Origin of the sequence: Hydrogenophaga sp. ANAO-22, from assembly GCF_042466645.1 — a bacterium.
Lineage (GTDB): Bacteria > Pseudomonadota > Gammaproteobacteria > Burkholderiales > Burkholderiaceae_C > Hydrogenophaga.
This window is the reverse complement of record NZ_CP159956.1, coordinates 1,960,730-2,405,475: the sequence shown is the minus strand read 5'-3', so window position 1 is coordinate 2,405,475 and position 444,746 is coordinate 1,960,730. Positions and strand designations below refer to the sequence as shown.

The 444,746-nt window shown below is 68.3% G+C and carries 421 protein-coding genes, 7 tRNA genes, 3 rRNA genes, 10 pseudogenes and 1 riboswitch (2 of these 442 running past the window's edge); of the genes and pseudogenes, 253 read left to right on the top strand and 188 right to left on the bottom strand.

Annotation, left to right across the window (positions count from 1 at the left end):
* The 6 genes and pseudogenes from ABSY19_RS11480 to ABSY19_RS11455 all read left to right on the top strand — a co-directional run.
* Positions 1-612: the final stretch of a class I SAM-dependent RNA methyltransferase gene (locus tag ABSY19_RS11480; RefSeq protein ID WP_382162748.1), read on the top strand. The gene continues 747 nt to the left of window position 1, outside the view; 612 of the gene's 1,359 nt are visible here — the last part of the coding sequence; its start codon lies off the left edge, out of view; the stop codon is at positions 610-612.
* A gap of 66 nt (positions 613-678) precedes the next feature.
* On the top strand, positions 679-1,122 hold the full coding sequence (locus tag ABSY19_RS11475) for a putative toxin-antitoxin system toxin component, PIN family (RefSeq protein WP_382162745.1): 444 nt from the start codon (positions 679-681) through the stop codon (positions 1,120-1,122).
* The gene (locus ABSY19_RS11470) at positions 1,112-2,236 is read left to right on the top strand and encodes a toxin-antitoxin system YwqK family antitoxin (RefSeq protein ID WP_382162742.1); all 1,125 of its coding nucleotides are present in this window, start codon (positions 1,112-1,114) and stop codon (positions 2,234-2,236) included. The genes ABSY19_RS11475 and ABSY19_RS11470 overlap by 11 nt, the downstream gene beginning before the upstream one ends.
* A 20-nt stretch (positions 2,237-2,256) precedes the next feature.
* The gene (locus ABSY19_RS11465) at positions 2,257-2,646 is read left to right on the top strand and encodes a DUF488 domain-containing protein (RefSeq protein WP_382162739.1); all 390 of its coding nucleotides are present in this window, start codon (positions 2,257-2,259) and stop codon (positions 2,644-2,646) included.
* The gene (locus ABSY19_RS11460) at positions 2,643-3,107 is read left to right on the top strand and encodes a DUF1772 domain-containing protein (RefSeq protein ID WP_382162736.1); all 465 of its coding nucleotides are present in this window, start codon (positions 2,643-2,645) and stop codon (positions 3,105-3,107) included. The genes ABSY19_RS11465 and ABSY19_RS11460 overlap by 4 nt, the downstream gene beginning before the upstream one ends.
* 31 nt (positions 3,108-3,138) lie before the next feature.
* Positions 3,139-3,494 (top strand): annotated as a pseudogene (locus ABSY19_RS11455) (GFA family protein).
* Between the two features lie 6 nt (positions 3,495-3,500).
* Here ABSY19_RS11455 and ABSY19_RS11450 read toward each other — a convergent pair.
* On the bottom strand, positions 3,501-5,120 hold the full coding sequence (locus ABSY19_RS11450) for an FMN-binding glutamate synthase family protein (RefSeq protein ID WP_382162733.1): 1,620 nt from the start codon (positions 5,118-5,120) through the stop codon (positions 3,501-3,503).
* Between the two features lie 67 nt (positions 5,121-5,187).
* Here ABSY19_RS11450 and ABSY19_RS11445 point away from each other — a divergent pair, with 67 nt between their 5' ends.
* The 4 genes from ABSY19_RS11445 to ABSY19_RS11430 all read left to right on the top strand — a co-directional run bounded on the left by ABSY19_RS11445 (position 5,188) and on the right by ABSY19_RS11430 (position 9,462).
* Positions 5,188-5,997, top strand: a complete 810-nt coding sequence (locus ABSY19_RS11445; protein WP_382162730.1) for a UPF0149 family protein — start codon at positions 5,188-5,190, stop codon at positions 5,995-5,997.
* A gap of 56 nt (positions 5,998-6,053) precedes the next feature.
* A complete protein-coding gene (locus ABSY19_RS11440) occupies positions 6,054-6,626 on the top strand; it encodes a TetR/AcrR family transcriptional regulator (protein ID WP_382162727.1) in 573 nt (190 codons plus the stop codon).
* A gap of 98 nt (positions 6,627-6,724) precedes the next feature.
* Positions 6,725-7,186, top strand: a complete 462-nt coding sequence (locus ABSY19_RS11435) for a (2Fe-2S)-binding protein (RefSeq protein WP_382162724.1) — start codon at positions 6,725-6,727, stop codon at positions 7,184-7,186.
* Between the two features lie 11 nt (positions 7,187-7,197).
* A complete protein-coding gene (locus ABSY19_RS11430) occupies positions 7,198-9,462 on the top strand; it encodes a molybdopterin cofactor-binding domain-containing protein (protein WP_382162721.1) in 2,265 nt (754 codons plus the stop codon).
* A 10-nt stretch (positions 9,463-9,472) separates the two neighbouring features.
* Here the strand turns inward: ABSY19_RS11430 and ABSY19_RS11425 are convergent, their stop codons facing one another.
* Positions 9,473-10,144 (bottom strand): glutathione S-transferase family protein, encoded by a 672-nt coding sequence (locus tag ABSY19_RS11425; RefSeq protein WP_382162718.1) that lies wholly within the window; start codon positions 10,142-10,144, stop codon positions 9,473-9,475.
* A gap of 52 nt (positions 10,145-10,196) precedes the next feature.
* Entirely contained in the window at positions 10,197-11,087 is an 891-nt protein-coding gene (locus ABSY19_RS11420) for a LysR family transcriptional regulator (protein WP_382162715.1), read from the bottom strand.
* A gap of 102 nt (positions 11,088-11,189) precedes the next feature.
* Between ABSY19_RS11420 and ABSY19_RS11415 the strand changes: the two genes are divergently transcribed.
* Both ABSY19_RS11415 and ABSY19_RS11410 read left to right on the top strand, forming a co-directional pair.
* Complete coding sequence (locus tag ABSY19_RS11415; RefSeq protein WP_382162711.1) at positions 11,190-12,239, top strand: NAD-dependent epimerase/dehydratase family protein; 1,050 nt, start codon at positions 11,190-11,192, stop codon at positions 12,237-12,239.
* A complete protein-coding gene (locus ABSY19_RS11410; RefSeq protein ID WP_382162709.1) occupies positions 12,239-13,393 on the top strand; it encodes an Acg family FMN-binding oxidoreductase in 1,155 nt (384 codons plus the stop codon). Before ABSY19_RS11415 ends, ABSY19_RS11410 begins: the two co-directional genes overlap by 1 nt.
* On the opposite strand, the gene ABSY19_RS11405 is transcribed toward ABSY19_RS11410, so the two are convergent.
* From ABSY19_RS11405 to apaG, 6 genes are read right to left on the bottom strand one after another with little or no spacing between them, the layout of a single operon-like run.
* Entirely contained in the window at positions 13,383-14,534 is a 1,152-nt protein-coding gene (locus tag ABSY19_RS11405; RefSeq protein WP_382162706.1) for a DNA alkylation repair protein, read from the bottom strand. The genes ABSY19_RS11410 and ABSY19_RS11405 overlap by 11 nt on opposite strands.
* A gap of 5 nt (positions 14,535-14,539) precedes the next feature.
* Complete coding sequence (locus tag ABSY19_RS11400) at positions 14,540-15,028, bottom strand: CinA family protein (protein WP_382162703.1); 489 nt, start codon at positions 15,026-15,028, stop codon at positions 14,540-14,542.
* Positions 15,029-15,030: 2 nt separating this feature from the next.
* Positions 15,031-15,549 (bottom strand): phosphatidylglycerophosphatase A, encoded by a 519-nt coding sequence (locus ABSY19_RS11395; RefSeq protein WP_382162700.1) that lies wholly within the window; start codon positions 15,547-15,549, stop codon positions 15,031-15,033.
* Positions 15,550-15,571: 22 nt separating this feature from the next.
* On the bottom strand, positions 15,572-16,543 hold the full coding sequence (thiL, locus tag ABSY19_RS11390; protein ID WP_382162698.1) for a thiamine-phosphate kinase: 972 nt from the start codon (positions 16,541-16,543) through the stop codon (positions 15,572-15,574).
* Positions 16,536-18,578: a site-specific recombinase gene (locus ABSY19_RS11385; RefSeq protein WP_382162695.1), complete on the bottom strand. Its 2,043-nt coding sequence runs from the start codon at positions 18,576-18,578 to the stop codon at positions 16,536-16,538. Before ABSY19_RS11385 ends, thiL begins: the two co-directional genes overlap by 8 nt.
* Before the next feature lie 41 nt (positions 18,579-18,619).
* Positions 18,620-19,015 (bottom strand): Co2+/Mg2+ efflux protein ApaG, encoded by a 396-nt coding sequence (apaG, locus tag ABSY19_RS11380; RefSeq protein ID WP_382163774.1) that lies wholly within the window; start codon positions 19,013-19,015, stop codon positions 18,620-18,622.
* Positions 19,016-19,118: 103 nt separating this feature from the next.
* Here apaG and rpe point away from each other — a divergent pair, with 103 nt between their 5' ends.
* Together rpe and gph are read left to right on the top strand one after the other, a co-directional pair.
* On the top strand, positions 19,119-19,808 hold the full coding sequence (gene rpe, locus ABSY19_RS11375; RefSeq protein ID WP_382162692.1) for a ribulose-phosphate 3-epimerase: 690 nt from the start codon (positions 19,119-19,121) through the stop codon (positions 19,806-19,808).
* A gap of 122 nt (positions 19,809-19,930) precedes the next feature.
* A complete protein-coding gene (gene gph, locus ABSY19_RS11370; protein ID WP_382163772.1) occupies positions 19,931-20,566 on the top strand; it encodes a phosphoglycolate phosphatase in 636 nt (211 codons plus the stop codon).
* Between the two features lie 6 nt (positions 20,567-20,572).
* On the opposite strand, the gene ABSY19_RS11365 is transcribed toward gph, so the two are convergent.
* Both ABSY19_RS11365 and ABSY19_RS11360 read right to left on the bottom strand, forming a co-directional pair.
* A complete protein-coding gene (locus ABSY19_RS11365; protein ID WP_382162689.1) occupies positions 20,573-21,697 on the bottom strand; it encodes an ABC transporter substrate-binding protein in 1,125 nt (374 codons plus the stop codon).
* A gap of 91 nt (positions 21,698-21,788) precedes the next feature.
* A complete protein-coding gene (locus ABSY19_RS11360; protein WP_382162686.1) occupies positions 21,789-22,382 on the bottom strand; it encodes a chalcone isomerase family protein in 594 nt (197 codons plus the stop codon).
* 417 nt (positions 22,383-22,799) lie between these two features.
* Here ABSY19_RS11360 and trpE point away from each other — a divergent pair, with 417 nt between their 5' ends.
* From trpE to ABSY19_RS11200, 32 genes and pseudogenes are all read left to right on the top strand, one after another.
* Positions 22,800-24,314, top strand: a complete 1,515-nt coding sequence (gene trpE, locus ABSY19_RS11355) for an anthranilate synthase component I (protein WP_382162684.1) — start codon at positions 22,800-22,802, stop codon at positions 24,312-24,314.
* On the top strand, positions 24,311-24,901 hold the full coding sequence (locus ABSY19_RS11350) for an anthranilate synthase component II (protein WP_382162681.1): 591 nt from the start codon (positions 24,311-24,313) through the stop codon (positions 24,899-24,901). The genes trpE and ABSY19_RS11350 overlap by 4 nt, the downstream gene beginning before the upstream one ends.
* A pseudogene (locus ABSY19_RS11345) lies at positions 24,898-26,054 on the top strand (GntG family PLP-dependent aldolase). Before ABSY19_RS11350 ends, ABSY19_RS11345 begins: the two are co-directional and overlap by 4 nt.
* Before the next feature lie 13 nt (positions 26,055-26,067).
* Positions 26,068-26,706, top strand: a complete 639-nt coding sequence (locus ABSY19_RS11340) for a LysE family translocator (RefSeq protein WP_382162678.1) — start codon at positions 26,068-26,070, stop codon at positions 26,704-26,706.
* Between the two features lie 20 nt (positions 26,707-26,726).
* Positions 26,727-27,776: an anthranilate phosphoribosyltransferase gene (trpD, locus tag ABSY19_RS11335; RefSeq protein ID WP_382162676.1), complete on the top strand. Its 1,050-nt coding sequence runs from the start codon at positions 26,727-26,729 to the stop codon at positions 27,774-27,776.
* Between the two features lie 14 nt (positions 27,777-27,790).
* Positions 27,791-28,591 (top strand): indole-3-glycerol phosphate synthase TrpC, encoded by an 801-nt coding sequence (gene trpC, locus ABSY19_RS11330; protein WP_382162674.1) that lies wholly within the window; start codon positions 27,791-27,793, stop codon positions 28,589-28,591.
* A 7-nt stretch (positions 28,592-28,598) separates the two neighbouring features.
* Entirely contained in the window at positions 28,599-29,330 is a 732-nt protein-coding gene (locus tag ABSY19_RS11325; RefSeq protein ID WP_382162671.1) for a uracil-DNA glycosylase, read from the top strand.
* Positions 29,331-29,397: 67 nt separating this feature from the next.
* Positions 29,398-29,483: transfer RNA gene (locus ABSY19_RS11320), tRNA-Tyr, on the top strand.
* 75 nt (positions 29,484-29,558) lie between these two features.
* Positions 29,559-29,632, top strand: a tRNA-Gly gene (locus ABSY19_RS11315).
* Between the two features lie 75 nt (positions 29,633-29,707).
* Positions 29,708-29,782, top strand: a tRNA-Thr gene (locus ABSY19_RS11310).
* A 55-nt stretch (positions 29,783-29,837) separates the two neighbouring features.
* Positions 29,838-31,028: an elongation factor Tu gene (gene tuf, locus ABSY19_RS11305; protein WP_382162668.1), complete on the top strand. Its 1,191-nt coding sequence runs from the start codon at positions 29,838-29,840 to the stop codon at positions 31,026-31,028.
* A gap of 29 nt (positions 31,029-31,057) precedes the next feature.
* Positions 31,058-31,133, top strand: a tRNA-Trp gene (locus ABSY19_RS11300).
* A 158-nt stretch (positions 31,134-31,291) separates the two neighbouring features.
* On the top strand, positions 31,292-31,675 hold the full coding sequence (gene secE / locus ABSY19_RS11295; RefSeq protein ID WP_291121849.1) for a preprotein translocase subunit SecE: 384 nt from the start codon (positions 31,292-31,294) through the stop codon (positions 31,673-31,675).
* On the top strand, positions 31,672-32,238 hold the full coding sequence (gene nusG, locus ABSY19_RS11290) for a transcription termination/antitermination protein NusG (RefSeq protein WP_291121848.1): 567 nt from the start codon (positions 31,672-31,674) through the stop codon (positions 32,236-32,238). The genes secE and nusG overlap by 4 nt, the downstream gene beginning before the upstream one ends.
* A gap of 116 nt (positions 32,239-32,354) precedes the next feature.
* A complete protein-coding gene (gene rplK, locus ABSY19_RS11285; RefSeq protein ID WP_137922451.1) occupies positions 32,355-32,786 on the top strand; it encodes a 50S ribosomal protein L11 in 432 nt (143 codons plus the stop codon).
* On the top strand, positions 32,787-33,482 hold the full coding sequence (gene rplA, locus ABSY19_RS11280) for a 50S ribosomal protein L1 (RefSeq protein WP_291121847.1): 696 nt from the start codon (positions 32,787-32,789) through the stop codon (positions 33,480-33,482).
* 232 nt (positions 33,483-33,714) lie between these two features.
* A complete protein-coding gene (gene rplJ / locus ABSY19_RS11275) occupies positions 33,715-34,242 on the top strand; it encodes a 50S ribosomal protein L10 (protein WP_291121846.1) in 528 nt (175 codons plus the stop codon).
* 43 nt (positions 34,243-34,285) lie between these two features.
* Positions 34,286-34,666, top strand: a complete 381-nt coding sequence (gene rplL, locus ABSY19_RS11270; protein ID WP_291121845.1) for a 50S ribosomal protein L7/L12 — start codon at positions 34,286-34,288, stop codon at positions 34,664-34,666.
* Between the two features lie 308 nt (positions 34,667-34,974).
* The gene (rpoB, locus tag ABSY19_RS11265; RefSeq protein WP_291121844.1) at positions 34,975-39,099 is read left to right on the top strand and encodes a DNA-directed RNA polymerase subunit beta; all 4,125 of its coding nucleotides are present in this window, start codon (positions 34,975-34,977) and stop codon (positions 39,097-39,099) included.
* Between the two features lie 26 nt (positions 39,100-39,125).
* Positions 39,126-43,346, top strand: coding sequence for a DNA-directed RNA polymerase subunit beta' (gene rpoC / locus ABSY19_RS11260; protein ID WP_382162665.1), 4,221 nt, complete (start codon positions 39,126-39,128; stop codon positions 43,344-43,346).
* Between the two features lie 247 nt (positions 43,347-43,593).
* Positions 43,594-44,187: a LemA family protein gene (locus ABSY19_RS11255; protein ID WP_382162662.1), complete on the top strand. Its 594-nt coding sequence runs from the start codon at positions 43,594-43,596 to the stop codon at positions 44,185-44,187.
* A complete protein-coding gene (locus ABSY19_RS11250; RefSeq protein WP_382162659.1) occupies positions 44,187-45,209 on the top strand; it encodes a M48 family metalloprotease in 1,023 nt (340 codons plus the stop codon). Before ABSY19_RS11255 ends, ABSY19_RS11250 begins: the two co-directional genes overlap by 1 nt.
* 44 nt (positions 45,210-45,253) lie before the next feature.
* Complete coding sequence (gene rsmB / locus ABSY19_RS11245) at positions 45,254-46,615, top strand: 16S rRNA (cytosine(967)-C(5))-methyltransferase RsmB (RefSeq protein ID WP_382162656.1); 1,362 nt, start codon at positions 45,254-45,256, stop codon at positions 46,613-46,615.
* A 34-nt stretch (positions 46,616-46,649) separates the two neighbouring features.
* Positions 46,650-47,333 (top strand): DUF4390 domain-containing protein, encoded by a 684-nt coding sequence (locus tag ABSY19_RS11240; RefSeq protein WP_382162653.1) that lies wholly within the window; start codon positions 46,650-46,652, stop codon positions 47,331-47,333.
* Positions 47,334-47,338: 5 nt separating this feature from the next.
* Entirely contained in the window at positions 47,339-49,627 is a 2,289-nt protein-coding gene (locus ABSY19_RS11235; RefSeq protein WP_382162652.1) for an ATP-binding protein, read from the top strand.
* A gap of 30 nt (positions 49,628-49,657) precedes the next feature.
* Entirely contained in the window at positions 49,658-50,362 is a 705-nt protein-coding gene (locus ABSY19_RS11230; RefSeq protein WP_382162650.1) for a response regulator, read from the top strand.
* A gap of 58 nt (positions 50,363-50,420) precedes the next feature.
* Positions 50,421-50,496 (top strand) — tRNA-Phe (locus ABSY19_RS11225).
* A 105-nt stretch (positions 50,497-50,601) separates the two neighbouring features.
* Positions 50,602-50,901, top strand: a complete 300-nt coding sequence (locus ABSY19_RS11220) for a hypothetical protein (RefSeq protein ID WP_382162647.1) — start codon at positions 50,602-50,604, stop codon at positions 50,899-50,901.
* Positions 50,902-51,122: 221 nt separating this feature from the next.
* A pseudogene (locus ABSY19_RS11215) lies at positions 51,123-52,805 on the top strand (AAA family ATPase); the annotation flags it as partial.
* 155 nt (positions 52,806-52,960) lie between these two features.
* A pseudogene (locus ABSY19_RS11210) lies at positions 52,961-54,106 on the top strand (type VI secretion system tube protein Hcp); the annotation flags it as partial.
* A 165-nt stretch (positions 54,107-54,271) separates the two neighbouring features.
* Complete coding sequence (locus tag ABSY19_RS11205; RefSeq protein WP_382162644.1) at positions 54,272-54,673, top strand: hypothetical protein; 402 nt, start codon at positions 54,272-54,274, stop codon at positions 54,671-54,673.
* A gap of 401 nt (positions 54,674-55,074) precedes the next feature.
* Entirely contained in the window at positions 55,075-55,719 is a 645-nt protein-coding gene (locus ABSY19_RS11200; RefSeq protein WP_382162641.1) for an N-acetyltransferase, read from the top strand.
* 7 nt (positions 55,720-55,726) lie between these two features.
* Here the strand turns inward: ABSY19_RS11200 and ABSY19_RS11195 are convergent, their stop codons facing one another.
* Positions 55,727-56,644, bottom strand: a complete 918-nt coding sequence (locus tag ABSY19_RS11195) for a LysR family transcriptional regulator (RefSeq protein ID WP_382162638.1) — start codon at positions 56,642-56,644, stop codon at positions 55,727-55,729.
* A 107-nt stretch (positions 56,645-56,751) separates the two neighbouring features.
* Between ABSY19_RS11195 and ABSY19_RS11190 the strand changes: the two genes are divergently transcribed.
* From ABSY19_RS11190 to ABSY19_RS11175, 4 genes are all read left to right on the top strand, one after another.
* Positions 56,752-57,735 carry a TRAP transporter substrate-binding protein gene (locus ABSY19_RS11190; RefSeq protein WP_382163770.1) on the top strand — a complete coding sequence of 328 codons (984 nt, stop codon included), beginning with the start codon at positions 56,752-56,754 and terminating at the stop codon, positions 57,733-57,735.
* Between the two features lie 71 nt (positions 57,736-57,806).
* A complete protein-coding gene (locus ABSY19_RS11185; RefSeq protein ID WP_382162635.1) occupies positions 57,807-58,322 on the top strand; it encodes a TRAP transporter small permease in 516 nt (171 codons plus the stop codon).
* 23 nt (positions 58,323-58,345) lie between these two features.
* Complete coding sequence (locus ABSY19_RS11180; RefSeq protein WP_382162631.1) at positions 58,346-59,629, top strand: TRAP transporter large permease; 1,284 nt, start codon at positions 58,346-58,348, stop codon at positions 59,627-59,629.
* The gene (locus ABSY19_RS11175) at positions 59,629-59,880 is read left to right on the top strand and encodes a hypothetical protein (RefSeq protein WP_382162628.1); all 252 of its coding nucleotides are present in this window, start codon (positions 59,629-59,631) and stop codon (positions 59,878-59,880) included. Before ABSY19_RS11180 ends, ABSY19_RS11175 begins: the two co-directional genes overlap by 1 nt.
* 15 nt (positions 59,881-59,895) lie before the next feature.
* On the opposite strand, the gene ABSY19_RS11170 is transcribed toward ABSY19_RS11175, so the two are convergent.
* On the bottom strand, positions 59,896-60,378 hold the full coding sequence (locus ABSY19_RS11170; protein WP_382162625.1) for a hypothetical protein: 483 nt from the start codon (positions 60,376-60,378) through the stop codon (positions 59,896-59,898).
* Positions 60,375-62,453: an ATP-dependent helicase gene (locus ABSY19_RS11165; protein WP_382162622.1), complete on the bottom strand. Its 2,079-nt coding sequence runs from the start codon at positions 62,451-62,453 to the stop codon at positions 60,375-60,377. The genes ABSY19_RS11170 and ABSY19_RS11165 overlap by 4 nt, the downstream gene beginning before the upstream one ends.
* Before the next feature lie 102 nt (positions 62,454-62,555).
* On the opposite strand from ABSY19_RS11165, the gene ABSY19_RS11160 reads away from it, so the two are divergent.
* The 4 genes from ABSY19_RS11160 to ABSY19_RS11145 all read left to right on the top strand — a co-directional run bounded on the left by ABSY19_RS11160 (position 62,556) and on the right by ABSY19_RS11145 (position 67,664).
* Entirely contained in the window at positions 62,556-63,518 is a 963-nt protein-coding gene (locus ABSY19_RS11160) for an AEC family transporter (RefSeq protein WP_382162620.1), read from the top strand.
* A 133-nt stretch (positions 63,519-63,651) separates the two neighbouring features.
* Entirely contained in the window at positions 63,652-65,796 is a 2,145-nt protein-coding gene (gene katG / locus ABSY19_RS11155; protein ID WP_382162617.1) for a catalase/peroxidase HPI, read from the top strand.
* A gap of 197 nt (positions 65,797-65,993) precedes the next feature.
* Positions 65,994-66,719, top strand: a complete 726-nt coding sequence (locus ABSY19_RS11150) for a hypothetical protein (RefSeq protein WP_382162614.1) — start codon at positions 65,994-65,996, stop codon at positions 66,717-66,719.
* Positions 66,720-66,728: 9 nt separating this feature from the next.
* Positions 66,729-67,664 carry a hypothetical protein gene (locus tag ABSY19_RS11145; RefSeq protein WP_382162611.1) on the top strand — a complete coding sequence of 312 codons (936 nt, stop codon included), beginning with the start codon at positions 66,729-66,731 and terminating at the stop codon, positions 67,662-67,664.
* Positions 67,665-67,672: 8 nt separating this feature from the next.
* Here ABSY19_RS11145 and ABSY19_RS11140 read toward each other — a convergent pair whose 3' ends face one another.
* Positions 67,673-68,638 carry an MBL fold metallo-hydrolase gene (locus ABSY19_RS11140; protein ID WP_382162608.1) on the bottom strand — a complete coding sequence of 322 codons (966 nt, stop codon included), beginning with the start codon at positions 68,636-68,638 and terminating at the stop codon, positions 67,673-67,675.
* 140 nt (positions 68,639-68,778) lie between these two features.
* Between ABSY19_RS11140 and ABSY19_RS11135 the strand changes: the two genes are divergently transcribed.
* Together ABSY19_RS11135 and ABSY19_RS11130 are read left to right on the top strand one after the other, a co-directional pair.
* On the top strand, positions 68,779-69,282 hold the full coding sequence (locus ABSY19_RS11135) for a GAF domain-containing protein (RefSeq protein WP_382162605.1): 504 nt from the start codon (positions 68,779-68,781) through the stop codon (positions 69,280-69,282).
* Positions 69,279-69,680 carry a hypothetical protein gene (locus ABSY19_RS11130; RefSeq protein WP_382162602.1) on the top strand — a complete coding sequence of 134 codons (402 nt, stop codon included), beginning with the start codon at positions 69,279-69,281 and terminating at the stop codon, positions 69,678-69,680. The genes ABSY19_RS11135 and ABSY19_RS11130 overlap by 4 nt, the downstream gene beginning before the upstream one ends.
* A gap of 97 nt (positions 69,681-69,777) precedes the next feature.
* Here ABSY19_RS11130 and priA read toward each other — a convergent pair whose 3' ends face one another.
* The 4 genes and pseudogenes from priA to ABSY19_RS11110 form a co-directional block, all read right to left on the bottom strand.
* Positions 69,778-71,925: a primosomal protein N' gene (gene priA / locus ABSY19_RS11125; RefSeq protein WP_382162600.1), complete on the bottom strand. Its 2,148-nt coding sequence runs from the start codon at positions 71,923-71,925 to the stop codon at positions 69,778-69,780.
* A gap of 445 nt (positions 71,926-72,370) precedes the next feature.
* Positions 72,371-73,474 (bottom strand): uroporphyrinogen decarboxylase, encoded by a 1,104-nt coding sequence (gene hemE / locus ABSY19_RS11120; RefSeq protein WP_382162598.1) that lies wholly within the window; start codon positions 73,472-73,474, stop codon positions 72,371-72,373.
* Between the two features lie 73 nt (positions 73,475-73,547).
* Entirely contained in the window at positions 73,548-74,174 is a 627-nt protein-coding gene (locus ABSY19_RS11115) for a thioredoxin family protein (protein WP_382162595.1), read from the bottom strand.
* A 47-nt stretch (positions 74,175-74,221) separates the two neighbouring features.
* Positions 74,222-76,440: pseudogene (locus tag ABSY19_RS11110) on the bottom strand (protein-disulfide reductase DsbD family protein).
* A gap of 225 nt (positions 76,441-76,665) precedes the next feature.
* On the opposite strand from ABSY19_RS11110, the gene ABSY19_RS11105 reads away from it, so the two are divergent.
* Positions 76,666-77,886: a class I SAM-dependent methyltransferase gene (locus ABSY19_RS11105; protein ID WP_382162591.1), complete on the top strand. Its 1,221-nt coding sequence runs from the start codon at positions 76,666-76,668 to the stop codon at positions 77,884-77,886.
* 62 nt (positions 77,887-77,948) lie between these two features.
* On the opposite strand, the gene ABSY19_RS11100 is transcribed toward ABSY19_RS11105, so the two are convergent.
* A complete protein-coding gene (locus ABSY19_RS11100) occupies positions 77,949-78,728 on the bottom strand; it encodes an alanyl-tRNA editing protein (RefSeq protein ID WP_382162588.1) in 780 nt (259 codons plus the stop codon).
* 45 nt (positions 78,729-78,773) lie between these two features.
* Between ABSY19_RS11100 and ABSY19_RS11095 the strand changes: the two genes are divergently transcribed.
* Positions 78,774-79,616: a creatininase family protein gene (locus ABSY19_RS11095; RefSeq protein WP_382162585.1), complete on the top strand. Its 843-nt coding sequence runs from the start codon at positions 78,774-78,776 to the stop codon at positions 79,614-79,616.
* An 88-nt stretch (positions 79,617-79,704) separates the two neighbouring features.
* Here ABSY19_RS11095 and ABSY19_RS11090 read toward each other — a convergent pair whose 3' ends face one another.
* Positions 79,705-80,388 (bottom strand): histidine phosphatase family protein, encoded by a 684-nt coding sequence (locus ABSY19_RS11090; protein WP_382162582.1) that lies wholly within the window; start codon positions 80,386-80,388, stop codon positions 79,705-79,707.
* A 215-nt stretch (positions 80,389-80,603) separates the two neighbouring features.
* Between ABSY19_RS11090 and ABSY19_RS11085 the strand changes: the two genes are divergently transcribed.
* Positions 80,604-82,919 carry an ATP-binding protein gene (locus ABSY19_RS11085; protein ID WP_382162579.1) on the top strand — a complete coding sequence of 772 codons (2,316 nt, stop codon included), beginning with the start codon at positions 80,604-80,606 and terminating at the stop codon, positions 82,917-82,919.
* 123 nt (positions 82,920-83,042) lie between these two features.
* On the opposite strand, the gene ABSY19_RS11080 is transcribed toward ABSY19_RS11085, so the two are convergent.
* The 11 genes from ABSY19_RS11080 to ABSY19_RS11030 all read right to left on the bottom strand — a co-directional run bounded on the left by ABSY19_RS11080 (position 83,043) and on the right by ABSY19_RS11030 (position 93,369).
* Positions 83,043-84,554 carry a tripartite tricarboxylate transporter permease gene (locus ABSY19_RS11080; protein ID WP_382162577.1) on the bottom strand — a complete coding sequence of 504 codons (1,512 nt, stop codon included), beginning with the start codon at positions 84,552-84,554 and terminating at the stop codon, positions 83,043-83,045.
* A 34-nt stretch (positions 84,555-84,588) separates the two neighbouring features.
* Positions 84,589-85,074 carry a tripartite tricarboxylate transporter TctB family protein gene (locus ABSY19_RS11075; protein ID WP_382162574.1) on the bottom strand — a complete coding sequence of 162 codons (486 nt, stop codon included), beginning with the start codon at positions 85,072-85,074 and terminating at the stop codon, positions 84,589-84,591.
* A gap of 156 nt (positions 85,075-85,230) precedes the next feature.
* Positions 85,231-86,604 carry an ATP-binding protein gene (locus ABSY19_RS11070; protein WP_382162571.1) on the bottom strand — a complete coding sequence of 458 codons (1,374 nt, stop codon included), beginning with the start codon at positions 86,602-86,604 and terminating at the stop codon, positions 85,231-85,233.
* Entirely contained in the window at positions 86,601-87,302 is a 702-nt protein-coding gene (locus ABSY19_RS11065; protein WP_382163768.1) for a response regulator transcription factor, read from the bottom strand. Before ABSY19_RS11065 ends, ABSY19_RS11070 begins: the two co-directional genes overlap by 4 nt.
* A gap of 108 nt (positions 87,303-87,410) precedes the next feature.
* Positions 87,411-88,379 carry a threonine dehydratase gene (locus tag ABSY19_RS11060; RefSeq protein ID WP_382162568.1) on the bottom strand — a complete coding sequence of 323 codons (969 nt, stop codon included), beginning with the start codon at positions 88,377-88,379 and terminating at the stop codon, positions 87,411-87,413.
* On the bottom strand, positions 88,376-89,071 hold the full coding sequence (locus ABSY19_RS11055) for a VOC family protein (RefSeq protein WP_382162565.1): 696 nt from the start codon (positions 89,069-89,071) through the stop codon (positions 88,376-88,378). The genes ABSY19_RS11060 and ABSY19_RS11055 overlap by 4 nt, the downstream gene beginning before the upstream one ends.
* Before the next feature lie 15 nt (positions 89,072-89,086).
* Positions 89,087-89,941, bottom strand: coding sequence for a PhzF family phenazine biosynthesis protein (locus tag ABSY19_RS11050; protein WP_382162562.1), 855 nt, complete (start codon positions 89,939-89,941; stop codon positions 89,087-89,089).
* Positions 89,942-89,961: 20 nt separating this feature from the next.
* Complete coding sequence (locus tag ABSY19_RS11045) at positions 89,962-90,576, bottom strand: glutathione S-transferase family protein (RefSeq protein WP_382162559.1); 615 nt, start codon at positions 90,574-90,576, stop codon at positions 89,962-89,964.
* 4 nt (positions 90,577-90,580) lie between these two features.
* Positions 90,581-91,801, bottom strand: coding sequence for a PLP-dependent aminotransferase family protein (locus ABSY19_RS11040; protein ID WP_382162556.1), 1,221 nt, complete (start codon positions 91,799-91,801; stop codon positions 90,581-90,583).
* Between the two features lie 12 nt (positions 91,802-91,813).
* Positions 91,814-92,758 carry a DMT family transporter gene (locus tag ABSY19_RS11035; protein WP_382162552.1) on the bottom strand — a complete coding sequence of 315 codons (945 nt, stop codon included), beginning with the start codon at positions 92,756-92,758 and terminating at the stop codon, positions 91,814-91,816.
* On the bottom strand, positions 92,755-93,369 hold the full coding sequence (locus ABSY19_RS11030) for a LysE family translocator (RefSeq protein ID WP_382162549.1): 615 nt from the start codon (positions 93,367-93,369) through the stop codon (positions 92,755-92,757). Before ABSY19_RS11030 ends, ABSY19_RS11035 begins: the two co-directional genes overlap by 4 nt.
* Positions 93,370-93,512: 143 nt before the next feature.
* On the opposite strand from ABSY19_RS11030, the gene ABSY19_RS11025 reads away from it, so the two are divergent.
* Complete coding sequence (locus tag ABSY19_RS11025) at positions 93,513-94,931, top strand: PLP-dependent aminotransferase family protein (RefSeq protein ID WP_382162547.1); 1,419 nt, start codon at positions 93,513-93,515, stop codon at positions 94,929-94,931.
* 13 nt (positions 94,932-94,944) lie between these two features.
* Here the strand turns inward: ABSY19_RS11025 and ABSY19_RS11020 are convergent, their stop codons facing one another.
* The gene (locus tag ABSY19_RS11020) at positions 94,945-97,164 is read right to left on the bottom strand and encodes an ATP-binding protein (RefSeq protein ID WP_382162544.1); all 2,220 of its coding nucleotides are present in this window, start codon (positions 97,162-97,164) and stop codon (positions 94,945-94,947) included.
* Between the two features lie 48 nt (positions 97,165-97,212).
* A complete protein-coding gene (gene abc-f / locus ABSY19_RS11015; protein ID WP_382162541.1) occupies positions 97,213-99,111 on the bottom strand; it encodes a ribosomal protection-like ABC-F family protein in 1,899 nt (632 codons plus the stop codon).
* 558 nt (positions 99,112-99,669) lie between these two features.
* On the opposite strand from abc-f, the gene ABSY19_RS11010 reads away from it, so the two are divergent.
* From ABSY19_RS11010 to rrf, 5 genes are all read left to right on the top strand, one after another.
* Positions 99,670-101,198, top strand: a 16S ribosomal RNA gene (locus ABSY19_RS11010).
* A gap of 103 nt (positions 101,199-101,301) precedes the next feature.
* A tRNA-Ile gene (locus ABSY19_RS11005) sits at positions 101,302-101,378 on the top strand.
* A gap of 27 nt (positions 101,379-101,405) precedes the next feature.
* Positions 101,406-101,481, top strand: a tRNA-Ala gene (locus ABSY19_RS11000).
* A 372-nt stretch (positions 101,482-101,853) separates the two neighbouring features.
* Positions 101,854-104,732: ribosomal RNA gene (locus tag ABSY19_RS10995) — 23S ribosomal RNA — on the top strand.
* 168 nt (positions 104,733-104,900) lie between these two features.
* Positions 104,901-105,013, top strand: a 5S ribosomal RNA gene (gene rrf / locus ABSY19_RS10990).
* Together the 16S, 23S and 5S rRNA genes with 2 tRNA genes alongside form the textbook arrangement of a ribosomal RNA operon.
* A gap of 111 nt (positions 105,014-105,124) precedes the next feature.
* Here the strand turns inward: rrf and ABSY19_RS10985 are convergent.
* The 3 genes from ABSY19_RS10985 to ABSY19_RS10975 all read right to left on the bottom strand — a co-directional run bounded on the left by ABSY19_RS10985 (position 105,125) and on the right by ABSY19_RS10975 (position 108,660).
* Entirely contained in the window at positions 105,125-106,087 is a 963-nt protein-coding gene (locus ABSY19_RS10985) for an MBL fold metallo-hydrolase (RefSeq protein ID WP_382162538.1), read from the bottom strand.
* A gap of 14 nt (positions 106,088-106,101) precedes the next feature.
* Positions 106,102-107,802 (bottom strand): AMP-binding protein, encoded by a 1,701-nt coding sequence (locus tag ABSY19_RS10980; RefSeq protein ID WP_382162536.1) that lies wholly within the window; start codon positions 107,800-107,802, stop codon positions 106,102-106,104.
* Positions 107,803-107,913: 111 nt separating this feature from the next.
* The gene (locus ABSY19_RS10975; protein WP_382162533.1) at positions 107,914-108,660 is read right to left on the bottom strand and encodes a hypothetical protein; all 747 of its coding nucleotides are present in this window, start codon (positions 108,658-108,660) and stop codon (positions 107,914-107,916) included.
* A gap of 123 nt (positions 108,661-108,783) precedes the next feature.
* Between ABSY19_RS10975 and ABSY19_RS10970 the strand changes: the two genes are divergently transcribed.
* Positions 108,784-109,707: an esterase/lipase family protein gene (locus ABSY19_RS10970; protein WP_382162530.1), complete on the top strand. Its 924-nt coding sequence runs from the start codon at positions 108,784-108,786 to the stop codon at positions 109,705-109,707.
* Here ABSY19_RS10970 and phhA read toward each other — a convergent pair.
* The gene (gene phhA, locus ABSY19_RS10965) at positions 109,629-110,483 is read right to left on the bottom strand and encodes a phenylalanine 4-monooxygenase (RefSeq protein WP_382162527.1); all 855 of its coding nucleotides are present in this window, start codon (positions 110,481-110,483) and stop codon (positions 109,629-109,631) included. The two genes, ABSY19_RS10970 and phhA, sit on opposite strands and share 79 nt — an antisense overlap.
* An 11-nt stretch (positions 110,484-110,494) precedes the next feature.
* Complete coding sequence (gene hppD / locus ABSY19_RS10960) at positions 110,495-111,616, bottom strand: 4-hydroxyphenylpyruvate dioxygenase (protein ID WP_382162524.1); 1,122 nt, start codon at positions 111,614-111,616, stop codon at positions 110,495-110,497.
* Between the two features lie 116 nt (positions 111,617-111,732).
* Here hppD and ABSY19_RS10955 point away from each other — a divergent pair, with 116 nt between their 5' ends.
* The 11 genes and pseudogenes from ABSY19_RS10955 to ABSY19_RS10905 all read left to right on the top strand — a co-directional run bounded on the left by ABSY19_RS10955 (position 111,733) and on the right by ABSY19_RS10905 (position 122,228).
* A complete protein-coding gene (locus tag ABSY19_RS10955; RefSeq protein WP_291113027.1) occupies positions 111,733-112,206 on the top strand; it encodes an Lrp/AsnC family transcriptional regulator in 474 nt (157 codons plus the stop codon).
* A gap of 88 nt (positions 112,207-112,294) precedes the next feature.
* A complete protein-coding gene (locus ABSY19_RS10950; protein ID WP_382162521.1) occupies positions 112,295-113,029 on the top strand; it encodes a GNAT family N-acetyltransferase in 735 nt (244 codons plus the stop codon).
* A gap of 93 nt (positions 113,030-113,122) precedes the next feature.
* Entirely contained in the window at positions 113,123-113,989 is an 867-nt protein-coding gene (locus ABSY19_RS10945) for an HlyC/CorC family transporter (RefSeq protein WP_291113023.1), read from the top strand.
* A gap of 62 nt (positions 113,990-114,051) precedes the next feature.
* Positions 114,052-115,880: pseudogene (gene lnt, locus ABSY19_RS10940) on the top strand (apolipoprotein N-acyltransferase).
* A 104-nt stretch (positions 115,881-115,984) separates the two neighbouring features.
* On the top strand, positions 115,985-116,890 hold the full coding sequence (gene glyQ, locus ABSY19_RS10935) for a glycine--tRNA ligase subunit alpha (protein ID WP_382162519.1): 906 nt from the start codon (positions 115,985-115,987) through the stop codon (positions 116,888-116,890).
* Between the two features lie 21 nt (positions 116,891-116,911).
* Positions 116,912-119,032 (top strand): glycine--tRNA ligase subunit beta, encoded by a 2,121-nt coding sequence (gene glyS, locus ABSY19_RS10930; protein ID WP_382162516.1) that lies wholly within the window; start codon positions 116,912-116,914, stop codon positions 119,030-119,032.
* Positions 119,033-119,039: 7 nt separating this feature from the next.
* Entirely contained in the window at positions 119,040-119,624 is a 585-nt protein-coding gene (gene gmhB, locus ABSY19_RS10925; protein WP_382162513.1) for a D-glycero-beta-D-manno-heptose 1,7-bisphosphate 7-phosphatase, read from the top strand.
* Positions 119,625-119,649: 25 nt separating this feature from the next.
* Entirely contained in the window at positions 119,650-120,390 is a 741-nt protein-coding gene (locus ABSY19_RS10920; protein ID WP_382163766.1) for a lysophospholipid acyltransferase family protein, read from the top strand.
* A gap of 8 nt (positions 120,391-120,398) precedes the next feature.
* Positions 120,399-121,295: a M48 family metallopeptidase gene (locus ABSY19_RS10915; RefSeq protein WP_382162510.1), complete on the top strand. Its 897-nt coding sequence runs from the start codon at positions 120,399-120,401 to the stop codon at positions 121,293-121,295.
* Positions 121,296-121,383: 88 nt separating this feature from the next.
* Positions 121,384-121,791, top strand: a complete 408-nt coding sequence (locus tag ABSY19_RS10910; protein WP_291113012.1) for a MerR family DNA-binding transcriptional regulator — start codon at positions 121,384-121,386, stop codon at positions 121,789-121,791.
* Between the two features lie 71 nt (positions 121,792-121,862).
* Positions 121,863-122,228: a DUF1304 domain-containing protein gene (locus ABSY19_RS10905; protein WP_382162507.1), complete on the top strand. Its 366-nt coding sequence runs from the start codon at positions 121,863-121,865 to the stop codon at positions 122,226-122,228.
* 129 nt (positions 122,229-122,357) lie between these two features.
* Here the strand turns inward: ABSY19_RS10905 and ABSY19_RS10900 are convergent.
* Positions 122,358-122,627 (bottom strand): annotated as a pseudogene (locus tag ABSY19_RS10900) (glyoxalase); the annotation flags it as partial.
* Between the two features lie 99 nt (positions 122,628-122,726).
* Here ABSY19_RS10900 and ABSY19_RS10895 point away from each other — a divergent pair.
* Positions 122,727-123,326, top strand: a complete 600-nt coding sequence (locus tag ABSY19_RS10895; protein ID WP_382162504.1) for a TetR/AcrR family transcriptional regulator — start codon at positions 122,727-122,729, stop codon at positions 123,324-123,326.
* Here ABSY19_RS10895 and ABSY19_RS10890 read toward each other — a convergent pair.
* A complete protein-coding gene (locus ABSY19_RS10890) occupies positions 123,306-123,914 on the bottom strand; it encodes an IMPACT family protein (RefSeq protein ID WP_382162502.1) in 609 nt (202 codons plus the stop codon). The genes ABSY19_RS10895 and ABSY19_RS10890 overlap by 21 nt on opposite strands.
* 187 nt (positions 123,915-124,101) lie before the next feature.
* Between ABSY19_RS10890 and ABSY19_RS10885 the strand changes: the two genes are divergently transcribed.
* From ABSY19_RS10885 to ABSY19_RS10850, 8 genes are all read left to right on the top strand, one after another.
* Positions 124,102-124,485: a PaaI family thioesterase gene (locus ABSY19_RS10885; protein ID WP_382163765.1), complete on the top strand. Its 384-nt coding sequence runs from the start codon at positions 124,102-124,104 to the stop codon at positions 124,483-124,485.
* 32 nt (positions 124,486-124,517) lie between these two features.
* Positions 124,518-125,699 (top strand): isovaleryl-CoA dehydrogenase, encoded by a 1,182-nt coding sequence (locus ABSY19_RS10880; RefSeq protein WP_382162499.1) that lies wholly within the window; start codon positions 124,518-124,520, stop codon positions 125,697-125,699.
* Between the two features lie 34 nt (positions 125,700-125,733).
* Complete coding sequence (can, locus tag ABSY19_RS10875) at positions 125,734-126,393, top strand: carbonate dehydratase (protein ID WP_382162496.1); 660 nt, start codon at positions 125,734-125,736, stop codon at positions 126,391-126,393.
* A gap of 64 nt (positions 126,394-126,457) precedes the next feature.
* Positions 126,458-127,642, top strand: a complete 1,185-nt coding sequence (locus ABSY19_RS10870; RefSeq protein WP_382162493.1) for an acetyl-CoA C-acyltransferase — start codon at positions 126,458-126,460, stop codon at positions 127,640-127,642.
* A 16-nt stretch (positions 127,643-127,658) separates the two neighbouring features.
* Positions 127,659-128,327, top strand: a complete 669-nt coding sequence (locus ABSY19_RS10865) for an SDR family oxidoreductase (protein ID WP_382162491.1) — start codon at positions 127,659-127,661, stop codon at positions 128,325-128,327.
* A 26-nt stretch (positions 128,328-128,353) separates the two neighbouring features.
* Positions 128,354-129,487, top strand: a complete 1,134-nt coding sequence (locus tag ABSY19_RS10860) for an acyl-CoA dehydrogenase family protein (protein WP_382162488.1) — start codon at positions 128,354-128,356, stop codon at positions 129,485-129,487.
* Positions 129,488-129,813: 326 nt separating this feature from the next.
* On the top strand, positions 129,814-131,205 hold the full coding sequence (gene trkA / locus ABSY19_RS10855) for a Trk system potassium transporter TrkA (RefSeq protein WP_382162485.1): 1,392 nt from the start codon (positions 129,814-129,816) through the stop codon (positions 131,203-131,205).
* Positions 131,206-131,231: 26 nt separating this feature from the next.
* The gene (locus ABSY19_RS10850) at positions 131,232-132,692 is read left to right on the top strand and encodes a TrkH family potassium uptake protein (RefSeq protein WP_382162483.1); all 1,461 of its coding nucleotides are present in this window, start codon (positions 131,232-131,234) and stop codon (positions 132,690-132,692) included.
* 13 nt (positions 132,693-132,705) lie between these two features.
* Here the strand turns inward: ABSY19_RS10850 and ABSY19_RS10845 are convergent, their stop codons facing one another.
* Positions 132,706-133,410, bottom strand: coding sequence for a glutathione binding-like protein (locus ABSY19_RS10845; protein WP_382162480.1), 705 nt, complete (start codon positions 133,408-133,410; stop codon positions 132,706-132,708).
* 92 nt (positions 133,411-133,502) lie between these two features.
* Between ABSY19_RS10845 and ABSY19_RS10840 the strand changes: the two genes are divergently transcribed.
* Positions 133,503-133,889, top strand: a complete 387-nt coding sequence (locus tag ABSY19_RS10840; RefSeq protein ID WP_382162477.1) for a YchJ family protein — start codon at positions 133,503-133,505, stop codon at positions 133,887-133,889.
* Positions 133,890-133,901: 12 nt separating this feature from the next.
* Positions 133,902-134,564 carry an HAD family hydrolase gene (locus ABSY19_RS10835; protein ID WP_382162474.1) on the top strand — a complete coding sequence of 221 codons (663 nt, stop codon included), beginning with the start codon at positions 133,902-133,904 and terminating at the stop codon, positions 134,562-134,564.
* Here the strand turns inward: ABSY19_RS10835 and ABSY19_RS10830 are convergent.
* Complete coding sequence (locus ABSY19_RS10830; RefSeq protein ID WP_382162471.1) at positions 134,493-135,545, bottom strand: AraC family transcriptional regulator; 1,053 nt, start codon at positions 135,543-135,545, stop codon at positions 134,493-134,495. The genes ABSY19_RS10835 and ABSY19_RS10830 overlap by 72 nt on opposite strands.
* Before the next feature lie 109 nt (positions 135,546-135,654).
* Between ABSY19_RS10830 and ABSY19_RS10825 the strand changes: the two genes are divergently transcribed.
* From ABSY19_RS10825 to ABSY19_RS10775, 11 genes are read left to right on the top strand one after another with little or no spacing between them, the layout of a single operon-like run.
* A complete protein-coding gene (locus ABSY19_RS10825) occupies positions 135,655-137,277 on the top strand; it encodes a carboxyl transferase domain-containing protein (protein ID WP_382162468.1) in 1,623 nt (540 codons plus the stop codon).
* A 4-nt stretch (positions 137,278-137,281) separates the two neighbouring features.
* Positions 137,282-138,418, top strand: coding sequence for an acyl-CoA dehydrogenase family protein (locus ABSY19_RS10820; RefSeq protein ID WP_382162465.1), 1,137 nt, complete (start codon positions 137,282-137,284; stop codon positions 138,416-138,418).
* Positions 138,419-138,431: 13 nt separating this feature from the next.
* Positions 138,432-139,223: an enoyl-CoA hydratase/isomerase family protein gene (locus ABSY19_RS10815; RefSeq protein ID WP_382162463.1), complete on the top strand. Its 792-nt coding sequence runs from the start codon at positions 138,432-138,434 to the stop codon at positions 139,221-139,223.
* 16 nt (positions 139,224-139,239) lie between these two features.
* On the top strand, positions 139,240-139,860 hold the full coding sequence (locus ABSY19_RS10810) for a DUF4126 domain-containing protein (protein WP_382162460.1): 621 nt from the start codon (positions 139,240-139,242) through the stop codon (positions 139,858-139,860).
* Between the two features lie 8 nt (positions 139,861-139,868).
* On the top strand, positions 139,869-141,887 hold the full coding sequence (locus ABSY19_RS10805) for an acetyl/propionyl/methylcrotonyl-CoA carboxylase subunit alpha (protein ID WP_382162457.1): 2,019 nt from the start codon (positions 139,869-139,871) through the stop codon (positions 141,885-141,887).
* Between the two features lie 35 nt (positions 141,888-141,922).
* Positions 141,923-142,843, top strand: coding sequence for a 2-hydroxyacid dehydrogenase (locus tag ABSY19_RS10800; RefSeq protein WP_382162454.1), 921 nt, complete (start codon positions 141,923-141,925; stop codon positions 142,841-142,843).
* A gap of 18 nt (positions 142,844-142,861) precedes the next feature.
* Positions 142,862-143,770 carry a hydroxymethylglutaryl-CoA lyase gene (locus ABSY19_RS10795; protein ID WP_382162451.1) on the top strand — a complete coding sequence of 303 codons (909 nt, stop codon included), beginning with the start codon at positions 142,862-142,864 and terminating at the stop codon, positions 143,768-143,770.
* A gap of 11 nt (positions 143,771-143,781) precedes the next feature.
* Complete coding sequence (locus ABSY19_RS10790; RefSeq protein WP_382162447.1) at positions 143,782-144,423, top strand: LysE family transporter; 642 nt, start codon at positions 143,782-143,784, stop codon at positions 144,421-144,423.
* A 14-nt stretch (positions 144,424-144,437) separates the two neighbouring features.
* Positions 144,438-144,947 (top strand): YbaK/EbsC family protein, encoded by a 510-nt coding sequence (locus ABSY19_RS10785; protein ID WP_382163764.1) that lies wholly within the window; start codon positions 144,438-144,440, stop codon positions 144,945-144,947.
* 4 nt (positions 144,948-144,951) lie between these two features.
* The gene (locus tag ABSY19_RS10780) at positions 144,952-145,179 is read left to right on the top strand and encodes a DUF1289 domain-containing protein (protein ID WP_382162444.1); all 228 of its coding nucleotides are present in this window, start codon (positions 144,952-144,954) and stop codon (positions 145,177-145,179) included.
* A 22-nt stretch (positions 145,180-145,201) separates the two neighbouring features.
* On the top strand, positions 145,202-145,876 hold the full coding sequence (locus ABSY19_RS10775; RefSeq protein WP_382162441.1) for a 2-hydroxychromene-2-carboxylate isomerase: 675 nt from the start codon (positions 145,202-145,204) through the stop codon (positions 145,874-145,876).
* On the opposite strand, the gene ABSY19_RS10770 is transcribed toward ABSY19_RS10775, so the two are convergent.
* Positions 145,867-146,937 (bottom strand): substrate-binding domain-containing protein, encoded by a 1,071-nt coding sequence (locus ABSY19_RS10770; protein ID WP_382162438.1) that lies wholly within the window; start codon positions 146,935-146,937, stop codon positions 145,867-145,869. The two genes, ABSY19_RS10775 and ABSY19_RS10770, sit on opposite strands and share 10 nt — an antisense overlap.
* Positions 146,938-147,005: 68 nt before the next feature.
* Between ABSY19_RS10770 and ABSY19_RS10765 the strand changes: the two genes are divergently transcribed.
* From ABSY19_RS10765 to ABSY19_RS10750, 4 genes are all read left to right on the top strand, one after another.
* Entirely contained in the window at positions 147,006-148,772 is a 1,767-nt protein-coding gene (locus ABSY19_RS10765; RefSeq protein WP_382162434.1) for an NADH-ubiquinone oxidoreductase-F iron-sulfur binding region domain-containing protein, read from the top strand.
* Positions 148,769-151,615, top strand: a complete 2,847-nt coding sequence (locus tag ABSY19_RS10760; RefSeq protein ID WP_382162431.1) for a molybdopterin-dependent oxidoreductase — start codon at positions 148,769-148,771, stop codon at positions 151,613-151,615. The genes ABSY19_RS10765 and ABSY19_RS10760 overlap by 4 nt, the downstream gene beginning before the upstream one ends.
* Positions 151,616-151,707: 92 nt before the next feature.
* Positions 151,708-152,148, top strand: coding sequence for a universal stress protein (locus tag ABSY19_RS10755; RefSeq protein WP_291120538.1), 441 nt, complete (start codon positions 151,708-151,710; stop codon positions 152,146-152,148).
* Between the two features lie 142 nt (positions 152,149-152,290).
* On the top strand, positions 152,291-153,256 hold the full coding sequence (locus ABSY19_RS10750; RefSeq protein WP_382162429.1) for a Bug family tripartite tricarboxylate transporter substrate binding protein: 966 nt from the start codon (positions 152,291-152,293) through the stop codon (positions 153,254-153,256).
* Positions 153,257-153,327: 71 nt separating this feature from the next.
* Here the strand turns inward: ABSY19_RS10750 and ABSY19_RS10745 are convergent, their stop codons facing one another.
* Positions 153,328-154,461, bottom strand: a complete 1,134-nt coding sequence (locus ABSY19_RS10745) for an ABC transporter substrate-binding protein (RefSeq protein WP_382162426.1) — start codon at positions 154,459-154,461, stop codon at positions 153,328-153,330.
* A 131-nt stretch (positions 154,462-154,592) separates the two neighbouring features.
* On the opposite strand from ABSY19_RS10745, the gene uvrA reads away from it, so the two are divergent.
* Together uvrA and ABSY19_RS10735 are read left to right on the top strand one after the other, a co-directional pair.
* Complete coding sequence (gene uvrA, locus ABSY19_RS10740) at positions 154,593-160,472, top strand: excinuclease ABC subunit UvrA (protein WP_382162423.1); 5,880 nt, start codon at positions 154,593-154,595, stop codon at positions 160,470-160,472.
* Positions 160,472-160,798: a hypothetical protein gene (locus ABSY19_RS10735; RefSeq protein ID WP_382162420.1), complete on the top strand. Its 327-nt coding sequence runs from the start codon at positions 160,472-160,474 to the stop codon at positions 160,796-160,798. Before uvrA ends, ABSY19_RS10735 begins: the two co-directional genes overlap by 1 nt.
* A gap of 4 nt (positions 160,799-160,802) precedes the next feature.
* Here the strand turns inward: ABSY19_RS10735 and ABSY19_RS10730 are convergent, their stop codons facing one another.
* Genes ABSY19_RS10730 through ABSY19_RS10720 form a run of 3 tightly spaced genes read right to left on the bottom strand, consistent with a single transcriptional unit; the run spans position 160,803 to position 163,269 of the window.
* Positions 160,803-161,183, bottom strand: coding sequence for a hypothetical protein (locus tag ABSY19_RS10730; protein ID WP_382162417.1), 381 nt, complete (start codon positions 161,181-161,183; stop codon positions 160,803-160,805).
* 35 nt (positions 161,184-161,218) lie between these two features.
* Positions 161,219-162,472 carry an MFS transporter gene (locus ABSY19_RS10725; protein ID WP_382162413.1) on the bottom strand — a complete coding sequence of 418 codons (1,254 nt, stop codon included), beginning with the start codon at positions 162,470-162,472 and terminating at the stop codon, positions 161,219-161,221.
* Positions 162,469-163,269 carry an HAD-IIB family hydrolase gene (locus ABSY19_RS10720; protein ID WP_382162410.1) on the bottom strand — a complete coding sequence of 267 codons (801 nt, stop codon included), beginning with the start codon at positions 163,267-163,269 and terminating at the stop codon, positions 162,469-162,471. Before ABSY19_RS10720 ends, ABSY19_RS10725 begins: the two co-directional genes overlap by 4 nt.
* 102 nt (positions 163,270-163,371) lie before the next feature.
* Positions 163,372-163,460, top strand: a riboswitch (S-adenosyl-L-homocysteine riboswitch).
* A 67-nt stretch (positions 163,461-163,527) separates the two neighbouring features.
* Here ABSY19_RS10720 and ahcY point away from each other — a divergent pair.
* The 5 genes from ahcY (at position 163,528) to ABSY19_RS10695 (ending at position 167,751) form a co-directional block, all read left to right on the top strand.
* On the top strand, positions 163,528-164,958 hold the full coding sequence (gene ahcY / locus ABSY19_RS10715; RefSeq protein WP_382162407.1) for an adenosylhomocysteinase: 1,431 nt from the start codon (positions 163,528-163,530) through the stop codon (positions 164,956-164,958).
* Between the two features lie 8 nt (positions 164,959-164,966).
* Positions 164,967-165,719 (top strand): TlyA family RNA methyltransferase, encoded by a 753-nt coding sequence (locus tag ABSY19_RS10710; RefSeq protein WP_382162404.1) that lies wholly within the window; start codon positions 164,967-164,969, stop codon positions 165,717-165,719.
* Positions 165,720-165,734: 15 nt separating this feature from the next.
* A complete protein-coding gene (gene metF / locus ABSY19_RS10705) occupies positions 165,735-166,565 on the top strand; it encodes a methylenetetrahydrofolate reductase [NAD(P)H] (protein WP_382162402.1) in 831 nt (276 codons plus the stop codon).
* Complete coding sequence (locus tag ABSY19_RS10700; RefSeq protein WP_382162399.1) at positions 166,562-166,996, top strand: septal ring lytic transglycosylase RlpA family protein; 435 nt, start codon at positions 166,562-166,564, stop codon at positions 166,994-166,996. Before metF ends, ABSY19_RS10700 begins: the two co-directional genes overlap by 4 nt.
* 146 nt (positions 166,997-167,142) lie before the next feature.
* Complete coding sequence (locus tag ABSY19_RS10695) at positions 167,143-167,751, top strand: OmpW family protein (protein WP_382162396.1); 609 nt, start codon at positions 167,143-167,145, stop codon at positions 167,749-167,751.
* A gap of 13 nt (positions 167,752-167,764) precedes the next feature.
* Here the strand turns inward: ABSY19_RS10695 and ABSY19_RS10690 are convergent, their stop codons facing one another.
* The 5 genes from ABSY19_RS10690 to paaA are packed head-to-tail and all read right to left on the bottom strand — an operon-like array spanning position 167,765 to position 171,536.
* Entirely contained in the window at positions 167,765-168,871 is a 1,107-nt protein-coding gene (locus ABSY19_RS10690; RefSeq protein ID WP_382162393.1) for a 2Fe-2S iron-sulfur cluster-binding protein, read from the bottom strand.
* Positions 168,872-168,875: 4 nt separating this feature from the next.
* The gene (gene paaD, locus ABSY19_RS10685; protein WP_382162390.1) at positions 168,876-169,379 is read right to left on the bottom strand and encodes a 1,2-phenylacetyl-CoA epoxidase subunit PaaD; all 504 of its coding nucleotides are present in this window, start codon (positions 169,377-169,379) and stop codon (positions 168,876-168,878) included.
* Between the two features lie 8 nt (positions 169,380-169,387).
* Positions 169,388-170,230 (bottom strand): 1,2-phenylacetyl-CoA epoxidase subunit PaaC, encoded by an 843-nt coding sequence (gene paaC / locus ABSY19_RS10680; RefSeq protein ID WP_382162386.1) that lies wholly within the window; start codon positions 170,228-170,230, stop codon positions 169,388-169,390.
* Complete coding sequence (paaB, locus tag ABSY19_RS10675; protein WP_382162383.1) at positions 170,230-170,526, bottom strand: 1,2-phenylacetyl-CoA epoxidase subunit PaaB; 297 nt, start codon at positions 170,524-170,526, stop codon at positions 170,230-170,232. The genes paaC and paaB overlap by 1 nt, the downstream gene beginning before the upstream one ends.
* A complete protein-coding gene (paaA, locus tag ABSY19_RS10670) occupies positions 170,523-171,536 on the bottom strand; it encodes a 1,2-phenylacetyl-CoA epoxidase subunit PaaA (protein WP_382162380.1) in 1,014 nt (337 codons plus the stop codon). Before paaA ends, paaB begins: the two co-directional genes overlap by 4 nt.
* Positions 171,537-171,718: 182 nt before the next feature.
* Here paaA and ABSY19_RS10665 point away from each other — a divergent pair, with 182 nt between their 5' ends.
* Positions 171,719-172,363, top strand: a complete 645-nt coding sequence (locus ABSY19_RS10665; RefSeq protein ID WP_382162377.1) for a CAP domain-containing protein — start codon at positions 171,719-171,721, stop codon at positions 172,361-172,363.
* A gap of 8 nt (positions 172,364-172,371) precedes the next feature.
* Here the strand turns inward: ABSY19_RS10665 and ABSY19_RS10660 are convergent, their stop codons facing one another.
* Positions 172,372-173,289, bottom strand: a complete 918-nt coding sequence (locus ABSY19_RS10660; RefSeq protein WP_382162374.1) for a 23S rRNA (adenine(2030)-N(6))-methyltransferase RlmJ — start codon at positions 173,287-173,289, stop codon at positions 172,372-172,374.
* A gap of 206 nt (positions 173,290-173,495) precedes the next feature.
* Here ABSY19_RS10660 and rplM point away from each other — a divergent pair, with 206 nt between their 5' ends.
* The 5 genes from rplM (at position 173,496) to erpA (ending at position 176,022) form a co-directional block, all read left to right on the top strand.
* Positions 173,496-173,927, top strand: coding sequence for a 50S ribosomal protein L13 (rplM, locus tag ABSY19_RS10655; RefSeq protein WP_291121334.1), 432 nt, complete (start codon positions 173,496-173,498; stop codon positions 173,925-173,927).
* A 12-nt stretch (positions 173,928-173,939) separates the two neighbouring features.
* Positions 173,940-174,332, top strand: a complete 393-nt coding sequence (gene rpsI / locus ABSY19_RS10650; protein WP_291121336.1) for a 30S ribosomal protein S9 — start codon at positions 173,940-173,942, stop codon at positions 174,330-174,332.
* 101 nt (positions 174,333-174,433) lie between these two features.
* Entirely contained in the window at positions 174,434-175,141 is a 708-nt protein-coding gene (locus tag ABSY19_RS10645; protein WP_382162371.1) for a DUF6776 family protein, read from the top strand.
* 31 nt (positions 175,142-175,172) lie between these two features.
* A complete protein-coding gene (locus tag ABSY19_RS10640) occupies positions 175,173-175,571 on the top strand; it encodes a polymer-forming cytoskeletal protein (protein WP_291121339.1) in 399 nt (132 codons plus the stop codon).
* 85 nt (positions 175,572-175,656) lie between these two features.
* Positions 175,657-176,022: an iron-sulfur cluster insertion protein ErpA gene (gene erpA, locus ABSY19_RS10635; RefSeq protein ID WP_204732818.1), complete on the top strand. Its 366-nt coding sequence runs from the start codon at positions 175,657-175,659 to the stop codon at positions 176,020-176,022.
* Positions 176,023-176,099: 77 nt separating this feature from the next.
* On the opposite strand, the gene ABSY19_RS10630 is transcribed toward erpA, so the two are convergent.
* Complete coding sequence (locus tag ABSY19_RS10630; RefSeq protein ID WP_382162368.1) at positions 176,100-177,461, bottom strand: M23 family metallopeptidase; 1,362 nt, start codon at positions 177,459-177,461, stop codon at positions 176,100-176,102.
* A 203-nt stretch (positions 177,462-177,664) separates the two neighbouring features.
* On the opposite strand from ABSY19_RS10630, the gene tyrS reads away from it, so the two are divergent.
* Positions 177,665-178,915, top strand: coding sequence for a tyrosine--tRNA ligase (tyrS, locus tag ABSY19_RS10625; protein ID WP_382162365.1), 1,251 nt, complete (start codon positions 177,665-177,667; stop codon positions 178,913-178,915).
* A 313-nt stretch (positions 178,916-179,228) separates the two neighbouring features.
* Here tyrS and ABSY19_RS10620 read toward each other — a convergent pair whose 3' ends face one another.
* From ABSY19_RS10620 to ABSY19_RS10605, 4 genes are all read right to left on the bottom strand, one after another.
* A complete protein-coding gene (locus ABSY19_RS10620) occupies positions 179,229-179,924 on the bottom strand; it encodes an ankyrin repeat domain-containing protein (RefSeq protein ID WP_382162362.1) in 696 nt (231 codons plus the stop codon).
* Entirely contained in the window at positions 179,921-180,415 is a 495-nt protein-coding gene (locus ABSY19_RS10615) for a heme-binding protein (protein WP_382162358.1), read from the bottom strand. Before ABSY19_RS10615 ends, ABSY19_RS10620 begins: the two co-directional genes overlap by 4 nt.
* Positions 180,416-180,520: 105 nt before the next feature.
* Complete coding sequence (locus tag ABSY19_RS10610) at positions 180,521-181,192, bottom strand: response regulator transcription factor (protein ID WP_382162355.1); 672 nt, start codon at positions 181,190-181,192, stop codon at positions 180,521-180,523.
* Complete coding sequence (locus ABSY19_RS10605; RefSeq protein ID WP_382162352.1) at positions 181,189-182,640, bottom strand: sensor histidine kinase; 1,452 nt, start codon at positions 182,638-182,640, stop codon at positions 181,189-181,191. The genes ABSY19_RS10610 and ABSY19_RS10605 overlap by 4 nt, the downstream gene beginning before the upstream one ends.
* 74 nt (positions 182,641-182,714) lie before the next feature.
* Between ABSY19_RS10605 and ABSY19_RS10600 the strand changes: the two genes are divergently transcribed.
* From ABSY19_RS10600 to ABSY19_RS10580, 5 genes and pseudogenes are all read left to right on the top strand, one after another.
* Positions 182,715-183,644 carry a cation diffusion facilitator family transporter gene (locus ABSY19_RS10600; protein WP_382162350.1) on the top strand — a complete coding sequence of 310 codons (930 nt, stop codon included), beginning with the start codon at positions 182,715-182,717 and terminating at the stop codon, positions 183,642-183,644.
* Positions 183,641-184,084 carry a D-aminoacyl-tRNA deacylase gene (dtd, locus tag ABSY19_RS10595; protein ID WP_382162348.1) on the top strand — a complete coding sequence of 148 codons (444 nt, stop codon included), beginning with the start codon at positions 183,641-183,643 and terminating at the stop codon, positions 184,082-184,084. Before ABSY19_RS10600 ends, dtd begins: the two co-directional genes overlap by 4 nt.
* Before the next feature lie 83 nt (positions 184,085-184,167).
* Positions 184,168-184,405 (top strand): annotated as a pseudogene (locus tag ABSY19_RS10590) (leucine zipper domain-containing protein); the annotation flags it as partial.
* 54 nt (positions 184,406-184,459) lie between these two features.
* Positions 184,460-185,389 carry a fumarylacetoacetate hydrolase family protein gene (locus ABSY19_RS10585; RefSeq protein ID WP_382162345.1) on the top strand — a complete coding sequence of 310 codons (930 nt, stop codon included), beginning with the start codon at positions 184,460-184,462 and terminating at the stop codon, positions 185,387-185,389.
* A 35-nt stretch (positions 185,390-185,424) separates the two neighbouring features.
* Entirely contained in the window at positions 185,425-186,396 is a 972-nt protein-coding gene (locus ABSY19_RS10580) for a tripartite tricarboxylate transporter substrate binding protein (RefSeq protein WP_382162342.1), read from the top strand.
* 81 nt (positions 186,397-186,477) lie between these two features.
* On the opposite strand, the gene ABSY19_RS10575 is transcribed toward ABSY19_RS10580, so the two are convergent.
* From ABSY19_RS10575 to ABSY19_RS10560, 4 genes are all read right to left on the bottom strand, one after another.
* Complete coding sequence (locus ABSY19_RS10575) at positions 186,478-187,143, bottom strand: GntR family transcriptional regulator (protein WP_382162339.1); 666 nt, start codon at positions 187,141-187,143, stop codon at positions 186,478-186,480.
* Positions 187,144-187,339: 196 nt separating this feature from the next.
* Entirely contained in the window at positions 187,340-187,795 is a 456-nt protein-coding gene (gene ybeY / locus ABSY19_RS10570) for an rRNA maturation RNase YbeY (RefSeq protein ID WP_382162336.1), read from the bottom strand.
* Positions 187,795-188,181, bottom strand: a complete 387-nt coding sequence (locus ABSY19_RS10565; protein ID WP_382162333.1) for an MliC family protein — start codon at positions 188,179-188,181, stop codon at positions 187,795-187,797. Before ABSY19_RS10565 ends, ybeY begins: the two co-directional genes overlap by 1 nt.
* Before the next feature lie 13 nt (positions 188,182-188,194).
* Complete coding sequence (locus ABSY19_RS10560) at positions 188,195-189,175, bottom strand: PhoH family protein (RefSeq protein ID WP_382162330.1); 981 nt, start codon at positions 189,173-189,175, stop codon at positions 188,195-188,197.
* 111 nt (positions 189,176-189,286) lie between these two features.
* Here ABSY19_RS10560 and ruvA point away from each other — a divergent pair, with 111 nt between their 5' ends.
* From ruvA to ABSY19_RS10545, 3 genes are read left to right on the top strand one after another with little or no spacing between them, the layout of a single operon-like run.
* Positions 189,287-189,865: a Holliday junction branch migration protein RuvA gene (ruvA, locus tag ABSY19_RS10555; RefSeq protein ID WP_382162327.1), complete on the top strand. Its 579-nt coding sequence runs from the start codon at positions 189,287-189,289 to the stop codon at positions 189,863-189,865.
* Positions 189,866-189,868: 3 nt separating this feature from the next.
* Positions 189,869-190,921: a Holliday junction branch migration DNA helicase RuvB gene (ruvB, locus tag ABSY19_RS10550; protein WP_291120989.1), complete on the top strand. Its 1,053-nt coding sequence runs from the start codon at positions 189,869-189,871 to the stop codon at positions 190,919-190,921.
* Positions 190,922-190,925: 4 nt separating this feature from the next.
* Positions 190,926-192,563, top strand: coding sequence for a rhomboid family intramembrane serine protease (locus ABSY19_RS10545; RefSeq protein ID WP_382162324.1), 1,638 nt, complete (start codon positions 190,926-190,928; stop codon positions 192,561-192,563).
* Here ABSY19_RS10545 and ABSY19_RS10540 read toward each other — a convergent pair.
* Positions 192,511-194,295: a lysoplasmalogenase family protein gene (locus tag ABSY19_RS10540; protein WP_382162321.1), complete on the bottom strand. Its 1,785-nt coding sequence runs from the start codon at positions 194,293-194,295 to the stop codon at positions 192,511-192,513. The genes ABSY19_RS10545 and ABSY19_RS10540 overlap by 53 nt on opposite strands.
* Before the next feature lie 102 nt (positions 194,296-194,397).
* On the opposite strand from ABSY19_RS10540, the gene ABSY19_RS10535 reads away from it, so the two are divergent.
* A complete protein-coding gene (locus tag ABSY19_RS10535) occupies positions 194,398-195,480 on the top strand; it encodes an SPOR domain-containing protein (protein ID WP_382162319.1) in 1,083 nt (360 codons plus the stop codon).
* A gap of 19 nt (positions 195,481-195,499) precedes the next feature.
* Here ABSY19_RS10535 and ABSY19_RS10530 read toward each other — a convergent pair whose 3' ends face one another.
* Positions 195,500-196,684, bottom strand: coding sequence for a DSD1 family PLP-dependent enzyme (locus tag ABSY19_RS10530; RefSeq protein ID WP_382162316.1), 1,185 nt, complete (start codon positions 196,682-196,684; stop codon positions 195,500-195,502).
* On the bottom strand, positions 196,668-197,309 hold the full coding sequence (locus ABSY19_RS10525; RefSeq protein ID WP_291120998.1) for a histidine phosphatase family protein: 642 nt from the start codon (positions 197,307-197,309) through the stop codon (positions 196,668-196,670). Before ABSY19_RS10525 ends, ABSY19_RS10530 begins: the two co-directional genes overlap by 17 nt.
* Positions 197,310-197,414: 105 nt before the next feature.
* On the opposite strand from ABSY19_RS10525, the gene ABSY19_RS10520 reads away from it, so the two are divergent.
* Positions 197,415-199,784: a PAS domain-containing protein gene (locus ABSY19_RS10520; protein WP_382162313.1), complete on the top strand. Its 2,370-nt coding sequence runs from the start codon at positions 197,415-197,417 to the stop codon at positions 199,782-199,784.
* 22 nt (positions 199,785-199,806) lie between these two features.
* Here ABSY19_RS10520 and ABSY19_RS10515 read toward each other — a convergent pair whose 3' ends face one another.
* Genes ABSY19_RS10515 through ABSY19_RS10500 form a run of 4 tightly spaced genes read right to left on the bottom strand, consistent with a single transcriptional unit; the run spans position 199,807 to position 202,635 of the window.
* Entirely contained in the window at positions 199,807-200,511 is a 705-nt protein-coding gene (locus tag ABSY19_RS10515; protein WP_291121002.1) for a DUF4136 domain-containing protein, read from the bottom strand.
* A 42-nt stretch (positions 200,512-200,553) separates the two neighbouring features.
* Entirely contained in the window at positions 200,554-201,483 is a 930-nt protein-coding gene (ttcA, locus tag ABSY19_RS10510; RefSeq protein WP_382162310.1) for a tRNA 2-thiocytidine(32) synthetase TtcA, read from the bottom strand.
* Between the two features lie 10 nt (positions 201,484-201,493).
* Complete coding sequence (locus ABSY19_RS10505; protein WP_382162308.1) at positions 201,494-201,868, bottom strand: dihydroneopterin aldolase; 375 nt, start codon at positions 201,866-201,868, stop codon at positions 201,494-201,496.
* A gap of 17 nt (positions 201,869-201,885) precedes the next feature.
* Complete coding sequence (locus ABSY19_RS10500; RefSeq protein WP_382162306.1) at positions 201,886-202,635, bottom strand: SDR family oxidoreductase; 750 nt, start codon at positions 202,633-202,635, stop codon at positions 201,886-201,888.
* A gap of 66 nt (positions 202,636-202,701) precedes the next feature.
* Between ABSY19_RS10500 and ABSY19_RS10495 the strand changes: the two genes are divergently transcribed.
* Genes ABSY19_RS10495 through glk form a run of 4 tightly spaced genes read left to right on the top strand, consistent with a single transcriptional unit; the run spans position 202,702 to position 205,554 of the window.
* Positions 202,702-203,817 (top strand): class I SAM-dependent methyltransferase, encoded by a 1,116-nt coding sequence (locus ABSY19_RS10495; RefSeq protein WP_382162303.1) that lies wholly within the window; start codon positions 202,702-202,704, stop codon positions 203,815-203,817.
* Between the two features lie 2 nt (positions 203,818-203,819).
* Entirely contained in the window at positions 203,820-204,014 is a 195-nt protein-coding gene (locus ABSY19_RS10490; RefSeq protein ID WP_291121019.1) for a DUF2905 domain-containing protein, read from the top strand.
* Positions 204,015-204,074: 60 nt separating this feature from the next.
* A complete protein-coding gene (gene trxC, locus ABSY19_RS10485; protein ID WP_382162300.1) occupies positions 204,075-204,521 on the top strand; it encodes a thioredoxin TrxC in 447 nt (148 codons plus the stop codon).
* 58 nt (positions 204,522-204,579) lie between these two features.
* Positions 204,580-205,554, top strand: coding sequence for a glucokinase (gene glk, locus ABSY19_RS10480; protein WP_382162297.1), 975 nt, complete (start codon positions 204,580-204,582; stop codon positions 205,552-205,554).
* Here glk and ABSY19_RS10475 read toward each other — a convergent pair whose 3' ends face one another.
* From ABSY19_RS10475 to ABSY19_RS10450, 6 genes are all read right to left on the bottom strand, one after another.
* Positions 205,555-206,463, bottom strand: coding sequence for a mechanosensitive ion channel family protein (locus ABSY19_RS10475; RefSeq protein ID WP_382162294.1), 909 nt, complete (start codon positions 206,461-206,463; stop codon positions 205,555-205,557).
* 68 nt (positions 206,464-206,531) lie between these two features.
* Complete coding sequence (gene otsA / locus ABSY19_RS10470) at positions 206,532-207,914, bottom strand: alpha,alpha-trehalose-phosphate synthase (UDP-forming) (RefSeq protein ID WP_382162291.1); 1,383 nt, start codon at positions 207,912-207,914, stop codon at positions 206,532-206,534.
* A complete protein-coding gene (locus ABSY19_RS10465) occupies positions 207,914-209,728 on the bottom strand; it encodes a glycoside hydrolase family 15 protein (RefSeq protein WP_382162288.1) in 1,815 nt (604 codons plus the stop codon). Before ABSY19_RS10465 ends, otsA begins: the two co-directional genes overlap by 1 nt.
* A complete protein-coding gene (otsB, locus tag ABSY19_RS10460; RefSeq protein ID WP_382162284.1) occupies positions 209,725-210,468 on the bottom strand; it encodes a trehalose-phosphatase in 744 nt (247 codons plus the stop codon). The genes ABSY19_RS10465 and otsB overlap by 4 nt, the downstream gene beginning before the upstream one ends.
* A gap of 104 nt (positions 210,469-210,572) precedes the next feature.
* On the bottom strand, positions 210,573-211,868 hold the full coding sequence (locus ABSY19_RS10455) for a multifunctional CCA addition/repair protein (RefSeq protein WP_382162281.1): 1,296 nt from the start codon (positions 211,866-211,868) through the stop codon (positions 210,573-210,575).
* A gap of 45 nt (positions 211,869-211,913) precedes the next feature.
* Positions 211,914-212,909 (bottom strand): GlxA family transcriptional regulator, encoded by a 996-nt coding sequence (locus ABSY19_RS10450; protein ID WP_382162278.1) that lies wholly within the window; start codon positions 212,907-212,909, stop codon positions 211,914-211,916.
* A 199-nt stretch (positions 212,910-213,108) separates the two neighbouring features.
* Between ABSY19_RS10450 and ABSY19_RS10445 the strand changes: the two genes are divergently transcribed.
* Positions 213,109-214,218 (top strand): S-(hydroxymethyl)glutathione dehydrogenase/class III alcohol dehydrogenase, encoded by a 1,110-nt coding sequence (locus ABSY19_RS10445; protein ID WP_382162276.1) that lies wholly within the window; start codon positions 213,109-213,111, stop codon positions 214,216-214,218.
* Between the two features lie 37 nt (positions 214,219-214,255).
* Here the strand turns inward: ABSY19_RS10445 and ABSY19_RS10440 are convergent, their stop codons facing one another.
* The 5 genes from ABSY19_RS10440 to ABSY19_RS10420 form a co-directional block, all read right to left on the bottom strand.
* On the bottom strand, positions 214,256-214,762 hold the full coding sequence (locus ABSY19_RS10440; RefSeq protein WP_382162273.1) for a DinB family protein: 507 nt from the start codon (positions 214,760-214,762) through the stop codon (positions 214,256-214,258).
* Positions 214,763-214,769: 7 nt separating this feature from the next.
* Complete coding sequence (locus ABSY19_RS10435) at positions 214,770-215,459, bottom strand: glutathione S-transferase family protein (RefSeq protein ID WP_382162270.1); 690 nt, start codon at positions 215,457-215,459, stop codon at positions 214,770-214,772.
* A gap of 133 nt (positions 215,460-215,592) precedes the next feature.
* Entirely contained in the window at positions 215,593-215,931 is a 339-nt protein-coding gene (locus ABSY19_RS10430) for a metal-sensitive transcriptional regulator (RefSeq protein ID WP_382162267.1), read from the bottom strand.
* A gap of 93 nt (positions 215,932-216,024) precedes the next feature.
* The gene (locus tag ABSY19_RS10425) at positions 216,025-216,978 is read right to left on the bottom strand and encodes a complex I NDUFA9 subunit family protein (protein WP_382162264.1); all 954 of its coding nucleotides are present in this window, start codon (positions 216,976-216,978) and stop codon (positions 216,025-216,027) included.
* 5 nt (positions 216,979-216,983) lie between these two features.
* Positions 216,984-218,948: a transglycosylase SLT domain-containing protein gene (locus ABSY19_RS10420; RefSeq protein ID WP_382163762.1), complete on the bottom strand. Its 1,965-nt coding sequence runs from the start codon at positions 218,946-218,948 to the stop codon at positions 216,984-216,986.
* A gap of 87 nt (positions 218,949-219,035) precedes the next feature.
* On the opposite strand from ABSY19_RS10420, the gene ABSY19_RS10415 reads away from it, so the two are divergent.
* A complete protein-coding gene (locus ABSY19_RS10415; RefSeq protein ID WP_382162261.1) occupies positions 219,036-219,686 on the top strand; it encodes a 5-formyltetrahydrofolate cyclo-ligase in 651 nt (216 codons plus the stop codon).
* A 95-nt stretch (positions 219,687-219,781) separates the two neighbouring features.
* Positions 219,782-221,203, top strand: coding sequence for an F-box protein (locus ABSY19_RS10410; RefSeq protein WP_382162258.1), 1,422 nt, complete (start codon positions 219,782-219,784; stop codon positions 221,201-221,203).
* Between the two features lie 47 nt (positions 221,204-221,250).
* Here the strand turns inward: ABSY19_RS10410 and ABSY19_RS10405 are convergent, their stop codons facing one another.
* A complete protein-coding gene (locus ABSY19_RS10405) occupies positions 221,251-222,168 on the bottom strand; it encodes a DMT family transporter (RefSeq protein WP_382162256.1) in 918 nt (305 codons plus the stop codon).
* A 68-nt stretch (positions 222,169-222,236) separates the two neighbouring features.
* Complete coding sequence (locus ABSY19_RS10400) at positions 222,237-223,265, bottom strand: LysR substrate-binding domain-containing protein (protein ID WP_291118790.1); 1,029 nt, start codon at positions 223,263-223,265, stop codon at positions 222,237-222,239.
* 126 nt (positions 223,266-223,391) lie between these two features.
* Between ABSY19_RS10400 and ABSY19_RS10395 the strand changes: the two genes are divergently transcribed.
* Complete coding sequence (locus ABSY19_RS10395) at positions 223,392-223,889, top strand: DUF2917 domain-containing protein (RefSeq protein WP_382162253.1); 498 nt, start codon at positions 223,392-223,394, stop codon at positions 223,887-223,889.
* Between the two features lie 90 nt (positions 223,890-223,979).
* Here ABSY19_RS10395 and ABSY19_RS10390 read toward each other — a convergent pair whose 3' ends face one another.
* Complete coding sequence (locus ABSY19_RS10390) at positions 223,980-224,333, bottom strand: TfoX/Sxy family protein (RefSeq protein ID WP_382162250.1); 354 nt, start codon at positions 224,331-224,333, stop codon at positions 223,980-223,982.
* A 37-nt stretch (positions 224,334-224,370) separates the two neighbouring features.
* Between ABSY19_RS10390 and ABSY19_RS10385 the strand changes: the two genes are divergently transcribed.
* Together ABSY19_RS10385 and ABSY19_RS10380 are read left to right on the top strand one after the other, a co-directional pair.
* On the top strand, positions 224,371-224,988 hold the full coding sequence (locus ABSY19_RS10385) for a TetR/AcrR family transcriptional regulator (RefSeq protein ID WP_382162247.1): 618 nt from the start codon (positions 224,371-224,373) through the stop codon (positions 224,986-224,988).
* 61 nt (positions 224,989-225,049) lie between these two features.
* Entirely contained in the window at positions 225,050-226,030 is a 981-nt protein-coding gene (locus ABSY19_RS10380; protein ID WP_382162245.1) for an MBL fold metallo-hydrolase, read from the top strand.
* Positions 226,031-226,137: 107 nt separating this feature from the next.
* Here ABSY19_RS10380 and ABSY19_RS10375 read toward each other — a convergent pair whose 3' ends face one another.
* Complete coding sequence (locus ABSY19_RS10375; protein WP_382162243.1) at positions 226,138-227,001, bottom strand: LysR family transcriptional regulator; 864 nt, start codon at positions 226,999-227,001, stop codon at positions 226,138-226,140.
* A 73-nt stretch (positions 227,002-227,074) separates the two neighbouring features.
* On the opposite strand from ABSY19_RS10375, the gene ABSY19_RS10370 reads away from it, so the two are divergent.
* Genes ABSY19_RS10370 through ABSY19_RS10355 form a run of 4 tightly spaced genes read left to right on the top strand, consistent with a single transcriptional unit; the run spans position 227,075 to position 230,716 of the window.
* Positions 227,075-227,734, top strand: a complete 660-nt coding sequence (locus tag ABSY19_RS10370; RefSeq protein WP_382162241.1) for an ankyrin repeat domain-containing protein — start codon at positions 227,075-227,077, stop codon at positions 227,732-227,734.
* Between the two features lie 5 nt (positions 227,735-227,739).
* Complete coding sequence (locus ABSY19_RS10365; protein ID WP_382162238.1) at positions 227,740-228,213, top strand: nucleoside deaminase; 474 nt, start codon at positions 227,740-227,742, stop codon at positions 228,211-228,213.
* The gene (locus tag ABSY19_RS10360; RefSeq protein ID WP_382162235.1) at positions 228,170-229,402 is read left to right on the top strand and encodes a cyanate transporter; all 1,233 of its coding nucleotides are present in this window, start codon (positions 228,170-228,172) and stop codon (positions 229,400-229,402) included. Before ABSY19_RS10365 ends, ABSY19_RS10360 begins: the two co-directional genes overlap by 44 nt.
* 33 nt (positions 229,403-229,435) lie before the next feature.
* Positions 229,436-230,716, top strand: coding sequence for an SLC13 family permease (locus ABSY19_RS10355; RefSeq protein WP_382162232.1), 1,281 nt, complete (start codon positions 229,436-229,438; stop codon positions 230,714-230,716).
* Here the strand turns inward: ABSY19_RS10355 and ABSY19_RS10350 are convergent.
* The 6 genes from ABSY19_RS10350 to ABSY19_RS10325 form a co-directional block, all read right to left on the bottom strand.
* A complete protein-coding gene (locus ABSY19_RS10350) occupies positions 230,713-231,486 on the bottom strand; it encodes an amino acid ABC transporter ATP-binding protein (RefSeq protein WP_382162230.1) in 774 nt (257 codons plus the stop codon). The two genes, ABSY19_RS10355 and ABSY19_RS10350, sit on opposite strands and share 4 nt — an antisense overlap.
* Positions 231,470-232,123, bottom strand: a complete 654-nt coding sequence (locus ABSY19_RS10345; protein WP_382162227.1) for an amino acid ABC transporter permease — start codon at positions 232,121-232,123, stop codon at positions 231,470-231,472. The genes ABSY19_RS10350 and ABSY19_RS10345 overlap by 17 nt, the downstream gene beginning before the upstream one ends.
* A gap of 72 nt (positions 232,124-232,195) precedes the next feature.
* Positions 232,196-232,864, bottom strand: coding sequence for an amino acid ABC transporter permease (locus ABSY19_RS10340; RefSeq protein ID WP_382162225.1), 669 nt, complete (start codon positions 232,862-232,864; stop codon positions 232,196-232,198).
* Between the two features lie 33 nt (positions 232,865-232,897).
* The gene (locus ABSY19_RS10335) at positions 232,898-233,695 is read right to left on the bottom strand and encodes a transporter substrate-binding domain-containing protein (RefSeq protein WP_382162222.1); all 798 of its coding nucleotides are present in this window, start codon (positions 233,693-233,695) and stop codon (positions 232,898-232,900) included.
* Positions 233,696-233,705: 10 nt separating this feature from the next.
* On the bottom strand, positions 233,706-234,431 hold the full coding sequence (locus ABSY19_RS10330) for a GntR family transcriptional regulator (RefSeq protein ID WP_382162219.1): 726 nt from the start codon (positions 234,429-234,431) through the stop codon (positions 233,706-233,708).
* A gap of 178 nt (positions 234,432-234,609) precedes the next feature.
* Entirely contained in the window at positions 234,610-235,434 is an 825-nt protein-coding gene (locus tag ABSY19_RS10325) for a DUF6279 family lipoprotein (RefSeq protein ID WP_382162217.1), read from the bottom strand.
* Positions 235,435-235,528: 94 nt separating this feature from the next.
* Between ABSY19_RS10325 and glmU the strand changes: the two genes are divergently transcribed.
* Positions 235,529-236,950 carry a bifunctional UDP-N-acetylglucosamine diphosphorylase/glucosamine-1-phosphate N-acetyltransferase GlmU gene (gene glmU, locus ABSY19_RS10320; RefSeq protein WP_382162214.1) on the top strand — a complete coding sequence of 474 codons (1,422 nt, stop codon included), beginning with the start codon at positions 235,529-235,531 and terminating at the stop codon, positions 236,948-236,950.
* Between the two features lie 102 nt (positions 236,951-237,052).
* Here glmU and ABSY19_RS10315 read toward each other — a convergent pair whose 3' ends face one another.
* Both ABSY19_RS10315 and ABSY19_RS10310 read right to left on the bottom strand, forming a co-directional pair.
* Positions 237,053-237,811 carry a DUF2726 domain-containing protein gene (locus ABSY19_RS10315; RefSeq protein ID WP_382162211.1) on the bottom strand — a complete coding sequence of 253 codons (759 nt, stop codon included), beginning with the start codon at positions 237,809-237,811 and terminating at the stop codon, positions 237,053-237,055.
* Between the two features lie 149 nt (positions 237,812-237,960).
* Positions 237,961-238,467: an Lrp/AsnC family transcriptional regulator gene (locus ABSY19_RS10310; protein WP_291121612.1), complete on the bottom strand. Its 507-nt coding sequence runs from the start codon at positions 238,465-238,467 to the stop codon at positions 237,961-237,963.
* A 133-nt stretch (positions 238,468-238,600) separates the two neighbouring features.
* Between ABSY19_RS10310 and glmS the strand changes: the two genes are divergently transcribed.
* The 3 genes and pseudogenes from glmS to ABSY19_RS10295 all read left to right on the top strand — a co-directional run bounded on the left by glmS (position 238,601) and on the right by ABSY19_RS10295 (position 243,224).
* Complete coding sequence (glmS, locus tag ABSY19_RS10305) at positions 238,601-240,457, top strand: glutamine--fructose-6-phosphate transaminase (isomerizing) (RefSeq protein ID WP_382162208.1); 1,857 nt, start codon at positions 238,601-238,603, stop codon at positions 240,455-240,457.
* A 199-nt stretch (positions 240,458-240,656) separates the two neighbouring features.
* Positions 240,657-240,914, top strand: a pseudogene (locus tag ABSY19_RS10300) (IS21 family transposase); the annotation flags it as partial.
* 294 nt (positions 240,915-241,208) lie between these two features.
* On the top strand, positions 241,209-243,224 hold the full coding sequence (locus tag ABSY19_RS10295; protein ID WP_382162205.1) for a 4-oxalomesaconate tautomerase: 2,016 nt from the start codon (positions 241,209-241,211) through the stop codon (positions 243,222-243,224).
* A 175-nt stretch (positions 243,225-243,399) separates the two neighbouring features.
* Here the strand turns inward: ABSY19_RS10295 and ABSY19_RS10290 are convergent, their stop codons facing one another.
* Positions 243,400-244,485, bottom strand: coding sequence for a porin (locus ABSY19_RS10290; RefSeq protein WP_382162202.1), 1,086 nt, complete (start codon positions 244,483-244,485; stop codon positions 243,400-243,402).
* A gap of 29 nt (positions 244,486-244,514) precedes the next feature.
* Positions 244,515-245,486, bottom strand: coding sequence for a Bug family tripartite tricarboxylate transporter substrate binding protein (locus ABSY19_RS10285; protein WP_382162199.1), 972 nt, complete (start codon positions 245,484-245,486; stop codon positions 244,515-244,517).
* Positions 245,487-245,624: 138 nt separating this feature from the next.
* On the opposite strand from ABSY19_RS10285, the gene ABSY19_RS10280 reads away from it, so the two are divergent.
* Positions 245,625-246,563: a LysR family transcriptional regulator gene (locus tag ABSY19_RS10280; RefSeq protein WP_382162196.1), complete on the top strand. Its 939-nt coding sequence runs from the start codon at positions 245,625-245,627 to the stop codon at positions 246,561-246,563.
* Positions 246,564-246,567: 4 nt separating this feature from the next.
* Here ABSY19_RS10280 and pcaB read toward each other — a convergent pair whose 3' ends face one another.
* The 6 genes from pcaB to ABSY19_RS10250 all read right to left on the bottom strand — a co-directional run bounded on the left by pcaB (position 246,568) and on the right by ABSY19_RS10250 (position 253,845).
* Positions 246,568-247,914: a 3-carboxy-cis,cis-muconate cycloisomerase gene (gene pcaB, locus ABSY19_RS10275; protein WP_382162193.1), complete on the bottom strand. Its 1,347-nt coding sequence runs from the start codon at positions 247,912-247,914 to the stop codon at positions 246,568-246,570.
* Between the two features lie 47 nt (positions 247,915-247,961).
* Positions 247,962-248,792 carry an HpcH/HpaI aldolase/citrate lyase family protein gene (locus ABSY19_RS10270; RefSeq protein ID WP_382162190.1) on the bottom strand — a complete coding sequence of 277 codons (831 nt, stop codon included), beginning with the start codon at positions 248,790-248,792 and terminating at the stop codon, positions 247,962-247,964.
* A gap of 10 nt (positions 248,793-248,802) precedes the next feature.
* Positions 248,803-250,002: a CaiB/BaiF CoA transferase family protein gene (locus tag ABSY19_RS10265; RefSeq protein WP_382162187.1), complete on the bottom strand. Its 1,200-nt coding sequence runs from the start codon at positions 250,000-250,002 to the stop codon at positions 248,803-248,805.
* A gap of 12 nt (positions 250,003-250,014) precedes the next feature.
* Positions 250,015-250,872, bottom strand: a complete 858-nt coding sequence (locus tag ABSY19_RS10260; RefSeq protein WP_382162183.1) for a MaoC family dehydratase N-terminal domain-containing protein — start codon at positions 250,870-250,872, stop codon at positions 250,015-250,017.
* 422 nt (positions 250,873-251,294) lie between these two features.
* On the bottom strand, positions 251,295-252,995 hold the full coding sequence (locus ABSY19_RS10255) for a CocE/NonD family hydrolase (protein ID WP_382162181.1): 1,701 nt from the start codon (positions 252,993-252,995) through the stop codon (positions 251,295-251,297).
* 169 nt (positions 252,996-253,164) lie between these two features.
* Entirely contained in the window at positions 253,165-253,845 is a 681-nt protein-coding gene (locus ABSY19_RS10250; RefSeq protein WP_382162178.1) for a TetR/AcrR family transcriptional regulator, read from the bottom strand.
* A 211-nt stretch (positions 253,846-254,056) separates the two neighbouring features.
* Between ABSY19_RS10250 and ABSY19_RS10245 the strand changes: the two genes are divergently transcribed.
* Entirely contained in the window at positions 254,057-255,022 is a 966-nt protein-coding gene (locus tag ABSY19_RS10245; protein WP_382162175.1) for a Bug family tripartite tricarboxylate transporter substrate binding protein, read from the top strand.
* A gap of 161 nt (positions 255,023-255,183) precedes the next feature.
* Positions 255,184-255,969, top strand: coding sequence for a cyclase family protein (locus tag ABSY19_RS10240; RefSeq protein ID WP_382162172.1), 786 nt, complete (start codon positions 255,184-255,186; stop codon positions 255,967-255,969).
* A gap of 147 nt (positions 255,970-256,116) precedes the next feature.
* Here ABSY19_RS10240 and hutC read toward each other — a convergent pair whose 3' ends face one another.
* The 4 genes from hutC to ABSY19_RS10220 all read right to left on the bottom strand — a co-directional run bounded on the left by hutC (position 256,117) and on the right by ABSY19_RS10220 (position 259,914).
* Entirely contained in the window at positions 256,117-256,896 is a 780-nt protein-coding gene (gene hutC / locus ABSY19_RS10235; RefSeq protein WP_382162169.1) for a histidine utilization repressor, read from the bottom strand.
* An 84-nt stretch (positions 256,897-256,980) separates the two neighbouring features.
* On the bottom strand, positions 256,981-257,967 hold the full coding sequence (locus tag ABSY19_RS10230) for a Bug family tripartite tricarboxylate transporter substrate binding protein (protein WP_382162166.1): 987 nt from the start codon (positions 257,965-257,967) through the stop codon (positions 256,981-256,983).
* Positions 257,968-258,020: 53 nt separating this feature from the next.
* A complete protein-coding gene (locus ABSY19_RS10225) occupies positions 258,021-258,407 on the bottom strand; it encodes a RidA family protein (RefSeq protein WP_382162163.1) in 387 nt (128 codons plus the stop codon).
* Between the two features lie 409 nt (positions 258,408-258,816).
* Positions 258,817-259,914: an AraC family transcriptional regulator gene (locus tag ABSY19_RS10220; RefSeq protein ID WP_382162160.1), complete on the bottom strand. Its 1,098-nt coding sequence runs from the start codon at positions 259,912-259,914 to the stop codon at positions 258,817-258,819.
* 77 nt (positions 259,915-259,991) lie between these two features.
* Between ABSY19_RS10220 and ABSY19_RS10215 the strand changes: the two genes are divergently transcribed.
* Positions 259,992-261,248: an MFS transporter gene (locus ABSY19_RS10215; RefSeq protein WP_382162158.1), complete on the top strand. Its 1,257-nt coding sequence runs from the start codon at positions 259,992-259,994 to the stop codon at positions 261,246-261,248.
* 9 nt (positions 261,249-261,257) lie between these two features.
* Here ABSY19_RS10215 and ABSY19_RS10210 read toward each other — a convergent pair whose 3' ends face one another.
* Positions 261,258-262,217: a LysR family transcriptional regulator gene (locus tag ABSY19_RS10210; RefSeq protein ID WP_382162155.1), complete on the bottom strand. Its 960-nt coding sequence runs from the start codon at positions 262,215-262,217 to the stop codon at positions 261,258-261,260.
* Positions 262,218-262,318: 101 nt separating this feature from the next.
* Between ABSY19_RS10210 and wrbA the strand changes: the two genes are divergently transcribed.
* Genes wrbA through ABSY19_RS10195 form a run of 3 tightly spaced genes read left to right on the top strand, consistent with a single transcriptional unit; the run spans position 262,319 to position 264,614 of the window.
* A complete protein-coding gene (wrbA, locus tag ABSY19_RS10205; RefSeq protein WP_382162153.1) occupies positions 262,319-262,945 on the top strand; it encodes an NAD(P)H:quinone oxidoreductase in 627 nt (208 codons plus the stop codon).
* Positions 262,942-264,114: a CynX/NimT family MFS transporter gene (locus ABSY19_RS10200; protein ID WP_382162150.1), complete on the top strand. Its 1,173-nt coding sequence runs from the start codon at positions 262,942-262,944 to the stop codon at positions 264,112-264,114. Before wrbA ends, ABSY19_RS10200 begins: the two co-directional genes overlap by 4 nt.
* A gap of 38 nt (positions 264,115-264,152) precedes the next feature.
* Complete coding sequence (locus tag ABSY19_RS10195; RefSeq protein WP_382162147.1) at positions 264,153-264,614, top strand: carboxymuconolactone decarboxylase family protein; 462 nt, start codon at positions 264,153-264,155, stop codon at positions 264,612-264,614.
* Positions 264,615-264,626: 12 nt separating this feature from the next.
* On the opposite strand, the gene fdhD is transcribed toward ABSY19_RS10195, so the two are convergent.
* Together fdhD and ABSY19_RS10185 are read right to left on the bottom strand one after the other, a co-directional pair.
* Positions 264,627-265,442, bottom strand: a complete 816-nt coding sequence (gene fdhD, locus ABSY19_RS10190; protein ID WP_382163761.1) for a formate dehydrogenase accessory sulfurtransferase FdhD — start codon at positions 265,440-265,442, stop codon at positions 264,627-264,629.
* A gap of 245 nt (positions 265,443-265,687) precedes the next feature.
* Positions 265,688-267,991, bottom strand: a complete 2,304-nt coding sequence (locus ABSY19_RS10185; RefSeq protein ID WP_382162144.1) for an FdhF/YdeP family oxidoreductase — start codon at positions 267,989-267,991, stop codon at positions 265,688-265,690.
* Positions 267,992-268,123: 132 nt separating this feature from the next.
* On the opposite strand from ABSY19_RS10185, the gene ABSY19_RS10180 reads away from it, so the two are divergent.
* From ABSY19_RS10180 to ABSY19_RS10165, 4 genes are all read left to right on the top strand, one after another.
* Entirely contained in the window at positions 268,124-269,206 is a 1,083-nt protein-coding gene (locus ABSY19_RS10180; protein WP_382162142.1) for a substrate-binding domain-containing protein, read from the top strand.
* 86 nt (positions 269,207-269,292) lie between these two features.
* Positions 269,293-269,844, top strand: coding sequence for a cytochrome b (locus ABSY19_RS10175; RefSeq protein WP_382162138.1), 552 nt, complete (start codon positions 269,293-269,295; stop codon positions 269,842-269,844).
* Positions 269,841-270,404 (top strand): YceI family protein, encoded by a 564-nt coding sequence (locus ABSY19_RS10170; RefSeq protein WP_382162135.1) that lies wholly within the window; start codon positions 269,841-269,843, stop codon positions 270,402-270,404. The genes ABSY19_RS10175 and ABSY19_RS10170 overlap by 4 nt, the downstream gene beginning before the upstream one ends.
* A 16-nt stretch (positions 270,405-270,420) precedes the next feature.
* The gene (locus ABSY19_RS10165) at positions 270,421-270,978 is read left to right on the top strand and encodes a YceI family protein (RefSeq protein ID WP_382162132.1); all 558 of its coding nucleotides are present in this window, start codon (positions 270,421-270,423) and stop codon (positions 270,976-270,978) included.
* Between the two features lie 95 nt (positions 270,979-271,073).
* Here ABSY19_RS10165 and ABSY19_RS10160 read toward each other — a convergent pair whose 3' ends face one another.
* Both ABSY19_RS10160 and ABSY19_RS10155 read right to left on the bottom strand, forming a co-directional pair.
* Positions 271,074-272,087 carry a fumarylacetoacetate hydrolase family protein gene (locus ABSY19_RS10160; RefSeq protein ID WP_382162129.1) on the bottom strand — a complete coding sequence of 338 codons (1,014 nt, stop codon included), beginning with the start codon at positions 272,085-272,087 and terminating at the stop codon, positions 271,074-271,076.
* Positions 272,088-272,106: 19 nt separating this feature from the next.
* Positions 272,107-272,757 carry an NUDIX domain-containing protein gene (locus tag ABSY19_RS10155; RefSeq protein WP_382162126.1) on the bottom strand — a complete coding sequence of 217 codons (651 nt, stop codon included), beginning with the start codon at positions 272,755-272,757 and terminating at the stop codon, positions 272,107-272,109.
* A 161-nt stretch (positions 272,758-272,918) separates the two neighbouring features.
* Between ABSY19_RS10155 and ABSY19_RS10150 the strand changes: the two genes are divergently transcribed.
* From ABSY19_RS10150 to ABSY19_RS10135, 4 genes are all read left to right on the top strand, one after another.
* Positions 272,919-273,734: a cysteine hydrolase gene (locus ABSY19_RS10150; protein ID WP_382162123.1), complete on the top strand. Its 816-nt coding sequence runs from the start codon at positions 272,919-272,921 to the stop codon at positions 273,732-273,734.
* Between the two features lie 25 nt (positions 273,735-273,759).
* On the top strand, positions 273,760-274,989 hold the full coding sequence (gene pncB / locus ABSY19_RS10145; protein ID WP_382162121.1) for a nicotinate phosphoribosyltransferase: 1,230 nt from the start codon (positions 273,760-273,762) through the stop codon (positions 274,987-274,989).
* Between the two features lie 116 nt (positions 274,990-275,105).
* Positions 275,106-276,101 (top strand): Bug family tripartite tricarboxylate transporter substrate binding protein, encoded by a 996-nt coding sequence (locus ABSY19_RS10140; protein WP_382162118.1) that lies wholly within the window; start codon positions 275,106-275,108, stop codon positions 276,099-276,101.
* 4 nt (positions 276,102-276,105) lie between these two features.
* Positions 276,106-277,083: a D-2-hydroxyacid dehydrogenase family protein gene (locus tag ABSY19_RS10135; RefSeq protein WP_382162116.1), complete on the top strand. Its 978-nt coding sequence runs from the start codon at positions 276,106-276,108 to the stop codon at positions 277,081-277,083.
* On the opposite strand, the gene ABSY19_RS10130 is transcribed toward ABSY19_RS10135, so the two are convergent.
* Genes ABSY19_RS10130 through ABSY19_RS10115 form a run of 4 tightly spaced genes read right to left on the bottom strand, consistent with a single transcriptional unit; the run spans position 277,049 to position 281,743 of the window.
* Positions 277,049-277,885 (bottom strand): alpha/beta fold hydrolase, encoded by an 837-nt coding sequence (locus ABSY19_RS10130; RefSeq protein WP_382162113.1) that lies wholly within the window; start codon positions 277,883-277,885, stop codon positions 277,049-277,051. The genes ABSY19_RS10135 and ABSY19_RS10130 overlap by 35 nt on opposite strands.
* Positions 277,875-279,965, bottom strand: a complete 2,091-nt coding sequence (locus ABSY19_RS10125) for an acetate--CoA ligase family protein (protein WP_382163759.1) — start codon at positions 279,963-279,965, stop codon at positions 277,875-277,877. Before ABSY19_RS10125 ends, ABSY19_RS10130 begins: the two co-directional genes overlap by 11 nt.
* A 14-nt stretch (positions 279,966-279,979) precedes the next feature.
* Positions 279,980-280,774 (bottom strand): enoyl-CoA hydratase/isomerase family protein, encoded by a 795-nt coding sequence (locus ABSY19_RS10120; protein WP_382162110.1) that lies wholly within the window; start codon positions 280,772-280,774, stop codon positions 279,980-279,982.
* A 24-nt stretch (positions 280,775-280,798) separates the two neighbouring features.
* Positions 280,799-281,743: a tripartite tricarboxylate transporter substrate binding protein gene (locus tag ABSY19_RS10115; RefSeq protein ID WP_382163758.1), complete on the bottom strand. Its 945-nt coding sequence runs from the start codon at positions 281,741-281,743 to the stop codon at positions 280,799-280,801.
* A gap of 142 nt (positions 281,744-281,885) precedes the next feature.
* On the opposite strand from ABSY19_RS10115, the gene ABSY19_RS10110 reads away from it, so the two are divergent.
* A complete protein-coding gene (locus ABSY19_RS10110) occupies positions 281,886-282,686 on the top strand; it encodes an IclR family transcriptional regulator (protein ID WP_382162107.1) in 801 nt (266 codons plus the stop codon).
* On the opposite strand, the gene ABSY19_RS10105 is transcribed toward ABSY19_RS10110, so the two are convergent.
* The 4 genes from ABSY19_RS10105 to ABSY19_RS10090 form a co-directional block, all read right to left on the bottom strand.
* A complete protein-coding gene (locus ABSY19_RS10105; protein WP_382162103.1) occupies positions 282,574-283,845 on the bottom strand; it encodes a PepSY-associated TM helix domain-containing protein in 1,272 nt (423 codons plus the stop codon). The two genes, ABSY19_RS10110 and ABSY19_RS10105, sit on opposite strands and share 113 nt — an antisense overlap.
* Before the next feature lie 19 nt (positions 283,846-283,864).
* Positions 283,865-286,282 carry a TonB-dependent siderophore receptor gene (locus ABSY19_RS10100; RefSeq protein WP_382162101.1) on the bottom strand — a complete coding sequence of 806 codons (2,418 nt, stop codon included), beginning with the start codon at positions 286,280-286,282 and terminating at the stop codon, positions 283,865-283,867.
* Positions 286,283-286,485: 203 nt separating this feature from the next.
* Positions 286,486-287,505, bottom strand: coding sequence for a FecR domain-containing protein (locus ABSY19_RS10095; RefSeq protein ID WP_382162098.1), 1,020 nt, complete (start codon positions 287,503-287,505; stop codon positions 286,486-286,488).
* A complete protein-coding gene (locus ABSY19_RS10090) occupies positions 287,502-288,011 on the bottom strand; it encodes a sigma-70 family RNA polymerase sigma factor (protein ID WP_382162095.1) in 510 nt (169 codons plus the stop codon). Before ABSY19_RS10090 ends, ABSY19_RS10095 begins: the two co-directional genes overlap by 4 nt.
* Positions 288,012-288,226: 215 nt before the next feature.
* Here ABSY19_RS10090 and ABSY19_RS10085 point away from each other — a divergent pair, with 215 nt between their 5' ends.
* From ABSY19_RS10085 to ABSY19_RS10055, 7 genes are all read left to right on the top strand, one after another.
* A complete protein-coding gene (locus ABSY19_RS10085; protein WP_382162092.1) occupies positions 288,227-288,739 on the top strand; it encodes a sigma-70 family RNA polymerase sigma factor in 513 nt (170 codons plus the stop codon).
* A gap of 6 nt (positions 288,740-288,745) precedes the next feature.
* Positions 288,746-289,699 (top strand): FecR domain-containing protein, encoded by a 954-nt coding sequence (locus ABSY19_RS10080; protein ID WP_382162089.1) that lies wholly within the window; start codon positions 288,746-288,748, stop codon positions 289,697-289,699.
* A gap of 93 nt (positions 289,700-289,792) precedes the next feature.
* Positions 289,793-292,246 (top strand): TonB-dependent receptor domain-containing protein, encoded by a 2,454-nt coding sequence (locus ABSY19_RS10075; protein ID WP_382162086.1) that lies wholly within the window; start codon positions 289,793-289,795, stop codon positions 292,244-292,246.
* Positions 292,246-292,509 carry a DUF3649 domain-containing protein gene (locus ABSY19_RS10070; RefSeq protein WP_382162083.1) on the top strand — a complete coding sequence of 88 codons (264 nt, stop codon included), beginning with the start codon at positions 292,246-292,248 and terminating at the stop codon, positions 292,507-292,509. The genes ABSY19_RS10075 and ABSY19_RS10070 overlap by 1 nt, the downstream gene beginning before the upstream one ends.
* The gene (locus tag ABSY19_RS10065; protein ID WP_382162081.1) at positions 292,506-294,050 is read left to right on the top strand and encodes a PepSY-associated TM helix domain-containing protein; all 1,545 of its coding nucleotides are present in this window, start codon (positions 292,506-292,508) and stop codon (positions 294,048-294,050) included. Before ABSY19_RS10070 ends, ABSY19_RS10065 begins: the two co-directional genes overlap by 4 nt.
* The gene (locus ABSY19_RS10060) at positions 294,050-294,304 is read left to right on the top strand and encodes a DUF3325 domain-containing protein (RefSeq protein ID WP_382163756.1); all 255 of its coding nucleotides are present in this window, start codon (positions 294,050-294,052) and stop codon (positions 294,302-294,304) included. The genes ABSY19_RS10065 and ABSY19_RS10060 overlap by 1 nt, the downstream gene beginning before the upstream one ends.
* A 145-nt stretch (positions 294,305-294,449) precedes the next feature.
* Positions 294,450-294,908 (top strand): hypothetical protein, encoded by a 459-nt coding sequence (locus ABSY19_RS10055; RefSeq protein WP_382162078.1) that lies wholly within the window; start codon positions 294,450-294,452, stop codon positions 294,906-294,908.
* A gap of 15 nt (positions 294,909-294,923) precedes the next feature.
* Here ABSY19_RS10055 and ABSY19_RS10050 read toward each other — a convergent pair whose 3' ends face one another.
* Both ABSY19_RS10050 and ABSY19_RS10045 read right to left on the bottom strand, forming a co-directional pair.
* Positions 294,924-295,982 (bottom strand): zinc-binding alcohol dehydrogenase family protein, encoded by a 1,059-nt coding sequence (locus ABSY19_RS10050; RefSeq protein ID WP_382162075.1) that lies wholly within the window; start codon positions 295,980-295,982, stop codon positions 294,924-294,926.
* A 2-nt stretch (positions 295,983-295,984) separates the two neighbouring features.
* On the bottom strand, positions 295,985-296,959 hold the full coding sequence (locus ABSY19_RS10045; RefSeq protein WP_382162072.1) for a Bug family tripartite tricarboxylate transporter substrate binding protein: 975 nt from the start codon (positions 296,957-296,959) through the stop codon (positions 295,985-295,987).
* A 213-nt stretch (positions 296,960-297,172) separates the two neighbouring features.
* Between ABSY19_RS10045 and ABSY19_RS10040 the strand changes: the two genes are divergently transcribed.
* On the top strand, positions 297,173-298,252 hold the full coding sequence (locus ABSY19_RS10040) for a porin (protein ID WP_382162069.1): 1,080 nt from the start codon (positions 297,173-297,175) through the stop codon (positions 298,250-298,252).
* A 7-nt stretch (positions 298,253-298,259) separates the two neighbouring features.
* Positions 298,260-299,219, top strand: coding sequence for a fumarylacetoacetate hydrolase family protein (locus ABSY19_RS10035; RefSeq protein WP_382162066.1), 960 nt, complete (start codon positions 298,260-298,262; stop codon positions 299,217-299,219).
* 10 nt (positions 299,220-299,229) lie between these two features.
* Here the strand turns inward: ABSY19_RS10035 and ABSY19_RS10030 are convergent, their stop codons facing one another.
* A complete protein-coding gene (locus tag ABSY19_RS10030; RefSeq protein WP_382162063.1) occupies positions 299,230-300,174 on the bottom strand; it encodes a LysR family transcriptional regulator in 945 nt (314 codons plus the stop codon).
* Between the two features lie 141 nt (positions 300,175-300,315).
* On the opposite strand from ABSY19_RS10030, the gene ABSY19_RS10025 reads away from it, so the two are divergent.
* From ABSY19_RS10025 to ABSY19_RS10015, 3 genes are read left to right on the top strand one after another with little or no spacing between them, the layout of a single operon-like run.
* The gene (locus ABSY19_RS10025) at positions 300,316-301,350 is read left to right on the top strand and encodes a CDP-6-deoxy-delta-3,4-glucoseen reductase (RefSeq protein ID WP_382162060.1); all 1,035 of its coding nucleotides are present in this window, start codon (positions 300,316-300,318) and stop codon (positions 301,348-301,350) included.
* Between the two features lie 28 nt (positions 301,351-301,378).
* Complete coding sequence (locus ABSY19_RS10020) at positions 301,379-301,888, top strand: VOC family protein (RefSeq protein WP_382162057.1); 510 nt, start codon at positions 301,379-301,381, stop codon at positions 301,886-301,888.
* Positions 301,885-303,513 (top strand): CocE/NonD family hydrolase, encoded by a 1,629-nt coding sequence (locus ABSY19_RS10015; RefSeq protein ID WP_382162054.1) that lies wholly within the window; start codon positions 301,885-301,887, stop codon positions 303,511-303,513. Before ABSY19_RS10020 ends, ABSY19_RS10015 begins: the two co-directional genes overlap by 4 nt.
* 1 nt (position 303,514) lies before the next feature.
* Here the strand turns inward: ABSY19_RS10015 and ABSY19_RS10010 are convergent, their stop codons facing one another.
* Positions 303,515-305,137, bottom strand: coding sequence for an FAD-dependent monooxygenase (locus ABSY19_RS10010; protein WP_382162051.1), 1,623 nt, complete (start codon positions 305,135-305,137; stop codon positions 303,515-303,517).
* 25 nt (positions 305,138-305,162) lie between these two features.
* Positions 305,163-306,158, bottom strand: coding sequence for a tripartite tricarboxylate transporter substrate binding protein (locus ABSY19_RS10005; RefSeq protein ID WP_382162048.1), 996 nt, complete (start codon positions 306,156-306,158; stop codon positions 305,163-305,165).
* Positions 306,159-306,223: 65 nt separating this feature from the next.
* On the opposite strand from ABSY19_RS10005, the gene ABSY19_RS10000 reads away from it, so the two are divergent.
* Positions 306,224-307,150, top strand: a complete 927-nt coding sequence (locus tag ABSY19_RS10000) for a LysR family transcriptional regulator (RefSeq protein ID WP_382162045.1) — start codon at positions 306,224-306,226, stop codon at positions 307,148-307,150.
* Here ABSY19_RS10000 and ABSY19_RS09995 read toward each other — a convergent pair.
* Positions 307,147-308,088 (bottom strand): LysR family transcriptional regulator, encoded by a 942-nt coding sequence (locus ABSY19_RS09995; protein ID WP_382162042.1) that lies wholly within the window; start codon positions 308,086-308,088, stop codon positions 307,147-307,149. The two genes, ABSY19_RS10000 and ABSY19_RS09995, sit on opposite strands and share 4 nt — an antisense overlap.
* Positions 308,089-308,195: 107 nt before the next feature.
* On the opposite strand from ABSY19_RS09995, the gene ABSY19_RS09990 reads away from it, so the two are divergent.
* The 12 genes from ABSY19_RS09990 (at position 308,196) to ABSY19_RS09935 (ending at position 321,284) form a co-directional block, all read left to right on the top strand.
* Positions 308,196-309,158, top strand: coding sequence for a Bug family tripartite tricarboxylate transporter substrate binding protein (locus ABSY19_RS09990; RefSeq protein WP_382162039.1), 963 nt, complete (start codon positions 308,196-308,198; stop codon positions 309,156-309,158).
* Between the two features lie 2 nt (positions 309,159-309,160).
* Positions 309,161-310,606 (top strand): NAD-dependent succinate-semialdehyde dehydrogenase, encoded by a 1,446-nt coding sequence (locus tag ABSY19_RS09985; protein WP_382162036.1) that lies wholly within the window; start codon positions 309,161-309,163, stop codon positions 310,604-310,606.
* Positions 310,603-312,192 carry a benzoylformate decarboxylase gene (mdlC, locus tag ABSY19_RS09980; RefSeq protein ID WP_382162033.1) on the top strand — a complete coding sequence of 530 codons (1,590 nt, stop codon included), beginning with the start codon at positions 310,603-310,605 and terminating at the stop codon, positions 312,190-312,192. The genes ABSY19_RS09985 and mdlC overlap by 4 nt, the downstream gene beginning before the upstream one ends.
* A gap of 25 nt (positions 312,193-312,217) precedes the next feature.
* A complete protein-coding gene (locus ABSY19_RS09975) occupies positions 312,218-313,198 on the top strand; it encodes a Bug family tripartite tricarboxylate transporter substrate binding protein (protein ID WP_382162030.1) in 981 nt (326 codons plus the stop codon).
* Positions 313,195-313,953, top strand: a complete 759-nt coding sequence (locus ABSY19_RS09970) for an aspartate/glutamate racemase family protein (protein WP_382162026.1) — start codon at positions 313,195-313,197, stop codon at positions 313,951-313,953. The genes ABSY19_RS09975 and ABSY19_RS09970 overlap by 4 nt, the downstream gene beginning before the upstream one ends.
* Positions 313,940-314,977 (top strand): YncE family protein, encoded by a 1,038-nt coding sequence (locus ABSY19_RS09965; protein WP_382162024.1) that lies wholly within the window; start codon positions 313,940-313,942, stop codon positions 314,975-314,977. Before ABSY19_RS09970 ends, ABSY19_RS09965 begins: the two co-directional genes overlap by 14 nt.
* Positions 314,978-314,996: 19 nt before the next feature.
* Positions 314,997-316,121, top strand: a complete 1,125-nt coding sequence (locus tag ABSY19_RS09960; RefSeq protein ID WP_382162021.1) for a mandelate racemase/muconate lactonizing enzyme family protein — start codon at positions 314,997-314,999, stop codon at positions 316,119-316,121.
* 4 nt (positions 316,122-316,125) lie between these two features.
* Positions 316,126-317,265: an alpha-hydroxy acid oxidase gene (locus tag ABSY19_RS09955; RefSeq protein WP_382162018.1), complete on the top strand. Its 1,140-nt coding sequence runs from the start codon at positions 316,126-316,128 to the stop codon at positions 317,263-317,265.
* Positions 317,262-318,905, top strand: a complete 1,644-nt coding sequence (locus ABSY19_RS09950; RefSeq protein ID WP_382162016.1) for an FAD-dependent oxidoreductase — start codon at positions 317,262-317,264, stop codon at positions 318,903-318,905. The genes ABSY19_RS09955 and ABSY19_RS09950 overlap by 4 nt, the downstream gene beginning before the upstream one ends.
* A gap of 252 nt (positions 318,906-319,157) precedes the next feature.
* Positions 319,158-319,604 (top strand): NYN domain-containing protein, encoded by a 447-nt coding sequence (locus ABSY19_RS09945; RefSeq protein WP_382162013.1) that lies wholly within the window; start codon positions 319,158-319,160, stop codon positions 319,602-319,604.
* 203 nt (positions 319,605-319,807) lie between these two features.
* The gene (locus ABSY19_RS09940) at positions 319,808-320,176 is read left to right on the top strand and encodes a YciI family protein (RefSeq protein WP_382162010.1); all 369 of its coding nucleotides are present in this window, start codon (positions 319,808-319,810) and stop codon (positions 320,174-320,176) included.
* A gap of 40 nt (positions 320,177-320,216) precedes the next feature.
* On the top strand, positions 320,217-321,284 hold the full coding sequence (locus ABSY19_RS09935; protein WP_382162008.1) for a Kelch repeat-containing protein: 1,068 nt from the start codon (positions 320,217-320,219) through the stop codon (positions 321,282-321,284).
* On the opposite strand, the gene ABSY19_RS09930 is transcribed toward ABSY19_RS09935, so the two are convergent.
* Positions 321,271-321,927: a hypothetical protein gene (locus ABSY19_RS09930; RefSeq protein WP_382162005.1), complete on the bottom strand. Its 657-nt coding sequence runs from the start codon at positions 321,925-321,927 to the stop codon at positions 321,271-321,273. The two genes, ABSY19_RS09935 and ABSY19_RS09930, sit on opposite strands and share 14 nt — an antisense overlap.
* 179 nt (positions 321,928-322,106) lie before the next feature.
* Between ABSY19_RS09930 and ABSY19_RS09925 the strand changes: the two genes are divergently transcribed.
* Complete coding sequence (locus tag ABSY19_RS09925) at positions 322,107-322,586, top strand: MarR family winged helix-turn-helix transcriptional regulator (protein WP_382162002.1); 480 nt, start codon at positions 322,107-322,109, stop codon at positions 322,584-322,586.
* 67 nt (positions 322,587-322,653) lie between these two features.
* Positions 322,654-323,691 carry a Rieske 2Fe-2S domain-containing protein gene (locus tag ABSY19_RS09920; RefSeq protein ID WP_382162000.1) on the top strand — a complete coding sequence of 346 codons (1,038 nt, stop codon included), beginning with the start codon at positions 322,654-322,656 and terminating at the stop codon, positions 323,689-323,691.
* 21 nt (positions 323,692-323,712) lie between these two features.
* Here ABSY19_RS09920 and ABSY19_RS09915 read toward each other — a convergent pair whose 3' ends face one another.
* Together ABSY19_RS09915 and atpE are read right to left on the bottom strand one after the other, a co-directional pair.
* Positions 323,713-324,261 carry a hypothetical protein gene (locus ABSY19_RS09915; RefSeq protein WP_382161997.1) on the bottom strand — a complete coding sequence of 183 codons (549 nt, stop codon included), beginning with the start codon at positions 324,259-324,261 and terminating at the stop codon, positions 323,713-323,715.
* Complete coding sequence (gene atpE / locus ABSY19_RS09910; protein WP_291119650.1) at positions 324,261-324,500, bottom strand: F0F1 ATP synthase subunit C; 240 nt, start codon at positions 324,498-324,500, stop codon at positions 324,261-324,263. Before atpE ends, ABSY19_RS09915 begins: the two co-directional genes overlap by 1 nt.
* A gap of 259 nt (positions 324,501-324,759) precedes the next feature.
* Between atpE and ABSY19_RS09905 the strand changes: the two genes are divergently transcribed.
* A complete protein-coding gene (locus ABSY19_RS09905) occupies positions 324,760-326,178 on the top strand; it encodes an ATP-binding protein (protein ID WP_382161995.1) in 1,419 nt (472 codons plus the stop codon).
* An 18-nt stretch (positions 326,179-326,196) separates the two neighbouring features.
* Here the strand turns inward: ABSY19_RS09905 and ABSY19_RS09900 are convergent, their stop codons facing one another.
* From ABSY19_RS09900 to ABSY19_RS09890, 3 genes are read right to left on the bottom strand one after another with little or no spacing between them, the layout of a single operon-like run.
* Positions 326,197-326,640 (bottom strand): MarR family winged helix-turn-helix transcriptional regulator, encoded by a 444-nt coding sequence (locus tag ABSY19_RS09900; protein ID WP_382161992.1) that lies wholly within the window; start codon positions 326,638-326,640, stop codon positions 326,197-326,199.
* A gap of 6 nt (positions 326,641-326,646) precedes the next feature.
* The gene (locus tag ABSY19_RS09895; RefSeq protein WP_382161990.1) at positions 326,647-327,594 is read right to left on the bottom strand and encodes an alpha/beta hydrolase; all 948 of its coding nucleotides are present in this window, start codon (positions 327,592-327,594) and stop codon (positions 326,647-326,649) included.
* Positions 327,595-327,620: 26 nt separating this feature from the next.
* The gene (locus ABSY19_RS09890; RefSeq protein WP_382161988.1) at positions 327,621-328,379 is read right to left on the bottom strand and encodes an SDR family NAD(P)-dependent oxidoreductase; all 759 of its coding nucleotides are present in this window, start codon (positions 328,377-328,379) and stop codon (positions 327,621-327,623) included.
* 142 nt (positions 328,380-328,521) lie between these two features.
* Here ABSY19_RS09890 and ABSY19_RS09885 point away from each other — a divergent pair, with 142 nt between their 5' ends.
* From ABSY19_RS09885 to ABSY19_RS09870, 4 genes are all read left to right on the top strand, one after another.
* Complete coding sequence (locus ABSY19_RS09885) at positions 328,522-330,132, top strand: flavin-containing monooxygenase (RefSeq protein ID WP_382161986.1); 1,611 nt, start codon at positions 328,522-328,524, stop codon at positions 330,130-330,132.
* A gap of 54 nt (positions 330,133-330,186) precedes the next feature.
* Complete coding sequence (locus tag ABSY19_RS09880) at positions 330,187-331,230, top strand: TRAP transporter substrate-binding protein (RefSeq protein ID WP_382161982.1); 1,044 nt, start codon at positions 330,187-330,189, stop codon at positions 331,228-331,230.
* A 109-nt stretch (positions 331,231-331,339) separates the two neighbouring features.
* Positions 331,340-331,771 carry a hypothetical protein gene (locus ABSY19_RS09875; RefSeq protein ID WP_382161979.1) on the top strand — a complete coding sequence of 144 codons (432 nt, stop codon included), beginning with the start codon at positions 331,340-331,342 and terminating at the stop codon, positions 331,769-331,771.
* A 114-nt stretch (positions 331,772-331,885) separates the two neighbouring features.
* Positions 331,886-332,437 carry a hypothetical protein gene (locus tag ABSY19_RS09870; protein WP_382161976.1) on the top strand — a complete coding sequence of 184 codons (552 nt, stop codon included), beginning with the start codon at positions 331,886-331,888 and terminating at the stop codon, positions 332,435-332,437.
* An 8-nt stretch (positions 332,438-332,445) separates the two neighbouring features.
* Here the strand turns inward: ABSY19_RS09870 and cls are convergent, their stop codons facing one another.
* Together cls and ABSY19_RS09860 are read right to left on the bottom strand one after the other, a co-directional pair.
* Positions 332,446-333,873 carry a cardiolipin synthase gene (gene cls, locus ABSY19_RS09865; protein WP_382161974.1) on the bottom strand — a complete coding sequence of 476 codons (1,428 nt, stop codon included), beginning with the start codon at positions 333,871-333,873 and terminating at the stop codon, positions 332,446-332,448.
* 117 nt (positions 333,874-333,990) lie between these two features.
* Positions 333,991-334,347 (bottom strand): hypothetical protein, encoded by a 357-nt coding sequence (locus tag ABSY19_RS09860; protein WP_382161971.1) that lies wholly within the window; start codon positions 334,345-334,347, stop codon positions 333,991-333,993.
* Positions 334,348-334,378: 31 nt separating this feature from the next.
* On the opposite strand from ABSY19_RS09860, the gene ABSY19_RS09855 reads away from it, so the two are divergent.
* On the top strand, positions 334,379-335,011 hold the full coding sequence (locus ABSY19_RS09855; RefSeq protein ID WP_382161968.1) for a hypothetical protein: 633 nt from the start codon (positions 334,379-334,381) through the stop codon (positions 335,009-335,011).
* A 26-nt stretch (positions 335,012-335,037) separates the two neighbouring features.
* On the opposite strand, the gene garD is transcribed toward ABSY19_RS09855, so the two are convergent.
* Entirely contained in the window at positions 335,038-336,678 is a 1,641-nt protein-coding gene (garD, locus tag ABSY19_RS09850) for a galactarate dehydratase (protein WP_382161965.1), read from the bottom strand.
* Between the two features lie 87 nt (positions 336,679-336,765).
* On the opposite strand from garD, the gene ABSY19_RS09845 reads away from it, so the two are divergent.
* The 6 genes and pseudogenes from ABSY19_RS09845 to ABSY19_RS09820 all read left to right on the top strand — a co-directional run bounded on the left by ABSY19_RS09845 (position 336,766) and on the right by ABSY19_RS09820 (position 343,816).
* Positions 336,766-337,800 (top strand): LacI family DNA-binding transcriptional regulator, encoded by a 1,035-nt coding sequence (locus ABSY19_RS09845; protein WP_382161962.1) that lies wholly within the window; start codon positions 336,766-336,768, stop codon positions 337,798-337,800.
* 425 nt (positions 337,801-338,225) lie between these two features.
* Positions 338,226-339,175: pseudogene (locus ABSY19_RS09840) on the top strand (Bug family tripartite tricarboxylate transporter substrate binding protein).
* 120 nt (positions 339,176-339,295) lie between these two features.
* A complete protein-coding gene (gudD, locus tag ABSY19_RS09835) occupies positions 339,296-340,636 on the top strand; it encodes a glucarate dehydratase (RefSeq protein WP_382161959.1) in 1,341 nt (446 codons plus the stop codon).
* Between the two features lie 35 nt (positions 340,637-340,671).
* Complete coding sequence (locus ABSY19_RS09830) at positions 340,672-341,460, top strand: HpcH/HpaI aldolase/citrate lyase family protein (RefSeq protein ID WP_382161956.1); 789 nt, start codon at positions 340,672-340,674, stop codon at positions 341,458-341,460.
* Between the two features lie 34 nt (positions 341,461-341,494).
* The gene (gene glxR / locus ABSY19_RS09825; protein ID WP_382161953.1) at positions 341,495-342,379 is read left to right on the top strand and encodes a 2-hydroxy-3-oxopropionate reductase; all 885 of its coding nucleotides are present in this window, start codon (positions 341,495-341,497) and stop codon (positions 342,377-342,379) included.
* A gap of 105 nt (positions 342,380-342,484) precedes the next feature.
* Complete coding sequence (locus ABSY19_RS09820) at positions 342,485-343,816, top strand: hypothetical protein (protein ID WP_382161950.1); 1,332 nt, start codon at positions 342,485-342,487, stop codon at positions 343,814-343,816.
* A gap of 24 nt (positions 343,817-343,840) precedes the next feature.
* On the opposite strand, the gene ABSY19_RS09815 is transcribed toward ABSY19_RS09820, so the two are convergent.
* Together ABSY19_RS09815 and ABSY19_RS09810 are read right to left on the bottom strand one after the other, a co-directional pair.
* A complete protein-coding gene (locus ABSY19_RS09815; protein ID WP_382161947.1) occupies positions 343,841-344,806 on the bottom strand; it encodes an MBL fold metallo-hydrolase in 966 nt (321 codons plus the stop codon).
* A 1-nt stretch (position 344,807) separates the two neighbouring features.
* A complete protein-coding gene (locus ABSY19_RS09810) occupies positions 344,808-345,794 on the bottom strand; it encodes a Bug family tripartite tricarboxylate transporter substrate binding protein (RefSeq protein ID WP_382161944.1) in 987 nt (328 codons plus the stop codon).
* Positions 345,795-345,904: 110 nt separating this feature from the next.
* On the opposite strand from ABSY19_RS09810, the gene ABSY19_RS09805 reads away from it, so the two are divergent.
* The gene (locus ABSY19_RS09805; RefSeq protein WP_382161941.1) at positions 345,905-347,164 is read left to right on the top strand and encodes a LysR substrate-binding domain-containing protein; all 1,260 of its coding nucleotides are present in this window, start codon (positions 345,905-345,907) and stop codon (positions 347,162-347,164) included.
* Here the strand turns inward: ABSY19_RS09805 and ABSY19_RS09800 are convergent.
* Positions 347,161-347,442 carry an ACT domain-containing protein gene (locus tag ABSY19_RS09800; RefSeq protein WP_382161938.1) on the bottom strand — a complete coding sequence of 94 codons (282 nt, stop codon included), beginning with the start codon at positions 347,440-347,442 and terminating at the stop codon, positions 347,161-347,163. The genes ABSY19_RS09805 and ABSY19_RS09800 overlap by 4 nt on opposite strands.
* A 93-nt stretch (positions 347,443-347,535) precedes the next feature.
* Between ABSY19_RS09800 and argP the strand changes: the two genes are divergently transcribed.
* Entirely contained in the window at positions 347,536-348,441 is a 906-nt protein-coding gene (gene argP / locus ABSY19_RS09795) for an HTH-type transcriptional regulator ArgP (RefSeq protein ID WP_382161935.1), read from the top strand.
* A gap of 6 nt (positions 348,442-348,447) precedes the next feature.
* On the opposite strand, the gene ABSY19_RS09790 is transcribed toward argP, so the two are convergent.
* The 4 genes from ABSY19_RS09790 to ABSY19_RS09775 form a co-directional block, all read right to left on the bottom strand.
* Positions 348,448-349,701, bottom strand: coding sequence for a hypothetical protein (locus ABSY19_RS09790; RefSeq protein ID WP_382161932.1), 1,254 nt, complete (start codon positions 349,699-349,701; stop codon positions 348,448-348,450).
* A 329-nt stretch (positions 349,702-350,030) separates the two neighbouring features.
* Positions 350,031-351,107, bottom strand: a complete 1,077-nt coding sequence (locus ABSY19_RS09785; RefSeq protein ID WP_382161929.1) for a pyridoxal phosphate-dependent aminotransferase — start codon at positions 351,105-351,107, stop codon at positions 350,031-350,033.
* Positions 351,104-351,916 carry a trypsin-like peptidase domain-containing protein gene (locus ABSY19_RS09780; protein ID WP_382161927.1) on the bottom strand — a complete coding sequence of 271 codons (813 nt, stop codon included), beginning with the start codon at positions 351,914-351,916 and terminating at the stop codon, positions 351,104-351,106. Before ABSY19_RS09780 ends, ABSY19_RS09785 begins: the two co-directional genes overlap by 4 nt.
* A complete protein-coding gene (locus tag ABSY19_RS09775) occupies positions 351,913-352,959 on the bottom strand; it encodes an alpha/beta hydrolase family esterase (protein WP_382161924.1) in 1,047 nt (348 codons plus the stop codon). Before ABSY19_RS09775 ends, ABSY19_RS09780 begins: the two co-directional genes overlap by 4 nt.
* 243 nt (positions 352,960-353,202) lie before the next feature.
* Here ABSY19_RS09775 and ABSY19_RS09770 point away from each other — a divergent pair, with 243 nt between their 5' ends.
* The 5 genes from ABSY19_RS09770 to ABSY19_RS09750 all read left to right on the top strand — a co-directional run bounded on the left by ABSY19_RS09770 (position 353,203) and on the right by ABSY19_RS09750 (position 358,994).
* Positions 353,203-354,261, top strand: a complete 1,059-nt coding sequence (locus ABSY19_RS09770) for an ABC transporter substrate-binding protein (RefSeq protein ID WP_382161922.1) — start codon at positions 353,203-353,205, stop codon at positions 354,259-354,261.
* Positions 354,258-356,909: a PAS domain S-box protein gene (locus ABSY19_RS09765; RefSeq protein ID WP_382161919.1), complete on the top strand. Its 2,652-nt coding sequence runs from the start codon at positions 354,258-354,260 to the stop codon at positions 356,907-356,909. Before ABSY19_RS09770 ends, ABSY19_RS09765 begins: the two co-directional genes overlap by 4 nt.
* Positions 356,906-357,337 (top strand): response regulator, encoded by a 432-nt coding sequence (locus tag ABSY19_RS09760; protein WP_382161916.1) that lies wholly within the window; start codon positions 356,906-356,908, stop codon positions 357,335-357,337. The genes ABSY19_RS09765 and ABSY19_RS09760 overlap by 4 nt, the downstream gene beginning before the upstream one ends.
* Before the next feature lie 25 nt (positions 357,338-357,362).
* On the top strand, positions 357,363-357,809 hold the full coding sequence (locus tag ABSY19_RS09755; protein ID WP_291118152.1) for a universal stress protein: 447 nt from the start codon (positions 357,363-357,365) through the stop codon (positions 357,807-357,809).
* 99 nt (positions 357,810-357,908) lie between these two features.
* The gene (locus tag ABSY19_RS09750) at positions 357,909-358,994 is read left to right on the top strand and encodes a hypothetical protein (RefSeq protein ID WP_382161913.1); all 1,086 of its coding nucleotides are present in this window, start codon (positions 357,909-357,911) and stop codon (positions 358,992-358,994) included.
* A 6-nt stretch (positions 358,995-359,000) separates the two neighbouring features.
* On the opposite strand, the gene ABSY19_RS09745 is transcribed toward ABSY19_RS09750, so the two are convergent.
* On the bottom strand, positions 359,001-359,702 hold the full coding sequence (locus tag ABSY19_RS09745; protein WP_382161910.1) for an ArsR/SmtB family transcription factor: 702 nt from the start codon (positions 359,700-359,702) through the stop codon (positions 359,001-359,003).
* 332 nt (positions 359,703-360,034) lie between these two features.
* Complete coding sequence (locus ABSY19_RS09740) at positions 360,035-360,604, bottom strand: DUF2889 domain-containing protein (RefSeq protein ID WP_382161907.1); 570 nt, start codon at positions 360,602-360,604, stop codon at positions 360,035-360,037.
* Between the two features lie 104 nt (positions 360,605-360,708).
* On the opposite strand from ABSY19_RS09740, the gene ABSY19_RS09735 reads away from it, so the two are divergent.
* On the top strand, positions 360,709-361,221 hold the full coding sequence (locus ABSY19_RS09735; protein ID WP_382161904.1) for a cupin domain-containing protein: 513 nt from the start codon (positions 360,709-360,711) through the stop codon (positions 361,219-361,221).
* Positions 361,222-361,363: 142 nt separating this feature from the next.
* Positions 361,364-362,107 carry a hypothetical protein gene (locus tag ABSY19_RS09730; protein ID WP_382161901.1) on the top strand — a complete coding sequence of 248 codons (744 nt, stop codon included), beginning with the start codon at positions 361,364-361,366 and terminating at the stop codon, positions 362,105-362,107.
* Between the two features lie 4 nt (positions 362,108-362,111).
* Here ABSY19_RS09730 and ABSY19_RS09725 read toward each other — a convergent pair whose 3' ends face one another.
* From ABSY19_RS09725 to ABSY19_RS09700, 6 genes are all read right to left on the bottom strand, one after another.
* Positions 362,112-363,209: a chemotaxis response regulator protein-glutamate methylesterase gene (locus ABSY19_RS09725; RefSeq protein WP_382161898.1), complete on the bottom strand. Its 1,098-nt coding sequence runs from the start codon at positions 363,207-363,209 to the stop codon at positions 362,112-362,114.
* A gap of 13 nt (positions 363,210-363,222) precedes the next feature.
* Entirely contained in the window at positions 363,223-363,882 is a 660-nt protein-coding gene (gene cheD / locus ABSY19_RS09720; RefSeq protein ID WP_382161895.1) for a chemoreceptor glutamine deamidase CheD, read from the bottom strand.
* On the bottom strand, positions 363,869-364,759 hold the full coding sequence (locus ABSY19_RS09715) for a CheR family methyltransferase (RefSeq protein ID WP_382161892.1): 891 nt from the start codon (positions 364,757-364,759) through the stop codon (positions 363,869-363,871). The genes cheD and ABSY19_RS09715 overlap by 14 nt, the downstream gene beginning before the upstream one ends.
* Before the next feature lie 57 nt (positions 364,760-364,816).
* Entirely contained in the window at positions 364,817-366,949 is a 2,133-nt protein-coding gene (locus ABSY19_RS09710) for a chemotaxis protein CheA (RefSeq protein WP_382161889.1), read from the bottom strand.
* Between the two features lie 40 nt (positions 366,950-366,989).
* Complete coding sequence (locus ABSY19_RS09705; RefSeq protein ID WP_291113599.1) at positions 366,990-367,352, bottom strand: response regulator; 363 nt, start codon at positions 367,350-367,352, stop codon at positions 366,990-366,992.
* A 61-nt stretch (positions 367,353-367,413) separates the two neighbouring features.
* Positions 367,414-367,842 carry a hypothetical protein gene (locus ABSY19_RS09700; protein ID WP_382161886.1) on the bottom strand — a complete coding sequence of 143 codons (429 nt, stop codon included), beginning with the start codon at positions 367,840-367,842 and terminating at the stop codon, positions 367,414-367,416.
* 175 nt (positions 367,843-368,017) lie between these two features.
* Between ABSY19_RS09700 and ABSY19_RS09695 the strand changes: the two genes are divergently transcribed.
* The 8 genes from ABSY19_RS09695 (at position 368,018) to ABSY19_RS09660 (ending at position 375,798) form a co-directional block, all read left to right on the top strand.
* Positions 368,018-369,166, top strand: coding sequence for a response regulator (locus tag ABSY19_RS09695; protein WP_382161883.1), 1,149 nt, complete (start codon positions 368,018-368,020; stop codon positions 369,164-369,166).
* On the top strand, positions 369,144-369,773 hold the full coding sequence (locus ABSY19_RS09690; RefSeq protein WP_382161880.1) for a response regulator: 630 nt from the start codon (positions 369,144-369,146) through the stop codon (positions 369,771-369,773). Before ABSY19_RS09695 ends, ABSY19_RS09690 begins: the two co-directional genes overlap by 23 nt.
* A 10-nt stretch (positions 369,774-369,783) precedes the next feature.
* Entirely contained in the window at positions 369,784-370,170 is a 387-nt protein-coding gene (locus tag ABSY19_RS09685; RefSeq protein WP_382161877.1) for a DUF2845 domain-containing protein, read from the top strand.
* Positions 370,171-370,445: 275 nt separating this feature from the next.
* A complete protein-coding gene (locus ABSY19_RS09680) occupies positions 370,446-370,937 on the top strand; it encodes a contractile injection system protein, VgrG/Pvc8 family (RefSeq protein ID WP_382161874.1) in 492 nt (163 codons plus the stop codon).
* Positions 370,938-371,015: 78 nt separating this feature from the next.
* On the top strand, positions 371,016-372,365 hold the full coding sequence (locus tag ABSY19_RS09675) for a phospholipase effector Tle1 domain-containing protein (protein WP_382161872.1): 1,350 nt from the start codon (positions 371,016-371,018) through the stop codon (positions 372,363-372,365).
* Positions 372,352-373,656, top strand: coding sequence for a DUF2931 family protein (locus ABSY19_RS09670; protein WP_382161868.1), 1,305 nt, complete (start codon positions 372,352-372,354; stop codon positions 373,654-373,656). Before ABSY19_RS09675 ends, ABSY19_RS09670 begins: the two co-directional genes overlap by 14 nt.
* A 112-nt stretch (positions 373,657-373,768) precedes the next feature.
* Positions 373,769-375,343: an MFS transporter gene (locus tag ABSY19_RS09665; protein WP_382161866.1), complete on the top strand. Its 1,575-nt coding sequence runs from the start codon at positions 373,769-373,771 to the stop codon at positions 375,341-375,343.
* A 26-nt stretch (positions 375,344-375,369) separates the two neighbouring features.
* Positions 375,370-375,798: a hypothetical protein gene (locus ABSY19_RS09660; protein ID WP_382161863.1), complete on the top strand. Its 429-nt coding sequence runs from the start codon at positions 375,370-375,372 to the stop codon at positions 375,796-375,798.
* On the opposite strand, the gene ABSY19_RS09655 is transcribed toward ABSY19_RS09660, so the two are convergent.
* Positions 375,737-376,621, bottom strand: coding sequence for a dienelactone hydrolase family protein (locus tag ABSY19_RS09655; protein ID WP_382161860.1), 885 nt, complete (start codon positions 376,619-376,621; stop codon positions 375,737-375,739). The genes ABSY19_RS09660 and ABSY19_RS09655 overlap by 62 nt on opposite strands.
* A gap of 96 nt (positions 376,622-376,717) precedes the next feature.
* Between ABSY19_RS09655 and ABSY19_RS09650 the strand changes: the two genes are divergently transcribed.
* Both ABSY19_RS09650 and ABSY19_RS09645 read left to right on the top strand, forming a co-directional pair.
* Entirely contained in the window at positions 376,718-377,692 is a 975-nt protein-coding gene (locus ABSY19_RS09650; protein ID WP_382161858.1) for a GlxA family transcriptional regulator, read from the top strand.
* A gap of 36 nt (positions 377,693-377,728) precedes the next feature.
* Positions 377,729-378,235 (top strand): GNAT family N-acetyltransferase, encoded by a 507-nt coding sequence (locus ABSY19_RS09645; RefSeq protein ID WP_382161856.1) that lies wholly within the window; start codon positions 377,729-377,731, stop codon positions 378,233-378,235.
* A gap of 16 nt (positions 378,236-378,251) precedes the next feature.
* On the opposite strand, the gene ABSY19_RS09640 is transcribed toward ABSY19_RS09645, so the two are convergent.
* The 5 genes from ABSY19_RS09640 to ABSY19_RS09620 form a co-directional block, all read right to left on the bottom strand.
* Positions 378,252-378,617, bottom strand: coding sequence for a cupin domain-containing protein (locus ABSY19_RS09640; RefSeq protein WP_382161853.1), 366 nt, complete (start codon positions 378,615-378,617; stop codon positions 378,252-378,254).
* A gap of 26 nt (positions 378,618-378,643) precedes the next feature.
* Positions 378,644-379,561, bottom strand: coding sequence for a zinc-binding alcohol dehydrogenase family protein (locus tag ABSY19_RS09635; RefSeq protein ID WP_382163754.1), 918 nt, complete (start codon positions 379,559-379,561; stop codon positions 378,644-378,646).
* Positions 379,562-379,692: 131 nt separating this feature from the next.
* Complete coding sequence (locus ABSY19_RS09630) at positions 379,693-380,592, bottom strand: 3-keto-5-aminohexanoate cleavage protein (RefSeq protein ID WP_382161851.1); 900 nt, start codon at positions 380,590-380,592, stop codon at positions 379,693-379,695.
* 11 nt (positions 380,593-380,603) lie between these two features.
* Entirely contained in the window at positions 380,604-381,365 is a 762-nt protein-coding gene (locus ABSY19_RS09625) for an SDR family NAD(P)-dependent oxidoreductase (protein WP_382161849.1), read from the bottom strand.
* 17 nt (positions 381,366-381,382) lie between these two features.
* Positions 381,383-382,201 carry a dioxygenase gene (locus ABSY19_RS09620; RefSeq protein WP_382163752.1) on the bottom strand — a complete coding sequence of 273 codons (819 nt, stop codon included), beginning with the start codon at positions 382,199-382,201 and terminating at the stop codon, positions 381,383-381,385.
* Between the two features lie 202 nt (positions 382,202-382,403).
* Here ABSY19_RS09620 and ABSY19_RS09615 point away from each other — a divergent pair, with 202 nt between their 5' ends.
* From ABSY19_RS09615 to ABSY19_RS09590, 6 genes are all read left to right on the top strand, one after another.
* Positions 382,404-383,486: a LacI family DNA-binding transcriptional regulator gene (locus ABSY19_RS09615; protein ID WP_382161846.1), complete on the top strand. Its 1,083-nt coding sequence runs from the start codon at positions 382,404-382,406 to the stop codon at positions 383,484-383,486.
* A gap of 26 nt (positions 383,487-383,512) precedes the next feature.
* A complete protein-coding gene (locus tag ABSY19_RS09610; protein ID WP_382161843.1) occupies positions 383,513-384,934 on the top strand; it encodes an amidohydrolase family protein in 1,422 nt (473 codons plus the stop codon).
* A complete protein-coding gene (locus ABSY19_RS09605; RefSeq protein WP_382161840.1) occupies positions 384,931-385,920 on the top strand; it encodes a tripartite tricarboxylate transporter substrate binding protein in 990 nt (329 codons plus the stop codon). The genes ABSY19_RS09610 and ABSY19_RS09605 overlap by 4 nt, the downstream gene beginning before the upstream one ends.
* A gap of 62 nt (positions 385,921-385,982) precedes the next feature.
* The gene (locus ABSY19_RS09600) at positions 385,983-386,981 is read left to right on the top strand and encodes a Bug family tripartite tricarboxylate transporter substrate binding protein (protein WP_382161837.1); all 999 of its coding nucleotides are present in this window, start codon (positions 385,983-385,985) and stop codon (positions 386,979-386,981) included.
* A gap of 98 nt (positions 386,982-387,079) precedes the next feature.
* Positions 387,080-387,829: a sulfite exporter TauE/SafE family protein gene (locus ABSY19_RS09595; RefSeq protein WP_382161834.1), complete on the top strand. Its 750-nt coding sequence runs from the start codon at positions 387,080-387,082 to the stop codon at positions 387,827-387,829.
* A 19-nt stretch (positions 387,830-387,848) separates the two neighbouring features.
* On the top strand, positions 387,849-388,598 hold the full coding sequence (locus ABSY19_RS09590) for an AAA family ATPase (protein ID WP_382161832.1): 750 nt from the start codon (positions 387,849-387,851) through the stop codon (positions 388,596-388,598).
* Between the two features lie 212 nt (positions 388,599-388,810).
* On the opposite strand, the gene ABSY19_RS09585 is transcribed toward ABSY19_RS09590, so the two are convergent.
* The 3 genes from ABSY19_RS09585 to ABSY19_RS09575 form a co-directional block, all read right to left on the bottom strand.
* On the bottom strand, positions 388,811-389,284 hold the full coding sequence (locus ABSY19_RS09585; protein ID WP_382161830.1) for a hypothetical protein: 474 nt from the start codon (positions 389,282-389,284) through the stop codon (positions 388,811-388,813).
* Between the two features lie 243 nt (positions 389,285-389,527).
* Positions 389,528-389,779: a hypothetical protein gene (locus ABSY19_RS09580; protein WP_382161827.1), complete on the bottom strand. Its 252-nt coding sequence runs from the start codon at positions 389,777-389,779 to the stop codon at positions 389,528-389,530.
* A gap of 62 nt (positions 389,780-389,841) precedes the next feature.
* Positions 389,842-392,055 carry a hypothetical protein gene (locus tag ABSY19_RS09575; RefSeq protein ID WP_382161824.1) on the bottom strand — a complete coding sequence of 738 codons (2,214 nt, stop codon included), beginning with the start codon at positions 392,053-392,055 and terminating at the stop codon, positions 389,842-389,844.
* Positions 392,056-392,296: 241 nt separating this feature from the next.
* Here ABSY19_RS09575 and ABSY19_RS09570 point away from each other — a divergent pair, with 241 nt between their 5' ends.
* Entirely contained in the window at positions 392,297-392,926 is a 630-nt protein-coding gene (locus tag ABSY19_RS09570; RefSeq protein ID WP_382161822.1) for a GNAT family N-acetyltransferase, read from the top strand.
* Between the two features lie 152 nt (positions 392,927-393,078).
* On the top strand, positions 393,079-393,612 hold the full coding sequence (locus ABSY19_RS09565) for an RNA polymerase sigma factor (RefSeq protein WP_382161819.1): 534 nt from the start codon (positions 393,079-393,081) through the stop codon (positions 393,610-393,612).
* Positions 393,613-393,636: 24 nt separating this feature from the next.
* Here the strand turns inward: ABSY19_RS09565 and ABSY19_RS09560 are convergent, their stop codons facing one another.
* The 14 genes from ABSY19_RS09560 to fliF form a co-directional block, all read right to left on the bottom strand.
* Positions 393,637-395,199 (bottom strand): methyl-accepting chemotaxis protein, encoded by a 1,563-nt coding sequence (locus tag ABSY19_RS09560; RefSeq protein WP_382161816.1) that lies wholly within the window; start codon positions 395,197-395,199, stop codon positions 393,637-393,639.
* A gap of 135 nt (positions 395,200-395,334) precedes the next feature.
* Positions 395,335-396,102: a flagellar biosynthetic protein FliR gene (gene fliR, locus ABSY19_RS09555; RefSeq protein WP_291113517.1), complete on the bottom strand. Its 768-nt coding sequence runs from the start codon at positions 396,100-396,102 to the stop codon at positions 395,335-395,337.
* 19 nt (positions 396,103-396,121) lie between these two features.
* Positions 396,122-396,391 (bottom strand): flagellar biosynthesis protein FliQ, encoded by a 270-nt coding sequence (fliQ, locus tag ABSY19_RS09550; RefSeq protein ID WP_382161813.1) that lies wholly within the window; start codon positions 396,389-396,391, stop codon positions 396,122-396,124.
* Positions 396,392-396,497: 106 nt separating this feature from the next.
* Positions 396,498-397,274, bottom strand: a complete 777-nt coding sequence (gene fliP / locus ABSY19_RS09545; protein ID WP_382161810.1) for a flagellar type III secretion system pore protein FliP — start codon at positions 397,272-397,274, stop codon at positions 396,498-396,500.
* Positions 397,261-397,626: a FliO/MopB family protein gene (locus ABSY19_RS09540; RefSeq protein ID WP_382161807.1), complete on the bottom strand. Its 366-nt coding sequence runs from the start codon at positions 397,624-397,626 to the stop codon at positions 397,261-397,263. The genes fliP and ABSY19_RS09540 overlap by 14 nt, the downstream gene beginning before the upstream one ends.
* 130 nt (positions 397,627-397,756) lie before the next feature.
* Complete coding sequence (gene fliN / locus ABSY19_RS09535) at positions 397,757-398,176, bottom strand: flagellar motor switch protein FliN (protein ID WP_382161804.1); 420 nt, start codon at positions 398,174-398,176, stop codon at positions 397,757-397,759.
* Positions 398,166-399,170, bottom strand: coding sequence for a flagellar motor switch protein FliM (gene fliM / locus ABSY19_RS09530; RefSeq protein ID WP_382161801.1), 1,005 nt, complete (start codon positions 399,168-399,170; stop codon positions 398,166-398,168). The genes fliN and fliM overlap by 11 nt, the downstream gene beginning before the upstream one ends.
* A 15-nt stretch (positions 399,171-399,185) precedes the next feature.
* The gene (fliL, locus tag ABSY19_RS09525; protein WP_382161799.1) at positions 399,186-399,758 is read right to left on the bottom strand and encodes a flagellar basal body-associated protein FliL; all 573 of its coding nucleotides are present in this window, start codon (positions 399,756-399,758) and stop codon (positions 399,186-399,188) included.
* Positions 399,759-399,998: 240 nt separating this feature from the next.
* Entirely contained in the window at positions 399,999-401,297 is a 1,299-nt protein-coding gene (locus ABSY19_RS09520; RefSeq protein WP_382161796.1) for a flagellar hook-length control protein FliK, read from the bottom strand.
* A gap of 34 nt (positions 401,298-401,331) precedes the next feature.
* On the bottom strand, positions 401,332-401,796 hold the full coding sequence (gene fliJ, locus ABSY19_RS09515) for a flagellar export protein FliJ (RefSeq protein WP_382161793.1): 465 nt from the start codon (positions 401,794-401,796) through the stop codon (positions 401,332-401,334).
* Entirely contained in the window at positions 401,793-403,271 is a 1,479-nt protein-coding gene (gene fliI, locus ABSY19_RS09510) for a flagellar protein export ATPase FliI (RefSeq protein WP_382161790.1), read from the bottom strand. Before fliI ends, fliJ begins: the two co-directional genes overlap by 4 nt.
* 117 nt (positions 403,272-403,388) lie before the next feature.
* The gene (locus ABSY19_RS09505) at positions 403,389-404,093 is read right to left on the bottom strand and encodes a FliH/SctL family protein (RefSeq protein ID WP_382161786.1); all 705 of its coding nucleotides are present in this window, start codon (positions 404,091-404,093) and stop codon (positions 403,389-403,391) included.
* 119 nt (positions 404,094-404,212) lie between these two features.
* Positions 404,213-405,211, bottom strand: a complete 999-nt coding sequence (fliG, locus tag ABSY19_RS09500) for a flagellar motor switch protein FliG (protein WP_291113495.1) — start codon at positions 405,209-405,211, stop codon at positions 404,213-404,215.
* Positions 405,212-405,374: 163 nt separating this feature from the next.
* Positions 405,375-407,075, bottom strand: coding sequence for a flagellar basal-body MS-ring/collar protein FliF (fliF, locus tag ABSY19_RS09495; RefSeq protein WP_382161783.1), 1,701 nt, complete (start codon positions 407,073-407,075; stop codon positions 405,375-405,377).
* 183 nt (positions 407,076-407,258) lie between these two features.
* On the opposite strand from fliF, the gene fliE reads away from it, so the two are divergent.
* The gene (fliE, locus tag ABSY19_RS09490) at positions 407,259-407,573 is read left to right on the top strand and encodes a flagellar hook-basal body complex protein FliE (RefSeq protein ID WP_382161780.1); all 315 of its coding nucleotides are present in this window, start codon (positions 407,259-407,261) and stop codon (positions 407,571-407,573) included.
* A gap of 125 nt (positions 407,574-407,698) precedes the next feature.
* Here fliE and ABSY19_RS09485 read toward each other — a convergent pair whose 3' ends face one another.
* The 8 genes from ABSY19_RS09485 to ABSY19_RS09450 form a co-directional block, all read right to left on the bottom strand.
* A complete protein-coding gene (locus tag ABSY19_RS09485; RefSeq protein ID WP_382161778.1) occupies positions 407,699-408,001 on the bottom strand; it encodes a flagellar protein FliT in 303 nt (100 codons plus the stop codon).
* 1 nt (position 408,002) lies between these two features.
* Positions 408,003-408,413, bottom strand: a complete 411-nt coding sequence (gene fliS / locus ABSY19_RS09480; RefSeq protein ID WP_382161776.1) for a flagellar export chaperone FliS — start codon at positions 408,411-408,413, stop codon at positions 408,003-408,005.
* Positions 408,414-408,544: 131 nt separating this feature from the next.
* Entirely contained in the window at positions 408,545-409,747 is a 1,203-nt protein-coding gene (locus ABSY19_RS09475; protein WP_382161773.1) for a flagellin, read from the bottom strand.
* A gap of 109 nt (positions 409,748-409,856) precedes the next feature.
* A complete protein-coding gene (locus ABSY19_RS09470; RefSeq protein ID WP_382161770.1) occupies positions 409,857-411,029 on the bottom strand; it encodes a flagellin in 1,173 nt (390 codons plus the stop codon).
* Between the two features lie 228 nt (positions 411,030-411,257).
* Entirely contained in the window at positions 411,258-412,403 is a 1,146-nt protein-coding gene (locus ABSY19_RS09465) for a flagellin (protein ID WP_382161767.1), read from the bottom strand.
* A gap of 41 nt (positions 412,404-412,444) precedes the next feature.
* Positions 412,445-413,593 carry a flagellin gene (locus tag ABSY19_RS09460; protein WP_382161764.1) on the bottom strand — a complete coding sequence of 383 codons (1,149 nt, stop codon included), beginning with the start codon at positions 413,591-413,593 and terminating at the stop codon, positions 412,445-412,447.
* Positions 413,594-413,796: 203 nt separating this feature from the next.
* Complete coding sequence (gene fliD / locus ABSY19_RS09455; RefSeq protein WP_382161761.1) at positions 413,797-415,206, bottom strand: flagellar filament capping protein FliD; 1,410 nt, start codon at positions 415,204-415,206, stop codon at positions 413,797-413,799.
* Positions 415,207-415,368: 162 nt separating this feature from the next.
* Complete coding sequence (locus ABSY19_RS09450) at positions 415,369-416,556, bottom strand: flagellin (protein ID WP_382161758.1); 1,188 nt, start codon at positions 416,554-416,556, stop codon at positions 415,369-415,371.
* A gap of 545 nt (positions 416,557-417,101) precedes the next feature.
* Here ABSY19_RS09450 and flhD point away from each other — a divergent pair.
* From flhD to ABSY19_RS09395, 11 genes are all read left to right on the top strand, one after another.
* Positions 417,102-417,437 (top strand): flagellar transcriptional regulator FlhD, encoded by a 336-nt coding sequence (gene flhD / locus ABSY19_RS09445; protein ID WP_297403347.1) that lies wholly within the window; start codon positions 417,102-417,104, stop codon positions 417,435-417,437.
* 67 nt (positions 417,438-417,504) lie between these two features.
* Positions 417,505-418,041, top strand: a complete 537-nt coding sequence (gene flhC / locus ABSY19_RS09440) for a flagellar transcriptional regulator FlhC (RefSeq protein ID WP_204733346.1) — start codon at positions 417,505-417,507, stop codon at positions 418,039-418,041.
* Positions 418,042-418,200: 159 nt separating this feature from the next.
* Positions 418,201-419,058 carry a flagellar motor stator protein MotA gene (gene motA, locus ABSY19_RS09435; protein ID WP_382161755.1) on the top strand — a complete coding sequence of 286 codons (858 nt, stop codon included), beginning with the start codon at positions 418,201-418,203 and terminating at the stop codon, positions 419,056-419,058.
* 18 nt (positions 419,059-419,076) lie between these two features.
* Complete coding sequence (gene motB, locus ABSY19_RS09430) at positions 419,077-420,171, top strand: flagellar motor protein MotB (protein WP_382161752.1); 1,095 nt, start codon at positions 419,077-419,079, stop codon at positions 420,169-420,171.
* A 47-nt stretch (positions 420,172-420,218) separates the two neighbouring features.
* On the top strand, positions 420,219-420,605 hold the full coding sequence (gene cheY / locus ABSY19_RS09425; RefSeq protein ID WP_382161749.1) for a chemotaxis response regulator CheY: 387 nt from the start codon (positions 420,219-420,221) through the stop codon (positions 420,603-420,605).
* A gap of 12 nt (positions 420,606-420,617) precedes the next feature.
* Positions 420,618-421,244, top strand: a complete 627-nt coding sequence (locus ABSY19_RS09420) for a protein phosphatase CheZ (RefSeq protein ID WP_382161746.1) — start codon at positions 420,618-420,620, stop codon at positions 421,242-421,244.
* 311 nt (positions 421,245-421,555) lie between these two features.
* Positions 421,556-422,713 (top strand): flagellar biosynthesis protein FlhB, encoded by a 1,158-nt coding sequence (locus tag ABSY19_RS09415; RefSeq protein ID WP_382161743.1) that lies wholly within the window; start codon positions 421,556-421,558, stop codon positions 422,711-422,713.
* Positions 422,710-424,785, top strand: a complete 2,076-nt coding sequence (flhA, locus tag ABSY19_RS09410; RefSeq protein ID WP_382161740.1) for a flagellar biosynthesis protein FlhA — start codon at positions 422,710-422,712, stop codon at positions 424,783-424,785. The genes ABSY19_RS09415 and flhA overlap by 4 nt, the downstream gene beginning before the upstream one ends.
* Positions 424,782-426,311, top strand: a complete 1,530-nt coding sequence (gene flhF, locus ABSY19_RS09405) for a flagellar biosynthesis protein FlhF (RefSeq protein ID WP_382161737.1) — start codon at positions 424,782-424,784, stop codon at positions 426,309-426,311. Before flhA ends, flhF begins: the two co-directional genes overlap by 4 nt.
* On the top strand, positions 426,304-427,101 hold the full coding sequence (locus ABSY19_RS09400) for a hypothetical protein (RefSeq protein ID WP_382161734.1): 798 nt from the start codon (positions 426,304-426,306) through the stop codon (positions 427,099-427,101). Before flhF ends, ABSY19_RS09400 begins: the two co-directional genes overlap by 8 nt.
* Positions 427,102-427,103: 2 nt before the next feature.
* The gene (locus ABSY19_RS09395) at positions 427,104-427,820 is read left to right on the top strand and encodes an RNA polymerase sigma factor FliA (protein ID WP_291112634.1); all 717 of its coding nucleotides are present in this window, start codon (positions 427,104-427,106) and stop codon (positions 427,818-427,820) included.
* A gap of 137 nt (positions 427,821-427,957) precedes the next feature.
* Here the strand turns inward: ABSY19_RS09395 and ABSY19_RS09390 are convergent, their stop codons facing one another.
* Together ABSY19_RS09390 and ABSY19_RS09385 are read right to left on the bottom strand one after the other, a co-directional pair.
* Positions 427,958-428,530: a putative glycolipid-binding domain-containing protein gene (locus tag ABSY19_RS09390; protein ID WP_382161731.1), complete on the bottom strand. Its 573-nt coding sequence runs from the start codon at positions 428,528-428,530 to the stop codon at positions 427,958-427,960.
* 8 nt (positions 428,531-428,538) lie between these two features.
* Complete coding sequence (locus ABSY19_RS09385) at positions 428,539-429,039, bottom strand: DUF2059 domain-containing protein (RefSeq protein WP_382161728.1); 501 nt, start codon at positions 429,037-429,039, stop codon at positions 428,539-428,541.
* Positions 429,040-429,150: 111 nt separating this feature from the next.
* Here ABSY19_RS09385 and ABSY19_RS09380 point away from each other — a divergent pair, with 111 nt between their 5' ends.
* The gene (locus ABSY19_RS09380; protein WP_382161725.1) at positions 429,151-429,522 is read left to right on the top strand and encodes an ankyrin repeat domain-containing protein; all 372 of its coding nucleotides are present in this window, start codon (positions 429,151-429,153) and stop codon (positions 429,520-429,522) included.
* Between the two features lie 61 nt (positions 429,523-429,583).
* On the top strand, positions 429,584-430,222 hold the full coding sequence (locus ABSY19_RS09375; RefSeq protein ID WP_291112628.1) for a LysE family translocator: 639 nt from the start codon (positions 429,584-429,586) through the stop codon (positions 430,220-430,222).
* Between the two features lie 4 nt (positions 430,223-430,226).
* Here the strand turns inward: ABSY19_RS09375 and ABSY19_RS09370 are convergent, their stop codons facing one another.
* From ABSY19_RS09370 to flgA, 7 genes are all read right to left on the bottom strand, one after another.
* Positions 430,227-430,616, bottom strand: coding sequence for a VOC family protein (locus ABSY19_RS09370; RefSeq protein WP_382161722.1), 390 nt, complete (start codon positions 430,614-430,616; stop codon positions 430,227-430,229).
* A gap of 33 nt (positions 430,617-430,649) precedes the next feature.
* Positions 430,650-431,048 carry a hypothetical protein gene (locus ABSY19_RS09365; protein WP_382161720.1) on the bottom strand — a complete coding sequence of 133 codons (399 nt, stop codon included), beginning with the start codon at positions 431,046-431,048 and terminating at the stop codon, positions 430,650-430,652.
* 57 nt (positions 431,049-431,105) lie between these two features.
* Entirely contained in the window at positions 431,106-431,342 is a 237-nt protein-coding gene (locus ABSY19_RS09360; protein WP_291112623.1) for a hypothetical protein, read from the bottom strand.
* Positions 431,329-431,523, bottom strand: a complete 195-nt coding sequence (locus ABSY19_RS09355; protein ID WP_291112621.1) for a hypothetical protein — start codon at positions 431,521-431,523, stop codon at positions 431,329-431,331. The genes ABSY19_RS09360 and ABSY19_RS09355 overlap by 14 nt, the downstream gene beginning before the upstream one ends.
* A gap of 178 nt (positions 431,524-431,701) precedes the next feature.
* The gene (locus tag ABSY19_RS09350) at positions 431,702-432,082 is read right to left on the bottom strand and encodes a hypothetical protein (RefSeq protein ID WP_382161717.1); all 381 of its coding nucleotides are present in this window, start codon (positions 432,080-432,082) and stop codon (positions 431,702-431,704) included.
* Between the two features lie 26 nt (positions 432,083-432,108).
* Positions 432,109-432,426 carry a flagellar biosynthesis anti-sigma factor FlgM gene (flgM, locus tag ABSY19_RS09345; protein WP_382161714.1) on the bottom strand — a complete coding sequence of 106 codons (318 nt, stop codon included), beginning with the start codon at positions 432,424-432,426 and terminating at the stop codon, positions 432,109-432,111.
* Between the two features lie 131 nt (positions 432,427-432,557).
* Positions 432,558-433,289, bottom strand: a complete 732-nt coding sequence (flgA, locus tag ABSY19_RS09340) for a flagellar basal body P-ring formation chaperone FlgA (RefSeq protein WP_382161710.1) — start codon at positions 433,287-433,289, stop codon at positions 432,558-432,560.
* 195 nt (positions 433,290-433,484) lie between these two features.
* Here flgA and flgB point away from each other — a divergent pair, with 195 nt between their 5' ends.
* The 12 genes from flgB to ABSY19_RS09280 all read left to right on the top strand — a co-directional run.
* Positions 433,485-433,898 (top strand): flagellar basal body rod protein FlgB, encoded by a 414-nt coding sequence (gene flgB, locus ABSY19_RS09335; protein ID WP_382161707.1) that lies wholly within the window; start codon positions 433,485-433,487, stop codon positions 433,896-433,898.
* 17 nt (positions 433,899-433,915) lie between these two features.
* The gene (flgC, locus tag ABSY19_RS09330; RefSeq protein ID WP_382161704.1) at positions 433,916-434,320 is read left to right on the top strand and encodes a flagellar basal body rod protein FlgC; all 405 of its coding nucleotides are present in this window, start codon (positions 433,916-433,918) and stop codon (positions 434,318-434,320) included.
* A gap of 26 nt (positions 434,321-434,346) precedes the next feature.
* Positions 434,347-435,009 carry a flagellar hook assembly protein FlgD gene (locus ABSY19_RS09325; RefSeq protein ID WP_382161701.1) on the top strand — a complete coding sequence of 221 codons (663 nt, stop codon included), beginning with the start codon at positions 434,347-434,349 and terminating at the stop codon, positions 435,007-435,009.
* Between the two features lie 50 nt (positions 435,010-435,059).
* Positions 435,060-436,274 carry a flagellar hook protein FlgE gene (gene flgE / locus ABSY19_RS09320; RefSeq protein WP_382161698.1) on the top strand — a complete coding sequence of 405 codons (1,215 nt, stop codon included), beginning with the start codon at positions 435,060-435,062 and terminating at the stop codon, positions 436,272-436,274.
* Between the two features lie 37 nt (positions 436,275-436,311).
* The gene (flgF, locus tag ABSY19_RS09315) at positions 436,312-437,049 is read left to right on the top strand and encodes a flagellar basal-body rod protein FlgF (RefSeq protein ID WP_382161695.1); all 738 of its coding nucleotides are present in this window, start codon (positions 436,312-436,314) and stop codon (positions 437,047-437,049) included.
* 25 nt (positions 437,050-437,074) lie between these two features.
* Positions 437,075-437,857: a flagellar basal-body rod protein FlgG gene (gene flgG / locus ABSY19_RS09310; RefSeq protein ID WP_382161692.1), complete on the top strand. Its 783-nt coding sequence runs from the start codon at positions 437,075-437,077 to the stop codon at positions 437,855-437,857.
* Between the two features lie 9 nt (positions 437,858-437,866).
* Entirely contained in the window at positions 437,867-438,562 is a 696-nt protein-coding gene (locus ABSY19_RS09305) for a flagellar basal body L-ring protein FlgH (RefSeq protein WP_382161689.1), read from the top strand.
* Positions 438,563-438,614: 52 nt separating this feature from the next.
* Entirely contained in the window at positions 438,615-439,733 is a 1,119-nt protein-coding gene (locus tag ABSY19_RS09300; protein WP_382161686.1) for a flagellar basal body P-ring protein FlgI, read from the top strand.
* Positions 439,734-440,600, top strand: coding sequence for a flagellar assembly peptidoglycan hydrolase FlgJ (gene flgJ / locus ABSY19_RS09295; protein WP_382161683.1), 867 nt, complete (start codon positions 439,734-439,736; stop codon positions 440,598-440,600).
* A 13-nt stretch (positions 440,601-440,613) separates the two neighbouring features.
* Entirely contained in the window at positions 440,614-442,527 is a 1,914-nt protein-coding gene (gene flgK / locus ABSY19_RS09290) for a flagellar hook-associated protein FlgK (RefSeq protein ID WP_382161680.1), read from the top strand.
* Between the two features lie 157 nt (positions 442,528-442,684).
* Entirely contained in the window at positions 442,685-443,902 is a 1,218-nt protein-coding gene (gene flgL, locus ABSY19_RS09285; protein ID WP_382161677.1) for a flagellar hook-associated protein FlgL, read from the top strand.
* 19 nt (positions 443,903-443,921) lie between these two features.
* On the top strand, positions 443,922-444,746 hold the 5' portion of the coding sequence (locus tag ABSY19_RS09280; protein WP_382161675.1) for an HDOD domain-containing protein. Its footprint extends 375 nt past the window's final position; the window shows 825 of its 1,200 coding nt (coding positions 1-825); its start codon is at positions 443,922-443,924; its stop codon lies beyond the right edge, outside the window.

Genomic DNA, 444,746 nt, shown 5'->3' with positions numbered 1-444,746 from the left:
AAGGCCGATGCCGTGAAGCAGCAGCGCGAATGGCCGGCGGGCCATGCGCCCATCGTCTTCGGCAGCGACGTGTCGTTCCGCATGGTCGATTTCGCGCAGCGCAACGCCGAGCGCGCCGGTGTGGCCCATGCGGTGGAGCTGCGCGGCGGCGACGCGCTGCAGCGCACGCCGCCCACCGCGTGCCCCGGTGTGCTGCTGCTCAACCCGCCCTACGGCGAGCGCATCGCCGCCGCCGGCGTGGCCGGTGAGAACGCCAGCGCGCGCGCCCAGCGCATGGCCCCGCGCGCGCCGCGCACCTTCACCGTAGGCGCCCCGCCGCCACCCGCCGCCGGCCAGGGCCGCGAGAGCGCGCAGATGGCCGATGGCGGCGACGGCAGCGACTTCTTCAACCAGCTCGCCGCGCACTGGAAGACCCACTACGCGGGCTGGAGCGCCTGGCTGCTCACGCCCGACCTCAAGCTGCCCGGCAAGATGCGCTTCAAGGAGTCGCGCCGCGTGCCGCTGTGGAACGGCCCGATCGAGTGCCGGCTGTTCCGCTTCGACCTGACCCCTCGCAAAAGTGAGGCACCCCCGCCGCGCTCCGCGCGTCCCCCTCAAGGGGGCGATGCCTAGGACCGGCGGAGCCGGATCCTCGACATCTCTGGACTGAGACACTTCTTTCAACGTGAGAGGACTGCAGTGAGCGAGAACGTTGAAATGAACACGGTGGTGCTCGACACCAACATCGCGCTCGACCTGTTCGTCTTCAAGGACCCGGTCACCGCGCCCTTGCGCGAGGCGCTGGGTCGGTCGGCCGGCGCCTGGCTGGCCACCGCCGCCATGCGCGAAGAGCTGGTGCGCGTGCTGGCCTACCCGCAGATCGCGCGCCGCCTGGCGGCGCAGGCCCGGCCCGCGCAGGACGTGCTCGATGCGTTCGACCGTTGCACCCGGCTCGTGCCCGAAGCCCCCAAGGCGGCCTTCACCTGCAAGGACGCCGATGATCAGAAGTTCATCGACCTCGCCGCCGCGCACCGTGCCACGCTGGTCAGCAAGGACGACGCCGTGCTCTGCATGGCCCGGCGCATGGAGCGCATCGGCGTGACCATCTGCCGCGAATGGAGGCGTCCTGCCCATGCGGTTTGAACGCCAGCTCCTGGGACTGAGCATCGCGCTGATGGTCTGTGCCCCGTCCTGGGCCGTGCAACGCTGCGAACTCAACGGCGAGAGCGTGAACCCGAACAACGGCCACACCACGGCCGGCAAGAGCGGCGTGATGCGCTGCACCGACGAGGACGGCCAGGTGCGCCGCCGCGAGCAGACCCTGCGCGAAGGCCGCTTCGTCGGTCCCGTGGTGATGGTGCTGGCGGATGGCGAGCGGCGCGAGTACAGCGTCAACGAACGCGGCAACCGCCACGGTCTGGCGCGCACCTTCGATGCCAAGGGCACGTTGCGCAAGGAGGAGAACCTCGACAACGGCAGCAACGTGGGCGTGCAGAAGCACTTTGCCGAGACGGGCTACCTGCAGGAGCTGCACTTCTCCGACGAGCGCCGCACGGTGCTCACCATCGCCTACCTCGCCGACGGCTCGCTGAAGGAACTGCGTTGCGCGCCGACCAGTGTGCTGCCGCAGGACCGCGAGGTCTGCGGCCACGGCGGGCGCGCGAGCGAGGTCACGCTGTACCGCGAACCCGGCAAACCCTCGGGCACCGTGAGCCACCTCAAGGGCCAGATGCAGCGCCTGAGCGTGCTCGACCGCGAAGGCCGGCTGGTGCGCAACGAGGAGCTCAAGGACGGCCGGCGCATCAAGCGCGTGTTCTACACCTCGGGCCAGCCGCGCTCCGAAACCGACTTCATCGAACGCGACCCCAACGGCCCGGGCGGCCGCGAAGGCACGGCGCGCGAATGGGCCGAGAGCGGCCAGCTCACGCAGGAGACCACCTGGGCCCAGGGCCACGAGCAGCGCATCCAGCAGTGGTACCTGAACGGGAAACCGAAAATGCGCCAACAGATCCGGCGCGAAGGCCGCGAGCTCGAGCGCACCATCGAGAGTTTCTGGGACAACGGCAAGCCCGCGGCCGTCAACGCCGAGCGCAACGGCCGCCTCTGGGGCTGGCAGAAGTACTTCAACGAAGAAGGCGTGCTCGTGCGCGAGGACGAACACGGCGAACGCGGGCTGCTGCAGCGCCGCAAGCGGTACAACGAGCAGGGTGGGCTGGAGCGCGAAGAGCGCTTCCTGGAAGACGGCTCGCGCATCTGAAGTTTCACAAGGAGACGGCCATGGCCATTCGGGTGGTTCGACTGGGCAGCGACAGGGCGGCGGGCGAGGGCACCCGCATCGGCACGGTGCGGCGGCCGCCGCGCGGCGTGCCCAAGACCGAGTTCGCCTCGGGCAACTGGTACGACGTGTGGTACCCCAACCTCGCGCCCAGCGTGGAGACCATGAAGCTCGGCCAGTCCGCCGAGACAGCCGCGCAGTGGAGCGCCTTCACGCGGACATACCGCGCCGAGATGGCCGCGCCCGAGAACGCGCGCAACCTGGAGCTGCTCGCCGCGCTGTCGCACCGCTCGGATTTTTCCGTCGGCTGTTACTGCGAGGACGAATCGCACTGCCACCGTTCGGTGCTGCGCGAGCTGCTGCGGGAAAAGGGCGCGAAGGTCGAGCCATGAGCGGCACGGACCTGCTGGCCCTGCTCACCGCGCTCGGCGCGGCCACGGTGGGGGGCGTGTTCTACGGCTTCTCCACATTCGTGATGAAGGCCCTGGCGCAGTTGCCCGCCGCGCAGGGCGTGGCCGCCATGCAGCGCATCAACATCGTGGTGATCAACCCCTGGTTCATGGGGGCGTTCATGGGCACGCTGCTGCTGTCCATCGCCTGCGTGGTGGTGGCCGTGATGGCCGGGTCGGCCGCGCTGCTCGCCGGGGGCCTGCTCTACGCGCTCGGCACCTTCGGCGTGACCATGGCTTTCAACGTGCCACGCAACAACCGCCTCGCGCGCCTGGATCCGGCGTCGTCCGACGCGGCGGCCTACTGGCCGACCTACGTGCGCGAATGGACGCGCTGGAACCACGTGCGCACCGGGGCGGCGCTGGTGGCCGCGGCGTGTGCGGTCCTGGTTTGCTACAACTGACACCCCCCAACCATCACCGAGCGAGGTTCCCATGGCCAGCACACGCTATTCCGGCAGTTGCCATTGCGGCAAGGTCGCGTTCGACGTCGAGGGCGAGATCGGCAGCGCCCTGTCTTGCAACTGCTCGATCTGTTCCCGCAAAGGGTCCTTGCTCTGGTTCGTGCCCCGCGACCAGTTCACGCTGAAAACCCCCGAGGACGCGGCCAGCACCTACCTGTTCAACAAGCACCTCATCAAGCACCGCTTCTGCCCCACCTGCGGCATGCACCCCTACGCCGAGGGGTGGACCCCAAGGGCAACGCCATGGCGGCCGTGAACCTGCGCTGCATCGAGGGGCTGGACCTGAGCACGGTGCCGGTCCACGAGTACAACGGCCGGGACGCGTGACGGGCCTCAGGCCAGGCTGAACCGCTCCGCGCTGGCCCGCTCCCAGTAGGTCGTGAACACCGCGTGCTGCGCCGCCAGGTCGGTCAGCAGCGCGCCGGGTGGCGTGGAGGGCAGCAGGTTGGCCAGCAGGCGCACCTCGTTCTCGCTCACGCGGCGCACCAGGTGGTGCGAGGTGATTTGGCGCGGGTGCTGCAGCCCGGCGGCCTGCACCAGTTCCTGCAGCGCCATCAGCGTGCTCTGGTGGAAATGGAACACGCGCTGGGCCTTGTCGGGCACCACCAGCGCCTGCTGGCGCACCGGGTCCTGCGTGGTCACGCCGGTGGGGCAGTGGCCGGTGTGGCAGCTCTGCGCCTGGATGCAACCCAGCGCGAACATGAAGCCGCGCGCGCTGTTGCACCAGTCCGCGCCGATGGCCATGGCGCGCACGATGTCGAAGGCGCTCACCACCTTGCCGGCACAGCCCACCTTGATGTGTTCACGCAGGTTCACGCCCACCAGGGTGTTGTGCACCAGGCGCAGGCCTTCCTGCAGCGGTGCGCCCACGTGGTCGGTGAACTCCAGCGGCGCCGCGCCGGTGCCGCCCTCGGCGCCATCGACCACGATGAAGTCGGGCCGCACGCCGGTCTGCAGCATGGCCTTGACGATGGCGAACCATTCCCAGGGGTGGCCGATGCACAGCTTGAAGCCCACCGGCTTGCCGCCCGAGAGTTCACGCAACTGGGTGATGAAATGCATCATCTCGATCGGCGTGGTGAACGCGCTGTGCGACGAGGGCGAGACGCAGTCGATGCCCACCGGCACGCCGCGCGCGGCGGCGATCTCGGGCGTGACCTTGGGGCCGGGCAGCACGCCGCCGTGGCCCGGCTTGGCGCCCTGGCTGAGCTTGATCTCGATCATCTTCACCTGCGGGTCGATCGCGTTGGCCTGGAAGCGTTCGGGGCTGAAGCGGCCGGTTTCGTCGCGACAGCCGAAGTAGCCCGAGCCGATCTCCCAGATCAGGTCACCACCGTTGAGGCGGTGCCAGGCCGAGATCGAGCCCTCGCCGGTGTCGTGCGCGAAGCCGCCCTTTTTCGCACCGGCGTTGAGCGCCTGGATCGCGTTGGCCGAGAGCGCGCCGAAGCTCATCGCAGAGATGTTGAAGATGCTGGCGTCGTACGGCTGGGTGCAGGTGTCGCCGCCGATGAGCACGCGGAAGTCGTGCGTGGCCAGGGTGCTGGGCTGCAGCGAATGGTTGAGCCACTCGTGGCCGTCGGCGTTCATGTCCAGCTGCGAGCCGAAGGGGCGCTTGTCGGTCTCGCCCTTGGCGCGCGCGTAGGCCAGGCTGCGCTGGCTGCGCGAGAACGGCGTGGCGTCGGTGTCGTTCTCCAGGAAATACTGGCGAATCTCGGGCCGGATCTTCTCCAGCATGAAGCGCAGGTGCCCGATGACCGGGTAGTTGCGCAGCACCGAACTCTTGGTCTGCCGCAGGTCCCACAGGCCCACGGCAGACAGGGCCCCGAACACCAGGAAGCTGAACCCGCCCACCCCGAAGGCCACCAAGGTGAACAGGCTCAGCAGCGCGAACAGCACGCAGAGCGCGAAGGCCGTGTAGCGCACGGGGTAGAGGGCGTTGAGGCGGTCGAGCATGCGGGCTTTCGTGGGGGCACCGGGGAATACACTGCGGGGCATCATAAAACCCCGGCTTCTTTGCACCATGACAACGACGAACACCCCCTTCGACCCGGCCGGCGCGCTGGACCATGACGACTACGACGCGCTCGACGCCATCCTGGACGACTTGCGCACGCGCGGCGACGAGGTGCCGCAGTGGGAGTTCTGCGAAGGCGCGATGGCCGCGCTGCTGTGCACGCGCCGCCCCATCGAGCCCGCCGAGTGGCTGCCCGTGCTGCTGGGCACCGGCTCGCTACCCACCGCGCCGCAGGACGACGGCACGCATTTCAGCAACACCGCGCAGTACGAGCGCTTCATGGACCTGTGGTCGCGCCGCGAGGCCGAGGTGGCGGCATCGCTGGCCGCACCGGTGGACACGCTGGAAGACGAGCGCAGCTACCACCCCGAGCTGATGGATGTGCGCGGCGCCGTGGCCGCGCTGCCGGACGAAGAGCGCGCCGAGTTCCAGGACCAGGAACTGCCGGCCTACGCCCAGGTGTGGGCGCTGGGCTTCATGTTCGTGGTGGAGAACTTCGGCGAGGACTGGGAGCCGCCGCGCGACAAGGAGACCGCCGCCTGGATCGACGAGGCGCTCGAGAAGGTGGTCGAGCTGACCGAGGACGACACGGACACCCCCACGGTGAACATGCACGCCGAGGACGGCCCGCCCAGCGTGAGCGACGACCGGCTCAACGCCTTCGGCGCCGCCATCTGGGCGGTCTACGACCTGCACCAGATCGGCAAGAGCCTGGGCCCGCGCGTGGAGCCGGTGCGCAAGGAGGCCACGCCGGGCCGCAACGATCCTTGCCCCTGCGGCAGCGGCAAGAAATACAAAAAGTGCCACGGGGCCTGACAGCCGTCCGGGTGCGGTTGACGGATGAACATTCATTCGCTTAAGATCGCGCCCTCATGAAACCCAAGGACGACGACAAGCAGCAGGCCATCGCCAGCGCCACCCTGGCGCTGGTCGAGCGCGTTGGCCTGAGCGGGCTGACCATGGCCGGCATCGCGCGGGAGGCCGGCTTGGCCACCGGCACGTTGTACGTCTACCACCGCTCCAAGGAAGACCTGCTCAACGCGCTGTACGAGCAGGTCAAGGGTGCGCTGAGCGCGCTGATCGACACCGGCATCGATCCGTCCGTGCCGTTCCGCCGCCGCATCCAGCAGAACTGGACCCGGCTGCTGCGCCACCGGCTGGCGCACTACCCGGAAGCGGTGTTCATGGACCAGTACTACAACTCGCCCTGGTTCAGCGAGGCCTCGCGCCAGTTCTCGGCGCGTTTCGCCAGCGGCTGCCTGGGCTTCTTCGACGAGGCGAGGGCGCAGCAGATCGTGAAGGACGTGCCCACCATGCTGCTGGCCGCGAGCTTCTTCGGTTCGGTGCGCGACACCGCCAACCTGCTGCGCAGCGGCGACCTGCAAGACACCGAGGCCGCGCTGGCGCAGGCCTTCGGTCTTTGCTGGGATGGCATCAAAGCCTGAGAAAAGACTTTTCTTCGACACCGTTTTTCACTATAAAGCGAATGAACATTCATTCACTGGTGTACCGGCACTTCAACCCACGACAGGAGAACCCACGCATGCCCACCACGCTCAACATCAACGGCAAGGACGTTCGCGTCGACGTCGACGAATCCACCCCCATCCTCTGGGCCCTGCGCGACACCCTGGGCATGACCGGCACCAAGTTCGGTTGCGGCGCGGCGCTTTGCGGTGCCTGCACCGTGCACCTGAACGGCGCGGCCATCCGCTCCTGCGTCACCCCCATCGCCTCGGCCGTGGGGCAGAAGATCACCACCATCGAAGCCGTGGCGACCGACCGCGTCGGCCAGGCCGTGCAGCAGGCCTGGGTGAAGGCCGACGTGGCGCAGTGCGGCTACTGCCAGAGCGGCCAGATCATGAGCGCCACCGCGCTGCTCAAGGCCAACCCGAAACCCAGCGATGCCGAGATCGACGGCGCCATGGCCGGCAACATCTGCCGCTGCGGCACCTACGCGCGCGTGCGCATTGCCATCAAGGACGCGGCCCGCACGCTGGCCTGAAAGGACACCCCATGCACCTGCACACCCACACCGCCGACCAGATTCGCGCCCACCTGCCGCCCGCGCTGGCCCACCGCCTGGACGATGCGGGCGCGCCCGAAGGCATCGCGCGCCGCAGCTTCCTGAAGATCGCCACCGCCTCCGGTTTCGCGCTGGGCGCCTACCCCCTCATGGCCGGCGCCCAGCAAGGTGCGGCCCCGGCCGCCACCGGTCTGAAGCCCGACCAGCAGCCCGCCGCCTTCGTGAAGATCGCGCGCGATGGCACGGTCACCGTCACCATCAACCGCCTGGAGTTCGGCCAGGGCACGCACACCGGCCTGGCCATGGTGCTGGCCGAAGAGTTGGACGCCGACTGGAGCCGCGTGCAGGCCGTGCACGGCAATGCCGACCCGGCCTACAACGACCCGGCCTTCGGCATGCAGATCACCGGCGGCTCGACGGCGGTCAAGCACTCGTACACCCAGTACCGCGAGCTCGGCGCGCGCACGCGCGCCATGCTGCTGGCGGCCGCCGCGAAGCAGTGGAACGTGCCCGTGGCTTCGCTGGCCACCGAGCGCGGCGTGGTGATCGGCCCCGGTGGCAAGAAGCTCGGCTACGGCGCCCTGGCCGACGCCGCCATGCAGCAGCCGGTGCCGGTGCAGGTCACGCTCAAGGACCCGTCGCGCTTCAAGCTGATCGGCCAGCCCACGACGCGGCTGGACGCGAAGGCGAAATCCAGCGGACGACAGGGCTTCGGCATGGACGTGCGCCTGCCCGGCATGCTCACCGCCGTGCTCCAGCACCCACCGGTGTTTGGCAGCAAGGTGGCCTCGGTCGATGACGCGGCCGCGCGCGCGGTGAAGGGCGTGAAGGCCGTGCTGCGTGTGCCGCTGCACGATGGCGGCGAAGGCGTGGCCGTGGTGGCCGAGGGCTACTGGGCCGCGAAGCAGGGCCGCGATGCGCTGAAGGTGCAGTGGAACGACGCCGGCCGCGAGAAGGTGGACAGCGCGCAACAGCTCGTGAGCTACCGCGCACTCGCGGCGAAAACCGGCAGCATCAAACACGACGCCGACATGGCGCCGCTGGCCAACGCGCCGCACAAGATCAGCGCCGAGTTCGTGTTCCCCTACCTGGCGCACGCGCCCATGGAGCCGCTGAACTGCACGGTGCAGCTCACCGGCAGCGGCGCTGCCGCCAAGGCCACGGTGTGGACCGGCACGCAGATGCCGGGGCTGGACACGGCCGCGGCCGCGCGCACGCTGGGCGTCAAGCCCGAGCAGGTGACGATGAACGTGCAGATGGCCGGCGGCGGCTTCGGCCGGCGCGGCCTGCTCACCAGCGATTTCGTGGTCGAGGCCTGCACCATCGCGAAAGCCGCGCAGGCCGCCGGCCTGAGCGCGCCGGTGCGCACGGTGTGGAGCCGCGAGGACGACGTGCGCGGCGGCTACTACCGCCCCATGCACCTGCACCGCGCCGAGATCGGCTTCGACGCGCAGGGCAAGGTGCTGGCCTGGGACCACGTGATCGTGGGCCAGTCCATCATGGCCGGCACCTTCTTCGAACCCATGATGGTCAAGGGCGGCGTGGACGAGACCATGGTCGAAGGCATGGGCAAGCCCTACAGCGTGCCGATGCGCCTCTCGGCCCACCACCCCAAGCTCAACGTGCCGGTGCTGTGGTGGCGCAGCGTGGGCTCCACGCACACCGGCTACGTGATGGAGACGCTGATCGACGACATCGCGCGCGCCACGAAACAGGATCCGGTGGCCTACCGCCTGAAGCTGATGGACGACAAGGCCGTGCGCCACCGCGCCGCGCTGCAGCTCGCGGTGGACAAGAGCGGCTACGGCAAGAAGGCCCTGCCCGCCGGCCGCGCCTGGGGCGTGGCGGTGCACGAGTCCTTCGACTCGGTGGTGGCCTACGTGGTCGAGGCCTCGGTGGTCGACGGCACGGCCAAGCTGCACCAGGTCACGGCCGGTGTGCACTGCAACCTCGCGGTGAACCCGAAGAGCGTGGAGGCACAGATCCAGGGCGGGGCGCTGATGGGCCTGTCCATGTGCCTGTCGGGCGCGGCCATCACCCTGAAGGACGGCGTGGTGGAGCAAAGCAACTTCGGCGACTTCGCCGTGCCGCGCATCACCGACATGCCGGCCATCGCGGTGCACCTCGTGCCCAGCGCCGACGCGCCCACCGGCGTGGGCGAACCCGGTCTGCCGCCGCTGGCGCCGGCGTTCGCCAACGCCATCGCGAGCCTGACCGGCAAGCCGCTGCGCGAACTGCCGTTCAAGCTCGCATGACGCGGCCGGTCTAGAACGTGCCGAGGTCGAACGGCCCGCCCTGTGCCAGCGCGCGCTGGTAGGCGGGCCGCTCGTGGATGCGGCGCAGCCAGTCCGCGAGCTTGGGCCGGTTCTTCAGCAGGCCGCGCGCGGCGGCGGCTTCGATGCCGAAGCTCATCTGCACGTCGGCCGCGCTGAACGAGCGCCCGGCGAACCAGGGTCCGTGTTCCGCCAGCTCGGCTTCGAGGTAGTCGAAGTGCCGCTTGAGGTTGGGCGTGACGAGCAGCTTCTTGACCTGGGACGAGATGCCCAGCGCCACCGGGCGCACGATGAAGGGGCTCTTGCGCTCGATCTGGTCGAACACCAGTTGCAGCAGCAGCGGCGTGGCCAGCGAGCCTTCCGCGTAATGCAGCCAGTAGCGGTAGCGCAGGAAGGACGGTGTGCCGTGCGCGGGCGCGAATTGGCCTTCACCGTAGGTCTCGACCAGGTACTCCAGGATCGCGCCCGATTCGGCCAGCGTGGCCTTGCCGTCGGTCACCACGGGCGATTTGCCCAGCGGGTGCACCTTCTGCAGCGAGGCCGGCGCCAGCATGGTCTTGGGGTCGCGCTCGTAACGCTCGATCTGGTACGGCACGCCCAGCTCTTCGAGCAGCCAGAGCACGCGCTGCGAGCGCGAGTTGTTCAGGTGGTGGACCGTGAGCATGAAGGGCTGCCTTTCAAATGGGGGTGGTGCCGTGCCAGTGTAGGGGCTGCGTTCAGGCCAGGGCCGGCGGCAGGGCCTGCGCCAGGAAGTCCCACACCTGGCGGATGCGCGGGTTGCTGCGGATCTCGCGGTGCACCGCGAGCCACACCGGCAGCGGCGGGATCGGCAGCATCGGCAGCAGCGGCACGAGGTCGGGGTTGCGGCGCGCCACATAGCGAGCCAGAAAGCCCACACCCAGTCCCGCGTCCACCGCGGCCTGGTAGGCGTTGAGGTCGTCGGTGCGCACGGCGAAGTTCTCGCGCTGCATCGGGTAGCCCATGGCCGCGAAGCCGCGCAGGATGTCGGTCTGGCGGTCGTTGCCCACCAGGTCGTGCGCCAGCAGATCCTGCGGCGCACGCGGCGTGCCCCGGCGGCGCAGGTAGTCGCGGTGGGCGTAGGTGCCCAGGGCCACCTGGCCGACCTTTTTGCACAGCAAGGTGGCCTGGTCGGGCCGCACCATGCGCAGCGCGATGTCGGCCTCGCGCTGCAGCAGGTTGCTCACGGCATTGCTCGACACCAGCTCCACCTGGATGTCCGGGTGGGCCTGGCGCAACTGCAACAGCACCGGCGGCAGCAGCACGCAGGTCACGGGCTGGCTCGCGCTGATGCGCACCGAGCCGCGCGCATCCTGCTGCGCGCCCGAAGCCTGGCGCGCGAGCTGGTCGGCCGCGCTGGCCATCGCGCGCGCCGCCTCGGCCAGCCGGTGGGCGTGCGCCGTGGGCACCAGGCCACGGCCGGTGCGCTCGAACAACACCACGCCGAGCTGCGTTTCGAGCTCGCCGATGTGGCGACCCACCGTGGGCTGGGTCGTGGCCAGGGCCCGCGCGGCGGCCATCAGGCTGCCCCGGTCGAGCGCCGCGAGGAAGGACCGGATGAGGGTCCAGTTGAAATCACCGGTATTCATTTGTGCATGGCTGGTGTTCGCTTTCATCCCATTGTGAATGGGGAGATCTGTTTCCACAATCGATGCCATGGCGCCGGTGGTCGGTGTTTCGCGGAGTTCCTCATGAAAACCATGCCCTCTTCTTCCTCCCCTGCCGACACGGTGCTGGTGCTCGGCGGTCGCGGCCGCTTCGGCCTGGCCGCGGTGCAGGCCTTCGCGCGCGACGGCTGGCGCGTGCTGGCGCAGATGCGCCCCGGTGCACAGGCACCCACGGTGGCCGGTGTGCAATGGCTGGCGCAGGCGGTGGACACGCCGCAGGCCGTCGCCGACCTGGTGGCTCGGGTGCGGCAGGCGGGCGGCGCCACGGTGGTGGTGCACGCGCTCAACCCCAACCAGTACACCCGCCCGGCCTGGGAGCGGGAGAACGGGCCCCTGCTGCAAAGTGGCATGGCCGTGGCGCGCGCGCTGGCCGCCACGCTGATGCTGCCGGGCAACGTCTACAACTTCGGCCAGGGCATGCCGGCGGTGCTGCTCGAAGGCACACCGTACCGGCCGACCATGGCCATGGGCCGCGTGCGCACCGAGATGGAAGAGCGGCTGGAGGCGGCCACGCAACGCGGGGAACTGCGCGCGGTGATCGTGCGCGCCGGCAATTTCTATGGGCAGGGCCAGGGCACCTGGCTGGACCGCGCGATGCTCACCGGCATCCGCCGCGGCAAGCTGGTGTTTCCCGGTCCGCTGGACGTGGCCACGCCCTGGGCCTACCTGCCCGACCTGGCGCAGACCTTCGTCGCCCTGGCGCGTGTGCGCGAGACCTTGCCCGCGTTCGAGTCGTTGCACTTCAGCGGCCACACGCTCACGGGCCGCGATTGGGTGAATGCCCTGCAGCCACTGGCCCGCGAGCAAGGCTGGCTGCGCGAGAACGAGGCGCTGCGCGTGGGCGGCATGCCCTGGCCGCTGATCCGCGCGCTCGGCCTGGCCATGCCGACCCTGGGCGCGCTGGCCGCCTTGCGCTATCTCTGGAACCAGCCCCACCGGCTGGACAACCGCCGCCTGCGTGAGCGGATCGGCAGCGAGCCGCACACGCCCTGGCCGCAGGCCTTGGAACACACGCTGCAGGGCCTGGCGCTGCTGGGCGCCGAGGGCGTGACCCCGTTGCCCGCGCGGGCCTGATGTCCATGGACCGCCGGCGCTTCATCCGCCTTGCGGGCGGCGGCGCGGTCGCCGTCACCCTGGGCGCTTGCGGCAGCGCGCTGCCGCCCGAGGCCATTGCCGCCTGGCAGGGGCCGGGCGAGCAGACCGACGTGCGCCGCTGGCTGGTGGGGCACGCGCTGCTCGCGCCGCACTCGCACAACCTGCAGTCCTGGCTGGTGGACCTGGGCGTGCCCGGCGAGATCACCCTGTTCATCGACCGCAGCCGCCTGTTGCCCCAGACCGACCCGCATTCGCGACAGATGATGATGAGCCAGGGCTGCTTCATCGAACTGCTCGACCTGGCGGCGCGAGAGAAGGGCCTGCGCGCGCAGATCGAGCTGTTCCCGCAGGGCGCCTTCGGCCCCGAGACGGTCGATGCGCGGCCGACCGCGCGCATCCGCCTGGTGCCCGAGGCGTCGGTGGCGCCCGATCCACTGTTCGCGCAGATCTTCCACCGCCGCACGAACCGCGAGGCCTATGAGGCGCGCGAACCCGATGCCGCTGCCCTGGAGGCGATCAGCGCCTGTGTGCAGGCTTATCCGATGCGGGTCGGTTTCGTGGGTGCCGCGCAGTCGGAGGCGCTGGCGCGGCACCGCCGCATCGCCCGCGAAGCCTGGCGCATCGAGCTGGTCACGCCGCGCACGGTGATGGAGTCGCTCCAGGTGCTGCGCGTGGGCCCGCAGGAGATCGCGCGGCACCGCGACGGCATTTCGCTCAACGCGCCGATGGCGCGCGCGCTCGTGGCCCTGGGCCTGTTCGACCGCCGTCAGGTGCCCGCGGCCGACGGCGCGTCGACGACGACCCAGATCCAGGACTTCAACACCCGGATCGAGCACACGCCCGCCTTCTTCTGGCTGGTGACCGAGGGCAACGACCGCTGCACGCAGATCAACGCGGGCCGCGCCTATGTGCGGGCCCAACTCGCCGCCACCGCCGCGGGCCTGTCGATGCAGCCGCTGTCGCAGGCGCTGCAGGAGTACCCCGAGCAGATCGGGCCGTACAACGAGATCCATCAGTTGCTGGGTGCGTCGGCACCGCGCTTCACGGTGCAGATGTGGGCCCGGCTGGGCTATGCGCCGGTGATCGGGCCCTCGCCCCGGCGCGGGCTCGCGGCGCACATCCTCAAGGCTTGAGCTCGAACGCCGCCTGCGCGAGCGCCACGCCGTTGACCCGCAGGTCGATGAGGTGCGTGCCGGGGTAGAGCGTGCGCGTGGTCACGGGTTTGAGGCTGTGGCGTTTTTCCAGCGTGCGTTCTTCACCGGGCGCGAGCGTGAGCTTCCAGCCCTTGAACACCTTGGGCGAGGCGCTGCCGTTGGCGCGCACGTGGTGCACGGCGTAATCCACGACCAGCGACTGGGGCTGGCGCGCGCTGGAGCGCAGTTGCACGCGCAGGCCGATCTCGCCGCCGACCGCCGCGCGCTTCGCCGTCAGCGCGAGCGTGGCCTCGCCCTGCAGGCCGCTGCCCAGGCCCCAGGCCGCCAGCGTGGGCGCGTGGCCGGCCTTGATCAGGCCGCGGCTGGCGTGGCGCAGCAGCGCGCTGCGCGCATCGGGTGCGTCGATCAGGTGGTCGCGCACCCAGCCCGCGACCAGGTCGGGGTGGTCCTTGGCGATGTCGTTGAGGTGGTTGGCCACGCTGCGGCGCACGTAGCTGCTGGGGTCGTCCTGCAGCGCGCGCAGCAGGGGCAGGGTGGGGGCCGGGTCCAGCACCAGCGCCTGCAGCCGCAGGCCCCAGGGCAGGCGCGGGCGGCTGCCTTCGCTCACCAGCCGGCGCACATGCGCGCTCGGGTCGTCCACCCACTGGCCCAGGGTGTCGAAGGCCAAGGCGGGGTGGCGCTGGATCAGCGGCCGGATGGCGAACTCGGCGGTGAAGCGCTGCGTGACCGCGTGCAGGCAGGCCAGGCCGCGCCGGGCCGCCGCTTCGTCGGCCACGCCCCGGCGCGCCACGAATTCGCCGACCGCCCACAGGGCCCAGCCGCCGATGCCGTGCTCGTCGCGCGCCTCGCCGAGCTTGAGCGGTTCGCCCTGGGCGTCCATGGCCAGGGGGGGCGCGAGGCTGGCCTCCAGCAGTTCGCAGGCGGCGTGGAAGTCGTCGGGCAGTGTGGCCTCCAGCGCGTCGGCCAGCTGCATGGCCCGGGCCTTGAACTCCAGCTGCTCCAGGCCGGTGGCGGCCTGGGCCTCGAAGCGCCTGCGGTCGAATGTCGGCCAGGCGCGGCGCAGGTGGTGGCCGGCGTTGACGACGGTGGCCGGGCCGATGAGGTTCTTGAACGGTTCCATGGGCTTCAGGTGCGGGGCAGTCGTTGCAGGAGGCCGGCCAGCGCATGGCGCACCGTGGCCTGGCGCACGGCGGCGCGGTCGCCATCGAAGCGCTGGTGCTCGGTGAACACGCCCTCGGGCGTGGCCCAGCCGAACCACACCGTGCCCACCGGCTTCTCGGCGCTGCCGCCGGTGGGGCCGGCCACGCCGGTCACGGCCACGGCGAGCTGGGCCGGCGAATGCGCCAGCGCGCCCGAGGCCATGGCACGCGCCACCGGCTCGCTCACGGCGCCGTGCCGCTCGATCAGCAGGGCCGGCACGCCGAGCAGGCCGTGTTTGGCGGCGTTGGAGTAGGTGACGAAACCGCGCTCGAACCAGTCGCTGGAGCCCGAGAGATCGGTGCAGGCACCCGCGATCAGACCACCGGTGCAGCTTTCGGCCGTGGCCATCATCAGGCCGCGCGCCTTGAGGGCGGCGGCGAGTTGTTCGACCAGGGCGGGGGTGGTGTCGGGCATGTTCAGAGCCTCCACAAGGCGATGACGATGAGCGTGCAGAAAGCGGCGGCGAAGTCGTCGAGCAGGATGCCGAAGCCGCCGCGCGGGCCGAAGCCCTTGAAGGTCCGGTCGGCCCAGGCCATGGGGCCGATCTTGACCATGTCGAACAGCCGGAAGATCAGAAACGCCGCGAGCTGGGCCCAGAAGCCGCTGGGCGAGATCATCCAGAGCACCAGCCAGAAGGCGACCACTTCGTCCCACACGATGTGGCCGGAGTCGGCCACGCGCAGGTGCCGCGCGGTGACGGTGCAGGCCCACCAGCCCGCGAGCGTGGCCGCGGCGATCACGACCGCCCAGGTCAGCGGCGTGAGCAGCGGGTCCAGCAGCAGGAAGGCGACCCAGGCCCAGAGCGTGCCGGCCGTGCCCGGCGCCAGGCGGCTCAGGCCGGCGCCCGCGCCGAGCGCGAGGAAGTGGGCGGGGTGGGCAAGCAGGAAACGCCAGGTCGGGCGGGTGAGCGGCGCGTCGTTGGCGGTGTCGGGCATGCGGGGATTATCGGGCGGGCATTCAGGCGAAATGGTCGAAGCCTTGTGCGCCGAATGGCACCACCTGGCCCGCCGCGCCGAGCAGGCGCAGGCCCGGGGCGACCGCGATGCGCCCGATGCGCGTGACCGGCGTGGCGCTGTCGGCCGAGGCCTGGGCAATGGCTTCGCGCGCTTCGGGCGCGGCGGTGAACAGCAGCTCGTAGTCATCGCCGCCGGCCAGCAGGCATTCGAGCCGGTGCGCGTCGGGCAGGCCTTGCAGCGCTGGGGCCACGGGCAGGGCGGGCAGGTGGATCTCGGCGCCCACGCCGCTGGCCTGCAGGAGGTGGCCGAGGTCGCCGGCCAGGCCGTCGCTCAGGTCGATCGCGGCGTGCGCGCCCGCCACGGCCGACAGCGCCACACCCAGGGCGTTGCGCGGTGTGGGCCGCTCCAGCCGCGCGCGCGCTTCAGCGCCCCCGACCGCGCCGGCCCATTCGGTGCCGCGCAGCTGTTCCAGCGCCAGCCGGGCTTCGCCGGTGCGGCCACTCACATACAGGTCGTCGCCCGCGCGCGCGGCGTCGCGCCGCAGCGCCTGGCCGGGCCTCACCTCGCCGAAGACGGTGATGCACAGGTTGAGCGGGCCGCGCGTCGTGTCGCCGCCCACCAGCGGGCAGGCGTGTGCGTCGGCCAGTGCGAACATCCCTTGCGCGAAGCGCGCGAGCCAGTCGCTGTCGGCGTGGGGCAGGGCGAGCGCGAGCGTGAAGCCCAGCGGGCGCGCGCCCATGGCGGCGAGGTCGCTCAGGTTCACGGCCAGCGCCTTGTGGCCCAGCGCTTCGGGGTCCACGTCGGCGAAAAAATGCCGGCCCTCGACCAGCATGTCGCTGGAGATCGCGAGCTGGTGGCCGGGGCTGGGTTGCAGCAGGGCGCAGTCGTCGCCGATGCCCAGCACCACCGCGCTGTCCCCACCGGTCGCTGGCGCGCGCTGGAAATGGCGGCGGATCAGCTCGAACTCACCCATGCGCTTGGGGCGAACCGGCCGAAGGTGCCGGGGCAGGGGGTTCGTCGTCTTCGCCGCGGCGCGCGGCCCGGGGCGGAATCAGGAAGCTCAGCGGCGCGGCGCGGATGCGGCGCTTGATCGCGGCGCGGATCAGCTGGCGGTTGACCTCGCTGATGTTCTGCGCCTGCAGGGCCAGTCGGAACGCGAGGTAGAAGCTCACGCCCAGGTTGATCGGGCCGATGGCGAGCACGCCGGCCACGGCCCACCAGAACCCCGACTCCCTGAACACGCCCCAGCCCAGCGCCATGGCCGCCGCGGCGACCTGGCCGGCGGACAGGGTGACGTGGCGGACGTCCAGTCCGATGCCGAAGAAGGTCATGAAGGCGGGCACCAGGCCGAGCATGAAGCCCAGCGAGATGTTGGCCGCCAGGCCCGAGATGTTGCGGCGCATGAAGTCGGCCCAGCGCGCGGCGCGCGCGCGTCCCAGCACAGCGGTGAAGCGGGGGTTGTGCTGCATGGCCGAGTCCAGGTTGTGGAACACGTACCAGTTCTCGACCCAGCCGGCGATGATGCTGGAGGCAAACAGCAGCACGCCGGTGAAGGCCGCGAACAGCACCAGGGGCCCGAGCAGGCTGATGTCCTTGAGCACCTGGTGGGCCTTGTGCTCGTCGATCATGGCCCCGCCGGTGGTCAGCTGCATGACCAGGCTGAACAGCACCACCACCGGGATCACCAGCCCGATGTTGCCCACGATGGACGCGATCTGCGAGCGGAACAGGTTGGCCACCTCGTCGACGAAGCGGCGCACGGCGCCGGGCGCCTTGATGTCGCGCAGTTTGGCGACCATGGCGGGGGCGGTCACGGCGGGCTGCTTGGTGGCCAGCGTGAGGTGCAGCAGCATGATGACCACGAACGAGGTCGCGTAGTTCACGCCGTTGGCAAAGCCGCCCCAGAACGCGGTGAGGCCCAGGCCGTACATCAGGAACTTGACCCAGACCGTGACGCCGACGATGGCGCCGCCGCCCGCCGCCTTGCGCAGCATCTCGCGGTACTCGGCGGCGTTGCGGGTGATGTAGTGCTCGCCGCTCTCGGCGCTGCGCTCGGCGACCTTGGCGGCAGTGAGCTGCGAGCTGCTGGCGATGAGCGAGCGCACGCTGCGGTTGTCCAGACCGACCTGGGCCAGGTCGGCCAGCAGCGCGGCGGTGGCGCGCTCGGGTTGTTCGGACTGCAGGCAGTCCAGCAGCTCCTTGACGCGCACGATGCGCTCGCGCAGCTGGCGCAGGCGGAACACGATGCCGACCGACACGCCGTGTTCTTCCAGGTGCGAATACACGGTGTAGGCGGCGTGGCGGCAGGCATCGAGTTGCTGGCGCAGCACCTCGGCCGCGGCCATGGCCTCGGGGCTGCGCGCGCCGTGTTCGTTCACGGCGCGCCGCAGCGCCTCGAAATCGGCCGGCAGCTCGTGGAAGGGGCGCTGGGCCTGCGCCTCGGGCGACATGCGGATGCGGATCTCCGAGGCGAAGCCGGTGGCGCTGATCTGGCTCACGCAGTAGATCAGCGCGTCCATCAGCGCGGTCTGCCAGAAGCCGGCGGTGGCCTCGTCCAGCGGGGCATCGGGCGGTGCGATCAGCAGCGCGCGCAGGCGCTTGAGGGTGTCGCTGTCGAGCGCCTTGAGCCAGCGCACGTCGAAGCGCGCGGACAGCAGCAGGTCGAACAGCTCGGCCATGTCGGTGGTCTCGGGCGTGCCCGGCAGCACCTTCTTGCGCAGGCGGTTGCCGAATTCGCTGAGAAAGGCGGTGCGGGGGGCGAAGCCGTGGTCGGCCAGCAGCGGCGTGAGGTCCACGGTGGTGATGAACCGGTTCCACCAGCGGCGCCAGCGCGCCTGCAGGGCCGGGTCGGCCTGCACGGTGTCCAGGAACAGGCGCACGCGGCTGACGCTGGCCTGCACATCGGCCTCTTCGCCGCGCACCCAGCGCAGCGCCTCGATCAGCCACAGGTGGCGCAAGGCCAGCGAGGCGTCCGGGTCCAGGGTGTCGAGCGGGGTGGAAGTGGGCATGCGGTCGTCAGGGTGTGGGCCGCGTGTCGGGGCGCGGGGTGTCAGTGCAGCACCCGGGCCGGTGCATCGCCCGAACCCGGGGCGCGCAGCGCGAATTCGGTGACTTCGGCCTCGAAGCGCTCGCCGTCTTCGGCCACGCAGAAGAAACTGCCGCGCATGGCGCCCGTGGGCGTGGCCAGGCGCGTACCGCTGGTGTACTGGAAGGATTCGCCGGGCCGCAGCAGGGGCTGGTGGCCGACCACGCCCAGGCCCTTGACCTGTTCGGTGCGGCCGTTGGCGTCGTCGATGATCCAGTGGCGCGCGATCAGCTGCGCCGGCACCTCACCCGCGTTGGTGATGGTGATGGTGTATGCGAAGGCGTACACGTCTTCGTCGGGCGAGGACTGCTCGCTCAGAAACTGGGGTTCGACCTCGCAGGTGAACAGGTATTTCGGCATGGGCGGCATGTTACCGCGCGCCTGCGTCAACGCGGTGGCCCTGCGAGAATGGGGTCTTTGGCCCGATCCCGCGCCCACCCATTCCCCACCAGCCAGGTTGCCCATGTCCCAGCTTCCCGTCCAGCACCGCATCGCCCCCTCCATCCTGTCCGCCGATTTCGCCCGCCTGGGCGACGAGGTGAAGAACGTCATCGCCGCTGGCGCCGACTGGATCCACTTCGACGTGATGGACAACCACTACGTGCCCAACCTGACCTTCGGGCCCATGATCTGCCAAGCGCTCAAGCCGCACGCGAAGAAGCCCGACGGCACGCCCGTGCCGATCGACGTGCATCTGATGATCCAGCCGGTGGACGCGCTGGCCGGTGCCTTCATCGACGCCGGCGCCGATCTCGTGAGCTTCCATCCCGATGCGAGCACCCACGTGCACCGCAGCGTGCAGGCCATCAAGGCCAAAGGCGCCAAGGCCGGCCTGACCTTCAACCCCGGCGCGCCGCTGGACGTGCTGGACTGGCTGATCGACGACATCGACCTGATCCTGATCATGAGCGTGAACCCGGGCTTCGGCGGCCAGAGCTTCATCGACTCCGCGCTGCGCAAGATCGAGGACGCGCGCCGGCGCATCGAGGCCAGCGGCAAGGACATCCGCCTGGAGGTGGACGGCGGCATCAAGGCCGACAACATCCGCCGCGTGGCCGACGCAGGGGCCGACACCTTCGTGGCCGGCAGCGCGATCTTCGGCAAGCCGGACTACAAGGCCGTGATCGACCAGATGCGCACGGCGCTCCAATGAGAAGCATCGACGACGCCCGGCTGGGCGCCGGGCCGCTCCCAAGCCCGGCCAGCCCCCTCGGGGGGCAGCGACCCGCGCAGCGGTGGAGCGTGGGGGCCTTGATCGTCGACCTTGACGGCACCATGGTCGACACCCTGGGCGACTTCGACGTCGCCCTGAATGAAACCCTCAAGGACCTGGGCCGCCCGGTCGTCGCCCGCGCCGACATCGAGCGCATGGTGGGCAAAGGTTCGGCGCACCTGATCCGCTCGGCGCTGCTGCACGGCGGGCTTGGTGCCGACGAGGCCGCCCGCGTGCAGCCCGAGGCCTGGACGCGCTACCAGGCGCACTACCTGGCCATCAACGGTCAGCACAGCGCGGTCTACCCCGGTGTCGTCGAGGGCCTCGCGGCGTTGCGCGAGCGGGGCCTGCCGCTGGCCTGCCTGACCAACAAGCCGCTGAACTTCGCGCGCCCGCTGCTGCAAGCCAAGGGTCTGGCGGACTTTTTCGCCCACGTGTTCGGCGGCGACAGCTTCGAGCGCACCAAGCCCGACCCGCTGCCGCTGCTCAAGACCTGTGAAGCCCTGGGCACGGTGCCGGCGCAAACGCTGATGGTGGGCGATTCGCAGAACGATGCGCTGGCCGCGCGAGCGGCCGGCTGCCCGGTGGTGCTGGTGACCTATGGCTACAACCACGGCGAGCCGGTGCGCGGGGTCGACGCCGATGCCTTCGTGGACCGCCTCGACGGCCTGCCCGGCTTGCTGCAGGCCGGGGCCTGAAGACGATCAGTAAAGCAGCTTGCCGTCGCCGGACACCACGCCGATGTCCACCCAGTTGCTGCCCAGGTTGCCCTTGGCGAAGTTGACGCGGAAACCGCCGAGGTCGACCTCGCCCATGGCGCGCAGCGACTGCGCGATGCCCGAGGGATTGAGGCCGCGGCTGCGTTTGGCGGCTTCGGCGAACACCCGGGCGGTGATGTAGCCCTCCATGTGGAAGGTGGTGTAGTCCGTCAGCGTGGGGTGCACCTTGCGCATCGCGGCGCGGAAATCGCGCTGCAGCGGGAGCGTCGCGCCCATGGGGTTGGGGAAGGTCTGGGACAGGCCCACGCCGCGCGCGCCGTTGCCCGCGAATTTCATCAGCGCCGGTGCGGGCAGGTAGGACAGGCTGAAGATCTGCTGCGAGACCCCTGCCGCCCGCAGCGCGGCAATGGCCTCGCCCGAGAACTTGGGCGCGCCCACCACCAGGGCCGATTGCGGGTTGGCGGCGGCCAGGGTCTTGGCCGCCTGCGCGAGCGCCGCGGCGTCGGTGGCGGACTGCGCTTCCACGATCTCGATGCCGCCCAGCTCGGCCGCCGCGCTGCGCGCCGAGGCCAGGCCGGAAGAGCCGATCGGGATGTTCTGGTGCAGCACCCCCATGGAGCGGATGCTCAGCGTGCGCGCGTGCGTCACGATCTTGTGGATCTGCTGCTCGTCGCCCGCGCGGATGTGGAACAGCTTGGGGTGCCCCGGCGAGCGCAGCACGCTGGCGCCCGGCACCGCGTTGAGGATCACGATGTCGGTGGTGTCCAGCAGTTTGCTGTCGAGCAGGCCCTTGAGGGTGGCGGAGCCCAGCGGCGTCAGCAGCGCCACCGGCTTTTGCGCCATCACCGTGCCCAGCTGCTGGCGGAAGCCGTCGAAGGTGTAGGTGTCGTCCAGCTTGACGAGCGAGATGCGCCGGCCCTGGACGCCGCCGCGGCCGTTGATCTCGTCCAGCGCGGCGGTGATGCCTTCGTTGAGCTCCTTCGGGTCCGGCGCGGGCAGCACGGTGAAAGGGCCGATCTGCGCCACCACGATGTCGCCGCTGTCCTGGGGCAGGCCGGTGACGGGCAGGAGGGCGGCGGCCAGGGCGGCCATCAGGTTGCGACGGATCATGGTGAATGCGGCGTAGAGGGGATGACCCGCATTCTGGCGGGCCGGACCGCCCGTTCGGCGGCGCATGGGGGCCGCGCGTCGCGCGGACGGATCAGCGTGCCGGCTTGCCCAGCAGGGCGTCCTTGAGCAGGTGGTCGGCCGGTTTGGGGCCCAGCCAGATGCGCAGCAGGGCGTCGTAGAACTCGGGCTCCTTGAACGGCTCGCCCTCCACCTTGCCCTTGATGGTGAGCACGGCGCCGGTGCCGGGCACCCAGTCCACCAGGAAGTTGTCGCCGGCCTGCAGCTTCTTGTGGTCGCTGAACACCTGGCTCATGCGCAGCACGCCCGGGATGAGCTTGGAGAAGGCGCTGCGGTCCATGTTGTCTTCCATGCCGCGCGAGAACAGCTTGCCCAGCTCGGCCGAGTCGATGTCGCGCAGCATGGTGATGCTGATGCGCTTGGGGCCCTTGGTCGCGAGCACGGCCTCGGGGGTGCTCGCCTTCTCCCCGAGGTACAGGCCGGCGGTGTAGACCTTGAACACCGCCTTGTAGCGGATGCCGGCGCCATTGAGCACCAGCGGGCTGCCGGCCACGGTGGCGCGGTCTTCGAGCTTCACGCCGGCGAGGTCGACGGTGGCGGCCTGCGCCGCACCCATGCCGAGCAGGGCAAAGACCAGGGCGAGGGTGGGCATCAACGGTGTTTTCATGGGGTGTGTCCGGATGGGCGAGGGCGATGGCGCGTAAAAAAACGAACACCCGTTCGTTTCGCCAGGATTGTCCTTGTCGAGCCTGCGCCGGACATCAGGGTTTGGCCGTAGAACCAAAGCTTGGGCGCGTGATGTGGGACACGGTCATGGCGCTTTGCTACACTGCGCCTTCCATGTTCAACCCACGCACATCCTTTTCAGGTGGTCTGCCGAGCCGCAATGGCCGGGGAGCCTGGCCCTGGCGCAAGCCAGCGTAAACGTGCACCTTCCCCCGGGGTTTGCACAGTCCGCGCGCGTTCCACGCCGCCACTGTCACCCCACCCCGAACCCGGCGGATGTTTCCCCGGATGGCATGGACCCCAGCCCCACCCGATGCGTCGACGATGACCCGGCGTGTGGCCGATGGAAAGAACGAACATGATCACGGAACTCGAATTCAAGAGCCTGGCCCAGCAGGGCTACAACCGCATCCCGCTGATGGCCGAGGCCTTCGCCGACCTCGAAACCCCGCTCTCGCTCTACCTCAAACTCGCGCACGGGCGTGGCGACGGCAGACACAGTTTCCTGCTCGAATCGGTGGTGGGCGGTGAGCGCTTCGGGCGCTACAGCTTCATCGGCCTGCCCGCGCGCACCCTGCTGCGCGCCAGCGGCTTCGGCGCCGAGGCCAAGACCGAGGTGGTGCGCGACGGCGCTGTCATCGAGACCGCGCACGGCAACCCGCTGGACTTCATCGCCGCTTACCAGAAGCGCTTCAAGGTCGCTCTGCGCCCGGGTCTGCCGCGCTTCTGCGGTGGCCTGGCCGGCTACTTCGGCTACGACGCGGTGCGCCACATCGAGAAGAAGCTGGAGAACAGCTGCCCGCCCGACACCCTGGGCTGCCCCGACATCCTGCTGCTGCAGTGCGAAGAACTGGCGGTGATCGACAACCTCTCGGGCAAGCTCTACCTCATCGTGTACGCCGATCCGGCCCAGCCCGAGGCCTACGCCAACGCCAAGAAGCGGCTGCGCGAGCTGCGCGAGGCGCTGAAGTACTCGGTGAGCGCGCCGGTGGTCAAGCCCAGCCAGAGCTACCCGGCCGAGCGCGACTTTGCCAAGGCCGACTACCTCGCGGCGGTCGAGCGCGCCAAGGAGCTCATCGCCGCCGGTGACTTCATGCAGGTGCAGGTGGGCCAGCGCATCAAGAAGCGCTACACCGAGTCGCCGCTGAGCCTGTACCGCGCGCTGCGCTCGCTCAACCCGTCTCCCTATATGTATTACTACCACTTCGGGGATTTCCACGTGGTGGGGGCTTCGCCGGAAATCCTGGTGCGCCAGGAACACACGCCCGAGGGCCAGAAGATCACCATCCGCCCGTTGGCCGGCACGCGCCCGCGCGGCGCCACGCCGGAGCAGGACAAGGCCACCGAGACCGAGCTGGTCAACGACCCCAAGGAACGCGCCGAGCACGTGATGCTGATCGACCTGGCGCGCAACGACATCGGCCGCATCGCCAAGACCGGCAGCGTGAAGGTGACCGAGGCCTTCGCGGTGGAGCGCTACAGCCACGTGATGCACATCGTGAGCAACGTCGAGGGCATCCTGGTGGAGGGGCCGGACGGCCAGCCCGTGGGCAGCATGGACGTGCTCAAGGCCACCTTCCCGGCCGGCACGCTCACCGGCGCGCCCAAGGTGCATGCCATGGAACTGATCGACCAGCTCGAGCCGACCAAGCGCGGCATCTACGGCGGCGCCTGTGGCTACCTGAGTTACGCCGGCGACATGGACGTGGCCATCGCGATCCGCACCGGCATCATCAAGGACCAGACGCTCTACGTGCAGGCCGCGGCCGGCGTGGTGGCCGACTCGGTGCCCGAGATGGAGTGGAGGGAAACCGAACACAAGGCGCGCGCGCTGCTGCGCGCCGCCGAACTGGTCGAGGAGGGCCTGGAATGAAGCCGATCCGCTTGCTCATGGTCGACAACTACGACTCGTTCACCTACAACATCGTGCAGTACTTCGGCGAACTCGGTGCCGAGGTCAGCGTGTTCCGCAACGACGAGATCACGCTGGAGGAGATCGATGCGCGCCTGGCCGCCGGGCAACTGGATCGCCTGGTGATTTCGCCAGGGCCGTGTTCGCCCGCCGAGGCCGGCATTTCGGTCGCGGCGATCCAGCACTTCGCGGGCAAGCTGCCCATCCTCGGTGTGTGCCTGGGGCACCAGAGCATCGGCGCGGCCTTCGGCGGCAAGATCGTTCGCGCGCAGGAGCTGATGCACGGCAAGACCTCGCCGATCACCACCACGCGCCAGGGCGTGTTCGCGAACCTGCCCGAGCAGTTCACCGTGAACCGCTACCACTCGCTGGCCATCGAGCGCGCGAGCTGCCCCGATTGCCTCGAGGTCACGGCCTGGACGCCGGATGGCGAGATCATGGGCGTGAAGCACAAGACACTGGCCATCGAAGGCGTGCAGTTCCACCCCGAGAGCATTCTCACCGAGCACGGCCACGCCATGCTCAAGAACTTCCTGGAGCAGGCATGAACACCCCCGTCGACTTGCGCAGCGACACCGTCACCCAACCCACCGCCGCCATGCGCGAGGCCATGATGGCCGCGCCCCTGGGCGACGACGTGTTCGGCGACGATCCCTCGGTGCAGGCGTTGCAGGAGCGCATCGCCGCCATCACCGGCAAGCAGGCCGCGCTCTTCATGCCCAGCGGCACGCAGAGCAACCTGTGCGCGATGCTGGCGCACTGCGAGCGCGGCGACGAGTACCTGGTGGGCCAGAACGCCCACACCTACCGCTACGAAGGTGGTGGCGCGGCGGTGCTGGGCAGCATCCAGCCGCAGCCGCTGGCGCAGAACGCCAGCGGGCAGATGCAGCTGGCCGACATCGCCGCCGCCATCAAGCCCGACGACCCCCACTTCGCCCGCACGCGCCTGCTGTGCCTGGAGAACACCTGGAACGGCCACCCCATGCCGGCCGACTACCTCGACGGCGCCACGGCGTTGGCGCGCGAGCACGGGCTGGCGGTGCACCTGGACGGCGCGCGCGTGTTCAACGCGGCGGTGGCGGCCGGTGGTGACCCTCGCCTCGGCGCAGGACCGCCCCAAGCCGAGGCAGCCCCCTCGGGGGCAGCGACCCACACGCAGTGCGGGAGCGTGGGGGCGACCCTTACCAGGCGGTGCGCGGCATCGTCGACCGCTTCGACAGCGTGTCGGTCTGCTTCAGCAAGGGCTTGGGCGCACCCGTGGGTTCGGCCCTGTGCGGCTCGGAAGACCTGATCCGCCGCGCGCTGCGCTGGCGCAAGATGCTCGGCGGCGGGCTGCGCCAGTCGGGCCTGCTCGCGGCCGCGGCGCACCACGCGCTGGACCACCACGTGCGCCGCCTGGCCGACGACCATGCGCTCGCGCTGCGCCTGGCCCAGGGCCTGGCCGGCATCGAGGGCTTGAGCGTGCGCTCCGCGCAGACCAACATCGTGTTCGTCGATGTGGCCGGCGGGCGTGGGCCCGACCTGCTGGCCCACCTCGCGAAGGATGGCGTGCTCGCCACCGGCCTGATCGGGCTGCGTTTCGTGACACACCTCGACGTGGACACGGCCGGCATCGACCGCGCGATCGCCAGCACCCGGGCCTTCTTCGCGCAGGGCGGCACCGCGCCCGCCGCGCGCGCCGCCGGCACCGCCGTCTACTGAGCCGGAGCGCCCCATGCCCGATTGGCCGCAACTCCTGCTCTTCATCGTGGCCGGCTGGCTGCTCAACCTCACGCCCGGCCCGGACGTGCTCTACATCGTGAGCAACTCGCTGCGCGGCGGCGTGCGCGCCGGCATGGTGGCCGCGCTCGGCATCTTCGCGGGCTGCTTCGTGCACGTGGCGATCGCCACCGTGGGCCTGGGGGCCCTGCTGGCGGCCTCGGCCACGGCGTTCACGGTCGTCAAATTCGTCGGCGCGGCCTACCTGCTGTGGATGGGCGTGCGCCTGCTGCGCGCGTCCACCCCGGGCTGGGCGCCCGACGCCGCCCCCGCCGAGCCCGACCTGGGCCGCGTGTTCCGCCGCGGCTTCCTCACCAACGTGCTCAACCCCAAGGTGGCGCTGTTCTTCCTGGCCTTCCTGCCGCAGTTCATCGCGCCCGACGCCAGCCACAAGACCCTGGCCTTCCTGGCCCTGGGCGTGCTGTTCAGCTTCAATGCCCTGCCCGTGACCCTGGGCTACGCCTGGCTCGCGGCCTGGGCCGCGAACCGCGTGCAATTGGTGCGCCGCGCCATGCACTGGCTCGACCGCGCCGCCGGCGTGCTCTTCATCGGCTTCGGCCTGAAACTGGCCTTGACCGACCATCCCGCCCCGTAAAGAGACCCTTGGAGACCTTCATGTCACCCACCTCCGCACACAAGATCACCCCGCAGGAAGCGCTGCAGCGCACCATCGAACACCGCGAGATCTTCCACGACGAGATGCTGCACCTCATGCGCCTGATCATGAGCGGCGAGATGTCGCCGGTCATGATGGCCGCCTTCATCACCGGCCTGCGCGTGAAGAAGGAAACCATCGGTGAGATCACCGCCGCCGCGCAGGTGATGCGCGAGTTCTCCACCAAGGTGCACGTGGCCGACAAGACCCACCTGGTCGACATCGTGGGCACCGGCGGCGACGGCTCGCACACCTTCAACATCTCCACCTGTTCCATGTTCGTGGCCGCCGCGGCCGGCGCGCGCGTGAGCAAACACGGTGGGCGCAGCGTCTCGAGCAAGAGTGGCAGCGCCGACGTGCTGGAGAGCCTGGGCGTCAACATCAACCTGCCGCCCGAGGCCATCGCGCGCTGCATCGAACAGGTCGGCGTGGGCTTCATGTTCGCGCCCAACCACCACCCCGCCATGAAGAACGTGGCCCCGGTGCGGCGCGAGCTCGGCATCAAGACCATCTTCAACATCCTGGGGCCGCTGACCAACCCGGCCTCGGCCCCCAACATCCTCATGGGCGTGTTCCACCCCGATCTGGTGGGCATCCAGGTGCGCGCGCTGCAGCGCCTGGGCGCCGAACACGCCGTGGTGGTGTACGGGCGCGACGGCATGGACGAGGTCTCGCTCGGCGCCGCCACGCTGGTCGGCGAACTCAAGAATGGCGAGATCACCGAATACGAAATCCACCCCGAGGACTTCGGCATGACCATGGCCAGCAGCCGCGCGCTGCGGGTGGAAACGCCCGAGGCCTCGCGCCAGATGCTGATGGGGGTGCTCGAAGGCCGCGACGACCCGGCCTTCAAGGCCGCCAGCGAGATCGTGGCGCTCAACGCCGGCGTGGCGCTGTACGCGGCCAACGTGGTCGCCGACATGGGCGAGGGCATCGCGCTGGCGCGGCGCACGCTCGCCGCCGGCGCGGCGCTGGCCAAACTCGAACAACTCAAGGCCTTCGTGGCCTGATCTGGAACACCGTCATGAGCGACATCCTGCAGAAAATCGTGGCCGTCAAGCACGAGGAAATCGCCGCCGCCCAGCGCAAGAAGCCGCTGGACGCGGTGCGTTTCGATGCCGAGAGCCGCGTGCTCACGCGCGATTTCGAGGGCGCGCTGCGCGCCAAGATCGCCGCCGGCCAGGCGGCCGTGATCGCCGAGGTCAAGAAGGCCAGCCCGAGCAAGGGCGTGTTGCGCGAAGACTTCATTCCCGCCGACATCGCGCAAAGCTACGCCGAAGGCGATGGCCAGGTGAGCGCGGCCTGCCTGTCGGTGCTGACCGACCGCCAGTTCTTCCAGGGCAGCCCCGATTTCCTCAAGCAGGCCCGCGCCAGCTGCGACCTGCCCGTGCTGCGCAAGGACTTCATGGTCGACCCCTACCAGGTCTATGAGGCCCGCGCCATGGGCGCCGACGCCATCCTGCTGATCGCCGCCTGCCTGGACGACGCCCGCATGGCCGAGCTCGAGGCCGTGGCCCTGGGCCTGAACATGGCCGTGCTGGTCGAGGTGCACGACCGCGCCGAACTGGAGCGCGCGCTGCGGCTCAAGACCTGCCTGGTCGGCATCAACAACCGCAACCTGCGCACCTTCGAGGTGACGCTGCGGACCACGCTGGACATGCTGCCCGATGTGCCGGCCGACCGCCTGCTGATCACCGAATCGGGCATCCTGGGCCGCGCCGACGTGCAGACCATGCGCGCGGCGGGCGTCAACGCCTTCCTGGTGGGCGAGGCTTTCATGCGCGCGCCCGAGCCCGGGCTGGCGCTGGCCGAGCTGTTCAACTGAGGTGGCGATGCAAGCCGGTTTCGACTGGGGCGGGCCCGCGGTGGCCCCCCATCTGCTGTCGGCCCAGCCGGCCGACTGGCCGGTGCAGCCGGGTTGGGCCGGTCTGGTGGACCATTTCTGGGCCTCGTCCCCGGGGGGCGGGTTGCAGGACTTCCTGGCCGAGCGGCTGGCGCAGGGGGCGGTGGTCTACCCGCCCAGGCCGCTGCGGGCCCTTGAACTCAGTGCCCCCGAGGCGGTTCGCGTGGTCATCCTGGGCCAGGACCCGTACCACGGCCCCGGACAGGCTGAAGGGTTGGCCTTTTCCGTGGCGCCCGGCGTCAAGACTCCGCCCAGCCTGCGCAACATGTTCCAGGAGCTGCAGCGCGATCTGGGTACGCCTGTGCCAGCCGACGGCTCGCTGGTGCGCTGGGCCCGGCAGGGTGTCCTGCTGCTCAACACCGGCCTGACGGTGGAGGACGGCCAGCCCGCCAGCCATGCCGGCCGGGGCTGGGAAGCCTTGACCGACGCCGTCATCCAGCACTGCGGCCACACCGGCGACCCCAAGGTGTTTCTGCTCTGGGGCGCCCATGCCCAGAAAAAGACGCCTTTGATCGACGCCCGGCGCCATCTCGTGCTCAGCGCCAACCACCCGTCGCCGCTGTCGGCCCGGCGCGGCCCCGTACCGTTCGTCGGCTGCGGCCATTTCGGGCAGGCCAACGCCTGGCTGGCCGGGCAGGGCCGGGCGCCGATCGCCTGGTGACGGAATGGGCAGCGGGGAGCGGGCGCCAAGTGCCACAAATCCATGGCATAATCGCGGGCTGCGCTATGGAGGGGTGGCCGAGTGGTTAAAGGCAGCAGACTGTAAATCTGCCCGCTTACGCGTACGCTGGTTCGAATCCAGCCTCCTCCACCAGCGATCGATGTGACGTGTTAGCAAATGGGATGTTTCGCCCAGAGGGTCGGTGCCGTGTGGTGCCGGTTAGGTCAGGCGGGAGTAGTTCAATGGTAGAACCCCAGCCTTCCAAGCTGATGACGCGGGTTCGATTCCCGTCTCCCGCTCCATGTCCCGTCGGTGGTTGGATGTGTTTTTGACAGGCGTTTGAGTTTTCAGGGGTGTCCGGTCCGCCGGGTGCCTTTGCCCATGTGGCTCAGTGGTAGAGCACTCCCTTGGTAAGGGAGAGGTCGCGGGTCCGATTCCCGCCATGGGCACCAGTGATATTCCTGCATTGTTCTGGTGTTTCGGCAATTTTGATTTTGGAGCTGAAAAATGGCAAAAGAGAAATTTGAGCGGACCAAGCCGCACGTGAACGTGGGCACGATTGGTCACGTGGACCATGGCAAGACGACGCTGACGGCGGCGATCACGACGGTGCTGGCGGCCAAGTTCGGCGGCGCGGCCAAGGCCTATGACCAGATCGATGCGGCACCGGAAGAGAAGGCGCGCGGCATCACGATCAACACCGCACACGTGGAATACGAAACGGCCAACCGCCACTACGCCCACGTGGACTGCCCCGGCCACGCCGACTACGTCAAGAACATGATCACCGGTGCCGCCCAGATGGACGGCGCCATTCTGGTGTGCTCGGCCGCTGACGGTCCGATGCCCCAGACCCGCGAGCACATCCTGCTGGCGCGCCAGGTGGGCGTGCCTTACATCATCGTGTTCCTGAACAAGTGCGACATGGTCGACGACGCCGAGCTGCTCGAGCTGGTCGAGATGGAAGTGCGCGAGCTGCTGGACAAGTACGACTTCCCGGGCGACGCCACCCCCATCATCCACGGCTCGGCCAAGCTCGCCCTGGAAGGCGACAAGGGCAAGCTGGGCGAAGAAGCCATCATGAAGCTGGCTGACGCGCTGGACACCTACATCCCCACGCCCGAGCGCGCGGTGGACGGTGCCTTCCTGATGCCGGTGGAAGACGTGTTCTCCATCTCGGGCCGCGGCACCGTGGTGACGGGCCGTATCGAGCGCGGCATCATCAAGGTCGGCGAAGAAATCGAGATCGTGGGCATCTCCGCCACGCAGAAGACGACCTGCACGGGCGTGGAGATGTTCCGCAAGCTGCTGGACCAGGGCCAGGCGGGCGACAACGTGGGTATCCTGCTGCGCGGCACCAAGCGCGAAGACGTGCAGCGCGGCCAGGTGCTGTGCAAGCCCGGCTCGATCAAGCCGCACACGCACTTCACGGGTGAGGTGTACGTGCTGTCCAAGGACGAAGGTGGCCGTCACACGCCGTTCTTCAACAACTACCGTCCGCAGTTCTACTTCCGCACGACCGACGTGACCGGCTCGATCGAGCTGCCCGAAGGCAAGGAAATGGTGATGCCGGGTGACAACGTGTCGATCACGGTCAAGCTGATCGCCCCGATCGCCATGGAAGAAGGCCTGCGCTTTGCCATCCGCGAAGGCGGCCGCACCGTCGGCGCCGGCGTCGTCGCAAAAATCATCGCGTAAGAAAAGCCCTTTGTGGGGCAGAAGCCAGTAGGGGTATAGCTCAATTGGCAGAGCGTCGGTCTCCAAAACCGAAGGTTGTAGGTTCGATTCCTACTGCCCCTGCCACCCGACAGGATGTCGCCGGAACCTGAAGCCAGGAACCTGAATCCACCCTGTTGAGTGGTTAACAAGCCCACCGAAGTCGTGAAGACCTCTGGTGGGCTTGCGTGTCTCAAGCTTTCGGGTTTTGGACGCGCCTTTTGATACGAATTGTCTGGATCCTCATGGCCACTTCCGAAGTTCAAACCGTCCACACCGGCGCCGACAAGGCCAAGCTGGCGGCGGCGATCGCGCTGTTGCTGGGCTCGTTCGTGGCGTTCTACCTGCTGTCCTCGCGCGGTGCGCTGGCGCAATGGGGTGCGCTGATCGTGCTGCTGGGCGCGGCCGTGGTGGTGTTCGCGGTGTCCGAGTCGGGCAAGCAGCTGATCGCCTTCGGCCGTGACGCCTGGCGTGAGGTCAAGAAGGTGGTCTGGCCGGCGCGCAAGGAGGCCATCCAGATGACGGCCTATGTGTTCGCGTTCGTGTTCGTGATGGCCCTGTTCCTGTGGCTGACCGACAAGACCGTCGAATGGCTGTTTTACGACCTGATCCTGGGCTGGAGGAAATGATGACCGAGCAACACAGTCCCGTGGCCGCTGAAGGCATGCGCTGGTACGTGGTCCATGCCTACTCCGGCATGGAAAAGGCGGCCGAGCGCAACATCGTCGAGCGCATCAACCGCGCCGGCATGCAAGACAAGTTTGGCCGCATCCTGGTCCCCACCGAAGAAGTGGTGGAGATGAAGAACGGCCAGAAGCGCACCACCGAGCGCAAGTTCTTCCCCGGCTACGTGCTGGTGGAAATGGTGATGGACGACGACACCTGGCACCTGGTGAAGCACACCAACAAGGTGACCGGTTTCGTGGGTGGCGCGAAGAACCGCCCGGCGCCGATCTCCGAGGAAGACGTTCAGAAGATCGTCAACCAGATGCAGGAAGGCACCGACAAGCCGCGCCACAAGGTCGAGTTCGTGGTCGGCGAGTACGTGCGCGTCAAGGAAGGTCCGTTCACCGACTTCAACGGCACCGTCGAAGAAGTCAACTACGAGAAGAACAAGATGCGCGTGTCGGTGACCATCTTCGGTCGTGCCACGCCGGTGGAGCTGGAATTCAGCCAGGTCGAAAAGACCTGAATCTTTCGTGGCACAGGCGGGTCGGCCCGACGCCTGTGCCATTGTTTCTTTCCCGGGTCCCCAACCGCGAGGAGGTTGTCTTGATGGCAACCGTCTGCACTCGCAGGAGCTAAAAAATGGCGAAAAAAATCGTCGGCTTCATCAAGCTGCAAGTGCCAGCTGGTAAGGCCAACCCCTCTCCCCCGATCGGTCCGGCGCTGGGTCAGCGCGGCCTGAACATCATGGAGTTCTGCAAGGCGTTCAACGCCCAGACCCAGGGCGTCGAGCCCGGTCTGCCGCTGCCCGTGGTGATCACGGCCTTCGCGGACAAGAGCTTCACCTTCATCATCAAGACGCCGCCCGCGACGACCCTGATCAAGAAGGCCATCAAGCTGGACAAGGGCTCCTCGGTGCCCAACAAGAACAAGGTCGGCAAGATCACCCGGGCCCAGCTCGAAGAGATCGCCAAGACCAAGATGAAGGACATGACCGCTGCCGATGTGGACGCTGCTGTGCGCACCATCGCCGGTTCGGCTCGCTCGATGGGCGTGATTGTGGAGGGCGTGTAAATGGCCAAGCTGACCAAAAAACAGAAAGCCTTCGAAGGCAAGGTCGACAGCAACAAGCTGTACAGCCTGACCGACGCCCTGGCGATCATCAAGGAATGCGCGAACGCCAAGTTCGATGAGTCCATCGACGTGGCGATCCAGCTGGGCGTGGATGCCAAGAAGTCGGACCAGGTGGTGCGTGGCGCTGTCGTGATGCCCAACGGCACCGGCAAGACCAAGCGCGTGGCCGTGTTCGCCCAAGGCGCCAAGGCCGAAGAAGCCAAGGCCGCCGGTGCCGACATCGTCGGCATGGACGACCTCGCTGCCGACATCAAGGCCGGCAACATGAACTTCGACGTGGTCATCGCCTCGCCGGACGCCATGCGCATCGTCGGTACCCTGGGTCAGGTGCTGGGCCCGCGCGGCCTGATGCCCAACCCCAAGGTCGGCACCGTGACGCCCGATGTGGCACAAGCCGTGCGCAACGCCAAGGCGGGCCAGGTGCAGTTCCGCGTCGACAAGGCCGGCATCGTGCACGGCACGATCGGCCGCCGCTCGTTCGACGCCGACAAGCTCCAGGGCAACCTGGTGGCGCTGCTCGACGCGCTGACCAAGGCCAAGCCCGCCACCAGCAAGGGTGTCTACCTGCGCAAGGTGGCGGTGTCGTCGACGATGGGTGTGGGCGTCCGCGTGGACACCCAGTCCATCTCGGCGTAATCGCAAGAAATTCGGGCCCTTCGGGGCCTGGATGTGGTGGGCCCCGGGCTGGCGAAAGCCGATCCGGGGGCCATCCAAGACCGTTGGTGCTGGTGCAAGCCGGCTTAATTGTGACAAGCCAACGCAGATGGCGATCCCGCTGCAGATGGAATTCGTTCCGAAACAGTTGAATCGCTGCAATGAGGCGTGCCCCAGGTCTTGAAGGACCGAGGGCACATTTAAGGAGTAGACCTTGAGTCTGAATCGCAGTGAGAAAGAAGCGGTCATTTCCGAAGTGACCAGCCTCGCCGCAAAAGCTCAAACGCTCGTGATGGCGGAATACCGTGGCATCACGGTCGCGAACATGGACAAACTGCGCGTGACAGCCCGCAGCAATGGTGTGAGCCTGAGTGTGTTGAAGAACACCCTGGCCCGCCGTGCGGTGGCTGGCAGCCCGTTTGAAGTGGCCGCTGACCAGATGACCGGCCCGCTGATCTATGGCTTCTCTGAAGACGCTGTGGCCGCCGCGAAGGTGGTGGCCGATTTCGCGAAAACCAACGACAAGCTGGTGATCCGCGGCGGTGTGTACGGAGGCAAGGCCCTGGACGTCAACGGCGTGAAGACGCTTGCCAGCATTCCTTCGAAGGAAGTCCTGTTGGCGCAGCTGTGTGGCTTGCTGATGTCGCCCATTTCGCGCACGGCCGTGGTGCTGGGCGCGCTGGCGGCCAAAAAAGGCGAAGGCGCTGCCGCACCGGCAGCCGAAGAAGCGGCTGCTGCCTGAGTGGCGCGGCACTTTCATTCAAACCAATTGTTAGGAAATCAAAATGGCATTCGATAAAGACGCATTCTTGACCGCGCTGGACAGCATGACGGTCATGGAACTCAACGAACTGGTGAAAGCCATCGAAGAGAAGTTTGGTGTGAGCGCTGCCGCCATGGCCGCTCCTGCTGCCGGCGGCGCTGGCGGTGGTGCTGCCGCAGCCGCTGAAGAGAAGACCGAATTCAACGTCGTGCTGGTCGAAGCCGGCGCGAACAAGGTCTCCGTCATCAAGGCCGTGCGCGAAATCACCGGCCTGGGCCTCAAGGAAGCCAAGGACCTGGTCGACGGCGCACCGAAGAACGTCAAGGAAGCGATCGCCAAGGCCGACGCCGAAGCCGCTGTCAAGAAGCTGGTGGAAGCCGGCGCCAAGGCCGAGCTGAAGTAATTCGCCCGGTTTCAGGGGCTGGAGTGCTCGATAAGGGCCTCCAGCCTTTGGTGCTTTCAGAGCACACCCAAAAGCCCGCCTCACGAAACGGCTTTTGAGTGTTTTGTTGAAACACCGCTAAGCAGATTTTTCGAGTCTTCTTAGCAGTGTTTTCTGACCCCGACTGCAGAAAACGACTTGGTTCGGGCCTGTGTGCAATGCACAGGCCGTCCGCCAATGGTTGGTAGAGGCCAGCCACCAAGAAAGCCACCAGGAATCCGTCCCTGGTAGGCAAGACAGTCGCCGCAGACCTCAAGCCCGGAGATCTCATGGCCTCAGCATCGAAATACTCATACACCGAACGCAAGCGCATCCGCAAGAGCTTTGGTACCCGCGAAAACGTCCTCGCGATTCCTTACCTCCTGCAAATGCAGAAGGACGCGTACACCGCGTTCCTGCAAGCCGACAGCGCACCGAAGAAACGCACCAACGAAGGCCTGCAGGCCGCGTTCGAAGCGGCTTTCCCCATCGTCTCCCACAACGGTTTCGTGGAGATGAAGTTCGTCGAGTACAACCTGGCCAAGCCCGCGTTCGACGTGCGCGAATGCCAGACCCGCGGCCTGACCTTCGCGTCCGCCGTGCGCGCTCGCGTCCAGCTGATCATCTATGACCGCGAGTCCTCGACCGCGCAATCCAAGGTGATCAAGGAAGTGAAGGAACAAGAGGTCTACATGGGCGAAGTGCCCCTGATGACCGAGAAGGGCTCCTTCATCATCAACGGCACCGAGCGCGTGATCGTGTCTCAGTTGCACCGTTCGCCGGGTGTGTTCTTCGAACACGACAAGGGCAAGACGCACAGCTCGGGCAAGCTGCTGTTCTCCGCTCGCATCATTCCGTACCGCGGCTCCTGGCTCGACTTCGAATTCGACCCGAAGGACGTGCTGTTCTTCCGCGTCGACCGCCGCCGCAAGATGCCGGTCACCATCCTGCTCAAGGCCATCGGCCTGACGCCGGAAGCCATCCTGGCCAACTTCTTCGTCAACGACCACTTCCGCCTGATGGACAGCGGCGCGCAGATGGCCTTCGTGCCCGAGCGCCTGCGCGGTGAAGTGGCGCGTTTCGACATCACCGACAAGAGCGGCAAGGTCGTGGTCGCCAAGGACAAGCGCATCACCGTGCGCCACACCCGCGAACTCGAGCAGTCGGGCACCACGCACATCAGCGTGCCGGAAGACTTCATGATCGGCCGCGTCGTGGCGCGCAACATCGTGGACACCGACACCGGCGAGATCATCGCCAAGGCCAACGAAGAGCTGACCGAAGCGCTGCTGAAGAAGCTGCGCACCGCCGGCGTGCAGGACCTGCAGTGCCTGTACACCAACGAGCTCGACCAGGGCGCCTACATCTCGCAGACCCTGCGCATCGACGAAACCGCCGACGAGTTCGCCGCGCGCGTGGCCATCTACCGCATGATGCGCCCCGGCGAGCCGCCGACCGAAGACGCCGTGCAGGCCCTGTTCCACCGCCTGTTCTACAACCCGGACACGTACGACCTGTCGCGCGTGGGCCGTATGAAGTTCAACGCCCGCGTGGGCCGCGACGAATCCACCGGCCCCATGGTGCTGTCCAACGACGACATCCTGGCCGTGGTCAAGATCCTGGTGGACCTGCGCAACGGCCGTGGCGAAGTCGATGACATCGACCACTTGGGCAACCGCCGCGTGCGTTGCGTCGGCGAGCTGGCCGAAAACCAGTACCGGACCGGCCTGGCCCGCATCGAGAAGGCCGTGAAGGAACGCCTCGGCCAGGCCGAGCAAGAGCCGCTGATGCCGCACGACCTGATCAACTCCAAGCCGATTTCCGCGGCGCTCAAGGAGTTCTTCGGTGCATCGCAGCTGTCGCAGTTCATGGACCAGACCAACCCGCTCGCCGAGATCACGCACAAGCGCCGCGTCTCGGCCCTGGGCCCGGGCGGTCTGACCCGCGAACGCGCCGGCTTCGAAGTGCGCGACGTGCACGTGACCCACTACGGCCGCGTCTGCCCGATCGAAACGCCGGAAGGCCCGAACATCGGTCTGATCAACTCGCTGGCCCTGTACGCGCGCCTGAACGAATACGGCTTCATCGAAACGCCGTACCGCCGCGTGATCGATGGCAAGGTGACGAACCAGATCGACTACCTGTCGGCCATCGAAGAAGGCAAGTACGTCATCGCCCAGGCCAACGCTGCGCTCGACGCCGAAGGCCGCCTGACCGGTGACCTGATCTCCGCGCGTGAAAAGGGTGAATCGATCCTGACGCCGGCCGACACCATCCAGTACATGGACGTGTCGCCCGCGCAGATCGTCTCCGTGGCCGCCTCGCTGGTGCCGTTCCTCGAGCACGACGATGCGAACCGCGCGCTGATGGGCGCCAACATGTCGCGCCAGGCCGTGCCCGTGCTGCGTCCCGAGAAGCCCCTGGTGGGCACCGGCATCGAGCGCGTGGCCGCGATCGACTCCGGCACCGTCGTCACCGCCAAGCGCGGCGGCGTGGTCGACTACGTGGACGCGACCCGCATCGTGATCCGCGTGAACGACGCCGAAGCCGTGGCCGGTGAAGTGGGTGTGGACATCTACAACCTCATCAAGTACCAGCGTTCCAACCAGAACACCAACATCCACCAGCGTCCCATCGTCAAGAAGGGCGACAAGCTGGCCTCGGGTGACGTGATCGCCGACGGCGCGTCGACCGACCTGGGTGAGATCTCGATCGGGCAGAACATGCTGATCGCCTTCATGCCCTGGAACGGCTACAACTTCGAAGACTCGATCCTGATCTCCGAACGCGTGGTCGCCGACGACCGCTACACCTCGATCCACATCGAGGAACTGGTGGTCATGGCGCGCGACACCAAGCTGGGCGCGGAAGAAATCACCCGCGACATCCCCAACCTGGCCGAGCAGCAGCTCAACCGCCTGGACGACTCCGGCATCATCTACGTGGGCGCCGAAGTGCTGCCTGGCGACGTGCTGGTCGGCAAGGTCACGCCCAAGGGCGAGACCACGCTGACGCCGGAAGAGAAGCTGCTGCGCGCGATCTTCGGCGAGAAGGCTTCCGACGTGAAGGACACCTCGCTGCGCGTGGACCAGGGCTCGCAAGGCACCGTGATCGACGTGCAGGTGTTCACCCGCGAAGGCATCACGCGCGACAAGCGCGCCCAGCAGATCATCGACGACGAGCTCAAGCGCTTCCGCCTGGACCTCAACGACCAGCTGCGCATCGTGGAAGCCGACGCCTTCGACCGCATCGAGAAGCTGCTGACCGGCAAGATCGCCAACGGTGGCCCGAAGAAGCTGTCCAAGGGCACGACCATCGACAAGGCCTACCTGGACGACGTCGAGAAGTACCACTGGTTCGACATCCGCCCGGCCGACGAGACCGTGGCCGCCCAGCTCGAGTCCATCAAGAACTCGATGGAGCAGACGCGCCACAGCTTCGACCTCGCGTTCGAAGAGAAGCGCAAGAAGCTCACGCAGGGCGACGAGCTGCCGGCTGGCGTGCTCAAGATGGTCAAGGTCTACCTGGCCGTCAAGCGCCGCCTGCAGCCGGGTGACAAGATGGCCGGCCGCCACGGCAACAAGGGCGTGGTCTCCAAGATCGTGCCCGTGGAAGACATGCCGCACATGGCCGACGGCACCCCCGCCGACATCGTGCTCAACCCGCTGGGCGTGCCTTCGCGCATGAACGTGGGTCAGGTGCTCGAAGTCCACCTGGGCTGGGCCGCCAAGGGCCTGGGCCAGCGCATCGGCGACATGCTGCAAGCCGAGGCCAAGGTGGCCGAGCTGCGCAAGTTCCTCGAGACCGTCTACAACTCGGCTGGCAAGAAGGAAACCCTGGCCGCGCTGAGCGATGCCGAGGTGATCGAGATGGCCGAGAACCTGCAGACCGGCGTGCCGTTCGCCACCCCGGTGTTCGACGGTGCCTCGGAAGACGAGATCCGCGCGATGCTCAAGCTGGCCTACCCGGACGACATCGCTCAACTCAAGGGCCTGACCGAGACCCGCACCCAGGCGCAGCTGTACGACGGCCGCACGGGTGACGCCTTCGAGCGCAAGACCACCGTGGGCTACATGCACTTCCTGAAGCTGCACCACTTGGTCGACGACAAGATGCACGCCCGTTCCACCGGCCCGTACTCGCTCGTGACCCAGCAGCCGCTGGGCGGCAAGGCGCAGTTCGGCGGCCAGCGCTTCGGCGAAATGGAAGTGTGGGCGCTGGAAGCCTACGGCGCTTCGTACATCCTGCAGGAAATGCTCACCGTCAAGTCCGACGACGTGCAAGGCCGCACCAAGGTGTACGAATCCATCGTCAAGGGCGAGCACACGATCGACGCGGGCATGCCCGAGTCGTTCAACGTGCTGGTCAAGGAAATCCGCTCGCTCGGTATCGACATCGAGCTGGAACGTTCCTGATTCACCGAACTTAAGGAAAGCAACCCATGAAATCTTTGCTCGACCTGTTCAAGCAGTTCACGCCCGACGAGCACTTCGATGCGATCCGCATCGGCCTGGCCTCGCCGGAAAAAATCCGCTCGTGGTCCTTCGGTGAAGTCAAGAAGCCCGAGACCATCAACTACCGCACGTTCAAGCCCGAGCGCGACGGCCTGTTCTGCGCCAAGATCTTCGGTCCCATCAAGGACTACGAATGCCTGTGCGGCAAGTACAAGCGCCTCAAGCACCGCGGTGTCATCTGCGAGAAGTGCGGCGTTGAAGTCACGCAGACCAAGGTGCGTCGCGAGCGCATGGGTCACATCGACCTGGCCGCGCCCTGCGCCCACATCTGGTTCCTGAAGTCGCTGCCGTCGCGCCTGGGCCTGATCCTGGACATGACGCTGCGCGACATCGAACGCGTGCTGTACTTCGAAGCGTATGTGATCGTCGATCCAGGCATGACCCCGCTGAAGAAGTTCGCGATCATGAGCGAGGACGACTACGACGCCAAGCGCAAGGAATTCGGCGACGAATTCATCGCCAAGATGGGCGCCGAGGGCATCAAGGAACTGCTGCAGGCGATCGACCTCGACATCGAGATCGAGAAGCTGCGCAATGACCTGACCGGCTCCGAACTCAAGATCAAGAAGAACGCCAAGCGCCTGAAGGTGCTGGAAGCCTTCAAGAAGTCCGGCATCAAGCCCGAGTGGATGGTGCTCGACGTGCTGCCCGTGTTGCCGCCGGACCTGCGTCCGCTGGTGCCGCTGGACGGCGGTCGCTTCGCGACCTCCGACCTGAACGACCTGTACCGCCGCGTCATCAACCGCAACAGCCGCCTGCGCCGCCTGCTCGAACTCAAGGCGCCCGAGATCATCGCGCGCAACGAGAAGCGCATGCTGCAGGAAGCCGTGGACTCGCTGCTGGACAACGGCCGCCGTGGCAAGGCCATGACGGGCGCCAACAAGCGCGCGCTGAAGTCGCTGGCCGACATGATCAAGGGCAAGAGCGGCCGCTTCCGCCAGAACTTGCTGGGCAAGCGCGTCGACTACTCGGGCCGTTCGGTCATCGTGGTCGGCCCCACGCTCAAGCTGCACCAGTGCGGCCTGCCCAAGCTGATGGCGCTCGAGCTGTTCAAGCCTTTCATCTTCTCGCGCCTGGAAGCCATGGGCATCGCGACCACCATCAAGGCCGCGAAGAAGGAAGTGGAAGCCGGCACGCCGGTGGTGTGGGACATCCTGGAAGAGGTGATCAAGGAACACCCGGTGATGCTCAACCGCGCACCGACGCTGCACCGCCTGGGCATCCAGGCGTTCGAGCCGATCCTGATCGAAGGCAAGGCGATCCAGCTGCACCCGCTGGTCTGCGCGGCCTTCAACGCCGACTTCGACGGTGACCAGATGGCCGTTCACGTGCCGCTGTCCGTGGAAGCCCAGCTCGAAGCCCGCACGCTGATGCTGGCCTCGAACAACATCCTGTTCCCGGCCAACGGCGAACCCTCCATCGTGCCGTCGCAAGACGTGGTGCTGGGTCTGTACTACGCCACCCGCGAGCGCATCAACGCCAAGGGCGAAGGCATGTACTTCGCCGACCTGGCCGAGCTGCAGCGCGCGCTGGACAACGGTGTGGTCGAGATCACCTCAAAGATTGCCGTGCGCCTGACCCAGCACACGCTGGACAAGGCCAGCGGCGAGTTCGTGGCCTCCACCTCGCTGGTGGACACCACGGTTGGTCGTGCGCTGCTGTCCGAGATCCTGCCGCGTGGCCTGCCCTTCGAGGTGCTGAACAAGGCGCTGAAAAAGAAGGAAATCTCGCGCCTGATCAACACCTCGTTCCGCAAGTGCGGTCTGAAGGAAACCGTCGTGTTCGCCGACAAGCTGCTCCAGAACGGTTTCCGTCTGGCCACGCGCGCCGGCATCTCGATCGCCGTGGACGACATGCTGGTGCCCAAGGAAAAGCCGGCCATCATCGACCGCGCCGAAAACGAGGTGAAGGAAATCGCCCAGCAGTACGCCTCCGGTCTGGTGACCGCGGGCGAGCGCTACAACAAGGTGGTGGACATCTGGGGCAAGGCCGGTGACGAGATCTCCAAGGTCATGATGGCCCAGCTGGCCAAGCAGAAGACCACCGACCGCAGCGGCAAGGAAGTGGACCAGGAGTCGTTCAACTCCATCTACATGATGGCCGACTCGGGCGCCCGCGGTTCCGCGGCGCAGATCCGCCAGCTGGCCGGCATGCGCGGCCTGATGGCCAAGCCTGACGGCTCGATCATTGAGACCCCCATCACGGCGAACTTCCGTGAAGGCCTCAACGTGTTGCAGTACTTCATCTCCACCCACGGCGCCCGAAAGGGTCTGGCCGACACGGCGCTGAAGACGGCCAACTCCGGCTACCTCACCCGCCGTCTGGTGGATGTGACGCAGGATCTGGTGGTCAACCAGCAGGACTGCGGCACGTCCAATGGCACGCTGATGCGCGCCATCGTCGAAGGCGGTGAAGTGATCGAGTCGCTGCGCGACCGCATCCTGGGCCGCACCACGGCGGAGGAAGTGATCCACCCGGAAACGCGCCAGATGCTGGTGCCCGCCGGCGAGATGCTCGACGAAGACCTGCTCGACGTGCTCGAAGCCGCCGCGGTGGACGAAGTGAAGGTGCGCACCGCACTGACCTGCGAAACCCGCTTCGGCATCTGCGCCAAGTGCTACGGCCGCGACCTGGGCCGCGGTGGCCTGGTCAACATCGGCGAAGCGGTCGGCGTGATCGCCGCGCAGTCGATCGGTGAACCCGGCACGCAGCTGACCATGCGCACCTTCCACATCGGTGGTGCGGCGTCGCGCGCGGCGGTGGCCTCCAGCGTGGAAGCCAAGTCCAGCGGCGTGATCGGCTTCAACGCCACCATGCGCTACGTGACCAACACCAAGGGTGAGCTGGTCGTGATCGCGCGTTCGGGCGAGATCGTCATCCACGACGAACACGGCCGTGAGCGCGAGCGCCACAAGGTGCCTTACGGTGCGATCCTGTCGGTCAAGGCCGACCAGACCATCAAGGCCGGTGCGATCCTGGCCAACTGGGATCCGCTGACGCGCCCGATCATCACGGAATTCGCCGGTCAGGTGAAGTTCGAGAACGTCGAGGAAGGCCTCACCGTGGCCAAGCAGGTGGACGATGTCACCGGCCTGTCCACCCTGGTGGTGATCGATCCGAAGCGCCGGGGCGTGGCCAAGGTGGTTCGTCCGCAGGTCAAGCTGATCGACGGCTCGGGCAACGAGGTGAAGATCCCCGGCACCGACCACTCGGTGACCATTGGCTTCCAGATCGGCTCGCTGATCCAGGTGCGCGATGGCCAGGACGTGGGCCCCGGCGAAGTGCTGGCGCGCATCCCGGTCGAAGGCCAGAAGACGCGAGACATCACCGGCGGTCTGCCGCGGGTGGCCGAGCTGTTCGAAGCCCGCAGCCCGAAGGACAAGGGCATGCTGGCCGAGATGACCGGCACCGTGTCGTTCGGCAAGGAGACCAAGGGCAAGGTTCGCCTGCAGATCACCGACCCCGAAGGCAAGGTGTGGGACGACCTCATCCCCAAGGAAAAGAACATCCTGGTGCACGAAGGCCAGGTGGTCAACAAGGGCGAGAGCGTGGTGGACGGCCCGGCCGATCCGCAAGACATCCTGCGCCTGCTGGGCATGGAAGAGCTGGCCCGCTACATCGTCGACGAAGTGCAGGACGTCTACCGCCTGCAGGGCGTGAAGATCAACGACAAGCACATCGAGGTGATCGTTCGCCAGATGCTGCGCCGTGTCGTGGTCGAGGGCGTGGGCGATTCGAGCTACATCGCGGGTGAACAGGTGGAGCGTTCGGAGATCCTCAACACCAACGACGCCCTGCGCGCCGAAGGCAAGATCCCCGCGACCTACAGCAACATCCTGCTGGGCATCACGAAGGCCTCGCTGTCCACCGACTCGTTCATCTCGGCGGCTTCCTTCCAGGAAACCACCCGGGTGCTGACCGAAGCGGCCATCATGGGCAAGCGCGACGAGCTGCGTGGTCTGAAGGAAAACGTGATCGTGGGTCGTCTGATCCCGGCCGGGACCGGCATGGCCTACCACGAGGCGCGCAAGGTCAAGGAGAAGATGGACGACGAAGAACGCCGTGCCATCGCCGAAGCCGACGCGATCTCGCTGGCTGCCGACCAGGCCGATCAGGCCGACGCATCGAGCACCCACGACGCCGAGTAAGCAAGCCCACCCCTGCGGCGCTATGCGCCGCCCCCTCAAGGGGGCAACACCTGCGGCCCGGCAAAGCCGGTTCCGCGGTGTTTCTGGACAGGGGCACTTTCGCCATCGAGCCAACAAAAGCCCCCGGTCGTCCGATCGGGGGCTTTTTTCATGGTGCGCGTGCAGGCCTGGCCTGGGCCTCGCGGGGTATATTGGCCGCGCCTTCCGATGGGTGGGAGGCGCATGCCAACAACCAGGAGTTCCGAATATGTCCGTCTCGCTGTGGGTTTTCATCGCCTTGGGTCTGGTGGTGTTCTTCTGGGCGGTGGGGGCGTACAACCGGCTGGTGCGGCTCAAGAACGCGATCGCCAACGCCTTCGGCCAGATCGATGTGCAGCTCAAGCGCCGCTACGACCTGATTCCGAACCTGGTGGAGGTGGCGCGCCGCTACCTGGCCCACGAGGCCCAGACGCTGGAGGCGGTGATCGCCGCGCGCAACCAGGCGCGCACGGCCGAGCAGACGGCGGCCGGCAGCCCGCTCAACGCCGGGGCGCTCGGCGCCCTGGCCGGGGCCGAACAGGCCCTGGGCGGCGCGCTGGGCAAGCTGTTCGCGGTGGTCGAGGACTACCCCGATCTCAAGGCCGACCAGAACATGCGCGAGCTCAGCGAGGAGCTCACCAGCACCGAGAACCGCGTCGGTTTCGCGCGCCAGGCCTACAACGACCACGTGCTCGAGTTCAACGACGCCGCCGCCCAGTTCCCCACGCTGCTCATTGCGCGGCTGTTCGGCTTCCAGCCTTTGACCATGCTGGCGTCCACCACGAGCGAAGCCGAACGCGAGGCCTTGCGCATCCAGCTGTAATGCGTTTCTTCGAATTCCAGCGCGACGCCCGGGGTGAGACCCGGCGCCTGCTGTTCGCGTTCGGCCTCACCGTGCTGTTGCTGCTGGTGGCGGTGAACGCCGCGCTGGCCCTGGCCTGGGGCCTGAGCTGGGGATTCTGGATGCCCGGCGAACTGCGCTTCCCCCGCTATTTCTTCTCGGTCAACACCGGGGTCACGCTGCTCTTCGTGTTGGGTGGCTGGTGGGTGGAGACCTCCCGCCTGGCCGACGGCGGCGGGGCGCGCCTGGCCGAGCAGATGGGCGCGCGGCCCGCGCAGCCTTCGGGCGACCTCGACGAACAGCGCTTTTGCAACATCGTCGACGAAATGGCGATTTCATCGGGCCTGAAACGGCCGCAGGCCATGGTGCTGGCGCGCGACCAGGGCATCAACGCCTTCGCGGCCGGCTGGGACGAGAACGACGCGGTGGTGGCCGTGACCCAGGGCGCGCTCGACCACCTGACCCGAGACGAACTGCAGGGCCTGGTGGCGCACGAGTTCAGCCACATCGGTGAAGGCGACACGCGCCTGAACATGCGGCTGGTCGGCATGGTGTTCGGGCTGGAGATGCTGTTTCGCATGGGCCAGGACCTGGCCGAGCCCGACAGCCGGGACCGGCGCTGGATCACGGCCCTGATCGGCCTCGCCATCATGGCCGCAGGCTGGCTGGGCTGGCTCGCCGGCCACGCGTTGCAGGCCGCCGTCTCGCGCCAGCGCGAGTACCTGGCCGACGCGCGCGCCGTGCAATGGACGCGCAGCCGCGACGGCCTGGGCGGCGTGCTGCGCAAGGTGCTGAGCCAGCAGCGCGAAGGGGTGGTGCCGCGCCAGGTGGGCTCGATGGTGCAGCACATGCTGCTGGTGGCGAACGCGGGCGGCAAGACCGAGCACTGGCTCGACTCGCACCCGCCGCTGGCCCAACGCATCCGCCGCATCTATGGCCGTGACATGGGGCCGCTGCCGCTGCTGAGAGAGGACGAACCCGCCACCCCGTCCCGCGCTGTGTGACACTCGCGGTCTTCGCTTTGTCTGCGCTTGCCACGGAACCCGCCTTGACCGCTCCGGCCTCCCCGACCCCCTCCGCTCCCAGCCTCCAGGGCCCGACCCTGGCCACCCAGTTGCGCCACACCGCGGGCTGCGTGCTCGCGGTCGAGCAGGGGCGTTCGTTGAGCGAGGTGCTGCCCGAGCTGGTGCCCGCGCTGCGGCCGGGCGTGCAGGCGCTCACTTTCCACGCCTTGCGCCACCTCGGGACGGCGCGCGCCCTGGTGAACCAGTTGGTGGAGCGCAAGCCGGCGCCACCGGTGCAGGCCCTGATGTCCAGCGCGGTGGCCTTGCTGCTGGACGCGACCGACGAACATGCCCCGCGTTACCCGGCGCACACGGTGGTGAACCAGGCGGTGGAAGCCGCCCGCCAGGACCGCCGCACCGAGCGCCAGGCGGCGTTCGTCAACGCCTGCCTGCGCCGCTTCCTGCGCGAGCGCGAGGCGCTGCTGGCGCACGTGGCGGCCGACCCGGTCGCGCGCTGGAACCACCCGCTGTGGTGGATCGAGCGCCTGCAGCGCGACCACCCCGAGCACTGGCGCACCCTCCTGGAGGCCAACAACCAGCCCGGCCCCATGGCGTTGCGCGTGAACCGCCGCCGCGTGGAGCGCACCGCCTACCAGCAGGCGCTGGAAGCCATCGGCCTCACCGCCACCCCCACGGGCAGCGATGGCCTGGTGCTGGACGCTCCGCAGCCGGTCGAGCGCCTGCCTGGTTTTGCCCAGGGCCATTGTTCGGTGCAGGACGCCGCTGCCCAGATGGCGGCCGACCAGTTGCTCGAAGGCCGGGCCTGGACCGCGGCCGACCGCGTGCTCGACGCCTGCGCCGCCCCCGGCGGCAAGACCGCCCATTTGCTCGAACGCGCCGACCTGAACCTGCTGGCGCTCGACGTGGACCCGCGCCGCTGCGAGCGCATCGAAGACACCTTGCAGCGCCTGGGCCTGCAAGCCACGGTGCGCAGCGCCGATGCCGCACAACCCGCCGCCTGGTGGGACGGTCAGCCGTTCGACGCCATCCTGCTCGACGCGCCTTGCACCGCCTCGGGCATCGTGCGCCGCCATCCGGACGTGCGCTGGCTGCGCCGCGCCAGCGACGTGGATGCGCTGGTGGCCACGCAGCGTGGCCTGCTCGAAGCCCTCTGGCCGCTGCTCAAACCCGGTGGCCGGCTGGTCTACGCCACCTGCTCGGTGTTCCGCGCCGAAGGCGACGGGCAGGTCCAGTCGTTCCTTGTGCGCCACACCGACGCGCTTCATCGGCCTTCGCCGGGGCATTTGCTGCCCGGTTCGGCCGCCCCGTCGGGGGAGTTCAACGACAATCCTCCGGGTGGATACGACGGTTTCTTCTATGCCCGCATCGACAAGGTCCTGCCTTGACCGACCGCCCATCGCCACCCACCGGGCCCGCGCCATGAACCGATGGCGTGGGTTTGTCCTGGGGCTGGCGCTGTCGCTGCTGGCGTTCTGGCCCGCGCACGCCCAGGCCCCGCTGGTGGAGCAGCTCGGCCTGCAGCGCACCCCCGAAGCGCTGTTCCTCTCGGCCCGCATGGAGCTCCAGCCCGCGCCGGTGGTCGAAGACGCCCTGTACAAGGCCGTTCCCCTCTATTTCGTGTGGCATGCCGACGTTTACCGTGCCCGCTGGTACTGGACCGACAAGCGCGTGGCGAGTGCCACGCGCACGCTGCGCCTGGCCTACCAGCCGCTCACCCGGCGCTGGCGCGTGAGCCTGTCCAACGAGACCGCCGCCGCCTCCGGCGGGGCCGGCCTGCAGTACGCCCTGCACCAGAACTTCGACTCCCTCAACGAGGCGCTGGCCGGCGTGGGCCGCGTGGCCCGCTGGAAGCTGGCCGACGCGGCGCGGCTCGAACCCGATGCCGAGCATGAAGTCGAGTTCTCGTTCCGGCTGGATCTGACCCTGCTGCCCCGGCCGTTCCAGATCGGCATGGCCAACCAGCCCGAATGGACCGTGGAAGTCCGCCAGACCCTGCCGGTGCCCGGGCGGGCGGAGGCCGACAAAGCCCCGGACCACACGGCCGGCGGCGTGCACGCCGTCGAGCTCACCGGCGAACCCAGCGTGCGCGAGCCCACGCGCTAGCGGCCATGTCCAGCGTGCACGGCCCGCGCGGCCAGGACCCCATCGTGACCCCGGTCCACACCACCGCCCCCAAGACCAAGCCCGCCGCTGTGCGCTGGGCCATCGGCGCCGGGCTGGTGTTCATGACCGGCGTGGGCATGGTGCTGCTGTTCCTGCTCACCCTGGCCACCAACAACCGCGCGTTCTACGAGCAGAACTTCAACTGGCTGGTCGGCATCAACGTGGCGGTGGCGGCCTTCCTGTTGCTCGTCATCCTGTGGCTGGCCCTGCGCCTGGCCCTGCGCCTGAAGCGCGGCAAGTTCGGCAGCCGGCTGCTGATCAAGCTCGCCGCCATCATCGGCCTGGTCGGCATCCTGCCGGGTTTGCTGATCTACACCGTGTCCTACCAGTTCGTCTCGCGCTCCATCGAGAGCTGGTTCGACGTGCGCGTGGAATCCGCGCTGGTCGCCGGCCTCAATCTCGGGCGCACCACGCTCGACACCTTGACCGCCGACCTCAGCAGCAAGACCCGCGTGGCCGCCGAGGGCCTCTCGCGCGTGCCCAACCCGTCGGCCGTGCTGGCGCTGGAGCGCGTGCGCGAACAGCTCGGCGTGACCGACCTTGTGCTCTGGAGCGCCAACGGCCAGGCCCTGGGCAGCTCGGGCAGCTCGCGCTTCGACATCAACCCCGAGCGCCCCACGCCAGCCCAGCTGCGCAGCGCCCGCAACGCCCGCGTCGTGGCGCAGATCGAAGGGCTGGAGGAAGACGGCAGCGGCGAGATCGAGGCCCTGATCGCGGCCAGCCAACCGCGCATCAAGGTGCTGGCCCTGGTGAGCCCGCCCAACTTCGGTTTCAACGCCGAGCCGCGTTACCTGCAGGTGGTGGCACCGCTGCCCGGTGCGCTGGTGACGGACGCGCTGGCCGTGCAGGTCGCCAACCGCGAGTACCAGGAGCGCGCGCTCACCCGCGAAGGTCTGCGCCGCATGTACATCGGCACGCTCACGCTGGCGCTGTTCCTCGCCGTGTTCGGCGCCGTGCTGCTGGCCGTGCTGCTGGGCAACCAGCTGGTGCGCCCGCTGCTCGTGCTCGCCGAGGGCATGCGCGAAGTGGCGGCCGGCAACCTCGCGCCCAAGACCGCGCTGACCTCGCGCGACGAGCTCGCGAGCCTCACGCGCACCTTCGCGCACATGACACAAGACCTCTCGGACGCGCGCGCCGCGGTGCAGCAAAGCATGGAACAGGTGGACGCCGCGCGCGACAATCTGCAGACCATCCTGGACAACCTCACCGCCGGTGTCGTCGTGCTCGACGAGAAGGGCCGTGTGCGCAGCGTCAACCCCGGCGCGGCGCGCATCCTGCACACGCCGCTGGCCGTGCACATGGGCCAGCCATTGGCCGAGGTGCCGGGACTGGAGACCTTTGGCGGCGGCGTGCTGCAGCAGTTCGAGCGCTTCCTGTCCGACCAGGCGCAACACGAAGGCGGCTACTGGCAGCAGTCCTTCGAGCTCAGCGCGGACGGCACCACGCCCTTCGACGAAGGCATCACCCTCATCGCGCGCGGCGCCCTGCTGCCCAACAACGAACGCTTGCTGGTGTTCGACGACGTCTCGGAAATGGTGTCCGCCCAGCGCGCCAAGGCCTGGGGCGAGGTCGCGCGCCGCCTCGCGCACGAAATCAAGAACCCGCTCACGCCCATCCAGCTCTCGGCCGAGCGCCTGGCCATGAAACTCGACGGCAAAGTGCAGCCGCCCGAACAGGCCATTCTCAACAAGTCGGTGAAAACCATCGTCGACCAGGTCGATGCGATGAAGCGCCTGGTCAACGAATTCCGCGACTACGCGCGCCTGCCCGCCGCGCAACTCATGCCGGTCGACCTCAACGCCCTGGTGCGCGATATCGTCGTGCTGTACGACAACGCCGCCGTGCCGGTGCGCCTGGAACTTGCCGACGACCTGCCCAAGGCCATGGCCGACCCGCAGCAGGTGCGGCAGACCTTGCACAACCTGGTGCAGAACGCGCAGGACGCCATGGCCGGCGTGCCCGACGCCCAGGTGCTGCTGCGCACCCGGCGCTCCGACTCCGGCCAGTGGGTGCGCCTGTCGGTGCTCGACGAAGGCCCGGGTTTTGCCGAACACATTCTCAAACGGGCGTTCGAGCCCTACGTCACCACCAAAGTCAAGGGCACCGGCCTGGGCCTTGCGGTGGTCAAGAAAATCATGGACGAACACGGCGGCCGCGTGGATCTGAGCAACCGCATGACCGAAGGCAAGGTGATCGGCGCGCAAGTGTCGTTATCATTCGCAGTTGCAAATTGACAACACGTTCCGAGGGACACACACCGCGCCATGGCAACTATTCTGGTCGTAGACGATGAACTGGGGATTCGAGACCTGCTCTCGGAGATCCTCAACGACGAAGGCCATACGGTCGAACTCGCTGAAAACGCCGCACAGGCCCGCGCTGTGCGCGCCCAGTTGCGCCCCGACCTGGTGTTGCTCGACATCTGGATGCCCGACACGGACGGCGTGACCCTGCTCAAGGAGTGGGCCAGCGGTGGCCTGCTCTCCATGCCCGTGATCATGATGAGCGGCCACGCCACCATCGACACCGCCGTCGAGGCCACGCGCATCGGTGCCACCGCTTTCCTCGAAAAGCCCATCACCATGGCCAAGCTGCTCAAGGCGGTGGACCAGGGGCTCAACAAGGCTCCGGCCAAGCCCAGCGGCCCCGTCGTGTCCGCCCTGCGCATGGGCGGTGGCATGCTGTCATCGACCGACATCGCGGTGGAGGTCGCCGTCAGTGGCAGCGCTTTGCCCGAGCCGGCAATGATGGACCTGGGCCCGCAGTCGCTGCAGTCGTTCAACCTCGATGGCCCGCTGCGCGAGGCGCGGGACGATTTCGAGAAGGCCTATTTCGAATACCACCTCGCCAAAGAGTCCGGCTCCATGACCCGCGTGGCCGAAAAGACGGGCCTGGAGCGCACCCACCTGTACCGCAAGCTCAAGCAACTCGGCGTGGACTTGGCGCGCAGCAAACGCAACGCGCTCTGAGCGCCCGACGGCGGAAAAACCAGGCGCCGGAAGCTGCTACAATCTCGCTTCTTCCAAAGGCCCGGTAGCTCAGTTGGTAGAGCAGCGGATTGAAAATCCGCGTGTCGGTGGTTCGATTCCGCCCCAGGCCACCAGTATTTATGCGCCCCAGCGCCCGATAAGGGTTCTGGGGCGTTTTGCTTTTGGGTTCAGATCTGCGGCTTCTGCATTGTTGCCGTGTCAACCTCGCAGAGCGTGCCTTGGCATTGCTGTGGCAAGGCCGTGCCAGGGCGGAGCGCAATTGCCCCGATGGCGCGCACGATTTGATCGAACGGCCGATGGAAAGCGCGCTGTTCAACTTTCTTCAAATCCAATCCAATTTCAGCGCACGCCTCGCTCGCACCAACCTTGCCGAGCGATCGCCTGCTGGTTCTGTGCGCAACACACGCGCATTGAGTGCAGCATTGTTGCGCCATCCAGACATCCTGAAAAAAAACTCTCAACCTCCGTTCGACAGCTCTCAATTTCGATTTGAAACGAAATGCGGTTTTTGGTCATGAATTGACATTTCGCGGGATCGAGTTGCAGGCATTGATTGATGCAAAAAATGACTGCATCGTCAATCCTGTCAGATATGACAGTTGTTGAGTTGTGGCTCGCAATCGAGCATTCGCAGCTCTACGAAAACAACAGTCAGGAGGGCGATCGGCATGAATTTGCTGACTTGTACGGGCCATGTGCAATTCATGGTCGAAGGTGGCCGCGATTGCGGGAGGGTGTCTTGAGCATTCCTCGCCGCACACTGTTTGGCAAACTCAATGTCGACCTGTTTCGAGCCATCGAGTCCGCCACCGTCTTGGCCAAGCTGAGAGGCAATCCTTATGTAGAAGTGGTGCATTGGTTGCACCAACTCTGGCAGGCGCCCAATGGCGATTTTCATCGGCTGGCCACGCACTACAGTCTGGATATCGCGCAGGTCGAAAGAGATCTGACGGTGGCCTTGACCCATTTGCCCACCGGTGCCGCGGGTGTCAATGATTTTGGCCATATGGTCGAACTGGCCATTGAGCGCGCATGGGTGTTTGCCAGTCTGACGATGCGTGACCAGCGCATCCGTGGCGCTTGGCTGTTGGGGGGCATGCTTCAAACACCTGACTTGCGACGCGTGTTGTTGGGTGTCTCGGCGAGCTTCCAGAGAATTCCTGTGGCGCAAATGGCGGAGGACTTTCCGCTGGCGGTTCGCGGCTCGAGTGAAGACGCTGCGATGGCACATGAGTCCACCGATTGGCAACCGGCATTGCCAGGGGAGGCCAGTGGTGCGCTCGATCCAGAGCCCCACGGCCAGTCCGCACTGGTCAGGTACTGTGCCGACCTCACCGCGCTGGCGCGAGAAGGGGGTATCGACCCCGTGGTCGGGCGCGAGCAAGAGATCCGCACCATGGTGGACATCCTGTTGCGCCGCCGTCAGAACAACCCTTTGCTGACGGGCGAGGCGGGGGTCGGCAAGACGGCGGTGGTCGAAGGCTTGGCCCTGGCCGTCGTGGGCCGTCTGGTACCTCCCAGTCTGCATCGTGTGCGCATCCTGAGCCTGGATGTCGGGGCCTTGCTGGCCGGCGCGAGCATGCGGGGGGAGTTCGAATCGCGCCTGAAAGCTGTGCTCAGGGAGGCGGCTGATCCCCAAGTGCCGGTGATCCTGTTCGTGGACGAGGTCCATACCCTCATCGGGGCCGGTGGTCAGGCCGGAACGGGCGACGCGGCCAATCTTCTCAAGCCCGCGCTGGCGCGGGGCGCCTTTCGTGTGATTGGTGCCACCACGTGGTCCGAATACAAAAAACACATCGAAAAGGATCCCGCGCTGACGAGGCGATTCCAGATACTGCAAGTGCTGGAGCCGCAAGAGTCGGCCGCCGTGGCCATGGTGCGGGGCCTGGTGCCCGCATTCGCCAGGCACCATGGCGTAACGGTGCTCGATGAAGCGGTGCGTGCCGCGGTCTGCTTGTCCCATCGGTACATCCCGGCGCGCCAATTGCCGGACAAGGCCATCAGCTTGCTGGACACCGCGTGCGCACGGGTCGCCATGTCACTCCATGCCCCCTCGCGTGAACTGGAGACGATCCAGGCGCGTCGGGATGCCTTGCAAGGCGAGCACACCCTTCTCTTGCAGGAGGCCAGCATAGGGAAAGACCGCTGCGAGGCACTGGGTGAGGTTCAGCAGCGCATGGCGGACGTGGAGCACGAGCACAAAGTGCTGGCCGATGCAGGCGCGGCCGAGCGTCTGCTCACCAGTGCCATTCTTGAAAAACGCGAAGCCTGCCGCAGGATCGAAGACGAAAACTCAAGGCGTGTTCTGGCATGCGAACTCCAGGCCCTGGAGCGGGACTTGCACCAACTGCAGGGTGATAGGCCTGGTGTCCACACTCAGGTGGATGAAGGAGTCGTGGCATCCATCGTGGCGGATTGGACACCCACTTCTCCGACCCCGGTCTTTTCACGAGCCTGCTGGACCGTGAATTCAAACCTCGGGGAGATCAACAGCGCGAGGCCGTCGAAGCCGCCGTCCGAACGCTGGCCGAGCAAGCCCTGGGCAACACCGTCACCATGAGTGACGATGCCTACGCCACCGACCATGCCACCTTCATTGGCGCGCAGTCGTTGCAGAAGCCGCAGGAATACATGGACCCGGACGCCACGGCCAACGCCAATCTGTCGGCGCGTCTGCCCTATCTCTTTGCCAGCACCCGCTTCGCTCACTACCTCAAGTCCATCGTTCGCGACAAGGTCGGTGCGTTCAAGGAGCGCGAGGAAATGCAGACCTGGCTCAACGGCTGGATCATGAATTACGTCGACGCGGACCCTGCGAACTCCAGCCAGGAGACCAAGGCTCGCCGCCCTTTGGCCGCTGCCGAAGTGGTGGTGCAGGACGTGGAAGGCAACCCTGCCAGCCCCAACCTGATGAAGTTCTGTCTGACCGGCAAGCACATTCCGGAAGCCGTGCTGACTGTGCGCAAGGCCGGCGGCACGCCGCTGGAGTACTTGAAGCTCACGATGAGTGACGTCGTCATCACCAATGTGCAACCGGCGGGTTCGTCCCAGGACGAGATCATCAAGGAACGGGTGGGGGATGTGCGCGACGTCGTGGTGAGCGGGGGTACCGCGTTCCGTTTGACGGTGCGCGATGTGGAACGTGCCTTCGCCGTGCCTCACCCGCCTTACGCTCCGGAGCCCGAAGGGGTCAAGCGGCAGCTGGCGGATCTGCACGTCAAGGGCGACGGCGCCTTGCGTGCCTTGCTGGCTTGCGGCAATGCGGTGCTGGGCATCGACCATTGGAGCCAGGGCGCTCTGGGCGACGATGCGCCCAACCTAGGGCCGCTCATGCATCTGTTGGGCTGTCTGGCCGCCTTCGCCGTGGCGCCCGTGCGCGCCGAAAAGCTGCAGGTCGAGGATGTCGAATCGGATGGCTTGCGGCCGGGCTTCCAGGCCCAGCTCGTCGGCGCGCCGACGCCGCCGGGTGACCCTGTTGAGGCCCGGTGGTCGGCACCGCTTGCCTTGCCCGCCGCGGGGGCGACCCATGCGCACATCGTGCAGGAGCGCGAGCAGATTCGGGCCTTGCTGCGTCACATCCGGCATTGGGTCGAACGCCATGAACCGAGCAGCCCTGTCACCATCCTGCTGAAGCAGGCCGATCGCATGTGGGGCCGGCGTTTCGCGGAGGTGGCGCACATGATCCCGCCCGACCTGATGCAGGCCTGGGACCGGGACGACTGAGCCCAGGGTGCTACACTCAAGCCCTCTCTGATCTGAAAAAATTCAACAGAATCAATCAGATATCGCAAAAGCCCATCCCTCGCGCGATGGGCTTTTCCATTTCCGGGCTCGGCCTTTCCATGCGATCGGGTCCAAGCCATCCCCCATTCCCCTTCTGGAGATCCCATGCCTGTTGTGACCCCGGCGCTTGCGCGCGATGACGACCTGTTGAGCCGCTTCACCCAAGGCCTCGTGACCCGCACGCTGGCGCATGTGGCCGACGAGGCCCGGCTGGATGGCGAAAGCCTGAAGAACGCGGTGGACCGATACGAGATCGATTACGCCTGGCACGTGCTCGGCTCCGAGCGGCTGCGGGAGGCGGTGCTCTGCGCAGTGGAAGTGCGGCTCGGTCACCCGGCCGACGCAGGGCAGCAGGCGGCCGTGCGCGACCTGCTGCAGGCCGCCGCCGCCGCGCAGCCCAGCGATGCGCTCATGAGCTTCGACAACGATGTGCCGGCGCAACTGAGCCAGTTGCTGGTCGGTGTGCCCGATGTGTCTGTCGCGGCGGCCGCCGCGGAAACCGCCTGAACGCCATACCGCACCTCCCGCGTGCGGTATGGGTGCGCCACTAACATCCCCGCGTTGACAACCACCAGTCGTCCAGCGGAGCGTTTGTTTCTTCATGTCGGGTGTGCCTCTTCACACAAGCCCGCGCCATCTCGGTGATGGCGTGGGTCTGCGCGCGCCCGTTCTTCATCGCCGATGCCCTCGTCGGCCGCGCCGCCATGCCCGTGGGCTCCTGGCCGCACGTTCGTTTCGCGTTGACCTGAGCGTGACAGGTCAACGCCTCCGGCGCATCGAGGCCTGCGGCTAACCTGCGGTCCGAGTCCACCCCCCTCCACGCACCTGCCGCCCGGCCTTCTTCGCCAAGGCCGTTCCATGCCCGCGCTCGCGCGCGGCCGTGCCTGCACGTCTGGAGTTTTCCGTCCATGGTTCTCACCCTTTCGCCTCCGCCTTCCTGGTCGTTCGCGCCACCCGCGTGGTGGCGCCGGTGCACGGAGCTGCGCATCGACGTGGAGCGTCCCAGCCAGCCCATGGAGGACGCCTTCGGTTCGATCTACGACCGCATCCACCAGCCCGGTGATCGCCTGCATGGCATTCCCGCCATCCCGCTGAACGACCCGGACCTCGTGGTGCGCTACCGCGAGGCCGATGGCGAGTTCTATGTGTATGTGGAAGACGTCCGGCACCGCCGGCTGGCGGGCTACACGGTGTTCAACCGCCTCGTCGAAGTCAACCGCGCGGCCGACCGCGTGGTGCGCGCGCCCCATTCCAGCTACGGCGAGGCCTACCAGCGGCGCGGCCTGGCGAGCGCCATCTACCGCTGGGGTCTGGGCGCGGGCCTGTGCCTGGTGACCGGCGCGCGCCAGTCGCCGGGTGCGCACGCGCTGTGGCGTTCGCTGGCGCGCGACCATGAGCTGGGCTGCGTGCGCCTGCAGGACAAGACCCTGACCTACCTCGGGCCGGAGGTGGCGCCCGAGGTGATGGACGAGCTGCACACGCGCATGTTGTTGCTTGGCAGCGGCTGGACGCTGGCGCGCTTCGCCGCCGCCACGGGCATGCGATGGGTCTGAGCGGGTCTCAGCGCAGCGCGGGCGGGCGCCGCTTCTTCCACGAGCGCGACGCCTCGGCCGCGATGTCGATGAAGTTCTTCACCGCCGGGTTGCGGTCCTGCGTGCGGTAGAGCAGGCCCATGCGCACGATCGGGCTGGGCTCCTTCGGCACCACGTAGGCCACGCCCGGGCGCTGCAGCTGCGAGAGCGAGGACGGAATGAGCGAGATGCACAGGCCGGTGGACACGATGGAGATGATGGTCTGCATCTGGCGCGCGTACTGCACGATCTCGGGCGTGAAGCCGGCGCGCGCGCAGTAGTCCTGCACCGCGTCGTACAGGCCGGGCGCCATCGGGCGGCCGAACAGCACGAAGGGCTGGTGCTTGAAGAGCTTCATGCTGGGACTCTTCATGTGCGCCTCCTTCATGCTGTCGGGCAGGGCCAGCACCAGGCGCTCGTCGAACAGCGGCTGGAACGACAGGCCGGGCTCGTTGATCGGCCCGGGCGCGATGCCGATGTCGATCTTGTTGGTCTTGAGGTTGGGTACCTGCATGTCCAGCGTCTCTTCCGACAGGTGCAGCTCGATGCCGGGGTAGCGCTCGCGGCAGAGCTTGAGGGCCTGGGGCAGCATGGTGACGTTGGCGATGGACACGAAGCCCACCGCCAGCGAGCCGGTGTCGCCGCGCGCGCTGCGCTGGGCCAGGATGCGCGCGTGCTCCAGCCGAGCGAGCACGGCGCGCACCTCCACGTAGTAGGTCTGCGAGGCCGGCGTCATGACCACGCCCCGGTTGGTGCGCTCGAACAGCTGCACGCCGAGTTCTTCCTCCAGCGCCTTGATCTGCACCGAGAGGGGCGGCTGGCTGATGTGCAGGCGCTCGGCCGCGCGCATGAAGTTCAGCTCTTCGGCGACGGCGATGAAATAGCGGAGTTGCCGGATGTCAGGCATACGAAAATCATATAACAGAGGCCTGCAAACGGTATTGGCTCGAATGCCGGCATCTCAATACAGTGGCGACCGCCATACCCGGCATACAACGATCGGAGACAAACATGATGTCCATTTCCCGCCGCGCCGGCCTGCTGGCCGTGGGCGCCGCAGTCCTTGCCATCAGCACCGCTGCGCATGCCCAGACCCGCGAAGTCAAGATCGGCTACGCCCTGGCCCCGAACTCGCACTACGGTGCCGGCGCCAACGCCTGGGCCGCGTCGTTCGAGAAGGCCACGAACGGCCAGTTCAAGTTCCGTCAATTCCCCTCCAGCGCCCTGGGTGGCGAGCGCGAATTGCTCGAAGGCCTGCAGCTGGGCACCGTGGAAGCGGCCATCGTCTCCTCCGGCACGCTGAGCAACTTCGTGCCCGAAGTCGGTGTGACCGACATCCCCTTCCTGTTCCGCGACATCAACCACGCACGCAGCGTGCTCGACGGCCCGATCGGCCAGGACCTGCTGGGCAAGTTCAAGTCGCGCAACCTGGTCGCGCTGGCCTGGGGCGAGCAAGGTTTCCGCCACATCACCAACGGCAAGCACCCGATCACCAAGCCCGAAGACCTCAAGGGCCTGAAGATCCGCACGATGGAAAACCCGGTGCACATCACCGCCTTCCGCACGCTGGGCGCCGCGCCCACGCCCATGGCCTGGCCCGAAGTCACCGGCGCGCTGCAGCAGGGCACCATCGACGGCCAGGAGAACCCGATCTCGGTGATCGCCTCGGCCAAGCTCTCGGCGGTGCAGAAGCACCTGGCGCTCACGGGCCACGTGTATTCGCCGGCCATGCTGCTGGTCTCGCCCAAGTTCTGGGACTCGCTCAACGACAGTCAGAAGGCCGCCGTGACCGCGGGCGCCAAGGACGGCGCGAAGGCCATGCGCCAGTTCGTCGACGACATCGAGAAGAAGGGCGTGGACGAGCTGCGCGCCCAGGGCATGCAGATCACCGAGGTGCCCAACAAGGCGCCGTTCCAGCAGGCCCTCTCGCCCGCCTACCAGCAGTACGCCTCCAAGTACGGCAAAGAGCTGATCGACCGCATCGCCAACGCGAAGTGACCGTCTGACCCCCCACCGCCCGGCCCCGTGCCGGGTGGTTCGCTTTGGCACGAGCGCCGCAGGAAATCCCCATGATCGACCGATTCGAGAACGCCCTGGTGGCCGTCAACCGCTGGGTGCTGATCCTGCTGTTGGCGGCGATGTCCGTCATCGTGTTCGCCAACGTCGTGCTGCGCTACACCACCAACGACTCCATCGTCTGGGCCGAAGAGGTCGCGCGCCACCTCATGATCTGGGGCACCTTCCTCGGCGCCGGGCTGGTGCTGCGCTTCGGTGGGCACGTGGCCATCGACAACCTGCACCAGGCCGTGCCCACGCCGCTGGCGCGGGTGCTGCGCGCGCTCGTCGTGCTGCTGATCGCCGGTTTCTGCGTCTCGATGACGTATTTCTCCATTGTCTACACCAGCGTGATGCGGTTCCAGACCACGCCCGCCACCGGCATCTCGTTCGCCTGGATCTACGCGGCCTTGCCCGCGGGCTTCATCCTGATGCTGGTGCACCTGGCCTTTCTGGTGCGCCGCTACGTGATCGACGGCCGCTTCCACGAGTCGCCCGAGATGGACGCCGAGGCGGCCGCCTCGCTCTGAGCCCCTGACGCGGAACCCCCACCATGGTCATCACCCTGTTCGTCGCCGCCGTCGTGCTCATGCTGATCGGCGTGCCCGTGGCGTTCTCGCTCGCCATCGCCGCCGCCCTGGCCGTGGCCCTGGGCGGGCAGTACCCGCAGATCATCGTCTTCAAGGAAATGTTCACCGGCGTGGACAGCTTCCCGCTGATGGCGGTGCCTTTCTTCATCCTCGCGGCCGAGATCATGTCGGGCGGGGCGCTCACGCTGGTGCTGCTGCGCTTCGCCTCGCAGTTCGTCGGCCACCTGCGCGGCGGCCTGGGCTATGCCAACGTGCTGTCGCTCACCATCTTCTCGGGCATCTCGGGCTCGGCCCTGGCGGACGCCGCCGGTCCGGGCTCGATGATGGTGCGCATGATGGACAAGGCCGGCTACGACCGCGCCTACGCGGCCGCGCTGACCGCCAGCACCGCCATCGTGGGGCCCATCATCCCGCCCTCGATCATCATGATCATCTACGCGCTGCAGGACGAGCACGTCTCCGTCGGCGCGCTGTTCATCGCCGGTTTCATCCCCGGCCTGCTGATCGCCGCCGCCATGAGCTGGGTCAACTGGTGGGTCTGCCGCCGGCGCGACTTCCGCTCCGACGCCCCGCGCCCCACCGGCCGCCAGATGCTCATGAACACCATCAAGGCGGTGCCCGCGCTGTTCCTCGTGGTGATCATCCTGGTCGGCATCCGCTTCGGCGTCTTCACGCCCACCGAGGCCTCGGTGGTCGCGGTGTTCTACGCGCTGGTCTGCGGCAAGTGGGTCTACGGCACGCTCATGTGGTCGGCGCTGCCCGGCATCGCGGCGCGCTCGGCCATGCTCACCGCCTCGGTGCTGTTCGTGGTGGCCGCTTCGTCGGCCTTCGCCTGGGTGCTCACCATCGAAGGCGTGCCGCAGGACCTGGCGCAGGCCATCATCGGCTGGGACCTCTCGCCCGTCACCTTCCTGATCGCGGTGAACATCCTGCTGCTGCTGTTCGGCATCTTCATGGAGCCATTGCCCGGCGTCACCATCCTCGTGCCCATCCTGGCGCCGATCGCGGCCGCGCTGGGCATCGACCCGATCCACTTCGCGATGGTGGTCATCGTCAACCTCACGCTGGGCATGATCACGCCGCCCGTGGGCGGGCTGCTGTTCGTCACCTCGGTGGCAACCAAGGTGCCGCTCATGGCCCTCACGCGCGAGCTGCCGCCCTTCCTGTGGGCCCACCTCGTGGTGCTGTTGCTGCTCACCTTCGTGCCCGCGATCTCCACCTGGCTGCCGCACGCGCTGGGCTTCTGATGCGCCGCGCCGCCCGCCGCTCCAGCCCTGACGCGGCCGTCTCGCCCCAGGGCGAGATCACCGACGTGGTGCTCGATCGCGGGCTGTCGCTGCACTTCTTCGACGAGGGCGTGGCCGTGCTGTCCTCGCGCATCGAGTCCGGCGAGGGCTACGCGCAGTTCAACAAGCGCGACCTGCAGGTGCTGGTGGATTTTTTCCAGGCGCCGGAGAACCGGCACCTGCTGCAGCCGCCGGTCGACCCCCGGCCTTGACCTCGCAGGGGTGGCTCAGCGCCAGCCCGGCACCTTCTTCAGCACGAAGTTCATCGCCGGTTCGGCCGGTGTGCCGCGCCCCTGGGCCGAGCGGCGGATGCCGCGCAGTTCCTGACCGCAGCCCGAGGCGGTGACGTGGCCTTCCCACACCGCGTCCATGCTCACGCCGTCGGCCGACTCGTCGAGGTTGAACTCGCCGTCCATGACGTCCCCGGACACCACCGCCTGCCGGTCGTTGCCCGCGGTGCTGCGCTTCAGGCTGCCACGCACGCTGTCCGGGTACTCCGGGTGGCGCTCGAACAGCAGCGCACCGGTGGAGGCGGGCGCGGCCTCGCTGCCCCCCGCCTGCGGCCACAGCACCAGCTGCCACAGGCCGTAGAGCTGGCTGGGCGCCATGTCGCCGGGTTGGCTGCAGACGGTCGGGGGTGTGGCCGGCGCTTGCGCATGGCCGGCGCCGGCCAGCAGCGCCCACGCGGCGGCGAGGCAGAGGTGTTTCATGAGGCGGGGTCGGCCGCCTTCTGGGCGGCCTGGTCGGTGGCGCGTTGCGCGAACTCGGCGCGCAGCGCGCGCAGTTTCTCGCGCGGGTCTTCCTTCACGGTGGCCTGGTCCAGCGCCATCTCCTTGATGAAGCGGCTGGCCTGCCCGGGCACGCTCTCGCGCCCCTTCTTGCGGCGTTTGAGCCAGCTCACCGCCAGCGTGCGCTGCGCGCGCGTGATGCCCACGTACATCAGGCGGCGCTCTTCCTGCAGGCGCTGCGCCATGTCGGCCGCCTGCGCGTCGCTCTGGCCGGGCTCCTCGTCCATCTTGAACGGCAGCAGGCCCTCGTTCACGCCGACCAGCATCACGTGCGGCCACTCCAGGCCCTTGGAGGCGTGCAGCGTCGAGAGCGTCACGACGTTCTGGTCCTGCTCGCGCTCGCTCAGCGTGGAGAGCAGGGCGATCGTCTGCACCACCTCGAGCAGGCTCTTGCGCTCGCTCTCGATCTTCACGCCGTCCTCTTCCTCCAGCTTGCCGCCGCAGCGCCCGGCCACCCAGTCGCAGAAGTCCATCACGTTGGTCCAGCGCGCGGCCGCCACCTTCTCGTTGTCCTCGCTGTCGTAGAGGTGCTTCTCGTAGTCGATGTCCTTGAGCCACTCGGTGAGGAAGGCGCGCCCGGCCTCGTGGCCCACGGTGTGGCGCGCGCGGTACTCCAGGTCGTTCACCGCGCGGCCGAACTCGTGCAGCGTGGCCACCGCGCGCGGGGGCAGGGCGGTGCCCAGCGAGTTGGCGAACAGCGCCTCGAACAGGCTCAGCTTGTACTGCGTGGCGAAGGCCCCCAGCTGCTGCAGCGTGGTGTGGCCGATGCCGCGCTTGGGCGTGGTGGCCGAGCGCAGGAAGGCCGGGTCGTCGTTGTTGTTCACCAGCAGGCGCAGCCAGGCGCAGAGGTCGCGGATCTCGGCCTTGTCGAAGAAGCTCTGGCCGCCCGAGACCTTGTACGGCACCTGCGCGCGGCGCAGCGACTGCTCGAACGGGCGCGCCATGTGGTTGGCGCGGTAGAGGATGGCGAAGTCGCGCCACTCCTTGTGCTGCGAGCTCGCGCGCAGGCTCAGGATGCGCGCCACCGCGCGCTCGGCCTCGTGTTCCTCGTTGTCGGCATCGACCACGCGCACCGGCTCGCCCTCGCCCAGGTCGCTCCACAGCGTCTTGGGAAAGAGCTTGGGGTTGGGGCCGATGACGTTGTTCGCCGCGCGAAGGATCGCGCTGGTGGAGCGGTAGTTCTGCTCCAGCTTGATGACCTTGAGCTCGGGGAAGTCGTGCGGCAGCTTCTTCAGGTTGTCCAGCGTGGCGCCGCGCCAGCCGTAGATGGACTGGTCGTCGTCGCCCACGGCGGTGAAGCGCGCCCGTTCGCCCACCAGCAGCTTGAGCAGCTCGTACTGCGTGGCGTTGGTGTCCTGGTACTCGTCCACCAGCACATGGCCCATCTTCTTCTGCCAGCGCGCGCGCACGTCTTCGTGCTCGCGCAGCAGCTTGAGCGGCAGCGTGATGAGGTCGTCGAAGTCCACGCTCTGGTAGGCCACCAGGCGCTCTTCGTAGCGCGCCATGATGGTCGCCATCACGCGCTCGTTTTCGTCCTTGGCCTGAGCGAGGGCCTGTGCCGCGTTCATGCCCGCGCCCTTCCACGCGCTGATGCCCCACTGCCAGCCGCGCGCGGTGGCCGCGTCGGTGGTGCCGCCGCAGTCCTTGAGCAGGCTGGTGATGTCGTCGGTGTCGAGGATGGAGAACTGCTTCTTCAGGCCCAGCACCTCGCCGTCGTCGCGCAGCAGGCGCACGCCCAGCGCGTGGAAGGTGCAGATCAGCACCTTGCGGGCGTCGCGCCCTACCAGCTGGGCCGCGCGCTCGCGCATTTCGGCGGCGGCCTTGTTGGTGAAGGTGATGGCGGCGATGCGGTCGGCTGCCAGGCCGGCCTGGATGAGCCGGCCGATCTTGTGCGTGATCACGCGCGTCTTGCCCGAGCCCGCGCCCGCGAGCACCAGGCAGGGCCCCGCCAGGTGGTTCACGGCTTCGAGTTGCGCGAGGTTCAGGCCGTGGGACATGGAGGGAGGCGGGCGGGCGTCGGGAAAGGCGGGAAAAGAGCGTTGGATCATACCGGGCGGGGTGTCGCGGGCCGCCCACGGGCGCCTGAGACAATCGGCCCCGTGCTGCACATCCTGCTGGTCACCTTCCCCTTCTTCGCGCTCGTGCTCGCCGGCTACGTGGCCGCGCGCCGGCGCATGCTGCCGCTGGAGGCCATTCCCGGGCTCAACGGTTTCGTGCTGTTCTTCGCGCTGCCCTGCATGCTGTACCGCTTCGGCTCCACCACGCCGATCGCGCAGCTGCTCGACGGCTGGGTGGCCGGCCTGTACCTGCTGTGCGGTCTCATCGTGGTGGGCGCCACCATCGCGTTCACGCGCAACGCGCGCATCCGCTGGAACGACGCCTCCCTGGGCGCGCTGGTGGCGGCCTTTCCCAACTCGGGCTTCATGGGCGTGCCGCTGATCGTGGCCCTGCTCGGCGCGTCGGCGGCGGGCACCGTGATCCTCACCATGGTGGTGGACATGGTGATCACCAGCTCGCTGTGCATCGCGCTCTCGCGCCTGGACGAGGCGCAGGGCCAGGGCCGCTCGGCGGTGGCCGAGGCCACGCGCAAGGCGCTCAAGGGCGTGCTCACCAACCCCATGCCCTGGGCCATCGTGCTCGGCGGCCTGGCCTCGGCCTGGGCCTTCACCCTGCCCAAGCCGGTGGAGCAGACGGTGTGGCTGCTGGCCGATTCGGCCTCGCCCGTGGCGCTGTTCACCATTGGCGCGGTGCTGGCGCGCGCGCAGATGACGGCCAACCACCCCATGCCCCTGGCCGACTACCTGCCGGTGGCGCTGATGAAGCTCTTCGTGCACCCGCTGCTGGTGCTCGCCGTGGGCTGGCTGGCCATCCGCGCGGGTGCCCCACTGTCGTGGCCGACGCTGGTGGTGATGGTGCTAGTGGCCGCGCTGCCCAGCGCGAGCAACGTCTCGCTGCTGGCCGAGCGCTTCGGCGCCGACAACGGGCGCATCGCCCGCATCATCCTCGTGACCACGGCGGCCGCCTTCCTCACGTTCTCCGGGGCCGTGGCGCTGCTGACCTGAAGCTTTCGTGACGGGAGAATGAAGCTTCGATAGGCACTGCCTATGTCCTTCATCCAGGCTTTTGTTTTGACACCCCCGGGGTGGCTCTCTAAAGTGCGTTGGCTCATCCCCGCCAACCACAAAGGAGATCCCCATGTCAGAAGCCAAGTGTCCCTTCCACCACGGTTCCGGTGTCGGAACCAGCAACAAGGACTGGTGGCCGAACCAGTTGCGCATGGACGTGCTGAACCAGCACTCCGCCAAATCCAACCCGCTGGGCGAATCGTTCGACTACGCGGCCGAATTCAAGAAGCTGGACTACAAGGCTCTCAAAGCGGATCTGAACAAGCTGATGACCGACAGCCAGGACTGGTGGCCCGCCGACTTCGGCCACTACGGCCCGCAGTTCATCCGCATGGCCTGGCACTCGGCCGGCACCTACCGCACCACCGACGGCCGTGGCGGCGGTGGCCGTGGCCAGCAGCGCTTTGCGCCGCTCAACTCGTGGCCCGACAACGTCAACATCGACAAGTCGCGCCGCCTGCTGTGGCCGATCAAGCAGAAATACGGCCAGCAGATTTCCTGGGCCGACCTCATGATCCTCGCGGGCAACGTGGCGCTGGAATCCATGGGCTTTCGCACCTTCGGCTTCGCGGCGGGGCGTGAGGACGTGTGGGAACCCGATACCGACGTGAGCTGGGGCGCCGAGACCAAGTGGCTGGGCGATGACCAGCGCTTCGAGGGCGACCGCGTCCTGGTCAAGAGCCTGGGCGCGACGCACATGGGCCTGATCTATGTGAACCCCGAAGGCCCGAACGCCAGCGGCGACTACATGGCCGCGGCCAAGGACATCCGCGCCACCTTCTACCGCATGGCCATGGACGACGAGGAAATCGTCGCGCTGATCGCCGGTGGCCACACCTTCGGCAAGGCGCACGGCGCGGCGCCGGAATCGCACAAGGGCGCGGAACCCGAGGGTGGCTCGATCGAAGCGCAGGGCCTGGGCTGGACCAGCGACTTCGGCAGTGGACATGGCAAGGACACCGTCTCCAGCGGGCTGGAAGTGACCTGGACCACCACCCCCGCGCAATGGAGCAACAACTTCTTCGAGAACCTGTTCAAGTTCGAATGGGAAGAGGAGCGCAGCCCCGCGGGCGCCAGGCAGTGGGTTGCCAAGGACGCACCAGAGATCATCCCCGATGCGCACGTGCCCGGTCTGAAGCACAAGCCCAAGATGCTCACCACCGACCTGACCATGCGCTTCGATCCCGAGTTCGGCAAGATCTCCCAGCGCTTCCTCAACGACCCGCAAGCCTTCGCCGAGGCCTTCGCCCGAGCCTGGTTCAAGCTGACGCACCGCGACATGGGACCCAAGGCGCGTTACCTCGGCCCTGAAGTGCCGAAGGAAGACCTGATCTGGCAGGACCCGCTGCCCGCGGCCACGCACAAGCCCACGGCGGCGGACATCGCCGACCTCAAGGCCCGGATCGCGGCCTCGGGCCTGTCGGTGAGCGAGCTGGTCTCGGTGGCCTGGGCTTCGGCCTCCACCTTCCGTGGTGGCGACAAGCGCGGTGGCGCCAACGGCGCGCGCCTGGCGCTCGCGCCGCAGAAGGACTGGGCGGTCAACCAGGTGGCGGTGAAGGCGCTGCCCAAGCTGGTGGATATCCAGAAAGCCTCGGGCAAGGCCTCGCTGGCCGACGTGATCGTGCTGGCCGGTGGGGTCGGTGTCGAGCAGGCGGCCAAGGCCGCGGGAGTCGCCGTGGACGTGCCGTTCACGCCCGGGCGGGTCGATGCGCGGCAGGACCAGACCGACGTCGAATCCTTCGCCGTGCTGGAGCCCGAGGCCGATGGCTTCCGCAACCACAAGGCGGGCAAGAGCGCCGCGTCGACGGAAGCGCTGCTGGTCGACAAGGCGCAGCTGCTCACGCTGACGGCGCCCGAGATGACCGCGCTGGTGGGGGGCCTGCGCGTGCTCGGCGCCAACGCCGACGGCAGCCAGCACGGGGTGTTCACCGACCGCGTCGGCGCACTCACCAATGACTTCTTCGTCAACCTGCTGAACATGAACACCGTGTGGACGCCGGTGGATGCCGAGGCCGAGGTGTTCGAAGGCAAGGACCGCAAGAACGGCCAGCTGCGGTACACCGCCACCCGCAACGACCTGGTGTTCGGCTCCAACTCGGTGCTGCGCGCCTATGCCGAGGTGTACGCCAGCGCGGATGGCCAGTCGAAGTTCCTCAAGGACTTCGTGGCCGCCTGGACCAAGGTCATGAACCTGGACCGGTTCGACATCGCCTGATCGCTTCGGGCATCCGTCCAAGCCCCGGGATGCCGAATCCCGGGGCTTTTGTTTTGGGCATGGGCCGATGTCCCCAGTGGCGAGGCCCATGCCGTTGCTGCATCAACCAAACTTTCGATCATGGGGGCGCACTCATGCTGGACCCGTCGCGGTGCGATGGGGACGGGTCTTGTGTTTGTGTTGTGAGAATGTGGTTCATGGACGCGGTCGGGTTCAACGCGAGGAGAGGCGCCCAGGTCGGGGTCGACTCCATCAAAAAGGTGGAAAGCCCCAGGGGCATTGCGCTCAGCCCTGGCAACACCTGGGCATCGACGAAGGTCGGCTCTGGCCTCTTGCCGGGTTTCGAAGATGTTTCGGGCATTTCGATCTCCGCGTCGTCGCAGCGAGAGGACCCTCCCTCGGTGAGGGCGCGGGTGTTGGTGCACCAGGATGTCCAGGCCGTGAAGAGCCTGCCCACGTTTGCGCAAAGGCACCCACGTCTGGCCAGGGTGTTCCGTGTTTTCACGGCCGTGCTGGCGTTTCCGCTGCTGCTGGCGTTGAACACGGTCACGATTCCATTGGCGTATGCCGTGGCATGCGCCTCGAAGGAGTGGGGCGATGGGGGCCTGGCCCAGTCCTTGGGCAAAAGCCGGCTGGTGCGGGCGCTGTGGGGCGACGGTTTCGCCGACTGGCTGGCCACCGGCGACGGCAAGGTGCAGGGCGTGCTTGCGATGCTGTGCGTCTGCCTGCCGGTGTTGCTGGTGAAGTCCGCCGTGTTTTCCGTGCACGGCGCATCGGGCCTGTTCGACAACCTGTCGAACGGATTTTCCGAACCCGCATGGGCGTGCCAGGCGGGGTCGATCTACGACACCTGGACGAAGGACCAGGGCGTGCTCGCGCCCAGCTACCGCTTCCGGTCCGGCACCTGGGTGCGTGCGCGGTAGGCCGGGTCGATGGTGCGCTCCGAGCTCGAACGGGTGCTGGCGCAGATGGGCGAACACCTCGGCCTGCGGGACGTGCACCGCCTGCAGGACGGCGGTCTGCTGGAGGTGGGCGGGCACGAGCTGCTGTTGCATCACGACGCAGAAAATGCGCCACACCTGGTCCAGGCGCGCCTGAACCTGGGACCGGCCGACCCGCACCAGCGCGAATGGATCTGGCACCGGCTGCTGGTCAGCAACTTCGAATGGGCCTGCAACGGCAGCCTGGGCTGGAGCCTGTCACCCGAGGGTGATCTGGCCATGCTCACCGCGCACCACCCCTTGGACGCCCAGACCACGGGCGCCGAGCTGGCCGCCTGGCTGCGTGAGCTGCTGGTCTGCGCGCGGGCGCATTGGCAGGCCCTGCCGTCGCGGCAGGCCATGGCCGACCTCCAGGCCCTGGCTCCGCTGCGGCGCGCCCGTCGGCCCGTGTCCACACAGCCCGATGGCTGGGAGCCGCTGATCGACGCCTTCTGCGACCACGCGGGCATCGCCGAGCGCCATGCCTTGCGGCGTGGCGAGGACAGCCTGCGGGTGGACGGCATGGACATGCTGCTGCGGCACGACCCGTTGGTGCCCGGGCGTTTCCAGGTGAGCCTCGACCTGGGCATGGCGCCAATCGGCCCGCGTGAAAAGCTGTGGCAGGGCCTGCTGTGGAGCAACTTTCTGATGGGCGCGGGCGGCGATGTGCTGTTCAGCGTGCTCCCGCAGCGCGAGGCGGTGGTGATGACGCTGCAGCAGACCTTGCCGGTCGAACCGAGCGCGCAGGCGTTCTGCGATCTGCTGCATGCCCTGGCCGCGCACGGACAAGGCGTCTGGGATGCGTTGCGCGACACGGTTTCTCGCGGAGAGGCCGCGTTACCGATGGCCATGGCCCCCCAGGCGGGGCGGCGCTTCAAGGCGCCTTGACGGCCGACTTACCGCTTCAGCGCCTCCTGCTCCAGCAGCAGGTAGGTGTTGTACGCGTTCATGCGGTTGGCCGGGCCGAACATGGGCATGGCCTCGAAGGCGGACCAGTCGGTTTTCTCGTAGGCCTCCTCGAACGGCACGAAGTTCTCCACCGCCTCGCCCATGCTCTGGCGCAGGTGCCTGAGGTAGTCGCGCGTGGTGCCGATGTCCTTCTTCGGGTCGGTGGACGCGGCGCCGTGCCCCGGCACGACCGCTTTGGCGTCGAAGGCCAGCAGGCGCTCCAGCGACAGGATCCACTGGCGGCTGTTGGCCTGGCCCACGAAGGGCAGGCGGCCGTTGAAGAACAGGTCGCCCGCGAACAGCACCTTTTCCGAGGGCACGAACACCGTGAGGTCTTCGGGCGTGTGGGAGGGCCCGACCGGCGTGAGCTCGAACACCACGCCACCGACCTTCAGGGCGGTGGGGCCGTCGATCCAGATGTCGGCCGGCACGATGCGGGTCTGCTCGTTGATCCAGGGCGCGAGGTCGGTGCGCGAGGCCTCCAGGCGCAGGCGCGCGGTGTCGGACTGAATGTACTCGCGCGACGCGCTGTGCGCGATGATCTTCGCCCCCAGCTGCTTGAAGTGCTGCAGACCGTAAATGTGGTCGGCGTGGTAGTGGGTCAGGATCACGTGGGTGATCGGCTTGTCGGTCCGTTGGCGGATCGCCTGCGTGAGCCGCTCGGCCAGCCGGGGCGAGCCCAGCGCGTCCACCACCACCACGCCCTCGGGGGTGACCACGAAACCGGCGTTGCTGATGAAGTTCTGGTTCCTGGTCGAGCCCAGCTGGGTCAGGCCCTGCACGTAGTAGCTGTGGGGGCCGACCGCCTCCACGGTCATGGCCGGGCCGGTGTCGGCGGCGGGCTGGGCCTGGGCGGCGAAGGTGGCCAGGGCGATCAGGGGCGCAAGCCACCAGCGAAGGGAAAGTCGGGGCACGGGTCGTCTCCAGTAGTCTTGCCTGCTCTTATATCGCAATTTACTTATATTTGAGTGCGGTCGGCTTTGTGGGTCTCACGTTTTCGGGCCGACTGCCGATCTTCAAGGCGAGCCGGCGACATGACCGGCCAGGAGCCCGCATGATCAAGCCCCCTTTGCCGCACAACGAAGCGAAGCGCCTGAAGGCGCTGCGCGACCTGGTGATCCTGGACACGCCGCCCGAGGAGCGTTTCGACCGCATCTCGGCGTTCGCGGCGAAAGAGTTCAACGTGCCGATCGCGCTGGTGTCGTTGGTCGATCACGATCGCCAGTGGTTCAAGTCGTCCTTCGGCCTGGAGGACGTGCAGGAAACGCCGCGCGACATTTCCTTCTGCGGCCACGCGGTGGCGATGGCGAAGACGCTGATCGTGCCCGATGCGCTGGCCGATCCCCGCTTCGCCGACAACCCCATGGTGGTGGGCCAGCCCTATGTGCGCTTCTACGCCGGGGCGCTGCTGCGCCTGCCGTACGGGCAGGTGGTGGGCACGCTGTGCATCATGGACCGGCGTCCGCGCGATTTCGACAAGCTGGACGAGGCCATCCTCAACGGCCTGCGCGACCTGGTGGTGGAGGAGCTGTTCCGGCGCGAGGAGGCGGTGTCGTGAGCGCCGGCCGGCCGCAGGTGCTGCTGATCGAACCCGATGGCCTGGTGCGCGGCACCGTGGCCTCGGTGTGCCGCGAGTTGCAGCTGGTGCGGCTGCAGCAGGCCACCAGCATCGCCCAGGGCGAAAAATGGATGCAGAGCAACGTGGACCACGGCCTGCTGCTCTCGCTGGCCGAGCGCGACGCGGCGCTGGCGCTGCTCACGCGGCTGCGCGCGGGTGAACTGCGCTGCGAGGTCGACATTCCGGTGGCGGTGATGGTGGCCAGCGCCGACGCGGAGCTGGTGGTGCGCCTCAAGGAGCTGGACGTGCGCCGCCTGCTGCTGCAACCCTTCCGCCTGCGCGACGTGGTGCACACGCTGGAGCAGCTCTGGCCGATGCCGGAAATCCTCGTCGCCTGAAGAGGCACCCTCCAGAACACCGCGGGTCCGGCTTCGCCGGCCCGCAGGTGTCGCCCCCCCCGGGGGGTGACGCCGCAGGCGGCGCGGGGGGACCCCCCTAGATCGCGAGGGGGTCCACGTCCACCGCGAAGCGGACCAGGCCACGCGCCTGCGGCAGGCCGCGGCACTCCAGCAAGACCGGCTGCCACGCGCTCAGGAAGCGCTGCAACGCGGCGCGCGAGACGGCCTCCACCAGCAATTGCGCGCGCTCCACATTGGCCACGCGCTGGATGGTCAGCGGCACCGCCGGGTAGAGCGTGATCTCGTCGCGGTGCGGCAGGCCGTCGGCGGCCTGCGCGGCCGCATTCAGGTAGGCCTGGGCCGCCTGCTGGGTTTTCGCGTCGGCGCGCAGCAGCGCCTGGTGGCCGAAGGGCGGCATGCCCGCGCTTTCGCGCTCGCCCAGCTGCTGCGCGGCGAAGGCCGGGAAGTCGTGCCGGCGCAGCGCGGCGAACAGCGGGTGCTGCGGCGTCCAGGTCTGCACCCACAGCTCGCTCTCGCTGCCCTGGCTGCTCACGAAAGCCGCGTCGCGCCCTGCGCGCCCACCGGCCTGCATCAGCAGCGCGAACAGGCGCTCGGGCGCGCGGTAGTCGCTGGCGAACAGGCCCGAGTCGGCGTTGATGCCGGCCACCAGCGTGATGCGGCGGAAGTCGTGGCCTTTGGCGATCATCTGCGTGCCCACCAGCACGTCCACCTCGCCGCTGTGCATGGTGGCGAGCTGCTGTTCCAGGCTGCCCTTGAGGCGGGTCGAGTCGGCGTCCATGCGCGCCACGCGCGCGGGGCCGCCATCGGGGCGCTTCACGTCGGCCAGCAGGCTGGCGAGTTGCTCTTCCACCTGTTCCGTGCCTTTGCCGATGGGCGCGATATCGAGGTTGCCGCACTCGGGGCAGGCGCGCGGCACGCGCTCGGTGAAGCCGCAGTGGTGGCAGCGCAGCGTGCGGTCCAGCTTGTGGAACACGCGAAAGGCGCTGCAGTGCGGGCAGGCGCTCTTCCAGCCGCAGTCGTGGCAGGCCAGCACCGGGGCGTAGCCGCGCCGGTTGAGCAGCACCATGCACTGTTCGCCACGCGCGATGCGCTCGGCCATCGCGGCCACCAGGGGCGGGGCGAGCACCGCGCCCTTGGGCTGGTGGTTCATGTCGACCAGGCGCAGGCGCGGCAGGGCCCCGCCGCCGATGCGCGCCGGCATGGCCAGGCGCAGGTAGCGGCCCTGGTCGGCCGCGTGCCAGCTCTCCAGCGAGGGCGTGGCCGAGCCGAGCACGACGCGGCAGCGCGCCGCCGCATCGCCCGTCTCGGCCACCAGCGCCTCCGTTTCCACCTTGGCGCGGTAGACCGCGAGGTCGCGCGCCGAATAACGCGCGCCTTCCTGGCTCTTGTAGCTGGGGTCGTGCTCTTCGTCGACCACGATCAGGCGCAGCCCGGGCAGGCTGGCCAGCACCGCCATGCGCGTGCCCAGCACGATGCGCGCCTGGCCGGTGTGCGCCGCGAGCCAGCCGGCCAGGCGCTGCGCGGGCGTCATGCCGCTGTGCAGGCAGACCAGGGCACCCGCGCCGAACAGGGGCTCGAAGCGCTCGCGAAAGCGCGCTTCCAGCTGCGGCGTGAGGTTGATCTCCGGCACCATCACCAGCACCTGCGCGTCGGCCCGCGCCTGCAGCACGTGCTGCGTGGCCTGCAGGTAGACCTCGGTCTTGCCGCTGCCGGTGGCGCCGTACAGCAGCACCGGGGCCTGCGCGGCTTCCAGCGCCTGCAGGGCTTCGCGCTGTTCGTCGCTCAGGTCCAGGCCGATGTCGGTGGCCGTGCCGTCGGGCGGGGCTTGCGGGGCGCGGTCGGCCTGCTGCTTCTGGCTTTTCTTGAGGCGTCGGGCGAGCTGCACGGTGTTCAGGTCGCGCAGTTGCGGCGGCAGGGCCGCCAGCGACACCTCGCCCAGGCTGCGCTGGTAGTACTGCGCCGCGAAACGCAGCAGCTGGCGCCAGCGCGCGTTGAGCGGCGGCAGGCCCTCGAGCACGCCGGCCACGGTTTTGGTCTGGGCTTCGCTCAGGCCTTCGGGCGGCAGGTCGGGGGATTCCCAGACCACGCCCAGCACCTCCCGGGCACCCAGCGGCACCCGCACCAAGGTGCCCGGTGCGAGCGACAGCTCACTCCGGTAAGTCAGGCTGGCGCCCACCCCGCTGTGGGCCGGGGTGGCCACGACGACGCTGGGCCAGAAAGCCATGCTTAGCGCCCATTCCTCAGCTGGACTGTCGGAACGCGCGCTAAGTTGTTGATTTGACAGAGCATCGGAACATATCCAGACTTTTTGTGGATAACTTTGTTGATAGTTTGCCTGCGCGCCGTCGGAAGCCTTGCAAATCAAGGGTTTGCTTAAACTGCCCGCAAAAAAAGCAGAAAATAAAACCTATATGAATCAATGACTTACGAGGCACTTGTAGGATTTGTCTGGCGCCTGGCTGCGGCGGGCCTCATGGCGCACCGCAGCACGAGTTTTGTGCATAAGTAAGGCGTGTCAAGTGACTTTTTCGGCATTATTTGTGTTATGGCCGGTTCAGCCGGCGGCTTTTTGACGCCTTCATGACGCCAGAACGGGGCGTTGCATCCGCCGCCCCAAGGGCGCCGGGGCAGGCCAAAAGCCCCGGCCCAGCTGCAAAAACGGGAGCGCTTCAGGCCGCCTGGCGCAGCCGCCGGGAATGCGAATGCACCGCATCCACGAGCACCGACACGTGCTCCGGCGGTGTGTGCTGGCTGATGCCGTGGCCCAGGTTGAAGATGTGCGTGGGGCCGGTGCCGGTGCCCTGGTGCGGCCGGCCGAAGCTTTCGAGCACCGCGGCCACCTCGGCCTCGATGCGCTCGGGCGGCGCGAACAGCACGTTGGGGTCGATGTTGCCCTGCAGCGCCTTGCCGTGGGCGCCTTCGCCCACCTGGGCGCGCGCGCGGGCCAGGTTCACGGTCCAGTCCAGGCCCAGGGCGTGGCAGTCGAGGTCCTTCATGTCGTCCAGCCACAGGCCGCCGCCCTTGGTGAAGACGATGCGCGGAATCACCACGCCGCCGTGTTCGCGCTTGAGCTGCGCCAGCACGCGGCGCGTGTAGGCCAGGCTGAAGTCCTGGAACTTGCCGTCGGCCAGCACACCGCCCCAGCTGTCGAACACCATCACGGCCTGGGCGCCGGCGTCGATCTGCGCGTTGAGGTAGGTGGCCACGGCGTCGGCGTTGACCGCGAGGATGCGGTGCATCAGGTCGGGGCGCGCGTACATCAGCGACTTCACGGCGCGGTAGTCGTCGCTGCCGCCGCCTTCGACCATGTAGCAGGCCAGCGTCCAGGGGCTGCCCGAAAAACCGATCAGGGGCACGCGGCCGTCGAGCGCCTTGCGGATCGAGGTGACGGCGTCGAACACGTAGCGCAGCTTGTCCATGTCGGGCACGGCCAGCGCGGCCACGTCGGCCTCGGTGCGCACGGTCTTCTCGAACTTCGGGCCTTCGCCGAGGGCGAACGACAGGCCCAGGCCCATGGCGTCGGGCACGGTGAGGATGTCGCTGAACAGGATGGCCGCGTCCAGCGCGTAGCGCTCCAGCGGTTGCAGCGTCACTTCGGTCGCGTAGTCGGTGTTGGTCGCCAGCCCCATGAAACTGCCGGCCTGCGCGCGCGTGGCGCGGTACTCGGGCAGGTAGCGGCCGGCCTGGCGCATGAGCCAGACGGGCGTGTGGTCGGTGGATTGGCGAAGGCAGGCGCGCAGAAAGGTGTCGTTCTGCAGGGGGGCAAAGGGCATGTCGGTACCGGGGACTGGGGTGGGGGGTATCGGGGGATTATCGGCCCCCACCCAGGGCGCAGGCGCAGGTGGGCTACGCCGCGCCGTTCTTGTACTTGATGCCGCAGCCGTAGGCACGGCTGGTGGCCACGCTCACCGGTTTGCCCGAGCGCAGTTCGCCCAGGCCCTGGCGCACGTAGTTGGTGGCCTTCGGGATGTCGTCCACCCGCGCCGAGGGGATGCTGTCGATGCCGCCGGCGTACACCAGCAGGCCCTGCGCATTGACGATGTACATGTGCGGCGTGACGCGCGCGGCATAGGCCTCACCCACCTTGCCGTCCTCGTCCATCAGCGTGGCGGTGGGGCTGGCCTGTTTCTCGGTCATCCAGCGGCCGAGCTGCTGGGGCGACTGGTAGTCGGCGCTGTCGTCGCGCGTGGAGTTGATCGCGAGCCACACCACGCCCTGGGCGGTGGCGTCCTTCTGCAGCGCCTGCATGTTGCCCTGGTAGTGCTTGCGCACGAAGGGGCAGCCCGGGTTGTTCCATTCCAGCACCACGGTCCTGCCCTTGAAGTCCGAGAGCTTGACGGGCTTGCCGGTGGTGTCCTGAAGGCTGAAGTCGGGCGCGGGCTGCCCCACACCGGGGGCCGCGAACGCGGGCGTGACCAGCATCGTGCCCAGGGGCGAAAAGACGGCCAGGGCGAGCAGGGGACGGCGTTGCATGGTGGAACTCCTGAAAACACGGTTGAAGAACAACGGGGCTGGCCTGCCTACAGCCGGGCCAGCGCCGCGCGGACCTCCTCGACACTGAGCACTTCGGTCAGCACCTGCGGGGTCTGGCCGTTCTTGTAGATCGCGTACACCGGCACGCCATTGCGGCCCAGGCTGGCGAGCGCGGCCGTCACGGCCGGGTCGCGGCGCGTCCAGTCGGCGCGCAGCAGGGCCACGTTCTTGCCGGCCATGTCGCCAAGCACGCTGGCGTCGGCCAGGGTGGTGCGCTTGTTGTACTGGCAGGTCACGCACCAGGCGGCGGTGAAGTCCACGAACACCGGGCGGCCCTGCGCGACCAGCTCGGCCTGCGCCTGCGGGCTCCACGGTTGCCAGCTCACGCCCTTGACCGCCGTGGCCACGGCCTGGCCGGGGGTGGGGTCCTGCAGGCGCGTCACGTTCGGGCCGATGGTCCAGCCCAGCCAGGCCAGGCCGACGAGCGAGAGTCCGGCGATCACGGTGCGGCCGCGCCCGCGCAGGCCCAGGGCCCAGACCAGCAGCGCGAGCACCACCAGCAGCATGAGCAGCGCGGCCGCGCCGTCGATGCCGCTTTGCTGGCCCAGCACCCACAGCAGCCAGACCACGGTGGCGAACATGGGGAAGGCCATGAGGTGGCGGAAGGTGGCCATCCAGGCACCCGGGCGCGGCAGCGCGCGCGCCACCGCCGGCACCCAGCTGGCGAGCAGGTAGGGCAGGGCCATGCCCAGGCCGAGCGTGGCGAACACGGCCAGCGCCTGCGCGGCGGGCAGGGCGATGGCCAGGCCGAGTGAGGCGCCCATGAAGGGCGCGGTGCAGGGCGAGGCGATGGCGGTGGCCAGCACGCCGGTGAGGAAGGCGTCGGTGGTCGGGTTGCGCGCCTGCAGGCTGGCGATGCGGCTGGGCAGCACGCTGCCGAACTCGAACAGGCCGGCCAGGTTCAGGCCGATCAGGGTGAACAGCACGGCCAGCGCGGCCACCACGCCCGGGCTTTGCAGCTGGAAGCCCCAGCCGAGTTGTTCACCGGCCGCGCGCAGCCCGAGCAGCAGCGCCCCGAGCGCGACGAAGGAGAGCACCACGCCGGCGGTGTAGGCGAGGCCGTTGGCGCGGTGGGCGCGGCGGTTGTCGGCGTGCTGGGCGAAGGCCAGGACCTTGATGGCCAGCACCGGGAACACGCAGGGCATGAGGTTGAGGATCAGCCCGCCGAGCAGCGCGCCCAGCAGGGCCGCGCCCAGGGTGAGCGAGGTGGCGCCGCCCGCGGGGGGGCGGCGGTCGCGCGGGCCGCATTGGCGTCCAGTGCGGCCTGCAGCGCCTCGGGCACCGCGGCGGGCAGGGGCGCGGCGGCCGGCCAGGTGCCTTGCACCGGCACGTCCAGGCGCACGCCGGGGCTGCCCGGCCCCTGGCCCGCGGGCGAGGCCTGGGCCACCACCAGCGCGAGCCGGTCCGGGCTGTCGCTGCGGTGCGGCGAGAGCGGCACGCGCGCGGTCCAGCGCTCGCCGTCCCAGGCCTGTGTCCAGGGCTGGCCGGGTTCGATCAGGCCGGCGGCCTCGGGGAAAAATTCGAGCGCCTGGCCGCGCCAGGCGGCGGGCAGGCCGTTGAGTGCCACGTTCAGGAAGCCGGGCTCGGGGGCGGCGCGGCTGTCCTGCGCCGGCTGGTCCTTGGGCGCGGCCTGGAAGCTGGCGTCGAAGGCGGCGCCGTGCAGGCCGGTGGAGCCGCGCACCGGCAGGCGCAGGGCGAAGCTCCCTTCTTCCGGGATGCATTCCTTGCGGCAGACCAGCCAGGTCGCCTGGAGCTTGACGTCGATGTGGCTGCCGGTGAAACCGGGATCCACCGTCAGCGGCACCGGCAGCACCACGGTGCCGTCGTAGCCGTAGTTGGCGAGGTTGCCGATCGGGAACTTGCGCGGCGTGGGCCAGGCGATGGCCCCGGCCGTCACGCCCGGCGGCAGCGTCCACTGCAGGTCGGTGGGCAGGCCGGAGTCGCCCGAGTTCTTCCAGTAGGTGTGCCAGTCGGGCGCGTGGGTGATCTGCAGCCCGACCCAGACCGGCTGGCCCGGCCCGGCGCCTTCGGGGGCGTGGGCCAGCAGCTCGGCGCGCGCCTGGTCGCTCTGCACCACGGTCTGCGCGGGCGCCACGCCCGACAGCAGGCCCTGGGCGGGCACCGAGAGGGGGGCGAGCGCCAGCAGCAGGGCGCCGAACAGGTGGCGCGTGGCGTGGCGGACCGAGGAAAAGGCGTTGAGGGGCATCGGGCAACAGGCAGGGGGGATCGGGGCGGGGCGGTGGCGCCGCCCGTGGGTATGAGAGGCCGGGCGCGCCCAAGTTCCTGGGGCAGGCCGCTCAAATATAAGCGAGCACTGTTTGTCTGTGCGGCGCGACACGCTGGGGGCTTTTCACCCAGGCTTCACAGGGCTTTCATGTTTGGGTACAACCGGGGGCGGACGGGTGGTTGACCAGCATGGAGGGTTTTGTGCATGGGATCGATCGTTGAACGCGCCTTGCTGCCATGGGCGCAAAGAGTCAAGTCGCGGGTGAACCTGCCGGTTCGCCTGAGTTGGGGTGAGCAGGGCTCGTCTTCGCTGTCCCTGGGCGAGTTCGATGCGCCGCAGGTGGAGATCCGGGTGCGCGACGCCTCGGCGCTGCCGCTGCTCATCGACCCCGGCCTGGACACCCTGGGCCAAGCCTATGTGGAGGGCCTGATCGACGTGGAGGGTTCGATGGCGGACATCCTGGCCGTGGCGCACCGCCTGGCCGAGACCGCCGAACCCGATGGCGGCCTGCTCGGGCGCCTGCGCCGGCGCTTCGCCCACACGCGCGAGAGCGACAGCGAGGCCATCCAGTACCACTACGACGTGTCCAACGCGTTCTACGCCCAGTGGCTGGATGAGCGCATGGTCTATTCCTGCGGCTATTTCGAGAACGGCGACGAAACGCTGGACGAGGCGCAGGTCAAGAAGATCGACCACATCCTCACCAAGATCCAGCTGCAGCCCGGCCAGCGCCTGCTCGACATCGGCTGTGGCTGGGGCGCGCTGGTGTTGCGCGCGGCGCAGAAGTTCGGCGCGCACTGCGTGGGTGTGACGCTTTCGAAGAACCAGCACGAGCTGGCGCGCGAGCGCGTGAAGGCCGCCGGCCTGGAAGACCGCATCGACATCCGCCTGCAGGACTACCGCGACGTGAAGGACGGCCCGTTCGACCGCATCACCAGCGTGGGCATGTTCGAGCACGTGGGGCTGAACCACCTGGCGGGGTATTTCGGGCACATCCGCTCGCTGCTCAAGCCCGGCGGCTGGGCCATGAACCATGGCATCACCAGCACCGACCCGCAGGATGGCGAGACACGGCACGGCGGCGGCACCTTCATCGACCGCTACGTGTTCCCGCAGGGCGAGCTGCCGCACATCGGCACCGTGCTGCGCACCATGCAGGAAGGCGGGCTCGAAGCCTTCGACATCGAGAGCCTGCGCCGCCACTACATGCGCACCACGCATCTCTGGAGCGAGGCCTTCGAGGCGCGCACGGCGCAGATCAAGCCGCTGGTGGACGAGCGCAAATGGCGCATCTGGCGCGTGTACCTCGCGGGCTGCGCCTGGGCCTTCGAACACGACGAGGTGTCGATCTACCAGGTGATCTGCCGCGCGGCGGGCCAGCCCGCCCAAGGCCTGCCCTGGTCGCGGCGCTTCATCTACCGCTAGCAACGAGCCCGTCCAGAGGCACCGAGGAACCGGCTTTGCCGGGCCTCAGGTGTCGTCCCCCTTCAGGGGGGAGGCGCCGAAGGCGACGCGGGGGGTGTTTCCTGAAACCCCAGCACCACCCGCCTGGTGGTGGCCGATTTCTTCTCGATCTTGGTGACCACCACGCGGCCGATCTCGGCCGTGTTGGCCACGTGCGTGCCGCCGCAGGGCTGCAGGTCGATCAGCAGATCGCCCTCGCCGATGCAGATGGTGCGCACCGTGCCGCTGCCGCGCGGCGGGGCCACGCTCATGCTCTTGACCAGCGCGGGGTTGGCGTCGAGTTCGGCGTCGGTGATCGCGCCCACGGTCAGCGGGTGCGACTCGGCCACCAGCCGTGCCAGGCCTTGCGTGAGCACTTCCTTGTCGAGCGGGTCGGTCAGGTGCAGGTCCATGCGCGCGTAGTCGGGCGTGATCGAGCAGCCGTTCACCGGCACCGGCACGAGGTGGCAGAGCAGGTGGGTCGCGGTGTGAAAGCGCATCAGGCGGTGGCGGCGGTCCCAGTCGATGCGCGCGGTGACCGGCAGGCCGGTGGCGAGCCGGGTCAGCAGTGCCTCCTGGCCCGGCGCCGGCACGTGCACGATGTCGGCGGTGGCCCGGCCTTCGGCGTCCTTGCCCTTGCGGGTGTCGGCGATCGCGATGGCCGTGCCGTCGGCCAGCGTGAGCGTGCCGGCGTCGCCGGCCTGGCCGCCGCCGAGCGGGTAGAACACCGTGCGGTCGAGCACGATGCCGTGGTCGTCGATGCGCGCCACAACGGCGTCGCACTGCTGCAGGTAGGCGTCCTGGCGGAAAAGGTCGTGGGTCATCGCGCCATCTTACGGGCGCGCGCTTAACGCACTTAAGATGCGGGCATGTCCGCCCCATCCCGCTTCTGGTCCGACCTCACCACCGCCGATTTCGCCGCGCTGGACACCGCGCGCGCCATCGCGGTGCTGCCGGTGGCCGCCACCGAACAGCACGGGCCGCACCTGCCGCTGTCGGTCGACACCGACATCGTCAACGGCGTGCTGCGCGCGGCCTTGCCGCACATCGCCAGCGAGCTGCCGGTGCTGGTGCTGCCCACGCAGGCCGTGGGCTACAGCCCCGAGCACACCGGTTTCGCGGGCACGCTCACGCTCAGGATCGAGACCCTGATGCGGGTGTGGACCGAGCTGGCCGAGTGCGTGGCGGCCAGCGGCGTGAAGAAGCTCGTGCTGTTCAACGCGCACGGCGGCCAGGTGGGCGCGCTCGACCTCGTGGCGCGCGACCTGCGCGCGCGGCTGGGCATGCTGGTCTACAGCGTGAACTGGTTCCACCTGCCGCTGACCGACGCCAAGGGGCACGACCTGAACGCGCTGTTCAGCGCCGAGGAACACCGCTTCGGCATCCACGCGGGCGAGATCGAGACCTCGCTCATGCTCGCGCTGTCACCCGAGCGGGTGCACCTGCGCGAGGCCGAGCACTTCCGGTCGGCCTCGCAGGGCCGTGCCCAGCGTTTCCCCATCCTGGGCAATGGCAAGAGCGCCAAGCTGGCCTGGCAGATGCAGGACTACAACCCACAGGGTGCCGTGGGCAACGCCGCCGCCGCCAGCGCCGACAAGGGCCAGGCCGTGCTCGAAGCCGCCGGCCGCGCGCTGGCCCAGCTCTTGAGCGAGATCGACCGGCTGCCGCCGGACACGCTCACCGACCGCGTCGCCTTCCCGCCGGCCCGGTAGCGACCGATCCGGCGCCGGGCCGCCCCAAGCCGGATCAGCCCCCTTGGGGGCCGCGACCCGCGCAGCGGCGGAGCGTGGGGGCTTCGCCTCAGGCGTAGGTCATCCAGTCCTTGAACTCCGCCCTGTCCAGGTGGGGCAGTGTGTTGTAGCTCAGCAGCGTGTGGCGCTTGGGGTTGAACTGGAACTCCGTCACCGCGCTGTTGCGGATGCGCAGATTCAGTTCGATGGTGGCCTCGGGGCTCAGCCCCAGCACATGCCCCACGGCGGTGGAGATCGGCCCGCCGCTGGACACCAGCAGCACGTTCTGGCCGTGGTGGTTCGCGCGCACATGGTCGAGCGCGCCCGTCACGCCGCGCACGAACTCGGTGTAGCTGGGCATGCCTTGCGGGCTCACGGTGCCGGCCATCCACTGCGCGAGGCCGTCGCGCAACAGGCGGAAGTGGTGGCGGTAGAGCTCGGGGGCCTCGGTGGCGCTGCGCGGCTTCTGCAAGGGGTGCGGGTGGATGGCGCGGATCACCGCCTCGCTGTCGTACTCATTCAGACCAGCCCAGGCCAGGGGTTCGTGTGAGAGCCCCGCGCCTTCGGCGATGCCGGCCCAGGTCTGCTGGTGCCGGCGCAAGGTGCCGGTGATCACGGCGTCGAACACAAGCCCGCGCTCGGCCCAGTAGCGGCCCAGCTGCACGCTCTGGCGCTGGCCCATGTCGCTGAGCTGGTCGTAGTCGTCCGAGCCAAACGAGGCCTGGCCGTGGCGCACAAGGTAGAGGGTTCCCATGGCGGCATTCTGTGGCCGCGTGGCGGCCCGACTTTGTCCCGGCAGCGACTGGGCAGCCGCCCGGCAGTCGCGCAGGTGTCTGCCCCCGCAACCGTGACGGATGTCGGTCGCCCGAACTCGCGCGGCTTTGCGGTCTTTTTCCATTGCTAGGCGGCACAGGCCCTGTGCTTCAATCGTCGGCATGTGCGTCTTTTCCCGTTGCCATGCTGTTTGACATGCCCACCCTGCTCGCGATGCGGGTCGGCATCGATGGGCTCACGGCCCTCGCATTTTTTGGCTTGCTGCGCCGCTACCCGACCATCGGGGGACCGGGCTGGTGGTCGCTGTCGGCCACGGTGTCCATCCTGGGGTCGCTGGGCCTGTGGTTGCGTGGCAGCGTGCCCGATTTCCTCGCCTACGGCGCCGGCAACGCGGCCCTGTGCATCGCGCCCCTGCTGGCCTGGATGGGCCTTCGCAGCCACCTGCAGTTCCTGCAGCCGGTGGCGCGGGTGGCCGCGGCAGGCCTGGTGGCGGCCGCGCTGCAGACCGTGTTCATCTTCGTATGGGACCTGCCGCAGGCGCGCCAGGCCGTGTTCGCGCTGGCGGTGCTCATCGTCATGGGCATGGCGTACCGGGACATGGTGAGCGCCGACCCGCAGCGGCGCGTGCCCGAGATGCAGGCCCTCAAGCTGCTGACCGTGGTGGAGTTCGTCGCCATGCTGCTGTTCGCCCTGGCCGGGCCGGTGGCGGGCCTGCCGCTGTCGCAGGTGGGGCCGGTCACGGTGTTCTTCTTCCTGCTCGCGGGCCTGCTGCGCGTGGTGCTCTATGGGGCCCTGGTGACCTACCGGCTTCGGCTCGAAGGCGATCGCGCGCGCCAGGGCCTGCTGATCCGCGAGGCGGACTCGCGCGCGCTGATCGAGAACCTCAGTGCCGGGGTGATGGTGTTCCGGCCCAACCACACGCTCTCGAGCATCAACAGCGCGGCGCGCCGCTTCTTCGGCTGGAGCCCGGGTGGCGCCAACACGGCCTTGCCCGAACCGACCGGGCCGGGCTGGCAGATGCTGCGCGAGGACGGCCAGCCCATGCGCCGCCACGACATGCCGTTCGAGCGCGTGCTGGCCACCGGCCAGCCGGTCAAGAGCGTGGTGGTGGGCGTGCCGGTGGGCAACGGCGACGAGGTGCATTGGGCCCTGTTCAATGCCTACCCCGAGAACAACGCCCAGGGCGGTCTGCGCCACGTGGTGCTGACCTTCATCGACATCACCTCGCTCAAGACCGCGCAGGCCGAGCAGAAGACCCTGCAGGCGCAGCTCTCGCAGTCGCAGAAGATGGAAGCCCTGGGCACGCTGGCGGGCGGCGTGGCGCACGACTTCAACAACATTCTGGCCGCGATCCTGGGCAACGCCGACCTGGCGCGGCAGGACCTCACGCACGATGCGCCGGCGCGCGAAAGCCTGCACGAGATCAGCACGGCCGCGCGCCGCGGCCGCGAGCTGGTGCGGCAGATCCTGGCCTTCAGCCGCCAGCAGCCGGCCGAACGCACCCGTGTGGACGTGGGCGCCATCCTGGCCGAGACCTGCAACCTCATGCGGGCGGCCATGCCGCCGCACGCGCAACTGCTGCATGAGTGCCACCCCGACACGCCGCCCCTGCTGGCCGACGCCACCCAGCTCGGCCAGGTGCTGATCAACCTGGGCACCAACGCCGTGCACGCGCTCGAAGGCCGCCCGGGGCGGGTCGAGTGCCAGCTCGACGGCCTCAAGGGCCACGACCCCCGGCTGCCCACCGAGGTGGCCGAGGCCTGCGCCGAAGCCGGGGTGGATGCGGTGCGCCTGCGGGTGAGCGACAACGGCTGCGGCATGACCGAGGCGGTGCGCAGCCGCATCTTCGAGCCCTTCTTCACCACCAAGGTGGTGGGGCGCGGCACCGGCCTGGGCCTGCCGGTGGTGCTGGGCATCGTGCAGGTGCATGGGGGCGCCATCGATGTCGAGAGCCGGCCCGGCAAGGGCACCACCTTCACGCTCTACTTCCCCGCGGCGCCCGACGGTCCGCCCGGGCTGGCCCTTGATCCCGTGGTTGGACATGCGGGGGCCGATCCCGTCACAATGGCCCCTCGCCCATCCGAGGGCGCCGAGACCGCTCTTTTGGAGACCCCCCCCATGGCCGACGCCCCGCCAGCGGACCAGCCCCACATCCTGTACCTCGACGACGACGACACGCTGGTCTTCCTGGTGCGCCGCCTGCTGGAGCGCCGGGGCTACCGCGTGACGTCCTTCACCGACCAGCAGCTGGCGGTGAACGCGGTGCGCGAGCAGCCCGAGGCCTTCCAGCTGCTGCTGACCGACTACAACATGCCGGGCATGTCGGGGCTGGACGTGGCGCGCGCCGTGCTGGCGATCAACCCCAAGCTGCCGGTGGCCGTCGCCTCCGGCTACATCACCGACGAACTGCAGGCCGAGGCCAAGACGGCCGGCGTGCGCGAGGTGGTGTTCAAGACCGACGCGGTCGAGGCCTTCTGCGAGGTGGTGGCCCGCCTGGTCAAGCCAGACTGAAGCAGCGGCATCCAGAGGCATCAAGGGTCCGGCTTCGCCGGCCCGAAATGCCGTCCCCCCTCCCAGCGCCGAAGGCGCGCCAGAGAGGGGGGAAGCCGCCAAGGGCGGCGCAGGGGGAGCCCCTCAATCTTCCACGAACGCTTCCTCGCGCTTGGCCTTGACCGAGGGCAGCAACACCACGACCAGCAGCACCACGGCGATGGCCAGCAGGCTGGCCGACATCGGGCGCGTGACCAGCACGCTCCAGTCACCGCGCGAGATCAGCAGCGCGCGCCGCAGGTACTCTTCCATCATCGGCCCCAGGATCAGGCCCAGCAGCAGCGGCGCCGGCTCGCACTTGAGCTTGTGGAACAGGTAGCCGACCACGCCGAAGATGGCGACCATCCAGATCTCGAAGGTGTTGTTGTTCTCCGAGTACACACCCACGGCACAGAACAGCACGATCGCCGGGAACAGCCACTTGTAGGGGATGGTCAGCAGCTTGATCCACATGCCGATCAGGGGCAGGTTGAGCACGATCAGCATCAGGTTGCCGATCCACATCGAGGCGATCAGGCCCCAGAACAGTTCCGGGTTGCTGGTCATGACCTGCGGGCCCGGCTGGATGTTGTGGATGGTCATCGCACCCACCATCAGCGCCATCACGGCGTTGGGCGGAATGCCCAGCGTGAGCAGCGGGATGAAGGAGGTCTGTGCGCCGGCGTTGTTGGCCGACTCGGGACCGGCTACGCCGCGGATGTTGCCCTGGCCGAACGGCACTTCGCCCTTCTTGAGCTTGATCTTCTTCTCGATCGTGTACGAGGCGAAGGCCGACATCAGCGCGCCGCCGCCGGGCAGGATGCCCAGCACCGAGCCCAGGGCCGTGCCGCGCAGCACGGCGGGCGTCATGCGCTGGAAGTCTTCCTTGGTCGGCATCAGGCCCTTGACCTTGGCTGTGAAGACCTCGCGCTGGTCCGACGGTGTGGCCAGGTTGGCGATGATCTCGCCGTAGCCGAACACGCCCATCGCGATGGCGATGAAGCTGATGCCGTCGGTGAGTTCGGGGATGTCGAAGCTGTAGCGCGCCACGCCCGAGTTCACGTCGGTGCCCACCAGGCCGAAGGCCAGGCCGAGCAGGATCATGGCCACCGCCTTGAGCAGCGAGCCCGAGGCCAGCACCACGGCACCGATCAGGCCCAGCACCATCAGCGAGAAGTACTCGGCCGGGCCGAACTTCAGCGCCACTTCGGTCAGCGGCGGCGCGAAGGCCGCGAGGATCAGGGTGCCGGCGCAGCCCGCGAAGAACGAACCCAGGCCGGCGGCGGCCAGCGCGGGCCCGGCCCGTCCCTTGCGCGCCATCTGGTAGCCGTCGATCACGGTCACCACCGAGGACGCTTCGCCGGGCAGGTTGACCAGAATGGCCGTGGTGGAGCCGCCGTACTGCGCGCCGTAGTAGATGCCGGCCAGCATGATCAGCGCCGCTTCCGGCGGCAGGCCGTAGGTGGCGGGCAGCAGCATGGCGATGGTGGCGACCGGGCCGATGCCGGGCAGCACACCGATCAGCGTGCCCAGCAGGCAGCCGACGAAGGCGTAGATGAGGTTCTGCGCCGTGAAGGCGACGCCGAAACCGATCGAGAGGTTGGTGATCAGATCCATGGTTCTTGTCTGGTGGGGGGCGTGGTCACGCGCATCAGCCGATGAAGGCCGGCCAGATCGGGAAGTTCAGCTTGAGCGCGAGCTCGAAGGCGATGTAGCTGCCGATCGACAGGACGGTGGCGAGCACGAACACCTCCTTGGCCTTGAACTGGTCGCCGGCCAGGCTGGCGACGAAAGTGAGGGCGTAGATCGCGACGATCAGGCCCATGGCCGGCAGGCCCCAGCTGTGCACGCCCACCAGCAGCACGCCGAAGATCAGGTTGGCGCCGATGATGAAGATCAGGGGGCGCCAGGCGATGCGGCCGATCGGCTCGCCATCCTCGGTCTTCACCGTCAGGGCCTTGAGCGTGATCAGCACGCCCATGATGGTGATGAGCACGCCCACCACCAGCGGGAAATAGCCTGGGCCCATGCGGGCACCGGTGCCCACGTTGTAGGTGGTGGCACCCCAGGCGAAGGCCACACCGAACGCGCTGAACAGCACGCCCGAGGCAAAGTCTCTCTGACTCTTGATTCTCACGATGTCTCCTGAAATGGCGTTGATCGCCGGCTCCTGCACAGGGCTCGGCGAGGGCACAAGACGTGCGCCGCGCGATGGTAAGAAGACCGTGGGGGTGTGTGGGTGACCAAAACATTGCCATTTGGCAATGTGGGCCGCGGCCGTCGCGGTGCCGCGTCAGCGGTTGGGTCGCGGCAGTTCGATGACGGCGCGCAGGCCCGGTGCCGCGTTCTCGAAATGCAGGCGCCCGCCGTGCAGGGCCACCACCGCCTGCACGCTGGCCAGGCCCAGCCCATGCCCCGGCGCGTCGTCCGGGTGCAGGCGGTGAAAGCGCTTGCCCAGGCGCGCGAGTTCGGCATCGGGCACACCGGGGCCGTTGTCCTGCACGCTGAGCCGCACGCCATCGGGCAGCTCCTGCGTGCCCACCTGGATCACCGCACCCGGGCCGGCGTACTTGAGCGCGTTGTCGAGCAGGTTGGCCAGCGCGCCGGCCAGCAGGTCGCGGTCGCCGGGCAGTTGCACCTCGTCGGCCGGTTCGTGCCGCAGCACGGCGTCCTGGGCCTCGGCAACGGCCTCGTAGAGTTCCACCACGTCGGCGGCGACCACGTCGAGCGCCACCGGCGTGAAGCTGCGGCGCCGCGCGCCGGCCTCGGCCTCGGCGATCTGCAGCAGTTTCTCGAACACCAGCGTCAGCTCTTCGATCTCGCGGATGGCCGCGCCGATGGCCTCGCGGCGTTGCGCCGGGTCCGTGTCGGCCTGCTCCGCGTGGCGCAGGCGCACCAGGATGCGCGTGAGCGGCGTGCGCAGGTTGTGCGCGATGGTGTTGGAGACGTGGCGCACGCCGTCCATCAGCGACTCGATGCGGTCGAGCATGGTGTTGATCTCGCGGTTGAGCAGCGCGAACTCATCGTCCGCGCCCGACTCCGCGACGCGCTCGCGCAGCTCGCCGGCCGTGGCGATGCGCTTCGCGGTGAGGCGCACCGCGCTCACGCTGCGCTCGAGTTCCTGGCGGAACACGAAGGTGCCGCCGATCAGCAGCAGCACGGCCACGATGCCGGCGGCCGCGCTCGCGCTCGCCACCAGGGACTCGATCAGCTCCTGGTCCCGCAGGTCCTGCCCGACCACCAGCACGCCGCCGTCGGGCAGGGTGCGCGTGACCAGGTAGGCGTTCACGCTGCGCCCGTCGCGCTCCACGCGCCGCTGGGTCGGCCCGGTGTTCGCTGCGGCGTCGGGCGCGCGGTCGAGGTTGCCCGCGAGCCGGTGGCCCTCGCGGTCGGTCAGCAGGTAGATCTCGCTGTCGGAGTCGCGGCCGTCGGTCAGCGCCCGGGTGATGGCCGCGGCCGCGGCCGCGGTGCCGCCCTCGTTCATGTCCGCCATCAGCTGCTGCGCCGACAGGCCCACCTGCCGCGCCATGCGCTGGTGCAGCACGCCGACGGTCTGCAGGTAGACGATGGCCAGGGCGGCCAGCATGGTGACGGCGACCAGGAAGCCGTAGGAGAACGCCAGGCGAAAACCGACCGAGCGCCAGAGCCCCCCCAGCTTGGCGATCATCCGGCGCGGTCTGGGTCGTCGGCGGCGGCGATGCGGTAGCCGATGCCGCGCACGGTGTGGATCAGCGGCGGCGCACCGCCCGCATCGAGCTTGCCGCGCAGGCGGCTGACCTGCACATCGATCACGTTGGTCTGCGGATCGAACTGGTAGTCCCACACGGCTTCGAGCAGCATGGTGCGGGTCAGCACCTGGCCGGGATGGCTCATCAGGTAGGCGAGCAGGCGGAACTCGCGCGGCTGCAGCGCCACCGGCCGGCCGCCGCGCTCGACATGGCGGCTCGCGAGATCGAGTTTGAGATCGGCCACCTGCAGCGTGCGGATCGCCGGGCCCGGCCGCGAGCGCCGCACCAGGGCCTCGGCCCGCGCGGCGAGTTCGGAGAAGGCGAAGGGTTTGGTCAGGTAGTCGTCGCCCCCCGCCTTGAGCCCGCGCACGCGTTCGTCCAGGGCGCTGAGCGCGCTGAGCACCAGCACAGGTGTCTTCTTGCCCAGGCCGCGCAGGGTTGCGAGGATGGAGAGGCCGTCCACCTCGTTGGGCAGCATGCGGTCCAGGATGATCAGATCCCACTGCTCGCTGGTGGCCCGGCCGAGCGCTTCCATGCCGTCGCGGCAGATCACGACCACGTGGCCGAGCGCGCGGAAACCATTGGCGATGTAGCGCGCGTTGTCCGCGTCGTCTTCCACCACCAGGCAGCGCCACATCACGGTGGCTTCCATCAGGCCTGCGCCCTTTCACTCAGATCGAACATGCGTTGCACTCCGCTTTTTTTGCCGGGTGCCCATTCTGCTTGATCCGCCGCCGCGCGAGATTCAGCCCTCGGCCAGGACGCCGGCCAGCACCGCGCTGTCCACGTTGCCACCGCTCAGGGTGGTGCCCACCACCTGGCCCGGGAGCGCGGCGCGCTCCTGCCAGGCGGCGGCGAAGCTGGCGGCGCCCGCGCCTTCGGCCACGTTGTGGGTGTCGGCGAACAGCATGCGCATGGCCTGCGCGACTTCCGCGTCGCTGACCTGCACGATTCGCTCCAGGTGCGGCCGCAGCACCTCGAGCGCGGCGGCGTCGGCCACGCGGCAGGCCATGCCATCGGCCAGCGTGGTGGTCACGGGCGCTTCGACCACCCGGCCTTCGGCCAGTGAAGCCGCGTAGGTGGTGGCGTGGGCACTGACCACGCCGACGATGCGCACGGGGTGCCGCAGCGCCAGCTTGGCGGCGATCGCCGAGCACGCGCCCGATCCCTGGCCGATCGGTACGTAGACGATGTCGAGCGACGGCACGGCGCGAAAGAATTCCCACCAATAGGTGCTCACGCCCCGCAGCAGATCGGGGTGGAAGCTTGGCACCATGTGCGCGCCGCGTGCGGCGGCGAGCTCCATGGCGTGCTCGCGGCTGGCCTGGAAGTCGTCGCCGTGTTCGATCAGCGTGACGCCGAGCGCGCGCATGGCGGCGTTTTTCTCCACCGAGTTGCCGCGCGGCACGACGATGGTGCAGACCACACCATGCGCGCGCGCGGCCCAGCCGATGCTCTGGCCGTGGTTGCCGCGCGTGGCGCTGATGACCTCGCGCGGCAGCTCGCCGTGCGCCTTGAGCTGGTCGAAGTAGGTCAGCCCGCCGCGGATCTTGAACGCACCCGCCGGTGTGTGGTTCTCGTGCTTGACCCAGCAGTCGGCGCCCAGGCGCGCGCTGAGCGTCGCCCAGCGGTACTGAGGCGTGGGGCCGAACTCGCGGTAGACCACCTGCGCGGCGGCCTCGATGTCGTGCAGGGTGGGCAGCAGGTGGTTCATGGCGGGGACAGCAAGCTGAGCCGGCCGTGGGCCGGGGTGTCGAGCTCGGCCGCGAGGCCGGCCGGACCGTCGTTCACGGTGATGCCCGGCAGGCCTACGGCCTGCAAGGCCGCGCGCAGCCCGGCGGCGCCCGCGTGGCGCAGGTGCAGGCGGCGCAGCGCCACGCCACTGGCGGGCATGTGCCGTGTGGGATGGGCGCCGCTCCACTGGATCAGCGTGGGCAGCGCGCCGTTGAAGAGGCGTTGGCCGTCGTCGCGCACGCTGATGCGCCATTGCAGCAGGCCCTGCGGTGTCTGGCGCGAGGCGCTGACGACCGGGCCGCGCTGGATGCCGATGGCGCGCAGCGCCGCGAGGGACGCGTCGATGTCGGGCACGCGCGCCACCCAGTGCACGAGCTGGGGGCCTTGGCGCTGCAGGCGCTGCTGCAACGCGGGGTCATCGAGGTCGAACCAGCGGCGCTGGTGGGCCGCGCGGGTCGGCGTGGCGCGCGGGTCGATGGCGATGACTTCCAGGTAGGCATCGGGCGCTTCGCCGCCGTCGAGCCGAAGCAGGCGGTTGTGGGTGCCGAACAGCGGGTGTTCCCCGCCCGGGCCGGGCGTGACGCCCAGCGTGGCTTCGCACCAGGCCACGCCCTCGTCGAGCGTGCGCGCGGCCACCACCAGGTGGTCGATCTGCGCCCGGGGCTCAGCCATGGCCTCTCCCGGAGGTCACAGCGTCACCTCGCCGTCGATGCAGGTGACGGAGGCGCCGCCGACCCAGATGCTGCCCTCGGCATCGCGGTGGATGTGCACCCGGCCGGCGCGCGCCATGGCCGTGCCTTGCGCGGCGACGTAGTCCGGTGGCGCCATGCCCGCGCCGATCAGCCATTGCGCCACGGCGGCGTTGAGGCTGCCGGTCACCGGGTCTTCGCTCAGCGTCTGGTGGCCGTGGAAGAAGGCGCGCACCTCGAAGGCGGTGTCCGAGCCGGCGGGTTGCGGGCCGACGAGGCCGATCTCCAGCCCGGCGAGCACCTGCGCATCGGGCCGCACCGCGAGCACCTGCTCGGCCGAGCGCAGCATCACGCCGCGCCAGGGTGGGCCGTTCTCGCACCAGGCGTGCGCCACGATCTCATCGCGCGCCAGGCCCAGGCCGCGCGCGATCAGGGCCACGTCGGCCTCGTCGAGCGGGCCGCTGCGCCGCAGCGGCGGCGCGGCAAACGCGAGGCGCTCGCCATCGCGCCGGATGCGCACCAGGCCCACGCCGCATTCCTGCACCACGTGGGCTTGGGCCCGGGGCTGGCCGCCAGCCTGCAGCCAGGCGTGGCAGGTGCCCAGCGTGGGGTGGCCCGCGAAAGGCAGTTCCCGGCCGGGGCAGAAGATGCGCACGCGGTAGTCGGCACCGGCCGCGTGGCCTTCGTCGGTGGGCGGCAGCACGAAGGTGCACTCCGAGAGGTTGGTCCAGTCGGTGAACTGCTGCATGACCTCGGTGCTCAGGCCGGTGCCGTCGAGCACCACGGCCAGCGGGTTGCCGCGGTAGGGCGTTTCGGTGAACACGTCGACTTGCTTGAAGGGGCGTTGGGCCATGGGGAGGTTCTCCGGGTTCGTCAGGACAGGGGCAGGTCGAGCACGCCGCGGCTCGCGGGCCGGGCCAGCCAGCCGGCGTACCAGCGTTCGAGGTGCGGCCACGCGGGGCGCGGCTGCGGCAGGCCCCACCAGCGGTGCACTTCGCAGGCGATGGGGATGTCGGCCATGGTGAGCGCATCGCCGGCCATGAAGGCCTGGCGCGACAGGTGCTCGTCGAGCAGGGCGAACAGCGGCTCGGTGGCGGCGACCGATTGCGCGATTACCTGGGCGTTGCGCTGCGCGGCCGGTGTGCGGATCCACTGCTTGAAGCCCGGGCTGCCCGCGGGGTTGAGCGTGGTCTGCTGCCAGTCCATCCAGCGCTCGGCATCGAAGCGTCGCCGCAGATCGCTCGGGTAGAGCCGGTTCTCGCGCGCGCACAGGTAACGCACGATGGCGTTCGATTCCCAGAGCGTGAAGTCACCGTCCTGCAGCAGCGGCACCAGGCCGTTGGGGTTGCGCGCTCGGTAGTCGGGCGTGTCCACGACGCCGTGGGCCAGGCCGGCGTCGGTGCGCGGCAGGTCGAGGCCGAGCACCTGCGCGCACAGCACGACCTTGCGCACGTTGATCGAGCTCAGCCGGCCCCACAGCTGCAGCATGGGCTCAGGCCTTGGGTTGTTCGCGGATGGCCTGGGCCAGCGCGGTGATGCCGATGCGGATCTGCTCCACGCTGGCGGTGACGAAACTTAGGCGCAGGCTGCGTGGATCGGGCTCGTCGGCGTAGAACGCGGCGCCGGGCACGAAGGCCACGCCCTTGTCCACCGCGCGCGGCAGCAGGTCGATGGCGTTCATGCCTTCGGGCAGGCGCACCCAGAGGAACATGCCGCCGTCGGGCGAGTTCCACTGCACGCCCAGGCCCTGCATCTCCTGCGCCAGACTGGCCAGCATGGCCGCGCACTGGCTCTTGTAGAGCGCGCGGATGGTGGGCACATGGCGGTCCAGGAAACCATCCTTGAGCACCTCGGCCACCATGCGCTGGTTGAAGCCGGGGCTGTGCAGGTCGGCCGCCTGCTTGGCCTGCAGCAGCTTGGGGAAGACCGCCTTGGGCGCGACGATGAAACCCAGCCGCAGGCCGGGCGCGAGCACCTTGGAGAACGAACCCAGGTAGATGCAGCCGTCGGGGTTGCGCGCGCTCAGCGGCAGCGGCGGCGGCGCGTCGAACCAGAGGTCGCCATACGGGTTGTCTTCCACGATCGGCAGGCCGTGTGCGGCCGCGCTGGCCACCAGCGCGGCGCGGCGGGCCTCGCTCATGCTGCGGCCGGTGGGGTTCTGGAAGTTGGGCAGCACGTAGAGGAAACGCGCGCGGTTCGCGCCGCTGCCCACCCGGCGTTCGAGGTCACCCACGTCGACGCCCTCGGCGTCGCTGGCCACGGCTTCGATGATGGGCTCCATGGGGGTGAAGGCCTGCAGCGCGCCAAGGTAGGTGGGCGTTTCCACCAGCACGCGGCTGTCGGTGTCGATCAACACCTTGGCCACCAGGTCCAGGCCCTGCTGGCTGCCGGTGGTGATGAGCACCTGGGCCGGATCCACTTCCCAGGGCAGTTGCGCCGCCACGGCCTCGCACAGCGGGCCGTAGCCTTCGCTGGCCGAGTATTGCAAGGCAGCCAGGCCGTCTTCGCGCAGCACCTTGGCGCAGGCGTCGGCGAACGCACTCACCGGGAAGGTCTTGGGCGAGGGCAGGCCGCCGGCGAAACTGATGATGCCGGGCTTTTCCGTGACCTTGAGGATCTCGCGGATCACCGAGGGGTTCATGCGCGCGGCGCGGCGGGCCAGCGTCCAGGGCATGGCGGTGGTGGGCGTGGTGGGCAGGTCGTTGGGTTTCATGAAGGTCTCCGTTCAAACGTGTTCGGTGGGCGCGCTGGCGTGTACCGGCATTTTCTTTCCAATGAAGACGGTGGCGATCACCGCGATCGCAAAACCCAGCGTGACGGCGTCGAGCCGTTCGCCGAGCAAGGGCACGGCGAACAGCATGCCGAGAAAAGGCTGCACCAGCTGCACCTGGCTCACGCGCACCGTGCCGCCCAGGGCCAGGCCGCGGTACCAGGCGAAGAAACCGATCCACATCGAGAACACGGCGGTGTAGGCGAAGCCCCACCAGGCCGAGGCCTGCAGCACCGCCTGCGGCCGGGTCAGGGTGGCCAGGGGCAGGGTGAGTGGCAGGGCGATCACCAGGGCCCAGCAGATGACGTGTTCGGCGCGCATGCGCTGCGACAGGCGCGCGCCGTACGCATATCCCACGGCGGCGCACAGCATGGCGGCGAGCAGCAGCGCATCGGCCGGATGCAGTGTGAGGCCGGCACTGCCCGAGCGCAGCACCGCAAAGCCCACCACCAGCGCGCTGCCCAGGGCGGCGCAGGCCCAGAAGCCGACGGAGGGCCGCTGGCGGTGCAGCAGCGCGCCCACCGCCGCCGTGGCCAATGGCAGCACACCCACGATCACGCTGGCGTGCACCGCTTCCACATAGCGCATGGCCACCGAGGTGAACAGTGGAAAACCGAACACCACCCCGGCCGAGGTGATGGCCAGCGGCAGCAGGTCTTCGCGGCGCGGCAGCGGCGCGCGCGTGGCGACCAGAAAGGCGACCGACAGCAGGGCCGCCACCACGGCGCGGCCCAGCGCGACGAACACGCCGGACATCTGGGGCGCATCGACCGTGCCCACGGCCAGCCGCGTCATGGGCAGGGTGAGCGCGAAGATCACCACGCCCAGCAGGCCGAGCATCAGCCCCTTGTTGGCGGGCCGGTCGATCCAGCGCGGTGCGGGCAGGCTGTGGGTGGTCATACAGTGAGCATCCAAAGGGCGGTGGCCACCAGCACGGCGGCCAGCACGCGGTTGAACCAGACCAGGCGCGCGCCCTGCGTGAGCCACTGGCGCAGCAGCGAGCCGGCGACCGCGTAGGTGAGGTTGCTGGTGAAGGCGAAGAACACCATCACCACACAGATGATGGCCAGCCGCTGGCCCGGGTTGGGCGCGGGCTGCCCGGCGGCGTTGACCACCCAGCCGGCGGTGAGCGTGAGCGCCAGCATCCAGGCCTTGATGTTGAGGAACTGCAGGCCCACGCCCTGCAGGAAGCTGACGTTCAGGCGCGAGGCGTCGACCTCGGAGAGCTTGGAGGCGCCCGCCAGTTTCCAGGCCAGCCAGAGCATGTACGCCACGCCCAGCAGCTTCACGCCCCAGCGCAGCGCCGGCACACCCAGCACCAGCGCACCCAGGCCGAGGCCGCAGGCCAGCATGAGCAGCGTCCAGCCGGTGGGCACCGCGAAGCAGAAGCGCAGGGCGCGCCGCAGGCCCAGGTTGGCCGCGAGGGCGGTGGACAGCGTGGTGTTCGGCCCCGGCGAAAAACTCATCGCGGTGCAGAACAGCAGCAGGGCGGTCAGCTCGGTGGCGCTCATGAAGATCGGAGGGATGGGCTTGTCAACACGGGAGGTTCAATGTACGCTTTTGCGCCAGTACACAACCAATACAGTTGACCGGCGCAGTTGCGAGTCTGTATTGGTCGATGCGACAGTACAGGCGCTGGAAGGATGCCCCCGACATGCTGATGAAGACCCCCGCACAATCCCTGACCGAGCAGCTCGCCGTGCGCTTCGCCGACCGCATCCGCAGCCGCCTGCTGGCGCCCGGTGCGCGCCTGCCCTCGGTGCGCCAGTGCGCGCAGCAGCACGGCGTGAGCCCCTCCACCGTGGTGGCCGCCTACGACCAGCTGCTCGCGCAAGGCCTGGTGCAGGCGCGCAAGAACCGGGGCTTCTTCGTGCGCGAAATGCCCACGCCGCGCGCCGACGGTCAGTCGAGCGAAACCAAGACCGCTGCCGCGAGGGCCGGCGGTGGAGCGTCGCCCATCAACGCGACGGCGCTGATCCGCGGCATGTTCCACAAGGTCAGCAACAAGCCGCACCCGGGCATGGGCGTGTTCCCGCCCGACTGGCTGGAGTCGACCTTCATGCCGGCCGCCGTGCGCAAGGTCACCGGCACGCGCGCCTTGCAGGATTTCTCGCTTCAATACGGCGAGCCGATGGGCGACAGCAGCCTGCGCCGGGTGTTGTCGCAGAAGCTGGCCTCGCTCAACGTGCACGCCGATGCCGAGCACATCATCACCACCGTGGGCGCCACGCACGCGCTGGACATCGTGAGCCGCACGCTGCTGCGCGCGGGCGATCCGGTGATGGTGGAGGAGCCCGGCTGGGCGGTGGAGTTCGCGCGGCTGGCCGCGCTGGGCATGCGCATCCTGCCGGTGCCGCGCCGCGCCGACGGGCCCGACCTGGAGGTGATGGCGAAGTACTGCGAGGTGCACCAGCCCAAGCTGTACGTGAGCGTGAGCGTGTTCCACAACCCGACCGGTTACTGCCTGTCGCCCGGCAGCGCGCACCGCCTGCTGCAGCTGGCCAACCGGCACAACTTCCACATCGTCGAGGACGACACCTACAGCCACATCGCGCCCGAACACGCCACGCGCCTGACCGCGCTCGACGGCCTGCAGCGCACCATCTACGTGAGCGGCTTCGCCAAGATCCTCGCGCCCAACTGGCGCATCGGTTACCTGGCCGCGCCGCCGGCGCTGGTGGAGCCGCTGCTCGACACCAAGCTGCTGTCCACGCTGACCACGCCCTCCTTGCTGGAAAGGGCGCTGGCGCTGTGCATCGAGCAAGGCCAGCTGCGCCGCCACGCCGAGCGCATCCGCACCCGGCTCGATGCCGCGCGGGCGCGCAGTGTGAAGCTGGCGCTGGGCGCGGGCTGCAGCTTCGCGGCCGAGCCGGTGGGGCTGTTCGGCTGGGTCGACACCGGGGTGGACACCGACGCGCTGGCGCAGCGCATGCTGGACGAGGGCTACCTGATCGCGCCCGGTGCGCTGTTCCATGCCGCGCGGGCGCCCAGCACCCTCATGCGCATCAACTTCACGACCACGCAGGACGCGGCCTTCTGGCGCGTGTTCTCGCGCCTGAAGGCCTCGGGCTGAGCCCAGGGGCTGGCTAGAGCTTGGTGTCGAACAGGTCGCGGCCGCGCGCCTGCAGGATGTCCGCCAGCGCGCGGTCGATCTGGCGCGCTTCGGCCTGCATCAAGGGCAGGGCGCGCGCGAACAAGTGCCAGTCGCCCGAGCGGGCGGCCAACTCCAGGCCCTTGGCCAGGCGCGCGCCGCGCTCGGCGGTCATGCTGCCCAGCGAGCCCTTGAGGCCGTGCGCGTGGGCCACGGCGCCGGCCGAATCGCGTGTCTGAAGCGCCTTCTGCAGTTCGCTCTGGCGCGAAGCCAGGTCGGCGCGCATGGCCTGGGCCAGTTGCCCCAGCGTCTCTTCGTCGCCATCCAGGCGGCGCAGCAGTTTCTCGACGTCCAGCGCCTCCAGGTGCGTGGCGGCGGCGCGCGAGCCGGACACGGCGCTGGGGACGACGGGGGCGGGGATGGTCACCGGGGCCGGTGCGGGTGTGGCCGGGGCTTGCTCGGGCTCGGCCAGGCCGTCGTCGAGCTTCAGCACCCGGTCCATTTCCTTGATGAGCGCCTGCGGGCTGACCGGCTTGGCGGTATAGCCATCCATGCCGGCGGCCAGGCAGGCTTCGCGGTCGCCCGGCATGGCATTGGCCGTCACGGCCACGATGGGCGTGCGGGGCAGCTTGCGGCGGGTCTCGATGTCGCGGATCTCGTGCGTGGCCTGCAGGCCGCTCATGCCTGGCATCTGTACGTCCATCAGCACCAGGTCGATGCCGCCCTGTTCCCATTGGGCGATGGCGTGCACGCCGCCGCGCGCCACGCGCACGATGCAGCCCAGGCGCAGCAGCAGCTGCCGCATCATCAGTTCGTTGACCGGGTGGTCTTCGGCCAGCAGTACCACCAGGCCGACATAGCGGGCACCGGCCTGCGCGACCTCCTGCAGCTCGGCCGAGGCGCTGAGCGGGCTCTGGTCCAGCTCGCGCAAGGGCAGGGTCAGGGTGAAGGTGCTGCCCTCGCCGGGGTCGCTCTGCAGGTCGATCTCGCCGCCCATGAGCCGGGCCAGCTGCGCGCAGATCGCCAGACCCAGGCCACTGCCGCCATAGGGGCGCGCGGTGGAGGCGTCGGCCTGCGTGAAGGCGTCGAAGACGGTGGCGTGGTGTTCGCGCGCGATGCCCACGCCGCTGTCGCGGACCTGCAGCTGCAGCCGCTTCGGGGACTGGCCCACGGGCTCGATCGGCTGGATGCGCACCTCGATCCGGCCGCCGCGGGGCGTGAACTTGAGCGCGTTGGAGAGCAGGTGGTTCAGCACCTGGCGCAGGCGCACCGCATCGCCCATCACCCATTGGGGCAGGGTCGGTGGCAGTTCGAAGCGGAAGTCCAAAGCCTGTTCGCCCGCCTGCTCGGCGTACGGCACGATGGCCTGTTCCAGGGCCTGGTGCAGGTCGAAGCGCACGTTCTCGATGTCGAACTGGCCGGCTTCGATGCGGGAGAGGTCCAGCAGGTTGTTGAGCAGGTCCAGCAACTCGTGCGCCGAGTTGTCCATCAGCGCCAGCCAGCTGGACTGGTCCGCATTGAGCGGCGAATCCATCAGCATGCGCGTGAGGCCCATGAACGCGTTGAGGGGCGTGCGCACCTCGTGGCTGATGTTGGCCAGGAATTCGCTCTTGGCCCGGCTGGCCTGTTCGGTCAATTCGCGGGCGCGCTCGCCATCCTGCTCGATGCGCTTGCGCTCGCCGATGTCGGCCAGGGTGCCCATGAGCCGCAGGGGCTGGCCCTTGCTGTCGTGCTCGGCGACCATGGCGTGCGTTTCGACCCAGCGCCAGCCTTCGGAGGCGCGCACCCGGTGCTGCACCACGGCGCGCTGGCTGCGGCCTTCGAGCAAGGCCATCATCTGCACGCGCAGCGGCTCGATGTCGTCGGGGTGCAGGCGCGCGCGCAGGTCGATCGCCTCCCAGTAGCCATCGGCGGCGATGTCGCCGAGCAGTTCGCCCCAGCGCGCCGTCAGGAACACCTGGGTGGCGGGCAGTTGCCAGTCCCACAGTGCCAGGCCGGCGGCATCCACCGCGAGCTGCAGGCGGTCGCGCGCTTCGTCCAGCGCCTCCTCGGCCAGCAGGCGGCTGTTGGATTCGCGGTGCGCGGTGCTGCGCAGGCGGTCGAGCTCGCGGCTTTGGTGCTCCAGCTCGCCCTGCAGCCTTTGCGTGCGCTCGCGCTCCTGCTGAAGCTCGTCCAGCGTGCGTTGCAAGTCAAAGGCGAGACGATCGGGCGTCATGGGCGTATGTGAGGTGGTGCGAAGGCCTAGGGTTCCCGTGCCGGGCCCTCAGTTGCCGCCAAGCGCTTCCCAGCGCTCCAGCGCCTGAAGCCATTCCCCCTCGACTTCGGCATGTCGGGCGCCAAGTTGAGCCGCGCGGGTGGGATCGCTGTGAAATAGTTGGCCATTCTCCAGGTCCTTGCCAATGGTGGCTTGTTCGGCCTCCAGGGCCGCGATCAGCTGAGGCAGCGCGTCGAACTCCCGCTGTTCCTTGTAGCTTAGCTTTTTCTTGGCGGGTGCTGGTGCGGGCGCCGAACTGGCCGGTTTGGCGGCCGGGGCGGCCGGCGGCGGGCTGGACGCCTCGCGCTCGCGCTGCAGGGCGGCCGACCGCGCCGACTGGGTCAGCCAGTCCTGCACATCCCCCACATACTCGCGCCAGCGCCCTTCGCCCTCGAACACCAGGGTGCTCGTGACCACGTTGTCCAGGAAGCGCCGGTCGTGGCTGACCAGGAACACCGTGCCTTCGTACTGCTGCAGCAGGTCTTCCAGCAGCTCCAGCGTGTCGATGTCCAGGTCGTTGGTGGGCTCGTCGAGCACCAGCACGTTGGCCGGCCGCGCGAACAACCGCGCCAGCAGCAGGCGGTTGCGCTCGCCGCCCGAGAGCGTGCGAACCGGGGCGTTGGCCCGCGCGGGCGAGAACAGGAAGTCGCTGAGGTAGCTCTTCACATGGGTGCGCTTGTTGCCGATCTCGATCCACTCGCTGCCCGGGCTGATGAAGTCTTCGAGTGTCGCGTCCAGATCGAGCTGGTCGCGCATCTGGTCGAAATAGGCCACGCTGATCTTGCTGCCCTGGCGCACGGTGCCGCTGGTGGGGATCAGTTCACCCAGAATGATCTTGAGCAAAGTGGTCTTGCCCGCGCCATTCGGGCCGATCAGGCCGATCTTGTCGCCGCGCAGGATGGTGGCCGAGAAGTCCCGGATCACGGTGCGCTGGCCGCCGTCTGCGGTCGCGAACGTCTGCGTGACCTTCTCCAGCTCCGCCACGATCTTGCCGCTGGCGTTGCCACTGGCCACCTCCAGCTTCACGCTGCCCACCGCGTCGCGCCGCTGTGCGCGCTGCTCGCGCAGGCGCTCCAGCCGGGTGATGCGCCCTTGAGCCCGCGTGCGCCGCGCTTCCACACCCTTGCGGATCCACACCTCTTCCTGTGCCAGCAGCTTGTCCGCACGGGCGTTGATCACCGCTTCCTGTGCCATCTGCTCTTCCTTGAGCAGCTGGTACTGCGCGAAGTTGCCGGGATAGCTGAGCAGCCGGCCGCGATCAAGTTCGACCATGCGTGTGGCCACGCGGTCCAGAAAGGCCCGGTCGTGGCTGATCGTGACGACGCTGCCCTTGTACTCCAGCAGCAGGTCTTCCAGCCAGGTGATGCTGTCCAGGTCCAGGTGGTTGGTCGGCTCGTCCAGCAGCAGGACGTCGGGGCGGCTCACCAGCGCCTGGGCCAGGGCCACGCGCTTCTTGTTGCCGCCCGAGAGTTCGCCCACGCGCACCGCGCCGTCCAGGTGAAGCCGGTGCAGGGTTTCCTCCACCCGTTGCTCCCAGTTCCAGGCGTCCAGGGCCTCGATACGGTTCTGCAGCGCATCGAGGTCCAGCCCGTCTGCCCCACTCAAATAGAGATCCCGCGCAGCGCGCGCATCGGCCAGACCCACGCTGGCGGCCTCGAACACCGACGACTGCAGATCCAGCACCGGTTCTTGCGGCACATAGGCAATGCGCAGGCCGGTCTGCACCTGCAGCGTGCCGTCATCGGCCTTTTCCAGGGACGCCAGGATCTTCAGCAGCGACGATTTGCCGGTGCCGTTGCGTCCGATGAGACCGACCCGCTCCTGCGCCTCGAGCGCGAAGTCGGTGTGGTCGAGCAGAGCCACGTGGCCAAAGGCCAGTTGCGCGTCCTGCAGAGTGATGAGTGCCATGAAAAGTCCGAGTCGAAAGGAGTCTTGATTATCCGTGCGCGCTCAAGCCGTGCGTGCGAGCGGAGAGCTCCGTGGTGGCGCTGGGCGCACCTCTTCTATATATAGACGTGGATGCGTGGCGCTCCTGCCGAAGCGTGGCGATACCGAAAGGCCTTGTACGAAAGTTTTTTGCGAGGCTTTGACGAAAGCCCAAAAACTGTCGTATACTGCAAGGCTTCGCTGCTCACAAAGACTTCTTCGGAAGTCAAAGAAAAGCGGCGAAGAAGATGCAGCCAAGGCGGTGCAAAAAGCGAGATAAAAAAATCAAACTTTTTGACAAGGCGCCAAAAACTGTGTCATAATACGAGGCTCAGCTGATCGCAGCTAAGCAAGCAGACGAAGGTGGTGAGAGTCGCTGGGTTTGCGAGGATCATTAAAAACATACAGCCGATAAGCGTGGGCGTTTGAAGGCGATTGCGAAAACGGGCTCGAAAGGGTCCAAGTCGCAAGACTTTAAACGCTCATGAGAATAGAAGTGAAGTTCACTTCAATTCCGTTTTTATGAGTAATTTCAAGATCGAACTAAAGAGTTTGATCCTGGCTCAGATTGAACGCTGGCGGCATGCTTTACACATGCAAGTCGAACGGTAACAGGCCGCAAGGTGCTGACGAGTGGCGAACGGGTGAGTAATGCATCGGAACGTGCCCAGTCGTGGGGGATAACGCAGCGAAAGCTGCGCTAATACCGCATACGATCTATGGATGAAAGCGGGGGACCGTAAGGCCTCGCGCGATTGGAGCGGCCGATGTCAGATTAGGTAGTTGGTGGGGTAAAGGCTCACCAAGCCGACGATCTGTAGCTGGTCTGAGAGGACGACCAGCCACACTGGGACTGAGACACGGCCCAGACTCCTACGGGAGGCAGCAGTGGGGAATTTTGGACAATGGGCGCAAGCCTGATCCAGCAATGCCGCGTGCAGGAAGAAGGCCTTCGGGTTGTAAACTGCTTTTGTACGGAACGAAAAGGCTCTGGTTAATACCTGGGGCACATGACGGTACCGTAAGAATAAGCACCGGCTAACTACGTGCCAGCAGCCGCGGTAATACGTAGGGTGCAAGCGTTAATCGGAATTACTGGGCGTAAAGCGTGCGCAGGCGGTTTTGTAAGACAGGCGTGAAATCCCCGGGCTCAACCTGGGAATTGCGCTTGTGACTGCAAGGCTGGAGTGCGGCAGAGGGGGATGGAATTCCGCGTGTAGCAGTGAAATGCGTAGATATGCGGAGGAACACCGATGGCGAAGGCAATCCCCTGGGCCTGCACTGACGCTCATGCACGAAAGCGTGGGGAGCAAACAGGATTAGATACCCTGGTAGTCCACGCCCTAAACGATGTCAACTGGTTGTTGGGTCTCTTCTGACTCAGTAACGAAGCTAACGCGTGAAGTTGACCGCCTGGGGAGTACGGCCGCAAGGTTGAAACTCAAAGGAATTGACGGGGACCCGCACAAGCGGTGGATGATGTGGTTTAATTCGATGCAACGCGAAAAACCTTACCCACCTTTGACATGTACGGAATTTGCCAGAGATGGCTTAGTGCTCGAAAGAGAGCCGTAACACAGGTGCTGCATGGCTGTCGTCAGCTCGTGTCGTGAGATGTTGGGTTAAGTCCCGCAACGAGCGCAACCCTTGTCATTAGTTGCTACGAAAGGGCACTCTAATGAGACTGCCGGTGACAAACCGGAGGAAGGTGGGGATGACGTCAAGTCCTCATGGCCCTTATAGGTGGGGCTACACACGTCATACAATGGCTGGTACAAAGGGTTGCCAACCCGCGAGGGGGAGCTAATCCCATAAAGCCAGTCGTAGTCCGGATCGCAGTCTGCAACTCGACTGCGTGAAGTCGGAATCGCTAGTAATCGTGGATCAGCATGTCACGGTGAATACGTTCCCGGGTCTTGTACACACCGCCCGTCACACCATGGGAGCGGGTCTCGCCAGAAGTAGTTAGCCTAACCGCAAGGAGGGCGATTACCACGGCGGGGTTCGTGACTGGGGTGAAGTCGTAACAAGGTAGCCGTATCGGAAGGTGCGGCTGGATCACCTCCTTTCTGGAAAAAGAGCAATCAAGCTCAAACGCTCACACTTATCGGTTGTTGGAAGGACGTCGCCAGCGATTCGGGCTTAGGCCTGGAGAGATCAAGCGACCGGCTTGGGTCTGTAGCTCAGTTGGTTAGAGCACCGTCTTGATAAGGCGGGGGTCGTTGGTTCGAGACCAACCAGACCCACCATCCCCTCCAATGAGCGCAAGTTATCCTGGGGGATTAGCTCAGCTGGGAGAGCACCTGCTTTGCAAGCAGGGGGTCGTCGGTTCGATCCCGTCATCCTCCACCAAAACAACGTTGCTTCGGTGACGTTCTTGTCTGATAAATCCACATCAAAGCATCTTGGCCAGTTTGGTTGAGGATGTTTTGATGTTGATTGATATCCATCGATTGACAGGTGATCGCAAGATCGCCACGGCTGTTCTTTAAAAATTCATAGAGTCGAATCAGCGTTGCTGATGGAAAGCACATATTCGTAAAGGTTTCATGTGCACCGTGCCATCAGCAACATTTTTTGATTGCGTCAACGAATATTCAATTTGATCGAAAGATGCGAATTGAAGCGGCATAACGCGTCAGGTGAAAGACCTGACAGACATTTGCTTGATGTGATTTTGTATCTTGTCAGGTTGCAAGACCTGGTGAGATGTCAAAGTTATAGGGTCAAGTGAATAAGAGCACGTGGTGGATGCCTTGGCGATGATAGGCGACGAAGGACGTGATAGCCTGCGATAAGCTTCGGGGAGCTGGCAAATTAGCTTTGATCCGGAGATTTCCGAATGGGGAAACCCACCTAGCAGTAGGTATCGCATGATGAATACATAGTCATGCGAGGCGAACCGGGTGAACTGAAACATCTCAGTAGCTCGAGGAAAAGACATCAACCGAGATTCCGAAAGTAGTGGCGAGCGAAATCGGAAGAGCCTGTTAGTGATAGCACAAGACTTAACGGAACGCTTTGGAAAGGGCGGCCATAGCGGGTGATAGCCCCGTACGTGAAAAGACCTGTGTGGTACTGAGCTAACGACAAGTAGGGCGGGACACGAGAAATCCTGTCTGAATATGGGGGGACCATCCTCCAAGGCTAAATACTCATCATCGACCGATAGTGAACAAGTACCGTGAGGGAAAGGCGAAAAGAACCCCGGGAGGGGAGTGAAATAGATCCTGAAACCGCGTGCTTACAAAAAGTAGGAGCCTCGAAAGGGGTGACTGCGTACCTTTTGTATAATGGGTCAGCGACTTACATTCAGTGGCAAGGTTAACCGAATAGGGAAGCCGTAGAGAAATCGAGTCCGAATAGGGCGATTCAGTCGCTGGGTGTAGACCCGAAACCAAGTGATCTATCCATGGCCAGGATGAAGGTGCCGTAACAGGTACTGGAGGTCCGAACCGACTAGTGTTGCAAAACTAGCGGATGAGCTGTGGATAGGGGTGAAAGGCTAAACAAACTTGGAAATAGCTGGTTCTCTCCGAAAACTATTTAGGTAGTGCCTCAAGTATTACCGTCGGGGGTAGAGCACTGTTTTGGCTAGGGGGTCATGGCGACTTACCAAACCAAGGCAAACTCCGAATACCGATGAGTACAGCTTGGGAGACAGAGCACCGGGTGCTAACGTCCGGACTCAAGAGGGAAACAACCCAGACCGCCAGCTAAGGTCCCTAAAATTGGCTAAGTGGGAAACGAAGTGGGAAGGCTAAAACAGTCAGGATGTTGGCTTAGAAGCAGCCATCATTTAAAGAAAGCGTAATAGCTCACTGATCGAGTCGTCCTGCGCGGAAGATGTAACGGGGCTAAGCCAGTTACCGAAGCTGCGGATTTGCAATTTATTGCAAGTGGTAGGAGAGCGTTCTGTAAGCCTGTGAAGGTGTCTTGTAAAGGATGCTGGAGGTATCAGAAGTGCGAATGCTGACATGAGTAGCGTTAAAGGGGGTGAAAAGCCCCCTCGCCGTAAGCGCAAGGTTTCCTACGCAACGTTCATCGGCGTAGGGTGAGTCGGCCCCTAAGGCGAGGCAGAGATGCGTAGCTGATGGGAAACAGGTCAATATTCCTGTACCGATTACAAGTGCGATGTGGGGACGGATCTTAATAGGTTATCCGGCGGTTGGATGTGCCGGTTTAGACAGATGTAGGCGACACGTAGGCAAATCCGCGTGTCATATACCGAGGCTGTCGATCGAGCGAGCTTGCTCGCGAAGTAACTGAACGAGGTCCCAGGAAAAGCCACTAAGCTTCAGCTTGTAATTGACCGTACCGCAAACCGACACTGGTGCGCGAGATGAGTATTCTAAGGCGCTTGAGAGAACTCAGGAGAAGGAACTCGGCAAATTGACACCGTAACTTCGGAAGAAGGTGTGCCCTAGTAATGTGATGAGAACATCTGAGCATGAATGGGTTGCAAAAAATTGGTGGCTGCGACTGTTTATTAAAAACACAGCACTCTGCAAACACGAAAGTGGACGTATAGGGTGTGACGCCTGCCCGGTGCTGGAAGATTAATTGATGGGGTGCAAGCTCTTGATCGAAGTCCCAGTAAACGGCGGCCGTAACTATAACGGTCCTAAGGTAGCGAAATTCCTTGTCGGGTAAGTTCCGACCTGCACGAATGGCGTAACGATGGCCACACTGTCTCCTCCTGAGACTCAGCGAAGTTGAAATGTTTGTGATGATGCAATCTCCCCGCGGAAAGACGGAAAGACCCCATGAACCTTTACTGTAGCTTTGTATTGGACTTTGAACAGATCTGTGTAGGATAGGTGGGAGGCTTTGAAGCAGGGTCGCTAGATCTTGTGGAGCCAACGTTGAAATACCACCCTGGTGTGTTTGAGGTTCTAACCTAGGTCCATTATCTGGATCGGGGACAGTGCATGGTAGGCAGTTTGACTGGGGCGGTCTCCTCCCAAAGTGTAACGGAGGAGTTCGAAGGTACGCTAGGTACGGTCGGACATCGTGCTAATAGTGCAATGGCATAAGCGTGCTTAACTGCGAGACTGACAAGTCGAGCAGATGCGAAAGCAGGACATAGTGATCCGGTGGTTCTGTATGGAAGGGCCATCGCTCAACGGATAAAAGGTACTCTGGGGATAACAGGCTGATACCGCCCAAGAGTTCATATCGACGGCGGTGTTTGGCACCTCGATGTCGGCTCATCTCATCCTGGGGCTGTAGCCGGTCCCAAGGGTATGGCTGTTCGCCATTTAAAGAGGTACGTGAGCTGGGTTTAAAACGTCGTGAGACAGTTTGGTCCCTATCTTCCGTGGGCGCTGCAGATTTGAGGAAGCCTGCTCCTAGTACGAGAGGACCGGAGTGGACGCACCTCTGGTGTACCGGTTGTCACGCCAGTGGCATTGCCGGGTAGCTAAGTGCGGAAGAGATAACCGCTGAAAGCATCTAAGCGGGAAACTCGTTCCAAGATGAGATCTGCCGGGGCCTTGAGCCCCCTAAAGAGTCGTTCAAGACCAGGACGTTGATAGGTCAGGTGTGGAAGCGCAGTAATGCGTTAAGCTAACTGATACTAATTGCTCGTGCGGCTTGACCCTATAACTTTGATGAAAATCATCAGAGTCAAATGTCATCCGACTGAAAAGTCATGTTATGCCCGAAGGCTCAGCAATGAGCCCATCGTTGGCCGCAATCAAAATAGCTGATTCGAAGCTCTATGAATTCGTTCAGGTTGTGCGTGTGCACAGCCCGAACAACAAGTTATGCCTGACGACCATAGCGAGGTGGTCCCACTCCTTCCCATCCCGAACAGGACAGTGAAACGCCTTTGCGCCGATGATAGTGCGGGTTCCCGTGTGAAAGTAGGTCATCGTCAGGCTCTTACCCAGCCCCCAAACCCCCTCGTGTCTTCGACACCTGGGGGTTTGGGCATTTATGGGCTGAAATTTCTCAAAGGGTCGCGCAGCAGCAGACCTATTGACCTGCCCATCTATCGATTGACGACCATGTCCCCGTTTCTGAACAGGGCTTGGCTTCGTTCAAGCTCGATCAGCAACTGATCCAGCCATTCGCGGGTCTGTATTCTGTTCTGACGCACTGTCTGCGGCATGGTGTTGAAAAAGTAGCTGGTGGCAAGCACCCAATCCAGCAAGGCGTCCATCGACACGGATTGCCACTCCAGCAGCTTGAACTTGATCAGCACCTTCAGGGCATGTCGCCGGTGCTTGTCGGGTTGGCTCACGAACTGTTCCAAGCGGCTGCGCGCACGGGCGAGTGCTCCAGAAAAATCATTGAAGACCCGGCCATGTCCGGGGATAACGGTCGTGGGGGTGAGTGCTTCCAGGAGATCCAAGGTGGCCGCCACCTCATCAAACGCTGAAACGCCTTCGAGCTCGGGAAAGACAATGCCGAAGCCGTTTTCCCACAGTGCATCCGCCGAAATCAGCAGCCGATGCTCGGCCTGGAAGAGGACGATGGAATGAGGATCGTGCCCCTTGGCCGCGTGGATATCCCAATTCAGTGAACCCAGGCGAATGGAGGTGCCTGGCGTCAGCAGATCTTGGTGCGTGAACCGTGGGCAAGACTGGCCCGTAGGCTCAAAGGTCAGGGCCACTGGATCCCAATTCGTGACCGAAGCGGCCTGACCAGGTGGTATCAGGGTGCGCAATGCAGGATAGGCTCGCTGCAGTTCGGCATTGCCGCCGCAATGGTCGCTGTGAAGGTGCGTGTTCAGGAGCAGATCCAGCGGCGCCCCCTCCAGGTTGGCCGCCACGAGCGCGAGCGTCTGAGGCGCATGCGCCGAATAACCCGAGTCCACCAACGCGGTGGGGCCCTCGCCTCGAATCAGGATGTTGTTGGCCGACAGCCAGCCCCGTTCCAGGCAGGTGACGCCGGCGTTGGCAAGGGTTGAATGGGGGTCGTCGATCGGTGCCGGTGAAGAATGGGATGGCATGCAGTGAGAGTGCCTCAGTGGGCAACTGGCGTGCGCAAGGCGCGCCGAAGTATTTTGCCCACGTTGCTCTTCGGCAGCTCGTCCCGGAATTCAATGAGCTTGGGTCGCTTGTAGCCGGTCAGGTTGTCCTGGCAGTAACGTACCACGTCTTCCTCGCGCAGGGTGGGGTCCGAACGCACCACAAACACCTTGACCGCCTCGCCTTGTTTGTCGTCCTCAATGCCGATGGCCGCGCATTCAAGCACCCCCGGGCACAGCGAGATGACGTTCTCCAGCTCGCTGGGGAACACGTTGAAGCCGGAGACGAGGATCATGTCCTTCTTGCGGTCGACGATGCGCGTGAAGCCCTGCGGGTCCATGACCCCCACATCGCCCGTTCGCATGAAACCATCGGGTGTGAACGCGCGTGCGGTCTCATCGGGTTGCTGGTAGTAGCCCACCATCACATTCGGCCCCTTGATGCAGATCTCGCCGGTTTCACCCAGCGCCACGCTGCGGCCTTCGTCGTCCTTGATCGCGATGTCGATGCCAGGCAGAGGCAGGCCGATGGTGCCGCTGAACTGCTGGCTGGTGACCGGGTTGTTGGTCCCGATCGCGCAGGTCTCGCTCATGCCCCAGCCTTCGATCATGGTGCAGCCGGTGACGGCCTTCCATTGCCGTGCCGTGCCTTCCGACGCGGCCATGCCCCCGGCCTGCGACAGCGCAAGATTCGAAAAATCCAATTGACGGAACTGGGGGTTCTGCAGCAGGGCGTTGAACAAGGTGTTCACCGCGGGCAGCACGTGGAATGCGCGCCGCTTGAGGGTGGCCACCAGTTGCGGGATGTCGCGCGGATTGGGCACCAGGGTCATGTGCGCCCCCCAGCGGATGGTGAGCAGGCTCAGGGTCAGCGCAAAGATGTGGTACAGCGGCAGCGCCGCGATGCCGTTGACCTGCCGCAGGTCGCCGACCTTTTGCAGCGCGGGCTTGAACCAGGCTTCGGCCTGCAGGATGGCGGCGATGATGTTGCGGTGGGTGAGTACCGCGCCCTTGGACAAACCGGTGGTGCCTCCCGTGTACTGCAGGAAGGCCACGGAGTCCAAGGTGTCGCTGGTGGGCTGGAGGCGCATGCCACTGCCTTGGGCGATGACGTGGCGGAAGTCCACGATGGTGCGTTCGCCCAGGGGGCCTGTTCGGGCCAACTTGTAGGCTGGGACCATCTTGGCAAGATGCCGCACGGCGAACGTGATCCAGCGCCCGTACCAGAACCCCAACTGGTCGCCCAGACTGGCGATGACCACGTGCTCCACCGAGGTCTGGTCGATCACCTGTTCGAGCGTGTGGGCGAAGTTCTCCAGGATGACGATGGCCTGAGCCCCGGAATCCTTGAGCTGGTGCTCCAGTTCTCGCGCGGTGTAGAGCGGATTGACGTTCACCACGGTGTAGCCAGCGCGCACGATCGCGGCCATGGTGATCAGGAACTGCGGCACATTCGGCAGCATGATGGCCACGCGCGCACCTGGCACCAAGCCCCGGCCCTGAAGCCAGGCCCCCATGGCGGCACTCAGGCTGTCCAGTTCGCCATAGCTCATCCACTGTTCCATGCACACGCTCACGGGCTGGCGGGCATGTTGCTTGAACGACTCTTCGAGCAGGTCGGCCAACGAGCGGTAACGTTCGGGCGTCACCTCGGGTGCAACGCCTTCGGGGTATTGGTTGAGCCAGGGTCGGGTCATGGGTTTCGCTGTGACAGAGAGGGATGGACCATTCTGGCAAGCCGGCGCCCGGGTGCATACCGGGCCAGCCCTAAGGCGCTGTCACCCAAAGCACACGGGATCCCGGAGACCTCAACGGGCCTCAGGCGCTCTGGCCAGCTCGGCGGACAGTGCCGCGCTGCAGGCGGCCTCGCCCTCGTCGAACAGGGTGCTGATCCAACGCGATTCCCGTGCGCTGATGGTGTCGAGGAAGTTCCGTGCATCCCCCAGGGAGGCGAAGGCATCGAAGCCGCTTTCCAGGAAATGTTGCAAGGCATCGAGGCCCGCCGCACGGGCCGGGTTGCGCATCATGCGCAAGGCCAGCCGCAAGGGCTTCATGCGGGTGAGGCGCTGCAACTCGCGCCCCATGTGCTGCACGACCGTCAGTTGGCGCGCGCGCGCATCGCGGTCGCCGGTCAGCCGCCAGGCGCGCGTGTAGCGCAGGGCGGGGGACAGCGTGGCGTCCTGCGGCAACCAGTGCGTGGCCATGTGGTGGTCGAGCACCTCGGTCAAGGCATGGGTCTCGGCCAGATCCACCGCGAGCTGGGCCACGGCCTCCGGAAACAGGCGTTCCAACGCGCCGGCGATGCGGGCGAATTGCGCGTCGCGCCGGGCGAAGTCGTGCACGCCGTAGAGCTCCTCCAGAAAGAAGCGGGTCGCGGGTGCATGCACCGGGTGCTCAAGGAAGTCGGCGTACGTGGCGCGGAAGCGCCGGGCCTGCAGCCGTTTCACCTCGTTCACCGCCCGGTCGAGGCCTGCCGTGCGGGCTTGCTGGCGCAGATCGCTGACACGCGCCAGGTGCGTGCGGATGCGGTTGGCGGCGCTGGGGTTCTGGGTCATGGCGGGCTCAGGCAGAGGCGGTGTGCCAGTCTAATTCGGACCGCCCACTCCGTGAGATAGTTCGGCCATGTCCCCTCCGACGCAGCCCCCCCAAGACACGTTCCCCGCTCCAGCCTGGCCCGCTTGCAGCAGGCGCTGGTGCTCGGTACGTTGGTGTTCGTGGTGGCGTGGGTGTTCTTCTGGTGGCCGCGATCCCCCACGGTGGCTGTGGTGGGCGCCTTGTTGTCGCTGGGCGGCTATGCGCTGGTGCTCGCCCTGGAGGGGCTGGCCGCGGCCCGGCTGAACCGGGGCGATGCCGCACCCCCGGCGGGATGGCCGGGTTTGGCGGGCGCCTGGTGGCAGGAGGTCCGCGTGGCGCCGCAGGTGTTTGCCTGGCGCCAACCCTTCTTCTGGGCGAGCCTGCCGGACGACGTCGACCCGCGCGAAGGCCCGGTGCCCGCTGTGGTGTTCGTGCACGGCTTCGTGTGCAATCGAGGCCTGTGGTTGCCCTGGATGCGCCGCTTGCGCAGCCAGGGCGTGCCCTATGTGTCGGTCAACCTGGAGCCGGTGTTCGGCGACATCGACGACTACGTGCCCCTCATGAGCGACGCCGTGCGGCGCGCCCAGGCCCTCACGGGCCGTCCCCCGGTGCTGGTGTGCCACAGCATGGGTGGCCTTGTTGCGCGGGCGTGGCGGGCGGCCGAGCCGGGCACGCCGGTGCACCAGGTCATCACCATCGGCAGTCCGCACCGAGGCACCTGGCTGGGGCGCTTCAGCCGCGTGGCCAATGGCCGGCAGATGCGGCAGGACGGGCACTGGCTGGCGGCCTTGGCCCGGCGCGAAGCGCAGATCCAGCCGCAGGACACCTATGCCGACTTCGTGTGCTGGTATTCCAATGCCGACAACATCGTGTTCCCGGCTTCCACCGCCACCTTGCCCGGGGCCGACAACCGGCTGGTGTCCGGCGCGGCCCACGTGGCGCTGGCCTTTCACCCCAGGGTGATGGACGAGTCGCTGGCGATCGTGGCGTCGGCCGGCAGGTCGCCGAGCGAACGCACCGCCTTGTAGAGCGGCGCGAAGTCGGGCGCGGTCATTTCGAACAGCTGGTCGAAGCTGTCGATGACGAAGTAAGTGGCCTGGTAGTCGTCGATCTTGTAGCGCGTGCGCATGCAGCGCAGCAGATCGAGCGCGATGCGCTGGGGTTGCGGACTGGTGACGCTGTGGCGCAGTTCGCCCGACGAACTCAGGATGCCGGCGCCGTACGCGCGCAACCCGTCGTCCTGGCGGATCAGGCCGAACTCGATCGTGTACCAGTACAGCCGCGAGAGCAGCTCGCCCGCGCCCAGGTCGTGGGCCTTCAGGCCACCCGCCCCGTAGCGCTGCACGTAGTCGGCAAACACCGGGTTGAACAGCAGCGGCACGTGGCCGAAGAGGTCGTGGAACACATCGGGCTCGACGATGTAGTCGAACTCGGCCGGCGTGCGGATCCAGTCGGTCACCGGGAAACGGCGGTTGGCCAGCAGGTCGAAGAAGGGCCGCTCGGGAATCAGGCCGGGCACGGCCACGATTTCCCAGCCGGTCGCGGGCTTGAGGCGTTCGTTGATCTCTTCGAAGCGGGGAATGCGGTCCTTCACGCCCAGCGAAGGCAGGGCCTCGATGAAGGCGTCGCAGGCCAGGCCCGGCAGCAGCGCGGTCTGGCGCTCGTAGAGGCGGTGGTAGGTGTCGTGGTCGGCCTCGGTGTACGAGGCCCAGTTCTGCGGGCAGGTGTAGTCGCCCCGCGCACGCGAGTAGTCGCCGCGCGGCGGGCGGTCGCTGGCGCCATAGACGACGGGTTCAACGGCCATCGCGTCTGCCCTCAGGCCTTGAGCACGCCACGGCGCACCTGGTCGAGCTCCATGGTCTCGAACAGGGCCTTGAAGTTGCCTTCGCCGAAGCCCTGGTTGCCCTTGCGCTGGATGAACTCGAAGAAGATCGGGCCGAGCTGGTTCTCGCTGAAGATCTGCAGCAGCAGTTCACCGGGTGTGCCGTCCACCAGGATGTTGCGCTGCTTCAGGGCCTCGAGGTTTTCGCCGTGGTTCGGGATGCGCTTGGGCAGCAGCTCGTAGTAGGTCTCGCTGGTGTTGAGCAGCTTCACGCCGCTGAGTTCGAGCGCGTCCACCGTGTCGTACAGGTTGGTCGAGCCCATGGCGATGTGCTGGATGCCCTCGCCGTGGTACCGGTCCAGGTACTCCTGGATCTGCCCCGATTTCTCGTTGCCCTCTTCGTTGATCGGGATGCGGATCTTGCCGCAAGGGCTGGTCATGGCCTTGCTCTTCACGCCGGTGGCCTGGCCCTCGATGTCGAAGTAGCGCACCTCTCGGAAGTTGAACAGGCGTTCGTAGAAGCCCGCCCACTCCTCCATGCGGCCGCGGTGCACGTTGTGCGTCAGGTGGTCGATGTAGGTCAGGCCGTGGCCGACGGGGTTGAGTTCGGCGCCGGGCAGGGGCTCGAAGTCCACATCGAAGAAACCGATGTTGCCGATGTCGCCCGTCTTGGCGCCGTTCTTGCCGCGCCACTTGTCGATGAAGTAGATGATCGAATCGCCGATGCCCTTGATGGCCGGGATGTTCAGTTCGCCCGGCCCGGCCGATTGCGCATAGCCCCAGGCGCCGAGCGAGATGGCGCGTTCGTAGGCCGCCTTGGCATCGGCCACGCGGAAGGCGATCGCGCACACGCTGGGACCGTGCAGGCGCGCGAAGCGCTGCGCGAAGCTGTCGGGTTCGGCGTTGATGATGAAGTTGATCTCGCCCTGGCGGTACAGGGTGACGGCCTTGTGGCGGTGCTTTGCGATCGCCTTGAAGCCCATGCGCTCGAACAGCGCGCCCATGGCCACGGGATCGGGCGCCGCGTATTCGATGAATTCGAAGCCGTCCGTGCCCATGGGGTTGTCCCATGGGGGGGCGGCGGTCTGGGCGGCGGCGGGCAAGGGCGTGTTCATGGCGGTCTCCGTTGTGTGTGGGCAGTGGGCCACTGTATCGGCGCAGGGTGTCACGATTCCGGCGTTTTGGGGCGCGCCACTCGTCTGAATTGCAGGAATCTTGCAAAATGACGCGCATGGAAGCACTCGATAAGCTTGATCGCCACATTCTGCGCAGCCTGCAGGCCGACGGCCGCGCCACCTACGACCAGATCGCGGAAGCGGTGGGCCTCTCGCCCAGCGCTGTGCTGCGCCGGGTGAAGCGGCTGGAGGAGGCGCACGTCATCGACCGCTATGTGGCCCTGGTGCGGCCCGAGGCGGTGGGGCTGGGGCTGACCGCCCATGTGAGCGTGCGGCTCGAGAAACATTCCGACAGCGCCAAGCGCAACCCCATGGACCTGTTCCGCGCCAGCGTGCTGTCGTGGCCCGAGGTGGTGGAATGCGCCGCGCTCACGGGCGACATGGACTTCCACCTGCGCCTGGTGGTGGCCGACATGGCCGCCTATTCGCGTTTCATCATGGACACCCTGCTCAAGCACCCCAGCGTGCAGGATTGCAAGACCAGTTTCGTGATGGACCGCGTGAAAAGCACCACGGCTTTGCCGTTGTGAGGGAGTTTTCGTCCCCGTCCGTCGGGTTCCCGCGGGTTTAGGGGTTTGCGTCCTTGTTGTTATAGGGATAACCCGTACATTCGTGCCCATGGTTGATCCCACCCGCTGGTTCAAGTCGACGCCGCTGCAGGCGCAGGCCGAGGCGCGCGCTTCGTCGTCCACCGGTGGCACGCCCGCGCGCGGGGACAAATCGAACCCGGTGATGGTGCCGATCCGGTCGATCGGCCCCGGGCAGATCGACCGCATCGAGGCGCACCTCCTGGAACTGGATACGAACGACCGCTACCTGCGCTTCGGGTATGCGGCCAACGACGAGCAGATCCGCCGCTACGTGGCGCAGCTCAATTTCGATCGCGACGAGCTCTTCGGCATCTTCAACCGCCGGCTCGAGCTCATTGCCATGGCCCACCTCGCGTTCTCGCTCGACCCCCAGTACACCAGCTGCGCCGAGTTCGGCGTGTCGGTCGTCAAACATGCGCGTGGCCGGGGTTACGGTGGCCGCTTGTTCGAGCGCGCCGTCATGCACGCACGCAACGAGGGCGTGCAGATGCTGTTCATCCATGCGCTGTCGGAAAACACAGCGATGCTCAAGATCGCCCGCCGTGCTGGCGCGGTGATCGAGCGCGACGGCTCCGAGTCCGAGGCGCACCTGCGGTTGCCGCCAGCGGATTTCGACTCGCGCGTGACAGAAATGGTCAACGAGCAGGTGGCCATCACCGACTACCACCTCAAGGCCCAGGCCAAGCAGTTCTGGGGCTTTCTGTCGGTGCTGCAGGACATCCGCCAGGGCGTGCGCGAAGCACGCGAACGCGTCCGGGGCTGAACCCGGCCAGGGCCGCGGGGCCCGCGCGGCTTTGCGCGCCGACACCCGCATGGGGTATCCTTCCGCCCTGTTACAACCTCCCACCATCCTTCAGTGGCCGACTCCCCTCCCAGTAGCGGGCCGCAGCGCAGCCTGCGGCATGCCGACAAACGTGGTTTTCTGCAAAAGCTTGCGGAATTCATCCATCCCGGACCGGATTCCAAGGACGAGCTGATCGAAACCCTCGCCGAGGCCGAGGACAACGACATCATCAACGCCGAGTCGCGCGTCATGCTCGAAGGCGTGATCCGCATCGCGGACATGACCGCCGGGGATGTCATGGTGGCCACCCCGCGCATGGATGTGCTGGACATCGATGCGCCCTTCGACGAACTGCTGCACTTGGTCATCGACACCGCGCACTCGCGCTTTCCGGTGTTCGAGGGTGAGCGCGAGAACATCATCGGCATCCTGCTGGCCAAGGACCTGCTCAAGCTGCAGCGCGCGCCCGCGCTCAACATCCGCGCGCTGTTGCGCCCGGCCACCTTCGTGCCCGAAAGCAAGGGCCTCAACGACCTGCTGCGCGAGTTCCGCGGCAACCGCAACCACCTGGCGATCGTGATCGACGAGTTTGGCCGCGTGGCCGGCCTGATCACCATCGAGGACGTGCTCGAGGAAATCGTCGGCGAGATCGAAGACGAATTCGACGTGGCCGAGGACGATGGCGACATCTTCGCCCTGGCCGACGGCACCTGGCGCGTGAGCGGCGACACGCCGATCGAGCGCATCAACGAATCCTTCGGGTTGAAACTGTCCGAAGAAGACTTCGACACCATCGGCGGCATGATCGCCCACGCCATGGGCCACGTGCCCAAGCGGGGCGAAGTCCATGAGCTCGACGGCCTGCGCTTCACCGTGCTGCACACCAAGGGCGGCGCTGTGAAGTGGTTCAAGGTCATGCCCGTGCCGGGCGAGGCCTGAGCCCGCCCAACCCCATGCGAAGCCTTTTCGGGTCACTCCACACGCCGTCGAGTTTCAACCCGATGAGCCGCCGCCCGCCCGGGCGCAGCGCGCGCGGCAGCGGTTTCGCCTGGTTCCTCGTGTGCCTGCTGGGCGGTGCCTTGCAGGCGACCTCCATCGCCTGGCCTTTCGCGGGCTGGAGCCTGCCGGGTGCCGTGCAGGGCCAGCCCAATGGGTGGTGGCAGATCGCCTCGCTGGCGTTGCTGGTGCTGGCGCTGCAGTACGCCACCCGGGTGGGGCAGGCGGTGTGGCGCGGCTGGGTGTTTTCCACTGTCTGGCTGGCGGGCACCTTCTGGTGGCTGTTCATTTCCCTGCACACCTACGGCGGCCTGCCCGCCTGGCTGGCGGTGCTGGCCGTGCTCGCGCTGGCGGGGTTGCTGTCGATCTATTACGCGGTGGTGGTGGGTTTCCTGTGCGCCTGGGCGCCGGTGTCGCGCACCGCACAAGGGCTGATGTTCGCCTCGCTCTGGACGCTGGCCGAACTGGCGCGTGGCCACTGGTTCACCGGTTTCCCCTGGGGCGCGGGGGCTACGCGCACGTTGACCTGATGGCCCCTTGGGCACCGCTGGTGGGGGTCTATGGCATGGGCTTCCTGGCGGCCGTGCTGGCCTATTCGGTGGCCTCCATCGTCTCCGGCCTCTGGCGGCGCTTCAGCGTCTGGATGCAGTCGCCCGTCAGCCGGCCGGTGGGCCGCACGGCGGGTGGCATGGTGGCGCCGGCGCCCCGGGTGCAGGCCCGCCTGGTGCCGGGCCTGGCCGATGGCTGGCCCGGTGTGCTGCGTTCGCTGGCCCTGTTCCTGGTGGTGGGCGTGCTGCTGGTGAGCCTGATCGGCGGCGGCGCGGCGTGGCGCGGCCTGGGTCACCGGGACACCGCCGCGACGGGCGAGCTGCGGGTGTGGCTGCTGCAGGGCAACATCGCCCAGGATCAGAAATTCGAGCCCGGCACGGGCGTGGCCCAGGCGCTGAACTGGTACCCCCAACAGATCACCGAGGCCGTGCAGGCCGCGCGCAGTTCCGCCACCGGCCCGCAGCTGGTGGTCGCGCCCGAGACCGCCATTCCTTTGCTGCCAGGCCAACTGGGCCCCGACTTCTGGCAGCCCCTGCTCGGGCACCTGGCCGAGCAACCGGCCGGCACCGGCGTCGGCGCGCTGGTGGGCTTGCCGCTGGGCAGCATGGAGCGGGGCTACACGAACTCGGTCTGGGGGATCCACTCGGGCTCGGCCCATCGACTGCAGGCCCAGCCCCGGCTGGACACGCCGGACAACGGCCTGTACCGCTACGACAAGCACCACCTGGTGCCCTTCGGCGAGTTCATTCCGCCGCTGTTCCGCTGGTTCACCGACCTCATGAACATCCCGCTCGGGGACTTCAACCGGGGCGCCCTGGCGCAGCCGGCCTGGGCGGTGTCGGGGCAGCGCGTGGCGCCCAACATCTGCTACGAAGACCTGTTCGGCGAAGAGCTCGCGGCCTCGTTCCGCGATCCCACGGCCGCGCCCACCGTGCTGGTCAACCTGAGCAACATCGCCTGGTTCGGCGACAGCATCGCGATCGACCAGCACCTGCAGATCTCGCGCCTGCGCGCGATCGAGCTGGGCCGGCCCATGCTGCGCGCCACCAACACCGGCGCCACGGCCGTCATCGACCACCAGGGCCAGGTCACGCACGAGCTGCAGCGGCTCACGCGTGGCCGCCTGGAGGCCACGGTGCAGGGCCGCAGCGGCCTCACGCCGTATGCCCAGTGGACCGCGCGCTGGGGCCTGGTGCCCCTGTGGGTGGTCTGCGCCGTGCTGGCGCTGCTGATCGCCTCCACCCGCAACCTGGGCCGCCGGGGCGGGCGCACCCGCCGCCGCTGAGCGCGCCCGTAAAATCGGGCACTTGGGGCATTCCTGGCGCGATGCCGCGCCACGCCTCCACCCAGACCATCCCTCGGCCGGGCTTCGTTCCCGGCTTCTTTCCCATGTTGACCTTCCAGCACATCATTCTGAAACTGCAGTCCTATTGGGACGCCCAGGGCTGCGCGCTGCTGCAGCCCTACGACATGGAGGTGGGTGCCGGCACCAGCCACACCGCCACCTTCCTGCGCGCGCTCGGCCCCGAGCCCTGGAAGGCCGCCTACGTGCAGCCCAGCCGCCGCCCCAAGGACGGCCGCTACGGCGAGAACCCCAACCGCCTGCAGCACTACTACCAGTACCAGGTGGTGCTCAAGCCCGCGCCGAGCAACATCCTCGAGCTCTACCTCGGCAGCCTGGAGGCCCTGGGCTTCGACCTGAAGAAAAACGACATCCGCTTCGTCGAGGACGACTGGGAGAACCCCACACTCGGCGCCTGGGGCCTGGGCTGGGAGGTCTGGCTCAACGGCATGGAAGTGACGCAGTTCACCTACTTCCAGCAAGTGGGGGGCATCGACTGCAAGCCCATCACCGGCGAGATCACTTACGGCCTGGAGCGCCTGGCCATGTACCTGCAGGGCGTGGACAACGTCTACAACCTCAAATGGACGGACACGCTGAGCTACGGCGACGTCTACCTGCAGAACGAGAAGGAACAGTCGGCCTACAACTTCGAACACAGCGACGCCGACTTCCTCTTCACCGCCTTCAACGCGCACGAGAAACAGGCCAAGCACCTGATGGAGCAACAGCTCGCGCTGCCCGCCTACGAACAGGTGCTGAAGTGCGCGCACAGCTTCAACCTGCTGGACGCGCGCGGTGCCATCAGCGTGACCGAGCGCGCCGCCTACATCGGCCGCATCCGCAACCTGGCGCGCGCCGTGGCGCAGGCCTACTACGACAGCCGCGAGCGCCTGGGCTTCCCCATGGCGCCGCGCGAGTGGGTGGAACAGATGGTGAAGAAGGCCGCGTGAGCGCCGGGTGAAAGAACAAGAATGACCGCACAGAACCTGCTCGTTGAGCTGTTTGTCGAAGAGCTGCCGCCCAAGGCGCTGAAGAAACTCGGCGATGCCTTCGCCAGCGTGCTGGGTGACCAGCTCAAGGCCCAGGGCCTGGCGCCGGCCAACGCGGCCGTGACCGCCTTCGCCTCGCCGCGCCGCCTGGCCGCGCACGTCACCGGCGTGCTGGCGCGCGCGGCCGACAAGGCCGTGTCGCAGAAGCTCATGCCCGTGAGCGTGGGGCTGGACGCCAACGGCCAGCCCACGCCTGCCCTGCTCAAGCGCCTGGCCGCGCTCGGCGCCGACGCGTCTGCCGTGGCCGGCCTCAAGCGCGCGCCGGACGGCAAGGCCGAGGCCTTGTTCCACGACAGCATCGCGCCCGGGGCTGAACTGGCCGTCGGCCTGCAGAAGGCACTGGACGAAGCCATTGCCAAGCTGCCCATTCCCAAGGTCATGAGCTACCAGCTCGAGACCGATTGCGAACTGCCCGGCTGGAACAGCGTGAACTTCGTGCGCCCCGCGCACGGCCTGGTCGCGCTGCATGGCGGCAGCGTCGTGCCGGTGAAGGCGCTGGGGCTGACCGCGCGCCACGCCACGCAGGGACACCGCTTCGAGGCCCAGGTCTCGCCGGTGGTGCTGAAAGACGCCGACAGCTACGCCGCCACGCTCGCCCAAGACGGCGCGGTGATCGCCTCGTTCGCCGAGCGCAAGGCCGAGATCGCGCGCCAGCTCGCGGCGGCCGCCGCGAAGGTGGGCGGCGGTTGCCGGCCGATCGAGGACGACGCACTGCTCGACGAGGTGACCGCATTGGTCGAGCGGCCCAACGTGCTCATCTGCGAGTTCGAGACCCAGTTTCTCGACGTGCCGCAGGAATGCCTCATCCTCACGATGAAGGCCAACCAGAAGTATTTCCCCTTGCTCGATGCCCAGGGCAAGCTGACCCACCGTTTCCTGGTCGTCAGCAACATCAGCCCTTCGGACCCGAGCGCGGTGATCGGCGGCAACGAGCGCGTGGTGCGCCCGCGCCTGGCCGATGCCAAGTTCTTCTTCGACCAGGACCGCAAGAAGACGCTGGCCTCGCGCGTCGACGGCCTGGGCAAGGTGGTCTATCACAACAAGCTGGGCACGCAGGGCGAGCGCATGGAGCGCGTGCGCGCCATCGCGCGGGCCATCGGCCAGCAATTGGGGGGCGAGGTGCTCGCGCAACAGGCCGACACCGCCGCGCAACTCGCCAAGACCGATCTGCTGACCGACATGGTGGGCGAGTTCCCCGAGCTGCAGGGCATCATGGGCGGCTACTACGCGCGCCACGATGGCCTGACCGAGGACATCGCCTTCGCGATCGAAGACCATTACCGTCCTCGCTTTGCCGGCGATGAGCTGCCGCGCAACATGGCGGGGGTGGTGGTGGCGCTGGCCGACAAGCTGGAGACCCTGGTGGGCATGTTCGGCATCGGCAACCTGCCCACCGGCGACAAGGACCCGTTTGCGCTGCGCCGGCATGCGCTGGGCGTGGTGCGGATGCTGGTCGAGAAGAACCTTCCGATCGATCTGAGCGCCCTGTTGCAATCGGCCGTGCCCGCTTTCGGCGCGCTGATCACCGACCCCAGTGCGGCCTTGTCCGACTTCATCTACGACCGTCTCGCTGGTGGCCTGCGCGAGCAGGGCTACAGCGCCCAGGAAGTCGATGCCGTGCTGGCCCTGCGCCCGTCGCGCCTGGGCGAGGTGGCCTTGCGCCTGCAGGCCGTGCGCGCTTTCGCCGCGTTGCCCGAAGCGCCCGCGCTCGCGGCCGCCAACAAGCGCATCGCCAACATCATCAAGAAGGCCGAAGGCGAGGGTGCCGCGGTGCAGGAAGCGTTGCTGGTCGAGGCCGCCGAAAAGGGTCTGTTCGCCGCCATGCAGGCCACCGTGCCCGCCGCCAACGCGAAGTTCGACGCCGAGGATTACACCGGCTCGCTGCAGGCGCTCGCCGCGTTGCGCGCGCCGGTCGATGCCTTCTTCGACGGCGTGATGGTCAACGCCGACGACCCCGCGCTCAAGGCCAACCGCCTCGGCCTGCTGCGCGAGTTGCACCACGCCATGAACCGCGTGGCCGACCTGTCCCGCCTCGCGACCTGACACCACCATGAAGCTGCTCATCCTCGACCGCGACGGCACGCTCAACCGCAGCCGGGACGACTACGTCGCCTCGCCGGACGAGTGGGAGCCATTGCCCGGTGCGCTCGAGGCGGTGGCGCGGCTCAACCAGGGTGGCTGGCGCATCGTGCTGGCCACCAACCAGTCCGGCATCGGTCGGGGCCTGTTCGACATGGCTTCGCTCAACGCCATCCACGCCAAGATGCACCGCCAGCTCGCCGCGGCCGGGGCGCGCGTGGAGGCGGTGTTCATGTGCCCGCACGCGCCCGAAGACGCGTGTGCCTGCCGCAAGCCCGCGCCCGGCCTGTTCCTGCAGATCGGCGCGCGGTTCGGCATGCCGCTGGCCACGGTGCATGCGGCCGGCAACGCGATGCGCCACGTGCGCGCGGCCGCCGCGGCGGGCTGCCGCACCCATTTGCTGATGACGGGCAAGTCCGAACACCTGCGGGGCCGCCTGGGCTCGGGGGCGGCCGTGGACCTCGCGGCGCTCGCGCCCGACCTGCCGCCCGGCACACACCCCCACGACGACCTCGGCGCCTTCGCCGACTGGCTGCTCGCGCAGCCCACCACCTGATCCTCGATTCCCCAACATGATCCTCATCCATCTGCTGCGCTCGGTCCTGCACACCCTGTTCATGGCCGTGACCGTGGTGCCCTGGGCGCTCGCGGTGCTGATCGCCGCGCCGTTTCTCAACAGCACGCAGATCTACTGGATGTGCGCGGGCTGGCTCAAGCTCGCGGTGGCGAGCGGCCAGCTGATCCTGGGCATCCGCAACGAGGTGATCGGCTTCGAGAACCTGCCGGTGGGCAGCACCGCGCCGGCGGTGCTGCTGCTCAAGCACCAGTCCACCTGGGAAACCTTCTGCATGCCCGCGCTGATGCCGCACCCGCTGGCCTACGTGTTCAAGAAGGAACTGCTCTACGTGCCCTTCTTCGGCTGGGCCATGAGCCGCATGGACATGATCCACATCGACCGCAGCAAGCGCGCCCAGGCCTTCAACAGGGTGGTCGAACAAGGCCAGCGCCTGCTCAACCAGGGCACCTGGGTCATCATGTTTCCCGAGGGCACGCGCATTCCGCGCGGCCAGAAGGGCCAGTACAAGAGCGGTGGCACGCGGCTGGCCGTGGCCACGGGCGCGCCGGTGATCCCGATCGCGGTCACCTCGGCCAAGTGCTGGCCGCGCAAGGCCTTCATCAAGCGGCCGGGCACGGTGGAGTTCTCCATCGGCAAGCCCATCCCCAGCGAGGGCCGTGAGCCCGACGAGCTGATGCGCGAGGTCGAGGCCTGGATCGAAGCCGAAATGCGCCGCCTCGATCCCGAGGCCTACCGCACCGCCTGAGCACCGCCATGCAGCGCTTCGTGCAACTGGCGCTCGACTTCCTCGGCGCACCCGCGCCCGAGCCCCTGCGGCCCGCATCGCCGCCACCCCCGCCCGCGGTGGCCGCGCCCCCGGCCCTGCCCATGACCCAGGTGTTCCAACCGGCGGCCTGGCACCACCCGCGCGCCAACCGCATGCTGCGGCTGGGCGCCTGCGAGGTGGCCTACGAATTCAAGCGCGGCAAACGCCGCACCATCGGCCTGTCGGTCAGCACCGACGGCTTGAGCGTGAGCGCGCCGCGCTGGACGCCGGTGGGCGAGGTCGAGGCGCTGCTGCACGACAAATCGGCCTGGGTGCTGGAGAAGCTGCAGAGCGCCCGCCAGCGCGCCGGCGAAATGGAGCAGGCGCGCATCCGCTGGGCCGATGGGGTCGAGTTCGACTACCTCGGTGAGCGCATGCGCCTGGTGCTCGACCCCACGCACACCTTCACGCAGGTGGGCGGGGTGTTCGAGCCGGCGGTGGCGCCCGGTGGTCTGGCGACGCTGCGCATGGGGCTGGCCCGCAATGCCCAGGAAACGCAGATCCGCGACGCCGCACAGGCCTGGCTGATGAAGCGGGCCAAGGCCTTGTTCACCGAGCGTCTGGACCACTTCGCGCCGCAACTGGGCGTGCGCTACAGCAAGCTGCGCCTGTCCAGCGCCGGCACGCGCTGGGGCAGCGCGAGCGCCGACGGGTCGATCCGCCTGAACTGGCGCCTGATCCACCTCAAGCTGGACATGATCGATTACGTCGTGGTGCACGAGCTCAGCCATCTGCACCACATGGACCACAGCCCGCAGTTCTGGGATGTGGTCGCGCGGGTCCTGCCCGACCACGCCCAGCGTCGCCGCGCGCTGCGCGAGGCTGCCGTGCCGCTGGACGAATGACACCCTGGCGCGCGGGTCTCGCCGCAGAGCGATTCCGTTAAGATCGCCGCCTGACGTTGACGTAAACGTCAAATAACAGGGCCCCCCCATGGCGACGAACCCGACCTACACCATCAGCGACCTGGCCCGCGAGTTCGACCTGACCACGCGCGCCATCCGTTTCTATGAGGACATGGGCCTGCTGCAACCGCAGCGCGAAGGCCCGGGGGGCCGCAACCGGGTCTACACCTCGCGCGACCGCACGCGCCTCAAGCTCACCTTGCGCGCCAAGCGCCTGGGGCTGTCGCTGACCGAGGCCAAGGACATCATCGACATGTACGACAGCCCGCGCGACACCGGACCGCAGCTGCGCAAATTCCTCACCGTGCTGGCCGACCACCGCCACCAGCTGGAGGAGCAGATGGCCGATCTGCTGGCCAACCTCGATGAGGTGAAGACGCACGAGAAGGAAGCCCGCGCCCTGTTGGGCAAGATCGAAAAAAGCCCCAAGGCCTGACGGTCGGGGTAAGCTGCCGGCGTCCGTGGCCATGGGGCCGCGTCCTCGAAGAAAAGTGAAAGGCCGTTGCCATGTCCCTGATCGCCAGCATCGTCGTTGCGCTCGTCGCGCTGCTGCACTTCTACTTTCTCGTGCTCGAGATGTTCCTGTGGGACAAGCCGGCCGGCATGCGCGCCTTCGGCCAGACGCCCCAGTCGGCCGCGGCCACCAAGGTGCTCGCGGCCAACCAGGGGCTGTACAACGGCTTTCTGGCCGCCGGCCTGCTCTGGGGCCTGTGGCTGGGCCCCGAGGGCTTTGGCGTGAAAGTGTTCTTCCTGCTTTGCGTGTTGATCGCCGGCCTCTACGGCGCGGTCACGGCGAGCCGCAAGATCCTGTTCGTGCAGGCGCTGCCCGCCGCGCTGGGGCTCGTGCTGGTCTGGCTGAGCCGCACGGCCTGATCTAGGCCGCGGTGGCGCCCGCCGTGTACAGGCGCACGAATTCCCCGCTCGGGGGATCGGTTTGATCACATCGATCAGCACGCCGTCGGGCCCTTGCACGATGAAGTGGCGCTGGCCGAAGGCTTCGTCCCGCAAGCCGAGCAGCACGGTCAGGCCCTGGGCGATCGCGCGCTCGTATTCCGCGTCCACGTCGGCCACCTCGAAGTTGATCAGTACCCCCGAGGCCCGGCCGCCCCGCGCGCTGGCCGGGATCGTGGTGTGCGTGCCATCGAGGATGGCGAGGTTGACCGTCGGGTCTTCGCTGGATTGCAGGTGCACGTACCAGCCGCAGTCGAACAGGCTGGTGAAGTGGAAGTGGGTTTCGTAGAAGCGGGCCGTCTCGGCCACGCGGTCGGTCATGAGGACGGGATAGTACGAGGTGGATTTCATGGCGGATCTCCTGTAAAAAACATACATACAATATGCATGTAAATTCAATATAACATACAGACTGCATGTATGCAAAAAACCCTTTCACCCCAACGCCGTTCCCAAGGTGAGCGCACCGACGCCACCCGCGCCGCGCTGGTGAGCGCGGCGCGGGCGCTGTTCGAGGCCCGGGGCTTCGCCGCCACGGGCACGCCCGAGATCGTCGCGGCCGCGAACGTGACCCGGGGCGCGCTGTACCACCATTTCACGGACAAGACCGAGCTGTTCCATGCCGTGGCTCGTCAGGTGGCGCAGGAGGTGGCGGACGAGATCGCGCAGCGTTCGCGGCACCAGCCGAAGCCGGTGGACGCGCTGCAGGCGGGCGCCCAGGCCTATTTCGCCGCCATGGCCGAGGCCGGCCGCGCCCGCCTCTTGCTGCTCGAAGCCCCGGCCGTGCTGTCGGCCGAGCAGGTGCTCGGTTTGAGCGACCTCGCGGGCTTCCAGGCCCTGCAAGAGGGTTTGCAGAACGCGCTGAAAGAACGCCCCGAGGCCGTGCTGCCCCTGCGCGAGCTCAGCGTGCTGCTGTCGGCGGCGTTCGACCGCGCGGCGCTGGCGATCGCCCGGGGTGAACCGGCCGAGCCCTATGAGCGGGCGGTCCGTCTGCTGCTGTCACGCCTCGTCCCGGTCTGAGGCTTCTTCGAGCCAGACCACACGGCCCTGGCCGGCGTCGTTGAGGCGCGCCACCAGGGCTCCAGCTTGCGGTTCGGGCACTTGCAGCGACACCGTCACGCCGTCGCCATGCAGCGCTTCGACCAGGCGCGCGCCGTGGCCGTCGAGCTCGCGGCGCAGCCAGCCTTCCAGCGCGTAGGGCAGCACGCAGCGCAACGCTCGCCAGCGCACCACCGGCACCTTGTCGGCCTGCAGCAGCGCCTGGGCCACGCTGTCGGTGTAGGCGCGCACCAGGCCGCCCGCGCCCAGCGGCGTGCCGCCGTAGTAGCGCACCACAGTCGCGAGCACGCCCTCCAGGTCCTGGTGGCGCAGCACCTCCAGCATGGGCCGCCCGGCGGTGCCGCCGGGTTCGCCGTCGTCGTTGGCGGCGGAGTGGCCTCCGGCCATGAGCGCCCAACACACGTGGGTGGCGCCCGGGTGTGCGGCGCGCAAGGCCGCCACCCGCCGCAGCGCCGACGCGCGGTCCGCCTTCGGCTCCACGCAACCGATGAAGCGGCTTTTCTTGATCAGGCTTTCGCTGTGAACCGGGGCGGACAGGGTGTAGGGCATGGGGCGTCGAGCATAGCCCTGTGGCAGACGCGGCTCGGCACCGTTGAAATTGACGTTTACGTAAACGTCAACGTAGAATCGCGGTTCACTGCCTGTTGCGAGACACCCCTTGACCTCTCCCACCTTCGAGCCGCGCCACGCCGGTTTTGACCAGCGCACGCGCGAGAGCTTTGCGCGCCAGGCCGCCATGCGCACCCTGGGCGCCACGCTGGCCTCGGTGGCTCCCGGCCGGGTCGAGATCACCTTGCCCTGGGCCGAGCCGCTGACCCAGCAGCACGGGTTCCTGCACGCGGGCATGGTGGCGACCGCGCTCGACTCCGCGTGCGGCTACGCCGGCTTCACGCTGATGGCGTTGGAGGCCGCGGTGCTCACCATCGAATTCAAGATCAACCTGCTGGCGCCCGCGCAAGGCGAGAGCTTTCGCATGGTCGGCACGGTGATCAAGCCTGGGCGCACCGTCACGGTGTGCGAAGGCCACGCCTATGCCATCGACGGCGGGCGCGAAAAGCTGATCGCCACCATGGGCTGCACCCTCATGGCGGTGGTCGGCCGCGACAATATCCAGGGCTGAGCCCTTTTCCCAAACACCCCACGGAGACCCGCATGACCAACCTGCCCGGCCTGAACTTCCAGCTTGGAGAAGACATCGACGCGCTGCGCGACGCGGTGCGCGATTTCGCGCAGGCCGAGATCGCGCCGCGCGCGGCCGAGATCGACCGCGCGGACCAGTTCCCGATGGACGTGTGGCGCAAGATGGGCGACCTGGGGGTGCTCGGCATCACCGTGGGCGAGGAATACGGCGGCGCGAACATGGGCTACCTGGCCCACATGATCGCCATGGAAGAGATCTCGCGCGCTTCGGCCAGCGTGGGTCTGTCCTACGGCGCGCACAGCAACCTGTGTGTGAACCAGATCAAGCGCAACGGCAGTGAAGCCCAGCGCAAGAAGTACCTGCCCAAGCTCATCAGCGGCGAGCACGTGGGTGCGCTGGCCATGAGCGAACCCGGGGCGGGCTCGGACGTGATCAGCATGAAGCTCAAGGCCGAGGACAAGGGCGGCTTCTACCTGCTCAATGGCAGCAAGATGTGGATCACCAACGGCCCCGACGCCGACACCATGGTGGTCTACGCCAAGACCGAGCCCGAGATGGGCGCGCGGGGCGTCACGGCCTTCATCGTCGAGAAGGGCATGAAGGGCTTCTCCACCGCGCAGAAGCTCGACAAGCTCGGCATGCGCGGCAGCCACACCGGCGAGATGGTGTTCAACAACGTCGAGGTGCCGGCCGAGAACATCATGGGCGGCCTGAACAACGGCGCCAAGGTGCTCATGAGCGGGCTCGATTACGAGCGCGCGGTGCTCACCGGCGGGCCGCTGGGCATCATGCAGTCCGTCATGGACAACGTGGTGCCCTACATCCACGACCGCAGGCAGTTCGGCCAGAGCATCGGCGAGTTCCAGCTCATCCAGGGCAAGGTGGCCGACATGTACACCGTGCTGCAGGCGGGTCGCTCGTTCGCCTACACCGTGGCCAAGAACCTGGACCTGCTGGGTACCGAGCACGTGCGCCAGGTGCGCAAGGACTGCGCCTCCGTCATCCTCTGGTGCGCCGAGAAAGCGACCTGGATGGCCGGCGAAGGCATCCAGATCTATGGCGGCAACGGCTACATCAACGAGTACCCGCTGGGCCGCCTGTGGCGCGACGCCAAGCTGTACGAGATCGGTGCGGGCACGAGCGAAATCCGCCGCATGCTCATCGGTCGCGAACTGTTCGCCGAGACGATGTGAAGGTCCGAGGCCTCTTGAGCGGACAATCCAACCCATGAGCAACGATCTTCAACACCTTCTCGAACACAACCGCCGCTGGGCGGCCCAGGTCGAGGCCGAGCGTCCCGGCTTCTTTACCAAGCTCTCGCAACAGCAGAGCCCGCGCTACATGTGGATCGGCTGCTCCGACAGCCGCGTGCCGGCGAACCAGATCACCGGCCTGGACCCGGGCGAGGTCTTCGTGCACCGCAATGTGGCCAACGTGGTGGTGCCCACCGACCTGAACTGCCTGTCGACGGTGCAGTACGCGGTCGACGTGCTCAAGGTCGAGCACCTGATGGTGGTGGGTCACTATGGCTGCGGCGGCGTGCTCGCCGCGCTGCGCGACACTCGCGTGGGCCTGGCCGACAACTGGCTGCGCCACATCAAGGACGTGCGCGACCGCCACTCCGCCCTGTTGGCGGGCCTGTCCGAAAGCCACCGGCACGACGCGCTGTGCGAGCTCAACGCCATCGAGCAGGTCGTCAACGTGGCGCAGACCACCGTGGTGCAGGACGCCTGGACCCGCGGTCAGCCGCTCGCGCTGCACGGCTGGGTCTATGGCCTCAAGGATGGCCTCGTGCAGGACCTGCAGATGACCGTGCGCGGCAACCCCGATCTCGACGCGGTCTACCTGCGCGCCATCGAAGGCGTGGCGGTGCGGCCACGCGACTGAGTTCCGCAGGGCCGCGTGCGCCGGCCCGACCCCCTTTCACTTTTGATCATCAGGAGTTTTCACCATGTCCGCAGATCCCATCGTCATCGTCGGCGCCGCGCGCACGCCCATGGGCGCCTTCCAGAGCGACTTCGCCAGCCTCTCGGCCCACGACCTCGGTGGCGCGGCCATCCAGGCGGCGGTGCAGCGCGCCGGGGTGGACCCGGCCCAGGTGGACGAAGTGCTGTTCGGCAACTGCCTGATGGCGGGCCAGGGCCAGGCGCCCGCGCGCCAGGCCGCGTTCAAGGGGGGCCTGCCGAAGTCGGCCGGCGCCGTCACGCTGTCCAAGATGTGCGGCTCGGGCATGAAGTCCACCATGCTGGCGCACGACATGCTCGCCGCCGGCAGCGCCCAGGTGATGGTCGCGGGCGGCATGGAGAGCATGACCAACGCGCCCTACCTGCTGCAGAAGGGCCGGGGCGGTTACCGCATGGGCCACGACAAGGTGTACGACCACATGATGCTCGACGGCCTGGAAGACGCCTACGAAGCCGGCCGCTCCATGGGCACTTTCGGTGAAGACTGCGCCGCCAAATACAGCTTCACGCGCGAACAGCAGGACGCGTTTGCCATCGCGTCGGTCACGCGCGCCAAGGCCGCCACCGACAGCGGCGCCTTCGCCGCCGAGATCACGCCCGTCACCGTGAAGGACCGCAGCGGCGAACGTGTGGTGTCCACCGACGAAGGCCCAGGCAAGGTCAAGCTCGACAAGATTCCCGCCCTCAAGCCCGCCTTCAAGAAGGACGGCACCATCACCGCCGCCTCCAGCTCGTCCATCAACGACGGCGCTGCCGCGCTGGTGCTGATGCGCGAATCCACCGCGAAGCAGCTCGGCGCGAAGCCGCTGGCGCGCATCGTGGCCCATGCCACGCACGCGCAGGAGCCGAACTGGTTCGCCACCGCGCCCGTGGGCGCCACGCAGAAGCTGCTGGAGAAGACCGGCTGGCAGGTCGGCGACGTCGATCTGTGGGAGATCAACGAAGCCTTCGCCGTGGTGCCGATGGCGCTCATGGCCGAGCTGAAGATTCCGCACGAGAAGGTCAACGTCAATGGCGGCGCCTGCGCGTTGGGCCACCCCATCGGCGCCAGCGGCGCGCGCATCCTGGTCACACTGCTGCACGCGCTGAAGGCACGGGGCGGCAAGAAGGGCGTGGCCACCCTGTGCATCGGCGGTGGCGAAGCCACGGCCATGGCGATCGAACTGGCCTGACGCCCGGCGCACCACCATGCTCACCGTGCTGGTGATCGGTGCGTCTCGCGGCATTGGCCTGGAGATCGTGCGCCAGTACCTCGATGCCGGCGAGCGCGTGATCGCCACCGCCCGCGACGACGCCGGCCTGGAGCGCCTGCGCGAACTCGGTGCCGAACCGCTGCGTGTAGAGGTGGCCGACCCCGCCAGCGTGAGCGGCCTGGCCTGGTCGCTCGATGGCGAGGAACTCGACGTGGCCCTGTACGTGGCGGGCGTGCTCGACCCCCACGGCGCGAAGACGCCGCCCACGCGCGAGGCCTTCGACCGCGTGATGCACGCCAACGTGCTCGGCCTGATGCAGGCCATGCCCCAGGTGATGCCCGCGGTCGAGGCGGCCGGTGGGGTGTTCGCGGCCTTCTCCAGCGAAATGAGCCAGGTCGGCCTGGTGGACGGCAGCGACGCCTGGCTGTACCGCGTGAGCAAGGCGGCCGTGAACATGGCCGTGGCCAGCGCCCGGCACAGTTACCCGGGCGCCACCTGCGTGGCGCTGGACCCGGGCTGGGTGCAGACCGACATGGGCGGCGGTGCCGCGCCGCTGACGGTCGAACGCAGCGTGGCCGGGCTGCGCCGCGTGCTGGCCTCGCTCACCCCCGAAGACAACGGTCGCCTCATCCACCACGACGGCCGGCGCGCCGCCAGCTGGTAACCCTCCCTCCTGCGAAAGACGCTTCCATGCCGCTCAACCAAGACCAACTCATGATCCGCGACGCGGTGCGCAGCTTTGCCCAGGAGCAGTTGTGGCCGAACGCGGCGAAATGGGACAAGGAGCACCACTTCCCGAAGGATGTGCACCAGGGTCTGGCCGAACTCGGTGCCTATGGCATCTGCGTGCCCGAGGCGCTGGGTGGCGCGGGGCTGGACTACGTGACCCTGGCCGTGGTGCTGGAAGAAATCGCGGCCGGTGACGGTGGCACCAGTACCGCGATCTCTGTCACCAACTGCCCGGTCAACGCCATCCTGATGCGCTATGGCAATGCCCGGCAGCAGGACCAATGGCTGCGCCCGCTGGCCGCCGGCCAGATGCTGGGCGTGTTCTGCCTGACCGAACCGCACGTGGGCAGCGACGCCTCGGCGCTGCGCACGACGGCGGTGAAGCAGCCAGGTGGCGACTACGTGCTCAACGGCGTCAAGCAGTTCATCACCAGCGGCAAGAACGGCCACCTGGCGATCGTGATCGCGGTGACGGACAAGGGCGCGGGCAAGAAGGGCATGAGCGCCTTCCTGGTGCCGACGAACAACCCGGGGTATGTGGTCGCGCGGCTGGAGGACAAGCTGGGCCAGCACAGCAGCGACACGGCGCAGATCAATTTCGAGAACTGCCGCGTGCCGGCCGAGAACCTGATCGGCGGGGAAGGCGAGGGCTACCGGATTGCGTTGTCCGCGCTGGAGGGCGGTCGCATCGGCATCGCGGCGCAAAGTGTGGGCATGGCGCGCAGCGCGTTTGAGTGTGCGCTCACCTATTCGAAGCAGCGGGAGAGTTTTGGCCAGCCGATCTTCAACCACCAGGCGGTCGGATTCCGGCTGGCCGAGATGGCGACACAGATCGAGGTGGCGCGCGCGATGGTGCACCATGCGGCGGCCTTGCGCGACGCCGGGGAGCCCTGCCTGAAGGAGGCCGCCATGGCCAAGCTGTTTGCCAGCGAGATGGCGGAGAAGGTGTGCTCGGACGCGATCCAGGTGCACGGGGGTTATGGCTACGTGAGCGACTTCCCCGTGGAGCGCATTTACCGGGATGTGCGGGTGTGCCAGATCTACGAAGGCACTTCGGACGTGCAGAAGATCCTGATTCAACGGGCTCTGGCCTGAGTTTTTCTTTCTCCGACGGGGAGGTCTTCGGCCGTGGGGGTGGCCGGCTCCGCTCATGTCCTCCGAACCGGCTTCGCCGGTTCTCCCCCTTTACTTCGCTGCGCCGGCCACCCCCACGGCCGAAGACCCCTTGGCGTGCGGGCGGTGATTCTCCCGCACCCCTTCTGGCTCAGGGGTGTCCGGCGTTCTGCGCAGCGGGGTAAAGGAGGAGGCGGCACCAGCCGCCGGGGGACACCCGCGGAGCAGAGCGCCGGGCGCCCCTGAGCCCGGGAGGTCGGGGCTGGAAAGGCGCGGGATAAGCCGGTCCCTCGTATGATCGCGCCACCATGAACATCATCATCCTGGGAGCCGGCCGCGTGGGCGAAAGCGTCGCGGAAAGCCTGGTCTCCGAGCAGAACGACATCACCGTGATCGACATGGACCCGGCCCGCCTGCGCGCGCTGGAAGAACGGCTGGACCTGCGCGGCGTGGTCGGCAACGGCATCCAGCCCTCCGTGCTGCGCGAAGCCGGCGCGCAGGACACCGACATGCTCATCGCCTGCGCCGCGCACGACGAAACCAACCTCGTCGTCTGCAAAGTCGCCCACGACGTCTTCAACGTCCACAGCACCATCGCCCGCCTGCGCTCCCCCGAATTCACCGAAGGCGACGAACTGCTGGGCAAGAACGGCTTCGCGGTCGACCACGTGATTTGCCCCGAAGAGTCGGTGATGCGCTACATCCACCAGCTCATCAGCTACCCCGAAGCCCTGCAGGTGCTCGAGTTCGCCGACGGCCGCGCCAGCCTGATCGCAGTGCGCGCGGCCCACGGCGGCGCCCTGGTGGGCCACACCATCGGCGAAATCCGCGAACGCTTTCCCCACGCCGAGATGCGCGTGGTCGCGCTCTACCGGCTCGACACCGAAATGGAAGCCACGCCGCAGACCCGCATCCTCGCGGGCGACGAGGTGTTCGTGCTGGCCGATACGCAAAAAATCCGCGATGTGCTCGGCGCTATCCACAACATCGACAAACCCGTGCGCCGGCTCATGATCACCGGCGGCGGCAAGGTCGGCCTGCGGCTGGCGCGCAGCCTGGTTGGTCAGTGCGAGGTGAAGATCATCGAACGGGATATCAAACGCTGCGAATACCTCGCCAGCCAACTGCCGTCCAGCATGCTGATCCTGCAAGGCGACGGCGCCGACGAGGAATTGCTGCTGGATGAGAACGTCGGTGAGATGGACATGTTCCTGGCACTCACCAGCGACGACGAGGACAACATCATGTCCGCCATGCTGGCCAAGCGGCTGGGCGCGGGGCGCGTGCTTTCGCTCATCAACCGCCGCGCCTACGCCGACATGATGCAAGGCAGCACCATCGACATCGCCATCTCGCCCTCGCAGGCGGTCATCGGTGAGCTGCTCACCCACCTGCGGCGGGGCGATGTGGCTGCGGTGCACAGCTTGCGCCGCGGTGCGGCCGAGGCGCTCGAAGGCATCGCACGAGGCGATATGAAGACCAGCAAGCTGGTCGGCCGCAAGGTGGAAGAGATCAAGCTGCCCAAGGGCACGCGCATCGGCGCCATCGTGCGCGGCGAGGGCCGCAAGTCCGAGGTGCTGATGCCGCACCACGACACCGTGATCGAGACCGACGACCACATCATCGTCTTCATCCCGAACAAGCGCCTCGTCCGCGAGGTCGAGCGCCTGTTCCAGGTGAGTGCCACCTTCTTCGGATGACGCCTCGCGTCGGGCGCCCCTGCTCCATGTACAACTTCCTGCCCGTCCTCAATGTGTTCTCGCGCATCTTGCTCGCGTTCGCTCCAGCCTTTCTCGTGCCGCTGGCGTGGGCCTGGTTTCTGGATGGTCGGCATCACGCGCTGGTGTGGGCCTATGGTTTTGCCTTCACGGCTTTCTGCGGCCTCGCCCTGTGGCAGTGCACCCGGGCGCACCGGCGCGAACTCCAGGCCAAGGACGGTTTCCTGCTGGTCAATCTGGTGTGGACCTTGCTGCCTGGGTTCGCCGCGTTACCGCTGATGTTCACCGTGCCCGGCGTCGAATGGGCCAAGGCCTACTTCGAAGCCATGAGTGCGCTCACCGCAACCGGTGCCACGGCGTTCGCGGGGCTGGACGACCTGCCGGTGTCTGTCAACGTGTGGCGCTGTTTCCTGCAATTGGTCGGTGGCCTGGGCATCATGCTGTTGGTTGTGGCGGTGTTGCCCTTGCTGGGCTTGGGTGGCGTGCAGCTGTACCGGGCCGAGACGCCGGGACCAATGAAGGACACCAAGTTCACGCCACGCATCGCCGAGACCGCGCGAGGCCTGTGGGGGGTGTACGTGCTCTTCGCTGTCGCTTGCATGCTCGCCTATCGTTGGGCCGGCATGAGTTGGGCCGACGCCTTCATGCACATGTGTACCACGATGGGATTGGGCGGATTCTCGTCCCATGACGCGAGCTTCGGCTACTGGGACTCGCACACCATCGAGGCGGTGGCCACTGTGTTCATGACGCTCGCCGGGGTGAGCTTCATGCGCTACTTCATTGTGTTGCGCCACCGCACGCTGCGCCCGTTGCTCAACGACCGCGAGATCCGCACCTACGTAGCCGTGTTGGCTGTGTCCATCCTGGTCGTGGCCACGCTGCTGGTGGCACACGACACGGTGGACGATTTCCCCGAGGCCTTGCGGACCGCTGCCTTCCATGTGGTGTCAGTGGCCACCACCACCGGGTACGCGTCGACGGACTATGCGCAATGGCCCGTGTTCGTGCCGGTGCTGCTCATGTTTCTCGGCTGCTTCGTCTCGTGCGCCGGGTCCACGGGAGGAGGCATCAAGCTGGTGCGCATGGTGCTTCTGATCAAGCAGGCGCGACGCGAGCTGGTGCGCATCATCCATCCGCGGGTGGTCAACCCTGTGACGCTGGGAGGGGTGGTCATGCCCACCGCGGTCATGACTGCGGTCCTCGGCTACATGCTGATCTACGGGGCTGCCACCATGGGCCTGACGATGGTGCTCCTGTTCACGGGACTGGACATCGTCACGGCGTTTTCAGCCGTGGTGGCGACGGTCAACAACATCGGACCCGGCCTGGGCGAAGTCGGGCCGGCAAGCAATTTCGGGGTGCTCAACACCACGCAGGTCTGGGTCTTGTCCTTCGCGATGCTCCTCGGCCGCCTGGAATTGCTCACCGTGCTGGTGCTCTTCACCGGTCACTTCTGGCGGAAGTGACCGGCTGGACAGGTCAGCCGCGCGCCGGAATCTTCAGGCCGCGCTGCACGGCGGGGCGCTGTTCGAACGCTTCCAGCACGCGTTTCAGGTTCGGGAAGTCGGCGAACCCCACGATCTCGCCCGCGCCGTAGAAGCCGACCAGGTTGCGCACCCAGGGCCAGGTGGCGATGTCGGCGATGGTATAGGCGTCGCCCATCAGCCAGGCGCGGCCTTCCAGGCGCTCGTTCAGCACCTTGAGCAGGCGCTTGCTCTCGTTCACGTAGCGGTCGCGCGGGCGCTTGTCCTCGTAGTCCTTGCCGGCGAACTTGTGGAAGAAACCGAGTTGGCCGAACATCGGGCCCACGCCGCCCATCTGGAACATCAGCCATTGCAGGGTTTCGTACTTAGCCGCCACGTCGTCGGGCAGGAAGCGGCCGGTCTTGCCGGCCAGGTAGACCAGGATCGCCCCCGACTCCCACAGCGCCAGCGGGCGGCCGCCCGGCCCGTTCGGGTCGAGGATGGCCGGGATCTTGTTGTTCGGGTTGAGCGAGAGAAACGCCGGCGACATCTGGTCGTTGGTGTCGAAGCTCACCAGGTGCGGCTCGTAGGGCAGGCCGGTTTCCTCCAGCATGATCGAGACCTTCACGCCATTGGGCGTGGGCAGCGAGTACAGCTGCAGGCGGTCGGGCTGGGTGGCGGGCCATTTCTGGGTGATGGCGAAGGTGTCGAGCGTGCTCATGGGCGGTCCTTGAAGTCGAAGGCAAGAGGCGCCATTGGAACACCCGCTCGCCAAGTCCCCACCCTTGCAAGGGGATCGATAATCGGTTCTTCATGCCCACGACGAAAGACGCCTGCCCTTGTGGCCTCGGCCCCGATTTCCCGCATTGCTGCGGCCGCTACCTCGGCACCGGCGTTCCCGCCCCCGACGCCGAGGCGCTCATGCGCTCGCGCTACACCGCCTTCGTGCGCGGTGATGAGGCGCACCTGCTGGCCACCTGGCATCCGAGCCAGCGGCCGGCTTCCCTGGACCTGGACGGCAGTGTGAAGTGGCTCGGGCTCGAAGTGAAGCACCACAAGCCCATTGACGACACGCACGCTGAAGTCGAGTTCGTGGCGCGCTCGCGGGTGCAGGGGCGGGGCCAGCGCCTGTACGAGCGCAGCCGCTTCGTGCGCGAGCACGGTCACTGGTTTTATGTGGATGGCGACATCCTCAGCTGAATGAAAGACAAGATGTTTGATGCAGTTCTGTTTGATTGCGACGGCGTGCTCGTGGACAGCGAGCCCATCACCAACGGGGTCTTGCGCGAGGTGCTCAACGAGAGCGGCTGGGCGCTGACCCAGGCCGAGTGCATGGACATCTTCATCGGCAAGGCGGTGCGCGACGAGCGCGCGCGCATCGAGGCCGAAACCGGCAAGCCGTTCACAGAGGAATGGCTGCAGGGCTTCTACGCGCGCCGCAATGTGCGCCTGCTGGCCGAGCTCAAGGCGGTGCAGGGTGCGGTGGAGGCGGTGACGGCGGTGCACCGCCACGTGGCCGGCCGCATCGCCTGCGCCTCGGGCGCCGACCGGCCCAAGGTCGTGATGCAGCTCGATCTCGTGGGCATGCTGCCCTTGTTCGAAGACCGTGTCTTCAGCGGCCACGACCAGCCGCGCTCCAAGCCCGCGCCCGACGTTTACCTGGCCGCCGCCGCGCACCTGGGCGTGGACCCGGCGCGCTGTCTGGTGGTGGAGGACACGGCCACCGGCGCCCAGGCCGGGCTGGCGGCCGGTGCCACGGTGTGGGGCTACTGCCCCGAGGGGCATGGGCGCGCGTTCGAGGGCTTACCGGTGGCGCGCGTCTTCGGCCACATGGACGAGCTGCGCGAGCTGTTCGCCGCGCCACTCGCCCGGTGAGCGCCCGGTCCAGCCACGAAACGCGCGGATGAAACTCTTCTCGTTCTGAAACCCGCAGGCCTGCGCCACCTGCTTGATCGGGCGGCGGGTGCGCAGCAGCAGCTCGGTGGCGCGCTGGCGGCGCACCTCGTCCTTCAAGGTCTGCAGTGAGGCGCCTTCGTCCTTGAGCTGCCGATGCAGGGTGCGCGCCGAGACGTTCAGCAGCGCGGCCAGGTCGTCGGCGTTGTGGGCGTCCAGCGGCTGGGTCGCGAGCACCTGGCGCACGCGCTGCACCAGCAGGCGATCGCGCCGGTAGGAGCGCACGGTGAGCGGCAGGGCGCGCTGCAGCAGCTGGTTCATGGCGGCCTCGTCGCGCCGCATCGGCAGGGTGAGGTAACGCGCGTCGAAGGCGATCGCGGCTTCGTCCGCGCCGAAGGTGGCCGGGCCATCGAACAGCACGGCATACGCGTCCAGGTGCGGCGGGGGCGCGTAGGGAAACTGCGCGCCCTGCAACGGGATGCGCGAATCGACGTACCAGCTCGCCAGGCCGTGGATGTTGCGCAGCACCGAGACCACGCAGAACTCGGTGAGCGGCCCAGGGCGGCGGTGCGGGCGCAGCACGAGCCGCGCGCGCTCGCCCACGGTCTCCAGCGAGAGCGCCACATCGTCGGTGATCAGGCCGTGGTGGCGGCACCAGCGCCTGAGCGCCATGCCCAGCGTAGGCGCCGAGAGGGAGGCGCGCGCCAGCATGCCGTAGCTGCCCCAGGGCAGGGCGCGGCTGAAGCAGCCCAGGCCTTCGTCGTCGAGTTCGCGCATGGCGGCTTCCGACACCGCTTCCATCTGCGCGGCGGTGATGCGGGCGTCCGGCTGATCAACTTTCCTTGGCGGAATTTGTGCCAGTTCGAGCGCGCCTGCCGGGTCCATGCTTCGCTCGCGGTAAGCCATCACCATGGCACGAACAAACGCCATGGGCGTGAGGGCGGGGGCAAAGGCGGGAGGCATGGCGCCAGTTTCGCCGGACCTGGCGGTATTTGCAACCTGCATGGCAGGCCGGCCCTCATCCGCGTGTCTATCCTCCACAATGCCCCGAAACACCACAACGGATGCCGCCATGCCGATCCTGGAGACACAACTCAACGCCCGTTCCGCCGACTTCCAGGCCAATGCCCAGGCCATGCAGGTGGTGGTCGACGACCTCAAGGCCCAGATCGCCAAAGCCACCCTCGGCGGCGGTGAAGCCGCCCGCGCCAAACACACCGCGCGCGGCAAGCTGCTGCCGCGCGACCGCGTGCAGATGCTGCTGGACCCGGGCACGCCCTTCCTGGAACTCAGCCCGCTCGCGGCGCTCAACATGTACCCCGACCGCGACGGCTCCGACAGCGCGCCCTGCGCCGGTGTGATCGCCGGCATCGGCCGCGTCAGCGGGGTGGACTGCCTGATCGTCTGCAACGACGCCACCGTGAAGGGCGGTACCTACTACCCGATGACGGTGAAGAAACACCTTCGGGCGCAGGAGGTGGCGATGCAGAACAACCTGACCTGCATCTACCTGGTGGACTCGGGCGGCGCCAACCTGCCGAACCAGGACGACGTGTTTCCCGACCGCGAGCACTTCGGCCGCATCTTCTACAACCAGGCCAACATGAGCGCCAACGGCATCGCGCAGATCGCGGTCGTCATGGGCTCGTGCACGGCCGGCGGCGCCTACGTGCCCGCCATGAGCGACGAGACCATCATCGTCAAGAACCAGGGCACCATCTTCCTGGGCGGCCCGCCGCTGGTGAAGGCGGCCATCGGCGAGATCGTGAGCGCCGAAGACCTGGGCGGCGGCGACGTGCACACGCGCCTCTCGGGCGTGGCCGACCACCTGGCGCAGAACGACGCGCACGCGCTCGCGCTGGCGCGGCAGGCCGTGGCCACGCTCAACCGCCGCAAGGTCGCCACGCAGGCGCTGCGCGAACCGCGCGCGCCGCGGTACGACCCGAAGGAGATCTACGGTGTCATCCCGGTCGACACGCGCAAGCCCTACGACGTGCGCGAGATCATCGCCCGCGTGGTCGACGGCAGCGAGTTCCACGAGTTCAAGGCGCGCTACGGCGCCACCCTGGTCTGCGGCTTCGCGCACATCGAGGGCATGCCGATCGGCATCGTCGCCAACAACGGCGTGCTGTTCTCCGAGAGCGCGCAGAAGGGCGCGCACTTCATCGAGCTGTGCTGCCAGCGCAAGGTGCCGCTGCTGTTCCTGCAGAACATCACCGGCTTCATGGTCGGCCGCAAGTACGAAAGCGAGGGCATCGCGCGCCACGGCGCCAAGATGGTCACGGCCGTGGCCACGGCGCAGGTGCCGAAATTCACCATCATCATCGGCGGCAGCTACGGCGCCGGCAACTACGGCATGTGCGGCCGCGCCTACAGCCCGCGCTTCCTCTGGATGTGGCCCAACGCGCGCATCAGCGTGATGGGCGGCGAGCAGGCCGCCAGCGTGCTGGCCACCGTGCGGCGCGACGGCATCGAGGCCAAGGGCGGCAGCTGGAGCGCCGAGGAAGAGGCGAAATTCAAGCAGCCGCTGCTGGATCAGTTCGCGCACCAGTCACACCCCTACTACGCCAGCGCCCGCCTGTGGGACGACGGTGTGATCGACCCGGCCGACACGCGCCGTGTGCTCGGTCTGGCCCTCTCGGCCACCCTCAACACGCCGATCGGCGAGCCGAAGTTCGGCGTCTTCCGGATGTGATGCCATGGCCAGGACCATCTACGACAACCCCGACCACGAACTGCTGCGCGACCAGGTCGAGCGCTTCCTCGAACGCGAGGTGGAGCCGCACGCGGCCGCCTGGGAAGAGACCGGCATGGTGCCGCGCGACGTGCTGCGCCGCATGGGCCAGGCGGGCCTGCTGGGTCTGATGTTCGAGGGCGAATACGGCGGTGGTGATGCCGACGCGCTGACCAACCTGGTGTTCGCCGAAGCCCTGTCGCAGTCCACCTTCGCCGGCTTCATCATCACCGTGCTGGTCCACACCGACATGGCCGGCCCGCACCTGCACCATGCGGGCAACGCGGCGCAGAAGGCCAAGTACCTGAAGAAGGTCACGGCTGGCGAGATGATCACGGCGGTGGGCATCACCGAGCCCGGCGCCGGCTCCGACGTGGCGGGCATCCGCACCACGGCGCGCAAGGAAGGCAACGAATGGGTGCTCAACGGCACCAAGATGTTCATCACCAACGGTGTGCACGCCGACCTGTACTTCGTCGCCGCCAAGACCGGCACCGCGCGCCACGACGTGACCATGTTCATCGTCGAGAAGGGCACACCGGGTTTCTCGGTCGGCCGCGCGCTCAAGAAGACCGGCTGGCTCTCCAGCGACACGGCCGAACTCGTTTTCGACAACGTGCGCATCCCGGAAGAGAACCTGCTGGGCGAGCAGGGCAAGGGCTTCTACTCGGTCATGAAGAACTTCCAGACCGAGCGCATCGCGCTGGCGGCCATGGCCGTCGGCCATTGCACGCAGGCCCTGAAGCTCACGCTGGACTACGTGCGCCAGCGCCAGGCCTTCGGCGCCACGCTGTGGGACAAGCAGACCATCCGCCAGCGCGTGTCGATGCTCGACGCCAAGACGCGCGCGGCGCGCCAGTTCATGTACCACTGCGCCTGGAGCGTGACCCAGGGCCACGACATCGTGCAGGAGGTCTCCATGCTCAAGGCGCTCACCGGCGAACTCGTCAACGAGGTGGTGCAGACCTGCCAGCAGTTCCATGGCGGCATGGGCTTCATCCGCGAGACCGCGATCGAGCGCCTGTGGCGCGACGCGCGCGTGCTCGCCATCGGCGGCGGTGCGACCGAGGTGATGCTGGAAGAAGTGGCGAAACGCTATTGATGCAGGACTGAACATGAGCAACGTGATCGATGTGACCCGCCCCGCGCCGCACGTGGCGAAGGTGTGGCTCAACCGCCCCGAGGTGCGCAACGCCTTCAACGACGACGTGATCGCCGCGCTCACCGCGACCTTCACCGAGCTGGCCCAGGACGAGTCCCTGCGCGTGGTCGTGCTCGGCGCGCACGGCAAGGCCTTCTGCGCCGGGGCCGATCTGAACTGGATGAAGACCATGGCCGGCTACAGCTGGGACCAGAACCGCGCCGACGCACAGCAGCTGGCCGACATGCTGTGGACGCTGGACCAGTGCCCGGTGCCGGTGGTCGGCCGCATCCAGGGCGACTGCTACGCCGGCGGCATGGGGCTGGCGGCCATCTGCGACGTGCTGGTGGCGGTGGAGGGCGCGACCTTCTGTCTGTCCGAAGCGCGCCTGGGCCTGCTGCCCGCCACCATCAGCCCCTACGTGGCGCGCGCCCTGGGCCTGCAGGCCTCGCGCCGCTACATGGTGACCGCCGAGCGCTTCAGCGCCGTGCGCGCGCACGCATTGGGCATGGTGCACGAACTCGCCACGCCCGAGACGCTGGACGCGAAGGTGGACGAGATCGTCGCCACGCTGGTGGCCAACGGCCCCAAGGCCGCGCGCGAGTGCAAGCGCCTGGTGCGCGACGTGGGCGGCCAGCCCATCACCGAGGCCCTGCGCAGCGAGACGGCGCGCCGCATCGCCGATGTGCGCGCCAGCGACGAAGGCCGCGAAGGCCTGCAGTCCTTCCTGCAGAAGCGCCCGCCCGGCTGGCTGCCGGCGGCCTGACCCGAGGAGGCGCCCCATGGCCGACTGGTTCCACACCCTGGGCACCCCAGAGCTGCTCGCGCTCGCGGGCGCGCTCGGCTGGGCCAGCGGTTTTCGCCTGTACGCCGTGGTGTTCATCGTCGGCCTGGCCGGCGCCATGGGCTGGATGGAGCTGCCCACCGGCCTGCAGGCGCTGCAGCACCCGGTGCTGCTGGGCACGGCCGGCTTCATGCTCTTCGTCGAGTTCTTCGCCGACAAGATCCCGGTAGTCGATTCGCTCTGGGACATGGTCAACAGCGTGGTGCGCATTCCGGCCGGCGCAGCGCTCGCGGCCGGCGTGTTCGGCGCCGACGGCGGCACCGTGGCGCTGGCCGCCGCGCTGCTCGGCGGCTCGCTCGCCGCCACCAGCCAGGCCGCCAAGACCACCACGCGCGCGGCCATCAACAGCTCGCCCGAGCCGTTCTCCAACCTCGGCATGAGCCTGGTCGAGGACGGCCTGGTGGTCGGCGCGGTCTGGCTTGCCACGAGCCACCCGCTGGTCTTCGTCGTCCTGCTCGCGATCACCGTCGTGCTGATGTGGATCGCCACCTGGATGCTTTTCAAGTTCCTGCGCGCGGTGTTCCGCCGCGCGCGCTCCTTCTTCACCGCCACCGCCTAGGAAGTCCCATGTTCCACAAGATCCTGATCGCCAACCGGGGCGAGATCGCCTGCCGCGTCGCCGCCACCGCGCGCCGCCTGGGCGTGAAGACCGTCGCCGTCTACTCGGACGCCGATGCGCGCGCCAAGCACGTGGCCGCCTGCGACGAGTCGGTGCACATCGGCGGCTCGGCGCCCAAGGAAAGTTACCTGCAGTGGGAGCGCATCATCGCCGCCGCCCAGGCCACGGGCGCGCAGGCCATCCACCCGGGTTACGGCTTCCTGAGCGAGAACGAGGCCTTCGCCAACGCCTGCGTGAAGGCCGGCCTGGTCTTCATCGGCCCGCCGTCGTCGGCGATCGAGGCCATGGGCCTGAAGGCGGAGTCCAAGCGCCTGATGGAAAAGGCCGGCGTGCCGCTGGTGCCGGGCTACCACGGTGCCGACCAGGACCCGGCCCTGCTCCAGCGCGAAGCCGACCGCATCGGCTACCCCGCGCTCATCAAGGCCAGCGCGGGCGGCGGCGGCAAGGGCATGCGCGTGGTCGAGAAGAGCGAGGACTTCGCCGCCGCGCTCGCCAGCTGCCAGCGCGAGGCGCGCAACAGCTTCGGCAGCGACGCGGTGCTGATCGAAAAATACGTGCAGCGCCCGCGCCACATCGAGATCCAGGTGTTCGGCGACACGCAGGGCGACTGCGTCTACCTGTTCGAGCGCGACTGTTCGGTGCAGCGCCGCCACCAGAAGGTGCTGGAAGAAGCGCCGGCGCCCGGCATGACGCCCGAGCTGCGTGCCCAGATGGGCGCGGCCGCTGTGGCGGCGGCCAAGGCGGTGAACTACGTGGGCGCGGGCACGGTGGAGTTCATCGTCGAACAGCCCGAGGGCTATGCCCATCCCGAAGCCATGCGCTTCTACTTCATGGAGATGAACACCCGCCTGCAGGTGGAGCACCCGGTCACCGAAGCCATCACCGGTCTCGATCTCGTGGAATGGCAGCTGCGCGTGGCCGGCGGCGAGCCCCTGCCGCTGAAGCAGGAAGACCTGCGCATCCACGGCCATGCGATCGAGGCGCGCATCTGCGCCGAGACGCCGGACAACAATTTCCTGCCCGCCACCGGCACGCTCACCGTCTACCGCAAGCCAGCCTGCGCCAGCTTCGAACGTGGCACGGTGCGGGTGGACGACGGCGTGCGCGAGGGCGACACCATCAGCCCGTTCTACGACTCCATGGTCGCCAAACTGATCGTGCACGGCGCCACGCGCGAAGAGGCCCTGTCGCGGCTGGACGCCGCGCTGGCCGAGACGCGCATCGTCGGTCTCTCGACCAACGTGCAGTTCCTGCGCCACGTGGTCACCAGCCGCGCGTTCGCCCAGGCCGAGCTGGATACGGCGCTGATCCCGCGCGAGGCCGCCGCGCTGTTCCACCAGGACAAGGTCGGCCTGCCGCTGGCCGTGGCCGCCGCGGTGGCGCAGACCCTGGTGGCCGAGCGCGCGGTCGAAGGCGCCGACCCGTTCTCGCGCCGCGACGGCTGGCGCCCGCACGGCATCACTGTGCGCCGCTTCGATTTCGAGTACCAGGGTGAAGCCCTGCTGGCCCACCTGAGCTACCTGCACGACGGCGCGCTGCAGCTCGCCGTGGGCGAGGTGAACGCCGTGCTGGACTTCGTGGCGCTGCCGGCCGACACCGGCACCCGCATGGACCTGCGCTTCAACGGCCAGCGCCAGACGGTGCAGACCTGGCAGGTGGACGAGAACGTGCATGTGTTCTGCGCCCTGGGCGCGACCCAGATCGTGGAGATCGATGCCCTGGCCCACGCGGGCGAAGCCGCCGCCGAAGGCGGGCGCCTCACCGCGCCCATGCCGGGCAAGGTGGTGTCGTTCGCGGTCAAGGCCGGCGACACGGTGACCAAGGGCCAGGCGCTGGCCGTGATGGAGGCGATGAAGATGGAGCACACCATCGCCGCGCCGGCCGACGGCACCGTGGCCGAGCTGCTCTACGCGCCCGGCGACCAGGTCAACGAGGGCGCCGAACTGCTCAAGCTCTCGGTGGGCTGACAGCGCCGCCGCGCGAGGCCGCGTAAGCTCGCCGCATGAACATCACTTTCTGCTGCGTCAACACCCGGGTCGGCCCCTGGCTGGCCGATCTGCGCCTGGCCCTGCCGCAGGCCAACGTCACCGAATGGCAACCCGGCGCGCCCCAGGCCGATCACGCCGTGGTCTGGGCGCCGCCGCAACAATTCATGGACGAACAGCCCGGCCTCAAGGGCCTGTTCAACATCGGCGCGGGCGTGGACGCACTGCTCAAGCTCAAGCTGCCGCCCGCCGCCAAGGTGGTGCGGCTCGACGATGCCGGCATGTCGGTGCAGATGGCCGAGTACGTGTGCCACGCCGTGATCCGCCACTTCCGCGAGTTCGACGCCTACGAAGCCGACGTGGCGCAGGGCCGCTGGTCTTACCGCAAGCCGCGCCTGCGGGCCGATTTCCCCGTTGGCGTGATGGGTCTGGGCGTGCTGGGCGAGCGCGTGGCCCTGGCCCTGCGCCAGTTCGACTTCCCGGTGCACGGCTGGAGCCGCTCGCCCAAGGTCATCGACGGCGTGATCGGCCACGTGGGCCACGCGGCCTTCGACAGCTTCCTGGCGTCGTGCCGGGTGCTGGTCAACCTGCTGCCGCTCACGCCGGACACGCGCGACATCCTCAACCGCGAGACGCTCTCGCGCCTGCGGCCCGAGGCCTACGTCATCAACGTCGCGCGCGGCGACCACCTGGTGGAAGACGACCTGCTCGCGCTGCTGGAGAGCGGCCACCTGGCCGGCGCCACGCTCGATGTGTTCCGCACCGAGCCGCTGCCCGCCCAGCATGGTTTCTGGAAACACCCGAAAATCACGGTCACGCCCCACACCTCGGCGCGCACGCTGCGCGAAGAAAGCATCGCCCAGATTGCCGGCAAGATCCTCGCGTTCGAACGCGGGGACCCGATCGCCGGCGTGGTCGATCCGGTGCGCGGGTACTGACCCCCTCGAAAGACCCCCATGAAACTGCCCTCCCGCGTCCAGCTCATCGACGTCGGCCCCCGAGACGGGCTGCAGAACGAGAAGCAGCCGGTGCCCGCGGCCGTCAAGGTCGAGCTGGTGCACCGCCTGCAGGCCGCCGGTCTGAAAGAGATCGAGGTCACCAGCTACGTGAGCCCCAAGTGGGTGCCGCAGATGGCCGACAACCACGAGGTCATGGGCGGCATCCGGCGCCAGGGCGGCGTCCGTTACTCGGTGCTCACGCCCAACCTCAAGGGCTACGAGGCTGCCGTGGCCGACAAGCCGGACGAGATCGTGGTGTTCGGCGCGGCCAGCGAGGCCTTCAGCCAGAAGAACATCAACTGCTCGATCGCCGAGAGCATCGAGCGCTTCGCGCCCGTGGTCGAGGCCGCGCGCGCGGCCGGCATCGCCGTGCGCGGCGCCATGAGCTGCACCGTGGGCTGCCCCTACGAAGGCGAGATTGCGCCCGAGCGCGTGGCCTACCTGGCCGGGCTCATGAAGGGCATCGGCGTGCAGCGCGTGGACGTGGCCGACACCATCGGCGTGGGCACGCCGCGCAAGGTGCAGGCCGCGATGGAGGCCACGCTGAAGCACTACGGCATCGACGACGTCTCGGGCCACTTCCACGACACCTACGGCCAGGCGCTGTCCAACACCCTGGCCGCGCTGGAGATGGGGGTCTGGAACTTCCAGTCCTCCGTGTCCGGCCTGGGCGGCTGCCCCTACGCCAAGGGCGCCACCGGCAACGTGGCGACCGAAGACGTGGTCTACCTGCTGCACGGCATGGGCATCGCCACCGGCATCGACCTCGACGCGCTGGTGGATGCCGGCGTCTACATCAGCGAACAGCTCGGCCGGCCCACCGGTTCGCGCGTGGCTCGCGCACTGCTCGCCAAACGCGCGGGCTGAAGGAAATCCACATGGAACTGCAAGTCTGGATGGCGTATTTCGTGGCCTCGTGGGCCATCGCGCTCTCGCCCGGTTCGGGCGCGGTGCTGTCGATGACGCACGGCCTGGCCTATGGCGTGAAGAAAACCAGCACGACCATCGCGGGCCTGCAACTGGGGCTGGCGGTGATCCTGCTGGTGGCCGGTGTGGGCGTCGGCGCCTTGCTGCTGGCCTCGGCCACCGCCTTCACCGTGGTGAAGTTCGCGGGCGCGGGCTACCTGATCTGGCTCGGTTTCAACCAGTGGCGAGCCCGCGTGGGCGTGGTGCCCGAGGCGGACGGGGCGGCGCCGGCCCAGGTGGCCGTGCCCTCGGCGCGCGAGCGCTTCGTCATGGGTTTCTTCACCAACGTGACCAACCCCAAGGGCATCGTGTTCATGGTGGCCGTGCTGCCGCAGTTCATCGACCCTACGCGCGGCCTCGGGTTGCAGTTGCTGATCCTGCTGGCCACCACGGTGGTGGTCGATCTGATCGTGATGCACGGCTACGCCTTCCTGGCCTCGCGCGCCCAGCGCTGGCTGGCCACGGCCCGCGCCCGGCGCGCGCAGAACCGCGTGTTCGGCGGCGTGCTCATGGCCATGGGCGCGAGCCTGCTGCTCGTCAAACGCGCGGCATGAGGAGCGACACCAGCATGTGCGGCGCCGAACTTCAGACCTTGCCCGAGACCGTGCAGCGCGTGGCGCGCGTGCTGCAGGACGCGGGCCATGCCCACGGCCCGGTGATGCTCGACGGCGCCGCGCGCACGGCGCAGCAGGCGGCCGACGCCCTGGGCGTGGCCCTGGGCCAGATCGCCAAGAGCATCATCTTCCGCCGCAAGAGCGACGACGCGGCCGTGCTGGTCATCACCTCGGGCGACCTGCGGGTGGACGAGAAGAAGGTGCAGGCCCTGGTGTGCGCCGACGGCGGCAAGCTCGGCCGGGCCGACGCCGACTTCGTCAAGGCGCGCACCGGGTTTTCCATCGGCGGTGTCTCGCCGCTGGCGCACGCGGTGGCGCCCGTCACGCTGATCGACGCGCAGCTCTCGCGCTTCGACGAGATCTGGGCCGCGGCCGGCCACCCGCACGCCGTGTTCCGCCTCAGCCCGGTGGAACTCCAGTCGCTGACCGGCGCACCGGTGCACGACGTCACCGTGGCGGCCTGAGCCCATGGCCCTGGAGACCCCCGCGATCACCCTTCAGGCCGCGCGCCGCCGTGCCGGGCTCCGGCCGGGCGTGCCTTCGCCGTGCATCTCGGTGTGCGAAATGGACGAGGCCCGCAGCCGTTGCAAGGGGTGCTTCCGCACGCTGGAGGAAATCGGTTTCTGGAGCCGTGCCAGCGATGCGGACAAGTTGGTGATCTGGCAGCAGATCGAAGCCCGGCAACTGGCCCCCTGATGCCCTCGCACACGAGATCTTCATGACCGATATCACCTTCTTCTACGACCCGATCTCGCCCTACGCCCATCTGGCGTTCGAGCGGCTGCCCGAAGCCCTGATGGGCCACAGCGTGCAGGTGCGCTACCGGCCCGTGCTGTTCGCCGCGCTGCTCAAGGCGCACGGCCAGCTGGGCCCGGCCGAGATCCCGGCCAAGCGCAACTGGACCTACCGCCACGTGAGCTGGCTCGGGCACCACCACGGCGTGGCGCTCGACATGCCGGCCGCGCACCCGTTCAACCCGCTGCCCCTGCTGCGCCTGGGCCTGGCCTGCGCGACGGACGATGCGCCGGGCGAGACCAACCGCTACGTCACCGAGCTGCTGTTCCGCCATGTCTGGCGCGGCGGGCTCGACGCCGCCGACCCGGTGCGGCTGGCCGAGTTGCAGGCCCTGCTGCAGGACCACGTGGCGCAGCGCGGCAAGCTCTGGAACGCGCCCGACAGCGAGGTGGTCAAGCAGCGCCTGCGCGCCAACACCGACGAGGCGCTCGCGCTTGGCCTGTTCGGCGTGCCGGCGATGGTGGTGGACGGCCGCGTGTTCTGGGGACAGGACGCCCTGCCCATGCTGCGCGCCTACCTGGACGGCGACAGCTGGTTCGAGACCCAGTGGGGCGCGGCGGCGCAGCGGCCTGAGGGCGTGCGCCGGCCTCAGGCCTGAAAAGCTGCCGCCACGCCCATCACCTCGCCGGTGTGGGCTGCTTCATACCCTTTGAGCGCGGCCACGCGCGCGCGGAACGCCGGTGAGCGCAGCACCGTGAGCACCGGGCGCAATTCCGCGCGGTCCAGCGCGTCGGCCGGCAGCGCGAAAAAATAGCGCTCCTTCAGCAGGGGGATGAAATGCAGGCCGAAGCGGTGCGCGGCGGTCTGCACGCCGATGCCCACGTCGGCCATGCCGCTGGCCACGTAGGCGGCCACGGCGGCGTGGGTGAGTTCGGTGTTGTCGTAACCCGCCACCGCCTGCGGCGCGATGCCTTCGCGTTTGAGCAGCAGGTCGGTCAACACCCGCGTGCCCGAGCCCTCGGGCCGGTTGACGAAGCGCAGCCCGGGCCGCGTGAGGTCGCCCAGCCCACGCAGGCCCTGCGGGTTGCCCGCCGCCACGAACAGCCCCTGCGTGCGCACCGCCAATTGCACCAGCAGGTGCTGGTCGGGCTTGAGCCAGGTCAGGTAGCGCCGGGCGGCGGCGGCCTCGAACTCGCCCAGCGGCACGTGAAAACCCGCCAGCTCGCAATCGCCCTGCGCGAGCGCGGCCACGGCCTCCAGGCTGCTGCGGTAACGCAGTTCCACCGGCACCTGGCGCGCCGCCAGCTGTTCGCGCAGCGCGGCCACCGCGAAGCCGTGGCTGGCGTGCAGGCGCGGCACGGCGCGCTGGCGGCGCTGCACGCGCCCGAGCTCGCCTTCGAGTTCCGAGGCCAGCGATTCGAGCAAGGGTTGCAGGCGCGCGCCGATGCGCGCGTCGGCCCAGATGAGTTTTTCACCCAGCGGCGTGAGCGCCGAGCCGCGCCCGCGCCCGCGCACCAGCAGCGGTTGGCCGAACAGCTGCTCGGCCTGCTGCAGCAGGCCCCAGGCATGTCGGTACGACAGGCCCAGCTCGCGCCCGGCCTGCGAGATGCTGCCCGAACCCTGAACCGCCGCGAGCAGGCCGAGCAAGGTGTTGGCGTCGAGCGCGAGGCCGTCTTCCTGGGCGATGCGCCATTGGGGTTGGAGGGTGATGCGCAGCATGGGGGGAAGCCCGACTTTATGAACTGCCAAACATATTAAAACAACCCATACGGTGCTACGCTGAAAAAATGACCAGAACGACGGCCCACGAGACCCCCGAGCGCCCCACCAGCACCGTGATTCCCATCCGCCCGATCGAGGCCATGGGGCGCGGCAAGGCGCGCCACACGCCCAAGGGGCGGCAGTCCTCACCCGAAGCACGCGAGCGCGTGGCCGCGCTGTGCGATGGCCTGGCGCCGCGCGCCGACCTGCTGATCGAACACCTGCACCGCCTGCAGGATGCCGAGGGCGCGCTGCGCCACGGCCACCTGGCCGCGCTGGCCGAGCGCCTGCGGCTGAGCCAGGTCGAGGTCTTCGAGGTGGCGAGCTTCTACCACCACTTCGAGATCGTGGACGACGCCGCGCCCGTGCCGCAGACCGTGGTGCGCGTGTGCACCAGCCTCTCGTGCGCCATGGCCGGCGGTGGGGAACTGCTGGCCGACCTGCAGACCGCGCTGGCGGGCGATGACACGGTGCGCGCGCAGGCCGCACCCTGCATCGGCCAGTGCCACGTGGCGCCGGCCGCCTGTGTGGGCCAGCGCCAGCTGCCGCAGGCCAGCGTGGCTGGCGTGCAGGCCCTGCTCGCCAGCGGCGAGACCGGGCCGCGCCAGCTGCCCGAGCCAGCCGGCTCTGAATTCAAACAGCTGCGAAGCCTGCTCGCGGGTGCGCTCAGCGCCGAACAGGTCCTGACCGAATTGAAAGCCTCCAACCTGCGTGGCCTGGGCGGCGCGGGCTTTCCGTCCTGGCGCAAGTGGGAGACGGTGCGCGCCCAGCCCGGCCCGCGCCACATGGTGGTCAACATCGACGAGGGTGAGGTCGGCACCTTCAAGGACTGGCAGGTGCTCAGCAGCGCCGAGGCCGGCGCGCCGCAGATGCTCGAAGGCCTGCTGATCGCCGCCGAGGTGGTGGGCATCTCGCACGCCTGGATCTACCTGCGCGACGAATACCACGACGTGCGCGAACTGCTCACGCGCGAACTCGCGCGGCTCGACGCCACCCTGCGCGCGCTGATCGAACAGCATCCCGGTTACACGCCCCCGCGCATCGAGCTGCGGCGCGGCGCGGGCGCCTACATCTGCGGCGAAGAGTCGGCGCTGATCGAATCGGTGGAAGGCAAGCGCGGCCTGCCGCGGCTCAAGCCGCCCATCGTGGCCATGCACGGCGTGTTCGGCCGGCCCACGCTGGCGCACAACCCCGAAACGCTGTGGTGGCTGCCGCCGATCCTGGCCAAGGGCGGAGCCTGGCTGGCCGGCGAGGGCCTGCGCGGGCGCACCGGCCTGCGGCGCTTCTCGGTCTCGGGCCGCGTGAACAAGCCGGGCGTGCACCTGGCGCCCGCCGGCATCACCTTGCGCGAGCTCGTCAACGAACACGCGGGCGGCATGGCCGAAGGCCACACGCTCTACGCCTACCTGCCGGGCGGGGCCTCGGGCGGCATCCTGCCGGCCTCGCTGGCCGACGTGCCGCTGGACTTCGACACCCTGGTCGACCACGGCAGCTTCATCGGCTCCATGGCCGTGGTGGTGATGAGCCAGCACGACACGGCGCGCGGCGCCGCGCTCAACCTCATGCAGTTCTTCGAGCACGAGTCCTGCGGCCAGTGCACGCCCTGCCGCGCCGGCACCACGAAGGCGGTGCAGCTCATGCAGGCGCCGGTATGGAACGCCCCGCTGCTCGGAGAGCTCTCGCAGGTGATGCGCGACGCCAGCATCTGCGGCCTGGGCCAGGCCGCGCCCAACCCGGTGGACAGCGTGCTGCGCTTCTTTGCCCATGAAGTGAACGCCGGAGGTGCGGCATGAAGACCGACGACCTGCCCCTGGACGCGACGCCGATCGCCTTCACCCTCAACGGCCGCGCGCTGGAAGCCGCGCCCGGCGAGAGCATCCTGAAAGCCGCGCAGCGCGCCGGCGTCGAGATACCGCACCTGTGCCACAAGGACGGCCTGCGCAGCCCCGGCAACTGCCGCGCCTGCGTGGTCGACATCGAAGGCGAGCGCGTGCTCGCGCCCTCGTGCTGCCGCGCGCCCAGCGCCGGCATGGTGGTGCACAGCGACAACGCGCGCGCCAGCGCCGCGCAGAAGACGGTGCTGGAGCTGCTGCTGTCCGACGCGCCCGACACCGCCGCGCTCAAGTTCGACAGCGAGCTGGCGCACTGGGCCGAGGTGGCCGGCGCCTTGCCCGGGCGTTTCCCCGCGCGCGCCGCCGCCGTGCACGACCTGAGCCACCCGGCGATGGCGGTCAACCTGGACGCCTGCATCCAGTGCACGCGCTGCATCCGCGCCTGCCGCGAGACCCAGGGCAACGACGTGCTGGGCCTGGCCTTCCGGGGCGGCCACGCGCAGATCGTGTTCGACCAGAACGACCCCATGGGCGCCAGCACCTGCGTGGCCTGCGGCGAGTGTGTGCAGGCCTGTCCCACGGGCGCCATCGCCCCGGCCAATGGCGCCTTCGCCAAACCCTCGCAGCAGCAGGTCGACTCGGTCTGCCCCTTCTGCGGCGTCGGTTGTCAGCTCACCTACCACGTCAACGACGACCAGATCGAACACGTCGAAGGCATCGCCGGGCCGGCCAACGAAGGCCGCCTGTGCGTCAAGGGCCGATTCGGTTTCGACTACGCGCACAGCCCCGAGCGCCTCACGCGCCCGCTGATCCGCCGTGCCGGCGTGCCCAAGGACCCGCACGGCGAGCTGCGCCGCCTCACGCCCGAGCAGGTGCGCGAGCGCTTCCGCGAAGCCAGCTGGGACGAGGCGCTGGACGCCGCCGCCGAAGGTTTCCGCCAGGCCCTGGCCGCCACACCAGCGCGCGGGCGCCAGGGCCCGGTGGCCGGCTTCGGTTCGGCCAAGGGCACGAACGAGGAGGCCTACCTGTTCCAGAAGCTGATCCGCACCGCGTTCGACACGCACAACGTGGACCACTGCACCCGCCTGTGCCACGCCTCCAGCGTGGCCGCGCTGATGGAAGGCCTGGGCTCGGCGGTGGTCACCAACCCGCTGCGCGACGTGCAGTTCGCCGACTTCGTGCTGCTGATCGGCGCCAACCCGGCGCAGAACCACCCCGTGGGCGCGACCTGGATCAAGAACGCGGTGAAGAAAAACGGCCTGAAGCTGGTGCTGGCCGACCCGCGCCGCACCGAGCTCGCGCGCCACAGCTGGAAGCACCTGGGCTTCAAGTCCGGCACCGACGTGGCCCTGCTCAACGCGCTGCTGCACACCATCGTGTTCGAAGGCCTCACCGACCCGGCCTACATCGAAGCCCACACGCTGGACTTCGCGCAGCTCAAGGCCCACTTGGTGGACTTCTCGCCCGAGGCGATGGCGCCGGTCTGTGGCATCGACGCGGCCACGCTGCGCGAGGTCGCGCGCGCCTACGCCACGGCGAAGAACGCCATGATCCTCTGGGGCATGGGCATCAGCCAGCACACGCACGGCACCGACAACGCGCGCTGCCTGATCGCGCTCGCGCTGGTCACCGGCCAGATCGGCCGGCCCGGCACCGGCCTGCACCCGCTGCGTGGTCAGAACAACGTGCAAGGCGCGAGCGACGCCGGGCTGATCCCCATGGTGCTGCCCGACTACCAGCGCGTGGCCGACGGCCCGGCGCGCGAGAAGGCCGAGCGCCTGTGGCACCTCGCGCCCGGCACGCTGCGCAGCGAACCCGGCCTCACGGTGGTGGAAATCGTCGACGCGGCCCACCGCAAGGAGATCCGCGCCATGCTGATCCAGGGCGAGAACCCGGCCATGAGCGACCCCGACGCGGCCCACGCGCGCGAGGCGCTCGCGGGGCTGGACCATCTGGTGGTGCAGGACATCTTCCTCACCGAGACCGCCAGTCTGGCCGACGTGGTGCTGCCCGCCACCGCCTGGCCCGAGAAAACCGGCAGCGTGACCAACACCGACCGCTGCGTGCAGCTCGGCCGCAAGGCCGTGCCCGCGCCGGGCGAGGCCCGTGCCGACGCCTGGATCACCGAACAGCTCGCGCGCCGCCTCGGCCTGGGCTGGACCTACGGCGTCGCCGCCGACGGCAGCGGGACGGACGACGCCGCGCAGGGCATCGGCGCCGTGTTCGAGGAAATGCGCGCCCTCATGCCCAGCATCGCCGGCCTGTCGTGGTCGCGCCTGCGCCGCGAGGGCGCGGTCACCTACCCGGTGGCGGACGACGCCGACCCCGGCCAGCCGGTGGTGTTCACCGACGGCTTCCCCACGCCCAGCGGCCGCGCCTCGCTGGTGGGTGCGGTGCTCACGCCGCCGGCCGAGCAGCCCGACGCCGAATTCCCCATGGTGCTCATCACCGGCCGCCAGCTCGAACACTGGCACACCGGCAGCATGACGCGGCGCAGCGGCGTGCTCGACGCGCTCGAACCCAGCCCCGTGGTGAGCCTGCACCCCGAGACCGCCCGGCGGCTCGGGCTGTGGGCCGGCGCGCAAGCGCAGGTGCGCTCCCGGCGCGGCGAGGTGGCCCTGCCGGTGCGGATCGACGACGGCATGCCACGCGAGACCGCCTTCATTCCTTTCGCTTACGCCGAGGCCGCGGCCAACCTGCTCACCAACCCCGCCCTGGACCCGGTGGGCAAGATCGCGGAATTGAAGTACTGTGCGGTGGACGTGCGGCCCGTTGTGGCCGCGCGTGATCCGGCCCGGCATTGACCTGCCTCAACGCGGCAGATTGACGGGACTCCTACGATGAACCCTCCGCCCGACGGGTGGGGCGGTTCACATCTCATGCAAGGAGCGCCACCATGTTCAAGAAAATTCTCGTGCCCACCGACGGTTCCACGCTGGCCGCGCAGGCCACCACGGTCGCGTTGGGGCTGGCCAAGAGCCTGAACGCGCAGATCATCGGCGTCAACGTGATCGACCCGTTCCCGTACATCGGCATCGGCGACGCCTCGGCCGTGGGCCTGCAGGCCTACCTGACCGAAGCCAAGAGCGCGGCCGGCCAGGCGCTGGACGCGGTGCGCCAGGCCTGCGAGGCCCAGGGCGTGGTGTTCGCGGCGGGTGACACCATCGAACGCAACGTGGTCTACGAAGGCATCATCGAAACGGCCGAGGCCGAAGGCTGCGACCTGATCGTGATGGGCTCGCACGGCCGCCAGGGCGTGAAGGCGCTGATCCTGGGCAGCGTGGCGCAGAAGGTGCTGACGCACGCCAAGGTGCCGGTGCTGATCGTCAAGGGCTGAGGGCCGACCGTTCGGCGCCTGCCCATCGGGGTGAACCCTTGGATGGGGCCCCTGCCTGACCCGCTGACAGCGAGTTGACAGCGGGGCTTCCTAGCATCTCTTCCACAGATGGCGCGCCGTGCCGCGCCACACCGGAGGAGACATGCGGCGCAATCAATTCCTCATGGCACTGGGCGGCTGGGCGGCGGCATCTTGCCTGCCCGCGCGCGCCAGCGGCGCGGATCGCCTGTCCGTGCTGATCCCCGCGAGCGCGGGCGGCGGCTGGGACGCCACCGGCCGCGCGCTCGGTGCGGCGATGGTCGCGACCGGGCGCTACCGCGAGGCCGTCTACGACAACCAGGGCGGCGCCGCGGGCACCCTGGGCCTCGCCGCCTTCGTCCAGGCGGCGCGGGGTCAGCCGAATGCCCTGCTCATCATGGGCGCGGTCATGATCGGTGGCCTGGTGTCGTCGAAGACACCGCTGCGCCAGCTGCAGCAATGCACGCCGATCGCGCGCCTCACCAGCGAGTACAGCGCCTTCGCCGTGGCGGCCGGCTCCCCGATCCGGTCGCTGGGCGCCGTCGCCGAGCGGCTGCGCCAGGCCTCCGGCAGCGTGCGCTTCGGGGGCGGTTCGAAGGCCTCGACCGAGCACATCGCCGTCTCGATGTTCGCGCGCAGCCTGCGCGTGCCGCCGCGGGAGATCCGCTACCTGCCCCATGGCGGCGGCGCGGACGCGGTGGCCGCCCTGCTCAAGGGCGAGATCGATGTGGTGGGCGGTGGCTACGGGGAACTGGCCCAGGGCATCGCCCGGGGCCAGCTGCGCCTGCTCGGTGTGACCGCGCAACGGCGCCTGCCCGGCTTGCCGGACGTGCCCACGCTCAAGGAGCAGGGGTACGACGTCACCATCGGCAACTGGCGCGGCGTCTACGGCGCGCCCGGCATCAGCGACGCTCAGCGTGCCGCGCTCACGCAGGCGGTGGCCGAGGCCGTGAAGTCGCCGGCCTGGCGGCAGGCCGCCGAGCGCCATGGCTGGACGCCCGCGTTCACCACGGGCCGGGACTTCGAGGCCTTCGTCGAATTCGAGTACGCCGCCACGACGGCGATCCTGTTCCTGTCGGGCATGTTGTAGCCCGGCGCGCAAGGGGCCCTTTGTGGGGTGTTGACGCGGCGCCGCCCGGTGCCGCGTCTTTTTTTGGGGGGTCAGCGGCGGAATTTGCCGCTGGCGTCCACGATGGACAGGTCGGCGAAATCCAGCCCGGTGTGGTTGCTCGGGCTGTAGTGCACGGTCAGGCCACCCAGGTCGTAGCTCTTCAGGTTCTCCAGCGCGTCGCGCAGGGCCACGGGCGTGGGATTCGGGCCGGCGCGGCGCAGGCCTTCGGTCAGCACCTTGGCGGCGGCGTAGCCTTCCATCATGGCGGGCGACACGCCCGCCAGGCCCTTGGCCTTGGCGAATTCCTGCGCTTCCTTGATCAGGCCATAGGCGACCGAGCGCTCGTTGGGAAACACCTGCGTCACGATCACACCGCGCGCGTGCTCGCCCAGCAGCTTGATGAAGCCGTCCGAGGCGTTGTTCGAGAGCGTGACCACCTGCGCGCGCGAACCGGCGGTGCGCACCGCCTTGACCGCGTTGGCGGTGTTGCCGGCCGAGCCGATCACCATCACCGCTTGCGCGTTGCTCTCGTGGACCCGCTTGGACAGCTCGGTGAAGTCGGGCTTGTCGCGCGGGAACTTTTCATGCAGCACCGGCTTGAGCTTGGCCTTGTCGAAGCCCTTGAGCGCCCCGGCCGCCGAATCGGCGCCGAAGGAATCGTCGGTCTCCAGCACCGCGATGCGCGTGATGCCGATGCTTGCCAGGTGTTCGATGGCCTTGGCGGCCTCGCGCTGGTAGGTGGCGCGCACGTTGAACACCCAGGGGTTGACCGGCTGGTGCAGCGCCATGGCGCCGGTGCTCGGCCCGACCAGCGGCACCTTGAGCTCGGCCAGCATGGGCAGCAGGGCCTGCGAATGCGGCGTGCCGCGGTTCAGGAACAGGGCCAGCACCCGCTGTTTCGTGATCAGTTCGCGCGCCACCTCCACCGTGACCTTGGGGTCGAACTTGTCGTCCACCGTGATCAGCTCGATCTTCTGGCCGTTGACACCGCCGCGCGCGTTGATGGTGTCGAAGTACAGCTGGGCCCCCTCGTGGTTCTCCTTCACCCCCGCCGCCACCGAGCCGCTGAAGCCCGAGGGCATGCCCACGCGCAGCTGGGCCCAGGCGGGGGCCGCGAAGGCGAGCAGACCGCTCAGGCCAAAGGTCATCCACGCACGCGTTGTAAACAGGTGTTTCAGGCTCATCGGCGGTGTCTCCTTGAATGGGCCGAGTCTATGCAGGGCGTTCTGGCGGGAAATTGTGGATATGACGTATCGGCCGGCGGCTTTGTCACACCCCTCCGTAGAATCTTTGCGTCCCCCTCTGGAGCCCATGCATGTCCGATGCCTTTCTGCCCGCCGATCCACCCGTGGGCGCGATTTCAACCGTGTCCGAGGCCGAAGGGCGCGACCACCCGACGGAAGGCGGCTCCGGGCTGATCCGCATCCGGGGGGCGCGCCAGCACAACCTCAAGAACCTCGACCTCGACATCCGCACGGGTGAGCTCACCGTGGTCACCGGGCCCAGCGGCTCGGGCAAGTCCAGCCTCGTGTTCGACACCCTGTTCGCCGAAGGCCAGCGCCGCTACGTCGAGACCTTCAGCGCCTACGCGCGCCAGTTCCTGGACCGCATGGACAAACCGGCCGTCGACCGGGTCGACGGTGTGCCGCCGGCGATCGCGATCGACCAGACCAACCCGGTGCGCTCCTCGCGCTCCACCGTGGGCACCATGACGGAGCTCAACGACCACCTCAAGCTGCTGTTCGCGCGCGGCGCCGACCTGTTCGACCGCGAGACCGCGCTGCCGGTGCGGCACGACTCGCCCGAATCGATCTATGCCGAGCTCAAGGCGCGCGCGGTGCGCCAGGGCGATCCGCGCCTGGTGCTGACTTTCCCGGTGGAGTTGCCGGCCAGCACCACGCCCGAGGAAGTGGAGCAGTGGCTCTCGGCCAGCGGGTACACCCGCGTGCAGGCCGAGCGGGTGGTGCAGCGCGAGGTGGCGCCGGTGGAGGCCAAGACCCCCGCCAAGGGCAAGGCCAAGGCGGTGGCCAGCGAATCGGTCAAGGTGCTCGACGTGGTGGCCGACCGCTTCCGCATCGGCACGGTCGAGCCGGCGCGCGCGATGGAGGCGATCGAAGCCGGCCTCAAGCGCGGCAGCGGCAAGCTGATGGTCTATGTGCTGGCCGAAGAAGACGAGCCCGAGATCTGGCGCTTCAGCACCGGTCTGCACTGCCCGGAAAGCGACATCCGCTACAGCGAACCCACGCCCTCGATGTTCTCGTTCAACTCGGCGGTGGGCGCCTGCGAGGCTTGCCGGGGCTTCGGGCGCGTGATCGGTGTGGACTACGGCCTGGTCATCCCCAACGACAAGCTCACGCTGCGCGCCGGCGCGGTCAAGGTGTTCCAGACACCCGCGTGGAAGGAATGCCAGGACGACATGATGCGGCACGCCGAGTCCGCCGGCATCCCGCGCGACACGCCCTGGGCCAAGCTCACGCCCGAGCAGCAGCACTGGGTGAAGGCCGGTTCGCCTCTGTGGAACGGCAAGTGGAACCAGCAGTGGTACGGCGTCGACCGCTTCTTCGAGTACCTGGAGAGCAAGGCCTACAAGATGCACATCCGGGTGCTGCTGTCCAAGTACCGCAGCTACACCGAGTGCCCGAGCTGCCACGGCGCGCGCCTCAAGACCGACAGCCTGCTCTGGCGCATCGGCAGCAAGGCCCAGGCCGACGCGGTGCTGCCCGCGCAGAAGCGCTACCTGCCGCAGGGCGTGAAGTGGAGTCGCGCGCAGCTCGAAGCCATGCCCGGTCTGTGCCTGCACGACCTGATGCTGATGCCGCTGGACAAGCTGCGCGGCTTCTTCGCCGCGCTCGACGCCACGCTGGCGCCCGCGGGCAGCGACACGGCCGCCGCCGGCCAGGCCCAGGCCTTGCGCCTGCTGTTCGAGGAAATCAACACCCGCATCCGCTACCTGTGCGAGGTCGGCATCGGCTACCTCACGCTGGACCGCCAGAGCCGCACGCTCAGTGGCGGCGAGGTGCAGCGCATCAACCTCACCACCGCGCTGGGCACCTCGCTGGTGAACACCCTGTTCGTGCTCGACGAACCCAGCATCGGCCTGCACCCGCGCGACATGGCGCGCATCAACGACGCCATGCTGCGCCTGCGCGACGCCGGCAACACGCTGGTGGTGGTGGAGCACGACCCGGCCGTGATGCTCGCGGCCGACCGCCTGATCGACATGGGCCCGGGCCCGGGCGAGCGCGGCGGGCAGATCGTGTTCGACGGCACGCCCGAAGCGATCCGCTCGGCCGACACGCTCACCGGCGCCTACCTCGGCTCGCGCAAGACCATCGGCATGGGCTTCAAGCGCATGGTCACCGACAGCACGCCGCGCCTCATCCTCGAAGGCGCGCGCGAACACAACCTCAAGGACGTGTCGGTCGAGTTCCCGCTGCAGCGCCTGGTGGTGGTCACCGGCGTGTCGGGCTCGGGCAAGTCCAGCCTGATCCAGGACGTGCTCGCGCCCGCGCTGCTGCGCCACTTCGGCAAGTCCACCGAGAGCCCGGGCGCGCACGACCGCCTGCTCGGGGCCGACCACCTGAGCGAGGTCGTGTTCGTCGACCAGTCGCCCATCGGCAAGACGGCGCGCTCCAACCCGGTGAGCTACGTGGGCGCGTGGGACGCGATCCGCGCGCTGTTCGCCGAGGCGCCGCTGTCGCGCCAGCGCAGCTACACGCCGGCCAAGTTCAGCTTCAACAGCGGCGACGGGCGCTGCCCGACCTGCGGCGGCTCGGGCTTCGAGCACGTGGAGATGCAGTTCCTCAGCGACGTGTACCTGCGCTGCCCGGACTGCGACGGCAAACGCTACCGGCCCGAAATCCTGGAGGTGAAGATCCAGCGCGGAGGCCGTTCGCTCAACGTGGCCGACGTGCTGGACCTCACCGTGAGCGAGGCCGCCGCGCTGTTCGCAGGCGACCGCGAGGTCATCCGCGTGCTGCAGCCCATCGTGGACGTGGGCCTGGAGTACGTGAAGCTGGGCCAGCCCGTGCCCACGCTCTCGGGCGGCGAGGCGCAGCGCCTCAAGCTCGCGGGCTTCCTGGCCGAGGCTTCGAAGAACAGCAGCGCGAGCCGCCAGGCGGTGGCGCGCAAGGGCACGCTGTTCCTGTTCGACGAGCCCACCACCGGCCTGCACTTCGACGACATCGCCAAGCTCATGCGCAGCCTGCGCAAGCTGCTCGACGCCGGCCACTCGCTGGTGGTGATCGAGCACAACCTGGACGTGATCCGCTCGGCCGACTGGCTGATCGACCTGGGCCCCGAGGGCGGCGATGCGGGCGGCCTGATCGTGGCTGAGGGCCCGCCCGAGGCCGTGCGCGAACACGCCAGCAGCCACACCGCGAAGGCCTTGCGCGAGTACGCGCTGGCCATGGGCGAGGTGCACGAAGTGCGCGAAGGCCGGGCCCGGGGCCTGCAGCCGGCACGCGCGCGCAACGAGGGGCCACACGCCCACGCCATCCGCATCGTCAACGCCAAGGAGCACAACCTCAAGAACCTGAGCGTGGACATTCCGCGCGGCAAGTTCAACGTCATCTCCGGCGTGAGCGGCTCGGGCAAGTCGACGCTGGCTTTCGACATCCTGTTCAACGAAGGCCAGCGGCGTTACCTGGAGAGCCTCAACGCCTATGCGCGCAGCATCGTGCAGCCCGCGGGCCGGCCCGAGGTGGACGCGGTCTATGGCATCCCGCCCACGGTGGCGATCGAGCAGCGCCTCTCGCGCGGCGGCCGCAAGTCCACCGTGGGCACCACCACCGAGGTCTGGCATTTCCTGCGCCTGCTGTACGTGAAGCTGGGCACGCAGCATTGCATGTACGACGGCGCGGTCGTGATGCCGCAAAGCCCCGACAGCATCGTCGCCGCCATCCTGGCGCGCTACAAGGGCCAGCACATCGGCCTGCTCGCGCCGCTGGTGGTCAACCGCAAGGGCGTGTACACCGAGCTGGCCGACTGGGCGCGCCCGCGTGGCCACACCCACCTGCGGGTGGACGGCGAGTTCCTGCCCACCACCGGCTTCCCGCGCATCGACCGCTTCAAGGAGCACACCATCGAACTGCCGGTGGCCGACTTCGTGGTCAGCGCCGACGACGAGACCGCGCTGCGCCAGCAGCTCACCAAGGCGCTGGAGATCGGCAAGGGCCAGGTGCACGTGCTCTCGCCGCTGGACGGCCTGGCCCAGGCGCTGGCCGAAGGCCGGCCCACGCGCGAGCTTGGCAAGCTGGAGGTGTTTTCCACCACGCGCGCCTGCCCGGAGTGCGCCACCAGCTACCCCGAACTCGACCCGCGCCTCTTCTCGTACAACAGCAAACATGGCTGGTGCCCCGACTGCGTGGGCACCGGCGTGAAGCTCTCGCGCGACCAGCTCAAGGCACTGGACGATTCGGTGCGCGACGACAAGGAAAAAGGCCGCGAGCAGAGTTTTGCCGAACCCGAGGTGGACGGCGTGACGGACGAGGTCTGCCCGTTCTGCTCGGGCAAGCGACTGAACCTGCAGGCCCGCTCGGTGCGCTTCGCCGGCGTGGGCATCGCCGACGTGGCCCGCCTTTCGGTGCGCGAGGTGCGCGCCTGGGTGCAAGGGTTGATGCAAGACCTGGCGCTCAGCGCGCGCGAGGCCGACATCGCGCGCGACCTGCTGCCCGAGATCGAGAGCCGGCTGGCCTTCCTCGAAGAGGTGGGCCTGAACTACCTCACGCTGGACCGCGGCGCGCCCACGCTCAGCGGCGGCGAGGCGCAGCGCATCCGCCTGGCGGCGCAGCTGGGCAGCAACCTGCAGGGCGTGTGCTACGTGCTCGACGAGCCCACCATCGGCCTGCACGCGCGCGACAACGCCATCCTGCTCAACGCGCTGCACAAGCTCGGCGACCAGGGCAACACCCTGGTGGTGGTGGAGCACGACGAGGACACCATCCGCCGCGCCGACCACATCATCGACATCGGCCCGAGCGCGGGCAAGCGCGGCGGGCGCGTGGTGGCCCAGGGGTCGGTGGACGACCTCTCGGCCAACGCCGACTCAGTGACCGGGCGCTACCTGCTGCACGCGATGAAGCACCCGCTGCAGGCGCGCCGTGGCGTGCTGCCGGCGCTGGACGACAGCGCGCCCTGGCTGCGCGTGCGCGGCGCGAAGCTGCACAACCTGAACGAGCTCGACGCCGCGGTGCCGCTGCAGCGCCTGGTGGTCATCACCGGCGTGTCGGGCTCGGGCAAGTCCACGCTTGCGCGCGACGTGCTGCTGACCAACGTGGCCGCCGCCGTGAGCCAGCGCAGCACCAAGGCCGGGCGCGACGCCATGGACAAGGGCAAGCACCCCGCCTGGAGCGGCTGCGCCAGCGTGAGTGGTTTCGAGACCGTGGACCGCGTGCTCGAAGTCGACCAGACGCCGATCGGCAAGACGCCGCGCAGCTGCCCGGCCACCTACATCGGCTTCTGGGACACGGTGCGCAAGCTGTTCGCCGACACGCTGGAGGCCAAGGCGCGCGGTTACGGCCCCGGCCGCTTCAGCTTCAACACCGGCGAAGGCCGCTGCCCGGGCTGCGAAGGGCAGGGCATGCGCACCATCGAGATGAGCTTCCTGCCCGACGTGAAGGTGCCCTGCGAGGTCTGCCACGGCGCGCGCTTCAACCCCGAGACGCTGGCCGTGACCTGGAAGGGCAAGAGCATTGGCGACGTGCTGCAGATGGAGGTGGACGAGGCGGTGGACTTCTTCGCCAGCATGCCCAACATCAGCCACCCGCTGCAGCTGCTCAAGGACGTGGGCCTGGGCTACCTCACGCTGGGCCAGCCCAGCCCCACGCTCAGCGGCGGGGAGGCGCAGCGCATCAAGCTGGTGACCGAACTCAGCAAGGTGCGCGACGACGTCACGCGCCGGGGCCAGAAGCCACCGCACACGCTCTACGTGCTCGACGAGCCCACGGTGGGCCTGCACATGGCCGACGTGGAGAAGCTGATTCGGGTGCTGCACCGCCTGGTGGATGGCGGCCACAGCGTGGTGGTGATCGAGCACGACCTGGACGTGATGGCCGAGGCCGACTGGATCATCGACCTGGGCCCCGAGGGTGGCAACGGCGGGGGCCGCATCGTGGCCGCCGCGCCGCCCGACGAGGTGGTGCGCCTGGACACGCACACCGGGCGTGTGCTGGGGCCGGTGCTGGCCAGGACGTGATGCCGGAGGGCCAGGTCATCCACATCCACGCCGAGGCGCCGGCCAAGCCGGCTCTGGGCGCGCCGTGCAACGGCTGCGGGGTGTGTTGCCTGGCCGAGCCTTGTCCTTTGGGGCGGGTGATTTCGCGCAAGCGCGTGGGCGCGTGCGACGCGCTGCGCTGGGACGGCGCCTTGTCGGTCTACCGCTGTGGCGCCATCACCGACGCGCGGGGCGTGCTGGGCCCGCGCTGGCGCTGGGCGGCGCCGGTGTTCCAGCGGCTGGCGCGGCGCTGGATCGCGGCCGGCGTGGGCTGCGACGCCGCGCTGCAGACCGAGCGCGGCGGCTGAGCGCTCAGCGCGCGAACAGCCCGACCACGCCCACCGCCAGCACGGCCACCGCCCACAGCAGCAGGCGCGTGCGCTTGCGCAGCAGGTCCACGGCACCCACCAGGCGCGCGTTCTGTTCGGCCAGTTCGGTCAGGGTCTGCGCCATCTGGGCCTGCACCGCAGCCTGCTGGTCGATCAGCTGCCGCGCCTCGATCAGGCGGTTCTTGAGTTCCCCCAGGGTGGGCGGGGCATCGCCCAGGTCCAGCGGCACCGGCGCGGTCGTGCCGGCGGGTGGCGCCTTCGAGCGGTCCAGCAGCTTGCGCGCGGCGTTGAGCACCGTGGGCGCGTGTTCGATCACGTCCCCCCAGGGGATCACTTTCAGGGCAACCAGCCAGGGAATGGCCATGGGGAGATCCTTTCGCTTGTCAGGTTGGGAGCCGCTCAGCCGCGCGGGGTTCCTTCAGATGGGGCCGAAACGGTCCGTCTCAACAGCCACCAGCCCAGGCCGGCGACCGACAGCAGCAGGGCCGGGAAGCCCAGCGTGGGCGCCCACTGCAGCGCGGCGGCGCCCAGCGCGGGCGCGAGCACCCCGCCCAGGGTGTAGGACAGCACCAGCACGGCGGTGCTGTTGACCAGGGTGATGCCTTCCTCGCGCGAGCCGATGTCGATCATCGCCAGCGTGTACAGACAACCGCCCGCGCCGCCCCAGAGGAAGGCCACGGGCGCGGCCAGCCAGGGCGTGCCGGCCACGAAGGGGATGACCAAGGTGGCCAGCAGGGTGATGAGGGCGCAGACCCGCATGATCGCCAGGCGCGCGCGGTGGCCGTCGCCCCAGCGCTGTGCCGGGTGGTGGGCCATGCGGTCGGCCAGCACGCCGGCGGGCAGCATCATGAGCGCGCTGCCCAGGCCGCTTGCCGAGACCAGCAGCGCCGCCACGGTGGCGCCCAGGCCCAGCGCCAGGCCGTAGAGCGGCAGGATGGACGTGAGGCCGCTTTCGAAGAAACCACCGACGAAGCCCACGGTCATGATCAGCGGGTGCGCCAGCAGCGCGTGCCACACGCCCGACAGGCCCACCTTCGCGCTGTGCGCGTCGGCCGCGTCGGGCAGGCGCGGGATCAGCAGGCTCCAGACCAGGCCGATGGCCATGAAGCCCAGCGCGATCCACAGCGCCGCGTCGCTGTCGGCTCCGACCCAGGCCAGCATGAGCGGGCCGACCACGAAGGTGATGCCCACCATGGTCTCGAAGATGCCCACGTAGCGCCCGCGCTGCCCGGGCGGCGAGAACTCGGCCACCACGGCCTCGGCCAGCACCCAGCGCAGGCCCGAGGCCATGCCGGCGGCGATCTTGAACACGAACCAGAGCCAGAGCAGCGGCGTGAAGGCGAAGCCGGCGGTGGCGATCACCGGGATCAGCGCGGCCAGCCACAGCGTGGGCCGCCGGCCCAGGCGCTGCGTGATGGCCGAGGCGAACGGCGTCATGAAGAACACGCCGAGCCAGCCGCTGGCGGCGAACACACCGGCCAGCGCGGTCGATTCGCCGCCGCCCTTGAGGCGCAACAGCAGCAGCGGCGTGAGCATGAAGTAGCCCACCAGCTCGAAGAAGGTGGAGCCGAAGATCGCGACCAGGCCGAGCCGCGCCTCGGCGGGCGGGTGGTCGGGCAGGGTGCCGGTGGGCGGCAGCGGGTGTTCGCTCATGCGCCCGCGGCCCGCGCGCCCAGCACCGCGTCGGCCACCTCGGTGAAACCCGCGCCGCGCTCGCCTGCCGCCACGTAGCGCGGGTGTTGCGTGAGCGCGCCCCAGAAGCGCGCGACGTTGGCCACGCCCACGCTGTGCGGGAAATGGCCGAACATGCGCGCGTCGTTGGTCGAGTCGCCGACGTAGACCCAGCGGTCGAGTTCGTCGTCGAGCGAGCGGCCCAGGCGCGATCGCACGATCCAGCGCGCGCCGGCCAGCTTGTCGTGCTCGCCGATCCAGCCGTTGATGTGGATGGAGCTCACGGTGGCGTTGAGGCCTTCGCTTTTCATCAGCTGCACCACGGTGGCGATGTCGGCCTCGCTCAGGTGCGCGAACTCGCTGTGGTCGATCGCGATGTCGGTCTCGCGCCCGGGGCTGTCGGTGGCCAGTCGGGCCTGCGGCAGCTCGGCCAGCACGCGTTGCGCGGTGGCCTGCAGTTTCGCGAAATGGGCGGCGCGCGTGGCCGCGTCCTGCAGGTAGTCGCGCTGGAGTTCGCCCGAGTCGCCGCGCCACAGCGCCACGGCGCCGTTCTCGGCCACGATGGCGTCCACCGGCCAGGCCAGCGCGAAGGCCTCGCTCCAGCCGGCGGGCCGGCCCGTGATGGCGAACACCGGCAGGCCGGCGGTGCGCAGGCGGTGCAAGGCGTCCAGGGCATCGGGGGTGATCGCGCCCTCGGTCGTGAGGGTGTCGTCGATGTCGGTCAGCACGCCGTGGATGCGGGCGCGCTCCGTGGCGGGCCAGAGGGTGAGGGGATTCATGCGCATGGAAGGCGGGCAGTGTCGCACAGGGCCCCGGGCGCCGCAGGTGCCACCGGCGACGCGCGGCAGGGGGCAGATCGAGGCCGCTGCGGTAGAATCGCGCGATCCGAGGAGCGTTGCAGCGCCCCCACTGAACACTTCAGCAGCGGGGCGTGAGGCTCGGACCATCCATGCAACGACGCTCATCCACATCCCGTGCGATGAGTTCTTTTTGACTCAATGCCAGATGTGGTTTGTCCATCCTTTCCGGAGCGAACCATGAATGCACGTCTGAACAACCCGACCGCCGACAGCGCGATCGCCGACCTTTCCCTGGCCGAGTGGGGCCGCAAGGAAATCCGCATTGCGGAAACCGAAATGCCCGGCCTGATGGCCATCCGCGAGGAATTCGCCGCCGCCAAGCCGCTCAAGGGCGCGCGCATCACCGGCAGCATCCACATGACGATCCAGACCGCGGTGCTGGTCGAAACCCTGCAGGCCCTGGGCGCGAGCGTGCGCTGGGCTTCGTGCAACATCTTCTCCACGCAAGACCACGCCGCCGCCGCGCTGGTCGCGCAGGGCACGCCGGTGTTCGCGCACAAGGGCGAGACCCTGGCCGAGTACTGGGACTTCACCCACCGCATCTTTGAGTTCGGCGCCGCCGGCACCGAAGGCGAAGGCCCCAACATGATCCTGGACGACGGCGGCGACGCCACGTTGCTGATGATCCTGGGCCAGAAGGCCGAGAAGGACCTCTCGGTCATCAGCAAGCCGACCAGCGAAGAAGAAACCTGCCTGTTCGCCGCCATCAAGGCCAAGCTCGCGCAGGACCCGACCTGGTACACCCGCAAGGCCAGCCAGATCATTGGCGTGACCGAAGAGACCACCACCGGCGTGCACCGCCTGAAGGAAATGGCTGCCCGGGGCACGCTGCCGTTCCGCGCCATCAACGTGAACGACTCGGTGACCAAGAGCAAGTTCGACAACCTGTACGGCTGCCGCGAATCGCTGGTCGACGGCATCAAGCGCGCCACCGACGTGATGATCGCCGGCAAGGTCGCCGTGGTCGCCGGCTACGGTGACGTGGGCAAGGGTTCGGCCCAGGCGCTGCGCGCGCTGTCGGCCCAGGTGTGGGTGACCGAGATCGACCCCATCAACGCCCTGCAGGCCGCGATGGAAGGCTACAAGGTCGTGACCATGGAGTACGCCGCCGACAAGGCCGACATCTTCGTGACCACCACCGGCAACAAATCCATCATCACGCACGACCACATGGCCGCGATGAAGGACCAGGCCATCGTCTGCAACATCGGCCACTTCGACAACGAGATCGACATCGCCTCGATCGAGAAGTACGAATGGGAAGAGATCAAGCCGCAGGTCGACCACGTCAAGTTCCCCGACGGCAAGAAGATCATCATGCTGGCCAAGGGCCGCCTGGTGAACCTGGGCTGCGGCACCGGCCACCCCAGCTTCGTGATGTCGAGCTCGTTCGCGAACCAGACCATTGCCCAGATCGAGCTGTTCACGCAGCCGAAGAAGTACGAAGTGGGCCAGGTCTACGTGCTGCCCAAGCACCTGGACGAGAAGGTCGCGCGCCTGCACCTGAAGAAGGTCGGCGCCATGCTGACCGAGCTGACCGACGAGCAGGCCGCCTACATCGGCGTGAGCAAGGCCGGCCCGTACAAGCCGGACACCTACCGGTATTGATCGCGCCCATGCGGGCCGACCAGCTGCTCGTCGAGCGCGGCCTGGCCGCCACCCGTTCGCAGGCCCAGCGGCTCATCGCCGCGGGCGTGCAATGGCGTGCGCCGGGGGGCGACTGGACAGCGGTCACCAAGAACGGCGAGGAGCTGCGTGACGCGGCCGAGCTGCGCCTGCTGGACACGGCGGAGACGCGCTATGTGTCGCGCGGCGGCCTCAAGCTGGAAGGCGCGCTGCGCCACACCGGCCTGGACGTGAGCGGCCTGCGCTGCCTCGATGTGGGGCAGAGCAGCGGCGGTTTTACCGACTGCCTGTTGCAGCGAGGCGCGGCGCAGGTCGTGGGGGTGGACGTGGGCCAGGGCCAGCTGCACCCGCAGCTCAAGGGCGATCCGCGCGTGATCTGCATTGAAAAATGCAACGCGCGCGATCTCTCGGCCCAGGCGCTGCAGGACGCGGGTGGCGCGCCGCCGTTCGATCTGATCGTGGGCGACCTGTCGTTCATCTCGCAGACCCTGGTGTGGCCGGCCCTGGTGCCGCTGCTGGCACCGGGCGGGCAGATGCTGATGCTGGTCAAGCCGCAGTTCGAGCTGCAGCCCGGGCACATCGGCAAGGGTGGTCTGGTGAAGGACGCGGCGAGTTACGCCATCGTGCGCGATCGCATCGCGCAGGCCTGCGAAGAGCAGGGCCTGCGGATGCGCGACTACGTCGAGAGCGCGATCACCGGGGGTGACGGCAACCGCGAGTTTTTTGTGTATGCGAGCAAGTGATGCAAGGAGGGGACCGTGAGTCTTCCCATCAGCCTGGAATTTTTCCCGACCAAGACGCCCGAAGGCGCGGTCAAGCTGCGCGCGGTGCGCCAGCAGCTCTACGCGCTCAAGCCCGAGTTCTGCTCGGTGACCTTTGGCGCCGGCGGCTCCACGCAGGACGGCACGCTGCAGGCCGTGACCGAGATCATGGGCGAGGGCTGCCCCGCCGCGCCGCACCTGAGCTGCATCGGCCAGTCGAGCGCGAGCATCCGCGAGCGCCTGGCGGCCTACGCGGCCGCCGGCATCCGCCGCATCGTGGCCCTGCGCGGTGACCTGCCCAGCGGCTACGGCGTGGGTGGCGAGTTCCGCTACGCCAGCGACCTGGTGGCCTTCGTGCGCGCCGAGACCGGTGACCGATTCCACATCGAGGTGGCGGCCTACCCGGAAACGCACCCGCAGGCCCGCTCGCCCGAGGCCGACCTCGAGGCCTTCGCGGCCAAGGTGAAGGCCGGTGCCGATTCGGGCATCACGCAGTACTTCTTCAATGCCGATGCCTATTTCCGCTACCGCGACGAGCTGCAGCGCGTGGGCGTGGACGTGCCTGTGGTGCCGGGCATCATGCCCATCACCAGCTCCACGCAGCTGATGCGCTTCTCCGACGCCTGCGGCGCCGAGATCCCGCGCTGGATCCGCATGCGCCTGCAGGCCTTCGGCGACGACACCGCGTCCATCAAGTCCTTCGGCCTGGACGTGGTGACCGACCTGTGCGACCGCCTGCGCGGCGGCGGCGTGCCGGGGCTGCACTTCTACACCATGAACCAGAGCGGGGCCACGACGGACATCGTCCAGCGCCTCGGTCTTGCATGAGCCTCAAGCCCGCGGTCACGCTGGCGCTGGCCACCTTGTTGTGGCTCGGCGGCTGCGCGACGCGAGCGCCGGACATGCCCGACCTGGGCAGCGTGCCCGATGCCTCGGCCGACGACACCGACACCCCGGACGCCAGCGAGAGCGTCATCGCGCGGGGCCTGGCGTCCTGGTACGGCGAGCCTTTCCACGGCCGGCGCACCGCCAGCGGCGAGGTCTACGACATGAACGAACTCACCGCGGCCCACAAGACCCTGCCGTTCGGCACCCGCGTGCGCGTGCGCCACGCCCGCACGGGCAAGGAGGTGACGGTGCGCATCAACGACCGCGGCCCGCACGTGCCGGGCCGCATCATCGACCTCAGCCGCGCGGCCGCGTCGGCGCTGGGCATCGTGCAGGGCGGCGTCGGCCGGGTCGTGCTGTTGCGCGACTGAAGCGCGTGGCTTGACCTGCGTCAAGCAATCCGCACCAGCGGGGCCAGGTCTCCGGCCGGTTTGACGTGGCGCAACGCCGCGCCACGCACGGTCTTCTGTAATGGACGCGGGGATTCTCCCGAGTCAACGCAACACAGAAGACCACCATGAATACGCACCACTTCGCCCTGGCCGCCCTCGCGTCCACCTGCCTGCTCGCGTCGGGCGCCGCCCTGGCGCAGGACGACTTCCAGGCCGGCAGCGTGCTCGTGCGCGCCCGCGCCGTGCACCTGGACAGCGCCAACAAGGACAGCACCGGCCTGGGCCTGGCCATGAACAACAAGGGCCTGCCCGAAGTCGACGTGAGCTACTTCTTCAGCAAGCACCTGGCGGCCGAGCTCATCCTCACGGTGCCGCAGAAACACACCCTCACGTCCAACGGCGCGGCCATCGGCACGCTGCGCCACCTGCCACCCACGCTGACCGTGCAGTACCACTTCGACGCGCCCGGCTTCAAGCCCTACGTGGGCGCGGGCCTCAACTACACGCGCTTCAGCTCGGTGCACCTGCTGGGCGGCGCGGCCGACGTGAAGCGCCACAGCTTCGGCCCGGCGCTGCAGGTGGGGGTGGACATTCCGCTGAGCAAGCAGCTCTACCTGAACGTCGATGTGAAGAAGGTCTTCATCAAGACCGACGTGAGCGCCGGTGGCGCCAAGATCGGCCAGTTCAAGGCCGACCCCGTGCTGGTCGGCGTGGGCCTGGGCTGGCGCTTCTGACGGAACGCGGGCCTCAGCGCTCGTCGTAGCTCACCACCACGCGGTCGGTGGTGGGCCGCGCCTGGCAGCTCAGCACGAAGCCCTTGTCGGTCTCCCAGGGTTCGAGCGTGAAGTTCTTGTCCATCTGCACCGCGCCTTCCATCACCTTGGCGCGGCAGGTGCAGCACACGCCGCCCCGGCACGACCAGGGCAGGTCCAGCCCGGCGTTCAGGGCCACGTCGAGCACGCGCTCGTCGCGGTTCATGCGCAGCTCGTGCGGCTTGCCATCGAGCACCACGGTGAGCGCCACCTCGCCCTCGGCGCGCACGGCCGGCTGGCCGAGCACCACGGCCTGGCGCTGCGCGGCGGGCAAGGCCTCCAGCGTGGGCGAGGTGAAGCGCTCGGTGTGCACGCGGTCCGGGCGCACGCCCGCATCGAGCAAGGCCTTTTCCGTCACCTCGATCATGGCCTCGGGTCCGCAGATGAAGACCTCGTCCATGCTGCCCACGGGCAGCAGGGTGTCGATCAAGGCGCGCACCTTGTCGGCGTCGATGCGGCCTTCGAGCAGCGGCACTTCCTGCGCCTGGCGCGAGAGGATGTGGATCAGCGTGAGGCGGTCCGCGTAGCGGTCCTTCAGGTCCTGCAGCGACTCGTTGAACATCACGCTGCCCATGCGGCGGTTGCCGTACACGAGCGTGAACTTCGAGGTGGGCGACTCTTCCAGCGTGCTGGCCATGAGCGAGAGGATGGGCGTGATGCCCGAGCCGGCCGCGAAGCCCACGCGGTGCACCGCGCGCGGCTTGTGCACGGTGAAGCGGCCGTCGGGCGGCATCGCCTTGAGCGTGTCGCCGGCCTTCAGGGCGGTGGCGGCCCAGTTGGAGAACACGCCGCCGTCCACGGGGCGGATGCCCAGCGTGAGTTCACCGCGCTGCGTGAGCAGGCTGCGCGGGCTGCTGATGGAGTAGCTGCGCCGCACGTCCTGGCCGTCGATGGTGGCGCGCACGGTGAGGAACTGGCCGGGCTCGAACGCGAAGGTGGCGCGCTGCTCGGGTGGGATCGCGAAGGTGATCGCCACCGCGCCGGCGGCCTCGGGGCTGATGCGGGCGATCGGGAGTTCGTGGAAGCGGGCGGCGGTGGACATGGCGTCAATAAGGCTTGAAGTAGTCGAACGGTTCCAGGCAGTCGAGGCAGCGGTACATCGCCTTGCAGGCGGTGGAGCCGAAGGGCGAGGTCTCGGTGGTGTGGGTCGAGCCACACTGCGGACAGGGCACGGTCTCGCGGCGCAGGGCCTGGCGCGAGAACTTCAGCGGCGCGGTGGAGGCCGGCGGCTCGCTGCCGCATTGTGGTGGCGCGATGCCGTAGGCGCGCAGCTTCTCGCGCGCTGCTTCGGTCATCCAGTCGGTGGTCCAGGCCGGCGCGAGCTGCGTGACCACGCGCGCGGTAAGGCCCTCGTTTGCCAACGCGGCGCGCACGTCGTCCTCGATCTGGCCCATGGCCGGGCAGCCGCTGTAGGTCGGCGTGATCACCACCTCGGGAACACCGTCCGCGCCGGTGCGCACGCCGCGCAGGATGCCGAGCTCGCTCAGGCTGACCACCGGGATTTCCGGGTCGGCCAGGCCGGCGAGCGCGTCATGGATGTCGGTGTGCATGGTGGGCCTCACCACACGGCCTGCGGGTGCGCGCGCGCCAGACTCTGCATCTCGGCGAGCAGAAAACCCATGTGCTCGGAGTGCACGCCGTGTTTGCCCTGCGGCACGTAGCCCTGCACGGCGGGGCGCTGCAGCGTGGCCTCGCTCAGCGTGTCGTCCACCAGCGCGTCCCAGTCGGCCTGCAGGCCGGCCACGTCGACGCCGGTGCCGTTGTCCACCGCGGTGGTTTCGGCCTCGCTGCCGATCCAGAACTCCTGGCAGTAGGGCAGCAGGTGCTGCAGCGCGGCCTGCGCGCGGGCGTGCGATTCGTCGGTGCCATCGCCGAAGCGCACCAGCCAGTCGCTGGCGTGGCGCAGGTGGTAGCGCACCTCCTTCAGCGACTTGGCCGCGATGGCGGCGAGCTGCGCATCGGCCGAGGTCTGCAGCCGGTCCCACACCAGCACCATGAGCGCGCTGTAGAGGAAGTTGCGCGCGAGGGTGGTCGCGTAGTCGCGGTCGCCGGACGCGGTGCTGGCCAGCGGGCCGCTGTGCGGCAACTCCAGCAGCGTGAGGCTGCGGAACTCGTGCGTGTCGCGGAAGTAGGCCAGCGTGTCCTCGGTCACCGCGCCGTGGGTGCGCGCACCCTGCAGGTGGGCGAAGCGCTGCGCCTGGGCCGGGTCGGCGTTGATCAGCGTGGCCGCGTGCTGGTACAGCAGGCGGGCCTGGCCGAGCAGGTCCAGGCTGTTGTTGGCCAGCGCGAGGTCTTCTTCGAGGATGGGCCCGTGGCCGCACCATTCGGCGTTGCGCTGGCCCAGCACCAGCGCGTTGTCGGCGAGGTGCAGCAGGTAGTCGATCGGTGCCGTGCCGCTCATCACATGTGCCCCACTTTGTCGGGGATCTCGTAGAAGGTGGGATGGCGGTACACCTTGTCGGCGGCCGGGTCGAAGAAGCTGTCCTTGCTGTCGGGCTCGCTGGCCGTGATGCCGCTGCTTTGCACGACCCAGATGCTCACGCCTTCCTGGCGCCGCGTGTAGACGTCGCGCGCCAGGTGCAGCGCGTGCTGGGCGTCGCTGGCGTGCAGGCTGCCGCAGTGCTTGTGCTCGAGGCCCTGCTTGCTGCGCACGAAGACCTCCCAGAGAGGCCATTCCTTCAAGGTGGTGGTGTTCATGCGGCCTCCTTCATGGCACGTTGCTGTTGTTTGCGGGCGTGGGCGAGGGCGGCTTCGCGCACCCAGGCGCCGTCGTTCCAGGCCTTCACGCGGGTGGCCAGGCGTTCCTTGTTGCACGGGCCGTCGCCGTTGACCACGGCCCAGAACTCGTCCCAGTCGATCTGGCCGTAGTCATGGTGGCCGCGTGCCTCGTTCCACCTCAGCGCCGGATCGGGCAGGGTGACGCCCAGCACCTCGGCCTGCGGCACGGTCGCATCCACGAACTTCTGGCGCAGGTCGTCGTTGCTGATGCGCTTGATGCCCCAGCGCATGCCCTGCACGCTGTTGGGGCTGTCGGCGTCGGGCGGGCCGAACATGGCCAGGCACTTCCACCACCAGCGGTTCACCGCGTCCTGCACCATGGCCTTCTGCTCGGCCGTGCCCTGCATCATGGTCATCAGCGACTCGAAGCCCTGGCGCTGGTGGAAGCTTTCTTCCTTGCAGACGCGGATCATGGCGCGCGCATAGGGGCCGAAGCTGCAGCGGCACAGCGGGATCTGGTTCATGATCGCCGCGCCGTCCACCAGCCAGCCGACCACGCCCACGTCGGCCCAGGTCAGCGTGGGGTAGTTGAAGATGGAGCTGTACTTGGCCTTGCCGCTGTGCAGCGCATCGAACATCTGGTCGCGGCTGGTGCCCAGCGTCTCGGCCGCGCTGTAGAGGTACAGGCCGTGGCCGCCTTCGTCCTGCACCTTGGCCACCAGGATCGCCTTGCGCTTGAGGCTGGGCGCGCGCGAGATCCAGTTGCCCTCGGGCAGCATGCCCACGATCTCGCTGTGCGCGTGCTGGCTGATCTGCCGCACCAGCGTCTTTCGGTAGGCGTCGGGCATCCAGTCGCGCGGCTCGATCTTGCCGTCGGCGTCGATCACGGCGTCGAAGTGCGCCTGCAGAGCGGTGTCGTGGGGCACGGCCTTGAGCGGGGTGCCGGATTGGGCGTCGGCGTCGGGCACATTGAAGGACTGGGTGTACATGCGGAATCTCCTGCGCAGTGGGGGTGCGGATCGCAGTATAGCCAATTAGCCGACCGATCGGTCGGCTAATTTTGCAACGCCCGCCCAACGGTTTTCGGAACGGCGGCGCTGCCTGGCCGAAGAGCGGTCGTCTTCTACATCCGCTTACCTTACTCCGTCGGCTCGACCCTAGAGTGAAGCGCATGCAACACCTGTCTCTTCCTGATGAACAACGGCTCGTTGGTGTGGGCTTGATCCTGGGGGCCCTGCTGGCCTTGGCCGCCTGCGGCGGTGGTGGGGGCGGTGGCGGTGGCGGGCCCGATGCGACGATCGGCGTGCCCTCACCGCCGAACAGCGCGGGCGGCGCCGGCACGGGCGGCGGCGGTTCGACGCTGGTCGCCCTGGACGCCAGCACCAGCTGCAACCTGCCCGACTTCCGCAACAGCCTGCTGCAACAGATCAACGCGGCGCGGGCCGTGGCGCGCAGCTGCGGCGGCACCGCGATGCCGGCGGTCGCGCCACTGGCCTGGAACGACGCCCTGTTCTCCGCCGCCGCGCGGCATTCGACCGACATGGCCGTCAATAACTACTTCTCCCACACGGGGCTGGACGGCCGCACGGCCTCCCAGCGCATCGCCGCCGAAGGTTATGCGTGGTCGTGGGTGGGGGAAAACATCGCGGCGGGGCAGACCTCGGTCTCGACCGTGATGAGCGGCTGGCTCGCCAGCGCCGGCCACTGCGCCAACATCATGCGCGCCGAGTATCAGCACGTGGGTGTGAGCTGCGTGCAGCGCAGCGGCACCACCTACGGCCGCTACTGGACCATGACCCTGGCCCGGCCGCGCTGAGCCCGCATTCAGCCGCCCGATTCGAGCGCCTGGGATTTGCCGCGTCCGCGGCCCAGGTGGGCCAGCAGCTGGGGCAAGGCGGCCTGCAGCGTGCCCTTGAGGGTGTGCGGCGGGTTGATCACGAACATGCCGCTGGCCGTCAGGCCCGGGCGGTCGTCGGGACCGTGGGTCGGGTCCTGGCCGATGGCCAGCGTGGCGTTCAGCCAGGGTTTCTGGGCCTGGTTCGACAGGGTGCGCAGGCGGCGCGGCAGGTCGTGCGCCTCGGGGCGCGGGATCACCGGGTACCAGACCAGGTAGGTGCCGGTCGGGAAACGTCGGATGAGCTCTTGTATGCAGGCGCTCACTTTTCCGTAATCGCTCTTGATCTCATAGCTCGGGTCGATCAGCACCATGGCCCGTTTGGAGCCGGTGGCCGAGGGCGGCGGCGGCAGCAGGGGCTTCACGCCCTCGAAACCGTCCTCGCGCACCACCGCGACCTGGCGGCCGGCTTCGAGCTGGGCGATGTTGGCGGACAGGGTGCGGCTGTCGGTCGGGTGCAGCTCGAACAGCTTGAGCCGGTCGCGCGATTCGGCGCGCAGCAGCTGGTGCATGACGAACGGCGAGCCGGGATAGACCCGCAGCGCGCCCGACGGGTTGAAGCTCGCGACCAGATCCAGGTAGTCGTCGATGGCGGGCGCCACGGCCTCGGTCGACGGCCCGTCGGCCGCGCGCAGCGCGCCCATGAGCTTGACGACGCCGTCCTTGGCCTCGCCCCCGGTCTCGGTGTAGTCGCCGTCGAGCCGATACAGGCCCGCGCCCGCGTGGGTGTCGATCAGCGTCAGACCCGCCTCCTTCTGCATCAGATGGCGCAGCGTGGCGATGAGGGTGATGTGCTTGAGCACGTCGGCGTGGTTGCCGGCGTGGAAGGCGTGTCGGTAGCTGAACATGCCCTGATGGTAGCCGTTTGCCCTCTGCGCCCGACCATCGGGGACGGGCGGTTTGCCATCCGGGGTCGGAATTTCGTACAATCGAGGGCTTCGCAGCGATTTGCTGGCTCCGCGGCGAAGCATTCAAAACCCACCTAAGAGCGTTCCGACAGAGAACGACCGACCGTGGAAAAGAGCCGCCAAACCAACTCTTCAAGAGAAAACTCATGACCAAAACGTTCAGCGCCAAACCCGCTGACGTGACGCACGAGTGGTTTGTGATTGACGCGACCGACAAGGTCCTCGGACGAGTAGCCAGTGAAGTTGCTCTCCGTTTGCGCGGCAAACACAAGGCCATTTACACGCCTCACGTCGATACCGGTGACTTCATCGTCATCATCAACGCAGCCAAACTCCGCGTCACGGGCAACAAGGCCCTCGACAAGGTGTACTACCGTCACTCGGGTTTCCCCGGCGGTATCTATGGCACCAACTTCCGCGACATGCAGGCCAAGCACCCTGGCCGCGCGCTCGAGAAGGCCGTCAAGGGCATGCTGCCCAAGGGCCCGCTCGGCTACGCCATGATCAAGAAGCTCAAGGTGTACGGCGGTGCAGAGCACCCGCACACCGCCCAACAGCCGCAAGTGCTGGAACTCTAAAGGAGCCTTGAGATGATTGGTGAATGGAACAACGGAACCGGCCGTCGCAAATCCAGCGTCGCCCGCGTGTTTCTGAAAAAAGGCAGCGGCAAGATCACGGTCAATGGCAAGGACATCCAGGCCTACTTCGGCCGTGAGACCTCGATCATGATCGCCAAGCAGCCCCTGGTGCTGACCAACCACGCCGAGACCTTCGACGTGCAGGTCAACGTGCACGGTGGCGGCGAATCCGGTCAGGCCGGTGCCGTGCGCCACGGCATCACCCGCGCCCTGATCGACTACGACGCGACGCTCAAGTCGGGTCTGTCGCAAGCCGGCTTCGTGACGCGCGATGCCCGCGAAGTGGAACGGAAAAAGGTCGGTCTGCGCTCCGCGCGCCGCCGCAAGCAGTTCAGCAAGCGCTAAGCACGCTGTCCATGCCCCAGAAACCGCCTGCAAGTTCAAACTTGGGGCGGTTTTTGCTTTCTGGGGCCTGGTTGCGTTTGCTTGCAGTTGGAGAGATTTGAATGCGTTTTCGCCTGTTGCGGAGAAGGCTGACGGTCAGTGCGCCCCGGGTCTCGGTGCGCAGCAGCCTGCCGTGGCCTTTCCGCTGGGTGCTGGGCGCACTGGTGCTGGGGTTTTCGGGCGCGCTGGCGGTCTGGGCCTTCGAGTTCGGCAAGGACATCGCCGGGCTGGACCGCAATGCCCAGCAGGAGCTTGCGCAACTGCGCCGCGAGGTGCAGATTCTGCGCACCGACCTGAGCGAGGCCCAGTCGGTGGCCAACACCTCGGACAGCCTGCTGATCGCCGAGCGCAGCGCCCAGGAACAGCTGAAGATGCAGATCCGGCAGCTGCAGGCCGACAACGAGCTGCTGCGCAGCGACCTGGGCTTCTTCGAGCGCCTGATCCCCGGCTCCGGCAACGATTCGCTGAGCATCCGCGGCCTGCAGGCCGAGCGCCTGTCGCCCACCCAGCTCAAATGGCAGGTGCTCATGATCCAGGCCAGCAAGAACGCGCCCGACTTCAAAGGTGCGCTGGAGGTCACGCTCACCGGCACGCTGGCGGGCAAGCCCTGGGTCGCCAAGTCCGCGCCCGCGCCGCAGCCGGTGCTGATCAAGGGCTACCTGCGCATGGAAGGCGTGGTGGACGTGCCCGCGCAGGCCGTGGTAGAAAATGTGACGGCCAAGATCCTGCAGGGCAGTTCGGTCAGGTCCATGCAATCCTTCAACCTGTAACCATCGCGGTCCGCCGTCGGGAGAGAACCTCATGTTTGCCAAGAAAAAACAACCCCCCATCAAGAGCCTCATCGCCCAGGGCACCCGCATCGAAGGCAATGTGTTCTTCCACGACGGCCTGCGCATCGACGGCGAGGTGATCGGCGACCTGCGCGCCAGCGACGAGAAGCCCAGCATCCTCGTGGTCAGCGAGGTGGCCACCGTGACGGGGCAGATCCATGCCGATCACGTGATCATCAATGGCAACGTCAAGGGCCCGGTGCTCGCGTTCGAATTGCTGGAGTTGCAGCCCAAGGCCCACATCGAGGGCGATGTATCCTACAAGGCGCTTGAAATGCACCAGGGCGCCACCATTTCCGGTCAGCTCAAGCCCATGGTCGGCGGAATCGAGGACAAACCCACACTGAAGCTGGCGGCAAACAACGGGTGAGCACATACCCGAGCGATTTGATTTAGTATCACTCGGACATGCGGGTGTACCGCACCCACCCCACATTTCCGTCAAGAGGTATCCCATGAGCGCAGTCGCCGAAAACATCCAGACCGACATGCCGGCACCGCTGGTCTTCACCGACAGCGCGGCGGCCAAGGTGGCCGAGCTGGTGGCCGAAGAGGGCAATCCCGATCTCAAGCTGCGCGTGTTCGTGCAGGGCGGGGGGTGCTCGGGTTTCCAGTACGGTTTTACCTTCGACGAGATCGTCAATGAAGACGACACCACCATGACCAAGAACGGTGTCTCCCTGCTGATCGACGCGATGAGCTACCAGTACCTGGTCGGCGCCGAGATCGACTACAAGGAAGACCTCGAAGGCGCGCAATTCGTGATCAAGAACCCCAACGCCACCACCACCTGCGGTTGCGGTTCGAGCTTCAGCGTCTGACCGACGGCGTTTTCTCGCCGCAACAAAAAAGGGAGCCGCTGGGCTCCCTTTTTTGTTGGGTGTCGAGACCGGGTCGCTTACTGGGCGTTCGCCTGCTGGATGCTGGCGGCGGCATTGAGCTGCATGCGCTGCAGCTGGGCCACGGCGTCGAAACGCTGGCGCAGGGCCGCCGGCACGGGGATGGACTCGCTCTGACGCGCGATGGCCAGGGGATCCACGTGCACGCCGTTGTCGCGGAACTCCAGGTGCAGGTGCGGGCCGGTGGAGGCGCCCGTGGTGCCGACGGCACCGATGAAGTCACCCTGGCTCACGCGCTGGCCCTTGCGCACGCCGATGCGGCTCAGGTGGGCGTAGACGGTGACCTGGTTGCTGCGGTGCTTGATGTAGATGACATTGCCATAGCCGCGCTGCTCGCCCGCGAACTCGACCGTGCCGTCGCCGATGGTGCGCACCGGCGTGCCGGTGGGGGCGGCGTAGTCCACGCCCATGTGGGCCTTGCGGCCGCCCGTGATCGGGTGGAAGCGCATGCCGTAGCCGCTGCTCACGCGCGAGAACTCCAGCGGGGAGGCCAGGTAGAAGCGGCGCGAGCTCTGGCCGTCGAAACCGTAGTAGCCGCCTTTGTGGCCCGCTTCTTCGAACCAGACGGCCTGGTGTTCCTTGCCTTCGTTGACGAACTCGGCGCTCAGGATCCGGCCGGTGCGCAGGCTCTCACCGTCGGCTTCCAGGCTTTCGTAGACCACGTTGAAGCGGTCGCCCTGGCGCAGGTCGCGGCGGAAGTCGATGCTGCTGGAGAACATCTCGGCCAGCTGGATGGCGACCGGGTCGGGGATGCCGGCCGCGTCGGTGGCGGCGAACAGCGAGCTGCGGATCACGCCGCTGGCCAGCCGGGACGAGGCGGTCAGCGCGCCTTGTTCCAGGCGCGAGCCGAGCGCGCCCTGGGCATCCTTTTCGACCACGAGGCGGGTGAAGCTGCGTTCGTCGGCGGAGAGCCAGCGCGCGGTCAGGCGCAGCAGTTCCTGCTTCTCGGTGGCTTCGACGCTCACCAGGCGGCCGGCACGGCCCAGCAGCTGGCGCGCGATGGCGTCGTTGCGCAGGAAGGTCTGGGCTTGCGAATCGGCCACGCCCATGCGCTGCAGCAGGCTCTGGGCGGTGTCGTCGCGGCGGGTGGTCTCGCTGCGGAACAACACCAGCGGCGCGGCGGGCTGGGCCGCGAGGAGGCTGTGGATGTCTTGCTGCGTTGGGGCGTCGAGGGCTTCGACGACCTGGCGCACGGGCAGGTCGGCGGCGTCGGGGGCCAGCGGCGCGATGCCGAAGGCGGTGACGCCCGTGCCCAGCAGCAACACACCGAGGCCACCCATGATGCGTCGGGGATGCCGGGCGAGGCTTTGGCTCGTGGCATCAGCGAGGCTGGCCAGCGTGTGAAGTAGCGAACGGGTCAAAATCGTTGTTTCCGGTAAGGCCGGCCCCGGTGGTTGGGGCCGCGCGCACAAAAAAAGAGCGGTTGAGGCGGAACAAGTTCACTCAAGCGCTCATGCGGTGACGAACTGGCTTGATATCGTGCAAAAAGCGGGCCAACTAAAATCCGTCATTCGCGCCCGGTATTTTAGCCAGCGCACCGTCCTTCGCATCTGAAAAAACCCCTATGACCGCCTCCAGAAACGACGCCGAAAGTTCTCAGAAATCCGTGCCACTGACGGACGGTGTCCGGGAAGCCCTCAGCGTCACGCTGCGGGGGTGCGAAGAATTGATACCTCAGGCCGACTGGGTCAAAAAATTGTCACAGTCGGAAACCACCGGCCGGCCGCTGCGCATCAAGCTGGGGCTGGACCCCACGGCGCCCGACATCCACATCGGCCACACGGTGGTGTTGAACAAGATGCGCCAGCTGCAGGACCTGGGGCATCAGGTGATCTTCCTGATCGGGGACTTCACGAGCCTGATCGGCGACCCCTCGGGCCGCAACAACACGCGCCCGCCGCTGACCCCGGAGCAGATCAAGGCGAACGCCGAGACCTACTACAAGCAGGCCAGTCTGGTGCTGGACCCGGCGCGCACCGAGATTCGCTACAACAGCGAGTGGAGCCTGCCGCTGGGCTCGATGGGCATGATCCAGCTGGCGGCCAAGTACACGGTGGCGCGCATGATGGAGCGCAACGATTTCCACGACCGTTTCAAGGCCGGCACGCCGATCAGCGTGCACGAGTTTCTGTACCCGCTGATGCAGGGTTACGACTCGGTGGCGCTGCAGAGCGATCTGGAGTTGGGCGGCACGGATCAGAAGTTCAACCTGTTGATGGGTCGCCATCTGCAGGCCGAGTACGGCCAGGAGCCGCAGTGCATTCTGACCATGCCGCTGCTCGAAGGGCTGGACGGCGTGGACAAGATGTCCAAGAGCAAGAACAACTACATCGGCATCACCGAGGATGCGAATTCGATGTTCGCGAAAGTGCTGAGCATTTCGGACACGCTGATGTGGCGCTGGTACACGCTGTTGTCGTTCCAGTCGATGGCGCACATCGAGTCGCTGAAGCAGGCGATCGAGCAGGGCGCGAATCCCAAGGACGCGAAGGTGGCGCTGGCCAAGGAGATCACGACGCGTTTCCACAGCGCGGCGGCGGCGGAGGCGGCGGAGCAGGATTTCATCAACCGCAGCAAGGGCGGTGTGCCGGACGAGATTCCCGAGGTGTCGCTGTCGGGCGTGCCGCTGGGGATCGCGCCGCTGCTGAAGTCAGCGGGTTTGGCGCCCTCCAACAGCGAGGCCAACCGCCTGATCGATGGTGGCGGTGTTCGTGTCGACGGCGCTGTCGTGAGCGACAAGGGCTTGAAGCTGCCTGCCGGGACTTTTGTGGTTCAGGTGGGGAAGCGGAAGTTCGCTCGCGTGACTTTGAGCTAAGACCTTCCGCCTTCTACCTCGCGGGCTCGGGGGGGCCGGGCGCTCTGCTCCGCGGGTGTCCCCCGAACCGGCTTCGCCGGTTCTCCTCCTTTACCCCGCTGCGCAGAACGCCCAGGCCCCCTGGGCCGAAACAGGTTGGGTTCGCTCTTTCGTTCTTCCGCGCTTGCGTGGGTGCGCCTGAGTGCGTGGGGGGGGAGGGTGCAGCGACGTAAAGGAGGAGGGGCGGCGAAGCCGACCCGGGGGACAGTCGCGGAGCCCTCCGCCCCCACGCACTCAGGCCGAGAGAAGCAACCTGAAAGAAAGAGCGAAAGCCTCAGCGAGCCCCAGCCTTCTCGAGCATCGCCACCATCGCCGAGTACCCGCGAGACCGCGCCAAAGCCAAAGGCGTCTGCCCCGAACGGTCCGCCAGCTGCAAACCGGCCCCCGCATCGATCAGCGCCTTGAGCGTGGCCTGGTGGCGCGCACCGCCGTCGCCCAACACGATGGACTCGATCGTCGCCGTCCAGTGCAGGTTGTTCACGTGGTCCAGCGGCGCACCGGCGGCAATCAGCTGGCGCAACACCCCGTCGTGGCCCAGGTGGGCCGCCGCGATCAAGGCCGTGCCGTCGTAGCGGCTGGTCGTCTGCTTCGCGCTCGCGCCCAGCTGCAACAACACCCGCAGCGTCTCCTCATCGTCCGCCACCGACGCGATCGTCACGGCGTCGTAACGGTCGTTCTCCAGCCGGTCGATGTCGGCACCCGCCTTCACCAGCGCGCGGATCGCCTCGCGCTGCCGCGCAAACGTGGCCACGTGCAAGGGCGTGCGGCCCCGCGCGTCGGTGGCATTGAGCGCCGCGCCACCGGCCACCAGGCGCGCGATCTTCGCGCTGTCGCCCTGGTGCGCCGCGGCGTGCAGGCCGCTGTAGGCCGCGGCCTCGGAGGCACTGGGCCCCACCTGGGCCCGGACCGCCGGCGCGGTGCTCGCCAACGCCACCAGCAGGCCGGTGATCAGCGCGCGGCGGCGTTTCATTTCAGCTGGTCCTTGACCTTGTCGAGCGCGGCGATGGCGCACTGCTCGTCCAGGTGGCCGCCAGGCGCGCCGCCCACGCCCACGGCGCCGATCACCTCGTTGCCCACCTTCACCGGCACGCCGCCGCCGAGCAGCAGGTAGCCGGGGATGTCCGTCAGGTTGGCCGCGGCCGGGTTCTTCTGCGCGCCTTCCATGATGGCCAGTGTGTTGTTCTTCGCCGAGGCCGAGGTGAAGGCCTTCAGGCGGCTGGCTTCCAGCGTGTGCGGGCCGGCGTTGTCGGCGCGCATGACGGCGCGCACGCCACCGGCACGGTCTACCACCGTGGCCGCCACGTTGTAGCCGGCGGTGCTGCAGGCCGCGACGGTGGCGCTGGCGATCTGGGTGGCGAGTTCGAGCGACATGTTCTTCTCCACGCGCACGCTCTGCGCGCTGGCCAGGGCGGCGGCGCTGAGGGAAACGGCGAGGAGGGACGCTTTGACGAAGGCTTGCATGGAGTTCTCCGGGTGTTGTGAAACGGTTCGATCAACCGTGGGAGAACTGTAAAAATCCGCGCCCGAAACGGCCATTCGGGCGCCTACGCGCGGCCCTCCGTAGAACTACGCAGTGCCGTTGCCGTTGCCGCCGCCCGGGCCGGCCGTGTCCTGGGCGTCCACCAGCGCGGCGTAATGCCGGATCAGCTGCGCCAGCGAGGGCGCCTGCAGCTTGGCGAACAGGTTGGCGCGGTGGGTTTCCACCGTGCGCGGCGACAGGCCCAGCGCGCGGCCGATCTCCTTGTTGGTCAGGCCCTCGACGATCAGGCCCAGCACCTCGCGCTCGCGCTCGGAGAGCTGCGCATAACGCTCGCGCGCGGCGCGGTCGGCCTCGTTGCGCTGGCGCGAGCGCACGTGCTGGCGCACCGCGTTCTGCAAGGCTTCGAGCAGCACCTCGTCGTTCACCGGTTTTTCCAGGAACTCGGCCGCACCGGCCTTGAAGGCGCGCCGGCACATGTCCACCGTGCCATGGCCGGTGAGCATGATCACCGGCTGGTCCACGCCCTGCGCCACCAGGGTGTCGAGCACGCTCAGGCCGCTGATGCCGGGCATGCGCACGTCGAGCACGATGGCGCCGATGCCCTCGCGGTCGAAATCGTTCAGGAAGGCCTGTGGGTCGCTCCAGGGCTGCACGCGCAGGCCCACGGTGCCGATCAGCAGGCCCAGGCTGTCGCGCACCGCCTGGTCGTCGTCGATCAGGTGCACCGTGGGCGAGAGGGTGTCGGGCGAACCGTTCATGGGAGGCCCTCCGCGAGCGGCAGTTGCAGCCGGAACACCGCGCCCCGCTCGGGCGCGTTGGCTGCGTCCAGCGTGCCGCCCATGCCGTTGGCCAGGGTTTCGCACAGGCTCAGGCCCAGGCCGAGTCCGTCCTTGCGCGTGGAGTAAAACGGCTCGAACAGGCGCGGCAGCACCTCGGGCGGGATGCCCGGGCCGTTGTCGGCCACGGTGATCTCGCCCCGGCGGTCCTTGGCCGACACCGTGAGCGTGAGCCGCCGTTGCGCGGCGGGCACCTGCTCCAGCGCCTGCAGCGCGTTGAGGATCAGGTTGTGCACGATCTGGTCCAGCGCCACGGGGTCGGCCAGCACCGTCACCGCCTGCGCGGCGTCGAGCACCGGCACCACGTCGCGCCGCTGGCACTCGGGCTCCAGCAGGTAGAGCGCGCGGCGCACGGCCTCCACCGCCGCCACGGGCTGGTGCTGGCCACTGCGGTCGGGCCGCTCCACGGTCTGGCGCAGGCGGCCCACCACCTCGGCGGCGCGGCGCGCCTGCGCCGCGGCCTGCAGCATGGCGCTGCGCGCGGTGGCGAGTTCGGGCGGGTCTTCGTTGAGCAGGCGCTGCGCGGCCTGGGTGTTGGCGAGCACGGCGGTCAGCGGCTGGTTCAGTTCGTGCGCCATGCCGGCGGCGAGTTCACCCAGCGTGTTCAGTCGCGCCACCTGGCCCAGGCGCAGCAGTTCCTCGGCGCGGCGGCGCGCGCTGCGCTGGCGTTGCAGGTGGTGCAGCGCCGCCAGCAGCGCCGTCACGCCCAGCACCCAGGCCAGCATCAGCCCCCAGGGCAACTGGCCCCAGCCCACCGACAGGGTGGCGACCACGTCGAAGGGTTGGCTCTCGGCCGCCAGCAGCTTGTGAAACGCGAAGTGCCAACCGCGCGTGGGCCGCTCGTCCAGGGCGGCGCCAGGTTGCACCACGTAGCGCTGGCCCTCGTGCTCCAGCGTCACGCGCACCGGGCTGGTGTCGGCCTGCATGGGCCATTCGGACCAGGGCACCATGGCCCGCACGTCGATCGTCAGCGCGTAGCTGGTGGGCGTGGCGGCCAGCACCACCTGGTAGCGCCCGGCGGGCAGGTCCAGCCCGCCCAGGGCGGCGCGGCGCGCCTGGCGCGAGCGCGTCTCGGCCTGCGTGAGCTGCGGGTCGTTCCAGCGCTGGTCGGGGTCGCGCCGCTGCACGCTGAGGATCTGCGGGTAGAGCACCGGGAGGCGCTGTTCGGGCGACGAGGCGCCGCTGCTGCTGTCGGGCACCGGTTGCAGCAGCGCCAGCGTGGCCAGCATCGCGTCGTGCTGCACCACCTGCTGGCTCAGCAGCCGGTGGACGATGCGTGCGTCGGTCTCGAACAGCGCGCGCTGTTCATCGAGCGACAGGCGCGCCAGCAACACCGCGCCCGCCAGGGACAGCAGGATTCCGCCGCTCACCCACCACTTCAAGCGTTGCCATGACTGCCACATGCGGCGGATTCTGGCATGCCCGCTGCCGGCACAATGGCGGCATGCGCTTTGTCCCCGCCCGTTTCCTCACCCCGAAGCGCCTGCTGATGGCGTCGATCGGGGTGGCGGTGGTCACCATCGCGCTCAAGACCCTGGCCTGGGTGGTCACCGATTCGGTGGGCCTGCTGTCCGACGCGATGGAGTCGCTGGTGAACCTGGCCAGCGCGGTGGTCGGCCTGGTGATGGTGACCATCGCCGCGCGGCCGGCCGACGAGGACCACCCCTACGGCCACCACAAGGCCGAGTACTTCTCCTCGGGCTTCGAAGGCATCCTCATCATCGCGGCCGGTCTCGGCATCCTCTGGGCCGCCGGCAGCCGCCTGCTGAACCCGCAGCCGATCGAACAGGTGGGCTGGGGCCTGGCGCTGTCGGTGGCGAGTTCGGTGCTCAACGGCGGCCTGGCCTGGACCATGCTGCAGGCCTCGAAGACGCACCGCTCGATCGCGCTCGAGGCCGATGCCAAGCACCTGTTCTCCGACGTCTGGACCTCGGCCGGGGTGCTGGCCGGTGTCGTGCTGGTCACGCTCACCGGCTGGCTCTGGCTGGACCCGCTGGTGGCCATGGCCGTGGCGCTCAACATCATGAAGGAAGGCGCGCGCCTGGCCTGGCGCTCGTCGCAGGGGCTGATGGACGAGGCGGTGGAGCCCGAGGTGATGGCGACCATCCAGCAGACGCTGGACGGGTTTGCCCTGTCGCACGGCGACACCCACATCATCCGCTTCGACCACGTGAGCACGCGCCGCGCGGGCCAGCGACGCTTCGTGGACCTGCACATGCACATGCCCGCGGCCTGGACGCTCGGGCGCGCGGCCGCCGTGCGGGCCAGCGTGGAGCAGGCCCTGATGAGCGCGGTGCCGGGGCTGCGCGCCACCATCCAGCTGCTGCCCAGCGACGTGGAAGCCCACTTCTTCGACGAGGACGATTTGAAATGATCTCGCTGTTGCAGCGCGTGAGCGAAGCGCGCGTGGACATCGATGGCCAGACCGTGGGCGCCATCGGCCCGGGCCTGCTGTTGCTGCTGTGCGCGGAACCCGAGGACACCGAGGCCGTGGGCGAGAAGCTGCTGGCCAAGGTGCTGAAGCTGCGCATCTTCGGCGACGACGCCGGCAAGATGAACCGCAGCGTGCAGGACATCGGCGGCGGCCTGCTGGTGGTGAGCCAGTTCACCCTGGCGGCCGACACGAAGAGCGGCAACCGCCCGGGCTTCACCGGCGCGGCGCCGCCCGCCTTGGGCGAGGCGCTCTACGAGGCCTTCGTGAAAGCGGCGCGCGCGCATCACCCGCTGGTGCAGACCGGCCGCTTCGGGGCCGACATGAAGGTGCACCTGGTCAACGACGGTCCTGTGACCATCCCGCTGCGGATGACGGCCTAGGTGTGAAGTCTCAATAGATCGTTCATCCGTCCCGGATTTGGGACGCTGTGGTTGCCAGGCCCGGCCACTCAAGTCAGGACTGGCGCACCGGCTTCAAGTGGCTGGCCCGCTTCGGGGCCGAAGGCGCCGCAGGGCTGTGTGATCGCAGCTCGCGACCGCATCACAGGTCAGCGCCAGCACCGCAACCGGGGCATTGGCTGGGACGCTGTGCCTCTGACCATCGACGACCCCTCCGGGGTTTCCTTTGCCCGGGTGCTCAATGACGAGAAGGCCATTGGCCGCGCGCTGTTCCTGCGCCAGGCCGCCGACTGTTGCGCCAATTGAATTCAGCTGAATTCAATTGATATGATGCGGTCTTTCCCCAAAGGAGACCCCTTGAGACTCGCCAATTTTTCCCTGCATGGCCAAGCCGCTCGCCCGCGCCTGGGCGTCCTCGCCGGTGACCGCATGCTCGACCTGGCCGCATTGGCCGCACGCAGCAACGCCCCCCTGCCGGACACGATGAAGGCGCTGCTTGCGCTGGGCGACACCGGCCTGGCGCGGGTGCGCGAGCTGATCGCCGGCCCGGGCGCCGCCGACAGCTCGCACGCGCTGGACGCGATCGATTTCCTGCCCCCCATCACCGACGCGCACAAGTTCCTGTGCGTGGGCAAGAACTACCGCACCCACCTCGAGGAGCTGCAGCGCACCGACCTGATCAAGGAACTGCCCAACGAGCCGACGGGCTTCATCAAGCTCAACGACTGCCTGACCGGCCATGACAACGACGTGGTGCGCCCTCCCAGCGTCACCCACCTCGACTACGAGCCCGAGCTGGTGTTCGTGATCGGCAAGGCCGCCTACAACGTGAAGGCTGAGGACGCGTTCTCGCACGTGGCCGGCATCACCATCCTCAACGACCTGACCTGCCGCGACACGCAAAAGCGCGAGGTCGCCTCGGGCTCGCGCTTCTGGACCGCCAAGAACGCGCCCGGCTTCGGCCCGCTGGGTCCCTGCATCATCACGATGGACGAGGTGCCGGACCCCTACGACATCTGGGTGACCTGCAGCGTCAACGGTGAGCAGCGCATGCGCGTGAACACCAGCGACCAGATCTGGAAGCTGCCGCGAATCATCGAGCACTTCTCGCGCCTCGTGCCCCTCATGCCCGGCGACATGTTCTCCACCGGCGCGCCCGGCGGCGTGGCGGTCGGCAAGCCCAACGCAGAGGAGCTGTTCCTCAAGCACGGCGACGTCGTCGAGTGCGCCTTCGAGAACCCGCCCATGGTCCTGCGCAACCGCATCGTCGCCCCCGCGCAGGCCTGAGACCCCATCCGCACCCAACCCAGGAGACAGACAACATGAACAGCGCTCTTCACCGCACCCTCGCCGCCGCCGTGGCGGCCGCCCTGTGCGCCACCGCCGGCCTCGCGCTGGCCCAGGCGCCGCAGCCCTATCCCACCAAGGCCGTGACCATGATCGTGCCCTTCCCGCCCGCCGGCGGCGCCGACTCGCTCGCGCGCATCCTGGCCGTGCACCTGGGCAACAGCTGGAAGCAGACCGTGCTGGTGGAAAACCGCCCGGGCGCGGCCGGCCACATCGGCGCGTCCTACGTGGCGCGCTCGGCACCCGACGGTTACACGCTCATGATGAGCTCCACCGCCTCGCTCACCAAGGAAAACGCCAGCCAGTTCGCCCCGGTGGCGCTGGTGTCGGCCTCGCCCTATGTGGTGACGGTGAACCCGAGACTGGGCGTGAAGAACATCCGCGAGCTGGTGGCCAAGGCCAAGGCCGAACCCGGCAAGCTGACCTTCGGCTCCTCCGGTGAAGGCTCGGCCTCGCACCTGACGGTCGAGCTCTTCAAGCAGGTGGCCGACGTCGAGATGATGCACGTGCCCTACAAGGGCACCGGCCAGGCCGTGAACGACCTGCTGGCCGGCACCATCGACGTGATGTTCGCCCCTGGCCAGACCGTGATGCCGCACGTGAAGTCGGGCAAGCTGGTCGCGCTGGCCGTGACCAGCGCCAAGCGCGCCAAGGCCACGCCAGAACTGCCGACGATCGCGGATTCGGGCGTGCCGGGTTACGCGGCCGTGGGCTGGTTCGGCCTGCTCGCGCCCGCCGCGACGCCCAAGGCGGTGATCGCCAAGCTGGGCGCGGACGTGAGTCGCACGCTGGACGACCCGGCGGTGGAGCGCACCATGCTGGAAGCCGGTGCCGAGCCAGCCGAAGGCACGCCCGAGCAGTTCGGCCGCTTCATCCAGGAAGAGCTCACCAAGTGGGGCGAGCTGGAACAGGCGATGGCGCGCAAGGTGGGCGCCAAGCCGCGCTGAACCAGCAGGCCCTGCCGGAACACACGCGCGGCTTCGGCCGCGCTTTTTTCTGGCTGGCGTGTCCCGGCCTCTCCCGGTCGTTCAGTCGCGTTCGCGCGAGAGCATGGCGTTGATGCGCGCGCGCTGGCCGCCCGCCAGGTGCACGCGCATGGCCTCGCGCGCGCCCTCGGCGTCGCGCCGCGCGATGGCGTCCACCAGACGCTGGTGTTCGGCCGAGGCGCTGTCGGCGCGGGCCGGCTCGCTGGCCGTGGCCGGCCCCAGCAGGATCATCGGCGTCTGCAGCGCCCGCAGGGTGGTGAGCAGGTAGCGGTTGTGCGCGCTGCGGTAGATCGCGTCGTGAAAGCGCCGGTTCAGCCGCTCGCGGCGCATGGGGTCGCCCAGCACCTCGCGTTCGAGCACCAGCATCTCGCGCAGCACGTCGACCTCGGCTTCCGAGGCATTCTGCGCGGCCAGCGCGGCCGCAGAGGTTTCCAGCACCAAGCGGATTGCATACAGCTCGATCACCATCTGCTGATCGAGCTGCGCGACCACGCGCCCGCGATAGGGCTCATGCACGATGAGGCCGTCGGTCTCCAGCCAGGCGATGGCTTCGCGCACCGGTGTGCGGCTGATCTGCAGGGTGTCGGCCAGGCCGTTGACGCTGATGCGGTCGCCGGGTTTGAGCACACCGGTCTCGATGGCTTCGTGCAGCTTGCCGTAGGCCACCTGGCCCATGGACTTGCCGTTGCTGTCGGTGTGAGTGGGCATGTTGGATGGGAAGCAATGCGCCTGCGTGGAAGGCCGCCAGGCGTGGCTGATTCTATCGAGTATGTTGCGCGCCGACGGCCCCGTCGTGCCGTGGAAACCGGCCCAGCGGCATAGGGTGCCGGCCACACGCCGCTCTCAACCACCAGCCTCCCATGAGCCGCATCCCGGCCATGAACAAGCTCCTGAGACTCAACACCTAGGCGTAGGGGTTCGGTTGGCCCAGGCCCGCGAGGATCTCGGTCTCGCGCGCCTCCATCTCTTCGGCGTCCTGCTCGCCGGTTTCGTGGTCCCAGCCCTGCGCGTGCAGGGTGCCGTGCACCAGCAGGTGCGCGTAGTGCTGGGCCAGGGGCTTCTTCAGTTCGGCCGCCTCGCGCGCGACCACGGGGGCACAGAGCACGAGATCGGCCATCACCACCGGTTCGGTGGCGTAGTCGAAGGTGAGCACGTTGGTGGCGTAGTCGCGGCCGCGGTAGTCGCGGTTGAGCGCCTGGCCTTCTTCGGCATCGACGATGCGCACGGTGATCTCGGCATCGGCGTCCAGCGCGTGGCGGATGCAGCGGGCCACCCAGTGGCGGGGCAGGGCGGCGCGGTGCGTGGCGGCGTCGGCGAGCTCGCCGAACTGCAGGGAGAGGGTGAGGGCAGGCAGGGCCATCAGCGTTTGGCCGGTTGGGCGAAGCAGTTGGACATCAGGATCTGGTCCTGCGCGTTGGGGTCGGCGGCGATGGCGCTCAGTTCGCCCTTCATGCCTTGCGTGTACCAGCTCAGCCGGGACTGCGGATCCAGGGCGAAAAAGCGAACGCCCGTGGTGGCACGGCGGCCCTGCAGCATCAGCGTGCGGCCACCGTGGTGCAACGCCGCGAACGAGGTGCCGTTGCTCAGGTTCAGGTAGGCCAGTTCGATCTCGCTTCCGCCATCGCATTTGTACTGCACGGCCTGGCTGCTGAAGACCAACTGGGGTTGTGGTGTTGCCGAGCCCTGGGCGGATGCATCGAGGGCCAGCACGGCGACAAGGCTGGCGAGCAGGGTGCGTGTGAGCATACGGTGGGTGGCGTCAGTGGGCGGCGCGGCGCGCGCGCTTCGCGGGTGGGGCGTCTTCGGTGTCGGGGTTGCGCGCGTCGTAGGCGTCCACGATGCGCGCCACCAGCGGGTGGCGCACCACGTCGGCGCTGGACAGGCGGGTGAACGCGATGCCCTGCACGCGCTTGAGCACACGCTCGGCGTCGATCAGGCCGCTGAGCTGGGTGCGGGGCAGGTCGATCTGGCTCACGTCTCCCGTGATGACCGCCTTGCTGCCGAAGCCGATGCGCGTGAGGAACATCTTCATCTGTTCCACGGTGGTGTTCTGCGCCTCGTCCAGGATCACGAAAGCGTGGTTGAGCGTGCGCCCGCGCATGAAGGCCAGGGGCGCGATCTCGATCTGCTGGCGCTCGAAGGCCTTCTGCACCTTGTCCGCGCCCATCAGGTCGTAGAGCGCGTCGTACAGCGGGCGCAGGTAGGGGTCCACCTTCTGGCCCAGGTCGCCGGGCAGGAAGCCGAGCTTCTCGCCCGCCTCCACCGCCGGGCGCGTGAGCACGATGCGCTGCACCGCGCTGCGCTCGAGCGCATCGACCGCGCAGGCCACGGCCAGGTAGGTCTTGCCGGTGCCGGCCGGGCCGATGCCGAAGGTGATGTCGTGCGTGGCCATGTTTTCCAGGTAGCGCGCCTGGTTGGGCGTGCGCCCGCGCACCTCGCCGCGCCGGGTCTGCATGGCCAGCGCGCCGTCGCCGGGCTCGGCCAGGGCGGTGTCGCCGCTGAGCATGAGCTGCACCTGTTCGGCCGGAATCGGCTTCTTCGCCATTTCGTACAGCGCCTGCAGCGTTTCCAGCGCCTGGGTGGCCTTGGCCTTGGGGCCCTCGATGCGGAACTGCTCGAAACGGTGCGCCACCTTGACCTGCAAAGCGGCCTCGATGCTGCGGATGTGGCTGTCCATGGGGCCGCACAGGTGCGCCATGCGGGTGTTGTCCGGTGGGGAGAAGGTGTGCCTGAGAATCAAACCGATAATCCAGTGAGTTAGTGGCCCCCAATCCTGGCGGTGCCAGGCCCCCCGAGGGGGTGCAGTCGTTCTTGGGGGCGGCCCTGCGAACGACTGGAAAGGAATTTCCCGATGATAGGCAAGTTGACCGGTACGCTGCTGGAAAAAAATCCGCCCCAGATCCTGCTGGACTGCCATGGCGTGGGTTACGAGGTGGATGTGCCCATGAGCACCTTCTACAACCTGCCCGCCACCGGCGAGAAGGTGGCCCTGCTCACGCACTTCGTGGTGCGCGAGGACGCCCAGATCCTCTACGGCTTCGGCACCTCCTCGGAACGCGAGGCGTTCCGCCAGCTCATCAAGATCAGCGGCGTGGGCCCGCGCACCGCGTTGTCGGTGCTCTCGGGCATGAGCGTGACCGACCTGGCGCAGGCGGTGAGCGCGCAGGAAAGTGGGCGCATCGTCAAGGTGCCCGGCATCGGCAAGAAGACCGCCGAGCGACTGCTGCTCGAACTCAAGGGCAAGCTCGGCGCCGACCTGAACCTGCCCGGCGCCGGCCCGGCCCAGAGCGACGTGCAGAGCGACATCCAGCAGGCGCTGATGGCCCTGGGCTACAGCGACAAGGATGCCACCGCCGCGCTCAAGGCCCTGCCCAAGGACGTGGGCGTGAGCGAAGGCATCAAGCTCGCGCTCAAAGCACTGGCCAAATAAACCATGAGCATCCAGACCGACGATTTCACCCCCGCGCCGCGCGTGGTGTCCGCCGCGCCGGCCTCGCCCAAGGAAGAGGCGATCGAGCGCGCCTTGCGCCCCAAGCTGCTCGACGAGTACGTGGGCCAGACCAAGGTGCGCGAGCAGCTGGAGATCTTCATTGGCGCGGCCAAGAAGCGCAGCGAGGCGCTGGACCACGTGCTGCTGTTCGGCCCGCCAGGGCTGGGCAAGACCACGCTCTCGCACATCATCGCGCAGGAACTCGGCGTGAACCTGCGCCAGACCAGCGGCCCGGTGCTGGAAAAACCCAAGGACCTGGCCGCGTTGCTGACCAACCTCGAGGCCAACGACGTGCTCTTCATCGACGAGATCCACCGGCTCAGCCCGGTCGTCGAGGAAATCCTGTACCCGGCGCTGGAGGACTACCAGATCGACATCATGATCGGCGAGGGCCCGGCCGCGCGCAGCATCAAGCTGGACCTGCAGCCCTTCACCCTGGTGGGCGCGACCACGCGCGCGGGCATGCTCACCAACCCGCTGCGCGACCGCTTCGGCATCGTCGCGCGGCTGGAGTTCTACACCGCCGAGGAACTCGCGCGCATCGTCAAGCGCAGCGCCGGTCTGCTGAACGCACCGATGGACCCCGAAGGCGGATTCGAGATCGCGCGCCGCTCGCGCGGCACACCGCGCATTGCCAACCGCCTGCTGCGCCGCGTGCGCGACTTCGCCGAGGTCAAGGGCCGCGGCACCATCACGCAGGACATCGCCAACCGCGCGCTGGCCATGCTGGACGTGGACCCGCAGGGCTTCGACCTGATGGACCGCAAGCTGCTCGAAGCCGTGATCCACCGCTTCGACGGTGGGCCGGTGGGGCTGGACAACATCGCGGCCAGCATCGGCGAGGAGCGCGACACCATCGAGGACGTGATCGAGCCCTACCTGATCCAGCAGGGCTTCCTGCAGCGCACGCCGCGCGGGCGCATCGCCACGCTGGCGGCGTACCGCCACCTGGGCGTGGCGCCGCCGAGCAATGCGGGTGAACTCTTCGCCGACTGAAGGCATGCCCGACCACAGCCAGGAGTTTCGAGCGACCTGGCGCGGCAGTGCGGTGTGGGTGGCGGCGCTGGTGGCCCTCATGGCCGCGGGTTTCGCGGCGGGTGCCCTGGCCACGCCGCGCGGCGCCTGGCTGCTGGGCGTGCTGGCGCTCTTCTTCGGAGCGATGGCCTGGCTGCTGTTGCAGCCCCTCTTGAGCGCGCACCCCATCCTGCGCGTTGGCCCCGAGGGCATCGGCGGCTACCTGCTCAAGGGGCAGAGCATTCCCTGGAGCGACATCGCCGATGTGGAGCACCTGTCGGTGCAAGGCCAGCACCAGATCCGGATCCAGCTGCGCGAGGGCGCGGTTTCGCAAGCCGCCACCGCAGGCCTGTTCCGCAGGGGGCTCAAGCGCGTGATCGCGTTGGCGCCGCTGCGCCGCGCCGAGCGCCAGCCCGCCGCGCAGGCGGCGCTGCAGGCCTTTCAGCGCCACGCCACGGGCCAGGCGCAGGCGGCGCTGAACCAGCGGCTGGACGACTTGCAGACACACGAGGCGTTCGAGGAGCGCCTGCGCACCCTCACCCCCACGCCCTGGGCGCTGTACGCGGTGATCGCCGTCAACGTGGCGGTGTGGGTGCTCAACCTGTTCGACGGCATGAGCCCCACCAAGCCCACTTCGGCCGAGCTGTTCGCCTGGGGCGCCAACTCGGCCACGGCCGTGGTGCGCGATGGCGAGTACTGGCGCCTGCTCAGCGCCACCGCGCTGCATGGCGGCGCGCTGCACCTGGGCCTGAACATGTTCGCGCTGTGGGACGCCGGGCGGCGGGTGTGCCGCTGGTTCGGCAACGGCCAGTTCCTGCTGATCTACCTGGCGGCAGGGCTCGCGGGCAGCGCGCTGAGTCTTCACTTCTCCTCGCAGCAGGCGGTGTCGGTGGGGGCTTCGGGCGCGGTGTTCGGCGTGCTGGGGGCGTTGATGGTCGGCGTCTATCAGCACCGTGCGAGCGTGCCCAAGGCCATGGCGACGCAGCTGCTGACCAGCCAGGGCCTGTTCGTGGCGATCATGCTGGGGCAAGGTTTTGCCCGTCCGGGCATCGACAACGCGGCCCACGTGGGTGGCCTGGTGATGGGGGCCCTGCTGGCCTGGCTGCTGGTGGAGCTGGTCGACGAGCGCGCCTCGCGTGGGCTGCGCCAGCGCCGCCAGGTGATGGCCGTGGCCGCCACGGTGCTGCTGGTGGGCGCGCTGGTGGGGCTGGCCCGGCCCGGCGTGGACCACCGGCAGGTGTTTGGCTCGCAGTCGCTGCTGACGGACCTGCTGCCCCGGCTGAGGGCCGCCGAGACCGCGCTGCAGCAGGACGCCAGGGACCACAAGGACGGGCGCCTGAGCCGGGCGCAATTCGTCGACGCGATGGCGCAGCGCCACATCCCGGCCTACCGGGCGATGGGCGAAGAACTCGCCGCGCTCGGCCCCCAACCCCACGCGCCCACGATCGCGGAGATCCGCGAGCTTCACGGCATCGTGCTGGAGGTCATGGCGCTGGAGGTGGGCAAACACCGGGGCAGCGTCGATGCGGCGCAGGCCGACGCCAGGCTCGAGCAGCTGTCGGACCGGATGGTCAGTGTGGGTGCCCGTCTGCGAGCGAAGAGCGCGCCGCCGGCCAGGCCGTGAGCGAGGCCGGTTCGGCACCGGCGCGCCGGCCGCGCAGCATGCCCGCCACGATCAGCGCCTGCGCCGCGTAGTAGGTGCCCAGTACCCACACCTGCGACATCGGCAGCGGCGACACGAAGCGGTTGGTCGCCAGCAGCGAGTCGCTCAGCATGAAGAAGCCCGAACCCAGCGCCACGGCCAGGGCCGCGCGGTCGCGCTGCACGCTGGCGCGGCCGATGGCCTGCGCGGCCATCAGCGCGATCACCAGCACGTAGGCCGCCACCGGGGCGCGCAGGCCGGCCGGCAGGCCGCCCTGCCACAGGAAGCCGTACATCGCCACACCCAGGCCCAGCGTGGCGGCCAGCGCGCGGCGGCTCGGGAACCAGGGCAGGCCCTGGTGGAACAGCGCGATGTAGGCCAGGTGGGCCAGCAGAAAGGCCACCAGCCCCGGAATGAAGTAGCCCGGGAACATCAGGAAAGCATCTCCCGCCAGTGAAAAGGCCAGCGCGGCGAGCAGCAGGGCGTCCGCGCGCCGCACGCCGCCCGCGGCGCGCGCATGCGCCCACACCACCGCCATCGCGATCAGCATGGCCAGCGGCTTGAAGACCCGGTGCAGCTCCACCCAGCCCAGCGCGGCGGTGGCCATGGCCAGGGCGCCGCATTCGATCAGCAGCGCCTCGCCCATGCCGATGCGCCCCTGCATCACCGCGCCGATGGCCCACAGCGCCACCAGCAGCACGCTGAACACCACGGCGCTGCGCGAGAGCGGCCAGGCATCGGCGAACCACAGGAAGCCCCCCACGCCCACGAGCAGGGCCACGAACTGCGCGCCCGCGAACCAGCGCACCGCGGGGCTCATGGGCGGCGCATAGCGCTGCACGCTGGCGAGGTCGAACGCGGGTGACGGAAAGCGCGCGGCCACGTCGGCCGGCCGCCAGCCCGGTGGCTTGAACCACACGCGCAGCTTGTCGGCCCAGCGCCGGGTGTGCCAGCTGTCCCGCAGCAGGCCCCAGTACACCTCGCCGTTGGCCCACAGCGGGTCCCAGCTCTGCAGGGGCTTGCGCGTGCCGTAGATGCACTTCTCGTCCTCTTCCTTGAAGCTGCCGAACAGGCGGTCCCACACGATCAGGATGCCGCCGTAGTTGCGGTCGAGGTAGCGGTCGTTCACCGCGTGGTGCACGCGGTGGTTGGAGGGGCTGCAGAACCAGCGGTCGAACCAGCCCAGCTTGCCGACCTGCTCGGTGTGCACCCAGAACTGGTAGAGCAGGTCGATCAGCGCGACCACGCCGAACACCAGCGGTGGCACGCCGGCCACGGCCATGGGCAGGTAGAAGATCCAGCCCAGCAGCGCGCCCGAACTGGTCTGGCGCAGCGCGGTGGAGAGGTTGTAGTCCTGGCTCTGGTGGTGCACCACGTGCGCGGCCCAGAAGACGGCGCTCTCGTGCCCGGCTCGGTGCAGCCAGTAGTAGCAGAAGTCGTAGAACACCAGCGCGGTCAGCCAGCCCATCCCGCTGGTCCAGAACGGGTGGTCGGGCCAGATCGCCACCGCCGAGTACACGGCGGTGTACAGGCCCACGCGCAGCAGCCGGGTGAACACCGCGCTGATCTGGCTGAGCATGCCCAGGCCGATGCTGCTGATGGCGTCGTCGAGCCGGTAGGTGTTGTGCCGGCGCTGGCGGCCGATGGCGTACTCGATCGCGATCAGCGCGAAGAACACCGGCGTGGCCAGCACGATGATCTGGCTCGGGCTCATGGGAGGCGTGCAAAGCGGAAACGGGGCATGCGCGCATTGTGGGCAGAAGCCGGTGTTTGCACCCTTGGCATCAACCCGCATGCCCGTGCCAGAATCGCGGGCATGTCCGCCAACCCGCCGCCCACCGCGACCGCCCCGGAGAGTGCCACCACCGCGCTGTACCGCGCCGCGCTGGGGCCGGTGAACACGGCGCACTACCTCGCGGTGTTCGAGCGTTTCGACGACGCCGGCCGCGCCAGCCCGGTCTGGAACCCGGCGGCCGGCCTGCTCACCCTGAACTGGCTGGTGTTCCGCCAGCTCTGGGGTTCGGCGCTGGTGTACCTGGCCTGTGCCCAGGGGCTGGCGCTGCTTGTGCTGGTGGCGGCCCGGCGCTTCCTGCAGTGGCCGCCGTCGGTGGAATGGGGCGTGCTGCTCACGCTGCTGTTGCTGAGCATCGCGATCCCCGGCGCCTACGGCAACGCCCTGCTGCACGCCGAGACCCGCCGCCGCATGACGCGCGCCGTGCGCGAAGCCCGCACCGTGCGCGAGGCCTGCGCGGCGCTGGAAAAGCAGGCAAGTTCGAAGCGGCGCCTGGGGGCGCTGGTGGTGGTCAACCTGCTGCTGGCCGGTGCCCTGGGGGCGGGTTGGCTGGGCGGCGGGCTCCAGCAAGGCCTGCCGGCGCCGGCCGCCCAACTGGTCGAAGCACCGGCGCCGGCCGTTCCTGCCGCACCCGCCGCCGAGCCCGAGCCGGTCGAACAAGCCGTGGCCGCCGCACCGCCAGCCGCGCCGGAGCCGGTGCCCGAACCCGCGCCGGTGATCGTGACGCCACCGACGCTGCCGGCCTTGCCATCCTCCGTCGCGGACAGCCCGCCGGCCGAGCCACCCGTGGTGGCCAAGGCCGCGCCGCCCGAGCCCGCCAAGGTGGTGGTCGCCAAGGTCGTGGCCCCCAAGGCACCGGTGGCGGCGGCGGTGGCGCCGCAGGCCCATGGCATCAACGTCGGCCTGTTCGCCGACCCGGCCAACGCCGACAAGGCCCACGCGCGCCTGGTGGAAGCCGGTTTTCCGGCGATCCTGCAGAAGGTCGAATCGCCCAAGGGCGAGTTCACCCGGGTTCGCGTCGGGCCGTTTGCCAGCCGTTCCACGGCCGATGAAGCGGCCGCGCGCATCCGCGCCCTGGGGCTGGACGCGGTGGTGTTCGCGCCCTGAGCCGGCGAGGCCGGGTCGGTCAGCCCAGCGCGCCGCGCGTGTCCACGGCGATCAGGCGCTCCACCTTGCCCTCGGACAGGCCGCCGCGCACGCCGAACAGGAGGTCGTGCAGGTTGACCGTGGGGTCGCAGTGGCCAGGCACGAGCCAGACCGTGTCGCCCAGGTCGGGCAGGGCCTGGCCGGCGTGGGCCGCGCGCAGGATGCCGTGCTCGTCCCCGCCATTGGCGAACACCAGGCCCGGCGGGCTCCACACGGCGGGCAGGCCGCTGTCGATGGCGTGGCTCTTGTGGCCGGCGTCGCACACCGCGTGCTGGGCGCCCCGGCTCATCACCTGGGCCTTGAGGAACAGCGCATGCTCGAACACCGGGGCCAGCGGCGCGCTTTCGTTGCGGGCGTAGTCGGCGTCCATGAACAGGTAGGAGCCCACCTGCAGCTCGCCCCAGACGTGGCTGGCCGTCTCCAGGGAGAAGGTGCCCGTGCCCGCGCCGGTGATCAGCGGCACCGTGAAACCCGCGGCCTGCAGCCGCTCGCGCGTGAGCGCGGCGGCCCAGGCCGCCTCGCCGATGGCCTTGGCCCGCTCGGCCGGGTCGCGCCGGTGCTGGGCGCCGCCGTGGTAGGCCTGCAGGCCGGCGAAGCGCAGCACCGGGTGCTGGGCGATCAGGCGGGCCAGGTCCACGGCCGGTTCGCCGGGGGGCACGCCGCAGCGGCCCTGGCCGACGTCGATCTCCACGAACACGTCGATGCGGTTCTCACCGCCCACGCTGGCGGCCTCCAGCGCCTGCGCCAGCCGCAGCACGCCGGCCGCGCTGTCCACCGCGATGGCGAACCGCGTGTCGGGCAGGGTGCGCACCGCCTGGGCCAGCCGCTGCAGCTTGGGCAGGGCGATCACTTCGTTGCTGATGTAGATGTCGGTCACGCCGCCGCGGGCCAGCGCCAGGGCCTCGTCGGTCTTCTGCACGCAGACCCCCACCGCGCCGTGGGCCATCTGCAGCCGGGCGAGTTCGGCGCTCTTGTGCATCTTGGCGTGCGGCCGCAGCCGCAGCCCGTGGGCCCGCGCGTAGGCCGCCATGTGCGCGAGGTTGCGCTCCATGGCGTCGAGGTCGATCACCAGGGCGGGGGTGTCGAGCCGCGCCACCTCCTGGCCGATCAGGGCCTGGGCGTTCTGCCAGCGCGGGCTGCGCGCAGGGTCAAGTTGCACGTTCATCGAGGGGGGCCCCGGATTGCAGGTGGTTGGTGTCGGCCCAGCCCACCAGGCTCAGGCCCTCGGGCGACCACAGCAGGCGGTTGATGGCGGTGTTGGGCAGTTCCCAGCTGCGCGGCGCGGTGAGTTCCAGGCGCGTGGCGGCGCGGTAGAGGATGTCGAGCACGCCGCCGTGCGCGACCATCAGCACCTGTTCCCCGGGGTGGCGCGAGGCCAGTTCGAGCACGGTGGGGATCACGCGGCGCTGCAGCTGTTCCAGCGATTCGCCGCCGGCGGGGGCGAAATCGGGCATGCGCTTGCGCCAGGCCAGGGCCTCGGTCGGCCAGCGCTGTTCGAGCTCGGCCCAGGTCTGGCCTTCGAAACGCCCGAAATGGCGCTCGCGCAGGCCCTGGTGGGGCGTCACGCTCAGGTTCTTGACGCGGGCGACCGCCTGCGCGGTCTCGAAGGCGCGACCGAGGTCGCTGGCGTAGACAGCGGCAATCGGTTCGTCGCGCAGCGCTTCGGCCAGCTGGGCGGCCTGCCAGCGGCCGCGCTCGTTGAGGGCGATGTCGGTGTGGCCCTGGATGCGCGTATCGCGATTCCAGGCGGTTTCACCATGGCGCACGGCCAGGATGCGGGTGACTTGCAAAGGGGGTCCTTGAACGCGGGCGAAAGACTGCAACTGTACCGGGGGCGCCACTGTCGCGCGTGCCGAAACGTCAGGAAAACCGGGGTTTGCGAGACAATTCGTTGCATGACGCCGCCGCCATCCCCGCTCGACGGGGATTTTTCCACGCTCTTCAATTTCCTGCCGATCGGGGCTTACCGAAGCTCGCCCGAAGGCCGGATGCTGCGCGCCAACCAGGCCTTGGTGGCGCTCAACGGCTATGCCTCGGAAGGGGAGTTGCTGGCGGCAGTGAACGACATCGCCCTGGAGTGGTACGTCGACCCTGTGCGCCGGGATGAGTTCAAGAGCCAGCTCGAACGCGACGGCTTCGTGCGCGGCTTCGTCTCCGAAATCCACCGCCACCGCACGCGCGAGCGCGTCTGGATCAGCGAGAACGCGCACGCCGTGCGCGACGCGGCCGGCGTGCTGCGCTATTACGAAGGCACGGTGGAGGACATCACCGACCGCATGCGCGACCAAAAGGCCTTGCGCGAGAGCGCAGAGCAGCTGCGCCTGATCACCTCCCAGGTGCCCGGCGCCGTGTTCGCCGTGTACGTGCGCAACGACGGTGGGCGCGAGTACCGTTTTCTGAGCGCCGGCATCCGCGACATCTACGGCTTCGAGGCCGACGATCTCATGCGCAACCCCGAGTTGCTCGGGCGCTACTTCCACCCGGAAGACCAGGCCATGCTGGAGCGCGACCGGCAGGCCATCCTGGCAGGGCAGGTCAACCTGGAAACCGAGTTTCGGGTCGTGTTGCCCGATGGCACCATCAAATGGATCTGCAACCGCTCGTGCGCGGTATCGGCCGACGCCAACGGCTTCCTCCGCGTGGGCGTGCTGTTCGACATCACCGATCGCAAGGAAGCCGAGTCCGCGCTGCATGCCAGCGAGGCGTTGTGGAAGCTGGCGCTGGAGAGCGCGGGCGACGGTGTCTGGGACTGGAACCTGACCACTGGCGAAGAGTTCTTCTCGCCCGGCATCAAGGCGATGTTCGGCTATGACAACGAGGACATCGCCAACATGTCGGCCGAGCTCGACGCGCGCACCCACCCGGACGATGTGCCGCAGATGCTGGCCGACCGGCAGGCGCATTTCGAAGGCCTCGCCCCGGTGTATCGCAACGAGCACCGCATCCGCTGCAAGGACGGCCGCTGGAAATGGGTGCTGTCGCGCGGCATGGTGCTCTCGCGCGACGAAAACGGGCAGCCGGTGCGCATGGTCGGCACGCACACCGACATCACCGAGCACAAGCAGGCCGAGGCGCAGCACCGCGCGCTCGAAGCGCAGTTGCGCGAGTCGCAGAAGATGGAGGCCATCGGCACCCTGGCCGGCGGCGTGGCGCACGATTTCAACAACCTGCTCGCCGCCATCCTGGGCAACCTCGTGCTGGCGCGCGAGGACCTGGGTGAGCAGCACCCGGCGCAGGAGAGCCTGACCGAGATCAACCGCGCCGCCATCCGCGCGCGCCAGCTGGTGCAGCAGATCCTCACCTTCAGCCGGCGCCAGACGCAGGAAATGGTGCGCCAGCCGCTCACCCCGCTGGTGGAGGAGGCGCTGGGCCTGATGCGCTCGCTGCTGCCCGCCAGCCTCAAGCTCGTGGCGCGCCTGCCCGCCGCCGGGCTGCCGGTGCTGGCCGATGCGACCCAGATGCAGCAGGTGCTCATGAACCTGTGCACCAACGCCTGGCAGGCCATGGAAGGCCGCTCGGGCGACATCACCGTGGCGCTGCGCGATGTGCGGCTGGACGCCTCGCAAGGCCTGCAGCTGGGCGGCCTGGCCGGCGGCGCCTATGCCTGCCTGAGCGTGGCCGACAACGGCCCCGGCATGGACGAGGCCACGCAGCAGCGCATCTTCGAGCCCTTCTTCACCACCAAGGCGCCGGGCGCGGGCACCGGCCTGGGCCTGGCGGTGGTGCATGGCATCGTCAAGGCCCACCGCGGGGTGATCGCGCTGCACAGCCGCCCCGGCGAGGGCTCGCGCTTCGACGTCTACCTGCCCCTGGCCGCCGGGGCCGCCGACGAGGCGCCGGCGCCCGCGCCCGTCACCGTGGCCACGGCCGCCGTGCCGGTGGCGCCCGGCAAACACGTGATCTACATCGACGACTACGAAGCCCTGGTGTTCCTGGTCGGGCGCCTGCTGCGCAAGCAGGGCTACCGCACCAGCACCTTCGAATCGGGCGAGGCGGCGATCGCCTGGTTGCGCGAGCATCCCGACGACCCGGTGGACCTGGTGGTGACCGACCAGAACATGCCGGGCATCTCGGGGGTGGACGTGGCGCGCGAGGCGCGCCGGCTGCGCCCGGGCCTGCGCGTGGCCATCGTCTCGGGGCACGTCAACGACAAGCTGATCGCCGAGGCGACCGAGGCTGGCGTGAGCGACGTGATGGGCAAGCAGGACAGCATGGACGCCCTGGGCGAGGCGATCCGCGAACTGCTGGAGCGCGCGACCCGCTGAGCCTTGCTGGGCCGCCCGCCGGTCAGCGTGGCACTTCGATGTTGACCTGGCGCGGGCCTTCCGGCGGCGCCGGGAAGTCGCGCAGCGCGGCGTCCAGCATGGCCGACCACAGGCCGTTGGTGCTGTTCCAGCGGCCATCGTGCGCGGCGCGCGTCTCGTACACCACCTTGCCGCTGGCGGCGTGGCGGATCACCAGCGACACCTCGCGCTTGTAGTACGGCGACTCCATGCGCGGGTACATCGGCATCCAGATGATCTGGCCACGGCCGGTCACCACGTAGTCGCGCCCGGGCATGGCATAACCGAAGCCGGGGCCGAAACCGCCGCCCCAATAGCCGCCCCAGTAACCGTCGTACGGGCTTTCCCAGGGCGCGCGCGGCAGGCGCAGCGTGCTGGCGTCCACCTGCACCAGCCAGGGGGATGCCGTGCCTTCGGCCGCGCGGGTCCAGCCCACCTTCACCAGGGCCTGCTGGGCGAGGCGCTCCAGCTCGTCCTGACCGGTGGCGATCTTGCCTTCGCGCTGCGAGGGCAGGCGCTCGAAGCGGTAGATCTGCGGCGCCTGGGGAATCGTCACCGGCGTGCCGGGCTTGCCCGCCTGGTCGGCCCAGCGCGCGAAACTCTGCACCTCGTTGTCCACCAGGTACACGCTGGCGCAACCGCTGAGCACCAGCAGGGCGGTGGCGGCGCCCCACACCTTGAAGGGGCGCAAGAGCTGTTGAATGGTCATGAAACCTCCTGAATGGCCTTGGCGGGCGCCCGAGGAGAAAACTCAGTGCGCCGCGGCAATCGGTATGACTGCGGCGGGCGCCGAAGCGTTCCCCTGCGGTGCGGGCCAGTCCGTTTCAGGGGGCAAGGCGCGTGCCGCCCCGGGCAGGGGCTCGTCGTCGAAGGCCTTGTCGCCGTCCTCGCTGGCCTCGCCCGTGGCCTGGATGGTTTCAAAAGGAAACAGCGAGCGGTCCATCAGGTGGCTGGGCACGATGTTCTGCAAGGCGGTGAACATGTTCTCGATCCGGCCCGGGAAACGCTTCTCCCAGTCCTTGAGCATCAGGCCCACCTGTTTGCGCTGCAGGTTTTCCTGGCTGCCGCACAGCGTGCACGGGATGATGGGGAATTCGCGCAGTTCGGCCCAGCGGCTGAGGTCCTTCTCGGCCACATAGGCCATGGGGCGGATCACCACGTGCCGGCCGTCGTCGCTCACCAGCTTCGGGGGCATGCCCTTGAGCTTGGCGCCGAAGAACATGTTGAGCAGCAGGGTCTGCAGGATGTCGTCGCGGTGGTGGCCCAGCGCGATCTTGGTCGCGCCGAGCTCGCTGGCCACGCGGTAGAGGATGCCCCGGCGCAGGCGGCTGCACAGGCTGCACATCGTCTTGCCCTCGGGGATCACGCGCTTGACGATGGAGTACGTGTCCTGGTTCTCGATGTGGAACTTCACGCCCAGTTTCGTGAGGTAGGCGGGCAGGATGTCGGCCGGAAAACCGGGCTGCTTCTGGTCGAGGTTGACCACGATCAGTTCAAAACGGACGGGCGCGCGCGCCTGCAGCTTCTGCAGGATGTCGAGCATGCCGTAGCTGTCCTTGCCGCCCGAGAGGCAGACCATCACGCGGTCGCCTTCCTCGATCATGTTGTAGTCCACGATCGCGCGGCCGACCTCGCGGCACAGGCGTTTTTCGAGTTTGTGGTTTTCGAGTTCGGTGTTCATGTCGGGTTCCTCACCACTGCCCGCTTTCCATGCGGATGGCGACCTCGCAGTCGTCGAAGATTTCCAGCTTGGCGATCTTCACGCGCACGCCGATCACGCCGGGCAGCTGGATCAGCCGGCGCGTGAGCTTGCCGATCAGGCTCTCCAGCAGGTTCACGTGCTCGGCGGTGCATTCGTCGATGATGATCTGGCGCACCTTGCGGTAGTCCAGCACATGGCCGATGTCGTCGTCGTGCGGCAGCAGGGGCTGCGTGCCCTGGTTGAGCTCGGCATCGACCTGGATCGGCTGCGGGCTCGACTTCTCGTGGTCCAGGATGCCCAGGTTGGCGTTGAAGCGCAGCCCGGTGAGCGTGAGGATCTGGTTGCCGGCGGCGGTGGCGTTCATGGTGGGCGTGCGCTGGGTTACATCAGCGAAAAATCGCGCTCGAAGCGCATCAGGTGCTGGCCGCCATCGACCAGCAGGGTGGTGCCGGTGATGGATCGGTTGTCCAGCGCGAAGGCCACGGTGGCGGCCACGTCCTGCGGGGTGGACGAGCGCCCCAGCGGCGACTGCTGGTGCAGTTCGGCGAACTTCTCGTCGCTCAGCAGGTGGCTGGTGAGCGTGAGGCCGGGTGCCACGCCCACCACGCGCACGCGCGGCGCCAGGGCCAGCGCCAGCATGGTGTTGGCGGCTTCGAGCGCGGCCTTGGAGAGCGTGTAGCTGAAGAAGTCCGGGTTCATGTTCCAGAGCTTCTGGTCGAGCAGGTTGACCACCACGCCCTCGGCCTGCCGTGCCTCCAGGTGCGCGTGCAGGGCCTGCGCCAGCAGCACGGGCGCGCCGGTGTTGGCGCGCAGGTGCTGCTCCAGCGCGGCGAAGCCGAAGCTGGGCGCGCTGTCGTGTTCGAAGATCGAGGCGTTGTTGACCACCGCGTCCAGGTGGCCGAAATGCGCCACCACGGTCGGCAGCAGGGCGCGCACGCTGGCCTCGTCGCCGAGATCGGCAAAAAAGGTGTGGGCGCTGCCGTCGCGCCCGCTGCGCAAGGCGCAGTCGGCGGCGGTGCGGTGCGCGTCGTCCGCCGAGTGGCGGTGGTGCACCGCCACGTTCCAGCCCGACTGCGCCAGCGCCAGCGCGATCTCGCGGCCCAGGCGCTTGCCCGCGCCGGTGACGAGCACGGTGCGCGTGGCAAGAGGCGGGGGGTGGCGCTGGGCATGAAGGACAATCCGGGGGTGCGAACCCCCATGGCAACAGAACACGAGAGTTTAACGAGCCCCTTGCTGGCGCGGGTGCGCGAGGCCATCGCCCAGGGCGGCGGCTGGCTGCCGTTCGACCGCTTCATGGCCATCGCGCTCTACGAGCCCGGCCTGGGCTACTACGCCAACGCGCTGGCGAAATTCGGTCACCTGCCCCAGGGCGGCAGCGATTTCGTGACCGCGCCCGAACTCACCCCGCTGTTCGGCCAGGCCCTGGCGCGGCAGGTGGCGCAGGCGCTGGCCGCCAGCGGCACCGACGAGGTGTGGGAGTTCGGCGCCGGCTCCGGCGCGCTCGCCCTGCAGGTGATCGAGGCGCTGGCCGAGTTGGGGCAGCCGCTGCGGCGCTACACCATCGTCGACCTCTCGGGCAGCCTGCGCGAACGCCAGCGCCACACCCTGAGCGCGCACGTGGACCGTGTTCATTGGGCCGATGCCCTGCCCGAGCAACTGCACGGCGTGGTGCTCGGCAACGAGGTGCTCGACGCCATGCCGGTGCAACTGCTCGCGCGCACGGGCGGCGTGTGGCACGAGCGCGGCGTGGCGCTGGACGCGGCGGGCGCCCTGGCCTGGGCCGACCGCGCCACCGAGCTGCGCCCACCGCTGGAGGTGGAGGGGGGGCACGACTACGTGACCGAAATCCACCCGCAGGCCGAGGCCTTCGTGCGCACCCTGGGCGACCGCCTGAAGCGTGGCGCGGCCTTCCTGCTCGACTACGGTTTCCCCGAGGCCGAGTACTACCACCCGCAACGCGCCATGGGCACCCTGATCTGCCACCGCGCGCACCGCAGCGACAGCGACCCGTTGAGCGACGTGGGCGAGAAGGACATCACCGCGCACGTGAACTTCACCGGCATCGCCCTGGCCGCGCAGGACGCGGGGCTGGACGTGCTGGGCTACACCAGCCAGGGCCGCTTCCTGTTGAACTGCGGCCTGCTGGACCTCGCGCAGCGCGCCGACGCAAGGCAGAACGCGATGATGCAGAAGCTCGTCAACGAGCACGAGATGGGCGAGCTGTTCAAGGTGATCGCGCTGGCACCGGCTGGCAGCGCCGCCGGCTGGCTGCCCCTGGGTTTCGCGGCCGGCGACCGCACGCACCGGCTCTGACCATGATCCGCTGGATGATCGTCATCTTCCTGGCCCTGCTGCTCATCAGCTGGTTCACGCCGTTGCTGCGCAAACTGGGCTTCGGGCGGCTGCCGGGCGACTTCCACTTCAAGGCCTTCGGGCGCGAGTGGTTCCTGCCCTTTGCCACCACCGTCGTGCTGAGCATGGTTGCCAGCCTCATCGGCTACCTGATCTGAGCCGCTTGAAATCGACGGCATGGCGGCCATCTGCAAGACATTGCCATTCCGGACCGCCCCATGACCACCGAGCCCCTGCACATCGTCTGTCCCCATTGCCACACCACCAACCGCCTTGCCCGCGACGCCCTGAGCCAGTCGCCGGACTGCGGCAAATGCCACCGCGCGCTGTTCGACGGCCATCCAGCGGCGCTGGACGAAGCGGCCTTCGAAAAACACGTGGGCCGCTCCCAGGTGCCGGTGCTGGTGGACTTCTGGGCCCCCTGGTGCGGCCCTTGCCGTGCCATGGCGCCCCAGTTCGAGGCCGCCGCACGCGAACTCGAGCCACACGTCCGCCTGGTCAAGGTCAACACCGAAGAAGCCCAGGCCCTGGGTGCGCGGCTGCAGATCCGCAGCATTCCCACGCTGGCGCTGTTCGTGAACGGGCGCGAGGTGGCGCGCCAGCCCGGTGCGATGGGTGCGGCCGACATCGCGCGCTGGGTGCGCGCGAACCTGCCGCGGCCCTGAACACGCCGGCCGCCTGACGCGGTATGGTCGGGGCTTGTCCGACCATTTCCCGCGCACCATGTCTTCACCTTCCCGACAAGGCCGGCTGCTGGCCGACGTGGGCGGCACCAACGCCCGCCTGGCCTGGCAGGACGGCCACGGCGCACCGATCGAGCACATCCAGGTGCTGCCGGTGGCCGAGCACGCCAGCCTGCAGGCCGCGATCCGCGTCTACCTCGGCGGCCTGGGCCGCCAGCCCACGGCGGCGGCGATCGCCATGGCCAACCCCGTCACGGGCGACCGCGTGAGCATGACCAACCACGACTGGTCGTTCTCGCAGGCGGCCTTGCGCGACGAACTGGGCCTGACCACGCTGCGCGTGCTCAACGACTTCACCGCCCTGGCCCTGGCCCTGCCGCACCTGCCCGCGCACGAGCTGCGCCAGGTGGGCGGCGGCGCGGCGGTGCCGGGCGCTGCCATCGCGCTGCTGGGCGCGGGCACGGGGCTGGGGGTGTCGGGCCTGCTGCCCGACGGCGCGGGCGGCTGGGTGCCGATCGCCGGCGAGGGCGGCCACGTGACCCTGCCAGCGGCCACCGCGCGCGAGCGGGCGGTGATGGACGCGCTGGTGCGCCGCCACGGCCATGCCTCGGCCGAGCGCGTGGCCAGCGGCACCGGCCTGCTGGAAACCTGCCAGATCCTGTGCGAAACCGATGGCGTGGACGCCCGCGCGTTCACCAGCGCCGCCGCCGTGACCGAGGCCGCGCTGCAAGGCCGGCATGCGCAGGCGCTGGAGGCCCTGGAGATGCTCTGCGGCGTGCTCGGCGCCGTGGCCGGCAACCTCGCGCTCACGCTGGGCGCGCGCGGCGGGGTCTACATCGGCGGGGGGGTGGTGCCGCGCCTGGGCACCTGGTTCGACACCTCGCCGTTCCGCGAACGCTTCGAAGCCAAGGGCCGCTTCGAGGCTTACCAGAGCGGGATTCCGGTGTGGGTGATCACCGCGCAGCAATCGCCTGCGCTGCTCGGCGCCGCCCGCGCGCTCGACGCGCGGCCCTGATCACGACTGGGGCGCGGCCCGCGCGGTGCCCAGCGGCGGGACCGCTCCCTCGCGGTCCTGCCCCGGGTACACCATGAGGTGCGGCACCGGGATCTGGATGCCCTGCGCATCGAAGGCCGCCTTCAGGCGGCGCAGGTATTCGCGCTTGATGCCCCACTGCTCCAGCGGCAGGGTGCGGAAGCGGCAGCGGATGATGAGCGCCGACTCCGCCCAGTTGTCCACGCCGGCGATCTCCATGTCGGCCAGGATGCGGGGCGAAAACGCCGGGTCGGCGCGCAGTTGCGCGGCCACGTCGCGCATCACGGCCATCACGTCTTCCACGTTCTCGCGAAAGGCCACGCGGATGTCCATCACCGCATGGCTGAAGTCGCGCGTCATGTTGACCACTGTGTTGATGTAGCCGTTGGGCACGTAGTGCACGTTGCCGTCGTAGTCACGCAGTTGCACGTAGCGCAGCGTTACCACCTCCACCATGCCGGCGTGGTCGCCGATCTTCACCACATCGCCCTGGCGGATCTGGTTTTCCAGCAGCAGGAAGAAACCGGCGAAGTAGTCCTTGACCAGGCTTTGGGCACCGAAGCCCACTGCCAGACCCACCACGCCCGCTGCGCCCAGGATGGGCGCGACGGAGACGCCCACCTCGCCCAGCACCAGCATGCCCGCCACCAGGCTCACCACCACGACGATCAGGTAGCGGAACACCCGATCCAGGGTCTGGGCGCGTTTGGCGGCCTCGCGGTCGTCCAGCCGGCTGGCGATGCGCTCGCGCAGCGTGCCCACCACGCGCTGCAGCACCACCACCAGCAGCCAGGCCACCAGGACGATGAGCACGATGCGCGTGAGGCTGGCGGCGGCGCCGCCCAGGCTGCTCCACCAGCGGGTGGCGATGTCGATGAAGGCTTCGTTCATGGGTACTCCGGAAAAGAAAAAAGCAAAGCGGGCGCCGGCCTTGCGGCCGGCGCCCGCCGTGAAAGGGTTTACGGGTTGGGAACGGCCGCCAGCGCGGCCAGGAAGCGCTCACGCCACCAGTGCACGTCCTGCTCGCGGATGCCCTGCAGCAGCGCCTGGTGGCGGCGCTGCCGTTCTTCGAGCGGCATCTGCAGCGCGCGCTGCATGGTCTCGGCCGTGCGCGTGGTGTCGTAAGGGTTCACCAGCAAAGCCTCGCGCATCTGCTCGGCCGCACCGGCAAAACGCGAGAGCACCAGCACGCCCGGGTCATCCGGGTCCTGCGAGGCGATGAACTCCTTGGCCACCAGATTCATGCCGTCGCGCAGCGGCGTCACCAGCGCCACGCTGGCGGCGCGGTACAGGCCGGGCAGGCGTTTGCGAGCCACGTTGCGGTGGATGTAGCGCACCGGCATCCAGTCCAGCTCGCCGAAGTTGCCGTTGATGCCACCGCACAGGCTCTCCAGCTCCTGCAGCAGAGAAGCGTAGGCGTCCACGCTTTCGCGGCTCGGCGAGGCGATCTGGATCAGCGTGGCGCTGCCCAGGTTTTCCGGGTAGGCCTGCAGCAACTGCCGAAACGCCTTGAGCCGCTGCGGCAGGCCCTTGGAGTAGTCCAGGCGCTCCACACCCAGCAGCAGGCGGCGGCGCGAATACTCCTTGCGCATCTGCTCGTACATCTCCTGCGACTCGCGGCCCTTGCCGAGTTCGATGAACTCGTCCACATCGGTGCCGATCGGAAAGGCCTGCGCGCGCAGCGTCTTGCCGAAGGCGCGGAACTCGTGTTCGCCCAGGATGTCCGCCGGCGTCTCGGTGCCCACGTAGCGCGCGAAGTGCGACACGTCGGCCTCGCTCTGAAAACCCACGAGGTCGTAGGCGAACAGCGAGCGCATCAGCCAGTCGTGTTCGGGGACTGCGGCCAGCATCAGCGGCGGCGGCAGCGGGATGTGCAGGAAGAAGCCCATGCGCTGCTCGCAGCCCATGGCGCGCAGTTCGGCGGCCAGCGGGATCAGGTGGTAGTCGTGCACCCAGATGATGTCGTCGGGCCGCAGCAGGGCCTTGAGTTTGTGCGCGAACATCTGGTTCACGCGCCGGTAGCCGCCGATGTAGCCGGCGTCGAAGTCGGCCAGGTCGAGCCGGTAGTGGAACACCGGCCAGAGCACGCCGTTGCTGTAGCCCAGGTAGTAGCTGTCGTGGTCCTCGCGGCTGAGGTCCACCGTGGCCAGCTGCACCTTGCCTGCGTTCTGCACATGCAGTTCGCCCTCGCCGGGCGTGCCATCTTCCACCACCTTGCCGCTCCAGCCGAACCACAAGCCGCCCGAGGCTTCGAGCGCCTGGCCCAGGGCCACGGCCAGTCCGCCCGAGGCGGTCTTGCGCGGGTCGGCGATGCGGTTGGAAATGACAACAAGACGGCTCATCAGATCACCGAGTCCCAGCGGGCCGAGAGGCGCACCGCCGCGTTGATGATGCCCACCATCGAGTAGGTCTGCGGGAAGTTGCCCCACATCTCGCCGGTGGTGGCGTGGGTGTCTTCCGAGAGCATGCCCAACGGGTTGCGCGCGGCCAGCATGGTCTCGAAGATGGCGCGGGCCTCGTCGGCGCGGCCGGTGCGCGCCAGCGCATCAATGCGCCAGAAGGTGCAGATGTTGAAGGCCGTCTCGGGCTTGCCGAAGTCGTCGGCGGCCTCGTAGCGGCGCATGAAGGGACCGTCGCACAGGTGCTTCTCCAGCGCGTCCAGGGTGGCGAGGAAGCGCGGGTCCATCGGGTCGATCATGCCCACCTCCACCATCAGCAGCACGCTGGCATCGAGGTCGCGCCCGCCGAAGCTCTCGGCGAAGGCCTGGCGCTCCTCGCTCCAGGACTCGCGCAGGATGCGCTCGCGCATGGTTTCGGCGTGGGTCGCCCAGTAGGTGGCGCGCCCGGGCATCTCCAGCGTGCGCGCGATCTTGGCCAACCGGTCGCAGGCGGCCCAGCACATCAGGGCCGAGCTGGTGTGCACGCGCGCGCGCGTTCGCAGCTCCCACATGCCGGCGTCGGGCTGGTCGTAGATGCGCAGCGCGCGCTCGCCCACCACCTCGAGCTGTTCGAACTCCGCGAGGCCCGCCGGGTGCAGCAGGCGCTCGTCGTGGAAGGCCTGTGCGGCGGCCAGCACGATGTTGCCGTACACGTCGTGCTGGAAATGCTCCTGCGCCTGGTTGCCCACGCGCACCGGCCCCATGCCGCGGTAGCCGGGCAGGGTGTCGCAGATGCTCTCGGGCAGTTCGCGCTCCAGGCCGATGCCGTGCAGCGGCTGGATGTGGCCACCGCCCGCGCCCACCACCACGTTGGCGAGCCAGCTGAGATAGTCCTCCATGGTGCCGACCTCGGACAGGCTGTTGAGCGCGCGCACCACGAAGAAGGCGTCGCGCAGCCAGCAGTAGCGGTAGTCCCAGTTGCGCTGGGTGCCCGGCGCCTCGGGGATGCTGGTGGTCATGGCCGCGACGATGGCGCCCGTGTCCTCAAACAGCGAGAGCTTGAGCGTGATGGCCGCGCGGATCACCGCCTCCTGCCACTCCAGCGGCACCGCCAGGCGCCGGCTCCAGTTGCGCCAGTAGGCGATGGTCTCCTGCTCGAAGTGGCGCGCGGTGTCGCCGATGCCGGTCTCCAGCGTCTCGTCCGGGCCGAACATGAAGTTGCATTCGCGCGTGAGCAGGAAGGGCTCGCGCGAGAGCACGTGGCTGATGGAGGCGTCGGTGTGCAGGCGCAGCGTCAGCCCCTCGCCCACGTAGCGGATGTGGTTGCTGCCCGAGGTGATGGTGGGCGTGACGCGGCCCCAGTCAAAGCGCGGCAGCAGGCTCACGCGGATGCGCGGCGCGCCCTTGAGCGGGCGCACGCGGCGCACCAGCTGGGTGGGCCGGAAGTAGCGCCCGCGCGAGAGAAAGCGCGGCGCGAAGTCGGTGATGGCCAGGCCATTGCCGTCGTGGTCCCAGAGCTCGGTCACCAGCACGGCGGTGTTGTGTTCGTAGCGCTGCGTGGCTTCGGCCAGGCCTTCGATCTCGATCGCGAACGCGCCGTTGTCGGCATCGTCCCCGCCCAGCAGGGCGTGGAACACCGGGTCGCCGTCGAACCGGGGCAGGCAGCTCCAGACCACGCGGCCGTGCGGATCGATCAGTGCGCTGAAGGAACAATTGCCGACCATGCCCAGCGACAGCGAGGGGGAGGCGGGTGGGGCAAAACCGGGGGTGGGGCTCATGGGCGTGGGCTGGAGAGGGACAGGGCATCGGCCAGCCAGGCGCGCAGGGCCTCGGGGCTGGGGCAACGGTGGCGGGCCAGGCTCGGGCCTTCGCCCACCTTGATGCCTTCGCCGCCCAGGCGCTGCACCACGTCGAAGCCGGCCTCGTCGGTCACGTCATCGCCCGCGAACACCGGCACGCGGCCCGCGAAGGGCGCTTCTTGCATGAAGGCCTCGATGGCAGCGCCCTTGCTCACGCGGGCGGATTTCACTTCCACCACGGCCTTGCCGTGCAGCAATTGCAGCCCGGGCTCGTCGGTGATGGCCTGCGTCAGCGTGCTCATGCACAGCGCCTCCAGCATGGGCGCCTGCCGGTAGTGCAGGGCCATCGAGGTTTGTTTGCGCTCCAGCAGCAGGCCGGCGTGGCGCGCCACCAGCTGTTCGGCCGCCGCGATCGCGCGCGCCAGCCCGCTCGGCCGCGTGGTGGCCGCACCCCCCTGGGGCGACAGGCGCACCGCGCCGTGCTCGAACGCCGCCGGCCAGGGCCAGGGCGAGGCCAGCATGGGCTCCAGGTCTTCGCGGGCCCGCCCCGTCACCAGCGCCAGCGCGCCATCCAGCCGCTGGTGCAGGCCGTTCAGCAAGGTCACCAGCGCTGGCGGGATCTCCACCGCATCGGGCCTGCCGGCCAGATCGGCGAGCGTGCCGTCGAAGTCCAGAAACAGCGCGGACCGGTCGGTCAGCAGTCTTGGCAGTGTGCTCATTGGCCCCTACCGTAACAGGGTGAGCGGTCTCATGGCGTGAAAAATCGTTTAACCCACCTCGCGGGTGAGAGACTCCGGCGCCGGTTGACGGCGCGCGGATGGGCTCAATCGCCCGTCGCTTCGGGCGCCGAAGCCCCCAGGGCCTGCGAAACGGCGGTGACGCGCGCGCGGTGGATGCGCTCGCCCACGCGCTGGCCGCTCAGCCCATCGGCCTGGGCCCGGGCCGCGACCACGGCCGTGTCCACCGAGCGCGAGGCCGACAGCGCCAGCGCCAGCCGCTCGCGCGGCGGGTAGGGCTCTTCTTCCAGGCCGAGGCGGCCGCGCGCGTCGCATTCGCAGGCCAGCAGCACTTCATGGAAACGCGCCGGCTTGCGCAGCGCGTCGCAGCGCTCCAGCAGGCGCTCCACCGCGCCCGCGCTGAAATCGCCGCTGCGGTGGATGTTGCCGTGCTCGCGCGCCACCACGTCGGCGAGTTCGCGGCAATCGGTGGGCACGCGCAGCCGCTCGCACACGCCCTTGAGCAGGCGCGCGCTGCGCTCTTCATGGCCGATGTGGCGCGGCAGCACGTCGGCCGGCGTCGTGCCCTTGCCCAGGTCGTGGCACAGGCAGGCGAAGCGCACCGTCAGCGGCGCGGCCAGGCGCGCGCTCATGTCCAGCACCATCATCAGGTGCACGCCGGTGTCCACCTCGGGGTGGTATTCGGCGCGCTGCGGCACGCCCCAGAGCCGGTCCACCTCGGGCAACAGCCGCTGCAGGGCACCGCAGTCGCGCAGCACCTCCAGCATGCGGCTGGGGCGCTGCTCCATGAGGCCACGCGCCAGCTCCTGCCACACGCGCTCGGCCACCAGGTGGTCGACTTCGCCGTTCGCCACCATCTCGCGCATCAGCGCCAGGGTCTCGGGTGCCACCGAAAAATCGGGAAAGCGCGCGGCGAAGCGGGCCAGCCGAAGGATGCGCACCGGGTCTTCCGCGAAGGCCCCGGTCACGTGGCGCAGCACGCGCTCGCGCAGGTCGCGCTGGCCTTGGTGCGGGTCGATCAAGGGCGCGCGCGCCGGGTCGTCGGCGTGCTCGGCGGCCACCGCCATGGCGTTGATGGTGAGGTCGCGCCGCGCGAGGTCGTCTTCCAGCGTGACGCCGGCCTCGGTGTGGAAAGCGAAGCCGTGGTAGCCCGGCGCGGTCTTGCGTTCGGTGCGCGCCAGCGCGTATTCCTCTTTGGTCTTCGGGTGAAGAAAGACCGGAAAGTCGCGGCCCACCGGCAGAAAGCCCTCGGCCGCCATGGCTTCGGGCGTGGCGCCCACCACCACCCAGTCGCGGTCCGCGTGCGAGACGGCGGCGGGGGCGTCCGAAGCGCGCGCCATCAGCGCGTCGCGCACCGCACCGCCCACGAGATAGGTTTTCATGGAGGCAAGTTTAGGCGCAGGGGCTGGCCGGCCGCGCCTGGGTGCTCAATCCGAATGCCGGCGCGCGCTGCTGAAGCGCACCCGGTACTCCTCGGCCGTGACGCCCAGTTGCTTCAGGAACAGCTTGCGCAGCGACTGCTCGGAGGCATAACCGACGCGCCCGGCGATCGACTTCAAGGGCAGATCCCCGTCCTGCAGGAGCACGCAAGCCTTGTCGAGCCTGGCCGCGTCGATGTACTGGTTCGGCGCGACGCCCACTTCCTTCACGAACACACGGCGAAAATTCCGCTCGCTCATGGCCGCCCGCCGGGCCAGATCGCTCTGCGGCATCGGCGACGCGACGTTGGAGAGAATCCAGTCCTGCACCTCGCGGATGCCCGGGTGCGTGGTGTTCTGGCTGGCCAGGTGCATGCTGTACTGGGACTGCCCGCCTGGGCGCCGCAGGTAGACGACCAGATCCCGGGCCACCGCCAGAGCCAGGGAGCGGCCGAAATCCTCTTCCACCAGGGCCAGCGCCAGATCGATGCAGGCGGTCACGCCCGCCGACGTCCAGAGATGACCGGCGCGGATGTAGATCGCGTCGGGCTCCACCTTCACATCCCTGAACTTTCGCTGCAGCAGGCCCGCCGCGCTCCAGTGGGTGGTGGCGCGCAGGCCGTCCAGCAGCCCGGCCTCCGCGAGGAAGAAGCTGCCCGAGCACAGGCCCACCAGGCGGTTCACCTGGGAGGCGTTGTCGCGGGCCCATGCCACCAGAGGCTGGTTCGACGCCAGGGCCTGCTCGATGGCGCGCGCGCCCACGATGACCGCGATGTCCGGGAGGTCGGTCGCGTCCACGGCCTTCGTGGCTTCCAGCGACATCTGCAGGTCGGAGGCGATCGTGCCGGCCCGGGTGGAGGCGATCCTCACGCTGTAGCCGGGCGGTCGGCCACTTTGCGCCAGATGGATGTTGGCGTACTCCAGCACGCTCATGGTGCCGATGGCCTCCAGCGCCTTGAACCCCGGGTACACGACCAGGTCGACCCGGACGGGTGAAGAGTGCATAGGGACTTCCATGTTCCAGTGGTTTCGTTGTGCCTGTGTTGTCGTTTCACGAATGGCCCGTTCCGATCCGGCCAACTTGACCGATGCGCCGGCCAACCCGGCTCGAAGCGCCCGGCAACGGGTAGCGCTCAGGCGCCGTCGCCGATATCGTGCGGGGCCCTCTTCGAAAGACGAAGCCAACTATAAGGACCCCCCAAAGATGAAATCGCGCGCTGCCGTGGCCTTCAAGGCCGGAGAACCGCTTCAGATCGTTGAAATCGACGTGGCCCCGCCGCGCCAGGGCGAAGTGCTGGTCCGCATCACCCACACGGGCGTGTGCCACACCGACGCCTTCACGCTGTCCGGCGACGACCCGGAAGGTCTCTTCCCCGTGGTGCTCGGCCATGAAGGCGCAGGCATCGTGGTCGAGGTCGGCGAAGGCGTCACCAGCGTCAAGCCGGGCGACCACGTGATCCCGCTGTACACGGCCGAATGCGGTGAATGCCTGTTCTGCCGATCCGGCAAGACCAACCTGTGCGTGGCCGTGCGCGCCACCCAGGGCAAGGGCGTGATGCCCGATGGAACGACGCGCTTCTCCTACAACGGCCAGCCCATCCACCACTACATGGGGTGCTCCACCTTCAGCGAGTACACCGTGGTGGCCGAGGTGTCCCTGGCCAGGATCGACGCGCAGGCCAACCCCGAGCAGGTCTGCCTGCTGGGCTGTGGCGTGACCACCGGCCTGGGGGCCGTCAAGAACACGGCCAAGGTGCAGGAAGGCGACTCGGTGGCCGTGTTCGGGCTGGGCGGCATCGGTCTGGCCGTGGTCCAGGGCGCCAAGCTGGCCAAGGCCGGCCGCATCATCGCGGTCGACACCAACCCCTCGAAGTTCGACCTGGCCAGGACCTTCGGCGCGACGGATGTCGTCAACCCCAAGGACTTCGACAAACCCATCCAGCAGGTCATCGTGGAAATGACCGGCTGGGGCGTGGACCATTCCTTCGAGTGCATCGGCAACGTCCACGTGATGCGCGCGGCCTTGGAGTGCGCGCACCGCGGCTGGGGCCAGTCCGTGGTCATCGGCGTGGCCGGTGCGGGCCAGGAAATTTCCACACGTCCGTTCCAGCTGGTCACCGGCCGCAAGTGGCTGGGCACGGCCTTTGGCGGCGTCAAAGGCCGCACCGAACTGCCCGGCATGGTGCGCGACGCGATGGCAGGCCATCTGCAGCTGGCGCCCTTCGTCACCCACACCCGCCAGCTCAGCGAGATCAACGAAGCCTTCGACCTGATGCACGAAGGCAAGTCGATCCGCACCGTCGTGCACTTCTGAGCGGTCGCGCTTGCGGGGCGGGACCGCGGTGAACGGCTCAGCCGTTCGCCGGCACGCGCGAAGCCTCGATCTGGCCCAGCAGCCACTGCAGGCCGGCCAGGTGCTGCTGGTCGTGGCTGCAGAGGTAGTGCACCAGGCCGCGCAGGGTCACGGGCCCATAGCCCTCGAACACCGCGGAGCGGTCGAACCGATCGGGCGCCAGCCCGGCCAGCAGGGCCACCGTGCGGGCTCGCGCGGCGCGGAAGTCGAGCAGGGCCTGCGCCGCGTCGGACGTGCCGTAGCCGCGTTCGATGACCAGGGCGTCGGTGTCGATGGACACCAGCGTCGGATGGCATTCGTTCAGCGTGCGGTGGAAGCGCACCTGGTAGCCATCGATTTCGATGTCGCGCACATGGCAGACCTGCTCGAGCGCGGTCAGCGGCTCGCTGGGCACGCCGGCCCAGGACGGCGGCGCCCATTGCGTGAACCCGCTGGGAAACGCCGCAAAGTGCGCCTCCAGCTGGCCCGGGAAGGCTTCCAGGGCGGCGAGGGTGACGGCGTTCATCATCCGATCAGCGGCCCAGCCGGTATGGCTCGTCGAAATCGATGAAGTCGTGCTCGGCCAGCGCTTCGTCCATCCAGGCCTTCACCCCGGGCAGCGCGCGCACGCGGGCCACGTAGGCGGCGAGGTCGGCCGGCACGGGCAGCTCGTAGGTGGCGATGCGCATGCACACCGGTGCGAAGTAGGCATCGGCGATGCTGAACGCGCCAAACAGCAGGGCCTCGGCCGGCTGGGCCGCCAGCAGCTCGCTCCACAGGCCGCACAGGCGGGCCACGTCGGCGCGCACGTCCGGCTTGTCGCGCCAGATCAGGCGGCCGATCTCGGGCAGCGAGGCCTCGATGTTCATGGGGCAGTGGTTGCGCAGCGCGCCAAAACCGCTGTGCATCTCGGCGCAGACGCTGCGCGCCCGTGCCCGGGCGCGCACGTCCTGCGGCCAGAGCTGCTTTTCGGGGAAACGCTCGGCGAGGTACTCAGCGATCGCCAGCGTGTCCCAGATGGCAAAGCCGTCGTCCACCAGCACCGGCACCTTGGCAACGGGGCTGACCGCGCGCAGCTCCTTCTTGAAGACCGAATTCACGTCGAACGAGTCGAACCGGATCATCTTCTCTTCGAACGCGATGCCCGCCTGCTTCATCAGCACCCAGGGGCGCATGGACCAGGACGAGTAGTTCTTGTTGCCGACGTAGAGCTGCAGTGCCATGGAAAGGATCTCCTGAAAGAACCGCCCATGGTAGAGGGTCGCCGGCCACGCATTGATGCCAAAACGCCAGGCGATTGATTCGCGGCCCATGAGGCCCGAGCGGGTTCACGGAAGGTGTTCTGAGGTGAATGCTTTAGGCGTATTTTTCAAGAATGCGCGTCGAGCGCTCCACCTGCAGGAAGGTGTTGATTTCGGAGTCCGATTCCGACACCGCTTCCATGACCGAGCAGGCCATCATCCGGTAGAAGGCTTTGTCCATCGCCTTGCGCGCGGCACACATCTGCTGGGCCACATCCTCACAGCCCCGGCCATTCTCAACCATCTCGATCAGGCCGCGCACCTGGCCTTCGATGCGCTTGAGCCGGTTGACCACATCGCGCTGATGCTCGGGGCGGTAGGTCGAGTCTTCCTCGGTGGGGGTGGGGATGGGGGCGAGGCGGCGGTTGGGCTTTTTGAGAACGGGTGCGGCCATTGGGGCTCCTGTCGGTTAAAGGTATTCATTTCTGCCACACGCGGAGTGTGCCAAAAAAATACCCCCGCCCCCAAAAAAGCCCGAAGTTTCGGCTCAGCGGCCGGCGCCGTGCCGGTAATCCAACAGCTGGCTGCGCCCGCCGCGGTCGCCGAGGTAGGTCGGGGCCACGCTGTGCACGCTGGCGGGCCGGATGCCCAGTGCCGAAAGGTCGGGCCATTGCCGCGACGCCACGTTGTCCACCGTCATCGAATCGAGGTTGTCGCGGCTCATCACCGGGTCGCCGGGCATGGCCTCCATCACCATGGCCTGCAGCCGCGCCAGTGTTGCGGGCAGCGGCAGCACGGGGCGCTGCCGGCTGCCATGGCGCCCGGCGATGCGCACGAGCTCGGCCAGGGTGAACACCTCGGGCCCGACGCATTCGAACGTCTGGCCCGCGCTGCTCATGGGCAGGTCGCGGTCGCGCAGGCAGGTCACCACCGCCTGGGCCACGTCTTCCACCCACACGGGCTGAAAGCGCGCGTTCGCGCCGGCCAGCGGCACGACGGGCAGCACGGCCTGCAGGCGCGCGAACAGGTTGAGAAAGCGGTCGCCCTCGCCAAAGACCACGCTGGGTCGCAGGATGGTGAGGTCCAGGCCGGCGCCGCGCAGCACCTCTTCGCCGCGCGCCTTGCTGCGCTGGTAGCGTGACGGGCCGTCCAGGCCCGCGCCCAGCGCGCTCACGTGCACCACGCGGCGGATGCCGTCGGCCGCGCAGGCCTCGGCCAGCGACAGCGGCAGTTCCACGTGCACGCGCTCGAAGTCGTCTTCGCTGCCGTGCAGGATGGCCACGAGGTTGACGAGCGCGTCGTGCCCGTCCAGCAGGCTGAGCAGTTGCCCTGGGTCGTGCACGTCGGCTTCGAGCACCGTCACCCGAGGCAGGTGCTGCACGTGCGCGGCGTTCAGGGCGCGGCGGGTGGGCACGGTGATGCGCCAGCCCTGGCGGTGCAGTTTTTCGCAGACGTGGCGGCCGATGAAGCCGGTGCCACCGAGGACAAGGACGTTCTTCATGGGCGTCAGGGCAGGTCGGGGTTGACGGTGGGGGCGTTCACCGGGCGCGGGCCCACGGTGCCCAGCCGCGCGCGCAGCGACTGCGGCTGGCCGGTGATTTGCGCGGCGTAGTTGGTGGTGTTGGCCAGCACGCGCTTGACGTAGTCGCGCGTTTCCTCGAACGGGATGTTCTCGGTCCAGACCTCGCCCGGCAGCACCGGCCCGTTGCGCCACTGGCGCGAGCGGCCGGGCCCGGCGTTGTACGCGGCGGCGGCCAGCGGCAGCGAGCCCTGGAAGTCGTCGAGCGCGAACTTCAGGTAGGCGGTGCCGATCTGGATGTTGGTGTCGCGCTCGGTGATCTGGGCGGGTTTGAAGTTGGTCAGGCCGATCTTGTTGGCGGTCCAGCGCGCGGTGGCCGGCATCACCTGCATGAGACCGGAAGCGCCCACGCCCGAGCGGGCGTCGGTGATGAAGCGGCTTTCCTGCCGGATCAGGCCGTACACGTAGGCCGGGTCCAGGCCGATCTCGGTGGCGCGGCTGACCACCTGGGCGCGGTGCGGCGTGGGGAAGCGCTGAGCGTGGTCCATCGATTCGGGCGTGCGCAGGCTGGTGTTGATGCAGCGGTCCCACAGCTCGTGCTGGCAGGCCAGGGCCGAGGCGGCCAGCAGCTCGCGCTCGCCCATGCCGCCGGGGGTGTGCAGGCCCACGGTGTAGTTCCACTCGCGCACGCCTTCGCTGCGCAGGCCCAGGCGGATGGCAATCAGCGCGCGGCGCAGGCCGGGGTTGTTCTGCGCGGCGGCGACTTCCTCGGCGGTGAGCGGTGCGGGCGCGGCCGGCACGGTGATGGGCCGGCCGAGTTCTTCCATCGCCAGCTGTTCGTAGAAGTCGCGGGTGGAGGCGATGCTCTCGAACAGCTCGCGCGCCTTGGCCGAGGCGGCCACCGGGTCGGGCAGCTTGAGCGCCTGCACCGCGCGCGCTTCCCAGTACACCCAAGCCGGGTCGCTCTGCTGGGCCTCGCTCATGGCGGCCACGGCATCGTGCACGGCGCTCCAGGAGCCCGCGCGCATGCCCGCGCGCGCTTTCCAGGCCAGGTGCTCGTCGTGCATGTGGCGGTCTTCGCCGTTGGCGAAGTAGCCCAGCGCCTCGGCCTGCAGCTTCTGCGCCGAGCGCTTGCCGATCACGCCCCAGGTCCAGCTGCGCTCTTCCTTGGTGAGCTGGGCCTTCCAGCGCGTGCGGTCCATCTCCAGCGCGGCGGCGGTGGGGTCGTTGGCGGCGAGGCGGATGATGGCCAGCGTCACCAGTTCCTTGGTGCGCGGCCGGATCGCGGTGAGTTTTTCATCCAGGTATTTCGCGGGGTCGCTTGCGATGCTGTCCACCGTGGCGCTCAGGTCCGGGTCCAGCATGGCCACGGCCTGGGTGGCCACGCGCGCGCGGTTGGCGTCCATGGCCAGCCGGGCGCGCTGCCACACCACCTGGGGTTTGAGCTGCCCGGCGTCGAGCAGGAATTTGGCGGCGGTCGCGCAACCGTCTTCGGCCTCGCGCTGCGCGTGCCAGTTGGCCTGCACCATGGGCGCCACGGCCTCGCCGGTCGCGCGGCCGGTCATCACGTCGCGCATGAGTGCGTAGCAGCGCACCTGGCGGTCGTCGTTCATGCGAAAGCGTGGCAGCTCGGCGTCGAAGTTGGCCCAGTCGCGCGCCTTGCCCAACTGCAGCAGCCAGTCGTTGCGCAGGCGGTCTTCCCAGTAGGTGCCCGCCATGCGGTCGAGCGCGGCGCGGATGTCCACCGGCGTGGCGATGTCCAGCCGCGAGCGGATGCTCCAGTAGTTCGCCAGCGGCTCCAGCGCGTGGCCGCGCACGGTGGGCAGCAGGTTGGCGAGCTGGAAACTGTTGCCGCGCGAATAGGCCGAGCGCATCTCCAGCAGCGCGGCATCGCCGCCGCCGCTGCTGGTGGCTTGTGCCAGCGCAAGGCCCGGTGTCACGAGCGCCGCCATAATGAGCCGCAGTCCCAGCCCTTGCAGGCGTCGACCGATTCGCCGCGCGCTGCCCTGTTTCTCATCAACCAGATTCATGTGTCGATTATGGACAACAAAGACGGTCAGAGTCCCCACAAACCCCACGCTTCGCCGGGCGACGGATCGGCGGCTGCGCTGAAGGTCGAATGGCGCAAATCGCTGATTGAAAAACGACAGTCCCTGGCCGACCGCGCCTGGCGCAATGACCTGCTGCAGCGGGTCATGCGCGTGTGGCTGATCCACCGGCCCGACACCGTCATCGGCGCGTATTGGCCGATCAAGGGCGAGTTCGATCCGCTGCCCGCGCTGTTCCGCTGGCAGGAGGCCGGCCTGGAAGAGGACGCGCAAGGGCAGCAGCAGCACCGGCGCATCGGCCTGCCGGTGGTGAACAAGGTGGACAAGACACTGACCTTCTACACCTGGTACCCGGGCTGCCCGATGGAAGAAGACGCCTACGGCATTCCCAAGCCGAAGGACACCGAGATCGTCGTGCCCACGCTGATCTTCGTGCCCTGTGTAGGCTACGGGCCCGGCGGTTTCCGCCTGGGCTATGGCGGCGGTTTCTACGACCGCACGCTCGCCAGCCTGAATCCCAAGCCGTTCACCGTGGGCCTGGGCTACGACTTCAGCTGGTTGCCCTACCTCAAGCCCGAGATCCACGATGTGCCGCTGGACGCGATCCTGAGCGACACGGGCGTGATGTGGCCTGAGCGCTGAGCGGCACCGCCGTGTCGGTCGCACGGCGAACTTGGGGAAAGGGTGGGTCACTCAGGTCTTCCAGCGCCGTGCTGGGTATCAAAGACTGTTTGAACATGAATTCTTTCCCCATTGCGTCGAACACCGGCCGCTGTGCCGCGTCGATTGAAGGCGGCATCGTCGGATCTCAGGGTCGCCTTCGCTCCTATGAAGACCTGGCCCTCCTGATGCAGGAAGCCTTGGGCACGTTCTTCCCGCTCGAAGGCCCCTTCCAGGGGCTGGCGGATTGCCGATCGGTGTTGAACGCCGTGAACCACGGATTCAGTGCCCTGACCTCTGAAAGGCGCGGTGAGGCGAGGGCCGAACTGCAAGCTCTGCGCGATGAGCTGAGCCTCTCGGACCCGAATGGCGCGTGGTCCAAGGACATTCACGCCGACTTGAAAGACACCATCCGCCAGTGCGCCTCGCCGCTGAACACGTTGCCACACAACTTGGTTCAGCACATCACGGGCTATCTGGCCGAAGAGGACGTGCGGGCCGCAGGTGCGGTCAACCGAAAACTCAGGAAGGCCACCGAAGACCGGCTGCTGGCCCAGGCGATCAAAAGCCACTTCTCGGTGACGCGGTCACAAGATGGCGTCATGCCGGCGTTTCAGGCGTTCCTGGCAAGCATCAAGAAACTCGATGGGTACATGCAGGGGACCCCCTTGATAGCCTTGTCGGAGAAGCTGATCCGTCTCTTTGACATCGAGGACAGAACGAAGGTGTTTGACCAGATGCTGTCCTTTGTCGAGGCCATGCCGCAGGGTTTCCGATCGAAGCCGCTGGTGGCCCTCGGGGGGCGCTTCTGGGAGTTGTGGCAAGACGACCGGCACGGTCGATTCGATGCCATCCTGAATCTGGCCAAAGACATGCCGTTCGATGAGGGATGGCCCGTTGTCGGGGAACTGGCCGGGTCATTGAACTCGCTCACCGATGAGTCGGTGACAAACCGGTTCCACGCGCTGTTGGACATCGCGAATGAGGCGCCGCTGGCTCGGCGCAGCGCATGCCTGGTCTCCTTGGCCAAAGAACTGGCGTGCATTCCCAATGAAGAAAGAATGGCGTCGTTCGATCGGATCCTGCAAATGAACCAGGTCATTCCCGCTGACGAGCAAGGCGCGGTGCTGGTTGCGTTGGCGACCCAATGCGAAAACCTTCCCGAAGACGCCAGGAAGAACGGGTTCGACGCCATTCTTGATGGGGCGAAGGCATTGCCCGATGCTCAGCGCGCGCAGCCACTGGTCGCCCTGGCTGGCCGTCTCTTGGTGCTGCCGGACAGCTCATCGATGCTGCAGGTGCTCAATTTGCTCCTGGTGGTGGTTGAGTCGATGACTGAAGGCCGGGAAGGGGTGTTGATCGAGGCGGCCAATGGCCTGTATGGCTTGGACAGCGAAGCCAAGGTGCTGGCGCGCGAGGCCGTTCTGAAAGTTGCCGGCCAACTTCCCCCGGAGCAGAGGATGCTCGTGCAGGCGCAGCTGGAGCCATTGGGCATCTAGGCGGCTTCGGGGCGAAACCGGTCTTCGATGCCGGTTGCCCGGCGCGGCTACGGATGGTCCGCGCTCGCGTGCACCTCGGTGATGCGTTTCTCGCGCCGCACGAGGTAGAGCCCGCTGCCCACGATGATGGCAGCGCCCACCCAGGTGTGGGCGCTGGGCAGGGTGTGCCAGATCAACCAGTCCAGCCCCAGGCCCCAGGCCAGCGCGCTGTACTCGAACGGGGCCACGGCCGAGGCCTGGCCGTGGCGGAAGGCCTCGGTGATGGCGAGCTGGCCGCAGAAGCCGGTGACGGCCAGGGCCACCAGCAACAGCGCGTCGCTGCGCCGGATCGGCACCCACTCGGCCCAGGAGAGCGCGCCCGCGCCGAGGGCCATGAACACCATCATCCAGAACACCATGCTCTCGCTGCTGTCGGTGCGGGTGGCCAGGCGCCCGACCACGGCCGAGATCGCGTAGCACAGGGCCGCGCCCAGCGTGGCGAGGCCGCCGAGGGTGACGAAGCCGGCCTGCAGGTCGCCGCCGCTGGGGCGCAGCGCGATGAGCACGCCCACGAAACCGATGGCAATCGCCCACCAGTGCGCCTTGGGCACGCGCTCCTTGAGCACGGGCACCGAGAGCGCGGTGATAAGCAGCGGCGAGATGAAGAACAGCGTGTACGCGGCCGACAGCGGCAGCTCGCGCACGCCCAGGGTGAACAGCGCCAGCATGGTGATGCCCAGCACGCCCCGCAGCAGGTGCAGCGGCCAGCGGACCTTGAGCAAGGTGTGCCAGCCACCGCGCCACGAGATGTAAAGCAGCACCAGCGGCAGGGCGGTAAGGCCGCGCAGCGCGGCGATCTGCAGCACCGGGTAGGTGGCGGAGAGGGTCTTGAGCACCGCGTCCATGAACGCGAAGAAGCCCACGGCCACGAGCATGAAAGTGATGCTGCGCAGGTTGCCGGCGGCGAGGTGCTGAGAGGACGACATGAAGACTTTGGATGGGAAAGCGCCGGAGTGTGCCTGAGCGCGCGCGATCGCGCAGGCACCACCGCGCCTCAGTCCATCTGGTCCACTGTGTCGGGATCGGGCACGTCGCCGATGGCTTCGCGCGTTTCGGCGGCCTGCTTGAGCAGCCATTCGCAGAAGGCCTTGACCTCGGGCCGCTGCGCGCTGCGCGGCGCGACCAGCAGCCAGTACACCAGCGGCGAGTCCAGCCGGGTGTGGGGCAGCGGCTCGACCAGCGCGCCGCTGGCCAGGCTTTCGGCCACCAGCGGCAGTCGCGCGAGCGCCACGCCCTGGCCGGTGAGCGCGGCCTGCACGATCTGGTTGGCGTAGTTGAAGTACATCCAGCGCTGCGGCGAGAGCTTGGCCGGCGTGGCGCGGCCGCCGCGCTTGCCGGCCGGGGCGGTGGGCTTGTTGCCGAAGGTGTCGAGCCAGCGTTGCCAGGTGAGCCATTCGAGGTGGCGCGTGCGGTGCGCGTCGCCGGCCTCGATGAGGGCGCAGCGAGAGAGGTCTTCAATGCTGTGGATGGGCTGGGTCTTGAGCAGCCAGGGGCTGGCCACGGGCGTGAGCTGTTCGCCGAAGAGGCGCTGCGCGTCGGCGGGCATGGCCTGTGGCACGGCGTAGCGCAGGGCGAGGTCCACGTCGGAGGTGGCGAGGTCCACGGCGTTGTCGGTGGCGTCGATGCGGATGTCGATGTCGGGGTGGTCGCGCTGGAAGGCTTCGAGGCGCGGGATCAGCCACATGGAGGCGAACGAGGCCCAGGTGGTGATGGCCACGCCCTTGCGGCCCGCGCTCTGGCGGATCTGCCGCACGGCCGCGTCGATGCGCTCCAGCGCCATGCTGGAGGCGCGCAGCAGTTGCGAGCCCGCGCTGGTGAGTTCGACCGCGCGCGTGTGGCGCAGAAAGAGGGCGGTGCCGACCTCGTCTTCGAGCGCCTGGATCTGCCGGCTGACCGCGCTTTGCGTGAGCGAAAGTTCTTCGGCGGCCGCGCGGAAGTTGAGGTGGCGGGCCACGGCTTCGAAGGCGCGCAGATGCCCGGCGGCAATGGGGCGGGTGCGGGGGTGGCTGCTGGTGAGCTGCATGGGGGCTCCGGGCATTGATGCGGTTAGCGAATCAATAGCTTACTGCGTATTCATTGGACGCAGAGGGCGTTCGGCCCGAACATTCATTCCCAGGATGAGCCATCGTCCCTTGTTAAGGAGCCTTCCATGAACACCCGTTTCGCCCCCATTGCCGTTGTGTCCGACCGCGTTGCCTGCCCCGCTGCCCTGCGTGGCTGGCGCCTCGACGCGCGCCGCGCGATGACCCTGCGCCCGCAGGTGCCGAGCCGCCTGCACATCACGCAGGGCCGAGCGTGGGTGACGCTGGGTGTGCCGCACCAGGGCGCGGGTAACGAATCGGGTGACGTGATGCTGGCCGCGGGTGAAAGCCTGGTGGTGCCGGCGGGCGCGCGCCTGGTGATGGAGCCCTGGCAGCCGGCCAGCGCCGGCCCGGTGCGGTTCGACTGGTGCGCCGAGCCCCAGGCCGTGGACCAGCCCGACCGCTTCGGCCGCGAGGTGGTGGCGCCGTCGCGCGAGCTCGCCGTGGCCCTGGGGCAGGCGGGCTGGGCGTTTGCCCGGCTGATGCGCGGCCTGTTCGGCTACAGCGAGTACCTCGTTGCCGGCCGGGGCCGGGTGCTCACGCCCTACGAATCCAACCCGCCCTGAGGCCTGGCGCCCCCACGCTCCGCCGCTGCGCGGGTCGCTGCCCCCCCCGAGGGGGCTGGCCTTGCTTGGGGCGGCCCTGCGCTGCGGCCGTCAGCGGGGCTTGCGTTTCGGCTTGCGCGCGGCCACCGCCGCCTCCAGCGCGAGCCGCGCCCAGGGCAGCATGAGCGCGGGTGACTCCAGCGCCTCGTCCGGGGGCGTGTGGTAGTGCAGCCGCCCGGACTTGCCCTTGAATTCGTACACGAAAGGGCGGCCGCCGGCGGCCAGCCAGCGCGGCTCGGTCTCGGCGTTGGTCTTGAGGAACAGCGTGTCCCACGCAATGATCGCGATGTTCATGCCGTCGGTGGAAATGCCCCAGCCGCCGAACATGCGCTTGGGCACGCACGGCCCCACGCCCGAGAGCAGTTCGCAGGCGTGTTGGGCGAAGGGATCGACGGGTTTGACCATGGCCGGATCTTAGGGCGCCATCCGGCAGAATGCGCCGATGGCCCGACCAAAATCCGCATCCCACGAGCTCAAGCGCGACGAAATCCAGAACGTCGCGGCGCGCTGCTTCGCCGCGCAGAGTTTTCCCGCCACAAGCATGAACGAGATCGCCGCCGCCTGCGGCACCAGCAAGGCGAGGCTCTATCACTACTACGAGAGCAAGGAGGCGATCCTGTTCGACCTGCTCGACCGCTACACCCAGCGCCTGCTCGCCCTCATCGGCGAGGCCGAAGCGCGCGCGCAACGCAAGAACCTGAGCGAGCGCGACGCCCTGAGCGAGCTGGTGCGGGCCTTCCTGGCCGAGTACGAGACTTCGGCCACGCGCCACATCGCCCTGGTGTCCGACACCAAGTTCCTCGGCCCCGTGCAGCGCATGCTGATCGTCAACCGCCAGCGCGATGTGGTGGCGGCGTTCACCCGTTTCATCATCCGCGCCTATCCCGAGCGCGTGACACCGGCCAACCAGACCGCGTTGACCATGATGCTGTTCGGCATGATCAACTGGACGTTCACCTGGCTGCGCCCGGGCGGCCCCATGAGCTACAGCGCCTTCGCCGAGGAGGTGGTGCAGATGCTGGAACGCGGTTTGTCCGGTGGCTCCACGGGGGCATCATGATTTACGTATGCGTAATTGATTTCGTTTAGGTAAAATTTGTGCTTCCCCACAGGAGACCCCCATGAGCAAAGCCTTCGCCTCCCAGGCCGACCTGGACGACAAGAAAACCACTTTCGAACAGCTCAGCAAGCATTGCTGGGCCTACACCGCCGAAGGCGACCCGAACTCGGGCGTGATCATTGGCGAGAAGTTCATCATGGTGAGCGACGCCACGGCCACGCCAGCCATGGCGCAGGACCTGATCAAGCAGATCCGCACCGTCTCCGACAAGCCCATCAAGTACGTGCTGCTGACCCACTACCACGCGGTGCGCGTGCTGGGTGCGAGCGCCTACGTGGCCGAGGGCGCGACCGAAGTGATCGCCAGCCGCGGCACCTACGAACTCATCGTGGAGCGCGGCGCCGAGGACATGCAGAGCGAGATGGAGCGTTTTCCGCGCCTGTTCCGGGGCTCCGAGAGCGTGCCCGGCCTGACCTGGCCGACGCTGGTGGTGGGCGATGGCCGGCCGGGCCGCCAGGGCTCGCTGACCGTGGACCTGGGTGGCGTGAAGGTCGAGATCTGGCACCCGGGCCAAGGCCACACGCGCGGTGACACCATCGCCTGGGTGGAAGAAGAGAAGGTGCTGTTCAGCGGCGACCTGGTGGAATACGAAGCCGGCGTGTACACCGGCGACGCGCAGCTGGAAGAATGGCCCGCCACGCTCGAAGCCCTGCGCGCACTCCAGGCCGAGGCCATCGTGCCCGGCCGTGGCGAAGCCATGAAGGGCCGCGCCGATGTGGACAAGGCGCTGGACTACACCAAGCGCTGGGTGACCACGCTGTTCCAGGCCGGCAAGGAAGCCGCTGCCGCCGGCATGGACCTCAAGACCGCCATGGCCCACACCCGCAAGAGCATGGACCCGGTGTTCGGCCACGTGTTCATCTACGAACACTGCCTGCCGTTCGACGTGAGCCGCGCCTACGACGAAGCCAAGGGCATCAAGAACCCCCGCATCTGGACGGCCGAGCGCGACAAGGACATGTGGGCGGCCTTGCAGGGCTGACCGCGAAGCGGGCGGACCTACAAGCGCACAGCGCGCCGCAGGGCTGACCGCGAAGCGGGCGGACCTACAAGCGCACAGCGCGCCGCAGGGCTGACCGCAGGCCTGGCTCAGGCGGGCTGCTGCCCGCTTCGGGCGGCCAGCACGGCCGCCATCTGCGCCACCAGTTCGGCCAGGGGCCCCGTGCCTTCCCCGGCATAGATGGAGACCGCGATCGGCGGTTCGCCCTGGAACGGCGCGTGGCGCCGCACGCGGTAGCCGGCCACCGCATTGCGGGGCAGGAGCGACAGGCCCAGCCCGGCCTCCACCGCCACCAGCACGTTGTGCAGGCTGTTGCCCGTGAAGGCGATGTACCAGCCCAGCCGCTCCTGTTCCACGCGCTCGAACATGGCCTCGCGGTAGAGACCGCCGGGCGGAAAAGCCACCAGCGGCAGGGGGTTGGGCCAGGCCGGCGGGGCCTCGGCGCTTTCGAACCAGGCCATGGCCTCGGGAAAGCTCGCGCGGTGATCGGGGCTGGCGCTCTGTTCCTTGGCGATGGCGATGTCCAGCTCACCGGCCCGGTAGCGCCGGATCAGATCGCGGCTCAGGCCGGCCGTCACGTCCAGGTGGATCTCGCGGTGGCGCCGCGCGAAGTCCGCAAAGGCCTGGGCCATCGGCGCGCTGACCAGGTCTTCGGGCACCCCGATGCGCAAGGACACCGTGCCCGCGGGGTCGCGCAGCGCCGATGCCGCCTCTTCCTGCAGCGCCAGAATGCGGCGCGCGTAGCCGAGCAGGCGCTCGCCGGCCGCCGTGGGCTGGATCGGCCGCGCCGCGCGGTCGATCAGCACCTGCCCGACGGCTTCTTCCAGGCGGGCGAGCTGCTGGCTGATGGTGGACTGCGTCATGCTCAGGCGGTCCGCCGCCAGGGTGAAGCTGCCGGCATCGGCAATGGCCGCAAAAGCGCGCAGCAGGCGGGGGTCGAGCAGAGGCGTCATTTGAAAAATGGATGAAATTTATCCTAACATTTAATTTCCAAATGTTGGCCGCCTTGCCTACAGTGGAGCCATCATGCTTCGCCGTTCCATCCTTGCCTCACTCGCCGTGCTTCCATTTGCTTCTTCGGGGGGTGAGGCCGGGAAGGCCTTCCCGCTGCATGTCGCCGCCGGCCGGAACGATGTCGCCGGCATCCGTCGGCTGTTGGCCGAGGGCGCGCCGATCGACGCGCGCGACGGCAGTGGCGCGACCGCGCTGCTGGTCGCCACCCATGCCAACCAGGTCGAGGCGGCCCGCGCCTTGATCGAGGCCGGCGCCGACGTCAATGCCAAGGACGGCATCAACGACAGCCCTTATCTCTACGCGGGAGCCCGGGGCCACCTGGCCATCCTGAAGATGACGCTGTCGCACGGCGCCGATCTCAAGAGCACCAACCGCTACGGCGGCACCGCGCTCATCCCGGCGGCCGAGCGCGGCCATGTGGAGACGGTGCGCACGCTGATCGAGGCGGGTGTCGCGGTCGACCACATCAACCGGCTCGGCTGGACCGCGCTGCTGGAGGCCATCATCCTGGGCGACGGCGGCGAGCGCCACCAGCAGATCGTGGGCCTGCTCGTGAAGGCCGGCGCCAATGTCAACCTGGCGGACAAGGACGGCGTCACGCCGCTGCGCCATGCCCGCACCAAGGGCCAGAAGCCGATCGAAGCGATGCTGCTGGCCGCCCACGCGCGCTGAAGCCCATGAGCGACACAGACACCCACTTCCTGCACCAGGCCATCGAACTGGCGCGCGACAACATGGCCCAGGGCGGCCGCCCGTTCGGCGCGGTGGTGGTGCGCGGTGGCGAGGTGCTGGCCACCGGCGTCAACGAGATCCTGGCCACCCACGACCCGACGGCCCACGCGGAGATGTCGGCCCTGCGCGCCGCCAGCCGCCGGCTCGGATCGCCCGACCTGAGCGGCTGCGCTGTCTATGCCAGCGGCCACCCCTGCCCCATGTGCCTGGCGGCGATGCGGCTGGCCGGCGTGGTGCGGGTCGCCTACGCCTATTCCAACGAGGAGGGCGCGCCGTTCGGGCTGTCCACGGCGGCGATCTACGAAGACCTCGTCAAGCCCTTGGCCGAGCAGTCCATGCACATTCGCCATCTGCCGGTGCCGCGCCCTGATCTGTATGCGCAATGGGCGCAGGCGCAGGCACGGAACCGGAAGGCCTAGGCCCGTGAAGGTGAACGCCCGCTGGCTGCTGGTCGCGGTGGCCCTGATCGCGCTCAACCTGCGGCCCTTCATCGCGGGCATCGGGCCGCTGGCGGCCGACATTGGCCGGCACACCGGGCTCGGTCTGAAGGGGATGTCGCTGCTGACCCTGGTGCCGATGCTGCTGATGGGCGTGTTCGCCTTCGCGGGCCCCTGGCTGCAGACCCGCATCGGAGCACGCCGCGCCGTGGTGGCCGCGCTGGTCCTGCTGGTCCTGGGCTCCGTGCTTCGCGTGTTCACGCAGAACGGCTGGCAACTGGTGGGCACCGCCGCCCTGCTGGGCTTGGGTGCGGCGGTGGTGCAGGCGCTGCTGCCCGGCATCGTCAAGCGGCAGTTTCCGCGCCATGTCGGTGTGGTGATGGGCCTGTATTCGGCGATGCTGATGGGCGGCGGCGCGCTCGGCGCGCAGGTCGCGCCGCTGGTGGCGGCGGCCAGCGGCAACTGGCACCTGGGCCTGGCGTGGATGGCCGTGCCTGCGCTGCTCGCCGTGGCGCTGGCGGCGCACAGCCTGCCGCCCGACGCCCCGGGCCGCCAGGACAGCCTGGCCGTGACGGCCTACCTGCGGCGGCCGCGCGTCTGGCTGCTGATGCTGTGTTTCGGCCTGGTCAACGGCGGTTATTCGACCGTCGTGGCCTGGCTGGCGCCGTTCTTTCAGGAGCATGGCTGGAGCGCGGCCGGCAGCGGCACGCTGCTGGCCGTGCTGGCGCTGAGCCAGGCGCTGGCGGCCCTGGGCCTGCCGATGCTGGCCGGCCGGCGCGAAGACCGCCGGCCCTGGCTGTGGTTCACGCTGGCCCTGCAGGCCATCGGCTTCGCCGCGCTGGCGCTGTGGCCCGATGCGGCGCCTCTGGCCTGGGTGGTGCTGCTGGGCGCGGGGCTGGGGGGCTGCTTCGCGCTGTCCTTGATCGTGGCGCTGGAGCACCTGTCCGATCCCGGGCAGGCGGGGGCGCTGTCGGCGCTGATGCAGGGTGGCGGCTTCCTGATCGCCGCGATCCCGCCCTGGATCATCGCCTTGCTGCGCGACGCGACGGGAGGTTTTCGCGCCGGCTGGCTGATGCACCTGGCCTGCGTGGCCATCGTCGCGCTGCTGTACGGGCGCGTGGCCCCGGCCAGTTACCCGGGCGCGATCCGCCTGGTGCCGCGCGCCACCTGAGCGCCGGCCCGCTCGCGCTACGATCCGCAGCGCATGCCCACCACTTCCGCCCTACACCACACCGCCACCGACTGGGGCATCGTCGCGGTCTTCGCCGTCGTCTACCTGGGCATGTTCCTGGGCGGCCTGCCGCGCCTGAAGCTGGACCGCTCGGGCGTGGCCCTGCTCGGCGCCATCGCGGTGATCGGCCTGAGTGGCCTGCCGGTGGAGGACGCGGCGCGCTCGGTGGACCTGCCCACCATCGTGCTGCTGTTCGCGTTCATGGTGGTCTCGGCGCAGATGCGCCTGGGCGGTTTCTATGGCGCGGTGACGCGGCGGGTGGGCGCGCTGCCGCTGTCGCGCAACGGCCTGCTGGCCGCGCTGATCGTGGTCTCGGGCGCGCTCTCGGCGGTGTTCTCCAACGACATCATCTGCCTGGCCATGACGCCGGTGGTGGCGCGGCTGTGCCTGCAGCGTGGCATCAACCCGCTGCCCTTCCTCATCGGCCTGGCCTGCGCGGCCAACATCGGCTCGGCAGCCACGCTGATCGGCAACCCGCAGAACATGCTGATCGGCTCGGTGCTGCAGCTGCCCTTTGGCGGCTATGTGCGGCAGGCGCTGGCGTCGGTGCTGATCAGCCTGCTGCTGTTGTGGCTCTGGCTCGCGTTCGGGCCTGGTGCGCGCACCGCGTCCGCCCCCGAGGCCGCCGGCCTGCCTTTCGCGGCCGTGGCCGAAGCGCCGCCCGAAGAGCCCGCCTTCGACGCCTGGCAGACCACCAAGGGCCTGCTGGTGGCGGGCGCGCTGATGCTGATCTTCCTGTTCACCGACTGGCCACGCGACGTGGCGGCCCTCGTGGGCGCGGGCCTGTTGCTGCTCAGCCGGCGGCTGCATTCCTCGCACGTGCTGGGCCTGATCGACTGGCCGCTGCTGCTGCTGTTCATGGGCCTGTTCGTGGTCAACCACGCGTTCGAGACCACCGGTCTGGCCGCGCAGGCGGTGGCCTGGCTGGGCATGCAGGGCGTGCACCTGGCCGAGCCGGGGCCCTTGCTGGTGGTGAGCGCCGTGCTGTCCAACCTGGTGTCCAACGTGCCGGCGGTGATGCTGCTGCTGCCGCACCTGGGCGGCAGCGGCGCGCAGGCCGGCGCGATGCTCGCGCTGGTGACCACCTTCGCGGGCAACCTGCTGCTGGTGGGCTCGATCGCCAACCTGATCGTGGCCGACCTGGCGCGCCAGCAGGGCATCGTGATCGACTGGAAACGCCATGCGGTCACCGGCATTCCGGTGACGCTGCTCACGCTGGCCGTGGTGTGGGGCTGGATGCGCTTGGCCGCCTAATCGTGGATCGACGACAAGAACTGCTGCAGCTCCGGTGTTTCGGGTGAGCCGAACAGCTTCGCGGGGGGCCCCATCTCGTGCACCCGGCCCTGGTGCATGAAGATCACGCGGTCGCTCACCTTGCGCGCAAACCCCATTTCATGCGTGACCATCAGCAGGGTCATGCCCTCGTCGGCCAGCGATTCCACCACGCGCAGCACCTCGCCCACGAGTTCGGGGTCGAGCGCCGAGGTGATCTCGTCGCACAGCAGCACGCTGGGCTGCATGGCCAGGGCGCGCGCGATCGCCACGCGCTGCTGCTGGCCGCCCGAGAGCTGGTCGGGAAACGCATCGAACTTCTCGCCCAGGCCCACGCGCTGGAGCAGCTGCCGTGCGCGCTCAGTGCCTTCGGCGCTGGCGACTTTTTTCACCAGGCCGGGCGCGAGCATCACGTTGCGGCCCACGCTCAGGTGCGGGAACAGGTTGAAGTTCTGGAAGACCATGCCCACGTGCTGGCGCAGTTCGCGCATGGCGGCCGGGTCCTTGTGCAGCAGGGGCCTGTCGTCCACGCTGAGCGAGCCGGCCTGGAACACCTCCAGCCCGTTGATGCAGCGCAGCAGCGTGCTCTTGCCCGAACCGCTCTTGCCGATGATCGCGATCACCTCGCCGGCCTTGACCTGCAGGTCGATGCCCTTGAGCACCTCGTTGCTGCCATAGGACTTGCGCAGCTGTTTGATGTCGACGATGGTGCGCACGGCGGTGGTGGCGGGCGCTTCAGCGGTGGTTTGCATTGAGTTTCCTTTCCAGAGTGCGCGCATACAGGCTCACGGGGAAGCACAGCGCGAAATACATCAGGGCCACGCAGCTGTAGACCAGGAAGGGCGCGAAGGTCGCGTTGGTGATCATGGTGCCGGCCTTGGTGAGCTCGACGAAACCGATCACCGAGGCCAGCGCCGTGCCCTTGATCACCTGCACCAGGAAACCCACGGTGGGCGCGATGGCGATGCGCGTGGCCTGCGGCAGCACCACGTAGCGCAACTGCTCGCCGAAGTTCAGCGCCAGGCTTTGCGCCGCCTCCCATTGGCCCCTGGGCACGGCGGCCACGCAGCCGCGCCAGATCTCCACCAGGAAGGCACTGGTGTACAGCGTGAGCGCCACCGAGGCCGCCGTCCAGGCCGAGGTCTCATAGCCGAACAGGGCCAGGCCGAAGTAGGCCAGGAACAGCTGCATCAGCAGGGGCGTGCCCTGGAAGAGCTGCACGTAGGCGCTCACGAAGGTTTGGGCGCCGGGCCAGCGCGCGGTGCGCGCTACCAGCAAGGCCATGCCCACGACGCCGCCGCCGATGAAGGCGATCAGCGAGAGCGCCACCGTCCAGCGCGCGGCCAGCAGCAGGTTGCGCACGATGTCCCAGAGCGTGAAGTCAACCATGGCAAGGCCCGCCCGGCCGCCCGAAGGGCATTGCGCGCCCCTGGGGGGCAACGAACGAAGTGAGTGGGAGGCTCATCGTCTTCCTCCGAACAAGTAGCGTGGGCCGACCCAGTTGAGCAGCGCCCGCACGCCGATCGACAGCAGCAGGTAGATGCCGGTGGCAACGATGAAGGCCTCGAAGGCGCGGAAGTTGCGGCTCTGGATCAGGTTGGCGGCGTAGCTGAGTTCCTGGGTGGAAATCTGGCCGCACACGGCTGAGCCGAGCATGACGATGATGATCTGGCTGGTGAGCGCGGGCCACACCTTCCTGAGCGCCGGTGGCAGCACCACGTGCAGGAATATCTGCACGCGAGAGAGCGCCAGGCTGGCCGCGGCCTCGAACTGGCCCTTGGGCGTGGCTTCGATGCCGGCGCGGATGATCTCGGCCGCATAGGCGCCAAGGTTGATCACCATGGCGATGACCGAGGCGATCTCGGGCGTGAGCTTCACGCCCGCGGCCGGCAGGCCGAAGAACACGAAGAACAGCTGCACGATGAAGGGCGTGTTGCGGATCAGCTCCACGTAGGTGCCGGCCATCCAGCGCAGCGCCAGCGGCCCGCTGCTGCGTGCCCACGCGCAGGTGGTGCCCACGAGCAGGCCGATCACGGCCGAGACGGCGGTCAGGCCCAGCGTCCAGAGCACGCCCTTGGCCAGCAGCGGCCACTGCGCGAGCACGGCCGGGAAGTCGAGTTCGATGCCCATGAAGCGGGTCTCGATGCGGCGCGCGGTGCGTGCTTATTCAGGGAGGTTGCCGGCGGGGCGGCCGAGCCACTTCTTGGCCAGAGTGTCGAGGTCGCCGGCCTTCTTGGCATTGGCCAGGATCTCGTTGACCTTCAGGCGCAGCGCGTCCTCGCCCTTGGCCACACCGATGAAGTTGGGGCTGTCCTTGAGCAGCAGCTTGTATTCGGCGCCCAGCTGCGGGTTGCGCGCCATCATGTTGCCGGCCACCGAGGCGCCGGTGGCGATGAGCTGCGTCTGGCCCGACACGAAGGCCGAGACGGTGGCGTTGTTGTCCTCGAAGCGCTTGATGTCGGCCGCGGGCGGTGCGACCTTGCTCAGCTCCTGGTCTTCGATGGCGCCGCGCGTGACGGCCACGGACTTGCCCGCGAGGTCGGCGAAGCTGGTCACCTTCATCGACTTGGCGGCGAACACCGCCTGGAAGAAGGGCGAGTAGGCCACGGTGAAGTCGATCACCGCTTCGCGCTCCGGGTTCTTGCCCAGCGTAGAGATCACCAGGTCGGCCTTTTTCGTCTGCAGGTAGGCGATGCGGTTGGTGCTGGTCACCGGCACCAGTTCGACCTTCACGCCCAGTTTGCTGGCGATGAGGTTGGCGGTGTCGATGTCCAGGCCCTGGGGCTTGAGGTCGATGCCGACGAAGCCGTACGGCGGAAAGTCGGTCGGGATGGCGATCTTGATGAGCTTGTTCTTCATTACCGTGTCGAGCGCGGCCTGGGCATGGGCCTGGCCCAGGCCGAGTGCGGCGGCGAGGGCCACGGTGGAGGCGAGAAAGGCGCGTTTGGTGAGGGCGGTCATAGCAGGGCTCCTAGGTAGGTGTCGCTCGGGGGGATGAAGGGGGGTTTTTCTTGCCGCGTGCGCCGGCTTCGCGCACCGGCGCCAGGGCTTCGCGCAGGTTGGCCAGCGGGTCGCTCGCCGAGCCCAGGCGCAGGGCGGCCTGCACCTGGCCGATGTGCGCGGCCATCAGGCGCTCGGCGGTGGCCGCGTCGCCGCGCTCCAGCGCGGTGACGATGTCCATGTGGTCCTGGCAGGACTGCACGGCGTCGTGGGTGCTCTGGTAGAGCATGGCGATGAGGGTGGTGCGCGCGGTGAAGTCGCGCAGCGTGTCGGCCAGCAGCTGGTTGCCCAGGCATTCGGCGAGGCAGACGTGGAAGTCGCCCAGCAGGTAGCTGCGCTGGCCCACGTCATCGCCCTTGAGCGCGGCCTGCTCCTGTTTGAGGTGCTGGCGCAGGCGCCTGAGGGCGGCCTTGTCGATTTGCGCCGTGCTGCGGATCAGGCCGGTCTCGATGACCCGGCGCGCCTCGAAGGCCTCGCGCGCTTCTTCGTGCGAGGGTTGCACCACGTACCAGCCCCGGCGCGAACTCACGGTGACGATGCCGCGCGCGGCCAGCCGCACCAGGGCTTCGCGCACCAGCGTGCGACTGCAGTCGAACAGCAGCGAAAGGCTTTGTTCGCCCAGGCGTGTGCCCGGGGCCAGGCGCTGGGCCAGCACGGCTTCGATGATGCGTTGGGCGATGTCGGTGGAACTGACCATGAGAGACCTTTGAGGCCTCTTCATGCGAATTCCGTGCCACGGCCATACAAGCCTTGTATGCAAGACAGATGCACCGGGTGCGTGCGCACGACGCGCGCCGGCAGGCCTGGCTCGCACCAAAGCGCGCCGGCCGATGGGCGGGGCGTGGGCGGTTTTGGTGCTGACTGGACTGGCGCGCTCAGCGTTGCGCGCTCAGCGTGCGCAGGTCGTCCTCATAACCCTTGAGCACGCGCACGGCGTTGGCGCGCTGCTCGGGCGTGGTGGCGTTGTGCAGCGTGGCGAACTGGGCGCAGCCCTGGCGCACGAGTGCCTGGTTGTAGGCGTTGTAGCCGGGCTCCGGCGACTGGCGGATGCGCGCGATGTGCTCGCGCACCAACTGCTCGGCCTTGGCGGGCGTGGCCTGCGCGTCGCGGATCGTCTGCAGCAGGTCGGCCTGGCGGCGCAGGCGCTCGGCCTGGGTGCGTTGCGGGTCGAAGGGCGACTGCTGCAGCCAGTCCCGAAGGAGGTCGCGCTGTGCCGGACTGAGCTTGCCATAGAACGATTCGCTGCGATCGACGGCCTTGTCCAGCCGCTTGTTCAGGCGGCGCTCGGGGCTGCCGCGCAGGAAGTCTTTCTCGAATTCCTCGTTGCTCTCGGCCTGCTTCTTCTTCAGGCTCTCCAACTGGTCCGGGGTGAGCTGCAGTGCCAGCCGCGCGAACGGCTCCACGGTCTCGGCCGCGGCCCGCTCCAGCCGCTGGCGGATGTCCTCGAACTGCGCGCAGGCCTGCGCGGGCGAGACCTGGTCCACCGCCATCGTCTGCCACTGGCGCAGCAGGCTGGCGTAGGCGGGCAGCTCCTGGCGGCGGTGCCACTGGAAGAAGGCCTTGAGGTCCTCGCGCGTCTGCGCGGTCTGCGTGTCCGTCAGGTCCACGTGGCGGTCGATCCACCGGTAGCTCAGGGTGGGCGCCTGGTTGTAGGCCAAGCGCGTGGCGGTGCAGGCAACAAGGAGGATTGCCAGCGTCACCAGTGCGCCAAGGCGCAGCGCACGGCGGGCGATAATGCCCGGCTGGTGATGGCCGGCAAGAACGCCGTGCAACCCGTCTCTGCAAGAGGTGTTCATGTCGTTCCCTGTGGATGTGGTGGTGATGGCGGCCGGCAAAGGCACGCGGATGAAGAGCCTTCGGCCCAAAGTGTTGCACCGTTTGGGCGGGCGTGCACTGGCCCAGCATGTGATCGACTGTGCAGCGCGGTTGTCCGCGCGATCGGTGGTGGTGATCACCGGCCACGGCGCCGAGCAGGTCGAGGCCGGCCTCACGACCCCCGTGGCAACCGGCGACAGCGCCGCCCCGAAACTGCGCTTCGTGCGCCAGGAGCCCCAGCTGGGCACCGGCCACGCGGTGCAGCAGGCCGTGCCTGTGCTGGCCGACGACGGCGTGGTGCTGATCCTCAATGGCGATGTGCCCTTGATCGGACAGGCCACGCTGGAGACCTTGTTGCAGGCCTGCGACGGGCAGCACCTCGCGCTGCTGAGCGTGGACACGGGTGGCGACGCCACCGGTTACGGCCGGATCGTGCGCGCCCTCGATGCGGACCGCTCGGTGCATGCCATCGTGGAACACAAGGACGCCAACGAGGCGCAGCGGCGCATCACCGAGTGGTACAGCGGCGTCATGGCCGCGCCCGCCGCCCTGCTCAAGCCCCTGCTTCAAGGCCTGACCAACGACAACAGCCAGCGCGAGTACTACCTCACCGACGTGGTCAAACATGCCGTGGCGCAAGGCCTGGTGGTGCGTGCCGTGACCACGGGCGATGAGGTCGAGGTGGCGGGCGTGAACAGCCCGGTGCAGCTGGCCGAGCTGGAGCGCGCCTACCAGCGCCGGCTCGCCGACGCCCTGATGGAGCAGGGCGTGCGCCTGGCGGACCCGGCGCGGCTGGACGTGCGCGGCGAACTGCTTTGCGGCCAGGACGTGGAGATCGACGTCAACTGTGTGTTCGAAGGCCGCGTGAAACTCGGCGACGGCGTGCGCATCGGCGCGAACTGCGTGATCGCCAACGCCGCCATCGACGCGGGCGCGGTGATCCATCCCTTCACCCACATCGACGGCGAGAAGCTGGGCGTGTCGGTGGGGCGCGGCGCGCTGGTGGGGCCGTTCGCGCGGCTGCGCCCGGGCGCGCAGCTGGGCGAAGAGGTGCACATCGGCAACTTCGTGGAAGTGAAGAACAGCACCCTCGCCGCGGGTGCCAAGGCCAACCACCTGGCCTACCTGGGCGACGCCACCGTGGGCGAGCGGGTGAACTACGGCGCGGGCAGCATCACCGCCAACTACGACGGCGCCAACAAGCACCGCACGGTGATCGAGGCCGACGTGCACGTGGGCAGCAACTGCGTGCTGGTGGCGCCGATCACCATCGGCGCGGGGGGCACGGTGGGTGGGGGCTCCACCCTCACCAAGAGCACGCCGCCCGGCGCGCTCGCGGTCGCGCGCGGCAAGCAGATGGTGCTGGACGGCTGGCAGCGCCCGACCAAGAAGAAAAGCTAGGAGCGAAGGGCTTTCGTCCAGAGCACCCGCAGAACCGGCTTTGCCGGGCTGCCAGGTGCGCCCCCTTGAGGGAGACGCGCGCAGCGCGGCGGGGGTGTTTCTCTACCTCCCGCGCACGTCTTGTGAACTGCCGTCGAAGCGGCTGTCGCCGCGCTCGTGGCTGTCAAAGCCGCTGTTGCCGTTGAGCCGGGCCTCGTCGAAACCGCGGCGGCCATTGCGGTTGAGGTCCATCAGCCCGCTCATGCCCATGATTTCCGATTCGCGGAAGCCGGTGTTGCCGTGCTGCTGGTCGAAACCGGAGAACTGGCTTTCCAGCTGCTGGCGCGCGTTCTCGCGCCGTTCTTCGCGGCTCCTGGGCTTGGGCAGTTCCGCCAGGTTGAGCTGGGCCCGGAAATCGGCCGGCGAAGGCATGCGGTGAATGCCGTTCTTGAGGAACACGAAACGCACGCCCGCTGTCTTGAGGATGCGGTTCTTGATCTTGACCTTGAGGGCCTTGGCCTTGGCGTCGCTCAGGTGGTGCTGCTCCACGTCGAACGCAAAGCTGGGGCGGCCGTCCGGGCCGCAGACCACGAAGTCCACCTTCTGTTCGTGCAGCCGCTCCTCGGCGCGCCTGCGGTCGGCCGCGCGCCGCACCGTCAGCATGTCCTTGAGCATCATGTTGGGCAGCACGATCTGGCCCGGAAAGGTGTCCTGCAGGTAGTCCAGCATGTGGGCCTGCTCGGCCGTGAGGATGCGCTCCGGTGAGTACCGGTCGTCGCGGCCGGACGACTCGCGGCGCCTGAGGCGGCGGACCGCCCAGACGCACAGCGCCAGCACCACCAGGGCGGCGGCGCCGAGCAGCGCGATCGTCACAACATCCATGCAAGCTCCTTGAACCCGAGCGGATCGGGAGATGGGATTTTAGGAGCGTGTTACAGGTGCCCTGGGCCGTCAACCGCTCAGGACCGATGTGAGGTCCTTTTTTGTGCGGTTTGCATCAATATCCGGCCCGACGTGGTTTACGAAGGTATTCAATTTCCCCCGCCACTGCGCACCCGGCCCAGCGGCAGCCGGGGATCGAACTTGGCGCGCTTGAGGCTGAAGAAGGCCTTGATGTTGCGCACGTTGGCGTCGCTGGTGAACAGCTGCTGGGCCAGCGCGAGGTAGGCCGGCATGTCCACACAGTGCACCACCAGCATGAAATCGGGCCCCGGGCTCACGCGATAACACTGCTGCACCTCGGGCGTGGGCAGCACGCGGGCCTCGAAGGCGTCCAGGTGCTCCGCGCCCTGGCGCTCCAGGGTGATTTCCACCAGCGCGGTGAGGCCATGGCCCAGCAGCGGGGCGAGCCGGTCGGCGCTGAGCAAGGCCACCTCGCGCTCGATCAGCCCGAGCTGGCGCAGCCGCTTGACGCGCCTCAGGCTGGTGGGCGGCGAGAGGTGGGCCAGCTCGGCCAGCGCCTGGTTGCTGCGCGAGGCATCCGCCTGCAGCAGCTCCAGCAGCCGCAGGTCGGCTTCGTCGATGTCGATCGGTTCCATAAAATCGAGTTTGGTGAAATATTTGACGGTTTTTATGGTGTTCAGAAATTATCAGCCACTTGCCGGCATTGTTTGATCATTAATTTCTTGATGCCGTGTTTAGCATCACGCATCCCATTTTTCAGGAGCGAGTATGTGCGGCATCGTGGCAGGGGTTTCCGGGCGTGACATCGTGCCCGTGCTGGTTCAGGGCCTGCAGCGGCTGGAGTACCGCGGTTACGACTCCTGCGGTGTGGCCGTGCACAGCGGCGGCCTGCAGCGCGCGCGCAGCACGTCGCGCGTGGCCGAACTCGCGCAGCAGGTGCAGCAGGAGTCCATCGGCAGCGGCACCGGCATCGCCCACACCCGCTGGGCCACCCACGGCGCCCCGGCGGTGCACAACGCCCATCCCCATTTCAGCCACGGTCCTGGCGCCGTCGCGGGCGCGGCCGGCCGCGTGGCTCTGGTGCACAACGGCATCATCGAAAACCACGACGAACTGCGCGCGGCGCTGCAGGCCAAGGGCTACGTGTTCGAGAGCCAGACCGACACCGAAGTCATCGCCCACCTGATCGACTCGCTCTACGAAGGCGACGTGTTCGCCGCGCTGCAGGGCGCGGTGGCGCAATTGCACGGCGCCTACGCGCTGGCCGTGTTCCACAAGGACGAGCCGCACCGCGTGGTCGGCGCGCGCGCCGGCTCACCCCTGGTGCTGGGCGTGGGGCAGGGCGGGGCGGAACACTTCCTCGCCAGCGACGCCATGGCCCTGGCGGGCGTGACCGACCAGATCGTGTACCTGGAAGAAGGTGACCTCGTCGACCTGCAGCTGGGCCGCTACTGGGTGCTCGACAGCGCAGGCCGCGCCCTGAGCGCCGCGCAGCGCCCCGTGAAGACCGTGCAGGCCCACAGCGGCGCGGCCGAACTCGGCCCGTACCGCCACTACATGCAGAAGGAAATCTTCGAGCAGCCGCGCGCGATCGGCGACACGCTCGAAGGCCTGGAGGGCATCACGCCCGAGCTGTTCGGCGACGGCGCGTACAGCGTGTTCAAAGAGATCGACAACGTGCTCATCCTGGCCTGCGGTACCAGCTACTACAGCGGCTGCACCGCCAAGTACTGGCTGGAGGAGATTGCGAAGATTCCCACGCAGGTGGAAGTGGCGAGCGAGTACCGCTACCGCACCAGCGTGCCCAACCCGCGCACCCTGGTGGTGACCATCACGCAAAGCGGCGAGACCGCGGACACGCTGGCCGCGCTGCGCCACGCGCAAAGCCTGGGCATGAAGCACACGCTGACGGTGTGCAACGTGGCCACTTCGGCGATGGTGCGCGAATGCGAGCTGGCCTACATCACCCGCGCGGGGGTGGAGATCGGTGTCGCGTCCACCAAGGCCTTCACCACGCAGCTGGCCGGGCTGTTCCTGCTCACGCTGGCGCTGGCGCAATCGCGCGGGCACCTGAGCGAAGAAGCCGAAGCCGAGCACCTCAAGGCCATGCGCCACCTGCCGGTGGCCCTGCAGGCCGTGCTCGCGCTCGAGCCGCAGGTGATCAGCTGGGCCGAAGACTTCGCGCGCATGGACAACGCGCTGTTCCTGGGCCGGGGCCTGCACTATCCGATCGCGCTCGAAGGCGCGCTCAAGCTCAAGGAGATCAGCTACATCCACGCCGAGGCCTACCCGGCCGGCGAGCTCAAGCACGGCCCGCTGGCGCTGGTGACGGCGGCGATGCCCGTGGTGACGGTGGCGCCCAACAACGCGCTGCTGGAAAAGCTCAAGAGCAACATGCAGGAAGTGCGCGCGCGCGGCGGGGTGCTGTATGTGCTGGCCGATGCCGACACCCGCATCGCGAGCAGCGAGGGCATCCACGTCATCCGCATGCCCGAGCACTACGGCGCGCTGAGTCCCTTGCTGCACGTGGTGCCACTGCAGATGCTCGCGTACCACACGGCACTGGCCAAGGGCACGGACGTGGACAAGCCGCGCAACCTGGCGAAGAGTGTGACGGTGGAGTGAGGGGGGCGGTGCAGCGGGACGATTGATGTTCTGACCAAATAAAGTCGAAAACAGATTAATAAAGTCGAAAACTCGCCAATAAAGTCGAAAACTGTTGTCTTCCATTGAAAACTGACCCAGTTAGAGCTGCAATTTCCATTTAAAGCTGACCCACGTAAGAACCCTATCCTGCTGCTTTTGACAGCAGGAGATTTCAGGAGTGATAGACGTGGCGACACTGAGTGTCATAAGACGCTGGGCATTGCGCGAGCAGATGTCCATTCGCGAGATCTCCAGGCGCACAGGCCTGGCTCGCAACACCGTTAAGAAGTACCTGCGGGCGGGCGATGAAGAACCCCGCTACGCCAGGCGTGCGAGCTCCAGCAAGCTCGATCCCTACGCCGACAAACTCTCAACCTGGCTATCGATCGAGGCAACAAAGTCGCGCAAACAGCGGCGCACTTTGCTGCAGCTCCACACACCAAGTCTGAAAAGGAGAAAACGAAGCACTTATCCACACCGTGAGCTACTTTGCTCACAAAGCGGGTGGGTCAGTATTCGATGGAAATCTCGGGTCAAAGATCGGTGGAATTCAACAAGCCGCTCGCTGTATCGACCGCAAACGCGATTGCGCTGTTCTCGAGGTCTCATCAGCGGTCCGTCGGAGATCACTGGCATGCAAGAGTCTTGTCTCGCAAATTGATGCATTCTGTGTATCAATCGTTCATCAATGTGCAATTCACAACATTGATAGCCGGTTTGACAATGTGGCATGAGCAAGACGATCCCATGTGTACTGATGCGCGCAGGCACCTCGCGCGGCCCCTTCTTTCTTCGTGAATGGTTGCCCGACGGCGATGAGGCGCGTGATCAGGCACTGATCGGTGCCATCGGCGCTTCCGACCCGCTGCAGCTGGATGGTGTTGGCGGTGGAAGCACGCTCAACAGCAAGGTCGCCATCGTTTCGCGCTCCAGTGAGCCGGGCTGCGATCTGGATTACCTGTTCGCTCAGGTGGGTGTGGGGCACCGGTCGGTCGACACACGCCCCAACTGCGGGAACATGCTGTCTGGTGTGGCGCCATTCGCCATCGAACAAGGTCTGGTGCAGGCGCAGGACGGCACGACGAGGGTTCGGGTGCATAACGTCAACACCGGCGCACGCATCGATGTCACGGTGCGCACACCCGGCGGCCGTGTCACCTACGAGGGTGATGCACGTATCGATGGCGTCGCAGGCACGGCGGCGCCGATCCTGCTGGACTTCCTGGACGCCTGGGGCGCTGTCACGGGCCAGGTGTTCCCCACCGGCCAGCGCATCGACTGCATTCAAGGCGTCGAGGTCAGTTGCATCGACGCAGCCATGCCGCTGATGATCGTGCGCGCCGCCGACCTGGGTGTCAGCGGCCGCGAAAAGCCTGTGGCACTGGACGCGGACACCGCATTGCTCGAGCGCATCGAATCGCTCCGGCTGGAGGCGGGGTTGCGCATGGGCCTGGGTGACGTCTCCAACAGCGTGATTCCCAAGCCTGTGCTGGTCAGTGCTGGCGACTCGGACAACAGCATCACCTCGCGCTATTTCACGCCGCGACGTTGCCATGCCTCACACGCCGTGACGGGTGCCATCGGCGTGGCCAGCGCGTTCGCGCTGCCTGGAACGGTGGCCAGCGGAATGGCACGCACTGCCGGCTGCCACCAGTTGACGGTGCTGCATCCTGCCGGACAGATCGACATCGAAGTGGAGCTCAGCGGCGCTGGCACGGAAATCGGCATGCAGCGCGCCGCGCTGGTGCGCACCGCGCGCAAGATCATGCAGGGTGAACTGCATTTGCCCGACTATGTGTTTTCGCGCCCGGAAGAAGCCACCCAGCCAGCCGCGCGCAAACCCATCACGCTGATCGTGCCGACGAGCGCCGGCGGTGGCAACGACACCATGGCGCGCATCATCGCCAGCAAGCTGGCGCCGCTGCTGAACCAGGAGGTGCTGGTGGACAACCGAGCCGGTGCGAACGGTGCTGTGGCCAGTGAGTACGTGGCCAGGGCCGAGCCCGACGGTCAGACGCTGATGTTCGGCTACGTGGGCACGCATGCCATGAATCCGGCGCTGCAGGCGCTGGGCTACGACCCGGTCGCGGACTTCGCGCCCATCGGCCTCGTGGGCTCTTCGCCCACGCTGATGGTGGCGCATCCGGATCTGCCTGCCGACGACGTGCAGTCGGTGATCGAGCTTCTGCGCGCCCAGCCTGGCCGCCATGGATATGCGTCGGCGGGGGACGGTACGCCACCCCATTTCGCGGCCGCCTTGTTCCAGCTGGCGAGCGGCACAGCCATGACCGGCCGCACCTACCAGGGCGCTGCGCCGGCCATCGCCGACACGGCCAGCGGCCGCACGCAGCTCATGTTTCCCAGCCTTTTCACGGCACACCCGTTTGTGCACAGCGCTCGCCTCAAGGCCCTGGCGGTGGCGGGCCCGCAGCGGCTGGCCGTGCTGCCCGATGTTCCCACCCTGGCAGAGGCGGGTGTGCCCGGCGTGGACGTGACGCAGTGGTACGGCCTGTTCGCACCTGCGCGCACGCCGCAGGAGAGGGTTGATGCATTGAATCGTGCGTTGAATCAGGTGTTGGCCGATCCTGCCGTCAAGCAGTTGTTCGAGCAGAACGGTGCGCGGGTGGAAACCGGTACGCCACAGATGCTGGCCAATCGCGTGCAGGCTGATCTGGCGCGCTGGCAGGCCGTGGTGGCTCAGGGCAGTCTGGGCATTCCCGAGCAACGCGCCGTCGCGCTCGAGTAGGGCAGGGCGGGATCATCCGGCCATTCGCGCTGCAAGCACAACACAGGGCCTTCAAGGCCCTGTTTCATTTGCTGTCGCAATGCGGGCTTCGATCGGACTTGCTGCGCTCTTTGACCCAGCAAAAAAGGACGCCATGGAAATCCGTGGCGTCCCTTGAACCGCTGAGCGGTGCAAATCAGAAGCTGTGTCGCAGTCCTGCTCCGAAGCCGGTTGCCCTGGGCTTGTTGGCCGCACCCTGGAAGTTGCCTTGCCAGCGCGTGTGGTCCAGCTCGAGATAGGCAGCGCTGCGCCTGGACAACTTGTACTCCGCGAACGCTGCCGTGCGTCCGTACCCGTCGTCCGCTCCCGAACTGCGATCACGAGTTACCCGGTAGTGGGCCAGCGTCAGGTCGACCTTTGCGCCCACCGGAACGGTGGTGCCCAGACCCACCGTGCGCAGCCTGGTGTGCGCCGTGGCACTGGTGTCGGCTTTGCTGCTGCCGAAGATGCCCGCCACACGGATGTCGCCGCTGAAGACATAGGCGGCCCCCAGCACATGGCCGCGCAGGCTCAACGTGTCGCCGGCATTGCGAAAGCTCTGGTGGGCCGCAGACAGCTGAAGCTTGCCCGCCTTGTAGCCCACGCCAATACCTGTGGAACTGGACGCTTCGCTGTTCCCCGTCACCTCACCGAAACCATGCATCAGCCGCAGGTTGAAGCCATTGAATTCACCGCTGTACTTGACGCTGTTGTTGAGCCGGTACGAGCCGCTGCTGGAGCCCGAGGGCCCGAACCCGATGCCCAACTGGTGCTGACTCAACGCAGCGACGTTGATGCTGGGGTTGAAACTGGCCAGGCGCATGCCCAGCGGATCAACCGGCGAGACCGCATCGGCCAGGAGCGTGGTCTGGCGCCCCATGCTGAGCATGCCCCGGCGGCTGCCCAGGCCGACCCACGACTGGCGGTCAAAGTACATCGTGGAACTGGCGGTGGTGCCGTTCTTCGCATTCAGGCCGGTTTCGAGCTGGGCGTGTGCACTCAGGCCGCCTCCAAGGTCTTCCTGCACGCGCAGGCCCCAGCGACTGGTGTTGTTCAGGCCGCTGACCATGGTGGTGGAAACGGTGTTGCCGGGCGTGAACTCGGTGAGCCCGCTGGCCCGCCGAACCGCCAGATCGATGATGCCGTACAGGCGGACGCTGCTCTGTTCTTGTGCTTGCACCTCGCCTGCAACAAGCACGCACAAGGAGGCCATCGCCACTGGCGTGAGGAAGTTTCTGCTCATGGGCGTTTTCTGGATGGTTCCGGGCATGGTCAGTCGGCTTTCAGCTTGGTGGCCTGAACGACCTTTTTCCATTTCACCTGTTCGGCGGCCATGAACGTTCGCATCTGGGGCAGGGTCATGGCTTCGACTTCGGCGCCGTGCTCAACCAGCCGCTTGGCAATCACGGGGTCGGCCAGGATCTGGTTCAACACCGTGTTCAGCTGCTCCAGCACCGGAGCGGGCGTTTTGGCCGGCGCAAAGAACGCGTACCACTGCGACACGTCCACACCCGTGATGCCCTGTTCAGCCAGCGTGGGGACATCGGGCAGCATTTCGGAGCGCTTGCTGCCGGCCACCCCCATGGCCTTGAGCTTGCCGCTCTTGACGAATGGCATGGCGGTGAACAGGCTTGGAAACATCACCTGAGTCTGTCCGGCGATGGTGTCGTTAACCGCGGGGGCAGATCCCTTGTACGGCACGTGCAGCATATCCACGCCGGTGGACAACTTGAACATCTCGGCGGCGAAGTGAGGTGCCGTGCCGTTGCCGGCAGAGGCGTACGAGAGCGGCTCCTTGCTGCTCTTCTGCTGCGCAACGAATTCCTTGACGTTGTTGGCAGGGACCTTGGTGCTTGTGACCATCAACGTCGCTGAGGAACCCACCATGCCGATGGGCTCGAAGTCTGCGACCGGGTCATAGCGCAGCTTCTGGAGTGCGGGATTCATGGCGTGGGTGGCGATGTAGCCCAGCATGATCGTGTAGCCATCGGGCGCAGCGCGCTTGACGAACTCGCTGGCGATGGAGCCGTTCGCCCCGGCCTTGTTTTCCACGATCACGGTCTGCTTGAGTGCAAGCGACATTGCCTGCCCGATGGTGCGTGCCAATGCATCGTTGGCGCCACCGGCCGACGTGGGGACGATGATGGTGATGCTCTTTTCTGGCCAGGCGGCCGATGCGGTGCCGCAGGCCAGGGCGATCGCAGCAACCATGGCCCCGATCAGGCCTTTTTGTTTGGACTTCATTTGTCTACTCCGGTGGGTGATTCAAAGATTGGCATGGAAACCGGGGTCGATGGTCGGGTTCCGCGCTGGTTTTGTGAATTGCATCTTTGCGATGGATTGATGCACACTCTCGATCACTGAAGCCACCCGTATCGCGCCATGGCCATCAACTTCAATCTCAATGATCTCCAAGCTTTCCGGACGGTGGCCGAGCTTTCCAGTTTTCGCAAGGCGGCGGATGCGTTGCACGTGTCCCAGCCGGCCTTCAGTCGGCGAATCGAGAAACTGGAAGAGGCACTGGGCGTGAAGCTGCTGGAGCGGACGACGCGCAAGGTGAGTCTCACTGCGGTGGGCCGTGAGTTCGACCGCAAGGTGCAGCAGATCCTGGACGATCTGGACAACACATTGCTGGGTATCCGCGGTGTGGCGGGCACGCGCATGGGCGAAGTCTCCATTGCCTGCGTGCCATCCACGGTGTACTACTACCTGTCGAAAGTGGTGTCGCGCTATCACGAGCGATACCCCAAGATCCGCGTCAAGGTGTTTGACGCCAGTGCCAGCGAGGTGCTGGCGGCTGTGGCTCAGGGCGATGTGGATTTTGGTCTCAACTTTATCGGTGGCCAAGAGCCAGACATCGACTTCAAACCGCTTCTGGAAGAACGCTTCGTGGCGGCCTGCCGGCGCGACCATGCACTGGCGCGCAAGCGAAAGGTGAGCTGGACCGAACTCGGCCAGTACGATTTCATTTCGGTCGGCAAGAGTTCAGGCAACCGCCTGTTGCTGGACCAGGCGTTGGCCGGGCTGGTGGGGCGGCCGCAGGCGATTTATGAGGCCCAGCACGTGACCACCATGCTGGGCTTGGTCGAAGCGGGGCTGGGCGTGGCCGCCGTGCCGTCGCTGGCCATGCCGGACGCCGACCATCCCTTGCTGGTCAGCGTGCCGTTGGTGGACCCTGTCGTCACCCGAAAAGTGGGCCTGATCCGCCGGAAGGGCCGGTCGCTGTCGCCTGCCGCCTTGCAGCTCTACGAGTTCTTTCTGGAAATGAAAGGCAAGAGGCGCGCCACCCTGAAGTCGAGTGAGCCCGATTCCCGGGAGTGATCGCTCAAGCGCGGGCGGCCAGCACGCGATCCACCATCACACCCGCCTGGCCCAGGTGGTTGGCGGGCTCGCACATCGCCTCCAGTTGCGCCCGCGTCACATGCTTCGTGATTTTCGGATGCACCGCAAGGATCTCGATCAGCGGGCGGTTCTTTGCAATGGCCTCCCGGCAGAGGTCGTACACCAGATCGTGCGCGTACTCGCGACCGATGTAGGGCCCCAGGCCCATCATCACCGCCTCGGACATCACCAGTCCGTGTGTCATGTCGATGTTCGATCGCATGCGGCCCGCGTCGACCTCCAAACCTTTGAGAACGAATCTGGTCTGCTTCAGCGCGCCAGACATCAGGCAAAAAATCTCGGGCAGCGACACCCATTCAATCTCCCAGGGGCCGGTGGAGCGCTCATGGTCGGCCACCATGGCGTCCATCAATGCAGCAGAGTGCTGGCGTGCCACAGAGATGTTGGCGTGGATGTACAGGCAGGAGATGGGATTGCGCTTCTGCGGCATGGTGGATGACGAGCCGCGTCCGGGCGCATAGGGCTCGAACACTTCGGCGACCTCCGTCTGCATCATGAGTTTGACGTCCATGGCGATCTTGCCGAGCGAGCCGCCCACCAGGCCCAGGAATGCGCCGACCTCGGCGATGGTGTCGCGCACGGTGTGCCAGGAGATCAGGGGCTGGGCCAGGCCCAGTTCCTTCATCAACGCCGCCTGCGTTGCCATGGCGCCGCTCTCCAGCGACGACAAGGTGCCCGAGGCGCCGCCGAACTCGCCCATCAGCACGCGCGGCTTGAGTTGCTGCAGCCGCTCGCGATGCCGGTCGATGCCGGCCAGGATGCTGGCCATCTTGTAGCCGAAGGTGATGGGCGTGGCCTGCTGCAGGTTGGAGCGGCCGATGACGGGCGTGTCGCGGTATTTCTTTGCCAGTGAGGCCAGCGCGTCGCCGATCTCGTTCAAGTCCTGTTCGATCAAGGCCAGGCCTTCGCGCATCTGCAGCACCGCCGCCGTATCGGTGATGTCTTGCGTGGTGGCGCCCCAGTGGCAGTACTCGCCAAGCTTGTCGCGGCAGTTGGCGTTGATCTGGTTCACGACCGCGATGATCGGGTAGCCGATCTGCTCGGTCTTGGCCTTCAGCTTTACCCAGTCGATCTGCGACAGCTCGCAGTTCTTCACGATCTCGTCCGCCGCCTCCTGCGGAATGATGCCGAGCTGTCCCTGCACCTTGGCCAGCGCGCGCTCGATGTCGAGGTATTTGGCCGTGCGGTTCTCGTCGGACCAGACCTCGCGCATGCGCGCGTCGCTGAACATGTCGCCGAAGATGCGCGAATCGATGATGGTGGAGGCCATGGTGTGTCTTTCTCTGCGGGGAATGGGTGGGGTGATGGGAGCCGGGTTCAATGCCCTGCGGCCTGCAAGGTGCGCCGGGCGAGGCGCACCACGGGCACATCGACCATGCGACCGTCGAGCCGGGCCACGCCGGGCGAAGCCGCGTCGGCCGCCAGCACGCGCCGGGCCCAGACCAGCTCGGCCTCGCTGGGTTGCAATGCGCGGTGGATCGGCAGCACCTGCCCCGGGTGGATGCACAGCTTGGCGCCAAAGCCATGGCAGCGTGCCAAGGCCAGGTCGGCCAGCAGGCGGGCTTCGTCGTCCAGCTGTGGCGTGACGCCGGCCACTGGTGCCGCGAGATCTGCCACGCGCGAGGCCAGTGCGATGCGCGCGGCCGCGTGGTTCAAACCGACGGCGTCATGTCGGATGTCCAGGTTGAGGTCCAGGGCGAAGTCCAGCGTACCGAACACGAGTCGGGCAACGCCCGGGGCACCCGCAATCTCGTCCACATGGGCCACGCCCCGCGCGCTTTCGATGAGCGCGAGCACCTGGGCGCCCGGCACGGCCTCCACGACCAACCGCGTCTGCAGCGCCTGCTCGGTCTTGGGCAGCATGATCTGCGCCACGCCCGTGCCTTGCAAGGCCGTCAGGTCGTCTGCAAACCAGTCGGATGCCGAGTCGTTGATGCGCACCGCGCAGCGCGCACGGTCGGCGGGTGATGCGGTGCGAAGCCAGCGGACGATGTGGTCGCGCGCATCGGATTTTTGCTCGGGTGCCACGGCGTCTTCAAGGTCCAGCACGATGGCATCGGCGCCGCTGGCCAGGGCCTTGTCGAAGCGATCGGGCCGAGTGCCGGGCACGAAGAGGTAGGTGCGCGCGGGGGTGAGGGATGCCGACATGGTCGCGTCCTCAGATGGCCCGGGCCGCGCGCAGCGCGGCAATGCCGTCCGCGCCGTAACCCAGTTCGGCCAGGATCGCATCGGTGTGCTCGCCCAGTGCCGGCACCGGGTCCATGCGCGGGCCTTCGTTCCAGGTGCCCGGTGGCAGCAGGGCCGGCAGCGGCCCCTGCGGAGAGCCCACCTCGGTCCAGCGCTGGCGCGCCTGGAGTTGCGGATGTGCCCAGACGTCGGCCATGGTGTTCACGCGGGCGTTGGCGATCTGCGCTGCCTCCAGCCGGGCCTCTACCTCGGCCACCGTCAGGGGCCGGAAGGTATCCACGATGATCTGGCGCAGGGCTGTGCGCTCGGCGACGCGCTTGAAGTTGGCGGTGAAGCGCGGGTCGGTGGCCAAGGCCGGCTGGAGCAGCACCTTTTCACAGAAGCTGAGCCATTCGCGCTCGTTCTGCAGGCCCAGCATCACGTGGGCGCCGTGTTCCGCCGGCCCGACCGGGAACGGACCGTACGGATAGATCGTGGCGTGGCTGGCGCCGGTGCGCGGTGGCGGCGCGGCGCCTTCGAACGCGTAGTACAGCGGGTAGCTGGTCCATTCGGCCAGCGATTCCAGCATGGAGATGTCGATGCGCTGGCCCCGGCCGGTCTGGCTGCGCTGCATCAGGGCCGCGAGGATGTTGCTGTAGGCATACATGCCTGCGGCGATGTCCGCGATCGACGGGCCGGCCTTGCAGGGTTCGTCGGCGGTGCCGGTCACCGAGACGAAGCCGGCTTCGCTCTGGATCAGCAGGTCGTACGCCTTCTTGTCGCGGTACGGCCCCGGGTTCTCCCGGTCGTCGCCGTAGCCCGAGATGTCGCACACGATCAGGCCGGGCTTGCGTTGCGACAGTTGTTCGTAGCCCATGCCCAGTCGCGCCGCGGCACCCGGGGCCAGGTTCTGCACAACGACATCGGCTTTCTCAAGCACCAGGCGTTCAAGCGCCTGTGCGGCCTGGGGGTGTTTGACGTCCAGCGTCAGGCTTTCCTTGGAGCGGTTGGTCCAGACAAAATGCGACGCCAAGCCGCGCACGCGCTGGTCGTAGCCACGTGCGAAATCGCCGCTGCCCGGGCGTTCGATCTTTATCACCCGTGCGCCCAGGTCGGCGAGCTGGCGGGTGGCGAACGGCGCGGCGATCGCGTGTTCGAGCGTGACAACGGTGATGCCTTTGAGTGGTTGCATGGCGGTGCTCCCTCAGCGCAGCGTGGCAGTGGCATCCATCGTCAGCCAGCCTTCATGGTCAGATGCCCAAAGTCGAATCGTTTTTCCGTCCGCCTGCGGTTGGCCGTGCACGTGGAAAGCGTTCAGGTCGAAGGTCGGCCGCACGGCCTTGAACTGGAAGCTGGACACATCGGCACCGGGCATCTGGCGGCGCAGAAGGTCCATCAGCAAGGTGGCGATCAAGGGTCCATGGACGATGAGTCCGGGGTAGCCTTCCACCTCGGTCACGTACTTCCGGTCGTAGTGGATGCGGTGGCCGTTGAAGGTGAGCGCCGAGTAGCGGAAGAGCAGAACGTCGTCGGGCACGATCTCGCGGCGCCATTCACCTTTCCCGGCGGCTTGAGGCGGCGGCACCACATCGTTCGGGCCCTGGGCTTCGCGATAGACGATGTCATGGAACTCGACGAGCGCGGGCTCGCTGGCACCGTTGCACCGGAGTTCATGGCGCACCTTCACGAACACCAGCGGGCCCGTGCGGCCTTCCTTGCGGCTCACGTCGTCGATGGTGGACGTGCGGGTCACCTGATCGCCCAAGCGGATCTGGGAGCGGAATTCGAACTGGCTGCCGGCCCACATGCGGCGCGGCAGCGGCACCGGAGGTAGAAAGCCGCCGCGCCGGGCGTGGCCGTCCGCGCCGATGTCGGATTGCCGGTGCAGGGGCAGGAAATACAGCCAGTGCCAGAGCGGTGGCAGCAGCGTGCCGGGCGCCGTATCTGTCGCGGGGTGGTCGAGCGTGGCGGTCAGGGCGGCCACGGGCGTCGGGTGGATGGTGTCGTGCACCGTCTCGCTGCGACCGATCCATGCGCGCAGGTCGTCGGTGGTCTGGGTCATGAGGATGTCCTTCGCTCTCAGTGCTGGGTTGGCGGGTGCCGAGCAGGCAGTTTCCGGTCATCCGGTGGCGAAGTAAATTGCAATATCGAGAACAAATGATGCTCTGAATGCATCAATGAATGACCCGCGCGTTCGTCGCGAACGATGGATCCATACTTCTCAAATGCTCAGACCCAGCTCGCAGTACACCCGCCAGACTCGCTTGTGATTCCATGGCCGGCCATCCAGGCGTGACCGGTCAACGCACTTCCAGAATCCCCAGCGGCCATTGCGTTCGACGATACCGTTGAGCGAGTCGATGACGTCGGTATTCACCTCAACAGGCAACGCTGGCATCGCCCCAGCACCCAACGACTCGAGCGGACTGCCTTGGCTCCGAAGAGGTGAGGCATCTGGTCCCGCCATTGGGCTCGCGCCAGCCCTTACGTCTTGCTGGTCGCCGCGATGCGTGGCAGCATCAAGTGCGAGTCAAACCTTCCACCGGTAAGGATTGTGTTGCGCCCGCGAAATCTCTCCGGAGGCCGATCTGTCGAGTCCGTGTGGAGGAACGGCCCGGAGCCCTTGCGAGGGCCAGTAGCGCCTTCACGTTCAAAGTCCTGGGCGTCGATCCTCACCGAGATGCGGTAACCCACGGGCAGCACGATGCAGGTGGGCCAGATCTCGACTTCCACGCGGAAGGGCTCATTCGAGGGTACCGGCTCGATCATCCGATGCTCGTGGTGCGGACGGCCAGCGGAGGACAGCTCGGGGATTGTCTTGCGGTGCGATGCTCTGAGCCATCCTTGCGCGATGGGAACAGCCGGGTCGGTCGCGCCACGGAAGAGCACCTCTTTGCGTTGCGGATCGTAGGCGCGGATGGTGACGAACAGGTCCATGTCCTGGGCGTCCGTCTTGACCCATAAAGCCGCACTCAATGGCCCCGTGAACTCCGTCTCCACGCTGAACGGCTCACTGACGAACTCAATGCCGGCGCCGGGGGCCTCGTAGCTCGACCCTGCCTCTTGCGGCCTGGGCGAATCCGACAGGCCTTTGCTGCTCGCGTCAAGATACATCGCAGTCCACTCGGTGCGAGCCAGCGGCCATTCGTGTTCGTAACGGGTCACGAATTTCTCGCCTGGATGGCGCACTTCCAAAATGAGAGGCGGTTGCTCTTCCCAGCCGTTCTCCTCAGCTTTGAGGAACCGGTCGAAGAATCGCTTCTGCAGCTCAACGTACTGCGGCAGATAGAAGGATTCCCAGTGGGTGCCTCCATGCATCTGCAGCCACTTTTGCTGCGATCCCGTGCCCAGGAACCCGTAGATGTTGCCGCGCAGATGCAGGCCCATTCCGCCCCAGTTGCCGGCGGACAGCACGGGGACTTCGATCTGCGACAACCTGGACGTGCGGGCTTCGTACCAATCGTCGATGAGCGGGTGTTGCCGAAATTGATCGATGATGTCGACACGGTTGGCCGCCAGCTCGTCGGGCGTCAGCGGGCTGCCGGTCATCATCTTGCCCGTGTCGCGATCAATGTAGCTGCTTTGCCCGTTGCCGTTCTGCACCGCCAGGATCTGCTTGGGATACCAGATCTGAAGGAAGTGGTTGCCGAAGATGCCACCATGGTGGCTGACGTCGCGGTAGAAGTCAGCGGCACCCTCCCACGGGCAGATTGCGGCCAGATGGATCGGCCGCGTCGCGGCCACCTGCCACTGGTTCATCGCGTAGTAGGAGATGCCCAACAGGCCCACTTTCCCGTTGGACCAGCTTTGGGTGCCGGCCCATTCGATGCAGTCGTGGTAGTCATCCACTTCCTGCGGCGACCACACCTGCAACTTGCCAGGTGACTCGCCGGCACCACGGCTGTCGACCACGACGATCGCATAGCCCAAGGGGATCCAGCGCTCGGGATCCGCCACTTCCCAGCGCAGATAGTGGCCCGATGAGCCATCCGTGTCGATGCCGGGATAGAGGCGCTTGAGCTCGTCCCATTGGGGCTTGAATGCGTCCTCAAAGTGCGCGTCTTTCCCGTATGGACCATGGGTCATGAGGACCGGCACGGGTGCATCGCCTTCAGGGCGGAACACGTTTGCTCTGAGAACAGCGCCATCGCGCACCTTGATCTCAACGTTCTTCTCGAAGATCACAGTTGTCTCCTTTTGCCAGGCAGCATGCGGGATTTCCCGAGGCCCTCTCGAGGGGGTGCAGCCATGCGGGATGGAGGTCGCAGTATAGCCAAATCAAAACAACTGTTTGAAATTAATGAATATCAAGCCGCCGCGAGTGGTCCTGCAGAAGCAGGCGGAGGTGCCGGGGCTAAGGCGCCGAAGTAACGCGATGCGGGGCGCGGATGCCACCGATGACAAATTCAACCAGCGCGTCGCGCATCGCTTTGAGGTCGGCTCCATCCGCTTCGCCCTCAGACAGGCGTTGCAGTCGGTTGGAGCCGCGACGGGCGCTCACCGAGAGCACGACCGTGCTCACGAGCAGCATGTAACGCCAATACATCTGGCTCAAGGGCACCGACGGAATGGCCTCGTGCAGCGCGGCCACGAACTGTTTGGCCATCGGATCGAAGTGCTTCTTGATCACCTGTTCCGTCATCGGGGAGGGCGACAGGCGGTGCTTCACGATCAGTTGGGCCAGTAGCTGCCCCTCGGTCGTGGCGTTGTCGTCCACATAGGGCTCTATGAAGGCCAGGACGATTTCGGTCACATTGGGCTTTTTGCGCTTGGCCTTCGCGCGGGCCAGGATTTCTTCGAGCTTGCTGGTTCGGGTCTTGTTGATGCGAGCCGAGAGCTCGCTGAACACCGCTTCCGCTACCGCCTCCATGCCGCCGAAGTGGTAGTGAATGGCCGCCACGTTCACGCCGGCATGGCTGGTGAGGGCCCGCACGGGAACGCCATCGATCCCGTACTCGGCAAAGAGCACCAAGGCTGCATCGATGATCTTCTGCTGGGTTGCGCCCTCGCTCGGGGTGTTGTGCCTTGATGCCATGGTTGGAAAGGAGTTGCGTGGGAGATTCTGCCAGACGGGGTCTACACCATTCTTTGCCCAAAAAACCAAACATACGTTTGAAACGATGGTTGCAATTCGGCCGGGCGCGCACTACGATGTCAACTCGCGGGGCCCGACATCACGGCCCGGCGACCGTCCTCAACCAGCCCGATTCAAGACAACAACTCGACGAGACAAGTCCCTCCACACCATGAAAGACCTCAGCCTGCTCACGCGCCGCTCAATGTTGGCACTCGGCGCCGCCCCTTTCCTCGCCAACGCGTCCACGTGGCCTGACAGGCCGATCAAGCTCGTCGTGGCAGCCACTGCAGGAACGCAACCCGATATCTTTGCGCGCATCTATGCCGACCAGCTCGCCGCTGCGCTGAAGGTTCCGGTGGTCGTGGACAACCGCAGCGGCGCAGCCGGCAACATCGGTGCAGACGCAGCAGCCAAGTCGACTCCAGACGGTTACACGTTCCTCTACGCGATCGCGAACGTGACAACGATGAACCAGTTCCTGTACACCAGTATCACGTTCGATCCTCGAAAGGATCTCGTGCCGGTGGCTGAGGCCGTCAACACAACGACGATGCTGTTGGCGAGCAATAGCGTAGGCGCCAACACGGTCGCAGAAGCGATCGACCTAGCTCGCTCGCGCAAAGGCGAGTTGGTGTACGGCTCCTATGGTGTGGGGGGTTATCCCCACCTGGTGTTCGTGCAGCTCTTGCAGAAAGCCGGCGTCGAAATGTTGCATGTGCCATATCGCACTGGCGCGATGAATGACCTCATCACGGGTCGGATTCAGTTTCTGCTAGAACCAACAGCGACGGCTATTCCGCAGATCCGGGCCGGCAAGGTAAAAGCCCTGGCTCACTCCGGGTCGCGTCGTCACCCTGAACTCCCGAATCTTCCGACGATCACTGAGACCGTGCCCGGCGTCGTTCTTGAGGGCTGGCACGGCTTTTACGCGCCTGCGGGCACGCCTGCTGCGATCATCGAAAGAGTGAGCGCCGAGATCAATCGGATCAATGAGCTGCCCGAGGTCAAAGAACGCCTCGTGGGCCGATCGGGTACACCGGTCGCCAGCAGCCCCAAGCAGATGGCCGCCCGGATCGAGAAGGAATCCAAGGATTGGGAAGCGCTGATCCGTGCCAACAACATCAAGGTGGAATGAGCCCCAACGATGATGTCGAGTTTCATGCAACCGGCGACACACTTTTCTCGGCACAACCCACCTTGGTGCGTTGCCGATGGCAGGATTGTGGTCGCCACTGGTACAGGTACTGCACGTTCGAGGTGGGTTGAAGCGCGCGATCAAACTGGAATGGTGAGCACATGAAGAAGACATTCATCGACATCTCCATGCCGTTGGAGAACGGCGTGCGCAGCGACCCCGACATTGCACGGCCGAAGATTGACTACCTGGGACACACGGAGTCGATCCCGCGCCTGCAGTCTTTCTTTCCTGACCTCAAACCGGAGGACTTGCCAGATGCCGCTGGGTGGGCGCTGGAGAAGGTGCAATTGACCACGCACAACGGCACCCATTTGGATGCGCCGTACCATTTCCACCCCACGATGAACCATGCTTTGGGCGAGCCTCAGCGCGCGTGGACCATCGACGAAGTGCCACTCGAATGGTGCTTTGCGCCGGGGGTCAAGCTGGATTTCAGACACCTACCCGATGGCCATGTGGTGACGAAGCAAGAGGTGCACGACGAGCTCGCCCGCATCGAGCATCAGATTGCGCCTGGCGACATCGTCGTGGTCAACACACGAGCGGGCTCGCGCTATGGCCATGACGATTACGTCGAGGCAGGCTGTGGCATGGGTCGCGAGGCCACCTTGTACCTGCTCGAACAAGGCGTTCGCTTGACCGGTACAGACGCGTGGAGCTGGGATGCCCCCTTCGTGTACACGCAGCGCAAGGTGCAGGAGACGAAGGACACCTCGCTCATTTGGGAGGGGCACAAGGCGGGCAGAGACATTGGCTACTGCCATCTGGAGAAGCTGCACAACCTTGAAGCTCTGCCAGCGCACGGATTCACCGTCTGCTGCTTCCCTGTCAAGATCAAGGCTGCTTCCGCGGGCTGGACTCGAGCGGTTGCCATCCTTGATTGAGCCTTCTGTCGGCTTCGTCCTGGTGTGAAGTTTTCGACAATGTTTTCCGGGTTGCAATGTCGGCTTGAGTGCTGTGCGCCAAGTGTTTTCGACTGTATTTGGTCGGAACAGTGGAGCTGAGCCCAAGCATCGGTTGCTGTGGCCCTTTTAGGCAACATGAGTGCCATCTGCCGCGAAACGGCTCGCCAACCGGTAGCGAAGGCCAGGGTGCAGCAAACGAAGGTAGTTGATAACCGTTCCTCGCTTCCAGGTCCGGCGCGTCAATTGCAGGCAGGGGTCGTCTGGATCCATCGCCAGTCTCTGTGCCTGCTCTGGCGTCGGCAGGACGGCATCGACGAGATGCTCGATCTCATCGTATGGAACGTGGCGCACAAGATACTCGCTGGGCGTGATCTTCGAGAAATCCTGATCGAGTATGGCTGGAACAGCGCGCAGATTGACGTAACGGTCTTCGAACTGAACCGGCAAGCCGTTCTCGAGGTGCAAACAGATGCAGTGAAACACGTTCTCGCCAACACGGATGTCGAGCCATGCTGCAACGTCGGGTGCGGCAGGAATTTGTTCCGCGCTGATCAACGAGAAGCCGTATTCGTGACCTCGTCCTCGGATGTCACTGGCAATGCTTGCCACCTGCAGAAGCGTTGAATGCGGCTTCGCTTCCGCAACGAAACTGCCCACGCCCGGCACCCGCACGATCTTGCCTTGGCCTACCAGCTCCCGCAACGCACGGTTGACGGTCATCCGGGCCACGCCGAACTGGGCTACCAGCTCCTGTTCCGAAGGCAGTCGATGACCGGGTGGCCATTCACAATCCTGAATTCGGCGTGCGATGTGCTCTTTTACTTGCGCATACAGCGCGAGCCCGGGCGTCGGGGAAGGCGCCGCTGGAGCTGACGCTGGAAACGAATGCGGTGTCTTCGAATTCATGCGCCATGCATCCCGAGGATCGGCTTGACAGCCTGATCTCCCCATGAGCGCCCGTGGGGACGCCCTCTGCACGAGGGTCGGTGACTACTCAATTTTTGCCCCCGAGATCTGGACCATTTCCTTCCAGAATTTGGCGTCTTTTGCGATCAATGCGCGTGTGGATTCGACACCGTCGGTCGTGGCAAGCACCAAACCGGAGCTCTTGAGGCGGGCAGCCAGATCCGGCGTGGCGCTTCGGGCCACGACTTGCGCGATGGCACTCGTCACGGCGGGGCTCATGTTGGCTGGGCCTGTCAGCGCATTCCAGGATTGCAAGTCCACATCCGCCAGGCCGAGATCCGCAAACTCTCCCATCCCCGGTACATCGGGCATCAAGGGACTGCGCTCTCGGCTTCCAACGGCAATGGGTATCAACCGCCCGGAATTGATGTGGGGCATCAAGGCCGGCATGAAGTCGAACACCATGTCAATTTGCCCACTCAGCAGGTCGTTCAAGGCAGGTGCGCCACCGCGATAGGGCACGTGCAGTATGTTGGCGCCCGTGCGCTTGGCCACAGTGGCAATCAGCAGATGCCCTGGCGAGCCATTGCCCGCGGATCCCTTGCTCAACTGGTGTCCCGGCTTTTTGCTCCACTCAATCAAGCTGCGGAAGTTTGTCCAACCATTTTCTTTTGCTCGTTCGGCGGTCACGCAACACACGACGGTGGATGTCACCAGGCGGGCAATGGGTGTCAGATCTTTTGCTGGATCGTAGGGTGCCTGTGAAAGCATCAAGGGCAGTGCAGTGAAGAACGAGACGTTCAGAACCCCCAGCACGCTGCCATCCGCCGGCGCTGACTTGATCGCCTGAATGCCTATCAGGCCACTGGCACCTCCTCGATTGTCAACAACGATGGTCTGACCAGAAGTCGCCGAATATGAACTCGCCCAATTGCGGGCGATGACGTCGGCTGCCCCACCGGCGGGAAACGGCACCACCCAGCGCATTGCGCTGCGACCGGGAGTCGATTGGGCGCTTGCCATAAAGGGTGAGGCAAGGGCGAGCGACAGGAGGGTTCTGCGGTTGAACATGGTGGTGGTCCTGTGAAGATGTCTTTGGATCTCAGGGAGGAAGACGGAGTGCGTTATTCATTGCCGATGTATGCCGTGGCGTCGATCTCCACCAGGCAATCGGGCGACCCCAGCCCACTCACAATGCAGGAGACGCGGTGAGGAGGGTCCGTGTTGAAGTTGGCGAAATAGACCTCGTTCATGGGCGCCCAGTTGGTGCGATCGGTCACGTATACCGTGCACTTGACGATGTCGCGCAGGCTGCCACCTGCTTCCTCGACCAGTGCCTGGATGTTGTCGATGGCTTGTTGCGTTTGCGCGCGCACGTCGCCCACGACGAACTGGCCCTGCAGGTTGCGCCCCGTCGAGCAGACGAACAGGAATCCCCCCGCAAGGGTGGCCTGCGCAAATGGCAAGGAAGGCTTGAAGACTCGTTCTGATGAGATAGCGCGTTTGGGCATGGTCGTCCTTGATCACGAAAATTTTTGTCAATGTATAGGGCAGGCTATTCCTGTATATACAGGGTAAATACTTATCTGCAGGCCGGATGCCGATGGCCGGCGGTTCTGCGGCGGAATTGGGGGTGCACGAAACGCTGGCAACGCTGAGCTCCAGCGGAAAGAGGTCGCTGCGCGCCGTTGGTTCGTCCATGATCAGCGTCTTGACATGACCTTGTGCCAGCGCCACGCGTATTTGTCCGCATCTCCCTGGTGTCAGAAATCGCTGGAATTCAACAGAGTGACGCGCCACGGCGATCTCGGCCCGCTTCTGCGCGTCGACTGACAGTCCTTCTTTTCTAGCTCCCTCATTCGAAGACCGAAACTGAGCCAGTTGACAGTTTTTAGAAAAATCGAGGTGTAGGAGGAAGGCCTAACCGTTTTTATTTATACGATCATCCCGCCGATCCGCGGCGGCCCGCTTGTGCCGCAAGGCACCGGGCGGATGCCCGATGACCCTTTTGAACGCGCGGCTGAACGAGGCCTCCGAGTCGTAACCCAGGCGGGTGGCGGCCACGGCCACGCGCATGCCTTCGCGCTCGATCCAGCGGCGCGCCTGGAACATCCGCACGCGGGTCACGTACCGCGCCGGGCTCTCGCCCAAGGTGCGCGTGAACAACTCGGCGAAGCTGGAGCGCGAGGCGCCCATCAGGTCCGCCAGCGCCGGCACCGTCCAATCGCGTTCGGGCTCGGTGTGGATCGCGGCGATCACCTTGCCGATGCGGGGGCACTGCACCGCCGCGATCCAGCCACTGGCGTCGCTGCAGGCGCACTCGACCCAGGCGCGGATGATGCAGGCGGCCAGCACATCGGCCAGGCGCGCGAGCATGCCGCAGGCGCCGATGCGATCCAGCGCGACCTCGCGTTCCATCGCTTCGAGCAACGCGGGCACGGAGGGGTCTCGCGTGGCCAGTTCGTTGGCGCGCATCGCGTCCGGCATCATCGCCAGCAGGGGGTGCAGGGGATCGAGGTTGAAGCGCATGGCGCCGCAGAAGACGATGTCGTTCGGCGCGCCCGGAGGCCCTTCGTCCGGCGTTGGGGGCGATGAGGCCGATGAGGCCGGGGACGCGGGCCGCGGCGCACCGCCGATGAGGTAGATGTTGTCCGCCACCGGCGTGCGCGAGAGCGATTCGATGTCCACGCACGGCACGTCGGGGGCGCTGGCCAGGATGTGAAAGCTGCCCCGCGGCAGCAGCACCGCGTCGCCGGCGTCCAGCCGCACCCAGTCGTGACCGGGCAGCCAGAGCCAGCAGCCACCGCGCGCCACGAAATGGAAACGGGCCTCCGGCCGCGCGGGGTAGGCCACGGCCCAGGGCGGCTGCATCACGCAACGGCCGTATTCGACGCCGTCGAGCCGCAAGCCCAGCAGGATGCGGCTCAGCAGGTCGGCCGGGCGGGGTGGCGCGTCCGCCGCGCCACGGGCGGCGCTCCCCTCGAGCAGGGCGGGAGATTCGGAGGAATAGTCAAGCATTTCGGCTTTTCCCACATGGAAACGCCGGCATCTTATCCCTAAGCTGGCGGTCTTGCTGGCTTCCCCCTGTTCCATTCATGTCCTCCTCCTGCTCCACCTGCATCGACCCCTCCCAAGCCGTGGCCGCACCGCCGCCGCCGGCGAACGCGGATTCGCCCCACTGGGCCGCCGTCGGCTCCCTGGCGCTGGGCGTTTTTGGCCTGGTGACCGCCGAATTCCTGCCGGCCAGCCTGTTGACGGCCATGGCCACGGACCTGGGCATCAGCAACGGCGCCGCAGGCCAGACGGTCACGGCGACGGCGCTGGTGGGCGCGGTCGCCGCCCCCGCCTTTCCGCTCCTGACGCGGCGGCTGGACCGCAAGTGGGTGATGCTGGCGCTGAGCCTGCTGCTGGTCGTCTCCAACCTGATGGCCGCGACGGCCACCTCGCTGCCCGTGCTGCTGGTGGCCCGCGTGCTGCTGGGCGTGGCGCTGGGCGGCTTCTGGGCCCTGGCGGGTGCGCTGGCCCTGCGGCTGGTGCCCGCGGACCGGTTCGCCCGCGCCATGTCGCTGATCCTCACGGGGGTGTCGGTGGCCACGGTGTGCGCCGCCCCCATCGGTGCCTGGATGGGCGATCTGTGGGGATGGCGCAGCGCCTTCGTCGCCGCGGGCGTGGTCAGCGTGGTGACGCTGGTCGCGCAGGCCATCACCCTGCCCGCGCTGCCGCCGCGCGACCACGCCAATCTGCGCGTGCTGGGCCAGTTGCTGCTGCGGCCGCAGGTGCGCATGGCCTTGTTGGCGGTGCTGCTGGTGATCTCCGGCCATTTCGCGGGCTTCACCTACATCCGGCCGCTGATGGAAAACGTCACCCACCTGTCCGTCCAGGCGATCTCGGTGGTGCTGCTGGGCTACGGCATCGGGGGTTTCTTCGGCAACCTGGCGGGCGGCTACCTGGCCGAGCGCAGCGAGCGCCGCGCCATCGTGGCGGGTGGCACGCTGGTCGTCCTCATGGCGGGCAGCCTGTTGCTGGCGGGTTCGTCGGCGCTGGTGACCGCCGTGGCGGTGGCGCTCTGGGGTTTTGCGTTCGGCGCGTTCCCGGTCGGTTTCCAGACCTGGGTGGTGCGGGCCGCGCCCGACCACGCCGAAGGCGCGGGCGGCCTGATGGTGGCGGCGTTCCAGATCGCCATCGCCAGCGGCGCGGTGGGTGGCGGGCTTCTGGTCGATCACGTGGGCGCGCTCGGCGCGCCGGCCTTCGCGCTGGTCGCCATCGTGCTGGGCACCTTGCTGACCCTGCGCCATGGTCCCCGGCCGCAGGGCCAACGGGCCGGCGCCCAGCCGGTGCCGGTTCATCACTGAACCAGGGCGTCAGGGCGTCGTCGGGTCTGAACCCGCGGCACTGCGCGCGCGCCGCTGGCGCGCCTGCGGCGGCGACGCGTGCTGGTGCAAGGCGAGGCGCAGAGCCGTCGCGGCCACACCGAGGGCGCGGTCGGTGCGGCGGGCCAGGTAGGTCTGCGTGTGCGCCAAGCCCAGTGGACCGAGGGCCGTGGCGGCCAAGGGCACCAGCTGCTTCTCGGCCAGTTCGCGCTCGATCACCCACCGCGGCAGGCGGCCCCAGCCCACCCCGCCCAGGATCAGGGCCCGCTTGGCGTCCTGCGTGCCCACGCGCAGCGTCTGGGGCGACAGCACACCGAAGTCGCGTCCCTCGGACAGCGGCGTGGGATCCTCCAGCACGATCTGCACGTGGTCGGCCAGCTCGACGCTGGTGAGCGCCTTGCGGCGCCGCGCCAGCGCATGGCTGGCGGCGGCCACCGCCACGATGGGCACGCGCTGCAGCGCCTCGGTCTCGATGCGCGGATCGAGAAAGTCTTCGCCGGCCATGATGGCCAGGTCGCACTGCCGCTCGCGCAGCGCTTGCAGCGGAGCGCCCAGTGGCGCGACCGCCAGGCGCAGCCGAACCGACGGCCAGGTCTCGCGCACCGCCTTGAGCGCGGCGGCCACCACGGGCAGCGGGTAGAGCGTGTCCACCATCAGCGAGAGTTCGATCTCCACGCCCTCGCCCAGGCCGCGCGCGCGTGCCCGCATGAAGTCCACCTTGAGCAGCACGGCGTGCGCGTCTTCCAGCAAGGCCAGGCCGGCCGGCGTGAGTGTGGGCCGGTGGCCGCCGCGATCGAAGAGGCTCACGTCGAGCTGGTGTTCGAGGTTGGCGATCGCGTGGCTCACGGCCGACTGCGCGCGCCGCAGGCGCGTGGCCCCGGCCCGAAAGCTGCCGGTCTCGGCCACGGTCACGAACATGCGAATCTGATCGAGGGTGAGGGCGTCCAGCATTGATCGATTCCGTAGATCAGGAAGCTCAAAATTTTAGGCCTTCCGCAGATCAATGTGGCTGCCGATACTTCTCCCATTCCCACATGAGAGGTGTTCACGTCATGACCCAGGTGCTGGTGCTCTATTACTCTTCCTACGGCCACATCGCGACCATGGCCAACGCCGTGGCCGAGGGCGCGCGCACGGCAGGCGCGCAGGCCGTGGTCAAGCGCGTGCCCGAACTGGTGCCGGACGCCGTGGCCCGCAAGGCCGGTTACCAGCTGGCGCCAGACGTGCCGGTGGCCAGCGTGGAGGAGCTCGCGGCGTACGACGCCATCGTGTTGGGCACGCCCACCCGCTTTGGCAACATGGCCGCGCAGATGAAGAACTTTCTCGATCAGGCCGGTGGCCTGTGGGCCCGGGATGCGCTGGTGGGCAAGGTGGGCAGCGTCTTCACCTCCACGGGCAGCCAGCACGGCGGGCAGGAGTCGACCATCCTCTCGACGCACATCGTGCTGATGCACCTGGGCATGGTGGTGGTGGGCCTGCCCTACAGCTTCAAGGGCCAGATGCGCATGGACGAGATCACCGGCGGCTCGCCTTACGGCGCGGCCACCTTGGCCGATGACGGGTCGGGCGGCGACCGCCAGCCCAGCCTGAATGAAATCGAAGCGGCCCGCTACCAGGGGGCCCATGTGGCGCGGGTGGCGCGGGCGCTCGCGCTGTCGCAGCCGATGGCGGTGGCGTGAGCGGCTCCTCTGCGAACCCGGCCCGCACCGACTGGCGGGCCGTGGGGGTGGTGGTGGCCGCCGGGGTGGTCTCGGCCTTTCACCTGGGCAAGGTCGCCATCGCGGCCCCCCAGCTTCAGGCCGATCTGGGCCTCGGCCTGGGCCTGCTGGGCGCCCTCGGTGCCACCTTCGCCGTGCTGGGCGCACTGGGCGGCGTGGTGGCGGGCTCCGTGGTGGCCCGTGCCGGCGACCACCGCATGCTGGTCCTCGGGCTGTTGGCCACGGCACTGGGCGCGGCGATGGCGGTGCCGAGCGACCGCTTCGGTGTGCTGCTGGCGTCGCGCGTGGTGGAGGGGTTGGGGTTCCTGCTGATCACGGTGGCCGGGCCCACGGTGCTGGCGCGCCGGGTGCGCGCGGCCGATCAGGCCACCGCCTTGGTCTTGTGGAGTTGCTTCATGCCTGCGGGCATGGCGCTGGCGATGCTCACCGGGCCGTGGTTCGGCGACTGGCGCAGCCTGTGGGTGACCGCCGCGCTGGCGGCCGGTCTGCTCGCGGTTCTGGTGGTGGGCATGGTGCCGCGTGGGCCACGGCCGGCCCGCGCGGGCGACCCGGCCCGCCTGGCCGAGGTCTGGCGCTCCGAACCCCTGGCGATGGCCGCCACGTTCCTGCTCTACAGCCTGATGTTCTTCGCGCTCTTCAGCTTTCTGCCCGTGCTGCTGCAGCAGCGCCTGCAGGTGGGCGCCGGTGCCGTCGGGCTGCTCGCCGCGGTGGCCTGTGCGGCCAACATCGTGGGCAACCTGTGCGCGGGGGTCCTGCTGGGCAAGGTGCGCCGTGAGGCGCTGGGCGCCTGCGCGGCGATCACGATGGGTCTCTGTGGCCTGGGCATCTTTCTGCCCGTGCTGGGTCCGGGCATGGCCTTGGCCCTGTGCCTGGTGTTCTCCGCGGTGGGCGGCCTGGTCCCGGCCAGCCTGCTGTCCGCGGTACCGCGGGTCACGTCCACGCCCGCGCAGGCGGCCCTGGTGGTGGGGCTGCTCATGCAGGGCAGCAACCTGGGCCAGGCGCTCGGGCCGGTGCTGGTCGGCAGCGCGGTGGACCGCCACGGCTGGCCGGCCGCCGCGGCCTGGGTGGTGGCCGCGGCACTGGCGATGGCCTGGACCGTCTGTCACAAAGCGGCGCCGAGGCCCGTCTAGCAAGACAAGGATCCCCTTTTTCAACCCAGGAGCTCACGATGTCCTCTCCCCGACTTGACTACTTCACGCTGGCGCCCAAGGCCGCCAAGGCGCTGGCCCAGCTTTCACACGTGGCCGGCGCCACGCTGGACAAACGGCTGAAGGAGCTGGTGAACCTGCGCATCAGCCAGATCAATGGCTGCGCGTTCTGCATCGACATGCACTGGGCCGACCTGGTGAAGCAGGGCATGGAGCCACGGCACATCAACGCCGTGGCGGGTTGGCGCGAGGCGCCGCGCTTCTTCAGCGACGCCGAGCGCGCCGCGCTCCAGTGGGCCGAGGCGGTGAACGCCTTGCCACAACGGGCACCGAGCGATGCCGACTTCGAAGACCTGCGGCGGCACTTCAGCGACGGCGCGATCGCGGAGCTGACGTTCGCCGTCGGCGCCATCCGGGCGTGGAACGTGCTCAACGCCAGCTTCCACACCCCCGTGCCCGACACGCCGTTTGCGGCCGCTTGAGGCCGGGCGGGCTCAGCCCAGTCGGTCCGCGAAGTTGTACGCCACCATGCCGTCGCCCCGGGCAAAGCCGATCAGCAGCAGACCGGCCTCGTTCGCCACGTCGATCGCCATGGCCGTGGGCGCGGAGACGGCGGCCAGCACCGAGATGCCCGCGCGCGAGGTCTTCTGCACCATCTCGAAACTGGCGCGGCTGGTGAGCGCGACGAAGTGCCGCGAAGGGTCGAGGCCTGCCCGCCGCGCCGCGCCGATCAGCTTGTCCAGCGCGTTGTGCCGCCCCACGTCCTCGCGCACCAGCACCACGCCGCCGCCGTCGATCCGGCAGAGCGCCGCCGCGTGCGTGGCGCCGGTGAGCTGCTGCCGGGGCTGGTGGGCGGGCAGGGCCTGGAGGGCCGAGGCCACGGCGGCGGGCGCGATGCCCAAGGCGGGCACGGCCGGCGGCCGCTGGCGCACCGCGGCGAGGGAGTCCGTGCCGCACAGACCACAACCCGTGCGCCCGGCCATGCTGCGCCGGCGTTCGCGCAGCCGCCACTCGCAGGCGCTGGCCACCTCCAACTGCACCTCGATGCCATCGGGCGTGTCCACCACGTCCACCCCGCGCAGCTCGCCGGGGTCGAGCAACAGGCCTTCGGTGAGGGCGAAGCCCAGCGCGAAGTCTTCCAGGTCGGCCGGCGTGGCCATCATCACGGCATGCGAGATGCCGTTGAACACCAGCGCGACGGCCACTTCGTCGGCCACCCAGTCGGTGGCCAGGCTGGCCAGTCCGTCGCGGCGCACCTGCACCTCGCTGGCCCGCACGCCGGCCGGCGGGCGGTTGGGGGCCGCGGCCATCGAGCGCCCGGCCGCCGTGAGGTGCGCCACCCAGCGGTCGTCGACCTGTTCCACGCGCACCCAGCCGGGCCCGTGCGCGCCGCCGATGACCGCGTGGCCCATCAGCGTGAGCTGGCGCATGAGCACGCTGACGCCCTGACCCAGGCGCTTGCCCAGGCGCGGCAGCGACATGCCGCTGGCCTCGGGTGTGCTGGCCAGCTCGCGCAGGATGGCTTCGGCCAGCGGGGTGAGCGTGGTGGTGCCGTTCATGGCTCGAGGTGGGGCGTCAGGCGCACCGGAATCGCCTTCGAGGTGGGTGTGCCCGCCGCGATCGCGGTGGCCGACAGCGGCACCAGCGGGTTGGTCTCGGGGTAGTAGGCGGCCAGGCAGCCGCGCGGAATGTCGTAGGCCACCAGGCGGAAGCGGTCGGCGCGGCGGTGCTGGTCGTCGTCCCACACGGTGTGGAGGTCCACCCAGTCGCCATCGGCCAGGCCCAGGGCGCGCAGGTCCTCGGCGTGGATGAAGACCACGCGGCGCTGGCCGAACACGCCCCGGTAGCGGTCATCCATGCCGTAGATGGTGGTGTTGTACTGGTCGTGCGAGCGCGTGGTGAGCAGCGAGAACACGAGGGTGTCGCGCTGGCGGGCCTGCATGGACCGGCGCGCGCGGTGCACCGGCGTGTCGCGCGGCACCGGGTGCGGGAAGAACGTGGCCTTCCGCGCCGGGGTGTCCCACACGCGCTCGCTGGCGGTGTTGCGCAGGCGAAAGCCGCCGGGCACGGCCACGCGGGCGTTGAAGTCCTTGAAGTCGTCGAACACGGCCTCGATCTGGTCGCGGATGCGGGCGTAGTCCTCGATCAGCCACAGCCAGGGGGTGCGGCTGCGCCGGCCCAGCGTGGCCGCGGCCAGGCGCGCGACGATGGCCGGCTCGGACAGCAGGTGTTCCGAGGCCGGCGGGTTGATGCCCAGCGAGAGGTGCACCATGCTCATGGAGTCCTCCACCGTCACGCCCTGCGGGCCCGTGGCCTGCACGTCGATCTCGGTGCGCCCCAGGCAGGGCAGGATCAGCGCCTCGCGGCCGTGCACCACGTGGCTGCGGTTGAGCTTGGTGGCCACGTGCACCGTGAGGTCGCACTGGCGCAGCGCCTTCCAGGTCTCGTGGGTGTCGGGCGTGGCGGCGGCGAAGTTGCCGCCCAGCGCGAAGAACACCTTGCCCTTGCCCTCGCGCATCAGCTGGATGGCCTCCACCGTGTCCACGCCGTTCTGGCGAGGCGGCTCGAAGCCGAACACCTGCCGCAGCCGGTCCAGCAGCGCGGCCGGCGGCTTCTCCCAGATGCCCATGGTGCGGTCGCCCTGCACGTTGCTGTGGCCGCGCACCGGGCAGGCACCGGCACCGGGCCGGCCGATGTTGCCGCGCATCAGGAGCAGGTTCACCAGCATCTGGATGGTGGCCACCGCGTGCTGGTGCTGGGTGATGCCCATGCCCCAGCAGACGATGGTGTTCTTCGCCCCGGCGTAGAGGTCGGCGGCGGTGTGGATCTGTTCGCGCGTGAGGCCACACTCCTCGGTGATCAGGTCCCAGGACTCGGCGCGCAGGTCGTCGGCCAGGGCCTGGAAACCCACGGTGTGTTCGGCGATGAAGGCGTGGTCGAGCAAGGCCTGCTCGCCCGCGTCGTGCCGCTCCAGCAGGCGCTTCATCATGCCCTTCACGGCCGCCAGGTCACCGCCGCCGCGCAGCTGGAAGTAGTGCGAGCTGATCGGCGTGGAGCCCAGCGTGGCCATCTCCATCTTGCTCTGCGGGTCCTGGAAGCGCTCCAGGCCGCGTTCGCGCAAAGGGTTGAAGCTGACGATGCGCGCGCCGCGCTTCGAGGCGGCGCGCAGCTCGCCCAGCATGCGCGGGTGGTTGGTGCCGGGGTTCTGGCCGAAGATGAAGATCGCGTCGGCGAGTTCGAAGTCGTCCAGCGTCACCGTGCCCTTGCCCACGCCGATCTGCGGGCGCATGCCGTTGCCGCTGGGCTCGTGGCACATGTTCGAGCAGTCGGGAAAATTGTTGGTGCCGTACTCGCGCACGAACAGCTGGTACAGGAAGGCCGCCTCGTTGCTGGCGCGGCCCGAGGTGTAGAACATGGCCTGGTTGGGGTCGGGCAGGGCGTCGAGGTGGCTCGCGATGAGGGCGAAGGCGGCGTCCCAGCCAATGGGGCGGTACCGGTCGAGCACGCCGTCGTAGACCATCGGGTGCGTCAACCGGCCCTGGTCTTCCAGCCAGAAGTCGCTCTGCCGCGCGAGCTCGCTCACGGTGTGGCGCTCGAACAGCTCGGGCCCGGCGCGGCGCGCGGTGGCCTCGGCCGCCACGGCCTTCACGCCGTTCTCGCAGAACTCGAAGGTGGATGCGTGGTGGCGGTCCGGCCAGGCGCAGCCCGGGCAGTCGAAACCGTCGGGCTGGTTGGCCGACAGCAGGGTCTTGGCGCCCTTGAGGGGAATGTCCTGCCGCAGCAGCGCGTTCTTCACGCTGTTCAAGGCGCCCCAGCCGCCGGCGGGGCCGGTGTAGAGCGCGATCTTCTGTTCGTTCATCAGGGTCTCGGTGAGAATGCAGGCGTCCTGGCCTGTCCGGCATCGTCCCGTGATTTCCGTTCGCCATCAATATGAAGCTTTCGGTCCGATGCACCGGCAGCCCGCTGCATAAGCACCGCCTCACATAAGCGCATGAAACAGGTCTCCATCCGCCCCGTCTGGACCATCCAGGAGCCCGATGGCCCGCCCCTGCCGGCGCGCCTGATCGAGTTGCTGGTGCTCGTGGCCGAGCAGGGCAGCCTGCTGAACGCCGCGCGCGGGCTGGGCATGTCCTACCGCCGCGCGTGGGACGTGGTGCGCGAAGGCGAACAGCAGTTCGGGACCGCCTTGCTCGTGATGGAGCGCGGCAAGGGCTCGACGCTGACCGAGCTGGGCGCGCGCATCGTCTGGGCCGACAAGCGCATCCACGCCCGGCTGCGGCCCGCGCTGGAGACGCTGTCTTCCGAACTCGCGGAGGAACTGCGCGGCGCCCTGAGCGAAGCGCCCGCGGCCTTGCGCATCCAGGCCAGCCACGGCTTTGCCATCGAGCGGCTGATCGACCGGCTGGCGCAGGACGGCCTGAAGCTCAGCTTCTCGTATGCGAGCAGCGCCGCGGCGGCCGCCGCGCTGCGCGAAGGCGCGTGCGACGTGGCCGGCTTCCACCTGCCCATCGGGCCGATGGAGGCCATGGCGCTGGCGCACTACCAGCCCTGGCTGCAAGGCCTGGACCTCACACTGGTGGACATCGCCACGCGCCGCCAGGGCCTGATGGTGCGGCCCGGCAACCCGCGCGAGCTCTATGCGCTGGCCGACCTCACGCGCGTCCCCGTGCGCTTCATCAACCGCCAGCCCGGGTCGGGCACGCGCCTGCTGCTGGAGGGTTTGCTCAAGGCGCAGGGCATCGCCCCCACGCGCATCGCCGGTTTCGAGCAGGGCGAGTACACGCACGCCGCCGTCGCCGCCTATGTGGCCAGCGGCATGGCCGATGTGGGCTTCGGGCTCGAACCCCCGGCGCGGCACTTCAAGCTCGATTTCGTGCCCATCGCCACCGAGCGCTATTTCCTGCTGTGCCGCGACGACGTGATGACCGCGCCCGCGATGCAGGCGGTGCTGTCCGCCCTGCGCGACCCCGGCTTTCGGGCCACGCTCGCGCAGTTGCCGGGTTACGACCCGGCCGACCTGGGCCGGGCGATGCCGTTCCAGGATGCGTACCGGTTCGTACTGCCCTCTGGTTGATACGCGAAAGGTATTGCCGGGAATACAAAACGAGTATTTGAACGTATCGACACCCCGACCTAGGATCGGCCCATGGGATGCACCCGATGACGCCGAACCTCAAATACTCTTCGACCGCGATCGCGATTCACTGGCTGGCCGCGCTGCTGATCCTGGCGGCCATCGCCCTGGGCGTTTACATGACCGGTCTGCCGATGTCGCCGGCCCGGCTCAAGCTCTACAACTGGCACAAGTGGCTGGGCATCACCATCCTGGTGCTCTCCGTCGTCCGCCTGGCGTGGCGCGCCACGCACCGCCCGCCGGCGGACCTGCCCATGCCACCCTGGCAGCGCCGTGCCGCCCACTTCTCGCACGGCCTGATGTACGCGCTGTTCTTCGCCGTGCCGCTGGCGGGCTGGGTCTACAGCTCCGCGTCCGGGTTTCCCGTGGTCGTGTTCGGCGTCCTGCCCCTGCCCGATCTGGTGGCGCCCGACAAGGCGATGGGGGAGGACTTGAAGTCCGTTCACGCCGGCCTGGCGCTGGCGCTCGGGGCGGCCATCGCGTTGCACCTGGCGGCTGTGGTGCAACACCAATTCATTCACAAGGACGGCCTCCTGTCGCGCATGCTTCCGCGAATGGCTGGAAAGAACCAGGCATGAACAACCGCCTTCGCATCGGCATCGCCGCCTTCGTCCTGTCGGGCACCAGTGTGGCGATGGCCCAGACCCTGGAGCCGGCGCAGAGCGAGATCGCCTTCACCTTCCGCCAGATGGGCGTGCCCGTGGTGGGGCGCTTCACGAAGTTCAGCGGCCAGGTCCACTTCGACCCCAGGAAACCCGAGGCCGGCAAGGTCGCGCTGCGCATCGACACCGGCAGCGCGCGCTTCGGTTCGGCGGAGACCGACGCCGAGGCGGTGAAGAGCGACTGGCTGCACGCCGCGAAGTTTCCGCAGGCCAGCCTGGATTCCGTGGCCATCCAGGCCGTGGGCCCGGGCCGGTACGAACTGGCCGGCCAGCTGAGCATCAAGGGAACGGCCAGGGCCGTGCGCATCCCGGTGGCGCTGGCACGCAGCGGCGCCATGACCATCGCCACCGGCGCCTTCACCGTCAAGCGGCTCGAATTCAAAGTCGGCGATGGGGACTGGTCGGACACCTCCCTGGTCGCCAACGAAGTGCAGGTGGATTTCAAACTCGCGCTGTCCGGCATGGCGGCGCTTTAACCCTCCGGTAACCACCATGAAGAATCTGTTCTCTCTGCTGCTCGCCGCATCGGCCTGCGCGTCGGCCCAATCGGCCACCTACCAGCTCGATCCGCTGCACACCCACGTGATGTTCGAGATCGACCACATCATCTCGACCAACCGCGGCCGCTTCGACAAGAAGGAGGGGGTCGTCGAGTTCGATCCGCAGGGCAAGACGGGCAGCGTCAGCCTGACGCTGGACATGAGCTCGATCAACACCGGCGTGGCCCCGTTCAACAAGCAGCTGCAGTCCAAGGACTTATTCGATGTGGAGCAGCACCCGACGGCCCGCTTCGTGGCGGACCAGTTCGTCTTCAACGGCGACAAGGTGGTGGAAGTCAACGGCCAGCTCACCCTGGTGGGCAAGACCCATCCCGTCAAACTCAAGGCCTTGCGCTTCACCTGCTACATGAACGGCATGCTCAAGCGCGAGGTCTGCGGCGGCGATTTCGAGGCCACCATCAACCGCAGCGCCTGGGGCATCGAATTCGGCATCCCGCGCTTTCCCGACAGCGTGCGGCTGGTGCTGCAGGTCGAAGGGATCAAGCAGTGACGGTCCGGGGTCGGCCCTCACGACGGTGCGGGAAATGAAGGACCGTGACCTGGCCCACATGCGGGACACCGCGAAGCGCCTCGAAGCGCTGTGAGTCAGGGCGAACGGATCTCCACCACCTGGTCGATGGCCCCGAACAAGGCCTCGCCCTGTGGGCCGCCGGCCAGGATGCGCACGCGGTCCCCGTGCTGAAGGTAGGGCGGCAGCCGGTCCTCGGGCTGCCCTTGCAGCTGCGCGCGCACGCGGGCTTCGGTGATGCAGGCGCTGCCCGAAGCGGGATCGGCGTTACTGACCGTGCCCGCGCCCACGATGCTGCCCGCCACCAGGCCGCGGGTGCGCGCCAGGTGGGCGATGATCTGCGCGAAGTTGAACACCACCTCGCTGTTGGCATGGGGTTCGCCAAAGCGCTCGCCATTGAGCTCGATGCGCACGCGCCCGTCGAACATGTGGTCCTTCCAGGCCTCGCCCAGCGCGGCGGGGGTGACCGCGATGGGGGCGAAGCTGGTGGCCGGCTTGCTCTGGTAGAAGCCGAAGCCCTTCGCGAGTTCGCCCGGGATCAGGCCGCGCAGCGACACGTCGTTGAGCAGCACCACCAGCGCGATGCGATCGGCGGCCTGTTCGGCGGTGGTGCCCATGGGCACATCCTTCGTGATCACCGCGACCTCGGCCTCCAGGTCCACCAGGTGGGCGGCATCGGTGGCCACGATGGGCTCCACGGGGCCGAGCATCACGTCCGAACCGCCCTGGTACACCAGGGGTTCGATGTCGTAGCGCGGCGGGATGGGCTCCTTGCGCCATTGGTAGATCAGGCGCGCGTGGTTGCGGTAGACGGAGGCGTCGGCCCACTGGTAGGCCCGGGGCAATGGCGCCATGCAATGGGCCGGGTCGATGCGCTCGGCACCGCGCCAGCCCTCGGCTTCCAGGGCGAGGCGGCGCTGCTCCAGGCCCGGGGCCTGGGCATCCCAGACGTCCAGCAGGGCCTGCAGCGTGGGCAGGTCGCGGCCGGCGGGCACCCACTGCTGGCCGGACGGGCTGACCAGCATGAGTTCACCGTCTCGGGTGCCGTTGTGGCGGGTGGCGAGTCGCAGGTGCAGAGGACTTGGGGTCATGGGGTGGTGGTGGTCGGTGTCAGAGGCCGCGCTCGCGCACGCTCAGCGCGGAACGGAATTGTTTCTTGAGCCGGTACAGCTGGGCCGGGCGGTTGCGGCCGCCGAGCTTGGTCGCGCCGGGCACTTCTTCCAGAATGCCCAGGTCATCGAGCTTGCGCCGGAAGTTGGGCAGGTTCAAGGGCTGCGCCAGCACCGCCTCGTACACCGCGTGGAGTTCGGGCACGGTGAATTGATCGCCGCAGAGGAATGCCGGCAGCGACGAGTAGGCTGCCTTGTTGCGCACGCGCGCCACCACGCCGGCGATGATCTGCGCATGGTCGAAGGGCAGGGCGGGCAGTCTGCCCACCGGGAACCGCTGGACCGTGTCGCCCAGCACGCCGGGCGGCACCAGGGCGTAGTAGACGACGGTGAGCGACCAGCCCCGTGGATCGCGGCCGGGGCCGGAGAAGGTGCCGTACTCTTCGAGGTAGGGGCTCACGACACCCGCCTTGCGCTTGAGCACGCGCGCCGCCGCCGCGCCGGCGTGGTCGTCCTTGTCCTCGTGCACGTAGCCCCCGGGCAGGGCCCAGAGCCCCTTGAAGGGCTCGGCGTCGCGCTTGAACAGGGCGACTTCCAGCTCGCCCTGGACCAGGGTCAGGAGCACGGCGTCGACGGTGAGGATGATGGACATGGTAAGGAATTTTTTCCGGATTCTACTGCTTAGATTCAGAATGCACCGAATCGGATGACCGAATCATTCATCGAAGATGATTCGAAAATTGAATACTAAGATGTAAAAAAAATCAAAGTAGATATACTGAGGCCGTCGACACCCACCAAGGACGGATGGACATGCGAACCAAGCTCCTGATCATTGATCCCCAGAACGACTTCTGCGACATCGAGGGCGCGGCGCTCCCGGTGGCCGGCGCCCGCGACGACCTGCGCCGCCTGGCCCGCTTCATCGACGCTCAGGCGGCCCGCCTCAGCGACATCACGGTGACGCTGGATTCGCACGCCAGCGTCGCGGTCGAGCGCACCAGCTTCTGGCTGACCCGCGAAGGCGAGGTCATGGCGCCGTTCACCTTCATCACGGCCGCGAGCGTGGCGGCCGGCGAGCACCGGCCGCGCGACGCTCGCCTCACCGGCCAGGTGATGGCCATGCTGAATCAACTGGCCGCCGCGGGCAAGGCCGGCATGGTGGTGTGGCCGGTGCACTGCGTCACGGCCACCTGGGGCCACAACATCCAGAGCGACCTCGCCGACAGCCTCGCCGCCTGGGAGATGGCCCACCAGCGCGCGGTGGCCAAGGTGCTCAAGGGCGAGTACCCGCTGACCGAGCATTTCGGCGTCTTCGAGGCCGACGCCCCGGTAGCCTCGGTGCCGGGCACCCAGTTCAACCGCGCGCTGGCCGCCTCGGTGGCCAGCGGGGCCGACTTCGTCGCGTTCGCGGGGCAGGCGTCGAGCCACTGCGTGGCCGCCAGCTACGACCAGTTCATGCGCTTCCTCGCCAGCGCGCCGGCCTTCGCGCCCCAGGTGGTGCTGCTGCGCGACTGCATGAGCCCGGTGCCCGGCTTCGAGACACTGGCGGACGGCCTTTTCGAGCGCGCGCGGGCCGCCGGCAGCCTGGTGCTGGGCGTGGACGAGTTCGCCGAGCGGATCCGCTGACCTCAGACAAGACAAGGAGCGCAACATGAGCAGAACCACCGACACCGCGATGCAGGCCGAGGCGGCGTTCTCACCCGTCGTGACCTCGCTGCTGGGCACCGATCTCTACAAGTTCACGATGCTGCAGCCCATGCTGCACTCGATGCCGGCCAACCAGGCGGAGTACCGCTTCGTGTGCCGCAACGAACCCGGCTACCCCTTGAGCGAGATCCGGGAGGAGGTCGAGCGCCAGCTGGCGCACCTGTGCACCCTGCGCTTCACCGAAGAGGAGCTGCGGTACCTGGGCGGCCTGCGCTACATGAAGTCCGACTTCATCGACTTCCTGCGCATCTTCCAGCTCCAGCACCGCTACGTGACCGTCGCCGCCGAGGGCGATCACCTGGTCATCGTGGCCCAGGGGCCGCAGATCCACGTGATGTTCTTCGAGATCTTCGTGTTGGCCATCGTCAACGAGATCTACTTCCGGCGCCTGGCCACGCCCGAGGTGCTGAGCGAAGGCCGCCGGCGCCTGCGCGAGAAGATCGCCTTGCTGCGCACCGTCGGCGCCCGGCGCCAGAACCCGTTCGAGTTCTTCGACTTCGGCGTGCGCCGCCGCTTCTCGGCCGCCTGGCAGGAAGAGGTGGTGGCCACGTTCGCGAAAGAGGTGCCCGAGTTCTTCAAGGGCACCTCCAACGTGTACCTGGCGAAGAAGTACGGCCTGGTGCCGATCGGCACGATGGCGCACGAGTACCTGCAGACCTTCCAGGCCGTGGGCGTGCAGCTCAAGGGCTTTCAGAAGGCGGCGCTGGAGGCCTGGGTGCAGGAGTACCGCGGCGACCTGGGCGTGGCCCTGACCGATGTGGTGGGCATGGACGCCTTCCTCGCCGACTTCGACCTCTACTTCGCCAAGCTCTTCGACGGCCTGCGCCACGACTCGGGCGACCCGGTGGCCTGGGGCGAGAAGGCGCTGGCGCACTACGAACGCCTGAAGATCAATGCGCACACCAAGCGGCTGGTGTTCTCCGACGGCCTGGACCTGCCGACCGCGATCGGCCTCTACGAACACTTCGCCGACCGCATCCAGACCGGCTTCGGCATCGGCACCAACCTGACCAACGACATGGGCCTGCCGACCCTGAACATCGTGATGAAGCTGGTGAGCTGCAACGGGCAGCCCGTGGCCAAGCTCTCGGACTCGCCGGGCAAGACTCTCTGCGACGACGAGACCTTCCTCGCCTACCTGCGGCAGGTGTTCCGCGTCGCGGCACACCCCTGAATTCCACTCCTTGGAATTGGGGTGGTGCGCGGTGCGATCAGGCGACCTAAGCTGCGCGGAGGTGCCACGGCCACGCCGTGCCGCCTTCCCATACCTAGACCTGGAGACACCGACCGATGACCACCCAATCCCCCTTGTCGCGCCGCCGCTTCAACGCCGCGCTCGGCGCCAGCCTGGTCCTGCCGTTCGCGGCACCCGCCCTGGCGCAGTCACAGGCTTTCCCGAACAAGCCGATCCGCATTCTGGTGCCGTTCGCGGCCGGCGGCCCGACCGACCTGATGGCGCGCGCCGTCGGCAAGAACCTCTCGACCTCGCTGGGGCAGCCGGTGATCGTCGAGAACAAGCCCGGTGGCGGTGGCGTGATCGCCATGGGCGAGGTGGCGCGCGGCCCGGCCGACGGCTACACGCTGGTGTTTCCGTCCATCCTCGCGGTGACCAACCCCGCGCTCATGTCCAACTACCCGTTCGACACGCTGCGCGACTTCGCGCCGCTGACGGTGGTGGGCTACATCCCGCACGCGCTGGTGGTGCGGCCCGATTTCCCGGCCAAGGACCTGCAGGCCCTGGTGGCCATGGCCAAGGCCGCGCCGGGCAGCGTCAACTACGGCTCCTCGGGCAACGGCACCTCGGCCCACCTCGGCGCCGCGCTGTTCGCGCAGCGCGCCGACATCAAGGTCACGCACGTGCCCTACCGCGGCGCGGCCCCGGCGGTGCAGGACCTGCTGGGCGGCCAGATCCAGTTCATGTTCCTCGACATGAGTTCGGCGCTGGCGCAGATCAAGACCGGCAAGCTGCGCGCGCTGGCCGTGGCCCCGGCCAACCGCTTCGCCGGCCTGCCCGACGTGCCCACCGTGGCCGAGCAGGGCTACCCCGGCTTCAACGTGCATGGCTGGTACGGCCTGTTCGCGCGCAGCGGCACGCCCGCGCCCATCGTGCAGGCGCTCTACACCGAGGTGAAGAAGGCGCTGGCATCAACCGAGATCCGCGAGCTGTTCCAGAACTACGGCATCGAGGCCGGCGGCATGCCGCCCGAGGACTACACCGAGATCGTGCGCAAGGACCTCGCCATGTGGAAGCGCACCGTCGACCAGCTTCAGATCACCCTGCAGTAAGTCCATGATCATTGCGATTCCCGACGACTACCAGGACTGCGTGCGGCACCTGGACTGTTTCGCCAAGCTCGCCGGCCACGAGGTGCGCATCTTCAACGACTCGGTGAAGGGCACGGACGCCCTGGCGGCGCGCTTCGCCGACGCCGAGGCCATCGTGCTCACGCGCGAGCGCACGCGCATCGACGCCGCCCTGCTCGACCGCCTGCCGAAGCTGCGCCTGATCAGCCAGACCGGCAAGCTCGCGGGCCATGTGGACCTGGCCGCGTGCACTGCGCGCGGCGTGCGGGTGGCCGAGGGCAGCGGCGCGGGCTCGGCCACGGCCGAAATCGCCTGGACGCTGGCGCTGGCCAGCCGGCGCCACCTGGTGAGCGAAGCCAACCGCTTGCGCGACGGGCAATGGCAAGGCCACCTGGGCCAGCAGCTCAGCGGCCAGCGCCTGGGCGTCTGGAGCTACGGCCGCATTGGCCGGCAGGTGGCGGGCTATGGCCGCGCCTTCGGCATGAAGGTGTGGGTGTGGGGCCGCGAAGCCTCCACCGCCGCCGCGCGCGCCGACGGCTTCGAGGTGGCGCCCTCGCGCGAAGCCTTCTTCGCGCAGAGCGACGTGATCAGCCTGCACGTGCGGCTCAGTGCCGACACCACGGGCATCGTGACGGCCGAGGACCTCGCGCGCATGAAGCCCACGGCGCTGCTGGTGAACACCAGCCGCGCCGAGCTGATCGCGCGCGGCGCGCTGGAACACGCGCTGGTGCAGGGCCGGCCCGGTTTCGCCGCCGTCGACGTCTACGAAGAAGAACCGGTGCTGGGCGCGAACCACCCCTTGCTGCGTCTGCCGAACGTGCTGTGCACCCCGCACATCGGTTACGTGGAGAAGGACAACTACGAGCGCTACTTCGGCATCGCCTTCGACAACATCCTGGCCTATGCAGAAGGCCGCCTGACCGGGGCGGTCAATCCCGCAGCCAGTCCAGCAGCAGCGGGTTGATCGCGTCGGCCCGCTCGTACTGCACCCAGTGCCCGGCCCCGTCCACGAGGCGGGTGCGGGCCCCGGGCAGCGGGGCGGCCAGCACGGGCGCGATGGCGGCCGGTTCGGCCGTCACATCGTGTTCGCCCCAGGCCAGCAGGGTCGGCCCGGCATAGACCGCCAGCGCCGCGGCGAGGCCGCCGGTGCGTGAGATCTCCTTGCTGCGGAACCGCGTGCGCACGCAGGCCTCGGTGTGCACGCGCAGCGCGAGCGGGTCGATGTCGTCGGCCACCACGCTGAGCATGTGCATGGCGAGGTTGTGGCGCATGGCCTGTTCCACGGCGGTCGCATCGCCCGCGCGCCAGGCCGGCTTCCAGTTGACCAGCTCGCCCCTGGGGCGGCGCGCGCCCTGGTGGCCGCCGGTGCCCAGCAGCGCCAGGCGCCGCACCCGGGGCCGCCGCGCGGCCAGGTGCGCCGCGACCAGGCCGCCGAAGGAGAAGCCCACCAGTTGCAGCGGCGTGTCGGGCCCGATGAGCGTGTCCAGCGTGGACAGCGCCGGGGCCAGCAGCGCGGCCAGGCCCTCGCCCTCGGGCGCGTCCGAATCGCCGAAGCCGGGCAGGTCGGGCACCCAGACGGTGTGCTGCGCGGCCAGGGCCTCGATGTTGCGCACCCAGTGCAGCCAGCTGCCGTGGCCGCCGTGCACCAGCACCACCGGGCTGCCGCTGCCGAAACCGCGCCAGCAGACCCGACCGCCGGCCCAGGCCACGCGCTCGGTGCGGGCCTGCGCCGACAGGGTGTCGATCAGCGCCGTGTCAGTCCGCATGCGCGAGCACCACCACGCCGTCGGCCGCCTTCACGCCCAGGCCTTCGGGCAGCACGAACACCGGGTTGATCTCGGCCTCGATCAGGCGCTCGCCCAGCTGCGCGGTCATCTGCGAGAAGGCCACGATGGCCGCGACCAGCGCCTCGACATCGGCCTTGGGCCGGCCCCGGTAGCCGTCGAGCAGGGGCCAGGTCTGGAGCTCGCGCACCATCTCGTGCGCCACTTCCCGGCTCAGACCACCTTGCGGGGGCAGCATGCGCAGGGTGGTGTCCTTGAACAGCTCGGCGGTGACGCCGCCCATGCCCAGCAGGATGGCCGTGCCCAGCGCGTCGCGGTGCATGCCGAGGATGAGCTCGGTGCCGCCCGACACCATTTCCTGCACCAGGAAATGCGTGGGCTTCACCCCGGCCCTGGCCTGCACCTCGTCGGCCATGCGGGTGAGGCGCGCGCCGATCTGTTCGGGCAGCAGGTTCACGGCCACGCCGCCCACGTCGCTCTTGTGCGTGATCTCGCTGCTGAGCATCTTCAGCACCACCCGCTCGCCCAGCGCGCGCGCGGCCTGCTCGGCCTCGGCGGGGCTGTTCACCACGGTTTCGGCGGTGCAGGGTATGCCGAAGCGCGTGAACAGCCGCTTGCACTCGGCCTCGTTCAGCGAGCCGCCCGCGATGTCCTGCACCGCCACCGGCGCGCCCAGCGGCGCGGCGGCGTGCTCGATAAATTGGCGGGTCTGCAGCATGCCCTTGAGCGCCGCCGTGCAACTCTCGGCGTCGGCGAAGGCCGGCACACCGCGTTGCGTCAGCAGCGCGGCCACCTGCGGCGCATGCGGGCTCACGTAGGCGATCACGGGCTTGTCGCTCAGCGGCAGGCAGTCCTGGATCGCGTTGGCCATCAGCTCGGGCATGGCCAGGCTGGACGAGCCCACGATGATGGTGAGCGCGTCGTAGCTCGGGCTCTCCAGCAGGGCGCGGATCGCGCCGCGCAGCAGATCGGGCTGCAGGCCCGCCAGCGTCACGTCGATCGGGTTGCGGTCCAGCGCGGCCTGCTCGCCGGTCTGCAGCGCGCGCAGTTTCGCGGCGGTGGCCTCGTCGGGCGGCGGGGTCTCCAGGCCCGAGACGCCGTAACTGTCCGACACCAGCGTGCCCGCGCCGCCGGTGGAGGTGAGGATGGCCACGCGGCGGCCGCGCAGCGTGCGGCCGGTGGACAGGGCCGACGGGATGTCCAGCAGGTCGCTGAAAGTCTGCGCGCGGATCACGCCCACTTCCTTGAACAGCGCGTCGTACATGCGGTCGGCGCCGGCCAGCGCGCCGGTGTGCGACACGGCGGCCTGGGCACCGGCCTCGGAGCGGCCGATCTTGAAGGCCACCACCGGCTTGCCGGCGCGCGCGGCCTTCAGTGCGGCCTGGCGGAAGCGCCCGGGGTCGCGCACGCTCTCCACGTACAGCGCGATGACCCGCGTGGCCTCGTCGTCGGCGAGCTGGTCGATGAAGTCGGCGAGGTCCAGGTCCACCTCGTTGCTGGTGGAGATCAGCTTGGACAGGCCGATGCCGCGCGCCGCCGCGCGCGAGAGCAGGGCGCCCAGGATGCCGCCGCTTTGCGACACCACGCCCACCGATCCCACCGGAAAGTGGTCCATCTCCAGCGCGCCACTGGCCGAGAGCACGATGCGGTCGGTGAGGTTGACCAGGCCGATGGTGTTCGGCCCGAGCAGGCGCATGCTGCCCGCAGCTTCCCGCAGTTGCGCCTGGCGGCGCGCGCCTGCTTCGCCGGTCTCGGTGTAGCCGCTGGCCAGCACGATGGCGGCGGCCGTGCCGCGCGCCGACAGGTCCTGCACCGCCTTGTGCGCGCGCTCGGCGCCGAGCAGCACGATGCCCACGTCCGGCACGGCGGGCAGGGAGGCGATGTCGGGGTAGCAGCGCAGGCCATCGATGTGTTCGACGCGCGGGTTGACCGGGTAGATGTCGCCGGTGAAGCCGTGCTTGCGCAGGTAGGCCACCGGGCGGCCGGCGGTCTTGCCCGCGTCGGCCGAGGCGCCGATGACGGCGACGCTGCGCGGCTGCAGCAGCCGGGAAATGGGAGACACGGGGTTCACGGCGTTCATTCCTTGGGCGCGGCCTTGTTCAGGAAGGCCATCACCGATTCGCGGTGTTCGGTGCTGGTGTAGCAGATGCCCTGGGCCTGGCTGCCCTGGGCAAAGACCTGCTGCGCGGGCAGCTCGAAGGTCTGGTTCAGGATGGTCTTGCTCAGCGCGAGCGCGGTGGCCGAGCCCTGGCTCAGCTCGCGCGCCCAGGCCTGGGCGTCGGTCAGCAGCCGGTCCGCCGTGGTCTTGCGGTCCACGATGCCGATCGAGAGTGCCTCGTCGGCATCGACCTTGCGGCCGGTGAAGATCAGCTGCTTCGCGGTGGACAGGCCCACGCGGCGCGGCAGGAAGTACATGCCACCGCCGTCGGGCACGATGCCGCGGTGGATGTACGACCAGGTGAAGCTGGCCCACTCGCTGGCGATGACGAAGTCGCAGGCCAGCGCCGTGTCGGCGCCCAGGCCGGAGGCCGCACCGTTCACGGCGGCGATCACCGGCTTGGGCATCGTGTGCAGCAGCGACTGCGTGTGGTGCACGCGCTGCTGGCGGTGCCAGCCGTTGAAGCCCACCTCGCCCGCCGGGGCGTTCATGCGCTTTTCCATGCCGGCCACGTCGCCGCCTGCGCAGAAGCCCTTGCCGGCGCCGGTGAGCACCAGCGCGCGGATGGCCTTGTCGGCCGCGACCTGCTCCAGGGCCTCGATGAATTCGGCGCGCATGGCGTCGCTCATGGCGTTGCGTTTCTCGGGCCGGTTCAGCGTGAGCGTGGCGATGCCGGTGTCAACCTGCAGATCGATCAGGGGAGGCGTGGACATGGTGGGTTCCAGAGAGAGGGGAGGTCAGTTCGAGGTGATGTTGTTTTCTTTGACGATCTTGCGCCAGCGCGCTTCTTCGGCGCGCACGTAGGTCTCCAGTTCGGCCGGCGCGCCGGCGCTGATCACCAGGCCTTCCTGCTCGACCTTCTTGCGGAACTCGTCGGTGGCCACGGCCTTCTTGGCGGCGGCGTTGAGTTTGGCGATCACGTCGGCCGGCGTACCAGCGGGCGCGTACAGGCCGTACCAGCTCTCCATCACGTAGCCGGGGATGGTCTCGGCGATGGCGGGCACGTTCTTGAGCACGGCCGAGCGCTCGGCGCCGGTCACGCCGAGCGCGCGCAGCTTGCCGCTTTCCAGGCCCGAAGACACGGCGGTGGCGGTGCCGAAGATCATGTCCACCTGGCCGCCCATGAGGTCGGTGAGTGCCGGGCCTGCGCCGCGGTAGGGGATGTGCTTCATCTGCACCTTGGCGAGGTTGTCGAACATCTCGCCGGCCAGGTGCGCCGAGGTGCCGTTGCCCTGCGAGGCGTAGTTGAGCTTGCCCGGGTTGGCGCGGGCCGCGTCCAGCACGTCCTTGACGGACTTGTACGGGCTCTCCGCGCGCACCACCAGCACGTTGGGGCCCTTGCCGATCAGGACCACGGGCGCGAAGGCCTTGTCGTTGTCGTAGGGCAGCTTGGGCATCAGGCTGGGGTTGACCGCGTGCGCGAAGGTGGAGATCACCAGCGTGTAGCCGTCGGCCGGGCTCTTGGCCACGAGGTCGGTGCCGATGATCGTGCCCGCGCCGGGCTTGTTCTCGATCACCACCGTCTGGCCCAGCTCCCGGGACATGCCCAGCCCGAGGGTGCGCGCGATCAGGTCGGTGCCGCCGCCAGGCGCGAAGGGCACGACCAGGCGGATCGGCTTGTCGGGGAACTGGGCGAGGGCGGCGGTGGCGGCGAGCGCCGCCGAGACGAAGAGAAGGCTCATCCGCGCGGTGGCGGTGCGACGGGAAAAGGGCATGGTTGTCTCCGGTAAGGCCATGGGAAAACGGTGTTTTTCTCAGGGAAGCATGCTACGGTCGATGCTTCCCGGCCGCACCCCTCCAATTCCAATCAGTGGAATCACGAACATGAAGACCAGCCCCATTCCGAACCCCTCCGAGGACAGCTTCGGCAGCTCGCCCACCAACCGTTCGCTGGAGCGCGGCATCCTGATCCTGCGGGCGTTCCGCCCCGGCTCCAGCTGGCTGGGCAACGGCGATCTGGCGGAGCGCACCGGCCTGTCGCCGTCCACCATCAGCCGGCTCACCCAGACCCTGGTGGGCGCGGGCCTGCTGCAGCACGACCGCCAGCGCCGCGCCTACCGCCTGGCGCCGCCGGTGCTGAGCTTCGCGCATGCCATGCGGGCCGGCTCACAGGTGCTCGCGGTGGCCGCGCCGCGCATGCGGGCGCTGGCCGAAAGCCAGCGCGTCAACGTGGGCCTGGCCGCACCCGACAACGACGAGATGGTCTACCTCGAATCCATTCGCTACAACCGCCGTGTGGCCCTGCGCAACGTGGTCTCGGGGCAGCGGGTGCCGATGGAGCTCACCTCGCTGGGCCGGGCCTACCTGTCCACCGTGTCGGCCGGCCGGCGCAAGGCGCTGTTCGGCGTGTTCCAGCGGCGCTGCGGCAGCCACTGGCCCGAGGTGCAGGCCGACATCCTGGCGGCCATCCGGCAGGTGCAGGAGCAGGGCTTCTGCGCGGCGTCCTGGCAGCCCGAGGTGGTGGCGATGGCCATGCCGCTGAGCACCGTGGAGGGCGTGCACGTGCTCAACCTCAGCGTCTCCACCGAGGAACCGCTGGCGCGCGTGGTGCGCGAGCTCTCGGGCTCGCTCCGGGCGCTGGCGGCCGAACTGCAGGGCGCGCTGGCGCGGGAGACCGGGCCTTAGCGCGGACCCGCCCGCGCCGCTTGTGGGCCCAGATCACCACGCCCGTCGCGCTGAGCACCACCACGGCCAGGCCGGTGGCGGCGACGAACAGGCGCCAGGGCAGGCCGCCCACATGGGCCATGTGCAGCGCGCCCAGCCAGTTGCTGACGGTGTTGCCGGCCTCGCCGCCGGTGGGCAGCCACTGGCCGCGCCAGGCGCCGGTGTCGGCATCGATCATCACGGCGGTGTTGCCCGTGCGCTCGCGCAGGTCCACGCTGCTGTGCACCATGTAGATGTAGAGGCCGCGCGCGCGGTTGAGCAGCAGGCGCTCTTCGGCGTGGATGGTGAAGCCGTGCGTCTGCGCCATGGCCTGCATCGCCTGCCGCGCGGCCTGGTGCGCCTGGCGCCAGTCGAGCCCGGGCGTCTGCAGGGGGGTGGGCCGCGCCGGCACCGATTCCCACGAGTCGTCGAACGGCAGGGCCAGTTCCATGACCGGCCGGTACACCGGGTCGCGCAGGTTGAACATCACGCTGGACCAGGCGAACAGCAGCAGCACCAGCCACAGCCACAGCCCACCCGCGCGGTGCAGGTCGTGGTTGGCGCGCTGCCAGCCCGAGGACCATTTGATGCGCCAGGCCAGTTTCCACTTTGGCAGCGCCGGCCGGGCCTTCGGCCAGGTCAGCCATGCGCCGACGAAACAGTCCAGCGTCCACACCAGCGAGACCACGCCCAGCAGCAGCGTGCCCCACGGGCCCGGCAGGGCCAGCGAGTGGTGCAGCTTGAACAGGAAGGGCATGAGCTGCGCGGGCGCCAGGCCGATGGCCTCGGTCTGCCGGTGGCCCTGCACGCGGCCGTCGTGGGGGTGGACGAAGATCTCGTCGTAGCCCAGCCCGGCACCGGCGGCCCGCAGCGCGACGGTGCGCCCGGGCTCGACGCGGAACTGCAGGCCGTCGACGCGCGCGCCCGGCGGCAGGGCCTGTTCGGCCCGCTCCCGCAGCGTGAAGGGATCGAGCGGCGCCCCCGTGCCCGCCGGCGCCGCGAGTTGCAGCTCGGGTGCCAGCCAGGTGTCGAGCTCGTCCCGGAAGACCAGCGCGGTGCCGCTCAGGCTGCACAGCACCAGGAACGCGGCCATGGCCAGGCCGGCCCAGCGGTGCGCCTTGACGAAGATCTGCCGGTTCATGCCGGAGCCGCGGCGTGGCTCAGAACCGGTAGCGCGCGCTCAGGGTGAAGCTGCGTTCCGAGCCGGGGTAGTAACCGCCGTAGGCGCGCGAGGCCACGTAGGTCTTGTCGAACAGGTTCGCCACGTTCAGGGCGTAGCGCCAGCGGCCGTGGTCGTAGCGCAGCGCGGCATCGACGAGCGTGAACGGGTCGGTGGAGCGCGTGTTGAGCGCGTCGTCGTAGCGGCGGCCCACGTGACGCACGCCCGCACCGACGCTGAAGCCCTGCAGGGCGCCCGCGAGCGCGTAGTCGAAGCCGACCGACGCCAGCTGGCGCGGCACCTGGATGGGGGTCTTGCCCAGGTCGGCGCCGAGGCTTCGGGAGACCTTCACGTCGTTGTAGGTGTAGGCGGCATACAGGTCGAGCCCGCGCGCCAGGCGCGCCTTGGCTTCCAGCTCCAGCCCGCGCGAGCGGATCTGGCCGGTCTGCAGGTAGTCGTCGGTCGCGGGGTCGTAGGTCTCGACGTTGCTCTTGGTCAGGTCGAACAGCGCGGCGGTGAACAGGTGCTCGCTTTTCTCGGGCTGGTATTTGACGCCCACTTCCCACTGCTGGCCGCGCGTGGGCTTGTAGGGGGCGCCGGCCGAGGTCTTGAGGCTCTGCGGCACGAAGGACTCGGCGTAGCTGAGGTAAGGCGCCAGGCCGTTGGGCGCGAGGTAGGTCAGGCCCGCGCGGCCGCTGAAGGCCCGATCGCGCTGGCGGTCCGCCAGGTTGTTGCGGCGGTTGAAGGTGCGCGTGGTGACCTCGTCGCTGCGCCCGCCCAGGGTGAAGACCCAGCGCTGGTCGAACTTGATCTGGTCCTGCAGGTACAGCCCGAGCAGGCGGGAGTCGATGGTGCGGCTGATCATCAGCTGGTCGGCCGGCGGCATGGCCACGCCGTAGACCGGCGCGTCCAGGTTCAGCGGCGGCGTGCTGCCCGGCGCGGCGTGGAACTCGCGGTAGTCGGAATGCGCGTCGCTCCAGTCCACGCCGGCCAGCACGGTGTGCGTGACCCGGCCCTGGCCGAAGCGGGCCTGCAGGTTCGTGTCCACCGCGTTCTGGCGCAGGCGGTCGTCGCCATAGCGCGCGCTGCGCGCCAGCAGATTGCCCACGGGCGCGCCGAGCTGGTTGATGAAGTGGTTCTCCACCGTGGAGTGCGCGAGGCGCACGTTCTGCCGCAGCGTCCAGGTGTCGTTGAGGCGGTGCTCCAGCTGGTAGCCGATCTTCTGCTGGTCCTGGTCGTAGCGCAGGTGGTCCGGGTCGCCGCGCAGCAGGCCGGTATTCTGGTTGTTGCGCACCACGTAGATCGAGAAGCCCTTGCTGACGTTGCTCAGCGATTCCGCGAGCACGGTGAGCGTGGTGTCGGCATTCGGTTTCCAGGTCAGGGACGGCGCGACGTAGAGCCGCTCGTTGTTCGCGCGCGGGCCGTTGGCGAAGCGAAGCTGGTTGTCGCTGTCCAGGGCCAGGCCGACCAGGCGGTACTGCAGCGAGCCGTCGTCGTTGAGCGCGCCGCCCACGTCGGCCGAGACCTGTTTCCGGCCGTAGCTGCCGGTCTGCACCGCCACCTCGCGCGGCGCGTTCGCATCGGGCCGCTTGCTGATGCGGTGGATCGTGCCGCCGGCCTCGACCTGGCCGTAGCTCACCGAGGCCGGGCCGCGCAGCACCTCGATGCGCTCCAGGCCGTAGGTCTCGGTCTGGAAGGCGATCCAGTTGCTCTGCGTCAGGCGCAGGCCGTCCACCAGCGTGCTGGTGGCGTTGGAGTCGAAGCCCCGCATCAGGGCCCATTCGGTGCCCCGGGTTTCCACGCCGTAGCTGTCCACCAGCACACCGGGCACGTAGCGCAGCGCCTCCATCACGCTCTGGGCGCCGCGCGCATCGAGTTCTTCGCGGCCGATCACCGAGACCGACTGCGGCACCTCGATCAGGGGGGTGTCGGTCTTGGTGCCTGTGGCGCTGCGGCGGGCCACGAAGCCGTTCACCGGCCCGTCGGCGTGTTCGCGCTCCGACGCCGCCGTCACGGTCACCGTGGGCAGCACGGCGCCGGCCTCGTCCGCAGCGGCGGGCCGGGCCGGTGGCGCGGCGCGCAGCACGTAGGCCCCGTTGTCCAGCGCGACCGCCTGCAGGCCCGTGCCCGCCAGCAGCGCGGCCAGCGCGGCCTGCGGGGTGTAGGCGCCCTCGATGCCCTGGGTCGATCGGCCCTCGGTCTGCGTGGGCGTGAAGCTCAGCAGCAGGTTGGCCGCGCTGGCCAGGCTGCGCAGCGCGGGCGCCAGCGGGCCGGCGCCAATGCTGAAGCGCTGGCGCTCGCCCTGGGCCGCTGGCGCGGTGGCCGCCTGCGCCAGCGCGGCGCCAGGCAGCGTGGCGGCGCACAGCGCCAACCCGCACAGGGCCGACGACACCGCATGGGCCAGGGGCCGCGGCTTCATCTGAGGGAGGGGGCTGGTGCTGCTGCGCTGTCCTGTTCCGCGCTCGTCGATTGGCATGGTGTTCCCGCAAGTTGGATGTTGAAAAAGGAGGTCCTTCCTGGGTAGGTGCCGCGAGACGGGCGATCGGGCAGGCCAAAACGGAAAAAAGGCAAAAAAAATCCTGCAGGCCTTGCAGGATGGCGATGCCACGGCGGGCCGGGCGGCTAAGGCGCGGCCTCGACCGTCACCCAGTAGCGGGTGCGCAGGCGCACCTGCACCGGCAGCACGTTGGGCAGCGTGGAGAGGATGCGGTCCGTGTCGTGCAGCGGGAACACGCCGGAGAAACGCAAATCGGCCACGGCCGGATCGCATTGCACGAAGCCCCGGCGGTAGCGGCCCAGCTCGGCCATGAAGTCGCCCAGGCGCACACCGTCGGCCACGATCTGGCCGCGGGTCCAGGCCGCGTCCTGCTCCGCCAAGGCCGAGGCCGCTTCCCAGCTGCCGCGCGTGAACGAGGTGCGCTCGCCCGCCCGCAGCACCGTGGGCCGGGTGGTGGCATCGAGGGGGGTGATCTCGACGGCGCTCTCCAGCACCGCGACGCTGGTGCGGCCCTTCCACTGGCGCACGGTGAAGCGCGTGCCCAGGGCGCGGATGCTGCCTTCGGCGGTGTCGACGATGAAAGGCCGTGCATCGGGCGCGGTGAGCACCATCACCTCGCCGGCCACCAGCCGCAGGCGCCGCTGCCGCGCGTCGAAACGCAGGTCGACGGCGCTGCCGGTGTTGAGCGTGATGCGGGTGCCGTCGGCCAGGGTCAGATCGCGCTGTTCGCCGGTGCCGGTGCGGTGTTGCGCCAGCGCCTGTTGCCCCATCGGCGTGCGCAAGGCGAGCAGGCCGGCCGTGCCCGCCAGCCCGCCCCACAGCAGCAGGTTGAGAGCCTGGCGGCGACCGGGCGACGCGGGAGCGGCCTTGGCGTAGGGCGAGAGGGCCTGGTAGGCCGCGCCGGGCACCATGTGCTTGAAACGGCCGGTGACGGCTTCGATGTGCGTCCACGCGCGCTCGTGGTCGGGGTGGGCCGAGCGCCACCGCTGCCAGCGGTGCCGATCGTCCTCGCTCGCCTCGCCCGACATCAGCAGGGTGAGCCACGCGGCGGCTTCGTCGGCCGTGGCCTCGCTCAGGGGCAGGCCACCGGCCATGGGGCGGCCATCGAGGGAGCCGGGCGCGGGCAGGGCGGCCATCCGGGTCATGCGGTGAGCGCGAACAGGCACTGCCGGTTCGCGCGCATCAGGTACTGCTTGACCGAACTGCCCGACACACCCAGTCGCTCGGCGATGTCGGCGTAGCTCAGGTCTTCCAGGTGCGCCAGCAGGAACGCCTCTTTCACCGCCGGCGGCAGGCCGTCCAGCGCCGCGTCCACCTGCCGCAGCGCTTCGAGCGCCAGGCATTGGGTCTCCGGCGAAGGCGCCAGCGCCTCTGGCAAGGCGGCCAGCATGTCCAGGTACTCGGTCTCGAGCAACTGCCGGCGGTGGCGGTGCGCCATCAACCGGCGGGCGATGGTGGCCAGAAAGGGGCGGGGTTCGTGGATGCCGTCCGCGTTGCCCGCCTTGAGCACGCTGACGAAGGTGTCCTGCGCCAGGTCGGCGGCCACGAAGGAGTCGCCCAGCTTGCGGCGCAACCAACCCTGGAGCCAGCCGTGGTGGTCCACATACAGGGTTTCAACGGTGCGATGAAGCGTGTGCTCGGGGCCGGCCACGGTGCGGTTTCCTGTGCGCTGGAACCCGGCGGCAAAGGCGGGTCCAAGATCAAATGAGAATTGTTCTCAATGTAGCAGAGTGGCGGATCGCCCTGGCGCCGGCGGGCGGCCAAATATTTCAAGCCCCATCCAGCGCGGCATTTCTTGCTGCTATATTAATAATAATTCTCATTCAACTAACGAAGCCGCCTGCTGGCAGGTGGCAGGAAAGCACCGTGGCCACCCCCGAGATCGCGCTTGAGCAGCAACAGCTCACCACCCTGTATGTGGACCACCACGGCTGGCTCCAGGGTTGGTTGCGCCGCAAGCTGGGCGACTCCTTCGTGGCCGCCGACCTGGCGCACGACACCTTCGTGCGCCTCATGGTGTCGAGCTGGCGGGCGGGCAAGCTCGGCGAGCAGCCTCGCGCGCTGCTGACCCACATCGCCAAGGGCCTGGTGGTGGACCACTGGCGCCGCCAGGACGTGGAGCGCGCCTACCTGCAGGCCCTGGCCCAGCTGCCCGAGCCCGAAACCCCTTCGCCCGAGACGCGGCTGCTGATCCTGGAAGCGCTGTGCCGCATCGACGCCCTGCTGCGCAGCCTGCCGCCGCGCACGCGCGATATCTTCCTGCTCGCCCAGCTCGATGGCCTGACCTATGGCCAGATCGCGGCGCAGCTCGGCACCTCGCTGATCACCGTCAAACGGCACATGCGCGTGGCCTTCGCGGGCTGCCTCGCGCTGGCCTGACCCGCCATGGCCGTGTCCGCGACCGACATCGATCCGGCGATCCTGAACGAGGCCGCCGGCTGGATGGTGCTGCTGCAGGCCGGCGAGGCCGGCGAACGCGAACTGGCCGAGCTGGGGCGCTGGCGCGAGCGCAGCCCCGCGCACGAAGCCGCCTGGCGGCGCGCCGAAAGCATGCTCGAGACCTTTCGCCGGGTGCCGCCCCGGCTGGGCCGCGACACCCTGTCGCGCCTGGGCCGCCCGGGCCGCCGGCACCTGCTGGGCCTGCTGGCCCTGGCCGCGCCCGTGGCCTGGTTGAGCTGGCGCGAGGCGCCCTGGCAGGAATGGACCGCCGATCTGCGCACCGGCGTCGGCGAGCGGCGCTCGATCGACCTCGCCGACGGCACCCGCCTGGTGCTCAACACCGCCAGTGCCGTGAACCTGGCCTTCGGCGCCGAGAGCCGCCGCCTGACGCTGCTGGCCGGCGAGATCCTGGTCACCACCGGCCGCGACCCCTCGCCCACGCCGCGGCCCTTCACCGTGCGCACCGCGCAGGGCAGCGTGCGCGCGCTGGGCACGCGCTTCATGGTGCGCCACCTGGGCGACGCCACCCGCGTGGCCGTGTTCGACGGCGCGGTCGAGGTGCGCCCCGCCGAGTCCGACCAGGCGGTCCTGCTGCGCGCGGGCGAGCAGATGCGGTTCACGGCCCACGCCATGCAGCCGGTGCAAGCCGTGGAAGCCACCGCCGCGCTCTGGGAAAAAGGCATGCTGCTGGCGCGCGACATGCCGCTGGCTGAACTGGTCGCCGAGCTCGCGCGCCACCACCGCGGTGTGCTGCGCTGCGACCCGGCCGTCGCCGCCTTGCCCGTCTCCGGCGCTTTCGCGCTCGGCGACGTGCCGGCCAGCCTGGCCTTGCTGGAGCAGACCCTGCCCTTGCGCGTCGCCCGCGCCACGCCGTACTGGATCCGGGTGCAGGCCCGCTGATACCTTTTTCGGGCTCGTCCGGTGTACCGGTTGAAAGGCGCGTCGCTCACGCGCTCCCCTCCGCGTCCGCACACCCGATGAAAGGTTCACCGCATGGTCTTCCCTCCCACCCGCCGCCCCGATGGGGGCGCATCCCCGGTCTTCGAGTTCAGGGCGCTGAGCCTGGCCATCGGCTGCGCGCTGATGGGGTTGGCCAGCATGGCAGCCCTGGTGCCCGCCCCGGCGCGGGCCGCCGAAGCGATGGCGGCGCAGCGCTACGCGCTGGCGCCCGGCAAGCTCAGCGACGTGCTGGCCCAGTTCGCGGCCACGGCCGGCGTGCCGCTGTCCTTCGACCCGCGCCAGCTCGCCGGCCTGAACAGCCCGGGGCTGCAGGGCCAGTACACCCCGCGCGAGGGCTTCTCGCGCCTGCTGGCGGGCAGCGGGTTCGAGCTGGTCGAGGCGGCCGGTGGCTATTCCCTGCGCCGCGCGCCCGCGCCCGCCACGGCGCCCGAATCGCCCGACGCCCAGGCACCCACCGAAGCGACCGAGCTGCCCCTGGTGACCGTGACCGCCAAGCTCTACGGCGCGCGCGAAACCCAGACCCTGGACACCTCCAGCGCGTCCGTCGGCATCGTCACCGCCGAGGACATCGAGGAAGGCCAGATCCGCAACCTGCAGGACTCCCTGCGGCGCCTGGGCAACGTCGAGGACGCCGCCTTCCTCAACTCCGGCTTCGTCATCCGGGGCATGAGCACCGAAGGCTTCGTGCCTTCCGGCGCGCCCATGGGCTCGATCTACATCGATGGCGTGCTGCAGGCCCGCTACAGCTCGCGCTTCGGGGCCCGCAACCTCTGGGACGCGCAGCAGGTCGAGGTCTACCGCGGCCCGCAGTCCACGCTCAGCGGCCGCGCGGCCACGGCCGGTGCCGTCTACATCAAGACCAAGGACCCGGTCTTCGACAAGGAGGCCGAGCTCTCGGCCACGCTGGGCAACCACCGCCAGACCGGCACGGCCTTCGTGCTCAACACGCCGCTGGTGGACAACACCGCGGCGCTGCGGCTGTCGGGCGCCTTCGAGCGCGGGCGCACGACGGTGGCCTATCCCGGCTACCAGGCGTTCGCGGGTTACGACGATCTGCGCACCGAGATCAGCCAGAACCTGCGCGCCAAGCTGCTGCTGCAGCCCTCGGGCAGCACGCGCGCCATGCTCAGCTACGCGTACTCCAACGACCGCCCGAACGAGCGCCTGATCGGCGTCGGCCCGGGTTTCGACCTCGACGACGAGCGCGGCGACTGGTACGCCATCCCCACCTACGCCGAGTTCCGCCAGACCAAGGTGCACAACGGTGGCATGGAGATCACGCATGAACTGTCGCCCGAGCTGCGGCTGACCTCGCAGACCGGCCTGCACAAGGGCATCACCCGCCGCCGCTCGGTGGACCAGGGCACACCGGGCCTGCTCGACGGCATCGACGGCAAGGTCAACGACACCCTGCTCACGCAGGAAGTGCGGCTGAATTACGAGCGGGACCGCTGGAAATGGGTGGGCGGCGTGTTCGCCAGCCACCAGAACTACGACTCCCGCTTCGGCGCGATCGCCGTGCCCTTCCTGCAACTCGGCGAAACCTTCAACCGCAAGACCACCAACCTGGCCCTCTTCGGCGAAGCCACGCACGAGTTCGTGCCCACCTGGAGCGTGACCGTGGGCGGCCGCTGGGACTACCTGCGCGAGAAGACGGTGCAACGCAACGCGGAGTCCTACCCCTTTGGCGCGGTGCCCAACCAGTACGAGAACCGGGCCGACTTCAGCGAGACCAACTTCGTGCCCAAGCTCGGCCTGGCCAAACAGCTCGCGCCGGGGCACCTGCTGGGCGCCACATACTCCGAGGGCTTTCGCACCGGCGGCTTCTACGTCAACTACAACACCGGCCGGGCCGCGTACTACGGGCCGGAGACCGCGCAGAACCACGAGCTCTATTACAAGGGCCGCTTCCTCGACGAGCGGCTCACGCTCAACGCCAACCTGTTCTTCACCACCTACAAGGACCAGCAGATCGAGATCCGGCCCGACCCGAACAACCAGTCCTACCGCGAGACCTCGAACGCCGCTTCCTCGCGGGCCTGGGGCTTCGAGATCGAACCGGCCTTCCAGGTCAACCGGCGCTTCTCGGTGTTCGCCTCGCTGGGCTACCTGCACACCCGGTTCAAGGAATTCAACCACGCCAGCTACGGCGACCTGTCGGGCCAGCCCTTCCCCGAAGCCCCCAAGTGGACCCTGGGCTTCGGCGGGCGCTACCAGCTGCGCAACGGCTTCTTCGTCGGCGGCGACGCCAAGTACATGGCGGGTTACGTGGGCCGCTTCGGCATCGCGCCCCAGGACCCGATCGACTCGCGCTTCATCGCCAACGCGCACGTCGGTTACCGGCACGACAACTGGGAACTCAGCCTGTTCGCCGAGAACCTGTTCGACGAGCGCTACAACACTTTCATCGACCGCGATGCCACCCCCATCTACGCGCAGATGGGTCCGCGCCGCAGCGTCGGCGTGAACCTGCGCGTGAAGTTCTGATGAACCAGATCCCGGCGCGCGCGCTCGCCGGCGTGGCGGGTGGCTACGTGCTGGCCCAGTGGCTGCCCCTGGCGCTGATGGAGGCGCTGCCCCTGGACCGCGTGGACACCGTGGCGCTGGCCCTGCTGATGAGTTTCGCGGTGTACGTGGCGGCCATCCTCTGGTGCTTCGCCGCGCGCAGCGCCTGGCGCGCCTGCGCCGGCCTCGCGCTGGTGGGCCTGCCTTGCGGTGCGCTGCTGCTGGCGCTGGGGCGCTGGCCATGACGGGTGGCTTCCGCCAGAGCACGTCCTGGGTGCACACCTGGGCGGGCCTGCTGCTCGGCTCGCTGCTGTACTTCATCTTCCTCACCGGCACGGCCGGCTATTTCGACAGCGAGATCGACCGCTGGATGCGCCCGGAGCTGCCACCGCCACCCGCCACGGTCGACAGCGCGCGGGCCGCCGACGCGGCGCTGCGCTACCTGAACGCGCACGAGGCCGGTGCCGAGCGCTGGGCCATCCAGCTGCCCGGCCACCGCGACACGCCGCACCTGGTGGCCTCGTGGCCGCACGACGGCCACATGGAAGAGCAGGCGCTGGATGCCGACAGCGGCGAGCCCCTGGCCACGCCGCGCGAGACCGGCGGCGGGCAGCTGCTCTACCGCATGCACTGGCGGCTGCACTACCTGCCCGCGGGCGCGGCGCTGTGGCTGGTGGGCGCGGCCACGGTGTTCCTGCTGGTGTCCCTTGTCTCGGGCGTGGTCGCGCACAAGCGCTTCTTCGCCGACTTCTTCACCTTCCGCGCGGGCAAGGGGCAGCGCTCCTGGCTCGATGCCCACAACGTGCTGGGCGTGATGACCTTGCCCTTCCAATTCATGATCACCTACTCGGGGCTGATCTTCTTCGCCGTGACCTTGATGCCCTGGGTGGTGTCGGCCCACTACGGCGCCGGCCCGGCGGGGCAAGGCCAGTTCCTCGCCGAGTTCAGCGCCTGGCAGGCCCCGGCCGCGCCCTCCGGCACGCCCGCGCCCCTGGCCCCGGTGGCGCCCATGCTGGCGCAGGCCGAGCAGCGCTGGGGCCGGGGCAGCGTGCAGGCCGTGGAGGTGCTGCACCCCGGCGATGCCAGCGCGCGCGTGCAGATCGCACCGGTGCTCACCGGCCCGCTGCGCAACGTGGAGGTGATGGTGTTCGACGGCGCCAGCGGCGCCCTGCTGGAGACCCGGGCGCCCAGCCGCCGTGGCACGCTGACCGTGGCCGAAGGCCTGCTGGGCCTGCACGAGGGCCTGTTCGCCGGGCCCGTGCTGCGCTGGCTCTACGCGCTGTCGGGCCTGCTCGGCACCGCCATGGTGGCCACGGGGCTGGTGTTGTGGACGGTGAAGCGGCGCCAGAAACTGGAGCGCGACCAGGGCCGGCCGCACCGTGGGCTGCGCCTGGTGGAGCGGCTGAACGTGGCCACCGTGTTCGGCCTGCCCGTGGCCATCGGCGCCTACTTCTGGGCCAACCGCCTGCTGCCGATCGACCTGGCCGACCGCGCCGGCTGGGAGGCGCACGCCCTCTTCATCGCCTGGGGCGCCACGCTGCTGCACGCCTGCCTGCGCCCACCACCACGCGCCTGGGTGGAGCAGGGCGCGCTCGCCGCCGGGGCGCTGGGCCTGTTGCCGGTGTTGAACGCGCTCACCGGCGGACAGCACCTCGGTGCGTCCTGGGCGCGGGGCGACTGGGCGATGGCGGGATTCGATCTCACCGCGCTGGCGCTGGGGAGCGCCTTCGCGTGGATCGCCTGGCGCCTGCATCGGCGGGCGCGGCGAACGGAGGCCGGCGCGTGATGCCGCTGCTCGCGCTGGCGCTGGCCTGCGTCGGCTTCGCCGGCCTGGCGCTGGCCATGGACCGCCACCACCAGCGGCTGTGGAAGCGCCCCGCCTCGCGCGCCGCGCGCTGGCTGGGGCGGGCGGTGGGCCTGCTCGGCCTGGGGGCGGCGCTGGCCGTGTGCCTGCTGGGCGCCGGTGGCGCCGTGGGGCCGGTGCTGTGGCTGGGCCTGCTCTCGGTCGCGGGCGTGGTCGTCGTCCTGGCGCTCGCTTGAGGGTGGCGCGCGGTGGTGTCCGCGCCGCACCCATCGCGGTGCGGAATTCACGCTTTCCAGGGCTTTCTGTGCTTCCCGGCCAGTGTGCGCCCCGTGCCGGAGCCAGGGTCTGCAGAATGAAGGCAGTTGAACTTCTCTGCTGTCCATGCCCGTCATTCCGTTTCCGTTGAGCAACCCCCGGCACAGCGCGCCGACCGAACTTCCCCCGGACCCACCCGTGCGCCTGCGGCCCGACGAGGTGGAGGCCCTGACCCAGCTGGACTTCTACCACCGCGCCCGGTCCCATGAGGACAACGGCACGCTGCTCATCGAGGCCGAGGACGAGGCCCAGCTGGTGCGTTACCTGGAGTTCCACGGCCTGCGCCTGCCCCGCGCGGTGGCGGCCAAGCAGGTGCTCGAGCTGTGCAACGACCTGCGCTGGTCTTACGGCGAGGCGGTGCGCTGCGCGGCGCGCGGCGACACCGACATCGCCACGCACTTCCCCGGCCTCAGCGCCGAGAAGCTGGACTACGTGCGCGCGATCGCCAGCCAGGAAAGACACAGGGCGAGGGACCTCGCGAGAAAGCTCTTCGCCAGCCGGGGCGGCGAGGTGTTCCTGTACTGAAGGAAGGCCGAAGGCTCAGGCCCAGGGGTCGAGCACGATGCGGCCGCTTAGATCGCCCGTTTCCAGCCGTTGCTGCGCGGCCCGCACCTCGGACAGCGGCAGCACCGCGTGAATGGCCGGGTGGATGCGGTCCTGCGCCAGCAGCTCCAGCACCGCGCGCTGGTCGTTCAGCGTGGAGGCGCGCGCGCCGCGGATGTTGAGCTCCAGCCGCACGCAGTCCGCCGCCGTGATCGGCAAGGGCGCCGACGAACCTTCGCCCGCCACCGCGACCAGGGTGCCGCCCGGGCGCAGCACGTCGACGCAAAGACGCACCATGGCCGGGTCGCCGCTGTAGTCCACCGCGCCGTCCACGCCCAGCGGGCTTGCGGCCGCGCGGATGTCGGCGCAAGCCTCGGGCGAAGGCAGCAGCACCACCTTGTGGGCGCCGCAGGCGTGAAGGAAATCCACCTTGGCCGGCGAGCGGGTCACCGCGACCACGCGCACGCCCATGAGCCGGGCCAGGTCCAGCGTGGCCGACCCCATGCCGCCGGAGCCGCCCACCACGAACACCGTGTCGCCCGCGCTCGCCTGCAGGCGGTCCTTGAGGATGCGGTGCGCGGTGGCGTAGGACCACATCGCGGCCGCGGCCCGTTCAGGCGCCACGCCGTCGGGCAAGGGCAGCCAGTAGGACTCGGGCCGCGCCACGAACTGCGCGTTGCCGCCGAACATGGTGTGGCCCGGGTAGTCGATGTCAGTCGACAGATTGCCCAGGCCGCGGATGGTCAGCGGCGATTGCGGGTTCGCTGGGTGCACCAGGCCCACCACGCGATCGCCCGGCCGGAAGGCCTTGACGCGTTCCCCCACCGCCTCGACCACGCCCACCGCATCGCGGCCTGGCTGCATCGGCAGCGGGAAGGGCTTGCGGCCCGGCAGGCTGAATTGCGTGCCACCCTGGCGGTACTTGATGTCCCAGCGCGACACGGTGGTGGCCAACACGCGCACCCGCACGTCCAGCGGCCCCACCTCGGGCAGGGGCTGATCGCCGTACTGCAAGACCTCCACACCCCCATGGGCCGCGAGGCGAACCGCTTTCATCGTCATTCGCTGGCCTTGATCTTCAGCGTCTTGATGACCTGGCCCCAATGGTCCTGCTGCTGCTTCATCTCCAGCGCGAAGGCCTCGGGTGGGAGCGGCCGGGGCTCGGCGCCGATGGCGCGCAGCTGCTGCACCACGTCCGGCAGGGCCAGCACCTTCTGCAGCGCCGCCGCCGTCTTGTTCACCACCTCTTTGGAGGTCTGCGCCGGCGCGAACAGGCCCCACCAGCCGCGCATCTCCATTTCCGGAAAGCCCGCCTCGCGCGCGGTGGGCACGTCGGGCAGCAAGGGGTTGCGCTCCGCGCCGGTGGTGACCAGCGGGCGCAGCTTGCCGGCCCTGATCAGCGCGAGGTAGGACGAGGTGTCGGCGATCGACATGTCGATGTGGCGCGCCAGCGTGTCCTGCATCACCTGGGCGCCACCCTTGTAGGGCACGCGCGTCATCTGGAGCTGGCGCGTGTGCACCAGCTGTTCACCGGCGATCTGCACCATGAGGATGGCCGTGCCGTAGGACACCTGGCCCGGCCGCTCCTTCACGTAGGCCACGAACTCGCCCAGGGTCCTGGCGGGCACGGCGGGGTGCACCACCACCACGGCGGTGCTCTCGCTGATCTTGCCGATGGGGCTGAAGTCTTTCACCGGGTCGTAGCTGATGTTGCTGTAGGCGAAGGGGTTCATCACCATGGTCGACATGTGCGCCATCAACAAGGTGTTGCCGTCGGCCGGCGCCTTGGCCGCCTGGCTGGCGCCGATCATCATGTCGCCGCCCGGCCGGTTCTCCACCACGATGGGATGGCCCAGCAGATCGCGCAAGGGCGTGGCGAGGATGCGCGCGATGTTGTCGCCGCCCGAGCCGGGCGGCAGCGGCACCAGCAGCCGGATGGGGCGGCCCGCGTCCTGCGCGAACGCCAGGCCGGTGGTGGTGGTGAGTGAGGTCGCGGCCATCGCCGCGACAAGGCTTCTTCTGCTCAGGCGCATGGGTCTGTCTCCTGTGTTTGTGTTGGGCTGTCCGCATGCTAGGCCGGCTGCTCGCGCGCTTCAAACGAAGATTGGTGATGCGCCCCATCCGTTTTGAAAATGTCCCACCGACATTTCGCAAACGCATGCGCCGCATCACGAGCTTTCATTGGTTTTCCGGAAGTCGAATACCTAGCATCCCGCTGCCCGTATTCAACAACCAGGAGACACCTTTTGAACACCACGAAAAGCGGCATCGCCGTCGCGGCGGCGCTGGCCCTCACGGGCCTGCCCGCCAAGGCACAGAGCAACACCGGCCCCACGCTGTACGGCACCGTCGACGGCGGCTTCTACGCCAGGCAGCTCGCGGGCGAGACACGCGTCTCGCGCGTGGACGGCGGCATGATGACCACCTCGCGCTGGGGCATCCGCGGCTCCGAAGACCTGGGCGGTGGGCTCACCGCGCTGTTCGACCTCGGCGGCCACTTCCGCCTGGACACCGGCGAGGTCGGCCGCCACCCGGGCGACAACGCCGCCGGCCGCTTCTTCTCGCGCTACAGCTTCGTCGGTGTGCGCGGCGCCTTCGGGCAGTTCCGCGCGGGCCGCATTCCCACCGGCAGTTTCGTCAACACGCTGAGCTTCACGCCCTTTGGCGACTCCACCACGCTGGGCCCGTTCATGCTGCACACCTTCGTCGGCTCGCAGCCCATGCTGGCCTCGCACGGCATCAGCGACGGCAGCTGGAACAACTCCCTGGTCTACAACACGCCCACGCTGGGCAACTTCTCCGGCTCGCTGCAGGTCGCACCGGGCGAAGCCGCGCCGGAAGGGCGCCGTTTCGATGGCACGGCGAACTACCGCTCGGGTCCCTTCGCGGCGGCGCTGAGCGTCAGCAGGATCCGCGCGGCGGCGTACAACGTGCCGCGGTCGCGCACCGACCCGGCGGGCGCGCCCTACGTGATCGAAGCCGAGTCGAGCACGCTCGGCAGCGTGTCCTACGACTTCCAGGTGGTCAAGCTGTTCGGCCAGTGGGCCAAGGCCACGCTGCGCCCGCGCGGCCAGGCCGAGATCGATCTGGACACCGTCGGTGTGCACGCGGCCGTGCCCTTCGGCGCCGGGCGCTTCATCGCCTCGTGGGCCCGCACCGAACGTACGCAGGCCGGCACCACCGAGCGCGATCGCACCACGCTGGCCGCGGGTTACCTGCACAGCCTGTCCAAACGCACCGATGTGTACGCCGTGGTGATGAACGACCGGGCCACCGGCCTGCGTTCCGGCACCGGTTACGCCCTCGGCATGCGCCACCACTTCTGAGATCCCCATGAAACTCGTGACCATCGATTCCGTGCGCGGCGGCGAGCCCGGCGCCCTGTTGCCTTCGGGCGAGGTGCTGGCGCTGCGGCGCGCGGCCCAGGCCGACAGCCTGGAGGCCTGGCTGCCCGAGAGCCTGCGCGAGCTGCTGGCCGGCGGGCCCGCCGCGCTGGCCCTGGTGCGCGGCCTCGTGGACCGTGTGCAGGCCGACCCCGGCCTGCAGGACCGCCTGCGCCAGCGCGGGGCGCTGATGCCACCGGGCACCCGCCTGCTCGCGCCCGTGCCCAACCCCGGCCTGGTGGTGGCCGCGGGCCTGGCCTACAAGTCGCACCTGGCCGAAATGGCCGGCACGCCCGCGCCCCGGCAGCCCACCGGCTTCCTCAAGGTGGCGACCTCCATCGTCGGGCCGGAACACGCGGTGGCGCTGCCCGCCGACGCGCCCGCGCACGTGGACTACGAGGGCGAACTCGCCGTGGTCTTCGGCCGGCGCTGCCACCGCGTGAACGCGGACCAGGCGATGGCCTGCGTCGCCGGCTACACCGTGGCCAACGACATCTCCGCGCGCGACTGGGTGCGCGATGTCTGGGGCGCGACGCAGCCCTGGGAGGCGCGCCAGACCTGGGAGGTCAACATCATGGGCAAGCAGTTCGAGGGCTTCACGCCGCTGGGGCCGGTGCTGCTCACGGCAGACGAAGTGCCCGACGTGGGGCGCCTGCACATCACCACCCACCTCAACAGCGCGCTCATGCAGTCCTCGCCCGTGAGCGACCTGATCTTCAGCCTGCCCGAGACCATCGCGCACTTCTCGCGCTGGTACTGCTTCAACGCCGGCGATGTGCTGCTGACGGGCACACCGGCCGGCGTGGGGGCCGGGCGCAAGCCCCCGGTGTTCATGAAGGCGGGCGACGTGATCGAGGTCGCCATCTCCGGCATCGGCACGCTGCGCAACACCCTGGTGGCGGCGCGCTGACGAAGGCGCTTCAGCCGGGTTCGCCCGGCGATGCCGCCGTCTCCCCGTCGTGCAGCGTGGCCAGCGTGAGTTCGCGCAGCCAGATGTTGCCGCCATCGGCGTGCGCGCGGTCGTGCCACTGCTGCCGCACCGAAAACGGCGGCACCTCGAACGGCAGCTGCGCCGAGCGCAGCTGGTCGCGCGAGTCCATCATGGCCTGGCCGAGCCGGCACGGCACGGTGAGCACCAGGCGCGATTCGCTCAACAAGGCCGACAGGCCCAGGGAGTGCGCGGCCGTCAGCACCACCTTGCGCCGCGCCAGCAGGTCGGCCGCCATCAGCGTGGACTGCAGGGCCGCGTCGCTGGCGCCGCTGGGCCGGTAGGCCAGGTGTTCGGCGCCGAAGTACTCGTCGAAGCTCATGCGCTCGGAGCGGATGTGGTGGTCCACGTGCATGAGCGCGAAGAAGGTCTCGTCGAACAGGTGCTGCGCATGGAAGCCCGCGCCCATGGGCGCCCAGCTGCCGATCGCCAGGTCGACGCCGCCGTCCGCCATCAGGTGGCGCGTTTCTTCCGGCGAGGTGCCGATGATCTCGAACTGCACATGCGGCGCCTGCGCGCGCGCCGCCGACATCAGGCGCGGCAGCACCACCAGCTGCCCCACGTCGTTCATGGCGATGCGGAACAGGCGGTCGCTGGTGGCGGGATCGAAACGCCGCACCTGGTCCAGCGCCTGGTTGAACTTGGCCAGGCCTTCTTCGACCAGGCCGATGAGCTGCTTGGCCATGGGCGTGGGCACCATGCCCTTGGGCGTGCGCACGAACAGCGGGTCGTCGAAGCGCTCGCGCAGGCGCTTGAGCGCGTTGCTCACGGCCGACTGCGTCATGCAGACCTTTTCACCGGCGACGGTCACGCTGCCGGTGACATAGATGGCCTGAAAGACAAGGAACAGGTTCAGGTCGACGGTGTTGATGTTCATGGGTGGGGGCAGTGTAGGCAGGCTGGCGCGCGCGTCCATTGGGGAAAGCCACGAAGGTCACGGCGGCCATTTCGCAGCGACATGGCGCCCATCACGACTATTTGTTGGACGGCCTCGCGGCGCGCTGCCAAAGTCTCGCGCATGAGCTTCACCATCACGCTGCACCCGGCCGACCAATCCTTTGCCTGTGCTCCCGGCACCGACATCCTGCGCGCCGGCCTGGCCAGCGGCGTGGCCATGCGCTACAGCTGCCGCTCGGGCGTGTGCCGCACCTGCCGGGGCCGCCTGGTGTCGGGCCAGGTGGACTTCGGCGACGTGCACCCGCACTACCTGTCCGACGAAGAAAAGGCGCAGGGCCATGTGCACCTGTGCTGCGCGCGCCCGCTGACGGACTGCAGCTTCGAGATCGAACCCTTCGACCCCCACCTGGTGCCGGCGCGCACGCTGCCGGTGCGGGTGCTGCGCATGGAGCGGCTCGCGCCCGATGTGATGCGCCTGCTGCTGGGCACGCCACCGAACGAGCCGTTGAACTGGCGCGCTGGCCAGTACCTCGAGATCGTGCTCGGCGACGGACTGCGGCGCTGCTACTCCATGGCCAGCGCACCGCGCGCCGGTGGCCGGCGGCAGATCGAGCTGCACATCCGCCACATGCCCGGCGGCCGCTTCACCGACCACGTGTTCGGCCAGTTGCGCGAACGCGATCTGCTGCGCGTGGAGGCGCCCCAGGGCAGCTTCTTTCTCGATGCGCAGAGCGACAAACCGGTGGTCATGCTCGCCTCGGGCACCGGCTTCGCGCCCATCCAGGCCATGGTGGAAGACAGCCTGGCCCAGGGCCTGCGCCGGCCCATCGACGTGTACTGGGGCGGCCGCCGGCGGATCGACCTCTACCTCGACGCGCAGGCGCGCCAGTGGGCCGCCGAGCACCCCCACATCCGCTACGTGCCGGTGCTCAGCGAAGCGGGCGACGACCCTGCCTGGGCCGGTCGCACCGGCTTCGTGCACCGCGCCGTGCTGCAGGACCACCCCGACCTGTCGCGGCACCAGGTGTATGCCTGCGGCGCACCGCCCATGGTGGACGCGGCCCGCCGCGACTTCGGCGAGGCCGGCCTGCCGGCCAACCAGTTCTTCGCCGATGCCTTCATCTCCGAGGCCGACCGCCGGCCGGCCCCGCACTGACCTTCAACCGAGAGAGAGACCCATCGCCATGATCGCTGGATTCGTCCCCGACAACTGCCGCGTCGAACCGCCCGCGCGCCACTCCGTGCTCAAGCCTTTGTGCCTGAGCCATGGCACGCTGGAGTGCTTCAACCTCGCGGCCTCGCGCCGCTTCTACGAAGAGTTCCTGGGGCTCGAATGCGCGCGCCACGCCAAGCCCGCGATGTCGATCCGCCTGGGCATGCGCTTCCATGTGGTGTGCGTGGAGGTGGGCGACCAGATCCACCCCTGCAACGTGCTCAACCACTGGGGGCTGGACGTCGCCTCGCGCGACGAGGTGGACCACGCGCACGCGCTGGCGCTGCGGTTCAAGGACACCTACGGCATCCGCCAGGTGCTGCCCATCCAGGACATGCACGGCGTGTACTCGTTCTACTTCGAAGACCTCGACCACAACTGGTGGGAGATCCAGTACTACGAGAATGGCTTCGTGCACGACGACTACTTCGATTTCGGCGACCGCTTCGACATGACCCCCTCTGAGGAAACCCGCGCATGACCACCGTGAACGTCACCCCGTTCGAGATCCAGTTCCGCACCCGCGACGGCCTGCTGCTGCGCGCCGACGTCTACCTGCCGCCCGGCGGGCAGGGCGCCTTCCCCACGCTGCTGGCCGCTTCGCCGTACCAGAAGTCCCTGCGCCGCCTGCCCCCCATGGGCGTGTTCCCCTTCATCGAATACGGCCCCATCCAGCTGTACCTGGACCACGGTTACGCCTACGTCATCCTGGACCTGCCGGGCTCGGGCGTGTCCGAAGGCATCTGGGACCCGTGGTCCAGGGCCGAAGGCGAGGCCACGCACGACGCGATCGAACACATCGCCACCCAGCCCTGGTCCAGTGGCCGCATCGGCATGATCGGCCAGTCCTACTACGCCATGAGCCAGTGGAACGCCGCGCGCACGCGCCCGCCGCACCTCACCACCATCGTGCCGTACGACGGCTCGTGCGACCCCTACCGCGACTTCCTGTACCACGGGGGTGTGCCCATCCAGGGCTTCCTGGGTTCCTGGTTGATCGGTTCGGTGCTGCTGCAGCACACCGCCGAAGGGCACGACGTGCGCGGGGGCGCGCGCCACGAGGTGCTGCCCGACGTGTTGTCGCACACGCTGGACGACGGGTGGCACCGCCGCCGCGCCGCCTTCTGGGAACTCGGGAACATCGACATCCCGGTGTTCTCCATCGGCGTCTGGGGCAAGGCCTCGCTGCACCTGCGCGGCAACGTCAACGGCTTCAACGGTGTGCGCGGCCCGCGCCGCCTGCTCATCACCGAGCCCGACACCTTCCACAAGGCACAGCACTACTTCGCCGAAGAGGCCCTGCACCGCGAGGAGCTGCTGCCCTGGTACGACCACCACCTCAAGGGTGTGGACAACGGCGTCATGGACCAGGCGGCGGTGCGCTATTTCGTCAACGGGCGCGGGCGTTATGCGAGCGCCGACGCCTGGCCCCCGGCCGACGCGGCGCCGCGCGCCTTCTACCTCAGCGGCGCGCGCAGCGGCATGGTGAACTCGCTCAACGACGGCTCGCTGACCGACGCCGCGCCCGCCGAGGCCACCGCCACCACCGCATGGACCTACCCCGATGAACAGTGGGTGGCCGGGGTGACCACCTTCGTCAACGGCGTGCCCGACCACGTGGCCCGCGTCAACACCTTCACCACGGCGCCGTTCGAGAAGGAAAACGAGTTCACCGGCCAGGGCGCCCTGGTGCTGCACGCCTCGTCCGACCAGACCGACTTCGACGTCTTCGTCAAACTGAGCCTGCTGCCCGCGCCGGGCCGCCCCGGGCCCGCGCGCAAGATGAGCCAGGGCTGGCTGCGCGCCTCGCACCGGCGCGAGGACCCGGCGCTGACGCAGGAGCTGCGCCCCTTCCACACCCACGACCGGGTCGAGCCCGTGGCGCCGGGCCAGGTGGTGGAGCTGCGCATCGAACTCATGCCCATGGGCTTCGTCGTGCAGCCCGGCGAGCGCCTGCGGCTGGAGATCACGAACAACGACTCCACGATGATCGACCAGCCGATGACGCACTGGTATGGGCAGAAGGTCGGCACCGACACCTACCACCACGACCGGCTGCACCCGTCGCGGCTGCTGCTGCCGCAACGGGCGGCCAGCAGCCCCTGATTCAGCCGCCGCGCGCCATCGCCAGCACCGCGCGCGCCTGCGCCGCATCCACCGCCCCCGGCGTGTCCGAGGTCCAGGCGACGAAGCTGTCGGGCCGCACCAGCACCAGGCGGGCCTCGTAGCGCGCGGCCTCGCCGGTCCGGGTGTCTTCCACCACGTTCAGCGGCAGCTTCAGGGCGGCCGCGGCCTCGCGGAACGCCTGCGCTTCAGCGGCGCTGGCGCCCAGCGCGATCAGGGTGTAGCCCGGCCCGAAGGCCTCGTACACGTTGCGCCCGGAGGACAGGACCGCCGGCGCGATGTGGTGGCCGGCCCGCGCGACGAACTGGTGCGAGCCCACCGAGCTTGGGCCGTGTCCGCTGCCGTTGGGCTGCACCACGGGCGAGCCTTCGTAGTTCGGCTCGAAGGCGTGCACCTCGCCCACCGCGCCTTTCGCGCGCGCCTGCCAGGCGGCGTCGAACCGCGCCTGGTCGACGGCCGGGTCGTGCGTCTCCAGGAACTCGCGGTCGGTGTCGATCGACTTGGCGATGAAGTCGCGGATCGTGGAGCCGAACACCGGGCGGCGTTCCGCGTCGTAGGAGTCGAGCAGCTCCCCGCCGCCCCAGCCCTGCAGCGTGGACGCCAGCTTCCAGCCCAGGTTGCGCGCGTCCTCCAGGCCGGAGTTCACGCCATAACCCCCGTAAGGCGGGTGGCTGTGGGCGGCGTCGCCCGCGATGAAGACGCGGCCCTGGCGGTAGCTGTCGGCCAGCATGAAGCGCAGGTCCCAGAAACCGATGTGCTCGAACTCGACCTCGAACGGCGCGCCCACGGCTTCGTGCAGGTAGGCCGCGAAGTCGAAGTTGTCCTTGGTGGTGCCCGGTGGCACCGGCGCGTGGAAGAACCAGGTGCTGCCCAGGTCCACGCGGCCGAAGAATTTCCAATACCCCTTGAGGCCCGGCTGCAGCACGTTGTAGTAGGACTTGCCGGGGTAGCGCTTGAGCAGCTCGTGCAGCCCTTCGGACTTGAACACCAGCAGCACCATCATGCGGTCGTGGTCGGTGCGGGTCTGGGTCATGCCGGCCTTGTCGCGGATCACCGAGCGCGCGCCGTCGCAGCCCACGGCATAGGCCGCGCGCAGTTGCCGGCGGCCGGCGCCGCCGCGCTCCACCACACTCACCGTCACGCCGTCGGCGTCCTGCTGCACGTCCTCGGCCTCCCAGCCGTACAGGGTGTGCACGCTGGGCAGCTCGGCCACGCGGCGGCGCAGCACGGCCTCGGTGGCGTACTGCGGCAGCCGCTCGTTGCCGGTGAAGTAATAGGGCTTGACCAGGTCGCGCTGCAGCCAGTCGTAGTGCGGCCCCAGCAGGGTGCCGTAGGCCGTCAGGCCGCCGATGCCGTACTCCGGCGGAATGGTGCGCGCGGCGCGCAGCGCCGGCTCCGCGCCCCAGGCGTGGAAGTGCTCCATGGTGCGCTGGGTCAGGTTCTGGCCCTTGGGGATCGGCTGCGGCTGCGGGTAGCGCTCCACCACCACGCAGCGCACGCCGCGCTGGCCCAGCTCGATCGCCAGGCCCGTGCCCACCGGGCCGCCGCCGACGATGACCACCTCGGTGTCGAACGTGCTGTCGGCCTTGTTGCTGTGTTTGCTCATGTGTGGCTCTTCTCTCTGTTCTCTCTTACTCGGCGGTGATGCCCTGGGCCTTGATCAGGCTGGCCCAGCGCTGGGCGTCGGTGGTCATCAGCTGCTGGAACGCCTCCGGGGTGGAGTGGGCGGGCGTCATGCCCTGGGTCTCGAACGCGGTCGCGATCGCGGGCTGCGCGAGGATGTCGCGCAGCTCCTTGTTCAGCTGGTCGATCAGCGCGCGCGGCGTGGCCGCGGGCGCCAGCACGCCGTACCACATGTCCACGTTCAGGTTGCCCAGGTTCAGGCTGCTGAGCGGCGGCACGTCGGGCAGCAGCGGGTTCGCCTGGCTCGAGCTGATGGCCAGCGCCTTGAGCTTGCCTGCCTTGATGTGCTGCAGCGCCACGTGGATCGGCAGGAACATCAGTTCGATCTGCCCGCCCAGCAGGTCGGTCACGGCCGGCGCCGTGCCCCGGTAGCCGATGTGCGTGATGGAAATCTTGGCGCGGTTCTTCAGCAGCTCCATCGCCAGGTGGTGCGGCGTGCCGGCACCGGGCGAGCCGTAGTTGAGGGCGCCGGGGCGCGCGCGGGCGCGCTCCAGCAGGCCCTTGAGCGAATCGATCTTGGTGTTGGGGTGGGTCACCAGCAGCAGCTGGCCCCAGCTCGTGAGCGAGACGGCCGCGAGGTCCTTGACCGGGTTGAAGCCCGCGTTCGGGTACAACGCGGCGTTCATCACCAGCGTGTTGACGCTCACCAGCAGCGTGCTGCCGTCCGGCGTGGCGCGCACGACTTCCTGGGTGCCGATGTTGCCGGAGGCGCCGGCCTTGTTCTCGACGAAAAAGGGCCGCTTCAGGCGCTCGGCCAGCTGGGGCGCGATCTGGCGCGCGATCAGGTCGATGCCGGTGCCGGGGGTGAACGGCACCACCAGGCGCACCGGTCCGTTGGCCGGGCCCTGGGCCCGCACGAAAGGCGCGGCCACCGTGGCCAGGCCACCGAGCACGAGGCTTCGGCGCAGCGGGGAGGGGGAAAGGAAGGCGGGAGGGGTTTTCATGGTGCGGTCTCCATTGATGAGGGAGAATTACAGCAACACCTTTGACATTCATCAAACGGAAGATTTTGAACAACTCTTCAAGAAAACTGATCAATGTGGGCAGCCGGCAGCTCCAGGCCTTTCTGGAGGTGGCGCGCCTGCGCAGCTTCGCCAAGGCGGCCGAACAGGTGCACCTGTCGCCCTCGGGCATGAGCATGCTGGTCAAGGAACTCGAAGACCAGGTGGGCGCGCGCCTGTTCGACCGCACCACGCGCTCCGTCACGCTCACCGACGCCGGGCGCCGCCTGCAGCCGGTGGCCGAGCGCATCGTGGCCGAGCTGCGCGCCATCGACGACGTGATCGGCGGCACCGAGGCGGCCGTGCGCTCGCGCATCGACGTGGCGGCCACGCCCATGGTCTCGGCCAGCCTGTTGCCGGAGGTGATCAGCGCCTTCAACCAGAGCCACCCCCAGGTGCAGATCCACCTGGCGGACGTGGACGTGAGCGTGGTGCGCCAGCGCATCCTGGAGGGTGAGGCCGACATCGGCCTGGGCTTCTTCATCAAGCCCGCCGTGGGCCTGCAGCGCCAGCCGCTGTGCAAGTTCCGGCTGATGCGCATCAGCCCGCCGGGCAAGGGCGCGGGCGGCCTGGGGCCCAGCCAGACCTGGAGCAGCCTGGCGGAGCTGCCGCTCATCAGCCTGCCGGTCGACAACCCGATCCAGGCCGTGATCGAAAAACACCTCGCGCGCATCGGGCGCGCGCACGAGGAGCGGCCGCGCATGAACCTGATCGGCACCCTGATCGCGATGGTGCGCGCCGGCCGGGGCCACGCCATCGTGCCGTCCTTCGCGCTGGAGGACTGCCTGCGCCAGGGGCTCAAGGTGTCCATGCTCAGCAACCCCACGGTGCACATCGAGCTGCACGTGGTGTCGCTGCGCGGCACGCAGCCCAAGCTGGCGGCCACGGCCTTCGCGTCTGCCGTGAAGAAGGCGGCCTCGCGCCTGCCCGGTTAGGCCTTGCGAGGGCGCACGGTGCGCGCCGGTTGCCGCGCCACCTCGCGCAGCGCGTCCAGCAGGCCGTCCACCGCCGCGAAGCCGAGCGCGTCCTTGCGCCAGTACATGGTCATGGCGCTGGGCGTCTCCAGCAGCAGCGGCAGGCGCTTGAGCATCTTCCAGCGCTCGGGCAGCTCGATGGCGCGCTCGGAGACCACGGCCACCATGTCGCTTTCCGCCACCAGCGCGATGGTGGCGAGCAGGGAATTCGACTGCACGCTCGCGCCCGGGATCGTGCGGCCGGCGGCCGAGAGCGCCGATTCGAGCAGGTCGCGTGCGGGGATGTCGCGCGTCCAGACCACCCAGCGCTGGGCCAGCAGGTGCGACCACTGCAGCGACTTGCGCTGCGCCAGCGGGTGGTCGGGCCGCACCGCGAAATGCAGCCGCTCCTCGTAGAGCACCTCCGAGGCGATGCCCGGGTCGTGGTACTTGGCCGCCGGCCGGCCCACCGCGATGTCGATCTCGCGCTGCGTGAGCTGCTGGAACAGGCGGTCCATCGGCGCCTCGACCAGTTCCACGCTCGCGTTGGGCATGCGGGACAGCAGCGAGAGCACCGCCTGCGGCACCACGCCCGCGATGGTGGCGCCCGAGGCGCCGATCACCGCGCGGCCGCTGCCGCCGCTGCGCAGCGCCGACATCTCTTCCCGCGCGCGGTCGAGTTCGTTGCCGATGTGCACCGCGAACTCGCGCAGGATGCGGCCGTGGGCGGTGGGGCGAAGCCCGCGCGCGTGGCGCTCGAACAGCGTGAGGCCGATGTCGGCCTCCAGCTCCTTGAGCCACTTCGAGAGCGCGGGCTGCGTCATGTGCAGCCGCTCGGCGGAGTGGCTGATGTTCTGCGTCTCCGCCAGGCTGACCAGGATCTGCAGGTGCCGCAGGCGCAGTCGATTCGTCCAGTCCATGGGTCGTCCTGCTATGTTCAAAAAGTTATGGATGAGAGCAATTCACCATTTTACGAGGCATGGCATCGGGCCAATACTCGACACCTTCAAGAACAGGAGACAAGACCATGATTCGCCGAAGCCTTTTGGCCTGCGTCGCGCTGTCCGCCATTGCCATGGCGGTGCAGGCCCAGGACACCTACCCGTCCAAGCCCATCAAGTTCGTCGTGGGCTATTCGCCCGGCGGCTCCAACGACATCCTCGCGCGCATCGTCGCCAAACGCCTGGGCGACAGCCTGGGCCAGCCGGTGGTGGTGGAGAACCGCCCCAGCACCGGCGCCATCGTGGGGGCCGTGGTGACCAAGCAGGCACCGCCTGATGGCTACACGCTGATGATCGGCGCCAGCGGCCCGCTGGTGATCAACGCCGCCACCTATGCCAACCTGCCGTACTCGCCGCAGAAGGACTTCATCCCGATCTCCACGATCGCGACCTTTCCGCTGATCGTCTCGGTCAAGGCGGACTCGCCGTTCAAGTCCATGCCCGACCTGGTGAAGTACACCAAGGAGAACCCGCAGCTCTCCAACTACGCCTCCAGCGCCTCCACCTTCCAGCTCGCCACCGAGCTGCTGAAGGAGCGCACCGGCATCCAGTCGCAGCACGTGCCCTACAAGGGCAGCGGCGACTCGATGAAGTCCGTGGCCGGCGGCGAGACCACCTTCAGCATGCTCGACCCCGGCCCGGCGGCCGGCGCCATCAACGGCAAGCTGGTGCGGGGCCTGGCCGTGTCCTCCGACGTGCGCAACCCGTCCTTCCCCGACATCCCCACGCTCAAGGAGCAGGGCATCGACCTGAGCATCCAGTTCTGGATCGGCCTGTTCGCGCCCGCCGGCACGCCCGCGCCCATCGTGAAGCTGCTGGAGCGTGAAGTGGCCAAGGCGGTGCAGCACCCGGAGACGCTCAAGAGCATGGCCCAGCTGGGCCTGACGCCGGCCTCCAGCACCTCGGAAGCCTTCACCCGCCAGATCGCGCAGGAGATCCCCACCTGGACCGAGGTCGCGCGCAAGAACAACATCAAGGCCGATCAGTGAGCATGAGCGAGATCACCTACCGCGCGCCGCGCCTGTTCATCGGAGGTCAGTGGCGCGCGGGCAGCGCGGACACGCGCAGCGCGGTGATCAACCCCGCGACCGAAGCCGTGCTCGACGAGCTGACGCACGCCTCGGCGCGCGACCTCGACGACGCGCTCGCGGCGGTGGCCCAGGGCTTCAAGGTCTGGCGCGCCACGCCCGCGGCGGCGCGCCAGCGCGTGCTGCTGCAGGGCGTGCAGAACCTGCGCGCGCAGCGCGAGACCATCGCGCGCCTGCTCACGCTGGAGCAGGGCAAGCCCCTGGCCCAGGCGCGCATGGAAGTCGATGTGGCGGCCGACATGGTGCAGTGGTATGCCGAGCAGGCCAAGCGCGTCTACGGCCGCATCCTGCCGGCGCCGCAGCCGGGCGCCGACTACGAGGTGCGCAAGGAGCCGGTGGGGCCCTGCCTGCTGATGTCGCCCTGGAACGTGCCCGTGATCCTCGCCGCGCGCAAGCTCGGCGGCGCGCTCGCGGCAGGCTGCTCCTGCATCCTCAAGCCGCCCGAGGAAACCCCGGCCTCGGTCGCGAAGATGGTCGAGTGTTTCATCGAAGCCGGCGCGCCCGATGGCGTCATCAACCTCGTCTTCGGCGTGCCGGCCTTCGTGTCCTCGCACCTCATCGCGTCGGACGTGATCCGCAAGGTGTCCTTCACCGGCTCGGTGGCGGTGGGGCAGGGCCTGGCCCGCCTGGCCGCGCCCGGCCTCAAGCGCCTCACGCTGGAGCTCGGCGGCCACTCGCCGGTGATCGTGTTCGACGACGCCGACGTGGACGCCGTGGCGCGCCAGCTGGTCGCGGCCAAGTTCCGCAACGCCGGCCAGCTCTGCCACGCGCCCACGCGCTTCTTCGTGCAGAGCGGCGCCTACGCGCGCTTCGTCGACACCTTCGCGGCTGCCGCCTCGCAACTGCGCGTGGGCGACGGCCTGGCCGAGGGCACCGACATGGGCCCGCTGGCCAACGGCCGGCGCCTGGGCGCGATCCGCGAACTCGTGGCCCAGACCCGGTCCGAAGGCACGCTGGTGGCCGGCGGCGAGCGCGTGGGCGAGCAGGGCTACTTCCACCAGCCCACCGTGTTCGCCGACGTGAACCCCGATGCCAAGGCCATGCGCGAAGAGCCCTTCGGCCCGGTCGCGCTGATCCGCGCCTTCGACACCCCCGCGCAGGCCGTCGAGCTGGCCAACGCCACGCGCTACGGCCTGGGCTCCTACGTGTTCACCGACTCCGCGCGCCTGCAGCGCCAGATGATCGCCGACCTGGAGGTGGGCAGCGTCGCCATCAACAGCACCGTCGTCACCGTCGCCGAGGCGCCGTTCGGCGGCGTGCGCGACAGCGGCTACGGCTACGAGAGCGGCGAAGAGGGCCTCGACAGTTACCTCCACACCAAGTTCGTCAACCGCAGCTATTCCGCATGAGCCCCGTTTCCCCGACCCCTTTCACCGTGCGCGACGGCGTGTACGACGTGCTGCGCCAGTTCGGCGTGGACACCATCTTCGGCAACCCGGGCTCCACCGAGCTGCCCATGTTCCGCGACTTCCCCAGCGACATCCAGTACGTGCTGGGCCTGCAGGAAGCCGTGTGCGTGGGCATGGCCGATGGGTATGCCCAGGCCACCGGCAAGGTCGGCTTCGTCAACCTGCACTCGGCCGCCGGCGTGGGCCACGGCATGGGCAACCTCTACACGGCGTTCAAGAACCGCACGCCGCTGGTGGTCATCGCAGGCCAGCAGTCGCGCTCGATCCAGCCGCTGGACGCCTACCTGGCCTCGGAGCGCGCCACCGAGCTGCCGCAGCCGTACGTGAAATGGAGCATCGAACCGGCGCGCGCGCAGGACGTGCCCCAGGCCATCGCCACGGCCTGCCGCCGCGCGCTGCAGGCGCCCTGCGGCCCGGTGCTGGTCTCCGTGCCCTCGGACGACTGGGACCAGCCCGCCGCGCCGGTGGTGCAGCGCGCCATGAGCCGGCGCACGGCGCCCGAACCACAGGCCATCGCCGCGCTGGCGCAGGCGCTTTCGGCCTGCGAGCGGCCGGTGTTCGTGGCCGGCGCGGAAGTGGACCGCGCCGGGGCCTGGGACGGCATCGTCGCCCTGGCCGAGCGCCACGGCGCCAAGGTGTTCAACGCGCCCATGTCGGCGCGCGCGGGCTTCCCCGAGGACCATGCGCTGTTCCACGGTTTCCTGCCCGCGGTGAAGGCGCAGATCGTGCAGAAACTGGCCGGCCACGACCTCATCGTGGTGATCGGCGCGCCGGTGTTCACCTACCACGTGGAAGGCGACGGCCCGCACCTGCCCGACGGCGCCACGCTGTGGCAGCTCACCGAAGACCCCGATGCCGCGGCGCGCTCGCCGGTGGGCACCTCGGTGGTGGGCGACGTGGCGCTGGCGCTGCAGGCCCTGCAGGGCGCGCAACCGCAGCGCGCGCGCACCCCGCCGCCGGCCTGGGTGCGCGAAGCCCGCGCCGAACCGGGCGCGCCGATCCAGGTGGCCTATCTGCTGCAGACCATCGCGGAACTGCGCTCGCCCGACGACGTGATCGTGGAAGAGGCGCCCACCGCCCGCGTGGTGATGCACCAGCACCTGCCCATCCTGAAGCCGCGCTCCTTCTTCACCATGGCCAGCGGTGGCCTGGGCCACAGCATGCCGGCCGCCGCCGGCATCGCCCTGGCCTGGCGCGAGCGCCGCGTGATCGCCATCATCGGCGACGGCTCCAGCATGTACTCGATCCAGACGCTGTGGACCGCCGCGCAGCTCGGCCTGAACATCAGCTTCGTCGTGGTCAACAACCGCCGCTACGGCGCGATGAAGCGCTTCGGCGGCGTGCTCGGTTTCCCGGCCGGCGCCGTGCTGCCGGGCACCGACCTGCCGGGCATCGACTTCGTCGCGCTGGCGCAAGGGCATGGCGTGCCCGGCGAGCGCGTGGAAGACCCTGGCCAGTTGCACGCGGCCTTGAAAGCGTCCCTCGCCTCGAGAGGCCCCTCGCTCGTGGAAGTGCGGGTCGCCTGAACAACCACCACCAGGAGACAAGACGATGAACCCCAACCTCCGCCGACGAAGCTTCGTGGGCGCGGCCCTCGCCGCCGGCGCCGCGCCCCTGGCCTTCGCCCAGGCCGGCCCCTACCCCAACCGGCCGATCCGCATCTTCGTCGGCTACGCCGCCGGTGGCGCGGTGGACACCATGGCGCGCATCGTCGCGCAGCGACTCACCACCGCGCTGGGCCAGTCCGTCATCGTGGAGAACCGCGCCGGCTCGGCCGGCCTGCTGGCCGCCGACACCGTGGCCAAGGCGCCGGCCGACGGCTACACGCTGCTGCACGGCGAGAGCGCGCTGCTCATCGCACCGCAGCTGCAGAACCAGACCTCCTCGCTGGACCCGATCAAATCGCTCGTGCCCGTGGCCGGCCTGTTCCAGTCGCGCCTGCTGCTGGTGGCCAACAACGACGTGAAGGCCAGCAACCCGGCCGAGTTCCTCGCGCTGGTCAAGGCCAACCCGGGCCGTTTCACCTACGGCACCTCGGGCATCGGCACCGTGCACCACCTGGGCGTGGAGCTGTTCAAGTCGCGCACCAAGACGCACCTGCTGCACATCCCCTACCGCGGCGCGTCGCAGCTCGTCACCGACGTGATCAATGGCCAGTTGCAGTTCGGCGTGGTGAGCGCCGCGGCCGGCGTGCCGCAGGTGCGCAGCGGGCGCGTGAAGGCCATCGCCATGTTCAGCTCGACCCGCCTGGCCGGCGCGGACGACATCGGCACCCTGGCCGAGGTGGTGCCGGGTTTTCACGTCGCGCCCCGCCAGATGCTGCTCGCGCCGGCCGGTACGCCGCAGGCCGTCATCGACCGCCTGAGCGCGGCCGTGGGCGAGCTGCTGGCCACGCCCGAAGCGGCCAGCGCCGCCGCCGCGCAAGGCGTCACCACCGCCTACCTGGCGCCGGGCCCGCTGGCGGCCGACGTGAAGCGCGAGTACGCGGAGTGGGGCCGGGTCATCAAGGCCCAGGGCATCTCGGCCGAATGAGCGCGCCGCGCCCCCGCATCGGCCTGATCGTGCCGCCGGCCCACGGGCGCGTGCCGCCCGATGCGCCCCTGCTGTACGGCGAGCGCTTCGACTTCATCGCGCGCGGCCTGGGCATCGACGGTGTGTCGCCCCGGGGCTTCGCGCCCGTGGTGAACCAGATCGTCGACCACGCCCGCGCCCTGCGAGCGGACGGCGCGCAGGCGATCTCGCTCATGGGCACCTCGCTCAGCTTCTACCAGGGCCCGGCCTTCACCGACCAGCTGCGCGACGCCATGCAGCAGGCCACGGGCGTGCCCTGCACCACCATGAGCCACGCCGTCGTCTCGGCGCTGCAGGCCCTGGGTGTGCAGCGCGTGGCGGTGGCCACCTCGTACATCGACGAGCTCAATCAGCGCCTGGTTGTCTACCTCGGCGCCCTGGGCTTCGAGGTCACCGCCATCGAAGGCCTGGGCATCGAGCCGGTCGGCGGCGCGGCCGAGGTCTCCACCGAACGCCTGGTCGCGCTGAGCCGAAAGGTGCACGCCCAGGCGCCTGGCGCGCAAGGCATCTTCATGTCCTGCGGCGGCCTGCTCACGCTCGACGCCATCGCCGTGCTGGAAGAGCAGCTCGGCCTTCCCGCCATCGGCAGCTCGCCCAGCGGTTTCCGGGACGTGGTGCGCGCGGCGGGCGAAGACCCGCGCAGCCCGGTGGGCGGGCGGCTCTTCCAGCACCCCGGAACCTTCAACCAGGAAAGCCTGAACCATGCAACGCCGTGATTTTCTTTCGGCCGCCGCGCTGTCGTCCGCCTGGGCCATGGCGGCCCCGGCCATCGGCCACGCCCAGACCCCGGCAGCGTCGCCCAGCCTCGTCGATCCGAAGGGCGACACCCTGCTGGTGATCGAGAAGAACGCCCACGCGCTGGGCTACTACTCGCTGCGCTCCGGCGCGCGCACCCACAGCGTGGAACTCGCTCAATACCCTCACGAATTCGTCGTGGACGCGCAGGCGAGGTACGCCTACGTGGGCATCTACGGCGTCGAATTCGCCACCCAGATCGGGCAGGGCGGCTCGCACATCGCCGTCATCGACCTGCACCAGGGCAAGCAGGTGCACCAGGTGGAGTGCGCGCCCTTCAACCGCCTGCACGGCATGGGCATGGACCAGCAGGGGCGCCTCTACGCGCTCAGCGAAGAGAAGTCCGCGCTGCTGGTGGTGGACAACCCGGGCAAGGACGCACGCCCCACCTCGGCCGTGCCCACCGGCGACATCAAGCCGCACATGTTCGCGCTCACGCGCGATGGTGAACGCGCCTACGTGACCGCGCTGCTCTCGAACACCCTGTCCCTCGTGCGGCCGCACGACCCCGTGGCGCCCGCGCTGCGCGCCTCGACCGGGCGCATGCCCGAAGGCGTCTGCCTCAGCCCCGACGAAAAGACCGTGCTGGTCTCCAACCGGCGCAGCACCTCGCTGGTGGCGATGGACAGCCACACCCTGAAAGTGCTGCGCACCACGCCCACGCGCGGCGATGCCCTGCGCGTGTACTGGGTGGGCGACGAGGTCATCACCTCCAACCTGCAGGACCAGAGCATCACCTTCTTCACCCCCGAGCTCAAGGAGACGGCGCGCATCGCGCTGGCCGGCCGCCCCATCGGCATCTCCTTCAACCCCTCGGGCACGCTGGCCTTCGTGTCCGTGGGGCCCGACAAGCTGGTCGTCATGGACGTGAAAGCGCGCAAGATCGTGTCCCAGCTCGAAACCCGCTCGGGGGTCGACCTCTCCTGGCTGTTGTCAGCCGCCTGAAACCCTTGCCACGCCACCGATGAAAATCATCCGCATCACCGCCACCGCGCTCCACATCCCCTTCACGCTCGACGTGCCCGGCGGCGGCCAGCACCAGGAGGCGCTCGGCTGCTGCGTCGTCGAGGTCGAGACCGACGAAGGCCTGATCGGCCACGGCCTGACCGCGATCACGCAGGAGAAGGTGGCCGAGTCCATCATCACCCACGTGCTCGCGCCGGCGCTCATCGGCACCGACCCGCTGGCGCACGAGGCGCGCTGGGAGCAGATGTACTGGCTCACCGCCTCGCGCGGCCAGACCGGCTACGCGCAGCACGCCATCGCCGCCATCGACGTGGCGCTGTGGGACATCAAGGGCAAGGCGCTCAAGCAGCCGGTCTGGCGCCTGCTCGGCGCGGCGCGCAAGGAGCTCGACATCTATGCCACCTTCGGTTTCGAGTTCCTCGACATCGACGGCCTGCGCGGCGCGGTCAAGTCCCTGTCCACCGAAGGCGTGGAGCACCTGAAGATGGTGGTGGGCTTTCGCGCGCTGCCGCGCCGCGAGAGCCGCAGCCTCATGTCGGTCATCAAGGAAGACGCCAAGCGCGTGCACGCGGTGCGCGAGGCCGCGGGCGACGAGGTCTCGCTCTACATCGACGCCAACTGCGGCCTGGACGCGTACCACGCCGAGCGCCTGATCCGCCTGACCGCCGACTGCAACCTCGGCTTCTTCGAAGAACCGATCACGCAGAACGACGTGCTGGCCATGGCCGACCTGCGCGCGCGCACCGGCATGCCGCTGACCTGCGGCCAGAACGAAGGCCTGGCCTACCGCTTCCGCGACTGGCTGATGGCGCGCAGCGTGGACTTCGTGCAGCCCAACGTGGTCATCACCGGCGGCTTCACGCAGTGCGTGCGCATCGCCGCGCTGGCCAACGCCTTCAACGTGTCCATCACCAGCGGCGGCGCCTACCCGCTGCACAACATGCACCTGCAGGCCGGCGTGGGCAACGGCACCAAGGTCGAGTGGCACCTGCCGGTGGTGGCCATGATGAAGCGCCTCTACCAGGGCTTCCCCGAGCCGGTGGGTGGGCGCATCACCATGTCGGAAGCGCCGGGCCTGGGCTTCGACCTGATCCCCGGCGCCGTGCAGGCGCTGCGGGCCTGACGCCGTGGTCCTCAACCTCGACGACTTCGAGGTCGCCGCGCGCTCGCGCCTGCCGCGCGCGCTCTACGGCTTCGCGGCCAACGGCTCGGAGCGCGGCGCCTCGGTGCTGGCCAACGCGCGCTCGTTCGAACGCTGGTCCTTCGTGCCGCGCACGCTGGTGGACGTGGCCTCGGTGAAGCAGGCCACCACGCTGTTCGGCACTACCTACGCCTCGCCCTTCGGCATCGCGCCCATGGGCGGCTGCGCGCTGTTCGCGCACCGCGCCGACCTCGCGCTCGCGCAGGGCGCGCGCGCCCGCGGCATCCCCTTCGTGCTCAGCGCCGCCTCCAGCGTGCCGCTGGAACAGGTGATGCAAGCCGCGCCCGGCAGCTGGTACCAGGGCTACATCCCCGGCGACGAAGCGCGCATCACCGCCTTGCTCGCGCGGTTGCGCAGCGCCCAGGTGGGCGTGCTCGTGGTCACCGTGGACGTGCCCATCGCCTCCAACCGCGACCGCGACCGCCGCCTGGGCTTCACCATCCCGCTCAAGCCGCGCCTCTCGCTCGCCGTGGACGGCGTGCTGCACCCGCGCTGGCTGTGCGGCACCTTCGCGCGCACCCTGCTGGCCGACGGCATTCCCCGCCTGCCCAACTTCGGTGGCGAGGCCACAGGCCGGCCCATCATCGCCACCCCCACGGCCGCCGCGCGCTCGGACCGCGACCGCTTCACCTGGGCGCACGTGGCCTTCATCCGCCGCCAGTGGGGCGGGGCGCTGCTCATCAAGGGCGTGCTCAGCGCCGACGACGCGCGCCTGGCCCGCGAGGCCGGTGTGGACGGCCTCATCGTCTCCAACCACGGCGGGCGCCAGCTCGACGGCGCGGCCGCGCCGCTGGACGTGCTGCCCGAGGTGCTGGACGCGGCGGGCGAGCTGCCGGTGTGCCTGGACGGCAGCATCCGGCGCGGCACCGACGCGCTCAAGGCCCTCGCGCTCGGCGCGCGCCTGGTCTTCGTGGGCCGGCCCATGCTCTACGCCGCCACCGTCGGCGGGCAGGCCGGGGTCGAGCAGGCGATCGGCATCCTGCAGAGCGAGATCCAGACCAGCCTGGCCCTGCTGGGCTGCACCCGCATCGACGAACTGCGGCCTTCCCACCTTCGAGCCCCATGACGAACACCCATTCCGCCCAGGTCCTGATCGTGGGCGGCGGCCCGGTCGGCCTCACGCTGGCCATCGACCTCGCGCAGCGCGGCATCGACGTGCTGCTGGTGGAGCAGCGCCCGCGTGGCGAGCGGCCCGAGGCCAAGTGCAACCACGTCTCGGCGCGCTCCATGGAGATCTTCCGCCGCCTCGGCGTGGCCAAGACCCTGCGCGACACCGGCCTGCCGGCCGACCACCCCGCCGACGTGGCCTACCGCACCACCTTCACCGGCGACGAACTCTCGCGCATCCCCATTCCTTCGCGGCGCGACCGCTACACCGCCACCCAAGGCCCCGACACCGGCTGGCCCACGCCCGAGCCGCCGCACCGCATCAACCAGATCTACCTGGAGCCCGTGCTGTTCGAGCACGCGCTGGCCACGCCCGGCCTGCGCATCCTCACGCACACCCGCATCGAAGACCTCGCGCAGGACGACACGGGCGTGAGCGCCCAGGCCGTGGACCTCGGCAGCGGCGCCACGGTGACGCTGCGCGCCGACCACCTCATTGGCTGCGACGGCGGGCGCTCCCTGGTGCGCAAGAAGATCGGCGCCGCGCTGCACGGCGTGGAGGTGGTGCAGCGCGTGCAGTCCACCTTCCTGCGCGCGCCCGACCTGCTGCGGCGCGCCCAGCACCCGCCGGCCTGGGCCACCTTCTCGTACAACCCGCGCCGCAGCGGCAACGTGTACGCCATCGACGGCATCGAGAAATTCGTGCTGCACAACTACCTGCGCCCCGGCGAGACCGACTTCGAATCGGTGGACCGCGACGCCTCGATCCGCACCATCCTCGGCGTGGGGGCCGACTTCGAGTACGAAGTGATTTCCAAGGAAGACTGGATCGGCCGCCGCCTCGTGGCCGACAAGCTGCGCGAGCGGCGGATCTTCATCTGCGGCGACGCCGCGCACCTCTGGGTGCCCATGGCCGGCTACGGCATGAACGCGGGCATCGCCGATGCGATGAACCTGTCGTGGCTGCTCGCGGGCCACCTGCAGGGCTGGGCCGGGCCGCGCGCGCTCGATGCCTACGAAGCCGAGCGCCTGCCCATCACCGAGCAGGTGTCGCGCTTCGCGATGAACCACTCCATCGCGCTGCAGAAGGAACGCGAGAGTGTGCCGCCCGAGCTGGAGGCCGAAGGCCCGGCCGGTGAAGCCTTGCGCGCCGCCGCCGGCAAGACCCTGTACGACCTCAACGTGAAGCAGTACTGCTGCGCGGGCCTGAACTTCGGCTACTTCTACGACGCCTCGCCCCTGATCGTCCCCGACGGTGAAAGCCCGCCCGGCTACACCATGGACACCTTCACCCCGTCCACCGTGCCGGGCTGCCGCACGCCGCACGTGTGGCTGGACGGCGGGCGCTCGCTCTACGACGCGATGGGCGACGGCTTCGCGCTCTTGCGGCTGGACCCGCAGGCCGATGCGAGCCCCTTGCTCGACGCCGCGAAACAGCGCGGCCTGCCGCTGCGCGTGGTGGACCTGAGCCCGGCCGAAGCCACGGGCCTGTACCGCCACCGGTGGGTGCTGTCGCGGCCGGACCAGCATGTGGCCTGGCGCGGGGACGAACTGCCGGCCGATCCCCTGGCCTTGATCGATCGGGTGCGCGGCGCCTAGTGCTGTGGATATACTGCTTCTGTCGTACAAAAATGCGACCGGGATTGGCGTCCCGTGCACTGCGGCTTGAAAGCCGCAACTCGATTTGAGCCCTGCGGCTTTCTCACATTCGTGCCTCTTTCATGGTGGCCCGGGTGGGGAGACGCGAGTCTCGCCGAAACTGTCCGCAGTGCACGGTACGCCAACCTGCTTGGGCCACCGCCACCTCACAAGGGTGGCGGTGACATCACCCGCAAAGCAACAGGAAGGCACATGCAACAAGCTCCCTTCGTGGCCACACGGCGACCCCGCCTGGCCCTGCTCATCGACGCCGAAAACATGAGCGCCCGCAAGGCACTGCGGCTCATGGCCCACGTCTCCGACCGTGGCGAGGCCATCGTCCGCCGCGCTTGCGCGGACTGGACCAACCCCCGGCAACTCGCCTGGCGCCGGATGCTGCACACCCTGGCCATCCGCCCCATCCAGCAATTCCACTACGCCCACCAGAAGAACGCCTCGGACTCCGCGCTCATCATGGACGCCATGGAGCTGCGGTCCCGCCGCCCTCGCTTGGATGGCATCTGCATCGCCTCGTGCGACAGCGACTTCACCGGCATCGCCGGGCGCCTGCGCGAAGCCGACATCGCGGTCTACGGCTTTGGCCGGCCCGACGCCTCACCGGCCTTCGTGGCCGCGTGCAACCACTTCGTGTTCCTGTAGCCGCTCAGTGCTTTTCGAAATTGGCAGGAATTCATGTTGTTGGGTCAGTATGTCAACGGTACAAAGACGAATCCTGGCGGAGGAGACGCAGCGCCCTGGGGCCTTCCCGCCGGGCTTCATGAAACTGCTGGCATTTGCCGGGCCTGTCGATCGCGGGACCCCTGCTTCGTCGTGGAGTCATCACTCATCCAAAGGAGTCGTTCATGAAGTACCTCGGTCTTGCGTACTACAACCCCGAAAAGTTCGCCGCCATGGCGCCTGCCGACGTGCAGGCCCTGGTGAGCCAATGCCCGCCGCTGGACGAGAAGATGCGCGCCACCGGGAAGATGCTGGTGTCGGCGTCGCTTGCCGAGCCGAAGGACTGGGTCACGCTGCGCCCACGCGGCGGCAAGTCGCAGATCACCGATGGCCCCTACACCGAGGCCAAGGAAATGGTGGGCGGGATGTTCATCATCGAGGCGGACAACCGCGACGAGGCCCAGCGCCTGGCGGCCATGCACCCCGCCGCCACGCTGGGGGAGGCGGGCGGGTGGGGCGTCGAGCTGATTCCGCTGGATTTCTTCCTGGGCTGAGGTACGCTGTCTCACCCCCGGTCACCAGGAGATCACGCGCATGGCCCTCCGTCGTCACGTCCTCGTCACCGCCGCCGCCGCGCTGGCCGCGCCCACACTGCTTCGCGCCCAGCACCACGGCCACCACAGCGGCCAGTTCGAGCGCCTGAACCAGCCCGGGCGCATCGACCTGCCCGAGATCCACGCGCAGCAGGCCGTCAGCGACAGCCCCGCGCCGCGCGCGGCCAAGGCCGGTGCCTGGCGGGCGCGCGCGCCGCTGCCGATTCCGCGCACCGAGATGGCCTGGGCGGTGGCGTACCGCAACCGCGTGCACCTGGTCGGCGGTTACGCCGAGCAGCGGGTGGACAAGCCGTACCACCACGCCTACGACCCCAGGACCGATCGCTGGGAGGAACTGCCCCAGCTGCCGCGCGGGGCGAACCACGTGGGTGTGGCGACGCTGGGCGACCGGCTCTATGCGTTCGGCGGTTTCGTCGAGCAGAACCGCACGCCGCACGACGAGGCCTTCCGCTTCGACGGCGCGCGCTGGGAGCGCGTGCGCCGCCTGCCGGAGGCCTGCGGGGCCATGGCCTGCATCGCGCTGGGTTCGCGCATCCACCTGGTCGGCGGCGCCATCGGCAGCGACTGGCGGCGCTCGATCGACTGGCACATCGTCTACGACCCCGCGAGCGACCGCTATGAGAAGCGCCAGCCCCTGCCGGTGGCGCGGGACCACATCGGCATCGTGGTGGTGGGGCCGTCCATTCACGTGATCGGCGGCCGCGTGGATTCCTTTCACACCAACAGCAGCCTGCACCACAGCTACGACGCGCAGGCGGACCGCTGGGTGGCGCGCACGCCCATGCCCACGCCGCGCAGCGGCCACGGTTGTGTGCTGTACCGCGACCAGGTGTTCGTGATGGGCGGCGAGGGCACGAACCGCGTGTTCGGCCAGAACGAGGCCTGGGACCCGGTGGCCGATCGCTGGGTGTCGCACGCGCCCATGCTCACACCGCGCCACGGCATGGGCGCGGTGGTGATCGGCGACGAAATCATCGTGGCCGGTGGCGGGCCTCAGATGGGCGGTGGCGTGAAGAGCGCGATCAACGAGTCCTTCACCCTGGGCTGACTCCGCCGGCGCAGAGGGTGGGCGGTGGGCCCGTGCGGGTCTCGATGGAGAAGGGGATGGTGTCCACGAAGTCCTGCTGCACCTTGGGCGCCAGCGCGCTCCCGCTGAGCAGAACCTGGATGTACTGGATGTAGGACTCGCGCATGGTTTCGGCGAACAGGCCCGACCAGGCGCGAAAGACGATGTCCTTCTCCAGCGGGGCGAGGGCGATGGCGTCCTGCAGCCCGCCTTCCAGGCAGTGGGCGTAGCGCACCGCATCGAATGCGCTGAGCGACAGATGGAAACCGGCGTCTTCCTGCTGAAGGATGCGCTCCAGGGCCGCCGCCTCGTCGTGGGTGTTGGCATAGATGCGCTTGGACAGACGGTGCACGTTGTTGGAGCGCACGGGCGATGAGAGAGGGCCTTGCAGTTCGTTGAGGAACAGCGCCGAGAAGCGGCTGCCGATCTGCACCTGGCGCATGAGCAGGCGCAGCGCCAGCTGGCGTTCGATGGGCAGGTCCTTGGTGCGCGACTCCGTGTTCGCACTGACGAACAGCCAGACCTTGCGGAGGTATTCGTTCACCAGCAGGGGCGCGTCGTGGGCCGAGAATTCGGCCAGCAGGGTGCGCATGTCGGATCGGTGCAGGGCCACGGTCTGCTGCATGGGGCTCACTCCGGTGTGGGATGGCGCCATCTTCGTACCGTGGGGGGTATGCCGATCACCACGTGCTTCAAGTGCGCCGCGGGTGGCACGAAGCGTGGCGGTGACGGCATGAGCGGTCGCGGCCGGGGTGACAATCGGCGGTGCGTCCACCCGACCGGGCGCTCCAACACCGCTTCACCATGCCCGCTCCGTCCCGTACCCCCCGTGCCCTGGCGTCTGCCGCCGCCGATGACCACCCGGAGGCCACGCTGGGCCTGCACGAGCCCGGCCACCTGTTCCGGCGCGCCCACCAGCACTCGGTGTCGTGTTTCAACACGGTGTTCGGGCGGGCCGTCACGCCGCTGCAGTACGCCGCGCTGCGGGTGCTGCAGGAGCACCCGGGCATCGACCAGGTCACGCTGGCCGCGGCCATCGCGCTGGACACCTCCACCACGGCCGAGATCGCGGTGCGCCTGGAGCGCGACGGCTGGATCGTGCGCGAGCTGGGCCCGCGCCGCCAGCGCCGCCTGGAGCTCACCGCCGAAGGGCAGCGGGTGATCAACGAGATGCTGCGGTCCGAGGCGGTGCTGGCCGACCGCATCCTCACCACGCTCGACGCCGGCGAGCGCGAGGTGCTCATGGGCCTGATGCACAAGCTGCTCGGCAAACCCCCCGTCTGAACCCGGTTGACGACCGGCCCCGGCTTGGGCTACCATTTGATTCAGTGTACTGAATGAAGGAGACGACATGAGCTGGATGCGCAATGCCTGGTATGTGGGTGCCACCTCGGTGGAAGTCGGCGATGCCCCCTTGGGCCGGCGCCTGTTGGGGGCCCGCATGGCCTTCTTCCGCGACGCGCAAGGCCGCGTGCAGGCGGTGGAGGATTTCTGCCCGCACCGGGGCGCGGCGCTGTCGCTGGGCCGCGTGTGCAAGGGTGAGCTGGTGTGCGGTTACCACGGCCTGGTGATGGGCGGCGACGGCGTGACCCGCTCGATGCCCGGCCAGCGCGTGGCGGCGTTCCCGCGCATCCAGCGCTTCGCGGTCGAAGAGCGCTACGGCTTCATCTGGGTCTGGGCGGGCGAGGCCGACCAGGCCGATCCCTCGACCATTCCGGTGCTCGAATGGCACGACAACCCGGCCTGGGCCTACGGCGGCGGCCTGTTCCACATCAAGGCCGACTACCGCCTGATGATCGACAACCTGATGGACCTCACGCACGAGACCTACGTGCACTCGACCAGCATCGGCCAGCAGGAGATCGACGAGACGCCCTGCACCACGCGCCGCGAGGGCACCACGGTGGTGACCAGCCGCTTCATGGAGAACATCGAGGCGCCGCCGTTCTGGCTCGACGCGCTTCGCGCCATCGGCGTGGAGGGCAACCCCCGGGTGGACCGCTGGCAGGTCTGCCGCTTCTCGCCGCCCAGCCATGTGCTGATCGAGGTGGGGGTGGCCCTGGCCGGCCAGGGCGGCTACGATGCGCCCGACGACAAGAAGGTCTACAGCGTGGTGACCGACTTCATCACGCCCGAGGTCGATGGTTCGATGTGGTATTTCTGGGGCATGGCGCGCCGCTTCCGGCCGCAGGACGCCGCGCTCACCGACCGCATCCGCGCCGGGCAGCACGGCATCTTTTCCGAAGACCTCGAAGTGCTGGAGCGCCAGCAGCAGAACCTGGATGCCTTCGCGCAGCGCAAGCTGCTCAAGCTCAACATCGACGCGGGCGGCGTGCAGGCACGGCGCGTGATCGATGAACACATCGCGAAGGAAGCGGTGCCGGCGTAGAGATCAGGGCCCGCGCGCCGCTCAACGCGATGGGCGGCGGCCGTACGCGGCCTGCGCCATGCGCAGGGTGGCCACGAGGGTGCGGATCAGCCACAGCGCCAGCCGCTCGAGCCAGGGCCCGGTGGGGGCGGGCGGCGGCACGGCCACCACGGCCGGGTGCATGTCCAGCCGGTCCCAGCCCAGGGACGCCAGCGCCTGGCGTTCGGCCGGGCTCGGGTCCGGGCTGTCGGCGATCACCACCTCCAGCGTGCGAACACCCTGGGCGTGCAGCGCCGTGGCCAGCGGCACCAGGTCGGCCCGCGCGGGCGGCCAGTAGACCCGCTCGCGCGCGCGCCGCACCGTGTCGAACACGATCACGGCGTGGCCCGCCGCCGGCAGGGCGGCGGCCCAGTCGTTTGCGGTCACCACGGCATCGGCCAGGCGCGGTGGCACGCGCAGAAAGCGGTGCGTGGTCAGCACCGTGACCTGGTCGTACCGGGCGTCGCCCAGCGCGGCGTGCAAGGCGGCGCCGCCGGCACCGCCGCCCGCGCCGATCACCACCACGTGCCGCTCGGGCGGGGCGGGCCGCATCAGGCAAACGGGGCCGCCAGGGCGAACCACACGCCCAGCGCCACCGAGATGATGAAGGCGCCGTCCAGCAGGCCGGCGAGCAGGAAGACCTTGGGCTGCAGGGCTTCCATCATCTCGGGCTGGCGGGCCGAGGCCTCCAGGTACTTGCTGGCCATCACGCCGATGCCGATGCAGGAACCGAGGGCGCCCAGGCCGATCATGTGGCCGACGGCGAGGGGGAGCTGGCTGAGGTCTGACATGTGAAACTCCTTTCTGGTTGGACTGGTTCCACTGTGACGGAGGAGCGACATGAAATCCATGACGCGGGAGGTCATGGCGCTGCGATCACCCGCTTCTTCCACCCCGAAACCGGACCATCATGCACCGACTGGCCCCGCCCGAGAGGATCCGAATGGGGGTCTCGCGCTGCCGGGCCGGCTGCCCTACACTGCGCAAGTGGCGCCCGGCAGACGTGGGCGCAAGCTTGCCGAGCCCAAGCTCATCACGGAGGAGGCCGTCGTGACCCACCCGGTCCTGAGTTTCTTCAGCGACATCCGCATCCTGTCCGCCATCCTGATCGCGATGCTGGGCATGACCTTTCTGGCGCACGCCAGCGCCCGCTCATGGCCGTACGTGAAATGGCTGGCGGGTTCGGCGCTGGTGTTCGGCGTCACGCAGGGGCTGCTGGTGTCGGCGGACGCGCTGGGCTGGATCTCGGGCGAGGTCGCCGGCCCGGTGGGCTCCGCGATGGGCCTGGGCGCCCTGGCCGCCCTGCTGGCGGGCCTGCAGGCCTGCTTCACCCCGGGTGGCACACCGCCCTCGCGCGTGTTCGCCGCCGTGCTGGTGGGCGCCCCGGTGCTGGTGGTGGCGATGAGCGGCCTGATGGACGGTTGGGCCTTCGCCGGGCCGGCAGCGATCGCCCTCATTTTCACGGCCGCCGCCTGCTGGCTGGCCTGGCTGTGGACGCGCGACGGCTGGGGCGGGCAGCTGGTGCTGGCCGTGTTGTGCCTGGGCTACCCCGTGCTGTTCGTGGTCGCCATGCTCTCCGACATGAGCCTGCTGCAGTTCCGCCAGGTCACGCCGCTGCCGGTGAGCATCGCCTACGTGTTCGTGATGACCCTGATCCTGCAGCGCGACTCGCTGATCCTCGCGCGCGAGCTGCGCGAGCGCGTGCGGGCCGAGCAGGCCCTGCAGCAGCTCACCGATTCGCTGGAAGAGATCGTGCGCAGCCGCACGCGCCAGCTGGAAGAGATCATCCAGGGCCTGCGCTCGTTCGCGGGCATGGTCTCGCACGACCTGCGCGGCCCCTTGCGCAACACCGCCGGCCTGGCCGATCTGGCGCTGGAGGACTACCGCGCGGGCAACACCGCCGGGGCGGAGCGCTCGCTGGAGCTGATCCGCCGCGAGGCGCAGCGCGCCACCGACATGGTGAACGACCTGCTCACGCTGGCCAAGGTGGACCAGGGGCCGCCCAGCCCCGAGGCGGTGGACATGCAGGCCCTGCTGCGCGAATGCCTGCAGTCGCTGGCCGTGCAGTTCCCGCAGGCGCCCGAGGCGGTGCAGGCCGCGCCCCTGCCGGTGGTGCAGGCCGATGCGGGCCTGATGCGCCACGTGCTGATGAACCTGCTGGGCAATGCGCTGAAGTTCGGTGCCGAGCGGCGCGACCTGCACATCGCGCTCGACGCCCGCGAGGAGGGCGGTTTCTGGCGCTTCTCGGTGGCGGACAACGGGCCGGGCTTCGATCCCGACAAGAGCGGCGAGCTGTTCAAGCCGTTTTCCCGGCTGGACGAGCGCCAGGCCGGCGGCACGGGCCTGGGGCTCACGGTGGTCAAGCGCGCGGTGGAGCGGCACGGCGGCACGGTCGGCGCGTGGTCCTCGCCCGGCGAGGGCGCGGCCTTCTGGTGGACCCTGCCGGTGACGGCCGCCCCCCAGGGCTGACGGCGCTTTTCGTTTTCTTCAGCGGCCCACGCGCTGCACGCCTTCGAGGTTGCCCAGCATGCGCTTGAGCAGGGCGATGACCTGCTCGCGTTCCGAGGTGCTGAAGCCTTCCAGCAAGGCTTCCTCGCGCGCCATGGCCAGGCGGAACACCGCGTTGTGCAGCTTGTTGCCGGGCGGGGTCACGTGGTATTCGATCTTGCGCAGGCCCTGCGGCCGGGGCTCGAGCCAGCCGTTCTCCACCATGAAGGCGATCGACCGGCTCACGGCGCCCTTGTCCAGCCCCATCAGTTCGCACGCCTTGGAGGCGGTGGACCAGGGGTAGATCTTGAAGTACGACAGGATGCGCCACTCGGTCACGCCGATGCCGAACTTCTCGTTGTAGAGGCTGGACGCGCTGCTGGACACGCGGTTGGACAACCACAGCAGCAGGCCGGGAACGTAGGTATCGAGATCGAGTTGCATGGGCTTTCAGGGGCGGTGTTCGTCGTCCGGCGCCGCCAGGCTTTGCACGATGCGCTCGAAGGCCCGGGCGGCATTCGGAGAATAGTGGATCATGGACAGGAAGGCGTGCAGCAGGCCGGGGCAGCGCACGGTTTCGCAGTCCACGCCCGCCGCCGCGAGGCGCTCGCCATAGGCCTCGCCCTCGTCGCGCAGCGGGTCGCATTCGGCGGTGAAGATGCGCGCGGGCGGCAGGCCGGCGAGGTCGGTGGCCTGCAGTGGCGAGGCATCGGGGTGGCGGCGCGCCGCCGTGTCGGGGCAGTAGTGGTCCCAGAACCAGCGCATGTCGTCCGCGCTCAGCAGGTGGCCCTGCGCGAAGTCGCGGTAGCTGGCGGTGTCGAAGCCGGCGTCGGTCACCGGGTAGACCAGCACCTGCAGGTCCACCGGCCGCGCCCCGGGCAGCTCGCGCAGGCGCCGCGTGGCCACGGTGGCCAGGGTGGCGCCGGCGCTGTCGCCCATCGCGATCAGGCGCCGCAGGGGTTGGCCCAGCCAGGTCGCACCGGCCTGGCCGCCTTGCAGCAACGCGGCGATGGCGTCGTCCACCGGGCCGGGGTGGGGGCTCTCCGGGGCCCGGCGGTAGTCCACCGACAGCACGGCCGCGTGGGTTCGGGCCGCCAGCGTGGCGGTGAACGGGTCGTGGTCGGCCACCGAGCCCAGCACCCAGCCGCCGCCGTGGAAGTAGACGATCAGGTCGCCGTTGCAGGCTTCGGGCACGTAGAGGCGCGCGGGCAGTGGGTGGCCCTGGGGCGTGGGCAGGGCGAGGTCTTGCACCCGGGCCACCGGCAGGCCCTCGCCGAACAGGCTTTTCATGAGGGTGGGGAAGGCACGCGCCTCCGTGGCGGTGCAGGCCGAGAAGGGTTTGCGGCCGGCGGTGCGAACGCGTTCGAGCAGGTCGAGGGTGGGGGCGTCGAAGGTCATGGGTGCGGGGTTCAGGAAAGGAAGGTTCAACCGTTGATCACGCCGCCGTCGACGGTGATCACCTGGCCCGTCACGTAGGACGAGGCCTCGCTGCAGAGAAAACAGACGACGCCGGCGACGTCCTGCGGCGTGCCGAAGCGCTGCAATGGGATCTCGGCCAGGCGCTGTTCGCCGTGGTGGGCGATCAGGTCTTCGGTCATGCGCGTCTGGATCAGGCCCGGCGAGACCGCGTTGACCAGGATGTCGGGCGCGAAATCGCGCGAGAAGGCACGCACCAGGCCGACGATACCGCCTTTGGCCGCGGCGTAGGCCGCGCGGCCCGGCGTGCCGCGCTGGAAGGCGCGCGAGGTGCAGAGCACCATGCGCGAAGGCGTCCGCCGGTCGCGCGCGGCGCGAAAGGCCAGGGCCATGTCGTAGGCGGTGGTGAGGTTGCTGGCGATCGCCCGGTCCCAGCCCGAGCGGTCGGCGGGATCGAGCCGGTCGGTCTCGAACAGGCCGGCCATGTGCACCAGCGCGAAGGGCGGGCGCCCGCCCTCGTCGATGGCGCGCTCGCAGGCCGCGTGATCGGCCAGGCGGGAGGTGCTGCAGCTCACCGCCGCGTGGCCTTGAAGCGCATGGCGCGCCCCGTCCAGCCGCGCGGCGTCCACGTCGATCAGGTGCACCGAGGCACCCGCGGCCAGAAAGTGCCGGGCGCAGGCCTGGCCGATGCCGCCCGCACCGCCGGTGATGAGCACGTGCCGGCCGGCGAATTCAGGAAAGGGGCGTTGCGCGTCAGAGGAAGGCATGCGGGGATTGAATTGGCATCAGGTTGATTGGTCAACCTATGGTAAACCCTTGGCTCTGTTGTGTTGACATGTCAACCTAATGCGATCATAGTCCGACCCGTGCCGCGATCCGCGGCGGTGATTCAAGACGGAAAGTGGAACGATGGCGGATTCGGTTGGTCGGCTGGACATGTTGGTGGTGGGCGCGGGTTTCGCGGGCATCTACCAGCTCTACAAGGCCCGGGAGATGGGGCTGTCGGTGCGCGTGCTGGAGGCGGGCGACGGCGTGGGCGGCACCTGGTTCTGGAACCGCTACCCCGGTGCGCGCTGCGACGTGGAGAGCCTGGACTACTCGTACTCGTTCAGCCGCGAGCTCGAGGAAGAATGGGTGTGGAGCGAGCGCTATGCGCCGCAGGCCAAGATCCTGCGCTACATCGAACACGTGGTGGACCGCTTCGGCCTGCGCGACGGCATCCGGCTCAACGCGCGGGTGGCCAGCGCGGTGTTCGACGACGAGCGCCTGCTCTGGACGGTGCGCACCGAGGCCGGCGATGTGCTGGAGTGCACCTATCTCGTCATGGCCACGGGCGGCCTGTCGATCCCGCAGCGCCCGCAGTTGCCCGGGCTGGAGAGCTTCCAGGGCCGGTGGTACCACAGCGCGCAGTGGCCCAAGGAGGGCGTGGACTTTACCGGCCAGCGCGTGGCCCTGATCGGCACCGGCTCCAGCGGCGTGCAGATGGTGCCCGTGATCGCGGAGCAGGCCGCGCAGCTCACGGTGTTCCAGCGCACCGCGAATTTCAGCGTGCCGGCGCACAACGTGCCTTTCACCGCAACCGCGCTGGCGGCGGCGAAGGCGCGTTACCCGGACCGCCGCGCCATGGGGCGTGAAGCGATCACTGGCCAGTTCCTGAACGCCAACACGAAGACCGCCGCCGAGATGACCGAGGAGGAACAGCGCGCCGAGCTCGAGTACCGCTGGCGGGGCGCGGGCGGCGGTTTCCGCATGCTGCGCACCTTCGCCGACCAGATGAGCAACATGGACACCAACCGCATGGTGGCCGACTACGCGCGCAACCGCATCCGCGGCGTGGTGAAGGACCCGGCCAAGGCCGAGCTGCTGTGCCCCAAGGACGACCTGCCGTTCGGCGGCAAGCGCCTGTGCGTGGACTCGCACTACTACGAGACCTTCAACCGCGAGCACGTGGACATCGTCGACGCCGCGGCCCACCCGATCATCGAGGCCACGGCCCGCGGCGTGCGCACCGATGAGCGCGAGCACGAGGTGGACGCCATCGTCTTCGCCACCGGCTTCGACGCCATGAGCGGCGCGCTCAAGGCGATCGACATCCGCGGGGCGCGCGGGGCGCGGCTGAGCGACAAATGGGCGCACGGCCCCACCTCCTACCTGGGCCTGGGCATCGCCGGTTTTCCCAACATGTTCGTGGTGGCCGGGCCGGGCAGTCCCTCGGTGCTGAGCAACATGGTGCATTCGATCGAGACCCACGTCGACTGGATCGCGCGGCTGCTGCAGCAGGCCCGCGCGGCCGGCGTGCGCCGCATCGAGGCCACGCAGGAAGCCGAGGACGGCTGGGTGCGCCGCTGCGCGGAGGAGGCCGACAAGACGCTCTACCCGCGCGCGAACTCCTGGTACATGGGCGCCAACATCGCGGGCAAGCCGAGGGTGTTCATGGCCTTTGTCGCGGGCGTGCCGCTGTACCGCCGGATCATCGAAGACGTCGCCGCCCGGAATTACCAGGGATTCGAGATGGCCTGAGCCACAGGCCACCACCACACCAGCATCCGAACCTATCCACCCGAGAGAGACACCATGATCCAACGCAGAACCCTGCTCCAGTCCGCCGCCGCTTTGGTGGCCGCCCCGGCCATCGTGGCCCGAGCGCAATCGCCCATCACCCTGCGCTTCCAGACCTTCGTGCCGGCGACCTCCAACGTGTACTCGCGCGTGCTGGTGCCATGGATGAACAAGGTCGAGAAGGAATCGAACGGGCGCCTGAAGTTCGAGCACTATGCGGCGATGCAGATGGGTGGCGCGCCCGCCCAGCTGTTCGACCAGGCGCGCGAAGGCGTGGTGGACATGGTGTGGTCGCTCGCCGGCTACACGCCCAACCGCTTCCCGCGCGCCGAGGTCTTCGAGCTGCCGTTCTTCACCTACGACGGTGAAGGCGCGTCCAAGGCCGCCTGGGAGTACATGACGACCTATTCCGCCGACGAGCTCAAGGAAGTGAAGGTGCTGACCTTCCACACCCATGGCCTGAACGTGCTGCACATGAAGAACAAGCTGATCACCAGGGCGGCCGACTTCAAGGGCCTGAAGGTGCGCGGCCCCTCGCGCAAGGCGACGCAGATCCTGAGCGCGGTCGGCGCGATTCCGGTGGGCATGCCCTTGCCGCAGATCCCGGACTCGCTCTCCAAGGGCGTGATCGATGGCGCCATCATTCCCTGGGACACCGTGCCTTCGGCCAAGCTCGACGAGCTGACCAAGTTCCACACCGAGTTCGCCAAGGGCATGCCGGGCTTCAACAACAGCATCCAGTACATGGTGATGAACAAGGCGCGCTACGAAAACCTCGCGCCCGACCTCAAGCAGATCATCGACCGGAACTCGGGCCTGGAGGCCTCGGGGCTGTTCGGTCGCGTGATCGCCGAGGCCGATCCGGTGGTGCGCAAGGGCGCGATCGACCGGGGCAACACCGTGCACGTGATGGGGAAGGCCGAGACCGAGGAGTTCATCAAGCTCACCGCGCCCATCACCGACGAATGGGTGGCCGACATGGACAAGCGCGGCTTCGACGGCAAGAAGCTGCTGCAGGGCGGGCGTGACCTGATCAACAAGTACAAGCCCAAGGCCTGAAGGCTTCCGCGCGTCGCGTGAGAGAGCCCGTCCAGCACGGGCTTTTTTTCGGGTGTCACCGACGGGTGTTATGGTCGCGCGTTTTTCTTCAACGCTGAAAGGATGTTCGATGCTGGCCCGCCGATTTGTCTGGACTTTGCTGCTGGTGCCCTTCTTGCTGGTGGGTTGCGGCAAGACCGATCCTCAGGCCGCGCTCGAAGCGGCGGTGCAGAAGCTGCAGGACAACCTGGAGGCGAAAAAGACCGGGGCCGTGATGGACCAGCTGCACCCGGGTTTCCAGGCGGGCGAAGGCATGGACCGCGAGTGGGCCAAGCGCACGATGACGCTGATGTTCATGCGCTACGCGAACATCAAGATCATCGCCGTCACGCGCAGCAGCCGCATCGACAGTGGCAGTTCGCAGGTGGGCCACACCGAGGCCAAGGTGGTGGTGACGGGCGCGCAGGGGCTCATTCCCGAGCGCGCCGAACCCTATGCCGTCCAGCTGCAATGGCGGCTGGACGGCGGCGAATGGAAGCTGATCGAACTGCATTGGGAGTGAATGTCCGAGGCCCGGGTCGGACTGGGCCTACAGACGCTCTGGTGGCCCCTTCCTAGCATGGTGAATCCAGGGGCGGTGCCCCCCGCACCGCCTGGCTCTCAGGAGGTTCACACCATGTTTGCATCCATTTGTCACCACCCACGCGGCTGGGTGGCCGCAGCGGCACTCGCCGTCTGCCTGCCTGCGGCCTGGGCCGCGGGCCCCGACAAGGCCGCGATCGAAGCCGCCTACCAGCGCGACCGCGCCGCCTGCCAGGCCCTCAGCCCCACGCAGGACCGCACCAGCTGCCTGCGCGATGCGGGCGCGCACCGCGCGCAGGCGCTGAAATCGGGCATCCGGGGTGGCTCATCGGCGCAAGACCTCGAGCGCAACGCGCTGCAACGCTGCCAGCGGCACACGGGCGAACAACGCACGATCTGCGAGCGCATGGCGCGTGGCGAAGGCTCGGTCTCCGGTTCCGTTCAAGGCGGCGGCACGATCCGCGAGCTGGTGACGCAGGAGACCCTGCCGGTGCCGCCACCACCACCACCGCCGCCCCAGGCGCCCGTGTTGTCGCCGCCGCTGCAACCGGCGCCCATGTCCCCACCGCCGTCGCTCTCGCCACCGCCCTCGATGAACCCGACGCCCGCGCCGCTGCCACCGACGGCCCCGCCGCTGTCGCGCTGAGCTTCAGGTCAGAGCCAGTACTCCCACATCCGCGCGAAGAATTCCTTGAAGCGCAGGTTCAGGCCGCGCCGCTGCCATTCGGCGAGCGTGACCTGTTTCGACGCCGCGAGATCGGCGTCGAACAGCTTCTGCAGTTGGGCGTTGAACTCCGCGCCCAGCACGACCGCGTTCAGCTCGTAGTTGTGCAGGAAGCTGCGCCAGTCCAGGTTGGTGGATCCGATGGTGGACCACACGCCATCGACCGAGCCCGTCTTGGTGTGCAGGATGACGCCCTGGCGTTCATAGATCTTCACGCCGGCCTTGAGCAACTGCGTGTAGTAGTTGCGCCCGGCGTGGAAGATCAGCCACGAGTCGGTCTTGCCCGGCAGGATGAGCTTCACGTCCACCCCGCGCCGCGCCGCGTCCTCCAGTGCCGTGAGCAATTGTGGGTCGGGTGCGAAGTAGGCGTTGGTGAGGTAGACCGTCGACTCCGCGCTGGCGATGGCCGACAGCAGCGTGGCGTAGATGAGGCTGTAGCTGTCCTTGGGTGAGCTGCCGATGGCGCGCACCACGTCCGAGCCGGCGCGCACCGGCGTGGGGTAGTAGTTGCGCGCGGCCATGGCCTCGCCTTTCTGCGCAGCCCAGGTCTCCAGGAACAGCTTCTGGAACTCCGCCACCACCGGGCCCTGCAGCTGCACATGCGTGTCGCGCCAGGGGATGCCGTCGATGTCGCTCTTCTTCCCATCTGTCTTGCCGCTGCTGCCCGAGCCCATCGACAGGGAACCGCTGGAGTACACGCCGCTGATGTTGATGCCGCCCAGGAAGGCGATGCGGCCGTCCACGATCAGCAGCTTGCGGTGGTCGCGCTCGTTGAGCTCCCATTCCTTGCGCGCCAGCGCGGGGTTGATCGGGTTGAACTCGATGACCTTGATGCCGGCATCGGTCAGGCGCTTGAAGAACTCGTCGGGTGTGCCGATGGTGCCCACGCTGTCGTGGATCAGGTGCACCTGCACGCCTTGCTGCTGCTTGGCGATCAGTGCGTCCGCGAATTTCTGCCCTACCTCGTCGTCGTCGAGGATGTAGGTCTCCAGGTGGATGTGGTCCTTGGCCGTGTCGATGGCCGCGAGCATGGCCTTGTAGGTGGCCGGGCCGTCCTCCAGCAGGTCCACCTTGTTGCCGGCCGTCAAGGGGCTGCCGACGATGGCCTCTTCCAGCGCGAGGTGGCGCGAGAGCACGTCGCTGCCCTGGCCACCCGCGCGCAGGCGCTCCAGGATGGCGCGGCTGCGCTCGGCCGACAGCGGGCCCTGGGAGCCTTCGAGGCGAACCGGGGGCGGGCGCCGGTCCAGATCCGGCACCACCCGCGGCAGGCTTTTGCAGCCGACCAGGCCGAAGACGAGCAGCAGACCCGCCGTCAAGCCCTGGGCCCTTCGCCACGAACCGTGGGGCTGGTGCAACATGCTTTGAACCTCTTTTGTGACTTTGTTGTGAACAGCGGCGGGCATGGCGTGCAGGCGAGTTGTAACGAATGGTATGTTCAACGCATTGACATTTTGTTGAGTGTTCATCATGTTGCATCACCTTTCCTCCGCCCGTTGGATGTCCTTGTGTTCCGCTGTGCTGTTGGCGGCTTGTGGCGGGAGCGGGGGAGGGGCTGGAGCGCCCACGGGTGGGGGTGCGACGCCGTCGACCACGCTGTCGATCAGTCCTTCGGCGCTGGTGCTGTCGGTCCGCGACACTGCCAGATCCCCGACTCTCACGGGAAAACCTCGAAAGTTCACCATCACAAACACCGGCAGCGCCCCCGCGCTGTCGGTGATATTTGCCGTGGCTACAGGAAGTCCGGCCCTGCCAACGCGCACCACGGCGATTTCCAACTGCACGACGCTTGCCCCCGGCGCCAGCTGCACCATCACGGTGACACCGGATGACACGCCGTCTTCTGCGCGAGGCAGCGCCAGTCCCGTGCCTGTCACCCTCAGCGTTGGTGGCAGCAACACCAACCTTCTCTCACCGACGGTGCAAGTGGTCGGCTACGCGAACGTCTACCAGGGCGGCTATGTGTTCGCCATCGACGACACCACGCCTGATACCGGCAGCGTGGGTGGCAAAGTGGCCGCGCTCGAAGATGCAGGTGGCGCACCGGCGCCGACGAAGCCCTGGAGTACCAGCAACGACAACGTGACCGCCAGCGCGAGCCTGACGGATGGCCAGGCCAATACCACGGCGATGCTGGCGCAATACGCCGGACTTGAGCTGCCCGCCAACTACGCGGCCGGCCTCTGCAGCCTTTCCACCAATGGTGGGGTCCCGGGTTGGTATTTGCCAGCCATCTGCGAGATGGGCCATGACCAGGCCGTGGCTGGAACAGGTTGTGGTACAGCCGCCGCCCCGCTCATTGAGAACATGCAGTCAAACTTGGTTGCAGATGGCAGCGTCACGGGTTTGCCACCGAGCTACTGGAGCTCAACGCAAGCGTCGATGACGCAGGCCTGGAAGCAGGAATTCGCGAACGGTCTGGCAAGTGGCACGCAGGCGCTCGGAAGCAAAGCGGGCGATTTGACGCCGGTGCGTTGCGTTCGAGCGTTGACGTACTGATCTGATCTCTCCCCAGCAGCCGGCGCTCAAGTCACCGGCGCCGGGTTGAACAGCACCAGCGCGTTGTGCAGCTTCCAGCGCTCGGCCCAGGTCTGCTGGCGTCCGCTGGCCACCTCGAGCATGAGGTGGAACAGCTCCCAGCCCACGTCCTCGATGCTGGCCGTGCCGTCGGCGATGGTGCCGGCGTTGATGTCCATCAGGTCGTGCCAGCGCCGCGCCAGGTCGCTGCGCGTGGCGACCTTGATCACCGGCACCGGCGCCAGGCCATATGGCGTGCCACGCCCGGTGGTGAACACGTGCAGATTCATGCCCGCGGCCAGCTGCAGCGTGCCGCAGATGAAGTCGCTCGCGGGCGTGGCGGCGTAGGTCAGGCCCTTGGCCTTGAGCTTCTCGCCGGGTGAGAGCACGTTGCTGATCGGCGCGCTGCCCGATTTCACGATCGAGCCCATGGCCTTTTCCACGATGTTGGACAGGCCGCCTTTCTTGTTGCCCGGTGTGGTGTTGGCGCTGCGGTCCACGCTGCCGCGTTGCAGGTAAGCGTCGTACCAGGCCATCTCGCGCACCATGGCCTGGGCCACCTCGGGCGTGGTGGCGCGCGCGGTGAGCTGGGCGATGCCGTCGCGCACTTCGGTGGTTTCGGAGAACATCACGCTCGCGCCCGCGCGCACCAGCAGATCGGTGCAGAAGCCCACGGCCGGGTTGGCCGTGACGCCGGAAAACGCATCGCTGCCGCCGCACTGCACGCCCACCACCAGCTCGCTGGCCGGCACGGTCACGCGCCGGCGCGCGTTCAGGCGCTCCAGGTGTTCCTCGGCCTGGCGCAGGATGGAATCCACCATGGACATGAAGCCCACGTGCGCCTCGTCCTGCAGGCAAATGGTGTCCAACCCCCCTGCGCCGCTGCGCGGCTCCCCCCCTTGCAGGGGGGGCACCCCCTGTGGCCCGGCGAAGCCGGTTCCACGGGCGTCCTGGATGGGGATCGCGTCTGAGGGAAACAGGCGCTCGGGCTGCAGCTTCTCGCAGCCCAGGCTGACCACCATCACCTCGCCGCCAAAGTTGGGGTTCAGGCTGATGTGGCGCAGGGTGCGGATCGGGATGACGGCGTCGGGCGCGTCGATGGCCACGCCACAGCCGTAGCCGTGTTCCAGCGCCACCACATCATCCACGTGCGGGAACTTCGGCAGCAGCTCGGCCTTGATGCGCTGAACCGCGAAATCGGTGACGCCGGCCACGCACTGCACCGTCTGGGTGATGGCCAGGATGTTGCGCGTGCCGACCGAGCCGTCCGGGTTGCGGTAGCCCTCGAAGGTGTAACCCTCCAGCGGTGGCAGGGCTTCGGGCTTCAGCGTGGCCATGGGCAGGTTTTCCAGGCCGCGCGCCTCGGGCATCTGCAGCAGGCGCTCGTGCACCCAGCTGCCGGCGGGAATGTCGTCCAGCGCGTGGCCGATGGGCACGCCGTAACGCAGCACGGCCTCCCCGCGCGCCAAGTCCACCAGCGCCACCTTGTGGCCTTGCGGCACCCGGTCGCGCAGCACCACCGGGCCGCCGGGCAGGGCGGTGCCGGCCGGCAGGCCGCCGTCGTTGGCCACGATCGCCACGTTGTCGGTGGCGTGCATGCGGATGGTCAGCGGTGTGACGGCGGTTTCGGCGGCAAGGGTGTCGGACATGCGCATCTCCTATGATTCGGCGCGCATCGCAGCCCGTTTGAGGCTACGATGTGATCTATTTGGTACCGGTACCATTTTATGCCGCAAATGAAAGAATCCGACAACACCCGGCGTGCGCGCAGGGGCAGCGGGGCCATCACCCTGCGCGACGTGGCCAGGCTTGCGGGCGTGGCGCCCATCACGGCCTCGCGCGTGCTCAACACGCCGGAGCAGGTGTCGGTGGACGTGCGCAAGAAGGTGCTGGACGCGGTGCAGAAGACCGGCTATGTGCCCAACCGCATGGCGGGCGGGCTGGCGTCCTCGCGCAGCCGGCTGATCGCGGCAGTGGTGCCCAGCACGGTGATGTCGGTGTTCATGGAGACCATCGAGTCGCTCAACGGCACCTTGTTCGACGCGGGTTACCAGCTGATGCTGGGCCAGTCGAGCTACTCGGCCAGCCGCGAGGAATCGCTGCTGGAGGCCATCATCGGTCGCCGGCCGGACGGGATTTTCCTCACCGGCGTGTTGCACTCGGGCAAGGGCCGCACGCGTTTGCTGGCCTCGGGCATTCCGGTGGTGGAGACCTGGGACCTGACGCCCGCGCCGATCGACATGCTGGTGGGTTTCTCGCACGCCGACATCGGCCGCGAGGTGGCGAAGTTCCTGATCGGCAAAGGGCGGCGGCGCCTGGCGATGATTCGCGCGGACGACGAGCGCGCCGACCGGCGTGCCAAGGCGTTTGCGGCGGAGGTGGCGCGCAGTGGGCTGGCCGAGGCCAAGGTGGAGGTGGTGGACGTGGGGGCTTCGCGCACGATCAAGAGCGGGCGGGATGCATTGACCCGCCTGCTGGAGATCGAGCCCGAGGTGGACGCGGTCTTCTGCAGCTCCGACCTGCTGGCCTCGGGGGTGGTGACGGAGGCGCGGGTGCGTGGCATCGACATCCCGGGCCGTCTGGCCATCGTGGGTTTCGGCGACGTGCCTTTCGTGGCGGACATGGTGCCGGCGCTGAGCACGGTGCACATCAACGGCGCGGACATCGGGCGCATGGCGGGGCGGTGTCTGATCGACCGGGCCGAGGGGCGGGAGGTGGCCCAGCGGGTGGTGGATGTGGGGTTTTCCATCGTCGAGCGGGATACCACCTGATTTTTCTCCGGCTGATCCGGTCCTCGGCGATCGGGGTGGCCGGCTCCGCTCATGTCCCCCGAACCGGCTTCGCCGGTTCTCCTCCTTTACTTCGCTGCGCCGGCCACCCCGATCGCCGAGGACCTCGTGGTACTCGGTCCGTGGGCGTGCCAGCATCGCTTCGGCTCAGGAGTGCCGGGCGTTCTGCGCAGCGGGGTAAAGGAGGAGGCGGCACCAGCCGCCGGGGGACACCCGCGGAGCAGAGCGCCGGGCGCTCCTGAGCCCGCGAGGTGTCTCACAACCAATCCCCACCCAAAAAGCTCAACCAAAAAAACCGTTTGACGCCCCAATTTGGTACCGGTACCATCCGCATCAACTCCATTTGGTACCGGTACCAAATTGGAGTCCCTTGCCGCAAGATTCCCAACGACAGGAGACAAGACACCATGAAGAAACTGCTGTGCGCGCTCGGCGCGTCCATGACCCTCACCGCGGCCATGGCCTGGCCGGAAAAACCCGTCACCATCATCGTGCCCTTCCCCCCGGCGGCTCCACCGACCTCATCGCCCGCACCCTGCAACCCAAACTGCAGGAAAAATTCGGCGGCACCTTCGTGGTCGACAACAAAGCCGGCGCCACCGGCACCATCGGCGCCGCGCAGGTCGTGCGCTCCGCACCCGACGGATACACCCTGCTCGTCGCCTCCCTCGGCCCCTACGTCATCGCGCCCCACCTCACCAAGGTTCCGTACGACGCCACCAAGGAGATGGACTACATCACCGTCGCCGTGCAGGCGCCCAACGTGCTGGTCGTGCCCGCCGCCTCGCCGCACAAGAGCATGGCCGACGTCATGGCGTTCCAGAAAGCCAACCCCGGCAAGATGACCTTCGCCTCGTCCGGCAACGGCAGCAGCGACCACCTTACCGCCGAGCTTTACTGGCAGCAGACCAACACCACCGGCGTGCACGTGCCCTACAAGGGCGGCGGCCCCGTGATGACCGACCTGCTGGGCAACCAGGTGGACTCGTCCTTCATGAACATCAACACCGCCATGCCGCAGATCAAGGCCGGCAAGCTGCGCGCGCTCTCCATCACCAGCGCCCAGCGCTCGCCCCTGCTGCCCGACGTGCCCACGCTGCAGGAACTCGGCATCAAGGACGCCAACGTGTACTCCTGGCAGGCCGTCTCCGGCCCCAAAGGCATGCCGGCCGACCTGAAGAACAAGCTGCAGGCCGCCATCAAGGACGCGCTCAACGACCCCGCCATCAAGCCCAAGCTGCTCGAGCTGGGCTTCGAGATCGTGGCCAACACGCCCGAGCAGTTCACCGCCTTCCAGGCCAGCGAATTCGCGCGCTGGAAAAAACTGATCGAAGCCCGCAACATTAAAGCTGACTGACCCCCGCCGCGCTTTGCGCGACCCCCTTCCAGGGGGCGACACCAGAGGCCCGGCGAAGCCGGTTCCTCGGTGTCTCTGGAAGAGACATCGCCCTCCGGACACATTCTTTTGAACCCCTTCATGCCGACCACCGCCTCCTCCACCCCCCGCGTCACCGAGCTGCGCGTCATACCGGTCGCGGGCCGCGACGGCATGTTGCTCAACCTGAGCGGCGCGCACGCGCCGTTCTTCACGCGCAACCTGCTCATCCTCACCGACAGCGCCGGGCGCACCGGCGTGGGCGAGGTGCCCGGCGGCGAGAAGATCCGCCAGACACTGGAGGACGCGCGGGAACTGGTGGTGGGCCAGCCCCTGGGGGCACACCAGAAAGTGCTGCAGCAGCTGCAGACCCGCTTCGCCGACCGCGACGCGGGCGGGCGGGGGCTGCAGACCTTCGACCTGCGCACCACCATCCACGCCGTGACGGCGGTGGAGTCGGCCCTGCTGGACCTGCTGGGCCAGCACCTGGAGGTGCCCGTGGCCGCGCTGCTCGGCGAGGGCCAGCAGCGCGACGCGGTGGAGATGCTGGGTTACCTGTTCTTCGTCGGCGACCGGAAAAAAACCAACCTGCCTTATGCCAGCGAGCCCGACGCCGACAACGCCTGGAGTCGGTTGCGGCACGAGACCGCGATGACGCCCGAGGCCGTGGTGCGCCTGGCCGAGGCCGCGCGCGAGCGCTACGGCTTCAACGACTTCAAGCTCAAGGGCGGCGTGCTGCGCGGCGACGAAGAAGTCGACGCCGTGACCGCGCTGCACGAGCGCTTTCCCGATGCCCGCGTCACCCTCGACCCCAACGGTGGCTGGCTGCTGAAAGACGCGATCCGTCTGGGCCAGCGCATGCGCGGCGTGGTCGCCTACGCCGAAGATCCCTGCGGCGCGGAAGAGGGTTTCTCTGGCCGCGAGGTGATGGCCGAGTTCCGCCGCGCCACCGGCCTGCCCACGGCCACGAACATGATCGCCACCGACTGGCGGCAGATGGTGCATGCGCTCTCGCTGCAATCGGTCGACATCCCGCTGGCCGACCCGCATTTCTGGACCATGGCCGGCAGCGTGCGCGTGGCGCAGACCTGCCGCGACTGGGGCCTGACCTGGGGCTCGCACTCCAACAACCACTTCGACGTCTCGCTCGCGATGTTCACCCACGTGGGCGCTGCCGCGCCCGGCAAGGTCACCGCGATCGACACGCACTGGATCTGGCAGGACGGCCAGCGCCTGACGAAGGAGCCGCTGCAGATCGTGGGCGGCCACGTGCAGGTGCCGAAGAAGCCTGGCCTGGGGGTCGAGCTCGACATGGTCGAGGTGGAGAAGGCGCACCGGCTCTACATGGCGCACGGCCTGGGCGCGCGCGACGACGCGATCGCCATGCAGTTCCTGATCCCGAACTGGCGCTTCGACCCCAAGCGCCCCGCGCTGGACCGCTGACAATCCCTTGACCCATTGCAAGAAGAAGGAAACCGATGAGACCCAACCGTCTGCGTGAAATCTGGGCCCGTGGCGGCGCCGTGGCCAACGGCTGGCTGGCCATTCCCAACAGCTTTTCCGCCGAGACCATGGCGCACCAGGGCTGGGACTCGCTGACCATCGACCTGCAGCACGGCGTGGTGGACTACCAGGCCATGGTGACCATGCTGCAGGCCATCTCCACCACCGACACCGTGCCGGTGGTGCGCGTGCCCTGGCTGGAGCCCGGCATTCTCATGAAGACCCTGGACGCCGGTGCCTACGCCGTCATCTGCCCCATGGTCAACAGCCGCGCCGACGCCGAGAAGCTGGTGGCGTACACGCACTACGCGCCGCGCGGCACGCGCAGCTTCGGCCCGGTGCGCGCGCTGCTCTACGGCGGCGCCGACTACCCGAAACACGCGAACGACACCATCGTCACCTTCGCCATGATCGAGACCGCGCAGGCGCTCGACAACCTCGAGGAAATCCTCTCCACGCCCGGGCTGGACGCGATCTACATCGGCCCGTCCGACCTGTCGCTCGCGCTCGGCTGCAACCCGACCTTCGACGACCTCGACCCCAAGGCCGCCGCCGCCGTGGAGCACATCCTGGCGCGCGCCAAGGCGCACGGCCTGGTGGCCGGCATCCACAACGGTTCGCCCGAAGCGGCCGCGCGCCGCATCGCCATGGGCTTTCAGTTCGTCACCATCAGTTCGGACGCCCGCCTCATGGCCGCCGGCTCGCAGCAGGTGCTCTCCACGCTGCGCGCCTCGCAGCCCAAGGCCACGCCCGACGGTTACTGAGCGCCTCCCCCACCCCTCTTTTCAAGGAAGTTTCATGAAGATCGGATTCATCGGCCTGGGCATCATGGGCACGCCCATGGCCCTGCACCTCGTCAACGCCGGCCACTCGCTGTACGTGCACACGCGCAGCCAGGTGCCCGAAGCCATCCAGGCCGCCGGTGGCGTGCGCTGCGAGAACGCCGCTGCCGTGGCGAAAGAGGCCGAGGTGATCTTCACCATGGTGCCGGACACGCCCGATGTGGAGGCCGTGCTGTTCGGCGAGAACGGCGTGGCGCAAGGCCTGAGCAAGGGCAAGGTGGTGGTCGACATGAGCTCGATCTCGCCCATGGCCACCAAGGACTTCGCGAAGAGGATCAATGCGCTCGGTTGCGACTACATCGACGCGCCGGTGTCGGGCGGCGAGGTCGGCGCCAAGGCCGGCTCGCTCACCATCATGTGCGGCGGCGACGAGGCCGTGTTCGAGCGCGTGCGCCCGCTGCTGGAGCTGATGGGCAAGAACATCACGCTGGTCGGCGGCAACGGCGACGGCCAGACCACCAAGGTGGCCAACCAGATCATCGTGGCGCTCAACATCGCGGCCGTGAGCGAGGCCCTGGTGTTCGCCAGCAAGGCCGGCGCCGACCCGGCCAAGGTGCGCCAGGCGCTGATGGGCGGTTTCGCGGCCAGCCGCATTCTCGAGGTGCACGGCGAGCGCATGATCAAGCGCACCTTCAACCCGGGCTTTCGCATCAAGCTGCACCAGAAGGACCTGAACCTCGCGCTGCAGGGCGCGAAGGAGCTCGGTGTGGGCCTGCCGCAGACCGCCAGCGCCGCCCAGCTCATGGGCGCCTGCGCCGCGAACGGCCTGGCCGACCTGGATCACTCGGCGCTGGTGAAGGCGCTGGAGCTGATGGCCAACCACGAGGTGGCCAAAGGCTGAGGGCCCTGCGGGGGGCCGAACTCCACATGGGCTGAAACCACTGAGTACAGGTTCTCCAGGGAGTGTCTCTGGAGGGCGTTCAACGTCTGTCCTTTGTGAAATGCCATGTCCATTCATTTGAATTCAGGTCCCTCTCTCCACATCAACGGTATCGACACTTACCCCGAGATCTCGCAAGGCGTTGCTCAAGAGGAGCCGCTGGCAGATCCGTTGACTGCACCGGAGCAGGATGAGTCTGCTTCTCCATCCATGCGACGCGATCTGATGGGACGGGTGGCGGAGCAGTACGCCGACCGAGACGCGTTCGCGTTGTTGCATCGCTTGAACTCATCGGTTCTTCAAGCAGGCCTTCTTCACCGGGTGCGGTTGCTTGGAGATAAGAGGTTTGAGCTGATCCGGCATATCAAGGATGCGGCACGCGATCGAACACTGGCTACCCAGCTTTCGGTTGTGATAGATCGCATTCGTGCTTTGCCGGAGCCCCTACAGCATGCTCCTTTGGAAACCTTGCTCGAGCAATGTCTGCAAGGGGGAGCGCTGCCTGAACCCAGGCAGTTGTGCGAGCTGACCAGTCTCGCGGCAAGCCGTTCCGTTGAGGCGTTTGGAAAATTTTCCCTGTTGCTGGTTCAACTGGTAAACAGTCTTCCATATGATAGAAAAAAAGACTATTTCCAACACTTCCTGCCCGTCTACTGGCGTATTCGGAATAACCCCGGAGAGGGTGCCATTGACTATTCCGCAACCTTTCTGAGAGCGCTCGCGAAACTCGTCAATGGATCGCCTTTCCCGCTTTTCCCGGTTTTGAGGGGTGCGCTGCAGGAGTCGGAAGAGATCGGGCTCTTGCAGGATCTCAGAAGTCATGAGCAGGAGCAGCAGACAGACACACTGACGGTGATCCCCTATTTCCTTCACATGACCGCGCGGCCAACGCGCCTCCACTATCAAACCGTTTTCGACATTCTGAACAGCCTGCCGCTCAAGGAGCTGGAGTGCGACCTCCAAGAGGCCGTGGTCACTTCGCTGTGCGATAGCCTTCTCTATCAGCCTTCCGATATTCAGTCTGATGTGGCCGACGCATGCCTCCATCTTGTGGCTCAGCTTTATCCGCCCGCGCAGGAGCGCATCCTGGCCGTGATGCTGCACGTCGGATACTTCATAGGCAATTACGAGGGTTACACGAGGAAATGCACCATGGCGTTAAAGGCAATTTATGTCTCGGAGCCGCTCATGGTGATCAAGGTCCTGCTCGCATTGCCTGAGGAACACATCCCACACGCATTCAAAGCTTTTCTGACCTACTTCAAGACAGAGAAATTTGCGGAGCAGCGAGAGATCCTGGAGGCATTGCGGATCGAGCTGTGGCAAATGGGTGATCTTCCTAAGGGAGGTCTTGTTTACGAGGAGATCGAGACGGCGCTGGCCCAGTTGAACGCTTGATGCCGAAGGCATCCGGACCGCGGGCTATGCCGAAGCGAAGGCGTAGCCGTTGCCCTCGGCCTGGATGCGGCCGAACGCCGGGAAGGGGAAGTGGTACCCGCCCACGATGCCCTGGTCCGCCGCCGCGCGCGCCAGCGCGGCCCGGCGCGAGGCGCGCGCGGCGTCCGGGTCCATGTCGAACTGCACCTGCCAGTCCGGGTTGCGGGTGAACAGCGCGGGGTAGTGCGCCGCGTCGGCCAGGTAGGTGAAGCTCGCGCTCGAGCCGCGCAGCGAGAACAGCGTGTGCCCCGGTGAATGGCCGTAGGCGGCGATGCTGTCCACCGCACCGAGCAACCGGTCTCCGGGTGTGAAGCGCTGCAGCTTGTCGGCCGGGTAGCCGTCCAGCACGCGGCGCGCGTTCACGAAGCCCGGCTTGGCGCCCGGCGGCGCCGCTTCCAGGCGCTTCGGGTCCATCCAGAAGTCGAACTCCGGCGTGGGCACCAGCACCGTCGCGTTCGGGAACACCAGGCTGCCGTCCTTGCGGCGCAGGCCGCTCACGTGGTCGCCGTGCAGGTGGCTCAGCAGCACCGTGTCGATGTCGGCCGGGCCCAGGCCGGCGCCGCGCAGGTTCTCCAGCAGGCGCCCGGTGTTGGGCGGCCCGTTGTCGGCGAAACCCGCGTCGATGAGGCAACGCTTGCCACCCACCACCAGCAGGAAGGCGTTGTAGGGCACGTCGATGTGCTCGGTGGGCAGCTGCTGCGAGGCCAGCACGGCTTTCACCTGCTCCAGCGGCGCGTTGCGCACGAACTCTTCGCCCAGCGGGCGGCGCACCACGCCGTCGTTGAGCGCGATCACCTCGGCCGAACCGAGCGAGAACCGCCGCCAGCCCTGGGCGGGCAGGGGCGCCGTGCCCAGGTTGCCGCTGCCCTGCGACCAGGCCGAGCCGAAGGCGAGCGCGGTGGCACTCGCCGCACCCCAGAGGAGGACATCGCGCCGGGTGGAGGTGCCCATGTCAGTCCGCCTTCACGTTGCCGCGCTGGATCACTTTCGCCCAGCGCGGGATCTCGCGCGCGATCAATTGCGAGAAAGCCTGCGGCGTGGTGGGCGTGGGCACGGCGCCTTCGATCGCCAGCGCGCGCGCCACCTCGGGCGAGGTCAGGGCCTTGTTGATCTCGCTGTTGTAGAGCGCGATCAGCGGCGCGGGCAGGCCGGCCGGGGCCACGATGCCGTACCACTGGTCGGCGTCGAAGCCGGGGTAGCCGCTCTCGGCGACCGTGGGCACGTCGGGCAGGGCCGGCATGCGCTGCGGGCTGGAGACCGCCAGCGGCCGCAGGCGCCCGCTGCGGATGTGGGCGATCAGGGCCGGCGAGCCGGTGAAGATCGCCTCCACCTGGCCGCCCAGCACATCGCTCACGGCCGGCGCCGCGCCCCGGTAGGGGATGTGCGGCATGAAGATGCCGGCTTCCTGCTTGAGGTACTCGAAGGTGATGTGGGCCGCGCTGCCATTGCCGCCCGACGAGTAGTTGAGCCGGCCCGGCTCGGCCTTGGCCTTGGCGATGAAGGCCTTGAAGTCGGTGGCGGGAAACTTCTCGTTGACCACCAGCACGTTGGGCACGCGGGCGACCAGCGCCAGCGGGGCGAAGCTCTTGACCGGGTCGTAGGGCAGCTTGGGGTAGATCGAGGGGTTGATCGCCAGCGTGCCGATGTGGCCCATCATGATCGTGGCGCCGTCCGGTGCCATGCGGGCCACCTCGCCCGCGCCCACCGAGCCGGCCGCGCCGCCCTTGTTCTCGATCACCACCGTGATGCCCAGTTGCGTGGCCAGCCGCGCGCCGATCGCGCGCCCCAGGATGTCGGTGGAGCCGCCCGGGGGGAAGGGCACCACCAGCTTGATGGTCTTGGGCAAGGAGGCCTGAGCCTGCGCGTGGCCGACGGCCAGGCCGGCGGCGGTGGCCAGCACCAGTTGGCGCCGGGTGATCCGGGGGACTGAAAAGGTCATGAGATTCTGTTTATAGGAGAACGGGTTGAAACGCCACCCAGTGTCGCGGCTGGCCGCCGGCGCCACAACTGCAATATGCTTGGCCCGAATTGCAATCTGCTTATGACAGCATGGACCCACACGACGACCCGCTGACCCGGTTGCGCGCGCTGCGCACCGTGGAAGCCACGCACGAAGGTGGCAGCGCGGCCGTGGCCGCGCAGACCCTGCACTGCTCCACCTCCACCGTCTCGCGCACCATCCAGCAGACCGAGCAGGCCTTGCGGGTGGCCCTGTTCGAGCGCGGCACCCGGGGCATGGTGTGCACGACCGCCGGGCTGGCGGTGGTGCGCGGCTGCGCGGCCATGCGCGCCGAGCTGGTGCTGAGCGCCTCGGAAAGCACCCCGCAGGATCCTCGGCCGGAGCCCCTGCGGCGCCAGGTGGAGAGCCTGTTCCGCGTGCTCACGGTGCCCATGCTGCGCTGCTTCGTGGTCTGCGCCGAACTGGCCAATGAAACGCTGGCCGCGCGCTCGCTCGGCCTGTCGCAGCCGGCGGTCAGCCAGCAGCTGCGGTCCCTGCACCAGGCCTATGGCCGCGCCTTGATGCAGCGCACCCAGCGGGGCCTGCGCCTGACACGCGACGGCGAGCGGGTGTTGGCGCCGCTCAAGCGCGTGCTCAACATCCTGCGCGTGCTCCAGGAACAGATGTCCGCCTACCGGGGCGAGGCCACCGGGCGCCTGCACCTGGGCGTGCTGCCCATGGCCAGCACCTCGCTGGCGCCGCGCGCCCTGGCCGGGCTGCTGCAGCGCATGCCCAAGGTGGTGGTGACCGTGAGCGACGGCACCTACGACGCCATGGCCCGGCAGCTCAAGACCGGTGACCTCGACATGATTCTTGGCCCCCTGCGCGGCGAGCTCGTGGCGCCCGAGCTGGAAGAGCGCGAGCTGTTCCGGGAATCGCTGATCGCGGTGGTGCGCCAGGGCCATGCGCTGGCCTCGGCGGGGCGGCTGCGCTCCCTGCGCCAGTTGCGCCACCAGGCCTGGATCGCGCCGCTGGAAAACACGCCGGCCCATGCCGCCTTCGAGCGTGCGTTCCGCGCCGCCGGCGCGCCCTTGCCCCAGGCCTCGTTCCACGCCAACAGCCCGCCGCTGGTGCGCGCGCTGCTGATGAAGAGCGACCACATCGCGCTGATGTCGCCATTGCAGGTGCAGGAAGACCTGGCGAGTGGCGCGCTGGTGCGCGTGCCGGTGACGTTGCACGAAGTGGACCGCCGCATCGGCATCACCGTGCGGCGGGCCTTCGCCTGGCCACCGTCCTGCGTCTACCTGTGGGAGCAGCTCAACGCGCTGACGCCGTTCGAGCGAACCCAGGTGGGCGACGCAGGCACTTAGGTCTGCGCTGTCTTTCGCGAGAGCTGGCCCAGCGCGGCGAGCGTTTCGGACAACTTGTCGGACGGCACGAAAAGATGGTCGTGATAAAAGCCGGAGACCACGTTGCAGGGGATCGATGCCGCCGCCAGCACGCTGCAGACTCGCGCGAGAAAGCCCACGGCTGCCAGCGAGGAGTGCACGGACAGGGTGATCAAAACGGACTCGAATTGAAAGGCGATGCCCAGCGCCTGGGCCTGCTCCTTGGGCACGATGGCCGTCAGGCCTTCCGCTTCCTGCATGGTGCAAACCGGTTCGAGTCGGTCGAGTAGCGAGGCATCGCGGAGGGTGCACCGGTGCGAGACCGTTGACTGTACAGGCGAGGAGAGAGGTTGATGCTGAACAGAGAGCAATTGGAGACGTTTGCGTCGGTCGTCGAGCATGGGAGCTTTGATCGTGCTGCCGCGGTGCTCAACGTGACCAAGGGTGCGGTGTCACAGCGCATCAAGGCGCTGGAGGACTCGCTTTCCAACGTGCTCCTGGTGCGCGCCAAGCCCGTGGTTCCCACGTCATCCGGGGAGACACTGATGCGCCACGTCAAGATGCTTCGACTGATTGAGGAAGCCGTGTTGACCGATCTGGTGCCCACGAGATGCGAGAAGAAGGCGGTCCCGGTTGCGATCGCCGTCAATGCCGATTCTTTGGCGACGTGGTTCTCTCAAGCGCTTTGGCGGATTCTTGAGACGAAACGCATCGCGCTGGAGTTGGTGATCGATGACCAGGATCACACCATGGAACGGCTCATCAAGGGTGAGGTGATCGGGTGCATCTCCACCAAGTCGGATGCCATGCCCGGTTTCGTTGCCGAGCCGCTGGGACACATGGAGTACCGGTGCTACGCCACGCCGCAGTTCTCGGTCCGACACTTTCCGAATGGGCTTGGCCTTCAGGCCGTGCTGGATGCACCTGCCGTCCTCTTCAACAGGAAGGACTCGCTGCACGACGACTTTCTGGAGAAGGTGTTCGGCTTTCAGGTTGCACGGTATGTGAAGCACTATCTTCCGGCTCCGAACACTTTGCGCGAAGCGATCCTGAGGGGGGCGGGCTATGGCCTCCTGCCGGCAGAGCAGGCGAAGGGTGATGTCGAGACGTCCACGTTGATCGAGCTGACCCCGGGTCAAGTCATGACGGTCGTTCTCTATTGGCATCGATGGGAAGTCGAGCCGCCTGTCTTTCAGGAGATGACGCGCGTTGTTGTCAACGCCGCGCGCGCCACGCTGGCGCAGGAGCCGTCGAAATAGAGGCGCTCAGGATGGCGGTTTCCTGAGCTTCCCCGCGATGGCGACAATGCAGAAAACGGAGGCGGATGCAACCAATCCAGCCAGCAGCGAGGCGAGATCCCCGTCCGTGAAATGAGCCCCCGCCCACGCCAACAGGTAGACACCAGCAGAAGCCACGAAGCCAGTCCCCATGATGAGGGAGGCTTGTGATGCGGTCAGCTTCCAGTTCGCAAGCAGAGCGACGAAGACGATCGCGATGCTGCCGATGTAGATCACGTTCACTGAAACCATCGTGGCGACGATCCCTTGCCCGCGTGCGGCCAGCGCTGTTGCCATTCCCAGTGCGACAAGACTCGCCCGGATGCCGCTGACGAACGCGATGCCTTGAGTTGCCGAGTCCAATGCTTCGGTCATGGCTCGCGTGATGGCGGCCCCCGATCCCAGTGCGGCGGCAGACAAACCCAACAACAGCGTGCTGCCGATGGCCGCACCGAGATGGCCGACCTCTTGAGCCAAGATGAACGGGATGATCTGTTTCGCATCGGAGAGGTTCGTGAGATGGCCGCCTTCCTTGAACCCGAGCACGACCGACGCGGGAAGAAAGCTCACGGCGATCAGACACCCCGCAGCAATGAGGCAACCCCACACGGCGCCAGAGGCTCGCCTGGCCGCCAGAAGGAACTGGTGGTAGTCGGCGCCCGTGCACACCAGCGCGGCAACCGCGACCGAGATGGACACCATGGCGCCAACGCCCAGCAAGGGCGCGTCAGCGATGAACCTCTGTGGGCTTTTCAGGTAGATGGCGCCACCGTTGCCATTGATCAATGCGAGGACGAGAATCACGCCACTTGCCAACAAGAAGACAGAGAGCACGGCAGAGGCGGTCCTCAAGTTCAGCCGGGATGCAACCAGGATGCAAAGCAACACGAGCGCGTAGGCTGCGATCGCACCCAGTCCCAGCAGTTTGAGGATGGCAACGCCACCATGGATTTGTGCCGCCAGAACCCCGGCCATCCAGATCACCGACAAGACGGCCACAGCCTGTCTGGAGCGTTCCCCAAAGGCTGCCCCGAAGAAGTCCCAGATGGACATGCCGGATCGCCACAACCGGGCCGCAAGAAAAGTGAGCAAGAGCATGCCGAAGGCGGTGGCCAGGCCGTAGATGCTGCCGCCCATGCCATAGGTCATCGCCATTTCGCCTGATCCCAACAGGAATCCGATGCCGTAGCTCGCCGACACGAGCAATGCAGCGACTTGAAAAGCGCTCAATGTCCGGCGCACGCTGCAGCCTTGAAAAACCGATGCGCTCCTGCTTCGATGCAGACCCGATTTCGTGGGCCAATGCCAGGGTGGATGACCCTCCTCATGCGCACGAGGGCAGGTACAGAGCGGTGCTCCGTTGCAGTTCTTCCAGAATGGCGCTTCTCTGAATCATGGGCTTCTCCGAGAGATCCCTTGGCCCTGGATGGGCCTTTCGGGGTGCGCGCATTCTCTCGGTGCCGGTGGACTACGAGGCCTTTTTTCTCATCGGTTTAGAAAATTTGAGAAGGAGGCAAAAGAATTGAACACGCCTGCTTTCTCACGTTCAACCAAGGGAAGTGAGTCTCTTCCTAGGCCATCAACCCAGCCGCGCGCAGGAACGCATCGTTCTCTTCCACCGTGCCCACGGTCACGCGGAAGCAGCCCTGCAGGCCGTGCAGGCGGTCCTGCCGGCGCACCAGCACCCCGCCGGCGAGCAGTTGCGCATGCGCCTGGGCCGCGTCGGGTGTGCGCACGAGCAGGAAGTTGGCGTGCGAGGGCAGGGGCCGCCAGCTCGGGTGGCCTTGCAAGGCGGTGAACAGGCGCTCGCGTTCGCGCAGGGTTTGCGCCACGCGCTCTTTCACGTAGCCGGGGTGCTCCAGCGCCACTTGCGCGCACACCGTCTGCAGCACCGACACGCCAAACGGCGGCACCAGCTTGCGCAGCTGGCGCGCCACGCCGTCGGAGGCCAGCGCGTAGCCCATGCGCAGGCCGGCCAGGCCCCAGGCCTTGGAGAGCGTGCGCAGCAGCACCACGTGCGGGTGGCGGCGCGCGAGTTCGCGCGCATCGTGTTCGGTGAAGTGGTGGTAGGCCTCGTCGATGACGAGCAGCCAGCCGTGGCCGCTGGCCTGCGCGAGCCGCTCCAGTTCGTCGAGTTCGCACAGCGAGCCGGTGGGCGCGTGCGGGCGGGGCAGGTAGATCACGCCCTGCGGCGCGGGGCCCGGTGAGGTGCCCAGGGCGGCGATCACGGCATCGATGTCGATCGAGGTGTCGTCGCGCAGCGGCACTTCGGTGAGGGTGGCGCCGAGCAGTTCCGCGTCCAGGCCGTAGAGCGCGAAGTTGGGTTTGACGGTGACGACGCGCCCGCCGCCCAGCGCGCTGAGCTGGATCAGCAGGGCGATCAGCACGTTGCTGCCGGTGGTGACCACGGTGCCTTCGGGCGACCAGCCTTCGTGCCGCGCCATGGCCTCGCACAGGGCTTCGGCGTTGAGGTCGGTGTAGCGGTGCCAGGGCAGCTGGCGCAGGCGCTCGAGCGCGAGGCCTTTCAGTTCGTCGGGGAAGTCGGCGAAGGATTCGTTCTGGTCGAGCTTGATGGGCGCCGTGATCGGGGAAAAGGGGTAGTCGGGGCTGGCGAGGACGGCGGGGCGGACAGGAGGCAGCGGGTTCATTCGGCGGTGGCGGGTTCGGTCAGGGTGAGCAGGATGTCGGCGTACCAGGCGCAGTTCAGGCCCAGCGACTCGTCGAGCACGAGGTCGCGGTTGCCCATGTCCATGCGCGAGGAGTGCACGCCCAGCAGCTTCCAGGGCAGGGCGGCGGTGGCGGGTGTGGGTTGGGTGTCGCGCATGACCACGGCCGCGCCGCTGGTGCCCCGGTGGGTGCGCGCGTCGGTCAGGAAGAAGCCCTGGGCCTGGAAGCGGATGCCGAAGGGCGAGGCGATGGCCGCGTGGCGCAGCACCGGCAGGTGGTGCACCACGTCGTGGAAGCCGAGCGGAAAACCCACCACCATCAGCGAGGTGTCGGCGGGCACGGCGTCGAAGGCGGTCTGCAGGTGGGCCGGTGTGAAGGCGCGCACCACGGCCTCGGCGGGGAAGGCGCCGCGGTCGAGTTCGATCACCGCCACGTCGATCTCACCACCGCTGTCCTCGCCCTGGTGCCAGACGGCGAGGCCGTCCACGTACAAGGGCACCGAAAAGCCGGTGGAGACCGTGAGGTTGACCGCGTCCATGTGCAGGCCGATCTCGATGCGGTCGGGCCGGTGGTCGGTGGCCTCGTCGATCAGCACGTGGCGGCTGGTGACGAGGTACAGGCGCGCGTCGCGCTCGAAGAAGAAGCCGCTGGCGTTGGTCAGCGGCTGGGTGCCCACGAAGGTGGAGACCTGGGGCGCGGCCAGGAACAGCGGGTCCACCAGCACGGGGGCGGTGGCGGGGGCCGGGGCCTTGGCGACGGCCTTGGGCGCGTGGCGGGTGTGTTTGCTCATCGGTCCAGTGTGGCAGGTTTCGTGGGCGTTTCCGTGCCGGGCATCCGGCGGAACTGGCGCGAGACGAAGGCCCAGGCCATGCGCGAGGCATCGGGCCCCCGGGCGTCGCTGTAGGGCTGGCTGGCCGTGCCGCCGCTCCACGCATGGCCCAGCCGGGGCACCTCCACCAGGCTGACCAGGGCGCGGCCGCGCTGCTTGAAATCGGTCACCGTCATGGGGTGGCGCTGGCCGCGCCGCAGTTCGCGGGGCGCGCCGGCGGTGGCGCCGAGTTGCCCGGCCCACAGCCGCGCCACGGCCGCGCCGTTGCTGGGCGAGACCACGGCGTCGCTGCCGCCCTGGATGACCAGCAGCGGTGGCCAGCGCTCGGCCGCGGGATCGGCGGGCGCTTCGCCTGGCGGCGCTGGCAGGCGGCGCCCGCGCATGGCGGCGAGCGCGGTGGCGGTGGATTCGGCCACCCCGGGCGCCACGCCCGAGTGCATGACCACGGCCTGGAAGCGCGTGGGCTCGCGCGTGGCCAGCAGCGCCGCCATGCCCGCGCCGGCCGAAAGGCCGGCCAGCGCGATGCGCGCGGGGTCCACCGGGTAGAGCAGGGTGGCCTGGTCGATCGCCGCGAGGATGAGCGAGGCCTCGGCCTGGGCGCGGCCGCTGCGCGTGTCGTACCAGTTCCAGCAGCGCTGGGGGTGGGCCAGGCGGTCCTGCTCGGGATAGAGCACCAGAAAACCTTCGCGGCGCGCCAGGGCGTTCATGCGCGTGCTGGCGGCGAAGCCCGCGCTGTCCTGGCCGCAGCCGTGCAGCATCACCAGCAGCGGCACCTTCCCTTGGGCAGGCAGGTCGGGCGGGCGGTAGAGCCGGTAGCGCCGCGCGCCGCCGGGGCCCAGGGCCAGGCCGGGCAGCCAGTCGCCCGGGCCGGTGGCCACGCCGCGCGCTGCCTTGGCCCGCGCCACCCGGGGCGCGCGGGGCAGTTGTCGGGCCGCGCGCGCCATCGCGCGCAGGTTGCGGTTGAAGGCCTTGACCCAGGTGGACGTGGCGCGCCGGCGTGCCACGGCGTCAGCCCCTGCGGCGCGGCAGCGGCGCCGGGCTCAGGCGCATCTGCGCGCCCAGGCAACGGACAGGTTCACCGGGCGCAGCACGTCGATGCGCGCGGGCCCCAGGAGGTCGTGCTGGGACAGGCCGTGGAGGTCGATCATGCGCAGTGGGGGTGGCAAAGCGGGCAAAAGTTCAGTTTTGCGGCCTGTCGTGGCCAAGGGATGGTCCGAAACCGCCCTTGATGGTGACAGAATGTTTTGATGGCAGATGGGATGCGGGGCAATTCGGGACTCGAAGGGAGGCTCGCTGGACAGGGTGCTGTCCTCGGGTGGTGGCTGCGCGCCCGCGCGGCCTTGGGCTGGCTGGCCTGTGTGGGCGCGCTGGCGGGTCTGATGGCCTGCAGCGAGCCGCCCCAGCCACCGCTGGTGGTCGGTTTCAACACCTGGGTCGGCTACGACCCGCTGGTGCTCGCGCGCGACCGGGGCCTGGCCGATGCGAAGCAGGTGAAGGTGGTGGAGCTCATTTCCAGCGCGGAGGCCCTGCGCCATCTGCGCAACGGCTTGCTGGACGCGGCGGGCCTCACCATGGACGAGGCCCTGCGCCTGGTCGACGGCGGCTTCGACGTGCGCATCGTCGCGCTGCTCGACACCTCGGCCGGTGCCGACGTGGTGGTGGCCGCGCCGCGCATCACGAGTCTGCAGAAACTGCGCGGTGAACACATCGCGGTGGAAGACGCCACCGTGGGCACGCTGATGCTCGAACGCCTGCTGCGCAAGGCGAACCTGCGGCGCGAGGACGTGACCGTGTTGCGCATGGACGCCACGCAGCACAAGACGGCGCTGCTGAGCGACCGCGTGGCCGCGGCGGTGAGCTACGCGCCGATCGACGGGCCGATCCAGGCCCTGGGCTACCGCGCCATCTTCGACAGCCGCCAGATGCCGGGCGAGATCGTCGACGTGCTGGTGGTGCGGGGCGAGGTGTTGCGCCAGCGCCCCGAGGCGGTGGACGCGCTGATGGCGGCCTGGGCCGCCGGCCTCAACGTGATGCGGCTGGACCCGGGTGGCGCGGCCACCTCGCTGGCGCCCGGCGCCGACCTGACACCCGCGCAATACCAGGCGGTGCAGCGGGGGCTGCGCTTCTATTCACCCGAGGAATCGCTGGCCATGCTCACCGGCAACCCACCCCCGCTGGCGCAGCAGGGCGAGGGCGTGGCCCGCCTGCTGGTGGAACTCGGCGTGCTGCGCTCGGCCCCCAACTGGGCCGCGCTGATCGACACCACACCGGCGCTGCGCGCACCGACCGCGGGGCCCTTGCCATGAAGCCGGTGACCCGCCTGCTCTCCCTTCCCGCGCGCTGGCTCGCGCCTTTTCTGCTGGCCGCCTTCGCCCTCACGACCACGGGTGTCAACCTGGCGATGCAGTGGCGCGAGGTCGATCAGCAGGTGACCGACAGCGAGACCCGGCGCCTGCGCGAACGCCTGGGTGTGGAGCAGAGCCGGCTGAGCGCCGAGACCGGCAACGCCAACACGCTGCTGGTGCGCCGGCTCGTGGGCGGGCTGGGCCTGTACAGCGGCATGCAGCACGCCTACCTGATCGATGCGCGCGGCGTGGTGCTGGCGTCGCTGATGCGCACCGACATCGGCCTGCCGTTCGCCGATCTGCAGGGTCTCTACCCCGAGCTCGAGGGCGTGAAACCCCTGTTGGCCGAGCCCATGGCCGGCGCCACCCTGCAGGTGGGGCGCGCGGCGGGTTCATCCCTCCTGTTCGGCCGGGCGGCGCTGGAGCCGGGGCACGAGTTGCTCACCGTCGTCGACCTGAGCCAGCCCATGGCCGTGCGCTTCGTGGGCATGCGCTCGCAGGTGCTGCGCGAGAGCCTGGTGCTGCTCGTGCTGGTGGCCCTGCTCGCGCTGCTCCTGCACTGGGTCTGGTTCCGGCGCGCCGAGCAGCTGGCCCGTGCCCTGACCTCCATGGGCGAAGGCCAGTTGCAGGCGCGCACCGGGCTGCAGGGGCGCGACGAACTCGCGCTGATCGGCGCCGCCGCCGACCGCATGGCCGAGCGCCTGCAGGCCAGCCACGCGCAGCTGCAGCGCATGAACGACGTGGTGGACCGCTCGCCGCTGGTGGTGATCGAGTGGGACAACGTGATCGGCTGCCCGATCCGCTACGTGAGTCCCTCGATCGCCCAGTGGGGCTACGCGCCCGAGCCGCTGCTGCAGGGCCGCATGACCTACGACGACCTGATCCATCCCGACGACGTGGGCCAGGTCAACGCCGAGATCGACGGCTACCTGAAGCACGGGCCGGACACCTACCGCCAGGAATACCGCCTGCGCTGCGCCGACGGCCGCTGGATCTGGATCGACGACCGCAGCGCGCTCACCCGCAACGCCGAAGGCCAGGTCACGGCCATCAGTGGCGTGCTGCTGGACATCACGGTGCAGAAGGAAGCGCAGATCGCGCAGCGCGAGCAGGCCGAGTTCCAGCGCCTGTTCTACGAGCTGCCCCTGATCGGCATGGCGATTTCCTCGCCCCACAGCACCAGCTGGCTGCAGGTCAACGACCGGCTGTGCCAGATCCTGGGCTATCCGCGCGAGGAGCTGCTGCAGCGGACCTGGTCCGAGATGACCCCGGCGCCCGATCTGGAGCGCAACCTCGCGCTGCTCGACCGCATGAAGGCCGGCCTGACCGACAGCTACCAGATGCAGAAGCGCTTCGTGCGCCGGGACGGCAGCTTCGTGCACACCGAGATCCACGTGCGCGCGGTGCGCGAGCCCGACGGCGCGCTCAAGCACCTGTTCTCCATCGTGCAGGACATCACCGAGCGGCTGCAGACCAGCCAGGCCCTGAGCGACCAGAAAGGCCTGCTGGAGCAGGCCGAGGCCATGGCTGGCCTGGGCAGCTGGCTGTACGACTCGCACACCAAACACATCTGGTGGTCGCGCCAGATGTACCGCAACATCGGCCGCGACATCGCGCAGGGCCCGCCGCCCACCCTCAAGGACTACCTCGACTGCCTGCACCCGGACGACCGCGAGCGCGTGGCGCGTTTCATGCGCGCTCTGCCGAGCAACCGGGGCCGCCTGCACGCCGAGTTCCGCCGCCACCCCTCGCTCGGGCCCGAGCGCTGGTTCCGGGGCGGCGTCGAATGCCGCGCGCTGGCGGAAAACGCCGGCCACCACTACAGCGGCACCCTGCTCGACATCACGCAGATCAAGCAGGCGCAGATGAACCTGGAGCGCATCAACGCCCGGCTGGAGCAGCGCGTGGCCGAGCGCACCGAGCAGCTCAGCGCGGCCAACCGCGAACTCGAAGCCTTCTCGTACACCGTCTCGCACGACCTGAAGGCGCCGCTGCGTGGCATCGACGGCTACAGCCAGCTGCTGCAGGAAGAGCACAGCGAGCGGCTGGACGACGAAGGCCGGCAGTTCATTGGCCGCATCCGGCGCGGCGTGCAGCAGATGGGCGCCCTGATCTCGGACCTGCTGGACTACTCGCGCATGGAGCGCCGCACCATGGAACACCAGGCGGTGGAATTGCGCCCGCTGCTGGACCTGGTGCTCGAAGGCCACGCGGCCGACATCGCGGCCGCCCGCACCGAGCTGCGCCTTCGGCTCGAGCCCATGACCCTGCAGCTGGACCGCGAGGGGCTCGCGGTGGTGCTGCGCAACCTGGTCGGCAACGCCATCAAGTTCAGCCAGGGGCGCCAGCCGCCCCGGGTGGAGATCGGCTCGCGCAGCGAAGCGGGACGGCGCATCCTCTGGGTGCGCGACAACGGCGTGGGCTTCGACATGAAGTACCACGACCGCATCTTCGGCATCTTCCAGCGCCTGCAGCGCGCCGAGGACTACGCCGGCACCGGCGTGGGCCTGGCGCTGGTGGCCAAGGCGGTGCAGCGCATGGGCGGCCGCGTGTGGGCCGAGAGCGCACCGGACCAGGGCGCCACGTTCTATCTGGAGTTTCCGTCATGAGCGCCGCCAAACCGCTGCCGTCCATCCTGCTGGTGGAGGACAACCCGATGGACATGGACCTCACCCTGCGGGCTTTCAACAAGAAGAAGTTCTCCAACACCATCCATGTCGCGCGCGACGGCGAGGAGGCGCTGGCCTGGTTGCCCCGCTGGGAAGCCGGCGAGGCCCTGCCCGCCGTGATCCTGCTCGACCTCAACCTGCCGCGCGTCAACGGCCTGGAGGTGTTGCAGCAGCTCAAGGCCCATCCGCGCTTTCGCAGCATCCCCGTGGTGATATTGACATCGTCGCGGGAGGACAGCGACCTCAAGTCCGCCTACGATCTGGGGGTGAGCTCGTACATCGAGAAACCGGTGAGCTTCAGCAAGTTCATCGAGGTGGCCGAGCGCATCGAGCTGTACTGGTGCGTGCTCAACGAGCGGCCCTACTGACCACAAGACAAGGAATGGAAAGACCATGCTGAAAATCCTCATCCCCGTCGATGGTTCCTCGCACGCCCTGCTGGCCGTGCACCACGCGCTGCGGCTCGTGGGCGCCGGTCTGAAGGCGCGCTTCGTGGTGGCCAACGTGCAGGAGTCGGCCAACCTCTACGAGCTCGTGGTGGCGCACGACCCAGCGGTCCTGCAGCAGGTGAGCGAGGCCGCCGGGCGCGACCTCGTGCGCCCGGCCGTCGCCTTGCTCAGCGCCGCGGGCCTGCAGGTCGAGTCGGCCGTGGCCAGCGGCGACCCGGCCCACCGGCTGGCCGAGATCCTGGAAGGCCATGCCTGCGACGCCGTCATCATGAGCACGCGCGGTGGCGGCCTGCGCTCGGCCGTGCTGGGCTCGGTGTCGCAGGACATGGTGCAGCGCTCGCCCGTGCCCGTGACCCTGGTGAAGGTGCCCGAAGACGCGGCACCCGACTGACGCCGACGGCACCGCCGCACCGAGGAGCCGGCCGAGGCCGGCTCTTCGCTCGTTCACCGATCCCCCTTCGGCTTTCCTTCCCGTTCCACACCCCTGCCCGTGACCCTGCTCTTTGCCGCCCCCGATGCATCCGGCGCGCTTCGCTTCATCGGCGAAGTCGAGCGCGGGGCCGACTGCGGCTGCCGGTGCCCGGTGTGTGGCAGCGCCCTGGTGGCGCGCCAGGGGGCCGCCAACGAATGGCATTTCGCGCACGAGGCCTCGCAGGAGCGGCCCGAATGCGCGGCGGCGGCGGCCAGCATGCTGCGCCGCTTCATGCTCGAACACCTGCAGGCCCGGGGCGAGGCCGGCGCGCTCTCGCTGCCGCCGTACCAGCAGCGGGTGGCGATCGTGCGCGCCCTGATCAACGTGCACGAAGACGTGCAATGGGGCGCCCAGGCGATGGGCGCGCTGCAATGGCTGTCCGAGGCGGCGCTGCACGAACCGGTGGCGCGCGCGCGGCTCGACACCGGCGCGGACCTGCACCTGTTCGTGACGGTCGGCGAGGCCGAACCGCCACCCCCCGACACGGGCTGCGCGCAGCTGGTGTTTCGCTGCCGCCTGCCGCCGGCCTCGGTGCTGCGCGATCGCCACGCCGCCGAGCAACACCTGGCGCAGCACGGGGAACTGGCCTGGGTCCACCACCCGGACACGCTGGGCCTGGTCGCGGCCGCGCAGGCGCGGCTGGAAGCGCGCGGCCGCCAGATCTATGCCAACTGGCTGGCCATGGCCGACGCCGCCGGTGGCCCGGCCACCGTCGTCGACACCCGCCCGCCGCCGCTGTTCTATGGGCCCAGCACACGCGCCGAGCCCAAGGAGGCGCCGCGGTACGCCTGCGCGCCCGCGCACGCGCCGAACGTGAGCTTCACGCTCTACCGGTTGTCGCCCACCGAAGCCTGGTTGCTCTACCTGCTCGAACGCGTGGGCCCGCTCGACTGGCGCACCGCCACGGAGAAGTTCTACGCGCTGGCGCCGTACCCGGGTCCTTTCGACGGCTGGGCCCAGGCCTTGCCGCTCAGCGTGGGCGTGGCCGACCTGGATGTGGGCATCGTGCGCTGCACGGGTTTTCTGGATGCGGTCACCTACCTCTCGCGCCGCTCGCAACTCACGCGCAGCGGCCGCGACCCGCTGGCCTTCCAGGGCGTGTGAGGCCCATCAGGCCGCGCGGCCGGCCGCCTGCTCCAGCCGGGGCAGCAGTTCGCGCTGCCCCTTGGGCGTGAGGTCCAGCACCCGACCGCCGCCGCGCCGCAGCCAGCCTTGGGTGGTGAGGTGCTGGAGGATGTCGTCGGCCAGCTGGCCGGCCAGGTGGTCGCGCCGTTCCGACCAATCCAGACAGGGGTAGGCAAAGCGCCGGCTGGCGCGTGGTGGCGCGGGCTGCAGGTCCAGGTGGTCGGACAGCCACGTGTGCCCGGCCTCGGTGAGGGCGTAGCCGCCGGCCTGGGCCGCCAGCGCGCCCCGGGCCTGCAGGGCATCGTGCAGCAGGATGCCCAGGCGCCCCGCCATGTGGCCGTAGCAGCAGCGGGCGTAGCGCAGGCGTTGGCGCTCGGGATGGGCCCAGGCCTGGTCGTGCACGTCGCGTTCGGCCACCAGGGCCAGCGCTTCGAGCGCGTGCGCCACGTCGGCGTCGGCCAGCCGGTAGTAGCGGTGCCGCCCACGCGGCTCGCAGACCACGAAACGCGCGTCCAGCAGCTGGGCGAGGTGGCCGCTGGCGGTGGCGGGGGTCACCGAAGCCGCCTTGGCCAGCTCGCCCGCGCAGGCGAACTCGCCGCTCATGAGGTAGGACAGCATGCGCGAGCGCGCCGGGTCGGCCACCATGGCGGCCACGCGGGCCAGGCGGGGTTCGTGCGAGGCTTTCATGGGGACCAGCGTAACCTGCTGGCCTGGGTGCTTGTTTCGGTTGGGGCCTAAGCGTTGCGCCGGTCATCGGCGCCCAGGGGGAGCGGCTCCGCTCATGTCCCCCGGGCCGGCTGCGCCGTCCCTCCTCCTTTACTTCGCTGCGCCGCTCCCCCTGGGCGCCGATGACCTCATTGGCACTCGACGATGGATGGCCTGCATCCCTTCTGGCGCATGGGCCTCAGGCGTTCTGCGCAGCGGGGTAAAGGAGGAGACCCGGCGAAGCCGGGTCGGGGGACACCCGCGGAGCAGAGCGCCTGAGGCCCATGCGCCCGCGAGGCAGTCGAATGAAGTGGCTAGGAAGTCACAGACGACGAGGCCGGCGGTTGCCAGCGAAAGAACATCGGATACACCCGCTCCACCACCGGCCCATTGAAATCCCAGCCCACGCACTGGCCCAGGTGCGCGGGTGGGCGGCCATCGCCCTTGGGCGCGAACGCACCCGCGCCCGCGCAGGTCTGGAAGGCCGCCGTGGCGAGGTTGAACAACAACTCCCGCAAGTGGGTGCAGCCCTGCACGTCGCCCAGGTGGCGCTGGATGGTCTGGCGCCAGCCGCGCCCCAGCACCTCGCCCACCATGCGCTGCAGGTTCGGCATGGCCTCGGGACACGGACCGTGCGGAAAAGCGTCCATCGCGACCTCGACCGCGCGGATCACCATGCCCTCGTCGAAGGTGACGCGCAAGCGCATGTGGTGGATGGGCTCGCCCGCCAGCCAACGGCCTTCGTCGTGGATCTCGATGTCGTGCGGCTTGCTGTCGTGCAGTTCGCCTTCCACCTCCCACAGGCCGTCGTCGCGCCGGAAGCCCTGGTAGGTGACGCGCCGGGTGTGCATGGGCGTGCGGGGAGCGGGGGTGGGCAAGGGCAAGGCAGTTTCTCCGGACAACGTGGGGTCGAACCCCGCATTTTCCCGCCATGCGCGCGCCCGCGCATGCTGGCACACTGAAGACCCGCGACCCGGAGACACCCGCCATGGCCCACGAGCACCATCCCCACGCGCCCCATGACCACGATCACCACGCCGATCCGGCCTGGAAACACGATGGCGTGCGCGTGATCCCGGGCAACCAGCTCGACGGCAACGTGCCCTCCACCCCGGGCATGGACCGCAAGGCGGCCATCAATTTCGCGCGCGTGGGCGCGCAGAAACTCTGGGCCGGCACCGTCACCATCCACCCCGACGCCAAGACCGGCGCCCACCACCACGGCCCGCTGGAGAGCGTGATCTACGTGGTGCGCGGCCGGGCGCGCATGCGCTGGGGCGAACAGCTGGAGTTCACCGCCGAGGCGGGCCCGGGCGACTTCATCTACGTGCCGCCCTACGTGCCGCACCAGGAAATCAACGCCAGCCCCACCGAGGCGCTGGAGTGCGTGCTCTGCCGCAGCGATGGGCAGGCGGTGGCGGTCAACCTGGACATCGAACCGGTGGAAAAACCCGACCAGGTGCTCTGGGTGGACCCGACGCACCCGACTGGCGGCGTCTGAGGCGGCCGCCCATCGGCCCGTCCGTCTGTCGGCCCCGCGCGCCGGGAGGCGAAGAAAGTTCTCAAGTTCGTGTGTTCCCGGCCGAAAACCCGGCAAGAACACCGGGCTTGTCTCGCCCGGTGGCCGCCGTGAGGGGAAGCCCATGCTGAACATTTCGAGCACCACTGCCGTGTCCTGGCCGACGCCGGTGTCCACCGCCGTCGCGCCGGTGTCGCCGGTCGCCGCCGTGCAGCCCGTGCAGGCGGGTGGCAACGACGGCAAGGCCCAGACCGGTTTCGGCCGCGAAGGCCGCACCGCCACGCCGTCGCAGGCCGCTGCCGCCGCCCGCGCGGGCGTGGACGGGCGCGCCGCGGCGACCGACGATGACGCCGCCGCCGCGCTGCCGGCTTCGCGCAGCGCCTCCGGTGTGCCAGCGGCGCCGCAGGACGTGGCCGCCCAGCGGCAGGCCCAGCAGGAAGCCGCCCAGGTGGCCGAACAGCGCCAGGCCAAGGACAAGAAGGCGGTGGAGCACCTGCAGAACGTGCTGTCCCGCATGTGGGAGGCCAGCGCCGCCGTGGTGGACCGCGCGCTGGGCATCGAGCCCGCGAAGGGCGGCAGCGAGGTGCCGGGCAACCAGAGCGATACCGCCCCCGACCTGTCGGCGGTGACGGCCTCGATGATCCCGCGCAAGCCCCTCACAGCGGACCGCCCGGACCAGCCGGCGATGGAGCAACTGCCCTGGCCGGTGATGCCCGAAGGTGGCGAGGTCGCCGAGGCGGTGGAACTGGACGTGGTCGGTGATGGCGTGGGCCCCGAGGCCATGGCCGAGCTGGTGGCCTACGACGAACACGGCCACGGCAGCGCCGCGCCGGTGGAAGCCGGCACGCTTCTCAGCGAGCGCGTCTGAACGATCAGATCCGGTGCCGCACGCCCGAGGGCGAGCTGGCCAGCCGGTTCAACACCGCATTGGCGATCTGGTTGAGCGGCAGCACCTCGTGCGCCGCGCCGTGCTGGATGGCCATGCGCGGCATGCCGAACACCACGCAGCTGGCCTCGTCCTGCACGTAGTTGTAGCTGCCGGCGTCCTTCATCTCGCGCATCGCGGCGGCGCCGTCGCCCCCCATGCCGGTGAGCATGATGCCCAGGGCGTTGGGGCCGAGCACGCGCGCGGCCGACTTGAACAGCACCTCCACCGAAGGGCGGTGGCGGTTCACGGGTTCGGTGTCTTCCAGCACGGCCACGTAGTTGGAGCCGCTGCGGTCGATGCGCAGGTGGCGGCCACCCGGGGCGATGTAGGCATGGCCGGGCAGGATGCGCTCGCCGTCGCGCGCTTCGGCCACGCGGATGCGGCACAGCGTGTTGAGGCGGTTGGCGAAACTGGTGGTGAAACCCGGCGGCATGTGCTGGGTGATCACGATGCCCGGTGCGTCGGCCGGCATGGGCACCAGCACCTCGCGGATGGCCTCGGTGCCGCCGGTGGACGAACCGATGCAGATGATCTTTTCGGTGGACAGGCGCGGCAGCGGCGCGCGCGGCGGCTCGGCGGCGTGGCCGGCGGCGGTGGGCGTGGCCTGGGCGGTCCCCGGGGCGGCGGCCAGGCGCTTCACATGGGCCTTGGCGGCCACGCGGATCTTGTCGACGATGTCGCCGGCCAGTTCGTTCAGGCCGCTGCTCACGCCGATGCGCGGCTTGGCCACGAAATCGACCGCGCCCATCTCCAGCGCGCGCAGCGTGATCTCGGCGCCCTGTTCGGTCAGGGTGGAGACCATCACCACCGGCATCGGGCGCAGGCGCATCAGCCGCGAGAGGAACTCCAGGCCGTCCATGCGCGGCATTTCCACGTCGAGCGTGATCACGTCGGGGTTGAGCTCGCGGATCATCTCGCGCGCCACCAGCGGGTCGCTGGCCGCGCCGATGCAGGCCATGTCGGACTGGCGGTTGATGATTTCGGTGAGCAGGCTGCGCACCAGGGCCGAGTCGTCGACCACGATGACCTTGATTTTTGCCATGTTGTTTTCTCCCTTAGAACAGATCCACCGAGCCGCCGGCCGTGGCCTTGGCCACGACGGCCGCGCTGCCCTTGCGTTCCTGGGTCTCGATGGTTTCGGGATGCGAGTGGGCCAGGCGCTTGACCATGGCCTTGCCCGTGGCCGGGAAGTAACACACCTTGCGCGGGTAGATGTCGAGCACGTCCTTGGAGACCACGGCGATGCGCTCGGTCTGCAGGTAGTCGAGCACGAAGGCGGTGTTGCGCTCACCCACGTTCATGGTGGTGAAGGTGTGCATCACCTGCCCGCCGCCGAACACCTTGGCCTGCATGCTCTCGCGCCGGGCGCCGAGCTTGATCATCTCGTTGATCAGCAGTTCCATCGCGTAGGAGCCGTAGCGCCCGCTCGAATCGTTGCCGCCGTCGGGCAGCATGAAGTGGTTCATGCCGCCCACGCGCACGCGCGGGTCCCAGATGCAGGCGGCGATGCAGGAGCCCAGCACCGTCATCACCACCAGGTCGTCGGCGGTCACGTAGTACTCGCCCGGCAGGACCTTCACCGCGTCGTGCTTGAAGTGGTGGTCCTGGTAGAAGAAGCTGGCCTCGCCCGGTTTGGTGGGGCGCCCTCTGAGGGCGTCCAGCCGGGATGTCGTGCCCGCGGACGGGCGCGTGGCCACGGCGTCAAATGCGCTCATACACGGTCTTTCCGCGCAGGGCGAAGAGGTTGCGGGCGTCGCTGAAGTTCTCCGCGTGGCCCACGAACAGCATGCCGCCGGGCTTCATCACGCGGTGGATGCGCTCGAGCACGGCGCGCTGCGTGGCGGCGTCGAAGTAGATCATCACGTTGCGGCAGAACACCACGTCGAAGGGTTCGCGGAACGGCAGGTTCTCGATCAGGTTGACGCTCAGGAACTCCATGTGCTTCTGCAGCTCGGGCTTCACGCGCATCAGGCCGGCGTTGCCCGCCTTGCCGCGCATGAAGAAGCGCTGCAGGCGCTCGGGGCTCAGGCCCTTGACGCCGTCGGCCTTGTAGATGCCGCGCTGCGCGGTGGCCAGCACCTTGGTGTCGATGTCGCTGTTGACGATCTGGAACGAGCCTGAAGCCCCCAGCGCCTCGGTGGCCGTCATGGCGATGGAGTAGGGCTCCTCGCCGGTGGAGGCGGCCGAGCACCAGATGCGCCAGGCCTGCGTGCGTTTGGCGGCCAGCAGGTCGTGCAGGATGCCGAAGTGGTGCGATTCGCGGAAGAACGCGGTGAGGTTGGTGGTCAGCGCGTTGATGAACTCCTGCCACTCGGCACCGTCGTGCTGCTCCAGCCAGTCGAGGTAGGTCTTGAAACTGTCGTGACCGGTCTCGCGCAGGCGGCGCGAGACGCGGCTGTAGACCATGGCGTGTTTGCCGTCGTGCAGGCTGATGCCGGCCTTCTTGTAGATCAGGGCCTTGATGCGCGTGAAGTCGTCGTTGGACCAGACGAATTCGCGGCCTTCGGTCAGGGGGCCGTCTTCGGGTGCGGGCGCGCTCGCCCGGCCCGTGGGCAAGGGGGAGCGCTTCGGGGGCGTGGTCTGCAGCAGCATGGGGTCCTGACTGAGGAAAAGCGGGGGGCGCCAGGCAGCGGGGCGAAAGGACTCAGGTCAGTGGCGTGAGCGGCGCACCAGGCCAGAGGTGTCCAGGATCAGCGCGACCTTGCCGTCGCCCAGGATGGTGGCGCCCGAGACGTTGGGCACCTTGCGGTAGTTGGACTCCAGGTTCTTGATCACCACCTGTTGCTGGCCCAGCAGCTCGTCGACCATCAGCGCCACGCGCGAGCCTTCGGCTTCCACCACCACCATGATGGGGCTGGTGCCGTTGAACTCGAAACGCGGCACCTGGAACACGCGCTCGAGTTCGACCACGGGCATGTACTCGTCGCGCACCTTCACCACCTGGGCGCCCTGCGCCATGGTGTTGATGTCGCTCGGCTTGATCTGGAACGACTCGATCACGTTGGACAGCGGCAGGATGTACACCTCGTCGCTCACGCGCACCGACATGCCATCCATGATGGCCAGCGTGAGCGGCAGGCGCACCGAGACGCGCATGCCGAAGCCTTCGGCCGAATCGATCTCCACCGTGCCGTTGAGCGCGGCGATGTTCTTCTTGACCACGTCCATGCCCACGCCGCGGCCGGACACGTCGGTCACTTCCTCGGCGGTGGAGAAACCGGGCGCGAAGATCAGGTTCCAGACCTCGGTGTCGGTCAGCGTGTCGGGCGCGTCGATGCCCTTCTCCCGCGCCTTGCGCAGCAGCTTCTCGCGCGAGAGGCCCTTGCCGTCGTCGCGCACCTCGATCAGGATCGAGCCGCCTTCGTGCGTGGCCGACAGCGTGATCGTGCCGTTTTCGCTCTTGCCCTTGGCGCGGCGCTCCTCCGGCATTTCGATGCCGTGGTCGCAGCTGTTGCGGATCAGGTGGGTCAGCGGGTCGGTGATCTTCTCCACCAGGCCCTTGTCGAGTTCGGTCGATTCGCCCTGCGTGACCAGCTCGACCTTCTTGCCCAGTTTGGTGGCGAGGTCGCGCAGCATGCGGGGGAAGCGGTTGAACACCACGGACATGGGGATCATGCGGATCGACATCACCGCTTCCTGCAGGTCGCGGGTGTTGCGGTCCAGGTCGGCCAGGCCGGCCAGCAGGGGCTGGTTGTCCTTGTCGTCGAGTTCGCGGCTCTTCTGCGCGAGCATGGCCTGGGTGATGACGAGTTCGCCGACCAGGTTGATGAGCTGGTCCACCTTGCTCACCGAGACGCGCAGCGTGCTCGATTCGAGGCCGGCACCGGCAGCGGCACGGGCCTCCACCTTGGGGGCGGCCTTCGGGGCGGCACCCTCGGCGGTGGCGGCGGCGCGCATCGGCACGCCGGGAGCGCCTTCGAAGAAGCCGTAGTCGCGGCCTTCGGTGGTCGGGTTCGGGTGGCCGGTGCCCATGGGCTCGCCGTCTTCGCCGATGGTGATGTTCGGTGCGGCCGGTTGGGCCTGTGGCTCGACGATGCGGATGTCGTCCTTGCCCACGTGGAAGGTGAACAGGTCCATCAGGTCGCTGTCGCTGGCCGAGGTGCGGGCGCGCCAGACGCGGCGCGTGCTCAGGTCGCAGGGCAGGGCCTCGACCGTGCCCAGGCCCGGAATGTCGCGGAACAGCTCGGCGATGCCGTCGGCCGAGGCCGGGTTCTCCAGCGGGCCGATGTGGATTTCCAGCTCGCGCTCGACCTTGGCGGCCTTGCGTGCGGGGGCTGGCGCCGGGGCGGCCACGGGAGCGGGCGCCGCGACCACCACCGGGGCTGGCGCGGGGGCTTCTTCCGGTTCGACTTCGGCGTCCTCGCCGTGGGCCAGCACGCTGATGCGCGCGACCAGGTCGGCCGTGGCGGGGGGCTCGACGCCCCGGCCCTGGTGGGCGCCCAGCAGGCCGCGCAGCGCGTCGGAGGATTCCAGCAGCACGTCCACCATGGCGGCCGTGGGCGTCAGTTCATGGCGGCGCAGCTTGTCCAGCAGCGACTCCATCTGGTGCGTGAGCTCGGCCACGTCGGCAAAGCCGAAGGTGGCGGCACCGCCCTTGATGGAGTGCGCGCAACGGAAGATGGCGTTGAGCTCCTCGTCGTCGGCCTTCTCGAGGTCGAGCGCGAGCAGCATCTGCTCCATCTGGTCCAGGTTCTCACCGGCTTCTTCGAAAAAGATCGAGTAGAACTGGCTCAGGTCGATGTCGTTCCCGAGGTTCTGGCCTTCGTTCATCATTTCACCCATCGGGGTTCTCCTTGGCCGCTTCTTGGGCAGCGCGTTTCAATCAGCGGATGACTTTCTGGATCACTTCGATCAGGCGGCCCGGATCGAAAGGCTTGACCAACCACCCGGTGGCGCCGGCCGCGCGGCCGAGCTGCTTCATCTGGTCGCTGGACTCGGTGGTCAGGATCAGGATGGGCACGGACTTGAACTTGGGGTGCTCACGCAGCTTGCGCGTGAGGCCCAGCCCGTCCATGTTGGGCATGTTCTGGTCGGTCAGCACCAGGTCGATGCTGTGCGTCTGGGCTTTTTCCCAGGCGTCCTGACCGTCCACGGCCTCGACCACGTGGTAGCCCGCCCCGGTGAGGGTGAAGGACACCATTTTTCGCATGGACGCCGAGTCGTCTACGGCAAGAATCGATCGCATGGCTTACTCCGTTTGGAATCAAATATCGGCAATTGGGGCAAAGGCTTGAATCGGCCTGTGCTCAGAACAAGTCGATGGACCCGGCGTCCATCTCGCTTTGGGTCACCGGGCTGGGGCGCTCGGGCATGGGGTCGATGTCCATCGGCACCTCGCCTTCCTCGGGCTCCATGGTCTGGTCGGCCAGGCGCCAGGCGCAGCTCTGCAGCACCTTGCCGGTGTGCACGATCAGCTGGGTGGCCATGTCGTGGAACTGCAGTTCGGTCACGGCCTGGTGCAGGCTCTGGCGGATCGGGCCGAACTCCTCGCCCCGTTCGGCGCTGAGGTGGCCCAGGGCCTGGTTGGCCGAACCGAAACGCTCCAGCAGGTTGCTGGTGGCGTGGTCGAGCAGGCCTTCGAGCCGCTGCAGGTCCGTCATGGCCATGAGCAGCGAATCCTGGAGGTCGGCCACCAGATTCACGGGCAGGGAGACAGACGGCGGGGTCTGCTGCATCGTCGGTAGTTCCATGGTGGGTGGGTGGGGCGCTCGGCTACTGGGGTGGGTATTACAATTTTCGACAGCTGTCCGACCCTGTATCGACAGATAACGGGCCGAATTCAGCACCAATTTCCGCGTTGCCGGCCCAGCCCTGGGTGCAAAGTGGCATTCATCCCCCGAGAACACCAGAATGAGCGGACCGTCTCCAACCCCGGACAAGCGCTTTGTCCGCATCCTTCATCTGGAGGATTCGCGGGTGGACCACGCGCTCGTGAAATTCGCCCTGCAGCGCAGCCAGCTCGCCAGCGAGGTGGTGCTGGTGGACACGCTGGAGGACTTCCGCCGCGAGCTGCAGAGCGCCCACTACGACATCGTGCTGGCCGACTACCACCTGCCCGGGTTCACCGGCATGGACGCCTGGGACGAGGTGCGGGCGATGAAGCTGGAGATCCCGTTCGTCATCCTCTCCGGCGCCATTGGTGAAACGGCGGCGGTCGACGTGATGCACCGGGGCGTGAGCGATTACCTGCTCAAGGACAGCATGCACCGCCTGTCGCACGTGATCGAGCGCGCCATCGAGATCAGCGAAACCCGCCGCGCCAAGGCTGCGGCCGATGCCGAACTGGCCGAATCGCGCCGCCGCCTGGCCGAACTGGCCGAGCACCTGCAGACCAGCATCGAACAGGAACGCGCCGACATCGCGCGCGAGATCCACGACGACATCGGCGGCGCGCTCGCCGCCGTCAAGCTCGACCTGGCCTGGGTCGGCCGGCACGTGGAGCAGGGCGACGTGCAGCGCCACCTGGGCTCGGCCATGGAGATGCTGCAGCACGCCCTGGGCGCGAGCCAGCGCATCATGATGAACCTGCGCCCGCCCATCCTCGACCAGGGCCTGGTCGCCGCCGTGCTCTGGCTGGCCTCGGGCTTCGAGCGGCGCACCGGCCTGCGGGTGGTGGTGCGGCGCTCGTCCGAGACGCTGGACGTGCCGCGCGAATTCCAGCTGGTGGCCTACCGCACCGCGCAGGAGGCCATGACCAACGTGCAGAAGCACGCCGAGGCCAGCTCGGTCGACATCGACCTGAGCGACCGCGAAGGCGTGCTCACCCTGGAAGTGACCGACAACGGCAAGGGCCTGGACGCCCAGGCCCTGCGCAAGGCCAAGTCCTTCGGCCTGCTGGGCCTGCGCGAGCGCGCCGTCAAGGTGGGCGGCTGGCTCGACGTGAGTTCCTCGCCCCGCGGCACCTCGGTCATTCTGTCGATACCCTTGCAGACTTCCAGCAACCCGGACAATGCGGCGCAGGCCGACGAGGAACCCCATGATCAAGGTGATTTTGTGTGACGACCACGCCATGGTGCGGCGCGGCATCCGCGACACCATTTCGGAAGCCACCGACATCCAGGTGGTCGGCGAGGCCGGCAGCTACCCCGAACTGCGCGACCTGATGCGCAAGGTCGAGTGCGACGTGCTCGTGCTCGACCTGAACATGCCCGGGCGCGGGGGCCTGGAGGTGCTGGGCACGCTCAAGGAAGAGGGCTCCACCGTCAAGACCCTGGTGGTCTCCATGTACCCGGAAGACCAGTACGCCATCCGCTGCCTGCGCGCGGGCGCGCGCGGTTACCTGAACAAGGCCGGCGAGCCGGCCGAGCTGGTGGCCGCCATCCGCACCGTGATGCAGGGCCGCAAGTACGTGACGCCCGACGTGGCGCAGATGCTGGTGGACACGCTCAACGCCCCCGAAAGCGAGGAGCTGCACGCCAGCCTGTCCGAGCGCGAACTGCAGACCCTGCAGAAGATCGCCTCGGGCAAGAAGCTCTCGGACATCGCCGAAGAACTCATGCTCAGCCCCAAGACCGTGAGCGTGTACCGCGCGCGCGTGCTGGAAAAGCTGCACTTGGCGAACAACGCCGAACTCACCGTCTACGCGATCCGCAACGGCATCGTGTAGCCCGCCCGCCATGTCCGCCCCAGCCTATCGACTGCCCTCGACCCTGCCGGGCTGGCGGTGGCTGGCGGGCCTGGGGCTGCTCGTGGCCTTGCTGGGCGGCGCGGCCCCGGCACGCGCGGAATCGTTGCGCTGCGCCGGCGGCATCGCGGCCGAAGGCGATTCGAAACTCTCGCTGATGGCCAAGTGCGGCCAACCCGTGCTGACCGACACCTACTGCGCGCCGCTCTACCAGAACCCCCACTACTACCCGGTGCCCGAACCCTACGCCAGCCGCATCCTGCCCTGCCAGGTCACCGAGGAATGGCTGTACGACCGGGGCCCCGGCAACCTGTTCGCCACGGTGCGCCTGCGCTCGGGCGTGGTGCTCTCCATCACCTACGGCCACACGCCACGCTGAGGCGCTGCCTTCCCCTGTCTGCCTGTTGATCCGTCGCTTCCTCGCAACGCGATGAGGGGATGCTGCGTCCGACCCACAGGAGGCTGGCGCAAGGGGCTTGCCATGAGGTGCGGTTTTGGCGGATTGAGTTGGCGGATTTTTGGAGCAGGACGCAGTGCCCTCCAGGTGGCAAGGCTTGGGGGAAAGTCAATCCAGTGAAGTCCGACCTTGGATGAATCGTTGAGGGTGGCCGAGCATGCGTCGCCATCTCAACGAGAACATTCAGGAGGACTGCCATGACCCCATCGACCCCCCGGCGTGGGCTGACGATCCGAAGCGCGGCGATTCCCGAGGTGAACGGTGTTCCCTTGCTGGAGCCCCTGAAGCTCGAAGGCGAAGAGGGCATCAACGCGCTGTTCGAGTACCGGCTGGTGCTGCAGAGCCCGGAGGGCGGTGCCCCACTGGAATTGAACACCTTCATCGGCCGCGAGCTGACCTGCTGCCTCGAACTCGAAGGCCAGGGCAGCTTCGTGCCCGGGATGCCCGGAGGAGCGGGCGTCAACCAGGGCGCAGGGGTGCGGGAGATCTCGGGCCTGATCACCGAAGCCCGGTACATCGGGGAGTCCGGGCGCCACGCGCTGGTGGAGTTCACCCTGAGGCCCTGGCTGCACCTGGCCACGCTGAGCACCGACTGCAAGGTCTTCCAGGACCAGAGCCCGGAGGAGATCATCGAGGCGGTGCTGGGGGAGTACCCGTTCGCGGCGGACAGGGGCGCACCCAGCGCATAGGCAGCGGCGAGGCAGCTGCGCAGCTCCGCATGCATCACGAACGGTCGCAATGACCTGAACCACCAGGAGGACTTCGACATGGCCATCCCACAAACCGACGATCAGGGCCTGTACAACAACCGCTGCATGACCAACACGGTCGAGGACAGCGTGCATGTGGTGGAGGTCGACAAGATTCAGGTCAACCTGTTTTTTGACGGCACTCTCAACAACTACTTCAACGTCGAGACCAGAGACCAAGGCGCGATCGACCGGCACGGCGGCGAAGGTACCAGCTACGACAACGCGCTCTCCAACGTGGCGCGCATGTGGGATTCGCTGGACAAGGAAGTCGACGGCCCCGACCTGGGTGTCTACGTGGAAGGCATGGGCACCACGAGGTCGCAAGGCGATGACGGGGTCGGCAAGGCCCTGGGCACGGGCGACACCGGCATGCGAAGCCGCGCGCAATCGGCGTTCGATCCCTTCAAAGCCCTCGTTGTAAAAAAGCGCGGCAAGCAAGGCTTGCCCGCCTTGCTGGAACTCAACCTGTTCGGCTTCAGCCGGGGGGCGGCCACGGCGCGCCACTTCGCCAGCCTGCTGCGCAACCGGGAAGAAATCGCCCAGCACTTCACCCGGGACTGGAGCCGGGTGGTGGTGCAGGTGAACTTCGTGGGCCTGTTCGACACCGTCTCGGCCGAAGGCCTGCTGCCCGGCAACGACGTGGACGATCTGCAACTGAGATTCGAAGACGACGCGGCGCGGCGGGTGTTCCATCTGGTGGCGCTTGACGAGTACCGGGAAAACTTCCCGCTCACCAACATCGCCAGCGCCTGCCGGGCCAAGAGCGAGGTCGACGGCATCCGCTCGCGCATGGGCTTCGAGCTGGGCATCCCGGGGGCGCATTCGGACGTGGGTGGTGGCTACAAGACCGGCACCAACAAGGTCGAACCCGAAGAGGAGCGCCACCTGCCGGCCCTGCGCAGCGTTCACGGCCGCGGTGGCACCCTCACCTTGCCCGGGCCGCAAGCCTTCGTGTACGCCCAGGGCTGGTACAGCCAGCAAGACCACCGGCCCGCCTGGGGCAAGCCACATCGCCACGTGCGCCAGGTGCAGGGCGACTATTACAAGGTGGGCCTCTCGCTCATGGTGGACATGGCCGAGCGGCACACCACCACGCAGTACCCGGACAAGCTCAAAACTGATATGCAGGCGCACACCCTCGAGGTGGCCCAGGTGCAGCAACAGCTGCGCGCCTTCGCCAAGGACAACGCCTTCGTGGCGTGGAAGCCGGCGCAGCAGAGCTGGGGGCTGGAGGCGAACCTGGGCGCGGAGCGGGCCCGGGCCTTCCGGCGCCGCTTCCTGCACCTCTCGTTCAGCGATGCCTTTGCCATGGCCCCTCGCTACCGCAGCGACGACACCCTGGAGCGCGGCCATGTTTTTGGTTGAACCGTCGCGCCCCTTCTCTCGCCGCCGCTGGCTGGCCCAGGTGGCCGCACTGGGCACCGGTTTGTCCACGGGTGCTGCCCAGGCTCAATTCCTCAAAGGACTCTTCATGCGCAACACCACCCCCGAAACCGCCACCATGAAATGGGAGGTCTCGTTCTGCCGCTACGGCATCGACATCGAACCGAGGGGGCAGGGCGATGTGACCACCTTGACGGGCGACAACTGGATGAAGGACGCCGAGGGGCAGGTCGTGGCCCAGTTCTACACCGGCTTTGGTGCGGCCTGGGGTGCGGGCAGCGGTGGCATGAGCGCCATCAGCAAGAGCGGCGCGCGCCTGCCCAAGACGCTGCGGCTGAAGTACTACGACTACCTCGACGACCGCTTCTACCAGCTCGATGCCGAGTTGCCGCTGCGCCGCATTTACGACCTGTTCATTCAGGCGCCTCCCATCGTGGCCAAGAATGTGACCTATGGCAAGGTCCGTCCACGCTACGACGATGTGCGCATCGGAGTTGCTCCAGACGGCCACGTGATGCTCTGGGCCGCAGGCCTGGGCAGTCAGGTGGAACTGGCGCAGTACCGCGCCGTGGTGCTGCACGGCATCACCCGCAAGAGCTACAACGCCAGCCTGCCCGGGGGCACGTTCACGCTCACCGAAAGCGAGGACCGCCGCCTGATGCTGGACCGCCTCAAGCCCGAGACCATCGCGCGCATCGATGCCGGCTGGCGGCCCGACGCCATGTGGTACATGCGGCACATCCGCGTGAAGTTCCCGTGGCGGCATGTGATGACGGGCAATGTGTCGCGCGTGACCGAGTTGGAGAGTTATCAGGGCAACGCCGAAGCCGAGGCGGTGGGCCAGTGGGAGATGGCGACCTACACCCAGATCCACCGCATGCGCGGCATTCCTGAAACGGCCAAATTCTGGTTCCATGACAGAGAGGGCAAGCGCCACCATTTGTGGTTGAGCTTCTACCTGCGTGAGCGGGCGGTGAGCGAATCCGACCTGAGCGAAGTGCGGGCGGCGTTCGACGAGCTGTTCCCCAAGCGCACGCTGGAAGACAACGACTACCTGCCGGGTGAAGCCGACATGGCGCAGGTGGAGGTGCACGTGAGCGACGACTTCCGGCGGTTCACGGCCACGCTGGTCAAGGGCGACGTGCGCCTGCCCCTGCCGGTGGGCAAGACGCAGCACTTCGAGCTGGAGCCGTTCACGCACTGGCCGGGCAACAAGACCGAAGAGATCACGCCCGAGGAGCGGCGCCTGTTCCAGTACGGGCCGCAAGCTTGAGGGTTGCCCGCGCAGCACCAATCGATGAATCTGGCCGCCGTGGACAAGGTCGAAAAGGCAGGGCACTCAACCCGACAGGCGCTGAGGACGCAGGGCTGCGGAATAATGGGCCATGTCCACATCCATCTGGAGCCCGCTTCGCCAACCCGCTTTCCGGGGGCTCTGGATCTGCGGCGCGGTGTTCTTCATCGGCAGTGGCATGCAGACCATGGCCGCCGCCTGGCTCATGGTCGAGCTCACCGGCTCCTCCTTCCTGGCCGCCCTGGTGCAGACGGCGGTGTTCCTGCCCATGTTCCTGCTGGCGCTGCCCGCCGGGGTGCTGGCCGACACCACCGACCGCCGCCGCCTGATCTCGGGCGCGCTGATCGCCCAGGTGGGCGCGAGCGTGCTGCTGGCCGCTCTGGTGCTGGCGGGCTGGGGTGGTCCCGCCTCGGTGCTGTTCCTGGTCTTCGTCTGCGGCTGCTGCACGGCGGTGCTCACGCCGGCCTGGAATTCCTCGGTGGTCGACCCGGTGCCGCGCCCCGAGTGGCCGCAGGCCATCACCGCCATCGGCATCGCCTACAACGCCGCGCGCGCCATCGGCCCCACGCTGGCCGGCCTGCTGTTCGCGCGCCTGGGCGCGGGCTGGGTGTTCGTGGTCACGGTGTTCACCACGGTGGTGATGTGGGAGTCGATCCGCCGCTGGCCGCCGCGCGCGCACCCGCCGTCCAGCCTGCCGGCCGAGCGCCTGTGGGGTGGCACGCTCAGCGGCCTGCGTTTTGCCTGGCACTCGCGCATCATCCTGGCGCAGCTGGTGCGGGTGATGGCGTTCAGCGCGGCCGGTTCGGCGCTCTGGGCCCTGCTGCCGGTGATCGCGCAGCGCCAGCTGGGCACCGGCGCCGAAGGCTTCGGCCTGCTCATGGGCTGCCTGGGCACCGGGGCGGTGGCTTCGGGCCTGGTCATCGGCCGGCTGCGCGCGCGTTTCTCGCTCGATGCCATCGTGGCCGTGGCCTGCGTGGTGTTCGCTGCCGTGATGCTGGTGGCCGCCTGGGTGCGTGTGCCAGCGGTGGTGTACGTGGCCATGGCGTTCGGCGGCGCGGCCTGGATGGCCACCATGTCCACCTTCAACACCGCCACCCAGGCCAGTGCGCCGCCCTGGGTGCGCTCGCGCGCGGTGGCGCTGCACATCGTCTCCGCGCTCGGTGCGTTCGCCATCGGTTCGGCCTTCTGGGGCGCGGTGTCCGACATCGCGGGCCTCACCGCCGCGCTCGCCGCGGCCGGCGTGCTCATGGCCGCGGGCCTGCTGCTGGCGCGCCCCTTCCCCTTGCGCGTGGGCGCGGACCACGAGGTGACCCAGGGCACACCGTGGGACGAGCTCTTCGTGGAAGCCGAGCCCAGCCCCGAGTCCGGACCGATCGCGGTGGAGGTGGGCTACCGCATCCGCCCCGGTGTGGACGAGGCCTTTCTCGACACCATCGCCCAGATGAAGGCGCCGCGCCGCCGCGACGGCGCCACGTTCTGGCGCGTCTACAAGGACCTGGGTGAACCCTCGCGTTATGTGGAGCGCTTCATCGTCACCTCCTGGGCCGACTACCTGCACCAGCGCGCGCGCGCCACCGTGGCCGACCGCGCGATCGAGACCGAGGTGCGCGCCTTCCTCGCCGAAGGCGAGAGCGCGCGCATGTCGCACTACATCGCCGAACGTTGATCCGGCACCCCACCGAAAGGCACACCATGAAGTTCCCACACCTCGCCTGCATGGCCGCGATCGCCGTCGCCCTGGCCGCCTGCCAGGACCGCACCCCCGAAGCCGCGCCAGCGGCGGCCGGCGCGAGCGCCCCGGCCGCGCCGGCACCTGCGCCCACACCTGCTGCGCCCGCTCCGGCCACCGATGCCTGGCTGGGTCAATGGAACGGGCCTGAAGGCACCTACCTCCAGATCGCGGGCAGCGGTGGCCAGTACGAGGTGACCATCCGCAACCTCGACGGCCCCCGCACGTTCCCGGGCAAGGCGGCGGGTGATGCGCGCATCGAGTTCGAGCGCGACGGCGTGAAGGAATCCCTGCGCGCCACCGACGGTGCCGAGACCGGGATGAAGTGGCTCAGCGAGAAGAAGAACTGCCTGACGGTTCGAGCGGGCGAGGGCTACTGCCGGGATTCCTGAGCCGCCGCGTGAAGAAGGCCAGGATCTCGTCGCGCGCCGTGAGGGTCGGCTGGCCGGCCTCATCGATCAGGTGCGCCGTCACCACGCTGTGCGGGCTGTTCACCACCTGCTCGAAGAACGGGGGCAGGGCCGTCCGGTTGGCGGCGCTGTCGGGCAGCACCCGCGCCACGAAGCGCGGGCCCAGCGCGGCTTCGTAGGCCTTGAAGCGCTCGGCCTTGCAGAACTTGTCGCCCGCGAAGCGGTAGGCCATCACCGTGAGGTCCTCGCGCTCCAGGCGCGAGCGCACCTCGGCCAAGTCCTCGGGCCCGATCTCCAGGCCGGCCGGGTCGTCCAGCGGCAGCGAGGGCTGCGACAGCACGGGCGCCAGCATCGACGGCTCCAGCATCATCGTGAGCGCGAAATTGCCGGTGAAGCACATGCCGATGGCGCCCACGCCAGGACCGCCGCAAGCCGCGTGCGCGTGCCGGGCCAGCAGCCTCAGCCAGCGCGTCACCGGGCTGGCCTGGTTGGGCCCCTTGCGGTTGGCGAACGCGCGGAACTCCGCGCTCACACAGGCGCGCTGCATCACGGCCATGCCCGCTTCGGCCTCGGGCACCGCGCCGTCCACCCCGAACAGCGACGGCATGTAAACCGTGAAACCCGCGTCGCGCACCCAGCGCGCGAAGCGGGCCACGTGCGGGCTGATGCCCGGCATCTCGGTCATGACGATCACCGCCGGCCCATGGCCGGCCACATGCACGCGCTTGGTGACACCATCCAGCGTGATCTCGCGCGCCTCGAAATCGTCGAGGGCGTCGTGTTCGGTCAGATTCGGGTGGGGCATGTCCTGGGCTCTCTGGAGATGGAAGGGCCTTGATTGCACCAAGGCCGGCGCTACACTGCCAGTGTCTGTTTCGACATCTTTCAAGCTATTCCTGCCATGCGTGATTTCACCGTTCTCGTGCTGCCCGGGGCCTGGGGGAGTGGGGTGGCCGTCACGCTGGACGTGTTGAGCGCGGCGGCGGCCATCGCGCCCCGGCTCGCCTTGCCGCAGCCCACCTGGCGCGTGTGCTCGCCCGACGGTGGCCCGGTGGCGCTCGGCCACGGCCTGCAATTGCAGACGCACGCCCTGCCGGCCCGAGCGGGTCGCGACAGCTCGACCTGGATCGTGCCCGGCCTGGGGGTGGACCAGGCCTCGGCGCTGGCCGACCGCCTGGCGCGCGACGACGCGCGGGCGGCCAGCGAGGGCCTGCGGCGGCACGCGGCGCGGGGCGGCGAGGTGGCCGCGTCCTGTTCCGCTGTGTTCCTGCTGCAGGCGGCGGGCCTGCTGGATGGCCGGCGGGCCACCACCTCGTGGTGGCTGGCGCCGCGCCTGCAAGGCCTGGCACCCCTGTGCCGCGTGGACGCGGACCGCATGGTCTGCGCCGACGGCCCCATCACCACAGCCGGTGCCGCGCTGGCGCAGACCGACCTCATGCTCCACCTGCTGCGCACCCGCTTCGGGCCGGCGCTGGCGGACGCGGTGAGCCGCGTGCTGCTCATCGACGGCCGCCAGGCGCAGGCGCCCTTCGTGCTGCCCGCCATGCAGTCCAACGGCAACGAGCTGATCGGCCGCCTGACGCAACACATCGAATCCGCCTTGCCCCACCCGCCTGACGTGGCGGCGCTGGCCGAGGCTTTCGCCATGTCGCCGCGCACCCTGGCGCGGCACGTCAAAGCCGCCACCGGCCGGGGCGCGCTGGCGCTCGTGCAGAGCGTGCGGCTCAACCGCGCGCGCATGCTGATCGAGCGCAGCCGCCTGACGATCGAGCAGGTGGCGGCCCAGGTGGGCTACGAAGACGCGACCGCCCTGCGGCGCCTCATGCGAAAGTCGGCCGGGGCCTCGCCCAGCCGCTTCCGTTCGGGCCCGCATTGAACTCCCCCACACCCCCAACGCCACCTCACATCACGCATGCACATCCGCCGCCTCACCCCCCAAGACGCGAGCCCGTTTCGCGCGTTGCGCCTGTCCGCCTTGCAGGAGGAACCCACCGCGTTTGGTTCCAGCCATGAGGAAGAGGTGGTTTTCCCTCCCGAAACGACGGCGGCCCGCCTCGCGGTGCATCCCGACCAGGGCGCGTTCGGCGCCTTCGAGGGAGACCGGCTGATCGGCATCGTGACGCTGCGGCGTGAAGACAAGCGCAAGCTGCGGCACAAGGGGATGATCTATGGCCTGTACGTGGCGCCCGAGGCGCGGGGCAAGGGCGTGGGCCGTGGATTGCTCGTGCAGGCGCTCGCGCTGGCCGGGTCGGTGCCCGACCTGCTTCAGGTGAGCCTGAGCGTCAATGCGGGCAACATGGCCGCCATCGCCTTGTACGAATCCCTGGGCTTCCAGACCTTCGGCCGTGAACCGGCCGCCCTGCGGATCGACGGGGTGTTGCACGACGAACTGCACATGTTCTGGCGTCCCGCCCACTGAGAGGGCGGCAGGGGTTTCATGCCGGGGAGGCCGGTGGCGCGTTGGCCATCACCAGCAGCACCATGGCCGGCCGGTTGCTCTCGTTGATGAGCTGGCGCGCCTCGCCCGGGGCGAAGCGGCAGGAGTCGAGGGCGCGCAGCGTGGCGCGCTGCGGCACGCCGTCCACCGCGCCCACCAGGGTGACCTCGCCTTCGACGACGAAGTAGAGCTTTTCGATCGGCGACGGGTCCAGCGTGGTGTGGCCGTCGGGCAGCAGCTGGCTCATGCCCATCCACATCTGGGTGGACGGGCCGGCCTCCTTGCCCTGCAGGCGCAGGCAGCGCATGTCGACGTGGTTGGGCGCCTCGTAGGTGGGCGCCTCGTCGAAGCGGGTGACGTGCATGGCGGCGGCTCCTCGCGGGTGGGCGTTCAGGGGCGCAGCACGACCCGGTCCGTGCTGCCACCGAGCACGGCGCGGTAGGCCTCGGCCGCATCGGCCAGGTCGTAGGCGCGGGCGATGGGGAAGGGCTTGAGCGTGCCGCGTTCGAAACCTTCGCGCATGGCGTCGAGCTGGGCGGTGGAGGTGGCGCAGTCCATGGCAAGCGAGTCGATGCCCACGTAGGTGTGCATGCCGCGGTAGAACGCGAAGATGTCGAAGGGCACGGCGCGGTCGTGCGTGGCGATGAAGATCTGCGTCGCGCCCTTGGCCATGGCCTTGTTGGCGGCGTCGAAGTAGGCACTGCCCACGGTGTTGAACACGGTGTCGGCGCCGCGCCCCTGGGTGAGGTCGCGGGCGGTGGCGGCCACGTCGACTGCCGTGGCGTCGATCACGTCCACCGGTGCGCAGCTGAAGCCGGCGAACGGGCCGGGGCCACGCTGCACGGCGATCACGCGCGCGCCGGCCTGCGTGGCCAGCTGCACCGCGGCCTGGCCGACCTTGCCGTTGGCGCCCATCACCATCACGGTCTGGCCGGCGCGGGGCATGCCGCTGCGGCGAAAGCCCTCGTAGGCGGTGACGAAGGGCACGCCGACCGCGCCCGCCTCTTCCATCGAGAGGTTGGCCGGCATGGCGCGCAGCGCGGCCAGCGGCAGTTCGAGGTAACGCGCGTGCGAGCCGTCGCGCGTGATGCCGACATCGCCGCCCGAGCCATAGACCTGGCGGCCGATCCATTCGGTGGGGCCTTCGACCACGGTGCCCGCGAAGTCGCGGCCCGGGGTGCGCGGCCACACGGCCTGCGGCATGATGCCCAGGCTGGCCTTGGCGTCGCTGGGGTTGACGGCCGCCGCGCCCACGCGCACCAGCGCGTGGCCCGGCGCGGGCACGCGCTGGGGACTGTCCACCAGCATCAGGCGCAGGGTGTCGATGCTGTCGGCCTTCTGCAGCAGACGCAGGGCCTGGCCGGTGCCGGTGGATGGGCGTGGTGGCGCGATGCCGGTGTCTTCGTGGATGCGTGCGGTCAAGAGCGTTCTCCCTTTCCTTATCGTGGGGGCAAGCCGAGCATCGCGCGCGCCTCGCGCGCGTTGGCAATGCTGCCGCCCATGCTTTGAATGATGTCCCGCGCGCGGGCGACGAGCTGGGCGTTGCTCTCGGCGAGCACGCCCTTGTCGAGGTAGATGTTGTCTTCCATGCCCACGCGCACGTGCCCGCCCGCGAGCCAGGCCTGGGCGACGATGGGGAACTCCATGCGGCCGATGCCGAAGGCCGTCCAGACCGCGCCGGGCGGCAGCATGTCGCGCGCGTAGAGCACGGTGGCGGGCGAGGGCGCGAAGCCGTACTTCACGCCGAGCACGAAGGTCCACATGCCGGGGCCTTCCAGGCTGCCGTCGGCGATCAGGTCGAGCGCGAGATGGATGTCGCCCGAGTCGAAAATCTCCAGCTCGGGCTTGACGCCGGCGGCGCGGATGGTGGCGGCCATGCGGCGCACGTTGCGCGGCGTGTTGATGACCACGTCCGGCCCCGAGTTCATGGTGTTGAAGTCGAGCGAGCACACGTCGGGCTTGATCAGCGCGATGTGCTCCACCCGCTGGTTCGGCGGCAGCAGCGTGGTGCCGGGCGCGAACACCTTGGGGTCGTCCTCGCTCGGCACGAAGCGCCCGCCCGGGCCGGTGGTGAGGTTGATGATGAGTTCGCGGTTCTCGCGCCGGATGCGGTCCACCACCTCGCGGTAGAGCTCCACCTCCATCGACGGCTTGCCGGTGTGGGGGTCGCGCACGTGGATGTGCACCTGGCCGGCACCGGCCTCGGCGGCGGCCAGGCATTCGCGGGCGATCTGCTCGGGGGTGACGGGCAGGTGCGGCGTCTGCTCGGGTTTGACCAGGTTGCCCGTGACGGCGCAGGTGATCAGGGTCTTCTGGGACAGCGGGTTGAAGAGGCTCATGGGCGCGGGATTCAGAGGTGGCGGCCGCCGTCGACCACGATGCGCGTGCCGGTGACGAAGCGCAGGGTGGTGGCGAGGGCCTCGATGGTCGCGGCCACGTCGTCCGGCTGGCCGACGCGGCCCAGCGGCGTGGTGGCGGCGGTCTTGGTGTTGAACTCCGCGCCCCGGCCCGGCACGAAGGTGGACTCCACCGCGCCGGGCGAGACGGAGACCACGCGCACCACGGGCGCCAGCGCCTTGGCCAGCGCGTCGCCCACCACGTCCAGGCCGGCCTTGGCCGCCACATAGGCGAGGTTGCTGCCCACGCCGGTGAAGCCCGCGATGGACGAGACGTTGACGATCAGGCCGTCGCCGCTGGCCTTGAGCAGCGGCGCGAAGGCGCGGATGGTGGCGAACACGCCGCGGAAGTTGGCCTGCATCAGCCGGTCGATCAGCTCGTCGTCGAGCGCGTCGAGGTCGGCGGCGGGCACGGGCTTGGTGAAGCCGGCGCTGTTGACGAGGATGTCGCAGCGCTGCCATTGCCGCGCCACCTGCTCGGCGGCGGCCTGGAGCGAGGCGCTGTCGACGATGTCGGCGCGCACCGCGCCATGCGCCTGCGCGCCGGGCAGGCTGGCGGCCCGCTCGGCGGCGGCCGCGCCGTCGCCCCGGTGCAGCAGCACGCAGGCGGCGCCGAGCGCGGCCAGGCGGCGCGCCGTGGCCAGGCCGATGGCGCCGGTGCCGCCGGCAATGACGGCCACCTTGCCGTCGAGTCGTGTCTGGGGTTCAAAAGCCATGGGTACTTGAGGGAAGGTCAGGGAATCGGGGCCTTGGGGAACACGGTCTCGCCGGGCTCCAGCGTGAAGTCCTGCTGCAGCCGGGCCTGGGCGCCATCGGCATCGAGCTCGAAGCGGCCCACCAGGGAGCGCGTGACGCCGAACACCGGGTCGCTGTCGAGGTTCTCGTCGGTGTCGGCGAACACCTGGGACACGCGCACCTTGAAGCCGGGCTGGCTGATCATGAAGTGCAGATGGGCCGGGCGGTTGGGGTGGCGCTGCTGGGCGCGCAGCAGTTCGCCACAGGGGCCGTCGGTCGGCACCGGGTAGCCCGCGGGCACCACGCTGCGCAGGAAGTAGGCACCCTGCGCGTCGGTGGTGAAGCGCCCGCGCAGGTTCATGTCGGGCTGGCTGTCGTCCTGGTTTTCGTACAGGCCCACGGGCGAGGCCTGCCACACGTCCACCACCGCGCCGGCCACCGGCCGGCCCTGCGGGTCTCGCACCGTGCCACGCACCTCCAGCGGCACGCCGGGGGTGCCGGCGCGCGCGATGGATTCGCCGGGCTCGCACAGCGGCGCGCGCTCGCGCCAGAAGGGGCCGAGCAGCGCGGCGGGCGATTCGCCGCCGGCACTGCCCGGGTTGTTGAGCAGGGCCACCAGGGTGGACACGCCCAGCAGGTCGGCCGCCAGCACCACCTCGTTCTTCTTCGGGCCGGTGGCCTGGCCGATGCCGACCAGGAAACCGATCGCGCGCTCGAATTCGGCTTCGGTCAGGCGCACTTCTTGCGCGAAGGCATGCAGGTGGCGCGTCAACGCGGCCATCACTTCGCGCAGGCGGGGGTCGGGCGTGCGCTCCATGGCGGCCAGCGCCACGGCCAGCACGGACTCGGGGGTGGAGATCAGGTTCACGGCGGTTTCTCGGAAAGCGGGAAAGGCGGTTTTTTCTTGCAAACGTTTGCTTATTGTCGCTCCCCAAAGTGGGGCGAGGCATAGGGTTTGCACCAAATTATCTCTGTTGAGGTTTTGAAAGAATCCCGCCAGAATGATGGCAAACGTTTGCATGAAAACCTTCAAAGTGACCGAAACCCCTCGTTCCCCTTCCACCACGGAGCCCGCCGGCCCCGTCACCATCCGCGACGTCGCCCGGGCCGCCGGCGTGCACCTGTCCACCGTCTCGCGCGCGCTCGATCCGCGCCGGCGCGCCGCCGTCAGCGCCGAGGTGCTCGAGGCCGTCGAGCAGGCCGCGCGCCGTCTGGGCTACCGGCCCAACCGCGCGGCCTCGGCCCTGCGCACCGGCCGCACCCACACCATCGGCGTGCTGGTGCCCGACATCACCAACCCGGTGTTCCCGCCCATCCTGCAGGGCATCGAAGCCTGCGCGGCCGCGCGCGGCTGGTTCGTGATGGTGGCCAACGTGGCCGCCAGCGCGCTGGCTCGGCCCACGGTCGAGCGCATGCTGGCCCAGCAGGTCGACGGCATCGTGCTCGCCATCGCTTCGCGCGAAGACCCGCTGGTGGACTTCATCGTCGGCGCCGGCCTGCACGCCGTCATGGTCAACCGCGCCGACGAGTCCGGGCGCCTGCCCTCGGTGGTGAGCGACGACCGGCTGGCCATGAAGCTCGCGGTGGACCACGTGGTGCGCACCGGTTGCGAGCGCATCGCCCACCTGGCCGGCCCGCAGAGCTTGCCCACCGGCCTGGGCCGTCTGCAGGGCTTCGAGCAGGCGCTGCGCGACCGCGGCCTGCGCAGCGCGGGCGTGGTGGCCTGCGAGTCCTACAGCCGCGAGGCCGGCCGCCTGGCCATGACCCAGCTGCTCGCGCAGAGCGCGAAGCCGCCCGAGGCCGTGGTCTGCTCGAACGACCTGGTGGCGCTGGGCGCCTACGACGCGCTGCAGGCCGCCGGCCTGCGCGTGCCGACCGACGTGGCCGTCACCGGCCACAACGACATGCCGCTGGTCGACATGGTCAACCCCTCGCTCACCACCATCCGGCTGCCGCACCGCGAACTTGGCTGGCGCGCCGCGCAGCTGCTGTTCGACGGGCTGGACGGGCGGCAGATGTCGCCCGCCACCGTCGTGCTGCGGCCCGAGCTGGTCGTGCGCAACTCCACCCGCCCCGTCCCGCCGACGGATTCCCTGGCCTGATTCCTTTCCCACTCCCCACGAACCCCATGACCCGCCTTCTCATCAAGAACACCTGCATTCTTTCCATGGACCCCGCCGTGGGCGACTTCGACGACGCCGACATCCTGATCGAGAACGACAGGATCGTGGCCGTCGGCCCCAACCTGCAGGCCGATGGCGCTGAAGTCGTCGACGGCAAGGGCCGCATCGTCACGCCCGGCATGGTCAACGCGCACATCCACACCTGGGAATTCCAGCTGCGCGGCATCGGCTCCGACTGGGTCGGCAGCCGCGACTACCACGCCAACATGCACCAGAACCTCGCCACCAAATACGGTGTGCGCGACGTCTACCTGGGCAACCTGCTGGGCTCGCTGAACCAGCTGCGCAACGGCACCACCACCATCGTCGACTGGTGCCACATCCTGCGCGACGCGGAGATGACCGACGTGGCCATCGACGCGCTGGAAGAGTCCGGCATCCGCGCCGTGTTCGCGCGCGGCACGGTGAAACCGCCCGAGCGCCCGGGCGAGGTGCCGTACCACAAGAAGCCTTTCCCGCGCGAAGAGATCCACCGCCTGCGCACCGGGCGCCTCTCGAGCGACGACCGCCTGGTCACGCTGGCCATGGCCATCCTCGGGCCCGACTGGGGCGAGTACGACGTGGCCGCGCACGACATCCGCCTGGCGCGCGAGTACGGCCTCATCAACTCCGCCCACACCTACGGCCGCAAAGGCAAGCGCGTGGTGGAGGACGGCTACCCGCGCCTGGCGAAGGAAGGCCTGCTCGGGCCCGACCACAACATCGGCCACGGCAACTGCTTCGACGACGAGGAACTCAAGATCGTGCTCGACGCGGGCTGCACCATCACCGCCACCAACCTCACCGAGATGCTGAACTACGAGCAGCCCGCCATGCTCGGGCGCCTGGTGAAGCACGGCGCCATGCCTTCCATCGGCACCGACTGCGACCCCTACTTCAACAGCTCCATGCTCTCGGTGATGCGCCACGCCTTCCTGCACCAGCGCGAGCTGGACAACCGCAGCCTGTGGCACGAAGGCAAGTGGCCCGCGAAGACGCAGCACTCCACGCTCACGCGCGACGCCCTCTACTGGGCCACCATGGGAGGCGCCAAGGCCTTCGGCCTGGACAAGAAGACCGGATCCATCACGCCGGGCAAGCAGGCCGATCTCATCATGTTCGACGCGCGCGGCATGAACATCTTCCCCGCGCTGCCCGGTGGCAACCCGGCGCACATCGTGGTGATGTACGCGGAAACCTCGGACATCGAAAACGTTCTGGTGGCGGGCCAATTCGCCAAGCGCGGCGGCAAGCTCACCTTCGACGAAGCGAAGCTGCAGAAGCTCAACGAAGAGCTCATGGCCTCGCGCATGCGCATGTTCGGGGAGGGCAACTACCAATCACGGCCCGTCGAGCGCGGACCCCAACCGGAGAGGTTCTTCTTATGAAACGCCACACCTTCACCGCCGCCCTGCTCACCTGGGCAACGCTGGGCCTCTTCGGCGCCGCGGCGCACGCCCAGGGCAGCGCGCCCGCCTGGCCCACCAAGCCGGTGCGCATCATCCACGGCTTCACCTCGGGTGGGCCGGTGGACAACCTCGCGCGCCTGATCGCCGCGCAGTTCGCCGAGAAATTCGGCCAGCAGGCCGTGGTGGAAGGCAAGCCCGGCGCCGGGGGCACCATCGGCGCCAACTACGTGGCCAAGGCCGAGCCCGATGGCTACACGCTGTTCCTCATGGCCTCGGGCCACTCGGCCGCGCCGGGGCTCTACAAGTCGCTGCCGTTCGACCCGGTGAACGACTTCACCATGGTCTCCATGGTGGCGCGCAGCCCGTTCGCCATCATCGCCAACCCCAACGCCTCGTTCAAGACGGTGCAGGAACTGGTGCAGCAGGCCAAGGCCCAGCCCGGCAAGATCGACTACGGCACCGGCGGGCAGGGCAGCGGCATGCACCTGGCGGCCGTGCTCTTCCAGTCGCGGGCGGACGTGAAGCTCACCCACGTGCCCTACAAGGGCGGCAGCGCGCCGGCGCTGGCCGTGATCGCGGGCGAAGTGCCGCTGCTCTTCACCTCGCTGGCCGGCATGGCGGCCCACATCGAGAACGGCAAGGTCAAGCCGCTCGCGGTCACCTCGAAGAACCGCTTCGCGCTGTTCCCCAACATCCCCAGCGTGGCCGAGACCTTGCTGCCCGACTTCGACGTGAGCGCCTGGTACGCGCTGGCCGGCCCCAAGGGCCTGCCACCGGCCATCGTCGCGCAGCTCAACGAGATGGTGCAGAGCACGCTGGCGCGCCCCAACATCGTTGAAACCCTCCGCCTCCAGGCCTCCGACGCCTGGGCCACCTCGCCCCGCGAGGCGCAGGCCTTCCTGGCCACCGACGTGGCGCGCTGGACCAAGGTCATCAAGGACGAAAAGATCGAAGTGCAGAACTGAACCCCACCCGCCGCAAGCCTCCGCGAGTGAGGCAACGGCGTCCCACCCCTGGAGACAACCGCATGAAATCCCCCCGCCTCGGCCGCCGTGGCCTGCTCGCCGCCCTCTGCTCGGGCCTGCTCGCCACCTTCTCCACCGGCATCGCGCACGCGCAGGCGGCCGACTGGCCGCGCCAGCCGATCAAGCTGCTGCTCGGCTTCACGCCCGGCGGCGGCGTGGACGCCACCGCCCGGCTCGTGGCCCAGCAACTGGCCGAAGCACTGGGCAGCCCGGTGGTGGTGGAAAACCGGCCCGGCGCGGGCGGCACCCTGGCGGCCAACGCCGTGGCCAAGGCCGAACCCGACGGCCACACGCTGTTCCTCATGGCCTCGGGGCACAGCATCTCGCCCGCGCTCTACAAGTCGCTGCCCTATGACTCGGTGAACGACTTCACCATGGTCACCATGACCACGCGCTTCCCCTTCGGCGTGGCCGTGGGCGCGAGCTCGCCCATCCGCAACATGGGCGAACTCATGAAACAGGCCAAGGACAAACCCGGCACCCTCTCGATGGGCCACGCCGGCGTGGGCACCGGCATGCACCTGGCCAGCGTGCTGCTGCAAAGCCGCGAGCACGTGAAGTTCATCGACGTGGCCTACAAGGGCGGCAACCTCGCGCCCACCGCCGTGGCCGGCGGCGAGATCCAGGCCGTGCTCGACAACCTCGCCAGCATGGAGCCGCTCGTCAACGGCAACCGCCTGCGCCTGCTCGCCGTCACCGGCACGCAGCGCTGGCCCACCTACCCCGACGTGCCCACCCTGGCCGAAACCGTCTCGCCCGGCTTCGACGTGACCGGCTGGACCGCGCTGGCCGGGCCCAGTAACCTGCCCGCGCCGGTGGTGGCGCGCCTATCGCGCGAGATGACCAGGATCATGGCCAAGCCCGAGGTCATCGAGCGCCTGCGCAAGCTCGGCCTGGGCGCCACCAGCACCGAGCCGGCCGAAGCGCAGAAGGTGCTGGCCACCGAAGTGGCGCGCTGGCAGAAGCTCGTGCAGGACGAGAAGATCGAAACCCAGAACTGAAGACCCGAGGCCCTGCCGCCCCGGGCGGTGCGGCCATGGCAAGATCGAAGGCGGCCCACCCGGTGGTGGGCCGCCTTCTTTTTTGAGGAGATGGGAACGTGACGACCCCAGAAATCGCCCTGCTGGTGCTGGGCGCGGCCGTGGCCGGCTTCGTGCAAGGCCTCTCGGGCTTTGCCTTCGGCATGGTCGCCATGTCCTTCTGGGTCTGGGGCATCGATCCGCGCGTGGCCGCCGTCATGGCCGTGTTCGGCTCGCTCACCGGCCAGATCGTGGCCGCGGTCACCAGCCGGCGCGCCTTCCGGCTGCAGGTGCTCGCCCCGTTCCTCGCCGGTGGCGTGCTCGGCATTCCCATGGGCATCGCCGTGCTGCCGCACCTCAACCCCGACCTGTTCCGCCTGGTGCTCGGCGGCGTGCTCGTGATCTGGTGCCCCATCATGCTGATGTCCTCGCACCTGCCCAAGGTCTCGCGCGGCGGGCGCGTGGCCGATGGCGTGGCCGGCCTCGCGGGCGGCTTCATGGGCGGCATCGGCGGCTTCACCGGCGTGGTGCCCACGCTGTGGTGCACGCTGCGCGGCATGGAGAAAGACACGCAGCGCGCCATCATCCAGAACTTCAACCTCGCGGCCCTGGCCTTCACCATGCTCGGCTACGTGATCGCGGGCGCCGTCACGCGCGACATGTGGCCCCTGCTGCCCATCGTCGCGGTGGCGCTGCTCGTGCCCGTGCTGCTGGGCTCGCGCCTGTACGTGGGCTTGAGCGAGGCCGCGTTCCGCAAGCTCGTGCTGTCCTTGCTCAGCCTGTCGGGTGTGGCCATGCTCGTGGCCGCCGTGCCGCGCCTGCTGGCCTGAACCTGAAACCCGGCCCGCCATGATCTCGTCCCAGTTCCTGCAGCGCATGAGCCTGCGCCGAGACACCATCGACAGCTTCGAGCGCTATCCCTTCAACCTGCCCGCCGTGCGCACGTTCGACCGGTTGGACTTCCACCCCAAGGTCACCTTCTTCATCGGCGAGAACGGCTCCGGCAAATCCACCCTGCTCGAAGCCATCGCCGTCGCGCTCGGATTCAACGCCGAGGGTGGCAGCAAGAACTTCCGATTCAGCACGCGCCGCTCGCACTCGGTGCTGCACGAGCACCTGCGCATCGCCAAGGGATTCAAGCGGCCGCGCACCGGCTTCTTCCTGAGGGCCGAGAGCTTCTTCAACGTGGCCACCGAGATCGAGCAGCTCGACGCCGAGCCCGGCCTGGGTGCGCCGGTCATTCAGTCCTATGGCGGACATTCGCTGCACGAGCAGTCGCACGGCGAATCGTTTCTGACGCTGCTGATGGAGCGCTTCCACGGCCAGGGCCTGTACATCCTCGACGAACCTGAGGCCGCGCTCTCGCCGCAGCGGCAACTGGCCGTGCTCGCGCGCATCCACGACCTGGTGAACGAGGGCTCGCAATTCGTCATCGCCACGCACTCGCCGCTGCTCATGGCCTACCCGGACGCCTGCATCTATCAGTGCGGCGCCGACGGCGTGGCGCCGGTGGCCTACGACGACACGGAACACGTGCGCGTCACGCGGGATTTTCTGGCCGATCCGCAGCGCATGTTGCGCGGGTTGCTGGAGCGGTAGGCGCGGGCCGACGCATCCGCGCGGGCCCTGCGCAGGCCCCGCATCTGGTTTCTTTGCCAAGGTACTTCGTTCCGGCCAGTCTGGAACGAGGTGATCGCGCGCGGGCTCGAAATGACTGATTTGGGGGATTGCTCGGGAACCGGTGGTTGTGGCAAGGCGCACACCTTCGCTTGAGCGACGGAAGGAGCGAACTTAAGGCGGAACACCCTCACTCAACGCTCGCCTTCGACACGAACGAAGGGTTGAAAACACGTCACCAACCTTGACTCTGGATCCTCGAAATGAACCCTTTCACTAAGCAGCTTGGACATGATCGGCCGATTGACTTGGCGAACATCCTTGCTCAGTTCAGCAGCAATGGCGTTTTCGGGCGCTTGATGCCGGGCATTCTGAGCCAGCTCGATCAACAAGAATTTCCCATCTATGAGGGCAATGGCCTGAAGGACTTGATTGAGCAAAAGAAGGTGGCGGAACTGGCGGAATTTGAGTCTTTCGATCACGAGTCCGTGGTTCAGGTATGCCTTGAAACGGTCGAGCAGAACCCCGATGAAGTGACCGTGCTGCTTTGGAACAAAGAGCTGGCTCAGATGTGCATGCAGTTGCTGCGCAAGATGGGGCAAACAGGCGATGGCATGACAGAAACCCAAGCGGAGGCGCTCGCTCGCGCCATCCTCAATGCTGGACATGACATGGATGCGAAGAGTCCGGAATGGCCACCGTGTGTGTTCAATCTGTTGCAGGAGAGAAGTGGCGCCTTCCACGACTATTGGAAGACAAAGCTTGAGAAGTTCAAAAATGCGCCAACAAAAGGCGGGATCGAGGTTTTTTCTTCAGAGGGGAAACCATTCCTGTCATTAAGCGGAAAAAAAACCACTGAGAATTTGAGTGGAAATTTGGGCGCGGAGGGGGAAAAACTGAGGAGTTGGCACCTAGCGGAAGCAGCTAAAGATGATCGAAAAGACTGCCTGAAAAAGCTCAATCAGCGGGTTGCGCCGCTCGACTACGCGGTACTGGAAAGCCGTTGCCAGATGGCCAGGCGCGTGCGCAATGAGCAGGCCGTGCAGTGCGCGCCGGATCAATTGGGTGCATTGCTTGCACAGCTGGCCAGTCTGGTGGCACCCGGAAAGAACCGCTCCTTTGCGTTGAGTTTCAGCCCCGAGGGCGAATTCAACGATGTCCACCACATGACGGTTTTTCTGGAGAAGAGCTTGGAAAAGGGCGTTATGGCCCTCAAGGTGTCCCTCTATGACCCTGAGTTGTCGGGCGACACCTCCCACCTCCGGGTGCTGCCGGAACACTTGGTCCAGCTGTCGTTCCACGACTTCGATCTCCGACACGCCTTCCACCCTGGAACGGTGGATATGTGTTCACTGGTGCCTTCATCGAACCGGCTGCTGGCGATCAATTCATGGTTGGCGGTGGTCAGCGCGGCCACCAGTGTCCTGGCTTTCAAGCTCTTGAGGTCTCCCGATTCCAAGGCTTGTTGCAGGTCTTGCCCCTTGGCCGAAAGCTGCCATGTCTTGCCTTTGATCAGGGCTTTCAGAGGGTTGAACTGCCTGAGCAGCTCCTTGTTTTCGGTCAATGCATCGGCAATCGACAGCAGCTTCTTCACACCTGCCGTGTCGCCCTGTCGCGCGAGAAGGTATTTCCGTGCCTCGGCCTTGATGAACTCGGCGTCTGCCTTGTAGAGGTGCCATCCGGGATAGGTGCCGGTCAAGGCCGCGATGACTTTGTCCACCGGGTTGCGCAGGAATTTTTCCTCCAAGGTCGCGGGGCCGATTTTCTGGGGCTTGACTTGGGCGGCCTGGGAGGCATTCGCCTGGGTGGAGGTGTCCGCTGTTGTTTGTGCCGTCTTCGTGGGTGCGTCGGTCTTCTCGCTCTTCTTGGCCGCATCGGCCGTGCGTTGATTCCAGTGGCCCATCAACTGCAAAGGCGCTTTGCCGCTCTTGATCATCTGCTGGTTCATCAGCGCGTCGGAGGTGGGCATGCAGGCGTCGATCAGGGCTTGGAGTTCGGTGAACTGCGCCTTCTTGTTGATGGCCGCCTCAAACCGCTTCTGGAAGGGTTCGAACAGTTCCGGATGGCCCATGGCCTCCACAAAGTCCTTGATGCCGTCCATGTCGCCCGCGAGGGCTTCCAGGTCCGCCGTGAGCTCCAGCTTGATGGCGTTCTCCATGTTGCTGGAGGTGTCGTTGCTGGCGATCTTGATCGAATTGGTGACCTCACACTCGTTGCGCCTGGCCAGACGGTCGTAGTGGGCCCCCACGAAGTTCTTGATGGCGTAGATGCCCACGACGATCGGGGCGATGATGGCGGCCGCGGGCCCTGAGCTGATGCCGGCGAGGGTGAGCGATTTGATGACGATGCCGCCGACGGCGTTGCACAGCCGGGTGGAGGCGCCGAACAGGGCCGCGATGTTGGACTTGATCTTGTAGCGCACCGAATCGAAAAGGTGCGTCAGGACTTTCGAGCCGGCTTTGCCTTTCAGTTTCTCGATGGCCCGTTTGAACGCGTCCCTGCGTTCCAGCAGGAAACCGCGTGTGTCGGAAAAGCGCTTCAACTCGAAAACGCTTCGGCCCAGGCTCACCACATTGGTGAACAGGCCAAAGCCCATTTTTTCCAGCGCCCAGAATTCCTTCTCGGCGAAATTCTCCTTCTGGTCCTCAATGAGATTCATCACTTCTTGATTCAAAGGCCGCTCGCCAAGGCGCGCCATGAACTCATCCATGCCCTCCTGATCGCGGATCAACAGAACATCGGGGTCGTCCGGGAGCAGCTCGCTCAACTGCTCGGCGATGCCTCGAATGTCGGAAGTGAGGTGCACATTGCCAACGAATTGGGTGAAGACGTGGAGCGCGTTCGCAGCGTCCGCCTCAAGCTGCGTGGCGACTTCGCCCAGCCCGGGTAGGCCCAGCGCCGATTTGACCAACTCGTTGCATTGGGCCCGGATCCTGGCGGCTTCGAGCGGGTTCAAGTCCGCTCGGTTGGCCCAAGCCCGCGTCAGCTCGGTCAGTCCGCATTGGAGCGCCTTCTTGGCGTGCACATGCCGCTGGACGCCGGCCGCGGCGGTCAGGCCGTCCAGCAAAGTGACGATGGTGACGCACGATGAGATGGTGACTGCTACACATTCCCGCAGGGGGATCTCCGGTATCGCGGGGCTGTCTTTGTAGGTGAGGCCTCCATCGAACCCCATGGCCGCGCTCCACACCGTCAGATAGAGGGGGCTGGTGACCAGGGCCTGCACGGCCTTCGGGGGAGTCTGCTTTTCCCGGCGCAATTTTTCCTGCAGGTAGGCCACCCCTTCATCGAGGCCTTTGTCGGCGCAGACATCCGCGAGGTCTTGGGCGTCTTGGAGTTCTTCGGCGTCTTTTTGGGCGCCTCGTTGTAACTCCTTCTCGTCATCCAGCCAAGACACGTCCGACGCCACAAAGCTGGAATTGATCGCAAAACTGCTCACCGGATCACCTCGTGGGATTTGTGGAGGAAGCTGCCAAGTGAGTGACCCGGCTCATGGCCCGGTTCGCCTTCCTAGGGCAAGCCCTAATGCCGGCGCCCGACGGTGGTGACACTTGCTCTGCTGCAACTGGTTCGCCATTCCCGTTGAAACCGGTCGCCTCCCTGTCGTTTGGTGGCTTGTGGCGCACAAGGCCTTGAGCAGACGCTAACGTCGCTGCCCAGTTTTGGAGGGGCCATCACCAATGATCGACATGGAAAGCGCGCAGGGCACGCTGCGCGAGGCGGCGTGCACGCGGCCGATGCAGGCCGCGACAGCCGGTCTGGACATCCGGCCTCTCATGCGCAATCACGCCGGGCGCTGGTTTGCCGCTGTCGATCGATCCAGGGCGGACATTCTGCGGTGGGAGGAATGGCCCGACGCGATCCGGTCGGTCGAGGACGCCCATGTGCTTCTGCAAAAACTGGAGTCGGAGTGGACATCCGGCCGCACTTTTTCCTGCGGAATCTTCACTGAGGAAGGCGCGGTGATCGGCGGCGTGACCGTGTCCAACATCCTGTGGGACTGTCGGTGCGCCGATCTGGGCTATTGGGTGGAGCCCCGTTATCGCGGCAAGGGTGTTTCGGCGTGGGCCGCGCGCTACCTGATCGATTTTTGCTTCCGCGTCCTGCGGCTGCAGCGGCTGGCGCTGGTCATCCGGGTGGACAACGCCGCCAGCCAGCGGGTGGCGGAGAAGCTCGGCGCGCAGTTCGAGGGTGTGGCCAGAAAGCGCATCGTTCACGACCAGCGAGCGTTCGACGCCAAGGTCTACGCGATCACCCAGAACGGTGACCCGTCCGCAGGGTCTGTTTCCACTGGTTACGCCGGTTGTTAAAAATCTCGACCAAGCGGTCGGGTTCGCGGTTCGGGGGAGGCTTCAAGCGCCTTGATCGTGGTTCTTCCCGGTCCGTTCCTTCCATTCCTTGAGCGTCGGGTCGCGTCCTACAGTGCAGCGAAGTTTGTAGCAATGCCCCGAGAGGAGAGACCGTGGAAGTCAATCGAGCAGAGGAAGGCGACGGCACCTTTTCGGACTTGCACGCCCAGTTGGCCACGCTGGCATTGCGCACGGACGGCAAGCTCAGAAGCTTCCTGCGGCGGTTTGAACGAGATCCCCAACTGGTCGACGATCTGGTCCAGGACGTGTACGTGGAGGTGTTGAAATCGCTGCGGAACTTCGGCGGGCGATCCTGTCTGGAGTCCTGGATCTTTGGCGTCGCGCAGAATGTCGGCCGACAACACGTGGCCAAGGCCGTCGCTTATCGCGCGCGCTTCGTGGACATGGAAGACGGGCCCGCCGACACGCGCGGCGCCCCCGATGTCCTTCACATCGTTTCCCTGCAGCAGCGGCTGCGGCTTGTCGATCAGAAGATGCGCGCCATGCCCGAGGCTCTGTCGTCGACGTTCGAGGCCTACATCGAAGAGGGCCTGACCTACGAGCAGGCGGCCAAGTCGCTCAGCATCCCGATCGGCACGGTCCGCTCCCGCATCTTCCGTGTGCGGGAACTGGTGCAGGACTGCTGAGCGCCCGAAAGACCGTGGCGGCGGTCACGCCGCGAGCGGCATGCCCAGGCGCGGATCGCGGTTGAGTTTGAAGACGGCAACGGCTTGCACCAGCTGCAGGGCCTGATGTTTCAGGCTGTCGGCGGCCGCGGCGCTTTCTTCCACCAGCGCGGCGTTCTGCTGCGTCACGCGGTCCATCTGGCTGATGGTTTCGCCCACCTGGCCCACGCCCGCGCTCTGTTCGCTGGTGGCGCTGCTGATCTCTCCCACCAGATCGGAGACGCGGCGGATCGCGTCGACCACGCCTTGCATGGTGACGCCGGCCTGGTCGGCCAGCAGCGTGCCGCTGGCCACGCGTTCCACGCTGGCGTCGATCAGGCCCTTGATTTCCTTGGCCGCCTGGGCGCTGCGCTGCGCGAGGTTGCGCACTTCACCGGCCACCACCGCGAAGCCACGGCCCTGTTCCCCGGCCCGCGCGGCTTCCACTGCGGCGTTCAGCGCCAGGATGTTGGTCTGGAAGGCGATGCCGTCGATCACGCCGATGATGTCCGCGATGCGCCTGGAGCTGTCGTTGATGCCTCGCATGGTTTCCACGACCTTGCCCACCACGTCACCGCCTTCGGCCGCGACCTGAGAGGCGGTTTTCGCCAGTTCGTTGGCCTTGCCCGCGTGGTCGGCGGTCTGGCGCACGGTGGTGCCCAGTTCTTCCATCGACGCAGCGGTTTCTTCCAGCGCGGCGGCCTGCTCTTCGGTGCGGGTGGAGAGGTCGGTGTTGCCCTGGGCGATCTGGGTGCTCGCGTCGGAGACCAGGGCCGCGTTGTCCTGCACGTGGCTCACGGTGTCGCTGATGCGTTTCTGCATGGTGCGCATGGCGCCCAGCAGCTGGCGGGTGTCGTCGTTGCCCACCAGCGCGATCGGGCGGGTGAGGTCGCCTTCGGCCAGGTGGCCGGCGGCGGCCACGGCCTGGTCCATGGCAATGGCCATGAGGCGGGCGACCCAGAGCGCGCCCAGCACCAGCAGCACGGTGGCCACCAGCACCGCGATGGCGATGGTCCAGAGCGATTGCGCGACGCTGGCCGCGGCGGCCTCGGAAATCGTGGCGCCGTCCTCCTCGATCATCCCGGAGAGTTTCTCCAGCTGGTCTTCGAGTTGAGCGAAGGCCTGGTTCAGCGCCGGCAACTGGGCTTCGGCCTGGGCCACGCCCTGGGCGGCGCCGCCGATGACGGCCTGCGCGGCCTGGGTGTATTGCCGCACCACGGGCAGGGTGGCGTCCAGCGCCTTGCGGGCTTCGGGGTCAATGCCGGAGGCGGCGATTTTCTTCAGGGCTTCGTCCAGCGTGGCCACGTGGTCGTCGAGATCCTTGCGCGCGGCGGTCACGGTGGCCGTGTCGTTCTTCATCACCGCCAGCAGCGCGCGCTGCGCGTCGCCACGCAGGGCGTCGTGCATCATGTCCGCGCTCAGGGAGGCCTGCAGGGCCTGGCTGGAGAGTGCGGAGGCCTCGACCTTGGCGGCCATGGATGAGACGGCGAGCAGGCCGATGCCGCCCGCGGCAGACACCAAAGCGGCGCCGGCCAGGCCAAGACAGAGGATCTGGGTGCGAAGTTTCATGAAGTCTCCGGAAGAGATGCGAATGGCGCGGCGAAGGTGCCGCTGATCCCTGAGGCCTGTTTCGACGCGCCCCCGCGCTTGTGTAGCGCGGCCGGACAGGCGGTTGGCGTGATGGAACCAAGCACCGCCGCCGCCTCAACCGCCAGTGAAGATTTCGGTGGCCAGCTTCATGAGCGCGGCCACCGGCGTGTCCAGCATGGGCAAGGTGAAGGCGATGCCCACCAGGCCGGCCGAGAGGGTGAGCGGGAAACCGATGGCGAAGGCGTTCATCTGCGGCGCGATGCGCGAGATGAAGCCGAGCACGATGTTGATGAACAGCAGCATGCCGATCATGGGCAGGGCGATCCACAGGCCGTAGCGGAACACCACCGAACCCAGCTCGTGCAACTGCATGCGGTTGATCGATTCGAAGGCGCTGCCGCTGAGCGGAAAGGTGTTGAAGCTGGCCACGACGGCCTGCAGCAGCATGAGGTGGCCGCCCATCACCACAAACAGCAGCATGGTGGTGTTGCCGAAGAAGCGGCCCACGGCGCTGGACTGCGAGTTGGTGGACGGATCGAAGAAACCGGCGAAGTTCAGGCCCATCTGCAGGCCGATGAGTTCACCGGCGAGCTCGACGGAGGCGAACACGATGCGCACCGCCAGACCGATGGCGATGCCCACGATCACCTGCTGCATCACGACGGCGAAGGCGCCCGCGTCGGTGAGGCCGATCACCGGTTGTTCGGGCAGGCCGGCCTGGGCGCACACCGCCACCAGGAAGGCCAGGCCCACGCGGGTGCGCATGGGCACCGAGCGCGAGGAGAAGATGGGCGCGCTGGAGAAGACCGCCAGGATGCGCAGGAAGGGCCAGAACACCGGCGAGACCAGCGCCATGATCTGCGCTTCGGTGAACGTGGGCATGCGACGGCCGATCGCGAGATCAGATGGCGAAGTTGGGGATCGACAGGATCGTGTTGCGGATGAACTCGACCATGGTGGTCATCATCCACGGGCCTGCGATGGCGAACACCGCGATGGCCGCGATCAGCTTGGGCACGAAGGCGAGCGTGGCTTCGTTGATCTGCGTGATGGCCTGGAACAGGCTGACCAGCAGGCCCACCCCGAGCACCGTGGCGAGCACCGGCGCGGCGACCATGAGCAGCATGAAGAGGGCGTTCTGCCCCATCGTGAGGGCGGCTTGGGGATCCATCAGGCAACCTTGTTGAAGAGAGGACGGGACGCCGCCGGGCCGCTCCCAAGGCGGCCCAGCCCCCGCGGGGGGCAGCGACCCGCGCAGCGGTGGAGCGTGGGGGTTTTCATGTTGCAAACGATGCGGCGAGGGAGCCGAGCAGCAGGTTCCAGCCATCGGCCAGCACGAACAGCATGAGCTTGAACGGCAGGGCCACCAGCACGGGCGAGAGCATCATCATGCCCAGCGACATCAGCACGCTGGCGACGACCATGTCGATCACCAGGAAGGGGATGAAGATCATGAAGCCGATCTGGAACGCGGTCTTGAGCTCGCTGGTGACGAAGGCCGGCACCAGCACGCGGAAGGGGGCGTTCTGCGCGGTCACGTCGTTGGGCAGCTTGGCCAGCTTGGCGAAGAGTTCGAAGTCGGACTGGCGCGTCTGCTTGAGCATGAATTCGCGCATGGGGGCCTGGCCGCGTTCGAGCGCCTGGTCGAAGGTGATGGCGTTGCGCGAATAGGGTTCGTAGGCGTCGGCGTACACGCGGTCCAGCGTGGGGCCCATCACGAACAGCGTGAGGAACAACGAGAGGCCGACGATCACCTGGTTGGGTGGGGCCGACTGCGTGCCCAGGGCCTGGCGCAGCAGCGAGAGCACGATCACGATGCGGGTGAAGCCCGTCATGAGCAGCAGCACGGCCGGCAGAAAGGACAGCGCGGTGAAGAACAGCAGGGTCTGGATCGGCACCGAGTAGCTGGTGCCGCCCGCGCCCTGGCCGATCATCAGCGGCAGCGTGGGGCCGGCGGGTGCGGCGGGCGCGCCCTGGGCCCAGGCCGCGCCGGTGGCGAAGAGGGCGAGCGCGGCCAGCAGCAGGCCGGTGCGCAAGGGCTCAACGCGGCGCATGGGGGCCTTTGAGGGGTTGGGTCAGCTGGGCCAGGCGCGCGGCGAAGCCGGAGGCGGGCGTGACGATGGGGGAGGCCGGGTCGACCAGATCGGCCGGCAGGGCCATCTGGTGCAGGGCGTTCACGCTGCCGGCGGACACGCCGAGCACCAGGCACACGCGGTCTTCGCCCTGGCCGATCTGCACCGTCACCACGCGCTGCTGCGGGCCCAGCGAGAGGGTGGAGAGCACCTGCATGGGTGGGCCGCTGTGGCCCACGGCGCCGGGCAGGCGGCGGCGCGCCCACTTCAGGGCGAAGGCCAGGCCCACCATGAGGGCGAGCAGAAGCAGCGCGGGCATCGCGTTTTGCAGCATGAGGGGCTCGATCGGAGAAGAGGTTTTTAGTCCAGGGATGCCGAGGAACCGGCTTTGCCGGGCCTCTGGCGTCGCCCCCCTGCCAGGGGGGTGGCGCCGAAGGCGACGCGGGGGGTGACATGACCCATGGTCATGTCCTGCTCACCCTGCGCATGCGTTCGGACGGCGTGACGATGTCGGTCAGGCGGATGCCGAACTTGTCGTTCACCACCACCACCTCGCCCTGGGCGATCAGGTAGCCGTTGATCAGCACGTCCATGGGTTCGCCGGCCAATGCGTCGAGTTCGACGATGGAGCCCTGCGCGAGCTGCAGGATGTACTTGATCGGCACCCGGGTGCGGCCCAGTTCCACCGACAGCTGGACGGGGATGTCCAGCACCATCTGGATGTCCTGCATCGGGCTCGTGCCCGAGGCCACGGGGGCGGTGCTGGCCTCGAACTCGGGCGCGCCGTCGGCGACCGTTTCGGTGGTGGCGGCCTGTTCTTCCAGGGCCTGGGCCCATTCGTCGGCAACAGCGTCGTTCATGGTGTTGGTGCTCTCAGTTGACATAGGAATCTCCCAACCAGTGCAAATCGGTGCCACGCAGGTTGCGCTCGACGCGCAGGGCGTACTTGCCCTTGTGGGTGCCGTACTGGCATTCAAAGACGGGCACGCCGTCCACGTGGGCCTTGATCGAAGGGTGGCGATCGAGTTCGATGAAGTCGCCGATCTGCATGGCCAGCAGCTGTTCCACCGTGGCGTCGGTCTGGGCCAGCTCGGCGACCATGGTCACCTCGGCGGCCTGGATCTCGTGGCTCAGCAGCTTGACCCAGCGGCGGTCGACCTCGATGGCATCGCCCTGCACGCTGGAATACAGCACGTCGCGGATCGGTTCCAGCGTGGCGTAGGGAATGCAGATGTGCAGCGAACCCGCGATGTCGCCGATCTCCAGCGTGAAGCTGGTGGAGACCACGATTTCGCTCGGGGTGGCGATGGTGGCGAACTGGGGCTGCATCTCCGAACGCTGGTAGGCCAGCTCGATCGGGTACACGCCGCGCCAGGCCTTCTTGTATTCCTCGGCCACCACCTCCACCAGGCGGTTGATCACGCGCTGCTCGGTGGGCGAGAAGTCACGGCCCTCGATGCGGGTGTGGAACTTGCCATTGCCGCCGAAGAGGCTGTCGATCACGCCGAACAGCAGCGTGGGCTCGCAGACCACCAGGCCGTTGCCGCGCAGCGGGCGGATGGCCATGATGTTGAAGTTGGTCGGCACCACCAGTTCCCGCAGGAAGGCGCTGTACTTCTGCACCTGCACCGCGCCCACCGAAATCTCGGGGCTGCGGCGGATGAAGTTGAACAGGCCCAGCCGCAGGTTGCGCGAGAAGCGCTCGTTGACGATCTCCATGGTGGGCATGCGCCCACGCACGATGCGCTCCTGGCTCGAGAGGCTGTAGTCGCGCACACCGCCGGTGGGCACTTCCTCTTTCGCGAGTTTCTGGCTCTCGCCGGTGACGCCTTCGAGAAGGGCGTCGATCTCTTCCTGGGACAGAAACGAATCGGCCATGGCGTGTCGTCCTGCTTATTGAACGATGAAGCTGGAGAACAGCACGGCCTGCACGGGGTTGGCGGCGGCCTTCGATTTCTTCTTGCGCGTCGCCTCTTCGCCCTCGGTGGACATGGCGTAGCCCATCTCCTTCGAAATCGTCGCGATGATGTCGCTGGCGAGCTTTTCCTTGCCCTTGAGCGCCAGCATCTCGTCGGCGGTGCGCTGCGAGATCAGCACCAGCACCTGGCTGCGGATGCTGGGCAGGTAGGCCTTGACGGCGGTCTCGGTGGCGGCGTCCTGCAGCTGCAGCGTCAGGCCGAGCTGAATGAAGCGGTTGCCGCCGGGGTCGGCCAGGTTGATGACCATGTTCTCCAGCGGCAGGAAGACCGGCGCGGTCTTGGGGTTCTTGGCGGCCTGTTCCACGGGGGCGTGCCCATCGTCCTCGTAGTCGTCTTCGGCGGTGTTCTTCTTGAGGATGAACAGCGCGGCGGCGGCGCCGATCAGCGCGAGCACGACCACGCCGAGCACGATGAACAGCAGTTTCTTGCTCTTCTTCTTGGGCGCTTCGGGGGCGGCAGCGGTGGCGGTGGCGGCGGCAGCGGACATGTTCTTCCTTCAATGTGGCCCACCGGCCATACCGGGTGGGGTTGAAAGAATTATTGGGCGCCACTCCCTCCGCCGTTCGCCAGATAAGCGCCGGAAAAGGGGGTTATTCAGTCGCTAGGTGGCAAGGTGTGCCGCATTGCACAAACGCCGCCAGGGCACCCGCGGAACCGGCTTTGCCGGGCCGCCAGGTGCGCCCCCTTGAGGGGGAGACGCCGCAGGCGGCGCAGGGGTGCTTCCGAATCAGGCGAACACGTCCAGGGGACGGCTGCCGTCGGTGCGCGGGGCCAGCACCGGCCGCGCGGCCGGTTCGGCCGCCTGGCTGGCGCGGCCCAGGGCCTCGGTGCTCAGGCCGGCCGGGCGGGGCTGGTACGAACCATCGCCCTGCGCCTGGCCCTGCGAGCCCACGGACACGCCGCCGAGCTGGATGCCGCTGCGCTGCAGCAGGTCGGCCAGCGATTCGCCGGCGCTTTCGCGCAGGGTGGCGCGCGCCTCGGCGTTGTCGGTCTGGAAGGCGACCTGCACCTCCTGGCCCTTCACGGCGAGCTGGATGTCGATGGCGTCGGCGCCTTCGCCGCCCACGCGCAGGCTGGCGTGGCGCATGTGCTGGGTGCCCCAGTGGCTCACGGTCGGGGCTTCGGCGTCGGCGCGGGCGTCGGCCGGGTTGCGGCCGTCGCCGTTGCCCTGGTCGGTGAAGGACTGGGAGGAAGCGTCGCTGTTGCCGCCGCCGCTGCTGTCGCCGGGGGCGGTGCCGCTCGCGGCGGTCAGGCTGCCGTCCTGCGCCGGGCCGGTGGCCGTGGCGCCGGCGGCGGGGCCGCTCAGGGCGAACTCGCGCGGGTTGGTGGGGCCGGCGCCCACGTCCGTGCCGGCCGAGGCCACGCCCAGGCGCTCGTTGAGGGCGACGGTGGCGCGCACCTGCGCGAACTGGGCGCTCTGCTGTTGTTGCAGGGCTTCGGTGCTGGAGACCGCGCCGCGCTGCCAGACCATGGCGGGAGCGCCGCCTGGCTGGGCGGTGCTGTCCCCGGCGCGCTGGGCGGCGGCGGTGGCGGCCGCCGTGGCGGGGGCTGCGGCGTTGGGGTTGATCGGGCTGAAGGCCGGGCGCGAGGCGGCGGCGGCGCGCGCTTGCGCGGCCGCGTTGGGCAGGGCGGGCGCGGCTTCGTCCACGCGGGTCATGCCGCTGACGTCGATGCCACCCTCGCGGGCGGCGCCTTCGGCCTTGCCGGAGGTGGATGCGGCGGCCGCCGCGCCCGTGCCGGTGGTGGACGCGGTGTTGCCGGGCAGGCCCCAGGCGAGCAGGGCGGCCAGGGGGTTGTCGTCGGTCGGGTCGTCGGCCTCGGCCTGCGCGTCGTTGGCGGCTTCGCCGTCGGGCAGGGTGTTGCTGGCCGCGGTCTGGTGCGTGTCGCTCACCAGGCTCAGCAGGCTGGCGAACAGGTCCTCGGCCGGCTTGTCGGCGTTGGCGCGCGCGTTGCCACCTGGCTGGGCCGGCTTGGACGCGGCTTCGGCGGGCTTGGGCGCTTGGGTGCTGGCGTGCGTGGTGGTCATGGTGTCGGCGTCGGGCTGGGGGTCGTCGGGGGCTTCAGTTGCGGGCCTGGGCCTGGGCCAGGCTCTGGCGCAGGTGGATGGACAGCGCCATTTCGTCGGTCTGCTTCTGTTCCTGGCGCTGGGCCTTGTGGGCGATGGCCTGCACCTTGCGGTCGGTGAACTTGCGCAGGCCGGAGAGGTCGCGCTCGGTGACGTGCACCTGCTCCTGCGCGGTGTCGATCAGGCGCTGGCGGTCGGCCAGCACGCCGCGCTGGAATTCCACGGCGTGGTAGATCTTGTGCATGAATTCGCGGTGGTGCATGAGCAGCGCGGGGTCCACGCCGGTGGCGCTGCGGGTCACCCAGCGGGCCTCGGCCTCGAGGGCGTAGGCCTGCAACTGGTCCATCTGGTCCTGGGCCAGCTTCAGCTCACGCTGCATCTGGGCCACCACGCCCAGGGCCTCGTCCCGGCGTTTCTCGGCGAGTTCCACCACTTTGTTCAGGGTGTTCAGCGCGGTCATCCGGCGTTTCCTTCATAGGGGTTGTGGTGGGGGCGGGTCTGGCGCTGCGACGAAGGCTTGTCCTTCTCGTCCTGCAGCGCGGCCTGCATCTGGCGCAGGCTCTCGGGCAGGGTGGCGGCCTCGTGCATGTCCTGCATCAGGAAGCGCTGCAGGGCGGGGTAGAGCACGATGGCGCGGTCGGTCTCGGGGTCGCTGCCGGCCACGTAGGCGCCGAGCTGGATCAGGTCGCGGCTCTTCTGGTAACGCGAATACAGGCTGCGGAAGCGGCGCGCCAGCTCCAGGTGCACCGCGCCGGCCACGTTGTGCATCACGCGCGAGGCCGAGGCCTCCACGTCGATGGCGGGGAAATGGCCGGATTCGGCGAGCGCGCGCGAGAGCACGATGTGGCCGTCCAGGATGGCGCGCGCCGCGTCGGCGATCGGGTCCTGCTGGTCGTCGCCCTCGGAGAGCACGGTGTAGAAGGCGGTGATCGAGCCCTTGCCGTTGAGGCCGTTGCCGCTGCGCTCCACCAGCTGCGGCAGCTTGGCGAAACACGATGGCGGGTAGCCCTTGGTGGCGGGCGGCTCGCCGATGGCCAGTGCGATCTCGCGCTGCGCCATGGCGTAGCGGGTGAGCGAGTCCATGAGCAGCAGCACATCCAGGCCGTCGTCGCGGAAGCGCTCGGCGATCGCGGTGGCGTAGGCGGCGCCCTGCATGCGCACCAGTGGGGGGGCGTCGGCCGGGGCGGCCACCACCACCGAGCGCTGGCGGCCTTCGGCGCCGAGGATGTCCTCGATGAACTCCTTGACCTCGCGGCCGCGTTCGCCGATCAGGCCGACCACGATCACATCGGCCTTGGTGTAGCGCGCCATCATGCCCAGCAGCACGCTCTTGCCCACGCCGGAGCCGGCGAACAGGCCGATGCGCTGGCCACGGCCGACGGTGAGCAGGGCGTTGATCGCGCGCACGCCGGTGTCCAGCGGCTGGCGCACCGGGTCGCGGTCCATGGCGTTGAGCGGAGCGCGGTCCATCGGCTCGATGTCCACGTTGAGGATGGGGCCCTGGTGGTCCAGCGGGTTGCCGTGCGAATCGACCACGCGGCCGAGCAGGCCGGCACCCAGCGGCAGGCGCAGCGTGCCCCGGTCGTCGGGCGAGGGCGGCTTGTTGGCCTTGCCCACGCGCGGCACGGTGCGGAAGGGGGCGAGCGGCGTCACGCTCGCGCCGCTGGACAGGCCATGCGTGTCGCCGGCCGGCATCAGGTAGGCCTTGTCGTTGGAGAAGCCCACCACCTCGGCCAGCACCGGGTCCTTGTGGCCGTTGTCGATCAGGCACTGCGAGCCCACCGGCACCTTCAGGCCCACGGCTTCGAGCACCAGGCCGGCCAGGCGGGTGAGGGTGCCGCGCACTTCCAGCGGCGTCTTGACGGCGGCGTTCGCGCGCACGTCTTCCATGAAGTTGTCCCAGCGGCTTTCGGTGCCAAAAATGCTGTCGCTCATGCCGAGGTCCTCGCGCACGCGGGTTTGACCCAGAGTCGCCGCCGGGCCGGCTTTGCCGGACGGCCAGCGACGCCCCCTTGAGGGGGTCGCGCGAAGCGCGGCAGGGGTGTTTCACGGCTATACATCGGCATTCCCTGGGTTCCAGGCCGCTTCCATGCCGAGGTTGCCCACGGCGCGCGACCAGCGTTTCTCGATGGTGGCGTCCACCGTCATGGTGGCCGACTCGATCAGGCAGCCGCCCGGGCTGATGGCCGCATCGGCCACGAACTCGGCGGGGTGGTTGCCCATGTTTTCCTGCAGCGCGCCCTTCATCATGGCCAGGTCGCCCGGGTTCAGGCGCACGGTGGCGGGCTGGCCGTCGTCCACCAGCTGGCCCAGGGCCTCGGTGATCACCGGCCGCAGGTGGGCGGGGTCGCTCTTGAGCTCCTGGCGCACCACCTGGCGGGCCAGGTCGCAGGCCAGTTCCAGGATGTGGCGCGAGATCTGGTCTTCGCTCTTCTTGAGGTGGTCGCGCGTGTTGTGCAGCAGCTGGGCCATGCGCACCGCGGTTTCCTCGGCGGTCTTGCGCACCGTGGCTTCGAGCGCGTCGCGCACTTCCTGGCCGCCGGCATCGTGGCCGCGCGAAAAGCCTTCGGCATAGGCCTGCTGGCGCGCTTCCTGCAGCACCTCGGAGGTCACGCCTTCGCTGGCGGTGCCGTCGGCCGGGCCGGCCTTGGGCAGGTCGTCGCTGCCGTCCACGGCGGAGAAGTGCCAGGCGGCGACGCCGTCGATCTCCTCGCGCGGGATGAAACGAGAGTGCGGGTTGGGTTTGGTGGATGCCATGAGGTGTTACCTTGCTTCGCACGAAGAAGCGCCCGACCAGGGGCACCGCGGGTCCGGCTTTGCCGGCCCCAGGTGTCGCCCCCCTTTCAGGGGGGTGGCGCCGAAGGCGACGCGGGGGGTCATACGAAGGCCTCGTCTTCGCCGCCGCCCATGATCACGATCTGTCCCTCGTCGGAGAGCCGGCGCACGACCTTGAGGATTTCCTTCTGCTGCGCTTCCACTTCCGACAGGCGCACCGGGCCGCGCGACTCCAGGTCTTCGCGCAGCGCCTCGGCCGCGCGGCTGGACATGTTGCCCAGCACCAGTTCGCGCAGTTCGTTGGTGGCGCCCTTGAGCGCGATCACCAGCGAATCGGTCGCCACTTCCTTGAGCACCATCTGCACCGACTTGCCGTCGAGCTTGAGCAGGTCCTCGAAGGTGAACATCTTGTCCATGATCTTCTGCGCCAGGTCGGCGTCGAACTCGCGGATCGACTCGATCACCGAGGTCTCGATCTGGGTGCCCATCATGTTGATGATCTCGGCGGCGGTCTTCACGCCGCCCATGGAGGTCTTGCGGATCTTGTCGCCACCGGCCAGCACCTTGTAGAGCACCTCGTTGAGGTCTTTCAGCGCGGTCGGCTGGATGCCTTCGAGCGTGGCGATGCGCAGCATCACCTCGTTGCGGGTGCGCTCGGTGAAGTTCTTGAGCACGCCGGCGGTCTGGTCCGATTCGAGGTGCACCAGGATGGCGGCCACGATCTGGGGGTGTTCGTTGCGCAGCAGTTCGGCGATGGACAGCGGGTCCATCCACTTCAGGCTTTCGATGCCCGAGACATCGCCGCCCTGCAGGATGCGGTCGATCAGCAGCGAGGCCTTGTCGTCACCCAGCGCGCGCTTGAGCACGGCGCGCACGTAGTTGTCGGTGTCGGACACCAGCAGGCTCTGCGACGAGGCCGCGCTGGTGAATTTCTGCATCACCTGGTCCACGCGGTCGTGCGAGACCGCGCGCGTCTTGGCGATGGTTTCGCCCAGCTTCTGCACTTCCTTGGGGCTGAGGTGCTTGAACACCTCGGCCGCTTCCTCTTCGCCCAGCGACATGAGAAAGATGGCGGCGTCCTGGATTCCCTGGTCTTCCATGATCAAAATTCCTTGGCGGTACCGAGGTCAACGACACGTTCGCATGCACACACCGGGTCCAGAGGCAGCGAGGGTCCGGCTTTGCCGGCCTCAGCTGCCGTCTCCCTCCCGCCGAAGGCGAGAGAGGGGGAAGCCGCGAAGCGGCGCAGGGGGTGGCGCCGGCTCATGCCGGTGCCTCCCCATTCACCCAGCCCTTGACGATGTTGGCCACGGCGGCCGGGTTCTCCAGCGCCAGGCGCTTGGCATCGGCCAGGCGCTGCGCCTCGGCGGTGACTTCGTTGCTCGGCATGGGCAGGCCGGGGCGCTCGGGCGATTCGTTGAGCACCGCGTTGAGCGGTTGCACCGGGGTGGTGTCCAGGCGGCGCGCGGCCGGCGTCTTCATCAGCTTCAGGCCGGGGCGGACCATGCCCATGAGCACCAGCAGGCCCAGGCCCACCATGCCCAGCGGCCAGGCCAGGCTGCGCAGCAGTTCCTGGTTGTCCGACTGCTGCCACCAGGCGCCGGCATCCACCTCGCTGGTCTTCTCTACGTTGAAGGCCGCGTTGACCACGTTGACCGAGTCGCCGCGGTCCTTGTTGAAGCCGATGGTTTCACGCACCAGGGCGGTCATCTGTTCGAGCTGCTGCGGCGGGATCGGGGTGCTGGTTTCCTTGCCGGCCTTGTCCACCGAGGTGCGGTGGTTGATCACCACCGCCGCGCTCAGGCGGCGCACCTGGCCGCTGGACTCGCGCACCACCTTCACCGTCTTGTCCACCTCGTAGTTCACGACCGACTCGCGGCGCGAATTGCCACCCTGGCCGCCAGCGCCCTGGGCGCTGGCCACGCCCACGGGAGCGGCGGCGCCGTTGATGGGGGCCGTGCCGGTGGCCGGGGGCTGGTTGCTCACCGCGCCGGGCACGCCCGAGGGCTGGGCGCGCGGGCCGCTGCCGTCTTCCACGGTCTGCTGGCTGCGCACCGTGGCGGCGGCCTCGGGGCCCTGGTTGGGGCGGTGCTGTTCGCTGGTGGATTCGACCTGCGAGAAATCGACCTCGGCGCTGACCTGGGCCTTGACGTTGTTGCGGCCCACCAGCGGCTCCAGCATCTCCATGATGCGGCGGGTGTAGAGCTGTTCGAGCTGCTGCACGTACTGCAGCTTCTGGGTGTCGGCGCCCTGGGCCTGGCCGTCGGGCGGGCTGGAGAGCAGGTTGCCCGCGTCGTCCACGATGCTGACCGCCTTGGGGTTCATCTCGGGCACGCTGGAGGCCACCAGGTGCACGATGCCGGCGACCTGCGCGCGGTCCAGCGTGCGGCCGGGGTGCAGGGTGAGCAGCACCGAAGCGCTGGGTTTCTGCTGTTCGCGAAAGAAACCGTTCTGGTTCGGCAGCGCGAGGTGGATGCGCGCGCTCTGCACGGAGGAGAGCGACTGGATGGAGCGGGTGAGTTCGCCTTCCAGGCCGCGCTGGAAGGTCAGCCGTTCCTGGAACTGGGTCATGCCGAAGCGGTTGGCTTCCATCAGCTCGAAACCGGTGACCGAACCCTTGGGCAGGCCTTGCGAGGCCAGGCGCAGGCGGGTGTCGTGCACCTTGTCGGCCGGCACCATGATGGCCTGGCCGCCCTCGGCGTGCTTGTAGGGCACGTTCATCTGGGACAGCTGGGCCACGATGGCGCCGCCGTCCTTGTCGCCGAGGTTGGCGTAGAGCACGCGCCATTCCGGCTGGCGGCCCATGAAGAAGAAGGCCAGGGCGATCGCCAGCAGGGCCAGGGCGCCCAGGCCGAGCTTGATTTTCTGGGCCTGGTCCATGCGCGCGAAGCCGTCACCGAAAGCGCTGCGCTCCTTCGCGGCGGTCGGTGTGACATCCAGTTCGGCAACGGCGGTGGTGCTCATGGCGTTCGGGGCTCGGGTAGATGGTCGATGGCAGAGGGAGATACACCCTGTTGCAGTCGATTATTCGGTCCCGGTGCCCCCGCCATAGCCATGAAAAGGCGGGGGTTTGTGCCCTTATTCCCGTCCCGTGCGGGCGGGGCGCCCTCTAGCATCTGGGCTCATACCACGTCGAAGGAGTCCGCCATGGACATGCGCATCGCCCCCCTGAGCAGCCAGGCCTTGAACGGCATCGGCTCATCCGCCCTGAAACGCCCCGGCGCGGCCGGTGGCGTGGAGTCTGGCTTTGCCGCCAACTTCAAGTCGGCGCTCAAGGAAGTCAGCGCGTCGCAGGAGGCCGCTTCCAAGCTGCAGACCCAGGTTCAGCTGGGCAACCCCAAGGTGAGCCTGGAAGAGACCATGCTCGCGATGCAGAAGGCCCAGGTCGGTTTCCAGGCCACCTTGCATGTGAGGAACAGGATGGTCCAGGCCTATTCCGACATCATGAACATGAGCGTCTAGAACGGTTCCACCCCGTTGCTTGCTCACTGCGTGTAGCCGCATCCCCCTTCCACGGGCGATACCAGCGGCCCGGCAAAGCCGGTTCCGCGGTATCTCTGGATTCATTTACTTCGCTCCGGACCCGTTCAATGCATCGGGGCGGGGCTGGAGCGGTCGATCATCTGCGCCAGGTCGTTCAGCCAGGGCTCCGCCAGGCAGCGGATCTCGGCGTCGATGCGCAGGATGCGCTGCATGATCTTCGTCTTTTCCTTGCGCTCGTCGGGGCCGAGCTGGTCGGTGGCCGACTTGTGGCGCAGCTGGGCGATCAGCACCGCGCAGGCGCCTTCGAGGCGCACCACCTGGTCCCAGTTCTCCGTCTGCGCGGCTTCCAGCATCTGGCGGCTGGTGTTCTCGATGGCTTTGTAGTAGTCCAAAAGATGGTGCTCCATGTCAGGCTCCCTGCAGGGCGCCAGCGCGAATCTGTTTCCAGGAGTCGGCCAGGGGTTCGATGAGGTTCAGCACCTCGTGGATCGGGGCCGCGTCGTTGCGCAGGTTGGCCAGGGTCAGGCGCTGCACGCTGTACTCGTACAGGCCCTTGAGGTTGGCGGCCAGTTCGCCGCCTTCCTGCAGGTTCAGGCCGGCCTTGAGGCCTTCTTCCACGATCCGGATCGCCTTGCCGATGGCCGCGCCCTTGCTCGCCACGTCCTGACGTTCCATCGCGCCGCGAGCCAGGTTCAGGCTCTGGATCAGCGCGTCGAACAGCAGGCTGACCAGCTGGTGCGGGTCGGCCGTCTGCACGCCGGTGTCGACGGCGACGCGTTTGTAGGTGGAGGCTGCGCGGGTGTTGACAGAGGTGAACATGGCTTGGGTTCCTGATGTCTGATACCTTTCTGTATCGGCACCGGACGGGCTGACTGTAGGCATGAACGGCGCCATTTGAGGGGTCAAGTTCATGCTTTACATCCTTTAGCAACAGTCGCCCGTGGGCACCATCAGCGCAGCAGCGAGAGCACGCCTTGCTGGGCCTGGTTGGCCTGGGCCACCATGGCGGTGCCGGCCTGCTGCAGGATCTGGGCGCGCGAGAGGCTGGAGGTTTCCTTGGCGAAGTCGGCATCCACGATGCGGCCGCGCGCGGCGGAGATGTTCTCGCCGGTGATCTGGATGTTGGCCACGGCGTTCTCGAAGCGGCTTTGCAGGGCGCCCAGGGTGGCGCGCGAGCTGTTCACGTCGTTGATGGCCTTGTCGATGATCTTGAGCGAGAGCTGGGCGCCGCCCGCGGACGCGACGGAGATGCCCCGCATGTCGTAGGCGCCGGCAAACATCGCGCCGGCCTGCAGGTTGCCGGTGGCCGCCGTGTTGAAGCCCGCGAGGTCCGCGGCCGCGCTGAAGGCGGTTTTTTCCGAGAACAGGTGGTAACCCGTCAGCGCGCCAGCCGCGTTGTACGACAGCTTGGCGAACACGCCGGTGTCGGCGGACCGGGCGTTCACCGCGTCCACGATCTGGCCTGCGCGCTCGGTGGCATTGGCGGCGGCCTTGATGGCGCCCAGCGACACCGCGGAGGTGTTGTCGCCCGGGACGGCGTTGATTTGCAGCGTGCCGGCGGCGATCGCCGTCAGGTCCGTGAGCGAGCCCAGTGCCATCTCCGTGGAGACCTGGATCGTGGTGTAGCCCATCGCGCTGGGGGAGCCCATCGAGTCCAGCTTGACCGACACGATGGAGTCGATGGAGATGCCCTCACCGGCGTTGGCGCCGACCTGGAAGGTGGCGTTGGCGAACGAGCCATCGAGCAGCTTGGTGCCGTTGAAGGCCGTGGTCTTGGCGACGCGGTCGATTTCCTGGCTCAACTGCGTGACTTCGGCCTGCAGGGCGGTGCGGTCGCTGCCGTTGTTCGAGGCGTTGGCCGATTGCACGGCCAGTTCGCGCATGCGCTGCAGCATGTCGCCGACCTTGCCCAGGGCGCCCTCGGCGGTCTGCGCCAGCGAGATGCCGTCGTTGGCGTTGCGCACGGCGACGCTCAGGCCACGCACCTGGGCGTTCATGCGCTCGGAGATGGCCAGGCCGGCGGCGTCGTCCTTGGCGCTGTTGACGCGCAGGCCCGACGAGAGGCGCTGCATGGAGGTGGCCAGCGAGCTGGAGGTGGTGCCCAGGTTGCGCTGGGCGGTCATCGACATCACGTTCGTGTTGATGGTGGTCATGGGGGACTCCCGTGGAGTGAGGGAATGGTGGAGGGGTCAGGCGGGGCAAAAAAAAGCGGTTGCAGGCTTTCGCCATGCAACCGCCCTGTGAGGCGATGCCTTGGCGCGATCAACGCAGCAGGGACAGCACGCCTTGTTGTGCCTGGTTGGCCTGCGCCACCATGGCGGTGCCGGCCTGTTGCAGGATCTGGGCGCGCGAGAGGTTGGACGTTTCCTTGGCGAAGTCGGCGTCGACGATGCGGCCACGCGCGGCGGAGATGTTCTCGCCGGTGATCTGGATGTTGGCCACGGCGTTTTCGAAGCGGCTTTGCAGGGCGCCGAGGTCGGCGCGCGAGCTGTTGATGGAGTTGATCGCCTTGTCGATCACCTGCAGCGCCTTTTGTGCGTCGCCGAAGCTGTTGACGTTGATCGCCGACAGCGTGGTCAGGGTGCCGGGAGGGGCGGTGTCGCCAGGCGCGCCGGTGGCGGCGGCGGTGAAAGCGGCGCCGAAGTCGGTGGCGGCGGTCAGGTCGCGGCTCGAGAAGATTTCATAGGCGCCAGCGCCGGTTTCGCGGGCGAACACGCCGGTGTCGGCCGACTTGGCGTTGATCGCGTCCACCACCTGCGTGGTGCGCTGGGCGGCGGTCGTCGAGGCGGCGATGCCACCCAGGGCCACGTCCACGCCAGCGGCGTTCTTGATGCTCCAGCCGGTCGTGCCTGCCGGGATGGCGGCGTTGGCGGCGGTGGAGGGCGCGGCGACGGCTGCCACGAAGTGTTCGGTGGCGCTCAGCTGGCCCAGGGCGGTGGAGTTGGCCGAGACGATGCTGTCGATGGCGATGCCTTCGCCGGCGTTGGCGCCGACCTGGAAGGTGGCGTTGGCGAACGAACCGTCCAGCAGCTTGGTGCCGTTGAACGAGGTGGTCTTGGCGACACGGTCGATTTCCTGGCGCAGCTGCGTCACTTCGGCCTGCAGGGCGGTGCGGTCGCTGCCGTTGTTCGAGGCGTTGGCCGACTGCACGGCCAGTTCGCGCATGCGCTGCAGCATGTCGCCGACCTTGCCCAGCGCGCCTTCGGCGGTCTGGGCCAGCGAGATGCCGTCGTTGGCGTTGCGGGCCGCCACGTTCAGGCCGCGAACTTGTGCGTTCATGCGCTCGGAGATGGCCAGGCCGGCGGCATCGTCCTTGGCGCTGTTGACGCGCAGGCCCGACGAGAGGCGCTGCATGGAGGTGGCCAGCGAGCTGGAGGTGGTGCCCAGGTTGCGCTGGGCGGTCATCGACATGACGTTGGTGTTGATGGTGGTCATAACTAACTCCTGTGAAGTGGTTGGGCTGACTGCCCGGTTGCCCGGGCCACGAACCCATGGAGAAGTTCGTTGAATCTAATTTCGGTGGTGCCTGAGGAATCTTTAGTCCCTTGTGACCGCCGTGTGTCGTGTCAAGCCCCGTTCATCGGGTGCCATCGACCGGCCAAGAAAAAGGGCGGTTGCCTGGCTTTCGCCGCGCAACCGCCCTGGGGGCGATGCCTGCCGGAATCAACGCAGCAGGGACAGCACGCCTTGTTGTGCCTGGTTGGCCTGCGCCACCATGGCGGTGCCGGCCTGTTGCAGGATCTGGGCGCGCGAGAGGTTGGACGTTTCCTTGGCGAAGTCGGCGTCGACGATGCGGCCACGCGCGGCGGAGATGTTCTCGCCGGTGATCTGGATGTTGGCCACGGCGTTTTCGAAGCGGCTTTGCAGGGCACCGAGGTCGGCGCGCGAGCTGTTGATCGAGTTGATCGCGTTGTCGATCACCTTCAGGGCCTTTTGCGCGTCACCGAAGCTGTTGACGCTGATGTCGTCGAGCTGGCTGGCGGCGGCGGCGCCGACGGCCACCGTGCCGGTGGCGGCGGCGGTGAAACCACCGAAATCGGCCACGGCGATGGCGCCTTCCGAGAAGGTCTCGAAGCCCGTCGCGACGCCGGCCGTGTAGGTGGCGCGGGCGAACACGCCGGTGTCGGACGACTTGGCGTTGATCGCGTCCACCACCTGCGTGGTGCGCTCGGCCGCCGAGGTGGCGGCGGAGATCGGGCCCAGGGCCACGCCCTTGACGGTCAGCGCACCGGCGGCGATGGCGGCGTTGGCGCCGGCCGTGGTGGTGATCGTGCCCGCGCCGGTGACCAGCGAGGTGTTGCCCAGGGCGGTGGAGTTGGCGCTGACGATGGAGTCGATGGCGATGCCCTCACCGGCGTTGGCACCGACCTGGAAGGTGGCGTTGGCGAAGGTGCCGTCGAGCAGCTTGGTGCCGTTGAACGAGGTGGTCTTGGCCACGCGGTCGATTTCCGAGCGCAGCTGCGTCACTTCGGCCTGCAGGGCGGTGCGGTCGCTGCCGTTGTTGGAGGCGTTGGCCGATTGCACGGCCAGTTCGCGCATGCGCTGCAGCATGTCGCCGACCTTGCCCAGCGCGCCTTCGGCGGTCTGGGCCAGCGAGATGCCGTCGTTGGCGTTGCGGGCCGCCACGTTCAGGCCGCGCACCTGGGCGTTCATGCGCTCGGAGATGGCCAGGCCGGCGGCATCGTCCTTGGCGCTGTTGACGCGCAGGCCCGACGAGAGGCGCTGCATGGAGGTGGCCAGCGAGCTGGAGGTGGTGCCCAGGTTGCGCTGGGCGGTCATCGACATCACGTTCGTGTTGATGGTGGTCATGGTGTTTTCCGTTCAAAAAAATGGAGGTGGTGGACGATCGATCAGCGCAGCAGGGACAGCACGCCCTGTTGCGCCTGGTTGGCTTGCGCCACCATCGCGGTGCCGGCCTGTTGCAGGATCTGGGCGCGCGACAGGTTCGACGTTTCCTTGGCGAAGTCGGCGTCCACGATGCGGCCGCGCGCGGCGGAGATGTTCTCGCCCGTGATCTGGATGTTGGCCACGGCGTTTTCGAAGCGGCTTTGCAGGGCGCCGAGGTCGGCGCGCGAGCTGTTGATGGCGTTGATCGCGGTGTCGATCACCTTCAGGGCTTTTTGCGCGTCGCCGAAGCTGTTGACGCTGATGTCGTCGAGCTGGCTCGCGGCCGCGGCGCTGTCGGCCGGGGCCGCGCCGGTGGTGGTGGCACCGAAGCCGACGAAGCTGGCGGCTGTGATGGCGGTGTCGGAGAACACCTCGAAGCCGGTGGCGGCGCCGCCGGCGTTGTAGGTGACGCGGGCGAACACGCCGGTGTCGGACGACTTGGCGTTGATCGCGTCCACCACCTGCGTGTTGCGACCGGCGGCGGTGGTGGCCACGGAGACCGGGCCCAGGGCCACGCCGCGCACGGTCAGCGCGCCCGCGGCGATGGCGCCCAGGGCGGTGCCGTCGTTGATCGCGCTGGTCGAGGTGGCCAGCGAGGTGTTGCCCAGGGCGGTGGAGTTGGCCGAGACGATGCTGTCGATGGCGATGCCTTCACCGGCGTTGGCGCCGACCTGGAAGGTGGCGTTGGCGAACGAACCGTCCAGCAGCTTGGTGCCGTTGAACGAGGTGGTCTTGGCGACACGGTCGATTTCCTGGCGCAGCTGCGTGACTTCGGCCTGCAGGGCGGTGCGGTCGCTGCCGTTGTTCGAGGCGTTGGCCGACTGCACGGCCAGTTCGCGCATGCGCTGCAGCATGTCGCCGACCTTGCCCAGCGCGCCCTCGGCGGTCTGGGCCAGCGAGATGCCGTCGTTGGCGTTGCGGGCCGCCACGTTCAGGCCGCGAACTTGTGCGTTCATGCGCTCGGAGATGGCCAGGCCGGCGGCATCGTCCTTGGCGCTGTTGACGCGCAGGCCCGAGGACAGGCGCTGCATGGAGGTGGCCAGCGAGCTGGAGGTGGTGCCCAGGTTGCGCTGGGCGGTCATCGACATCACGTTCGTGTTGATGGTGGTCATAACTAGCTCCGGTTGAGTGGTTGGGCTGACTGCCCGGCTGCCCGGGCCACGAACCCATGGAGAAGTTCGTTGCAACCTATTTCGGTGCCTGCCACGTTTTCTTGAGGAAATCGAACCCGACCTGCCGCCGTTGCGGAAAAACGCACGAAAAAAAGCCCTGGCCGCATGAAGCGCCAGGGCATCCGTGGAGCGGACCCTTCAACTCAACCTGTGGACTTGTTCCACTGCGCGATCTGTTGCGTGACGAAGGCGTTGAGCGAGTTGAGCTGGCCCACCATCGCGTCCATCGCGTTGTACTGCTTGAGGTAACGCGATTCGGCGCGGACGGCGCGTTCGTTCACCTTTTCCTGTTCCTTGGTGTTGCGCTTGGCGGCTTCGCGCAGCGATTCGGAGCGCGAGGTCAGCGTGCCGCTGGCGCCCGCGAAACCTTCGGCGAAGGTCTTGAGCTTTTCGCCGAAGCCCTGCGCCGTGGGGTCGACGTGGTCGGCGTTGAACAGGTTCTGCACCGCCTGGGGGTTGTCCAGCGCCTTGCCCAGCTTGGTGCTGTCGACGGTCATCTTGCCGCCCGACTTGATGTCGATGCCGATGTCGGCCAGCGTGGTGAACTCACCGCCCGGCGTGAACGAGCGCATCATGCCGCGCAGCGCGTTCTGCAGGCCCACGGCCGTGCTGTCGCCCTGCAGCGAGCCGGCCACCTTGGTCTCCGAGTTGTAGCCCGTGGTGCTGCTGAGCATGTCGTTGAGCGCGTTGTACGCGTCGACGAAGGACTGGATGGTCTTGGTCATCGCCTCCTTGTCGTTGGTGATCGAGATCTCCACCGGCGCCGTCGTCGTCTGCGAGAACTGCAGGGTGATGCCGGGCAGGCCGTCCTTGTAGGTGTTGCTGGCCGACTCGATGGCGATGCCGTTGATGGTGGCCAGCGCGTTGGCGCCGTGCGTGATCTGCACGCCCGAGGCCACGCCGCCCTGCACCGCCAGGCGCGAGAGGCCGGTGTTGGCCACACCGTCGCTGTCGGTGACCTGCATCTCGAAGCCCATGGCCTCGCCGGTTTCCTTGGAACGCATCAGCAGGCGTTCGCCCGTGGCGTCGCGCAGCACGGTGGCGGTCACGCCCGCGTCGGCCGCGTTGATCTTGGCCGCGATCGCCGTGAGCGTGTCTTCGCCTTCGGCGATCTCGATGTCCACGGCGGCCTTGTCGCCGGCCACGAAGGAGCCCGAGCTCCAGTCGCCCAGCGTGATCTTCAGGCTGCCCGCGCCCATGGCCGTGTCTTTGGGCACCGCCAGCGTGGCCGTGGACTGCGCCCGGGCCAGCTGCGACACCTCGACCGACATCGCGGTGGGCGCGGTGCCCGTGGCCGCGGTGACGCCGACGGCGGCGGCCAGCGAGGAGCTGCCCTTGACGGCCTTGAAGGCATTGGGGTCGGCCAGCTTGGTGCCGAGTTCGCCGAGCGAGTTCATCATCGACGTCAGCGTGCCGAAGAGCGAGATCTTGCTCTGGATCTTGGTGGCCTGCGTCTGCAGCCCCGCCAGCGGCGCGCGTTCGAGTGCGACCAGCTGCGAGACGATGGTTTCGATCGGGACGCCGCTGGCCATGCCGGTGGAGGTGATGGGCATGTCAGGTCTCCGCGCCGGCGCGGGGCGCCGGCGTGTGGGTGGAAGCGGGTCGGTTCTTCATGTTCTGTTTCCTCCGGGATGTACGCACCACACGCCAGGGCATGCGGTCTGTGCATCCCGCAATCGCCGTTGGTCACGGCGCATGCGGATGTGCGCGCTCGATCAGGAACGCAGCAGCGAGAGCACCCCCTGGGGAATCTGGTTGGCCTGCGCCACCATGGCGGTGCCGGCCTGTTGCAGGATCTGGGCGCGCGACAGGTTCGACGTTTCCTTGGCGAAGTCGGCGTCCACGATGCGGCCGCGCGCGGCGGAGATGTTCTCGCCCGTGATCTGGATGTTGGCCACGGCGTTCTCGAAGCGGCTTTGCAGGGCGCCGAGGTCGGCGCGCGAGCTGTTGATCGCGTTGATGGCGTTGTCGATCACCTTCAGGGCGAGCTGCGAGTCGCCGAAGGAGTTGACGTTGATGTCTTCGACGAAGGAATCGGCGGCGGCGGCGGTGGCCGCGCCGGCGCCGGTGGTGCCGGCGGCGAAGTTGCCGAAGTCGGCGGCCACGAGCGCTCGGTCGGAGAACACCTCGTAGCCGTCCATCACGCCAGCGGTGAAAGTGGGGCGGGCGAACACGCCGGTGTCGGAGGACTTGGCGTTGATCGCATCGACCATCTGGCCGGCGCGTTGCGCCAGCGTGGTGGCTTCACCGATGGGGCCGAGGTTGACCGCGTTGCCATTGGCGTCGTCGATCGAGAGCGGCGTGGCGCCACCGGCGGGGATGGCGGCCAGCACGGCGGGCGCGACCGGCGTGGCCGGCGGCACGATCTTGGCGGTGGTGTGCACCGAGGTCTGGCCCAGCGCCGCGGAGTTGGAGTTGACGATGCTGTCGATGGAGATGCCTTCACCGGCGTTGGCACCGACCTGGAAGGTGGCGTTGGCGAACGAGCCGTCGAGCAGCTTGGTGCCGTTGAACGAGGTGGTCTTGGCCACGCGGTCGATTTCCTGGCGCAGCTGCTGCACCTCGGCGTTGAGCGCGGTGCGGTCGCTGCCGTTGTTGGAGGCGTTGGCCGACTGCACGGCCAGTTCGCGCATGCGCTGCAGCATGTCGCCGACCTTGCCCAGCGCGCCTTCGGCGGTCTGGGCGAGGGAGATGCCGTCGTTGGCGTTGCGCGCGGCCACGTTGAGGCCACGCACCTGGGTGTTCATGCGTTCGGAAATCGCGAGGCCGGCGGCGTCGTCTTTCGCGCTGTTCACGCGCAGGCCCGAAGACAGGCGCTGCATGGAAGTGGCCAACGAGCTGGCCGAGCTGCTCAGATTTCGCTGAGCATTCATCGACATCACGTTCGTGTTGATGGTGGTCATAACTAACTCCTGTAAATGGACTTGGAAAGTGAACCGGCTTCATGGGCATTGCTGCCCATCGCCGTGTCGACCCTTGCGGGCCTCCACCGTCGCTGCTCGCCGCCTTTGCTGGCCGGACGACGAACCCATTTGGAAGTTCGTTGAGTCAATTTCGGTGATGAGTGGAGATTCTTGAGGTTTGTCTGCAATCCAACCGGCGGATAAACCGGGCCGTTCGGCGCCAGTTCGTGGCTTTAAGGGGCTCCCCCCTGCGCCGCTTTGCGGCTTCTCCCCTCTGTGGCGCGCCTTCGGCGCTTCGAGGGGGACGGCGTCTCGGGCCGGCGGAGCCGGACCCTTGACGCCTCTTGAGGGGGCATCTTCTCTCCTGCGCCGCTCCACAGGCCGGATCGTTTTGAGTACCAAGGTTGTAGGTGTTTGGATGACAAGGGGGTGCTGCGCGCCTGACGCAACGCACAGACATTTCCCGATTCAAGTTTTTTTACCGCTCGACACAATTCATACATCGGGCCAACAAACAGCGGCTCCTACTGAAAGAAGGAAACATCATGGACAGCGAACAACTCCTGGCAGAAATCCGCGAAGCCAACCTGACCTACCTCATGCTGGCGCAGAACCTGATCCGCAAGGACCGCGCCGAAGCCCTGTACCGCCTGGGCCTGACTGAAGAAGCCGCCGACCTGCTGGGCATGCTGTCCACGGCGCAACTGCTCAAGATCGCTTCCAGCAACATGCTGCTGTGCCGCTTCCGCGTCGACGACGACCTGGTGTGGAACCTGCTGACCAGCCACAACGTGAAGAAGGTGGACAACAGCACCACCACCCAGCTGCACGCCAGCATCCTGATGGCCGGCCGTTTCGCCGAGTCCATGGCCGCTCACTGAGCCGCGCTCCCCGCTTCCCTCCTTCTTTCCTCTTCTCTCTCTCTCCCGTTTCATCCAGGAGCCCACCATGGCCGCAGGCAAGAGCATCCTCAACGAGTCGCGTGACATCGAGCGCGCTGTCGCCCTGATCCAGCTCGGCGCCCGCCTGCAGGTGCTGGAGTACGAAACCAGCCTGTCCTACGAGCGCCTGCTGCGCCTGTACAAGGAAGTCGCCGGCAAGTCGCCGTCCAAGGGCCAGCTGCCCTTCTCGACCGACTGGTTCCTGACCTGGCAGCCCAACATCCACTCGTCGCTGTTCCTCAACATCCACGAGTACCTGTCCAAGACCAGCGAACTCGAAGAGATCGACACGGTCATCAAGGCCTTCCGCCTCTACAGCGAACAGATGCAGGCCAGCGCCATCGAGCCGCTGCTCTCCGTCACCCGCGCCTGGCGCCTGGTGAAGTTCGTCGACAACGGCATGCTCACGCTGACCAAGTGCTCCTGCTGCGGCGGCCACTTCGTCACCGAACCCTACGAAAACCGCCATTTCGTCTGCGGCCTGTGCCAGCCGCCGGCCCGCGCCGGCAAGGGCAGCGCCAACGGCGGTCTGCGGTTGCACTGAACCCGAGCCTTTTCGCTCAAACCCTGAAATGGACCCCGATGCGGGTCCATTTCGCGTTTATGGCCTTCTTCATTCCCACCTAGAGTTGACCGATAGAAAACACATTCCTCCAAGTCACGCGTGCGCCGGTGTGCCGCGTCCTCTTCCAGGCACAAGAACATGTTCGTCATCATTGGTTTCGTGGTTTCGATGGTCTGCATCTTCGGGGTATTCATATTCCACGGAGGCAACATCGGTGTCGTGCTCAAGGCGCTGCCTTTCGAGCTGACGACCATCCTGGGCGCTGCGCTGGGGGCTTTCCTCATCAACAACCAGATGAAGGTGGTCAAGGCCTCGTTCAAAGGCCTGGCCCAGTGCTTCAAGGGCAGTCGCTACACCAAGGCGCGCTACATGGAGCTGCTCGCGCTGCTGTTCGACATCCTGCAGAAGGCCCGCAAGGAAGGCCTGATGGCGATCGAGCAGGACGTGGAGAACCCGCACGACTCCGCGCTGTTCAAGAAATACCCCACCATCTCGGCCGACCACCACGTGGTCGAGTTCATCACCGACTACCTGCGCATGATGGTCTCGGGCAACCTGAACGCGCACGAGATCGAGTCGCTGATGGACGCCGAGATCGAAACCCATCACCAGGAAGCGCACGCCCCGGTGGCCGCCATCGGCCGCCTGGCCGGCGGCCTGCCGGCCTTCGGCATCGTGGCCGCCGTGCTGGGCGTGGTGAACACCATGGGCTCGGTTGGCCAGCCGCCCGCCGTGCTCGGCGCCATGATCGGTTCGGCCCTGGTCGGGACCTTCCTCGGCATCTTGCTGGCGTACGGCGTGTTCGAACCGCTCGGCGGCCTGCTGGACCAGAAGATGGAAGAGGGCAGCAAGGAACTGCTGTGCGTCAAGACCACGCTGCTCTCCAGCATGCAGGGCTATGCGCCGCTGACCGCGATCGAGTTTGGCCGCAAGGTGCTGTTCGCCGACGTGCGGCCGACCTTCGCCGAGCTCGAAACCCATGTGAAGAAGAAGTAACCCGCACGGGATAGCACCATGGCTGGCGACGGCAAGAAGCTCCAACCCATCATCATCAAGCGCATCAAGAAGGGTGGCCATGCCGCCCATGGTGGTGCGTGGAAGATCGCCTACGCCGACTTCGTGACCGCGATGATGGCCTTCTTCCTGCTCATGTGGCTGCTGGGCTCCACCGCCAAGGGCGAGCTGCAGGGCATCGCGAGCTACTTCCAGTCGCCCGTGAAGGTCTCGCTCATGGGCGGCCCGGGCACCGGCAACAGCAGCAGCATCCTGCCCGGCGGCGGGCGCGACCTGAGCAAGTCCTTCGGCCAGATGGACAGCGGCGAGGCCGAGCGCGCGGCCAAGCTCATCGGCGCCCAGATGGCGCGCGCCGACTCGATGCGCCGCGACGCCGCGCGCATCGACGCCCTCGAACGCAAGATCACCACGCTGATCGAGAAGAACCCCAAGCTCTCGGAGTTCGGTTCGCAGATCCAGCTGGAAAAAACCCTCGACGGCCTGCACATCCAGATCGTGGACCAGCAGAACCGGCCCATGTTCGACACCGGCAGCGCGCTGGTGAAACCCTATATGCGCGACATCCTGCGCGAGATCGGCGCGGCGCTGGGCGACGTGGAGAACCGCATCGCCCTGGCCGGCCACACCGACGCCACGCCCTACGGCAGCGGCGAGCGCGGCTACAGCAACTGGGAGCTCTCGGCCGACCGGGCCAACGCCTCGCGCCGCGAACTGGTGGCCGGCGGCCTGCCGCAGGACAAGCTGCGCCGGGTGGAAGGCCTGGCGTCCAGCCGCCTGCTGCGCGAAGACCTGCCCGCCGACCCGATCAACCGCCGCATCAGCATCGTGGTGATGACGCAGGAGGCCGAAGACCGCCTGCTGCCGCGCTCGTCGCCCACGCCCGTGATGCCCATGCTCGAACCCATGCCGCCGCCGCTGCCCACCGCGGCCGCCAAGCCCCAGACCGCCCCCCGGGTGGCCGCCCAGCCGGCCGCCGCCAGCGCCGCACCGGCCGTGCCCGCCGTGCCCGTGAAGACCGCCGACCCCGTCATTGCGCTGCCCACGCTTCAGATTTCCGGGCAAGTGACGAAATCTCCTTCACAGAGCGGTGGCTGACGCGGCCGGCTCCTCTTCCTTGATCCTTTCCTCCCACGGAGGCTTTCATGTCCACCCCGATGAAATTCCTGATCGTTGACGACTTCTCCACCATGCGCCGCATCGTGCGCAACCTGCTCAAGGAGATCGGGCACGCCGACGCCGACGAGGCCGAAGACGGTGCGATCGCGCTGAGCAAGCTGCGCAACGGCGGCTTCAACTTCGTGGTGTCGGACATCAACATGCCCAACATGAACGGCTTCGAGCTGCTGGCCCAGATCAAGCAGGACGAGAAGCTCAAGCACCTGCCGGTGCTGATGGTGACCGCCGAGGCGCGCAAGGAAGACATCGTGATGGCGGCGCAGAACGGTGCCGCCGGTTACATCGTCAAGCCCTTCACCAAGGCCACGCTGGAAGAAAAGCTCGCGAACATCTTCAAGAAGCTCGGCATCTGAGAGGGCCGCACCATGAATCAACAACAAGAAGAGGCGGCGTCGGGCAACCCCGACATGTTCCGCCAACTCGGTTCGATCACGCGGCAGCTGCACGATGCGCTCAAGGAGCTGGGCTACACCGACAAGCTCAAGGGCACGGTGGACCAGTTGCCCGACGCGCAGAGCCGCCTGTCCTATATCGCGCGCCTGACGGGCGAGGCGGCTGAAAAGGTGCTCAACCACGTGGACGAAGGCAAGGCCGAGCAGGCGAAGATCGCCGAACGCGGTCGCCAGCTGGCCGACACCATCTCCCGCGTCCCCGGTCTGGCCCGCGCCATGCCCGAGCTGCTGGAATGGTCGAAAGACATCGTCGAGCTGAGCGACAAGTCCGACGCGCGCCTGACCGACATCATGATGGCGCAGGACTTCCACGACCTCACCGGCCAGGTGATCGGCCGCGTGGTCCAGCTCGCCGGCACCATCGAAGAACAGCTGCTCAGCCTGCTGCTGCAATCCGCCCCCGGCGGCCAGCCAGGCCAGGACCATGCCATCGTGGACCAGCCCGCCCTGGCCGGTCCGGTGGTCAACGCCGAAGGCCGCACCGACGTGGTGAGCGATCAGGCGCAGGTCGACGACCTGCTGGCGAGCTTGGGGTTTTGACCCCCGTGGCGCTTCGCGCCACCCCCTTTCAGGGGGCAATGCCAGTGGCCCGGCAAAGCCGGTTCCACGGCATTTCTGGAAAAGCCCTCGTTGGCACGCCACTGGCTCGGGGAGGCCGGGCGTTCTGCGCAGCGGGGTAAAGGAGGAGAACCGGCGAAGCCGGTTCGGGGGACACCCGCGGAGCAGAGCGCCCGGCCTCCCCGAGCCCGCGAGGTGACGGGAAAGAAAAGCGCCATTCAAGGGCGTCTTATCGCCCTTTAGTTTTTCCTGGCGGCTTCCAGAATCGGATTCACCGATCGTGTGAACCGCCCATGGACTCCTCCGCCCAAGACAAGAACCTGCCAGCCACCGCGCAGCGCCTGAAAAAGGCGCGCGACGATGGCCAGGTGCCGCGTTCCAAGGACCTGTCCAACCTTGCCGTGCTCGGTGGCGGCGCCCTCATCCTGGTCGCGCTCGCCCCCGTCGGCTTCGAAAAACTGCGCAGCGCCCTGCAAGGCCAGCTGCGCTTCGACCACCAGACCCTGCTCAAACCCGAACTCGCCACCGAACGCCTGGTGGACGGCTTCGCGCAAGGCCTCATGCTCTACCTGCCGCTGGGCGTGGCCGTGCTCGCCATCGTGCTGCTCGCCGCCTTCGGCTCGGGCAGCTGGGCCCTGAGCACCAAGCCCCTCGTGCCCGACCTCAGCCGCATCAACCCGCTCAAGGGCATCGGCCGCCTCTTCACCAAACAACAGCTCTTCGACACCGCCAAGCTGGCCGCCATCTCCGCCATCGTCGGGCTGGTGGCCTGGCAGTTCCTCTCGTCCCACGTGCAGGACTTCGCCATGCTGGTCATGCAGCCCCTGGAATCGGGCCTGGGTCAGCTCGGCCACTGGCTCATGCTCGGCGTGGGCCTGCTGCTGATGGTGGTGGCGCTCGTCGCCGTGATCGACTTCCCGGCGCAGAAATTTTTGCACGCGCAGCGCATGCGCATGTCGCACCAGGAAGTGAAACAGGAACACAAGGAAGCCGAAGGCGACCCGCACTTCAAATCCAGGCGCCGCGCGATGCAGCGCGAGATGGCCCAGCGCAACAGCGTGGGCGCCGTGCCCAAGGCCGACCTGGTGGTCATGAACCCGACCCACTACGCCGTGGCCATCCGCTACGACGACGCCAGCATGAACGCGCCGCGCGTGATCGCCAAGGGCGCCGACCTGCTGGCCATGAAGATCCGCGACGTGGCCAAGGCCCACAAGGTGCCGGTGCTGCAGTCGCCCATGCTGGCGCGCGCGCTCTACGCCCACGCCGAGATCGACGACGAGATCCCTTCGGCGCTCTACACCGCCGTGGCCCAGGTGCTGGCCTACGTGTACCAGCTCAAGGCCGCCATGAAGGGCCAGGGCGCCATGCCCGCCGCGCAGCCCGAACCCCTGGTGCCGCCCGAGCTCGATCCGCACTTCAAGAAACCCGCCAAAGAGGCCTCTGAATGAACCTGCAAGCGCTGCAGCAATGGTTGAACCGCAACGCCAGCTGGGCCGGCGGCCTGGCCGCGCCCATGCTGGTCATCACCATCCTGTCGATGATGGTGCTGCCGCTGCCACCCTGGCTGCTGGACACCTTCTTCACGCTCAACATCGCGCTGGCGCTGGTGGTGATGATGGTGGCGGCCTACATGAAACGGCCGCTGGACTTCTCGGTCTTCCCCACCGTGCTGCTGCTCACCACGCTGCTGCGCCTCTCGCTCAACGTGGCCTCCACCCGCGTGGTGCTGCTCGAAGGCCACACCGGCCCGGGCGCGGCCGGCGCGGTGATCGAGGCCTTCGGCCACTTCCTGATCGGCGGCAACTTCGCGGTCGGTTTCATCGTGTTCGCGATCCTGGTGGTGATCAACTTCGTGGTGATCACCAAGGGCTCGGAGCGCATCGCCGAGGTCTCGGCCCGCTTCACCCTGGACGCCATGCCCGGCAAGCAGATGGCGATCGACGCCGACCTGAACGCCGGCCTGATCGACGACAAGGAGGCCAAGCGCCGCCGCCGCGAAGTGGGCGAGGAAGCCGAGTTCTTCGGCTCCATGGACGGTGCCTCCAAATTCGTGCGCGGCGACGCCATCGCCGGCATCCTGATCCTGTTCATCAACATCATCGGCGGCTTCATCATCGGCGTGCTGCAGCACGGCCTCTCGGCCGGCCAGGCGGCGGACAACTACATCCTGCTGGCCGTCGGTGACGCGCTGGTGGCGCAGATTCCCTCGCTGCTGATCTCGGTGGCCGCGGCCATGGTGGTCTCGCGCGTGGGCAAGGACGAAGACCTGGGCGTGCAGGTGATGGAGCAGATGTTCCTCTCGCCCAAGGTGCTGGGCATCACCGCCGCCGTGCTGTTCATGCTGGGCATCGTGCCGGGCATGCCGCACCTGGTGTTCCTGAGCTTCGCGGCCATCGCCGGCGGCCTGGCCTACTGGGTGGCGCGCGAGCAGGCCAAGCCCGCGCCCGAACCGGAAGCGCCGGCCGTGCAGGGCGACGGCGAAGCCACCTGGGACGACCTGCAGCCGGTCGACCTGCTGGGCCTGGAGCTGGGCTACCGCCTGATCGCCATGGTGGACAAGACCCGCCAGGGCGACCTGCTCACCCGCATCAAGGGCGTGCGCAAGAAGTTCGCGCAGGAAGTCGGTTTCCTGCCGCCCGCGGTGCACGTGCGCGACAACCTGGAGCTGCGCCCCAGCGCCTACCGCATCACGCTGCGCGGCGTGGTGGTGGGCGAGGGCGAGGTGTTCCCGGGCATGTTCCTGGCGATCGACCCGGGTGGCATCGGCACCCCGCTGATCGGCACGCCCACGACCGACCCGGCGTTTGGCCTGCCCGCGCACTGGATCGACGAAAAGCAGCGCGAGAACGCGCAAATGGCCGGTTTTACCGTGGTTGATTCCGAGACCGTGCTGGCCACGCATCTTTCACACTTGATGCAAGTCCAGGCGGCCAAGTTGCTGAGCCGGACGGAGACCCAGGACCTGGTTGAACACGTCACCCGCCTGGCCCCCAAACTGATCGAAGAAGTCGTGCCCAAAATGGTCCCGGTTGCCACCTTCCAGAAAGTCCTCCAGCTGCTGCTGGAAGAGTCTGTGCATGTGCGCGACATCCGCACCATCATCGAATCGCTGGCCGAGCACGCCCCCCACACCACCGACCCGGCCGAGCTGGCCCGCCGCGTGCGCATGGCGCTCTCGCCGGCCATCGTGCAGCAGATCTACGGCCCGGTGAAGGAGCTCGAGGTCATCGCCATCGAGCCCGGCCTGGAGCGCCTGCTGATGCAAGCCCTCTCGGGCAGCGCCAACGGCGCGCTGGACCCCGGCGTGGCCGAGATGCTGAGCAAATCCGCCACCGACATCGCCAACCGCCAGGAAGAGAAGGGCGTGCCCGCCTGCCTGCTGGTGCCCGACGCCATCCGCAATGCCATGTCCCGCCTGCTGCGCCGCGCCGCGCCGCGCCTGCAGGTCCTGGCGCACAGCGAAATACCTGAAACCCACCTGATCCGCATCGGCCCGATCCTTGGAGAACTTGCAGCATGAACATCCAACGCTTCATTGCCCCCACGTCCCGCGAAGCCATGAACAAGGCGCGCAAGACCTTTGGCGACAGCGCCGTGATCCTCTCCACCCGCAACACCGCTGAAGGTTTCGAGGTGATGGCCGCCGCCGAGGAAAGCCTGGCTTCGCTGGCCGACCACGCGAACGCCGCACCGGCCGCCGCCGCTGCCGCTGCCGCGCCCGCCCGTCCCAAGGCCTCCACCACCGGTTCGCTGGCCGCGCCGCAGTCGGTGCAGAGCGACACCGAGACACTGGCGATGAGCACGCTGTCGTTCCAGGACTATGTGCGCGAACGCATGCTGCGCAAGCGCCGCGAGTCGCTGCACGGCACGCCCGCCGCGGCCGCCGAAACCGCGGCGCCCGCCATCGAGCGCCGCGCGCCGGCCCCGGTCGCCGCGCCGCAGATCGTGACCCGGCCCGAGCCGATCGAGGTGCCGGTGCAGCGCTTCAACCAGCCCGACCCCATCGTGGCGCGCAAGCCCGCCCCGATCCGCACCCGCTCCAGCGAGCCGGCGTGGGAAGACTCGCAGCCGCCGTCCACGCGCTTCCCCAGCCACGACGACAGTCGCATGGCGGTCGAGCTCTCGGCGCTCAAGGACATGATCGAGGAGCGCTTCAACACCCTGGCCTGGCTCGGCTCGTCCAAGCAGAACCCGATCCAGTCCAACCTGATGCTCAAGATGATCCGCGCCGGCTACTCGCCCGCGATGTCGCGCGCCGTGCTCGAGCGCGTGCCGGCCGAGGCCAATGCCGCCGAAGCGGTGCGCTGGCTGATGGATGTGATCACCCGCAACCTCAAGGTCGCGACGCCCGGCGCCGGCCTGTGCGACGAAGGCGGCGTGGTCTCGCTGGTGGGCGCCACCGGCGTGGGCAAGACCACCACCGCCGCCAAGCTGGCCGCGCAGTGCGTCAAACAATACGGTGCCGGCAGCGTGGGCCTGATCACGCTGGACACCTACCGCGTCTCCGGCTTCGAGCAGCTGCGCGCCTTCGGCCGCATGCTGGGCGTCGTGGCCCACCTGGCGCACGACCGCGCCGCGCTCAAGGACCTGCTCAACCTGCTGGGCAACAAGCGCCTGGTGATCATCGACACCGCCGGCCTGGGCCAGCGCGACCAGCGCATCCAGGACATGCTGGACGTGCTCGACATCCCCAAGGTCAAGAAGACCCTGGTGCTCAACGCCGGCTCGCAAGGCGACACGCTGGACGAGGTGCTGACCTCGTTCAAGGCCAGCTCGCTGCACGGCGTGGTGCTCTCCAAGGTGGACGAAGCCGTCAAGCTCGGCCCGTCGCTGGACGCGCTGATCCGCCACCAGGTGGTGCTGCGCGGCGTGGCCAACGGCCAGCGCGTGCCCGAAGACTGGCAGAACGCCGACGCCGCGGCGCTGGTGCGCCTGTCCATGGGCACGCAGGGCAAGTCGGCCTACGACCCGCAACCCACCGACATGGGTTTCTTCTTTGCCCAGGCCTCCGGCCGCGGCATCGACCTGGGGGCCGCCCATGTTTGAACCCGGCTTCGACCAGGCCGCCGGCTTGCGGGGCGAACCGCCCGTGGGCGGGCCGGTGCTGGTGCCGGTGTCCAGCCCGGCGCAGCCCGCGCGCGCCTACGAATGGCTCTGCACGCTGGCCACCGCGCTCACGGCCGAAGGCCGGGCGGTGGTGATCGTCGATGGCACGGCCACCGAAGCCCGCAGCCGCGACCGCCACGACGGCGCCCACCTGGGCCTGATGCGCGTGCTGCAAGACCCCTCCATCGCCCACCTGGAACACCCCCTGGATGGCGCCGACTGGCTCGTGATGCCCGGCGCCGCCGGCCTGCAGGCCTTGCAGGAAACCGCGCAGGCCGCGGGCAGCCAGGTCGCGCTCTCGCGCCTGCTGACGCCGTTCGCCTCGGGCGCGGTGGTGCTGCTGTTCGCGCCCGCCTTCTCGCTGGCCGGTTTGCTGCACGGCCTGGGCGCCCGCGCGCTGGTGCCCGTGATCGAACAACCGCAGTCCAGCATCGACGCCTACGGCGCGGTCAAGCTGCTGGACGCGGCCGGCCTGGCGCCGGTGCTCGCCCCGCTGGCCTCGGGCGCGCCCGCCGCGCTGCAGACCGTGGTGCACACGGTGATCGACACCGCGCAGCGCCACCTCGGCCTGTCGCTGGACAGCTGGCCCGTGGCCACCTGGGCCCTGCGCGCGCAGGAAAGCGCGATGGAGCGGCCCCGCCCGACCCATGCGCACGGCTACCACGGCCTGGTGCCCGGCGCCTCGCGCACCGGCCGCTCCACGGTCGCCGCCCCTTCTCTCTGGAGCTGAAGATGTACACCGCCAAAGGCACCCTCAACCGGGACGACCAGTTGCGCAAATACAGCCCGCTGGTGCGCCGCCTCGCTCACCACATGATCGCCAAGCTGCCGCCCAGCGTGGAGCTCGACGACCTGATCCAGGTCGGCATGATCGGCCTGACCGAAGCCATCGCGCGCTTCGAGCCCACCCAGGGCGTGCAGTTCGAGACCTTCGCCAGCCAGCGCATCCGCGGCGCGATGATCGACGAATTGCGCGAGGGCGACTGGATGTCGCGCGGTTCGCGCAAGAGCCAGAAAGACATCGAGCAGGCCGTGCACCGCCTGCAGCAGAAGCTGCACCGCGTGCCCAAGGAAAGCGAGATCGCCGCCGAGATGGGCATGAGCCTGGCCGACTACCAGCACCTGCTGGCCAAGGTGCGCGGCACCCAGCTCGTGTACCTGGAGGACATCAGCGGCAACAGCGACGACGAAGACGGCTTCCTGGACCGCCACATGGGCGACCACGAGGCCGACCCCTCGGCCGTGCTGCAGGACCACCGCATGCGCACCGCCCTGGTGGCCGCCATCAAGGTGCTGCCCGAGCGCGAGCAGCAGATCATGTCGATGTACTACGAGCACGACATGAACCTGAAGGAGATCGCGGCCGTACTGGGCGTGACCGAGTCGCGCATCTGCCAGTTGCACAGCCAGTCCATCGCGCGCTTGCGCTCCAAGCTTCGTGCGCATTAACGGAAACACCCCCCTGCGCCGCTGACGCGGCTTCCCCCCTCCGTGGCGCGCCTTCGGCGCTTCGAGGGGGACGGCAGCTTGGGCCGGCGGAGCCGGACCCTCGCTGCCTCTGGCCAGTGCCGCGCGCCGGCAATGCCTCAGATGCGCTTGAAGAGGCCCGGGTAGTCGAGAACGATGCCGTCTTCGTCCACCGGCAGATCGACCTGGAATCCACTGCCGTCCAGGCTCTCGAAACGGTAGAGCCGCTCGGCCAGGCGCGTGTAGGCCTGGGGCTTGGCCTGCACCGTGAGTTCGGGGGCGCTTACCCAGGCCATGCGGAACTCGCGGCGCTCGCCCACGGCCATCGGCTCGCGCCGGATCGGAAAACTGTTGGTGAAGGGCGTGGGCCAGATGTCGATGTCCAGGCAGCCCTCCAGCTCGCGCAGCGCGCGGTTGTTGCCGTCGTGCCAGTGGCCCTGGCCGTCGGTGCGCAGGCTGAGCGCGCGCGAGGCCTGGGCGGTGTCCACCAGCAGGTCGGCCCGGCGCAACTGCCACGACCGTCTCCAGGCCAGCCGGTAGCTGAGCCGGAACGGGCCGCTGGTTTCATCGAATGCCAGCACCACGGCGCTGGCCTCGGTGTCCGACAGCAGCAGGTGCTCCAGTCCCACGCCCTCGTGGGTCGGGTTCCAGGTGGGCTGCCAGCAGAGGGTGCGGGTGTCGGTGTGGGCCATGGGGAAGCCTACTGCGCCAGCCGCGCTTCCTTCATCACCTCCACCATCTCGGCCTGCAGCTTGGGCATGAAGGCCTGCAGCTGTTGCTGCGAGGCCTCCATGGAGCGCTGCATCACCACCGGCATCTTGGCCACGAAGGCCTGGCCGACCGGGCTCTGGTAGAAGGCGATGAGGCCGTCGACCTCGGCCTGCTCGAAGTTCTCGCGGTAGATCTGCACCATCATGGGCTCCAGCTTGGCCCAGGTGATCTCCTCGCGCATTACCTTGGCCAGCCGTGCCGGCGCCAGCTCCATCACGCGCGCCTGCTGGGCCGTCAGCGCCTTGCCTTTCGTGGCGGCCTGCATGCCCTGGCGGATCATCTGCTCCATGTTGGCGTACAGGGTGTCCATCATCTTGTCCGACTGCGTGACCGACAGCAGCGTGGCGATGGAGGCGTCCGAAGGCGGGGCGGCGTGGGCCGACAGGGTCAGGGTGCCGGTGAGCAGGAGGGCGGCAAGGGTTTGTTTCATGGTCATGGCGGCGGCCTGCGGGTAAGGTTCGGGGAAGGTGATCGGATGATTGAAACACAGCGCCCGGGCCCCGCGTGGGTGGCCGCGTGGGCCGTTTGGAAAGGAGGAGGGATGTCCGCTGGAGACTGGAAAGAGCTGTACCAGGCGGCCTGCGAGGGCCGCATCGAGCTGGTGCGCTACCACGTGAGGGAGCGGGTGAACCTCGACCACGCGCACCCCGAGTACCTGTCCACGCCGCTGGTGGCCTGCATCCTGGCCCGGCAGGAGGCGGTGGCCCATCTGCTGCTGGACCACGGTGCCAACCCGCTGCTGCTGTCCGAGTTCGAGGCCCTCACACCGGTGCAGGCGGCGCGCCAGGCCGGGCTGAGCGGGCTGGAGGCGCGGCTGCGCGCCATGGGGGCGCCGGACCCGGCCGCGCGGCAGCCGGCGCGGGGCGGCTGGCTCGCGCCCCTCCTGGGCCGCTGGCTGTGGTGGGCGAGGTGAACACGGGGTTGTTCGGCCTGGCCTAGGATGTGGGGTACCCACCCCCACCGAGGCTTTTTTCATGGTTCCCCTGAACGACTGGCTGCTCTTTGCCGGCGCGGCCCTGCTGATGGCGCTGACGCCCGGCCCCAACATGGTCTATCTGATCTCGCGCTCGATCTGCCAGGGCCGACGGGCCGGCGTGATCTCGCTGTTCGGCGTGGTGGCCGGCTTTCTGGTGCACATGTTCACCGCCGCGGTGGGCCTCACGGCGCTGTTCATGGCCGTGCCGCTGGCCTACGAGATCCTGAAGTGGGCCGGCGCGGCCTACCTGCTGTACCTGGCCTGGCAGGCGGTCAAGCCGGGCGCGCGCTCGCCCTTCGAGGCGCGCGACCTGCCGCAGGACTCGCCGCGCAAGCTGTTCGCCATGGGCTTTCTCACCAACCTGCTCAACCCCAAGATCGCGGTGTTCTACCTCGCGATCTTTCCGCAGTTCGTCTCGCCCGAGCATGGCTCGGTGTTCGTGCAGAGCGTGGTGCTGGGGCTGACCCAGATCGTGTTCAGTTTCAGCGTCAACCTGAGCATCGCCCTGTCGGCGGCGAAGCTGGCGCGCTGGTTCCAGCACAACCGCCGCTGGCTGGCGGTGCAGCGCTACGTGATGGGCGGTGTGTTGGCCGCGCTGGCGGTGCGGCTGGCCGCCGAGCAGCGCCGCGTGGCCTGAAGATTCAGCGTGCTTCGCGCGCGTAACTCACGGTGAGCATTTCCCACTGGTGGCCATCGGGCTGGTTCCAGTAGACGATGCGCCCGCCGTGGGCCGTGTCGACCTTCGAGTCGACCGGCCCGTGCACCAGGCTGCGGTAGGGGATGCCGGCGGCCTGAAGGCGCGCGAGGATGGCGTCGAACGCGTCCTCGCTCACGCGAAACGCGAAGTGGATGTTGGGCACGGGCCCATCCCACTGATCGAAGTCGAGGGTCAGGCCATCGTTGACGTAGACCGGTGCGAACGGCCCGATGCCGCTGGCGGACCAGGGCACGCCGAGCAGCTCAGCGAGTTGCCGCGCGGCGGCGATCTTGTCGCGGGACGGCACGAGCAGGTGATCGAGTTGAATGTTCATCGCGATGCCGCCGTGCGCCTGGGCCGTCGGTGTTCAGTAGGAGCGCAGCGCGATGCCCCAGCGGCCGGCCGAGCGGGTCACGATCCAGAGGTTGTGGTACCGGTTGAGCACCTCGCCCGCCGCGGTGCGCCGGGTGTAGTCCACCAGGAAGTGCACCTTGTCGGCGCTCGCCAGCACGGGGGTGATCGACTCGGTTTGTGTGCGCGCCCAGCCCGTGGCGCGCAGGCTGGTGAAAAAGTCGCTCGGGAGCTGGCCCGGCGCAAACCATTCCAGGCGGTGCGAGCCGGAGAGCATGGTGTGCGGGAAGTTGAGCTCGGCATCCATGCCGGTCAGATCTTCGGCGTTGAAGGCGGTGGCGAAACGGTCGATGCAGGCCCAGGCTTCCACCGTGTCTGCGCTGTTCAGACTGTCGGGGGTGGGGTTCTCGTTCATGGCTGGAGCGAAAAATGGATCACTTGTCCATCATGTTGGCGCCCGCGCAAAAAGGCGTCAACCCTGCTGGCAGAGCGCGCCGGGGTGTTCCCAGCCGGAGCCATTGCGGGGCCATTCGACCAGCACGCCTTCTTCGGTCTGGGCGACCACGCGGCCGTCCACGCGGTCCAGGCTGCCTTTGTGAAGGCGGTTGACACGGGCGCCGGCAGCGAACTGGGGCGTCTGGAAATAGGATTTGAGCAATTCGATCATGGTGTGGGTCTCGGGATCGGGATGAGGGTCAGAAGGCGCCATGGTGGTGGTGGCCTCGGTGGGCCTGGTCCCAACGGCGTTGCATGTCCTCCAGCTGGTGGAGGCTCTTGGCGGTGCTGAGGTATTCCTCCAGCCCGTCGGAAGCGCCGGCGGCAGCGCGGCGGAAAAAGTGGCCAACGGCACCAGCCAGTCGGGTCCACAAGGAAGTGATGAGGGTGTTCATGGCAATCAATCTAAGGGTTAACCCGTATTTTAGAAGGGCTGCCGCTAAAAAGGTACATCCATCAGATTGGCTAATGAGATATCAGAGGTGATCTCTCAAAGCACCTTCTGGACACGGATGGATTCTGTAGACGTAAAAAAACCGGTAGATGCCGGTTTTTGACGGGAGAAGAAGAGACTCAGGCGGTCAGGAAGCCGCGCCCCGCGCCGCCGAGCGGTGAGGGTTTGACCATGCGGCCGTAGGTGGGCTGGCGCTGCAGCGACTGTTGGGGCAGCAGGCTGGCGACCGCGCGTTCGTTCTGGGCGTTGGAGCGCAGCACGGCCTGGCGCAGCTGGGCGAAACGCTGCGCGGCGCTCTGGGTGTCGCGGCGCAGCGCGCTGTCGGGGTCGGCGAAAGCCGGCGTGCGGGGGGCTTGCTGCAGCACCGCCTGCATGGCCGCGCTGGCCTGTTCCACACCGGGCGCATCGCCGCGCAGCAAGGCGGCTTCGAGCGCATCGAGTTCGGCCTGCAACGAGTCGATCCAGGGTTGGTGGGGCGTCGTCGTTGCGGCTGAGGTCATGGTGCAGTCGGTGGGGGGTGGAGAAATCAGGCCTTGCTGCCGTTGAGCATTTCGGCGGCGTTGGCCAGCATCTTGTCGGCGATGGCTTCGGGATTCACCTGGAAGGTCCCGTTGGCGATCGCCGCTTTCATGGCTTCGACTTTTTCCGTGTTGAACACCTCGTTGCCGCCCGAGCCCAGGGCCGAGACGGTGGAGGGGGACAGCGTCACGGTCACGCCCTGCGGCTTGGCCGTGGGGGCGCCTGCGGCGGCCAGTTCGGCGACCGCTGCGGGTTTTTCGGCGGCCTTCTGGGGACCACCGGCCACGGAACCTATATAGGAATCGGGTGACGAATCGACTTTCATTTCACGCTCCAAACCCTGTAGTCAGGGTGATGTGTGAGAACTATCGACCTGGGTGGAACGAACTTTAGGCATTTTTGAGGAGCCGGTTCGGGCAATCCGTCACGTTGGCGGGGCCGTTGCGGACGTCCGGCTCAAAGCGCCATCTCAACGGTCTGGTCTTCCTGCACCAGACCGGTGACCACCCGCCCGCCGGGCAGGCGGATGCGGGCGGACTGCCCGACCAGGCCGGCGGTGAGCGCCAGGCCGGTCACGGAAATGCTGAACCCGGTGCCGCTGCTGTTGACCCGCACCTGGTCGCCCGCGGCGAAGGCCTTGGTCGGGCGCACCATGTTCTGGCGGATCGCCAGGCCCGGGGTGAGGGCGAAGGCGGTTTCCTGGCCGATCCACATCTCGGGGCGGGCCAGCACCGTGGCGGGGCTGGCCGCCCAATCCACTTCGGCCAGTTCGGCGTCTTCTTGAGTGAGGGTGGCACCGGCGTCCACCGGGCGCTTGATCACCCAGGCCGGGCCGAAGGCCTTGACCGTGACCGGCACGAAGACGTTCCAGCGCGAAGGACCCTCGACGCAGCGCAGGCCGATGCGGCTGCGGCCCCACAGGCGCGAGCCGGCCGGCAGGTGGGGCTCGACCCTGGCGCAGGGCGCCAGGCGCAGGCGGGCGTCGAGCGCGCCCATCACGACCTCGGTGCGCAGGGGCAGGGCCTCGTCTTTCGGGATCGCGGCCTCCAGCGCGGGCTGCAGCCACGCGCGCGCGGTCTTCTCCAGTTCGTCGGTCTGGTTGTTCGCGTGGGCCGTGCCCAGGCCCGGCAGCAGCAGGGCCAGGGCCCAGCCGCAGGCGGCGAGCAGGCGGTGCAGGGTGGGGCGCATGGGCGGTCTCCGATGGGTGGTCAGGGCTGCACTGTAGGCCGGCGGCCGCCCGGACAAAGGCGGGAAATGGCTTGCAAAGCGGCGCTTGTTCCGGCCATTGGCGACCCTCAAGATTTCCATAATTCGTCCAACCCCCGGTGTCGGCGCCTCCTCTGAGGCGACCCGAACCGGCCCCCAACCTTGCTGGAGTGGACGATGCTTGAACAGATGACCGGCCGGCTGGACTTCCATGCCAACGCCCTGCTGCTGCGCTCGCAGCGCCAGCAGGTGATCGCCAGCAACATCGCCAACGCGGACACGCCCGGCTACGTCGCGCGCGACTTCGATTTCGCCAGCGCGCTCAAGAACGTCTCGGGCATGCAGACCGGCGCCACCGCCGGCGTGGCGCAGACCAACGCCCAGCACATGCGCCTGGGCACCACCAGCGCGGGCCCGGCCCGGCCCGACATGGCCTACACCGTGCAGACCCAGCCCAGCCAGGACGGCAACTCGGTCGACCTCGACCGCGAGCGCGCCAACTTCGTGGACAACAGCGTGCGCTACGAGTCCACGCTGCGTTTCATCAATGGCCACGTCAAAACGATGCTCAGCGCCATCACGGGTCAATGACCTGAAAGGAATCGATCATGTCGATGTTCTCCATCTTCGGTGTCTCGGGCAGCGCGGTCAGCGCGCAGTCCCAGCGCCTCAACGTGGTGGCCTCCAACCTGGCCAACGCCGATGCGGTGGCCGGGCCGGACGGCCAGACCTACAAGGCGCGCCACATCCTGTTCCAGACCGTGCCCATGGGCGGCGAGGGCGACGCGGGTGTGAAGGTGCAGAACATCGTGGAGAGCGACGCCCCGGGCCGCCGCGTGCACAACCCCACGCACCCCAGCGCCGACGCCGAAGGTTATGTGACGCACGCCAACGTGAACCCGGTCGAGGAGATGGTCAACATGATCTCGGCCTCGCGCTCGTACCAGAACAACGTCGAGGTCATGAACACGGCCAAGTCGCTGTTGCTCAAGACCCTGCAAATGGGGCAATGAGCCCGACTTTTGGAAAGACCTGAGCCATGTACATCACCCCCATCGACACCAGCAACCTGGGCACCGAGATCGGCAGCACCACGGGCACCACGGCCAAGAACAGCATGGACCCGAAGGCCTCGCAGGACCGGTTCCTCAAGCTGCTGGTCGCGCAGCTCAACAACCAGGATCCGTTGAACCCGATGGACAACGCGCAGATGACGACCCAGATGGCGCAGATCAACACGGTCAGCGGCATCCAGGAACTCAACGCGACGCTCAACAACATGGCCGCGCAGTTCTCCTCGCAGACCGCGCTGCAGGGCACCTCGCTGATCGGCCGCGAGGCCCTGCTGCCGGGCGACAAGCTCACCTTCAAGGACGGCCAGGCCAAGGCGGCGTTCTCGCTCGACACCAAGGCCACCGACGTGAAGGTCGACATCATGGGCACCAACGGCGAGGTCATCAAGACCGTCGAGATGGGCGCGCTGGGCAGCGGCCTGCACCGCTTCAACTGGGACGCCGAGGGCGTGGACCCTGCGACGGTCAAGGGCTTCAAGGTGCGCGCGGTCGACGGCAGCGAACCCGTGGACACCGTGTCGCTGCAGCGCATGACCGTGGACTCGGTGAGCTTCTCCGGCGGCTCCATCTACATGCTGCTGCAGGACGGCAGCACCCGCGCCTACAACGACGTGCTCGCGTTCATGTGAGCGCCTGAGCCTTTTCCCACACACCGCTTTCCCCTCCTAAGGACATCACCATGGCATTCCAGCAAGGACTCTCCGGCCTGAACAGCGCCAGCCGCAACCTCGACGTGATCGGGCACAACATCGCCAACGCCAACACGGTGGGCATGAAGAGCTCGCGCGGCGAGTTCGGCGAGCTCTACGCCAGCTCCGTGAACGCGGCCGGCGGCGTGAACTCCGGCATCGGCGTGGCGCTGACCACCGTGTCGCAGCATTTCACGCAGGGCAACATCACGGTGACGGGCAACGACCTGGACGTGGCCATCAACGGCTCGGGCTTCTTCGAACTCAACATGCCCAATGGCACGGTCGCCTACAGCCGCGCCGGCATGTTCAAGCTCGACAGCAGCGGCAACATCATCACCAACGGCGGCGCCAACCTCATGGGCTACCCGACCGCGCCCGATGGCACGCGCCTGAGCTTCGACACGCAGCCGCTGCGCCTGCCCACCGGCGGCCCGATCCCCGCGCGCCAGACCACCAATATCCTGGCCGAATTCAACCTCGACGCGCGCGCACCGGTGGCCTCCACGCAGACGCCGCCCACGCCGCTGTCCACCTACGGCACGTCCCTGGTCGCCTACGACTCCCAGGGCCTGGAGATCCCGGTGGCGCTGAGCTTCGAGAAAATCGGCAACAACCAGTGGAACGTGTACACCGGCGTCAACGGCGCCGACCCCGCGGCGTCCACGCCCTTCGTCGTGAGCTTCCTGCCGGACGGTTCGCTCGATCCGGCCTCGACGATTCCGCAGCTCACGCTGACCTCGCCCAACGACCCCACGGTGACCTTCAACGTCGATCTCGACTTTGGTGCTGCGACGCAGTTCGGCACCAACTTCGCCGTGAGCGACCTGGACCAGGACGGTTACCGCCCGGGCCAGTTCCTGGGCCTGAAGATCGGCGAGGACGGTCTGGTCAGCGGCCAGTACTCCAACGGCGAAACCCGCGCCGCGGGCCAGATCGCGCTGGTCAACTTCCGCAACACGCAAGGCCTGCAGCCCACCGGCGGCGGCAACTGGACGGCCACCTTCACCTCGGGCGACCCGCTGCACGGCGAGCCCGGCACGGGCAACTTCGGCGCCCTGCGCTCGGGGGCGCTGGAAGACTCCAACGTCGACATCACGGCCGAGCTGGTCAACATGATGACCGCGCAGCGCACCTACCAGGCCAACGCCCAGACCATCAAGACGCAGGACCAGGTGCTGAGCACCCTCCTGAACATGCGCTGATCCAGATCCGCGCCTGAGCTGAACGAAGGAGCCCCGCATGGACCGCATGATCTACACCGCGATGACCGGCGCCAACGCCGCGCAGTACCGGCAGCAGGTGCTGGCCAACAACCTGGCCAACGTGTCCACGCCGGGCTTTCGCGCCGAACTCTCGACCTTCCGCGCGGTGCCGGTGCGCGGCGACGGCGCGAGCACGCGCGTGTTCGCCCTGGAAGCCACGCCCGGCCATTCCGACCTGCCCGGTTCGATCGCCGCCACCGGCCGCAACCTGGACGTGGCCGCGCGCGGCAACGCCTATTTCGCGGTCCAGGGGCTGGACGGCACCGAGGCCTACACCCGCGCGGGCGCGCTCGAAGTCAACCAGGACGGCACTTTGGTCAGCGGCCAGGGCCTGCCCATGTTGGGCGATGGTGGGCCGATCGTGGTGCCCGAAGGCGCGCGCGTGGACATCGCCTCCGACGGCACCGTGAGCACGCGCGTGGGCAACCAGCCTTCGCAGACCGTGGGCCGCCTCAAGATGGTGATGCCCGACGCCGACAACCCGCTGCGCCGCAGCGAGGACGGCCTGTTCCGCGGCCCGCAGGGCGACCCGCTGCCCGCGAGCGACGTGGCCCGCCTGCAGGACGGCGCGCTCGAAGGCTCCAACGTCAATCCCATGGAGGCCATGGTCGGCATGATCGCCGTGGCCCGCCAGTTCGAGGTGCAGATGCGCATGTTGCAGAACGGCGAAACCAACGACAAGACCGCCAGCCAGCTGCTGAGCATGAACGGCTAATCACTTTCCCCTTGCGGAGCACACCATGATCAATTCGCTGATGATTTCCAAGACCGGCATGCAGGCGCAGCAGATGCAGCTGGACGTGATCTCGAACAACCTGGCCAACGTGTCCACCAACGGCTTCAAGCGCGCCAACGCGGTGTTCGAAGACCTGATGTACCAGAACCTGCGCCAGGTGGGCGCCAACACGGCCGAGCAGGCCGAGCTGCCCACGGGCCTGCAAGTCGGCCTGGGTGTGCGCACCGTCGCCACCTCGCGCAACTTCTCGCAGGGCAGCCTGCAGCAGTCGGACAACCCGCTGGACATCGCGGTCAACGGCAACGGCTTCTTCCAGGTCGAGATGCCCGACGGCACCACCGCCTACACGCGCGACGGCAGCTTCAAGGCCGACGCGCAGGGCCGCATCGTCACCAACAGCGGCTACCCGCTCACCGCCGGCATCACCGTGCCGGCCGAGTCGCAGAGCATCACCGTCTCGTCCGATGGCGTGGTCACCGTCAAGCTGCCGGGCAACCCCGCGCCGCAGCGGGTGGGCGCCATCGAGCTGGCCAGCTTCATCAACCCGGCCGGCCTGGAGCCCATGGGCCAGAACCTCTACGCCGAGAGCCTGGCGTCGGGCAACCCCATCAACGGCGCACCCAACTCGGCCGGCATGGGCTCGCTGATGCAGGGCTACGTCGAAACCTCCAACGTCAACGTGGTGCAGGAACTGGTGACCATGATCCAGACCCAGCGCGCGTATGAAATGAATTCCAAGGCGATCCAGACATCCGACCAGATGCTGCAGCGCCTGAGCCAGCTGTAAGGACCCGCCATGTTGCGTTTCGCCCTCATCCTGTCGCTCGCCGTGCTCGCCTCCGGTTGCGAAACCCTGCAGCGCACGCCCCAGGTGGACCTGGTGCCGGCCCAGCCGGTGCGCTACGCGCAGCAGGCCCCCATGGCCGCGCCCACTGTCACCGTCGCGCCCAGCGGCAGCCTGTTCCAGGCCGTGAGCTACCGGCCCGCGTTCGAAGACCCGCGCGCGCGCATGCCAGGCGACATTCTCACGGTGCAGATCACCGAGCGCATCAACGCGACGCAGAAGTCCTCGTCGTCGGTGGACCGCACCGCCAACGCATCGGCCGGTGTCTCCGCGCTGCCCTTCATCAGCCCCAGCAGCTCGCTGCTGGGCAAGCTCGACGTGGGCGCGAATTCGTCCAACAAGTTCGCCGGCAACGGCGAGACCGAGAACGCCAACACCTTCACCGGCTCCATCACCACCACGGTGCAAGAGGTGCTGCCCAACGGCCACCTGCTGGTGGTGGGCGAGAAACAGATCGGTGTGAACCAGAACGTGGACGTGCTGCGGTTCTCCGGCACGGTGGACCCGAAACAGATCCGCCCCGGCAACGTGGTCGCCTCCACCCAGGTGGCCAATGTGCGCATCGAGTCGCGCGGGCGCGGCCAGCAGGGCGAAGCGCTCTCAATTGGCTGGTTGGCACGGTTCTTTTTGACCGTTCTCCCGTTCTGATGCCGTTGCATGATGGCTCACCCCTTTGCTGGGGCTCCGTGGGAACCATGACATGACTATCGACCGACTGTTCCGAAACTTGATGCTGTTGTGTGGCGTGCTGCTCTGCCTGCCCGCCGCCGCCCAGGCGATCCGCATCAAGGAGATCGCGGCGGTGCAAGGCGTGCGCAGCAACCAGCTGACCGGCTATGGCCTGGTGGTGGGGCTGGACGGCACCGGTGACCAGACCACGCAGATGCCCTACACCACGCAGAGCCTGAACAACTACCTGCAGCAGCTGGGCCTCTCGTTGCCGCCGGGCACGAACATGCAGTTGAAGAACGTGGCGGCCGTGATGGTCACCGCGCAACTGCCCGCCTTCGCCCAGCCCGGCCAGGCCATCGACGTGACCGTGTCCTCGGTCGGCAACGCCAAGTCGCTGCGCGGCGGCACGCTCATCACCACACCGCTCAAGGGCGCCGACGGCGAGATCTACGCGCTCGCGCAAGGCAACCTGCTGGTCGGTGGCGCGGGCGCCTCGGCCGGCGGCAGCAAGGTGCAGGTCAACCACCTGAGCGCGGGCCGCGTGCCCGGTGGCGCGCAGGTGGAGCGCGCGGTGGCCACACCCTTCGCCCTGGGCGACACCATCGACCTGGGCCTGAACTCCAACGACTTCCAGACCGCCAGCCGCGTGACCGACGCCATCAACAAGGTGATGGGTGCCGGCGTGGCCAGTGCCATGGACGGCCGCGTGGTGCGCCTGCGCGCGCCGGCCGACCCGAGCCAGCGCGTGAGCTTCCTGGCCAAGGTGGAAGACATCCGCCTGGACGCCACCATCCCCATGGCGCGCGTCATCATCAATTCGCGCACCGGCTCCATCGTGATGAACCAGGCCGTCACGCTCGGCGCCTGCGCCGTCTCGCACGGCAACCTCTCGGTGAGCATCAGCTCCACCCCGGTGATCAGCCAGCCCAACCCGCTGTCCGTGGGCGGGCAGACCGTGGTGACCGAGAAGGCCGACATCCAGATTCGCCAGGACAAGGGTTCGCTCGTCAAGATCGACACCGCGCCGCAACTCTCCGATGTGGTGCGCGCCCTGAACTCGCTCGGCGCCACGCCGCAGGACCTGCTCGCCATCCTCCAGGCGATCAAGGCGTCCGGCGCGATGAACGCGGAGCTGGAGGTCATCTAAGTGAATACGCGTCCGCTCACGCCCAGCGGCCTGGCCGCCGACCCGACAGCGCTCAACGCGCTGCGCTACGGCTCGGGCAAGGGCGACGACAAGGCCGCGCTGAAAGAAGCGGCCAAGCAGTTCGAATCGCTCTTCATGCGCGAACTCATCAAGAGCATGCGCGAGGCGACGCAGAAGTCCGGCCTGATGGACGGCGAGGGCAGCAACCTGGGCATGGACCTGCTTGACCAGCAGTTCTCGGTGCAGCTCTCGGGCCTGCCCGGCGGGCTGTCCGAAGCGATCGAGCGCCAGCTCGGTCGCCAGATGACCAACACCGACGCCACCCGGGGTGGCGGCAGCGGCGCCCTCTCCGCCACCGGCGACACCAGCACCGTGGGCCGAGTGAACGCGGGCGCGCGCCAGGCCGGTTTCGTGGAGCAGCACAGCGAGGCCGCGGCCACCGTGGCGCGCGAGTCCGGCATTCCCGCCAGCTTCATGATCGGCCAGGCCGGCCACGAGACCGGCTGGGGCCGCAGCGAGATCAAGCATGCCGACGGCACGCCCTCGCACAACCTGTTCGGCATCAAGGCCACGGACAGCTGGAAGGGCAAGGTCGCCGAAATCACGACCACCGAGTACATCAACGGCGAGCCGCGCAAGGTGACGGCCAAGTTCCGCGCCTACGACTCCTACGCCGATTCGTTCCGCGACTACGCGCGCCTCATCGGCAACAGCCCACGCTACGAAGGCGTGATGGACCAGCTGCATTCCGTGCAAGGCTTTGCCAGCGGCCTGCAGAAGGCCGGTTACGCCACCGACCCCCAGTACGCGGCCAAACTCAGCCGCGCGATCAACTCCACCCTGAGCCTGCAGCGGGCGCAGGGCTGAAAGAGAGCACGCCATGTCCGCCCTCAACATCGGCGCCCGCGCGCTCAATGCCAACCTCGCGGCCCTGCAGGTCATCGGCAACAACATCGCCAACGTCAACACGCCTGGCTATTCGCGCCAGAACGTGATCCAGCAGTCGTCGGGCTACCAGCAGATGGGCAACGGCTACTTCGGCATGGGCGTGGAGATCGCCACCGTCGAACGTTCGCACAACCAGTACCTCACGCGCGAAGCGCAGAAGGCCGGCTCCGTGGCCTCCGCCGATGCGCTGCGCTATGCGCGCCTGCAGCAGCTGGAAAGCGCCTTCCCCACCGGCTCGGCGGGCCTGGGCACGGCGCTCAACGACATGCTCAACGCCTGGACCGACGTCTCATCCTCGCCCGGCAACCTGACCGCGCGCGTGGTCGTGATCGCCAAGGGCGAAGAACTCGCCTCGCGCCTGCGCAACACCGCCAGCCAGATCGACTCGCTGCAGCACACCACCAAGCAGCAGGTCGGTGGCGCGGTCAACATCATCAACGGCCTGGCGCAGGACCTGGCCAAGGTCAACGCGCGCATCACCGAGAGCCAGGGCAACGGCCACACACCCAACGACCTGCTCGACCAGCGCGACAAGATCCTGGGCGACATCAACAAGTACGTGCAGACCACCAGCGTGCCCGCGGCCGACGGCAGCGTGAGCGTGTTCATCGCCGGCAGCCAGCCGCTCGTGCTGGGCACGCGCGCCAACGCGCTGGCCGTGGGGCAGGACAGCACCGACAGCGCGCGCGTGGCGCTCTCGTTCGTGCAGGGCGGCGTGAGCACACCGATCCCGGACGCCAGCCTGGGTGGCGGCGAACTCGCCGGCCTGATGCGCTTCATGAACGAAGACCTGGTCGACGTGCAGAACCTGCTGGGCCGCATGGCCCTGGCCACGGCCACCACGGTGAACAACCAGCACAAGCTGGGCGTGGACCTGCAGGGCAACCCGGGCCAGAACTTCTTCAACCAGCCCGCTGGGGCCGTGGGCCTGCCCCGGCCGGGGAACAACGGCACCGCCGAAATCAGCGCCAGCGTGGCCGACCCGACCGCGCTCGTCGCCTCCGACTACGAACTGCGTTTCGAGACCGGCGGCATGAGCGTGGTGCGCCTGTCCGACGGCACCTCCACCCCCGTGACGTCCCTGCCCGCCGTGGTCGATGGCCTCACCTTCAACCTCGACAACGGCGCCGGCTCGCCGGGCGACCGCTTCCTGGTGCGCCCCTACGCCGCCGCCGCGCGCGACCTGCAGGTGGCGATCGGCTCGCCCGACAAGCTGGCCGCGGCCAGCCCGGTCATGGTCACGCCCGGCACCGGCAACTCCGGCGGCCTGAGCGTGGAGAGCCTGTACGCCTCGTCGGCCTCGCCCAACCTCACCGACCCGGTCACCATCACCTTCCTGGCCGACGGCAGCTTCACCGCCACCGGCCTGGGCCCGGGCAACCCGCCGCCCGACAACCCCGGCCCGCCGCCGAGCTACAACTTCAAGCCGGGCCAGTCCATCACCCTCAACGGCTGGAGCCTCACCATGCGCGGCAGCCCGGGCGCGGGCGATACCTTCAGCATCGGCGCCGCGCCCGCTGGCGCGATCTCGCAGAACGCGGGCAACGGCGCCGGCATGCTGGGCCTGCGCGACCTGCCCACCTACGGTGGCGTGCCGCTCTCCGATGGCTACGTCAGCCTGTTCTCCGACATCGGCACGCGCGTGCAGGGCGCCAAGTTCGCCGCGGACTTCTCGGCCAACGTCGCCAACACCGCCGAGACCGCGCGCGCCAACGTGGCCGGCGTCAACCTCGACGAAGAAGCCGCGCGCCTGCTGCAGTACCAGCAGGCCTACCAGGCCTCGGCGAAGTTCCTCCAAATCGCCCAGAGCACCTTCGACAGCCTGTTGCAGACCGTGGGTCGCTAGATATGAACACCCCCCTGCGCCGCTGCGCGGCTTCCCCCCTCTCTGGCGCGCCTTCGGCGCTTGGAGGGGGGACGGCATCTTGGGCCGGCGGAGCCGGACCCTCGATGCCTCTGGAAGCTCGTCGGCTCGCCGACGCCTGAACGTTTGAGGAACTGCCATGCGAATCTCCACCGCCCACAGCTACGACAACACCATCGCCATCCTGACCCGCCGCCAGGCCGAACTGGCCGCGCAGCAGGAGCGCGTGTCCACCGGCCTGCGCGTGCAGAAAGCCAGCGACGACCCGGTGGCCGCCACGCTGGCCGAAACCGCCGCCAACCGCCTGGCCCGCACCACCGCCGACATGCGCGCGCTGGAAGCCTCGCGCGCCAGCCTGCAACAGGCCGAGAGCGGCCTGAAGGAATCGGGCGACCTGATCCAGCGCGTGCGCGACCTGCTGGTGACCGCCGGCAACGCCACCTTCACCGACGCCGAACGCGAAGACGTGGCCAAACAGCTCGAAGGCCTGCGCGAGCAGCTCATCGCCGTGGCCAACCGCAAGGACAACGCCGGCCGCACCCTCTATGGCGGCCTGGGCGGTTCTTCCACGCCCTTCGTGGACCTCTACGGCCCCAGCGGCAGCGGCGTGCAGTTCGACGGCCAGCGCGGCCAGGCCGCCGCCGGCAACAGCTCGCTGCCGCAGGCGCTCGACGGCGACGCCATCTGGATGCGCGTGCCCCAGGGCAATGGCACCTTCACGCTCGGCGTGCCCACCAGCAACGCCGGCAACGTGAGCACCACCATGGGCAACGTCACCAACGCCGCCGCGCTCACCGGCGACGACTACGACATCACCTTCGCCGAGGTCGGCGGCGTGATGCAGTACACCGTGACCAACGCCACCACGGGCACGCCGGTGCCCGGCCATGTCGGCCAGCCCTACGTGGCCAACAAGACCATCGAATTCGACGGCATGTCGCTGGAGCTGCGCGGCAAACCCGCCGCCGGCGACCGCGTGGAACTGCGGCCCGTGACCACCACCACCGACATCTTCTCGGTCGTGCAGAACGCCGTGGACGCGCTGCGCTACAACGGCCCCAACGAAAGCGCGTACCACGCCCAGGCCATGGCGCGCGCCATGACCGAGGTGGACGCCGGGCACGACCGCGTGCTCGCCGCCCGAGGCCGGGCCGGTGAATGGCTCAACCGCGCCGACTCGCTCAACGCCCAGATGGAAGACGGCTCGATTGCCCTCAAGACCGAGAACGCCCGCCTGGTCGAACTTGACCCGATCAAGGGCCTGTCCGACCTGCAGACCCAGCAGCTCGGCCTGGAGGCCGCCATCAAGACCTACGCACAGGTGCAGCGCCTGTCGCTCTTCCAGGTGATCAATTGACCTGCGTTCCCCTCTTCTCATGATCATCAGCCACACCGTGTTGGACAGCATCGCACTGGGCTACGAGCCCGTGTGGAACCGCGCGCGCGAACTCGCCGCCGTGCGCATGGGCGTGCGCGCCGTGCACCCCGAATCCGTCGACGCGGCCCACCTCATGCAGGCCCTGGGCGACGACTGGCCCGCCAGCGCGCCGGTGCTCATCCTCAGCGTGGACAGCCCCCGGCTGCTGCAGCAGGCGCTGGCCTGCGCGCCCGTGCAGAACACCTGGCTCGAAGTGCCCGCCGCCCTGTTCGAACAGCCCGAAACCCTGGCCCGCCTCACGGCCGGGGCCCGGCGCGGGCACCGGCTGCTGCGCCGCACCGACCTGGCCGCCGTGCGCGGCGAAGGCCTGGCCCCGGCCGATGCGCGCAACCTGCTCAAACTCGGCGCCGAATCCGTGCCCGCCGGCCTGATCGGCCAACTGGTCGAAGGCGTCACCACGCAAACCCTGGCGCGCCAGTGCCTGGACGACGCCGGCGCCTGGGGCGTGCTCGGCTGGCCCGACAGCGACGTGCTGCACGCGCACCGCCACCAGCCGCTGAACTACGACGGTGCCGTGGTCAAGCAGATCCTCATGGCCATCGGCGACGAAGACTGCTCCATCGAACACCTGGAGCGCCTGGTGCGGCAAGACCCGGTGCTGGTCTACCGCATCCTGCTGATGGTCAACTCCGCCGCCTTCGGCGGGCGCCACGAAATCGGCTCGCTGCGCCACGCCTTGATGATGCTGGGCTTTCGCGAGCTGGGCCGCTGGCTGGCCGAGCAACTGCCCAGCAGCGAAGCCGACCGCGACCTGCACCCCGTG

Excerpts from the sequence above, each read along its gene's own strand:
- ABSY19_RS10175 (WP_382162138.1), top strand. The coding sequence starts at position 269,293 with ATGACGCCGAACCTCAAATACTCTTCGACCGCGATCGCGATTCACTGG.
- ABSY19_RS10135 (WP_382162116.1), top strand. The coding sequence starts at position 276,106 with ATGATCATTGCGATTCCCGACGACTACCAGGACTGCGTGCGGCACCTG.
- ABSY19_RS09950 (WP_382162016.1), top strand. The coding sequence starts at position 317,262 with ATGACGAACACCCATTCCGCCCAGGTCCTGATCGTGGGCGGCGGCCCG.
- uvrA (WP_382162423.1), top strand. The coding sequence starts at position 154,593 with ATGTCCGATGCCTTTCTGCCCGCCGATCCACCCGTGGGCGCGATTTCA.
- ABSY19_RS09570 (WP_382161822.1), top strand. The coding sequence starts at position 392,297 with ATGATCGACATGGAAAGCGCGCAGGGCACGCTGCGCGAGGCGGCGTGC.
- ABSY19_RS10265 (WP_382162187.1), bottom strand. The coding sequence starts at position 250,002 with ATGCAACCACTCAAAGGCATCACCGTTGTCACGCTCGAACACGCGATC.
- ABSY19_RS09760 (WP_382161916.1), top strand. The coding sequence starts at position 356,906 with ATGAGCGCCGCCAAACCGCTGCCGTCCATCCTGCTGGTGGAGGACAAC.
- ABSY19_RS10245 (WP_382162175.1), top strand. The coding sequence starts at position 254,057 with ATGAAAGACCTCAGCCTGCTCACGCGCCGCTCAATGTTGGCACTCGGC.
- ABSY19_RS11445 (WP_382162730.1), top strand. The coding sequence starts at position 5,188 with ATGACAACGACGAACACCCCCTTCGACCCGGCCGGCGCGCTGGACCAT.
- ABSY19_RS10760 (WP_382162431.1), top strand. The coding sequence starts at position 148,769 with ATGAAGACCGACGACCTGCCCCTGGACGCGACGCCGATCGCCTTCACC.
- ABSY19_RS11020 (WP_382162544.1), bottom strand. The coding sequence starts at position 97,164 with ATGACGCCCGATCGTCTCGCCTTTGACTTGCAACGCACGCTGGACGAG.
- ABSY19_RS10380 (WP_382162245.1), top strand. The coding sequence starts at position 225,050 with ATGAGCAAAGCCTTCGCCTCCCAGGCCGACCTGGACGACAAGAAAACC.
- ABSY19_RS10285 (WP_382162199.1), bottom strand. The coding sequence starts at position 245,486 with ATGAAGTCCAAACAAAAAGGCCTGATCGGGGCCATGGTTGCTGCGATC.
- ABSY19_RS10270 (WP_382162190.1), bottom strand. The coding sequence starts at position 248,792 with ATGTCGGCATCCCTCACCCCCGCGCGCACCTACCTCTTCGTGCCCGGC.
- trkA (WP_382162485.1), top strand. The coding sequence starts at position 129,814 with ATGAACATCATCATCCTGGGAGCCGGCCGCGTGGGCGAAAGCGTCGCG.
- ABSY19_RS09645 (WP_382161856.1), top strand. The coding sequence starts at position 377,729 with ATGCACATCCGCCGCCTCACCCCCCAAGACGCGAGCCCGTTTCGCGCG.
- ABSY19_RS09730 (WP_382161901.1), top strand. The coding sequence starts at position 361,364 with ATGCTGAACATTTCGAGCACCACTGCCGTGTCCTGGCCGACGCCGGTG.
- ABSY19_RS09945 (WP_382162013.1), top strand. The coding sequence starts at position 319,158 with ATGCAACAAGCTCCCTTCGTGGCCACACGGCGACCCCGCCTGGCCCTG.
- ABSY19_RS09635 (WP_382163754.1), bottom strand. The coding sequence starts at position 379,561 with ATGCTGGTGGACAGTCCCCAGCGCGTGCCCGCGCCGGGCCACGCGCTG.
- ABSY19_RS10375 (WP_382162243.1), bottom strand. The coding sequence starts at position 227,001 with ATGACGCCTCTGCTCGACCCCCGCCTGCTGCGCGCTTTTGCGGCCATT.
- ABSY19_RS10385 (WP_382162247.1), top strand. The coding sequence starts at position 224,371 with ATGGCCCGACCAAAATCCGCATCCCACGAGCTCAAGCGCGACGAAATC.
- ABSY19_RS09655 (WP_382161860.1), bottom strand. The coding sequence starts at position 376,621 with ATGCCCCACCCGAATCTGACCGAACACGACGCCCTCGACGATTTCGAG.
- ABSY19_RS10345 (WP_382162227.1), bottom strand. The coding sequence starts at position 232,123 with ATGGTTGACTTCACGCTCTGGGACATCGTGCGCAACCTGCTGCTGGCC.
- ABSY19_RS11325 (WP_382162671.1), top strand. The coding sequence starts at position 28,599 with ATGCAAGCCGGTTTCGACTGGGGCGGGCCCGCGGTGGCCCCCCATCTG.
- ABSY19_RS10440 (WP_382162273.1), bottom strand. The coding sequence starts at position 214,762 with ATGAACGCCGTCACCCTCGCCGCCCTGGAAGCCTTCCCGGGCCAGCTG.
- fliL (WP_382161799.1), bottom strand. The coding sequence starts at position 399,758 with ATGTCCGCTGCCGCCGCCACCGCCACCGCTGCCGCCCCCGAAGCGCCC.
- ABSY19_RS10520 (WP_382162313.1), top strand. The coding sequence starts at position 197,415 with ATGACGCCGCCGCCATCCCCGCTCGACGGGGATTTTTCCACGCTCTTC.
- ABSY19_RS10140 (WP_382162118.1), top strand. The coding sequence starts at position 275,106 with ATGACCACCCAATCCCCCTTGTCGCGCCGCCGCTTCAACGCCGCGCTC.
- ABSY19_RS09990 (WP_382162039.1), top strand. The coding sequence starts at position 308,196 with ATGATTCGCCGAAGCCTTTTGGCCTGCGTCGCGCTGTCCGCCATTGCC.
- ABSY19_RS10315 (WP_382162211.1), bottom strand. The coding sequence starts at position 237,811 with ATGGATGTTGTGACGATCGCGCTGCTCGGCGCCGCCGCCCTGGTGGTG.
- ABSY19_RS11145 (WP_382162611.1), top strand. The coding sequence starts at position 66,729 with ATGGTGCGCTCCGAGCTCGAACGGGTGCTGGCGCAGATGGGCGAACAC.
- ABSY19_RS10310 (WP_291121612.1), bottom strand. The coding sequence starts at position 238,467 with ATGGAACCGATCGACATCGACGAAGCCGACCTGCGGCTGCTGGAGCTG.
- ABSY19_RS10330 (WP_382162219.1), bottom strand. The coding sequence starts at position 234,431 with ATGGTCAGTTCCACCGACATCGCCCAACGCATCATCGAAGCCGTGCTG.
- ABSY19_RS10170 (WP_382162135.1), top strand. The coding sequence starts at position 269,841 with ATGAACAACCGCCTTCGCATCGGCATCGCCGCCTTCGTCCTGTCGGGC.
- ABSY19_RS09400 (WP_382161734.1), top strand. The coding sequence starts at position 426,304 with ATGTTTGAACCCGGCTTCGACCAGGCCGCCGGCTTGCGGGGCGAACCG.
- ABSY19_RS10820 (WP_382162465.1), top strand. The coding sequence starts at position 137,282 with ATGGCCAGGACCATCTACGACAACCCCGACCACGAACTGCTGCGCGAC.
- ABSY19_RS09915 (WP_382161997.1), bottom strand. The coding sequence starts at position 324,261 with ATGCGGCCCGCCCCGCCCGAGCGGCACGTGGTGGTGATCGGCGCGGGC.
- ABSY19_RS10340 (WP_382162225.1), bottom strand. The coding sequence starts at position 232,864 with ATGGGCATCGAACTCGACTTCCCGGCCGTGCTCGCGCAGTGGCCGCTG.
- ABSY19_RS09960 (WP_382162021.1), top strand. The coding sequence starts at position 314,997 with ATGAAAATCATCCGCATCACCGCCACCGCGCTCCACATCCCCTTCACG.
- ABSY19_RS10250 (WP_382162178.1), bottom strand. The coding sequence starts at position 253,845 with ATGGCATCAAGGCACAACACCCCGAGCGAGGGCGCAACCCAGCAGAAG.
- ABSY19_RS10870 (WP_382162493.1), top strand. The coding sequence starts at position 126,458 with ATGTCCGCAGATCCCATCGTCATCGTCGGCGCCGCGCGCACGCCCATG.
- ABSY19_RS10295 (WP_382162205.1), top strand. The coding sequence starts at position 241,209 with ATGAGCAAGACGATCCCATGTGTACTGATGCGCGCAGGCACCTCGCGC.
- ABSY19_RS10805 (WP_382162457.1), top strand. The coding sequence starts at position 139,869 with ATGTTCCACAAGATCCTGATCGCCAACCGGGGCGAGATCGCCTGCCGC.
- flhA (WP_382161740.1), top strand. The coding sequence starts at position 422,710 with ATGAACCTGCAAGCGCTGCAGCAATGGTTGAACCGCAACGCCAGCTGG.
- ABSY19_RS10360 (WP_382162235.1), top strand. The coding sequence starts at position 228,170 with ATGCGCAATGGGCGCAGGCGCAGGCACGGAACCGGAAGGCCTAGGCCC.
- ABSY19_RS09360 (WP_291112623.1), bottom strand. The coding sequence starts at position 431,342 with ATGGCGCCTTCTGACCCTCATCCCGATCCCGAGACCCACACCATGATC.
- ABSY19_RS10220 (WP_382162160.1), bottom strand. The coding sequence starts at position 259,914 with ATGCTTGACTATTCCTCCGAATCTCCCGCCCTGCTCGAGGGGAGCGCC.
- ABSY19_RS10785 (WP_382163764.1), top strand. The coding sequence starts at position 144,438 with ATGTGCGGCGCCGAACTTCAGACCTTGCCCGAGACCGTGCAGCGCGTG.
- ABSY19_RS10030 (WP_382162063.1), bottom strand. The coding sequence starts at position 300,174 with ATGAACATCAACACCGTCGACCTGAACCTGTTCCTTGTCTTTCAGGCC.
- flhF (WP_382161737.1), top strand. The coding sequence starts at position 424,782 with ATGAACATCCAACGCTTCATTGCCCCCACGTCCCGCGAAGCCATGAAC.
- ABSY19_RS10005 (WP_382162048.1), bottom strand. The coding sequence starts at position 306,158 with ATGAAAACCCCTCCCGCCTTCCTTTCCCCCTCCCCGCTGCGCCGAAGC.
- motA (WP_382161755.1), top strand. The coding sequence starts at position 418,201 with ATGTTCGTCATCATTGGTTTCGTGGTTTCGATGGTCTGCATCTTCGGG.
- ABSY19_RS11065 (WP_382163768.1), bottom strand. The coding sequence starts at position 87,302 with ATGTGGCGCTGCCTGGTGGTGGAAGACGACGCGGACAACGCGCGCTAC.
- ABSY19_RS09540 (WP_382161807.1), bottom strand. The coding sequence starts at position 397,626 with ATGCTGCAAAACGCGATGCCCGCGCTGCTTCTGCTCGCCCTCATGGTG.
- ABSY19_RS10845 (WP_382162480.1), bottom strand. The coding sequence starts at position 133,410 with ATGAGCACGCTCGACACCTTCGCCATCACCCAGAAATGGCCCGCCACC.
- ABSY19_RS09765 (WP_382161919.1), top strand. The coding sequence starts at position 354,258 with ATGAAGCCGGTGACCCGCCTGCTCTCCCTTCCCGCGCGCTGGCTCGCG.
- ABSY19_RS11450 (WP_382162733.1), bottom strand. The coding sequence starts at position 5,120 with ATGCTCGACCGCCTCAACGCCCTCTACCCCGTGCGCTACACGGCCTTC.
- erpA (WP_204732818.1), top strand. The coding sequence starts at position 175,657 with ATGAGCGCAGTCGCCGAAAACATCCAGACCGACATGCCGGCACCGCTG.
- ABSY19_RS09620 (WP_382163752.1), bottom strand. The coding sequence starts at position 382,201 with ATGGAGCGCACGCCCGACCCCCGCCTGCGCGAAGTGATGGCCGCGTTG.
- ABSY19_RS11440 (WP_382162727.1), top strand. The coding sequence starts at position 6,054 with ATGAAACCCAAGGACGACGACAAGCAGCAGGCCATCGCCAGCGCCACC.
- otsB (WP_382162284.1), bottom strand. The coding sequence starts at position 210,468 with ATGAGCACACTGCCAAGACTGCTGACCGACCGGTCCGCGCTGTTTCTG.
- ABSY19_RS11430 (WP_382162721.1), top strand. The coding sequence starts at position 7,198 with ATGCACCTGCACACCCACACCGCCGACCAGATTCGCGCCCACCTGCCG.
- ABSY19_RS09875 (WP_382161979.1), top strand. The coding sequence starts at position 331,340 with ATGCTGGCCCGCCGATTTGTCTGGACTTTGCTGCTGGTGCCCTTCTTG.
- fliM (WP_382161801.1), bottom strand. The coding sequence starts at position 399,170 with ATGGCCGATTCGTTTCTGTCCCAGGAAGAGATCGACGCCCTTCTCGAA.
- ABSY19_RS11415 (WP_382162711.1), top strand. The coding sequence starts at position 11,190 with ATGAAAACCATGCCCTCTTCTTCCTCCCCTGCCGACACGGTGCTGGTG.
- ABSY19_RS09475 (WP_382161773.1), bottom strand. The coding sequence starts at position 409,747 with ATGACCACCATCAACACGAACGTGATGTCGATGACCGCCCAGCGCAAC.
- flgM (WP_382161714.1), bottom strand. The coding sequence starts at position 432,426 with ATGAAAGTCGATTCGTCACCCGATTCCTATATAGGTTCCGTGGCCGGT.
- hppD (WP_382162524.1), bottom strand. The coding sequence starts at position 111,616 with ATGAACACGCCCTTGCCCGCCGCCGCCCAGACCGCCGCCCCCCCATGG.
- flgL (WP_382161677.1), top strand. The coding sequence starts at position 442,685 with ATGCGAATCTCCACCGCCCACAGCTACGACAACACCATCGCCATCCTG.
- ABSY19_RS11150 (WP_382162614.1), top strand. The coding sequence starts at position 65,994 with ATGGACGCGGTCGGGTTCAACGCGAGGAGAGGCGCCCAGGTCGGGGTC.
- ABSY19_RS10355 (WP_382162232.1), top strand. The coding sequence starts at position 229,436 with ATGCCCACCACTTCCGCCCTACACCACACCGCCACCGACTGGGGCATC.
- ABSY19_RS09355 (WP_291112621.1), bottom strand. The coding sequence starts at position 431,523 with ATGAACACCCTCATCACTTCCTTGTGGACCCGACTGGCTGGTGCCGTT.
- ABSY19_RS10665 (WP_382162377.1), top strand. The coding sequence starts at position 171,719 with ATGCAACACCTGTCTCTTCCTGATGAACAACGGCTCGTTGGTGTGGGC.
- glmS (WP_382162208.1), top strand. The coding sequence starts at position 238,601 with ATGTGCGGCATCGTGGCAGGGGTTTCCGGGCGTGACATCGTGCCCGTG.
- gmhB (WP_382162513.1), top strand. The coding sequence starts at position 119,040 with ATGAAGCTGCTCATCCTCGACCGCGACGGCACGCTCAACCGCAGCCGG.
- ABSY19_RS09985 (WP_382162036.1), top strand. The coding sequence starts at position 309,161 with ATGAGCGAGATCACCTACCGCGCGCCGCGCCTGTTCATCGGAGGTCAG.
- ABSY19_RS10885 (WP_382163765.1), top strand. The coding sequence starts at position 124,102 with ATGCGCACCCTGGGCGCCACGCTGGCCTCGGTGGCTCCCGGCCGGGTC.
- ABSY19_RS09470 (WP_382161770.1), bottom strand. The coding sequence starts at position 411,029 with ATGACCACCATCAACACCAACGTCATGTCGATGACCGCCCAGCGCAAC.
- ABSY19_RS10880 (WP_382162499.1), top strand. The coding sequence starts at position 124,518 with ATGACCAACCTGCCCGGCCTGAACTTCCAGCTTGGAGAAGACATCGAC.
- ABSY19_RS10825 (WP_382162468.1), top strand. The coding sequence starts at position 135,655 with ATGCCGATCCTGGAGACACAACTCAACGCCCGTTCCGCCGACTTCCAG.
- ABSY19_RS09650 (WP_382161858.1), top strand. The coding sequence starts at position 376,718 with ATGCGTGATTTCACCGTTCTCGTGCTGCCCGGGGCCTGGGGGAGTGGG.
- ABSY19_RS10795 (WP_382162451.1), top strand. The coding sequence starts at position 142,862 with ATGAAACTGCCCTCCCGCGTCCAGCTCATCGACGTCGGCCCCCGAGAC.
- fliS (WP_382161776.1), bottom strand. The coding sequence starts at position 408,413 with ATGTTCACCTCTGTCAACACCCGCGCAGCCTCCACCTACAAACGCGTC.
- ABSY19_RS10430 (WP_382162267.1), bottom strand. The coding sequence starts at position 215,931 with ATGGCCGCACCCGTTCTCAAAAAGCCCAACCGCCGCCTCGCCCCCATC.
- ABSY19_RS10215 (WP_382162158.1), top strand. The coding sequence starts at position 259,992 with ATGTCCTCCTCCTGCTCCACCTGCATCGACCCCTCCCAAGCCGTGGCC.
- ahcY (WP_382162407.1), top strand. The coding sequence starts at position 163,528 with ATGAATGCACGTCTGAACAACCCGACCGCCGACAGCGCGATCGCCGAC.
- ABSY19_RS11350 (WP_382162681.1), top strand. The coding sequence starts at position 24,311 with ATGAAGCCGATCCGCTTGCTCATGGTCGACAACTACGACTCGTTCACC.
- ABSY19_RS10020 (WP_382162057.1), top strand. The coding sequence starts at position 301,379 with ATGATCGCTGGATTCGTCCCCGACAACTGCCGCGTCGAACCGCCCGCG.
- ABSY19_RS09755 (WP_291118152.1), top strand. The coding sequence starts at position 357,363 with ATGCTGAAAATCCTCATCCCCGTCGATGGTTCCTCGCACGCCCTGCTG.
- fliD (WP_382161761.1), bottom strand. The coding sequence starts at position 415,206 with ATGCCCATCACCTCCACCGGCATGGCCAGCGGCGTCCCGATCGAAACC.
- ABSY19_RS10490 (WP_291121019.1), top strand. The coding sequence starts at position 203,820 with ATGATCCGCTGGATGATCGTCATCTTCCTGGCCCTGCTGCTCATCAGC.
- ABSY19_RS11240 (WP_382162653.1), top strand. The coding sequence starts at position 46,650 with ATGAACCGATGGCGTGGGTTTGTCCTGGGGCTGGCGCTGTCGCTGCTG.
- ABSY19_RS10370 (WP_382162241.1), top strand. The coding sequence starts at position 227,075 with ATGCTTCGCCGTTCCATCCTTGCCTCACTCGCCGTGCTTCCATTTGCT.
- rplA (WP_291121847.1), top strand. The coding sequence starts at position 32,787 with ATGGCCAAGCTGACCAAAAAACAGAAAGCCTTCGAAGGCAAGGTCGAC.
- ABSY19_RS09785 (WP_382161929.1), bottom strand. The coding sequence starts at position 351,107 with ATGAACCCGCTGCCTCCTGTCCGCCCCGCCGTCCTCGCCAGCCCCGAC.
- hutC (WP_382162169.1), bottom strand. The coding sequence starts at position 256,896 with ATGAATTCGAAGACACCGCATTCGTTTCCAGCGTCAGCTCCAGCGGCG.
- ABSY19_RS10905 (WP_382162507.1), top strand. The coding sequence starts at position 121,863 with ATGTCCCTGATCGCCAGCATCGTCGTTGCGCTCGTCGCGCTGCTGCAC.
- paaA (WP_382162380.1), bottom strand. The coding sequence starts at position 171,536 with ATGTACACCCAGTCCTTCAATGTGCCCGACGCCGACGCCCAATCCGGC.
- ABSY19_RS10080 (WP_382162089.1), top strand. The coding sequence starts at position 288,746 with ATGGCCGTGTCCGCGACCGACATCGATCCGGCGATCCTGAACGAGGCC.
- ABSY19_RS10860 (WP_382162488.1), top strand. The coding sequence starts at position 128,354 with ATGCCGCTCAACCAAGACCAACTCATGATCCGCGACGCGGTGCGCAGC.
- ABSY19_RS09920 (WP_382162000.1), top strand. The coding sequence starts at position 322,654 with ATGAGCTGGATGCGCAATGCCTGGTATGTGGGTGCCACCTCGGTGGAA.
- ABSY19_RS11205 (WP_382162644.1), top strand. The coding sequence starts at position 54,272 with ATGCCTGTTGTGACCCCGGCGCTTGCGCGCGATGACGACCTGTTGAGC.
- ABSY19_RS09665 (WP_382161866.1), top strand. The coding sequence starts at position 373,769 with ATGTCCACATCCATCTGGAGCCCGCTTCGCCAACCCGCTTTCCGGGGG.
- ABSY19_RS09685 (WP_382161877.1), top strand. The coding sequence starts at position 369,784 with ATGTCCGCCCCAGCCTATCGACTGCCCTCGACCCTGCCGGGCTGGCGG.
- cheD (WP_382161895.1), bottom strand. The coding sequence starts at position 363,882 with ATGAGCGCATTTGACGCCGTGGCCACGCGCCCGTCCGCGGGCACGACA.
- ABSY19_RS09745 (WP_382161910.1), bottom strand. The coding sequence starts at position 359,702 with ATGAAAGCCTCGCACGAACCCCGCCTGGCCCGCGTGGCCGCCATGGTG.
- paaB (WP_382162383.1), bottom strand. The coding sequence starts at position 170,526 with ATGAACACCACCACCTTGAAGGAATGGCCTCTCTGGGAGGTCTTCGTG.
- ABSY19_RS10060 (WP_382163756.1), top strand. The coding sequence starts at position 294,050 with ATGCCGCTGCTCGCGCTGGCGCTGGCCTGCGTCGGCTTCGCCGGCCTG.
- flgA (WP_382161710.1), bottom strand. The coding sequence starts at position 433,289 with ATGCGCCCCACCCTGCACCGCCTGCTCGCCGCCTGCGGCTGGGCCCTG.
- ABSY19_RS10535 (WP_382162319.1), top strand. The coding sequence starts at position 194,398 with ATGTCCGCCAACCCGCCGCCCACCGCGACCGCCCCGGAGAGTGCCACC.
- ABSY19_RS10280 (WP_382162196.1), top strand. The coding sequence starts at position 245,625 with ATGGCCATCAACTTCAATCTCAATGATCTCCAAGCTTTCCGGACGGTG.
- motB (WP_382161752.1), top strand. The coding sequence starts at position 419,077 with ATGGCTGGCGACGGCAAGAAGCTCCAACCCATCATCATCAAGCGCATC.
- ABSY19_RS09450 (WP_382161758.1), bottom strand. The coding sequence starts at position 416,556 with ATGACCACCATCAACACGAACGTGATGTCGATGAATGCTCAGCGAAAT.
- ABSY19_RS11340 (WP_382162678.1), top strand. The coding sequence starts at position 26,068 with ATGCCCGATTGGCCGCAACTCCTGCTCTTCATCGTGGCCGGCTGGCTG.
- ABSY19_RS10350 (WP_382162230.1), bottom strand. The coding sequence starts at position 231,486 with ATGCAAACCACCGCTGAAGCGCCCGCCACCACCGCCGTGCGCACCATC.
- ABSY19_RS10465 (WP_382162288.1), bottom strand. The coding sequence starts at position 209,728 with ATGAGCCCCACCCCCGGTTTTGCCCCACCCGCCTCCCCCTCGCTGTCG.
- ABSY19_RS11190 (WP_382163770.1), top strand. The coding sequence starts at position 56,752 with ATGTCCATTTCCCGCCGCGCCGGCCTGCTGGCCGTGGGCGCCGCAGTC.
- rplL (WP_291121845.1), top strand. The coding sequence starts at position 34,286 with ATGGCATTCGATAAAGACGCATTCTTGACCGCGCTGGACAGCATGACG.
- mdlC (WP_382162033.1), top strand. The coding sequence starts at position 310,603 with ATGAGCCCCGTTTCCCCGACCCCTTTCACCGTGCGCGACGGCGTGTAC.
- trxC (WP_382162300.1), top strand. The coding sequence starts at position 204,075 with ATGACCACCGAGCCCCTGCACATCGTCTGTCCCCATTGCCACACCACC.
- ABSY19_RS11085 (WP_382162579.1), top strand. The coding sequence starts at position 80,604 with ATGCCCACCCTGCTCGCGATGCGGGTCGGCATCGATGGGCTCACGGCC.
- ABSY19_RS09610 (WP_382161843.1), top strand. The coding sequence starts at position 383,513 with ATGACCCGCCTTCTCATCAAGAACACCTGCATTCTTTCCATGGACCCC.
- ABSY19_RS09780 (WP_382161927.1), bottom strand. The coding sequence starts at position 351,916 with ATGAGCAAACACACCCGCCACGCGCCCAAGGCCGTCGCCAAGGCCCCG.
- fliE (WP_382161780.1), top strand. The coding sequence starts at position 407,259 with ATGGACATGCGCATCGCCCCCCTGAGCAGCCAGGCCTTGAACGGCATC.
- ABSY19_RS09870 (WP_382161976.1), top strand. The coding sequence starts at position 331,886 with ATGTTTGCATCCATTTGTCACCACCCACGCGGCTGGGTGGCCGCAGCG.
- ABSY19_RS09940 (WP_382162010.1), top strand. The coding sequence starts at position 319,808 with ATGAAGTACCTCGGTCTTGCGTACTACAACCCCGAAAAGTTCGCCGCC.
- ABSY19_RS11230 (WP_382162650.1), top strand. The coding sequence starts at position 49,658 with ATGGCAACTATTCTGGTCGTAGACGATGAACTGGGGATTCGAGACCTG.
- ABSY19_RS10120 (WP_382162110.1), bottom strand. The coding sequence starts at position 280,774 with ATGTCCACGCCTCCCCTGATCGATCTGCAGGTTGACACCGGCATCGCC.
- gph (WP_382163772.1), top strand. The coding sequence starts at position 19,931 with ATGGTCGACACCCTGGGCGACTTCGACGTCGCCCTGAATGAAACCCTC.
- ABSY19_RS10155 (WP_382162126.1), bottom strand. The coding sequence starts at position 272,757 with ATGTCCATCATCCTCACCGTCGACGCCGTGCTCCTGACCCTGGTCCAG.
- ABSY19_RS11095 (WP_382162585.1), top strand. The coding sequence starts at position 78,774 with ATGTCCGCCCCATCCCGCTTCTGGTCCGACCTCACCACCGCCGATTTC.
- ABSY19_RS09735 (WP_382161904.1), top strand. The coding sequence starts at position 360,709 with ATGGCCCACGAGCACCATCCCCACGCGCCCCATGACCACGATCACCAC.
- ABSY19_RS11420 (WP_382162715.1), bottom strand. The coding sequence starts at position 11,087 with ATGAATACCGGTGATTTCAACTGGACCCTCATCCGGTCCTTCCTCGCG.
- ABSY19_RS11435 (WP_382162724.1), top strand. The coding sequence starts at position 6,725 with ATGCCCACCACGCTCAACATCAACGGCAAGGACGTTCGCGTCGACGTC.
- ABSY19_RS10445 (WP_382162276.1), top strand. The coding sequence starts at position 213,109 with ATGAAATCGCGCGCTGCCGTGGCCTTCAAGGCCGGAGAACCGCTTCAG.
- ABSY19_RS10165 (WP_382162132.1), top strand. The coding sequence starts at position 270,421 with ATGAAGAATCTGTTCTCTCTGCTGCTCGCCGCATCGGCCTGCGCGTCG.
- ABSY19_RS09300 (WP_382161686.1), top strand. The coding sequence starts at position 438,615 with ATGACTATCGACCGACTGTTCCGAAACTTGATGCTGTTGTGTGGCGTG.
- ABSY19_RS11395 (WP_382162700.1), bottom strand. The coding sequence starts at position 15,549 with ATGCCCGACACCGCCAACGACGCGCCGCTCACCCGCCCGACCTGGCGT.
- ABSY19_RS10035 (WP_382162066.1), top strand. The coding sequence starts at position 298,260 with ATGAAACTCGTGACCATCGATTCCGTGCGCGGCGGCGAGCCCGGCGCC.
- fliJ (WP_382161793.1), bottom strand. The coding sequence starts at position 401,796 with ATGACCGCGCTGAACACCCTGAACAAAGTGGTGGAACTCGCCGAGAAA.
- ABSY19_RS10790 (WP_382162447.1), top strand. The coding sequence starts at position 143,782 with ATGGAACTGCAAGTCTGGATGGCGTATTTCGTGGCCTCGTGGGCCATC.
- ABSY19_RS09600 (WP_382161837.1), top strand. The coding sequence starts at position 385,983 with ATGAAATCCCCCCGCCTCGGCCGCCGTGGCCTGCTCGCCGCCCTCTGC.
- ABSY19_RS10290 (WP_382162202.1), bottom strand. The coding sequence starts at position 244,485 with ATGAGCAGAAACTTCCTCACGCCAGTGGCGATGGCCTCCTTGTGCGTG.
- ybeY (WP_382162336.1), bottom strand. The coding sequence starts at position 187,795 with ATGGCCCTGCCTGCCCTCACCCTCTCCCTGCAGTTCGGCGAGCTCGCC.
- ABSY19_RS10100 (WP_382162101.1), bottom strand. The coding sequence starts at position 286,282 with ATGAAGCCGCGGCCCCTGGCCCATGCGGTGTCGTCGGCCCTGTGCGGG.
- ABSY19_RS09325 (WP_382161701.1), top strand. The coding sequence starts at position 434,347 with ATGTACATCACCCCCATCGACACCAGCAACCTGGGCACCGAGATCGGC.
- ABSY19_RS11025 (WP_382162547.1), top strand. The coding sequence starts at position 93,513 with ATGCTGATGAAGACCCCCGCACAATCCCTGACCGAGCAGCTCGCCGTG.
- ABSY19_RS10420 (WP_382163762.1), bottom strand. The coding sequence starts at position 218,948 with ATGGCGGCGCTCGTGACACCGGGCCTTGCGCTGGCACAAGCCACCAGC.
- ABSY19_RS09590 (WP_382161832.1), top strand. The coding sequence starts at position 387,849 with ATGATCTCGTCCCAGTTCCTGCAGCGCATGAGCCTGCGCCGAGACACC.
- ABSY19_RS09885 (WP_382161986.1), top strand. The coding sequence starts at position 328,522 with ATGGCGGATTCGGTTGGTCGGCTGGACATGTTGGTGGTGGGCGCGGGT.
- secE (WP_291121849.1), top strand. The coding sequence starts at position 31,292 with ATGGCCACTTCCGAAGTTCAAACCGTCCACACCGGCGCCGACAAGGCC.
- ABSY19_RS10390 (WP_382162250.1), bottom strand. The coding sequence starts at position 224,333 with ATGGTCAAACCCGTCGATCCCTTCGCCCAACACGCCTGCGAACTGCTC.
- ABSY19_RS10710 (WP_382162404.1), top strand. The coding sequence starts at position 164,967 with ATGCGGGCCGACCAGCTGCTCGTCGAGCGCGGCCTGGCCGCCACCCGT.
- ABSY19_RS10690 (WP_382162393.1), bottom strand. The coding sequence starts at position 168,871 with ATGTCCACCGCCGCCCGCTTCCACGAACTCCCGATCGCCCGCATCAGC.
- ABSY19_RS10110 (WP_382162107.1), top strand. The coding sequence starts at position 281,886 with ATGAAGACCAGCCCCATTCCGAACCCCTCCGAGGACAGCTTCGGCAGC.
- rplK (WP_137922451.1), top strand. The coding sequence starts at position 32,355 with ATGGCGAAAAAAATCGTCGGCTTCATCAAGCTGCAAGTGCCAGCTGGT.
- ABSY19_RS10010 (WP_382162051.1), bottom strand. The coding sequence starts at position 305,137 with ATGAGCAAACACAGCAACAAGGCCGACAGCACGTTCGACACCGAGGTG.
- ABSY19_RS11050 (WP_382162562.1), bottom strand. The coding sequence starts at position 89,941 with ATGGCCCAACGCCCCTTCAAGCAAGTCGACGTGTTCACCGAAACGCCC.
- fliQ (WP_382161813.1), bottom strand. The coding sequence starts at position 396,391 with ATGGATCCCCAAGCCGCCCTCACGATGGGGCAGAACGCCCTCTTCATG.
- ABSY19_RS10195 (WP_382162147.1), top strand. The coding sequence starts at position 264,153 with ATGTCCTCTCCCCGACTTGACTACTTCACGCTGGCGCCCAAGGCCGCC.
- ABSY19_RS11235 (WP_382162652.1), top strand. The coding sequence starts at position 47,339 with ATGTCCAGCGTGCACGGCCCGCGCGGCCAGGACCCCATCGTGACCCCG.
- ABSY19_RS09630 (WP_382161851.1), bottom strand. The coding sequence starts at position 380,592 with ATGAGCCTCTTCAACCCGCTGTCCCAGAAGACCCTGATCACCTGCGCC.
- ABSY19_RS09660 (WP_382161863.1), top strand. The coding sequence starts at position 375,370 with ATGAAGTTCCCACACCTCGCCTGCATGGCCGCGATCGCCGTCGCCCTG.
- ABSY19_RS10645 (WP_382162371.1), top strand. The coding sequence starts at position 174,434 with ATGCGTTTTCGCCTGTTGCGGAGAAGGCTGACGGTCAGTGCGCCCCGG.
- tuf (WP_382162668.1), top strand. The coding sequence starts at position 29,838 with ATGGCAAAAGAGAAATTTGAGCGGACCAAGCCGCACGTGAACGTGGGC.
- gudD (WP_382161959.1), top strand. The coding sequence starts at position 339,296 with ATGCCGACCACCGCCTCCTCCACCCCCCGCGTCACCGAGCTGCGCGTC.
- ABSY19_RS10865 (WP_382162491.1), top strand. The coding sequence starts at position 127,659 with ATGCTCACCGTGCTGGTGATCGGTGCGTCTCGCGGCATTGGCCTGGAG.
- ABSY19_RS10410 (WP_382162258.1), top strand. The coding sequence starts at position 219,782 with ATGAATTCTTTCCCCATTGCGTCGAACACCGGCCGCTGTGCCGCGTCG.
- ABSY19_RS09800 (WP_382161938.1), bottom strand. The coding sequence starts at position 347,442 with ATGCAGGAAGCGGAAGGCCTGACGGCCATCGTGCCCAAGGAGCAGGCC.
- ABSY19_RS11080 (WP_382162577.1), bottom strand. The coding sequence starts at position 84,554 with ATGGATCTGATCACCAACCTCTCGATCGGTTTCGGCGTCGCCTTCACG.
- ABSY19_RS09305 (WP_382161689.1), top strand. The coding sequence starts at position 437,867 with ATGTTGCGTTTCGCCCTCATCCTGTCGCTCGCCGTGCTCGCCTCCGGT.
- rplM (WP_291121334.1), top strand. The coding sequence starts at position 173,496 with ATGACCAAAACGTTCAGCGCCAAACCCGCTGACGTGACGCACGAGTGG.
- garD (WP_382161965.1), bottom strand. The coding sequence starts at position 336,678 with ATGTCCGACACCCTTGCCGCCGAAACCGCCGTCACACCGCTGACCATC.
- ABSY19_RS10495 (WP_382162303.1), top strand. The coding sequence starts at position 202,702 with ATGGCAACAGAACACGAGAGTTTAACGAGCCCCTTGCTGGCGCGGGTG.
- ABSY19_RS09365 (WP_382161720.1), bottom strand. The coding sequence starts at position 431,048 with ATGAACGAGAACCCCACCCCCGACAGTCTGAACAGCGCAGACACGGTG.
- ABSY19_RS09640 (WP_382161853.1), bottom strand. The coding sequence starts at position 378,617 with ATGCACGTCACCCGCTTCGACGAGGCGCCCACCTACGAGGCGCCCAAC.
- ABSY19_RS10115 (WP_382163758.1), bottom strand. The coding sequence starts at position 281,743 with ATGAGCCTTCTCTTCGTCTCGGCGGCGCTCGCCGCCACCGCCGCCCTC.
- ABSY19_RS11100 (WP_382162588.1), bottom strand. The coding sequence starts at position 78,728 with ATGACCCACGACCTTTTCCGCCAGGACGCCTACCTGCAGCAGTGCGAC.
- ABSY19_RS09880 (WP_382161982.1), top strand. The coding sequence starts at position 330,187 with ATGATCCAACGCAGAACCCTGCTCCAGTCCGCCGCCGCTTTGGTGGCC.
- ABSY19_RS10070 (WP_382162083.1), top strand. The coding sequence starts at position 292,246 with ATGAACCAGATCCCGGCGCGCGCGCTCGCCGGCGTGGCGGGTGGCTAC.
- ABSY19_RS09975 (WP_382162030.1), top strand. The coding sequence starts at position 312,218 with ATGAACCCCAACCTCCGCCGACGAAGCTTCGTGGGCGCGGCCCTCGCC.
- ABSY19_RS10475 (WP_382162294.1), bottom strand. The coding sequence starts at position 206,463 with ATGAACGAAGCCTTCATCGACATCGCCACCCGCTGGTGGAGCAGCCTG.
- ABSY19_RS10660 (WP_382162374.1), bottom strand. The coding sequence starts at position 173,289 with ATGTTCAGCTACCGACACGCCTTCCACGCCGGCAACCACGCCGACGTG.
- paaD (WP_382162390.1), bottom strand. The coding sequence starts at position 169,379 with ATGCACACCGACATCCATGACGCGCTCGCCGGCCTGGCCGACCCGGAA.
- ABSY19_RS10530 (WP_382162316.1), bottom strand. The coding sequence starts at position 196,684 with ATGAACGTGCAACTTGACCCTGCGCGCAGCCCGCGCTGGCAGAACGCC.
- ABSY19_RS09935 (WP_382162008.1), top strand. The coding sequence starts at position 320,217 with ATGGCCCTCCGTCGTCACGTCCTCGTCACCGCCGCCGCCGCGCTGGCC.
- ABSY19_RS10050 (WP_382162075.1), bottom strand. The coding sequence starts at position 295,982 with ATGAAAGCGGTTCGCCTCGCGGCCCATGGGGGTGTGGAGGTCTTGCAG.
- otsA (WP_382162291.1), bottom strand. The coding sequence starts at position 207,914 with ATGAGCCGTCTTGTTGTCATTTCCAACCGCATCGCCGACCCGCGCAAG.
- ABSY19_RS09820 (WP_382161950.1), top strand. The coding sequence starts at position 342,485 with ATGTCCATTCATTTGAATTCAGGTCCCTCTCTCCACATCAACGGTATC.
- ruvA (WP_382162327.1), top strand. The coding sequence starts at position 189,287 with ATGATAGGCAAGTTGACCGGTACGCTGCTGGAAAAAAATCCGCCCCAG.
- ABSY19_RS09395 (WP_291112634.1), top strand. The coding sequence starts at position 427,104 with ATGTACACCGCCAAAGGCACCCTCAACCGGGACGACCAGTTGCGCAAA.
- cheY (WP_382161749.1), top strand. The coding sequence starts at position 420,219 with ATGTCCACCCCGATGAAATTCCTGATCGTTGACGACTTCTCCACCATG.
- ABSY19_RS10910 (WP_291113012.1), top strand. The coding sequence starts at position 121,384 with ATGGCGACGAACCCGACCTACACCATCAGCGACCTGGCCCGCGAGTTC.
- ABSY19_RS10425 (WP_382162264.1), bottom strand. The coding sequence starts at position 216,978 with ATGAAGAACGTCCTTGTCCTCGGTGGCACCGGCTTCATCGGCCGCCAC.
- ABSY19_RS09675 (WP_382161872.1), top strand. The coding sequence starts at position 371,016 with ATGGCCATCCCACAAACCGACGATCAGGGCCTGTACAACAACCGCTGC.
- flgG (WP_382161692.1), top strand. The coding sequence starts at position 437,075 with ATGATCAATTCGCTGATGATTTCCAAGACCGGCATGCAGGCGCAGCAG.
- cls (WP_382161974.1), bottom strand. The coding sequence starts at position 333,873 with ATGTTGCACCAGCCCCACGGTTCGTGGCGAAGGGCCCAGGGCTTGACG.
- ABSY19_RS09605 (WP_382161840.1), top strand. The coding sequence starts at position 384,931 with ATGAAACGCCACACCTTCACCGCCGCCCTGCTCACCTGGGCAACGCTG.
- ABSY19_RS11425 (WP_382162718.1), bottom strand. The coding sequence starts at position 10,144 with ATGCTCACGGTCCACCACCTGAACAACTCGCGCTCGCAGCGCGTGCTC.
- ABSY19_RS10985 (WP_382162538.1), bottom strand. The coding sequence starts at position 106,087 with ATGCCATCCCATTCTTCACCGGCACCGATCGACGACCCCCATTCAACC.
- ABSY19_RS10400 (WP_291118790.1), bottom strand. The coding sequence starts at position 223,265 with ATGCAGCTCACCAGCAGCCACCCCCGCACCCGCCCCATTGCCGCCGGG.
- ABSY19_RS10840 (WP_382162477.1), top strand. The coding sequence starts at position 133,503 with ATGCCCACGACGAAAGACGCCTGCCCTTGTGGCCTCGGCCCCGATTTC.
- rpe (WP_382162692.1), top strand. The coding sequence starts at position 19,119 with ATGTCCCAGCTTCCCGTCCAGCACCGCATCGCCCCCTCCATCCTGTCC.
- ABSY19_RS09830 (WP_382161956.1), top strand. The coding sequence starts at position 340,672 with ATGAGACCCAACCGTCTGCGTGAAATCTGGGCCCGTGGCGGCGCCGTG.
- ABSY19_RS09810 (WP_382161944.1), bottom strand. The coding sequence starts at position 345,794 with ATGACCTTTTCAGTCCCCCGGATCACCCGGCGCCAACTGGTGCTGGCC.
- ABSY19_RS11070 (WP_382162571.1), bottom strand. The coding sequence starts at position 86,604 with ATGATCGCCAAGCTGGGGGGGCTCTGGCGCTCGGTCGGTTTTCGCCTG.
- flgK (WP_382161680.1), top strand. The coding sequence starts at position 440,614 with ATGTCCGCCCTCAACATCGGCGCCCGCGCGCTCAATGCCAACCTCGCG.
- ABSY19_RS11465 (WP_382162739.1), top strand. The coding sequence starts at position 2,257 with ATGGCCATTCGGGTGGTTCGACTGGGCAGCGACAGGGCGGCGGGCGAG.
- ruvB (WP_291120989.1), top strand. The coding sequence starts at position 189,869 with ATGAGCATCCAGACCGACGATTTCACCCCCGCGCCGCGCGTGGTGTCC.
- ABSY19_RS11460 (WP_382162736.1), top strand. The coding sequence starts at position 2,643 with ATGAGCGGCACGGACCTGCTGGCCCTGCTCACCGCGCTCGGCGCGGCC.
- flhD (WP_297403347.1), top strand. The coding sequence starts at position 417,102 with ATGGACAGCGAACAACTCCTGGCAGAAATCCGCGAAGCCAACCTGACC.
- ABSY19_RS10055 (WP_382162078.1), top strand. The coding sequence starts at position 294,450 with ATGCCCGTCATTCCGTTTCCGTTGAGCAACCCCCGGCACAGCGCGCCG.
- priA (WP_382162600.1), bottom strand. The coding sequence starts at position 71,925 with ATGGCTTTCTGGCCCAGCGTCGTCGTGGCCACCCCGGCCCACAGCGGG.
- ABSY19_RS11385 (WP_382162695.1), bottom strand. The coding sequence starts at position 18,578 with ATGCCCACTTCCACCCCGCTCGACACCCTGGACCCGGACGCCTCGCTG.
- ABSY19_RS10775 (WP_382162441.1), top strand. The coding sequence starts at position 145,202 with ATGACCGATATCACCTTCTTCTACGACCCGATCTCGCCCTACGCCCAT.
- apaG (WP_382163774.1), bottom strand. The coding sequence starts at position 19,015 with ATGCCGAAATACCTGTTCACCTGCGAGGTCGAACCCCAGTTTCTGAGC.
- rpsI (WP_291121336.1), top strand. The coding sequence starts at position 173,940 with ATGATTGGTGAATGGAACAACGGAACCGGCCGTCGCAAATCCAGCGTC.
- ABSY19_RS10600 (WP_382162350.1), top strand. The coding sequence starts at position 182,715 with ATGCGCTTTGTCCCCGCCCGTTTCCTCACCCCGAAGCGCCTGCTGATG.
- rpoB (WP_291121844.1), top strand. The coding sequence starts at position 34,975 with ATGGCCTCAGCATCGAAATACTCATACACCGAACGCAAGCGCATCCGC.
- phhA (WP_382162527.1), bottom strand. The coding sequence starts at position 110,483 with ATGGCCGTTGAACCCGTCGTCTATGGCGCCAGCGACCGCCCGCCGCGC.
- ABSY19_RS11115 (WP_382162595.1), bottom strand. The coding sequence starts at position 74,174 with ATGCAACGCCGTCCCCTGCTCGCCCTGGCCGTCTTTTCGCCCCTGGGC.
- tyrS (WP_382162365.1), top strand. The coding sequence starts at position 177,665 with ATGACCGCCTCCAGAAACGACGCCGAAAGTTCTCAGAAATCCGTGCCA.
- pncB (WP_382162121.1), top strand. The coding sequence starts at position 273,760 with ATGAGCAGAACCACCGACACCGCGATGCAGGCCGAGGCGGCGTTCTCA.
- trpC (WP_382162674.1), top strand. The coding sequence starts at position 27,791 with ATGAGCGACATCCTGCAGAAAATCGTGGCCGTCAAGCACGAGGAAATC.
- ABSY19_RS10955 (WP_291113027.1), top strand. The coding sequence starts at position 111,733 with ATGGAAGCACTCGATAAGCTTGATCGCCACATTCTGCGCAGCCTGCAG.
- ABSY19_RS10260 (WP_382162183.1), bottom strand. The coding sequence starts at position 250,872 with ATGACCCAGACCACCGACGACCTGCGCGCATGGATCGGTCGCAGCGAG.
- ABSY19_RS10450 (WP_382162278.1), bottom strand. The coding sequence starts at position 212,909 with ATGCACTCTTCACCCGTCCGGGTCGACCTGGTCGTGTACCCGGGGTTC.
- ABSY19_RS10230 (WP_382162166.1), bottom strand. The coding sequence starts at position 257,967 with ATGTTCAACCGCAGAACCCTCCTGTCGCTCGCCCTTGCCTCACCCTTT.
- ABSY19_RS09670 (WP_382161868.1), top strand. The coding sequence starts at position 372,352 with ATGTTTTTGGTTGAACCGTCGCGCCCCTTCTCTCGCCGCCGCTGGCTG.
- ABSY19_RS10890 (WP_382162502.1), bottom strand. The coding sequence starts at position 123,914 with ATGCCCTACACCCTGTCCGCCCCGGTTCACAGCGAAAGCCTGATCAAG.
- ABSY19_RS11105 (WP_382162591.1), top strand. The coding sequence starts at position 76,666 with ATGGGATCGATCGTTGAACGCGCCTTGCTGCCATGGGCGCAAAGAGTC.
- ABSY19_RS10505 (WP_382162308.1), bottom strand. The coding sequence starts at position 201,868 with ATGAACGCCACCGCCGCCGGCAACCAGATCCTCACGCTCACCGGGCTG.
- hemE (WP_382162598.1), bottom strand. The coding sequence starts at position 73,474 with ATGCCCTTTGCCCCCCTGCAGAACGACACCTTTCTGCGCGCCTGCCTT.
- ABSY19_RS09350 (WP_382161717.1), bottom strand. The coding sequence starts at position 432,082 with ATGACCTCAGCCGCAACGACGACGCCCCACCAACCCTGGATCGACTCG.
- ABSY19_RS09520 (WP_382161796.1), bottom strand. The coding sequence starts at position 401,297 with ATGACCACCACGCACGCCAGCACCCAAGCGCCCAAGCCCGCCGAAGCC.
- ABSY19_RS11400 (WP_382162703.1), bottom strand. The coding sequence starts at position 15,028 with ATGCCCGACACCACCCCCGCCCTGGTCGAACAACTCGCCGCCGCCCTC.
- ABSY19_RS11035 (WP_382162552.1), bottom strand. The coding sequence starts at position 92,758 with ATGACCACCCACAGCCTGCCCGCACCGCGCTGGATCGACCGGCCCGCC.
- ABSY19_RS09705 (WP_291113599.1), bottom strand. The coding sequence starts at position 367,352 with ATGCGATCGATTCTTGCCGTAGACGACTCGGCGTCCATGCGAAAAATG.
- ABSY19_RS10105 (WP_382162103.1), bottom strand. The coding sequence starts at position 283,845 with ATGAACCGGCAGATCTTCGTCAAGGCGCACCGCTGGGCCGGCCTGGCC.
- ABSY19_RS09845 (WP_382161962.1), top strand. The coding sequence starts at position 336,766 with ATGAAAGAATCCGACAACACCCGGCGTGCGCGCAGGGGCAGCGGGGCC.
- ABSY19_RS10580 (WP_382162342.1), top strand. The coding sequence starts at position 185,425 with ATGAACAGCGCTCTTCACCGCACCCTCGCCGCCGCCGTGGCGGCCGCC.
- glyS (WP_382162516.1), top strand. The coding sequence starts at position 116,912 with ATGACCGCACAGAACCTGCTCGTTGAGCTGTTTGTCGAAGAGCTGCCG.
- ABSY19_RS09585 (WP_382161830.1), bottom strand. The coding sequence starts at position 389,284 with ATGTCCAGCATTGAGGATGGCGCGAGCGAGCGCCTCCGCTTGGGTTTC.
- ABSY19_RS10815 (WP_382162463.1), top strand. The coding sequence starts at position 138,432 with ATGAGCAACGTGATCGATGTGACCCGCCCCGCGCCGCACGTGGCGAAG.
- fdhD (WP_382163761.1), bottom strand. The coding sequence starts at position 265,442 with ATGGCCGCGGCCCCCAACCGCCCGCCGGCCGGCGTGCGGGCCAGCGAG.
- ABSY19_RS10365 (WP_382162238.1), top strand. The coding sequence starts at position 227,740 with ATGAGCGACACAGACACCCACTTCCTGCACCAGGCCATCGAACTGGCG.
- ABSY19_RS10575 (WP_382162339.1), bottom strand. The coding sequence starts at position 187,143 with ATGCCCACTCACACCGACAGCAACGGCAAGTCCATGGGCCAGGTGGCC.
- paaC (WP_382162386.1), bottom strand. The coding sequence starts at position 170,230 with ATGAGCGGCACGGCACCGATCGACTACCTGCTGCACCTCGCCGACAAC.
- ABSY19_RS09930 (WP_382162005.1), bottom strand. The coding sequence starts at position 321,927 with ATGCAGCAGACCGTGGCCCTGCACCGATCCGACATGCGCACCCTGCTG.
- ABSY19_RS09380 (WP_382161725.1), top strand. The coding sequence starts at position 429,151 with ATGTCCGCTGGAGACTGGAAAGAGCTGTACCAGGCGGCCTGCGAGGGC.
- flgB (WP_382161707.1), top strand. The coding sequence starts at position 433,485 with ATGCTTGAACAGATGACCGGCCGGCTGGACTTCCATGCCAACGCCCTG.
- fliP (WP_382161810.1), bottom strand. The coding sequence starts at position 397,274 with ATGCGCCGCGTTGAGCCCTTGCGCACCGGCCTGCTGCTGGCCGCGCTC.
- ABSY19_RS10700 (WP_382162399.1), top strand. The coding sequence starts at position 166,562 with ATGAGCCTCAAGCCCGCGGTCACGCTGGCGCTGGCCACCTTGTTGTGG.
- ABSY19_RS09725 (WP_382161898.1), bottom strand. The coding sequence starts at position 363,209 with ATGGCAAAAATCAAGGTCATCGTGGTCGACGACTCGGCCCTGGTGCGC.
- ABSY19_RS10750 (WP_382162429.1), top strand. The coding sequence starts at position 152,291 with ATGCGGCGCAATCAATTCCTCATGGCACTGGGCGGCTGGGCGGCGGCA.
- ABSY19_RS10210 (WP_382162155.1), bottom strand. The coding sequence starts at position 262,217 with ATGCTGGACGCCCTCACCCTCGATCAGATTCGCATGTTCGTGACCGTG.
- ABSY19_RS10095 (WP_382162098.1), bottom strand. The coding sequence starts at position 287,505 with ATGACCCGGATGGCCGCCCTGCCCGCGCCCGGCTCCCTCGATGGCCGC.
- ttcA (WP_382162310.1), bottom strand. The coding sequence starts at position 201,483 with ATGAACACCGAACTCGAAAACCACAAACTCGAAAAACGCCTGTGCCGC.
- fliN (WP_382161804.1), bottom strand. The coding sequence starts at position 398,176 with ATGTCAACTGAGAGCACCAACACCATGAACGACGCTGTTGCCGACGAA.
- ABSY19_RS10695 (WP_382162396.1), top strand. The coding sequence starts at position 167,143 with ATGAATACGCACCACTTCGCCCTGGCCGCCCTCGCGTCCACCTGCCTG.
- ABSY19_RS11165 (WP_382162622.1), bottom strand. The coding sequence starts at position 62,453 with ATGTCCCACGGCCTGAACCTCGCGCAACTCGAAGCCGTGAACCACCTG.
- ABSY19_RS10185 (WP_382162144.1), bottom strand. The coding sequence starts at position 267,991 with ATGAACGAACAGAAGATCGCGCTCTACACCGGCCCCGCCGGCGGCTGG.
- ABSY19_RS09690 (WP_382161880.1), top strand. The coding sequence starts at position 369,144 with ATGATCAAGGTGATTTTGTGTGACGACCACGCCATGGTGCGGCGCGGC.
- trpE (WP_382162684.1), top strand. The coding sequence starts at position 22,800 with ATGATCACGGAACTCGAATTCAAGAGCCTGGCCCAGCAGGGCTACAAC.
- ABSY19_RS10730 (WP_382162417.1), bottom strand. The coding sequence starts at position 161,183 with ATGGCCATTCCCTGGCTGGTTGCCCTGAAAGTGATCCCCTGGGGGGAC.
- ABSY19_RS10780 (WP_382162444.1), top strand. The coding sequence starts at position 144,952 with ATGGCCCTGGAGACCCCCGCGATCACCCTTCAGGCCGCGCGCCGCCGT.
- ABSY19_RS10745 (WP_382162426.1), bottom strand. The coding sequence starts at position 154,461 with ATGAGCCTGAAACACCTGTTTACAACGCGTGCGTGGATGACCTTTGGC.
- ABSY19_RS10975 (WP_382162533.1), bottom strand. The coding sequence starts at position 108,660 with ATGACCCAGAACCCCAGCGCCGCCAACCGCATCCGCACGCACCTGGCG.
- flgC (WP_382161704.1), top strand. The coding sequence starts at position 433,916 with ATGTCGATGTTCTCCATCTTCGGTGTCTCGGGCAGCGCGGTCAGCGCG.
- rpoC (WP_382162665.1), top strand. The coding sequence starts at position 39,126 with ATGAAATCTTTGCTCGACCTGTTCAAGCAGTTCACGCCCGACGAGCAC.
- ABSY19_RS11365 (WP_382162689.1), bottom strand. The coding sequence starts at position 21,697 with ATGATCCGTCGCAACCTGATGGCCGCCCTGGCCGCCGCCCTCCTGCCC.
- ABSY19_RS10180 (WP_382162142.1), top strand. The coding sequence starts at position 268,124 with ATGAAACAGGTCTCCATCCGCCCCGTCTGGACCATCCAGGAGCCCGAT.
- ABSY19_RS09420 (WP_382161746.1), top strand. The coding sequence starts at position 420,618 with ATGAATCAACAACAAGAAGAGGCGGCGTCGGGCAACCCCGACATGTTC.
- ABSY19_RS10850 (WP_382162483.1), top strand. The coding sequence starts at position 131,232 with ATGTACAACTTCCTGCCCGTCCTCAATGTGTTCTCGCGCATCTTGCTC.
- ABSY19_RS10540 (WP_382162321.1), bottom strand. The coding sequence starts at position 194,295 with ATGAGCCCGAGCCAGATCATCGTGCTGGCCACGCCGGTGTTCTTCGCG.
- wrbA (WP_382162153.1), top strand. The coding sequence starts at position 262,319 with ATGACCCAGGTGCTGGTGCTCTATTACTCTTCCTACGGCCACATCGCG.
- ABSY19_RS09995 (WP_382162042.1), bottom strand. The coding sequence starts at position 308,088 with ATGGACTGGACGAATCGACTGCGCCTGCGGCACCTGCAGATCCTGGTC.
- ABSY19_RS10980 (WP_382162536.1), bottom strand. The coding sequence starts at position 107,802 with ATGACCCGACCCTGGCTCAACCAATACCCCGAAGGCGTTGCACCCGAG.
- fliR (WP_291113517.1), bottom strand. The coding sequence starts at position 396,102 with ATGCCCACGTTCACCGAAGCGCAGATCATGGCGCTGGTCTCGCCGGTG.
- ABSY19_RS09970 (WP_382162026.1), top strand. The coding sequence starts at position 313,195 with ATGAGCGCGCCGCGCCCCCGCATCGGCCTGATCGTGCCGCCGGCCCAC.
- ABSY19_RS10770 (WP_382162438.1), bottom strand. The coding sequence starts at position 146,937 with ATGCTGCGCATCACCCTCCAACCCCAATGGCGCATCGCCCAGGAAGAC.
- ABSY19_RS09505 (WP_382161786.1), bottom strand. The coding sequence starts at position 404,093 with ATGGCATCCACCAAACCCAACCCGCACTCTCGTTTCATCCCGCGCGAG.
- ABSY19_RS11470 (WP_382162742.1), top strand. The coding sequence starts at position 1,112 with ATGCGGTTTGAACGCCAGCTCCTGGGACTGAGCATCGCGCTGATGGTC.
- ABSY19_RS10455 (WP_382162281.1), bottom strand. The coding sequence starts at position 211,868 with ATGAAAACCTATCTCGTGGGCGGTGCGGTGCGCGACGCGCTGATGGCG.
- ABSY19_RS11195 (WP_382162638.1), bottom strand. The coding sequence starts at position 56,644 with ATGCCTGACATCCGGCAACTCCGCTATTTCATCGCCGTCGCCGAAGAG.
- ABSY19_RS09770 (WP_382161922.1), top strand. The coding sequence starts at position 353,203 with ATGGCAGATGGGATGCGGGGCAATTCGGGACTCGAAGGGAGGCTCGCT.
- katG (WP_382162617.1), top strand. The coding sequence starts at position 63,652 with ATGTCAGAAGCCAAGTGTCCCTTCCACCACGGTTCCGGTGTCGGAACC.
- flhC (WP_204733346.1), top strand. The coding sequence starts at position 417,505 with ATGGCCGCAGGCAAGAGCATCCTCAACGAGTCGCGTGACATCGAGCGC.
- ABSY19_RS10895 (WP_382162504.1), top strand. The coding sequence starts at position 122,727 with ATGCAAAAAACCCTTTCACCCCAACGCCGTTCCCAAGGTGAGCGCACC.
- ABSY19_RS11180 (WP_382162631.1), top strand. The coding sequence starts at position 58,346 with ATGGTCATCACCCTGTTCGTCGCCGCCGTCGTGCTCATGCTGATCGGC.
- glyQ (WP_382162519.1), top strand. The coding sequence starts at position 115,985 with ATGTTGACCTTCCAGCACATCATTCTGAAACTGCAGTCCTATTGGGAC.
- trpD (WP_382162676.1), top strand. The coding sequence starts at position 26,727 with ATGTCACCCACCTCCGCACACAAGATCACCCCGCAGGAAGCGCTGCAG.
- ABSY19_RS09680 (WP_382161874.1), top strand. The coding sequence starts at position 370,446 with ATGACCCCATCGACCCCCCGGCGTGGGCTGACGATCCGAAGCGCGGCG.
- ABSY19_RS09710 (WP_382161889.1), bottom strand. The coding sequence starts at position 366,949 with ATGGGTGAAATGATGAACGAAGGCCAGAACCTCGGGAACGACATCGAC.
- ABSY19_RS10765 (WP_382162434.1), top strand. The coding sequence starts at position 147,006 with ATGACCAGAACGACGGCCCACGAGACCCCCGAGCGCCCCACCAGCACC.
- ABSY19_RS10515 (WP_291121002.1), bottom strand. The coding sequence starts at position 200,511 with ATGACCATTCAACAGCTCTTGCGCCCCTTCAAGGTGTGGGGCGCCGCC.
- ABSY19_RS10610 (WP_382162355.1), bottom strand. The coding sequence starts at position 181,192 with ATGAACGGTTCGCCCGACACCCTCTCGCCCACGGTGCACCTGATCGAC.
- fliF (WP_382161783.1), bottom strand. The coding sequence starts at position 407,075 with ATGAGCACCACCGCCGTTGCCGAACTGGATGTCACACCGACCGCCGCG.
- ABSY19_RS10335 (WP_382162222.1), bottom strand. The coding sequence starts at position 233,695 with ATGACCGCCCTCACCAAACGCGCCTTTCTCGCCTCCACCGTGGCCCTC.
- ABSY19_RS11090 (WP_382162582.1), bottom strand. The coding sequence starts at position 80,388 with ATGGGAACCCTCTACCTTGTGCGCCACGGCCAGGCCTCGTTTGGCTCG.
- ABSY19_RS10045 (WP_382162072.1), bottom strand. The coding sequence starts at position 296,959 with ATGCGCCTGAGCAGAAGAAGCCTTGTCGCGGCGATGGCCGCGACCTCA.
- abc-f (WP_382162541.1), bottom strand. The coding sequence starts at position 99,111 with ATGGCACTCATCACTCTGCAGGACGCGCAACTGGCCTTTGGCCACGTG.
- ABSY19_RS09805 (WP_382161941.1), top strand. The coding sequence starts at position 345,905 with ATGGACCCACACGACGACCCGCTGACCCGGTTGCGCGCGCTGCGCACC.
- ABSY19_RS11250 (WP_382162659.1), top strand. The coding sequence starts at position 44,187 with ATGCGTTTCTTCGAATTCCAGCGCGACGCCCGGGGTGAGACCCGGCGC.
- ABSY19_RS10800 (WP_382162454.1), top strand. The coding sequence starts at position 141,923 with ATGAACATCACTTTCTGCTGCGTCAACACCCGGGTCGGCCCCTGGCTG.
- ABSY19_RS10435 (WP_382162270.1), bottom strand. The coding sequence starts at position 215,459 with ATGGCACTGCAGCTCTACGTCGGCAACAAGAACTACTCGTCCTGGTCC.
- ABSY19_RS10565 (WP_382162333.1), bottom strand. The coding sequence starts at position 188,181 with ATGCTCACACGCACCCTGCTCGCCAGCCTTGTCGCCGTGCTGGCCCTC.
- fliG (WP_291113495.1), bottom strand. The coding sequence starts at position 405,211 with ATGGAAGACCAGGGAATCCAGGACGCCGCCATCTTTCTCATGTCGCTG.
- ABSY19_RS09415 (WP_382161743.1), top strand. The coding sequence starts at position 421,556 with ATGGACTCCTCCGCCCAAGACAAGAACCTGCCAGCCACCGCGCAGCGC.
- ABSY19_RS10225 (WP_382162163.1), bottom strand. The coding sequence starts at position 258,407 with ATGCCCAAACGCGCTATCTCATCAGAACGAGTCTTCAAGCCTTCCTTG.
- ABSY19_RS11030 (WP_382162549.1), bottom strand. The coding sequence starts at position 93,369 with ATGAGCGCCACCGAGCTGACCGCCCTGCTGCTGTTCTGCACCGCGATG.
- ABSY19_RS09385 (WP_382161728.1), bottom strand. The coding sequence starts at position 429,039 with ATGAAACAAACCCTTGCCGCCCTCCTGCTCACCGGCACCCTGACCCTG.
- flgF (WP_382161695.1), top strand. The coding sequence starts at position 436,312 with ATGGACCGCATGATCTACACCGCGATGACCGGCGCCAACGCCGCGCAG.
- ABSY19_RS10545 (WP_382162324.1), top strand. The coding sequence starts at position 190,926 with ATGCCCGACCACAGCCAGGAGTTTCGAGCGACCTGGCGCGGCAGTGCG.
- ABSY19_RS11185 (WP_382162635.1), top strand. The coding sequence starts at position 57,807 with ATGATCGACCGATTCGAGAACGCCCTGGTGGCCGTCAACCGCTGGGTG.
- ABSY19_RS09715 (WP_382161892.1), bottom strand. The coding sequence starts at position 364,759 with ATGCTGCTGCAGACCACGCCCCCGAAGCGCTCCCCCTTGCCCACGGGC.
- ABSY19_RS10640 (WP_291121339.1), top strand. The coding sequence starts at position 175,173 with ATGTTTGCCAAGAAAAAACAACCCCCCATCAAGAGCCTCATCGCCCAG.
- ABSY19_RS10835 (WP_382162474.1), top strand. The coding sequence starts at position 133,902 with ATGTTTGATGCAGTTCTGTTTGATTGCGACGGCGTGCTCGTGGACAGC.
- glmU (WP_382162214.1), top strand. The coding sequence starts at position 235,529 with ATGTCGTTCCCTGTGGATGTGGTGGTGATGGCGGCCGGCAAAGGCACG.
- ABSY19_RS10150 (WP_382162123.1), top strand. The coding sequence starts at position 272,919 with ATGCGAACCAAGCTCCTGATCATTGATCCCCAGAACGACTTCTGCGAC.
- ABSY19_RS09895 (WP_382161990.1), bottom strand. The coding sequence starts at position 327,594 with ATGACCTTCGACGCCCCCACCCTCGACCTGCTCGAACGCGTTCGCACC.
- thiL (WP_382162698.1), bottom strand. The coding sequence starts at position 16,543 with ATGGGTGAGTTCGAGCTGATCCGCCGCCATTTCCAGCGCGCGCCAGCG.
- ABSY19_RS11200 (WP_382162641.1), top strand. The coding sequence starts at position 55,075 with ATGGTTCTCACCCTTTCGCCTCCGCCTTCCTGGTCGTTCGCGCCACCC.
- ABSY19_RS10415 (WP_382162261.1), top strand. The coding sequence starts at position 219,036 with ATGGACAACAAAGACGGTCAGAGTCCCCACAAACCCCACGCTTCGCCG.
- ABSY19_RS10065 (WP_382162081.1), top strand. The coding sequence starts at position 292,506 with ATGACGGGTGGCTTCCGCCAGAGCACGTCCTGGGTGCACACCTGGGCG.
- ABSY19_RS09375 (WP_291112628.1), top strand. The coding sequence starts at position 429,584 with ATGGTTCCCCTGAACGACTGGCTGCTCTTTGCCGGCGCGGCCCTGCTG.
- pcaB (WP_382162193.1), bottom strand. The coding sequence starts at position 247,914 with ATGGCCTCCACCATCATCGATTCGCGCATCTTCGGCGACATGTTCAGC.
- ABSY19_RS11060 (WP_382162568.1), bottom strand. The coding sequence starts at position 88,379 with ATGAACCACCTGCTGCCCACCCTGCACGACATCGAGGCCGCCGCGCAG.
- fliI (WP_382161790.1), bottom strand. The coding sequence starts at position 403,271 with ATGAGCGACAGCATTTTTGGCACCGAAAGCCGCTGGGACAACTTCATG.
- ABSY19_RS09370 (WP_382161722.1), bottom strand. The coding sequence starts at position 430,616 with ATGAACATTCAACTCGATCACCTGCTCGTGCCGTCCCGCGACAAGATC.
- ABSY19_RS09485 (WP_382161778.1), bottom strand. The coding sequence starts at position 408,001 with ATGGAGCACCATCTTTTGGACTACTACAAAGCCATCGAGAACACCAGC.
- ABSY19_RS11040 (WP_382162556.1), bottom strand. The coding sequence starts at position 91,801 with ATGAAACCCAACGACCTGCCCACCACGCCCACCACCGCCATGCCCTGG.
- ABSY19_RS10830 (WP_382162471.1), bottom strand. The coding sequence starts at position 135,545 with ATGCCTCCCGCCTTTGCCCCCGCCCTCACGCCCATGGCGTTTGTTCGT.
- dtd (WP_382162348.1), top strand. The coding sequence starts at position 183,641 with ATGATCTCGCTGTTGCAGCGCGTGAGCGAAGCGCGCGTGGACATCGAT.
- ABSY19_RS10950 (WP_382162521.1), top strand. The coding sequence starts at position 112,295 with ATGGTTGATCCCACCCGCTGGTTCAAGTCGACGCCGCTGCAGGCGCAG.
- ABSY19_RS10240 (WP_382162172.1), top strand. The coding sequence starts at position 255,184 with ATGAAGAAGACATTCATCGACATCTCCATGCCGTTGGAGAACGGCGTG.
- ABSY19_RS09965 (WP_382162024.1), top strand. The coding sequence starts at position 313,940 with ATGCAACGCCGTGATTTTCTTTCGGCCGCCGCGCTGTCGTCCGCCTGG.
- ABSY19_RS10615 (WP_382162358.1), bottom strand. The coding sequence starts at position 180,415 with ATGCAAGCCTTCGTCAAAGCGTCCCTCCTCGCCGTTTCCCTCAGCGCC.
- ABSY19_RS11360 (WP_382162686.1), bottom strand. The coding sequence starts at position 22,382 with ATGAAAACACCGTTGATGCCCACCCTCGCCCTGGTCTTTGCCCTGCTC.
- ABSY19_RS09615 (WP_382161846.1), top strand. The coding sequence starts at position 382,404 with ATGAAAACCTTCAAAGTGACCGAAACCCCTCGTTCCCCTTCCACCACG.
- ABSY19_RS10720 (WP_382162410.1), bottom strand. The coding sequence starts at position 163,269 with ATGAATCCCCTCACCCTCTGGCCCGCCACGGAGCGCGCCCGCATCCAC.
- can (WP_382162496.1), top strand. The coding sequence starts at position 125,734 with ATGAGCAACGATCTTCAACACCTTCTCGAACACAACCGCCGCTGGGCG.
- ABSY19_RS09465 (WP_382161767.1), bottom strand. The coding sequence starts at position 412,403 with ATGACCACCATCAACACGAACGTGATGTCGATGACCGCCCAGCGCAAC.
- ABSY19_RS10755 (WP_291120538.1), top strand. The coding sequence starts at position 151,708 with ATGTTCAAGAAAATTCTCGTGCCCACCGACGGTTCCACGCTGGCCGCG.
- ABSY19_RS10395 (WP_382162253.1), top strand. The coding sequence starts at position 223,392 with ATGAACACCCGTTTCGCCCCCATTGCCGTTGTGTCCGACCGCGTTGCC.
- ABSY19_RS09560 (WP_382161816.1), bottom strand. The coding sequence starts at position 395,199 with ATGAAACTTCGCACCCAGATCCTCTGTCTTGGCCTGGCCGGCGCCGCT.
- ABSY19_RS09460 (WP_382161764.1), bottom strand. The coding sequence starts at position 413,593 with ATGACCACCATCAACACGAACGTGATGTCGATGACCGCCCAGCGCAAC.
- ABSY19_RS11055 (WP_382162565.1), bottom strand. The coding sequence starts at position 89,071 with ATGGCTGAGCCCCGGGCGCAGATCGACCACCTGGTGGTGGCCGCGCGC.
- ABSY19_RS11170 (WP_382162625.1), bottom strand. The coding sequence starts at position 60,378 with ATGAAACACCTCTGCCTCGCCGCCGCGTGGGCGCTGCTGGCCGGCGCC.
- ABSY19_RS09890 (WP_382161988.1), bottom strand. The coding sequence starts at position 328,379 with ATGCCTTCCTCTGACGCGCAACGCCCCTTTCCTGAATTCGCCGGCCGG.
- ABSY19_RS10620 (WP_382162362.1), bottom strand. The coding sequence starts at position 179,924 with ATGAAACGCCGCCGCGCGCTGATCACCGGCCTGCTGGTGGCGTTGGCG.
- ABSY19_RS10810 (WP_382162460.1), top strand. The coding sequence starts at position 139,240 with ATGGCCGACTGGTTCCACACCCTGGGCACCCCAGAGCTGCTCGCGCTC.
- atpE (WP_291119650.1), bottom strand. The coding sequence starts at position 324,500 with ATGTCAGACCTCAGCCAGCTCCCCCTCGCCGTCGGCCACATGATCGGC.
- ABSY19_RS11410 (WP_382162709.1), top strand. The coding sequence starts at position 12,239 with ATGTCCATGGACCGCCGGCGCTTCATCCGCCTTGCGGGCGGCGGCGCG.
- ABSY19_RS10015 (WP_382162054.1), top strand. The coding sequence starts at position 301,885 with ATGACCACCGTGAACGTCACCCCGTTCGAGATCCAGTTCCGCACCCGC.
- flgE (WP_382161698.1), top strand. The coding sequence starts at position 435,060 with ATGGCATTCCAGCAAGGACTCTCCGGCCTGAACAGCGCCAGCCGCAAC.
- ABSY19_RS09695 (WP_382161883.1), top strand. The coding sequence starts at position 368,018 with ATGAGCGGACCGTCTCCAACCCCGGACAAGCGCTTTGTCCGCATCCTT.
- nusG (WP_291121848.1), top strand. The coding sequence starts at position 31,672 with ATGATGACCGAGCAACACAGTCCCGTGGCCGCTGAAGGCATGCGCTGG.
- ABSY19_RS10130 (WP_382162113.1), bottom strand. The coding sequence starts at position 277,885 with ATGCGGACTGACACGGCGCTGATCGACACCCTGTCGGCGCAGGCCCGC.
- ABSY19_RS10915 (WP_382162510.1), top strand. The coding sequence starts at position 120,399 with ATGCAGCGCTTCGTGCAACTGGCGCTCGACTTCCTCGGCGCACCCGCG.
- ABSY19_RS11175 (WP_382162628.1), top strand. The coding sequence starts at position 59,629 with ATGCGCCGCGCCGCCCGCCGCTCCAGCCCTGACGCGGCCGTCTCGCCC.
- ABSY19_RS09390 (WP_382161731.1), bottom strand. The coding sequence starts at position 428,530 with ATGGCCCACACCGACACCCGCACCCTCTGCTGGCAGCCCACCTGGAAC.
- ABSY19_RS10025 (WP_382162060.1), top strand. The coding sequence starts at position 300,316 with ATGAGCTTCACCATCACGCTGCACCCGGCCGACCAATCCTTTGCCTGT.
- ABSY19_RS11135 (WP_382162605.1), top strand. The coding sequence starts at position 68,779 with ATGATCAAGCCCCCTTTGCCGCACAACGAAGCGAAGCGCCTGAAGGCG.
- ABSY19_RS09700 (WP_382161886.1), bottom strand. The coding sequence starts at position 367,842 with ATGCAGCAGACCCCGCCGTCTGTCTCCCTGCCCGTGAATCTGGTGGCC.
- ABSY19_RS10160 (WP_382162129.1), bottom strand. The coding sequence starts at position 272,087 with ATGACCCCAAGTCCTCTGCACCTGCGACTCGCCACCCGCCACAACGGC.
- ABSY19_RS09625 (WP_382161849.1), bottom strand. The coding sequence starts at position 381,365 with ATGGCTTTTGAACCCCAGACACGACTCGACGGCAAGGTGGCCGTCATT.
- glk (WP_382162297.1), top strand. The coding sequence starts at position 204,580 with ATGTCTTCACCTTCCCGACAAGGCCGGCTGCTGGCCGACGTGGGCGGC.
- ABSY19_RS10405 (WP_382162256.1), bottom strand. The coding sequence starts at position 222,168 with ATGTCGTCCTCTCAGCACCTCGCCGCCGGCAACCTGCGCAGCATCACT.
- ABSY19_RS10725 (WP_382162413.1), bottom strand. The coding sequence starts at position 162,472 with ATGAGCGAACACCCGCTGCCGCCCACCGGCACCCTGCCCGACCACCCG.
- ABSY19_RS10075 (WP_382162086.1), top strand. The coding sequence starts at position 289,793 with ATGGTCTTCCCTCCCACCCGCCGCCCCGATGGGGGCGCATCCCCGGTC.
- ABSY19_RS11045 (WP_382162559.1), bottom strand. The coding sequence starts at position 90,576 with ATGCTGCAGCTGTGGGGCCGGCTGAGCTCGATCAACGTGCGCAAGGTC.
- ABSY19_RS09925 (WP_382162002.1), top strand. The coding sequence starts at position 322,107 with ATGCCCGCTCCGTCCCGTACCCCCCGTGCCCTGGCGTCTGCCGCCGCC.
- ABSY19_RS11405 (WP_382162706.1), bottom strand. The coding sequence starts at position 14,534 with ATGGAACCGTTCAAGAACCTCATCGGCCCGGCCACCGTCGTCAACGCC.
- glxR (WP_382161953.1), top strand. The coding sequence starts at position 341,495 with ATGAAGATCGGATTCATCGGCCTGGGCATCATGGGCACGCCCATGGCC.
- ABSY19_RS09900 (WP_382161992.1), bottom strand. The coding sequence starts at position 326,640 with ATGCAACTCGATCTCGATACCTACGTTCCCGGCCTGCTGCTGTGGTTG.
- argP (WP_382161935.1), top strand. The coding sequence starts at position 347,536 with ATGCTGAACAGAGAGCAATTGGAGACGTTTGCGTCGGTCGTCGAGCAT.
- ABSY19_RS10735 (WP_382162420.1), top strand. The coding sequence starts at position 160,472 with ATGCCGGAGGGCCAGGTCATCCACATCCACGCCGAGGCGCCGGCCAAG.
- ABSY19_RS09815 (WP_382161947.1), bottom strand. The coding sequence starts at position 344,806 with ATGGGCACCTCCACCCGGCGCGATGTCCTCCTCTGGGGTGCGGCGAGT.
- ABSY19_RS11255 (WP_382162662.1), top strand. The coding sequence starts at position 43,594 with ATGTCCGTCTCGCTGTGGGTTTTCATCGCCTTGGGTCTGGTGGTGTTC.